The organism is Pseudomonas sihuiensis, assembly GCF_900106015.1.
GTDB classification, from domain to species: Bacteria; Pseudomonadota; Gammaproteobacteria; order Pseudomonadales; family Pseudomonadaceae; genus Aquipseudomonas; species Aquipseudomonas sihuiensis.
Genome location: NZ_LT629797.1, coordinates 4524787 through 4986159, shown reverse-complemented (window position 1 = coordinate 4986159; position 461373 = coordinate 4524787). Strand labels below are relative to the sequence as shown.

Annotated in this window: 402 protein-coding genes, 2 tRNA genes, 3 pseudogenes and 2 riboswitches (2 of these 409 cut by a window edge); of the genes and pseudogenes, 225 read left to right on the top strand and 182 right to left on the bottom strand. The window is 63.6% G+C overall.

Going from position 1 to position 461373, the window contains the following annotated elements:
* A protein-coding gene (glyA, locus tag BLT86_RS23305) for a serine hydroxymethyltransferase (RefSeq protein ID WP_004425032.1) crosses the window boundary here: on the top strand, positions 1-792 show its 3' portion. Its footprint begins 462 nt before the window's first position; only the last 792 of its 1254 coding nucleotides appear in the window; its start codon lies beyond the left edge, outside the window; its stop codon occupies positions 790-792.
* A gap of 62 nt (positions 793-854) precedes the next feature.
* Here glyA and BLT86_RS23300 read toward each other — a convergent pair whose 3' ends face one another.
* Complete coding sequence (locus BLT86_RS23300) at positions 855-1361, bottom strand: DUF3015 domain-containing protein (protein ID WP_092379913.1); 507 nt, start codon at positions 1359-1361, stop codon at positions 855-857.
* 165 nt (positions 1362-1526) lie between these two features.
* Between BLT86_RS23300 and BLT86_RS23295 the strand changes: the two genes are divergently transcribed.
* Complete coding sequence (locus tag BLT86_RS23295) at positions 1527-1898, top strand: PilZ domain-containing protein (protein ID WP_074856097.1); 372 nt, start codon at positions 1527-1529, stop codon at positions 1896-1898.
* 146 nt (positions 1899-2044) lie between these two features.
* Here the strand turns inward: BLT86_RS23295 and BLT86_RS25965 are convergent, their stop codons facing one another.
* Entirely contained in the window at positions 2045-2191 is a 147-nt protein-coding gene (locus BLT86_RS25965) for a hypothetical protein (protein ID WP_017678812.1), read from the bottom strand.
* Between the two features lie 247 nt (positions 2192-2438).
* Positions 2439-3797 carry a DNA repair protein RadA gene (gene radA, locus BLT86_RS23290; RefSeq protein WP_013714011.1) on the bottom strand — a complete coding sequence of 453 codons (1359 nt, stop codon included), beginning with the start codon at positions 3795-3797 and terminating at the stop codon, positions 2439-2441.
* 87 nt (positions 3798-3884) lie between these two features.
* Here radA and BLT86_RS23285 point away from each other — a divergent pair, with 87 nt between their 5' ends.
* A complete protein-coding gene (locus BLT86_RS23285; RefSeq protein WP_092379911.1) occupies positions 3885-4379 on the top strand; it encodes a GNAT family N-acetyltransferase in 495 nt (164 codons plus the stop codon).
* Positions 4380-4439: 60 nt separating this feature from the next.
* Here the strand turns inward: BLT86_RS23285 and BLT86_RS23280 are convergent, their stop codons facing one another.
* Positions 4440-4718, bottom strand: coding sequence for a YdcH family protein (locus BLT86_RS23280; protein ID WP_092379909.1), 279 nt, complete (start codon positions 4716-4718; stop codon positions 4440-4442).
* A 68-nt stretch (positions 4719-4786) separates the two neighbouring features.
* Positions 4787-5035, bottom strand: a complete 249-nt coding sequence (locus BLT86_RS23275) for a YdcH family protein (RefSeq protein WP_021487975.1) — start codon at positions 5033-5035, stop codon at positions 4787-4789.
* A 196-nt stretch (positions 5036-5231) separates the two neighbouring features.
* Between BLT86_RS23275 and BLT86_RS23270 the strand changes: the two genes are divergently transcribed.
* Positions 5232-6257, top strand: coding sequence for a CNNM domain-containing protein (locus BLT86_RS23270; protein WP_064493996.1), 1026 nt, complete (start codon positions 5232-5234; stop codon positions 6255-6257).
* Here BLT86_RS23270 and BLT86_RS23265 read toward each other — a convergent pair whose 3' ends face one another.
* Positions 6258-7034, bottom strand: a complete 777-nt coding sequence (locus tag BLT86_RS23265) for a ferredoxin--NADP reductase (RefSeq protein WP_092379907.1) — start codon at positions 7032-7034, stop codon at positions 6258-6260.
* Between the two features lie 242 nt (positions 7035-7276).
* Between BLT86_RS23265 and BLT86_RS23260 the strand changes: the two genes are divergently transcribed.
* The 3 genes from BLT86_RS23260 to BLT86_RS23250 all read left to right on the top strand — a co-directional run bounded on the left by BLT86_RS23260 (position 7277) and on the right by BLT86_RS23250 (position 9011).
* Complete coding sequence (locus tag BLT86_RS23260) at positions 7277-8401, top strand: methyltransferase (RefSeq protein ID WP_092379905.1); 1125 nt, start codon at positions 7277-7279, stop codon at positions 8399-8401.
* Positions 8402-8469: 68 nt separating this feature from the next.
* Positions 8470-8727 carry a type II toxin-antitoxin system Phd/YefM family antitoxin gene (locus BLT86_RS23255; protein ID WP_004425059.1) on the top strand — a complete coding sequence of 86 codons (258 nt, stop codon included), beginning with the start codon at positions 8470-8472 and terminating at the stop codon, positions 8725-8727.
* Positions 8715-9011 carry a type II toxin-antitoxin system RelE/ParE family toxin gene (locus tag BLT86_RS23250; protein ID WP_092379903.1) on the top strand — a complete coding sequence of 99 codons (297 nt, stop codon included), beginning with the start codon at positions 8715-8717 and terminating at the stop codon, positions 9009-9011. The genes BLT86_RS23255 and BLT86_RS23250 overlap by 13 nt, the downstream gene beginning before the upstream one ends.
* A gap of 3 nt (positions 9012-9014) precedes the next feature.
* Here BLT86_RS23250 and BLT86_RS23245 read toward each other — a convergent pair whose 3' ends face one another.
* From BLT86_RS23245 to BLT86_RS23205, 9 genes and pseudogenes are all read right to left on the bottom strand, one after another.
* Entirely contained in the window at positions 9015-10334 is a 1320-nt protein-coding gene (locus tag BLT86_RS23245; RefSeq protein ID WP_092379901.1) for a TldD/PmbA family protein, read from the bottom strand.
* The gene (locus BLT86_RS23240) at positions 10334-11776 is read right to left on the bottom strand and encodes a TldD/PmbA family protein (protein ID WP_092379898.1); all 1443 of its coding nucleotides are present in this window, start codon (positions 11774-11776) and stop codon (positions 10334-10336) included. The genes BLT86_RS23245 and BLT86_RS23240 overlap by 1 nt, the downstream gene beginning before the upstream one ends.
* Before the next feature lie 104 nt (positions 11777-11880).
* Positions 11881-14283, bottom strand: a pseudogene (locus tag BLT86_RS23235) (TonB-dependent siderophore receptor).
* Positions 14284-14595: 312 nt separating this feature from the next.
* Positions 14596-15516: a FecR family protein gene (locus tag BLT86_RS23230; protein WP_092379896.1), complete on the bottom strand. Its 921-nt coding sequence runs from the start codon at positions 15514-15516 to the stop codon at positions 14596-14598.
* Complete coding sequence (locus tag BLT86_RS23225; RefSeq protein WP_017678791.1) at positions 15506-16006, bottom strand: RNA polymerase sigma factor; 501 nt, start codon at positions 16004-16006, stop codon at positions 15506-15508. The genes BLT86_RS23230 and BLT86_RS23225 overlap by 11 nt, the downstream gene beginning before the upstream one ends.
* A gap of 111 nt (positions 16007-16117) precedes the next feature.
* On the bottom strand, positions 16118-16264 hold the full coding sequence (locus tag BLT86_RS23220; RefSeq protein ID WP_004425073.1) for a DUF2474 domain-containing protein: 147 nt from the start codon (positions 16262-16264) through the stop codon (positions 16118-16120).
* A gap of 196 nt (positions 16265-16460) precedes the next feature.
* Entirely contained in the window at positions 16461-17468 is a 1008-nt protein-coding gene (cydB, locus tag BLT86_RS23215) for a cytochrome d ubiquinol oxidase subunit II (protein ID WP_064493988.1), read from the bottom strand.
* 2 nt (positions 17469-17470) lie between these two features.
* A complete protein-coding gene (locus tag BLT86_RS23210) occupies positions 17471-18910 on the bottom strand; it encodes a cytochrome ubiquinol oxidase subunit I (protein WP_092379894.1) in 1440 nt (479 codons plus the stop codon).
* Between the two features lie 562 nt (positions 18911-19472).
* On the bottom strand, positions 19473-20750 hold the full coding sequence (locus BLT86_RS23205) for an acetyl-CoA C-acetyltransferase (protein WP_021487963.1): 1278 nt from the start codon (positions 20748-20750) through the stop codon (positions 19473-19475).
* 374 nt (positions 20751-21124) lie between these two features.
* Between BLT86_RS23205 and BLT86_RS23200 the strand changes: the two genes are divergently transcribed.
* Positions 21125-22480 carry a 3-oxoacyl-ACP reductase gene (locus BLT86_RS23200; protein WP_092379892.1) on the top strand — a complete coding sequence of 452 codons (1356 nt, stop codon included), beginning with the start codon at positions 21125-21127 and terminating at the stop codon, positions 22478-22480.
* Positions 22481-22603: 123 nt separating this feature from the next.
* Here the strand turns inward: BLT86_RS23200 and BLT86_RS23195 are convergent, their stop codons facing one another.
* Positions 22604-23596, bottom strand: coding sequence for an AraC family transcriptional regulator (locus BLT86_RS23195; RefSeq protein ID WP_092379890.1), 993 nt, complete (start codon positions 23594-23596; stop codon positions 22604-22606).
* Positions 23597-23785: 189 nt separating this feature from the next.
* Between BLT86_RS23195 and BLT86_RS23190 the strand changes: the two genes are divergently transcribed.
* The 8 genes from BLT86_RS23190 to BLT86_RS23155 all read left to right on the top strand — a co-directional run bounded on the left by BLT86_RS23190 (position 23786) and on the right by BLT86_RS23155 (position 29439).
* Positions 23786-24643: a MaoC family dehydratase gene (locus tag BLT86_RS23190; protein ID WP_092379888.1), complete on the top strand. Its 858-nt coding sequence runs from the start codon at positions 23786-23788 to the stop codon at positions 24641-24643.
* 235 nt (positions 24644-24878) lie between these two features.
* The gene (locus tag BLT86_RS23185) at positions 24879-25184 is read left to right on the top strand and encodes a nucleotide pyrophosphohydrolase (RefSeq protein ID WP_092379886.1); all 306 of its coding nucleotides are present in this window, start codon (positions 24879-24881) and stop codon (positions 25182-25184) included.
* Complete coding sequence (locus tag BLT86_RS23180) at positions 25181-25930, top strand: methyltransferase domain-containing protein (RefSeq protein WP_055984152.1); 750 nt, start codon at positions 25181-25183, stop codon at positions 25928-25930. Before BLT86_RS23185 ends, BLT86_RS23180 begins: the two co-directional genes overlap by 4 nt.
* Before the next feature lie 75 nt (positions 25931-26005).
* Positions 26006-26587, top strand: a complete 582-nt coding sequence (locus BLT86_RS23175) for a DUF4136 domain-containing protein (protein WP_092379884.1) — start codon at positions 26006-26008, stop codon at positions 26585-26587.
* A gap of 18 nt (positions 26588-26605) precedes the next feature.
* The gene (locus BLT86_RS23170) at positions 26606-27163 is read left to right on the top strand and encodes a DUF4136 domain-containing protein (RefSeq protein WP_031306392.1); all 558 of its coding nucleotides are present in this window, start codon (positions 26606-26608) and stop codon (positions 27161-27163) included.
* Positions 27164-27179: 16 nt separating this feature from the next.
* Positions 27180-27665, top strand: a complete 486-nt coding sequence (locus BLT86_RS23165) for a GNAT family N-acetyltransferase (RefSeq protein WP_092379882.1) — start codon at positions 27180-27182, stop codon at positions 27663-27665.
* A gap of 38 nt (positions 27666-27703) precedes the next feature.
* A complete protein-coding gene (locus BLT86_RS23160; RefSeq protein WP_017678779.1) occupies positions 27704-28153 on the top strand; it encodes a DMT family transporter in 450 nt (149 codons plus the stop codon).
* A 158-nt stretch (positions 28154-28311) separates the two neighbouring features.
* A complete protein-coding gene (locus BLT86_RS23155) occupies positions 28312-29439 on the top strand; it encodes a GGDEF domain-containing protein (RefSeq protein ID WP_059390409.1) in 1128 nt (375 codons plus the stop codon).
* 15 nt (positions 29440-29454) lie between these two features.
* Here BLT86_RS23155 and BLT86_RS26510 read toward each other — a convergent pair whose 3' ends face one another.
* From BLT86_RS26510 to BLT86_RS23135, 5 genes and pseudogenes are all read right to left on the bottom strand, one after another.
* A complete protein-coding gene (locus BLT86_RS26510) occupies positions 29455-30183 on the bottom strand; it encodes a methyl-accepting chemotaxis protein (protein ID WP_372240198.1) in 729 nt (242 codons plus the stop codon).
* Between the two features lie 135 nt (positions 30184-30318).
* Positions 30319-31341, bottom strand: a pseudogene (locus tag BLT86_RS26505) (cache domain-containing protein); the annotation flags it as partial.
* 244 nt (positions 31342-31585) lie between these two features.
* Complete coding sequence (gene pbpC / locus BLT86_RS23145; protein WP_092379878.1) at positions 31586-33910, bottom strand: peptidoglycan glycosyltransferase PbpC; 2325 nt, start codon at positions 33908-33910, stop codon at positions 31586-31588.
* A 72-nt stretch (positions 33911-33982) separates the two neighbouring features.
* Positions 33983-34513 carry an REP-associated tyrosine transposase gene (locus BLT86_RS23140; protein WP_092379875.1) on the bottom strand — a complete coding sequence of 177 codons (531 nt, stop codon included), beginning with the start codon at positions 34511-34513 and terminating at the stop codon, positions 33983-33985.
* Between the two features lie 50 nt (positions 34514-34563).
* Entirely contained in the window at positions 34564-39462 is a 4899-nt protein-coding gene (locus BLT86_RS23135; protein WP_092379872.1) for an alpha-2-macroglobulin family protein, read from the bottom strand.
* Between the two features lie 163 nt (positions 39463-39625).
* On the opposite strand from BLT86_RS23135, the gene BLT86_RS23130 reads away from it, so the two are divergent.
* The 3 genes from BLT86_RS23130 to BLT86_RS23120 are packed head-to-tail and all read left to right on the top strand — an operon-like array spanning position 39626 to position 42496.
* Entirely contained in the window at positions 39626-40999 is a 1374-nt protein-coding gene (locus BLT86_RS23130) for an MATE family efflux transporter (protein WP_021487950.1), read from the top strand.
* The gene (locus BLT86_RS23125) at positions 40986-42023 is read left to right on the top strand and encodes a sensor domain-containing diguanylate cyclase (RefSeq protein WP_021487949.1); all 1038 of its coding nucleotides are present in this window, start codon (positions 40986-40988) and stop codon (positions 42021-42023) included. The genes BLT86_RS23130 and BLT86_RS23125 overlap by 14 nt, the downstream gene beginning before the upstream one ends.
* A 17-nt stretch (positions 42024-42040) precedes the next feature.
* Entirely contained in the window at positions 42041-42496 is a 456-nt protein-coding gene (locus BLT86_RS23120) for a DUF2214 family protein (RefSeq protein ID WP_017678772.1), read from the top strand.
* 136 nt (positions 42497-42632) lie between these two features.
* On the opposite strand, the gene speA is transcribed toward BLT86_RS23120, so the two are convergent.
* From speA to BLT86_RS23100, 4 genes are all read right to left on the bottom strand, one after another.
* Positions 42633-44546, bottom strand: coding sequence for an arginine decarboxylase (gene speA / locus BLT86_RS23115; RefSeq protein ID WP_017678771.1), 1914 nt, complete (start codon positions 44544-44546; stop codon positions 42633-42635).
* A gap of 121 nt (positions 44547-44667) precedes the next feature.
* Positions 44668-45039 (bottom strand): translation initiation factor Sui1, encoded by a 372-nt coding sequence (locus BLT86_RS23110; RefSeq protein WP_021487948.1) that lies wholly within the window; start codon positions 45037-45039, stop codon positions 44668-44670.
* Positions 45040-45448: 409 nt separating this feature from the next.
* Positions 45449-45997 (bottom strand): NUDIX hydrolase, encoded by a 549-nt coding sequence (locus BLT86_RS23105; RefSeq protein ID WP_017678769.1) that lies wholly within the window; start codon positions 45995-45997, stop codon positions 45449-45451.
* Positions 45997-47058: a DUF2333 family protein gene (locus BLT86_RS23100; protein WP_092379869.1), complete on the bottom strand. Its 1062-nt coding sequence runs from the start codon at positions 47056-47058 to the stop codon at positions 45997-45999. Before BLT86_RS23100 ends, BLT86_RS23105 begins: the two co-directional genes overlap by 1 nt.
* Before the next feature lie 257 nt (positions 47059-47315).
* Between BLT86_RS23100 and BLT86_RS23095 the strand changes: the two genes are divergently transcribed.
* The 26 genes from BLT86_RS23095 to urtE all read left to right on the top strand — a co-directional run bounded on the left by BLT86_RS23095 (position 47316) and on the right by urtE (position 86045).
* A complete protein-coding gene (locus BLT86_RS23095) occupies positions 47316-48938 on the top strand; it encodes a response regulator (protein ID WP_017678767.1) in 1623 nt (540 codons plus the stop codon).
* A 284-nt stretch (positions 48939-49222) separates the two neighbouring features.
* Entirely contained in the window at positions 49223-51796 is a 2574-nt protein-coding gene (locus BLT86_RS23090) for a calcium-binding protein (protein WP_092379865.1), read from the top strand.
* Between the two features lie 124 nt (positions 51797-51920).
* Positions 51921-53651, top strand: a complete 1731-nt coding sequence (locus BLT86_RS23085) for a type I secretion system permease/ATPase (RefSeq protein WP_092379863.1) — start codon at positions 51921-51923, stop codon at positions 53649-53651.
* An 8-nt stretch (positions 53652-53659) separates the two neighbouring features.
* Entirely contained in the window at positions 53660-54967 is a 1308-nt protein-coding gene (locus tag BLT86_RS23080) for an HlyD family type I secretion periplasmic adaptor subunit (protein ID WP_167377337.1), read from the top strand.
* A gap of 69 nt (positions 54968-55036) precedes the next feature.
* Positions 55037-56305, top strand: a complete 1269-nt coding sequence (locus tag BLT86_RS23075; protein WP_092380503.1) for a TolC family outer membrane protein — start codon at positions 55037-55039, stop codon at positions 56303-56305.
* 108 nt (positions 56306-56413) lie between these two features.
* Entirely contained in the window at positions 56414-58378 is a 1965-nt protein-coding gene (locus tag BLT86_RS23070; protein ID WP_092379857.1) for a methyl-accepting chemotaxis protein, read from the top strand.
* A 168-nt stretch (positions 58379-58546) separates the two neighbouring features.
* Positions 58547-60334 (top strand): protein-disulfide reductase DsbD, encoded by a 1788-nt coding sequence (dsbD, locus tag BLT86_RS23065; protein WP_092379856.1) that lies wholly within the window; start codon positions 58547-58549, stop codon positions 60332-60334.
* 159 nt (positions 60335-60493) lie between these two features.
* A complete protein-coding gene (gene aroQ / locus BLT86_RS23060; RefSeq protein WP_017678760.1) occupies positions 60494-60940 on the top strand; it encodes a type II 3-dehydroquinate dehydratase in 447 nt (148 codons plus the stop codon).
* A 50-nt stretch (positions 60941-60990) separates the two neighbouring features.
* A complete protein-coding gene (gene accB, locus BLT86_RS23055) occupies positions 60991-61452 on the top strand; it encodes an acetyl-CoA carboxylase biotin carboxyl carrier protein (protein ID WP_017678759.1) in 462 nt (153 codons plus the stop codon).
* Positions 61453-61469: 17 nt separating this feature from the next.
* Positions 61470-62825, top strand: a complete 1356-nt coding sequence (gene accC, locus BLT86_RS23050; protein ID WP_092379854.1) for an acetyl-CoA carboxylase biotin carboxylase subunit — start codon at positions 61470-61472, stop codon at positions 62823-62825.
* Between the two features lie 148 nt (positions 62826-62973).
* A complete protein-coding gene (prmA, locus tag BLT86_RS23045) occupies positions 62974-63852 on the top strand; it encodes a 50S ribosomal protein L11 methyltransferase (RefSeq protein ID WP_092379852.1) in 879 nt (292 codons plus the stop codon).
* A gap of 139 nt (positions 63853-63991) precedes the next feature.
* The gene (locus BLT86_RS23040) at positions 63992-65263 is read left to right on the top strand and encodes a DUF3426 domain-containing protein (RefSeq protein ID WP_092379850.1); all 1272 of its coding nucleotides are present in this window, start codon (positions 63992-63994) and stop codon (positions 65261-65263) included.
* Between the two features lie 230 nt (positions 65264-65493).
* Entirely contained in the window at positions 65494-66492 is a 999-nt protein-coding gene (gene dusB / locus BLT86_RS23035) for a tRNA dihydrouridine synthase DusB (RefSeq protein ID WP_092379847.1), read from the top strand.
* Positions 66489-66809 carry a DNA-binding transcriptional regulator Fis gene (fis, locus tag BLT86_RS23030; protein WP_026088753.1) on the top strand — a complete coding sequence of 107 codons (321 nt, stop codon included), beginning with the start codon at positions 66489-66491 and terminating at the stop codon, positions 66807-66809. Before dusB ends, fis begins: the two co-directional genes overlap by 4 nt.
* A gap of 74 nt (positions 66810-66883) precedes the next feature.
* Positions 66884-68491 (top strand): bifunctional phosphoribosylaminoimidazolecarboxamide formyltransferase/IMP cyclohydrolase, encoded by a 1608-nt coding sequence (purH, locus tag BLT86_RS23025; protein WP_092379845.1) that lies wholly within the window; start codon positions 66884-66886, stop codon positions 68489-68491.
* Between the two features lie 178 nt (positions 68492-68669).
* A complete protein-coding gene (purD, locus tag BLT86_RS23020) occupies positions 68670-69959 on the top strand; it encodes a phosphoribosylamine--glycine ligase (RefSeq protein ID WP_092379843.1) in 1290 nt (429 codons plus the stop codon).
* A gap of 129 nt (positions 69960-70088) precedes the next feature.
* Complete coding sequence (locus BLT86_RS23015; RefSeq protein WP_197676080.1) at positions 70089-72869, top strand: hybrid sensor histidine kinase/response regulator; 2781 nt, start codon at positions 70089-70091, stop codon at positions 72867-72869.
* A 129-nt stretch (positions 72870-72998) separates the two neighbouring features.
* Positions 72999-73592, top strand: coding sequence for a MarC family protein (locus tag BLT86_RS23010; protein WP_021487938.1), 594 nt, complete (start codon positions 72999-73001; stop codon positions 73590-73592).
* 262 nt (positions 73593-73854) lie between these two features.
* Positions 73855-75654, top strand: a complete 1800-nt coding sequence (gene atzF / locus BLT86_RS23005) for an allophanate hydrolase (RefSeq protein WP_197676079.1) — start codon at positions 73855-73857, stop codon at positions 75652-75654.
* A gap of 116 nt (positions 75655-75770) precedes the next feature.
* On the top strand, positions 75771-79400 hold the full coding sequence (uca, locus tag BLT86_RS23000) for an urea carboxylase (protein ID WP_092379836.1): 3630 nt from the start codon (positions 75771-75773) through the stop codon (positions 79398-79400).
* A 1-nt stretch (position 79401) separates the two neighbouring features.
* A complete protein-coding gene (locus BLT86_RS22995) occupies positions 79402-80124 on the top strand; it encodes a GntR family transcriptional regulator (protein WP_021487935.1) in 723 nt (240 codons plus the stop codon).
* A 75-nt stretch (positions 80125-80199) separates the two neighbouring features.
* On the top strand, positions 80200-81465 hold the full coding sequence (gene urtA, locus BLT86_RS22990; protein WP_017678746.1) for an urea ABC transporter substrate-binding protein: 1266 nt from the start codon (positions 80200-80202) through the stop codon (positions 81463-81465).
* Positions 81466-81640: 175 nt separating this feature from the next.
* A complete protein-coding gene (urtB, locus tag BLT86_RS22985; RefSeq protein ID WP_021487933.1) occupies positions 81641-83209 on the top strand; it encodes an urea ABC transporter permease subunit UrtB in 1569 nt (522 codons plus the stop codon).
* Between the two features lie 125 nt (positions 83210-83334).
* Positions 83335-84423 (top strand): urea ABC transporter permease subunit UrtC, encoded by a 1089-nt coding sequence (gene urtC, locus BLT86_RS22980; RefSeq protein ID WP_092379834.1) that lies wholly within the window; start codon positions 83335-83337, stop codon positions 84421-84423.
* Positions 84420-85262: an urea ABC transporter ATP-binding protein UrtD gene (gene urtD, locus BLT86_RS22975; RefSeq protein ID WP_021487931.1), complete on the top strand. Its 843-nt coding sequence runs from the start codon at positions 84420-84422 to the stop codon at positions 85260-85262. The genes urtC and urtD overlap by 4 nt, the downstream gene beginning before the upstream one ends.
* Positions 85263-85346: 84 nt before the next feature.
* On the top strand, positions 85347-86045 hold the full coding sequence (gene urtE, locus BLT86_RS22970; RefSeq protein WP_092379832.1) for an urea ABC transporter ATP-binding subunit UrtE: 699 nt from the start codon (positions 85347-85349) through the stop codon (positions 86043-86045).
* Positions 86046-86171: 126 nt separating this feature from the next.
* Here the strand turns inward: urtE and BLT86_RS22965 are convergent, their stop codons facing one another.
* Positions 86172-86957, bottom strand: coding sequence for an aldolase (locus BLT86_RS22965; protein ID WP_092379830.1), 786 nt, complete (start codon positions 86955-86957; stop codon positions 86172-86174).
* Positions 86958-87139: 182 nt separating this feature from the next.
* On the opposite strand from BLT86_RS22965, the gene BLT86_RS22960 reads away from it, so the two are divergent.
* Positions 87140-88459 (top strand): aspartate aminotransferase family protein, encoded by a 1320-nt coding sequence (locus BLT86_RS22960; protein ID WP_092379827.1) that lies wholly within the window; start codon positions 87140-87142, stop codon positions 88457-88459.
* 74 nt (positions 88460-88533) lie between these two features.
* Here BLT86_RS22960 and pdxR read toward each other — a convergent pair whose 3' ends face one another.
* The gene (gene pdxR, locus BLT86_RS22955; protein WP_017678739.1) at positions 88534-90027 is read right to left on the bottom strand and encodes a MocR-like pyridoxine biosynthesis transcription factor PdxR; all 1494 of its coding nucleotides are present in this window, start codon (positions 90025-90027) and stop codon (positions 88534-88536) included.
* A gap of 176 nt (positions 90028-90203) precedes the next feature.
* Between pdxR and BLT86_RS22950 the strand changes: the two genes are divergently transcribed.
* The 5 genes from BLT86_RS22950 (at position 90204) to BLT86_RS22930 (ending at position 94235) form a co-directional block, all read left to right on the top strand.
* Positions 90204-91085 carry a transporter substrate-binding domain-containing protein gene (locus BLT86_RS22950; RefSeq protein ID WP_197676078.1) on the top strand — a complete coding sequence of 294 codons (882 nt, stop codon included), beginning with the start codon at positions 90204-90206 and terminating at the stop codon, positions 91083-91085.
* A 187-nt stretch (positions 91086-91272) separates the two neighbouring features.
* Entirely contained in the window at positions 91273-91914 is a 642-nt protein-coding gene (locus tag BLT86_RS22945; RefSeq protein WP_017678737.1) for an amino acid ABC transporter permease, read from the top strand.
* A gap of 10 nt (positions 91915-91924) precedes the next feature.
* Positions 91925-92587: an amino acid ABC transporter permease gene (locus BLT86_RS22940; RefSeq protein ID WP_092379825.1), complete on the top strand. Its 663-nt coding sequence runs from the start codon at positions 91925-91927 to the stop codon at positions 92585-92587.
* The gene (locus tag BLT86_RS22935) at positions 92580-93338 is read left to right on the top strand and encodes an amino acid ABC transporter ATP-binding protein (RefSeq protein WP_017678735.1); all 759 of its coding nucleotides are present in this window, start codon (positions 92580-92582) and stop codon (positions 93336-93338) included. Before BLT86_RS22940 ends, BLT86_RS22935 begins: the two co-directional genes overlap by 8 nt.
* Before the next feature lie 138 nt (positions 93339-93476).
* Positions 93477-94235 (top strand): SDR family NAD(P)-dependent oxidoreductase, encoded by a 759-nt coding sequence (locus BLT86_RS22930; RefSeq protein ID WP_059390382.1) that lies wholly within the window; start codon positions 93477-93479, stop codon positions 94233-94235.
* A gap of 109 nt (positions 94236-94344) precedes the next feature.
* Here BLT86_RS22930 and BLT86_RS22925 read toward each other — a convergent pair whose 3' ends face one another.
* A complete protein-coding gene (locus tag BLT86_RS22925; RefSeq protein ID WP_092379823.1) occupies positions 94345-95055 on the bottom strand; it encodes a sulfite exporter TauE/SafE family protein in 711 nt (236 codons plus the stop codon).
* A 180-nt stretch (positions 95056-95235) separates the two neighbouring features.
* Here BLT86_RS22925 and BLT86_RS22920 point away from each other — a divergent pair, with 180 nt between their 5' ends.
* The 6 genes from BLT86_RS22920 to ureC all read left to right on the top strand — a co-directional run bounded on the left by BLT86_RS22920 (position 95236) and on the right by ureC (position 99690).
* The gene (locus BLT86_RS22920) at positions 95236-96072 is read left to right on the top strand and encodes an urease accessory protein UreD (RefSeq protein WP_045733991.1); all 837 of its coding nucleotides are present in this window, start codon (positions 95236-95238) and stop codon (positions 96070-96072) included.
* 184 nt (positions 96073-96256) lie between these two features.
* Positions 96257-96559, top strand: coding sequence for an urease subunit gamma (ureA, locus tag BLT86_RS22915; protein ID WP_004425162.1), 303 nt, complete (start codon positions 96257-96259; stop codon positions 96557-96559).
* A gap of 3 nt (positions 96560-96562) precedes the next feature.
* Entirely contained in the window at positions 96563-97072 is a 510-nt protein-coding gene (locus BLT86_RS22910; RefSeq protein ID WP_092379820.1) for a GNAT family N-acetyltransferase, read from the top strand.
* A 4-nt stretch (positions 97073-97076) separates the two neighbouring features.
* Positions 97077-97610, top strand: a complete 534-nt coding sequence (locus BLT86_RS22905; protein ID WP_092379818.1) for a GNAT family N-acetyltransferase — start codon at positions 97077-97079, stop codon at positions 97608-97610.
* Positions 97607-97912 carry an urease subunit beta gene (locus tag BLT86_RS22900; RefSeq protein WP_092379816.1) on the top strand — a complete coding sequence of 102 codons (306 nt, stop codon included), beginning with the start codon at positions 97607-97609 and terminating at the stop codon, positions 97910-97912. The genes BLT86_RS22905 and BLT86_RS22900 overlap by 4 nt, the downstream gene beginning before the upstream one ends.
* A 77-nt stretch (positions 97913-97989) precedes the next feature.
* Positions 97990-99690, top strand: a complete 1701-nt coding sequence (ureC, locus tag BLT86_RS22895; RefSeq protein ID WP_092379814.1) for an urease subunit alpha — start codon at positions 97990-97992, stop codon at positions 99688-99690.
* Positions 99691-99729: 39 nt separating this feature from the next.
* Here the strand turns inward: ureC and BLT86_RS22890 are convergent, their stop codons facing one another.
* Positions 99730-100173: a hemerythrin domain-containing protein gene (locus BLT86_RS22890; RefSeq protein WP_092379812.1), complete on the bottom strand. Its 444-nt coding sequence runs from the start codon at positions 100171-100173 to the stop codon at positions 99730-99732.
* Between the two features lie 374 nt (positions 100174-100547).
* Here BLT86_RS22890 and BLT86_RS22885 point away from each other — a divergent pair, with 374 nt between their 5' ends.
* Complete coding sequence (locus tag BLT86_RS22885) at positions 100548-100961, top strand: DUF3592 domain-containing protein (protein ID WP_092380495.1); 414 nt, start codon at positions 100548-100550, stop codon at positions 100959-100961.
* Positions 100962-100984: 23 nt separating this feature from the next.
* Positions 100985-101575, top strand: a complete 591-nt coding sequence (locus BLT86_RS22880; protein WP_092379810.1) for a hypothetical protein — start codon at positions 100985-100987, stop codon at positions 101573-101575.
* A 4-nt stretch (positions 101576-101579) separates the two neighbouring features.
* Here BLT86_RS22880 and BLT86_RS22875 read toward each other — a convergent pair whose 3' ends face one another.
* The 6 genes from BLT86_RS22875 to BLT86_RS22850 form a co-directional block, all read right to left on the bottom strand.
* Positions 101580-101846 carry a DksA/TraR family C4-type zinc finger protein gene (locus BLT86_RS22875; RefSeq protein WP_021487914.1) on the bottom strand — a complete coding sequence of 89 codons (267 nt, stop codon included), beginning with the start codon at positions 101844-101846 and terminating at the stop codon, positions 101580-101582.
* Between the two features lie 76 nt (positions 101847-101922).
* Complete coding sequence (locus BLT86_RS22870; protein WP_092380492.1) at positions 101923-102786, bottom strand: isocitrate lyase/PEP mutase family protein; 864 nt, start codon at positions 102784-102786, stop codon at positions 101923-101925.
* A 137-nt stretch (positions 102787-102923) separates the two neighbouring features.
* On the bottom strand, positions 102924-103925 hold the full coding sequence (locus tag BLT86_RS22865; protein WP_092379808.1) for a type II secretion system F family protein: 1002 nt from the start codon (positions 103923-103925) through the stop codon (positions 102924-102926).
* A 53-nt stretch (positions 103926-103978) separates the two neighbouring features.
* Positions 103979-104734 carry a substrate-binding periplasmic protein gene (locus BLT86_RS22860; RefSeq protein WP_092379806.1) on the bottom strand — a complete coding sequence of 252 codons (756 nt, stop codon included), beginning with the start codon at positions 104732-104734 and terminating at the stop codon, positions 103979-103981.
* Between the two features lie 53 nt (positions 104735-104787).
* On the bottom strand, positions 104788-105558 hold the full coding sequence (locus BLT86_RS22855) for a substrate-binding periplasmic protein (protein ID WP_092379804.1): 771 nt from the start codon (positions 105556-105558) through the stop codon (positions 104788-104790).
* 79 nt (positions 105559-105637) lie between these two features.
* On the bottom strand, positions 105638-106561 hold the full coding sequence (locus BLT86_RS22850; RefSeq protein WP_092379802.1) for a substrate-binding domain-containing protein: 924 nt from the start codon (positions 106559-106561) through the stop codon (positions 105638-105640).
* A gap of 165 nt (positions 106562-106726) precedes the next feature.
* Between BLT86_RS22850 and BLT86_RS22845 the strand changes: the two genes are divergently transcribed.
* The 7 genes from BLT86_RS22845 to BLT86_RS22815 all read left to right on the top strand — a co-directional run bounded on the left by BLT86_RS22845 (position 106727) and on the right by BLT86_RS22815 (position 111963).
* Positions 106727-107455 carry a VC0807 family protein gene (locus tag BLT86_RS22845; protein WP_072423230.1) on the top strand — a complete coding sequence of 243 codons (729 nt, stop codon included), beginning with the start codon at positions 106727-106729 and terminating at the stop codon, positions 107453-107455.
* A gap of 34 nt (positions 107456-107489) precedes the next feature.
* Positions 107490-107927, top strand: a complete 438-nt coding sequence (locus tag BLT86_RS22840; RefSeq protein ID WP_079784680.1) for a YqaA family protein — start codon at positions 107490-107492, stop codon at positions 107925-107927.
* Between the two features lie 209 nt (positions 107928-108136).
* Positions 108137-109111 (top strand): lysylphosphatidylglycerol synthase transmembrane domain-containing protein, encoded by a 975-nt coding sequence (locus tag BLT86_RS22835; RefSeq protein WP_072423232.1) that lies wholly within the window; start codon positions 108137-108139, stop codon positions 109109-109111.
* Positions 109112-109173: 62 nt separating this feature from the next.
* Positions 109174-110439, top strand: a complete 1266-nt coding sequence (locus tag BLT86_RS22830; protein ID WP_092379800.1) for an Hsp70 family protein — start codon at positions 109174-109176, stop codon at positions 110437-110439.
* A gap of 94 nt (positions 110440-110533) precedes the next feature.
* Entirely contained in the window at positions 110534-110890 is a 357-nt protein-coding gene (locus tag BLT86_RS22825) for a DUF6152 family protein (RefSeq protein ID WP_072423754.1), read from the top strand.
* Positions 110891-111373 (top strand): hypothetical protein, encoded by a 483-nt coding sequence (locus tag BLT86_RS22820; RefSeq protein WP_072423234.1) that lies wholly within the window; start codon positions 110891-110893, stop codon positions 111371-111373.
* Between the two features lie 56 nt (positions 111374-111429).
* Entirely contained in the window at positions 111430-111963 is a 534-nt protein-coding gene (locus BLT86_RS22815; protein ID WP_092379798.1) for a hypothetical protein, read from the top strand.
* A gap of 113 nt (positions 111964-112076) precedes the next feature.
* Here the strand turns inward: BLT86_RS22815 and BLT86_RS22810 are convergent, their stop codons facing one another.
* The 8 genes from BLT86_RS22810 to BLT86_RS22775 form a co-directional block, all read right to left on the bottom strand.
* The gene (locus BLT86_RS22810) at positions 112077-113246 is read right to left on the bottom strand and encodes an iron-containing alcohol dehydrogenase (protein ID WP_017678713.1); all 1170 of its coding nucleotides are present in this window, start codon (positions 113244-113246) and stop codon (positions 112077-112079) included.
* Between the two features lie 10 nt (positions 113247-113256).
* The gene (locus BLT86_RS22805; RefSeq protein WP_017678712.1) at positions 113257-114645 is read right to left on the bottom strand and encodes an aldehyde dehydrogenase family protein; all 1389 of its coding nucleotides are present in this window, start codon (positions 114643-114645) and stop codon (positions 113257-113259) included.
* Between the two features lie 95 nt (positions 114646-114740).
* On the bottom strand, positions 114741-116114 hold the full coding sequence (locus BLT86_RS22800; RefSeq protein ID WP_017678711.1) for a glutamine synthetase family protein: 1374 nt from the start codon (positions 116112-116114) through the stop codon (positions 114741-114743).
* Between the two features lie 257 nt (positions 116115-116371).
* The gene (locus BLT86_RS22795; protein WP_017678710.1) at positions 116372-117421 is read right to left on the bottom strand and encodes a twin-arginine translocation signal domain-containing protein; all 1050 of its coding nucleotides are present in this window, start codon (positions 117419-117421) and stop codon (positions 116372-116374) included.
* Between the two features lie 135 nt (positions 117422-117556).
* A complete protein-coding gene (locus tag BLT86_RS22790) occupies positions 117557-118882 on the bottom strand; it encodes a TRAP transporter large permease (RefSeq protein WP_017678709.1) in 1326 nt (441 codons plus the stop codon).
* Positions 118882-119388, bottom strand: a complete 507-nt coding sequence (locus BLT86_RS22785; RefSeq protein ID WP_021487901.1) for a TRAP transporter small permease subunit — start codon at positions 119386-119388, stop codon at positions 118882-118884. The genes BLT86_RS22790 and BLT86_RS22785 overlap by 1 nt, the downstream gene beginning before the upstream one ends.
* A gap of 157 nt (positions 119389-119545) precedes the next feature.
* On the bottom strand, positions 119546-120493 hold the full coding sequence (locus BLT86_RS22780; protein WP_017678707.1) for an alpha/beta fold hydrolase: 948 nt from the start codon (positions 120491-120493) through the stop codon (positions 119546-119548).
* 92 nt (positions 120494-120585) lie between these two features.
* Complete coding sequence (locus tag BLT86_RS22775; RefSeq protein ID WP_017678706.1) at positions 120586-121485, bottom strand: AEC family transporter; 900 nt, start codon at positions 121483-121485, stop codon at positions 120586-120588.
* A gap of 273 nt (positions 121486-121758) precedes the next feature.
* Between BLT86_RS22775 and BLT86_RS22770 the strand changes: the two genes are divergently transcribed.
* Positions 121759-122238, top strand: a complete 480-nt coding sequence (locus BLT86_RS22770) for a hypothetical protein (RefSeq protein WP_017678705.1) — start codon at positions 121759-121761, stop codon at positions 122236-122238.
* 61 nt (positions 122239-122299) lie between these two features.
* Here the strand turns inward: BLT86_RS22770 and BLT86_RS22765 are convergent, their stop codons facing one another.
* Both BLT86_RS22765 and BLT86_RS22760 read right to left on the bottom strand, forming a co-directional pair.
* On the bottom strand, positions 122300-123421 hold the full coding sequence (locus tag BLT86_RS22765) for a fatty acid desaturase family protein (protein WP_196446607.1): 1122 nt from the start codon (positions 123419-123421) through the stop codon (positions 122300-122302).
* Positions 123379-124467: a ferredoxin reductase gene (locus tag BLT86_RS22760; RefSeq protein ID WP_092379796.1), complete on the bottom strand. Its 1089-nt coding sequence runs from the start codon at positions 124465-124467 to the stop codon at positions 123379-123381. The genes BLT86_RS22765 and BLT86_RS22760 overlap by 43 nt, the downstream gene beginning before the upstream one ends.
* Positions 124468-124614: 147 nt before the next feature.
* On the opposite strand from BLT86_RS22760, the gene fabR reads away from it, so the two are divergent.
* The 10 genes from fabR to azu all read left to right on the top strand — a co-directional run bounded on the left by fabR (position 124615) and on the right by azu (position 132722).
* Positions 124615-125250 (top strand): HTH-type transcriptional repressor FabR, encoded by a 636-nt coding sequence (gene fabR, locus BLT86_RS22755; protein ID WP_072423248.1) that lies wholly within the window; start codon positions 124615-124617, stop codon positions 125248-125250.
* Between the two features lie 163 nt (positions 125251-125413).
* The gene (gene ureE / locus BLT86_RS22750; RefSeq protein ID WP_072423249.1) at positions 125414-125914 is read left to right on the top strand and encodes an urease accessory protein UreE; all 501 of its coding nucleotides are present in this window, start codon (positions 125414-125416) and stop codon (positions 125912-125914) included.
* 37 nt (positions 125915-125951) lie between these two features.
* The gene (locus tag BLT86_RS22745; protein ID WP_092379794.1) at positions 125952-126626 is read left to right on the top strand and encodes an urease accessory protein UreF; all 675 of its coding nucleotides are present in this window, start codon (positions 125952-125954) and stop codon (positions 126624-126626) included.
* A gap of 16 nt (positions 126627-126642) precedes the next feature.
* Positions 126643-127257 carry an urease accessory protein UreG gene (gene ureG, locus BLT86_RS22740; RefSeq protein WP_003246865.1) on the top strand — a complete coding sequence of 205 codons (615 nt, stop codon included), beginning with the start codon at positions 126643-126645 and terminating at the stop codon, positions 127255-127257.
* A 21-nt stretch (positions 127258-127278) separates the two neighbouring features.
* Positions 127279-127851, top strand: coding sequence for a HupE/UreJ family protein (locus BLT86_RS22735; protein ID WP_072423251.1), 573 nt, complete (start codon positions 127279-127281; stop codon positions 127849-127851).
* A 148-nt stretch (positions 127852-127999) separates the two neighbouring features.
* A complete protein-coding gene (locus BLT86_RS22730; protein WP_074913826.1) occupies positions 128000-128914 on the top strand; it encodes a glycerophosphodiester phosphodiesterase in 915 nt (304 codons plus the stop codon).
* 528 nt (positions 128915-129442) lie between these two features.
* On the top strand, positions 129443-130057 hold the full coding sequence (locus tag BLT86_RS22725; protein WP_074913825.1) for a LysE family transporter: 615 nt from the start codon (positions 129443-129445) through the stop codon (positions 130055-130057).
* A 236-nt stretch (positions 130058-130293) separates the two neighbouring features.
* Positions 130294-130881 (top strand): LOG family protein, encoded by a 588-nt coding sequence (locus BLT86_RS22720; protein WP_092379792.1) that lies wholly within the window; start codon positions 130294-130296, stop codon positions 130879-130881.
* 64 nt (positions 130882-130945) lie between these two features.
* Positions 130946-131881 carry a DUF808 domain-containing protein gene (locus BLT86_RS22715; protein ID WP_021487890.1) on the top strand — a complete coding sequence of 312 codons (936 nt, stop codon included), beginning with the start codon at positions 130946-130948 and terminating at the stop codon, positions 131879-131881.
* 391 nt (positions 131882-132272) lie between these two features.
* Complete coding sequence (azu, locus tag BLT86_RS22710; protein ID WP_017678694.1) at positions 132273-132722, top strand: azurin; 450 nt, start codon at positions 132273-132275, stop codon at positions 132720-132722.
* A gap of 49 nt (positions 132723-132771) precedes the next feature.
* Here the strand turns inward: azu and BLT86_RS22705 are convergent, their stop codons facing one another.
* The 5 genes from BLT86_RS22705 to BLT86_RS22685 form a co-directional block, all read right to left on the bottom strand.
* The gene (locus BLT86_RS22705; protein WP_072423256.1) at positions 132772-133665 is read right to left on the bottom strand and encodes a transglutaminase family protein; all 894 of its coding nucleotides are present in this window, start codon (positions 133663-133665) and stop codon (positions 132772-132774) included.
* Positions 133662-136148, bottom strand: coding sequence for a circularly permuted type 2 ATP-grasp protein (locus tag BLT86_RS22700; RefSeq protein ID WP_072423257.1), 2487 nt, complete (start codon positions 136146-136148; stop codon positions 133662-133664). Before BLT86_RS22700 ends, BLT86_RS22705 begins: the two co-directional genes overlap by 4 nt.
* A gap of 182 nt (positions 136149-136330) precedes the next feature.
* Positions 136331-139624, bottom strand: a complete 3294-nt coding sequence (locus tag BLT86_RS22695; RefSeq protein ID WP_092379790.1) for a transglutaminase family protein — start codon at positions 139622-139624, stop codon at positions 136331-136333.
* 185 nt (positions 139625-139809) lie between these two features.
* Positions 139810-140916: an SO2930 family diheme c-type cytochrome gene (locus tag BLT86_RS22690; protein WP_092379787.1), complete on the bottom strand. Its 1107-nt coding sequence runs from the start codon at positions 140914-140916 to the stop codon at positions 139810-139812.
* A gap of 2 nt (positions 140917-140918) precedes the next feature.
* Positions 140919-142160 (bottom strand): parallel beta-helix domain-containing protein, encoded by a 1242-nt coding sequence (locus BLT86_RS22685; RefSeq protein WP_092379784.1) that lies wholly within the window; start codon positions 142158-142160, stop codon positions 140919-140921.
* Between the two features lie 161 nt (positions 142161-142321).
* Between BLT86_RS22685 and BLT86_RS22680 the strand changes: the two genes are divergently transcribed.
* Positions 142322-143050 (top strand): class I SAM-dependent methyltransferase, encoded by a 729-nt coding sequence (locus BLT86_RS22680; RefSeq protein ID WP_017678678.1) that lies wholly within the window; start codon positions 142322-142324, stop codon positions 143048-143050.
* A 121-nt stretch (positions 143051-143171) separates the two neighbouring features.
* Here BLT86_RS22680 and BLT86_RS22675 read toward each other — a convergent pair whose 3' ends face one another.
* Positions 143172-145469 (bottom strand): YgiQ family radical SAM protein, encoded by a 2298-nt coding sequence (locus tag BLT86_RS22675; RefSeq protein ID WP_092379781.1) that lies wholly within the window; start codon positions 145467-145469, stop codon positions 143172-143174.
* A gap of 275 nt (positions 145470-145744) precedes the next feature.
* Between BLT86_RS22675 and BLT86_RS22670 the strand changes: the two genes are divergently transcribed.
* A complete protein-coding gene (locus BLT86_RS22670) occupies positions 145745-147652 on the top strand; it encodes a diguanylate cyclase (protein ID WP_092379778.1) in 1908 nt (635 codons plus the stop codon).
* Here BLT86_RS22670 and alr read toward each other — a convergent pair whose 3' ends face one another.
* From alr to rnr, 8 genes are all read right to left on the bottom strand, one after another.
* Complete coding sequence (alr, locus tag BLT86_RS22665) at positions 147653-148729, bottom strand: alanine racemase (RefSeq protein ID WP_092379775.1); 1077 nt, start codon at positions 148727-148729, stop codon at positions 147653-147655.
* A 152-nt stretch (positions 148730-148881) separates the two neighbouring features.
* On the bottom strand, positions 148882-150276 hold the full coding sequence (gene dnaB, locus BLT86_RS22660; RefSeq protein ID WP_092379773.1) for a replicative DNA helicase: 1395 nt from the start codon (positions 150274-150276) through the stop codon (positions 148882-148884).
* Positions 150277-150393: 117 nt separating this feature from the next.
* Entirely contained in the window at positions 150394-150840 is a 447-nt protein-coding gene (gene rplI, locus BLT86_RS22655) for a 50S ribosomal protein L9 (protein WP_017678673.1), read from the bottom strand.
* A 21-nt stretch (positions 150841-150861) separates the two neighbouring features.
* Positions 150862-151755 carry a YybS family protein gene (locus tag BLT86_RS22650; protein WP_004423255.1) on the bottom strand — a complete coding sequence of 298 codons (894 nt, stop codon included), beginning with the start codon at positions 151753-151755 and terminating at the stop codon, positions 150862-150864.
* Positions 151756-151791: 36 nt separating this feature from the next.
* Positions 151792-152022 carry a 30S ribosomal protein S18 gene (gene rpsR / locus BLT86_RS22645; protein WP_003246847.1) on the bottom strand — a complete coding sequence of 77 codons (231 nt, stop codon included), beginning with the start codon at positions 152020-152022 and terminating at the stop codon, positions 151792-151794.
* Between the two features lie 28 nt (positions 152023-152050).
* Complete coding sequence (gene rpsF / locus BLT86_RS22640; RefSeq protein WP_003246846.1) at positions 152051-152473, bottom strand: 30S ribosomal protein S6; 423 nt, start codon at positions 152471-152473, stop codon at positions 152051-152053.
* 174 nt (positions 152474-152647) lie between these two features.
* The gene (gene rlmB, locus BLT86_RS22635; RefSeq protein WP_017678672.1) at positions 152648-153400 is read right to left on the bottom strand and encodes a 23S rRNA (guanosine(2251)-2'-O)-methyltransferase RlmB; all 753 of its coding nucleotides are present in this window, start codon (positions 153398-153400) and stop codon (positions 152648-152650) included.
* Positions 153397-155904 carry a ribonuclease R gene (rnr, locus tag BLT86_RS22630; protein WP_017678671.1) on the bottom strand — a complete coding sequence of 836 codons (2508 nt, stop codon included), beginning with the start codon at positions 155902-155904 and terminating at the stop codon, positions 153397-153399. The genes rlmB and rnr overlap by 4 nt, the downstream gene beginning before the upstream one ends.
* A gap of 207 nt (positions 155905-156111) precedes the next feature.
* Between rnr and BLT86_RS22625 the strand changes: the two genes are divergently transcribed.
* Together BLT86_RS22625 and BLT86_RS22620 are read left to right on the top strand one after the other, a co-directional pair.
* Positions 156112-156198: transfer RNA gene (locus BLT86_RS22625), tRNA-Leu, on the top strand.
* Between the two features lie 84 nt (positions 156199-156282).
* Positions 156283-156369, top strand: a tRNA-Leu gene (locus tag BLT86_RS22620).
* 124 nt (positions 156370-156493) lie between these two features.
* Here BLT86_RS22620 and BLT86_RS26500 read toward each other — a convergent pair.
* The 14 genes and pseudogenes from BLT86_RS26500 to BLT86_RS22555 form a co-directional block, all read right to left on the bottom strand.
* Entirely contained in the window at positions 156494-157378 is an 885-nt protein-coding gene (locus tag BLT86_RS26500) for a methyl-accepting chemotaxis protein (protein WP_408003034.1), read from the bottom strand.
* Positions 157352-157519 (bottom strand): annotated as a pseudogene (locus BLT86_RS26495) (HAMP domain-containing protein); the annotation flags it as partial. The pseudogene BLT86_RS26495 and the gene BLT86_RS26500, both read right to left, overlap by 27 nt.
* 1070 nt (positions 157520-158589) lie before the next feature.
* A complete protein-coding gene (locus BLT86_RS22610) occupies positions 158590-159885 on the bottom strand; it encodes an adenylosuccinate synthase (RefSeq protein WP_072423279.1) in 1296 nt (431 codons plus the stop codon).
* Between the two features lie 56 nt (positions 159886-159941).
* On the bottom strand, positions 159942-161129 hold the full coding sequence (locus BLT86_RS22605; RefSeq protein ID WP_092379769.1) for an ATP phosphoribosyltransferase regulatory subunit: 1188 nt from the start codon (positions 161127-161129) through the stop codon (positions 159942-159944).
* A gap of 37 nt (positions 161130-161166) precedes the next feature.
* Complete coding sequence (locus tag BLT86_RS22600; RefSeq protein WP_092379767.1) at positions 161167-161352, bottom strand: DUF2065 domain-containing protein; 186 nt, start codon at positions 161350-161352, stop codon at positions 161167-161169.
* Positions 161353-161457: 105 nt separating this feature from the next.
* Positions 161458-162327, bottom strand: a complete 870-nt coding sequence (hflC, locus tag BLT86_RS22595) for a protease modulator HflC (protein ID WP_017678667.1) — start codon at positions 162325-162327, stop codon at positions 161458-161460.
* A complete protein-coding gene (hflK, locus tag BLT86_RS22590; RefSeq protein WP_075745215.1) occupies positions 162327-163493 on the bottom strand; it encodes an FtsH protease activity modulator HflK in 1167 nt (388 codons plus the stop codon). Before hflK ends, hflC begins: the two co-directional genes overlap by 1 nt.
* Positions 163494-163590: 97 nt before the next feature.
* Complete coding sequence (gene hflX, locus BLT86_RS22585; protein WP_092379765.1) at positions 163591-164892, bottom strand: ribosome rescue GTPase HflX; 1302 nt, start codon at positions 164890-164892, stop codon at positions 163591-163593.
* 12 nt (positions 164893-164904) lie between these two features.
* Entirely contained in the window at positions 164905-165165 is a 261-nt protein-coding gene (hfq, locus tag BLT86_RS22580) for an RNA chaperone Hfq (protein ID WP_003459200.1), read from the bottom strand.
* Between the two features lie 100 nt (positions 165166-165265).
* Positions 165266-166237, bottom strand: a complete 972-nt coding sequence (miaA, locus tag BLT86_RS22575) for a tRNA (adenosine(37)-N6)-dimethylallyltransferase MiaA (RefSeq protein ID WP_092379763.1) — start codon at positions 166235-166237, stop codon at positions 165266-165268.
* 50 nt (positions 166238-166287) lie between these two features.
* Positions 166288-168168 carry a DNA mismatch repair endonuclease MutL gene (mutL, locus tag BLT86_RS22570; RefSeq protein WP_167377336.1) on the bottom strand — a complete coding sequence of 627 codons (1881 nt, stop codon included), beginning with the start codon at positions 168166-168168 and terminating at the stop codon, positions 166288-166290.
* Entirely contained in the window at positions 168168-169595 is a 1428-nt protein-coding gene (locus BLT86_RS22565; protein WP_197676077.1) for an N-acetylmuramoyl-L-alanine amidase, read from the bottom strand. The genes mutL and BLT86_RS22565 overlap by 1 nt, the downstream gene beginning before the upstream one ends.
* 10 nt (positions 169596-169605) lie before the next feature.
* Positions 169606-170073, bottom strand: a complete 468-nt coding sequence (tsaE, locus tag BLT86_RS22560; protein ID WP_026088774.1) for a tRNA (adenosine(37)-N6)-threonylcarbamoyltransferase complex ATPase subunit type 1 TsaE — start codon at positions 170071-170073, stop codon at positions 169606-169608.
* A complete protein-coding gene (locus BLT86_RS22555) occupies positions 170061-171560 on the bottom strand; it encodes an NAD(P)H-hydrate dehydratase (protein WP_092379757.1) in 1500 nt (499 codons plus the stop codon). Before BLT86_RS22555 ends, tsaE begins: the two co-directional genes overlap by 13 nt.
* 60 nt (positions 171561-171620) lie before the next feature.
* Between BLT86_RS22555 and queG the strand changes: the two genes are divergently transcribed.
* Positions 171621-172685, top strand: coding sequence for a tRNA epoxyqueuosine(34) reductase QueG (gene queG, locus BLT86_RS22550; protein ID WP_051037342.1), 1065 nt, complete (start codon positions 171621-171623; stop codon positions 172683-172685).
* An 84-nt stretch (positions 172686-172769) separates the two neighbouring features.
* On the opposite strand, the gene orn is transcribed toward queG, so the two are convergent.
* Entirely contained in the window at positions 172770-173312 is a 543-nt protein-coding gene (orn, locus tag BLT86_RS22545; RefSeq protein ID WP_017678658.1) for an oligoribonuclease, read from the bottom strand.
* 29 nt (positions 173313-173341) lie between these two features.
* A complete protein-coding gene (locus tag BLT86_RS22540) occupies positions 173342-174136 on the bottom strand; it encodes a class I SAM-dependent methyltransferase (RefSeq protein WP_017678657.1) in 795 nt (264 codons plus the stop codon).
* An 87-nt stretch (positions 174137-174223) separates the two neighbouring features.
* Between BLT86_RS22540 and rsgA the strand changes: the two genes are divergently transcribed.
* Complete coding sequence (gene rsgA, locus BLT86_RS22535) at positions 174224-175255, top strand: small ribosomal subunit biogenesis GTPase RsgA (RefSeq protein WP_017678656.1); 1032 nt, start codon at positions 174224-174226, stop codon at positions 175253-175255.
* On the opposite strand, the gene motB is transcribed toward rsgA, so the two are convergent.
* Together motB and motA are read right to left on the bottom strand one after the other, a co-directional pair.
* Positions 175249-176244, bottom strand: coding sequence for a flagellar motor protein MotB (gene motB / locus BLT86_RS22530; RefSeq protein WP_092379754.1), 996 nt, complete (start codon positions 176242-176244; stop codon positions 175249-175251). The genes rsgA and motB overlap by 7 nt on opposite strands.
* A 3-nt stretch (positions 176245-176247) precedes the next feature.
* Positions 176248-177099: a flagellar motor stator protein MotA gene (gene motA / locus BLT86_RS22525; protein WP_021487864.1), complete on the bottom strand. Its 852-nt coding sequence runs from the start codon at positions 177097-177099 to the stop codon at positions 176248-176250.
* Positions 177100-177218: 119 nt separating this feature from the next.
* Between motA and BLT86_RS22520 the strand changes: the two genes are divergently transcribed.
* The 5 genes from BLT86_RS22520 to BLT86_RS22500 all read left to right on the top strand — a co-directional run bounded on the left by BLT86_RS22520 (position 177219) and on the right by BLT86_RS22500 (position 184641).
* On the top strand, positions 177219-178742 hold the full coding sequence (locus BLT86_RS22520) for an HDOD domain-containing protein (protein ID WP_092379752.1): 1524 nt from the start codon (positions 177219-177221) through the stop codon (positions 178740-178742).
* Between the two features lie 50 nt (positions 178743-178792).
* Positions 178793-179608 (top strand): rhodanese-like domain-containing protein, encoded by an 816-nt coding sequence (locus BLT86_RS22515; RefSeq protein WP_092379749.1) that lies wholly within the window; start codon positions 178793-178795, stop codon positions 179606-179608.
* Between the two features lie 70 nt (positions 179609-179678).
* The gene (gene asd / locus BLT86_RS22510) at positions 179679-180539 is read left to right on the top strand and encodes an archaetidylserine decarboxylase (protein ID WP_092379746.1); all 861 of its coding nucleotides are present in this window, start codon (positions 179679-179681) and stop codon (positions 180537-180539) included.
* A gap of 167 nt (positions 180540-180706) precedes the next feature.
* The gene (locus BLT86_RS22505) at positions 180707-182509 is read left to right on the top strand and encodes a molecular chaperone (protein WP_092379742.1); all 1803 of its coding nucleotides are present in this window, start codon (positions 180707-180709) and stop codon (positions 182507-182509) included.
* 62 nt (positions 182510-182571) lie between these two features.
* Entirely contained in the window at positions 182572-184641 is a 2070-nt protein-coding gene (locus BLT86_RS22500; RefSeq protein ID WP_092379740.1) for an EAL domain-containing response regulator, read from the top strand.
* Between the two features lie 63 nt (positions 184642-184704).
* Here BLT86_RS22500 and serB read toward each other — a convergent pair whose 3' ends face one another.
* Positions 184705-185919: a phosphoserine phosphatase SerB gene (gene serB / locus BLT86_RS22495; RefSeq protein WP_039964291.1), complete on the bottom strand. Its 1215-nt coding sequence runs from the start codon at positions 185917-185919 to the stop codon at positions 184705-184707.
* Between the two features lie 174 nt (positions 185920-186093).
* Here serB and BLT86_RS22490 point away from each other — a divergent pair, with 174 nt between their 5' ends.
* Positions 186094-187626, top strand: a complete 1533-nt coding sequence (locus BLT86_RS22490; protein WP_092379737.1) for an AhpA/YtjB family protein — start codon at positions 186094-186096, stop codon at positions 187624-187626.
* 65 nt (positions 187627-187691) lie between these two features.
* Here the strand turns inward: BLT86_RS22490 and BLT86_RS22485 are convergent, their stop codons facing one another.
* From BLT86_RS22485 to BLT86_RS22470, 4 genes are all read right to left on the bottom strand, one after another.
* Entirely contained in the window at positions 187692-188600 is a 909-nt protein-coding gene (locus BLT86_RS22485; protein ID WP_017678646.1) for a hypothetical protein, read from the bottom strand.
* Between the two features lie 146 nt (positions 188601-188746).
* Positions 188747-189556: an aldo/keto reductase gene (locus tag BLT86_RS22480; protein ID WP_092379733.1), complete on the bottom strand. Its 810-nt coding sequence runs from the start codon at positions 189554-189556 to the stop codon at positions 188747-188749.
* On the bottom strand, positions 189553-190728 hold the full coding sequence (locus BLT86_RS22475) for an NAD(P)/FAD-dependent oxidoreductase (protein WP_092379731.1): 1176 nt from the start codon (positions 190726-190728) through the stop codon (positions 189553-189555). Before BLT86_RS22475 ends, BLT86_RS22480 begins: the two co-directional genes overlap by 4 nt.
* A 63-nt stretch (positions 190729-190791) precedes the next feature.
* Complete coding sequence (locus tag BLT86_RS22470) at positions 190792-191124, bottom strand: DMT family transporter (protein WP_021487855.1); 333 nt, start codon at positions 191122-191124, stop codon at positions 190792-190794.
* A gap of 89 nt (positions 191125-191213) precedes the next feature.
* Here BLT86_RS22470 and BLT86_RS22465 point away from each other — a divergent pair, with 89 nt between their 5' ends.
* Together BLT86_RS22465 and waaA are read left to right on the top strand one after the other, a co-directional pair.
* Complete coding sequence (locus BLT86_RS22465) at positions 191214-192101, top strand: LysR family transcriptional regulator (RefSeq protein ID WP_092379729.1); 888 nt, start codon at positions 191214-191216, stop codon at positions 192099-192101.
* Between the two features lie 187 nt (positions 192102-192288).
* Complete coding sequence (gene waaA / locus BLT86_RS22460; protein ID WP_092379727.1) at positions 192289-193554, top strand: lipid IV(A) 3-deoxy-D-manno-octulosonic acid transferase; 1266 nt, start codon at positions 192289-192291, stop codon at positions 193552-193554.
* 192 nt (positions 193555-193746) lie between these two features.
* Here the strand turns inward: waaA and BLT86_RS22455 are convergent, their stop codons facing one another.
* A complete protein-coding gene (locus BLT86_RS22455) occupies positions 193747-195189 on the bottom strand; it encodes a TolC family outer membrane protein (protein WP_092379725.1) in 1443 nt (480 codons plus the stop codon).
* 223 nt (positions 195190-195412) lie between these two features.
* Positions 195413-195519: riboswitch (TPP riboswitch) on the top strand.
* 97 nt (positions 195520-195616) lie between these two features.
* On the opposite strand from BLT86_RS22455, the gene thiC reads away from it, so the two are divergent.
* The 10 genes from thiC (at position 195617) to BLT86_RS22405 (ending at position 207040) form a co-directional block, all read left to right on the top strand.
* Positions 195617-197500 (top strand): phosphomethylpyrimidine synthase ThiC, encoded by a 1884-nt coding sequence (thiC, locus tag BLT86_RS22450; RefSeq protein ID WP_092379723.1) that lies wholly within the window; start codon positions 195617-195619, stop codon positions 197498-197500.
* Between the two features lie 239 nt (positions 197501-197739).
* Complete coding sequence (locus BLT86_RS22445; protein WP_021487850.1) at positions 197740-198339, top strand: NUDIX domain-containing protein; 600 nt, start codon at positions 197740-197742, stop codon at positions 198337-198339.
* The gene (locus BLT86_RS22440) at positions 198330-198782 is read left to right on the top strand and encodes a DUF1249 domain-containing protein (protein ID WP_021487849.1); all 453 of its coding nucleotides are present in this window, start codon (positions 198330-198332) and stop codon (positions 198780-198782) included. The genes BLT86_RS22445 and BLT86_RS22440 overlap by 10 nt, the downstream gene beginning before the upstream one ends.
* A 193-nt stretch (positions 198783-198975) precedes the next feature.
* Positions 198976-199797 (top strand): 3',5'-cyclic-AMP phosphodiesterase, encoded by an 822-nt coding sequence (gene cpdA / locus BLT86_RS22435; protein WP_017678637.1) that lies wholly within the window; start codon positions 198976-198978, stop codon positions 199795-199797.
* A 61-nt stretch (positions 199798-199858) separates the two neighbouring features.
* Positions 199859-200470, top strand: a complete 612-nt coding sequence (locus tag BLT86_RS22430; protein ID WP_017678636.1) for a YqiA/YcfP family alpha/beta fold hydrolase — start codon at positions 199859-199861, stop codon at positions 200468-200470.
* Positions 200471-200485: 15 nt separating this feature from the next.
* Complete coding sequence (parE, locus tag BLT86_RS22425; protein WP_021487847.1) at positions 200486-202384, top strand: DNA topoisomerase IV subunit B; 1899 nt, start codon at positions 200486-200488, stop codon at positions 202382-202384.
* On the top strand, positions 202384-203367 hold the full coding sequence (locus BLT86_RS22420) for an esterase-like activity of phytase family protein (RefSeq protein WP_021487846.1): 984 nt from the start codon (positions 202384-202386) through the stop codon (positions 203365-203367). Before parE ends, BLT86_RS22420 begins: the two co-directional genes overlap by 1 nt.
* Positions 203368-203402: 35 nt before the next feature.
* Positions 203403-203888, top strand: a complete 486-nt coding sequence (locus BLT86_RS22415) for a TIGR02281 family clan AA aspartic protease (RefSeq protein WP_370730837.1) — start codon at positions 203403-203405, stop codon at positions 203886-203888.
* 7 nt (positions 203889-203895) lie between these two features.
* Complete coding sequence (gene parC / locus BLT86_RS22410) at positions 203896-206145, top strand: DNA topoisomerase IV subunit A (RefSeq protein WP_021487844.1); 2250 nt, start codon at positions 203896-203898, stop codon at positions 206143-206145.
* Positions 206146-206317: 172 nt separating this feature from the next.
* Positions 206318-207040 carry a PqiC family protein gene (locus BLT86_RS22405; RefSeq protein WP_021487843.1) on the top strand — a complete coding sequence of 241 codons (723 nt, stop codon included), beginning with the start codon at positions 206318-206320 and terminating at the stop codon, positions 207038-207040.
* A 79-nt stretch (positions 207041-207119) separates the two neighbouring features.
* On the opposite strand, the gene BLT86_RS22400 is transcribed toward BLT86_RS22405, so the two are convergent.
* The 4 genes from BLT86_RS22400 to msbA all read right to left on the bottom strand — a co-directional run bounded on the left by BLT86_RS22400 (position 207120) and on the right by msbA (position 213043).
* Complete coding sequence (locus tag BLT86_RS22400) at positions 207120-208331, bottom strand: acyl-CoA dehydrogenase family protein (RefSeq protein ID WP_021487842.1); 1212 nt, start codon at positions 208329-208331, stop codon at positions 207120-207122.
* Positions 208332-208345: 14 nt separating this feature from the next.
* Positions 208346-209617 carry an acyl-CoA dehydrogenase family protein gene (locus BLT86_RS22395; RefSeq protein ID WP_017678629.1) on the bottom strand — a complete coding sequence of 424 codons (1272 nt, stop codon included), beginning with the start codon at positions 209615-209617 and terminating at the stop codon, positions 208346-208348.
* A gap of 154 nt (positions 209618-209771) precedes the next feature.
* Positions 209772-211193 (bottom strand): bifunctional D-glycero-beta-D-manno-heptose-7-phosphate kinase/D-glycero-beta-D-manno-heptose 1-phosphate adenylyltransferase HldE, encoded by a 1422-nt coding sequence (gene hldE, locus BLT86_RS22390; RefSeq protein WP_021487841.1) that lies wholly within the window; start codon positions 211191-211193, stop codon positions 209772-209774.
* Between the two features lie 41 nt (positions 211194-211234).
* Positions 211235-213043 (bottom strand): lipid A export permease/ATP-binding protein MsbA, encoded by a 1809-nt coding sequence (gene msbA, locus BLT86_RS22385; RefSeq protein ID WP_092379719.1) that lies wholly within the window; start codon positions 213041-213043, stop codon positions 211235-211237.
* 144 nt (positions 213044-213187) lie between these two features.
* On the opposite strand from msbA, the gene BLT86_RS22380 reads away from it, so the two are divergent.
* Complete coding sequence (locus BLT86_RS22380) at positions 213188-214345, top strand: O-antigen ligase family protein (RefSeq protein ID WP_021487839.1); 1158 nt, start codon at positions 213188-213190, stop codon at positions 214343-214345.
* On the top strand, positions 214342-215007 hold the full coding sequence (locus tag BLT86_RS22375) for a BUD32 family EKC/KEOPS complex subunit (protein WP_021487838.1): 666 nt from the start codon (positions 214342-214344) through the stop codon (positions 215005-215007). The genes BLT86_RS22380 and BLT86_RS22375 overlap by 4 nt, the downstream gene beginning before the upstream one ends.
* Positions 215008-215018: 11 nt before the next feature.
* Here BLT86_RS22375 and BLT86_RS22370 read toward each other — a convergent pair whose 3' ends face one another.
* The 14 genes from BLT86_RS22370 to glnE all read right to left on the bottom strand — a co-directional run bounded on the left by BLT86_RS22370 (position 215019) and on the right by glnE (position 231782).
* Positions 215019-215888 carry a glycosyltransferase family 2 protein gene (locus tag BLT86_RS22370; protein WP_021487837.1) on the bottom strand — a complete coding sequence of 290 codons (870 nt, stop codon included), beginning with the start codon at positions 215886-215888 and terminating at the stop codon, positions 215019-215021.
* Positions 215885-217027 (bottom strand): glycosyltransferase, encoded by a 1143-nt coding sequence (locus BLT86_RS22365; RefSeq protein WP_021487836.1) that lies wholly within the window; start codon positions 217025-217027, stop codon positions 215885-215887. The genes BLT86_RS22370 and BLT86_RS22365 overlap by 4 nt, the downstream gene beginning before the upstream one ends.
* Positions 217024-217959 carry a glycosyltransferase family 2 protein gene (locus tag BLT86_RS22360; RefSeq protein ID WP_021487835.1) on the bottom strand — a complete coding sequence of 312 codons (936 nt, stop codon included), beginning with the start codon at positions 217957-217959 and terminating at the stop codon, positions 217024-217026. Before BLT86_RS22360 ends, BLT86_RS22365 begins: the two co-directional genes overlap by 4 nt.
* Entirely contained in the window at positions 217959-219023 is a 1065-nt protein-coding gene (locus tag BLT86_RS22355) for a glycosyltransferase family 9 protein (RefSeq protein WP_092379716.1), read from the bottom strand. The genes BLT86_RS22360 and BLT86_RS22355 overlap by 1 nt, the downstream gene beginning before the upstream one ends.
* 6 nt (positions 219024-219029) lie before the next feature.
* A complete protein-coding gene (locus BLT86_RS22350) occupies positions 219030-220760 on the bottom strand; it encodes a carbamoyltransferase family protein (RefSeq protein ID WP_092379714.1) in 1731 nt (576 codons plus the stop codon).
* 99 nt (positions 220761-220859) lie between these two features.
* Positions 220860-222305: a lipopolysaccharide kinase InaA family protein gene (locus BLT86_RS22345; RefSeq protein ID WP_092379711.1), complete on the bottom strand. Its 1446-nt coding sequence runs from the start codon at positions 222303-222305 to the stop codon at positions 220860-220862.
* The gene (locus BLT86_RS22340) at positions 222302-223051 is read right to left on the bottom strand and encodes a lipopolysaccharide kinase InaA family protein (protein WP_092379709.1); all 750 of its coding nucleotides are present in this window, start codon (positions 223049-223051) and stop codon (positions 222302-222304) included. The genes BLT86_RS22345 and BLT86_RS22340 overlap by 4 nt, the downstream gene beginning before the upstream one ends.
* The gene (locus tag BLT86_RS22335) at positions 223048-223785 is read right to left on the bottom strand and encodes a lipopolysaccharide kinase InaA family protein (protein ID WP_092379708.1); all 738 of its coding nucleotides are present in this window, start codon (positions 223783-223785) and stop codon (positions 223048-223050) included. The genes BLT86_RS22340 and BLT86_RS22335 overlap by 4 nt, the downstream gene beginning before the upstream one ends.
* Positions 223778-224611 carry a lipopolysaccharide core heptose(I) kinase RfaP gene (gene rfaP / locus BLT86_RS22330; RefSeq protein ID WP_092379705.1) on the bottom strand — a complete coding sequence of 278 codons (834 nt, stop codon included), beginning with the start codon at positions 224609-224611 and terminating at the stop codon, positions 223778-223780. Before rfaP ends, BLT86_RS22335 begins: the two co-directional genes overlap by 8 nt.
* Complete coding sequence (locus BLT86_RS22325) at positions 224608-225732, bottom strand: glycosyltransferase family 4 protein (protein ID WP_092379703.1); 1125 nt, start codon at positions 225730-225732, stop codon at positions 224608-224610. The genes rfaP and BLT86_RS22325 overlap by 4 nt, the downstream gene beginning before the upstream one ends.
* A gap of 9 nt (positions 225733-225741) precedes the next feature.
* A complete protein-coding gene (gene rfaC, locus BLT86_RS22320) occupies positions 225742-226746 on the bottom strand; it encodes a lipopolysaccharide heptosyltransferase RfaC (RefSeq protein ID WP_092379701.1) in 1005 nt (334 codons plus the stop codon).
* Between the two features lies 1 nt (position 226747).
* Positions 226748-227791: a lipopolysaccharide heptosyltransferase II gene (gene waaF, locus BLT86_RS22315; RefSeq protein WP_092379698.1), complete on the bottom strand. Its 1044-nt coding sequence runs from the start codon at positions 227789-227791 to the stop codon at positions 226748-226750.
* Positions 227792-227851: 60 nt separating this feature from the next.
* Positions 227852-228775 carry a branched-chain amino acid transaminase gene (locus BLT86_RS22310; protein ID WP_075745132.1) on the bottom strand — a complete coding sequence of 308 codons (924 nt, stop codon included), beginning with the start codon at positions 228773-228775 and terminating at the stop codon, positions 227852-227854.
* A gap of 49 nt (positions 228776-228824) precedes the next feature.
* Positions 228825-231782, bottom strand: coding sequence for a bifunctional [glutamate--ammonia ligase]-adenylyl-L-tyrosine phosphorylase/[glutamate--ammonia-ligase] adenylyltransferase (glnE, locus tag BLT86_RS22305; protein WP_092379695.1), 2958 nt, complete (start codon positions 231780-231782; stop codon positions 228825-228827).
* A gap of 270 nt (positions 231783-232052) precedes the next feature.
* On the opposite strand from glnE, the gene aceE reads away from it, so the two are divergent.
* Together aceE and aceF are read left to right on the top strand one after the other, a co-directional pair.
* Positions 232053-234698 (top strand): pyruvate dehydrogenase (acetyl-transferring), homodimeric type, encoded by a 2646-nt coding sequence (aceE, locus tag BLT86_RS22300; protein ID WP_092379693.1) that lies wholly within the window; start codon positions 232053-232055, stop codon positions 234696-234698.
* Positions 234699-234709: 11 nt separating this feature from the next.
* Positions 234710-236683 carry a dihydrolipoyllysine-residue acetyltransferase gene (aceF, locus tag BLT86_RS22295; RefSeq protein WP_092379690.1) on the top strand — a complete coding sequence of 658 codons (1974 nt, stop codon included), beginning with the start codon at positions 234710-234712 and terminating at the stop codon, positions 236681-236683.
* 89 nt (positions 236684-236772) lie between these two features.
* Here aceF and BLT86_RS22290 read toward each other — a convergent pair whose 3' ends face one another.
* The gene (locus tag BLT86_RS22290) at positions 236773-237279 is read right to left on the bottom strand and encodes a hypothetical protein (protein ID WP_021487821.1); all 507 of its coding nucleotides are present in this window, start codon (positions 237277-237279) and stop codon (positions 236773-236775) included.
* Between the two features lie 166 nt (positions 237280-237445).
* Between BLT86_RS22290 and BLT86_RS22285 the strand changes: the two genes are divergently transcribed.
* From BLT86_RS22285 to BLT86_RS22270, 4 genes are all read left to right on the top strand, one after another.
* Positions 237446-240151 (top strand): putative bifunctional diguanylate cyclase/phosphodiesterase, encoded by a 2706-nt coding sequence (locus tag BLT86_RS22285; RefSeq protein ID WP_092380490.1) that lies wholly within the window; start codon positions 237446-237448, stop codon positions 240149-240151.
* Between the two features lie 50 nt (positions 240152-240201).
* Positions 240202-240855, top strand: a complete 654-nt coding sequence (gene msrA, locus BLT86_RS22280) for a peptide-methionine (S)-S-oxide reductase MsrA (protein WP_092379687.1) — start codon at positions 240202-240204, stop codon at positions 240853-240855.
* A 16-nt stretch (positions 240856-240871) separates the two neighbouring features.
* Positions 240872-241069, top strand: coding sequence for a putative motility protein (locus BLT86_RS22275; protein WP_092379684.1), 198 nt, complete (start codon positions 240872-240874; stop codon positions 241067-241069).
* A 70-nt stretch (positions 241070-241139) separates the two neighbouring features.
* Positions 241140-242393, top strand: coding sequence for an HD-GYP domain-containing protein (locus BLT86_RS22270; protein ID WP_045733905.1), 1254 nt, complete (start codon positions 241140-241142; stop codon positions 242391-242393).
* A gap of 70 nt (positions 242394-242463) precedes the next feature.
* Here the strand turns inward: BLT86_RS22270 and BLT86_RS22265 are convergent, their stop codons facing one another.
* Together BLT86_RS22265 and BLT86_RS22260 are read right to left on the bottom strand one after the other, a co-directional pair.
* On the bottom strand, positions 242464-243318 hold the full coding sequence (locus BLT86_RS22265; RefSeq protein WP_092379681.1) for a 23S rRNA (adenine(2030)-N(6))-methyltransferase RlmJ: 855 nt from the start codon (positions 243316-243318) through the stop codon (positions 242464-242466).
* A gap of 44 nt (positions 243319-243362) precedes the next feature.
* Positions 243363-244232 (bottom strand): LysR substrate-binding domain-containing protein, encoded by an 870-nt coding sequence (locus BLT86_RS22260; RefSeq protein ID WP_045733903.1) that lies wholly within the window; start codon positions 244230-244232, stop codon positions 243363-243365.
* A gap of 93 nt (positions 244233-244325) precedes the next feature.
* Between BLT86_RS22260 and BLT86_RS22255 the strand changes: the two genes are divergently transcribed.
* From BLT86_RS22255 to BLT86_RS22210, 10 genes are all read left to right on the top strand, one after another.
* Positions 244326-245534 carry a YbfB/YjiJ family MFS transporter gene (locus BLT86_RS22255; protein ID WP_017678600.1) on the top strand — a complete coding sequence of 403 codons (1209 nt, stop codon included), beginning with the start codon at positions 244326-244328 and terminating at the stop codon, positions 245532-245534.
* Positions 245506-246558 (top strand): NAD(P)H-dependent flavin oxidoreductase, encoded by a 1053-nt coding sequence (locus BLT86_RS22250; protein WP_092379678.1) that lies wholly within the window; start codon positions 245506-245508, stop codon positions 246556-246558. The genes BLT86_RS22255 and BLT86_RS22250 overlap by 29 nt, the downstream gene beginning before the upstream one ends.
* Before the next feature lie 120 nt (positions 246559-246678).
* Positions 246679-248484 (top strand): acyl-CoA dehydrogenase, encoded by a 1806-nt coding sequence (locus BLT86_RS22245; protein WP_092379676.1) that lies wholly within the window; start codon positions 246679-246681, stop codon positions 248482-248484.
* Positions 248485-248645: 161 nt separating this feature from the next.
* Positions 248646-250391, top strand: a complete 1746-nt coding sequence (locus tag BLT86_RS22240; protein ID WP_074676365.1) for a potassium/proton antiporter — start codon at positions 248646-248648, stop codon at positions 250389-250391.
* Between the two features lie 129 nt (positions 250392-250520).
* Positions 250521-253871, top strand: a complete 3351-nt coding sequence (gene mscK / locus BLT86_RS22235; RefSeq protein WP_092379673.1) for a mechanosensitive channel MscK — start codon at positions 250521-250523, stop codon at positions 253869-253871.
* Positions 253872-253887: 16 nt separating this feature from the next.
* Positions 253888-255351 carry a protein adenylyltransferase SelO gene (gene selO / locus BLT86_RS22230; RefSeq protein WP_092379670.1) on the top strand — a complete coding sequence of 488 codons (1464 nt, stop codon included), beginning with the start codon at positions 253888-253890 and terminating at the stop codon, positions 255349-255351.
* A 158-nt stretch (positions 255352-255509) separates the two neighbouring features.
* On the top strand, positions 255510-257423 hold the full coding sequence (locus tag BLT86_RS22225) for an SLC13 family permease (protein ID WP_330165512.1): 1914 nt from the start codon (positions 255510-255512) through the stop codon (positions 257421-257423).
* Between the two features lie 58 nt (positions 257424-257481).
* Positions 257482-257916, top strand: coding sequence for a thioredoxin TrxC (gene trxC, locus BLT86_RS22220; protein WP_079784762.1), 435 nt, complete (start codon positions 257482-257484; stop codon positions 257914-257916).
* 178 nt (positions 257917-258094) lie between these two features.
* Entirely contained in the window at positions 258095-258538 is a 444-nt protein-coding gene (locus BLT86_RS22215) for a YiiD C-terminal domain-containing protein (protein ID WP_092379665.1), read from the top strand.
* Positions 258539-258660: 122 nt separating this feature from the next.
* Positions 258661-259458, top strand: a complete 798-nt coding sequence (locus BLT86_RS22210) for a universal stress protein (protein ID WP_074913753.1) — start codon at positions 258661-258663, stop codon at positions 259456-259458.
* 45 nt (positions 259459-259503) lie between these two features.
* On the opposite strand, the gene BLT86_RS22205 is transcribed toward BLT86_RS22210, so the two are convergent.
* Positions 259504-260274, bottom strand: coding sequence for a ParA family protein (locus BLT86_RS22205; protein WP_074913752.1), 771 nt, complete (start codon positions 260272-260274; stop codon positions 259504-259506).
* A 249-nt stretch (positions 260275-260523) separates the two neighbouring features.
* Here BLT86_RS22205 and BLT86_RS22200 point away from each other — a divergent pair, with 249 nt between their 5' ends.
* The 23 genes from BLT86_RS22200 (at position 260524) to BLT86_RS22090 (ending at position 280367) form a co-directional block, all read left to right on the top strand.
* Positions 260524-261240 carry a beta-ketoacyl synthase chain length factor gene (locus BLT86_RS22200; protein ID WP_092379662.1) on the top strand — a complete coding sequence of 239 codons (717 nt, stop codon included), beginning with the start codon at positions 260524-260526 and terminating at the stop codon, positions 261238-261240.
* The gene (locus tag BLT86_RS22195; protein ID WP_197676076.1) at positions 261213-262022 is read left to right on the top strand and encodes a lysophospholipid acyltransferase family protein; all 810 of its coding nucleotides are present in this window, start codon (positions 261213-261215) and stop codon (positions 262020-262022) included. The genes BLT86_RS22200 and BLT86_RS22195 overlap by 28 nt, the downstream gene beginning before the upstream one ends.
* On the top strand, positions 262003-262263 hold the full coding sequence (locus BLT86_RS22190) for a phosphopantetheine-binding protein (RefSeq protein WP_017678587.1): 261 nt from the start codon (positions 262003-262005) through the stop codon (positions 262261-262263). The genes BLT86_RS22195 and BLT86_RS22190 overlap by 20 nt, the downstream gene beginning before the upstream one ends.
* An 11-nt stretch (positions 262264-262274) precedes the next feature.
* Positions 262275-262541, top strand: a complete 267-nt coding sequence (locus tag BLT86_RS22185) for an acyl carrier protein (protein ID WP_074913750.1) — start codon at positions 262275-262277, stop codon at positions 262539-262541.
* 4 nt (positions 262542-262545) lie between these two features.
* Positions 262546-263091 carry a COG4648 family protein gene (locus BLT86_RS22180; protein ID WP_079784766.1) on the top strand — a complete coding sequence of 182 codons (546 nt, stop codon included), beginning with the start codon at positions 262546-262548 and terminating at the stop codon, positions 263089-263091.
* The gene (locus tag BLT86_RS22175) at positions 263088-264752 is read left to right on the top strand and encodes an acyl-CoA synthetase family protein (RefSeq protein ID WP_092379659.1); all 1665 of its coding nucleotides are present in this window, start codon (positions 263088-263090) and stop codon (positions 264750-264752) included. Before BLT86_RS22180 ends, BLT86_RS22175 begins: the two co-directional genes overlap by 4 nt.
* Positions 264745-265491, top strand: a complete 747-nt coding sequence (locus BLT86_RS22170) for a glycosyltransferase family 2 protein (protein ID WP_092379656.1) — start codon at positions 264745-264747, stop codon at positions 265489-265491. Before BLT86_RS22175 ends, BLT86_RS22170 begins: the two co-directional genes overlap by 8 nt.
* Positions 265488-266435 (top strand): LpxL/LpxP family acyltransferase, encoded by a 948-nt coding sequence (locus BLT86_RS22165; protein ID WP_074913926.1) that lies wholly within the window; start codon positions 265488-265490, stop codon positions 266433-266435. The genes BLT86_RS22170 and BLT86_RS22165 overlap by 4 nt, the downstream gene beginning before the upstream one ends.
* Positions 266416-267957, top strand: coding sequence for an HAL/PAL/TAL family ammonia-lyase (locus BLT86_RS22160; RefSeq protein ID WP_092379653.1), 1542 nt, complete (start codon positions 266416-266418; stop codon positions 267955-267957). Before BLT86_RS22165 ends, BLT86_RS22160 begins: the two co-directional genes overlap by 20 nt.
* Before the next feature lie 83 nt (positions 267958-268040).
* Positions 268041-268466 (top strand): acyl-CoA thioesterase, encoded by a 426-nt coding sequence (locus BLT86_RS22155; protein ID WP_092379650.1) that lies wholly within the window; start codon positions 268041-268043, stop codon positions 268464-268466.
* Positions 268463-269065, top strand: coding sequence for a LolA family protein (locus tag BLT86_RS22150; protein WP_092379647.1), 603 nt, complete (start codon positions 268463-268465; stop codon positions 269063-269065). The genes BLT86_RS22155 and BLT86_RS22150 overlap by 4 nt, the downstream gene beginning before the upstream one ends.
* The gene (locus tag BLT86_RS22145; protein ID WP_092379644.1) at positions 269049-271376 is read left to right on the top strand and encodes an MMPL family transporter; all 2328 of its coding nucleotides are present in this window, start codon (positions 269049-269051) and stop codon (positions 271374-271376) included. Before BLT86_RS22150 ends, BLT86_RS22145 begins: the two co-directional genes overlap by 17 nt.
* A complete protein-coding gene (locus BLT86_RS22140) occupies positions 271373-272521 on the top strand; it encodes a cation:proton antiporter (protein WP_092379641.1) in 1149 nt (382 codons plus the stop codon). Before BLT86_RS22145 ends, BLT86_RS22140 begins: the two co-directional genes overlap by 4 nt.
* The gene (locus BLT86_RS22135; protein ID WP_092379638.1) at positions 272508-273755 is read left to right on the top strand and encodes an NAD(P)/FAD-dependent oxidoreductase; all 1248 of its coding nucleotides are present in this window, start codon (positions 272508-272510) and stop codon (positions 273753-273755) included. The genes BLT86_RS22140 and BLT86_RS22135 overlap by 14 nt, the downstream gene beginning before the upstream one ends.
* A gap of 156 nt (positions 273756-273911) precedes the next feature.
* A complete protein-coding gene (locus tag BLT86_RS22130) occupies positions 273912-274631 on the top strand; it encodes a class I SAM-dependent methyltransferase (RefSeq protein WP_092379635.1) in 720 nt (239 codons plus the stop codon).
* Complete coding sequence (locus BLT86_RS22125; RefSeq protein ID WP_017678574.1) at positions 274631-275125, top strand: hypothetical protein; 495 nt, start codon at positions 274631-274633, stop codon at positions 275123-275125. The genes BLT86_RS22130 and BLT86_RS22125 overlap by 1 nt, the downstream gene beginning before the upstream one ends.
* Complete coding sequence (locus BLT86_RS22120) at positions 275125-276327, top strand: beta-ketoacyl-[acyl-carrier-protein] synthase family protein (RefSeq protein WP_017678573.1); 1203 nt, start codon at positions 275125-275127, stop codon at positions 276325-276327. The genes BLT86_RS22125 and BLT86_RS22120 overlap by 1 nt, the downstream gene beginning before the upstream one ends.
* Positions 276324-276788, top strand: a complete 465-nt coding sequence (locus BLT86_RS22115; protein WP_017678572.1) for an ApeP family dehydratase — start codon at positions 276324-276326, stop codon at positions 276786-276788. Before BLT86_RS22120 ends, BLT86_RS22115 begins: the two co-directional genes overlap by 4 nt.
* Positions 276781-277524, top strand: coding sequence for a 3-oxoacyl-ACP reductase FabG (gene fabG / locus BLT86_RS22110; protein WP_017678571.1), 744 nt, complete (start codon positions 276781-276783; stop codon positions 277522-277524). The genes BLT86_RS22115 and fabG overlap by 8 nt, the downstream gene beginning before the upstream one ends.
* Positions 277524-278750 carry a beta-ketoacyl-ACP synthase gene (locus tag BLT86_RS22105; RefSeq protein ID WP_017678570.1) on the top strand — a complete coding sequence of 409 codons (1227 nt, stop codon included), beginning with the start codon at positions 277524-277526 and terminating at the stop codon, positions 278748-278750. The genes fabG and BLT86_RS22105 overlap by 1 nt, the downstream gene beginning before the upstream one ends.
* Before the next feature lie 26 nt (positions 278751-278776).
* Positions 278777-279166: a hypothetical protein gene (locus BLT86_RS22100; protein ID WP_169886821.1), complete on the top strand. Its 390-nt coding sequence runs from the start codon at positions 278777-278779 to the stop codon at positions 279164-279166.
* 101 nt (positions 279167-279267) lie between these two features.
* A complete protein-coding gene (locus tag BLT86_RS22095; protein ID WP_017678568.1) occupies positions 279268-279708 on the top strand; it encodes a hypothetical protein in 441 nt (146 codons plus the stop codon).
* A 65-nt stretch (positions 279709-279773) separates the two neighbouring features.
* Positions 279774-280367 carry an Sbal_3080 family lipoprotein gene (locus BLT86_RS22090; protein ID WP_033377663.1) on the top strand — a complete coding sequence of 198 codons (594 nt, stop codon included), beginning with the start codon at positions 279774-279776 and terminating at the stop codon, positions 280365-280367.
* A gap of 20 nt (positions 280368-280387) precedes the next feature.
* Here the strand turns inward: BLT86_RS22090 and BLT86_RS22085 are convergent, their stop codons facing one another.
* Positions 280388-280942 (bottom strand): methyltransferase family protein, encoded by a 555-nt coding sequence (locus BLT86_RS22085; protein WP_017678566.1) that lies wholly within the window; start codon positions 280940-280942, stop codon positions 280388-280390.
* A gap of 62 nt (positions 280943-281004) precedes the next feature.
* Here BLT86_RS22085 and BLT86_RS22080 point away from each other — a divergent pair, with 62 nt between their 5' ends.
* From BLT86_RS22080 to BLT86_RS22055, 6 genes are read left to right on the top strand one after another with little or no spacing between them, the layout of a single operon-like run.
* Positions 281005-281409, top strand: a complete 405-nt coding sequence (locus BLT86_RS22080) for a beta-hydroxyacyl-ACP dehydratase (protein WP_017678565.1) — start codon at positions 281005-281007, stop codon at positions 281407-281409.
* Complete coding sequence (locus BLT86_RS22075; protein ID WP_017678564.1) at positions 281402-282286, top strand: ABC transporter ATP-binding protein; 885 nt, start codon at positions 281402-281404, stop codon at positions 282284-282286. Before BLT86_RS22080 ends, BLT86_RS22075 begins: the two co-directional genes overlap by 8 nt.
* Positions 282283-283473, top strand: coding sequence for an ABC transporter permease (locus BLT86_RS22070; protein ID WP_017678563.1), 1191 nt, complete (start codon positions 282283-282285; stop codon positions 283471-283473). Before BLT86_RS22075 ends, BLT86_RS22070 begins: the two co-directional genes overlap by 4 nt.
* Positions 283455-283721 carry an acyl carrier protein gene (locus BLT86_RS22065; RefSeq protein ID WP_026088730.1) on the top strand — a complete coding sequence of 89 codons (267 nt, stop codon included), beginning with the start codon at positions 283455-283457 and terminating at the stop codon, positions 283719-283721. The genes BLT86_RS22070 and BLT86_RS22065 overlap by 19 nt, the downstream gene beginning before the upstream one ends.
* Positions 283718-284827, top strand: coding sequence for a beta-ketoacyl synthase N-terminal-like domain-containing protein (locus tag BLT86_RS22060; RefSeq protein ID WP_017678561.1), 1110 nt, complete (start codon positions 283718-283720; stop codon positions 284825-284827). The genes BLT86_RS22065 and BLT86_RS22060 overlap by 4 nt, the downstream gene beginning before the upstream one ends.
* The gene (locus BLT86_RS22055; RefSeq protein ID WP_017678560.1) at positions 284824-285375 is read left to right on the top strand and encodes a hypothetical protein; all 552 of its coding nucleotides are present in this window, start codon (positions 284824-284826) and stop codon (positions 285373-285375) included. Before BLT86_RS22060 ends, BLT86_RS22055 begins: the two co-directional genes overlap by 4 nt.
* A 101-nt stretch (positions 285376-285476) precedes the next feature.
* On the opposite strand, the gene BLT86_RS22050 is transcribed toward BLT86_RS22055, so the two are convergent.
* Genes BLT86_RS22050 through BLT86_RS22035 form a run of 4 tightly spaced genes read right to left on the bottom strand, consistent with a single transcriptional unit; the run spans position 285477 to position 288966 of the window.
* Positions 285477-286478, bottom strand: a complete 1002-nt coding sequence (locus tag BLT86_RS22050; protein WP_017678559.1) for a BtrH N-terminal domain-containing protein — start codon at positions 286476-286478, stop codon at positions 285477-285479.
* The gene (locus BLT86_RS22045; protein ID WP_017678558.1) at positions 286475-286882 is read right to left on the bottom strand and encodes a hypothetical protein; all 408 of its coding nucleotides are present in this window, start codon (positions 286880-286882) and stop codon (positions 286475-286477) included. The genes BLT86_RS22050 and BLT86_RS22045 overlap by 4 nt, the downstream gene beginning before the upstream one ends.
* Positions 286872-288029: a beta-ketoacyl-ACP synthase III gene (locus BLT86_RS22040; protein ID WP_017678557.1), complete on the bottom strand. Its 1158-nt coding sequence runs from the start codon at positions 288027-288029 to the stop codon at positions 286872-286874. Before BLT86_RS22040 ends, BLT86_RS22045 begins: the two co-directional genes overlap by 11 nt.
* Before the next feature lie 19 nt (positions 288030-288048).
* A complete protein-coding gene (locus tag BLT86_RS22035; RefSeq protein ID WP_026088729.1) occupies positions 288049-288966 on the bottom strand; it encodes a hypothetical protein in 918 nt (305 codons plus the stop codon).
* A gap of 137 nt (positions 288967-289103) precedes the next feature.
* Between BLT86_RS22035 and BLT86_RS22030 the strand changes: the two genes are divergently transcribed.
* Positions 289104-289481, top strand: a complete 378-nt coding sequence (locus BLT86_RS22030) for a DUF2141 domain-containing protein (protein ID WP_017678555.1) — start codon at positions 289104-289106, stop codon at positions 289479-289481.
* A gap of 41 nt (positions 289482-289522) precedes the next feature.
* Here BLT86_RS22030 and hemE read toward each other — a convergent pair whose 3' ends face one another.
* From hemE to BLT86_RS22005, 5 genes are all read right to left on the bottom strand, one after another.
* Positions 289523-290590 (bottom strand): uroporphyrinogen decarboxylase, encoded by a 1068-nt coding sequence (gene hemE / locus BLT86_RS22025; RefSeq protein WP_092379632.1) that lies wholly within the window; start codon positions 290588-290590, stop codon positions 289523-289525.
* Between the two features lie 103 nt (positions 290591-290693).
* On the bottom strand, positions 290694-291134 hold the full coding sequence (gene cynS, locus BLT86_RS22020) for a cyanase (protein ID WP_017678553.1): 441 nt from the start codon (positions 291132-291134) through the stop codon (positions 290694-290696).
* On the bottom strand, positions 291127-292035 hold the full coding sequence (locus tag BLT86_RS22015) for an ABC transporter ATP-binding protein (RefSeq protein ID WP_092379628.1): 909 nt from the start codon (positions 292033-292035) through the stop codon (positions 291127-291129). The genes cynS and BLT86_RS22015 overlap by 8 nt, the downstream gene beginning before the upstream one ends.
* A 4-nt stretch (positions 292036-292039) precedes the next feature.
* A complete protein-coding gene (gene ntrB, locus BLT86_RS22010) occupies positions 292040-292876 on the bottom strand; it encodes a nitrate ABC transporter permease (protein WP_092379626.1) in 837 nt (278 codons plus the stop codon).
* Positions 292876-294243 carry a CmpA/NrtA family ABC transporter substrate-binding protein gene (locus BLT86_RS22005; RefSeq protein WP_092379622.1) on the bottom strand — a complete coding sequence of 456 codons (1368 nt, stop codon included), beginning with the start codon at positions 294241-294243 and terminating at the stop codon, positions 292876-292878. Before BLT86_RS22005 ends, ntrB begins: the two co-directional genes overlap by 1 nt.
* 268 nt (positions 294244-294511) lie before the next feature.
* Here BLT86_RS22005 and BLT86_RS22000 point away from each other — a divergent pair, with 268 nt between their 5' ends.
* Positions 294512-296443, top strand: coding sequence for a sigma 54-interacting transcriptional regulator (locus BLT86_RS22000; RefSeq protein ID WP_092379616.1), 1932 nt, complete (start codon positions 294512-294514; stop codon positions 296441-296443).
* Here BLT86_RS22000 and BLT86_RS21995 read toward each other — a convergent pair.
* From BLT86_RS21995 to BLT86_RS21950, 10 genes are all read right to left on the bottom strand, one after another.
* A complete protein-coding gene (locus BLT86_RS21995; protein WP_003459041.1) occupies positions 296428-297846 on the bottom strand; it encodes an FAD-dependent oxidoreductase in 1419 nt (472 codons plus the stop codon). The genes BLT86_RS22000 and BLT86_RS21995 overlap by 16 nt on opposite strands.
* 34 nt (positions 297847-297880) lie before the next feature.
* Positions 297881-302329, bottom strand: coding sequence for a glutamate synthase large subunit (gene gltB, locus BLT86_RS21990; RefSeq protein ID WP_092379613.1), 4449 nt, complete (start codon positions 302327-302329; stop codon positions 297881-297883).
* 411 nt (positions 302330-302740) lie between these two features.
* Positions 302741-304327 carry an SPOR domain-containing protein gene (locus BLT86_RS21985; RefSeq protein ID WP_092379609.1) on the bottom strand — a complete coding sequence of 529 codons (1587 nt, stop codon included), beginning with the start codon at positions 304325-304327 and terminating at the stop codon, positions 302741-302743.
* Positions 304328-304337: 10 nt separating this feature from the next.
* On the bottom strand, positions 304338-305441 hold the full coding sequence (aroB, locus tag BLT86_RS21980) for a 3-dehydroquinate synthase (RefSeq protein ID WP_003459035.1): 1104 nt from the start codon (positions 305439-305441) through the stop codon (positions 304338-304340).
* 51 nt (positions 305442-305492) lie between these two features.
* The gene (gene aroK, locus BLT86_RS21975; RefSeq protein ID WP_003459032.1) at positions 305493-306011 is read right to left on the bottom strand and encodes a shikimate kinase AroK; all 519 of its coding nucleotides are present in this window, start codon (positions 306009-306011) and stop codon (positions 305493-305495) included.
* Between the two features lie 5 nt (positions 306012-306016).
* A complete protein-coding gene (pilQ, locus tag BLT86_RS21970) occupies positions 306017-308137 on the bottom strand; it encodes a type IV pilus secretin PilQ (RefSeq protein WP_092379606.1) in 2121 nt (706 codons plus the stop codon).
* Between the two features lie 55 nt (positions 308138-308192).
* The gene (gene pilP / locus BLT86_RS21965) at positions 308193-308717 is read right to left on the bottom strand and encodes a type 4a pilus biogenesis lipoprotein PilP (RefSeq protein WP_092379604.1); all 525 of its coding nucleotides are present in this window, start codon (positions 308715-308717) and stop codon (positions 308193-308195) included.
* Positions 308717-309337: a type 4a pilus biogenesis protein PilO gene (gene pilO, locus BLT86_RS21960; RefSeq protein WP_092379598.1), complete on the bottom strand. Its 621-nt coding sequence runs from the start codon at positions 309335-309337 to the stop codon at positions 308717-308719. The genes pilP and pilO overlap by 1 nt, the downstream gene beginning before the upstream one ends.
* Positions 309334-309906: a type 4a pilus biogenesis protein PilN gene (gene pilN, locus BLT86_RS21955; RefSeq protein ID WP_092379594.1), complete on the bottom strand. Its 573-nt coding sequence runs from the start codon at positions 309904-309906 to the stop codon at positions 309334-309336. Before pilN ends, pilO begins: the two co-directional genes overlap by 4 nt.
* Positions 309906-310970 carry a pilus assembly protein PilM gene (locus tag BLT86_RS21950; protein WP_075745086.1) on the bottom strand — a complete coding sequence of 355 codons (1065 nt, stop codon included), beginning with the start codon at positions 310968-310970 and terminating at the stop codon, positions 309906-309908. Before BLT86_RS21950 ends, pilN begins: the two co-directional genes overlap by 1 nt.
* Before the next feature lie 184 nt (positions 310971-311154).
* Here BLT86_RS21950 and BLT86_RS21945 point away from each other — a divergent pair, with 184 nt between their 5' ends.
* Positions 311155-313563 carry a penicillin-binding protein 1A gene (locus BLT86_RS21945; protein ID WP_408003033.1) on the top strand — a complete coding sequence of 803 codons (2409 nt, stop codon included), beginning with the start codon at positions 311155-311157 and terminating at the stop codon, positions 313561-313563.
* 89 nt (positions 313564-313652) lie between these two features.
* On the opposite strand, the gene BLT86_RS21940 is transcribed toward BLT86_RS21945, so the two are convergent.
* From BLT86_RS21940 to rpmE, 4 genes are all read right to left on the bottom strand, one after another.
* Complete coding sequence (locus tag BLT86_RS21940; RefSeq protein ID WP_075745082.1) at positions 313653-314921, bottom strand: malic enzyme-like NAD(P)-binding protein; 1269 nt, start codon at positions 314919-314921, stop codon at positions 313653-313655.
* Between the two features lie 103 nt (positions 314922-315024).
* Complete coding sequence (locus BLT86_RS21935) at positions 315025-316461, bottom strand: M48 family metalloprotease (RefSeq protein WP_075745080.1); 1437 nt, start codon at positions 316459-316461, stop codon at positions 315025-315027.
* Positions 316458-317258 (bottom strand): thermonuclease family protein, encoded by an 801-nt coding sequence (locus BLT86_RS21930; RefSeq protein WP_092379587.1) that lies wholly within the window; start codon positions 317256-317258, stop codon positions 316458-316460. The genes BLT86_RS21935 and BLT86_RS21930 overlap by 4 nt, the downstream gene beginning before the upstream one ends.
* Before the next feature lie 26 nt (positions 317259-317284).
* Positions 317285-317497 carry a 50S ribosomal protein L31 gene (gene rpmE / locus BLT86_RS21925; protein WP_003459015.1) on the bottom strand — a complete coding sequence of 71 codons (213 nt, stop codon included), beginning with the start codon at positions 317495-317497 and terminating at the stop codon, positions 317285-317287.
* A gap of 158 nt (positions 317498-317655) precedes the next feature.
* Here rpmE and BLT86_RS21920 point away from each other — a divergent pair, with 158 nt between their 5' ends.
* The 10 genes from BLT86_RS21920 (at position 317656) to BLT86_RS21875 (ending at position 331014) form a co-directional block, all read left to right on the top strand.
* A complete protein-coding gene (locus BLT86_RS21920; protein ID WP_092379584.1) occupies positions 317656-319875 on the top strand; it encodes a primosomal protein N' in 2220 nt (739 codons plus the stop codon).
* 242 nt (positions 319876-320117) lie between these two features.
* Positions 320118-321857 (top strand): arginine--tRNA ligase, encoded by a 1740-nt coding sequence (argS, locus tag BLT86_RS21915; protein ID WP_092379582.1) that lies wholly within the window; start codon positions 320118-320120, stop codon positions 321855-321857.
* The gene (locus BLT86_RS21910; RefSeq protein WP_074676430.1) at positions 321858-322532 is read left to right on the top strand and encodes an SPOR domain-containing protein; all 675 of its coding nucleotides are present in this window, start codon (positions 321858-321860) and stop codon (positions 322530-322532) included.
* A gap of 238 nt (positions 322533-322770) precedes the next feature.
* Positions 322771-323301: an ATP-dependent protease subunit HslV gene (hslV, locus tag BLT86_RS21905; RefSeq protein WP_017678531.1), complete on the top strand. Its 531-nt coding sequence runs from the start codon at positions 322771-322773 to the stop codon at positions 323299-323301.
* 181 nt (positions 323302-323482) lie between these two features.
* The gene (gene hslU / locus BLT86_RS21900) at positions 323483-324823 is read left to right on the top strand and encodes an HslU--HslV peptidase ATPase subunit (protein ID WP_017678530.1); all 1341 of its coding nucleotides are present in this window, start codon (positions 323483-323485) and stop codon (positions 324821-324823) included.
* A gap of 161 nt (positions 324824-324984) precedes the next feature.
* On the top strand, positions 324985-325356 hold the full coding sequence (locus tag BLT86_RS21895; RefSeq protein WP_092379579.1) for a gamma-butyrobetaine hydroxylase-like domain-containing protein: 372 nt from the start codon (positions 324985-324987) through the stop codon (positions 325354-325356).
* 288 nt (positions 325357-325644) lie between these two features.
* The gene (gene phaC, locus BLT86_RS21890; RefSeq protein WP_092379576.1) at positions 325645-327324 is read left to right on the top strand and encodes a class II poly(R)-hydroxyalkanoic acid synthase; all 1680 of its coding nucleotides are present in this window, start codon (positions 325645-325647) and stop codon (positions 327322-327324) included.
* Positions 327325-327465: 141 nt separating this feature from the next.
* Complete coding sequence (gene phaZ / locus BLT86_RS21885; RefSeq protein ID WP_017678527.1) at positions 327466-328323, top strand: poly(3-hydroxyalkanoate) depolymerase; 858 nt, start codon at positions 327466-327468, stop codon at positions 328321-328323.
* 204 nt (positions 328324-328527) lie between these two features.
* The gene (gene phaC, locus BLT86_RS21880; RefSeq protein WP_092379573.1) at positions 328528-330210 is read left to right on the top strand and encodes a class II poly(R)-hydroxyalkanoic acid synthase; all 1683 of its coding nucleotides are present in this window, start codon (positions 328528-328530) and stop codon (positions 330208-330210) included.
* Positions 330211-330399: 189 nt separating this feature from the next.
* Complete coding sequence (locus BLT86_RS21875; RefSeq protein ID WP_075745065.1) at positions 330400-331014, top strand: TetR/AcrR family transcriptional regulator; 615 nt, start codon at positions 330400-330402, stop codon at positions 331012-331014.
* 871 nt (positions 331015-331885) lie between these two features.
* On the opposite strand, the gene BLT86_RS21870 is transcribed toward BLT86_RS21875, so the two are convergent.
* The 3 genes from BLT86_RS21870 to BLT86_RS21860 form a co-directional block, all read right to left on the bottom strand.
* Positions 331886-332752, bottom strand: coding sequence for a phasin family protein (locus tag BLT86_RS21870; protein WP_092379570.1), 867 nt, complete (start codon positions 332750-332752; stop codon positions 331886-331888).
* Between the two features lie 10 nt (positions 332753-332762).
* Entirely contained in the window at positions 332763-333209 is a 447-nt protein-coding gene (locus tag BLT86_RS21865; protein WP_092379568.1) for a phasin family protein, read from the bottom strand.
* Between the two features lie 171 nt (positions 333210-333380).
* Positions 333381-333656, bottom strand: coding sequence for a polyhydroxyalkanoic acid system family protein (locus BLT86_RS21860; protein WP_079784804.1), 276 nt, complete (start codon positions 333654-333656; stop codon positions 333381-333383).
* 147 nt (positions 333657-333803) lie between these two features.
* On the opposite strand from BLT86_RS21860, the gene ubiE reads away from it, so the two are divergent.
* The 9 genes from ubiE to BLT86_RS21815 all read left to right on the top strand — a co-directional run bounded on the left by ubiE (position 333804) and on the right by BLT86_RS21815 (position 339674).
* The gene (ubiE, locus tag BLT86_RS21855; protein ID WP_017678521.1) at positions 333804-334574 is read left to right on the top strand and encodes a bifunctional demethylmenaquinone methyltransferase/2-methoxy-6-polyprenyl-1,4-benzoquinol methylase UbiE; all 771 of its coding nucleotides are present in this window, start codon (positions 333804-333806) and stop codon (positions 334572-334574) included.
* On the top strand, positions 334574-335191 hold the full coding sequence (locus BLT86_RS21850; RefSeq protein ID WP_092379566.1) for a ubiquinone biosynthesis accessory factor UbiJ: 618 nt from the start codon (positions 334574-334576) through the stop codon (positions 335189-335191). Before ubiE ends, BLT86_RS21850 begins: the two co-directional genes overlap by 1 nt.
* Positions 335188-336771, top strand: coding sequence for a ubiquinone biosynthesis regulatory protein kinase UbiB (gene ubiB, locus BLT86_RS21845; protein ID WP_092379563.1), 1584 nt, complete (start codon positions 335188-335190; stop codon positions 336769-336771). Before BLT86_RS21850 ends, ubiB begins: the two co-directional genes overlap by 4 nt.
* A 73-nt stretch (positions 336772-336844) precedes the next feature.
* Entirely contained in the window at positions 336845-337243 is a 399-nt protein-coding gene (gene hisI / locus BLT86_RS21840; RefSeq protein ID WP_003458972.1) for a phosphoribosyl-AMP cyclohydrolase, read from the top strand.
* Positions 337236-337571, top strand: coding sequence for a phosphoribosyl-ATP diphosphatase (locus BLT86_RS21835; protein ID WP_003458971.1), 336 nt, complete (start codon positions 337236-337238; stop codon positions 337569-337571). The genes hisI and BLT86_RS21835 overlap by 8 nt, the downstream gene beginning before the upstream one ends.
* Positions 337572-337594: 23 nt before the next feature.
* The gene (gene tatA / locus BLT86_RS21830; protein WP_003458970.1) at positions 337595-337828 is read left to right on the top strand and encodes a twin-arginine translocase TatA/TatE family subunit; all 234 of its coding nucleotides are present in this window, start codon (positions 337595-337597) and stop codon (positions 337826-337828) included.
* A 3-nt stretch (positions 337829-337831) separates the two neighbouring features.
* A complete protein-coding gene (gene tatB, locus BLT86_RS21825; RefSeq protein WP_003458969.1) occupies positions 337832-338176 on the top strand; it encodes a Sec-independent protein translocase protein TatB in 345 nt (114 codons plus the stop codon).
* On the top strand, positions 338173-338967 hold the full coding sequence (tatC, locus tag BLT86_RS21820; RefSeq protein WP_003458968.1) for a twin-arginine translocase subunit TatC: 795 nt from the start codon (positions 338173-338175) through the stop codon (positions 338965-338967). The genes tatB and tatC overlap by 4 nt, the downstream gene beginning before the upstream one ends.
* Positions 338964-339674, top strand: a complete 711-nt coding sequence (locus tag BLT86_RS21815; RefSeq protein ID WP_092379560.1) for a 16S rRNA (uracil(1498)-N(3))-methyltransferase — start codon at positions 338964-338966, stop codon at positions 339672-339674. The genes tatC and BLT86_RS21815 overlap by 4 nt, the downstream gene beginning before the upstream one ends.
* 183 nt (positions 339675-339857) lie before the next feature.
* On the opposite strand, the gene dtd is transcribed toward BLT86_RS21815, so the two are convergent.
* A complete protein-coding gene (dtd, locus tag BLT86_RS21810; protein WP_092379557.1) occupies positions 339858-340295 on the bottom strand; it encodes a D-aminoacyl-tRNA deacylase in 438 nt (145 codons plus the stop codon).
* Positions 340292-341263 carry a prolyl aminopeptidase gene (pip, locus tag BLT86_RS21805; RefSeq protein ID WP_092379554.1) on the bottom strand — a complete coding sequence of 324 codons (972 nt, stop codon included), beginning with the start codon at positions 341261-341263 and terminating at the stop codon, positions 340292-340294. The genes dtd and pip overlap by 4 nt, the downstream gene beginning before the upstream one ends.
* A 78-nt stretch (positions 341264-341341) precedes the next feature.
* Between pip and BLT86_RS21800 the strand changes: the two genes are divergently transcribed.
* Positions 341342-341779, top strand: a complete 438-nt coding sequence (locus BLT86_RS21800; RefSeq protein WP_092379551.1) for a hypothetical protein — start codon at positions 341342-341344, stop codon at positions 341777-341779.
* Between the two features lie 151 nt (positions 341780-341930).
* Here BLT86_RS21800 and BLT86_RS21795 read toward each other — a convergent pair whose 3' ends face one another.
* The 7 genes from BLT86_RS21795 to BLT86_RS21765 form a co-directional block, all read right to left on the bottom strand.
* Entirely contained in the window at positions 341931-342473 is a 543-nt protein-coding gene (locus BLT86_RS21795) for a lipocalin family protein (protein WP_017678512.1), read from the bottom strand.
* Positions 342474-342485: 12 nt separating this feature from the next.
* Positions 342486-342737 (bottom strand): outer membrane protein assembly factor BamE domain-containing protein, encoded by a 252-nt coding sequence (bamE, locus tag BLT86_RS21790; RefSeq protein ID WP_024306606.1) that lies wholly within the window; start codon positions 342735-342737, stop codon positions 342486-342488.
* 69 nt (positions 342738-342806) lie between these two features.
* Positions 342807-343406: a DUF924 family protein gene (locus BLT86_RS21785; protein WP_092379547.1), complete on the bottom strand. Its 600-nt coding sequence runs from the start codon at positions 343404-343406 to the stop codon at positions 342807-342809.
* Positions 343406-344413, bottom strand: coding sequence for a class 1 fructose-bisphosphatase (locus BLT86_RS21780; protein WP_017678510.1), 1008 nt, complete (start codon positions 344411-344413; stop codon positions 343406-343408). Before BLT86_RS21780 ends, BLT86_RS21785 begins: the two co-directional genes overlap by 1 nt.
* A 35-nt stretch (positions 344414-344448) precedes the next feature.
* A complete protein-coding gene (locus tag BLT86_RS21775) occupies positions 344449-346149 on the bottom strand; it encodes a histidine kinase N-terminal 7TM domain-containing diguanylate cyclase (RefSeq protein ID WP_092379543.1) in 1701 nt (566 codons plus the stop codon).
* A 187-nt stretch (positions 346150-346336) separates the two neighbouring features.
* On the bottom strand, positions 346337-347680 hold the full coding sequence (locus BLT86_RS21770; protein ID WP_017678508.1) for a DUF3999 domain-containing protein: 1344 nt from the start codon (positions 347678-347680) through the stop codon (positions 346337-346339).
* Positions 347677-351276 carry a DUF2339 domain-containing protein gene (locus BLT86_RS21765; RefSeq protein ID WP_092379540.1) on the bottom strand — a complete coding sequence of 1200 codons (3600 nt, stop codon included), beginning with the start codon at positions 351274-351276 and terminating at the stop codon, positions 347677-347679. Before BLT86_RS21765 ends, BLT86_RS21770 begins: the two co-directional genes overlap by 4 nt.
* 261 nt (positions 351277-351537) lie before the next feature.
* On the opposite strand from BLT86_RS21765, the gene BLT86_RS21760 reads away from it, so the two are divergent.
* Positions 351538-351933, top strand: a complete 396-nt coding sequence (locus BLT86_RS21760) for a YkgJ family cysteine cluster protein (protein WP_021487773.1) — start codon at positions 351538-351540, stop codon at positions 351931-351933.
* Positions 351934-352062: 129 nt separating this feature from the next.
* Here BLT86_RS21760 and BLT86_RS21755 read toward each other — a convergent pair whose 3' ends face one another.
* From BLT86_RS21755 to choX, 4 genes are all read right to left on the bottom strand, one after another.
* Positions 352063-352539: a thioesterase family protein gene (locus tag BLT86_RS21755; RefSeq protein ID WP_017678504.1), complete on the bottom strand. Its 477-nt coding sequence runs from the start codon at positions 352537-352539 to the stop codon at positions 352063-352065.
* Between the two features lie 199 nt (positions 352540-352738).
* Positions 352739-353704, bottom strand: coding sequence for an L-carnitine dehydrogenase (locus tag BLT86_RS21750; protein WP_017678503.1), 966 nt, complete (start codon positions 353702-353704; stop codon positions 352739-352741).
* Positions 353705-353843: 139 nt separating this feature from the next.
* Positions 353844-354731: a BKACE family enzyme gene (locus BLT86_RS21745; RefSeq protein ID WP_017678502.1), complete on the bottom strand. Its 888-nt coding sequence runs from the start codon at positions 354729-354731 to the stop codon at positions 353844-353846.
* 99 nt (positions 354732-354830) lie between these two features.
* Positions 354831-355763 (bottom strand): choline ABC transporter substrate-binding protein, encoded by a 933-nt coding sequence (gene choX / locus BLT86_RS21740; RefSeq protein ID WP_017678501.1) that lies wholly within the window; start codon positions 355761-355763, stop codon positions 354831-354833.
* Positions 355764-356063: 300 nt separating this feature from the next.
* Between choX and BLT86_RS21735 the strand changes: the two genes are divergently transcribed.
* The 8 genes from BLT86_RS21735 to BLT86_RS21700 all read left to right on the top strand — a co-directional run bounded on the left by BLT86_RS21735 (position 356064) and on the right by BLT86_RS21700 (position 365633).
* Positions 356064-357011 carry a GlxA family transcriptional regulator gene (locus tag BLT86_RS21735; protein ID WP_017678500.1) on the top strand — a complete coding sequence of 316 codons (948 nt, stop codon included), beginning with the start codon at positions 356064-356066 and terminating at the stop codon, positions 357009-357011.
* Between the two features lie 194 nt (positions 357012-357205).
* Positions 357206-358183, top strand: a complete 978-nt coding sequence (locus tag BLT86_RS21730) for a dipeptidase (protein ID WP_003458935.1) — start codon at positions 357206-357208, stop codon at positions 358181-358183.
* A 169-nt stretch (positions 358184-358352) separates the two neighbouring features.
* Positions 358353-358883 carry a DUF5943 domain-containing protein gene (locus BLT86_RS21725; RefSeq protein WP_084342426.1) on the top strand — a complete coding sequence of 177 codons (531 nt, stop codon included), beginning with the start codon at positions 358353-358355 and terminating at the stop codon, positions 358881-358883.
* Positions 358884-358957: 74 nt separating this feature from the next.
* The gene (dgcA, locus tag BLT86_RS21720) at positions 358958-361018 is read left to right on the top strand and encodes a dimethylglycine demethylation protein DgcA (protein ID WP_092379536.1); all 2061 of its coding nucleotides are present in this window, start codon (positions 358958-358960) and stop codon (positions 361016-361018) included.
* 165 nt (positions 361019-361183) lie between these two features.
* The gene (dgcB, locus tag BLT86_RS21715) at positions 361184-363145 is read left to right on the top strand and encodes a dimethylglycine demethylation protein DgcB (RefSeq protein ID WP_092379533.1); all 1962 of its coding nucleotides are present in this window, start codon (positions 361184-361186) and stop codon (positions 363143-363145) included.
* A gap of 106 nt (positions 363146-363251) precedes the next feature.
* Positions 363252-364484, top strand: a complete 1233-nt coding sequence (gene etfA / locus BLT86_RS21710; RefSeq protein WP_017678495.1) for an electron transfer flavoprotein subunit alpha — start codon at positions 363252-363254, stop codon at positions 364482-364484.
* A gap of 62 nt (positions 364485-364546) precedes the next feature.
* Positions 364547-365320, top strand: a complete 774-nt coding sequence (gene etfB / locus BLT86_RS21705; protein WP_092380484.1) for an electron transfer flavoprotein subunit beta — start codon at positions 364547-364549, stop codon at positions 365318-365320.
* A 55-nt stretch (positions 365321-365375) separates the two neighbouring features.
* Positions 365376-365633 carry a hypothetical protein gene (locus tag BLT86_RS21700; protein WP_017678493.1) on the top strand — a complete coding sequence of 86 codons (258 nt, stop codon included), beginning with the start codon at positions 365376-365378 and terminating at the stop codon, positions 365631-365633.
* Between the two features lie 199 nt (positions 365634-365832).
* Here BLT86_RS21700 and gbdR read toward each other — a convergent pair whose 3' ends face one another.
* Entirely contained in the window at positions 365833-366927 is a 1095-nt protein-coding gene (gbdR, locus tag BLT86_RS21695) for a choline metabolism transcriptional regulator GbdR (RefSeq protein WP_017678492.1), read from the bottom strand.
* A 695-nt stretch (positions 366928-367622) separates the two neighbouring features.
* On the opposite strand from gbdR, the gene BLT86_RS21690 reads away from it, so the two are divergent.
* The 8 genes from BLT86_RS21690 to betA all read left to right on the top strand — a co-directional run bounded on the left by BLT86_RS21690 (position 367623) and on the right by betA (position 378139).
* Positions 367623-368567, top strand: coding sequence for an ABC transporter substrate-binding protein (locus BLT86_RS21690; RefSeq protein ID WP_017678491.1), 945 nt, complete (start codon positions 367623-367625; stop codon positions 368565-368567).
* Positions 368568-369542: 975 nt separating this feature from the next.
* Positions 369543-370748, top strand: a complete 1206-nt coding sequence (locus BLT86_RS21685) for a quaternary amine ABC transporter ATP-binding protein (protein ID WP_017678490.1) — start codon at positions 369543-369545, stop codon at positions 370746-370748.
* Positions 370741-371619, top strand: a complete 879-nt coding sequence (locus tag BLT86_RS21680) for an ABC transporter permease (protein WP_003458908.1) — start codon at positions 370741-370743, stop codon at positions 371617-371619. Before BLT86_RS21685 ends, BLT86_RS21680 begins: the two co-directional genes overlap by 8 nt.
* Positions 371620-371648: 29 nt before the next feature.
* Positions 371649-372593 (top strand): choline ABC transporter substrate-binding protein, encoded by a 945-nt coding sequence (locus BLT86_RS21675; RefSeq protein ID WP_017678489.1) that lies wholly within the window; start codon positions 371649-371651, stop codon positions 372591-372593.
* Between the two features lie 208 nt (positions 372594-372801).
* Positions 372802-373653: a glycine betaine ABC transporter substrate-binding protein gene (locus tag BLT86_RS21670; RefSeq protein ID WP_017678488.1), complete on the top strand. Its 852-nt coding sequence runs from the start codon at positions 372802-372804 to the stop codon at positions 373651-373653.
* Positions 373654-373881: 228 nt separating this feature from the next.
* A complete protein-coding gene (betI, locus tag BLT86_RS21665) occupies positions 373882-374472 on the top strand; it encodes a transcriptional regulator BetI (protein WP_017678487.1) in 591 nt (196 codons plus the stop codon).
* Positions 374473-374796: 324 nt separating this feature from the next.
* Positions 374797-376269: a betaine-aldehyde dehydrogenase gene (gene betB / locus BLT86_RS21660; RefSeq protein WP_059390802.1), complete on the top strand. Its 1473-nt coding sequence runs from the start codon at positions 374797-374799 to the stop codon at positions 376267-376269.
* A 163-nt stretch (positions 376270-376432) separates the two neighbouring features.
* On the top strand, positions 376433-378139 hold the full coding sequence (gene betA, locus BLT86_RS21655) for a choline dehydrogenase (protein ID WP_017678485.1): 1707 nt from the start codon (positions 376433-376435) through the stop codon (positions 378137-378139).
* On the opposite strand, the gene torT is transcribed toward betA, so the two are convergent.
* On the bottom strand, positions 378128-379147 hold the full coding sequence (gene torT / locus BLT86_RS21650; protein WP_092379530.1) for a TMAO reductase system periplasmic protein TorT: 1020 nt from the start codon (positions 379145-379147) through the stop codon (positions 378128-378130). The two genes, betA and torT, sit on opposite strands and share 12 nt — an antisense overlap.
* 144 nt (positions 379148-379291) lie before the next feature.
* On the opposite strand from torT, the gene mdtD reads away from it, so the two are divergent.
* The 3 genes from mdtD to BLT86_RS21635 are packed head-to-tail and all read left to right on the top strand — an operon-like array spanning position 379292 to position 383416.
* A complete protein-coding gene (gene mdtD / locus BLT86_RS21645; RefSeq protein ID WP_017678483.1) occupies positions 379292-380713 on the top strand; it encodes a multidrug transporter subunit MdtD in 1422 nt (473 codons plus the stop codon).
* 49 nt (positions 380714-380762) lie between these two features.
* Positions 380763-382139, top strand: a complete 1377-nt coding sequence (dbpA, locus tag BLT86_RS21640) for an ATP-dependent RNA helicase DbpA (protein WP_017678482.1) — start codon at positions 380763-380765, stop codon at positions 382137-382139.
* Between the two features lie 41 nt (positions 382140-382180).
* Positions 382181-383416: a GGDEF domain-containing response regulator gene (locus BLT86_RS21635; protein WP_017678481.1), complete on the top strand. Its 1236-nt coding sequence runs from the start codon at positions 382181-382183 to the stop codon at positions 383414-383416.
* On the opposite strand, the gene BLT86_RS21630 is transcribed toward BLT86_RS21635, so the two are convergent.
* A complete protein-coding gene (locus BLT86_RS21630) occupies positions 383417-384148 on the bottom strand; it encodes a substrate-binding periplasmic protein (protein ID WP_092379527.1) in 732 nt (243 codons plus the stop codon).
* A gap of 204 nt (positions 384149-384352) precedes the next feature.
* On the opposite strand from BLT86_RS21630, the gene BLT86_RS21625 reads away from it, so the two are divergent.
* Together BLT86_RS21625 and BLT86_RS21620 are read left to right on the top strand one after the other, a co-directional pair.
* Positions 384353-385537: a BaiN/RdsA family NAD(P)/FAD-dependent oxidoreductase gene (locus BLT86_RS21625; protein WP_092379524.1), complete on the top strand. Its 1185-nt coding sequence runs from the start codon at positions 384353-384355 to the stop codon at positions 385535-385537.
* A 110-nt stretch (positions 385538-385647) separates the two neighbouring features.
* The gene (locus BLT86_RS21620) at positions 385648-387459 is read left to right on the top strand and encodes an SLC13 family permease (protein ID WP_092379521.1); all 1812 of its coding nucleotides are present in this window, start codon (positions 385648-385650) and stop codon (positions 387457-387459) included.
* Positions 387460-387467: 8 nt separating this feature from the next.
* On the opposite strand, the gene BLT86_RS21615 is transcribed toward BLT86_RS21620, so the two are convergent.
* The 7 genes from BLT86_RS21615 to BLT86_RS21585 all read right to left on the bottom strand — a co-directional run bounded on the left by BLT86_RS21615 (position 387468) and on the right by BLT86_RS21585 (position 393584).
* A complete protein-coding gene (locus BLT86_RS21615) occupies positions 387468-388103 on the bottom strand; it encodes a dioxygenase family protein (protein ID WP_017678477.1) in 636 nt (211 codons plus the stop codon).
* Positions 388104-388149: 46 nt separating this feature from the next.
* Positions 388150-389274 (bottom strand): alanine dehydrogenase, encoded by a 1125-nt coding sequence (gene ald, locus BLT86_RS21610; RefSeq protein WP_017678476.1) that lies wholly within the window; start codon positions 389272-389274, stop codon positions 388150-388152.
* Positions 389275-389366: 92 nt separating this feature from the next.
* Positions 389367-390050 carry a glutathione S-transferase N-terminal domain-containing protein gene (locus BLT86_RS21605; protein WP_092379518.1) on the bottom strand — a complete coding sequence of 228 codons (684 nt, stop codon included), beginning with the start codon at positions 390048-390050 and terminating at the stop codon, positions 389367-389369.
* A complete protein-coding gene (locus tag BLT86_RS21600; RefSeq protein WP_092379515.1) occupies positions 390047-390748 on the bottom strand; it encodes a glutathione S-transferase family protein in 702 nt (233 codons plus the stop codon). Before BLT86_RS21600 ends, BLT86_RS21605 begins: the two co-directional genes overlap by 4 nt.
* A 64-nt stretch (positions 390749-390812) precedes the next feature.
* Positions 390813-391352, bottom strand: a complete 540-nt coding sequence (locus tag BLT86_RS21595) for a TetR/AcrR family transcriptional regulator (RefSeq protein WP_092379512.1) — start codon at positions 391350-391352, stop codon at positions 390813-390815.
* 88 nt (positions 391353-391440) lie between these two features.
* Positions 391441-392202 carry a slipin family protein gene (locus BLT86_RS21590; protein ID WP_017678472.1) on the bottom strand — a complete coding sequence of 254 codons (762 nt, stop codon included), beginning with the start codon at positions 392200-392202 and terminating at the stop codon, positions 391441-391443.
* On the bottom strand, positions 392202-393584 hold the full coding sequence (locus tag BLT86_RS21585; RefSeq protein WP_167377352.1) for an NfeD family protein: 1383 nt from the start codon (positions 393582-393584) through the stop codon (positions 392202-392204). The genes BLT86_RS21590 and BLT86_RS21585 overlap by 1 nt, the downstream gene beginning before the upstream one ends.
* A 278-nt stretch (positions 393585-393862) precedes the next feature.
* Here BLT86_RS21585 and yccS point away from each other — a divergent pair, with 278 nt between their 5' ends.
* From yccS to BLT86_RS21565, 4 genes are all read left to right on the top strand, one after another.
* A complete protein-coding gene (gene yccS / locus BLT86_RS21580) occupies positions 393863-396034 on the top strand; it encodes a YccS family putative transporter (protein WP_092379509.1) in 2172 nt (723 codons plus the stop codon).
* Between the two features lie 57 nt (positions 396035-396091).
* Positions 396092-397897 carry a diguanylate cyclase gene (locus tag BLT86_RS21575; RefSeq protein WP_092379506.1) on the top strand — a complete coding sequence of 602 codons (1806 nt, stop codon included), beginning with the start codon at positions 396092-396094 and terminating at the stop codon, positions 397895-397897.
* Between the two features lie 200 nt (positions 397898-398097).
* Positions 398098-398580 (top strand): GreA/GreB family elongation factor, encoded by a 483-nt coding sequence (locus tag BLT86_RS21570; RefSeq protein ID WP_092379503.1) that lies wholly within the window; start codon positions 398098-398100, stop codon positions 398578-398580.
* Positions 398581-398645: 65 nt separating this feature from the next.
* Positions 398646-398879 carry a DUF2789 domain-containing protein gene (locus tag BLT86_RS21565; RefSeq protein ID WP_003458871.1) on the top strand — a complete coding sequence of 78 codons (234 nt, stop codon included), beginning with the start codon at positions 398646-398648 and terminating at the stop codon, positions 398877-398879.
* A gap of 96 nt (positions 398880-398975) precedes the next feature.
* Here the strand turns inward: BLT86_RS21565 and BLT86_RS21560 are convergent, their stop codons facing one another.
* Genes BLT86_RS21560 through BLT86_RS21550 form a run of 3 tightly spaced genes read right to left on the bottom strand, consistent with a single transcriptional unit; the run spans position 398976 to position 401100 of the window.
* Positions 398976-399470 (bottom strand): YgjP-like metallopeptidase domain-containing protein, encoded by a 495-nt coding sequence (locus BLT86_RS21560; RefSeq protein ID WP_167377351.1) that lies wholly within the window; start codon positions 399468-399470, stop codon positions 398976-398978.
* Positions 399471-399509: 39 nt separating this feature from the next.
* On the bottom strand, positions 399510-400610 hold the full coding sequence (locus BLT86_RS21555) for a PQQ-dependent sugar dehydrogenase (protein ID WP_017678466.1): 1101 nt from the start codon (positions 400608-400610) through the stop codon (positions 399510-399512).
* A gap of 13 nt (positions 400611-400623) precedes the next feature.
* On the bottom strand, positions 400624-401100 hold the full coding sequence (locus BLT86_RS21550) for a hypothetical protein (RefSeq protein ID WP_017678465.1): 477 nt from the start codon (positions 401098-401100) through the stop codon (positions 400624-400626).
* 358 nt (positions 401101-401458) lie between these two features.
* On the opposite strand from BLT86_RS21550, the gene BLT86_RS21545 reads away from it, so the two are divergent.
* A complete protein-coding gene (locus BLT86_RS21545) occupies positions 401459-402142 on the top strand; it encodes a polysaccharide lyase family 7 protein (protein ID WP_003458865.1) in 684 nt (227 codons plus the stop codon).
* Positions 402143-402228: 86 nt separating this feature from the next.
* Here the strand turns inward: BLT86_RS21545 and fba are convergent, their stop codons facing one another.
* From fba to BLT86_RS21510, 7 genes are all read right to left on the bottom strand, one after another.
* Entirely contained in the window at positions 402229-403293 is a 1065-nt protein-coding gene (gene fba, locus BLT86_RS21540; protein WP_092379497.1) for a class II fructose-bisphosphate aldolase, read from the bottom strand.
* Between the two features lie 123 nt (positions 403294-403416).
* The gene (locus tag BLT86_RS21535) at positions 403417-403743 is read right to left on the bottom strand and encodes an MliC family protein (RefSeq protein WP_017678464.1); all 327 of its coding nucleotides are present in this window, start codon (positions 403741-403743) and stop codon (positions 403417-403419) included.
* Between the two features lie 13 nt (positions 403744-403756).
* Positions 403757-403942: a hypothetical protein gene (locus tag BLT86_RS21530; protein ID WP_092379494.1), complete on the bottom strand. Its 186-nt coding sequence runs from the start codon at positions 403940-403942 to the stop codon at positions 403757-403759.
* A 103-nt stretch (positions 403943-404045) separates the two neighbouring features.
* Positions 404046-405206 carry a phosphoglycerate kinase gene (locus BLT86_RS21525; protein ID WP_021487744.1) on the bottom strand — a complete coding sequence of 387 codons (1161 nt, stop codon included), beginning with the start codon at positions 405204-405206 and terminating at the stop codon, positions 404046-404048.
* 86 nt (positions 405207-405292) lie between these two features.
* The gene (gene epd, locus BLT86_RS21520) at positions 405293-406408 is read right to left on the bottom strand and encodes an erythrose-4-phosphate dehydrogenase (protein ID WP_059390813.1); all 1116 of its coding nucleotides are present in this window, start codon (positions 406406-406408) and stop codon (positions 405293-405295) included.
* 120 nt (positions 406409-406528) lie between these two features.
* Positions 406529-408529 (bottom strand): transketolase, encoded by a 2001-nt coding sequence (gene tkt, locus BLT86_RS21515; RefSeq protein ID WP_092379491.1) that lies wholly within the window; start codon positions 408527-408529, stop codon positions 406529-406531.
* 109 nt (positions 408530-408638) lie between these two features.
* Positions 408639-409793 (bottom strand): TDT family transporter, encoded by a 1155-nt coding sequence (locus BLT86_RS21510; protein WP_059390815.1) that lies wholly within the window; start codon positions 409791-409793, stop codon positions 408639-408641.
* A 110-nt stretch (positions 409794-409903) separates the two neighbouring features.
* Here BLT86_RS21510 and BLT86_RS21505 point away from each other — a divergent pair, with 110 nt between their 5' ends.
* The 3 genes from BLT86_RS21505 (at position 409904) to metK (ending at position 413051) form a co-directional block, all read left to right on the top strand.
* Positions 409904-410785: a LysR family transcriptional regulator gene (locus BLT86_RS21505; RefSeq protein ID WP_092379488.1), complete on the top strand. Its 882-nt coding sequence runs from the start codon at positions 409904-409906 to the stop codon at positions 410783-410785.
* A gap of 73 nt (positions 410786-410858) precedes the next feature.
* The gene (locus BLT86_RS21500; RefSeq protein ID WP_092379485.1) at positions 410859-411860 is read left to right on the top strand and encodes an ArsR/SmtB family transcription factor; all 1002 of its coding nucleotides are present in this window, start codon (positions 410859-410861) and stop codon (positions 411858-411860) included.
* Positions 411861-413051 (top strand): methionine adenosyltransferase, encoded by a 1191-nt coding sequence (gene metK, locus BLT86_RS21495; RefSeq protein WP_064493842.1) that lies wholly within the window; start codon positions 411861-411863, stop codon positions 413049-413051.
* 78 nt (positions 413052-413129) lie between these two features.
* Here metK and BLT86_RS21490 read toward each other — a convergent pair whose 3' ends face one another.
* On the bottom strand, positions 413130-413870 hold the full coding sequence (locus BLT86_RS21490) for a hypothetical protein (RefSeq protein ID WP_092379482.1): 741 nt from the start codon (positions 413868-413870) through the stop codon (positions 413130-413132).
* Positions 413871-414092: 222 nt separating this feature from the next.
* Here BLT86_RS21490 and ligB point away from each other — a divergent pair, with 222 nt between their 5' ends.
* Entirely contained in the window at positions 414093-415784 is a 1692-nt protein-coding gene (ligB, locus tag BLT86_RS21485) for an NAD-dependent DNA ligase LigB (protein WP_092379479.1), read from the top strand.
* Positions 415785-415868: 84 nt separating this feature from the next.
* Complete coding sequence (locus tag BLT86_RS21480) at positions 415869-416264, top strand: DUF1090 domain-containing protein (protein ID WP_059390820.1); 396 nt, start codon at positions 415869-415871, stop codon at positions 416262-416264.
* On the opposite strand, the gene BLT86_RS21475 is transcribed toward BLT86_RS21480, so the two are convergent.
* The 3 genes from BLT86_RS21475 to BLT86_RS21465 all read right to left on the bottom strand — a co-directional run bounded on the left by BLT86_RS21475 (position 416258) and on the right by BLT86_RS21465 (position 418974).
* The gene (locus BLT86_RS21475) at positions 416258-416707 is read right to left on the bottom strand and encodes a c-type cytochrome (protein WP_059390821.1); all 450 of its coding nucleotides are present in this window, start codon (positions 416705-416707) and stop codon (positions 416258-416260) included. The two genes, BLT86_RS21480 and BLT86_RS21475, sit on opposite strands and share 7 nt — an antisense overlap.
* 111 nt (positions 416708-416818) lie before the next feature.
* Positions 416819-418408, bottom strand: a complete 1590-nt coding sequence (locus BLT86_RS21470; RefSeq protein ID WP_092379476.1) for a methyl-accepting chemotaxis protein — start codon at positions 418406-418408, stop codon at positions 416819-416821.
* A gap of 179 nt (positions 418409-418587) precedes the next feature.
* Complete coding sequence (locus tag BLT86_RS21465) at positions 418588-418974, bottom strand: MAPEG family protein (RefSeq protein ID WP_003458833.1); 387 nt, start codon at positions 418972-418974, stop codon at positions 418588-418590.
* 222 nt (positions 418975-419196) lie between these two features.
* Positions 419197-419288, top strand: a riboswitch (S-adenosyl-L-homocysteine riboswitch).
* A gap of 21 nt (positions 419289-419309) precedes the next feature.
* Here BLT86_RS21465 and ahcY point away from each other — a divergent pair.
* The 5 genes from ahcY to BLT86_RS21440 all read left to right on the top strand — a co-directional run bounded on the left by ahcY (position 419310) and on the right by BLT86_RS21440 (position 425984).
* Entirely contained in the window at positions 419310-420701 is a 1392-nt protein-coding gene (gene ahcY, locus BLT86_RS21460) for an adenosylhomocysteinase (RefSeq protein ID WP_092379473.1), read from the top strand.
* 99 nt (positions 420702-420800) lie between these two features.
* Positions 420801-421646: a methylenetetrahydrofolate reductase [NAD(P)H] gene (metF, locus tag BLT86_RS21455; RefSeq protein ID WP_017678448.1), complete on the top strand. Its 846-nt coding sequence runs from the start codon at positions 420801-420803 to the stop codon at positions 421644-421646.
* 82 nt (positions 421647-421728) lie between these two features.
* Positions 421729-423102, top strand: a complete 1374-nt coding sequence (gene ppnN / locus BLT86_RS21450) for a nucleotide 5'-monophosphate nucleosidase PpnN (protein ID WP_092379470.1) — start codon at positions 421729-421731, stop codon at positions 423100-423102.
* 52 nt (positions 423103-423154) lie between these two features.
* Positions 423155-423913 carry a substrate-binding periplasmic protein gene (locus BLT86_RS21445; RefSeq protein WP_017678446.1) on the top strand — a complete coding sequence of 253 codons (759 nt, stop codon included), beginning with the start codon at positions 423155-423157 and terminating at the stop codon, positions 423911-423913.
* 187 nt (positions 423914-424100) lie between these two features.
* Positions 424101-425984: a DEAD/DEAH box helicase gene (locus tag BLT86_RS21440; protein WP_092379466.1), complete on the top strand. Its 1884-nt coding sequence runs from the start codon at positions 424101-424103 to the stop codon at positions 425982-425984.
* Between the two features lie 104 nt (positions 425985-426088).
* Here BLT86_RS21440 and BLT86_RS21435 read toward each other — a convergent pair whose 3' ends face one another.
* Positions 426089-426664, bottom strand: a complete 576-nt coding sequence (locus tag BLT86_RS21435; protein WP_092379463.1) for a YceI family protein — start codon at positions 426662-426664, stop codon at positions 426089-426091.
* Between the two features lie 60 nt (positions 426665-426724).
* On the bottom strand, positions 426725-427270 hold the full coding sequence (locus BLT86_RS21430) for a cytochrome b (RefSeq protein ID WP_092379460.1): 546 nt from the start codon (positions 427268-427270) through the stop codon (positions 426725-426727).
* Positions 427271-427527: 257 nt separating this feature from the next.
* On the opposite strand from BLT86_RS21430, the gene BLT86_RS21425 reads away from it, so the two are divergent.
* The 3 genes from BLT86_RS21425 (at position 427528) to BLT86_RS21415 (ending at position 431475) form a co-directional block, all read left to right on the top strand.
* Entirely contained in the window at positions 427528-428931 is a 1404-nt protein-coding gene (locus BLT86_RS21425) for an adenosylmethionine--8-amino-7-oxononanoate transaminase (RefSeq protein WP_092379457.1), read from the top strand.
* A gap of 129 nt (positions 428932-429060) precedes the next feature.
* Entirely contained in the window at positions 429061-429786 is a 726-nt protein-coding gene (locus tag BLT86_RS21420) for a 16S rRNA (uracil(1498)-N(3))-methyltransferase (protein ID WP_092379454.1), read from the top strand.
* Positions 429787-429993: 207 nt separating this feature from the next.
* The gene (locus tag BLT86_RS21415) at positions 429994-431475 is read left to right on the top strand and encodes an alanine/glycine:cation symporter family protein (RefSeq protein WP_017678440.1); all 1482 of its coding nucleotides are present in this window, start codon (positions 429994-429996) and stop codon (positions 431473-431475) included.
* Positions 431476-431555: 80 nt separating this feature from the next.
* Here the strand turns inward: BLT86_RS21415 and BLT86_RS21410 are convergent, their stop codons facing one another.
* The 8 genes from BLT86_RS21410 to pilG all read right to left on the bottom strand — a co-directional run bounded on the left by BLT86_RS21410 (position 431556) and on the right by pilG (position 444772).
* Positions 431556-432026 carry a chemotaxis protein CheW gene (locus BLT86_RS21410; protein ID WP_092379450.1) on the bottom strand — a complete coding sequence of 157 codons (471 nt, stop codon included), beginning with the start codon at positions 432024-432026 and terminating at the stop codon, positions 431556-431558.
* A gap of 10 nt (positions 432027-432036) precedes the next feature.
* The gene (locus BLT86_RS21405; RefSeq protein ID WP_084340977.1) at positions 432037-433056 is read right to left on the bottom strand and encodes a chemotaxis protein CheB; all 1020 of its coding nucleotides are present in this window, start codon (positions 433054-433056) and stop codon (positions 432037-432039) included.
* On the bottom strand, positions 433053-440306 hold the full coding sequence (locus BLT86_RS21400; RefSeq protein ID WP_092379447.1) for an Hpt domain-containing protein: 7254 nt from the start codon (positions 440304-440306) through the stop codon (positions 433053-433055). Before BLT86_RS21400 ends, BLT86_RS21405 begins: the two co-directional genes overlap by 4 nt.
* Before the next feature lie 25 nt (positions 440307-440331).
* Positions 440332-441192, bottom strand: coding sequence for a protein-glutamate O-methyltransferase (locus tag BLT86_RS21395; protein WP_092380478.1), 861 nt, complete (start codon positions 441190-441192; stop codon positions 440332-440334).
* Between the two features lie 60 nt (positions 441193-441252).
* Positions 441253-443289: a methyl-accepting chemotaxis protein gene (locus BLT86_RS21390; protein ID WP_003458793.1), complete on the bottom strand. Its 2037-nt coding sequence runs from the start codon at positions 443287-443289 to the stop codon at positions 441253-441255.
* A gap of 84 nt (positions 443290-443373) precedes the next feature.
* Positions 443374-443907, bottom strand: a complete 534-nt coding sequence (locus BLT86_RS21385) for a chemotaxis protein CheW (RefSeq protein ID WP_092379444.1) — start codon at positions 443905-443907, stop codon at positions 443374-443376.
* Between the two features lie 45 nt (positions 443908-443952).
* Entirely contained in the window at positions 443953-444318 is a 366-nt protein-coding gene (gene pilH / locus BLT86_RS21380) for a twitching motility response regulator PilH (RefSeq protein ID WP_003458790.1), read from the bottom strand.
* A 46-nt stretch (positions 444319-444364) separates the two neighbouring features.
* Complete coding sequence (pilG, locus tag BLT86_RS21375; protein WP_003458788.1) at positions 444365-444772, bottom strand: twitching motility response regulator PilG; 408 nt, start codon at positions 444770-444772, stop codon at positions 444365-444367.
* A gap of 242 nt (positions 444773-445014) precedes the next feature.
* Here pilG and gshB point away from each other — a divergent pair, with 242 nt between their 5' ends.
* The 8 genes from gshB to BLT86_RS21335 all read left to right on the top strand — a co-directional run bounded on the left by gshB (position 445015) and on the right by BLT86_RS21335 (position 453156).
* Positions 445015-445971, top strand: a complete 957-nt coding sequence (gene gshB / locus BLT86_RS21370) for a glutathione synthase (protein WP_084340974.1) — start codon at positions 445015-445017, stop codon at positions 445969-445971.
* 88 nt (positions 445972-446059) lie between these two features.
* Complete coding sequence (locus BLT86_RS21365) at positions 446060-446956, top strand: energy transducer TonB (RefSeq protein WP_084340973.1); 897 nt, start codon at positions 446060-446062, stop codon at positions 446954-446956.
* A gap of 94 nt (positions 446957-447050) precedes the next feature.
* Positions 447051-447620: a YqgE/AlgH family protein gene (locus BLT86_RS21360; protein WP_092379439.1), complete on the top strand. Its 570-nt coding sequence runs from the start codon at positions 447051-447053 to the stop codon at positions 447618-447620.
* A complete protein-coding gene (ruvX, locus tag BLT86_RS21355; RefSeq protein WP_092380475.1) occupies positions 447617-448054 on the top strand; it encodes a Holliday junction resolvase RuvX in 438 nt (145 codons plus the stop codon). Before BLT86_RS21360 ends, ruvX begins: the two co-directional genes overlap by 4 nt.
* A 146-nt stretch (positions 448055-448200) precedes the next feature.
* Positions 448201-448704, top strand: a complete 504-nt coding sequence (gene pyrR, locus BLT86_RS21350; protein ID WP_092379436.1) for a bifunctional pyr operon transcriptional regulator/uracil phosphoribosyltransferase PyrR — start codon at positions 448201-448203, stop codon at positions 448702-448704.
* 10 nt (positions 448705-448714) lie between these two features.
* Positions 448715-449722: an aspartate carbamoyltransferase catalytic subunit gene (locus tag BLT86_RS21345; protein WP_003458776.1), complete on the top strand. Its 1008-nt coding sequence runs from the start codon at positions 448715-448717 to the stop codon at positions 449720-449722.
* On the top strand, positions 449722-450993 hold the full coding sequence (locus BLT86_RS21340; RefSeq protein WP_003458775.1) for a dihydroorotase: 1272 nt from the start codon (positions 449722-449724) through the stop codon (positions 450991-450993). Before BLT86_RS21345 ends, BLT86_RS21340 begins: the two co-directional genes overlap by 1 nt.
* 255 nt (positions 450994-451248) lie before the next feature.
* Positions 451249-453156 (top strand): beta-ketoacyl synthase, encoded by a 1908-nt coding sequence (locus BLT86_RS21335; protein ID WP_092379433.1) that lies wholly within the window; start codon positions 451249-451251, stop codon positions 453154-453156.
* Between the two features lie 67 nt (positions 453157-453223).
* On the opposite strand, the gene cysQ is transcribed toward BLT86_RS21335, so the two are convergent.
* Complete coding sequence (gene cysQ / locus BLT86_RS21330; RefSeq protein ID WP_092379430.1) at positions 453224-454042, bottom strand: 3'(2'),5'-bisphosphate nucleotidase CysQ; 819 nt, start codon at positions 454040-454042, stop codon at positions 453224-453226.
* Positions 454039-454605 (bottom strand): ADP compounds hydrolase NudE, encoded by a 567-nt coding sequence (gene nudE, locus BLT86_RS21325; RefSeq protein ID WP_084340969.1) that lies wholly within the window; start codon positions 454603-454605, stop codon positions 454039-454041. The genes cysQ and nudE overlap by 4 nt, the downstream gene beginning before the upstream one ends.
* Before the next feature lie 123 nt (positions 454606-454728).
* On the opposite strand from nudE, the gene yrfG reads away from it, so the two are divergent.
* The gene (gene yrfG, locus BLT86_RS21320; RefSeq protein ID WP_092380472.1) at positions 454729-455409 is read left to right on the top strand and encodes a GMP/IMP nucleotidase; all 681 of its coding nucleotides are present in this window, start codon (positions 454729-454731) and stop codon (positions 455407-455409) included.
* A 75-nt stretch (positions 455410-455484) separates the two neighbouring features.
* On the opposite strand, the gene lysM is transcribed toward yrfG, so the two are convergent.
* Positions 455485-455922, bottom strand: coding sequence for a peptidoglycan-binding protein LysM (gene lysM, locus BLT86_RS21315; RefSeq protein ID WP_092379427.1), 438 nt, complete (start codon positions 455920-455922; stop codon positions 455485-455487).
* 119 nt (positions 455923-456041) lie between these two features.
* Between lysM and BLT86_RS21310 the strand changes: the two genes are divergently transcribed.
* From BLT86_RS21310 to BLT86_RS21290, 5 genes are all read left to right on the top strand, one after another.
* Positions 456042-456929, top strand: a complete 888-nt coding sequence (locus tag BLT86_RS21310) for a LysR family transcriptional regulator (RefSeq protein ID WP_074855182.1) — start codon at positions 456042-456044, stop codon at positions 456927-456929.
* A 97-nt stretch (positions 456930-457026) separates the two neighbouring features.
* Positions 457027-457842 (top strand): formate dehydrogenase accessory sulfurtransferase FdhD, encoded by an 816-nt coding sequence (fdhD, locus tag BLT86_RS21305; RefSeq protein WP_003458763.1) that lies wholly within the window; start codon positions 457027-457029, stop codon positions 457840-457842.
* Positions 457839-460178, top strand: a complete 2340-nt coding sequence (locus BLT86_RS21300) for an FdhF/YdeP family oxidoreductase (protein WP_003458760.1) — start codon at positions 457839-457841, stop codon at positions 460176-460178. The genes fdhD and BLT86_RS21300 overlap by 4 nt, the downstream gene beginning before the upstream one ends.
* Before the next feature lie 115 nt (positions 460179-460293).
* Complete coding sequence (locus BLT86_RS21295) at positions 460294-460704, top strand: YMGG-like glycine zipper-containing protein (protein WP_055984511.1); 411 nt, start codon at positions 460294-460296, stop codon at positions 460702-460704.
* 179 nt (positions 460705-460883) lie between these two features.
* On the top strand, positions 460884-461373 hold the start of the coding sequence (locus BLT86_RS21290) for an MlaE family ABC transporter permease (protein WP_003458757.1). It continues 650 nt past the right edge of the window; only the first 490 of its 1140 coding nucleotides appear in the window; it begins with the start codon at positions 460884-460886; the stop codon falls past the right edge of the window.

Genomic DNA, 461373 nt, shown 5'->3' with positions numbered 1-461373 from the left:
TACGACGAAGTGGAGCGCCTGGCCGTCGAGCACAAACCGAAGATGATCATCGCCGGCTTCAGCGCCTACTCGCAGGTACTGGACTTCCCGCGTTTCCGCGCCATCGCCGACAAGGTCGGTGCCTACCTGTTCGTCGACATGGCCCACGTGGCCGGTCTGGTCGCTGCGGGTCTGTACCCGAACCCGGTGCCGTTCGCAGACGTGGTTACCACCACCACGCACAAGACCCTGCGCGGCCCGCGCGGCGGTCTGATCCTGGCGCGCAAGAACGAAGAGCTGGAGAAGAAGTTCAACTCCGCGGTATTCCCGGGCGGCCAGGGCGGCCCGCTGGAGCACGTCATCGCCGCCAAGGCGGTGTGCTTCAAGGAAGCGCTGCAACCTGAGTTCAAGGCTTACCAGGCACAGGTGATCAAGAACGCCCAGACCATGGCCCAGGTGTTCATCGACAACGGCTACGACGTGGTCTCCGGCGGCACCGAGAACCACCTGTTCCTGCTCTCGCTGATCAAGCAGGACATTACCGGCAAGGATGCTGACGCTGCCCTGGGCCGCGCCTTCATCACCGTCAACAAGAACAGCGTACCGAACGATCCGCGTTCGCCGTTCGTCACCTCCGGCCTGCGTATCGGCACCCCCGCCGTCACCACTCGCGGCTTCAAGGAAGACGAGTGCCGTCAACTGGCAGGCTGGATCTGCGACGTACTGGCCAACATCGGCAATGATGAAGTCGAAGGCCGCGTGCGTGAGCAGGTCAAGGCGCTGTGCGCGAAGTTCCCGGTATACGGCAACTGATACGCTGCCTGAAATGAACAAGCCCGCCGAATTGGCGGGCTTGTTTTTGCCGGGGATTAATCTCAGGCCGGCTGTTTCACGTAGCGCGCCAACTGCGCGTCACGGCTCATCACCTCGAGAGTGGCAGCCAGCACTTGCTCGCTGGTGGCGTCAGCTTTGCTGAAGATGCTGCCGAAGTTGTCGTGAGTGACCTTGGCGAAGTGCGCACGATCCTGAGCCTCCACGCCCAGCAAGGTAGCGTAGGCATCCAGCGCTTCACCCTGGCCCACGGCCATGTCTTCAGCGATGGAGTCGAGCATGCCATTCATTGCCAGCATGGAGCGACCGTTGTAACCCAGCGCGCCGCTGGTATCGCAGCCGTTGGTACCGGAAGTCATACCGAAGGTGGCATTACCCGAGGTGCCGTTGGTAGTGGTCGCTAGAAAGTGCGGCGCCATGCCGCGCTGCCCTTCGAACAGCATGTTGCCCCAGCCGCAGCCATTACCGCCCGCAGCATCGGCAAACGCACCAACACTGGCCATGCTCAACAGACCGAAGACCAAACCTTTACCCAGCAGTCGCTTGCTCATATGTGTCGCTCCGCAATATTGAGTAATAAAAACTACACAAGGAGCTTTGGCGAAACTTGGCCACCTGTCAAACTGGTGTGTCTCAGCTGTGCGCTGCGACACAGCGGCAAAGCACGGGGCCGTCAGCCTTGGCTATAGTGATGTAAATCCTTCAGGAGTATGGGCATGAGTGAATCAGCCAACGAGCGTCGGCGCTTTCAGCGCATCGCCTTCGACGCCCCCACCGTCATCGCTCAAGGTGAGCGACAATGGTCGGCAGCTCTGCACGATATCTCTCTCAAGGGCCTGCTGATCAAGACCCCGCGCGACTGGAACGGGGACCCGAACCAGCCCTTCGAAGCCCTTATCGAACTGGGGGACGAAGCCAAGGTGAAGATGGAAGTGGTACTGACGCGCACCCAGCCGCAGTCGCTCGGCTTCGTCTGTCGGCATATCGACCTGGAATCGATCAGCCACCTGCGCCGCCTGATCGAGCTCAATCTTGGTGATGAGCAACTGCTGGAACGTGAACTGGCGGCATTGGGCGAAGACGACTAGGTTCTATACGAAAAGTCGTCGAGCGAAGGTCAGGCGAGGCAAAAACCGGTGAGGAAGCGCAGTTTACGAGTGGTAAATGAGCATTCCGAACCGGTTTTTAACGAAGCATCACCGAGCGCAGGCACTTTTCGTACAGAGCCTAGCAGTCAGTGGCGCAAGCAGGCAGCCTCTGCCTGTTCACGACGCTGGCGACGCGCCTGAATACGCTGCGCCTGACGACGCGCATCGCGCGACTCAATGGCCTTGGCGTCGAAGTTGAAAGCCCGGGAAAAGAAATCGAAGAACAGGAACATGATGGCGTCTCCTTCAGTGGATACGCCTTCATGCTGCGCGTCGATAGCCTGCTACTTATTGACCTCGGTCAATTTTCGACCCGCCCCACTCGCGGCAGAACGCCGCAGCCGATACAAAGACGTAGCTCGGATGGACCTGTAGGAGCCGGCTTGCCGGCGATGCTTTTATCGATGATCGCCCGCAAGCGGGCTCCTACAGTTGGTACATGTGCAGGTACAGCAGGAAGGGTTTTAGCCGCGACTTTAGTTACTCGAAAAGCGCATCCAGCGCCTGTTCCAGGCGCGTGACGGCTACTATCTGCAAACCCGGCGGTGCTTCCTTGGGGGCATTGCCCTTGGGCACGATGGCGCGCTTGAAACCATGCTTGGCCGCCTCCTTCAGACGCTCCTGACCGCTCGGCACCGGACGAATCTCGCCGGACAGACCAATCTCGCCGAACACCAGCAGGTCATGTTGCAGCGGCCGGTTGCGCAGGCTGGAGATCACCGCCGCCATCAGTGCCAGGTCGGACGCCGTTTCCAGCACCTTGACCCCACCGACCACGTTGAGGAACACATCCTGGTCATAGGTCGGGATGCCGCCATGGCGGTGCAATACGGCCAGCAGCATGGCCAGGCGGTTCTGGTCCAGGCCCAGGGTAACGCGGCGCGGATTCGCCAAGTGGCTGGTGTCGACCAGCGCCTGCACTTCCACCAGCATCGGCCGCGAGCCTTCCCAGGTGGCCATCACCACGCTACCGGGCACCGCTTCCTGGGCGCGGGTGAGGAAGATCGCCGAAGGGTTGGAGACTTCCTTGAGGCCCTTGTCGGTCATGCCGAACACGCCCAGTTCGTTGACTGCGCCGAAACGGTTCTTCACCGCCCGCAACAGGCGCAAACGGCCATCGGACTCGCCCTCGAAATACAGCACGGTGTCGACCATGTGCTCCAGCACGCGCGGGCCGGCCAGCGCGCCTTCCTTGGTGACGTGGCCGACGAGGAAGATCGCCGTACCGCTCTGCTTGGCGAAGCGCACCAGCAGCGCCGCGCTCTCGCGCACCTGGGCCACGCCCCCGGGCGCCGACTGCAGTTGTTCGGTGAAGATGGTCTGGATCGAGTCGATGACCATGACCTTGGGCTTTTCCTGGCGTGCGGTGGCGATGATCGACTCGATGCAGGTTTCGGTCATCACCTTGAGCTTGTCCTGCGGCAGGTCCAGCCGCCGCGCGCGCATGGCCACCTGCTGCTGTGATTCCTCGCCGGTGACGTACAGTGCCGGGAAACGCTGGGCGATGTTGCACAGGGTCTGCAGCAGGATGGTCGACTTGCCGATGCCGGGGTCGCCGCCGATCAGCACCACCGAGCCATCGACCAGGCCACCACCGAGCACCCGGTCCAGCTCGCCGGAAGCGGTGGAGAATCGCGGAATTTCTTCGACACTGACCTCGGCCAGGGTCTTGATATTGGCCTTGTCGCCGGCCCAGCCAGTACGGCCACTGGGCGTCGCGCCCTCGACCACGGTTTCCACCAGAGTGTTCCAGGCGCCGCACTCACCACATTGCCCGGCCCATTTGGGAAAGGTGGCGCCGCACTCGGTGCAGCCGTACATGCGTTTAGCCTTGGCCATGGGAAAATCGTCCTGCCTGTTAGCGAAGGCTGGAACGATACCGAACTACTGGATAGATTTACAGACCACACCGCGCGGAGCACATCCATGCAGATCCAACTGCTGCCCACCAGCGCCGAACAATTGCCGCTACTGGCCAACCTCTACCAGTTCTATGCCTACGAAAGCTCCGACTGGGAGCAGGAGGACGTGGAGACGGACGGCCGCTTCTACATCCATCACCCCCATCTGCAGCGCTATTGGCAGGAGCCGGGCTGGAGCGCACAGCTGATCCTGGCCGATGGCTTTATCGCCGGCTTTCTGCTGGTCGAACGCAGCGAATTGCCGGGTATCGAGGCGCCGGAATTTGCCGACCTGTTCATCCTCAAGAAGTATCGCCGCCAGGGCATTGGCCGCGCGCTGGTGCAACAGGTCATGGGCGATGGCAGCCCGTGGTTGCTGCGCTACTACCGCCAGGATGAACTGGCCTGCGCATTCTGGCAGCAGCTACTGAGCGAGTGGCCCAGGCCAGCGCGCCCCGTGTGGACGGAAGAAGAGACGGACGGGCTGCTCACCTACCTGATCAACCCGCCCGTACATTGATAACGCCTGAGTGCAGGAGCCCGCTTGCGGGCGACCAGTCTGTACCAGGACCGCCGGCACTCAGCCCTTGCAGCCATTACCGCAACCGCAGCACTGCCCGGCAGCGCGCTTGAGCTGGCGCGCCAGCTCGTCCTTCATGGCGACACGATTGAGTTTCAGCGCGCCGAGCGTGACGTCATCGAGCAGCTCGATACCGTCCTCGATGCGGCAAATACGCTTGTCCAGCGCTTCGTATTCCTCGGCCTGGCGCGCGAAATGCTCATCACTCTGGCGCAGACGCTGCAGCTCGCTGCGCAGTTCGGGAAAGTCATGAACCAGCGGATGATGGTCGACGTGCATGATGAAGCCTCTGACAGGAAAGATGGCTCCAGCCTAGCGCCACAGAACAGCCGCTCACTTGATCAGGATCAAGCACTGCCCGCCTTGCGCAGCAGATCGGCGATCTCGTCCTTGAGGCCCACACGCTGCAGTTTGAGCCCCTGCAAGGTCAGGTCGTCGGCGGCCTCGCGACCGTCCTCTATTTCGTAGATGCGCTTGTCCAGCGCTTCATATTCGCCAGCCAGGCGAGGGAAGTGCGGGTGACTTTGCATCAGCTTGCGCATGACGTCGCCTTGCTGAGGGAATTCGCGGGTCAACGGGTGATGTTCAAGCGGCATGGAGGACCTCCCCAGATAGTGTCCCTTTAGCCTAGTCGAAGCTGGGCTACGTGCAGCCAGTGAAATATCGGCAGGCAAGACGTTGGGCAGTGAACGTCAACGGCGCCAGCATGACGAAATGAAATGTTGCAGCTTTTCTGCTTTTTCCAATGCGCTTACGCTAAATTGGCCGGCCCTTGGCCACCTACCCCTCTACATGACACTCCTGATAGCGTTCGCTGTCCTCTCCATCCTGGTTTCGTTCATCTGCTCCATCCTCGAAGCCGCCCTGCTCTCCCTCACGCCCAGTTACATCGCACAGCAGAAGGCCGAAAAACCTCAGTTGTACGAAAGGCTGAAAGAGCTCAAAGACAAGATCGACCAGCCGCTGGCGGCCATCCTGACCCTCAACACCGTGGCGCATACCGTTGGTGCGACCGGCGTTGGTGCGCAGGTGGCGATAGTCTTCGGTGACGGTTACCTGGGTATCGCCTCGGCGGTCATGACCCTGCTGATCCTGGTGCTTTCGGAGATTCTGCCGAAGACCATCGGTGCCCGTTACTGGCGCGCCCTGGCGCCCTTCCTGCCGGCCCTGCTGCGCTTCATGATCCTGCTGCTCAAGCCGTTCATCGTCATGTCGGACCTGATCATGCGCCTGTTCGGCGGCAAGGAGCCGGAGCACGACATTCGCCAGGAGATCAAGGCGCTGACCCTGCTTGGCCGCGAAGTGGGCAAGCTCGACGAAGACGAGCAGCGTGTGATCAGCAATATCCTCGACCTGCACGAGATTCGCCTGCGCGACATCATGACGCCACGCATCGTCTGCGAATCCGCCGCACCGGATGAATCGATCGCCGCGTTCAAGGCACGTGCCCGCGAGAGCCAGTTCTCCCGTTACCCGGTGATCGGCGAGGACGAGTCGCCGCTGGGCGTGGTGTTCCGTTATGACGCTCTGGCGGCCGAGAATGATGGCGAACCGATCACCCAGATCATGAAGCCGATCAAGGTCGTGCCGGACAGCATGAACGTGGAAAACCTGATGACCCTGCTCATGCAGGAGCGCCAGCACATGTGCCTGGTGTACGACGAGTTCGGTAGCTGGCACGGCCTGGTGACACTGGAAGACATCATGGAAACCATCATCGGCAAGCCGATTCTCGACGAGACCGACGATATCCCCAACATGCGCCGCTTCGCCAAGCGCCGCTGGGAACATCGACTCAAAGCGATCCGCGAAGACTGATCACCAGTAGTTTTCCACCGCCACCTGACCCGGCCGCCGGGTCAGGCTCAGATTCAGGCCGCGCACCTTCAGACGCTGACGAATGTCGTCGATCATCTGCGGGTTGCCGCAGATCATCACTCGCGAATATTCGGGCGTCAGCTCAAGCCCGGCGGCGCGCTCCAGCTCACCATTGTCGAGCAGCTCGGTGATGCGCGCATTCAGGCAGCCCGGCGCTTGCTCGCGAGTGACCACCGGCAGGTAGGTGAGCTTGTCAGCGAATTCGGCCAAGTGCTCCAGCTCGGCGAAACTCCAGATCAGCGGTTGATAGGCCAGTTCGGCAAAGCTGCGTGCGCTGTAAACCAGCACGATACGCTCGAAGCGCTGCCACACCTCGAAGTCCTGCAGGATCGACAAAAACGGCGCGATGCCAGTGCCACTACCCAGCAGCCAGAGGTCACGGCCGTCGACGAAGCGGTCCAGGGTCAGGTAGCCGGTCGCCATCTTCTCCACCAGCAAGCTGTCGCCAACGCGCAGTCGACTCAGCTCACTGGTGAATTCGCCACCCGGCACCACGATGGAGAAGAACTCGAGAAACTCGTCATGTGGCGCGGACACCAGCGAGTATGCGCGCCATACCACGCTGCCATCGGCTTTCTCGACGCCCAGGCGCACGAACTGCCCGGCGCGGAAACGAAAGCCCGGGTCACGGGTGGTGCGCAGGGTGAACAGGCTCGGCGTCAGGCTGTGTACCTCGAGCAGCGTCTGACGGGTGAACTTGTCTTCGCTGACAGTCATAATCGCCCCTTCAGGCACCTCCAAACACTATCTGCGTTGTCATCACTGCGTTAAAAACAAGCTCGTGCGCGAGTCCGATCAAAATGCTCATTTACAGCTCGTAAAGTCGAGCGCGACTCCGACCGTTTTTCGCTTGTTTTTGCCTTGTGCTGACTGCCTCGCCTACGTGTTTAGAGGCACCTCTTCATTGAATACCTGTCCAGTCTGGCGCAATCGGCCAGCGACAAACACCGAAGGTTTGCATGCCTACTCTCGAAACTCCCTTCGCCAGCCTCGAACTGCAGCGTCAGCCGCACCAGGCGAACGAGCCGCTCCAAGCCTTCGACGCCGCCGACGAATACCTGCTCCATCATCTTCATGAGCATGGCATCGCACCAAGCAGCCGGGTGCTGCTGCTCAACGACAGCTTCGGCGCCCTCGCCTGCTCGCTGGCCGGACACTGCCAAGTGACCAGCAGCGGTGACTCGCACCTGGGCTTTCTCGCCTTGCAGAAGAACCTCGCCAGCAACGGACTTAATGGCGATACGGTGACCTTTCTGCCGAGCTGCGAAACGCCGCAAGGGCCGTTCGACTGGATACTGATCCGTGTGCCGAAGACCCTGGCGCTGCTGGAGGAGCAACTGATTCGCCTGCACGGCCAGTTGGCGCCAAATCCCCGCGTGGTAGCCGGGGCGATGATCAAGCACCTGCCGCGCGCCGCCGGTGATCTGCTGGAGCAATACATCGGCCCGGTGCAGGCCTCGCTGGCAGTGAAGAAAGCCCGCCTGCTCAGTGCCATACCCGAGGCCAAGGCAGCGCCAAGCTCACCCTACCCGACCCGCTATCGCCTGGACAAACCAGCGCTGGAGCTGGTCAACCACGCCAATGTGTTCTGCCGCGACGGCCTGGATATCGGCACCCGCGCCTTTCTTCCGCATCTGCCACGCCACCTCGGCCGCGTGCGCGTCGCCGATCTCGGTTGTGGTAACGGCGTGCTCGGTATCGCCTACGCCCTGGGCAGCCCGCAAGCAGAGCTGACGCTGGTGGACGAGTCGTATATGGCGGTGCAATCGGCGCAGGAAAACTGGCGGGCGGCCCTCGGCGATCGACCTGTAACGATCCGTGCTGGCGACGGCCTGGCCGAGCAGTCGGCTGACTCGCTGGATATGGTGCTGTGCAACCCGCCCTTCCACCAGCAGCAGGTGGTCGGCGACTTCCTCGCCTGGCGCATGTTCCAGCAGGCCCGTGCGGCATTGGTGACCGGTGGCGAACTGTGGATCGTCGGCAACCGCCACCTGGGCTACCACGCCAAACTGGGGCGCCTGTTCCGTGGCGTCGAGCAGGTGGCGGCCAACCCGAAGTTCGTGGTGCTCAAGGCGAGAAAGTGACCCGTTGATTGTAACGGCCGAAAAGTATCACTAAAGTGGCACTTTCATCTGCGCAGCGGGCACCGTCCATGAAAGTCGAGTTGGTCACCAACCTGAAGCGACAGGCCACCAAGATTCTGGCCGACCTTCACGAGTCCAAAGAACCTGTACTGATCACCGAGCATGGAATGCCTTCGGCTTATCTGGTGGATGTCGATGATTACCAGTTCATGCAGAAGCGTCTTGCCCTTCTAGATGCCCTGGCTCGCGGTGAACGTGCCGTAATCGAGGGCAATACCGCGAACCATGAGCAGGCCAAGGAACGGCTGAGCAAATGGCTGAAATAGTCTGGACGAACACCGCCATCGAGCAGCTCGACGATCTAGCGCACTACATCGCCCTCGACAAACCGGACGCCGCGCGAGCGCTGGTCAGGAGGGCCGTTGAAACGGTTTCACGGTTAGCAGACTTTCCCCTGTCGGGCCGCGTTCCTGATGAGCTTCCACACTCCGTGTACCGCGAAATCATCGTCCCGCCCTGCCGAATTTTCTACCGCTATACAGACGCAACGGTTTTCATCATCCACATCATGCGAGAGGAGCGCGTGCTGCGCGCCCACATGCTCGAATGAGCATCATAACGTCAGGGTAAACCGCGACAGCAACGCGCCCGGCAAGGCCATCGAGCCCGTCTGCCTGGCGCCATAAGTGCCGCTGGGCAACAGCAGCTCGGGCTCGCGGGTCAAGGCCTCCAGTTGCGGGCCGAGGAAGTCGAACAGCGAATCATCGAAACGCATGGTGCTGACCGGCGCCTGGATCTGCCCATCCTCGACCCAGAAGGTGGCGAAGCGGGTCATGCCGGTCAGGCGTGCCGCGGGCAGGTCGGAGAAATTGCCGTACCACAGGTTGCCGATATACAGCCCGGTACCGAGCTGTTGCAGCACGTGCTGCTCATTCAGTTCACCGCCATGCATCTGCAAAGACATCGGGTATTCGCCACTGCCCGAGCCATTGGCGATCAGCCCATATTCCGCGGCACTGCGTGAGCTGACCAGACGTTCGCCAGGTCGCCCCTGGCCAATCAGGCGCAACGGCTGCCGTGGCCCTTCGGAGGTGAAAGCCGGCGCCAAGCCACCCTCGATGCGTTCGTCCATCGTCACCAACGGGCTGAGTTCGGCCTTGCCATTGAACAGACGCTGCAAGGGACTACCACCCGAAGCCAGTGCCTGGGCGCCGAAGCCCCAGCAGCACAGGCTGACCAGTTCCTCCAGCGCAGCTGGTGCCAGATAGGCGCGATAGGCCCCTGGCTGCAGCAGCTTGGCCGGTCGACCGAGAAATTCCAGCTGTTGCCGTGCACGCTCCAGCTTGCGAGCGAACGCCTGGGCGTCCCACTGCTCGCCGGCATAGCCGCTTTTCACGGCCTGGCCGTTGCCGTGAAAGAGGCTGAATTCGAAGTTGAAACTGCTCGCGGCGTACCAGCCGAACGCGCCCCAGGAACTGGCGAAGCCCTGATACTGCGGCCCCACGGCCAGAAAGCCGACCAGATCCAGGCTCGTGGCCGCCGCAACGATCTGCTGTGCCATGGCCGCGCTATCCAGCCGCGCCGCTTCGCCCGCCAGCTCGCTGCGCCAGGCCTCACGGTTCACGCGCAGATAAGGGTCGTCACTCAAGGTTGGCAGCACGCCACGCAGGCGCTGCACTATCTGCTGCAGGCGCGGCAAATCCTCGTCGAGCACGCCACTGAGCGCCAGTTTACTTTCGGCATGGCGCTGGCCCTGGTACAGCGACAGGGTGACGTAGACCTGCTGCACATCGCCGGCCTGGCGCACCTGGCCATGGTTGAAACGGATAAAGCTGGACACCTCGGCGCCGTAGGCCAGGGTGAAACCCTCCTCGCCCACGACTTGCGCCTGCAGGTGCTCCAGCAACGCACTGAAATGCTGACGGGCGTCCATCAGGCAGCCCCTCCAAAAACGTCGATATCGGCGAAGACGCAGGCCGGTGAAGCGTGCCCCACGCGAATCACCTGGTTGGGCTCGCCCTTGCCGCAATAGGGTGTACCCATCACCTCGAAAGTGCTGACATCGCCCACCGCGCGCAGGTTGCGCCAGAACCGCGAGCTGATGCCGCGGTAGTTGGGGTTCTTCACCACGCCCTTCAGTTCGCCGTTCTCGATCAACTGGCCCCATTCACAGCCGAACTGGAATTTGTTGCGCGCATCGTCGATCGACCAGGAGCGGTTGTTGCTCATCAGGATGCCGCGGTCGATGCCGCCGATCAGCTCGGCCTGGGTCTTGTCACCCGGCTCCAGATTGAGATTGGCCATGCGGTCGATGGGCGGCCGGTTCCAGCTGCAGGCGCGGCTATTGGCCACGCCCGGCAGGCCGCTGCGCCATTGCGACAGCGCGCCGCCGAGCGGACGCTGGAGGATGCCATCGCGGATCAGGTATTCGCGCTGCGCCGGGCTGCCGTCGTCGTCATGGCTATAGCTGGCCAGCTCGCCTGGCATGCCCGGATCGAAGGTCACGTTGAGCAGCGATGAGCCGTATGGGTAATGGCCGAAATCTTCCTGGCGAATGAAACTGGTGCCAGCGAAGTTGCGCTCGTCACCGAGGATGCGGTCCAGCTCCAGCGGATGACCGATAGACTCGTGGATCTGCAGGATCATCTGGTCCGGCATCAGCAAAAGGTCACGCGAACCGTTCGGGGTATTGGGTGCCAGCAGCAGCTGCAACGCCTCGTCGGCGATGCGCGCGGCGCTGCCGATCACGCCCAACTGCTGCAGTACTTCGGCACCGCCCTGGCGCGCCAGATGTGTGCCGCCGAAACTGCGGCTCTGGCTGTCATGCTCGTCGCTGGCGGTGACGCCTACCTGCGGAAACACACAGCGCTGGGCACGGCGTAGGCAGGCGCCAACGCTGTTGAGGTAGATCTGCTCATGGCAGGTGAAGGTCAGCCCGACATGACTGTCGACCAGACGCGCATCCTGGGGAATCAGCGCCGCCTCCGCCATCAGCAGCTCGAACCAGTGAGCGGCGCTCGCCAGCGGCTGCTCGTAACCCGGCATCACATCGTCGTTTTGCTCGGTGGGGTACGACAGGCTGGCGAGGTCCAGCAGGTTACGCCCGGCCAATGTACGGGCCATCTGCTCAGCGCGTTCCAGCGCAGCCTGCAAGCCGGCCTGACTGAGATCGCTGGTGGCCGCATAGGCTTCGACACCGGCGATACGCACGGTGAGCATGGCGCCGGCATCGTCGACGAAGGACGGCGCCTGCGCCACACGCCGGCGCACCCAGTAGGACTCCCGGCTTTCCTGCACATGGCGCAGCGACCAGAAATCAGCGTTGGATTTCAGCGCGGCGAAGCGGCGCTGCAGGGTATCGCTGAGGGCGAACATCGGGCCTCCTTGGCTGGCGACGAAAGGAGGCAGTATGGGAACAAGCACGCGCCGGGATCAACCGCCGACCGGCAAGCAAAAGCTAGACGCCGTCCCGCTCCCGATCAGAAATCGACCGTGGCCGAGACCTTGAGGGTACGCGGCGCACCCTGGGTCAGGTAGCCGCCATTGGCCGAGGCCCAGTAGTTCTCGTCGGCGACGTTCTCCACTACCGCGTTGAAGGTCACGGCGCGCTGGTCCAGGCGAGTCTTGTAGCGCGCCCCCAGGTCGACGCGGGTCCAGGCGGGAATGCTGTAGTCGTTGCCCGTATCGACGAACTGGCCACCTGTGCGCAACAGCAGGCCATTGAGGCTCAGCCCCGGCACGCCCGGCACATCCCAGTCGGCACCGAGGTTGAACTGGAACTCGGGTACTCCGACGGCCTGGTTGCCATCGTTGGCCCCACCGGCCGTGCCACGCAGCTCGGCTTCGGTCCAGGTCGCCCCGCCCAACAGGCGCAACCCGCTGAGTGGCTAGCCAAACAGGCTCAACTCGATACCGCGGTTACGCTGCTCGGCATCCACCCCGTAGTTGCCATTGCCATCGAGCACACCTTGCGGCTGCTCGATGCGGAAAACGCTCAGGTTGCCCCCGAAGCGACCCCAGTCGAGCTTAACCCCCACCTCGGTCTGCTTGGACCGGTAAGGCGCGAACATCGTCCCACGATTGTTCGCGGCATTTGGGGCAGTCGGTCCCTGCTGCAGCGACTCCACGCGGTTGGCATAGAGCGAGAGGTACTCGGTGGGTTTGATCACCAGACCATAGGCGGGCGTGGTGATGCTGTCCTGATAGTTGGAGGTACGGGCGCCACTGGCCGCGCTCCAGGCGTCGGCGCCAATGGTCTGCCGGCGCAAACCAAGCGTCAGCAGCACACTATCATCGACAAAACCCAGGGTATCGGAGACAGCCAGGCTCCTGTTCTGCACCTTGGCGGTGGTATCCGGGTCATGCAGATCGCCGGAAGGCTGGCTGGCGGTCGGCACGGGCACGGGCAGTCCCTCGTACAGGTTGCCATGCCCACGGTTGCCGGCGGTGGTGGACTCGAAGGCGTTGCGCTTTTCCTGCCAGATACCGTTGGCCGCCAGATTGACCTTGTGGCTGACCGGGCCGGTCTGCAGTTCGCCACGCAGGCCGGTGGCCAGGCTCAGGGTTTCCTGATCGAGCGGCGAATACAGGCGGCCGATGCGGGCCGCGCCATCGGCACCATAGACGTAGTTGGAGGCGTACACGCCGTTCTCCCGCGTGTACTTGCCGCCGCCAATCAGGTAGGCGGTCCAGGACGGCGACAGATCGTACTCGGCGCTGAACATGCCATAGCTGTCTTCCAGCTGCGACCAGCTCCAGGGCTGCGCGTAGTTATGCGTGGAGTCAGGTGCCCGAGGCACCTTGCCATTCAGGGTTGAGGTCACACCAGTAGTGGTCAGGTAGACAACTGAACGCCCCTCGTTGACGCGCTGCTTCTGGTAGCCAAGATCTGCAGCCAGGCGCAGGCGCTCGCCGCGATAATCCAGAGCAACGGTGGCCAGGCTGAAACGCGAATGCTCGTCGTCGACGGCCGTCTCGCCTTCACGCTGCGCCAGGTTGACCCGTACACCGAAGCGGTTGTCCTCACCGAACCGGCGCCCCAGATCGAGATGCCCGCCCACGCGGCTGTCATTGGCGTAGTCCAGGGTGAAGCTGCGAGTCGGGGTGTCTTCGGCGCGCTTGGAGACCACGTTGATCGCCCCGCCGACGCCACTGCCGCCAGGCGCCACACCGTTGATGAAGGCGTTGGCGCCCTTGAACACCTCGACGCGCTCCACCGACTCGGTGGAAATGATCTGCCGCGGCAATATCCCGTACAGACCGTTGAAGGCGATGTCATCGCTGTACAACTGGAAGCCGCGAACGACGAAGACCTGCGAAAAGTTACCGAAGCCGTAGGACTGGCGCACACCCGGATCGCTGGCCAGCACGTCGGCCAGGGTCTGCGCCTGGCGCGTTTCGATCAGCTCGGAAGTGTAGCTGGAAAAAGCGAAGGGCACGTCCTGCATGTCCTGGTTGCCCAGCAGGCCGATGTTCGCGCCATGCGCCACCTGGCCACCGGCATAGCTGGCCGGCAGGTCGCGGCGACCATCGAGCTGACCGCTGACGGTGGTAGCGCCCAGCTCCAGCACATCGCTGTTATCAGGACGCGGGATCAGCGTGACGGTGCCGTCGGCGCCGATACTGAAAGTCAGGCCGCTGCCCTGCAGCAACTGCTGCAGCCCTTCGCCGACCGAATAATCCCCCTTGAGTGCCTGGCGACCACTGACCCCGCGAGTCAGGCTGGCGTCGTAGAGCAGGCGGATGCCAGCCTGCTCGGCAAAATCGGTGAGCGCCGAATCCAGAGGCTGGGCCGGGATGTCGAGCTCGACGGCCTGCACCTGCGCGGCAGCGAGGCCGAGGGAAAGCGCGATCAATGTCGGAAGGAAGGGAATCGAACGCATGCGGATGTCCTGTGCTCTGCTGGCTATTCATGCGAAAAAGTCGCATTTGCAGAAACAGAAGACGAAGGTAATTCGCATTCCTGAACCGGAGCAGCAAATATTTCAAAAAAAGGTTCGCGGCATCACCCAGTCGTAGCCCGGATGCAATCCGGGGCTTTGTCCGCCTCTCCCGGATTGCATCCGGGCTACAGCGTTTGTACGACCAAGGCTTGTCCACTATCGGACTGGTAACGGAGTCGGCCAAAGACGGTGGACAAAAAGAGCGTTGTCCAGCCTACGTGGATGCAGTCCGGCAACTGTCAGATAGGACGATCAGCCGTCGGACGACACCAGCAGCACGCCCGGCAAGCGGGTCAGCTTGACCGGCAGCGCGGTCTCTATGGCGCGCAATACCGCCTGCGGATCATCCATCGCGAATACCCCCGTCACCTTCAAGGCACGTGCCCGCGCATCAAGAAACAGCACCTGCTGCGCCTGCTGGCGCTGCAGCTCCTCGAACACTTCAGGCAACGGGAGATTGCGGAATACCAGCCGCCCTCGCTGCCAGGCCAAGGCCCGCGCGGCATCCAATGGCTGCAGTGATTGCAGACGACCACCACGCCAGGCGATCTGCTCGCCAGCCTGCACGGCTCGCTCGGTACCCTCGCTGTCACTGACCTGCACATGCCCTTCGCTGACCGCCAGCAACACCTGATCCCCCAGCAGGTTGACGTCGAACCGAGTCCCGGTGACGCGAATGCGCGCCTCACCGGCCTCGATCACGAAGGGGTGGACAGCATCGGCCGCTACCTGGAAATCGACCTGGCCGCGATACAGACGCACTCGGCGCTGACCGTCTGCATCGGCGTTCCAGTCAAGAGCGGTGGCGCCATTGAGCTGCAGCCGCGAGCCATCCTCGAGCGTTATCTCGCGGATTTCTCCGGCCTGAGTACGTACATCGGCATGCCAGCCCGGCGGGGTCAACCACAGCGCCAGCAGCAGGCTGGCCGCACTAGCCAGTGGCAGCGGCCAGCGCCGCTTGCGTCTGTGCATGGCCTGCACGATGGCAGCGGGCCGCTCGACTTGGCCGAGCAGCGCCCACAGGTTTTCCGCTTCCGCCAGCGCCTTGGCATGCTCAGCACTGGTCCGGCGCCAGCGCTCCATCGCCGCGTGATCAGCGGCACTGGCCCGCCCGGAATTCAGCAGCACCAGCCACTCCCGGGCCTGGCTACCCAGATCAGCCTCAGTGGTCATCCATGCGTTCCTGGCAATATTCGAGGGCCTTGAGGATATAGCGTCCGGCCATGCTTTCCGAGACGCCCAGGCGCTCGCCGATCTCACGCTGGGTCAGGCCGTCCAGGCGATTCCACAACAGCGCCTGGCGCAGGTGTTCGGGCAATTCATGCATCAGGAGCTGCAGACGAGCCAGACGGCGACTGTCCTCGATGGCGCGTTCGGGGTCGGGGAGTTCGCTTTCCAGCGCTTCGTCGAGCGGTGCCGACTGCGGACGAGTCTGCTGTTGGCGATGGTGGTCGATGAGCAGGTTGCGAGCGATGCGGTAGAGAAAGGCGCGCACGTTACCGATCTCCTCGGTACGACGCCCCTGCAAGCGCAGCCAGGTTTCCTGGCGCAGATCGGCGGCGAGTTCACTGCAGCGTGTCTGCCGGGTGAAGAAGCGCAGCAGCTCCGGGGAATGGCGCCGGAACAGTTCTTCAGGAGGCAGTGGATCGACAGGCAGGGACACGAAGGGCTCTCGGTGCCGGGAAAACCCGAGAAAATATTACAAGCGCAAATGATTTTCAAATATATCCACTCGACCCTATTGGCCGAATGGACGTTGGCTGGATCGCCGGGCTCAGCCCGGCGTCCCCAACCCCGCCGCGCTCATGAACTGGCGCAACAGCCAGGCCACGATGCCCAGCGCGGTGACGCTGCAGGCCCAGATCAGCACCAGCCAACCCAGACGCTGCCACAGCGGTTTCTTCTCTTCGGTTTCGGTCATGGCCGTCTCCTAAGAACCTGATTCAAAGCCTCGCGAGCTAGAGCCATGCAAGGCGCAACGTGAGTAACAGCCTCCGGCTGGTCAAAGCAGGCTAGGACCGGTCGGAGTCGCGTTCGACTGTACAAGTGGTACATGAGCAGGCCGAGCCTGCTTTTAACGCCGCAGGGCCGACGCGCAGCAGGCTTTGGACAGGTTCTCAGTGGTAGCCATCATCCACCGTCACCTTGCCGCGAAACACGTAATAGCTCCAGGCGGTGTACATGAGGATGAAGGGGATGATGAACAACGCGCCCACCAGCATGAAGCCCTGGCTCTGCGGCGGTGCGGAGGCCTCCCAGATACTGATCGACGGCGGAATCACGTTCGGCCACAGGCTGATGCCCAGGCCGCTGTAGCCGAGGAAGATCAGCGCCAGGGTGAGCAAGAATGGCGAGTAGTTGGCGTTGCTGGCCACGGCCCGCAGCAGCGCCCAGGTGCACAGCAGCACCAGCACTGGCACCGGCATGAACCAGAACAGGTTGGGCAGGCTGAACCAGCGCTCGGCAATCGCCGGATGCTCGAACGGCGTCCACAGACTGACGATACCGGTCACCGCCAACACCACGAACACAAGTGGCCGCGCCATGTCATGCATCTGCTGTTGCAGGCGCCCCTCGGTTTTCATGATCAGCCAGGTGCAGCCGAGCAACGCATAGGCAGCGATCAGCGCCAGGCCGCAGAATACCGAGAATGGCGTCAGCCAGTCGAACGCACCGCCGGCGAAGCTGCGATTGACCACCTCGAAACCATCGATATAGGCACCCAGTGCCACGCCCTGGAAGAAGGTGGCAGTCAGCGAGCCGCCGATGAAGGCCTTGTCCCACAGATGGCGCTTGGCGGCCTTGGCCTTGAAGCGAAACTCGAAGGCCACACCACGGAAGATCAGCCCCAGCAACATCAGGATCAGCGGCAAATAAAGCGCGTCGAGTACCACCGCATAGGCCAGCGGGAAGGCGCCGAACAGCCCCGCCCCGCCAAGTACCAGCCAGGTCTCGTTGCCGTCCCAGACCGGCGCGACGGTGTTCATCATCACGTCGCGCTCGCCGTCGTCACGGACGAAGGGAAAGAGGATGCCGATGCCCAGATCGAAGCCATCCATCACCACATACATCATCACACCGAAGGCGATGATCACCGCCCAGATCAGCGGAAGGTCGATGCCCATGTTCAGCTCCTCTCCGGCAAGGTGTCGGTTTCGCCATCTTCCAGGCCTTCTTCGGCAGCCGACAGCGGACGCGCTGGCGTACGCGGTTGGCCAGGACCACCCTCTGAGGTTTCCTTACCCTCGTCGATCTTCGGCCCCTTGCGCACCAGGCGCAGCATGTAGCCGATACCCGCACCGAACAGCACGAAATAGACCACCACGAACAGCGCCAGAGTGAAGCCCAGCTGCGCCGCACTATGCCCTGACGAAGCATCGGCGGTACGCATCAGGCCATGAACGATCCAGGGCTGGCGGCCGATCTCGGTGGTGTACCAGCCCGCGAGGATGGCGATGATGCCGCTGGGGCCCATCCACACCGCCAGGTGCAGGAACGGCCGGCAGGTATACAACCGCTCGCCGCGACGTAGCCAGGTGCCCCACAGGCCGGTGAGGATCATCATCAGGCCCATGGCGACCATGACGCGGAAGGTCCAGAAGACGATGGTGGAATTGGCCCGGTCTTCCGGCGGGAAGTCCTTGAGCGCCGGCACCTGCTTGTCCAGGCTGTGGGTCAGGATCAGGCTGCCGAGCGCGGGGATCTCCACCTTGAAGCGGGTTTCCTCGCGCTCCATGTCCGGCCAGCCGAAGAGGATCAGCGGGGTCGGCTCGTCACCGACGTTTTCCCAGTGACCCTCGATGGCGGCGATCTTCGCTGGCTGATACTTGAGCGTGTTGAGGCCGTGCAGGTCACCGATGAAGGCCTGCACCGGCGCCACCAGCAGGGCCATCCATAGTGCCATCGAGAGCATCTTGCGGATCGCCGGGTTGTCACGCCCGCGCAGCAGGTGCCAGGCCGCCGAGGCGCCAACGAAGAAGGCAGTGGCGAGGAACGCCGCGGTGGCCATGTGCGCCAGGCGATAGGGGAACGAGGGGTTGAAGACCACGGCGAACCAGTCCACCGGGATCACCCGACCATCGATGATCTCGTAGCCCTGTGGCGTGTGCATCCAGCTGTTGGAGGCGAGAATCCAGAAGGTCGAGATCAGCGTGCCGATGGCCACCATCACCGTGGAGAAGAAGTGCAGACCCGGCCCGACGCGATTCCAGCCGAACAGCATGACGCCGAGGAAGCCCGCTTCGAGGAAGAACGCGGTGAGCACCTCGTAAGTCAGCAGTGGCCCGGTGACCGCCCCGGCAAAGTCGGAGAACGCACTCCAGTTGGTGCCGAACTGATAGGCCATGACCAGACCGGAGACCACGCCCATGCCGAAGTTGACCGCGAAGATCTTCGACCAGAAGTGGTAAAGATCGCGGTACAGCGTATTGCTGGTCTTCAACCACAGACCTTCGAGCACCGCCAAGTAGCTGGCCAGACCGATGGTGATGGCCGGAAAGACGATGTGGAAGGAAATGGTGAAGGCAAACTGGATTCGGGCGAGATCAAGCGCCTCTAGGCCGAACATGTCACATCCTCATTCAGGGTTATTTCGGCCCCAGCACGCAAAGCCGATCCATAGACTCCTGGTGTTGGAGTCAAACGAGCTGAAATTGTTCTTATGGAAGTGGTGTGCAGCCGAGAAGCTGCTGGGTAAAGCGCGAAAAGGCGCATTGATCTGGATCAATGCGCACTAAAAGACTAGCCGCTAAAGGCATAACTGGCGCTGTGGTGATTTGCCGCGCGACAGGCCACCGCAGCGCTTACCAAAAAAGCTTCGCCCCGGGGCGGGGCTCCTACGAAAAGCTGTGGCACCTACCTGTAGGAGCGGCGCCCCGCCGCGAACCTACGCGCAAAAAAAGAGCGGCCACGCGCTACGCGGGCCGCTCGAATCACGGAGTTGCTCAGAGCCTGATCAGGGCCTTGCGAGCTAGAGCCATACAAGGCAAAAACAGGCGAGGAAGCGCAGTTTACGAGCTGTAAATGAGCATTCCGAGCCTGTTTTTAACGCAGTAGGGCCGACGCACAGCAGGTCGTGAGCAGGTTCTTACATCGAGTGATCGCGATGACTTGCAACCACCCGTATTGGATTACCGCTCGAGGATTGCGGTCACACCCTGACCGCCTGCCGCGCAGATGGAGATCAGGCCGCGCCCCTCACCGGCCACCGACAGCAGCTTGGCCAGGTTGGCGACGATGCGCCCGCCGGTGGCGGCGAACGGGTGCCCGGCAGCCAGCGAGCTGCCCTTGACGTTCATCTTGCTGCGGTCGATGGCACCCAGCGGCGCGTCCAGGCCCAGGCGCTCCTTGCAGTAGTCGGCGTCTTCCCAGGCCTTGAGCGTGCACAGCACCTGCGCGGCGAAGGCCTCGTGGATCTCGTAGTAATCGAAGTCCTGCAGGGTCAGGCCATTGCGCGCCAGCAGACGCGGTACCGCGTACACCGGCGCCATCAGCAGGCCCTCCTTGCCCTGGACGAAATCCACCGCCGCCGCCTCGCCATCGCGCAGATAGGCCAGCACCGGCAGGCCGCGGGCCTTGGCCCATTCCTCACTGGCCAGCAGCACCAGCGAGGCGCCATCGGTCAGCGGCGTGGAGTTGGCCGGGGTCAGCGTGCCACGTGGTCCGCGCTCGAAACAGGGCTTGAGGGTCGCAAGCTTCTCCGCGCTGATGTCCGGGCGCAGATTCTGGTCGCGGGTCAGGCCGAGAAACGGCGTCATCAGGTCATCGTGCCAACCTTCGGCGTAGGACGCCGCCAGCTTCTGGTGACTGGCCAGTGCCAACTGATCCTGCTCGTCACGCGGGATGGCCCAGCGCTGCGCCATCAGCTCGCAATGCTCGCCCATCGACAAGCCGGTGCGCGGCTCGCCGTTGCGCGGAATGTGCGGCGCCAGGTGGCGCGGGCGAATCTTCAGCAGGCTCTTGATCTTGTCGCCGGTGCTCTTGCTGCGATTGGCCTCCAGCAGAATCTGGCGCAACCCCTCATTGACGCCGATGGGCGCGTCGGAGGTGGTGTCGACACCGCCGGCGATGCCGCAGTCGATCTGCCCGAGGGCGATCTTGTTGGCCACCAATATCGCTGCCTCCAGGCCAGTGCCGCAGGCCTGCTGCAGGTCGTAGGCCGGCGTCTCCGGCGCCAAGCGCGAGCCCAGCACGCACTCGCGGGTCAGGTTGAAGTCTCGCGAGTGCTTGAGCACCGCACCGGCCACCACCTCGCCGAGGCGCTCGCCATGCAGATTGAAACGCTCCACCAGCCCTTCGAGGGCGCTGGTCAGCATCTCCTGATTGCTCGCCCTGGCGTAGACGGTGTTGGAACGGGCGAACGGGATACGGTTGCCGCCTACGATGGCGACCCGGCGCAACTGGGTCATGAGGACTCCTTGCTGGTCGAGAAATCGAAGAAACCTGTGGCGAACTATTGCCCGTCAGCCGGTTCCCAGAAACATGAGACGTAGAATCTGTTCACGATCTCGCGAGCTAGAGCCATACAAGGCAAAAACAGGCGAGGACGCGCAGTTTACGAGCTGTAGATGAGCAGTCCGAGGCTGTTTTTAACGCAGTAGGGCCGACGCGCAGCAGATCGTGAACAGGTTCTGACACTGTAGCCTTGTGTCTGCACAGGCTAAACCTCAAACAGGTACGAACATTGGCCGCCTTGCCGGCATGTGAGGCGACAGAGTCAATTGCGCTTTGCCAACTGCCGCGTACAGTGACACGACTTTCGATTCGCCCGCAGGAGCCCTTCATGTCCGATCGTTACCTCGCTTTCGCCAACTCCTCCACCGGCCGCCGCCTGGTTGGCGCCCTCGGCCTGCCGGCGCCTGTGCGCCTGGAACGCTGGATGGCCGGCCGCGTGCGACCGGTGGACGGCGCCCTGCTGCTCGGTGGTGAAGGCGAACTGCTCCAGGCCGTGATGCCCTTCGCCAACAAGCTCACCGATCAATTGTTCTCAGCTCGCGACGGCCAGCTCGACCTGCCACGCTGGACCGCCGAGCACGGCCCCAAACTCAAGGCGCTGGTCTTCGACGCCAGCCACCTGACCCGTTTCGAACAGCTGATCGAGCTGCGCGATTTCTTCCAGCCCACCTTCAAGGGGTTGGCCAATAGCCCTCGCGTGGTGGTGCTGGGGCGCGCGCCCGAGTCGATCAAAGATCCTGTCGCCGCCAGCGTGCAGCGTTCACTGGAAGGTTTCACCCGCTCGCTGGGCAAGGAAATCCGTCGCGGTGGCAGCGTACAGTTGCTGTATGTCGGCAAGGGTGGCGAGCAGCAACTGGAAGGCGCGCTGCGCTTCTTCCTCTCGCCCAAGAGTGCCTATGTTTCTGGCCAGGTGCTGCGCCTGGGCGCCTGCGGCGAACAGGTCAAGGACTGGACGCGCCCATTGGCCGGCAAGAAGGCCCTGGTCACCGGCGCCTCGCGCGGCATCGGTGCCGCCATCGCCGAAGTGCTCGCCCGTGACGGCGCCGAGGTGGTGCTGCTCGATGTGCCACAGGCAGCCGATGCGCTGCAGGCGCTGGCGGCGCGCCTGGGTGGACGCGCCGTGACCCTGGATATCTGCGCCGACGATGCGCCGCAGCTCCTGGTCGAAGCCTTGCCCGACGGCCTCGACATCGTCGTGCACAACGCCGGCATCACCCGCGACAAGACCCTGGCGAAGATGAGCGACGCGTTCTGGAACTCGGTGATCGACGTCAACCTCAAGGCGCCGCAGGTTCTGACCCAGGCGCTGCTGGACGCCGACAAACTGCACGACAACGGCCGCGTGGTGCTGATCGCCTCGATCAGCGGCATCGCCGGCAACATGGGCCAGACCAACTACGCGGTGAGCAAGGCTGGCGTTATCGGCCTGGCTCAGGCCTGGGCACCGGCCCTGGCGAAGAAAGGCATCAGCATCAACGCGGTAGCCCCCGGCTTCATCGAAACCCAGATGACCGCCGCCATTCCGCTTGGCATCCGCGAAGCCGGGCGACGGATGAATTCGATGAGTCAGGGTGGCCTGCCGCAGGACGTCGCCGAAGCCGTGGCCTGGTTCGCCCAACCGGGCTCGGGCGCGGTGACCGCGCAGGTGCTGCGCGTGTGCGGGCAGAGCCTGCTGGGCGCCTGAGACATCTGCGCTGGTAGGCTGAAGCGGATCGCCGCCCGGCCCACCCTAGGGTCACGAGTGACTATGTGTGGGAGGCGCTTCAGCGGCGACGGTCGCGGCTAAAGCCCCTCCCACAGGTTGGCATCACCCCTTGCCGCGCTTGCGAAACTCCACCGGCGTTTCCCCGACCCAGCGCTTGAACGCGCGGTAGAAGGTGCTCGGCTCGGAGAAACCGGTGCGCTCGACTATCACTTCGATGCGCTCATCGGTCTTGAGCAGCAGCTCTTTGGCCAGGCGACAGCGGTAGTCGGTGATCAGGTCGTTGAAGCGCACCCCAGCCATGGCCAGGCGCTCACGCAGGCGCCGTGCCGGCATGTTCAAGCGCGCTGCTACCTGTTCCAGGGTGGCGCCGCCATTGACCAATAACTCGGCGATCAGCTCGCGCACCTGGCGCACCAGGTCCAGCCTCTCCACTTCCGCCAATTGCCGCCGCGCCAACGACTCGTGCATGCGCAGCAATTCAGGTGCGGCGTGGCGCGAAGCCTTGTCCAGAACCGCAGCGTCGAACAGTAGCGCGCAGTCCTCGGCGCCGAGGCGCACCGGGCAGCCGTAAACCGCCTGATAGCGTTCCGCGGATGCGCCCTCGGCATGTATGAAACGCACTTCACGGGGGCGAAAATCGTTTTCGGTCAAGGCCGCGAACAGGCGGATCACTGCCCCTGCCAACATCTCCGGAAAATGGCGCGGCGTGTCGGCCTCCACGCCCAACGTCAGCACGGCCATATCGCCGTCCACGTCCAGACGCGCACTGAGGGTGTCGGAGAGCAGGCGCACGTAGCGCAGCGCGTGGCGCAGGCCAACGCCAAAGGTTTCGCTGGAGAGAAACAGGTACTCCAGAAGCAGGCCATGGAAAGCGGGCAGGTGCTGGGCCAGGTACAGGCCGACGTGCTCCTCGCCGCACTCTTCGCTGGCGGCCTTCCAGAACGCGGCCTGGGCCGCATGGGGAAAGCGGCCAGCCGGCAGCCCGCCAGGAGGCAGGCCAACGCGCACCAGCACGCGGTCAGGATCAGTTCCGCTGGCACGCAGGGCATCGATTACCGGGCGCATCAGCGCCACATCGTCGGTCAGGTCACGCATGATTCCTGCTGTTCTTCTTATTAGTGAGCATTATTCGTGAACGGCGCCATCTTAGGAGCAGCGAGCCGCCGCGCGCAAACCACGTCGCAGACCGATTGGCTAGCCTGCGCACACGCAGGGCAGAACAGCCAATGCCAGCGTGGGTCTGAGGGTTAAGCTGCTGTCATTCATTCGCCAAGGAGTTCGCCAATGGCCATCGACTGGCTCGATCTCGATACACCACCGGCCCTGCCCGGCCTGTTCCTGCGCGCAGCCCTGCGCCGCAAGGTGACTGGCCGCCAGCTGCCCAATATCGGTCTGCGCTGCCGTGTGGAGGTGGAGCCGCAGCACCTGGCGCGCTATCGCCAGGTCTGCGCTATCGCAGACAGCCCCTACCTGCCACCGGTCTATCCGCATGTGCTGGCCTTCGGTCTGCAGATGAAGTTGCTCACCGACCGCCGCTTTCCGTTCCCACTGCTGGGCCTGGTGCATCTGGAGAATCGTGTCCGCGTATTGCGTCCGCTGGGCGGGCTGGGGCCGTTCCAGATCAGCGTGCAGGTCACTGACCTGCAACCGCACGACAAGGGCGCCACTTTCAGCCTGATCACCCGTTTGGAAGATCAGCTCGGCCTGCTCTGGGAAGGTGACAGCCGCATTCTCTGCCGCGCCCTGCGTCTCGAAGGGCAGGTGCCACTGCGCGCCGAACAGCCGCCGCTGGAGCTGACGCCACTGGCCGACTGGGGCGCGCCCGCCGATACCGGACGGCGCTACGCGCGCGTGGCTGGAGACTACAACCCGATCCACCTGTACGCCGCAACGGCACGTCTGTTCGGCTTCCCGCGTGCGATCGCCCATGGTCTGTGGAACAAGGCGCGCAGCCTGGCGGCCCTGCAGGCACACCTGCCGCAGGCCGGCTACGTGGTCGAGGTGCGGTTCCAGAAGCCGGTGCTGCTGCCCACCCACGTGGCCCTGCAAGCCAGCGAGCCGGGCGCCAACGGCCAGTTCCGCCTCGTCGGCGAAAGCGACACCCCGCATATGGCCGGTAGCTGGCAGCCGTTGACTGTCTGACGTGGCCCGATGTTATCCGGGAGCTGATATCGAGAACATCCGCCCCGGATTGCATCCGGGCTACGGCTATGCGTGTGCGTAGGAGCGAGCTCTGCTCGCGAATCTGGCCAGCAGAAAAGCTTCGCGAGCCCAGCTCGCTCCCACAAAAGTCGCTGCTCTGCCGACGCCTTCCCGCCAACGACTTGCGGTCGCCTCCGTTCGGGCCGAAGCTATGCGGCTCGAACGGAGCCGTATCATGAACCTCGCTGAACTTACCGCCCGCATGCACGCCATTCGCGATCACAACGACTGGCGCCGTTACCAAAGCCCGAAGAACCTGGTCATGGCCGCCAGCGTGGAAATGGCCGAGCTGGTGGAAATCTTCCAGTGGCTGAACGAGGAGCAGTCGCGCCAACTGCCCCCAGAGCAGCTCGCCCATGCCGGGCAGGAAGTGGCCGATGTGGTGCTCTACCTGCTGCAACTGTGCAGCGAGCTGGGCCTCGACATGAACCAGGCGGTGCTCGACAAGCTCGCCGACAACGAACGGCGCTTCCTCAAATGAGTGATCGCCACTTCGATGAGCTCGCCACCCGTTTCGCCGAGAAGATCTACGGCGGCGCCAAGGGTGCGATCCGCCTCGCCGTGCTGCAGGCCGACCTGGCCGAGGCGCTGCCGGATCGCCCGCTGCGCGTGCTGGATGTCGGCGCCGGCCTGGGCCACATGAGCCTGTGGCTGGCCCAGCGCGGTCACCAGGTCACCCTGGCCGAGCCGGCCGAACCCATGCTCGAAGGTGCGCGCCAGCGCTTCGCCGAAGCCGGCCAGAGCGCTACGCTCATCCAGGCGCCCTGGCAGGAACTGCTCGGCCAACTGCAGGAGCCCTTCGACCTGGTGCTGTGCCACGCCGTGCTGGAGTGGCTGGCCGAGCCGGCAGCCATCCTGCCAGTGCTGCACCAACTGACGGCCAAAGATGGCTGGCTGTCGCTGGCCTTCTACAACAAGGACGCGCTGATCTACCGCAACCTGCTCAAGGGCCATTTTCGCAAGCTGCGCAAGGAACACTTCGCCGGCGAGAAACAGAGCCTGACGCCACAGCAACCGGTCGACCCACGGGAGCTGGCCACGCAACTCGCGGCCTACTGGCAGGTCGAAAGCCGTAGCGGCGTACGCGTATTCCACGATTACATGCCGCAGCAATTCCAGGCCAAGGCCGAACTGATCGACCTGCTGGAAATGGAACTGGCGCACCGCCGCCACCCCAGCTTCGAGGGGCTCGGCCGCTACCTGCACTGGATCTGCCGACCACGCTGAGCGCGTTGGACGAAGCCGACAGTCCGGCGTAGCCTGAAGCCATCGGGGATGTCGCGCGCGACCACGGAGACGACCATGCGCACCGCCATAGCCATACTCATCCTGCCGCTGCTGGCCGCTTGCCAGAGCCAGAACCCTTACCAGGCCGAATCACTGCCGATGCCGCCGGCACCGCCTGGCGCGGCGACGACCTTCGACCGCAGCGCCTATCCAGCGGCACCGCGTAACTACGGCCGCTACCGCAGCTGGAGCTGGCTGGATGGCCGTGCGCCTGGCGGCGATCAGTTGGCCGACAGCGTCAGCGCCGGCCTCGACCAGTACGGTCTGCGCCCGGCACTCAATGGTCCCGGCGACGTGCTGGTCAACGCCCGTATCAGCCAGGAAACCCGCCTGCGCCAATATCAGGACAACGTCGGTGGCTACTACGGCACCGGCAGCCACTGGGACCGCCGCTACGGCGCCTACGGTAGTGTCCCTATCGTGCGCACCTACGAACAGAAAGTGGCGGTAGTGCGCATCGAACTGATCGACCCACGCGACCGCCAGGTGGTCTGGTCAGGCAGCGGCGAAGCCGTGGCCGGCAAGGACCAGGCGGCGCAGGCCGACGCCATGCGCGCGGCCATCCGCAGCGCGCTGGACGGCTATCCCCCCTATTGATCGACTGCCCCGGAGAGCATCATGCGTAACCTGTCCTACCTGATCCTGGCCCTGCTGTTGAGTGGCTGCGCCAGCGTCAGCCTGGAGCGCGACTTCGACCCCAGCCGCGACTTCGGCGCCTACCGCAGCTGGAGCTGGATGGACGACAAGCTCGCCTACCAACCCAATGATGCACGCCTGAAGAGCGATATCACCGAGGCGCGCATCAGCCAGGCCGTCGCCGAACAACTCGAGCAACGCGGCCTGCGCCAGACAGCCGATGGCCAGGGTGACCTGAAAGTCCAGAGCGTGCTGATCGTCGACGAGCGCCAGGATCAGATCACCACCCAGTACGGCGGTGGCTGGGGCGGCTATTGGGGGGGCTACTGGGGCGGCCCGGCTTTCACCGAAACGCGCCGCGTGGACTACAAGGTCGCGACCCTGCAGATCGACCTGTACGACGCCAAAGATGGCAAGCTGGTCTGGCGCGGCAGCGGTGAGCAGGTGATGCGCAGCCAGCCGCCGACACCGGCCGAACGCGAACGAGCGATCCGCGAAACCGTCACCCAGGTGCTCTCGCAATATCCTCCGCGCTGAACAAGGACCACCCGGCTTGAACGCACACCTGCAACACCGCCCGGCCACGGCCACCGACCTGGACGACGTGGTCGGCTTCCCGCAGAACATCGATGAACTGTTCTTCTGCTACCCCAAGGCCATCTGGCCGCTCAACGTCGGCCAGCTCGCCGCCGCCATCGCCGAGCGGCGCGAAAGCACCGTGGTGGAACTGGATGGGAAAGTCGCTGGCTTCGCCAACTTCTACCAATGGCAACACAGCGAGTTCTGTGCCCTTGGCAACCTGATGGTGGCGCCCTGGGCGCGCAGCCAGGGCGTGGCTCAACACCTGGTGGAAGTGATGGAACAGATCGCCCGCGAGCGCTATGAGGCGCCGCTGATGAAGGTGTCCTGTTTCAACGCCAACGCTGGCGGCCTGCTGCTCTACACCCGTCTCGGCTACCAGACCGTTGGCATCGTCGAACGCCGTGCCCCGGACGGCAGCCGCGTGGCACTGGTGCAACTGGAAAAAGCCCTGCCGTAACGCCTCGCCCCATCCTCCCTTCCTCGCTGGAGTTACCCATGAACCACATTAGTGGCTGGCTACTGGCCCTGCCCTTTCTCGCCGGCGCTGTGCTGCCACTGCAGGCCGGCATCAACGGCCAACTCGCCCGCCAGCTTTCCAGCGTCTTCGCCGCCGCGCTGATCTCCTTTGCCGTCGGCAGCCTGGCGTTGCTGCTGATGACCCTGAGCCAGCGCGAGATGCCCGGGCTTGGTGCACTCAAGCAACTGACCTGGTGGCACTGGAGCGGCGGCCTGCTCGGCGCATTCTTCATCGCCACCGCCGCCTTCGCCGGGCCACGCGTGGGCGCGCTGCTGTTCATGGTGCTGGTGATCGCCGGGCAGCTGGCCATGGCCATCACCCTCGATCATTTCGGCTGGGCAGGCTTTCGTGAATCGCCGATCACCTTCGGCAAGGTGGCAGGCCTGCTGTTGATCGTCGCCGGTATCTGGATGATTCGGCGCGGCTGACGGGTGGCGGCAAGTACTGGCAAATCGACATCCTCGCGTTCACGAAAAGGCGCTATGCTCTGGCAAGCAGTTTCTGTGATCACAAACCTCCTGGAGAAGGTTCTGACGTCGCCTGCGACGGCCCGGAGGTGGCCGCCAGCGGTGGCAGGCCGAAAGAAATGACCGACGCCGAAGTACCGCGCCAACCCAATACCTTCGCCCTGTGGCGTGAAGTGGATGACACCCGCATCCGCACGCGCCTGGGAGGTTTCTTCTACGCCCTCGCCTGGCTGCTGACCTGGGTATTCAGTGCGGCACCGGGCAGCCTGATGGTCAGCGGCGTGCTGGGCTGTACGGTATTCGTCGTACTCCTGGCTGCGCGCCTGCTGCACCGCCCCGATGGCCTCGACAGCCCTGAACAGTTGCAATGCTGGCTGGATCGTCACTGGGGTCTGATCCTCCTGACTTCGTTGTGCTGGGGCCAGGCCCATGCGCTGGCGGTATACAGCGACGCCTACAATGACTCGGAAATGATCGCCACCCTGGCCACGGTGGCCTTCGCCACGGCAATGACCTTCAACTTCGCCATGCGCCGTGGCCGCGCCCTGCTGGCACTGGCCCTGCTCTACCTGCCGGGCCTGGCGGTAATGGCGCTGAATTGGCAGCAGAAGCACGCGATGCTGATCACCCTGACCTTCTACCTCGGCTATCTGATTCTGGTGCTGGGGCGCAATCACCGTGAATACCGCGCCACTCTCGATCTGGAGCTGAAGCTGCTGGAGCAGCAGAGTCAGCTCGATCTGCTCAGCCGCACCGACAGCCTGACCCAACTGGGCAACCGCTATCAGTTCAACAACCTGTTCCCCAGCCTGGTGGCCAATGCGGTACGCCAGGGCGAGCCGCTGTCACTGGTGCTGATGGATATCGACTTCTTCAAGAAGGTCAACGACGAACACGGCCATGCCGGTGGCGACGCCTGCCTGAGCGCCTTCGCCGAACGCATGCGCAAGGTGTTCCGCCGCGATGGCGACGCACTGCTGCGCCTGGGTGGCGAAGAATTCGGCGTACTGCTGCCGGGCACCACCCTGGCCCAGGCGTGGGATCTGGCCGAGCACTTTCGCCAGGAACTTGAAACAGAAGGCCTGCTGCTGGCCGGCCAGCGCCTGGAGCTGACCACCAGCCTGGGCGTCGGCTGTTTCAGCAGCAGTCATGATGGCGACGCCGATGCCTTCTTCAAGCGCGTCGACGGTGCGCTCTACCGTGCCAAACGCGAGGGCCGCAACCGCCTGGTTGCGGCCGATCACTGAGAACGGACCTCAGGATTACAGCCTGAACTTGCCCATCTGCCCGGCCAGATCATCGGCCAGGCGGCTCAGGGTCTGGCAATCCTCACGGCAGACGCGCACCTCGCCGGCCGTGGCGTGAGCCAGGTCGGCGATGCCCTGCACGTTGCGGTTGATCTCCTCGGTCACCGAGCTCTGTTCTTCGGTCGCCGCTGCCACCTGAGTGTTCATGTCGCTGATGCGCTCGACCTGCTCGGTGATGGCACCCAGCGACTGCCCGGTACGCTGACTGGATTCGACGCCGGTACCGGTGGCCGATTGCCCCGCGTGCATGGAGCTGACCGCCGTCTCCGCGCCCTGCTTGAGGCGCTGAATCATCTGCTGAATCTCGTCGGTGGAGGCCTGGGTGCGGCTGGCCAGGGTGCGCACCTCGTCTGCCACGACGGCGAAGCCGCGCCCCATCTCCCCGGCGCGCGCGGCTTCGATGGCCGCGTTGAGCGCCAGCAGATTGGTCTGCTCGGAAATACCGCGGATCACTGCCAGCACCTGATCGATCGACGCGACCTGCTCGGCCAACTCGGTCACCGCTCCGGCAGCGCTACCAATATCGGCGGACATGCGCTCGATATGGGCGATGGACTGGCCCACCACCTGACGCGCACTCTGCGCCTCGTCGCGCGCGCTGTGCGAGGACTGCGCGGCGTTGCTGGCGTTGCGCGCGATCTCCTGCACGGTCAGGCCCATCTCGTGCACGGCGGTGGCCACCATGTCGGTCATTTCCTGCTGTTGCACAGCACGCCCTGCGGTGTTCTCCACCACCCGCGCCACCTGGCCGACTGCGGTACGCAGGCGCTCGCTGGTGGCCAGCACATCGCCGATCAGATCGCGCTGACTGGCGAGAAAGCGGTTGAAGCCCCGCGCCAGGTCACCCAGCTCGTCGGCCCGCGATTCATCCAGGCGTCGCGTCAGGTCGCCACCGCCGCCACCGATTTCCACCAGTGCCTGGGTCACCTGACGGATCGGCCGCACCAGGCCGCGAGCCAGCAGCACCACCAGCCCCAGGAACAACAGCGCCACGGCCACGCCGACCAGGCTGGTCATCAGTAGCGCCTGCCGGGCCTCTGCGTAGACTTCGGCCTCGGGCACTTCGCTGACCAGTAGCCAGTCGATACTGGCGAACTTCTGCGCCACGGCGAGAAAGGTCTCGCCATCGCGTTCGAAGCGTACCGCCCGGCTGTCGCCTGCCAGCACCTGGCGGCTGGCGTCGGCGCCGAAGAGCTCGGCGAGCTTGCCATTGCCGCTCAGCTCCGAACGCGGATGCACCTTGACGTTGCCCTGGCTGTCGATAAGAAACACCTGGCCGCGCTCGCCGAAACGAAACTCGCTGATCATCTTCGACATGTCCGCCAGGTTGTAGCCCAGGCCGGAGACACCAAGGGTCTTGCCGCCGCGCTTGATGCGCTGGTTGATGAACAACGTGGGCAGCCGCGTGGTCTTGTCGATATCGATTTCCAGCACCCGGTCCCGGTCGCTGTCGACCAGGCGATAGAACCACTGATTCTCCGCCTGACTGCGGTCGAGGGTGCGCATCAGCCCTTCGCCGGTGGTGTAGTTGCCACTGGCCAGGGCGACGATGGAGGTGGTCATGGCGTTCTGCTGGGCGCGCACGCCCTCCAGATAGCGCGCGAACTCGTCACGCCGGGAAGCATCCTCGCCAGCTGCCAACCAGTCCTGCACCAGGCTGTTCTCGGCAATCGAGGCGTTGGCGGTAATGGGCGCAGTCAGCACCCGCTCCAGGTCGTTGCGGATCGCCAGCACCCGCGCCGGCAGCGCTTCTTCGATCAGGTAGCGCTCGGTCAGGCGATTGACCACCGCCGAGTAGATGCCGACGACGATTAGAATACTGGCCAACAGGGCAGCGCCCATGCTGAGGATCAACTGCCACTGAATACTGCGTTGCCAGAGGCGCATGGAGGCTTCTCCCGGTTATTATTTTGAACTCGCCGAGCAATTGGATACAAAAATGTACACAAATTGCAAATCGGTTACCGTCAGATTTCATATCGGCGGCTCACGACCAAGCTTTATTCGCTACAGGCGGCATTATTTGCAGGGATGATCAGGGCTCAAGCCAGAGCGGTCGGCGCCCGCACACCGCCAGCGAGTCGCGTCACGGCCCGACGCTGAATTCCAGACGAGCGGTCTGACCACCCTCGTCGAGTACGCTCAGTTGATGCCTGCCGCTGTCGAAGGCATGGTTGAAGGGTGCATCCAGCGCGGTGTCACCCAGCGGTCGGCCATCGAGGAACCACCAACGCCGCCCACTTCCTCCCAGCGCCGAAAGGCTGAGCCGCAGTGGCTCATGATTGCCTTGCGGGCGACGCAAACGATCACCATCGCGCACGCCGACGATGGACAGCGGCGCCACCTGGCTGCTGCGCGGTGGCGGGCAACTCGGATCGACGCTCGGCAAACGTGCCGTGCGCTGCTCACGGCGTGGCAGCCAGGGTTCCAATGGCGCCGGCCACAAGGCCAGTTCACGCGCCTCGGCCCCGGCACAACCTGGACCAACGCGACGCCCTTCGGCATTGAGCCAATAGCGCTCGCGCAGGCCACTGCCCACCGGCTGATCGGCTGCCAGCAACGTGGGTGGCGTGGTGCCTTCCAGCGTCCAGGCAAAGCGCAGGCGACGGCAGTTGGGATCGTCCTTGCTCATCGGCTGCCCCAACGGCCAGCAGATGGCGGCCACGCCGACCTCGGCCGGCTGCCGGTCGGCCGGTGCAGCGATGCCGCGCTGGCTGTCGCGATTGACCAGCAGATCATGCACCTGCAGCAGCAGCGGCGCAGCAGAAGCCAGGCCGAACTGGCCCGGCACCGGGGTGCCGTCCGGGCGGCCGATCCAGATACCGATCAGATGACGCGGGCCAACGCCGATAGCCCAGGCATCGCGAAAGCCGTAGCTGGTGCCGGTCTTCCAGGCCAGGGTCGGGCGCTGCGCCAGGTAGGCGCGCGGGTCACGATCAGGCCGTGCCTGACCGCTGAGAATGCGCCGGATGATCCAGGCCGAACCTGGCGACAGCAAGCGCCGTTCGCGCAGCTCATCACCCGGCTGCAGGCGAGGCTTGGCCGCCATGCCACCGCGCGCGAAGGCGCTGTAGCCAGCCACCAGCGATTCCAGGCGCGAGCCGCCGCCCCCCAGGATCAGCGCCAGGTTCGGTTCGGCCAGCGCCGGCAGGCGAATCGGCACGCCGGCACTGCGCAGCTCGCCGGCGAAGCGCTTCGGCCCATAGGCTTCGAGCAGTTGCACGGCGGGCAGGTTGAGCGAGGTGGCCAGCGCCTCGCTGGCCGATACCGGGCCGATGAAGCCGGCGGCGAAGTTGCCGGGACGGTAGTCGCCATAGTGCCGCGGCACGTCCTGCAGCAGCGATTCGGAGTGAATCAGCCCGGCATCCAGGGCCATGCCGTAGAGAAAGGGCTTGAGCGTCGAACCGGGCGAACGCAGGGCGCGGACCATATCGACATGGCCGAAGCGCGCGGTATCAGCGATATCCACCGACCCAAGATAGGCACGCACCGCCATGCTCTCGTGCTCGACCACCAGAATCGCCGCCGAGGTGCGCTCGGGCAGGCGCGCGCGCCAGCCCAGCAGCAGGTCTTCCAGGCGCAGCTGCAAGCCGGCATCGAGAGTGGTGCGAATCAGCGGTGGGCTGCCGGTACGGTTCAGCCGCCGCGCCAGCAAGGGCGCCAGGCTTGGCTCACGGCGTGGCGCGAGAAACACCGGCTCTTCCAGCGCTTCATCCACCTGCGCCTGCGGCCATACCTGAAATTCGCCCAGGCGCCGCAGCACCTTGTCACGTGCGGCCTGGGCGCGCTCGGGATGACGGTCCGGGCGCAGCCGGCTGGGCGCCTGCGGCAGCACCGCGAGCAGCGCGGCGTCGGCACGGGTCAGTTGGCTCGGCGGCTTGCCCAGGTAACTCCAGCTCGCCGCCGCGACACCCTCCAGGGTGCCGCCGAAGGGCGCGCGATTCAGATACAGGGTGAGGATTTCATCCTTGGACAGGTGCCACTCCAGCTGCGCGGTCCGCCACAGCTGCTTGAGCTTGCCCGGCAGATTGCGCCCGTGCGGATCGAGCAGCCGCGCCACCTGCATCGACAGCGTACTGCCGCCGGACACCACGCGCCCGCCGGTGAGGTTCTGCCAGGCCGCACGGCCGAGCGCCAGCGGGTTGATGCCGGGGTGCTGGCGGAACCAGCGATCCTCGTAGGTCAGCAGGGCTTCCAGGTAATAAGGTGAGACCTCTTCGGGCGTCACCGGGTAACGCCATACACCGTCGTGGTCGGCGAAACGCCACAGCGGCGTACCGTCCTCGGCCAGCACCACGCGCGCCAGATCATCCTCGGGCAGGGGCAGCGGCAACAGGCGGTCGGCCAGCCAGAGCAGGGCTAAGGGTACGCAAGCGACGATAAGCCAGCGACGTAGGCGGTTGAGTCGCATGGTCAGCACAAGCTCCCGGATTGCATCCGGGCTACAGATATCGCGTAGCCCGGATGCAATCCGGGGAATACCTCATTCACCAGCATCTTCGATCTCGACACCTGCTCCGCCGGCCCAGTCGATGGGTAGCAAGCCTTGACGCACATAATGATGAAAGCTGGAAAATGGCCAATCCCGTACGCGAGCAACCAGACCATGCTTGAGCGGATTGATATGGATGTAGTCCACATGATGGCGGTAATCCTGCTCGTCACGAATCAGATGCTCCCAAAAACGTCGCTGCCAGATGTTGGCCTCACCTTTGGCGTTGGTGCGCACTTCGCTGCCAACCTGCTGGCGTAGTGCTCCCACGAAAGAGGCCTTGAGCATACGGATTCGCGCAGAGAAATCGGCGTCATCAGGTGGTAGCACCATCAGCATGTGAACGTGATCTGGCAGCACCGCCAACGCAGGTACGCGAAAAGGCAGTCGAGCCTGCGTATCCTGCAAACATCGACGTAAAAGCGCCGCGTTTTTGAACAGCAGATCACTACGTCTGTCTTGCAGAGCCAGCGTCAAGAAATAACAGCCGCCGGCTACCTTGGCTCTTCGGTATTTCACCATTCGGCACCTCCTTGTGCTCGAAAATCCCCGGATGCAATCCGGGACAGCTTTTAGCGCCCCCTGACGACCAGACTCTCCGGCGCAGTGCCCAGCGCCTGCCAGCTCGGCCGATACATCGACTCGACCTGCGGTGGCGGTACACGGTAGCTGCCCGGCGTCACCGCACGGGCCAGGTAGAGCAGGTGGGTGGTGCCGTACTCCTCCACATCCACCGCTGCCACATAGCGATCACCAAGGTATTCCTGGTGTTTGATCCGCGCGTTCTGCATGGAGCGGCGCCATTCCTTGACGTTGCTGCCGGCGTCATCGAGGCTCGCGGCGCTCTGCGCCAGGTTCTGGTTTTCCAGCTCCAGGCCAGCCGGCAACAGGTCGACGACCAGCGCATCCGGTACGCGCTGCTTGGCCCGCACAGCCAGGTGCACCAGCACCAGCTCGCCGCTGTCCAGGCGCTGCAGATCGAGCGGGCGGCCATCCATGCCGAGGTACTCGCGCTCGATGCTGAGGTTCTCGCCACCGGCGCGTGGCGCCTGGCTCGGATAACCGGACAGGGTCAGCTGCTGATACAGCTTGGTGCTGCCGGCATTGTTCACGCTCAGCGGTTCGGCCAGCTCGCCACGCTCCAGCTTGATACCGGGCTGCTGGTTGCTCAGCTCGAACTGGAAAGTGCCGCTGGTAAGCGCAGCGCTCCAGGTCTGCTCCGGCTTGCCGAGAATGCCGCGACCGGCGAGGAACAGCGCGTTGCGCTCCTGGGTCGACAGCCAGCGCTGGCCAGCCAGCTCATCGGCCAGGTTGAACAGGCGCTGCTCGCGCTGACCGGCCGCCAGGCCGTGCTCTTCCAGCAAGGCGAGAATCAGCGCCTGGTCGCGCAGTGGGCTGCCGTAGTCGGCCATCCAGCGCTCGCCATCGCGCTGCTGGATCAAGCCCTGATTCAACACCTGCTCGGCACGCGGCGCATCGCCCATCAGCTTCAGCGCCGCTGCCAGTTGCACCAGCGGCAGGCCGGAACGCGCCTCGCTGCGGCGGTCGAACAGGCTGCGCAGCGCGCCCAGCGGCGCCTGTTGGCTGCGCGCCAGCACGTAGCCGGCGTAGGCCTGCACGGCGAAGCGGGTATGGGCGAAGTCCTGGCTGTAGCTGGCCTCGATCAGGCTGCTCTGCTGCAGGTAGCGCAGCAGGCGATCACTGGCCTTCTTCAGTGCTTCCGGCGGTACGCCGAAGCCCTGCTCGCGAGCACGCAGAAGGAAATCGGTGACATAGGCGGTGAGCCAGTATTCCTCTTCGCTCTCGGCACTCCACAGGCCGAAGCCGCCGCTATGCCGCTGCATACCAAGCAGACGCTCGATACCCAGCTCGATGCTCTTGCGCCGCTGCTCGTCAGGTTCACCCTCAAGGCCAAGGCGCTTGAGACTCGCGGTGTCGGCGTAGAGCGACGGATAGAGGCCGCTGGTGGTCTGTTCCAGACAGCCGTAGGGGTAGGCCTTGAGCGCACGAATCTGCTCGCCGAGGTTAAGCGGCGGTCGGCTCGACAGGGCCAGCACGGCCTCCAGCCCGGCAGGTTCGAACTGATTGAGGGTGCCCGCCGGCATGCTCCACGGCTCGCCCTCCCCCAGTACCGCGCGGAAGTGCTGCAGCTGCGCCGGATACGCCGGGCGAATACCCAGCGTCCACTCGCGGCTGAAGTCGCCCAGCGTCTCGTTCGGCAGCGCCAGGCCCTGCACCTCGACATGGATGCGGCCCTGGCCCAGACCGCCCTCGGCGCGCACCGGAATGCGCAAGGTGGTGCGCTCGCCATCTTTCAGGCTGATCGGTGATTCACCCTTGCCGAGCAGACGCAGTTGGCCTTCAACGCCCAGTTGCACATCGAGCTGCTGCTCGGCGCCGGAGAGGTTGGTCAGGTCCAGCGCCAGGGTGGTTTCATCACCACCGGCAAGGAAGCGCGGCATCGACAGTTCGGCGATCAGTGGCGCGGCCACCACCGTCTTGGCCTCGGCCATGCCGAAACGCTCGTCGGTCCAGGCCTGCGCCATCAGTCGCAGCTCACCGTTGAAGTCGGGGATATCCAGGCTGACTTCGCCTTCGCCCTTGTCGTTCAGCTGCAGCGCATCGCTCTGCAGGGCTACGATCAGCACACTGGTATCCGGGCGCTTGCCACCAGCGGCGAGGCCAGCGTCACCACCGAAGGCCAGGCTGGCGACACGCCCCTGCGCTTCGATCAGCTGTCCATATATATCCAGCTGGTCAGCGCCATAGGCCTTGCGCCCGAAGAAATTGGCGAAAGGATCGGGGGTGGCGTAACTGGTGATATTGAGGATGCCCACGTCGACCGCAGCAACCAGCACATGCACTTTGTCAGGAATACTGCCGTCGGCGTTGCGCGCGCTGACCTTGACCTTCAGCGGTTGCTTGGGCCGCATCTTCTCGGGCGCTTCCAGGCTCACCGCCAGCTTGCGCGGGGCGCGTTCCAGTGGCAGGTGCAGTAGGCCGACGGCGCGCTTGGGCGTGACCTGCGCCTTGCGCTCGCCGGGGCGAACCACCAGAGCACTGAGATAGAGGTCATGACGCGCCCATTTCTTGTCGATGGGCAGCTCGAAGGTCTGACCCTCGGCCGGCACGCTGATTTCCTGCCACCACAGCGGCCCCTCGCTGGACTCGACCAGCAGGTAGCCGTTGCCGGCAGCCGGCGGGGTGACGGTGATCTTGGCCACGTCGCCCGCCGCATAGGCCGGTTTGTCCAAGGCCAGTTTGACCTGGTCCGGGCGCACCGCGCCGCCGTCGGCGTTGTCCTGCCAGCGGTAGCCGGCCCAAAAGCGCAGGCTGCTGACCAGACCGGTCTGGTTGTCCACCACCTCGACCCGGTACGGGCCCCACTCCACCGGGAAGCTGACCTTGGTGGTGCCGCCCGCGGCAACCTTCAGCGGCTCGTCGCTCAAGGTGAGGAATTTCTCGTTGTAGTTGTGACGCCAGCCTTCACCGTCAGAGAAGCTCCAGAAGTAGTCGCGACGCTCACGCACCAGGCGCACGTTGAGGCTGTCGGCCGCCAGCTTGTTGCCGGCGGCGTCGGCCACCAGTATCTCGAATTCGGCCAGGCTGTCGGCATCGACCTCCTCGCCGTCGAACAGCCCGCGCACACCCGGCAGACGCTCGGCGGGCCATACCGGCTGAATGATGCGGCGGGTAATCGGACGGCCGCCGGACTCCTGCAGGCTGGCCTGGAGGATCAAACGCAGCGGCGACTTGGCGTCGCCCCAGCGGTTTTCCGGGCGCAGCACGGCACGACCCTGGTCGTCGAGATTGATTTCGTCGAGCTCCTGGTCCTGACTCAGATCGGCCTCGGTGATGTCGCCGAACTGATAGCCCGGCAGGCTCGCCACCGCCTCACGCAACGGGCGCACGTAGAGCTGCCCGGTCAGACGATTGCCAGCGGCCGGCGCACCATAGAGGTAGCGTCCGGTCACCGCGAACTCGGCGCTGTCGCCCGGCGCGTAGGGCTGGTCCTGGCCCTTGAGCTCCAGGGCCATGCGCTCGGGCAGGAAATCCTCGACGAGAAATTCGTACAGCTGCGGGTTGCCGTCGCCCAGGTCGAGCAACAGCTGCCAGCGGCCGGTCGGGGCCTCTTCGGCGAGCGGCAGCTGGTATTGATAGAGGCCGTCATCGCCAGCATTCCAGACGAACTTGCGGCTGATCTGCTCATCCGGGCGGCGCACCTCGACGCTGACCGGCTGGGCCTTGACCGGGCTGCCGTCGGCATCACGCAACAGGCCGTTTAGCAGCACCGTCTCGCCGGGGCGATACAGATCGCGCGGGCCGAACACAAAGAACTGCAGGGCGTGCGCTTTCGGGCCGGTGATATCGAACTCGGCCAGGTCCAGCGCCGGCGTGTTCAGGCGCAGCAGGCTGGTCTGCTCGTCCTGTTTGGCCAGCAGCACCTGGGCCTTGGCAGGCAACGGCAGCTGTGCATGGCCAGCCGAATCGGTCTTGCCTTCAGCCAGCAGCGCGCCTTCACCATCGAGCAGCTCAAGCTGCACGCCGGACTGCGCCTTGCCACCTTCCAGCGCCTGGGTGAACACGTCGAGACGGTCGCGATAACGATGCGCGGACAGGCCGATATCACTTAGGGAGAACAGCGTCGCCGGCTGCGAGTAGCTGTAGCTGCCGGCCTCACGCATCACCGCCAGGTACACGCCCGGCTGCTTGAACGGTTCCAGGCCGGCGATGGGCAGCAGCAGGGTTTCACGGGTATTGCGCGCAGGGTTCAGGTCGAAGCGCCCGCCATAGACCAGATCGGCCATCGGCAGCAGTTCGCGCGCCTCCCAGGTATCCAGGTTGCTGGCCCGGCCCCAGCGGGACAGGAAACGCGGCAGCGCCTCGGGCTTGATACGGAAGAACTCGACGTTGACCTTGTCGACGTTCAGCGCGATGACCGGCAGGCCTTCGGCCAGGCGGGTCGGCAGCAGCGAACCGCGGCTGGCGAAACCGACGCTGGCCTGCAGGTCGCGGGTTTCGAAACGGCTGACATGCTCTTTGGCGAGCTTGCCGCCATTGATCGACGTCAGGCCAGCATCGATGGTCAGCACCAGTTTGCGCTGCGGCTCCAGGTGGCGCAGGCGCAACTCGCTGAGGTTGTCGGTCAGTTCCCAGGCGCCGTCGACCTTGCCGGCAGTACTGTCGACCAGGTGCAGGCGCTCGGCGAAGGGCTGGTCGGGGTCCAGCGGGATGGAGAAGGTCACCGACAGCGCACTGGCGCCGTCGAGCTGCACCTCGGAGACGTCGACCACCTCCAGCTCGCGCCCGGCGTAGCGCTTGGCCAGCGCGTCGCGGTCGACCGCTGGCTTGGGCGCCTGTGGCTGTTGCGCAGCAGGGGCAGCGGGGGTCACCGTGGCTGGGGGTTCAGAAGAATCACAGGCGCTGAGCAGGGTCAGCACCAAGGCCAGAAGCAGTCCTTTGTTCGGCATTGCGGGCTCCGGAATCAGGGGGCGCAGAGACCATCAACTATAGCCGAGGCGCCCTGCCAACGACGAGCCGTGCAGACGAATTCGCCAAGCCACTCACAGTCCTGAGGCGATGTGCGACCACCCCGGTGCTGTGCCTATAATCGGCGCTTTGCCGGAGCCGCCCATGTCCGCCCTGCTCGATGCCTGGCGCCACACCCCGACCCAGCGCAAGGTCTGGGCACTGGCGGCGCCGATGATTCTCTCCAACCTCTCGGTGCCGCTGGTGGCGCTGGTCGACACCGCCGTGGTCGGCCACTTGCCGCATGCCCACCAGTTGGCTGCCGTGGCGGTGGGCGGCAGCCTCTACACCCTGCTGACCTGGGCCATGGGCTTTCTGCGCATGGGCAGCACCGGTTTCGCCGCCCAGGCTGCAGGCCGCGGGGATGGCAGCGCCTTGCGTCAGGTACTCGTGCAGGGGCTCGGCCTGGGTGTACTCCTGGCCTTGCTCCTGGGCCTGCTGGCTTTGCCCTTCAGTAATGCCGCACTGAGTCTGATGCAACCCTCGGCCGAACTGGATCAACTGGCGCGCCAGTATTTCCAGATCCGTCTGCTCGGCCTGCCCGCCAGCCTGGCGACCTATGCCCTGATCGGCTGGCTGCTGGGCACGCAGAGCGCCCGTGGTCCGCTGGCCATCCTACTGACGGCCAACCTGATCAACGTGGCGCTCGACCTGCTGTTCGTGCTCGGTCTCGAATGGGGTGTAGCCGGCGCGGCCTGGGCCTCGGTGATCGCCGAATGGAGTGGCGCCCTGCTCGGCCTGTGGCTGGCCCGCGGTGCACTCGCACACTATCCTGGCCGCCTCGACAGTAGCGCGCTGAGACGCTGGAGCAACTGGCGTCCGTTGCTGGCGGTCAACCGCGATATCTTCATCCGCACCCTGGCGCTACAGTTGGTGTTCTTCCTGATCACCGTGAAAGGCACGCGCCTCGGCGATGCCACGGTGGCGGCCAACGCGCTGCTGCTCAATGGCCTGACGCTGACCGCCTACGCCCTCGACGGACTGGCACATGCCGTCGAGGCCCTTTGCGGCCACGCGCTGGGCGCGCGTGATCGCGCTGCGCTGCGCCGTTCGCTGCTGGTGGCCGGTGCCTGGTCGCTGCTGGCCAGCGCCGGCTTCGCCCTGTTCTTCCTTTTCGGCGGGCACTGGTTCGTCGGCATGCTCACCAATATCTCCGAAGTGCGCGAACTAGCGCTAAACTTCCTACCCTACCTCGCGCTGTTGCCGCTGCTAGCGGTGTGGAGCTACCTGCTCGACGGTCTGTTCATCGGTGCCACCCGAGCCCGAGAAATGCGCGACGCCATGCTGATTGCCCTGGCGCTGGCCCTGCCGCTGGGCTGGGCTCTGCAGGCGCTGGGCAACCACGGCTTGTGGCTGGCCTTTCTCGCCTTCATGGGGCTACGGAGCCTAGTGCTGGCTGGCTATGCTTGGCACTTGAGTCGTCGCGACCAATGGTTCCCCCCACTGCCAGCAGGAGAGACCGCCCATGCTCAGCGCTGAGCTGCCGCACAACGAAGTACAACGTCAACAGGCCCTGGAGCGCCAGGACCTGCTCGACACCCCGGCCGATCCCTACCTGGACACACTGACCCGTATCGCCCGTGAACTGTTCGCGGTGAAGACGGTGCTGATCAGCCTGATCGACAACGACCGGCAGTGGTTCATGAGCCGCCAGGGCCTGGAACTCGCCGAGACCCCAAGGTGCATCTCCTTCTGCGCCCACGCCATCCTGCAAGACGACGCCCTGGTGATCGAGGACACCCACCTGGACTTTCGCTTCGCCGACAACCCGGTGGTGCTGCAATCGCCTTTTATCCGCTTCTACGCCGGCCAGCCGCTGCATGACGAAGACGGCCAGACCCTCGGCACCCTGTGCCTGATCGACCCGCAGCCGCGCGGCTTAGATGTCTGCGAGCGGCGTCAGCTGCGCGACATGGCACAACTGGTGGAGGGCTATCTGCGCCTGCGCCACAGCTCGCGCCAGGCCGAACAGCTGCGCGCAGCACTGAGTCGCGCGCAGCGCAAGGCCATGCTCGACGCGCTGACCCAGCTGTGGAATCGCGCCGGCCTGCTGCACTTTCTGCCCCAGCAGCAGGCCGCGGCCGAACGCACCGGCCTGCGCCTGGGCCTGCTGTTCTGCGACCTCGACCACTTCAAGCAGGTCAATGACCGCCATGGCCACGCCGCTGGTGATCAGGTGCTGTGGCAGAGCGCACGACGCCTGAGCGCGGCGGTGCGCCCGCAGGATGTGGTCGCCCGCAACGGCGGCGAAGAATTCGTGATTCTCGCCCTGGTACACGACAGCACCGAACTGCTGCAGATCGCCGAACGCATGCGCCTGGCCATCGCCGAGCCGGCCATGGAGCTGGACGGCGCCCAGTTGAGCCAGACCGCCAGCGTCGGCTGCGCCCTGCTGGCGCCCGGCGAAACCGCCGCCGACGCCCTGGAACGGGCCGACCAGGCGCTGTACCGGGCCAAGCGCGGCGGTCGCAATCGCTGCGAATTCGCCGCAACCGATAAATAACCCGCAAGGAGCACTCGATGGCCGCCGCACTCGTCGCCTATCTGCATTTTCTGGCGATCTTCGCCCTGTTCGCCCTGCTCAGCATCGAACACGTGCTGTTCAAGGCGCCGCTGGATCTGTCCCGTGCGCGCAGCCTGATGATCACCGACCTGGTCTACGGCATCTGTGCCGGTCTAGTGCTGGCCACCGGTGTCGCCCGCGTGCTGTGGTTCGGCAAGGGCGCCACCTATTACATGGGCAACAGCCTGTTCCATGCGAAGTTAGGGCTGTTCATCCTGGTTGGCCTGCTGTCGATCCTGCCCACGGTGGTGTTCATCAAATGGCGCAAAACCGTGAAGGCAGGTCAGGTGCCCGCGCCCAGCGCTCGGCAGGTACGCCTGGTGACCTGGAGCATCCGCATCGAACTGCTGCTGTTGCTGGTGATACCGCTGCTGGCGACGCTGATGGCGCGCGGTTATGGCGTCATTGGCTGAACCGAGAGACGCAAAGCATCGCCGCTGAAGCGCCTCCCACAGAGCAGCACCGTAGCCCGGATGCAATCCGGGAACGATGTCCGACGTTGCACCATCCCCGGATTGCATCCGGGCTACCGGAGTTGCCGCAGGCGGTTTACGACGCCAGGTAGGACGAGCGGGTCAGTCCCAGACGCAAGGCATCGAGGAACTGCGTACGTTCACGGGCACTGATCTTGGCGCTGGCCACCTTGTCGCGGTAGTGGGTCATCAGCTCTTCCGGCGACAGGTGCACGTAGCGCAGCATGTCCTCGATGGTGTCGTGGGTCTCGATGCCGGCATGCACCACGCTGCCATCGGCGCCCTGGTAGATGTTCACCGAGTCGGTATCGCCGAACAGGTTGTGCATATCGCCAAGGATTTCCTGATAGGCGCCGACCAGGAAGATGCCCAGCACATAGTCCTCACCCTCGCGGATCTCGTGCACTGGCAGGCTGGTCTCGATCGACTGCTCGTCGACGTACTGACGGATCTTGCCGTCGGAGTCGCAGGTCAGGTCCTGCAGCACGGCGCGGCGCAGCGGCTCTTCGTCCAGGCGTGACAGCGGCAGGATCGGCAGAATCTGGCCGATAGCCCAGGTGTCCGGCAGGCTCTGGAATACCGAGAAGTTGCAGATGTACTTGTCGGCCAGCTTGTCGTTGAGCTCGTCGAGCACCGCACGGTGCGAGCGCTGACGCGCCTTGAGCTGGTTGTGCAGGCGACGGCAGATGGCGAAGTAACACTGCTCGGCCAGCGCCTTCTGCGCCAGGCTGAGCTTGCCAGCCGAATACTGCGCAGCCACTTCCTCGATGTAGTGGGTGGCGCGCCAGTAGGTCTCGGCGACCATTTCCGGGTCGCTGTCTTCCAGTAGTTCGATCAGCACCTGCAACACTTCCGGCTGCTCGACGCTGGCGTCGATCTCCGGCACCTTGTCGTTGTGCCGCTCGACGTCGGTGACCTGCACCAGCAGCACGGCATGGTGCGCGGTCATCGCCCGGCCGCTCTCGGAGAAGATGTGCGGATGGGGGATTTCCTGGCGGTCGCAGAACTCCTTGAGCATGTCGACCACAGCATCGGCGTAGTCCTGCATGTCGTAGTTGATCGAGCTGGCATTGCGCGAATGGGTACCGTCGTAGTCCACACCGAGACCGCCGCCGACGTCGATATGATCGACCGGCAGGCCCATGGCGCGAAGCTCGCCGTAGTAGCGGATGGCCTCGCGGAAGCCCTTGCGGTAGTCGGCGATGTTGGCGATCTGCGAACCCATGTGAAAGTGCAGCAGGCGGATGCCCTGATCCAGCCCGGCAGCGCGGAAGCGCTCCACCACCTGCAGGATCTGCGCGGCAGACAGACCGAACTTGGACTTCTCGCCACCAGTGTCGGCCCACTTGGAAGATGCCAGCGAGGACAGGCGCACGCGCAGGCCGATCTGCGGCGCGACCTTGAGGTCAGCGGCCTCCTCGATCACCAGGGCGACTTCCGACTCTTTCTCGATGACGATGAACACGTTGTGGCCGAGCTTTTGCCCCATCAGCGCCAGGCGGATGAACTCGCGGTCCTTGTAACCGTTGCAGACGATGGTGCCGCCCTTCGGCGCCAGCGCCAGCACGGCCAGCAGCTCGGGCTTGGAGCCGGCTTCGAGGCCGATGGAGACGTTCTGCGTGGCGATGATGTTCTCGATCACCGCTTCCTGCTGGTTGACCTTGATCGGGTACAGCGCGGTGTAACGGCTCTGGTACTCCAGGCGCTCGATACTGGCGTCGAAGGCACCGGTCAGGCGGCGCACGCGATCTTGCAGAATGTCCGGGAAACGCACCAGCAGCGGCAGCGACAGGCCGCTCTGACGCAGCTCGTCGACCTGCTGATAAAGATCGATGGGCTGGCTGTCCGGCCCATTGGGACGCACTTCGATACGTCCGGCATCGTTGATCGAAAAGTAACCGGCGCCCCAATGGCGAATGCCATAGACACTACGGCTATCGGCTACGGTCCATTGGCTGCCGTCGTCTTTGCGGGTGCGTCGTGCGGACATCGGGTTCTCCCATGAGAAAAGCCTGACCTTGCTGGCGGCCAGTTTAGAAATTATGAAAGCAAGATGACGTTTGCTCGGCGGTTGACCGTACTAACGTCATCGAAGTTTAGAAAAGGGCTTATCAGCCGCCGGACTTCTTCGCGGTAAACCCGCGTTTGCTCAGCTCGGCCAACAGCAGATCGACGTGATCACCCTGAATCTCGATCACCCCGTCCTTGAGTGCGCCGCCGGTGCCGCAGCGTTTCTTCAAGGCGCTGGCCAGCTCCTTGAGCGGCTCCTCGGCCAGCGGCACGCCGCTGACGGTGGTGACGGTCTTGCCGCCACGGCCCTTGGTCTCACGGCGCACACGGGCAATACCGTCGCCATCGGGAATGCGTGTCTGTTTGCAGATGCAGGCATCCACCGCCTGGTTGCAATCCGGGCAATGGCGACCGCCATCGGTGGAATAGACGAGACCGCTCAGGGCGGAGAATGAAGAGGCTTTCTTGACCACCGGCTTGTCCTCGTAGGGGTCAGGATAGCGACTGGCTGAACGGGTTCAGCCGCGAAGCCCCACTCAGGCAGGGGCAGCGCAAGCGGACAGACGTCCGCCGAAAAGGCCGCGCAGTGTAACGGCAAAGGCCGGGCTTGCTAAGACCAAATTTGCGTCATTGTGCGGCACTTTGGCGACGCCGTTCGCCATCGCGCACGGCACGCTCGAAATCCGCGACGCCGCTGGGTGCGCCGTGCGCACCAAGGCCCCCTGTTCGAGGTGAAGGCGCACCCTACGAGCCAAGCTCGACGAAATACAAGTGCCGACACAAACACCCTCTCCCGCCCTTCGGGCACCCTCGGCTTGGGCATCCTGCGTCGCCCTACCTCCTGCATCCATGCAGTCGTCTCCCATAAATGAGAGAGGGACATCAGCTAGCCGCAAGCGGCCTGTTTATGTAGCGCTCCAGCGCCGCCAGCGAATCGGGGCAATAGGACAGACGATGGGTTTCTTCCAGCGCCTGCTCGACGCTGATAAAGCGCGCTTCCAGTACTTCTTCCGGCTGCAACACCAGCGGCGCATCGGATACCGCCGAATAGGCCATGCACCACAGGCGACTTTCCGGAGCGTCATAGAGAAAGTGCGCATGCTCGACCAGGTCGGCATCGACGATGCCCAGTTCCTCGGCCAATTCACGCTCAGCGGAGAGGCGGTAGTCCTCGCCTTCGAGCACCATGCCGCCGGCCGCCACGTCCCAGTAACCGGGATATAGCGCCTTGCTCAGGGTGCGCCGATGCACACACAGCAGACCGGCCGTGTTGAACAGGAGAATGTAGGTGCCACGCCCGATCAGCCGGCGCTCGCGCATTTCGGCCCGGGAAACACCACCCAGTGGCCGATCGTGTTCGTCAACCCAGGCCACCCGCTCGCGGTCGGAGGCAGCACGATGCGCCGCCTCCGCTGCCGAAATGGCGACCATCAACCCTGGCTCAGCAACTGACGCAGATCGATCATGCCGGCATTGGCGCGGGAGATGTAGTTGGCCATCACCAACGAGTGGTTGGCCAGAACACCGTAACCGCTGCCGTTGAGGATCATCGGGCTCCACAGGGTGGCCTGCGCGGCCTCCAGCTCACGAATAATCTGGCGCACACTGACGGTGGCGTTCTTTTTCGCCAGCACGTCGGCGAAGTCCACCTCGATGGCGCGTAGCAGATGAGCCAGCGCCCAGGCCTGGCCGCGAGCCTCGTAGAACACGTTATCGATCTGCAGCCAGGGCGTCTCGTAAACGCCGCCTTCACCAATCAGCCCGGACTCTTCGGCATCGCTGCCCACCTGCAGTTTCTCGTTCAGGCGCACCTGACCCACGCTGGCGGACAGGCGCTGGGACAGCGAGCCAAGACGTGTGCCGGCATCACCCAGCCAGTTGTTGAGGTTGTCGGCACGCGCATAGAACTGCGCGTTTCTCTGCGCCGGGTCGGCCAGACGAGCGAGGTAGCGGTCCAGCGACTTGATGCCATCGCGATACTCGGACTCGGACGCCGGCAACGCCCAGCTCTTGTTGTCGAAGTGAAAACGCGGCTCGGCCTTGGCCAGGTCCGGGTCCTCGGTGGACTGCGACTGCGAACGGGCGAAGTCCTTGCGCAGCGCACGCGAGAAATCGCGTACCTGCACCAGCACGCCGTATTCCCAGCTCGGCATGTTGTCCAGCCACAGACCGGGTGGCGCAAGATCGTTGGACAGATAGCCGCCCGGCTTGTCGAGCAGCGTGCTGGCGACCTGCTTGAGGGTTTCCACCGAGGTGTAACCGGTGACCATCTGCCGTTGCGCCTGCTGCGCCGAATTCTGCGCATGCTGCTGGACCTGGAAGGCAGACGGTTCCTGACTCCAGTACCAACCGACCACCAAGGCGATCAGCAGATAGACACCGATCAGGCCGCCCAGAGCTCGGGCAATCAGGCTGCCGCCACTGCGACCGCCCCCTGAGGTCTTGGCGGCGCCGTCTTGCGAGTTCGTCGCGCGATTCTTCCAGTCCAGCATGGCAGTGTCCTTTTCAAGCGAATTCGAGTGTTCGACCACAACCCGACCAACGGGTTGCGACCTGCTACGCACTATAAGGCAAGCCCACAGCAAAACGCAGGGCAGAGGGGCAAACTTACCGCTGGTAAGGGAAAACTACATTTCTGTCGCTTATTCGACAGAAATACCGACGCCAATTGATCGACGGCAATGTCAGCGCCTCCAGCAAGTGATAGCATCAAGCCACCACTGACTTAACCACCTATAGAAGTCGGCCCATGACCGAGCACCCGGATCCCAGTCGAGATCGCCTCAAGCACCATTTCGCCCAGCGCGTGATTCACCAGGCACGCCAGGTGCTGGAAGTCTGGCAGCGCCTGCAACGCAGCGAATGGAACGATGCCGGCATGGCTGAGCTGACCGAGGCCAACCTGCGCCTGCTGCGTTACGCCGAGCGATTCGAGCAGATCGAGCACGCGCAGCTGGCGCAAAGCATTGGCGTCAGCCTCGATGAAGTGGTGGAAAATCGCGGTCGCCTCAACAGCACGTTGATCGCCCGACTCAATCAGGCCATGCAGCGCTTGTCGAGAACCGGTCTGCGTCATAGCGATGCCTTCGAACAGACCTTCCTGCCACCACTGCGCAAACCGGTGTACCTGGCCCTGCAGGATGCCCAGCGCGCCGAGCGTCTTGCCCAGCAACTGGATTTCTTCGGCCTGGCGGCGCAGGCCCTGAGTGATGAGCTCGCCTTCCGCGCCGCCATCAGCGAGCGCCACCCGGCTGCCATCGTCATGGACGTCGATTTCGCCGGCGCCGGTCTGGAACTTGCCAACTCGGTGCAAGAGGGTCTGGAGCAGAAGATTCCGCTGCTGTTCTTCAGCCACTGCGATACCGACACCCCAACGCGCCTGGCCGCAGTGCGCGCCGGCGGGCAGGAGTTCTTCACCGGTTCGCTGGACGCCTCCAGCCTGCTCGAACGTATCGAGGTACTGACCCACGTCTCGCAGTACGACCCGTACAAGGTGCTGATCGTCGACGACTCAAAGGCCCAGGCGACCCATACCGAGCGCGTGCTCAACAGCGCCGGCATTCTCACCCACACCCTGACCGAGCCGATTCAGGCGATGGACGCGCTGGCCGAATTCCAGCCAGACCTGATCATCCTCGACATGTACATGCCCGACTGCAACGGCACCGAACTGGCCAAGGTGATCCGCCACAACGACCGTTACGTCAGCGTTCCGATCATCTATCTGTCGGCCGAGGACGACCTGGACAAGCAGCTCGACGCCATGAGCGAGGGCGGCGACGACTTCCTCACCAAACCGATCAAGCCACGCCATCTGATCGCCACCGTGCGCAACCGCGCGGCCCGTGCACGCAACCTCAAGGCGCGCATGGTGCGTGACAGCCTGACCGGCCTGTACAACCACACCCATACCCTGCAGCTGCTCGAAGACGCCTGCTTTCGCGCCCGTCGCGACGAGCAGCCGCTGGCCTTCGCCATGCTCGACATCGACCACTTCAAGAAGGTCAACGACACCTATGGCCACCCCATGGGCGACCGCGTGATCAAGAGCCTGGCGCTGTTCCTCAAGCAGCGCCTGCGCAAGACCGACCACATCGGTCGTTACGGCGGCGAGGAATTTGCCGTGGTGCTGCCCGATACCGATGAGCAATCAGCGCTCAAGGTGCTGGAAGAGATTCGCCAGCGCTTCGCCGAAATCCACTACCCGGCCCAGCCGCAGGACCTGTCCTGCACTTTCAGCTGCGGCATCGCCATGCTGCAACCGGGCCTGGATGGCAACGCACTGTCCAAGCGCGCCGACGAGGCACTGTACAAGGCCAAGCACGGTGGTCGTAACCGGGTGGAGCTGTACGGGGATCGCACAATGCGCTAACCCACCTTTTCACACCATAAGCAGAATTATAAAATCCGGCGCATCACAACTAGCCGTACCCGGCTTCGGTCTTCTGCGCAGTCCTACATTCGGCGGCCATGCAGCCATAGCGAAGCGTTACGCCACTGGATTCGTGATGCATCGAAAACAGCGGACTGTTTGCCAGGTACTGAGGCTCGCCCTGCTTGTCTAGCGCCAACATCTGACGCAGGCATGCCCGAAGGTAGGGCCCACGTCGGAGCCCTTCATGCCGACATATTTAATTCAAGGAAGAATGTTCTCAGATGGCAATAATCAAGACCAACGACAATTTCGCACTGCTTACCAACATCATCGATGCCCTGAACTACAGCTTCAATGGCAACGCCAATAACGGCTATGTAGACGGCATCACGGGCGCCCTTGCCCTCCAAGCCTATCAGTTAGAGACCCGCAAGGTTTCCTGGGCCAGATTTGACGACTACAACCCATTCGTGGGAACGCCTGCAAACCTCTCGGCGAAAGTGCTCTATCGCTACGACACTACGAAACTGCTGGACGAGAATAAAAAACATATCGGCTGGGTCAACGGCTCCCGTGAGATCAAGCTGACCGACAGTAATCACTCATCCAGCTACAACAAGCTTTCCCTGAACGACAACTACGCGACGAAGAATATCGCCGGGCAGCCATTGTCCCAGACCACCATCAAGAACAACGCCAACGCAGACATTGCCCTTGCCCGGGGCTATGGCAGCGACAAGAGCCTGTCCATCACGAAAGCCAAAGCGAGCTATTCCAACAGCGAAACCTCGATAAACGGCAGTCAGACTTTTTCGGACACGATTAATTTCGTGGGGCAGGCCAACTACCAATCCACTGGTGCCCTGCAGACGCTCACCATCAACACCTACAACAAAACCCATAACGAGAAACTGACCGAAAAGAGCGGAGCGACCCAGACCACTTCTTCTTACTCCTACAGCCTCTCCTTGAGCAGCCAGCTAGGGCTGACCTACGACGCCCTGACTGGCACGTTCAAGCCCGGCAGCAAGCTGGACAGCCTCAAGTTCAATGGCCAGAGCCTCTATGCCGACGGCATGAGCAACTCCGGTTCCTATCAGGCTAGCGCCATGGCCCAAACCACCTTGGACGAGCTAGCTGATTACCTCTCATACCGGACTATTTCTCAGGTTGACCTGCTAATGGCCCTGCTGAGCGGCGACGACGTCATTACCGGCACCGACAAGCGTCATAACTGGCTCTTCGGTGGCGCTGGCAATGACAAGATCACCGGCAATGCGGGCTCAGACGAACTTTATGGTGGCGACGGCGATGACCAACTATTCGGCCTGGCTGGCGACGATCAACTATATGGTGGTGCCGGAAACGATCTGCTTGACGGCGGCAAGGGTCTCGACATCATGGTCGGTGGGGACGGCGACGACCTCTATGTCCTTGATGACATCCGCGAATTGGAGTGGATCAACCGGGATCACGAGAACACCTACTATGACGCTGGCAACGACACCCTGCGTATCACCTTCAAAGGTAGCAGCAACTCCGCTCCGGCAGTGATCGACCTGAGCGCGGTTAACCTGCTTGAAGTGGAAAACGTACAGATCGCCAGCAGCGGCCTGTTCGAGATAATCGGCAACGATGCCAATAACGTTCTCGATGCCGGCAAGACCGCCAGCATCCTTCGCGGCGGCAAGGGTAACGACACCTACCATGTGACTCACAGGGATGCTCAGGTGCACGAAAACGCCGGCGAAGGCTGGGACACGGTCATCTCCTCCGTTCACTTCACTCTCGGTGCAAATCTTGAAGAGCTTATCCTGACTGGCAGGGCTGCCCTAAACGGCACGGGCAACGCACTCAATAACATCCTGCGGGGCAACGACGGCAACAATATCCTCGACGGCGGCGCTGGTATCGATACCCTGATTGGAGGCAAGGGCAACGACACCTATATCGTCAGAAACATCGGTGACATCGTGGAGGAAAACGACAAGGAAGGCACCGATACGGCCAAGGCCCATGTCAGCTACGAACTCACCGACCACGTCGAGAACCTGATTCTCGAGGGCAGCGACCATCTCGACGGCACCGGAAACGGGCTGAAAAACGTCATCACCGGCAATTCCGGCAACAACGTCCTCGACGGCAAAGGCGGTGTCGACAGAATGATCGGCGGCAAGGGCGACGATACCTATATCGTCGACCTGATCGTCAAGGGCACAGGTACCAAGGCCACGGTCGCCCTCGAAGACAGCATCGTCGAGAAGAAAGGTGAAGGCGAGGACACCCTGCAACTACGGGTCAGCCAGGATGTCCTGGACAAAATGGCGGACGCCAGCAAAGCCACCACCCTGATCCTCGGCGCTAACCTGGAAAACCTTGACGCCAGTGACACTCAAGACCTCTGGCTCAACCTGACCGGCAACGCGCTGAACAACGTGATCCGGGGCAACGCTGGCGACAACATCCTCAGCGGCGGTGCCGGTGACGACACTCTCTATGCTGGTGAGGGCGGAAAAAACGTGCTGATCGGAGGCGCCGGAGCGGACATCATGCATGGCGGCGCAGGCGACGACACCTTCCGCTTCACCTCACTCAAGGATCTCGGCATCGGCGAAGGCAAGCAGGATGTGATTCATGGTTTCAATGAGGCAGGAGTGGACAAGCTCGACTTCAGCGCGCTCAAGGGCTGGAGCTTCAAGGAAGATGGCGTTATCACTGGCACCAAGCAGCTCTGGGCCGCGCATGACGGCAGTGACCTGATCCTCTACGGCAACAGCAGCGGCAACCTCGACGCTGACTTTTCCATCAAACTGGTCGGTGTAAGCGCACTAAGCGTGGATGACTTCATCGTCTAGAACCTAACCAACCGCCGGCTCCATCCCCGATGGAGCCGGCGCGACAAAGGTGGCAAACTGCCCGGCCGCCGACCAACCCGCCACCAAGTTCTTCGCCGCCCCCTCGACGCTCCGGACTCCCACCATGCTGCGGTTATCGCAAACCGACCTTGAACGCACCCTGCTCGCCTGTCGTACGAGCTTTTTCGCGGTGGCGCTGTTCAGCCTCTTCATCAACCTGTTGATGCTGGTGCCCTCCTTCTACATGCTGCAGGTCTACGACCGCGCAGTGGGTAGTGGTAGCGAAGCCACGCTGCTGATGCTGACCCTGATCATGCTGTTTCTGATGATCAGCCTGGGCGCCTTGGAGTGGGTGCGCTCACGTATCATGGTGCGCGTGAGTACCCGCCTGGAAAACGATCTGGGCGCCCGCCTCCACGACGCAGGCTTCAAGCTGGCACTGGACTCGGGCGGCGTGAAGGCCACCACCCAGCCGCTCAGCGACCTCAATGGCCTGCGCCAGTTTCTCACCGGCAATGGTCTTTTCGCCTTCTTCGACGCACCCTGGCTGCCAATCTATCTCGCCGTGATGTTTATCTTCCATCCCTGGTTCGGCTGGCTGGGGCTGGTCAGCTCACTGCTGCTGATTGCCCTGGCCATGCTCAACGAACGCCTGACCCAGGCTCCCCTGCAGCAGGCAAATCGCGAACAGTTGCTCGCCACCGACCTTACCGGCAAGAGCCTTAACAATGCAGAGGTCATCGCGGCCATGGGCATGCTGCCCAACCTCCGCCAGCGCTGGCTACAGCAGGTGCACAAGGTTCTGCTTCTACAGAGCAGCGCCAGCGATCGTGCCGGCGCGATCAGCTCTCTGTCGAAAACCTTCCGCCAATTGGTGCAATCGCTGATCCTAGGCCTTGGCGCATACCTGGCGATCAACCATGAGATCAGCGCGGGCCTGATGATCGCCGGCTCAATCCTTCTAGGTCGGGCCCTAGCCCCCATCGATCAGATGATTGGCGCCTGGAAGGGCTTTATCGGCGCCCGCTCGCAGTACGCGCGCCTGCATGAGCTGCTGGCCAAGGTAGCGCAGGAGCCCGAGCCCATGCCGCTTCCCAGTCCACTGGGCAGCATTGCCGTAGAAAACCTTCACGCTGGTGCCCCGGGCAGCTCCCGGCCGGTCATCAGGAATATCAACTTTCAGGTCACACCGGGCACCGCGGTCGGCATCATAGGTCCGAGCGGCTCGGGCAAGTCGACCCTGGCGCGCGCACTACTCGGTATCTGGCCAGCACTGGAAGGGCATGTTCGCCTGGATGGCGCAGACGTTAGCCAATGGCGCCGCGAGGAACTGGGCCGTCACCTTGGCTATCTACCGCAGGACATCGAGCTGTTCGAGGGCAGCATTGGTGACAACATCGCCCGGCTGGGCGAGCTGGATGCCGAGGCCGTCGTGGAGGCGGCACGACTGGCAGGAGTGCACGAGCTCATCCTGCAACTACCGCAAGGCTATGACACCCGCATCGGCGCAAATGGCGGCGGTCTTTCTGGCGGACAGCGCCAGCGTATCGGGCTGGCCCGGGCACTATATGGAAATCCCAGGGTGCTGATCCTCGACGAGCCGAACTCGAACCTCGACGAGGCAGGGGAAAAGATGCTTGCTCAGGCGCTGCAAAGCATGAAGCAGCGCGGTAGCACCCTCTTCGTCATCACCCACCACCCCAATGTGCTGGCGCAGCTCGACAGCCTGATCGTGATGAACGCCGGCGAAATGCCCCTATGCGGCCCCCGCGACAAAGTGCTCAAACAGCTGCAGAGTAAGCCAGAGCCCAGCATCAGCGGCCCTCGGCTCGCCGACCCTCAGCAGCCGACATGAATAGTCCCATGACCCCTAGCCACACCCTCCCCCCTTTGCCCATCGACGATAAGCCGATCCGGCGCCTGGGCTATGGCATTCTCTTCGTAACTTTTGGCCTGTTCGGCGGCTGGGCCACTCTGGCACCACTGGATGGCGCCGCGCTCGCCCCCGGGGTGGTTACGGTCAAGAGTTATCGCAAGACCGTGCAGCATTTGGAGGGAGGCATCGTCCATGCCTTGCATGTGCGTGATGGCGACCCGGTCCAGGTCGGCGACGTTCTTCTGGAGCTCGATGACAGCCAGCTCCGTGCAGAGTTCGAGATGGTGCGCAGCCAGTTGATCGCGCTATTAGCCCAGGAATCCCGACTGCAGGCCGAGCAGAAGACTCACGACGGCACCTTGCCAGTGCCCGATTTCGCCCCCGGCGATCCCCGCATCCGGGAAGCGATGGCCAACGAGGAGCAGATTTTCCAGACCAGACGCAGCAGTTTGTCCGGGGAAGTAAGCATTTTTGAAAAAAACATAGTGCAGCTTGAGGCGCAGATCGAAGGCCTCCAAGCCATGGTCTCCAGCAAGCAAGAACTGGCCAGTTCCTATGCCGAGGAGATTGCCGATCTGCGCGCACTGCTCGCAGAAGGCTTCATCGACATCCAGCGCCTGCGGGATCAAGAACGCAGCTTGACACGCCTTCGTAGCGAAATTGCCGAGCATCGATCGGCAATGGCCCAAGCACGTTTGCGCATAAGCGAGACGAGGCTGCAGATCCTGCAACTGAACAAAGCCTTTGCCAGCGAAGTGGCCAGCCAACTCGGCGACACCCATACCCGCGTACGGGATCTGCGCGAGCGCCTCGCAGCCATCCAGAGCCGGCTTGAAAGGACGCGGATCGTGGCGCCAGAGTCCGGCATGGTAATCGGCCTGAGCGTGCACACGGTTGGCGGGGTAATAGGCGCCGGCACGCCATTACTGGACATAGTTCCCACAGACGCGGAGCTGGTCGTCGAAGCACGCATAGCGCCTACGGACATCGACCGGGTAGCCATCGGTCGCCATGCCGATATCCGTTTCAGTGCTTTCAAGAGCAGCACCACCCCGGTGATCGAAGGAATGCTGACGCATATCTCTGCTGATCGTTTGATCGATACGGACACGGGTATGCCGTACTACCTCGGTCGTCTCGAGCTGACCGAAGAGGGCAGGGCCACTCTCGGGGGGCTGACCCTGCTGCCAGGTATGCCAGCGGAAGTACTGATCAACACGGGCGAACGCACACTACTCAACTATCTGATGCAGCCTGCCGGTGATGCACTGGCCCGCTCACTGATTGAGGACTGAAGCGTGCGCATCTCAATACTCAAGCTATCAGCCCTAGGGCTCTGTGCTCTGACGCATGCGAGTATCGCCATGGCCTCCGGCACGCCCGTCGACCTATGGGATCTGTATATCGAAACCCGCAACGCGGACCCCAGAATACTCAGAGCGGGGGCGCTGGAAAAAAGCAGTGAAGGGCGCCAACGCGAAGCTCTGGGCCGTCTGTTGCCGCAGCTCGGCGGCAACGCCAGCGTCAATAGTAGCCAGCGCGAGGACGACCTCGCCCGCAGCCGCTACAACGGCCAGGCCTATTCGCTCGGACTGAGCCAGCTGCTATACGCACCTCAGGCGTGGCGCAGCTATCAGAAGTTCTCGGCTCTCACCAGACAGAGTACATTCGAATACGAGGAGGCTCGCGTACAGGCGAGCATTGACCTCGCCGAGCGCTACTTTGCGGCACTGGCGGCCGAGGACGAGTTACGCCTGGTTCAAGCGGAACTGGACGCAACGACGCGCAACCATGTAAGGGTTGAGTCACTGTTTGCGAAGAAGATGGCCAGAGTCACGGATGTGCTCGAGCTTCAGGCCCGCGTAGATCTACTGAAAGCACAGGCCATCGAAGCGGCCAATCAGATTGAAATAGACCGGGAAGCCATTGCCGAACTGATCGGGCGCTCGCTGGAACAACCCCTGAAACGGCTCGCCACGCAACCGAACTTCCTCCCACCGCAACAGAGCCAGGAGTTCTGGGTAGAGACCGCCTTGCGCAGCAACCCGGCCCTGCTGGCCAGGGGCCAGGCACTGGATGCGGCACAAGCCGCTCTCGGGGAAGCGAAGGCCGAACACCTGCCAACCCTGGCATTAGACCTAAACGCTCAGCGCAGCGATATCGGCTACGAAGGAACTGCAACTCCCCGCTCGGATACCTACGTTGCCTCTTTGGGCGTGCAGATTCCCCTTTACAGTGGTGGCTCGACCCAAGCCAGGGTTGCTTCACTACATGCGGAGCTCGATGCGACTCAGTACGAACACGAAGCCCTGCGCCGGCAGGTAGTGCGGGAGACACGCACAGCCTACCTCAACCTCGAGGCCAGCCTGAATCGCGTGACAGCCTTGCAACTCGCCCTCGCCTCTGCCGAGCGCTCACGGACTGCGACCGAGCAGGCCTTCAGCTACGGAGTAATGAACGCCGTAGATGTTCTGAATAGCATCGAGATGGAGTTCCGCGCCAAACGAGATCTACTGCAATCGCAATACAACTACATCACCAGTTTGTTAGTTCTATATCGCTGGAGTGGGCGGCTCAGCGATACAGACATACGCCAGGTAAACAGTTGGCTGACAGCCTCTCTGTCAAACTGAGACTTACTGGCGGCTCCCGCAGAACGTGACGCAACTCACGCCGTCATCAGGATGTAACCAAACCGCAATAAGCTCGCGGGCATCGTTCAGTCGTCGATCGAGCCCGTCATGCGCCTCAAGCTGCTCACCAACCTAAACACCCTGCTGCTGGTCACCGTCTGCGTTGCGCTGGCGGCGACGCTCTGGTGGTCGCAGCGCGCGTTGCAGCAACCGGTGCAACTGATGGAGCGCTACCTGACGCTGTCCCAGCAGTTCCAGCGCGAGGTGGCCGACAATATTCAGGCCTACCTGGCCGGTGGCAACGCGGTGCAACACAGCAGCGCGACCCAGGCCATCGACGCCTTCGACGAAGCCCTCGAACAACTGCCGCAACAATTGACCACCGAGCTGCGCCCAAGCCTTGAGCAACTGCGCGACTTCAGCGCCAATCAGCTGCTGGCGGCCGGCAAACTGGCCGGTGATCCGCAAGGGCTGCTGTTGCAAGCCGAACGCGAGATGCTCGCCGCGCTGGAACAACTGACCCAGTACGTCGCAGATGCCAGCAGCCCCGCCGCCGGTGACTACCGCAAACCACTGCAGGAAGCCGGTTCGCGCCTGCTGAAGCTGGCCCACGCCCGCGAACGCTTCACCAGCCAGGGTCGTAGTGAGCTACTCGGCGACGTCGAACGCGAACTCAAGGCTCTTGCTCAACAGGCAGAGGCGCTGGATAAGTTACCGCTACTCGGCGTGCAGCAGGCCGACAGCTCTGCCAGCGTCGGTTTCGCCGCGCTGCTAGGCCTGGATGAAACACAGCAGGAGCAACAGGCGCAGGATCGTGGCATCGAGCTGAAACGCGAACTGAGCACCCTGGTACGCCGCTACCCCAGCGAACTGCAGCGTACCCGCGAGCTGGTCGAGCAACGCCAGCAATTGGCCGTGACCACCACCGAACGCGTGACCCAGGTGCAACAGGCACTGGCGGCGCTGGAGCCTCTGGTAAAAGGCGAATATGCGCGCATTCAGGGCGAGGTGCGGCTGATTCAAGGCCTGATGATCGGTCTGATCCTGCTGATCGCCCTGCTCATCGACCGCATCCAGCGGCGCCTGTCGCAAGTACTCGAGCGCCTGGTACCGGCGCTGTCGCAGTGGGCCAAAGGTGATTTCGCGACGCCGATCAGCATCAATTCCCGCACCCGCGAGCTGCGCGATATCGAAGATTCGCTCAATCACCTGCGCCGCTATCTGGTGGAGCTGGTCGCCAGCATTCGCGGCCACGCCGAGCATGTCGCCGGCTCCAGTCGTACCCTGGCCGACCTCAGCGGCGGCCTGCACGGCGGAGCCGAACGCCAGGCCGGCGATACCGCCCTGATCCGCGACGCATTGAGCGAGCTGGAAGCGACCATCGGCCAGGTCGCCCAGGATGCCAGCCAGACCGCCGACGCCAGCCGCGACGCCGACCGCGCTCTGGTCCAGGGCCAGCAGGTCATCGGCCAGAGCCTGGAAGGGCTGCACGCCCTGGTCACCGAGGTGCAGGGCAACGCCCAGGCCATCGAACGTCTGGCCGACGAGACCGCCACCATCGGCAGCGTGCTTACGGTGATTCGCGGCATTGCCGAACAGACCAACCTGCTCGCCCTCAACGCCGCCATCGAGGCCGCGCGCGCCGGCGAGGCCGGCCGCGGTTTCGCCGTGGTCGCCGACGAGGTGCGCTCACTGTCGCAGCGCACCGGCAGCGCCACCGCGGAAATCCAGGATGTCATCGGCCGCTTGCAACAAGCCGCGCATCAGTCGGTACAGGCCATGCGTGCCCAGGTCGAACACGCCGAAGCTACCGCGGGCAAGGCCGAAGCGGCCGATGGTGCGCTGGACGAGATCGTCAGCGCCATCCGCACCATCGCCAGCATGGCCGGGCGTATCGCCGAGGCCACCGCGCAGCAGAGCAATGCGGTCAGCGAGATTCGCGAACACGGCGAACGCATCCACCAACTGGGCGACGACAACCTCGGCCTGATCGCCAACGGACGCAGCGAGAGTGAACGCCTGCTGCACCTGGGTGGCCAGTTGCACAGCGCCGTACAGGCGTTTCGCGTCTAAGCGCCTGCGACACGGCAGCGCAGGCTTGATCTGCACGGGAACTCGACAAGGCCGGCCTTCTCCAAGGTTCCGCTCATCTCCGGCAATCGACGCCCCGGCGCGGCGACGACGATACGGGTGAGCGCTTTCCGGTATCATGCCGCCACCTTTCGCCGAGATATTCGCCCGATGTCACTGCGTCGACTGCTGCTTCCCCTGCTTCTGCTCTGCCTGAGCCTGCCCGCCAGCGCCAACCTGTTCGACCAGCGCCCTGCCGCCTCGCCGATTGGCGCACCGCTGAACAACAGCAGCGATTTCCTGCCGGTGCGTGAAGCCTTCAAGCTGAGCCTGGTGAGCAGCGATGCACAGGCAGTGACGCTGCGCTTCGTCGCGGCCGAGGGCTACTACCTCTATCGCCATCGATTCAATTTCAGCGTCGAACCGGCGGACCTGGTGCTCGGCGACGCCGAATTGCCAGCAGGCGAGGCCAAGCACGATGAATTCTTCGGCGATGTCGAGGTGTACTACGGCGTGCTGGATATCCGTGTGCCGCTGGACAACCCGGATAACCGCCCGCTGCGCCTGCAGGTCGGCTATCAGGGTTGCGCCGACAAGGGCCTGTGCTATCCGCCGGAAACCGAATATATCGAGATCGGTGATATGCCTGCCGCCACCAGCGGTGATGTGGCGCCGGTCGCGACAGGCTGGAACTGGAAAGAGCTGGCGCTGTTCTTCCTCGGCGGTCTGGCGCTGACCTTCACCCCCTGCGTGCTGCCGATGCTGCCGATCCTCTCCGGCGTGGTGCTGCGCGGCCAGTTGGGCGGCCTGCGCAGCCTGACTCTGTCGCTGGCTTATGTCCTGCCGATGGCCGCCTGCTTCGCCATTCTCGGCACGCTGATGGGGCTGTTCGGCGCGGGCCTCAATCTGCAGGCTCGCCTGCAATCGGCTTGGGTATTGGTGCCTTTCGCCGCCTTCTTCGCCTTCTTCGCGCTGGCCATGTTCGGCCTGTTCGAGCTGCGCCTGCCACGTTTCATCAGTGAACCGCTGGATCGCCTGGCCGGCAAGACCCATGGCGGCTCGCATCTGAATGCAGCCCTGCTCGGCGTGCTGTCCAGTCTGCTGGTCAGCCCCTGCGTCTCGGCGCCGCTGGCCGGTGCCCTGCTATATATCAGTGCCAGTGGTGATGCCCTGGGCGGCGGCCTGAAGCTGCTCGCCCTCGGCCTCGGCATGGGTACGCCGCTGGTGCTGTTCGCCGTGGGCGGTGGTGCGCTGCTGCCGAAAACCGGTACCTGGATGGTCACGGTGCGCAATGCCTTCGGCGTGCTGCTGCTGGCCGTTTCGGTCTGGCTGCTCGAGCGCGTACTGCCGGGCAGTCTCAGCCTGGCCCTGTGGGGCCTGCTGGCGGGTGGCGTGGCGGTATTCCTCGGTGCGCTGGAGTTCGGTCCCAAAACGCATCGACAGAAGCTCGGTCAGATCGCCGGTCTGGCGTTGCTGGTCTATGCCCTGGCCGCCTGGGTCGGTGCCCTGCAGGGTGCGAGCGATCCGCTCAAGCCGCTCGGCCAGTTGCAGGCCGGTGCCAGCCAGAGCAGCGCCAAGAGCGGTGCCTGGCAAACCCTGAGCAGCCCCGCCGAACTGGACGCCGCACTGGCCGAGGCCAAAGCCAGCGGCCAGCCGCTGCTGCTGGACTGGTATGCCGACTGGTGCATCAGCTGCAAGGTCATCGAGCGCGAGGTGTTCGGCAATGCCGAAGTAGGCAGCAAACTGGCCGGCTGGCGCCTGATCCGCTTCGATATCACCGAAAGCAACGCCGCCCAGCGCGCCCTGCTGGACCGTTACAAGTTGTTCGGCCCACCTGCCATCCAGTTGTTCGCCGGCAATGGTGACGAATTGCTCGATCTGCGTGTCGTAGGTGAGGTCAATGCCGCCACCTTCGTAGGGCGCCTGGATCAGGCCAGCAACCGCCAGGCAGGTCGTTGAACGCGATCATCGCCCGTTCTTAGCAAATGCCCTGGCAACGACCGAAACCAACGCTATAGTCATATTTCTGCCGCAAACGGCAGGCATCGTGTCGACTATTGCTGACATCGCGCAGCTGCGGCATAGTCCTGCGCAGCCTGAACAACAAGGAACGCGACCATGGCCACCCTACTGGTGCTGCACGGCCCCAATCTGAATCTGCTGGGCACCCGCGAGCCCGACAAATATGGCGCCACCACCCTCGCCGAGATCAATCAGGATCTGGAGCAGCGCGCCCGCGAGGCTGGCCATCATCTGCTGTACCTGCAGAGCAATGCCGAGTACGAACTGATCGACCGTATTCACGCCGCAAAGGGTGAAGGTGTCGACTTTATCCTGATCAATCCTGCCGCTTTTACCCATACAAGCGTCGCATTACGTGACGCATTGCTGGCGGTGAGCATCCCATTCATCGAAGTGCACCTGTCCAACGTGCACAAGCGTGAACCTTTCCGCCATCACTCCTATTTTTCCGACGTTGCAGTAGGGGTGATCTGCGGCCTTGGCGCCAGCGGTTATCGGCTGGCCCTGGAAGCGGCACTCGAACAACTGGCCGGGCGCGCCTGACGCGTAGCCTGGTAGACAAGTCCTACCTCACCTCTGGGAGTTGACCATTCATGGATATCCGTAAAGTCAAGAAACTGATCGAGCTGCTGGAAGAGTCCGGTATCGACGAGCTGGAGATCAAAGAGGGCGAAGAGTCCGTACGCATCAGCCGTCACAGCAAGCAACCGGCCTATGCCCCGCAGCCGATGTACGCGCCCGCACCGGCTCCGGTCGCTGCTCCTGTCGCTGCAGCTGCTCCGGGCGCTGAAGCCGCCCCGGCCGCCGCCGCGAAACTGAACGGCACCGTTGCTCGCTCGCCGATGGTCGGTACCTTCTACCGCGCTGCTTCGCCGACCTCGGGCAACTTCGTCGAAGTCGGTCAGACCGTGAAGAAGGGTGACATCCTGTGCATCGTCGAAGCGATGAAGATGATGAACCACATCGAAGCCGAAGCCAGCGGCGTGATCGAGTCCATCCTGGTGGAAAACGGCCAGCCGGTTGAGTACGACCAGCCCCTGTTCACCATCGTTTGATGCCCGGGGAGCCTGCAATGCAGAAGCTGGAAAAAGTCCTTATCGCCAACCGTGGCGAGATCGCCCTGCGTATCCTGCGTGCCTGCAAGGAGCTGGGTATCAAGACGGTGGCCGTGCACTCCACCGCCGACCGCGAACTGATGCACCTGGGCCTGGCCGACGAGTCCGTCTGCATTGGTCCGGCAGCCGGCGCGCAGTCCTACCTGAACATCCCGGCGATCATCAGCGCAGCTGAACTGACCGGCGCCACGGGCATCCACCCGGGCTACGGCTTTCTCGCCGAGAACGCCGACTTCGCCGAACAGGTGGAAAACTCCGGTTTTGCCTTCATTGGCCCGACCGCGAGCGTGATCCGCCTGATGGGCGACAAGGTGTCGGCCAAGGAAGCCATGATCAAAACCGGCGTACCGGTGGTTCCCGGCTCCGACGGCCCGCTGCCGGAAGACGAGGAAGAAGCCCTGCGCATCGCCCGTGAAGTGGGCTACCCGGTGATCATCAAGGCCGCAGGTGGCGGCGGTGGTCGCGGCATGCGCGTGGTGCACAAGGAAGAAGATCTGATCAAGTCGGCCAAGCTGACCCGCACCGAAGCCGGTGCTGCGTTCGGTAACCCGATGGTCTATCTGGAAAAATTCCTCGGCAACCCGCGTCACGTCGAAGTTCAGGTGCTGTCCGACGGCCAGGGCAACGCCATTCACCTGTATGACCGCGACTGCTCGCTGCAGCGTCGCCACCAGAAGGTGATCGAGGAGGCTCCGGCCCCGCTGATCGACGAGAAGGCCCGCGCCGAAGTGCTCAAGCGCTGCGTCGATGCCTGCATCGAGATCGGCTACCGTGGCGCCGGCACCTTCGAGTTTCTTTACGAAGATGGTCGCTTCTACTTCATCGAGATGAACACCCGTGTTCAGGTGGAGCACCCGGTCACCGAGATGGTCACCGGCATCGACATCGTCAAGGAAATGCTCAGCATCGCCGCAGGCAACAAGCTGTCCATCAAGCAGGAAGACGTGAAGATCCTCGGCCACTCCGTGGAGTGCCGGATCAACGCCGAAGACCCGGACAACTTCATGCCCAGCCCCGGCAAGGTCAAGCATTTCCATGCCCCGGGCGGCAATGGCGTGCGCGTCGACTCGCACCTGTACAGCGGTTACAGCGTACCGCCGCACTACGACTCGCTGATCGGCAAGCTGATCACCTTCGGCAAGGACCGCGACGAAGCCATGGCCCGTATGCGCAATGCCCTGGACGAGATCGTGGTCGACGGCATCAAGACCAACGTGCCACTGCACCGCGACCTGGTGCGCGACAAGGGTTTCGTCAAAGGTGGCGTGAACATCCACTACCTGGAAAAGAAACTGGGTATGGACAAGCACTAAGCTTCAGGCTTCAGGCTTCAGGCTTCAGGCTTCAGGCTTCAGGCTTGCCAGATTATGATGTACCACCTCGGAGCGGCCTCGGCCGCTCCTTTCTTTTTCCTGCGGCCTGCAGCCTGACGCCTGCAGCCGCTCCCGAAGGGAGCCCGCCATGCCCTGGTTACAAGTCCGTCTCGCCATCACTCCCGAACAGGCGGAAACCTACGAGGACGCCCTGCTGGAAGTAGGCGCCGTATCGGTGACCTTCATGGACGCCGAGGATCAGCCGATCTTCGAGCCGGACCTGGGCACCACCCCACTGTGGTCGCACACCCATCTGCTGGCCCTGTTCGAAGCCGACACCGACGAGACCGCACTGATCGCCCATCTGCAACTGCTGTGTGGCGGCTCGCTGCCGGAGCATCATGTCGAGCGCATCGAGGATCAGGACTGGGAGCGCAGCTGGATGGACAACTTCCAGCCGATGCGCTTCGGCCGGCGCCTGTGGATCGTGCCGAGCTGGCATGCCGCACCGGAGCCGGACGCCGTGAACCTGCTGCTCGATCCGGGCCTGGCCTTCGGCACCGGCACCCACCCGACCACCGCGCTGTGCCTGGAATGGCTCGACGACCAGGAGCTGCAGGGCTGCAACGTGCTCGACTTCGGCTGCGGCTCGGGCATCCTCGCCATCGCCGCCCTGCTGCTCGGCGCGCCGCAGGCGGTGGGCACCGATATCGACCCACAAGCCCTGGAAGCCTCGCGCGACAATGCTTCGCGCAATGGCATCGACCCGGCACGCTTCCCGGTCTACCTGCCAGCCGATCTGCCGCAGCAGCCGGCGGACGTGGTCGTCGCCAACATCCTCGCCGGCCCGCTGGTTTCCCTGGCACCTCAGATCACTGCGCTGGTCAAAGGCGGTGGACGCCTGGCGCTGTCGGGCATCCTCGCCGAACAGGCTGAGGAAGTCCGCGCTGCCTATGCCGGCGCCTTCGACCTCGACCCGACCGCCACCAAGGACGGCTGGGTGCGCATCAGCGGCATCAAGCGCTAGGCACGCGGTAAGACTGAAGGCCGCAACCTGCAAGCGAACCCGGATGAAGGCCGGGCTGCTTTGCCCTTACTTGCAGCTTGTGGCTTGCAGCCTGAAGCCGCTCCTTTAGACTAGCTGCTTGGATTTTCCGGACCCGCGCATGAGCGAAAGCCACATCACCCAGTGCCCCCATTGCCGTACCAGCTTCCGTGTCAGCCAGGCACAGCTGGCTGCTGCCCATGGCGCAGTACGCTGCGGTGCCTGCCTGCACGTGTTCAATGCTGCCGAGCAACTCTTCGGCACACGCGCGGCAGCAGCTGCGCCAGCCAAAGCGCCAAGCACCCAGGTCAGCAAGGCTCAAGCCGAGGTCGGCAGCAAGCCTCCGGCAAAGAGGCCGATTGACGATACGCTGTGGATCCACGACGACCTCGATCTGGACAGCCTCGACCTTGACGAGGAGCTGGCCAAGCTGGAAGAGCAGGAGCAGCAGCTGTCGCAGCAGTTCCTCGCCCTGGAACAGGCGCCCCACTACACCGGGAACTTCGCCAGCAGCGCCGCGGATGAACCCGAAGAAGCCCATGACGAAGCCTGGGCCGAAGCCCTGCAGCGTGATGAGCCGCTGAAGCGTGAGCGCGACAGCCTCAGACTGCAACCGGCTGAAGAACAGCCCGAACCGATTGCCGCACCCGAGCCTAGGGTCTCTGCCGAGCTCGCCCCATCCGTCACGACTCGCAAACAGCCAGTCGCCGATGATCTCGACGAAGCAGACGAGCCGCGCCTGGGTAATCTCGACGACGAGCCGGACGAAGAGCAGCAACAGGACGAGGACCCGCGCGACGAGCGTGAACAGCCAAGAGTGACGCGCAACGAGCCTGGCCTGCGCGAGGAACGACTGTTCGAACTGGACGACGAACCTCTGCAACTCGAATGGCGTCAGCCACAGGGCATCGCCTGGGGGCGCGTGTTCGGCTGGGGCCTGCTCAACCTGTTGGCTGCAGGCGGCCTGCTGGCGCAGTACGTCGCGTACAACTTCGATGAACTGGCGCGTCAGGAGCGTTATCGCCCCTGGTTCGAACAGCTGTGTCCGAACATCGGCTGCACATTGCCATCGAAAGTCGATATCGGCCAGATTCGCAGCAGCAACCTGGTGGTGCGCAGCCACCCGGAGTTCTCCGGCGCGCTGATCGTCGACGCCATCCTCTACAACCGCGCACCCTTCGCCCAGCCCTTCCCGCTGCTGGAAATGCGCTTCGCCGATCTGGGCGGCCAGCTGGTCGCCAGCCGCCGCTTCAAACCCAGCGAATACCTCGCTGGCGAGCTGGCCGGGCAGAGCGAAATGCCGCCGCAAACGCCCATCCATATCTCGCTGGACATCCTCGACCCGGGCACCCGCGCGGTGAACTACAGCCTGAGCTTCCACTCACCCGAGTAGTCTGAAGACGGCGCGACCCGTGGTCGCAGGCCTTCCTTACTAACTCCTGGCGATAAGCCCATAGCTGTTCAGAATTTGTTCAAAACGACCTTTATCCGGTCATCCAGAGCGGGTATCATGCCCACCCTTTCGCGAGCACCGACCCACCGCAGTTTCCCCTGAGGACACAGTGGAGGGCAGGTGTTGATCGCCCTTTGTCTCAACTGCGCACCAACAAGCAGGGACGCCCCATGTCGGCCCCACGTATTGGCCCTTACACATTGCCCAATCGGTTGATCCTGGCTCCCATGGCCGGCGTCACCGATCGCCCGTTCCGCCAGCTGTGCCGCCGTCTCGGTGCCGGCCTGGTGGTGTCGGAGATGGTCACCAGCGATGTGCGCTTGTGGAATAGCCGCAAGTCCAGCCTGCGTTTGCTGCACGCCGGTGATCCCGAGCCGCGCTCGGTGCAGATCGCCGGTGGCGACCCGCAGATGATGGCCGACGCAGCACGCAAGAACGTCGAGTTAGGCGCGCAGATCATCGACATCAACATGGGCTGCCCAGCCAAGAAGGTCTGCAACAAGGCCGCCGGCTCCGCCCTGCTGCGTGACGAGCCGCTGGTACGGGAAATCCTCGCTGCCGTGGTCGGTGCGGTGGACGTGCCGGTGACCCTGAAGATTCGTACCGGCTGGGACCGCCAGAACAAGAACGGCATTACCGTGGCGAAAATCGCCGAAGATGCCGGCATTGCCGCACTGTCCGTACACGGCCGCACCCGCGCCGACCTTTATACCGGCGAAGCCGAGTACGACACCATCGCTGCCATCAAGCAGGCGATATCGATTCCGGTGTTCGCCAATGGCGACATCGACTCTCCACAGAAGGCCAAGGCCGTGCTCGACGCCACTGGCGCCGACGCCCTGCTCATTGGTCGTGCCGCCCAAGGACGGCCGTGGATCTTCCGTGAAATCGAGCACTACCTGCGTACCGGCGAAACCCTGCCGGCACCGAGCCTGCTCGAAGTGGAACGCATTCTGCTAGAGCACCTGGCTGCAGTGCACGTCTTCTATGGCGAATTGATGGGCACGCGTATCGCCCGCAAGCATGTCGGCTGGTATCTGGCAACCCTGCCGGGCGCCAGGGAGTTTCGCGCCCAATTCAACCGTCTGGACAGTACGGACGCACAGTGCGCCCACGTTCGCGCGTTCTTCCGCGAACGGCACAACGATGGAAACGAGGTGGCCGCATGACGTTGATGACAGAGACCCTAGTGAGTGGAATTGCACCCGTGAGTGACAACACCAGCCTTAAACAGCACCTGAACACGCCGAGCGAAGAGGGCCAGACCCTGCGCGGCGCCGTGGAGAAGGCGCTGCACAATTACTTCGCCCATCTCGAGGGCGCGGACGTCACCGACGTGTACAACCTGGTGCTCACCGAAGTCGAAGCGCCGCTGCTGGAAACCGTCATGAATTACGTGAAAGGTAACCAGACCAAGGCCTCCGAACTGCTCGGTCTGAACCGCGGTACGCTGCGCAAGAAGCTCAAGCAGTACGACCTGCTGTAACCCTGAACTCCCGAAAAGGGCGGCCCGCATGAGCCGCCTTTTTTGCTGATATCCCCGCTCTGATGGATAGTGAAATGACCGACCAGACCACCCTTCTGCCCGTCCGCCGCGCGCTGATCAGCGTTTCCGACAAGACCGGTGTCCTCGAATTCGCTCGCGAACTGGCCGCCCTCGGTGTCGAGATTCTCTCCACCGGCGGTACCTACAAGCTGCTCAAGGACAACGGCGTAGCCGCGGTGGAAGTGGCTGACTACACCGGCTTCCCGGAAATGATGGACGGCCGCGTGAAGACCCTGCACCCGAAGATCCACGGCGGCATTCTCGGCCGTCGCGCCCTGGACGGCGCAGTGATGGACGAGCACGGCATCAAGCCGATCGACCTGGTCGCGGTCAACCTCTATCCCTTCGAAGCCACCGTGGCCAAGCCTGATTGCGACCTGGCCGACGCCATCGAGAACATCGACATCGGCGGCCCGACCATGGTCCGCAGCGCGGCGAAGAACCACAAGGACGTCGCCATCGTGGTCAACACCGGCGATTACGCCGGCATCGTCGCCTCGCTCAAGGCCGGCGGCCTGAGCTACGCCCAGCGCTTCGACCTGGCACTCAAGGCCTTCGAGCACACCGCGGCCTACGACGGCATGATCGCCAACTACCTGGGCACCATCGACCAGGCGGCGGACACCCTGTCCACCGAAGGTCGCGGCGCCTTCCCGCGCACCTTCAACAGCCAGTTCGTCAAGGCACAGGAAATGCGCTACGGCGAGAACCCGCACCAGAGTGCGGCGTTCTATGTCGAAGCGAAGAAGGGCGAAGCCAGCGTTTCCACCGCAATCCAATTGCAGGGCAAGGAACTGTCGTTCAACAACGTGGCCGACACCGACGCCGCGCTGGAATGCGTGAAGAGCTTCGTCAAACCGGCCTGCGTCATCGTCAAGCACGCCAACCCCTGCGGCGTGGCCGTGGTACCGGAAGACGAAGGCGGCATCCGCAAGGCCTACGACCTGGCCTACGCCACCGATACCGAATCGGCGTTCGGCGGCATCATCGCCTTCAACCGCGAGCTGGATGGCGAAACCGCCAAGGCCATCGTCGAGCGTCAGTTCGTCGAAGTGATCATCGCCCCGAAAATCAGCGCCGCCGCCCGTGAAGTGGTCGCTGCCAAGGCCAACGTGCGCCTGCTCGAATGCGGCGAATGGCCGGCCGAGCGCGCTGCGGGTTGGGACTTCAAACGCGTCAATGGTGGTCTGCTGGTGCAGAGCCGCGACATCGGCATGATCGCAGCGTCCGACCTGAAGATCGTTACCCAGCGCGCACCGAACGAGCAGGAAATCCACGACCTGATCTTCGCCTGGAAAGTGGCCAAGTTCGTCAAATCCAACGCCATCGTCTACGCCAAGAACCGCCAGACCGTCGGCGTCGGCGCCGGCCAGATGAGCCGCGTCAACTCCGCGCGCATCGCCGGCATCAAGGCCGAGCACGCTGGCCTGCCGGTGCCCGGCGCGGTCATGGCCTCCGACGCCTTCTTCCCCTTCCGCGACGGTATCGACAACGCCGCCAAGGCCGGCATCACCGCGGTGATCCAGCCCGGTGGCTCGATGCGCGACAACGAAGTGATCGCGGCTGCCGACGAAGCCGGCATTGCCATGGTGTTTACCGGCATGCGCCACTTTAGGCACTAAAATCGGCCGCACTGAAACCGGCATCTGCGTTGTTGCCCCAGGTTCCGCCAATGCTCATTGCCAGTCGGCAACTGCGCTTGTCGAAACCTGGGGCGCCTAGCATCTACCGGCTTCATCGCGACCTCGAATTTTGTAGAACGTAGCCCGGATGAAATCCGGGAACGCTCAGGAGAACCCCATGAACGTACTGATCATCGGCAGCGGCGGTCGTGAACACGCCCTGGCCTGGAAAGTGGCGCAGGACAAACGCGTCGAGAAGGTCTTCGTCGCCCCGGGCAACGCCGGCACTGCGGTGGAAGCCAAGTGTGAGAACGTCGCCATCGACGTGCTGGCCATCGAAGAGCTGGCCGATTTCGCCGAGAAGAACGTGCAACTGACCATCGTCGGCCCGGAAGCGCCGCTGGTCAAAGGCGTGGTCGATCTGTTCCGCAGCCGCAAACTGGACATCTTCGGCCCCACCGCTGCCGCAGCCCAGCTGGAAGGCTCCAAGGCCTTCACCAAGGATTTCCTGGCCCGTCACAAGATCCCGACTGCCGACTACCAGAACTTCACCGAGATCGAGCCGGCGCTGGCTTACCTGCGTGAGAAAGGTGCACCGATCGTGATCAAGGCCGACGGCCTGGCCGCAGGCAAGGGCGTGATCGTCGCCATGACCCTGGCCGAAGCCGAAGACGCGGTGCGCGACATGCTCGCCGGCAACGCCTTCGGTGAAGCCGGTTCGCGCGTGGTGATCGAGGAATTCCTCGACGGCGAAGAAGCCAGCTTCATCGTCATGGTCGACGGCGAGAACGTGCTGCCGATGGCCACCAGCCAGGACCACAAGCGCGTCGGCGACGGCGACAGCGGCCCGAATACCGGCGGCATGGGCGCCTACTCGCCAGCCCCGGTAGTCACCGCCGAAGTACACAAGCGCGTGATGGACGAGGTGATCTACCCCACCGTGCGCGGCATGGCCAGCGAAGGCAACGTCTACACCGGCTTCCTCTATGCCGGCCTGATGATCGACAAGGCGGGCAAGCCCAAGGTCATCGAATTCAACTGCCGCTTCGGCGACCCGGAAACCCAGCCGATCATGTGCCGTCTGGAAAGCTCCCTGGTGCTGCTGGTCGAGGCTGCCCTGGCCAAGGCGCTGGACAAGGTCGAAGCGACCTGGGACCCGCGTCCGACCGTGGGCGTGGTGCTGGCCGCCGGTGGCTACCCGGGCGACTATGCCAAGGGCGATGTAATCGACGGTCTGGATGAAGCCGCCAAGCTCGACGGCAAGGTGTTCCACGCCGGTACCGCACTGAAGGACGGCCAGATCGTCACCGCTGGCGGTCGCGTACTCTGCGCCACCGCCATCGGCGCCAGCGTTGCCGATGCCCAGCAGCAGGCCTACCGCCTGGCCGAGAAGATTCGCTGGAACGGCATGTTCCACCGTAACGACATCGGCTATCGGGCGATCGCCCGCGAGCGCGGCGAGGACTGATAAACAGGGTGCAGCCCGGTAAAAGGCGGTTTTTACCAGCAAAAAGCCTTAAAAATGCCTGGCTGCACCATGTTCCCGCGAGCAGATGCTTGGCTATAATCCGGCCACTCATTTAGAAGGATTTTGCCCGTGCGCCGGCTCAGGATTGCCATCGGACTACTCGCCAGCATGCTGTTTCTCAGCCTTGCGCTGACAGCCAGTGCGAACTCGGTCCCAACAAGCGCGCACAGCTGGTCCTATCTGGTCGACGCCAGTGCCCGCCTGGGCCTCGAAGAAGTCCGCGCCCAGCGCCAGCAGTTCAAGCCCCTCAGCAAGCAATCCTTTACCTTCCCGCCCAGTGACCACGCCGTCTGGCTTCGTGCCGAATTCGCACCGCAACAGCAGCCCGCCTGGCTGTGGATATTCTCGCCGCGGGTGCAGTACCTCGATTACTACCTGCTGAGAGATGGCCAGCTGGAGCAGAACCTGCACACCGGCGAGGCCATGCCGCTGGATTCGCGACCGCTGCCGTCGCGCTTCTATCTGATGCCGTTGCCCAATGACGGCCATGCCCGCGTCGCCTATGTCCGCCTGACCTCCAACCACCCGCTGATGACTTGGTTCAAGGTGATGGATCAGGCCGAACTGGTCAGCCTGGAAAAACCCGCCTACCTCTACGGCATGCTGTTCGGTGCTCTGCTGCTGCTGACCCTGTACAACCTCATCCGCTTCATCTACAGCCGCAGCGCCAGCGGCCTGTGGCTGGCCGGGGTGAACATCGGCCTGGCCGTGTGCTCCTCGGCCAACCTCGGCATTTTCGCCCAGTGGCTACCCAGCCTGGGCTACAACCAGTCATTGATCGCCGACCTCTCCGCGCTGTTCGCCGCCTTCAGCGCCTTGGCCTTTGGCCTGAGCTTCATGCACGGCACCCCCGTGCAGCGCAGCCCGCTCAATCGCCTGCTGCAGGGCAATGCCCTGCTGATACTGGTCTACGCCCTGTGTATCGCCGTCACCGGATTGTTCTGGTTCAGCTCGCTGGTCTACCTGCTGGTGGCCCTGAGTGCAATCAATCTGCTGCTGGTGAGCAGCCGGCACTGGCGCGCCGGTTATCAGCCGGCACGCCTGATCACCATCGGCATGCTGGTTTTCAACCTGGGCTTCGGCTTCTTCGTGCCGGTGCTGCTGGGTTTCGATCAGCTCAATCCGGGCTGGCTGGTACTGGGCGTGTTCAGCGTTGCCACCCTGGCCGGCCTGATTCTCAGCGTGTCGCTGACCGAACGGCAGCGGCAGATCCAGCGCGACACCCTGCAGGAAAGCACCGCCCTGGCCGCCAGCAGCGCCGAGCTGAAGGCCAAGGCCGAGTTCCTGGCCAAGATCAGCCACGAGATCCGCACACCGATGAACGGTGTACTGGGCATGACCGAGTTGCTGCTGGGCACGCCGCTGTCGGCCAAGCAGCGTGACTACGTGCAGACCATCCACAGTTCGGGCAACGAGCTGCTCACCCTGATCAACGAAATCCTCGACATTTCCAAGCTCGAATCCGGGCAGATCGAGTTGGACGACGTGCAGTTCGACCTCGGCGCACTGATCGAAGACTGCCTCGATATCTTCCGCGCCAAGGCCGAACAACAGCGCGTGGAGCTGATCAGCTTCATCCAGCCGCAGGTACCACGGGTGATCAGCGGCGACCCGACGCGCCTGCGCCAGGCCCTGCTCAGCCTGCTGGACAATGCCTTCAAGCAGACCGACGAGGGCGAGATCCTGCTGGTCGCCGCACTCGACAGCAGCGACGGCCAGCACCGCCTGCGCATCGCCGTGCAGGACAGCGGCCGACCGCTGCTGGCGGAAGAGCGCGACGCCCTGCTCAACGCCGAACTGCAGAGCCGCGACTTCCTTTCTGCCACCCGCCTGGGCGGGCGTCTCGGCCTGATCATCGCGCGCCAACTGGTACGCCTGATGGGCGGCGAGTTCGGCATCCAGGGCAGCGGCAACCAGGGCACGACCCTGTGGCTGACCCTGCCGCTGGACGCCGCCCGCCTGGAACAGCCGGAAACCGACCTGGACAGCCCGCTGCAGGGTGCACGCCTGCTGGTGGTGGACGACAACGACACCTGCCGCAAGGTGCTGATGCAGCAGTGCAATGCCTGGGGCATGCAGGTCAGCGCCGTGCCCTCCGGCAAGGAGGCCCTGGCCCTGCTGCGCACCAAGGCACACATGCGTGAATACTTCGACGCGGTGCTGCTCGACCAGGACATGCCCGGCATGACCGGCATGCAGCTGGCCGCCAAGATCAAGGAAGACCCGAGCCTCAATCACGACATTCTGATCATCATGCTCACCGGCATCAGCAACGCGCCGAGCAAGGTGATCGCACGTAACGCCGGGATCAAGCGCATCCTGGCCAAGCCGGTGGCCGGCTACACACTCAAGACCACCCTGGCCGACGAGCTGGCACAGCGCCCCAACGACACCCCCGCCCAAGCCGCACCGACGCCGGTGAGCACACCACTGAACGTGCCGGCCGACTTCCGCATCCTGGTGGCCGAAGACAACAGCATCTCCACCAAGGTGATCCGCGGCATGCTCGGCAAGCTCAACCTCAAGCCGGACACTGCCAGCAACGGCGAAGAAGCCCTCAGCGCGATGAAGGCACAGCCCTACGACCTGGTGCTGATGGACTGCGAGATGCCGGTGCTAGACGGTTTCTCTGCGACCGAACAGCTGCGCGCCTGGGAAAAGAGCGAGAAGCGCCCGCGCACGCCGGTGGTGGCGCTGACCGCGCATATCCTCAGTGAACACAAGGAACGCGCGCGTGCCGTCGGCATGGACGGGCACATGTCCAAGCCGGTGGAGCTGTCGCAACTGCGCGAGCTGATCGAGCACTGGATCGCCGAACGCGAACTGCGTCGCCAGCGCGAGGTATCGTAGGGCGTACTCGCGAAGCAGTACGCCGCTGGATTTGCGCTGTGACGAAGTGCGGCGGACTGTTCGCTTCGCTACGAGCGGTCGGCGTTCCGATCCGCCCTACCTCAGTCCACCCATCTCAAGCGAGTCCCCATGGCCGATATGTTCAGCCTGTACCTGAAGATGCTGGTGCTCTACAGCCCCTTCTTCGTCCTCTCCTGCTTTATCGGCCTCAGTCGCGGCTACACCCTCAAGGAACGCAAGCGCCTGGCCTGGAAGGTGGCGCTGGCCACGCTGATCGCCAGCGTGCTGCTGTACCTGTTCGGCAAGCACATCTTCACCCTGTTCGGCATCACCATCGACGCCTTCCGTATCGGCGCAGGGTCGGTGCTGTTCATCTCCGCCCTCGGCATGGCCCAGGGCAAATCGGCGGTGCAGAGCGATAACGTGCAGCAGGACGTGACCATCGTACCGCTGACCATCCCCATCACCGTCGGCCCCGGCACCATCGGCGCCCTGCTGCTGATGGGCGCCAGCCAGCCGCACTGGGACGACAAGCTGGTAGCGGTGGCAGCGATCTTTCTCGCCAGCCTCACCGTGGGCGTAGTGCTGTACCTGTCCAACCAGTTCGAGCGCCTGCTCGGCGACCAGGGGCTGCAGATCGTCAGCCGTTTGATGGGCTTGTTCGTCTGCGCCCTGGCCGCGCAGATCATCTTCACCGGGGTGAAGAATTACCTGGTGCCGTAACGCCGCGATAAGCGTATGACCTGCCCCGGATTTCATCCGGGCTACGCCGCTGGCCCCACGATCCCGTAGGGTGCGCTGCGCGCACCGCCAGCCCTTTAAAACCCTGCACCATTCGCTTGCAAGCCAGCCCCACCTCGGTGCAACGCCTCTCGCCCAAACCCCTGCAGTTGCCCTGAAATCCCCGAAAATAAAGGCCTGCGCAAAACTGGCATCCTCATTGCTCTAGCGATTCCAACTTGGATACAAGATGGAATCTCTAAGCATGTCCAACGCACCTATCGCTTTCACCCTCGCGCAGTGGCAACAGGCCTACCGTGACGGCCAATCCCCTGCCGAACTGCTGCATGCCCTGCGCCTCGAACTGCGCACTGATGACAACGCCTGGATCGCCCTGGCCAGCGAAGCTCAGCTAGAGGTTCAACTCGATGCCCTGACCAGCGTGCTGGAAAACGCCGCTGGCGATCTGAACAAGCTGCCGCTGTACGGCGTGCCCTTTGCCATCAAGGACAATATCGACGCCGCCGGCTGGCCGACCACCGCCGCCTGCCCCGAGTTTGCCTACAGCGCCGAAGCCGACGCCACCGCTGTCGCTCGTCTGCGCGCCGCCGGCGCCATCCTTATCGGCAAGACCAACCTCGACCAGTTCGCCACCGGCCTGGTCGGCACCCGCTCGCCTCACGGCGCGGTGCCTAACAGTTTCAACCCGGCTTACGTCAGCGGTGGTTCCAGCTCCGGCTCGGCCAGTGTGGTCGCCCGTGGTCTGGTGCCCTTCTCGCTGGGCACCGACACCGCCGGTTCGGGCCGCGTGCCGGCGGGTTTCAACAATATCGTCGGGCTCAAGCCGACCAAGGGCTGGCTGCCCAACACCGGCCTGGTGCCGGCCTGCCGCACGGTCGACTGCATCTCGGTGTTCGCCCTGACCGTCAGCGATGCCCTGGCCGTGGCCAACATCGCTGGCGGCTATGACGCCGCCGATGCCTACAGCCGCAAAAACCCGAATAGCGCCAAGGTCGGCATGCCGACCAATCCGCGCCTGGCCGTACCGGCCAACCCCGAGTTCTTCGGCGACAGCCAGAACCAGGCCGTCTACGAGGCCGCACTGGGCAGACTGCGCGAACTGGGCGCCGAGCTGGTGGAGATCGATTTCGCCCCCTTCCAGCAACTGGCCGAGCAGCTCTACTACGGCCCCTGGGTCGCCGAACGCACCGTCGCGGTGGAGGGCGTGAACCCCGAACACATCAACCCGGTGGTGCGCGGCATCGTCGACAACGGCCACAAGTACAGCGCCTGCGACGCCTACAAGGCCGAGTACATTCGCGCCGAACTGAGCCGCGTGATCAACGACGCCCTGGCCGGCTTCGACGCCCTGGTGGTGCCGACCTCACCAACCATCCGCACCCTGGCCGAGATGGACGTCGAACCGGTGCTGTTCAACAGCCAGTTCGGCACCTACACCAACTTCACCAACCTCGCCGACCTGGCCGCCCTCGCCGTGCCGGCAGGGCTGCGCGCCGACGGCCTACCGGCCGGCATCACCCTGCTCGCCCCAGCCTGGCATGACCAGGCACTGGCCGCCTTCGGCCAGCGCTGGCAGCAGGCCGTCAATCTGCCGCTGGGCGCTACCGGCAAGCCGCTGCCAGCACAAACCCTCAGCGACAAGCCAGCGCCCGGTTGCATCCGTGTTGCCGTGGTCGGCGCGCACCTGACCGGCATGCCGCTGAACTTCCAGCTCACCACACGCGATGCCGTGCTGGTGGAGCAGACCACCAGCGCCGCGCATTACCGCCTCTATGCCCTGCCCGGCACCGTGCCACCCAAACCGGGCCTGGCACGGGTCGCCGAGGACGGCGCCGAGATCATCGTCGAGCTGTGGGACGTGCCGCAGGCGCGCTTCGGCGAGTTCGTCGCCGAGATCCCGCCCCCCTTGGGCATCGGCAACCTGGAGCTGGCCGATGGCCGTTGGGTCAAGGGCTTTATCTGCGAGCCCTACGCGCTGAATGGCGCCCGTGACATCACCAGCTTTGGTGGCTGGCGCGCCTTTATCGCCGAAACCAGAAAGTGAATAGCAGGGGAGAAGGTGGCCTGCATGCCCCCTCTCCCTAGCCCTCTCCCCGAGGGGAGAGGGGACTAATCAGTGCCTGCCGCACATGCGCGCAGCAAGCCAGGAGGCCGCAACAGATGTTCCATACCGTACTGATCGCCAACCGTGGCGAGATCGCCGTCAGAGCCATTCGCACGCTCAAACGCCTGGGCGTCAAAAGCGTCGCCGTCTACTCCGACGCCGACCGCAATGCCCAGCACGTACGCGACGCCGATATTGCCATCGCCCTGGGCGGCGACAAGCCGGCTGACAGCTACCTGCGTATCGACAAGATACTCGCCGCCGCGCAAGAAACTGGCGCCCAGGCCATCTACCCTGGCTACGGATTTCTCTCGGAAAGCGCCGAGTTCGCCGATGCCTGCGAAGCAGCCGGCATCGCCTTCGTCGGCCCGACTGGCGAGCAGATTCGCGAGTTCGGCCTAAAGCACAGAGCACGCGAACTGGCCGCCCAGGCCCAGGTGCCAATGGCGCCGGGCACCGGCCTGCTGCAGAGCCTGGAAGAAGCACTGAGCGCCGCCGACAGCATCGGCTACCCGGTAATGCTCAAGACCACCGCAGGCGGTGGCGGCATCGGCCTGACCCGCTGCAGCGACGCCGCCGCGCTGGCCAGCGCCTATGAAAGCGTCAAGCGCATGGGCGAGCAGTTCTTCAGCGATGCTGGGGTGTTCCTAGAGCGTTTCGTCGATCAGGCGCGCCACGTAGAAGTACAGATTTTCGGCGACGGTGCCGGCCGCGTTGCCGCCCTCGGCGAGCGCGACTGCTCGCTGCAGCGGCGCAACCAGAAGGTGGTCGAGGAGACCCCGGCGCCGAACCTGCCGCAGGCCACCCGCGAGCGTTTGCATGCCGCTGCCGTACAGCTTGGCGAGTCGGTTAAATACCGCAGCGCCGGCACCGTGGAATTCATCTACGACGCCGCCCGCGACGATTTCTACTTCCTCGAAGTGAACACCCGCCTGCAGGTCGAGCACCCGGTCACCGAGATGGTCACCGGCCTGGATCTGATCGAATGCATGCTGCGCGTGGCCGCAGGCGATGCGCTGGACTGGGCCGCGCTGAACCGCGCCCCGCAAGGCGCTGCCATAGAAGTACGGATCTACGCCGAAGACCCGCTGAAGAACTTCCAGCCCAGCCCGGGCGTGCTCACCGATGTGCACTTCCCGGACGACGTGCGCGTCGACGGCTGGGTCAGCACCGGCAGCGAAGTCTCGGCCTTCTACGACCCGATGATCGCCAAGCTGATCGTTCATGCCGACACGCGCGCTGAGGCCATCGGCAAGCTGCAGAAAGCCTTGGGCGAAACCCGCCTGCACGGCATCGCCAGCAACCTCGACTACCTGCGCCAGGTGGTGGCCGAAGAACGCTTCGCCCAAGGTGAAGTGTGGACGCGTCTGCTCGACAGTTTTTCCTTCAAGGCCAGCGTCATCGAAGTGCTGGAGCCGGGCACCTACTCCAGCGTGCAGGACTATCCCGGTCGTCTCGGTTACTGGGATATCGGCGTACCGCCGTCCGGGCCGATGGATGATTTCGCCTTCCGCCTGGCCAACCGTATCGTCGGCAACGCTGCCGAGGCCGCCGGCCTGGAATTTACCCTGCAAGGCCCGACGCTGCGCTTTCACAGCGACGCACTGATCGCCCTGACCGGCGCCGACTGCCCGGCCACCCTGGACGATGCGACGGTGGCCTACTGGCAGCCAATCGAGGTCAAGGCCGGCCAGGTGCTCAAGCTGGGCCGCGCCGTCAGCGGCTGCCGCACCTATCTCGCCGTGCGCAATGGCCTGGACGTGCCGCTGTATCTGGGCAGCCGCTCCACCTTCGCCCTCGGCCAGTTCGGCGGGCATGCTGGGCGCACCCTGCGTACCGCCGACATGCTGGCCATCTCCCAGCCCGAGCTACCAGCCTGCACCACGCCCGCTCCGGTCGCGCCGCCGCAGGCGGCTCACCCGAGCCTGATCCCCAGCTACGGCACCACCTGGAACATCAGCGTGCTCTATGGCCCGCACGGTGCGCCGGACTTCTTCACCGCTGAAGCCATCGAGGAATTCTTCGCCGCCGAGTGGGAGGTACATTACAACTCCAACCGCCTCGGTGTGCGTCTGAGCGGCCCGAAACCGAGCTGGGCGCGAGCCGATGGCGGCGAGGCCGGCCTGCATCCGTCCAACGTGCATGACTGCGAATACGCCATCGGTTCGATCAACTTCACCGGTGACTTCCCGGTGATCCTGACCAAGGACGGCCCCAGCCTCGGCGGTTTCGTCTGCCCGGTGACCATCGCCAAGGCCGAGCTGTGGAAGGTCGGCCAGGTCAAGCCCGGCGACAAGCTGCGCTTTCACCCCATCGGTTTCCAGCAGGCGCAGAGCCTGGAGCAGGCGCAACTGGGCAGCATCGAGGCCCTGGCGGCGATCAGCGCGGTGACCCTGCCAGCGCCGTCGCTGCAACCGGACACCACCGTTTCCGCCACCGTGCTGGCCGAGCTGCCGGCCGAGGGCAGCCGCCCTCGTGCGGTGTATCGCCAGGCTGGTGATGCCTACATCCTGCTGGAATACGGCGACAACGTGCTGGATCTGGCCCTGCGCCTGCGCGTACATCTGCTGATGGAAGCGCTCAAGGCCGAGCCGCTGCGTGGCCTGGAAGAGCTAGCCCCCGGCGTACGTTCGCTGCAACTGCGCTACGACAGCCGCGTGCTGCACCAGCGCACCCTGCTCGACCACCTGCTGCGCCTGGAGCGCCAGCTTGGTGATGTCGCCGAGCTCAAGGTGCCGACCCGTATCGTCCACCTGCCCATGGCCTTCGAGGACAGCGCCACCCTCGCTGCCGTCGAACGCTACCGCGAAACCGTGCGCAGCGAGGCGCCCTGGCTGCCGAACAACGTCGACTTCATCCAGCGCGCCAATGGCCTGGCCAGCCGCGAGCAGGTACGCGACATCCTGTTCGACGCCAGCTACCTGATCCTCGGCCTCGGCGATGTCTATCTCGACGCGCCCTGCGCCGTGCCGCTGGACCCGCGTCATCGCCTGCTCAGCTCCAAGTACAACCCGGCGCGCACCTTCACCGCCGAAGGCACCGTGGGCATCGGCGGCATGTACATGTGCATCTACGGCATGGACTCGCCCGGCGGCTATCAACTGGTCGGTCGCACCCTGCCGATCTGGAACAAGTACGTGAAGAACGCGCAGTTCGAGAATGGCCAGCCCTGGCTGCTGCGCTTCTTCGACCAGGTGCGCTTCTACCCGGTCAGCGAGGCCGAGCTGGATCAATTCCGCGAAGCATTCCGCGAGGGCCGCGCGCAGATCCGCATCGAGGAAAGCGAATTCGACTTCGCCGCCTACAACCGCTTCATCGCCGACAACGCCGCCGATATCGAAGCCTTCCAGCGCCAGCAGAAAGCCGCGTTCAATGCCGAAGTCGAGCTGTGGAAGGACGACGATCCGAGCGCCGCACAAGCGTTGACCAGCACGAGCCATGACGACGCCGATCTGGACGGCCATCTGGTCGCCGCCGAGATGAGCGGCAGCGTGTGGAAGGTGCTGGTCGAGCCTGGCCAGCATGTGGAGGCCGGGACCCCGCTGCTGGTGGTCGAGGCGATGAAGATGGAACTGGCGGTGACCGCGCCAGTGGCCGGTACGGTCAAGTCGCTGCGTTGCGCCCCCGGCAAGACGGTGACGCCGGGCGATGCCCTGCTCCTGCTGACCCCGAACGAGGCGGCCTGAGATGCAACTGGTCAGCCCGGCCAAGCGTGGCAAGGAGCGCCCGGAAAATCTCGCCGAGCGCATCTACCTGCAGCTCAAGGACGACATCTTCGAGTTCCGCCTGCTGCCGGGTGATCGTTTTTCCGAAGGCGAGATCGCCGAGCGCATGGCCGCCAGCCGCACGCCGGTGCGCCAGGCGTTGTATCGCCTGGAGCGCGAGGGCTATCTGGAGGTGTATTTCCGCAGCGGTTGGCAGGTCAAGCCGTTCGATTTCGCTCACTTCGAGGAGCTGTACGAGGTGCGCATCGTCCTAGAACTCGAGGCGGTCAAGCGCCTGTGCGAACGCCCCAATGGCGAGCTGCCGGATGCACTGGAACAGCTGCGTTGCACCTGGATGGTGCAACCCGAGCAGCGCCTGCAGGACGGCCGCGAAGTCTCGCGTCTGGACGAACGTTTTCACTGCCAACTGCTGGAAGCCGCCGGCAATCGCGAGATGGCCCGCCTGCATGCCGAAGTCAGCGAAAAGATCCGAATTATCAGGCGCCTGGACTTCACCCAGGGGCCGCGCGTGGAAATCACATACGAGGAACACGCACGCATCCTCGGCGCGATCCTGTCGCGTCGCTGCGAAGAGGCACAGCTATTGCTCAAGACCCACATAGAGGTCAGCAAAGCGGAAGTGCGCAAGATCACCCTGCACATGCTGCACAGCGCCCGGCAACGGGCACTGCCGGCACAAGGGTGACGTAATGACCTTTGAATCACTGCCACCAATAAAAACGCTGTCCACTTAATCACACTTGTGAATGGAGATCGCACCATGCAACGTCGCAGCCTGATCAAGGCCTTTACCCTTTCCGCTTCCATCGCCGCCATGGGCCTGAGCTGGTCCATCCAGGCCGCCGAGACCATCAAGGTCGGCGTCCTGCACTCGCTGTCCGGCACCATGGCCATTTCCGAAACCTCGCTCAAAGACATGGCGCTGATGACCATCGACGAGATCAACGCCAAGGGCGGTGTACTCGGCAAGCAGCTCGAAGCGGTAGTGGTCGACCCGGCGTCGAACTGGCCGCTGTTTGCCGAGCGTGGCCGCCAGTTGCTGACCCAGGACAAGGTCGCGGTGACCTTCGGCTGCTGGACCTCGGTATCGCGCAAATCCGTGCTGCCGGTCTATGAAGAGCTCAACGGCCTGCTGTTCTACCCGGTGCAGTACGAAGGCGAAGAGATGTCGCCGAACGTCTTCTACACCGGTGCAGCGCCAAACCAGCAGGCCATCCCGGCGGTGGAATACCTGCTCAGCGAAGACGGCGGCGCCGCCAAGCGCTTCTTCCTGCTCGGCACCGACTACGTCTACCCGCGTACCACCAACAAGATCCTGCGCGCCTTCCTCAACAGCAAGGGCATCGCCGACAAGGACATCGAAGAGGTCTACACCCCCTTCGGTCATAGCGACTATCAAACCATCGTCGCCAACATCAAGAAGTTCTCCGCTGGCGGCAAGACGGCCGTGGTTTCCACCGTGAACGGCGACTCCAACGTGCCGTTCTACAAGGAACTGGCCAACCAGGGTCTGGAAGCCACCGAGGTGCCGGTTGTGGCCTTCTCCGTGGGTGAAGAAGAACTGCGCGGCATCGACACCAAGCCGCTGGTCGGCCACCTGGCGGCCTGGAACTACTTCCAGTCCGTGGAAAACCCGGTCAACGAGAAGTTCGTCGCCGACTGGAAAGCCTACGCCAAGGCCAAGAAGCTGCCGAACGCCGACACCGTGGTGACCAACGACCCGATGGAAGCCACCTACGTGGGCATCCACATGTGGGCGCAGGCCGTCGAGAAAGCCGGCACCACCGACGTCGACAAGGTGCGTGAAGCCATGGCTGGCCAGGAGTTCGCGGCACCGAGCGGCTTCACCCTGAAGATGGACGAGAAGAACCACCACCTGCACAAGCCGGTGATGATCGGCGAAATCCAGGAAGACGGTCAGTTCTCCGTGGTCTGGGAAACCGACGGCCCGGTTCGCGCCCAGCCGTGGAGCCCCTTCATCGAAGGCAACGACAAGAAAGCCGATACCCCGGTGAAGTCGAACTAAGGCAAAAGCCCCCTCTCCCGCAAGCGGCAACCACAGCTCGTCAATGGCTTGCAGTGCCGCTTGTCTCCCCTCTCCCGCTTGCGGGAGAGGGGCCGGGGGAGAGGGTCGCCGTAGCCCGGATGCAATCCGGGAAGCTCGCCCCGGACGTCATCCGGGCTACGCCAAGGACACCCTTATGCCCACTGCCCTTACCCGAATTCTCCTGAGCCTGTTGCTGTTGCTGCCACTGGCGGCACAGGCTGGCGAGGCCGACGATTTCGTCGCTGCCAACGCCAGCAAACAGGCCAAACTGCTGCAGGACTGGGCCGCCACGCCCAACACCGAACGCATGCCACTGCTGCAAGCCCTGCAGCAGGGCCGCGTCGGCAGCGATGCCGACAAACGTGCCTTCATCGAACAGGACGGCACCTGGCAAGCCGCTGATGGCAATGCCGAAGCCAACGGCACGCCACGCAAACTGCGCCTGAACAACCGCCTGCGCGGCCTGATCGCCTTCACCGTGGCCAGCCATCAGTTGCTCGATGACGCCGCCGCCGTGCGCCTCGCTGCTGCCAAGCAACTGCAACGCAATACACCGCCGGCATTGCTGCCCTTGCTGGAAAACCGCCTGAGCATGGAAGCCGACGAGAATGTACGCGACGCTATCACCCTGGCCCTGGCCAACCTGCAGCTGGAGGCCAGCGACCCAGCTGTGCGCCTGGCTGCCGTGGAGCGTCTGGGCAAGACCGGCGACCCGCTAGCCCGTACGCGCCTGCAAAGCCTGCTCGATGGTGAAGAAAGCGATGCCACCGTGCGCGCCGCTGCCGAGCAGAGCCTGGCCCAGGTGAAGAACAAACTGCTGATCGGCGAACTGCTCGGCCAGGCCTTCAGCGGCCTGTCGTTGGGTTCGATCCTGCTGCTGGCCGCACTCGGTCTGGCCATCACCTTCGGCCTGCTCGGGGTGATCAACATGGCCCACGGCGAGATGCTGATGCTCGGTGCCTACACCACCTACGTGGTGCAGCTGAGCTTCCAGCGCCTGGCCCCCGAATACCTCACGCTCTACCCGCTGGCCGCGTTGCCCATCGCCTTTCTGGTCACCGCCTGCATCGGCATGGCCCTGGAACGCACGGTGATCCGCCATCTCTACGGCCGCCCGCTGGAAACCCTGCTGGCCACCTGGGGCATCAGCCTGATTCTGATCCAGCTGGTGCGCGTCACCTTCGGCGCGCAGAACGTCGAAGTGGCCAACCCGGCCTGGCTGTCCGGCGGCGTGCAGGTACTGCCGAACCTGGTGCTGCCGTACAACCGCATCGTCATCATCGGCTTCGCCTTGTTCGTCGTGGTCCTGACCTGGCTGCTGCTGAACAAGACGCGCCTGGGCCTGAACGTGCGCGCGGTGACGCAGAACCGCAACATGGCCGCCTGCTGCGGCGTGCCCACCGGGCGCGTGGACATGCTGGCCTTCGGTCTCGGCTCGGGCATCGCCGGCCTCGGCGGCGTGGCCTTGAGCCAGATCGGCAACGTCGGCCCCGACCTCGGTCAGAGCTACATCATCGACTCGTTCCTGGTGGTGGTGCTTGGCGGCGTCGGGCAACTGGCCGGTAGCGTGCTGGCCGCCTTCGGCCTGGGCGTGGTGAACAAATTCCTCGAGCCGCAGATCGGTGCCGTGCTCGGCAAGATCCTCATCCTCGCGCTGATCATCCTGTTCATCCAGAAACGCCCGCAAGGCCTCTTCGCTCTCAAAGGACGGGTGATCGACTGATGACCAGCGACCGTTATTGCGCCAACGGGCGTAGGGCGGGTGAAACCCGCCAGACAGACCGAACGCCATCACTGCAGCGGCGGGTTGCACCCACCCTACGGGCTTAAAGGACGAGTGATCGACTGATGAATGCAATAAATCAAACGCTGCTGGCCCGCGCCAGCGCCAAGCTCGGCCCGCAGGTCTCCATCGCCATCGGCCTGCTGGTGCTGGCCGTGCTGCTCGCCATGCCGCTGCTGCACCTGCTGCCGGCCGACCATGCCCTGCACGTCTCGGCATACAGCCTGACCCTGGTGGGCAAGATCCTCTGCTACGCCATCGTCGCACTGGCGCTGGATCTGGTCTGGGGCTACGCCGGCATGCTGTCGCTGGGCCACGGCCTGTTCTTCGCCCTCGGCGGCTACGCCATGGGCATGTACCTGATGCGCCAAAGCGCCGGGGACGGCCTGCCGGCCTTCATGAGCTTTCTCGCCTGGAACGAGTTGCCCTGGTACTGGTACGGCACCTCCAGCTTCCTCTGGGCCATGTGTCTGGTGGTGCTGGCGCCCGGCCTGCTGGCGCTGGTGTTCGGCTTCTTCGCCTTCCGCTCGCGGATCAAGGGCGTGTACTTCTCGATCATGACCCAGGCGCTGACCTTCGCCGGCATGCTCCTGTTCTTCCGCAACGAGACCGGCTTCGGCGGCAACAATGGCTTCACCGGCTTCACCCGCATCCTCGGCTTCGACATCACCGCGCAGGGCACCCGCGCCGTGCTGTTCCTGGCCACCGTGGCGCTGCTGGTGGGCAGCCTGTACCTGGGCTTTCGCCTGGCACGCAGCAAGTTCGGCCGGGTGCTCACCGCCCTGCGTGACGCCGAGAATCGGGTGATGTTCTGCGGCTACGATCCGCGCGGTTACAAGCTGTTCATCTGGGTCTTGAGCGCGGTGCTGTGCGGTCTGGCCGGTGCGCTGTACGTGCCACTGGTGGGCATCATCAACCCCAGCGAAATGGCGCCGACGCAGTCCATCGAAGCCGCCGTGTGGGTCGCTCTGGGCGGCCGCGGCACACTGATCGGCCCGCTGCTTGGCGCTGGTCTGGTCAACGGCATGAAGAGCTGGTTCACCGTGGCCTTCCCGGAATACTGGCTGTTCGCGCTCGGTGCGCTGTTTATCGTCGTTACCCTGTTCCTGCCGCGCGGCGTCGTCGGCCTATTGCGCAAGGAGAAGGATCAATGAAAGCCACTCCGGTCCCTGAAACCATGCTCGAAGCCGCCTTCGACCCCACCGGCCTGGCGCTGGACACCGGCAAGAACGTCGGTAAGGGCGTAAACGTCCGCCATGGCACCATCCTCACCCTGGAAGACATCAACGTCAGCTTCGATGGCTTCAAGGCGCTGACCAACCTGACGCTGTATATCGGCGTCGGTGAGCTGCGTTGCATCATCGGCCCCAACGGCGCCGGCAAGACCACCATGATGGACGTGATCACCGGCAAGACCCGGCCGGACAACGGCGTGGCCTACTTCGGCGAACAGTACGACCTCACCAGCATGAGCGAGGTGGAGATCGCCCAGGCCGGCATCGGCCGCAAGTTCCAGAAGCCCACGGTGTTCGAAGCGCTGACGGTGTTCGAGAACCTGGAACTGGCGCAGAAGACCAACAAATCGGTATGGGCCAGCCTGCGCGCCAGGCTCAACGGCGAGCAGAAGGATCGTATCGAGGAAGTGCTGACCACCATCCGCCTGGAAGCCTCGCGCAACCGTCCGGCTGGCCTGCTCTCCCACGGCCAGAAACAGTTTCTCGAGATCGGCATGCTGCTGATGCAGGAGCCGCACCTGCTGCTGCTCGACGAGCCGGTGGCCGGCATGACCGATGCCGAGACCGAGTTCACCGCCGAGCTGTTCAAGTCGCTGGCACGCAAGCACTCGCTGATGGTGGTCGAGCACGACATGGGCTTCGTCGGCAGCATCGCCGACCACGTCACCGTGCTGCACCAGGGCAGCGTGCTGGCCGAAGGCTCGCTGGAGCAGGTACAGAACGACGAGCGGGTGATCGAGGTTTATCTCGGTCGCTGACAGTCGGTGCGCACGGCGCACCCTACCCGGCGCGGCTTATCCCGTAGGGTGCGCCGCGCGCACCGCATGCTTAAGGACATCGATATGCTGCAAGTCCAACAACTCCACCAGTATTACGGCGGCAGCCACATCCTTCGTGGCTTGTCGTTCGACGTGAAGGTCGGCGAGGTCACCTGCCTGCTCGGCCGCAACGGCGTGGGCAAGACCACCCTGCTCAAGTGCCTGATGGGCCTGATCCCGGCCAAGGACGGCAGCGTGCAATGGGAAGGCAAGCCAATCACCGGCTTCAAACCGCACCAGCGCGTACACGCCGGTATCGCCTACGTGCCCCAGGGCCGCGAGATCTTCGGCCGCCTGACAGTGGAAGAGAACCTGTTGATGGGCCTGTCGCGTTTTCCCGGCAGCCAGGCCAAGGCCGTGCCGGAATTCATCTACGAGCTGTTCCCGGTACTGCGCGAGATGAAGCATCGCCGTGGCGGCGACCTGTCCGGTGGTCAGCAGCAACAGCTGGCCATCGGTCGAGCCCTGGCCAGCCAGCCGCGCCTGCTGATCCTCGACGAGCCCACCGAAGGCATCCAGCCCTCGGTGATCAAGGAGATCGGCGCGGTGATCAAGAAGCTCGCCGCCCGAGGCGACATGGCCATCCTGCTGGTCGAACAGTTCTACGACTTCGCCGCCGAACTGGCCGACCAGTATCTGGTGATGAGCCGTGGCGAGATCGTCCAGCAGGGTCGTGGCGCGAACATGGAAGCCGAAGGCGTGCGCGGGCTGGTAGCGATCTGATGCGCAACGTAGGGCGGGTGCAACCCGCCAGAAATATCCGGGGGTGTCCATTGGTGGGCTGAAGCCCACCCTACGGCAAGCGAGCGATTTGTAGGGTGGGCGACGCCTCACCCGCCCACCAACCAGTTACTCGGCGAAATCCGCCCCCTCGCGCAGCAACTGGCGTTTCACGCTCTCAAGATGCAGGTGCGCGCTTTCGGCGTTGCCCTGCAGCATCTGCCGGCACGCCGCACTGGCAATCGCCGGTATCACCGCCTTCAACGGCCGACCGCTGGCCATGGCCTTGAGCTGCACCTCGGCAGCGCGCTCCAGGTAGTAGAGATCGTCCCAGGCTTCGGCAATGCTCGGCCCCAGTACCAACGGGCCGTGATTCTTCAGCATCAGCACATCGGCATCGCCTGCCGCGCGGGCGATACGCTCGCCTTCGGCGTAGTCGAGCGCCAGGCCCTGGTAATCCTCGTCCACGGCCAGTCGCTCGTAAAATTTCAGCGCGGTCTGCCCGGCCCAGACGAAGGGCTCGCCCTCCAGCATGCACAGCGCCGTGGCGTTGGGCATATGGGTGTGGAAGGCTGCCGTGGCGCGGGGGTTGAGGCGGTGCAACTGGGCATGGATAAAGAACGCCGTGGCCTCCGGACGGCCCTCACCCAGCACTACGCGCCCCTCGAAATCGCAGATCAACAGCGACGAGGCCGTGATCTCGGCGAAGGCCAGGCCATAAGGGTTGACCAGAAACAGCTCCGGCCGCCCCGGCACCACCACGGAAAAATGATTGCAGATGCCTTCGCCCATGCCGAGCCGTGCCGCCATGCGAAAGCAGGCGGCCAGGTCGATACGCGCCTGGGCGATCGCGGGGCTGTTCAGGCCTTCAGTGGACGCCACCGGGGCAGTGTTGATTTCGAATGCGTGGGCCATGGTTTCACTCCTGAAAACGTATGCCTCCAGCCTAGCCTGTGCACACAGGTCGCCTAGGGACAGTTGCCCGACGTCGGTGAGCCAGACGCGCTGACCCGGCCACTTCCGGTATCTGGCCCTACGGCCAACGACCGCTTTGTTCCTAAGGTGCAGCCATCCGCAACGGCCAGCCCGAGGTCATCATGAGCACACCGATCAGCAACCAGTACGTCCACGATCTGGATCGCCAGCACGTCTTCCATTCCTGGTCGACCCAGGGCGCCCTCAACCCGCTGGTGATCGCCGGTGGCGAGGGCTGCACGCTGTGGGACTACGACGGCAAACGCTACCTCGATTTCAGCAGCCAACTGGTCAACACCAATATCGGCCACCAGCACCCGAAGGTCATCGCCGCCATCCAGGAACAGGCCGGCAGCCTGGTGACCATCGCCCCAGCCACCGCCAACCTGATGCGTGGCGAAGCGGCCAAGCGCATTCTCGCCCGCGCGCCGGCCGGTTTCTCCAAGGTGTTCTTCACCAACGCCGGGGCCGATGCCAACGAGAACGCCATGCGCATGGCACGCCTGTACACCGGCCGCGACAAGATCCTCTCCGCCTACCGCTCCTACCATGGCAGCACCGGCGCGGCCATCGTCGCCACCGGTGATCCACGCCGCGTGCCCAACGAATACGCCCGTGGCCATGTGCACTTCTTCAACCCCTACCTGTACCGCACCGAGTTCAATGCGGCGAACGAAGAAGAAGAATGCGCGCGAGCCCTGCAGCACCTGCGCCGGGTCATCGAATGCGAGGGGCCGGGTGCCATCGCCGCCATCCTGCTGGAGAGCATTCCCGGCACCGCCGGCATTCTGGTGCCGCCGAAAGGCTATATGCAGGGCGTGCGCAAACTGGCCGACGAGTTCGGCATCCTATTGATCTGCGACGAAGTGATGGCCGGCTTCGGCCGCACCGGCGCCTGGCTGGCACTGGAACACTTCGGCGTGGTGCCAGACCTGATCGTCTTCGCCAAGGGCGTCAACTCCGGCTATGTGCCGGCCGGTGGAGTGATGATCTCCCAGCCGATCTGCGAGCACTTCGACAACCACTTCTTCCCCGGCGGCCTGACCTACTCCGGCCACCCGCTGGCCATGGCCGCCATCGTCGCCACGCTGGATGCGATGAGCGAGGAAGGCATGGTGGAGAATGCCCGTGATATAGGTGCCCAGGTGCTCGGCCCGGGCCTGAAGAAACTGGCCGAGCGCTACCCGATGATCGGCGAGGCGCGTGGTGCCGGCCTGTTCTGGGCACTGGAATTCGTCAGCGACGTACAGAAGAAGACGCCGATGCCGGCAGCGGTGATGCAGGAAATGAAGGCTGCGCTGACCGCGCGCGGGCTGCTCAGCTTCGTGGTGGAGAACCGCATCCATGTGGTGCCGCCGTGCATCGTCAGCGCCGCGCAGGTAAACGAGGCGCTGGCGATTTTCGATGAAGTGTTCGCCCTGTTCGCACCGCGCTTTGCCTGATAACCGTCGCGGCTAAAGCCCCTCCCACAGAGTCACGGAGCATTTGTGGGAGGGGCTTTAGCCGCGACCGCTCTTCACAACCCCGCCAACACCTCCCCCAGCTTCTGCACGCCAGGCCGAATGCGTTCGGCATCGATAGCATGGAAACCCAGACGCATGAAGTTGGTCGGCGCGGCACCCTCGCCAAGGAAGAACTGCGCCCCGGATTCGATCAACACGCTCTGCTGCGCCGCCGCCCAGGCCAGGCGCTGGGTATCGACACCGCGCGGCGCGGCCAGCCAGCAGGCGCTGGCACCCGGGCTACCCATCGGCTGGCAGTCGCTCAGGTCGCTGCGCAGCGCCTGGTAGAGCAGCTCGCGACGGCGGCAATGTTCCTCGCGAAAACGCCGCAGGTGCGCGTCGTAATGCCCCTGGGCGAGGAAGTCGGCGAGCATGCGCTGGTTGTTCAGCGGCGGATGGCGGTACATCAGCCGGCGCAGAGCGCGGAGCTCATCGATCAGCTCGGCGTCGGCGACCATGTAGCCGATCCGCAGCCCCGGCGAGAAGGCCTTGGACAGGCTGCTCAGGTAGATCACCCGGCCGCTGCTGTCGCTGGCCTTGAGCGCCGGCAGTGGGTGGTTGTCGAGGTTGAATTCGGCGTCGTAGTCGTCCTCGATCAGCACCTGGTCGTGCTCACGAATCTGCCGCAGCAACTGCTCGCGCCGTGCCGCACTCATCGCCACGCCGGTGGGCACCTGGTGCCCCGGCGTTACGTAGAGGTACTGGCAGTCATCCAGGCGCCGGTCCACCACCAGGCCCTGATCGTCGACATCCTGCAGGTGCACCTTGGCGCCGTGGATGTCGAATATGCTCGCCGCATCGCGAAAGCCAGGGTTCTCCACGCCAACGCGCACACCGCGCGCCATCAGCAGGCTGGCCAGCAGATAGAGCGCGTTCTGCGAACCGAGGGTCACCAGAATTTCGTCGGCACGCGCCCAGATACCGCGCTTGGGCAGCACGCGGGTGCGCAGTTGCTCGATCAGTTGCTCATCGTCACGGTCGAAACGGTCGCCCAGCCAGAGCTGGTCGCGCTCACCGCTGAGGTTCTTGCGTGATACCTCACGCCAGCGCTCCAGCGGGAACAGCTCGCTGATCGGCTGGCCGTAGATGAACGGGTAGGTGAAGCGGCTCCAGTTGCTCGGGCGCAACACGCCGTGCTTCAAACTGGGCTGCATACGAAAGCGCGCGGCCCAATCCGGGGCAGTGGCGGCGCTGCTGTCATCGGATGGTTCCGGCTTGCGCAGCGGCGTCATACGCAGCACGGCATCGGTCTGCCCGCAGTAATCGGGGTGCAGGTAATAGCCACTGCGCGGGCGGCTGACCAGGTAGCCGTTGTCGAGCAGGCTCTCGTATACCAACGCCACGGTATTGCGCGACACAGACAACTGCTGTGACAGCTTGCGGCACGATGGCAGCGGCTCGTCGGCCGGGAAACCGCCGCCAAGAATGGCCGACACCAGCGACTCGCGAAGCTGCTCCTGAAGGCCGCGCTGACGGTCGAAATCAAGATGGTAAAAGTGATCGATCATGGCGCCCTCCAACAGCCAAACAACCCTGTGATGTAGCAAGTAGCGCGCCACTGTCGCTGGCCAGAACAAAGGCCGGAACTGCCCCTATCGCCGGCTCGTCAGGCGTCTCTAAGGTGAAAACGAAACCGCCGCCGAGCGGCCTGGACAACCCTTGTCGACACCTCTGGAGCACGCCCATGAAGCCATCGAAAACCGATTCCAAACCCTTCGGCCTGCTGCGCAAGCTGGCCCTGGCCAGTTGCCTGGTCGGCGCCTCGCTGAGCGCCCACGCCGACCTCGACGACATCAAGTCCAAGGGCGTGATGACTGTGGCCACCGAGGATGACTACGCGCCGTTCAACTTCATCGTCGACGGCAAGCCGGAGGGTTTCCACAAGGAACTACTTGAAGACCTGAAGACCTATGCCAAGGCCCAGGGCTTCGATGTGAAGCAGGAAATCCTGCCCTGGACCGGCCTGCTCGCCTCGGTTTCGTCCGGCCAGTACGACATGGCCTTCACCGGCGCCCTGGTCACCGACGACCGCCTGCGCGTGTTCAACTTCGCCCCGCCCTTCGCCTCGGCGCAGCACTTCTACGTCAAGCGCGCAGGCGATGACAGCCTCAGCGATATCGCCAGCCTGTGCGGTAAGACCGTCGGCCTGCAGGCCGGCAGCGCTCTGCTCGCGCGCCTGCCGGAGCTGAAGAAGATGATGGCTGACAAGGGCTGCGAAATCGGCACCGTGACCGAATACCCGTCCTACCCCGAGGCCTACGCCGACCTGGCCAACGGCCGTCTGGACTACGTGATCAACGCGCTGATTTCGGTCAACGACCTGGTCAAGACCCGTGGTGACACCTTCGCCAAGGGCATTGCCGTGTCCGGTGATGGTTTCGCCGCCTGGCCGGTACCGAAGAACAGCCCCGAGCTGCTGGAGTTCCTCACCGGCTTCATGACCGAAGTTCGCGACAGCGGCCGCCTGGCCGAGCTGCAGACCAAGTGGTTCGGCGAAGCCTTCCCGGCCATGCCCAAGGAGCCGATCACCAAGGTCGAGCAGTTCCACGAACTGGCCGGCATGTGACAGCGGGCCGAGGCCACCTCTCTGACATGGCCGCGTAGGGTGCGCCGCGCACCAGCGTCAACGTTGCCAGCGCTTCGGTGCGCACGGCGCACCCTACATGCTCATCGTCAACCCACTGCCGTCTATCAGGGCCAGCCCTGGCCCTGACCTTGCTTGGCACACCCCACCATTTTTCTAGGAGCCCGACATGAACGGACAAGCCTGGTTATTGCTGCTCGAAGGCGCCTGGACGACTCTGTGGATCTCCTCGATCGCCATCGCCCTGGGCGTCGTCATCGGCCTGGGCATCGCCCTGCTGCGCATGGCGCGCATCCCCTTCGTGGAACAGGCGCTGGTGCTCTACGTCAGCCTGGCGCGTGCCACGCCGCTGGTCACCCTGGTGCTGTTCATCTTCCTCTCGGCGCCGACTTTCGGCCTGGCCATGGACCGCAACACGGCGGCAATCCTCGCCCTCACCCTGAATACCGCGGCCTTCAATGCCGAGGTCTGGCGCACGGCGTTCATCAGTTTCTCCCGCGAGCAGAAGGAAGCGGCGCTGGCCTGCGGCATGACCAACGGCGTGTTCTTCCGCCGCATCATGCTGCCGCAGATGATCACCAGCAGCCTGCCTGGCCTGGTCAACGAGATGTCCTTCCTGATCAAGAGCAGCCCGGCCATCGCGGTGATCGGCATCGTCGACCTGACCCGCGTGACCAATCGCATCAGCGCCGTGACCTACGAGCCGCTGCCACCGATTCTCGCCGCCGCCCTGCTGTACATGCTGATCATCGGCGTGCTGCTCAAGGTGCAAGCAATCGCCGAGAAGAAAGCCAACCGCCTGGCCATGTGAGGACGCGACCATGACCGAATGGAGCATCATCTGGGAGGCGCGCGGCGCCTTCCTCAATGGCGCACTCAACACCCTGATCCTGTTCGCCCTGTCGGTGCTGGCGGCCTTCGTCATCGGCTGCTTCAGCGTTTACCTGCTGGAGGGCCGCAACTGGTTGTCGACGCTGCTGCGCGGGGCGATCAACCTGATGCGCATGCTGCCCTTCCTGGTGCTGGCCTACCTGCTCTACTACGGCCTGCCGGCCCTGGGCATCAAGCCCAGCGCCTGGGGTGCGGGCCTGGTGGCGCTGGCCATCTATCACGCGGCGTACTTCGCCGAGATCCTGCGCGGCGCGCGCCTGGTATTGCCACTCGGTCAGGTCGAGGCGGCCAAGGCCCATGGCTTTCGTCCAGGCCGGCTGTACTGGCGGATCATCCTGCCGCAGTTGGTGATCCGCACACGCCCGCTGCTCGGCAACCAATTGATCTACGCGCTGAAGGACACCGCCTTTCTCACCATCATCACCGTGCAGGAACTGACCGCTGCGGCCAATTCGGTGCAGGCCACCTACTTCATTCCCAGCGAGGCGTTCATCGTGGTCATCGCCCTTTACTGGATCATCAGCATCTGCCTGGAACTGGCGCTCAAATGGGCGAGCCGGTTCGGCGCCAAACGAGGTTTCGAACATGCCTGAGGCACCTGCGGTACAGATCGACAATCTTTCCAAGAGCTTCGACGGTATCGAGGTGCTGCGCGACATCTCGTTGACCGTGAACAAGGGCGAAGTGGTCAGCGTGCTGGGCTCCTCCGGTTCGGGCAAATCCACCCTGCTGCGTTGTATCAACTGGCTCGAAGAGCCGGATCGCGGCAGTATTCACATTGCCGGCCAGCGCATCGGCGTCGACGCCCAGGGCAAGCGCATGAACAACCGCGAACTGGCGGCGATTCGCGCCAAGACCGGCATGGTGTTCCAGAGCTTCAACCTGTGGCCGCACTTGAACGTGCTGCAGAACGTCATGGAAGCACCGATGCAGGTGAAAAAGATGCGCAAGGACGAGGCCCGCGCCATCGCCCAGACGCTGCTGGAAAAGGTCGGCATGGAACAGAAGGCCGAGGCCTTTCCCTACACCCTCTCCGGTGGGCAGAAGCAGCGCGTGGCAATTGCCCGCGCCCTGGCCATGAGTCCGGAGGTGATCCTGTTCGACGAGCCAACCTCGGCACTCGACCCGGAACGGGTCGGTGAAGTGCTGACGGTGATGAAGAATCTTTCCAGCGAGGGCTACACCATGATCGTGGTCACCCACGAAATGGAATTCGCTCGCGCGGTGTCGGATCAGGTGGTGTTCCTGGAAAAGGGCCTGCTGATCGAGAAATCCGCGCCGGAGAAGTTCTTCACCAACCCGGAAACCGAACGCGTGCGCAAGTTCCTCGAACTGTCCGCATGAATCCGCGGCCAGCTGTGGAGCGCGGCCTTTAGCCGGACTCCTTACACTGGCGCCCCACCCTAGTAGGACTGCTCTAGCTGCGCCCGAAAGCGGATGCAGGAGCAGGCCATGAACCCTGATAGCAAAACGAGGTTATCCATGAGCAAGGTGGCATTCATCACAGGCGCGACATCCGGTTTCGGCCGCGCCACGGCACGACGTTTCGCTGAGGCCGGCTGGGCGCTGGTGCTCAGCGGACGACGCCTGGAGCGCCTGGAAGAGTTGAAGGCCGAATTGCAGGACCAGGTGCCGGTGCACATCGCTGCGCTCGACGTACGCGATGCCGCCGCGGTGAAGGCGCTGGTCGACGGCCTGCAAGCGCCCTTCGACCGTATCGATGTGCTGGTCAACAACGCCGGTCTGGCCCTGGCCCCGGAGGCGGCGCAGAAGGTCGCCCTGGAAGACTGGCACACCATGATCGACACCAACGTCACCGGCCTGGTCAACGTCACCCACGCGGTGCTGCCGAAGCTGCTGGAAATCGGCAAAGGCACCAGCATCATCAACATCGGCTCGGTGGCCGGCGAATGGCCCTACCCGGGCGGCCACGTGTACGGCGCCACCAAGGCATTCGTCAAACAGTTCAGCTTCAACTTGCGCTGTGACCTCATCGCCACCGGCGTGCGTGTCACCGACATCGCGCCGGGCATGGCCGAAACCGAATTCACCCTGGTGCGTACCAAGGGCAACCAGGCCGCCTCCGACGCGCTGTACGGCAGCACCACGCCGCTGACCGCCGAGGACATCGCCGAGCAGATTTTCTACGTCGCTACCCTGCCGGATCACATCAACATCAACCGCCTGGAAATCATGCCGAGCCGCCAGGCCTGGTCGCCCTTCGCCATCGACCGCGATTGAAGGACGCGCCTCGCAGGGCGGGATCGACACCGACCCCGCCCGTAGGGTGCGCCATGCGCACCGCCGTGATCCCGCAGCAACGGATACCTTTCGGTGCGCACGGCGCACCCTACAAGATCGCCTTCAGTAGGCTGCCCAGCGACAACAGCACCAGCAGCCCACCGACCAGCACCCGCAGCGATATCGGCTGCCAGCGCGGGTGCAGCCACTGGCCAAGCAGGTTACCGGCCAGCGCCGGCAATGCCAGTTCCAGCGCCAGCCGCCACAGCGCGCCGCTCAGCACACCCGCGACACCCAGTCCGATCAGCGCAGCGCCACTGCTGGCCAGGAAGAACAGCACTGCCGTACCGCGCGACTGGCGCGCATCGAGGCCACTGCGCAGCAGGTAGATCATCAAGGGCGGGCCGCCGGCCGAGGCCAGGGTGGTCGCCAGGCCGGATGCCAGCCCGGCCAACCAGGCCATACCCTGGCTCACCGGCGTGGCAACGGACGGACGCCACAACACCAGCATGCCCCCGCATAAACAGAGCACAGCCACCAGCGGCGCCATGATGTGCGCCGGCAGCCATAGCAGCAGCCAGGCGCCCAGCGGCACCGCCAACAGCATGCCGCCCAATAGACGCACCAGCACGCGCCCATGCACGGCGCGCAACGCCGCCGGCCACAGCGTCACGCTGCATGCCACATCGAGAATCAGCGCCACCGGCACGGCTTCGGCCGGCGGCAGTCGCAGCATCAGTCCGAGCGCCATCAGCATGGCGAAACCGAAGCCGCTGTAGCCGCGCACCAGGCCTGCGGCGAAGGCGATAAAGGTGAACATGGGCGCTCCACACGAATCGTACGCCCGACTCTAGAGCTGGCCAGGCGAGATAGGCAGAGCCAGATGCAGCACCGCGACTGGCCACAGGTGCAGGTAGGTGCGAAGTCGCACCGAATTGGTTCAGGGCACGCCTCTTGCTTGCCCACTCGGTCAACTATCCTGCGGAACCCCTGCCTTAACATGAATCTGCCTGCCGCCCTGTTCACGCCAAGCTGGCCTGCCGAGCTGGAGCTGGCCTATGCGCGCCACGGCGAACGCACCACGCCAGTGCAGAGGCGCCACCTCGGCCCTCTTAGAGTGCAGAAGCACCTGTATGCCGAAGGCCCGGAGGTGTGCCAGCACATCATCGTCCACCCGCCTGGAGGCATTGCCGGCGGCGACGTTCTGGATATCTCGGCCCACGCTGGCGAAAACACCTGGGTGCAGCTCACCAGCCCCGGAGCGGCCAAGTGGTACCGCGCCGCCGGTGTCGCCCGGCAGGATCTGCGCCTGTGCGTCGACGCTGGCGCCACCCTGGAATGGCTGCCGCAGGAAACCATCATCTATGCCGGCGCTCAGGCCGAACTGCACACGCAGATCGACCTGCACGGCGACGCTCGCCTGTTCTACTGGGATATCGTCGCCCTCGGCCGCCCCGCCGCCGCCGAGCGCTTTGCCAGCGGCCACTTTCAGGCCGCGCTGGATGTTCGCCGTGACGGCCAGCTGCTCTGGCACGAACGCCAGCGTGTTGCTGGTGGCGACGGTCTGCTCGACTCGCCTATCGGCCTCAACGGCCAGCCGGTGTTTGCCACCCTGCTGATCAGCGCCGATGTAGACAGTGATTTACTCGAACGCTGCCGGGAACTGAAGATCGATGGCGTGCGCGGTGACCTCAGCCAGCTCTCGGGCCTGCTGGTCGCACGCTGCCTGGCCAGCGAAGCACTCAAGGCTCGCGCCTGGCTGATCGAGCTCTGGCGCCTGCTGCGCCCGGCGATGCTGGGGCGCGAAGCTGTGCCACCCCGAATCTGGAGCACATGAGCACAACGGACATGTAGGAGCCGGCTTGCCGGCGATCAACAGAGGCCTAATCGCCGGCAAGCCGGCTCCTACAAATTGCAGTACAGCCACGCCAGAGTGGAACAGCGCACGCCGCGTTCCACCAAGCGACCGAAGCACTATTGCGGACAAGGCACAGCCTTGCCGCTCCAAGACTGGAGCCGTCATGGATTTGTCACCAAGAGAAAAAGACAAGCTGCTGATCTTCACCGCCGGCCTGGTGGCCGAGCGCCGACTGGCGCGTGGGGTGAAGCTGAATTACCCGGAAGCCATGGCCTACATCTCCGCCGCTCTGCTCGAAGGCGCGCGCGACGGCCAGACAGTCGCCGAGCTGATGCATTTCGGCACCACCCTGCTGGCCCGCGATCAGGTGATGGAGGGTGTGCCGGAGATGATCCCGGAGATCCAGATCGAAGCCACCTTCCCCGACGGCACCAAGCTGGTGACCGTCCACCAACCGATCGCCTGAACCATGAGTTTCGACATAGTGAATGCCAGCGAAGCCGACCTGCCCGGCATCCTGGCCATCTACAACGACGCGGTGCAGCACACCACAGCAATCTGGAACGAGACGCTGGTAGACCTGGCCAACCGCCGTGCCTGGCTGGTCGAACGCACGGCGGCCGGCTTCCCGGTGCTGGTCGCGCATGACGCTGCCGGCGAGGTAGTCGGTTATGCAAGCTACGGCACCTGGCGCACCATAGAAGGCTTCCGTCAGACCGTCGAACACTCGGTCTACGTACGCGCCGACCAGCGCGGCCAGGGCCTGGGCCCCGCGCTGATGCAGGTGCTGATCGAGCGCGCTCGCGCCGCCAACCTGCATGTCATGGTCGCCGCCATCGAGTCGGAGAACGCAGCCTCGATTCGTCTGCACCAGCGCCTCGGCTTCATCACCACCGGGCAGATGCCCCAGGTCGGCCGCAAGTTCGGGCGCTGGCTGGATCTGACCTTTATGCAACTGATCCTCGGAACCAAGGAGTGACCCTGTGAGCGTGACACTGCAGCGACTCGATAGCACCAACTTCGCCAACTACCGCGAAGGCTTGAGCGTCCTGCTGCTCGATGCGATCAACGATGGTGCATCTATAGGTTTTCTCGCCGATCCAGACGAACGAGAAGCCGCTGAATATTTCGCCCAGGTGCATGCGGCCATGACGGACGGCTCTCTGCTGCTCTGGGTGGCCCATGAGCAGAGCCGCGTTCTGGGCAGCGTGCAACTGAGCCTGTGCCAGAAACCCAACGGACTGAACCGCGCAGAGATCCAGAAACTGCTGGTGCTGAGCGACGCACGTCGTCGCGGCATCGCCCGTCTGTTGATGCAAACCGTCGAGCAGGAAGCCGTGACCCGCAAACGCGGCCTGTTGTACCTCGACACCGAGGCCGGCAGTGACGCAGAACGGCTTTATCGTCACCTCGGCTACCAGTGCATTGGTGGTCTACCCGATTACGCCTGCGGCCCGGACGGCACCTACCGGGCCAATGCCATCTACTACAAGACGCTTGCGAGGCCTTCACCATGATTCCCGGCGAATACCAGATTGCCGACGGCGAGATCGAGCTCAATGCCGGTCGCCGCACCCTGACCATTTCCGTAGCCAACAGCGGCGACCGACCGATCCAGGTCGGCTCGCACTACCACTTCTTCGAGACCAACGACGCCCTGCTGTTCGACCGTGCTGCCGCACGTGGCATGCGCCTGAACATCCCCGCCGGCACCGCAGTGCGCTTCGAGCCAGGGCAGAGCCGTGAAGTGGAGCTGGTCGACCTGGCCGGCCAGCGCCGGGTGTTCGGCTTCGCCGGCCGGATCATGGGCGATCTATAGCCCGTAGGGTGCGCCGTGCGCACCAGCAACGACACAGATAGCAACGGTGCGCACAGCGCACCCTACGAGGACTTCCAATGAAGATTTCCCGCCAAGCCTACGCCGACATGTTCGGTCCCACCGTCGGCGATAAGGTGCGCCTGGCCGATACCGACCTGTGGATCGAAGTGGAAAAGGACTTCACCACTTACGGCGAAGAAGTGAAATTCGGTGGCGGCAAGGTGATCCGCGACGGCATGGGCCAGGGTCAACTGTGTGCCGCCGATGTGGTCGACACGCTGATCACCAACGCGCTGATCATCGACCACTGGGGCATCGTCAAGGCCGACGTCGGTCTCAAGGACGGGCGCATCGCTGCTATCGGCAAGGCCGGCAACCCTGATATCCAACCCGATGTGACCATCGCCATCGGTGCCGGCACCGAGGTGATCGCTGGCGAAGGCATGATCCTCACCGCCGGCGGCATCGACACCCATATCCACTTCATCTGCCCACAGCAGATTGAAGAGGCGCTGATGAGCGGGGTGACCACCATGATCGGCGGCGGCACCGGGCCGGCCACCGGCACCAACGCTACCACCTGCACTTCCGGCCCCTGGCACATGGCGCGCATGCTGCAGGCCGCCGACGCCTTTCCGATGAACCTGGGCTTTACCGGCAAGGGCAACGCCTCGCTGCCCGAACCCTTGATCGAGCAGGTCAAGGCCGGCGCCATCGGCCTGAAGCTGCACGAAGACTGGGGCACCACCCCGGCGGCCATCGACAACTGCCTGTCGGTCGCCGATCAATACGACGTGCAGGTGGCCATCCATACCGACACGCTGAACGAGTCCGGCTTTGTCGAAACCACTCTCGGCGCCTTCAAGGGCCGCACCATCCACACCTACCACACCGAGGGTGCCGGTGGCGGCCACGCGCCGGACATCATCAAGGCCTGCGGCTTCCCCAACGTGCTGCCGTCCTCGACCAACCCGACCCGACCGTTCACCCGCAACACCATCGACGAGCATCTGGACATGCTGATGGTCTGCCACCACCTCGACCCGAGCATCGCCGAGGATGTGGCCTTCGCCGAGAGCCGTATTCGCCGGGAAACCATCGCCGCCGAAGACATCCTGCATGACCTCGGCGCGTTCTCCATGATCAGTTCCGACAGCCAGGCCATGGGCCGCGTCGGCGAGGTGATCACCCGCACCTGGCAAACTGCCGACAAGATGAAGCAGCAGCGCGGCCCGCTGCCCGAAGACGAGCCCGGTAACGACAACTTCCGCGCCAAGCGCTACATCGCCAAATACACCATCAACCCGGCGATCACCCACGGCATCAGCCATGAAGTGGGCTCGATCGAAGTGGGCAAGTGGGCCGATCTGGTGTTGTGGCGCCCGGCCTTCTTCGGCGTCAAGCCGACGCTGATCCTCAAGGGTGGCGCCATCGCCGCCAGCCTGATGGGCGACGCCAACGCCTCGATCCCGACGCCGCAGCCGGTGCACTACCGGCCCATGTTCGCCAGCTATGGTGGCAGCCGCCATGCCACCAGCATCACCTTCATCAGCCAGGCCGCGTTCGACGCCGGCGTGCCCGAGCAGCTAGGCCTGAAGAAGAAAATCGGCGTGGTCAAAGGCTGCCGCGAGGTGCAGAAGACCGACCTGATCCACAACGGCTACCTGCCCAATATCGAGGTCGATCCGCAGAACTACCAAGTCAAGGCCGACGGCCAGTTGCTCTGGTGCGAGCCGGCCGAGGTGCTGCCGATGGCGCAGCGTTATTTCCTGTTCTGATGCAAGAGCCGGGTGTTGCGCCCGGCTCTTATCGGTCTGTCAGGACGCCTGCTTCATCTCGTCGTAGGCGCTGAGATAGTCACCCGCCAGTTGCCGCTTCTCCTTGTCGCGAAGCAGCTTGCCGGCCATCTGGAAGAAGGTGTGTTCTTCTTCCTTGAGGTGGTGTTCGACCTTTTCCGCCAGGGCCTTGGCTTGCGCCAGCCAGCTCGGGCTGCTGGGGTCGGTTTCCTCCAGGTCCTCGATCATTTCGTCCATCTGGTGATGCTCGGCGATCGCGTGGCGTGACAGATCCACGCCAGCGTCCTGCTGCATCAGGGGAATATAGAAATGGCGTTCCTCGGCCACCGAGTGCACGGCCAGTTCCTGCTTGAGCTGAGAAAACAAAGCGTGGCGTTCGGCGCTGTCGCCCTGGGTGGCGATCAGTTTCTGCGCCAGTTCGCGCTGGATATCGTGGCTGATGCGTAAGGCTTCGAAAATCGTCATGCAGGCACCTCTTCCTGAGTCACGGTCGTAGTAGCACTAGACCAGCAGCAGGTGAATAGGTGCCACACTGGCTCATCAACCCGACCTCAATACGCTCGATGGGGCAGAAATACATCGACTCCGGAAGCCTGTGACGCGGCCTGGTGAACGGCAATTGTAAAAACTCGCCAAGCCGTGAACCTCGCCATGTCATACCTCGCCACGAAACCTTATGATCCGGCTTCGTCACATGCGTAAATAAGCAGGCTGGCATTAACGAAAACACCCTCTATTCAGGCTGTGCAATGACAGGGAATTTCGCAGAGTGCTGCTTGTCCTAACGTCCGGCCCAGAATTCTCTGGCAATGTTCATGGAAGATCAGGAATACCACAGGATGCCCACTACTCCATCTCGCCTGCTCAAGGGCGGCCTCTTCAACTTGGCAGGTCTTGTACTGCTCACAGCAACGGTCGTGCAGACCTCTTCTCGCGTGGATTTCCTGAAATCCGCCCTTCAGGCCGAAGGTAATGTCGCCTCCCTCAATGCAGGCGGCTCCCACCCGGAGATAGCCTTCACCGACGAAAGCGGTACCCGTATTTCCTACCCCCAAGGCGGTTGGATTTACGGCTATCAGGTTGGCATGCCGGTAAAGGTCTACTACCGGGCCGAGGCACCGGCCACCTCTGCCGTGATCGATGACTTCGGCGCACTTTGGGGAACCTCGGTCCTTCTTGGGCTGCTGGGCTCCGTCTTCATGGTCAGCGGGCTGCTGACCCTCTTCAGACGCGCGCCTCACGAAAGCGTCTGAGCAAACTTCACAAGGAAGCGAAAATGTCGATGATGACCATCCCCCTGCCCGTCAACCCCAGCCGCTGGGACTACGTCACGGCCAGTGGCGGCGGCCTGACCGTGGCCTTTGTTGCCGGTAGCGGCGGTTCGATAACCCTGCGTTCGCCAACCGGCGAGAACGTCAAACTACACTACAGCGGCATCGGTGCTGGCATTGGCATAGGGGCCAAACTGCCGCGCTTCGGCAAAGTGGATATCAAGATCAAGGGCAAGAGTGTCGGTGGAGTCGGGGCAGCAGAAGCCTTCCCCAGCGACGGCGCGGTGTTCGTCGCCGACGACCTCACGGCTGACGACCTCACCCGCGACGATATCGTCGGCCCCTGCATGTACGTGGAAGCAGGCGGGGGTGTTGCGCTAGGCGTATCCGCAACGGCCATGCTGTTCGGTCTGGACCCGAAGCTACTGGCGGCAGCGATGCTGGCGAATACAACTCCAGCAGCCAACCTCACCATCTCGCCGATACTGACCCGCAAGCTGATGCAGTCCGCGAGTGGAGCCCTGGTGATGGCAGGAGCCAATCTTGGCATCCAGGCGGGGATTGGCGGCGCAGTCTATATCGGCGCGCTGTTCTGAGGTTTCAACGCAACTGGCTGTCCTTGCTACCGCGACGGTTATAGCCGCTGTAGGCGGCGTTCTCCCGGTCGTGCTCGGCTTGGCAATTGACGCACAGGCGCACGCCGGGAATTGCCTGACGCCGGGCCTCGGGAATGACAGCATCGCATTCCTCGCAATGACGCAGGCTCTCACCCTTCGGCAGCTGGCTGCGAGCACGCGCAACGGCGTCTTCGATGCTGCTGTCGATCTGTTCCTGCACTGCGTCGTCGCTTGCCCAACCACCTGCCATGTTCGACCTCCTCGCACTCTCCGAACAGATATGCGCCCGGAGAATGCGAAGTGCAAGTGCAGCCGGTCGCGACAGGCTACTCGCGGACTTCCATGAACTCCTTGGCCCACAGAATGTAATCCTCGGGCATGGTGTACTTGTGGGTCAGCTCGGTGGCGTTGAGGTCGCACGGCTGCGCACCGCGCTGCTCACGCAGACAGTCGTAGGTGGCCTTGATCGCGGCGAAGTAGGCAGCATGTCCGTTGACCACGATGCGCACGCCCAAACGCGCCAGGCGTTGGTTGTCGCGCAGCTCGGGGTTGCCGTAGGTGACCAGCATCAGCGGCACCTTGAGGCCTGCGGCGATCTGCTCCAGATGGGCAAAATCCTTGATCCCGACCAGGCAGATGCCGTCGGCGCCTGCAGCCTCATAGGCGCGAGTGCGGCGGATCACTTCGTCCACCTCCAGTACGCCGGCATGGGTACGGGCGATGATCGAGAGCTCCGGATCGACACGCGCCTCCAGCGCAGCGAGGATCTTGCCGACGCCTTCCTCGATGGAGATCAGGTCGGTGGACTTGCGGCCGAACTGGGCCGGCAGCAGGGTGTCTTCGATGGTCAGCGCGGCGACGCCGGCGCGTTCCAGCTCGACCACGGTGCGCATCACATTGAGCGCATTACCGTAGCCGTGGTCGGCATCGGCGATCACCGGCAAACGCGCGACGCGGCCGATGCGCGCGGCCTGCTCGACGAATTCGCTGAGAGTGATCAGGGCGAAGTCCGGCGCACCGAGTACCTGCAGGGAGGCGACGGAGCCGCCGAGAATACCGACCTCGAAGTCGAGATCGGCGGCGATGCGGGCGGACATGGGATCGAAGACCGAAGCCGTGTGGTAACAGCGGTCGGAAGCCAGCAGGGCACGAAAGGCACTGCGTAGCTCATGGTGGGATGCACGTTGCAGGATGGGCATGGGGCGTATTCCAAAGTCGGTTGAATCGCTTTTTTCTCTTTTTAGTAATGGCGTAGACGTGACGAATGCTAGCGCAAGGCACTTGCTGCCAGCTTTCAAACGGACCGCCGTGGTCGATAACCAGCAAATTATCGGCCAGCCAGCTCCGCGGGCAGGGCCGGGAAGAAACCGCCACCGGTCAGCAGGCCGTATGCCATCCAGCCGGCGACCGCCAAATAGAACAGCCGTGGCGCCCAGCTCGCCAGCATCTGTTGGCTCGCAGCCAGCTGCTGCGCCTGCAGGCGGGCGAAACGCAGCAGCGCCTCGCCTGGCCGGCCGGTCGCTTCGCCGGTATTGAGCACGCCGATGAGCATGGCTTTGCCATGAAAACTCAGCCCGTCGAACGCCCGCACCAACGACTGCCCAGCCGCAACCCGTGGTGCCAGGTTGGCGAAATCCCGCCGCAGCCGTGCATTGGTCACGGCATTGCAGGCACGCGGCAAGGCATCGAGCACCGGCATGCCCGCCTCCAGCAACAGCCCGAGGCTGTCGCAGAAGTTACGAATATCCGCTCGCAACTGCAGGCTGCCCAATATCGGCAGGGCCAGCAGAAGATCGTCGAGCGGACCTGGCTGATCGCTTCGCCACTGCTGCCAGCGTCGCCACATAGCGCGCGCACCGAACAACAGCGCAGCCAGCCACAACACCGGCAGCAGAACGGCCGCCAGGTAACCTGCACCACTCAGGCTGCCAGCGACCAGAGAAGGCAAGGGCTTGACCGCCAGCGCCAGCAGCAAAACCCCGGCGGGCAGCAGAAGACGTGACTTCAACTCTGCGGCATGACGCGCCTGCTCATCGTAGCGCTGCGCCAGCTGCTCGTAGACATGCGCCAGTGCACCGGCTTCTTGCGCGGCGCGTATCAGGCCACTTTCCAGTGGCGTGAACACGCCACTCAACTGGCCGGAACTCGCCAGGTCGCGTCCAGCGCCGACCATCTGCCGCAAGCGCTTCACGGCGGCCTCGTGGCGCGTGCCGATATCCACACTGGCCAGTGCCCGATCAATGGGCACACCGGCCCGTTCCATCGCACCAAGGTGAGCGAACAAGTCGGCGCGACTGCGCAGATCGAGAGTGAGATGACGACGCGACATGATCGAACTCGGTAGATTTCAGCGCTCAGGTTAACCAGTCGTCACGCGGGGCGCTACGGAGCGATGGGCGGCATCGGCGCATGCGGCAGCCAACGCCCGAGGATCGCCGCGAGGCTGCCGTCCTCATGCATCTGCTGCAAGGCGCGCTGCCAGCGCACCACACGCACCACCGAAGTCTGCGGGGAGAAAGCGATGTAATAGGCCGAGCGCATGAACGGCACGTGCGCGGTGACGTCCTGCGGTTTGAGATCGACAGCAGCCAGCTCGCCAGCCAGGGTCAGGTCTTCGGTAGCAATCAGGTTGACTCGGCCATGCTTGAGCATGGTCACCATCTGTTTCGAACTGGGCACGCCGTAGAGGTTGGTAAAGCCCCTCGCGCTGAGGGTCTCGAAGGTGTACCACTGCTTGGGTAGCGCCAGTGGCCCGCTGGCCGCGGCCTGCTCCAAGGTGTCGATGACCAGGTCGCGCGACTTGAGCGAATAGAAGCTGGTGGTGCCGACCACGATGGGCCCGACCCACTGAAATCTGTTCTCGCGCTCGGCAGTACGCACGGTGGAAAACAGCGCGACATCTTCCTCCTGTTGAGCCAGATGCAATGCTCGCGTCCAGGGCATCAGTTCGATCTGACCGTTGTCGCCGGTGCGCGCCAGCAACGCTCTGACCACCTCGACGGAGAAACCGCTGGGCTCGCCCTCGCGCAAGAAGCTCATCGGCGGCGCATCCTCGGTGAGCAGACGCAGCTGTGCCGCCGCTGGAGCGCACAGCACCAGCAGCAGGATACACAGCCATCGATTAATACACTTGGCCATCACCGCCCCTCCCGCTTGCAGCCTAGCAAGACGTGGAGCGCCATGCAGCCGCTTCACTCGAGGCGCAGCAAATCGACCAACGTCCGCTCATCGGCCGTCGGAAACCAGTGTCGATAGATCCGCTCCAGGCTACCGTCATGACGCATCTGCTGCAGCGCCTGCTGCCATCGCGCGACACGAGCGGCATCCGTCTGCAGGGAAAAGGCGATATAGGAGTCATTGGGCATCAGGTCGAACTGCGCCTGCAGCTGCCCGGCATGCATGCCCTGTTCGGCAAGCATGCCGTCGAGGGTCAGGTTGTTGGCCAGCAGCAGCTTGACCCGGCCATGGCGAAACATGCGCAGCATGTCCTGAGGCGTCGGCACGCCATACAGGTTATCCAGCTCCTGCTCACGCAGCAGTTCGTAGCTGTACCACTGCTTGGGCACCGCAAGGGTGCCGAGCTGGCGCACGTCGTCCAGGCTGGTGACTCGCAGCCCGGCATCCTTGTGCGTGTAGAAGCGCGTATAGCCTCGCGCGATCGGCCCGACCCACTGAAACTCGGCTTCGCGCTGCGCCGTGCGCACGGTAGAAAACAACGCGGTGTCGGCCTGATGACGAACCTGGTGGTAGCCGCGTGTCCAGGGCACCAGTTCAATGCGCGCCTGCTCACCGGTACGGCGGATCAACTCTTCGACCACCGCCACAGCCATGCCACTCGGCTTGCCATTCTCGAGATAGCTGAACGGTCGATAGTCTTCGGTATACAGCCGCAACTCGGCAGCCGTCACGTGGACGCAAAAACTGCAGAACAACAGAGCTGCGAGCAGGTACTTCAGGTTCATTGCACGCCACCGTCTAGAGCGCGCCCTACAGCGAATTCAGGGCGGCCAGGACAAGGATCATAAACCCGCGCTCTGCCCATCACCAAGGCTGTTGCGGCGCGGTCATATCGGCCAATTCCCTGGCGGTCAGTACCCGTGGCTCGAGCAACAGTTGCAGGCGTGAAATGGCGCGTTCGCCACTCAGGGCCCGATGCACCAGGCGCACCGCATGATCACCCATGGCCTGCGGCTGCTGAAGCAACAGGGCGTGAATCTGTCCTTGTCTCACGGCATCGAACAGCAGTTCGCCTCCGTCGAAGCCGACGAAGCCCACCGTACCGGCCTTGCCCAACTGGCGCAGAGCCGCCAGTGTCGCCCGGCTGCTGGTGCCATTGGGGCTGAACAGGCCGTCGAGCCTGGGCAACTGCTCGCTCAGGGCCTCGGCGATGCGCTGGCGGTCATCACCCAGGTAGGTATCGAATACCACCTGCAACCCTGACGCCTGTGCCGCCAGCAGAAAGCCGCGCTCACGCTCCTCGGTCGATTGCAGCCCGGGACGCAAACGCAACACCCCGACCCTGCCACCCTGCCCGAGACGCTCGGCCAGTTGTTGCCCGGCCAACTGACCTGCGAGGAAGTTGTCGGTCGCCACCAGCGCATAAGCGCCATCTCCCGCAACGCCGCGGTCGACATAGACGGTGGGAATACCTTCGTCACGCAAGGCCGCTATCCGGGTATCGATGGCATCGCCAGCCGGGGCGATGATCAGCGCCTTGCAGCCCTGTGCAAGCACACGATCTATCAGCTGCAATTGCACCTCGACGCTGCCCTCCTGGGTCGGGCCGCGCGTATAGAGTTCCAATTGCAGATCGTCAGCGGTGCGTCTCGCGCCGGCTTCCAGCTCGCTCCAGAACGCCGATGTGCCGGCCGGCACCATACCGATGCAGTCCCGCGCCCAGGCCGGCACAGGCGTCAGGAAAACAGCAGCCAGCAACAGGCAAATGAAAGGGATGATTCTTGGCATGTTCGACTCCCAGGCCTTGCCATCACTTTAGCATCGCCAGCCAGCTCTTCTCTCCTGTCGGATGGCTGTCGACTCATACTTTTTCACATTCAAAACCGACGGTCGGGCTAGCCCTGGCGCGCCGGGCAGGCGATCATCGGCCTTCCTACGCAGACTCCAGCTACCATGACCGCCACTACTGACAGCCGTACCCCGACGCACAAGCCCCGCCCGCTGATCGACCTGGCCATCAGCATCCTGATTCCCTCGTTCATCCTGATGAAGCTCAGCGGCGAGCACCGCCTCGGCGCCGATGGCGCACTGATCCTGGCCCTGGCGTTCCCGCTGGGCTGGGGCGCGTTCGAGCTGATCAAATATCGCAAATTCAACTTCATCGCCCTGCTCGGCCTGATCAGCGTAGCGCTGACCGGCGGTATCGGCCTGCTCAAGCTCGACACTCAGTGGCTGGCAGTCAAGGAAGCACTGATTCCCGGCCTGATCGGCATTGCCGTGCTGGTCTCCACCCGCACCCGCTACCCGCTGATCCGCACCCTGCTGTTCAACAAGACGGTGCTCAATATCGACAAGATCCATGATCGCCTGGAGCAAGGCGGCCACGTCGAGCACTTCGAGACGCGCCTGATGCGCGCGACCTACTGGCTCAGCGGCACCTTCTTCTTCTCCTCGTTCATGAACTACGTGCTGGCCAAGTGGATCGTGGTCAGCCCGGCCGGCACCGAGGCCTTCAATGATGAACTGGGGCGCATGACCCTGCTCAGCTACCCGATGATCGCCATTCCCTCGATGATCATGCTGATGGCCATCTTCTACTACCTATGGAAGACCATTCACGGCCTGACCGGCCTGAGCCTGGAAGAGATCATGGCCAACAGCGGCCAGGAATCGCAGTCCTGACCCCCGCCGGCCCTGCGGCCGGCGCGCTCCTGTCATGCTGAGTCTGTCCGCCTATCCGGCACTGTTTCTTTCTGCCTTCGGCGCGGCGACGCTGCTGCCGCTGCAGTCCGAAGCCGTGCTGGTCGCCCTCCTGCTGGCCGGCCAGCATCCGCTCTGGGCCTTGCTGCTGGTAGCTACCCTGGGCAATGTGCTGGGCTCCTGGGTCAACTGGCTGCTGGGCCGCTCCATCGAGCACCATCGCGAGCGCCGCTGGTTCCCGGTCAACCCGGCCCGCTTGCAGCAGGCGCAGGCCTGGTACGCCCGTTACGGGCGCTGGTCATTGCTACTGAGCTGGATGCCGGTGATCGGCGACCCATTGACGCTGGTCGCTGGTGTGATGCGCGAACGCCTGTGGATATTCCTGCTCATCGTCACCCTGGCCAAAGCCGGCCGCTACGCGGTGCTGGCAGCGCTGACCCTGGCCTGGATATGAACATATCGGAACAATCGCTGACACAACTATTGAGGGGCGTCTGCATGCTTGCCAGTTGAGTACTGGCGGCGGCTCCCTGATACTGCGCAGCGCGCCGCGCGGGCACGATCCGCCAACGGCCGTTGCGAGCGGCCGGCAAGCCGGTGAACAGCCGCCTCGTCAGAGGCATACGGCCCCACTACCCCGGGCCTGGTGAGCGAGGAATAGCGGTGTCTGTCGTAGAAGCCAAACCCAAACTGAAGCGCAGCGACCTGATCTGGACGCTGATCGGGCTCAGTGCCGTGGTGCTGTCTGGCTTCCTGCTCTACCGCGAGTTGGGCAACATTTCCCTCGACCAGATCAAGGGCAGCCTCGAGGCGATCTCCCACATGAACTGGCTGCTCGCCGCCGCCGCCACCCTCGGTGCCTACTGGGCACTGGCCTGGTACGACCGCATCGCCGTCGCCCACCTCGGCAAGCAGATTCCCTGGCGTTTCATCACCCTGTGCTCCTTCACCACCTATGCCCTGGCCCACAATATCGGTGCCTCGGTGTTCTCCGGTGCCGTGGTGCGCTATCGCGCCTATCGCAGCAAGGGCCTGACGCCTCAGGAAATCGGCATCCTCATCGTCTTCTGCTCCTTCACCTTCGCCCTTGGCACCCTGCTGGCCAGCGGCTGCGTATTGATCGCCCAACCCGACCTGATCCACCGGGTCGCCAACATCACGCCGCTGGTCTCGGTGGTCATCGGCAGTGTGCTGCTGAGCCTGGTCGGCCTCTACGTGCTGGGCTCCTGGCGCCAGTTCAAGCCTTGGACCCTGGGCAAGCTGCACGTGGAATATCCGCGCCTGCCCATCGTCGGTCGGCAGTTGCTAGCTGGCCCGCTGGAATTGCTCTGTGCGGCGGCGATCATCTATTTCGCCCTGCCAGCCGACAATCACCCCGGCTATCTGATCGTGCTCGGCGTATTCCTCGCCTCCTTTTCGCTGGCGCTGCTGTCCCACGCACCAGGTGGCCTGGGTGTGCTGGAAGTGACCTTCCTGGCGGCCCTGCCAGAAATTCCCGCCGCCGACGTGCTGGCCGCGCTGATCGTGTTTCGCGTGTTCTACCTGCTGCTGCCCTTCGCCCTGTCGCTACTGGTAGTGCTGGGCTTCGAGTGGAGCCAGTGGAAGAGCAAGCAGCAGAGCGGCAACCTGCCGTCCTGACGACTCGCCGTCGCCGCGCTACTGACATAGAATGCGCGGCCATTTTTGCGGCTCTGCGTTCCATGTCCTTTTCCACTCCTGCCCGCGCCTGCGGCATCGACTTCGGCACCTCCAATTCCACCGTCGGCTGGCTGCGCCCCGGCCAGGACAGTTTGCTGACACTGGAGGACGGCAAGATCACCCTGCCATCGGTGATTTTCTTCAACACCGAGGAACGCCGCCCGGTCTACGGCCGCCTGGCCCTGCACGAGTATCTGGAGGGCTACGAGGGGCGCCTGATGCGCTCACTCAAGAGCCTGCTGGGCTCTAAGCTGCTCAAAAGCGAAACCACGGTGCTGGGCAGCGCCCTGCCATTCAAGGACCTGCTTGGCTTCTTCATCGGCGAGCTGAAGAAGCGCGCCGAGGCCCAGGCCGGGCGTGCCTTCGAGGAAGTGGTGCTGGGCCGCCCGGTGTTCTTCGTCGACGACGACCCGGTCGCCGACCTGGAGGCGCAGAACACCCTGGTGGCCGTGGCGCACAAGCTCGGGTTCAAGGAGGTGTCGTTCCAGTACGAGCCCATCGCCGCGGCCTTCGACTACGAGTCGAACCTGGAGCGCGAGGAGCTGGTGCTGATCGTCGATATCGGCGGCGGCACCTCAGACTTCTCTCTGGTGCGTCTGGCCCCTGAGCGCCACCATTTGGCCGAGCGCCAGGACGACATCCTCGCCACGGGCGGCGTGCATATCGGCGGGACCGACTTCGACAAGCAGCTGTCGCTGGCCGGCGTGATGCCGCTGTTCGGCTACGGCAGCCGGATGAAGAGCGACGCCTTCATGCCCACCAGCTATCACCTCAACCTGGCGACCTGGCACACCATCAACGCGCTGTATGCGCAGAAAACCCAGCTGGCCCTGCAGAACATGCGCTACGACATTGTCGACGCCACCGGCATCGACCGCCTGTTCGGCCTGATCGAACAGCGCGCCGGGCATTGGCTGGCGATGCAGGTGGAAGAGAGCAAGATCGCCCTGAGCGAACAGGACGCGCGGCCCATCGATCTGTCGCGCGTCGAGCCGGGCCTGGTCGCCGAGCTGACCCGGCCGCTGTTCGAGAACGCCATCGAGCCGCTGCTCGAGCGCATCCGCGCCAGCCTCACACAATTGCTCGCCGATGCCGGAGTCAGCGCCGATCAGGTCGACACACTGTTCTTCACCGGCGGCTCCAGTGGCGTGCCGGCGCTGCGTCAGAGCGTGGCCGCCATGCTGCCCAACGCGCGCAGTGTAGAAGGCAATACCTTTGGCAGCATCGGCAGTGGTCTGGCCATCGAAGCAAAGAAGCGCTACGGCTGAGCCGATTCTGTTTCCAAATGCTGCCCGTACGTCGCAGCATCGGTTACAGGGTCTAGGTTTACCCGGTGTTCCATCAGTCCACCGGGTGATCGCCATGCTGAAGAAACTGCTGCTCCTCACCACCACACTTGGCCTGCTGCTGACCGCTGCCCTCGCCCAGGCTCACCATGGCTGGAGCTCCTACGACGCCGATCAGCTCCTGACCCTGGAAGTGCCGCTACAGACCGTCAACTACCGCAACCCGCACGCTGACGTGAGCATCGAGCACGACGGGCGCACCTGGCAGGTGATCCTCGCCCCGATCAGCCGCCTGCAGGCGCGTGGCCTGCCGGAATCCGACCTGACGGCGGGCAAGACCGTGACCATAGTCGGCTACCCGCGCAAGGACGGCACCGCGGAGATCCGCGCCGAACGCATCATCGTCGACGGGCGCACCATCGAACTGCGCTAGATGGACAGTCTGATCGCCTGGGCCGCCTGGCTCGAAGCCACGGCACTGGGCGAGCAGATGCGCAGCTCGGCACTGCTCTACCCGGCGCTCAACCTGCTGCATCTGCTTGGCCTGGTGTTGCTGCTTGGGCCCATGCTGCTACTCGATGCGCGTTTGCTAGGCGCCGGCCGTACTTTCTCCCTGCCTGCCGTGTCGCGGGCGCTGACGCCACTGGCAGTGTTCGGTCTTGTGTTGCTGCTTGGCAGCGGTTTCTGCCTGTTCGCCGCCGACGCGGGACCTCTGAGCGCCGATGGACTGCTACAACTCAAGCTGCTGCTGATTGCCATGGGTATTGGCAACGCCCTGCTGTTTCGCCAGCTATGGAGTGCTCGGCTGGGCGACTGGGATACGCACGCACCACTGTTAGGTCGGCTGCAGGCGGCGCTGTCGCTTCTGATCTGGCTGCTGGTGATGAGCCTGGGCCGCCTGCTGGCCTACTTCTAGCGCAGCGCGCTTTGACTTATCCTGCGCGCCTTTGCCCCCCGAACAGGAATGCCTCGATGAAAGCCCAGCTGGAAGAACTGATCGCCAAGATAAGCTCCGGCTGCCTGCCCGAGGACGAGATCGCCCGTATCGCCGACGAGGCCACCCAGGCTTACGCCGACCCGACCGCCTTCCTCGCCGCCAACCCGGACGTCAACTACGACGACGAATTCCCCATTCCGCTGGGCGAATGGGTGGTGGTCGGCAGCCTGCCGGATACCGTGCTGTTCCAGGCCGACAGCTATGAAGAGCTGTTCCAGCGCATCACCGAGTCCTTCGGCCCGCAGGTGCAGTTCGTGCTCAAGGCCAAGCAACTGGCCAAGACCGAGCCGCTCAAGGCGCTCAACCGCATTCAGGTGCAGCTTTCGGCCCTGTCGCCAGAAACCGGCGGCTACGTACTGGTGGATTTCAGCGAACCATTGGACGACGAACTGCAGGCGGTGCTGGTGTACGCCAGCGACCTGCCGCGGGTGATGGAACTGGCGGTGGAAGTGGGCATCTATGCCGCGCCGGCGCTGAAAGCCTTGCAGGCAGAACAGGTTGGGGAATAAGCCCGCATAACCTGTAGGAGCCCGCTTGCGGGCGATTCGCAATGATCGCCGGCAAGCCGGCTCCTACAAGATCTACGGCAAAGCAGACCAACCACTCCCGGATTGCATCCGGGCTACAAGGCCCCGCGCAGCGCTTTCTCGAACAACGCGCTGTACTGCGCGGCGCTGAAGGCGATGGGGTTGGTGCCCGCCGAGGGATCGACTTCGGCCATGCGGCCGACCTGCTCGATGCGTGCATCGTCGATGCCGATTTCGCCCAGGCTGTGGGCGATGCCCACCTCGCTGCGTAGCGCCAGCACCCACTCCAGCACCGCATCGAAGCCGCCGCCCGGCAGCGCCAGGTAGCGCGCCATCTTCTCCATCTGCGGCTCAATGGCAGCGCGATTGGCCACCAACACGTAAGGCATCAGCACCGCGTTGAGCAGGCCGTGATGGGCGTCGTACAGCGCCCCCAGCGGATGGGCCAGCGCGTGCATCGCACCGAGGCCACGCTGGAAGGCGGTAGCGCCCATGCTAGAGGCCACCAGCATCTGCAGGCGTGCCTCGACATCCGTGCCCTGACTGACCGCACGCGGCAGGTACTGCTGCACCAGGCGCATGCCTTCCAGGGCGATACCCTCGGCCATGGGATGAAACAGCGGCGAGCAGAACGCCTCCAGGCTGTGCGACAGGGCGTCCATGCCGGTGGCGGCGGTGATCTTGGCCGGCAGTCCGACGGTCAGCTCGGGGTCGAGGATCACCAGAGCAGGCAGCATACGCGCATGGAAGATAATGCGTTTGATATGCGCCGTATCGTCGGTGATCACCGAGGCGCGGCCAACTTCCGAGCCGGTGCCGGCGGTGGTCGGCACCGCCACCACCGGCGCCATGCCGGCGACGTTGACGCGACTGGCGTTGTCGCCGATGTCCTCGAAATCCCACAGCGGCCGATCCTGGCCTACCATCAGGGCGATGGCCTTGCCGGCATCCAGCGCCGAGCCGCCGCCGAAGGCGATCACCCCATCGTGACCGCCGGCCTTGAACGCGGCCACACCGTCCATCACGTTGGCGCCGGTAGGGTTGCCCTTGATCGCCGAGAACAGCCCTGCCTTCAGCCCGGCGTCGCGGCACTGGCGCAGCGCCGCGTCGATCATCGGCAACGCCGCCAGGCCTGGGTCGGTACACAACAGTGGCGCGTGCATGCCGAGCAGGCGGCAGGCCTCGGCCAGCTCGGCAATGCGGCCAACGCCCACACGCATCGAGGTCGGGTAGTTCCAGTTCATGCGGTACTGATTCAGGTCCATGGCGTGCGCCTCACAGCTGAGTCTTGAAGTGGAAGGATTTTGGCCGGGTCAGTTGCTCGTAGCCGACCCGCGACAGGGTGCAGCCGCGCCCGGAGTGCTTAACCCCGGTCCAGGCCAGACCAGGGTCGAGGTAGTCGCAGCGGTTGAGAAACACCGTGCCGGCCTCGACCCGATCAGCCAAAGCCATGGCAGCGTCGGCGTCGCGACTGAAGATGGCTGCGGTCAGGCCGAACTCGCTGTCGTTCATCAGCGCCAGCGCTTCCTCGTCGCTGGCGACCTTCTGAATGCCCACCACCGGGCCGAAGGATTCCTCGGTCATCACGCGCATTTCATGGGTGACGTTGGTCAGCACCTGTGGTGCCAGGTAGGGGGTGCCTGGCGCATCCAATGGAAACTCGCCCGGATCGATATGCGCCTTGGCGCCCTGCTCGATCGCTTCGGCAATTTGCGCGCGGACGAAATCGGCAGCCTCGGCACGCACCAGCGGGCCCAGGGTGGTCTCAGGATCGTCCGAACGCCCCAGCTTGTACTGGCGCACCAGCGCCACGGCACGCTCTACGAATTCCTCGTACAGCGACTCATGCACGTAGATGCGCTCGATCCCGCAGCAGGACTGCCCGGAGTTGAAAAAGGCGCCGTCGATGGCAGTTTCCACCGCGTGCTGCAGATCGGCGTCGGCGCGGACGTAGGCCGGGTCCTTGCCACCCAGTTCCAACCCTACACTGATGAAGCGCCCGGCAGCAGCACGCTCGACCATGGCTCCGCCGGGCACCGAACCGGTGAAGGCAACGTGGTCGATACTGGGTGAGCGAATCAAGGCTTCGGTCTCGCCGTGGCTCAGGTGCAGGTACTGGAATACGCCTTCGGGCAGGCCAGCTTCGGCGAAGGCTTCGACCATGCGTTCGGCGCACAGCGGCGTCTGCGCCGAGTGCTTGAGCAACACCACATTGCCCGCCAACAGCGCAGGCATCACCGCGTTGACGGCGGTCAGGTAGGGGTAGTTCCAGGGCGCGATGATCAACGCCAGGCCCAATGGCTCACGGCGAATGAAACGGGTGAAGCCGGCCTTTTCCGGCAGGCGGATGTCGGCCAGCGAGCCCTCGGCGATATCCGCCATATGGCTGGCACGCTCGACGAAGCCACGTATCTCGCCAGCGGCGTAACGGATTGGCCGGCCCATCATCCAGCACAGCTCTTCGGCCAGTTGCGCCTCACGCGCAGCGAAGGCTTCGATGGCGCGCCGGCCGATAGCGATACGCTCGCGCAGCGGCGTCTGCTTCCAGGCCTGTTGCGCCAGCTCGGCCTTGGCCAGCGCTACCAGCACCTCGGGATTGGACGCCAGATGACGCTCGACGTAGACCGAGCCGTCGATGGGGGAAATGCATTGCAGCTTGCTCATAAGGTGCTCCAGAAACCTTGCCCATGTAGCCCGGATGCAATCCGGGACACTCGACGAAACCGCCCCGGATTACATCCGGGCTACGGACGGTGGAATCAGATGATTTCGAAGTAGCGATCCAGCTCCCAATCGCTGACATGGCGACGGTACTCACGCTCTTCCCATTCGCGGCTGGCGGCGAAGTGCTCGACGAAGGCATCGCCGAACAGCTCGCGGGCGGCCTGCGAGCCCTTCAGGCGCTGCGCAGCGTCCCACAGCGTGCGCGGCAACGCCAGCTCCTCGGGGTGCTTGACCGCATAGGCGTTGCCGCTGACCGGCGCGGTCGGCTCCCACTGCTGCATGATTCCGTACAGGCCCGAGCCGATGGCCACCGACAAGGCCAGAAAGGGATTGCCGTCGGCAGCGCCGAGGCGGTACTCCTGGCGCTGCGACTTGTCGCTGCCGGGGATCACCCGCAGCGCCGCGGTGCGGTTCTCCACACCCCAGGTGGCGTCGGTGGGTGCCCAGAAACCGGGGATCAGGCGCCGATAGCTGTTCAGGGTCGGCGCCACCATGCACAGGAATTCCGGCATCAGACGCTGCTGCCCCGCGAGAAAATGCCGCTGCAGCTTGCTCATGTTGTGCGCCTGATCGGGGTCGTAGAAGGCCGACTTGTCGCTTGCACGGTCGCGCAGCGAAACATGGATGTGCCCGCTCTGCCCCGGGTACTTGCCCGACCACTTGGCCATGAACGTAGCCATCAGCCCGTTGCGCTGGGCCAGTACCTTCATGAAGGTCTTGAACAGCGCGCCCTTGTCCGCCGCCGCCTCGGCGCGGTCATAGGCGATGGCCGCCTCGAGCACGCCCGGCCCGGTCTCGGTGTGCAGACCCTCGATGGGGAAGTCCATCGCCTCACCCATTTCGAGAATCTGGTGATAGAGCTCGGCATGCACCGAGTTGCGGATCATCGAGTAGCCGAACCAGTCCGGCGTGAATGGCTTTAGATCGCGAAAACCCTTGGCCCGTGCCGAGTCCGGGGTTTCATCGAACATGAAGAATTCGTACTCCAGCGCGGCATAGGGCTCGAACCCCATGTCCTGGCAGCGCTGGATCACCCGCCGCAACGTACCGCGCGGGCACACCGCCTCGGCCTGCTGATCGAACTCGGCGAGAAACAGCAGCATGCCGTTCTCGAAGGGAATCTCGCGGCAGGTATGCGGCAGGATGCGCACCGGTGCGTCCGGGTAGCCACTGTGCCAGCCGGTGTACTGGGCGTTGTCGTAGAGCTGATCCTTGACGTCCCAGCCGAGCACCACATCGCAGAAGGCGAAGCCGTGCTCAAGGGCGGAGAAGAACTTGCTGCGGCTCATGTACTTGCCGCGCATCACCCCATCGTTGTCGAACAGACCGACCTTGACGTGGCTCAGGCCACGCTCCTCGACGATGCGCCGGGCATCGCCCAGGGTCTTTACATCCCGTGGTTTGAACATGCTAACCCCTGTGTCTTGTTGTTATCGCGGGCGGGTTCAGCGAAGAGCTGGGCATCCATGACCGGCCAGGCAAGGCCGACGACGCACGAGCGCAGCACGACGCGTGTGACAGCGTCCGTTTCAGGCTCATAGAGTGTGGTACAGGATTGCCGGGATGGCAGGGAAGCGGCGGGAAAAATCTGGCTGGCGCGATGCTGTGCGGGATAGAACCGCGCCCGTACCGCTCGGTACGGGCGCTCTGGCTCACTCAAATGACATCAACGATAAGGCGCCCCGGCCTTGGCCATCAGTGCGTTGTACTTCTTGAAGATATCCACCACCTTGGCGCAGCGCGGGCTGGTCTTGGCGATTTCGTCCCAGAACTTCAGCGCCTCGGCTTCCACCGTGGCCCATTCCTCTGCAGGGATGGAAGTCAGCTCAAGCTTGCCGCCCTCGACCCGCAGCTGCGCCTCGCCGCCCCAGTACCAGTGCTGGCGGTAGTAGTTGGAGCTATCCATGCACAGCTTGAACAGGGTCTTGAGGTGCTCCGGCACTTCCGCCCACTTGTCCGAGTTGGCGAAGTAGGAACCGCACCAGGCACCGGAGATGTTGTTGGTGAGGAAGTACTTGGTGACGTTGGCCCAGCCGACGGTGTAGTCCTCGGTGATGCCGGACCAGGCGATGCCGTCCAGCTCTCCAGTCTGGATCGCCACCTCGACGTCTTCCCAGGGCAGGGTCACCGGAATCACGCCGAAGCGGGCGAGGAACTTGCCGGCTGTGGGGAAGGTGAAGATGCGCTTGCCCTTGAGGTGTTCGAGCTTGGTGATCGGCTGCACCGTAGCGAAGTGGCAGGGGTCCCAGGCGCCGGCGCCGAGCCAGGTGACGCCCTTGACCTCGCCGTAGGCCTCGGCCCAGATCTCGTTGAGGCCGTACTGCTCGAACAGCACCGGCACGTCGAGGCTGTAGCGGGTGGCGAAGGGGAAGTAGCCACCGAACACCGAGACGTCCACAGGCGCGGCGATGGAGTCGTCGTCGCTCTGCACTGCGTCGATGGTGCCGCGCTGCATGGCGCGGAACAGCTCGCCGGTGGGCACCAACTGGTCGGCGAAGTACAGCTGGATCTCCATCTGGCCGTTGGCGGCCTTGTTGAAGGCGTCGATCGACGGTTTGATCACGTGCTCGGCCAGCGCCGGGCCGGCGTAGGTCTGCAGGCGCCAGGTGATCTTCTTCGGCTCGGCGGCATAGATGTGCGACGAACCGAGGCTAGCGGTGCCAACGGCACCGGTGGTGACCGCGGCGGTCTTGAGGAAATCGCGTCTCGTACTCATGCTGGTCTCTCCAATAGTGTCGATGCAGATGCAATACAACCGCTTATTGCCGCCGCGTGCACCGCGGCGGCCTCACCAGTGACCGGCAGGCGCCGGCTCGACTGCTGGCGCGCGGGGCGCGCCGATTTCCGAAAATCAGCCACCGTAGTGCAGCTGCGGTAGCCACAGCGCCAGCTGCGGGAAGATCATCACCAGGATCAGGGTCAGGATCATCACCAGCACGAAGGGGGTGACCGAGACATAGATGTCGCGCAGGCTCACCTCGGGCGGGGCCATGGCGCGCATGAGGAACAGGTTGTAGCCGAACGGCGGGGTCATGTAGGCGATCTGGCAGGTGATGGTGTAGAGCACGCCGTACCACACCAGGTCGAAGCCCAGCGCGCCGACCAGCGGGATGTAGAGCGGCGCGACGATGACCAGCATGGCGGTGTCGTCGAGGAACATGCCCATGATGATGAACGACAGCTGCATCATGATGAGGATCTGCCAGGGCCCCAGGTGCAGGCTGTCGACGAAGAAGCCCTCGATCGCACGCACCGCGCCGAGTCCGTCGAACACCGCGCCGAAGCACAGCGCGGCGAGGATGATCCACATGAACATGCAACTGATGGCCAGGGTCTTGCGCAGCGTCTCCTCCATCACCTGGCGGTTCAACCGGCGCTTGACCAGCGCCATCAGCATGGCGGCGGCGGCGCCGACCGCGGAGCTTTCCACCAGGCTGGTGTAGCCCAGCAGGAACAACCCGGTCATGGCGAAGAAGATGAACAGGGGCGCCAGCCCGGCGCGCAGCAGCAACAGCTTTTCCCGGCGGCTGACCTGCAACCGCTCGGCCTCGGCCAGGGGCGGGCCGAGCTGCGGCTGCAGGCGGCAGCGCACGACGATGTAGAGGGCGAACAGGCTCGCCATCAGCAGCCCGGGAATGGCCCCGGCCAGCCACAGCTGGCCGACCGGCTGACGGGCGATCATGCCGTACAGCACCAGCACCACGCTGGGCGGGATGAGGATGCCCAGCGAGCTGCCGGCCTGAATCACCCCGGTGACCATGATCTTGTCGTAGCCGCGGCGTAGCAGCTCGGGCAGGGCGATGCTGGCGCCGATGGCCATGCCGGCCACGCTCAGCCCGTTCATCGCCGAGATCACCACCATCAGGCCGATGGTGCCGATGGCCAGCCCGCCCGGCAGCGGCCCCATCCACACGTGGAACATCTTGTACAGGTCTTCGGCCAGGCCGGACTCGGAGAGCATGTAGCCCATGAACACGAACATCGGCAGGGTCAGCAGCGGGTACCACTTCATCAGTTTCATCGCCGCGCTGAAGGCCATCTCCGAGCCGCCGTCGCCCCACAGCAGCAGCGCCGCGGCGGCGGCGACGAAGCCGATGGCGCCGAACACGCGCTTGCCGGTGAGCAGCAGCAGCATCATCGAGGAGAACATCAACAGTGCGATCAGCTCGTAGCTCATCAGAGCGTCTCCCCACGGGCTGCGTACAAATCCTTGAAGAAGGTGGCGATGGCCTGCAGCAACATCAGCAAGATGCCGAAGCACATCACCAGTTTGATCGGCGCCATATAGGGCGACCAGGCCGAGTAGCTGGTTTCCTGGTATTCCAGGGCGTATTCGGTGGAGGAGACGCCGCCGATCAGCAGCATCACCAGGTAGAAGATCAGCATCACCACGGTGATCGCGTCGACCACAGCGCGGGTGCGCGGCGACCAGTGGCTGTAGGCCAGGTCCATGCGCACGTGGGCATCGAGCTGCATCGAGTAGGCGCCGCCGAGCAGGAAGTAAGCGACCATGAGGAACTGCGCGCTTTCCAGGGTCCAGATCGATGGCGTGAAGAAGGTCTTGCTGATGGAGGAGTACAGGAGCACCGCCAGCATGGCGAAGATCAGGTACATGGCGAAACGCCCGACCCTCCGGTTGAATGCGTCCACGACCCGGACGAAAGCTCTAATGCCCTTGCGCATGCAGTTTCCTGCTTTTTTGTTCGTTATCTCGTCAGCCTAGACGAAGATTCGCCAAAGCCAACCGCCCCGCCTGGCCATAGCAGGAAACGCGCCAGCCATTAACCGCCAGCGCTTCCACGAACAAAATCAAAGGCTTGGAAAGTACCGCGCTAGAGCCTCAGCGCTGCAGAAAGGCAACGAGCACCGCAACGGTGCGCTGCGGCTCCTCTTCCTGGGGCACATGGCCGAGGTCGTCGAACAGCACCAACTGGCTGTCGGCGATGTCAGCGGCGAAACGTTCGGCATTGCCCGGCGGAATCAGGCGATCACGCCTGCCCCAGATGATCAGCGTCGGCAATTGCAGTTCGCCGATGCGCTCGTGCAGCTCGCCACCGGGGGCCTGGGCGAAGCGCTGACGCAAGGCCTGACGATTGCCGGCACGCAGAGTCAGCTGGTAGTAACGCTCGACCAGTTCGTCATCGACTTTGTCTGGATCGCCATAAACATTGCGCACGCTCGACTCGATCATGCTGCGTGGCAACAGCCGGCTCATCACTGGCGCCAAGGCCGGAATGCCGACCAGACGAAAGCCTATCGGCACCGACTCGGCGTTGCGCGGATAGCCGGCGGCGTCCACCAGCACCAGACGCGCGCTGCGTTCAGGATGGGCCAGGGCAAAGCGCCAGGCCAACTGGCCGCCGAAACTGTTGCCGACCAGCACTACACGGCTCACCTGCAGATGATCGAGCAGACTGCGGAGAAAGCCTGTGTAGTGCTCGACGCGGTAATCGCCATCGGGAAATGGCCCAGTCAGGCCGAAACCGGGTAAGTCCAGGCTGATCACGCGACGCTGCTTGGCCAGCTCCTTTACCCAACCTTCCCAGGTGTGCAGGCTGGCGGAGGTGCCGTGCAACAGCAGGATGGGCTCGGGATCATCGCGCCGTCCCTGGTCACGCAGGTGCACCGACATTCCATTGATGTCGACGAACTGCGAAGGCGGTGGCGCCCAGCGCGTCTTGAGTTCGTCCAGCGAGCGATCCGGAGCCCAGTTGAGCGCGATGAAGGCGGCAAGGGTCAACCCGAACACCAACAGCAGGCCGAGCAGCACATGGGCGAGGCGTTTCATCTGGGCAGTCCTGAATGGATCGGAAGCGCGATGCTAGCCGGCCACCGCGAACACGCCTATCGCCCGGAAGAGGGAATCGCCTGGCGCAGCACTCAGAACCCCACCAGCAGCATCCACGCCGGCAGGGAAACCGCCGCCAGCAGCGTGGACAGCGAGATCGCCGCGCTGACGCTGCGGCTGTCTTCGGCGCTACGAGCAAAGGCCATCACGTTGACCCCGCTGGGACAGGCTGCGAGCAGCACCAGCACGCTGCGCGCCGTGTCGTTCAGGCCCGGCAGCTGGCCGCTGAGCCACCAGACCAGCGCCGGGAACAGCAGCAGCTTGGCCAACGCCACGCCCCAGGCCTCGCCGGTCGGGCGCAGGCGGTAACGCGACAGGCTGGCGCCGAGGACGATCAGCGCGCAAGGTAGTGCGGCCTGGCCGAGCCAGGTAATCGCCCGCCACAGGCTTTCCGGCACCTGCAGCCCGGACAGATTGAGCAACGCGCCCAATCCCAGGCCGATGATCATCGGGTTGGCCAGGTTCTTCAGCAACGCGCGCGTATCGACCCGCTCCTGGCTGCCAAAGGCGGCGTAGAAGCTGTGCAGGGAAAACAGCGTGAGGCTGTGGAACACCAGGATGGCGAAGACATAGAGCAGGCCGTCGTTGCCCATCAGGCTGGCGATCAGCGGGATGCCCACCAGCACGTTGTTGGAGAACGCCGCCACCAATCCCAGCGGCGTTGCCGTACCACGACGCCAGTGCGCCAACGCGTTGACCGTGACGAACACCAGCAGTACCGGCAGGTAATAGGCCAACAGCAACATTGGCGACAGACCTTCGGCCAGCGATGCCTTGGCGATGCCGGCGAACAGCAGCGTCGGCATGAACAACTTGAAGGTGATGTTGGCCAGACCGGCCGCCGACTCGTTGGTGAGCCACTGGCGCCAGCCGAGCAGATAGCCGAGAACGATCAGAGCGAAGATCGGCAAAATTGCCTGAGCCGCGAGCATTGCTGAGCCTGCCTCCAGGGAACTGCAAAAGAGGACGGATCGAGCACGACCCGCAAGGGTCGCCAAGCATACGCGCGCGCGGCATTCAGCGCGATGCTTGGCTAAACATTCGTCGCGACGCGTGACGACCGCCCACAAGCCCCGAAATAGAGCCTTCCGATCGAGTATTGAGGAGGTCGATGTTCACTATCAGGCCAGTCAAGTTCTTATCTGCGCTCATGTCCTCAAGAATTCACTCCGACGCCACTTATTACTCCCCAAGGAGACATCGACATGAAAGCTCAACTGACCCTCGCCACTCTGGCCCTTAGTCTGATCACTACCCACGTATTCGCCGCATCGAGCAGCGCGCCCTTCCCTCTGGTGGGCGAAGCCAAGGACAGCCAGGTACAACAGCAACCCATCGCACCGCTCGCCGAAGACGGCTCCGACCGCACGCCGGGCGCTCAACGCATCCAACTGACCGAGGGTGGCTATGAGCGCACCCCTGGTGCCCAACGCATCCAACTGGTAGAGGGCGGCTATGAGCGTACTCCGGGTGCTCAGCGCGTTCAGCTGGCCGAAGGCGGTTATGATCGCACTCCCGGCGCGCAACGCCTGCAGCTGGCTGAAGACGGCTCCGACCGTACCCCGGGCGCCCAGCGCATCCAGTTGGCAGAAGGTGGCTACGAGCGCACCCCTGGTGCCCAGCGCATTCAACTGGCCGAGGGCGGTTCCGATCGCCTGATCAAGCAGCGTGGCCACACTGCCTGAGCCTTGGCGTCACCCCCCAAAGCCCGGCGCATGCCGGGCTTTTTTATGCCTTTCACGCGAGTCACGCCGTTCCTGTCGCGGGCAAGCGGTAGATCCAGATGCGCTGCAGCACGGTCGCGAACTGCCCCCACAAGGTGCCGCAGTTGTAATGCTGGCCATAGCGCTGGGCAATCAGGCGCACCTCACGCGCCAGCTCGGCATAGCGCCGCGCCGGCAGATCGGGGAACAGATGATGCTCGATCTGATGGCTGAGGTTGCCGGTCAGAATATGCAGCAGCGGCCCACCGGACAGGTTGCTCGAGCCGCGCAGTTGGCGCAGGTACCAGTGCCCACGCGTCTCCCCTTCCAATACTTCGGGTGCAAACACCGCCGCCTTCTCGGTGAAGTGACCGCAGAAGATCACCAGAAAGGTCCACAGATTGCGCAGCAGATTGGCCACCAGGTTGCCGGTCAGTACGGCCAGTACATTGGCGCCGAGCAGCAGGGCCAGCAGCGGAAACGCCAGATAGTCCTTGCCCCACTGCCGCGCCAGCTTGGCGCCGAACTGACGCGCTAGCGGCCTTACTTCCTCCTTGCTGATGCGGCCTTTCACCAGCTTGTCCAGGCGCAGGTGCTGGATAGCCACGGCGTACTGGAAAAGCAGCGCCTGGATCGTCACCCACAAGGGTTGCCAGCGGTAGAACGGCTTCCAGCGTTGCTCGGGGAACAGGCGCACCACGCCATAGCCGACGTCATCGTCCATGCCCAGCACGTTGGTGTAGGTGTGATGCACGTGGTTATGCGTATGCCGCCAGAAATCGGCGGGCCCGACGATGTCCCATTCGTATTGACGACCGGCGAATTCTGGATCGTTCATCCAGTCATACTGGCCGTGCATCACGTTGTGGCCCAGCTCCATGTTCTCGAGAATCTTGCCCAGCCCCAGCAAGAAGGTACCGAGCAGCCAGGTCGGCGGGAACCAGCCGAACATCAGCAGCCCACGGCCACTCCAGCAGCACAGGCGCACCACACCACGCACACGGCGGATATAGCACGCATCGGCCTCGCCCAGATCAGCCAGGGTGCGCTGGCGCAGAGCGTCCAGCTCCTGACCGAAGGCTTCGAGTTCGGCAGGGGTCAACTCACGATCAGGACGATTGCTCACAGGTCGATCTCCACATCCCCATGCGGGGCGCTGACGCACAGGCGAATGGGTTGGTTGGGCTCGGCGAACAGCTCACCACTGCGCAGATCGCGCACCGTGCCGGCCAGCAGCAGGCAAGTGCAGCTGGTGCAGATGCCCTGGCGACAGCCATGAGCCGGGCGCAGCCCGCTGGCCTCGGCCTGCTCCAGCAGGCTGGCGTTGCCGTTGCCCGAAACCTGCTGGCCGCTGCGCGCAAAGCGCAGACGAACCTCGCCGGTATCGGCCTCAGCCAGCACCGGCAGTGGGCTGAAGCTTTCCGCCTGCAGGCTGCACCCGCGCCCGGCGTCGCGCCACCAGCCGCACGCCTGATCGACGAAACCACGCGGGCCGCATATCAACAGGTGCGCGCCCGGCAGCGCCGCCAGCTGTTCGGCCGTCAGGCGGCCACCATCCTCACCACTGAAGGCCCAGCGCACCTGGAAGTTGGTGTAACGCGCAGCCAGCGCCTGCAGCTCTTCGGCAAAGGCCTGCTGCCCCCGGCGACGTACCTGATGCAGCAGCGTCACCGGCGCAGAAAAGCCACGCGCCAGTGCATCACGCAACAAACCGAGCAACGGCGTGATGCCACTGCCAGCCGCCAGCAGCAACACCGCATTCTGCTCCTGCGGCCAGGCGAAATCGCCAAATGCCTGACCCAACTCGACCACCTCACCCACCTCCAGATGATCGAGCAGCAAATTGGACAGGCGCCCGCCCGGCTGGCGTTTGATCGCAAGCTCGATGCGCCCGTCGGCAGCCACTGACGTGAGACTGTAACTGCGCCCGTGACGCACGCCGTCCTGCTCCAGATACAGCTGAACGTGTTGCCCGGTTCGCCAGTCCTGCGCATTGCCGTTGCAGCGCAGCTCAAGTACCAGCATGTCGTCGGCCACCCAACGGCGCGCCTCGACCTGGGCGAACACGCGATTGAGGCGCAGTGCCGGGTGTAGCAGGCGCAAGCACAGATCGACATCTGCCTCACGCAACCAACCGACCGCACAGAGCCGGCGCAGCGGTTGCAGACCGCGAGCGACATGCCGCGCCAGTGACAGGGAAAGCAGAGCCATGAATGGATTCCAGTGAACACTTGTGCACAAGGCTGACAGATAGCCTGCATTTCAGTCAACAGTCGTTCACCGAACTACATCCGCGCGGTTCGACGCTGGCGCCGTGCATTTGCTAGAGTGCGGCATCGCTCAATGACCCGATTTCGCATGACGCCACGCGCCGAACAGAAGCAGCAGACTCGCCAGTCCCTGATGGACGCCGCCCTTACCTTGATGGAGAGCGGGCGTGGCTTTGGCAGCCTGAGCCTGCGCGAGGTGACGCGCGTTGCCGGTATCGTGCCCACCGGTTTCTATCGTCACTTCGCCGATATGGACGAACTGGGCCTGGCGCTGGTGGCAGAGGTGGGCGAAACCTTCCGTGCGGCGATCCGCCAGGTGCGCCGCCATGAGTTCGAGATGCGCGGCATGATCGACGCCTCGGTGCGTATCTTCCTTGCCGAAGTGGCTGCCAATCGCGCTCAGTTCCTCTTTCTCGCCCGCGAGCAGTACGGCGGTTCGCAACCGGTGCGCCAGGCCGTTGCGGCCCTGCGCGAACGCATCACCAGCGACCTGGCCGCCGACCTCAAGCTGATGAATCGCATGCCGCACCTCGATGATGCAGCGCTCGACGTGGTGTCGGATCTGGTGGTGAAGACGGTATTCGCCACCCTGCCCGAACTGATCGACCCGCCCGCTGAAACTCTGCCGGCGCACCTCACGGCAGAAGCCAAGGTCATTCAGCAGCTGCGCTTCATCATGGTCGGTGGCAAGCACTGGCTGGGCCTGGGCAAGCCTTCCGAGTAGCGCGCACCACAATTGTGCGCTAACAGCGAAAACGCACCAAATAAATCCTGACCGCCTTGCCAAGTTATCCACAGCGCGCAGAAATGCGCTGCCTTGCGCCACTCTCCGGCCTTGGCAAGCCACTTGCACTATTTCCGGGCACATTGACCCGGAATAAACACAGATGCTGGTGATCCACGCCCGAATCGCGCCGCAAAATACCTGCGACGCTGAACTGGAACTGACCTTCGAAGCGCGCAGCAAAAGCCGCCTGCGCTGTTTCACCACCAGCGGTGAAGAAGTCGGCCTGTTTCTCGAGCGCGGCCAGCCGGCACTGGCCGACGGCGAATGCCTGCAAGCCAAGGACGGACGCATCGTGCGCGTGCGTGCCAAAGCCGAGCCGCTGCTGCATGTCACCTGCGCCAGCCCCTTCGAGCTGATGCGCGCCGCCTACCACCTGGGTAACCGCCATGTCGCCCTGCAACTGGGTGACGGCTGGCTGCGCCTGCCCGACGACTACGTACTCAAGGCGATGTTGGAGCAGCTCGGCGCCACGGTCGAAGCCGTCCAAGCGCCCTACCAGCCCGAGCAAGGCGCCTATGGCGGCGGTCACCATCACTCCCATCATGGCGACGAGGAGTTCAACTACGGCCCGCGCCTGCACCAGTTCGGTGTGCGCAAGTGAGCCAAGCGCCGTCGCCCGCGCGTATCGGGGCCAGTTCATGAAACCCGCCTGGGCTCTGCTGCGTCTGGCCAGCCCGCAGTTACCGATTGGCGGCTACAGCTACTCGCAAGGCCTGGAGTGGGCGATAGACAGCGGCCTGATCCAGGATGCCGACGCCGCCGAGCGCTGGCTGGCCGATCAGTTGACGCTCAACCTCGCCCGCTTCGAAGCGCCGCTACTGCTGGCTCACTGCCGCGCTGCACACGAGGGTGACTGGCCGCACCTGCAGGCGCTGGCCGAACAGCACCGCGCCAGTCGTGAAACCCGCGAGCTGGCTCTGGAAAGCCGGCAGATGGGTTATTCGCTGCGGCAACTGCTCGAAGGCCTGCCCGAGCTGGACAAGGCGGCGCGTAAACTGCTCGCAACCCAGGACGAACCGGGCCTGGCCCTGACCTGGGCTCTGGCCGCGCGCGCCTGGCAGATCACCCCGGAGGATGCCCTGGCCGCCTGGTTCTGGGGCTGGCTGGAAAACCAGCTGGCCGTCCTGATGAAGGTGCTGCCGCTGGGCCAGCAGGCCGCCCAGCGCCTGACCAGCCGCCTGCTGCCAACGCTCGAGGCCGCCCAGCAGCAGGCCGCCAGTCTTTCTCCCGAACACTGGGGCAGTGCCGCCTTCGGCCTGGCCTTGGCGAGCATGGCGCACGAACGCCAGTACTCGCGTCTCTTCCGCTCCTGACGAGGAACATCAGCACATGAACAGCCAACCTCTGCGTGTCGGTATCGGCGGCCCGGTCGGTTCCGGCAAGACCGCCCTGACCCTGGCCCTGTGCCGCGCCCTGCGCGAGCGCTACAACATCGCCGTGGTCACCAACGATATCTATACCCAGGAAGACGCCCAGTTCCTGGTGCGCAACGAGGCCCTGGAGCCCGAGCGCATCATCGGCGTGGAAACCGGCGGCTGTCCGCACACCGCTATCCGCGAGGACGCCTCGATCAACCTGGAAGCCGTGGAGCAGCTCAACCGCCGCTTCCCTGGCCTGGACCTGATCATCGTCGAGTCCGGCGGCGACAACCTGTCGGCCACCTTCAGCCCCGAGCTGTCCGACCTGACCCTCTACGTGATCGACGTATCCGCCGGCGACAAGCTGCCACGCAAGGGCGGCCCAGGCATCTGCAAGTCCGACCTGCTGGTGATCAACAAGGTCGACCTGGCCCCCATGGTCGGCGCCTCGCTGGAGGTGATGGAGCGCGACACCCTGAAGATGCGCGGCGACAAGCCCTTCGTCTTCAGCAATCAAAAAATCGGCCAGGGTCTCGACGAGATCATCGCCTTCATAGAACGCCAGGGCATGCTCACGGCGGCCTGATTCCACCTCAAGGAGATCCACATGAATCTGCGCAAAACCCTCTACGCCATCGCCCTGTTCTGCACCCCGGCGCTGGCCTTCGCCCACCCAGGGCATGGTGACTCCGGGATCATGGCCGGCCTGGCCCACCCGGTGTTTGGCCTGGATCACCTACTGGCGATGTTCGCCGTTGGCCTGTGGGCCGCGCAGCAGAGTGGCGCAGCACGCTGGGCGCTGCCGGCGACCTTCGTCGGCAGCATGCTGATCGGCGGCCTGCTGGGTTTCGCCGGGGTGGAAATTCCGCTGATGGAAACCGGCATCGCCGGTTCGGTGCTGGCCTTCGGTCTGCTGGTGGCCGTGGCGGCGCGCCTGCCAATGGCCGCATCCATGACCCTGACCGCAGTATTTGCCCTGACCCACGGCGTCGCCCACGGCCTGGAGCTGCCGGACCTGGCCAGCCCCTTCGGCTACGCCATCGGCTTTATCGTCGCCACCGCAGCACTGCACGCTGTCGGCTTCGCCCTGGTGCGATTTCTGCCGCGAGCGGCCGCACCGCTGGTGCGCATCGCTGGCGCTGCGTCAGCCGCCACTGGCGTCTGGCTGCTGGCCAGCTAAGCGCCGGCAATCGGTAGGGTGCCCGATGTCGACTCGTCCATCGCGAACACTGCGGTGCGCGACGTACCTTACCGACCGCCACCACAGCACTTGCCAACGCCCCCTGCGCTGGGGCACAAAGTCCCGAACCGCTTTCGAGACCCGGCCCATGCTGCGCTTCACCCGATTTCTGCTCGTCCCGCTGCTGCTGATCGGCATCATCGTGCTGGTACTGACGCTGACCAGCCGTCAGGCGAGCATGCCTGCGGTGCTCGAAGACCTCGGCGAACGCCCTCTGGTGATCGCCCATCGCGGTGGCAAGGGGCTATGGCCGGAGAACACCCTGTTCGCCTTCGAACGCGCCGCTGCTCTCGGCGTCGACATGCTGGAGATGGATCTGCACCTGAGTCAGGACGCCAAGCTGGTGGTGATCCATGATGAAACCCTGGAACGCACCACCAATGGCCAGGGCCCGGTCGCGCACTTCAGCCTCGCCGAACTGCAAGCGCTCGATGCCGGCTACAAATGGACGGCCGATGGCGGCCAGAGCTATCCCTACCGTGGCCAGGGTACGCGCATCGCCGCGCTGGAAGAGGTGTTCGAGCGCTTCCCATTGATCCCCAAGGCGCTCGAAATCAAGGTGCCCGATGTCGGCATGGAAGCTGTGCTCTGCGAAATGCTGGCGGCTTATGACCAACTCGATCGGGTCATCGTCGGCAGCTTTCATGAGCGCAGCCTCAAGCGCTTTCGTGAGCTCTGTCCGGAGGTCGCCACCTCGGCCGGACCGGTTTCGGTGCGCCTGTTGCTGGCGCTGAACTGGTTGGGTCTGAGCGACCTGCTATCACCCTCCTACCCGGTACTGCAGATTCCGCCCCAGCACAGCGGCCTGACCCTGGCCACCCCGCGCCTCATCGGCAATGCACAGACGCGTGGCTTGCACGTACAGCTGTGGACAATCAACGAACAGCCGGAAATGCGGCGATTACTGGAAATGGGCGCCAACGGTCTGATCACCGACTACCCGGATCGCGCCTTGCAGCTGCTCGGCCGCTCCACACAGCTCGGCGCGCTGCAGCCACAATGATGGCGAGCAACTCGCCACTTGGTCTTCGAGCCCGCCCGACAGGCGCTTGGTGGCCTTGCCACCAGCTTATCCACAGACCTGCCAACAGAATCCGGGGATAACCTGCTGTGCCCACAGAGCAGCCGGCGAAAACGCTGGACAAACCGACCCGCCTTCGCTCTCGCTCGAGTCTTCAAAGGCGCTGATCAAAAAACCAGCAAAGCGCTGAAAGACCCGCCAAATCGAGCCCTCAGCAATGCTTACAGCGCTTACCAACAAAACTATCCACAGACATCGTGGACAACCAACAACAGCCCGAAAAATTCCCTTCCAATTGTCAACCCACTGTGTACAAAGGAAAAATTCCGTTGCTCAAATATTCGTCAGCATGGCCGGAGCAACGCACGACGAGGCCAGCAGAGGAGCACTACCAGCTTAACCACAGAGATATCCACAGACCCCGTGGAAAACTTTATTATCGGCGTCTGGCACGCCACCTGCTATGAACCTCACGCTTCCCTGCCCTGCCTCTTCTCGTAAGGACACTTCATGTTCAGTTTCTTCCTCGCCGCCATGCTCCTCGGCTTCGTCTTCAACGCCGCGCCAGGTGCCGTTTTCAGCGAAACCCTGCGCCGTGGGCTGCGTGACGGCTACAAACCGGCATTGTTGGTACAGATCGGCTCGCTGGTGGGCGATGCTACCTGGGCCGCCCTGGGCCTGACCGGCCTGGCGCTGCTGCTCGACAGCGCACAGATTCGTTACCCGCTGACCCTGGCCAGCGCACTGTATCTGGCCTGGCTCGGCTACCAGTCGCTGCGCGACGCCCATCGCCCGCCGCAACCCAGCGACGATGGTCAGGTCGCGGCCGGAGGCGCATTCGCCGCTGGCGCTGCGCTGTCGCTGACCAACCCGCAGAACATCGTCTACTGGGCCGCCATGGGCGGGGCGATGGCGGCCATTGGCGTTGCCCAGCCAACGCCGACGCACCTGGCGGTGTTCTTCGCCGGCTTCATGGTGTCCTCGCTGCTCTGGTGCTTCATCTGCGCCGGCCTGGTGGACTGGTTTCGCCGCGCCGCGTCGCTGCTCTGGCACCGCCTGACTTACGCAGCCTGCGGCGTGGTGCTGCTGGGTCTGGCCGGGATGAGTGCGATGGAACTGGTCTGAGCGAGCCGCGACTATTGCCATCATCGAAACAATCTAACGGCGCGGCGCCAGCAACGGGACTAGCCTGAACCACATGTCCCCGCGTCAGGAAGCCGCGCCATGTACCTCAACGATCTGCTCAAGCAATTGCTCGCCAGTTACGCCTGCGCCACCTGCGGCATTGATACGCGGCACTGATACTTGGTGCGAACGCAGCGGCTGGTTACCCTTGGCTTATTTGCCCAAGGAGTCGTTGCATGTCCCTGCATAGTGTCTGTGTCTTCTGTGGTGCCAGCCCTGGCGCCAGTCCCGTTTACCGCGAGGCTGCCGAAGCGCTCGGCCAGCACCTGGCCGAGCGCGGCATTCGCCTGATCTATGGTGGCGGCGCCGTCGGCCTGATGGGTGTGGTCGCCGATGCGGCGTTGAACGCCGGTGGCGAAGTGATCGGTATCATCCCGCAAAGCCTGGAGCGCGCCGAGATCGGCCATCGCAACCTGACCTGCCTGGAAGTGGTGGACGGCATGCATGCACGCAAGGCGCGCATGGCCGAACTGTCAGACGCCTTCATCGCCCTGCCCGGCGGCCTCGGCACCCTGGAAGAGCTGTTCGAGGTATGGACATGGGGCCAGTTGGGTTACCACGCCAAACCGCTGGGCCTGCTGGAGGTGAACGGTTTTTACAGCAAACTCGGCGACTTCCTCGATCATCTGGTCGCCGAGCGCTTCGTTCGCCCACAGCACCGCGAGATGCTACAGATCGCAGGCGACCCGCAGAACCTGCTCGATGCCCTGAGCGAATGGCGCCCCAGCGCGGCGCCGAAGTGGGTGGATCGCGCGCCCGTCTGAACCTGTACGCAGACATGTAACACAATGCTACGCTCTGCGGCTTCTCTCTCATGGAAGCCGCAAAATGGCCGGAAGCAGCCTGCTCGCCCTGATCGACGACATCAGCACGGTACTCGACGACGTCGCCACCATGACCAAGATCGCCGCACGCAAGACCGCCGGCGTGCTGGGCGACGACCTCGCGCTCAATGCCCAGCAGGTCACCGGGGTCAAGGCGGATCGCGAACTGCCGGTGGTCTGGGCCGTGGCCAAGGGCTCGCTGGTGAACAAGGCGATCCTGGTGCCGGCGGCGCTGCTGATCAGCGCCGTGGCGCCCTGGCTGGTGGTGCCCTTGTTGATGCTCGGCGGTTTGTTCCTCTGCTACGAAGGCGCCGAGAAGCTGCTGCACAAACTGCTGCACAAGCATGAGGATGACGAACAACAGGCACACCTGGAAGCCATCGCCGACCCTGCCGTCGACCTGGTGGCATTCGAACGCGACAAGATTCGCGGCGCCGTGCGTACCGACTTCATTCTCTCCGCGGAGATCATCGCCATCACTCTGGGCACCGTCGCCACTGCCAGTTTCCTCAATCAGGTGCTGGTGCTCAGCGGCATCGCCCTGCTGATGACCGTCGGCGTCTATGGCCTGGTGGCTGGCATCGTCAAGCTCGACGACGCTGGGCTCTACCTCAGCCAGCGCACCAGCGCCTTCGCCCAGGCCTGCGGCCGCGGCATCCTGCGCCTGGCCCCCTGGCTGATGAAGGCGTTGTCGGTGATCGGCACAGCGGCCATGTTCATGGTCGGCGGCGGCATCCTCAGTCATGGCCTGCCGCCGGTGGAAAGCGCCGTACATCTCGCCGCCGAATGGGTCGCGCGTGATGCCGGCCACCTGCTCTCGGCGGTGGTGCCGACGCTGCTCAATGCCCTGCTGGGTGTCGTCGCCGGCTTGCTCAGCGTACCGCTGGTCAATCTGGCCACCCGTCTGTGGCAGGCCCTGCGCAAACCGCAGTCCGCTTAAGAAAACGCTCACTTTCTCATCAATCGTCTGCGCCCCTTGCCGGGCGCAGTCGAGGCCGGCTTTCCCCAAGCTTATCCACAGCTTGATCCACGGCTTTCGTGGATAACCGGCCAGTGGCTGTCCAGACATGCTCAGAAGCCTTGACTTCTCGCTCAAGCAATTCATTTCAAAGCATTTTTCAGTGGCGAGCAGGTGTCCTGGGCAAAAGCTGACCAGATACCCAGAAAGCCCGCGGAAACAGGCCTCGAGCTGGCATCACAGAGCTTCCCCACAGAATTATCCACAGCTTTTCTGGATAACCAGGCGTGGCGTTCGGTCGCATCCATAAGCGCAGGCAGCTGTGCGAGTCTCTTCAGACCTGACCGGGTTATCAGAAACTGGAGGAATCAAGATGTTGCGTAACGTTGCCCTGCTGGCGCTGCTCGGACTTGCCAGCACACCGCTTCTGGCTGCCGAATGCGCGGTAGATGTCGAGTCGACCGATCAGATGACCTTCAACACCCAGGCCATCTCCGTCAGCAAGAGCTGCAAGACCTTCACCGTCAACCTCAAGCACACCGGCTCGCTGCCCAAGACCGCGATGGGCCATAACTGGGTGCTGAGCAAGACCGCCGACATGCCCGGCGTGGCCACCGACGGCATCTCTGCCGGCCCTGATGCCAGCTACCTCAAGGCCGGCGACGAGCGTGTGATCGCCCATACCGATCTGATCGGCGGTGGCGAAAGCACTTCGGTAACCTTCGATGTCAGCAAGCTGGCGGCAGGCGAAGACTACAGCTTCTTCTGCTCCTTCCCTGGCCACTACTCGCTGATGAAAGGCAGTCTGGCCCTGGTCGACTGAGGCCACCACAAACCGTGGGAGATGCGCCTGTCGCGCCCTCCCACGAACCTCATCCCAGCGGCAGCACCGTCACCTGCACGTCCGGGTCGTGGCTGCCGCCCCCCAGAATCACCCCTCGCAACGGCGACACGTCGGAGAAATCCCGGCCCCAGGCCAGGGTGATGTGCTCCAGTGCCGGACGCACGTTGTTGGTCGGATCGAAATCCACCCAACCCTGCCGCGGGCAATACAGCGACACCCAGGCGTGCGAGGCATCCGCGCCGATCAGGCGTGGCTGGCCGGGTGGTGGCTGGGTCAGCAGGTAGCCGCTGACGTAGCGCGCCGCCAGGCCACGCGAGCGCAGGCAGGCGAGCATCAGGTGGGCGAAGTCCTGGCAGACCCCGCGCTTTTCCTCCAGCACCTGCAGCAGCGGCGTCGCCACCTGAGTGGCTTCGGCATCGAAACTGAACTCGTCGAAAATCTTCTGCATCAGCGCCTGACATGCCTGCAGCAGCGGGCGCCCCGGCGTGAAGCAATCGTCGGCGTAGTCGGCGAATACCTGCTTGAGACGCACGTAGGGCGACTCGAAACGGTAGCGTGCTGCCTCCAGCAATGCAGGCTCCATCCGTTTGCCGCTGTAGCTGAGCGCGGCGCACGCAGCCTCCCAGTTCGGCGAGTCGTCCAGCTCCAACGGCACACGCGTGAGCACCTCGACGCGCAACCGTGCGCTGACGCTGAGCTGCTCATGCGGGCGCTCGAACACCAGCCGAGTCAGTGGGTTGCCGAACACGTCCAGGCCGTCGCGGCGCTGGCAGGGCTGCGGGTCGATGCGCAGCTCCTGCTCGTGGCAGCGCTGCCAGGGGCAGTCACGCGGCCACAGGTGCGCCAGCTGCTGGGCCAGGGAAACCGGCGCCGAGTATCGGTAATGGGTGTCGTGAAGCACCTGATACAACGCGCTGCTCATGAGGATTGCGTCCGCTGGCTGACATCGACATGGGCGAAGAAACGCAGCCCGAGATGATCGGAGACCGCGCCGGCGGCCTCACTGATGGCCACCAGCAAATCGGCCAGGCCTTCAAGCACCGCCCGAGTGCTACCGGGGCCGAACAATGGGTTTTCCAGGCTGGCTAGGCTGAAGGCGGTGAGCTGCTGCTCCAGATAGACCAGGTAGCGCTCGGCTGGCAGCTCGAAACGTTCGTTGAGCCCTTCCAGCGAACGCAGCAGGGTGCGCATCTGGAAGATCACGGCGTGCGGGTTCTGCTCATCGAGCAGCAACAGGTCGAGTACCGGAATCAACTGCGCCGAAGCCAGGTAACGGGTGCGGTAGGTGATGCTGCTATTGCCCAGCTCCAGCAGCCATTCCAGCGCCGACTGGTCAGTGGCCGAACCGCTACGCAGGAAGCCGGCGAAGCTGTCGCAGAGAAACTGCAAACGCTCGATATAGCGGCCGAGCATGAGAAAGCGCCAGCCGTCGTCGCGGGTCATGTCGTCGAGGGCGAAGCCCGACAGCGCCGCCAGCGACATCAACAGTCGGTTGAGAAAATCCAGCAGCTCGCCAAAGTCGGCCGGTTGGCCCTCGAGCAGCTGCGCCTCGCGCTGCAATTCCACCAGCGCCTGCCAGTTGGCCTGGGACAGCTTGCCACGCACACTGCCAGCGGCCCACTGCAAGCGCTGCAGATTGGAGCGCAGGCTGGCCGGCCAGTCACTGCCCAGCAGCGCCTGTAGCAGACGCTCAGCCAGCTCGCCCTCCTCGGGATCTGCCAGCAGTCCCAAATCCTGCGCCAATGCCAACGCGCTCTGCAGCGCCTGCGGGTCGTCATCGTCATCGACGTAGCGCGCCAGCATGATACGCAGCAGGCGCGCATTGCCCTCGCAGCGCTCGGCGTAACGACCGAACCAGTACAGGTTCTCCACCACGCGTGAAGGCAGGAAGGGGTCGCTGCGCACCAGGTCGGCAGTGCCCAGGGTGCGTTGCGTCTGCCAGGGCTCGCCGCCGCTCTGCCGCGTGCCCAGCACCCAGGTGTCCTTGCTCGCCCCACCGCGCTGCATCGACACCACCTCCGCATCGGCCTCGGCGGCCGCGCGGGTCAGGCCACCGGGCATCACCCGATAGCCATCGGCACTGGCCACGGCGAACACGCGCATGCCGATGGCCCGCGGCTGCAAACCGCTACCATCCCACACCGGCGCCTGCGACAACTTGGCCCGCGCTTGCGCGACATAGGCGTAGGGGCGTGCCTGCAGTCGTTCGGCCAGCTTGGCGCGCTGCGCCTCGTCCAGGTCACGACCGAACACCGGCGTAAAGCTCTGCGAGGGGAACGCCGGGCGCACCAGCAACTGGTCGAGCTTCTCCAGCGCCTCGTCCAGCACCGGCGGCTCGCCGCACCACCAACTGGCGATGGACGGCAATAGCAGTTCCTCACCCAACAGATGCTCGCTGATCGCCGGCAGGAAACCGGGCAAGCCGGGCGACTCCAGCACGCCGCTGCCCAGGGCATTGGCCACCAGCACGCGACCACGGCGTACGGCTTCAAGGAGGCCGGGCACGCCGAGGGCGGAATCGGTGCGCAGCTCCAGCGGGTCGCAGTAGTCGTCGTCGAGGCGGCGCAGCACCGCGTGCACGCGGCGCAGGCCGGCCAGGGTCTTGAGGTAGAGAGTGGCATCGCGCACGGTCAGGTCGCTGCCTTCGACCAGCGGGTAGCCGAGCTGACGCGCCAGGTACAGGTGCTCGAAGTAGCTTTCGTTGAAACGCCCTGGCGTGAGGAGTACCACCAATGGCGTCTCACCGCCGCTCGGCGCCTGGCGTGCCAGGGTGTCCTGCAGGGTACGGAAGAAACCGGCCAGGTACTGCACGCGCAGATCGCGGTACAGCTCGGGGAAGGCGCGGGAGACGATTTGCCGGTTCTCCAGCGCATAACCGGCACCGGAGGGCGCCTGGGTGCGGTCGGCGGTGACCCACCAACGACCATCCGGCGCCCGGGCCAGATCCACCGCGTACAGGTGCAGCCAGGTGCCTCCAGGCGCCTGCATGCCCTGGCACGGCCAGAGGAAGTTGTTGTGGCCGAACACCAGCTCGGTCGGCAGCAGGCCTTCGGCGATCAGTTTCTGCGGACCGTAGAGATCGGCCAGCACGCGGTTGAGCAGGGTCGCGCGCTGCGCAACGCCGGCGGCGATCTGCTGCCACTCGTCAGCCGGTATCAGGTTGGGCAGCAGGTCCAGTTCCCAGGGTCGGTCGGCGCCGTCGGGGTCGGCATAGACGTTGTAGGTAACGCCGTTTTCCTGGATCTGCCGCGCCAGCATGGCCTCGCGCTGCGCCAGATGCTCCGGGCGGCTGCGTACCAGTTGTTCATAAAGGCGGCGCCAGTGCGGGCGCACGTTGCCCTTGGCGTCGAGCAGTTCGTGGTAGGCGCCGTTAGGCGGCGGGTAATCGGCTAGCAGGTCGTGCATGGCAGGCTCGGCAGTGGCAAGGCGGTGCGGCTTTAAACTCCCCTCTCCCATTTATGGGAGAGGGGCCGGGGAGAGGGCTGAAAAAAGCGCGAAGTCGCCCACTCTCCCCTCTCCCTGCCCCTCTCCCCAGAGGGGCGAGGGGACTGATCGCGGTAGCCGACACTCAGGTGAGCAACATGTCGTCAAAAGCGACGCAGATCCAGGGTCATCGGCAGTTCATTATTGTCTATCGGCTGCATGACAGGGCGCTTGCCCGGGCTGTGGCCCAGGCGGAAGAAGCGTGCCAGGCGCCGGCTCTCGGCCTCGTACGCGTTGACCGGCAGGCTGTCGTAGTTGCGCCCACCCGGATGTGCCACATGGTACTGGCAACCGCCCAGCGAGCGCTGCATCCAGGTGTCGACAAGGTCGAACACCAGCGGCGCGTGCACGCCGATGGTCGGTTGCAGGCAACTGGCCGGCTGCCAGGCGCGGAAACGCACACCACCGACGAACTCGCCAACCTTGCCGGTCGGGCGCAACGGCACCGGCACGCCGTTGCAGGTCAGCACGTAGCGATCCGGCGCCATGCCGTTCACCTTCACCTGCATACGTTCCAGCGACGAGTCGACGTAACGCACGGTGCCGCCGACTGCGCCCTCCTCGCCCAGCACATGCCAGGGCTCCAGCGCCTGGCGCAGCTCCAGATCGATGCCCTTGACCACGAAATCGCCGGCCTTGGGGAAACGGAACTCCATATGCGGGGCGAACCATTCACTGCGTAGGCGATAACCGAAGCTGCCCAACTCCTGCAGCACGTCGGCGAAATCCTGCTCGACGAAATGCGGCAGCAGGTAGCGGTCATGCAGTTCGGTGCCCCAGCGCACCAGCTTCGCCGGGTGGTAGGGCTCCTGCCAGAAACGCGCGATCAGCGCACGCAGCAGCAGTTGCTGGGCCAGGCTCATCTGCGCGTGCGGCGGCATTTCGAAGGCGCGTAGCTCGAGCAGGCCGAGGCGGCCGCTGGCCGAGTCCGGCGAGTACAGCTTGTCGATGCAGAACTCAGCGCGATGGGTGTTGCCGGTGACGTCCACCAGCAGGTTGCGCAGCAGGCGGTCGACCAGCCAGGGCGGGCAGTCGCGACCCGGCTCGGGCATCTGCGCGAAGGCGATCTCCAGCTCATACAGAGCATCGTTGCGCGCCTCGTCCACGCGCGGCGCCTGCGAAGTCGGGCCGATAAACAGACCGCTGAACAGGTAGGACAGCGACGGATGGTTGTGCCAGTAGCTGATCAGGCTGCGCAGCAGGTCGGGGCGGCGCAGGAAGGGCGAATCCCCCGGCGTGGCGCCGCCGAGGACGAAGTGGTTGCCGCCGCCGGTGCCGGTGTGGCGCCCGTCGATCATGAACTTCTCGCTGGACAGGCGCGACTGCCGCGCTGCCTCGTAGAGAAATTCGCAGCGCTCGACCAGCTCATCCCAGCTTGCGGCTGGGTGGATGTTGACCTCGATCACACCCGGATCGGGGGTGACGCGGAAGTACTGCAGGCGCGGGTCCAGCGGCGGCTCGTAGCCTTCCAGCAAGACCGGGCAATTGAGCTCGGCCGCCACGGCCTCGATGGCCGCGACCAGCTCCAGGTAGTCTTCGAGATGGCTCAGCGGCGGCATGAACAGGTACAGGCGCCCCTCGCGCGGCTCGGCACAGAGCGCGGTGCGCACGATGCCGGCGGCCGATTGCCCACTGGCCGGACGCGCGCTCTGCGGGCCAGCACTCGCGCCGCGCCAGACACCGCGCAGCTGACGCTGGATCTGCGCCGGGCTGGGCAACGGCGGCAGCGCCTGACTGGGGTCGACCGGATTGACGTAGGGGTAGTCGGCCTGACTGACCCAGGGCAGCGAATCCAGCGGCAGGCGATAGCCCAGCGCCGAGTCACCGGGCAGCAGGCGGCAATGTTCGTCACGCAGGAACCAGCGCCCGCTCTGCCAGCCCTCGCCCACCACCTGACGCGCCAGCGGCAGCACGTGACCAACCACGGCATCGAGGCCCTGATCGAACACCTTGCGCAGGCGCTCGCGCTCCAGTGGGTCGCTCAGGTGTGGATCATCCGGGGTAACGTTGTCCGGCAGCTTGCGCTCGCGCCACAGGTAGTAGAACCAGTCCTCATAGGCCGGGAAAACGTTGCTGCCATCTACGCCCAGATGCGCCGCCAGGGTGGCGAGAAAGCGCGAGGCCGTTTCTGCCGTAGCGCCATAACCGCGCTTCTCATCGGCCAACAGCTTGGGGTCGTGCCACAGCGGCTCACCATCACGACGCCAGAAGCAGTTCAGCGACCAGCGCGGCAACTGCTCGCCGGGGTACCACTTGCCCTGGCCGAAGTGCACCAGCGCCTTGGGCGCATAGTGACTGCGCAGACGGTAGAACAGATCGGCGGCCAAGCGGCGCTTGTTCGGCCCCAGTGCGGCGGTGTTCCACTCGTCGTCATCAGGGTAATCGAGGGCGACGAAGGTCGGCTCGCCACCCATGGTCAGGCGCACGTCGTGCTTGTGCAGGTCATCGTCGATCTGCCGGCCCAGCGCCTGGATCGCCTGCCACTGCGCCTCGCTGTAGGGCTTGGTGACGCGCGGCGCCTCCCACACACGCTCGACGCTCATCAGGTGCTCGAACTCCACCTCGCACTCGTCCAGTCCGCCGGTGATCGGCGCCGCCGAGGATGGCTCCGGGCTGCAGGCTAGCGGAATATGGCCTTCACCGGCGAACAGGCCGCTGGTCGGGTCGAGACCGACCCAGCCGGCACCAGGCAGGTACACCTCGCACCAGGCATGCAGGTCGGTGAAGTCCTTGTCGGTGCCGCTGGGGCCGTCGAGAGCTTTGACGTCGGCGGTGAGCTGGATCAGGTAGCCAGAGACGAAGCGCGCCGCCAGGCCCAGGTGACGCAACAGTTGCACCAGCAGCCAGGCCGAGTCGCGGCACGAACCAGCGGCCAGCTCGAGCGACTGTTCCGGCGTCTGCACGCCCGGCTCCATGCGGATCAGGTAGCGGATGTCAGCCGACAGGCGCTGGTTCAGCTCGACCAGAAAATCGATGCTGGGCACCGGTTCGCGGGAAATGCCGGCCAGGTACTTGGCGAACAGCGGCGTGGCCGGCAGCTTAACCAGGTACGGCGCCAGCTCGCGCTGCTCGCCCTCGGTGTAGGCGAAGGGAATGCGCTCGGCGTAGGGTTCGAGGAAGAAGTCGAAGGGGTTGAACACCGCCATCTCGGCGACCAGGTCCACCTCGACCTTGAACTCGCGGGTCTTCTCGGGAAACACCAGGCGCGCCAGGTAGTTGCCCTGCGGGTCCTGCTGCCAGTTGATGAAGTGCTGGCCCGGTTCGACCTTCAGCGCATAGGAAAGGATGCGTGTGCGACTGTGCGGCGCCGGCCGCAAACGTACGACTTGTGGCCCAAGGTTCACCGCACGGTCGTAGCGGTAGTGGGTGACGTGGTGCAGCGCGACATGAATCGACACGGCGGCCTCCTGCTAGCCTGGACGATACTCAGTGCAGCGCAAGACTTATGCCAGAGGCAACCCGCTTGTTTCCCAGCGTGCCGCACCCCACAAGCACCTTATCAGGGCATTGTCCGCACCAAGCTCGGATGGATGCACAACTATAGAGCAGGCGTCGGCAGCACTGATGATAATTAAGCGCGACTTCAGCACTCGCCGTCGAGACTGGCGATCCAGCGGTCGATCACCTCCAGCCCTTCGCGGTGGGAGGTGGAGCGGCCCAGCTCGGGCATCATGATGCTGGGATCGGTGCTGTGCAGGCGGAAGCTCAGCACCGATTTTTCCGGCGTACCGGGATGAATGTCCACCAGGCGATCACCGGAGCCCTTGCCCGCGGCCACGGGTTGCTTGCACAGACCATAGGCGATGCTCAGCGGTGTAGCCGGATCGAGATACAAACCTGAGGTACGCCCCGGCCCTTCAGGGTTATGGCAGTGCGAGCAGTTGGCATCCAGATAACTACGCGCCTGATGCTCCAGACTCTCCCCTTCACGCGGCGCGCCCCACAGGGCGTTGCGTGGAACGCCGGCCATGTCAGCCGGAACGCCTTGCAGAAAACCGATACCCTGCCAGTGCAACAACTGGTTGGCCGCTCCATCGGCATAGGCGAAATCCTTGTTCAGATGACGCGCCTTCGGCCCCAGAGGTTGTACGCCCTTGCCCGCCTGCTCCTCGTGACAGCCCGCACACTGGTTGGCATCGGGCACCTGATAGTCGACCGCCAGCACCTCGCCAGTTTCATCATGCAGTTGCAGATCGAAGCTGGCGCCTGCCCAGTCCAGCGTGGCCTCGCGTTGCGCCTCGTCCCAGATGTAAGGAAGGGCAACCCAGCCCTGTTCCTGACGTAGCAGGATGCGCGTCTCGATCAGCCGTACCCGCTTCAGTTCCACCGCCTCGACATCGTGCTGCTCGCTGCGCTGCAACCGGCCCTGGGTATCGATCGGGTAGTAGAAGGTTTTGCTCAGCACGGTGCCAACGGGGTAATCGAAACGCGCTTCGGCATAGCGAGCATGGCTCCCTTCGGGCAGCCAGATCGTACGCAGCTTGTGCGCATAATCGGTGAACAGCGGCGTATTCAGATCGTAGGGCTGTACACCTTCGACTGGCTGCAACTGGCCGTCACGCTGTTGCAGCACACCCCAGGCGCTGAGCTTGTGCGGGTAGTTTTCACTGCCGGGCAGATACAGGGGCGTACGCGCTTGCTCACAGGCGCCGAGCAGCGAGGCGGCGATCAACAGCCAGGCGCACTTCATACTTACTTACCTGCCTCGGCCAGGGCTGCGCGCAGCTCGACGGCAGGAAGACGAGGCAGCTCGCAGCGGTGCGGCTCGATGTCCGTGCTGATGTTCTTGTAGCCGCCGGGGCCGTCGACGTTGACGATGCCGGCATCGCCATTGTCGATGCAGATGGCCAACTCAGCCGGCAGCTTGCCATCGACCAGTTTTTCAGGGTTCACGTAACCATCCCAGAGGATGTCCGGCAGGCGGCCATTGAGACCGAACTTGGCCAGCCTCAGCGCTTTCAGCTCGAGGTTGTCGGGGCTGTCGCCGCCCGGTCCGAAGCGGTTGCCATGAATATGAATGGCCTCCGGGTAGGGATCGAAGTCCGCCTCGGTGGAGAGGTCGGTGTAGCCGGTGCTGAAGTAGCTGCTGACGATCACGTTGGCCGTGCGGTGGTCGCCAATATCGTTATCGAAAATCTCCACCTTGTCGTTGGAGTTGACCAGCACGCCAGAGCCCGCCGGCACACTGGCGACTGGCGTGCCCTTGTGGCCGAAGTTCTTGTGGTTGTTGCTCTCGACCTTGTTGCGGTAGACGCGTGTGGTGTGTCCTGGCTGCGGCAGGTTGGGCATGTTGAATACCAGAATGCCGCCGGTGTTGCCGGTGGCGACGTTGTCGTAAACGTCGGCACCGATGGTGTTCTCGATCTCGATACCGGCGACGTTGCGCTCGGCACGGCTGTTGCGCACCACCACGTTGCGCGACTGGCCGACGTAGATGCCGGCGTCCGAGGCAGCGATGGCCACCACGCCGTCGATCAGCACATTCTCGGTCTGTACCGGATAGATGCCATAGGCACCATTCTCGGTAGCCGGGCCATTGGTCCACTCGGTGCGCACGCGACGGATGATGATGTTCTGGCCGCCAACCACCTTGAGCGCATCGCCCTTGGTGTCCTCCAGCGCCAGGTCCTCGATGGTGAAGTCGGAAGCGTTCACCAACAGCCCTTCGGCGCCGGACTTCTGGCCCTTGAAGTTGAGGATGCTCTGATCCATGCCGGCACCGCGCAACGTCACGCCACTGACCTTGAGACTAAGACTGCGGTCGAGCTGCCAGGTGCCGGCGGGAATCTCGATTACCTCACCCGGTTTGGCCTTGATCAGCTGCGTCTGCAGTTGCTTCTGAAAGTCGAGACTGGCCACGGGCGGCGCTTCGCTCTCCCCGCATGCTGTCAGCAGCAAGGACAGAGCAATAAACGAGGGGGCGGCAAGGCGCATGATGGGAGCTCCACTGTTGTTTTTATATTCTGGAACTATAGTACCAGAAAATAGACAAGCCAACCCTCACAAGCTGCGCCATGAAACCAAGGGAGATGCTTGCAGCCCCTATCGGCAAGCAACAGACTACGAACACTTCCGCAGCCCAAGGACAGGCCGCCATGCACACCCTTGAACGCATCTATCCCTTGAAGATGGATGATCGCCTGGCCGCCGACCTGGCCACTCTCGAGTTGCACATGCAGCGCTACGAATTCGCCAGCGACGCGCTGACAGGCTCGCGCGTGCTCGATATGGCGTGCGGCTGTGGATATGGCAGTGCATTGCTGGCCGAACGGCATCCGGACAAGCAGATCACCGGTATCGACATCGATCCCGAAGCCATTGCCTACGCGCAGGCGAATTATCAGCGACCCAACCTGCGCTATCAGTGCGCCAATGCCGAAACCTTCGCCGACAGTTCAGGCTTCGACAGCATCGTCAGCCTGGAAACCATCGAGCATCTGCCAGACCCGCTGCGCCTGGCAGAAAACCTCGTACGACTGCTGGCCCAGGGCGGCCGTATCATTGCCTCGGTGCCGACCACACCGACACTCGACGGCAACCCGCACCACCTGCATGACTTCAGCCCGGCCAGCTTCGCGCGCCTGTTCAGCCGCCATGGGCTGCACCCGCATGAGCGTTTCGAGCAGATCCAGCGCTGGGAGTTTTCCGGGCTGTTCAAGAAGTCAGCGAAAAAGGAGGTACGCCAACACCGCTCGGAAGGTGTCGGCAATGCAGTGCTGGCGTATTACCGCAGCCACCCGTTTTACCTGTTCAGGCGCTTGTGGTCGATCCTGCGCTATGGCCCGAGCAATCGCTACCTGACCTGCCGTTTCAGCACGGATTGAGACAAGCCGCACGTCACGGCGACGGTGGTGGGCTGAAGCCCACCCTACGAGGCGCTGGCTAGGGCTTCTGCAACGAAAAAGCCAGCACTGTGCTGGCTTTTTCGTGAGTGCTGCTGATGATTCAGCGCGGTACTGCGGGCTTCTTCCCAGGCTTCTTGCCCTTGCCTTTGCCAGCGCCAGCACGTTCACGCGCGGCTTGCTGGTTACGCGCCTCAGCCGCCGCCTTGGCCTGCTCACGCTTGTCCCAGGGCTTGCTGCCATCACTGGCACGAGGCGGTAGCCCCGTGTGCTGAGTGAGCATCTTGCCTGCATTACCCGCCTTCTTGCTGCCGACCGGCGTGGAGTTCTTGCGTCGGGCGCTCTGGTACTCGTCGCTCTGCGGCTGGTAGGTGGGGATCAGTTGATGCTTGCCATTGCCGATCAGATCGCTACGGCCCATGCGCTCCAGCGCTTCACGCAGCAGCGGCCACCCTTTCGGATCGTGATAGCGCAGGAAGGCCTTGTGCAGGCGACGCTGCTGCTCGCTCTTGACGATCTCCACGCCATCGCTCTTGTAGGTGACCTTGCGTAGCGGGTTCTTGCCCGAGTGGTACATGGCCGTGGCCGTGGCCATCGGCGACGGGTAGAAGGCCTGTACCTGGTCGGCGCGGAAGCCGTTGCGCTTGAGCCACAGGGCGAGGTTCATCATGTCCTCGTCGGTGGTGCCCGGATGAGCGGCGATGAAGTACGGGATCAGGTACTGCTCCTTGCCCGCCTCTTTCGAGTACTTCTCGAACATCTGCTTGAAGCGGTCGTAGCTGCCGATACCCGGCTTCATCATCTTGTCCAGCGGGCCGCGCTCAGTGTGCTCCGGGGCGATCTTGAGGTAACCGCCGACGTGGTGGGTCACCAGCTCCTTGACGTACTCCGGTGACTCGACGGCCAGGTCGTAGCGCAGGCCAGAAGCAATCAGAATCTTCTTCACGCCCGGCAGCGCACGCGCCTTGCGGTACAGCTCGATCAGGGAGGAGTGATCGGTATTGAGGTTCTCGCAGATACCGGGGAACACGCACGACGGCTTGCGGCAGTGCTTCTCGATCTCCGGGTCCTTGCAGGCGATGCGGTACATGTTGGCGGTCGGCCCGCCGAGGTCGGAGACCACGCCGGTGAAGCCCGGCACCTTGTCGCGCATTTCCTCGATCTCACGGATGATCGACTCGTGCGAACGGTTCTGGATGATGCGGCCCTCGTGCTCGGTGATCGAGCAGAAGGTGCAGCCGCCGAAGCAGCCGCGCATGATGTTCACCGAGAAACGGATCATCTCGTAGGCCGGGATCTTCTCCTTGCCATACGCTGGGTGCGGCACACGCGCATAGGGCATGCCGAACACGTAGTCCATTTCCTCGGTGGTCATGGGGATGGGTGGCGGGTTGAACCAGACGTCCACCTCGCCATGCTTCTGCACTAGCGCGCGAGCGTTGCCCGGGTTGGTTTCCAGGTGCAGCACGCGGTTGGCATGGGCGTAGAGCACAGGGTCGTTGCGCACCTTCTCGAACGACGGCAGGCGGATCACCGTCTTGTCGCGGGTCATGCGCGGGCTTTCGAGAATCTGCACGACCTTGGCTTCATTCGGGTCTTCGACCGGCCCTTTGGCCTGCTCGATGGCGCAGGCCTCGGTGTCCTGCGTATTGACGTAGGGGTTGATGATCTTGTCGACGCGGCCGGGGCGATCGATACGGGTCGAGTCGACCTCAAACCAGCCCTCGGGCGTATCGCGGCGGATGAATGCAGTACCGCGCACATCGGTGATGGCCTCGACCTTCTCGCCTCGCGACAGGCGCTGGGCGATTTCCACCACGGCACGCTCGGCGTTGCCGTAGAGCAGGATGTCGGCGGTGGCGTCCATCAGGATCGAGCGGCGCACCTTGTCCTGCCAGTAGTCGTAATGGGCGATACGGCGCAAGGACGCCTCGATGCCACCGAGCACCACCGGCACATGGGTATAGGCCTCCTTGCAGCGCTGGCTGTAAACCAGGCTGGCGCGGTCGGGGCGCTTGCCGGCGAGACCGCCGGGTGTGTAGGCGTCGTCGGAGCGGATCTTCTTGTCTGCGGTGTAGCGGTTGATCATCGAGTCCATGTTGCCCGCCGCCACGCCGAAGAACAGGTTCGGCTCGCCGAGCTTCATGAAGTCGTCTTTGCTGCGCCAATCCGGCTGGGCAATGATGCCGACCCGAAAGCCCTGAGCCTCGAGCAGGCGACCGATGATGGCCATGCCGAACGAAGGATGATCGACATAGGCATCACCGGTAACGATGATGATGTCGCAGCTGTCCCAGCCAAGCTGATCCATCTCTTCCCGGCTCATCGGCAGGAAGGGCGCAGGCCCGAAACACTCGGCCCAGTACTTGGGATAGTCGAACAACGGCTTGGCGGCTTGCATAATTTTTGATCAGCGGGCTATCACGAGGGGCGCGGATGATAGCACAAAAATTGACCAAACCAGACTATCGCACTGGGTTTAATGATGCCGCGCAAGCCACGAAAAAATGGGCGCCGCTCCCTTCCATGCAGGGCTAGCCAAGATGCCATCCGGATAACAAGAAGGATGAAAGTAGCCGCCATGGCTGAGCAGTAGCCTAATGCCATATTTGTTTACGTCGGATAACAATCCTGAGCATATGCTCAGAAAATCGGCCAGCTGTTTTCGGGAAACCCATGCTGCAGCGCCATATCCTCCTGCTCGTTGTTTTGCTGGGCTTGTCCGCTTGCGGCCTGGCACACGCATCCATGGTGCTCACCGACGCCAGTAGCGGCATGCCGCTCAATGCCCATATCGAGCTACTGGAGGATACTCAGGGCACACTGAGCATCGACAACATTTCCGCCCCCGAACAGCAGGCACGCTTTCAGCCCGCCAATGGCCGCGCCAGCGTTGGCCAAAGTCTGAACCCCTGGTGGGTCAAACTCACCCTGCAGCGTGATGAGCAGGCACCCGAGCGCTGGGTGCTGGAAGTCGGCTCGGTGACCCAGCTCGACCTGCAGCTCTACCAGGCCGATGCACAGGGCGGCTGGCAACTACGACAGGCTGGCGAACGCGTGCCATTCACCGAGAGCCGCGACCATCCCTACCGCCGCATGGTGTTCGACCTGCCCGCGATTGGCGAGCAGCCCATGACCCTCTATCTGCGCGCCTTCGATCCGGCGGGTAACTCCTTCCCCCTGCGCATCTGGCAACTCGAAGACCTCACGCAACTGGCAGCCCGCGAGAACCTGGCGCTCGGCGCGATCTATGGCGTGGTCTTCGCGCTGCTGCTGTACAACCTGTTCATCCTTATCTCGCTGCGCGACAAGGCTTATTTCTGGTACGTACTGACTACCGCCTTCGCCTTGCTGTTCATCATGAGCATGACCGGCCACGGCGCGCAGTACCTGTGGCCGAATCATGCGGTACCGCCATGGCTCGACCGCATTACCCTGCCATCGCTGTGGGGGCTGTTCGCCAGCCGCTTCACCCAGGCCCTGCTGCAAACGCGTATCTACGTGCGCTGGGCGCATCACCTGCTGAATATGGCCTGCGTGATCTATCTCATCGCCATCGTCCTGAACCTGTTCGAGCAGCGTTACCTGGCCGCATGGGCCATCGCCCTGCTCTCACTGACCAGCATCCCCGCTGCGTTGGGCAGCGCCCTGATCCGCTGGCGCCAGGGCTTCTTCCCGGCGCTGCTGTATCTCTACGGCTACGGTCTGGTCCTGGGCAGCGTCAGCATCCTCCTGCTGCGCACCACCGGCGTGCTGCAACCAGCCGAGTGGAACGCTCACATCTTCCCGCTGGCCGTGGCCGCCGAATCCATCCTGTTCTCCTTTGCCCTGGCTTATCGCATCCAGATACTCAAGCAGGAACGCGCTGTCGCGCTGCAGCAGGCGGACCGCGAGAAGACCGCACGCCTGGCCCAACTGCAGGCCAGCGCCGACGAACTTCAGGCGGCAGTGACCATGCGTACCGCTGAACTGGCTGCAACCAACGAGCAGTTGCGCGACCGCGAGCGCGAACTGCAGTACGCCGCCTTCCACGACTCGCTCACCGAACTGCCCAACCGTCGCTACCTGGTCGAGCGCTGCGAATCAGCCCTGGCGCACGCCGAGCGGCACAAGGAAAGCATCGCGTTGCTGCTGATCGATCTGGATCACTTCAAGCCGATCAATGACCGTTTTGGCCACGCGGCTGGTGATCTGATGCTGCAGGTAATTGCCAGGCGCCTGCGTGAACATGTGCGCGCCGGTGATGCGGTGGCCCGCCTGGGCGGCGATGAGTTCGCCGCGCTGATCTGTGGCAGCGATGCCGAAAGCCAGGCCCGGGAAATTGCCGAGCGCCTGCTGGCTGAGCTGGCGACCCCCGTGCACTACGGCGCCGAACGTCTGCAGGTGACCATCAGCATCGGCGTGGCGCTCTATCCGCGCCATGCGAAGAACTTCACTGGCATTTACAAAGCAGCCGATACAGCTCTTTACCGGGTCAAGGAGCAAGGGCGTTCGGGCCTATGCGTGCATGGCGACGATGGCGAGCTCAGCGAGCAGGCCTGCCTGGAGCTGGACGTACTGAAAGTCCCGAGCGGGCTGGCCTGATCAGCCGATATAGCGCCGAGGCACCCGCGCGGTGACCTTGGTCAGCAACTCGTAGCCGATGGTGCCGCACGCTGTGGCCACCTCATCCACCGGCAATTGGCTGCCCCACAGCTCCACCGGCGAGTCGATATCGGCCTCGGGCAGGTCCGTGATATCTACCGCCAGCATGTCCATCGACACCCGGCCCGCCAGCACAGCACGCTGCCCCTCGACCAGCACCGGCGTGCCGCTGGGCGCATGGCGCGGATAACCATCGGCATAACCGCAGCTGACCGTGGCAATACGCGAAGGCCGCTCGGCCACCCAGGTCGCGCCATAACCAACGCTCTCACCGACCGCCACCTCACGCACGGCGATCACACGCGCAGCCAGGGTCATGGCCGGTTTCAGGCCGAGCTCACGCGCACTCAGTTCGGCGAACGGTGTGGCGCCATAGAGCATGATGCCGGGGCGCAGCCAGTCCATATGCGCGGCAGGAATGGTCAGCACGGCCGCCGAGTTGGCCAGTGAGCGATGGTTGAAATCCAGATCCAGCACCTCGAGAAAACGCTCGACCTGCAACTCGGTGAGCGGGTGATTGCGCTCGTCGGCGCATGCGAAGTGGCTAAGCAGGTTGAGCTCTGCCACTTGCCCCGCATCTTCCAGCCTGGCGTGCCACTGACGCAGACTGGCAGCCTCAAACCCCAGACGATGCATACCCGAGTCCAGCTTTAGCCAGACATTGAGCGGGCGCACCAGTTCACTGGTAAGCAGCGCCTCGGCCTGCGCTGCACTCCGCAGCACCACATCCAGGCCCAGCTGCGCAGCAATGGCGTATTCACTGGCCTCGAAGCAACCTTCGAGCAGCAGAATGCGCGCTTGACCATGCATCGCCCGTACCTCTGCGGCCTCCTCTAGGCAAGCCACGGCAAAACCATCGGCGACATCGTGCAGCGCCGTCACCACCTCGCGCACGCCATGCCCGTAGGCATTGGCCTTGACCACCGCGAAGGCCTGACGCCCGGGCGCGCAGCGCTTGGCGGCGGCGTAGTTATGAGCGATGGCGGAAAGGTCGACGATGGCGGCAAGCGGACGCATGACAGAAGGCCTGAACGAAAAACGGGCGCCCATCTTAACCGCTGGGCGCCCGTTTTCATTGATCTGGAGCGTATCCGGGAGCTTCTGCGCCGAGAGCCCCGGATTGCATCCGGGCTACAGAACTCGCCCCTACTACGCCCGGGCTGAGAATCTCATTCGTCTTCGAACTGGTAGCTACCCGGCGCCAGGTTCTCGAAACGAGAATACTTGCCGAGGAAGGCCAGACGCACGGTGCCGATGGGGCCGTTACGCTGCTTGCCGATGATGATCTCGGCCACGCCCTTGTACTCGGTCTCCGGGTGATAGACCTCGTCTCGGTAGACGAACATGATGATGTCGGCGTCCTGCTCGATCGCTCCGGATTCACGCAGGTCCGAGTTCACCGGGCGCTTGTTGGGGCGCTGCTCCAGCGAGCGGTTGAGCTGCGACAGGGCGATGACCGGGCAGTTGAATTCCTTGGCCAGGGCCTTGAGCGAGCGCGAGATCTCGGAAATCTCGTTGACCCGGCTGTCGCCGCTGGAGCCGGGAATCTGCATCAGCTGCAGGTAGTCGACCATGATCAGGCCGATCTCGCCATGCTCGCGCGCCAGGCGCCGCGTACGCGCGCGCATCTCGCTGGGGGAAATGCCCGCCGTATCGTCGATAAACAGCTTGCGGTCGTTGAGCAGGTTGACCGCGCTGGTCAGGCGCGGCCAGTCGTCGTCGTCGAGCTGACCGGCACGCACCTTGGTCTGGTCGATGCGCCCCAGGGACGCCAGCATACGAATCACGATGGATTCCGAGGGCATTTCCAGCGAGTAGACGAGGATCGCCTTGTCGCTGCGCATCAGGGCGTTTTCCACCAGGTTCATGGCGAAAGTGGTCTTACCCATCGACGGACGACCGGCGACGATCACCAGATCGGCCGGCTGCAGGCCGCTGGTCTTGCCATCCAGATCATCGAAGCCGGTGGACAGACCGGTGATCGCGTCACCGTTGTTGAACAGCGTGTCGATGCGGTCAATGGCCTTGACCAGAATGTCGTTGATACCCACCGGCCCACCGGTCTTGGGGCGGTCTTCGGCGATCTGGAAGATCAGGCGCTCCGCTTCGTCGAGAATTTCCTCGCCGGTGCGGCCTTCCGGGGCGTAGGCACTGTCGGCAATCTCGTTGCTGATGCTGATAAGTTTGCGCAGCGTGGCGCGCTCACGAATGATCTGCGCATAGGCCTTGATGTTGGCCACCGACGGCGTGTTCTTCGCCAGCTCGGCGAGATAAGCCAGGCCACCAACCTGCGATAGCTGCCCTTCCTTGTCCAACTGCTCGGACAGGGTCACCACGTCGAAGGGTTCGTTACGCTCGGCCAGCTTGAAGATGGCGCGGAAGATCAGGCGATGGTCATGGCGATAGAAATCGACATCCGACACCCCATCGAGCACGCGCTCCCAGGCATTGTTGTCGAGCATCAGGCCGCCGAGCACTGCCTGTTCCGCCTCGATGGAGTGCGGCGGCACTTTCAGGGCGGCAGTCTGCAGGTCGTATTGCTCGGGAATGCTGATGTCGTTCATAGGCTCGGGGAGAAAATGCTGCGATAGAAAAACAAAGGGCACGGATCGCAGAGCGATACCGTGCCCGATTGTCAGCAGACCTACGCTACAGCGCAAGCCCGCTTGGCGGCTACTTGATTAAGCAGCGACCACAACCACCTTGACGGTGGCTTCGACGTCGGTGTGCAGGTGCACAGCTACGTCGTATTCGCCAACCTGGCGAATGGTGCCGTTCGGCAGACGAACTTCAGCCTTGGCCACTTCAACGCCGGAGGCGGTCAGGGCGTCAGCGATGTCGTGGGTGCCGATGGAACCGAACAGCTTGCCTTCATCGCCAGCGGTGGCGGTGATGGTGACTTCCAGTTCAGCCAGCTGAGCAGCGCGAGATTCAGCGGAAGCTTTCTTCTCGGCAGCAGCTTTTTCCAGCTCGGCGCGACGTGCTTCGAAAGCAGCAACGTTGGCTTCGGTGGCAGCGGTGGCTTTGCCTTGCGGCAGCAGGAAGTTACGGCCGTAACCGGCTTTAACGTTCACTTTGTCGCCCAGGTTGCCCAGATTGGCGATTTTTTCCAGCAGGATGACTTCCATTTGGGTCTTACCTCTTAACTTTTAACCTTCACCGTTCGCAGAGCCCGGGCCGTTCTTGCGCGCCAGGCGACCGCGAAAATCAAACAGACTGTCGACGATGGCCAAGACCACCAGTAACGGATAGATCAGCTGCATGAACAGCAGGAGCGTGATGTACATGCCCACCAGCCAGAAGCGAGCGAGCCCACCCTTCTCCACCAGGCCGTGCACCAGGGCGATCCCGGCGAACAGCAGCGGCACACTGCACAGCGGCGTGAGCATGGCCAACTGCGGCCCCAGATTGGGACCTAGCATCATGCCCGCCAGCAGCAACAGCGCCTGCGGCAGCGACAGTCTCAGCGCGCGAAACTCGCGACCAAAACCGCCAGGGTTGTACAACACGGCCTGCCAGTAACGCCCAAGGATCAGGCTCAGCAAGCTCAGAATCTGCAGCAAGGCTGCCAGCAGTCCGGTCAGCACCGGTGCGATCAGTGCCTCGAGACGCTCGCGTTCACCCACCGACAATTGCTGGTGAGCCCCATCGAACATGGTTGGCAGCAGCTTCTGCAGCTCACCAGCCATGGCCGCGATGGGTTCGCGGAACACTGCCCCAAGGACAAATCCATACACCAGGCCCAGTGCCACACTGCTCAGCAGTATGCGGTTCCAGGTCCAGTTGGCGCGCAACAACAACGCCAACCCCAGCGCGCCGACCAGCACCAGCAAGGTGCGCGGTTCGCCGAAATACCACCAGGCAATCGCCGGTAGCATGGCCCAGGCCAGGATGCCGATGGCATCACTGGCTCCACGCCGCAACAGCACCAGGCTGCCAGCGGCGGCACTCAACCAGAACAACAGCGGCATCGCTGCCGATCCCACCACCACGAGGGTGGCCTGCATACGGCCGCGCATGATGTATTCAGCCAGGGCGCGCATGCGATCTATTCCTTAACTCTTGTCGACTGTCCGGTCTCAGCGGCCGTGGCTGTCGGTGTAGGGCAGCAGGGCCAGGAAGCGGGCGCGCTTGATAGCGGTGGCCAGCTGACGCTGATAACGAGCCTTGGTACCGGTGATACGGCTAGGAACGATCTTGCCGGTTTCCGAGATGTAGGCTTTCAGGGTGTTGAGATCTTTGAAATCGATCTCTTTCACGTCTTCAGCGGTGAAGCGGCAGAATTTACGACGACGGAAGAAACGTGCCATGTGATTGGCTCCTCAATAGATCCGTGGATTACTCGTCAGCGTTGTCGCTGTCGTTGCTGTCGCTGTCATCGCCGTCGTTGGATTCGGCGTTTTCAGGACGTTCACGACGCTCGCGGCGCTCACTGCGGTTTTCTTCGGCCTTCAGCATCTCGGACTGGCCAGTGACGGCCTCGTCGCGACGGATGACCAGGTTACGGATCACGGCGTCGTTGTAGCGGAAGTTGTCTTCCAGCTCGGCCAGGGCCTTACCGGTGCACTCTACGTTGAGCATCACGTAGTGGGCTTTGTGGACGTTGTTGATGGCGTAAGCCAGCTGACGACGGCCCCAGTCTTCCAGGCGGTGAATCTTGCCACCGTCTTCTTCGATCAGCTTGGTGTAACGCTCGACCATGCCGCCGACTTGCTCGCTCTGGTCCGGGTGAACCAGAAAGATGATTTCGTAATGACGCATAAATGCTCCTTACGGGTTGTAGCCTGCCAACTAAGGTGGTCAGGCAAGGAGTGGGTTTTCTCGTGATGAGCTTGCCAGGCGGTAGGCACGAAAAGGCCTGCCGTCACGGCAAGGGGCGCCATTCTAGAGAAGCCCCCTGCCGCACGCAAGACGAATTGGCGATTATTTGAGCAGTCAGCCCTTGCGCTGGGCCTGACGCTGACGCACCGCTTCGAACAGGCAGACCCCAGTAGCAACCGAGACATTGAGGCTGCTGACACTGCCGCCCATGGGCAGCTTGACCAGGTAATCGCAATGCTCGCGGGTCAACCGGCGCATGCCCTTGCCCTCGGCCCCCATGACCAGCACCGTTGGCCCGGTCATGTCCTGCTGATAGACCTCCAGCTCGGCCTCACCGGCCGTACCAACCACCCACAGGCCACGCTGCTGCAACTTCTCCAGACTGCGCGCCAGGTTGGTCACCGCCACCAGCGGAATCACCTCGGCAGCACCGCAGGCCACCTTGCGTACCGTGGCGTTGAGGGTGGCCGATTTGTCCTTGGGCACGATCACCGCCAACGCGCCGGCGGCATCTGCCGTGCGCAGACAAGCCCCCAGGTTGTGCGGGTCGGTCACGCCATCGAGCACCAGCAGCAAAGGCGGGCCTTCGCAGCGATCGAGCAACTCTTCGAGCATCGCCTCGCCCCAGACCTGACTGGGGCTGACATCGGCAACCACACCCTGATGCACACCCTCGACCCAGGCATCCATCTCACGGCGCTCGCACTGCCCCACTTTTACGCGAGACTGCGCAGCCAGCTCCAGCAAGGGCTGCACCCGAGGATCACTGCGACCATCGGCCAGCCAGACCTGCTTCACCCGTTTGGGGTGATGACGCAGCATGGCCTCTACGGCATGTACGCCGTAGATCTTTTCCAGATCACTCATGACTTGGCCTTACGCTTGCGCGGTTTACCGGCAGCTGGCGGGGCACTTTCACCACGCCCGGAACCTTTGCGCGCACCGCCGGCCGGCTTGCTCGCCGACTTGCCGGCAGCACCTTTGCCACTCGCACCCTTGCCAGCCTTGGCGCCAGCCAACAGCGCCTTCTTCACGTCCCGGCTTTTCTGCACGTCGGTATTGCCCATGCCGCTCGGTTTGCCGCCGCGACGCGCATCATCACCCTTGCCGGCCTTGTCCTGGCTCAGCTCGAAGTCGATCTTGCGCTCATCCAGATCGACGCGCATCACCTTGACCTCGACGCTGTCGCCAAGACGGAAGCTGCGGCCGCTGCGCTCGCCGGAGAGGCGATGGTGAACCGGGTCGAAGTGGTAGTAGTCGGCCGGCAGCGCGGTCACATGCACCAGACCCTCGACGTAGATATCGCGCAGCTCGACGAAAATGCCAAAACCGGTCACGGCAGTGATCACACCGGCAAAGGTCTCACCGACACGATCCTGCATGAACTCGCACTTGAGCCAGTTGACCACGTCGCGGGTCGCTTCGTCGGCACGGCGCTCGGTCATCGAGCACTGCTCGCCGAGCTTTTCCAGGGTCGCTTCGTCGTACGGATAGATACGCGCCTTGGGCATGACTGCCGCACCGGCACGCTCCACGTGCTTGGTGTCGCGCTTGGAACGGACCACGCTGCGAATGGCACGGTGCACCAGCAGGTCGGGATAGCGACGGATCGGCGAGGTGAAGTGGGTATACGCCTCGTAATTGAGGCCGAAGTGCCCTTCGTTCTGCGCGCTGTACACCGCCTGACTCAGCGAACGCAGCATCACGGTCTGGATCAGGTGATAGTCCGGGCGCTCGCGGATGCTTTCCAGCAGGCGCTGATAGTCCTTGGGTGACGGACCATCCTTGGATTTGCCACGCTGCAGCGACAACCCCAGCTCACCGAGGAAGGCCTTGAGCTTCTCCAGGCGCTCCGGCGGCGGGCCATCGTGCACGCGATACAGCGACGGGATCTCGTGATCCTGCATGAAGCGCGCGGTGGCCACGTTGGCGGCCAGCATGCACTCCTCGATCAACTTGTGCGCATCGTTGCGCTGGGTCGGGCGGATCTCCGCGATCTTGCGCCCTTCGCCGAAGATGATGCGGGTTTCCTGGGTCTCGAAGTCGATGGCGCCGCGCTCGTGACGAGCGGCGACCAGTACCTGATACAACGCGTAGAGCTGATTGAGGTGCGGCAGGACTTCCTTGTACTCGCTGCGCAGGGACTTACCCTCGCTGCTCTTGGGATCTTCCAGCATCAGGCTGACCTTGTTGTAGGTCAGGCGCGCATGGGAGTGGATCACTGCCTCGTAGAACTTGTAGTCGACCATCTGGCCGCTCTTGGACATGGTCATTTCGCAGACCATGGCCAGGCGATCGACATGCGGGTTGAGCGAGCACAGGCCGTTGGACAGCTCCTCCGGCAGCATCGGTACGACGCGCTCGGGGAAATACACCGAGTTGCCGCGCTCGACCGCCTCGGCATCCAGCGCCGAGCCGACCTTGACGTAGTGCGAGACGTCGGCGATGGCCACGTAGAGTTTCCAGCCACCGGAGAACAACTTCCAGCGGCTGCTGTTCTTCTCGCAGTACACGGCATCGTCGAAGTCGCGGGCGTCTTCACCATCGATGGTGACGAAAGGCAGATGGCGCAGGTCGATGCGCTTCTCCTTGTCCTTCTCCTCCACCTCAGGCTTGAGCTTGCGCGCTTCCTTGACTACCGCCTCGGGCCAAACGTGCGGGATGTCGTAGCTGCGCAGCGCCACGTCGATCTCCATGCCCGGCGCCATGTAGTTGCCGATCACCTCGACAATGTCGCCCTGCGGCTGGAAACGCTGCGTAGGCCAGTGAGTGATCTTGATCTCGACGAACTGGCCGATGCGCGCACCGGCAGTGCGCCCTGGGGTGACCAGCACTTCCTGCTGGATCTTGGGATTGTCGGCGACGACGAAGCCGATGCCGTTCTCTTCGTAGTACCGGCCGACGATGCTCTCGTGCGCGCGCTCGATCACCTCGACGATGCCGCCTTCACGACGGCCACGGCGATCGAAACCTGCCACCCGCACCAACGCCCGATCACGATCGAACACCAGGCGCATCTGCGCCGGGCTGAGGAACAGGTCGTCACTGCCGTCATCCGGCACGAGGAAGCCGAAGCCATCACGATGGCCACTGATGCGACCGCAGATCAGGTCGAGCTTGTCCACCGGGGCATAGGTGCCACGACGGGTATAGATGAGCTGACCGTCGCGCTCCATGGCGCGCAGTCGGCGTCGCAGTGCCTCGAGCTGATCGTCGGTATGCAAACCGAACTCTTCGACCAGTTGTTCACGACTGGCAGGCGCGCCGCGCTCGGCCAGATGCGAAAGGATCAGCTCACGGCTGGGGATGGGGTTGTCGTATTTTTCCGCCTCGCGGGCGGCCTCGGGATCGAGGGATTGCCAATCGGCCATGTAAGGAGGATTACCTGTGCTTATCTATAGAGGTGTATGCCATCTGCCTATTGAAGCGCGAAAACGTCATTCAAGGCAGCTTTTCCGGCGACAATAATTTTTTTGGGGTCAGGGGTTTACAAGGTAAATGCCCGCCCGTATAGTTCGCGCCCACAGCGTCGAGCAGACGTTGTAACACGAAGCAGATGATGATTCATCGGTTTCTGTGCCCAGGTGGCGGAATTGGTAGACGCGCTGGTTTCAGGTATCAGTGACTTAACGGTCGTGGAAGTTCGAGTCTTCTCCTGGGCACCAAATTTCGTGAAGTGGCTTGATAACCCACTTTACAAATAAACGGATGCAACGCTCCGTGTCGGCAACGACGAACATTGCTGCAGTGCCCAGGTGGCGGAATTGGTAGACGCGCTGGTTTCAGGTATCAGTGACTTAACGGTCGTGGAAGTTCGAGTCTTCTCCTGGGCACCAAATTTCAAAAAACCGAGCCAATGGCTCGGTTTTTTATTGCCCACGAAAAAGCGCGCCACCTCGCAAGGTGCGCCGCTGCGCGCACCCGCCAAGACCTTAGAGCAGCGAGGTGCGCACAGCCCCCCTACACTTTGAACTGCCCCAGACTGGCCTTGAGCTGCGCTGCCAACTCATCCAGCGCTCGCGCGTTACCCGCAATCGCCGCCACCGCCTCGGCCGCACGCTGCGCTTCGGCATGGATGGTCTCGACACGCCCGCGTACCGCTCCAGCTCCTTGCGCCTGGTGTGCCGCTGCCTGAGTCGCTGCATTGATGGCGCCATGCACTTCATCCACCGACTGCTGCACCGACTGCTGCAGACGCGCACTGTCACGCAGCACCTGCAGACCTTCACTACCTTGCGCGCCCGCCTGGGCGATGGCGGTGACCGCCTCCTGCGCGCCCCGCTGCAGGGCAGCGATATGGGTCTGGATATCGCCGGTTGACTGCTGAGTCTTGCTCGCCAGCGCCCGCACCTCGTCAGCCACCACAGCAAACCCACGACCACTCTCGCCAGCGCGTGCCGCCTCGATGGCGGCATTGAGCGCCAGCAGGTTGGTCTGCTCGGCGATGGACTGAATCACCGTCAGCACCACCTCGATCTGCTCGCTCTGCTTGGCCAGGCGCTCGATCACCGCCGAACCATCGGCCACCCGCGCCACCAAGCCCTCGATCAGCGTGGACAGACGCTGAGCGATAGCCGCGTTCTCGTGCGCCGCCTGGCGGATGGTGTCGACGCGCTGCAACGCGTCCTGCATGGCCTGGCTTTCCGCCTGCGCCTCGTCGGCCATTTGCTCCAACGCCTGCAGGCTGCCCGCCACCTCATCGCGCTGCCGCCCGGCAGCCGCCTCGGCCGCCACGCCGCGCTGAGTCAAGCTGCGAATCTGCTCACCGGTACGTAACGCCACCTCACCCGACTCACGCACGATGGGCTGCAGCTTGGCGATGAAGCGATTGACCGCATCGGCCATCTCGCCGACCTCGTCCTGACTGTCGATGCTCACGCGCCGCGTCAGATCGCCCTCGCCCGCCGCCAGGTCATTGAGCGCTGCACTAAGCAAGCGCAAGCGACTCAGCACTCGCCAACCCAATACAAGGGCGACCACTAGCATTGCCAGCGCCCCCACGATCAACAGGCCGAGGGCGATGTTCCAGCGCAGCGAATCCGCCGCCACGCGCACCGACTCACCACCGTTGCGCGCCATTTCCTGGGCGTAGCGCTCGGCCGACTGCAGACGCTCGCGCAGCGCACCGGTCGCCTCTTCGGAAGCGCCAGCCAGACTGCTGTCGACCAACTCACCCGCACCACTGACCAGCGCCGCGAAACGACCGTCCAGCGCCGTCAGCTCCTTTTCCACCAGATCCAGCGACAGGCCCATCTGCACCTTGCCGATCGACGCCCCCATCGGACTGATTTGCGCCTCGACCACGTATACACGCGGATCACGCGAGGCCGCCTCCACCAACTTATCCAGCGGCGAGTCACCCTGCCCGGCAGCGACCAGCTCGCGCACCTGCGCATTACTGCGATTGAAGTTGCGCGTCAGGCGCTTGCCTTCGGCGTCATAGATGATGGCGAACAGCACCGCTGGGTCCTGCTGGGCGATGCGCGTCAGTGCCGTGAGCGCTGGAATATCCAGATCCCAGATGGACTTCGGCGCCACCCCAGCCAGCAATTGCGCCAGCGCCTGGCCGGACTGCTTGAGATTGCCCTCGAGCACCGCACGCAGTTGCGCCTGCTCACTCTTCAACTGGCCAGAAAGCCCTTCGCCCAGGCGAGTGCGGGTACTGCTCGCCAACGCCGCAAGACCCTGGCTCATCTCGCGTTCAGCCATGTTCAGCTCTTCGCCAAGGCGGCGGCTCTCACCACCCAGGCGCTGCGCCAGATCCTCGACCATACCGTCGACCGAGGCGCGCATCAGCCAAACAGCCAAACCGACCTGCACCAACATGGCCAGGCCAAGCGCAACGAACACCGGGCGCAACAAACGGCTACGCAACATGGAAACGATGGCGAACACTGGGGACACTCCTCAACAACCGTAATAGCTATAACGGCGACTTCCGGGATTTATTGAATATAAGCAAAGCGCATGCCCAGCTCCCATGCAGGAGCGCCGGTACGGACGGGCACAAAAAAGCCGCCCGAAGGCGGCTCCTGTGCGACTCGAGAGCATCTCGATCAGGCAAACGGATGACGCAGTACGATGGTCTCGTTGCGATCCGGGCCGGTAGAGATGATGTCGATTGGCGCACCAACCAGCTCTTCCACACGCTTGATGTAGGCACGAGCAGCGGCCGGCAGGTCTTCCAGGGTCTTGGCGCCCAGCGTGGATTCGCTCCAGCCGGGCATTTCCTCGTAGACCGGCTGCAGGCCGATGTAGCTGTCGGCGTCGGTCGGCGCATCGACCAGCACCTGGCCGTTGGCATCTTTGTAGCCGGTGCAGATACGGATGCTTTCCAGACCATCGAGCACGTCCAGCTTGGTCAGGCACAGGCCGGAGATGCTGTTGATCTCGATGGCGCGACGCAGGATCACCGCATCGAACCAGCCGCAGCGACGGGCACGACCGGTGGTGGCGCCGAACTCGTGACCACGCTTGGCCAGGAAAGCACCGACATCATCGAACAGCTCGGTCGGGAACGGGCCGGAACCGACACGGGTGGTGTAGGCCTTGGTGATACCGAGGATGTAATCCAGGTACAGCGGACCGAAACCGGAGCCGGTGGCGATACCGCCAGCAGTGGTGTTGGAGCTGGTCACGTAGGGGTAGGTGCCATGGTCGATGTCCAGCAGCGAACCCTGGGCACCTTCGAACATGATGTCCTTGCCCTCACGACGCAGGTCATGCAGCACGGCAGTCACATCAGCCATCATCGGCTTGAGCAGCTCGGCGTATTCCATGCACTCATCCAGGGTTTTCTGGAAGTCGATGGCCGGCTCTTTGTAGAAATTGACCAGCTGGAAGTTGTGGTAATCCAGCAGCTCGCCCAGCTTGGCGGCGAAACGCTCGCGGTGGAACAGGTCACCGACGCGCAGGCCGCGACGCGCGACCTTGTCTTCGTAGGCCGGGCCGATACCGCGACCGGTGGTACCGATCTTGGCGTCACCGCGGGCCTTTTCGCGCGCCTGGTCCAGCGCCACGTGATAGGACAGGATCAGCGGGCAGGCCGGGCTGATACGCAGGCGCTCACGCACCGGTACACCCTTCTCTTCCAGCTTGGTGATTTCGCGCATCAGAGCATCGGGAGCGACGACCACACCGTTGCCGATCAGGCATTCGACGCCAGCACGCAGGATGCCGGACGGAATCAGGTGCAGGACGGTCTTCTCACCGTTGATCACCAGGGTGTGACCTGCGTTGTGACCGCCCTGATAACGCACGACTGCAGCGGCCTGCTCGGTGAGCAGGTCGACGATCTTGCCCTTGCCCTCATCACCCCATTGGGTGCCCAGGACGACGACATTCTTACCCATAAACTTGTCCTCTTCGCGCAAGCTTCGATGCCGGCTGCGAGCCGGCGAAAATGAATTCAGGACGCCAGGGGCGCCACCTGCCAACGTCCATCGCGCAGCGTCAACAGGCGATCACAGCCTGCTTCACGCGCATCCGCCTCGCTCTGCCCGGGCAACGCCTGTACCACGCGCTCGCCTTCACCACGCAGACGACGAACGGCCTGCCACAGATAGAGATCATGATTGTCCGGCGCCCAGACACCGCTGACCGCCTCATCCACATGCATGTCACCCAGGGTTACCAGGGTCTTCAGGTCCGTGGAGAAGCCAGTTGCCGGGCGCGCACGACCAAATACCGCGCCGGTATCGTCATAACGACCGCCTTGAGCGATGGCACCGCCCTCACCCGGCACGAAGGCCGCGAACACCACGCCGGTGTGATAGTTGTAGCCGCGCAACTCGCCCAGGTCGAAGTACAGCGGCAGCTCCGGATAGCGCAGCTCCAGCGCATCGGCGATGGCCACCAGCTCATCGAGCGCAGCGTGCACCGCATCCGGCGCCTCAACCAGAACGGCCCGGGCCAGATCCAGCACTTCCCGGCCGCCACACAGCTCGGCGAGCGAACGCAGCATGCTGCCCAGGCCCGCCGGCAACGCGGCGGTCAGGCTCTCGATCTCATCCATGGCTTTGCGCTGCAGCGCATCGAACAGTTGCTGCTCGGCCTCACCGGACAGACCGGCGGCACGCGCCAGACCACGGTAGATACCGACATGACCGAGATCCATGTGCACGTTCGGCACCGCAGCCAGCTCGAGGGTCTCGACCAGCAGGCTGATCACCTCGATATCGCTGGCCGGACTGGCGTCGCCATAGAGCTCGGCACCCAGCTGGATCGGGCTACGCGAGGTAGTCAGTGCACGCGGCTGCGCATGCAACACGCTGCCGGCATAGCACAGACGGCTCGGCCCCTCACGGCGCATGGTGTGCGCATCGATGCGCGCCACCTGCGGGGTGATGTCGGCACGAAAGCCCATCTGCCGACCGGACAGCGGATCGGTGACCTTGAAGGTACGCAGGTCGAGATCCTGGCCAGCGCCAGTCAGCAGGGATTCCAGGTACTCGATATGGGGGGTGACGACGAACTCGTAACCCCAACGTTGGAACAGATCCAGCACCTGACGGCGTGCCGCCTCGATGCGTGCCGCTTCCGGCGGCAGTACTTCTTCGATGCCATCTGGCAGCAGCCAGCGGTCTACCGTTGCCATTTCGCCATTCCCCTCTCGATCCGGGCGGCACAAGCCTTCAGTGAAGCAGATATAGAAGGGCCGAACCCAGCAGCATGCTGGCCAGCCCCATAAGGCGCAGTCGGCGGTCGGGCAGACGAGCTGCCTGCATGACCGCTCCGCGCCAATGGCGCGGATAGAGGAAGGGCAGGATGCCTTCCAGCACCAATACCAGACACAGTGCGATGCCGAGTTCCTGCCACATGATTCCCACAGACGCAAAAAAGCCGGGATTTTCCCGGCTGCCGCATGATACCACGTTTTACCTTGCGGTCACCCTGGCGACGCATCGCGCCGCCAGGGTTGCCGATCAAGGCCTGGATTTTTCCAGGTAGCGGAAGAAATCGCTGCCCGGGTCCAGCACCAGCACATCACGCTTGTCAGCGAAGCTTTCGCGGTAAGCCTGCAGACTACGGTAGAAGGAGTAGAACTCCTGATCCTGACCGAAGGCGTTGGCGTAGATGGACGCAGCCTGGGCATCACCGTCACCGCGCAGCTCTTCAGCTTCACGATAGGCTTCAGCCAGCAGTACGCGGCGCTGACGATCGGCATCGGCGCGAATACCTTCGGCCAGCTCACGACCCTTGGCGCGATGCTCGCGCGCTTCACGCTCACGCTCGGTGCTCATCCGCTCGAACACGCTGCGGTTCACTTCGCGCGGCAGGTCGATGGCCTTGACCCGAACATCGACCACTTCGATACCCAACTCACGCTCGGCGGCGCGGTTGAGGGTCGCGGTCACGTCAGCCATCAGCGCATCACGCTCGCCGGATACCGATTCGTGCAGGGTGCGCTTACCGAACTGGTCACGCAGCGATGCTTCCAGACGACGCGCCAGACGCTCATCAGCGACCTGCTTCATGCCCGAGGTGGACTGATAGAAGCGCTCGGCATCCTTCACCCGCCACTTGGCATAGGCATCGACCATCAGCGCTTTCTTCTCCAGGGTCAGGAAGCGCGAGGACGTCGAGTCCAGCGTCAGCAGACGACCGTCGAAGATACGCACCTGGTTGACGTAGGGGATCTTCACATGCAGGCCGGGCTGCACATCAGGCTGAACCACTCGCCCGAACTGCAACAGCACCGCACGCTCGGTCTGCGCCACGATATAGAAGCTGTTCCACGCCACCAGGGCCACAACCACGGCCACGATCAGGCCGATCAGGGACTTGTTGTTCATCAACGGCCCTCCCGGGTACGCAGGTTACGCTGCGACATATCGCTGCTCAGCGGCACGGCCGGATCACGCGCTGTCGAATTGCTGCTGTTGGCAGAACTGGAGGAAGAAGCACCACCACGGCTGTCGATCATCTTGTCCAGCGGCAGATAGAGCAGGTTGTTCTGCCCCTTGTCACCGGTGACCAGAACCTTGCTGGTGTTGCTCATCACTTCCTGCATGGTGTCGATGTACAGACGCTCGCGAGTGATCTCGGGCGCCTTGCGGTACTCGGCGACCAGCTTGGTGAAGCGATCAGCCTCACCCTGGGCACGAGCGATGACTTCATCACGGTAACCGTTGGCCTCTTCCAGCAGACGCTGGGCCTGACCACGCGCTTCCGGAATCACGCCGTTGGCGTAGGACTCGGCCTGGTTCTTCTCGCGTTGCTCGTCTTCACGGGCACGGATCACGTCATCGAAGGCTTCCTGAACCTCACGCGGCGCCGCAGCGCTCTGGATGTTCACCTGAGTGATGGTGATACCGGTGCGGTAGTTGTCGAGGAAACGCTGCAGGCGCTCACGCACCTCGCTGGCTATCAGCTCACGACCTTCGGTCAGCACCTGATCCATCTCGGTGGAACCCACCACATGGCGCACGGCACTGTCGGTAGCGTGCTGCAGACTGACTTCCGGCTGCTCGACGTTGAGCACGAAGTCCTGCAGGTTGCTCACCCGATACTGCACGGTCAGCGGCACTTCGATGATGTTCTCGTCTTCGGTCAGCATGGCGCCCTGCTTACTGTAGGCGCGCTCACGCGTGACGTTTTCCTGGAACTTGCGATCGATTGGCGGGAAATAGATATTCAGGCCCGGACCAACGGTCTCGTGGTACTTACCGAAGCGCAGCACCACGGCCTGCTCCTGTTCGTCCACCACGTAGATCGCGCTGTACAGCCATACCACCGCCAACAGGCCGAGACCGACGAACAGCAGGCCGAAGCCACCGCCGCCACTGCGACCAGAGTCGTCGTCACCACGTTTCTTGCCACCGCCAAACAGCCCGTTGAGGCTTTCTTGCAGCTTGCGGAACGCTTCGTCGAGATCCGGCGGCCCCTGCCGGCCACCGCCTTTGCGGCCGCCCCAAGGGTCTTGATTGTTCGAGTTGCCACCCGGCTCATTCCAAGCCATAGCGTTCTCCGTACTAATAAAGCGAAGGCGCGCCCACGGCGCGCCGGCCAATGCTACCCAAAGCCCTATGGTGACAGCAAAGCCACCGTCCCAGGCTTTATTGCAAAGTATGTTGCTCGATGAAGGTTTGAGGCTCCAAACCTTCGCGACTCACCAGGCGATTGAGCTCGACTCGCGGCAAACGTACCGCCAGCAAGCTGCGCCCCAACTCGTCATGTTCTTCGCTCTGCACCGCCCCCAACGCGAAGAACTGCGCACGCAGTCGCCCCAAACGTTGCGGCAGCTGCAGCGTGGCGACGAACAAATCTTCGCCCAACAGCTCCGCCACTGCTTGACGCAACAGCTCAAGACCACGCCCCTCGCGGGCCGACAACCAGACACGCAGCGGCTTGCCATCAGCATCGCGCTGGATCTGCGGCTCGACACCATCCAACAAATCCAGCTTGTTGTATACCTCGAGCATCGGCAACTCGTGTGCGCCGATCTCCTTGAGCACGTTCTGCACCTGCTCGATCTGCGCCATGCGCTCAGGCTCATGGGCGTCGATCACATGCAACAGCAGGTCGGAATTGCTCGATTCTTCAAGCGTAGCGCGGAAAGCCTCGACCAGCTTGTGCGGCAGATGGCGAATGAAACCCACGGTATCGGCCAGTACCACGGGACCCAGGTCGTCGAGCTGCAGACGGCGCAGGGTCGGATCGAGTGTGGCGAACAGTTGATCGGCCGCATACACCTCGGAGGTGGTCAGGGCATTGAACAAGGTGGACTTGCCGGCGTTGGTGTACCCCACCAGGGAGACCGATGGAATATCCGCGCGCCTGCGCCCACGGCGCGCCTGCTCGCGCTGACTGCGCACCTTCTCGAGCTTCTGCTTGATCTGGCGAATACGCACGCGCAACAAGCGGCGGTCGGTTTCCAGCTGGGTTTCACCCGGACCACGCAGGCCGATACCACCCTTCTGCCGCTCGAGGTGGGTCCAGCCACGCACCAGGCGCGTACTCATGTGATCAAGCTGAGCCAACTCGACCTGCAGCTTGCCTTCGTGAGTGCGCGCACGCTGGGCGAAGATATCGAGGATCAACCCGGTACGATCGAGCACACGACACTCGAAGGCGCGCTCGAGGTTGCGCTCCTGGCTCGGTGTCAGGGTGTGATTGAAGATGACCAGATCGGCCTCGACGGCCTTGACCTGGTCGCGCAGCTCCTCGACCTTGCCGCTGCCGATAAGGAACTTGGCAGTCAGACGACTGCTGGGCACGCTAAAGAAAGCGACCATGTCGGCGCCTGCCGACATGGCCAATTCCTGGAACTCCTGGGGGTCTTCGCTCGCCTCGGAGTCTTGGCCTTCCAGATGAACCAGGATGGCCCGCTCACCGCCCTCATGACGCTCGAAGAACAATGCAGCCCCCTATCAGGCGTTACCTGGCTCGCCATCGGCCTGCTCGGCATCGCCAGCACTCGGCAGGCGCACCGGACGGCTGGGTACGACGGTGGAAATGGCGTGTTTGTAGACCATCTGGCTGACAGTGTTCTTCAGCAGGATGACGAACTGGTCGAAGGATTCGATCTGGCCCTGCAGCTTGATGCCGTTGACCAGATAGATGGAAACAGGGACGCGTTCCTTACGCAGGGTATTCAGGTAAGGGTCTTGTAGCGAATGCCCTTTTGACATGTGCCGCACTCCTTTCGAGGATCAATTTCAATAATTTTAGTAGGTAAACAATGGCTTCAGGCCGTCCCACCCCCAAGGATAGACGACCAGCGGCAAGGTCTCATTTCAATATGGAGACGCTTTCCAGGTATTTCAAGGCGCGAGACAGATTGTCGCAGGCCAGGCTATCGAGCCAATGCAAGTTCTCCCAACCGCGTAGCCAGGTGAACTGACGCTTGGCCAATTGCCGAGTGGCGATGATGCCCCGCTCGACCATATCGTCCCGGGATAGCTCGCCATCGAGGTATTCCCATACCTGGCGATAACCCACCGCCCGTATAGACGGCAATCCCGCGTGCAAGTCACTTCGTCTACGCAGGGCTTCGACCTCTTCCACGAAACCCTGTTCCAACATCACCCGAAATCGTTGAGCGATGCGGTCATGCAAAACCTGACGCTGCGCCGGTGCGATAGCAAGCTGAGCAACAGTATAGGGCAATTGCCCGGCGCCCGATGTGCCCGTGTCGGGATTTCCTGCCGCCTGGCGCCGACGATGCTCGGTCATGCTCAGACCACTCAGCCGATAGACTTCCAGCGCCCGGGTCAGACGTTGCGGGTCGTTGGGGTGGATGCGCGCCGCCGACTCCGGGTCGACTGCGGCCAATTCGCGATGCAGCACCTCCCAGCCTTCGGCCAGCGCACGAGCCTCCAGCTCGGCGCGGATCACCGGATCGGCGCTGGGCATGTCGGCCAGGCCTTCCAGCAGCGCCTTGTAATAGAGCATGGTGCCGCCCACCAGCAGCGGAATACGGCCACGCGCCGTGCTCTCGGCCATGGCGGCCAGGGCATCGGCGCGAAACTCCGCCGCCGAATAGCTCTCGGCCGGATCACGGATATCGATCAGGGCGTGAGGAAACGCGTCGAGAATGGCACGCTCAGGCTTGGCCGTGCCGATGTCCATGCCACGATAGATTAGCGCCGAATCAACGCTGATCAGGTCACACGGCAAGACGCGCGCCAGCTCCAGGGCCAGGTCGGTCTTGCCGGCGGCAGTCGGGCCCATCAGAAAAATTGCAGGAGGAAGCGCAGGCATCGATATGACTCGGCAACAAAGACGGGAGCCCTCGGCGGGGCATTGCTCACTTACTGACCACGCATGAACAACTTATCGAGCTGATCCATGCTCAATTGCGTCCAGGTCGGTCGCCCGTGGTTGCACTGGCCGCTGCGCTCGGTCTGTTCCATGTCACGCAGCAGGGCGTTCATCTCGGGAAGGGTCAGGCGCCGGTTGGCGCGCACCGCACCATGGCAGGCCATGGTCGCCAGCAGCTCGTTGAGGTGCGCCTGGATACGGTCGCTGGTGCCATATTCGAGCAGATCGGCCAGTACGTCGCGCACCAACTGGGTCGCTTCGGCCTGCTTGAGCAGCGCCGGAATCTGGCGGATCGCCAGCGTCTCCTCTCCCAGCCGCTGCAATTCGAAGCCCAGACGCTGGAACCACTCGCCATGCTCCTCGGCGCAGTCGGCTTCGCGCTGACTGAGAGCGATGGATTCCGGTACCAGCAACGGCTGGCCGCGCAGCCCCTCACTGGCCATCGCATGCTTCAGGCGCTCGTAGGTGATGCGCTCATGCGCGGCGTGCATATCCACCACAACCATGCCCTGGGCATTCTCGGCGAGGATGTAGACCCCCTTGAGCTGCGCCACGGCGTAGCCGAGCGGCGGAATGTCGCCCTGCTCCTGCGGCAGCGCTGCGGACGACGCAGCGGGCAGCGGGGCGAAATACTCGCGATAGGTGGCTTGCGCTTCGGCAGCCGGTACGCCGGGGTTGCTAGCTTGTTGCTGATAACCAGCACCTGCACCACGCCAGGCCGGCTGCGCATTGGCCACCGGGGTTTCCAGCACACTGGCAGCCAGACCCATTTCGCCCTGCGGGCCAAATTCTCCGGCGGCCAGGCCGCTTGCACGCGACATGGGGGAGATGGCCGCCGGAGCGGCCACCTGATCTTCCGGGCGTACATCGGCCAGCGCACGGTGCAACGTACCGTAAAGGAAGTCATGTACCATGCGGCTGTCACGGAAGCGCACTTCGTGCTTGGTCGGGTGAACGTTGACGTCCACCGTGCTCGGGTCGATTTCCAGAAACAGCACAAAGGTCGGGTGACGGCCGTTGAACAGCACGTCGCGATAGGCCTGGCGCACCGCATGAGCGACCAGCTTGTCGCGCACCATGCGGCCGTTGACATAGAAATACTGCAGATCCGCCTGACTGCGCGAGAAGGTGGGCAAGCCGACCCAGCCCCACAGGCGCAGACCGCCGCGCTCGATCTCGATGGGCAGCGCCTGCTCGAGGAACGCCGGGCCGCAAACCGAGGCCACACGACGCGCCCGGCTGATCTCGTCACCCGCCTCGTGCAGGCTGAGCACCGTCTTGCCGTTATGGCGCAGGTGAAAGCCGACATCGAAACGGGCCAGCGCCAGGCGCTTGATCACTTCCTGCAGGTGATCGAATTCGGTTTTCTCGGCGCGCAGGAACTTGCGCCGTGCCGGGGTATTGAAGAACAGATCTCGTACTTCCACCGAGGTGCCCACCGGGTGCGCAGCTGGCTGCACCCGTGGCTCCATGTCACGCCCCTCGGTTTCCACCTGCCAGGCCTGGTCGGCGTCGGCGGTACGCGAAGTCAGGGTCAGGCGCGATACTGAGCTGATCGAAGCCAGCGCCTCGCCACGAAAGCCCATGCTGAGCACCGCCTCGAGATCTTCCAACTCACGAATCTTGCTGGTGGCATGGCGCGCCAATGCCAGCGGCAGGTCGTCCGGGGCGATACCACCACCGTCATCACGCACCTTGAGCAGTTTGACACCGCCCTGCTCGACGTCGACATCGATACGCCGCGCACCGGAGTCCAGGCTGTTTTCCAGCAGTTCCTTGGCGACCGAAGCCGGACGCTCGACCACCTCGCCCGCAGCGATCTGGTTGGCCAGGCGCGGGCTGAGCAAATGAATACGGGACATGACACTCACTACTGGGCTGCCAGCGCTGTGGCGGGTATCTGCAATGTCTGGCCGACCTTGATCACGTCACCATTGAGCTTGTTGGCACTACGCAGGGACGCCAGGCTGATCTGGTAGCGCTGGGCGATCAGCGCCAGGCTCTCGCCGCGTGCCACCACATGCTCACGCGGGCCCGCGGCGATCTTGCCTTCATCACGCAGCCAGGCAACGTAGGTGCCAGGCGGCGGGTTCTCATGGAAGAACTGCTTGACCCCGGTGGTGATCGAACGCGCCAGCGCCTGCTGATGGCTGGCGGTATGCAGTTTCTTGGCTTCGTTGGGGTTGGAGATGAAACCGGTCTCAACCAGAATCGAAGGAATATCCGGCGATTTCAGCACCATGAAGCCTGCCTGCTCGACGCGCCGTTTGTGCAGCGGGGTGATGCCGCCCATGTTCGACAGCACCTTCTGCCCGACATTGAGACTGGAGGACAGCGAAGCGGTCATCGACAGATCCAGCAACACGCCGGCGAGCATCTTGTCCTTGTCGTCGAGACTGACATTGCCGGCGCCACCGATCAGGTCGGACTGGTTCTCGGCATCGGCCAGCCAGCGCGCCGTCTCGGACGTAGCACCCCGTTCGGACAGGGCATAGACCGAAGCGCCGAACGCCGAAGCCCGCGGCGCCGCGTCGGCATGAATGGACACGAACAGGTCTGCGCCTTTCTTGCGCGCGATCTCGGTGCGTTTACGCAGCGGAATGAAATAGTCACCGGTGCGCACCAGTTCGGCACGGAAGCCCTTTTCGGCATTGATCTGCCGCTGCAACTCTCTGGAGATGGCCAGGGTCACGTTCTTTTCGTACTGCCCCTTGACCGGCGACAGCGCACCCGGGTCCTCGCCACCATGGCCGGCATCAATGGCGACGACGATATCGCGCTTGCCATTAGGCACAGGCGTCAACTTCGGTGGTGGCTGGGTCGGCGTGACCGGCAAAGGAGGTGCGCTGGCGGCAATGCTGGGCGTCTGCGTGGCGGGGGGCGCACTGCCCTGATCGAACAAATCGACCACCAGGCGATGGCCATATTGCTGATTAGGCGCGAGGGTAAAGCTCTTCGGCGACACCGGCGCCGACAAATCGATGACCACGCGCAGGTCATCAGCGCTGCGCTGGGCCGAGCGCACACCGGTGATCGGGGTGTTGGCCAGCGAAAGTTGCTCGAGACTGGTAGCCAACTTGGCGCCACTGACGTCGATAACGATGCGATCAGGTGCGGCAAGGGTGAACACGCTGTGCTGTACCGGGCCAGACAGATCGAAGACCAGACGGGTATTGTCCGGGGCACGCCACAGACGCACGCTCCGTATATCGGAGGCAGCCAGGGCCTCGGCAGCCAGGGCCGCCAACAACACCCCCACAGCTGTAACCAGCGCGCCTATGCGCATAACCAACCCCATCGCTTCTTATTCATTCCTTGCTGCTCAGGGCCTTGCACCAGGCCTCCCCTCGAGCCCCATGCCCCTGCAGCAACAGCGAACGGCCGCTCGCTTGAGGGCTAATGGTAATGTCCAGGTCGGGCTTTGGCAAAACGCCCGCGCCACGCTGCGGCCATTCGATCAGGCACAAGGCATCCCCCTCGAAGTAATCGCGGATGCCGAGAAACTCCAATTCCTCAGGATCGACCAGACGATAAAGATCGAAATGAAAGGCACGCATGTCGCCAATTTCGTAGGGTTCGACCAGGGTAAAGGTCGGACTCTTGACCGCACCAGCATGGCCCAGGCCGCGCAGAATGCCGCGTGAAAGGGTGGTTTTGCCGGCGCCCAGATCACCATGCAGATAGATGATGCCCTGCCCCCCACTGATCTCGGCGATCCGCGCCCCCAGAGCCAGCATTGCGGCTTCGTCGGCCGCTTCGAGTTTCACTTCACACAAGGACACAACTCCTCCAATAACTGACGAATGGTGCAGGGCAGATCACCGGCAGCCAGCCCGCGCCCCTGCGCAGCCAGCACCTCACCGGCACGTGCATGCAGCCATACCGCCAGGCAGGCCGCATCATACGCTGCCATGCCCTGCGCCAGCAGCGCACCGATCAATCCAGCCAGAACATCACCCAAGCCGGCTCCCGCCATCGCCGGATGACCGCGATCACACAGCGCCAGACGCCCATCCGGTGCTGCGACCAGGCTGCCTGCGCCCTTAAGCACCACCACCAGGCCAAAACGTTGCGCCAGGGCCCGCACGGCAGCCGGCCGATCAGCCTGCACGCTTGCGGTATCGATACCCAGCAAACGCGCCGCTTCGCCCGGATGCGGCGTGAGCACACCCTGATCAGGCGCGGCGGCCCGCCCGGCAGCCAGCAGATTGAGCGCATCGGCATCCCAGACCTGAGGCATATCGAGACCACAGACGCCAGACAGCAAACTGCGCGACCAGGCCCCCTGACCCAGGCCAGGCCCTACCACGCAGACATCGGCGCGCTCGGTGAGTGCCAACAGCTGATTGGCCGAAGCCACCGCCGCACACATGATTTCAGGCCGTCGCACCAAAGCGGCCGCGACATGCTCGCCTCGTGTCGCCAGTGACACCAGGCCAGCGCCAGCACGCAGTGCACTGTCGGCACAGAGCAGCGCAGCGCCGCCCATGCCCAGATCGCCACCGATCACCAGCAGGTGACCGAACTGGCCCTTGTGCGCCACCGGCGACCGCGCCGCAAGGCGCGGCAGATTGGCCGGATCGAGACGCTGCGCCACGCTGGGCGCCTGGGCCAATAGCCGGGCATCGCCTTGCAGATCGTCGAACTGCAGCTCGCCGCACAGCTCCGGGCCAACGCCCGTGAGCAGGCCGAGCTTGAGGGCGATGAAGGTCACGGTCAGATCGGCGCGCACGGCCACACCAAGACACGCGCCTCTATCGGCGTGCAAACCAGAAGGAATATCCACCGCCAGCACCGGCAAGCCACTCTGGTTGAGCATGCGCATCGCCTGGGCATAAGGCTCACGCACCGCACCAGCCAGACCCGTGCCGAGCAGCGCATCGACCACGATGCCAGCCAGTGGTGCGCATTCGCTCCAGGGCAGCACATCCACGCCCGCCCTTCGCGCCTCGGCGCAGGCCTGCTCAGCATCGCCACTCAGAGCAGCGGGATCACCCACCGCCAGCACGCGCACACGCCAACCGGCACGCTGAGCCAGAGCGGCAATCAGGTAGCCGTCACCGGCATTGTTACCACGCCCGGCCAGCACGGTGATTTCGCCAGCATCCGGCCAGCGTCTGCGCAAGGCGCGCCAGGCCGCGTGGGCAGCGCGTTGCATCAACTCGAAACCGGGCGTGCCAGCGGCGATCAACTGCGCATCCAGCGCACGCACCTGTTCGGCACTGTGCAGGCTCAACGGTAAAGAGGCTGGTAGTAGATGCATGGCTCGCTCACCACGGATGTCTGGCAGAATTATACCTACGTCCATCGCCTGCGCCCGCCCATGTCCGATCAAACCCTCGACCTCAATGCTCTGGCCCTGTCCATCAAGGACTGGGGGCGTGAGCTGGGCTTTCAGCAGGTCGGCATCACCGATGTTGAGCTGGGCGAACACGAGGCGCACCTGCAACGCTGGCTGGCAGCCGGCTATCAGGGCGAGATGGAGTACATGGCCGCCCACGGCAGCAAGCGCTCACACCCGGACGAACTGGTACCTGGCACCCTGCGCGTGGTATCGCTGCGCATGGACTATCTGCCCGGCGACACGCAGATGGCCCAGCGCCTCAAAGAGTCGGAGCAGGCCTACGTGTCGCGCTACGCCCTGGGCCGCGACTACCACAAACTGATCCGCAAGCGCCTGCAACAGCTGGCCGAACGCATCCAGCAGCAGATCGGTCCGTTCGGCTACCGTGCCTTCGTCGACAGCGCCCCGGTGCTGGAAAAGGCCATCGCCGAAAAAGCCGGCCTCGGCTGGATCGGCAAGAACACTCTGGTGCTCAACCGCAAGGCCGGCAGCTATTTCTTTCTCGGCGAACTGTTCGTCGACCTGCCACTGCCGGTGGATGCCCCACACGCCAGCGAGCATTGCGGACGCTGCACCGCGTGCATGGATATCTGCCCCACTGCGGCCTTCGTCGGGCCCTACGTGCTGGATGCCCGGCGCTGCATCTCCTACCTGACCATCGAGCTGAAAGGCTCGATCCCCGAAGAGCTGCGTGCGCCCATCGGCAACCGGGTGTTCGGCTGCGACGACTGTCAGATTGTCTGCCCCTGGAATCGCTTCGCTCGCCCCACCGAGCAGGGCGACTTCCAGCCGCGCCACGGCCTGGACAACAGCGGCCTGGCCGAGCTGTTCATGTGGACGGAAGAGGAGTTTCTCAGCCGCACCGAAGGCTCGCCGCTACGCCGCGCCGGCTACGAGCGCTGGCTGCGTAACCTGGCGGTCGGCCTGGGTAATGCGCCATCCACCATCCCGGTACTACAGGCTCTGCAGGCACGCCGCGAACATCCGTCGGAGCTAGTGCGCGAGCATGTGGCGTGGGCCCTGGAGCGGCACGGCGCCTTGTAGCCCGGATGAAATCCGGGAATGGCGCCGCCCGTTTCCCCGGATTGCATCCGGGCTACGCACGCGGGCCGCGCCGGAGTGGCTCATTTACACCTTGAGGAAATGCTCACGGTAGTGGCGCAGCTCGGCAATGGACTCACGAATGTCATCCAGCGCCTGATGAGTTGCAGTTTTCTGAAAGCTGTCCTTGACCGCTGGCGCCCACATGCCAGCGAGGATCTTCAGCGTCGACACGTCCAGGTAGCGGTAGTGGAAGTAGGCTTCCAGGGCCGGCATGTACTTGTAGAGAAAGCGGCGATCCTGGCCGATGCTGTTGCCGCAGATGGGTGACTTGCCCTTGGGCACCCACTGTTCGAGGAAGGCGATGGTCTGTGCTTCGGCCGCCGCCGTGTCGATTTTGCTTTCACGTACGCGCTGAGTCAGGCCGCTCTGGCCATGGGTGCGGGTGTTCCATTCGTCCATGCCGGCCAGAGCCTCGTCGCTCTGGTGGACGGCGATCACCGGGCCCTCGGCCAACACGTTCAGCTCACTGTCGGTGACGATGGTGGCCATCTCGATGATCACATCGCGCTCCGGCTCCAGCCCGGTCATTTCCAGGTCGATCCAGATCAGGTTGTTGGGGTTTTGCATGGTTAGGCTCCTTGGCTCAGGCGCCAAGTCTAGCGGATCTCGGCACCCTTCATGCGCCAGAGAAACAGGGACGTTTGCCGTCCTTCGTTGATCTCGAGCTCACGATCAGCCGGCACGCCCGGAATCTCGAAGGTGTTGCTGATCAGCCAGCTATTGGCGTGCATCTCGACTTGCGCCTTGGCCCACAGACGCGCCATCGGCACGGGCGAGAGAAAGCAGTAGACGACATCGAAGTCGCCGAGCTCGACCTGCCACAAACTCCGATAACGAATGCTGCAGTTCTCCTGCAGCAGGCAGCGTAGCCAGGCAAAAACAAAGAGCAGCGGCGCCGTCTCGACACCAACGAACTGCCCGCGCGGAAACCGTCTGGCCATCTGCAGCACCGTACCAGCAGTACCACAGCCCAGGTCGACGAAGCGCAGCGGCGGCTCACGCTCGCTCAAGCACTGCTGCAGACGTTGCTGCGCCTTGCGCCCACTCAGGTAGAGCGGCACCTGTTCACGCAGACTGTTCCAGTTGACCAGTAGCAGCAGAACGAAGCCCAGCAGGAACAACCAGGCCGGTAAATCGGCGCGCTGCATTACCAGCAGCGCGGGCAGAAACGCCAGATTGATCCACAACCACCAGCGTGACAGCCCCAGGCGCCAGCCGATCCCGGCGGCCACAACACCTTGCAGCAGCGCCACCGAAAACAACGACATGCGCCAGGGCAGCAACGCCAGCAGATAGACCAGCACCACCACCAGCGCCAAGGCCAGACCCTGCGCTAAAAGAGCGCGCAATAACGGTAGCCGCAGCACCGTTCGTTCCTCGCCTGCCGTCATTCCCGACCTCTGTTCCTGACAGCCGAATGGCCGCCAAGCGCTCATGCTAAACTCGCCGCGATCAACACTCCACTACCCGGATGCTCCATGGCCAAACGCCAACTCAACCGCCGCCAGAACTGGCGGATCGAAAAGATTCAAGGCGAGCGCGCCGCCCGCGCCGCCAAGCGTGAATCACGAGCAATGGAAGCACTGGAAGGCGGTGACCTCGGCCCGGAACAGACCGGACTGGTAATCGCCCATTTCGGCGTACAGGTGGAAATCGAAGGTTTGCAGGGCGAGATGGCCGGCCAGGTGTTTCGCTGCCACCTGCGCGCCAACCTGCCGGCACTGGTCACTGGTGACCAGGTAGTCTGGCGCCCCGGCAATCAGGGTGACGGCGTCATCGTCGCGCAACTGCCGAGAAACAGCGAACTGTGCCGCCCCGACATGCGCGGCCAACTCAAGCCGGTGGCGGCCAACGTCGACCAGATCGTCATCGTCTTCGCGCCGCTGCCCGAGCCGCACGCCAACCTGATCGACCGTTATCTGGTTGCCGCCGAGCACGCGGGCATTCGTCCGCTGCTGCTGCTTAACAAGGCCGATCTGATCGATGAGCAGAACCAGGTAGCGCTGGACGCGCTGCTCAAGGTCTATCGTGAGCTCGAGTACCCGCTGCTGGAAGTCTCGGCCCATCAGGGCGATGGCATGGAGCAGCTGAAACATCGCCTGAACGGAAACGTCAGCGTATTCGTCGGCCAATCTGGCGTAGGCAAGTCATCCTTGGTCAACAGCCTGCTGCCCGGTGTAGATACGCGTGTCGGCGCGCTGTCGGAGTTGACCGGCAAGGGGACGCACACCACCACCACCGCACGGCTTTTCCACTTTCCCGGTGGCGGTCAACTGATCGACTCCCCAGGCATTCGCGAATTCGGCCTCGTCCATGTCAGCCGCGATGACGTGGAAGCAGGCTTCATCGAATTCCACGACCTGCTCGGGCGCTGCCGCTTCCGTGACTGCAAGCATGATCGCGAACCCGGGTGTGCGCTTTTGCAGGCCCTGGAAGACGGCCGCGTGCAGCCGCAGCGCATGGCCAGCTACCGGCACATCATCGCCAGCCTGCCGGAAGACGATTACTGATTATTCAGTTGATCGAACTGCAAGGCGCCTTCTTCGAAGATATTCAGGCGCTGCTGTAGCTGCTCTGGCGCTAGCGGTTCACTCGCCGCGTCCGCCGGAGCCTCGCCCGACGCGGGCGTAGTGCCTTCCTCGACGCCTTGTTCGCCCTCGATGGCGCGCTGCGCCTTCTTGGTCAGCACAACGATATCGATGCGCCGATTGACCGGATTGAATGGGTCCTCGCGGTCGAACAGCGCCGACGAGGCATAGCCGACCACCCGCGCCACCTGCTCGTCCGGATAGCCGCCCGCCACCAGCGTGCGCCTCGCGGCGTTGGCACGGTTGGATGACAGCTCCCAGTTGCCAAAATCGCCGCGCCCTACGAACGGCTTGGCATCGGTGTGACCGCTGATGCTGATCTTGTTCGGCACCGCGCGAATGGTGTCGGCCATGGCCAGCAGGATGTCTTCGAAATAGGGCTGAAGGTTGGCACTGCCGAGGGCGAACATCGGTCGATTCTCGGCGTCCATGATCTGGATGCGCAGGCCATCCTGGGTGATTTCGAACAGTATCTGGTCCTTGAAACGCTGCAGCTCGGGATTCTCTTCGACCTTGTTCTGCAGCTCCTGCAACAGCAGTTCCAGACGCTCCTGCTCCATCTTTTCAGCCAGGGTTTCGATCTGATCGGTGCTGACGCCGGACTCATCCGGTTGACTCTCCGGCGTCTCGGAGATGTCAGGATTAAGGGTGCGCTCGGGCGCTGGCGTAGGCGTGCCGCCCAGGTCGATGGCGTATGGACTGGCACTCTCGGTGAAACCGATCGGGTCCTGGAAATAGCCGGAAATGGCTTTCTTCTGTTCCGGAGTGGCCGATGTCATCAGCCACATGACCAGGAAGAACGCCATCATGGCGGTTGCGAAGTCGGCAAAAGCGATCTTCCAGGCACCGCCATGGTGTCCGCCAGCGGTCTTCTTGACCCGCTTGACGATGATGGGTTGGTTATTTTCCATGGCTTAGCTGCCGCGCATGGCCTGTTCGAGCTCGCTGAAGCTCGGACGATGCGCCGGATACAGCACCTTGCGCCCGAACTCTACGGCCAGGGTCGGCGGCATGCCCGATGCTGAAGCGACCAGGGTCGCCTTGATCGCTTCGTAAAGGTTCAGCTCTTCCTTGGCGTCATGTTCCAGCGCGTTCGACAGTGGGCCGAAGAAACCGTAGGAAGCGAGAATGCCGAGGAAGGTACCGACCAGAGCAGTACCCACCTTCTCACCGATCTGCGCGTTGTCCGCTTCTGCCAGGATCGACATGGTGATCACGATGCCCAGCACGGCCGCGACGATACCCATGGCCGGCATGCCGTCGGCGACCTTGGCCACGGCGTGCGCCGGGTGCTCCACTTCCTCCTTGAGGCTGGCCAGTTCCATGTCGAACAGGCCTTCGAGTTCGTGCGGCGCCATGTTGCCGGAAGACATGATGCGCAGGTAATCGCAGATGAACGCAGTCATCCGCGCATCCTTGAGCACACCGGGATACTTGCTGAAGATCGGACTGGCGTTGGGATCTTCGACGTCTGCCTCGATGGCCATCATGCCCTCGCGGCGACTCTTGTTGAGGATCTCGTACAGCAGTTTGAGCACTTCGAGGTAATAAGCGTGGGTAAAGCGACTGCCAAACATGCTCAGCGATTTCTTGAAAACCTGCATGAACATGCTGCCGGGGTTGGCCTGGAGGAATGCTCCCAGCGCCGCGCCGCCAATAATCAGAACCTCGAAGGGGTGGACCAATGCCATGAACTTCCCGCCCGAGAGTATGAACCCGCCGAGCACACAGCCAAAGACGACAATGATGCCTAAGATTTTTACCATGGAGTAAACGCTTGTAGTGCCTAGTGGACGGGTTATTAAAAACAACCCTTCTAATTATCGGAGCTTATACGCCAGACTATAGCCAGTTATGGTCAAAAGCCAGTTCGACTCGAGCCAATATGCCGACGTCAAAGTCTCTGCCACGCACTCTGGACGCCTGGGTACAACATCTGGGCAAGTTGCCACTGCCTATCGAGCAGCAGCAGCATTTGCGCCTGCGTCGCATCCTGGGAGACAGTCGCCGGACCTGGCGCGAAATTGCCGAGGCGATAGAGTCCAGCCCCTCTTTCGCCCTGCAGGTACTGCGCGAGGCAAACCAATCGAGCAACAGCCTCAGCGATCCAGCCGAGAGCGTCGAAACTGCGCTGTCGCGCCTGGGCCTGAGCCGCTGCGAAGCCCTGCTCAGCCAGGCGCCTGCCCTGCCAGAAAGTGACATCCCTCTAGCATTCAAGCAGATTTTGCTGATCAGTCAGCATGCCAGCCAACAGGCTCGTGGCCTGTTCGGTGCTCGCCTGGCGCGCTTGTGGAATGAACTGCACGGCTGCAGCCTGCTGTTTCTCTCACCCATCTGGCCATTGCTGTGCGCCCATCCGCAGCTGTTCGAGGCCTGGGAGCAACGCGTGCTGCTCAAGGGCGAACGGCCCGCTGCTGTCGAGAAAGAGCTGCTCGGCGTCACCTTGATCCAGCTGTGCGTCAAACTGGCCGAGCGCTGGCGACTGCCAGAATGGATCGTGCGCGGCTACCGCCTGCTCGAGCGTGATCGTCGCCAACTGGTCCGGGCGCTGCACATCGCTCGCGACAACGAGCATCCCCTGCATCAACAGCAGATGCTCGACGCCGACATCCCCCTGCGCCACTGGCTCACCCATCCGAGCAACTGCGTGCTGCTGGCCAACGGTTTGGCAGTATCCGCCCACCACGCCTGGGATACCGCGCACAGCCTGCGCTGGCAACGTCTTACCGGACTTTACCTGCAGATCCCCCTGAGTGAGCTGCAACAGGAAGTGCACCAGCACGCCGTGAGCAGCGCACGTCTGATTCACGATCACACACTCTGGCACCCGGCCCAGGCACTGATCTGGCCGTGGGACGCCCATCGCCTGAAGCCAGCCGTCAGCGCCGCAGCGCCCCCCAAGCGCGATGACCTTGCCATCTGGCGCCAGCACTGTGCACGCCTGCTCGTCGAACCCAGCACCTTTGCCAACGTGCCGCAACTGACTGCCTGCGCCCGCGACGCCTTGCAGGCCTGCGGCCTGAAGCGCGTGCTGCTGCTTCTTGCTGATCGCCAGCACACCCGCCTGCTAACCCAGCAACAGGCGGGGCTCAATGCCAGCGCGGCCACCCTCAGCCTCGACCCGGCACAAAGTCAGGTATTGAAACGCCTGCTCAGCGCGCCAGGACAACTGCGCCTGACGCCCAGCAACGTGGCGCAGTTTTCGGCACTGCTGCCAGGCAACCTCAAGGCCCTGTTCCCCAGCGAGCATCTGCTGCTGCGCTCTGTGGCCAATAACGGTCGGGTGGTGATGCTGGTCGTGGCCGACCAGGGCGGCCAACCACTCAATGACGTCTGCCTGCAGGCGTTCGGCAAGACCGTGCAGTGCATCGAGCGCGCGCTGGGCAGCTTTTCCAGGCGCGAGCGCTGAAGCGCTCTGTTTCCGCTACAATCGACCTCTTTTCATTCAAGGAGGCCGTCATGTCCGCCTTCGACAACTTGCCACTGGTGATCGAGCCAGCCCAACTGGCCGAACGCCTGGATGCAGCCGACCTGATCCTGCTCGATCTGAGCAGCGCAGCGCGCTATGCCGCCGGCCACATCCCAGGCGCGCGCTGGGTAGATGCCAAGCGCACGCAACTGGGCCTGCCGCCCGCCCCCGGGCTGCTGCCCGAGCGAGCGCAGCTCGAAGCGCTGTTCGCCGATATCGGTCATCACGCGGATGCCGTTTATGTGGTCTACGACGATGAGGGCGGCCCCTGGGCCGGTCGCTTCATCTGGCTGCTCGACGTGATCGGCCATCAGCGCTACCACTTCCTCAATGGCGGCCTGCAGGCCTGGGTCAGCGATGGCCTCGAACTGAGCCAGGAAGCGCCAGCAGTGACCCGCACCGAGGTGACACTGACGCTGAGCGATGCCCCCACCGCTACCCGCGAGTACCTGCAATCGCGCCTGAATGCTGTCGACCTGGCCATCTGGGACGTGCGCGGCGCGGACGAATACCGCGGCGAAAAACTGAGTTCAGCGCGTGGCGGGCATATCCCCGGCGCCACCCATTTCGAGTGGACCGCCGGCATGGACCCGCAACGCGGTATGCGCATTCGCACGGATATCGCAGAAATCCTGCAAGGCCTGGGCATCACACCCGACAAGGAAATGATCACCCACTGCCAGACTCACCGCCGCTCCGGCTTCAGCTATGTGGTAGCCAAGGCACTCGGCTATCCACGCGTGAAGGCCTATGCCGGCTCCTGGTCCGAGTGGGGCAACCTGCCCGACACGCCCATCGAACGTTGAGTCCGTCGACCATTCAGTTGCACCCGGCCTGGCCACGCCAATGCCGGTTCAGAACCTTCAAGGAAACACGATGAAACAACGTCTTTTTATCCTCAGCCAGTACCTGCTGCCTCATCACCTGCTCTCGCGCCTGATCGGCTGCGTTGCCGAATGCCGTATCGGCTGGCTGAAGAATCCGCTGATCTCGTGGTTCGCCAAGCAGTACCAGGTCAACATGAGCGAAGCGCAAGTCGAGGACCTGCGTGCTTACGAACATTTCAACGCGTTCTTCACCCGCGCCCTGAAAGACGGCGCGCGCCCGCTGGATGAAACTCCCGGGGCCATTCTCAGCCCGGCCGACGGAGCAGTCAGCCAACTCGGCGCCATCGAGCACGGCCGCATCTTCCAGGCCAAGGGTCACAGTTTCAGCGCGGTCGAACTCCTTGGCGGCGACGCCGAACGTGCAGCACCGTTCATGGGCGGCCAGTTCGCCACCGTGTACCTCTCGCCGAAGGATTACCACCGCGTCCATATGCCGCTGGGCGGCACGCTGAAAGAGATGATCTACGTGCCGGGCCGCCTGTTCTCGGTCAACCAGACCACCGCGGAAAACGTGCCGGAACTATTCGCCCGCAACGAGCGCGTGGTTTGCCTGTTCGACACCGAGCGCGGGCCGATGGCCGTGGTACTGGTGGGCGCGATGATCGTTGCCAGCGTGGAAACCGTATGGGCCGGCCTGGTCACGCCACCCAAGCGCGAGCTGAAGAGCACCCGCTATGACGCGCAAGCACGCGGGCCGATCGAACTGGCCAAGGGCGCAGAAATGGGCCGCTTCAAACTGGGCTCTACTGCCATCGTCCTGTTCGGCCCGAATCAGGTGCAATGGGCCCAGGAGCTGGGCGCAGGCAGCGCAGTGCGCATGGGCCAGCTGATGGGCACGGTTCATAACTGAGCCGCTGAGAAAAGGAACCCGCATCTCGACCGTTCGGTCATAGATCCGTACTCTGGCGAGGCAGGCCGTCCGCGCGGATGGGCTGCCAGCACAGGCAGATACTGCTAGAGTTCGAAAGACTATTACTAGAGCCGCTTGGTATTGCGTGGCCGGAGTATCCGAGTTTGATGGATAGACAGAGTACCCACCTTCAACTGTTGCGCGTTCCCACGCCGAGCAAGCAGAGCCTCAGTTTCTGCGACGGCAGCCCCCGCGATCTGAAACGCTGGATCGCAGGCCTGCCCAAGGCGAACATCGGTGAAACCGCACGTCAGTTGTATCAGAGCCTGGTGGAACTCAATCAATTCCTCACCCCTTCGGAAAATCGCCTGCAGTTACTCGAACTGCTGCGCCCGGAAGTCAGCTTCGTCTGCCAACACCTGGAGCGTCACTTTCTCAACCAGGCCATCGTTCTCGACGAGCGCCCGCGCAAAGTGGCCAATCTGTGCCAGGCGCTGCAGAACCACCTGGCCGTCGGCTACAAGCTGATCATTTCCCGCGTGATCGCCCGCAGCGGCAAAGATCGCGACCAGTTGCTCGCCGTCTCCCTGCAGCGCGCCAGCCACAGCCTGTGCAGTCCGCTGATTCGTGCCAGTCAGCTTTACTGCCCGGTTCCGGAAGGGCTCTGGCTGGAGCTGCATCAGCTCTATCAGATTGCCTGCGAGCAGCGCCTGCAACGTCAGGTCATTCGCGACCCACTGGCACGCCATACTCAGGGCCTGAGCACCGAGCAGACCTACGTGACCGCACTGCTACTCGGCTGCGCGCGCACCAACCAGATGCGCCAGAACGGCATCGCCCGCCTGGCGCAAGCGCTGGAGCCCTGGAGCGCGCTGGTCAAGCTGCAGCCAGGCGACCATGCCGACAGCCTGTTCGTGCTGGCGCCGCAGGTCGACGGCCCGCCGCGCTACAAGTCGTTGTATCAGAGCAGCGAATTGCACAACCTGCTGGGCATCGATACGCAGCCGCTGGTCGATGCCATCAAGGAATACCTGGAACTTCCCGAAGAAGAGCGCAGCAAATCGCGCCTGATGATTCCGGAGGGCATTACCCTCGATCTGCTGCAGCACGTTGCCGCAGCCTGGGGCGACATCGCCGAGCGCACCTTCCAGCGCACGCCGGGGCAAGGCAGCCTGACCCTGTGCATCGGTATGACCGCGCTGCATTTCTTCCTCTCCGGACGCTGCTCGTTCGCTGAAGTGCTGAAACGCCCGGTAGAGTTGGGCGCTGCGGTATTCAAGCCTTCCACGGGCGAGCCTGATGTCTGGTCGAACGCCTTCGATGCCCAGCGCAATGCGGCTGACGAAATCCACTTCGAAGAGATTCAGTACACCAAGGTAACCCCCGGTGAGCAGGCGCAGCCTGAGAGCAATGGCGAAAGTTACCCGACCTTCCCCCTGCCCATCGTCAATCACAGCCCAGGTGGCTATTGCCTGTCCTGGCCCAAGGACGTCCCCAGCCAACTGCAGGCCGGTGAACTGCTAGGCGTACAAGACAACCCCAGCCAGGGCTGGAGCGTGGCCATCGTGCGCTGGATTCGCCAAGTGCGCGGCGGCGGCACGCAGATGGGTATCGAGCTGATCGCACCGCACGCCCGCCCCTGCGGCCTGCAACTGTTGCGCAAAGCCGAGCAGAACAGCCAGTTTCTGCGCGCCCTGCTGCTACCGGAAATCAGCGCCATTTCTCGCCCCGCCAGCCTGATCACCCCACGCCTGCCATTTCAGGAGGGCAGCAAGGTCCTGATCAACGACCACGGCGAAGAACACCGCGCGCTACTGACCCGCAGACAGGTCAGCACCGGCAGCTTCAGCCAGTTCGAGTATCGCCGCGTAGGCGAAGAAGAAGGTGCGCCCGGGACACCGGTCACAGCCTCGCAAAGCCAGAAGCCTGCGGGGGAGGAAGATTTTGACTCGCTCTGGAAGTCGCTGTAGGCTCCGGCGAACTCACCATTTGTCGCCTTTTCGCGTCCGTTCGGCGCGGTAATGACCCCTCTATGGCCATCGAAAAAAAAACCATCCGCCTGCTGATTCTCGAAGACTCGCAGAACGAAGCAGAGCGCCTAGTCAGTCTGTTCCGCAACGCCGGGCATGCCACTCGTGTGCATCGTCTGACCTCCAGCGATGACCTGGCAGAGACACTGCAACAGACCTGGGACCTGCTGATCTGCGCAGCGAGCAGCGAGCATCTCGATCCTGGCGAGGCGATCAGTGCCATCCGCCGCCAGGCCAAGGACATCCCCGTCATCCAGCTGGTCGAGGAAAATGATTCCGAGATCATCACCGAAGCCCTCTTGTTCGGCGCGCAAGACGCCCTGCCGCAAGGTGAGGACGAGCGTCTGGTGCTGGTGGCCAAGCGCGAGCTGGCCAACCTCGAGGAACGTCGCGCCCGCCGTGCCGCCGAAGTGGCCTTGCGTGAAGCGGAGAAGCGCTGCCAGCTGCTGCTGGAAAGCTCGGTAGACGCCATCACCTACGTCCACGACGGCATGCACATCTATGCCAACCGTGCCTATCTCGAGCTGTTCAGCTACGAAGATGGTGAAGAGCTGGAAGGCATGCCGATGATCGACCTGATCGCCAGTGCCGATCACGCTGCGTTCAAGGATTTCCTGAAGAACTACCAGAGCGCCGAAGGCAATGCCGAGCTCAATTGCCAGGGCGTACGCGCCGATGGCAGCAGCTTCGCCGCGCAGATGACCTTCTCCCCCGCCACCTATGACGGCGAACCGTGCATTCAGGTGGTGATCCGCGCGGAAACCTCCAATGCCGAACTGGAAGAGAAACTGCGCGAGATCAGCAGCCAGGATCTGGTCACCGGCCTGTTCAACCGCAATCACTTCCTCGAGCTGATGGACAGCGCCGCAGAGCGCGCCGTCAACACCGGTCAGCCCTCGACCCTGGCGTACATCCGTGTCGACCGCTATGCCAGCATGCAGGGCGAGATCGGCCTGGCCGGTATCGACCTGCTGCTGACCGACCTGGCCGGCCTGCTGCGCGCACATTTCCCGGCGGACACTCAATTGGCCCGCTTCGGTGACGACGTGTTCGCCGCCCTGCTCCCGGGCCAGACGCCCGAGCAGTGCCAAGCCAGCCTGGCGCCCCTGCTGACGAAGGTCGAAGCCCACCTGTTCGATGTCAGCGGCCGCACCGCGCAGACCACCCTGTCGATTGGCGTCGCCGGCCTTAGCGAGAAAACCGCCAAGGCGCAGGAAGTCCTCGATCGCGCGCACCGCTGCGCCGACGAGCTCAGTGACGGCAATGCCATCAAAGTGTTCAACCCGGCCGATGAACTCGCCGCAGCAGCCAACCGCGGCAGCCTGCTGGCGATGGTGCAGCAGGCACTGGAGAACAACAGCTTCCGACTGCTGTTCCAGCCGATCATCAGCCTGCGTGGCGATGCTCACGAACACTATGAAGTGCTGCTGCGCCTGCTCAATCCGCAGGGTGCAGAGGTGCCGCCAATGGAATTCCTCGCCGCCGCCAAGGATGCCGGCCTCGGCGAGAAGATCGACCGCTGGGTAATCCTCAACTCGATCAAGCTACTGGCCGATCACCGCTCCAGAGGCCATAACACCCGTCTATTCGTACACCTGTCCAGCGCCAGCCTGCAGGACCAGACGCTGCTGCCCTGGCTCAGCGTGGCACTCAAAGCCGCGCGCCTGCCGTCGGACTCGCTGGTGTTCCAGTTCAGCGAACCGGACGCCATCGCCTACCTGAAACAGGCCAAGACGCTGACCCAAGGCCTGGCGGAACTGCATTGCAAGGTGGCCTTGAGCCAGTTCGGCTGCGCGCTGAACCCGTTCAACACGCTCAAACACCTGCAAGTGGACTTCGTCAAAGTCGATGGCTCGTTCTCCCAGGACCTGAGCAATGCAGAGAACCAGGAAGCGCTGAAAACCCTGCTCAGCAGCTTGCATGCCCAGGCCAAGCTGACCATCGTGCCCTTCGTCGAAAGTGCCAGCGTACTCGCCACGCTGTGGCAGGCCGGGGTCAACTTCATTCAGGGCTACTACCTGCAGGGCCCGAGCCAGTCGATGGACTACGACTTCTCGGCCGGCGACGAATAAATCCCACTGACGAAAAAGCCGCCTGAACAGGCGGCTTTTTTATATCCGACAGAACGGCGGTGCTTATTCCTGCCCCTCACGGTCACGGAAGCCGAGCAGATAGAGAATGCCGTCCAGACCCAGGGTGGAGATCGCCTGCTTGGCCGATTGCTTGACCAGCGGCTTGGCGCGGAAGGCCACACCGAGACCGGCCAGCCCGAGCATCGGCAGGTCGTTGGCGCCATCGCCGACGGCGATGGTCTGCTCCAGCTGCAAACCTTCCTTCTGCGCCAGCTCACGCAACAGATCCGCTTTGCGCTGCGCGTCGACGATGGGCTCGACGGCCACGCCGGTGACCTTGCCGTTGTCGATCTGCAGTTCGTTGGCGAACACGTAGTCGATGCCCAGCTTGGCCTGCAGCTGCTTGGCAAAATAGGTGAAGCCGCCAGAGAGAATCGCGGTCTTGTAGCCCAGGCGCTTGAGTTCGGCGAACAGCACCTCGGCGCCTTCGGTCAAACGCAGGGACGCGCCGATCTCTTCCAGCACGTCTTCCGACAGGCCCTGCAGCAAGCCCAGCCGTTCCTTGAAGCTGGCGCGGAAATCCAGCTCGCCACGCATGGCGCGCTCGGTGATCTCGGCCACCTGCTCGCCAACACCAGCTGCCTTGGCCAGCTCGTCGATCACCTCGGCCTCGATCAGCGTCGAGTCCATGTCGAACACCGCCAGACGGCGATTACGGCGGAACACCGAGTCGCGCTGGAAGGCGATGTCGACGTTGAGTTCCTGCGCCACGCTAAGGAACTCGGCGCGCAGGGCCACGGGATCAGCCGGCTCGCCACGCACGGAAAATTCGATGCAGCCCTTGCCCTGCTCGGCCGGCATGTCCAGCGGCATGCGCCCGGAAAGGCGGTCGATATGGTCGATGTTCAGGCCGTACTTGGCGGTGATCGCGCTGACGCGCTGCAACTGCTCGGCGCTGACCTTGCGCGTCAACAGCGTCACGATATGGCGGGCCTTGCCCTGGCCACCGACCCACTGACGGTAGTCGTCTTCGGAAACCGGGGTGAAACGTACCTGCTGATCGAGCTCATAAGCGGTGAACAGCAGGTCCTTGAGCACCGACTGGGAGCGGCCGTTGTCAGGAATCTCGATGAGGATGCCGAACGACAGGGTGTCGTGGATTACCGCCTGGCCGATATCGAGGATGTTCACCCCGCCCTGAGCCAGCACGCCGGTGATGGCTGCGGTAAGTCCGGGGCGATCCTCGCCGGTGATATTGATCAGGACGATTTCGCGCAAGACGCACCCTCCAAGGCAAACGATTGAGGCAGGCAAGCGGCGAATTGGCCACTGACCGACGAAAAGGCGCACATTCTACCCAGTTTCCCGCCAATCCGGGCAGCCATGCGCTTTGCCCGCCCCAGGGCGCTCGCTATACTGCGCGGCAACTTCAGTCGACAAGAGCCGTGCTCTGTGAACCGGCCCGCGCCCGTCAAACCCGATAACTTCTTCATCCTGATCTTCCACGCGCTGCGTCAGCGGCGGGTGCCTCTGGTGCTGCGCATCGCCAGCCACAGCCTGCTACTGGTGGCCTTGGCGATGGTCATCTATGCCTGGGTCATGGGCATGCAGTTCAAGCAGGCCATGCAGCAGCAGGCCGATGCACTGGGTCAGGCGCTGATCACCCAGACGGCGGCCTCGGCCACCGAACTGCTGGTGTCCAACGACATCCTCAGCCTCAACGTACTGCTGAACAACCTGGCGAAGAACCCGCTGGTGGCCCATGCGGCCATCTACAGCGTGGACAGTCGCATCCTCGCCGAAGCCGGCGCGCGCCCGACACGCAGCGTGCTGGGTGAAACCGAAGGTTTGTACTCCACCTCCATCACCTTCCAGGAAGTGATGGCCGGGCAGTTGCGCATCAGCCTGGACATGAGCCAGTTCCAGCAACCGATGACCATCAGCCTGCAGAGCATGGGCATTCTCAGCCTGATTCTGCTGGCACTGACCCTGTCACTGAGCATGCGCCTCGGCCGGCATATTTCCACCCCACTGCTGCAGATGCGCCTGTGGCTGCGCGACCCGGACGACCCTGCACCGGGCGCCGGACGCAACGACGAGATCGGTGATCTGGCGCGCCAGCTACAGGCGCGCCTGGTACCGGAAAAGCCGGAGCCCGAGCCGGAACTGGATGACGAACAGCTGCTCGATGACAGCGAGGACTACCTGCACGAAGAAGACGACGAGCGCTTCGACGAGCAGGAGGAGATCGCGGCCGAGCATGCTGCCTTCGATGAAGCGGACATCAGCGATGAGTATGGCGATGACGAGCCGCTCAAGCCCTGGCCTGACACGATAGAGCCGGATGACCCCTTTGCCGACCTGCGTGACGAGTCCGAGGTGCCTGCGCCGATCGCCAAGGCTCCGCGCCCATCGCAGGCCAGCGCCGTACTGGCCATTCAACTCGGGGCCCAGGAGCAGCTGCGTCGCCTGCCGCGCACGCGCCTGCTGGACCTGCTGGATCGTTATCGGGGTTGCCTGGAACAGGCTGCTGCGCTCTATCAGGGCCAACTTCATACCCTCAAGGACGGCAGCAGCCTGATGCTGTTCCACGAGCGCGAATGCGGCGAGGATTACCTGACCCACGCGATCTGCTGTGGCGAGCTGATGCGCGCCTTGGGCCATGCCCTGCAAATCGAGGTCGCCGACAGCGGTATCACCCTGCAACTGCAACTGGGCCTGACCCTGGGCAGTGATCTGGAAGAGCTGGGCCAAGCCGACCTGCTGCTCAGCGACAGCGCCCTGGACGCCCTGGCCTTGTCGCAACACAGCCGCAATCTGCTGCTGGTCGAGCAACGCGTCGCACAGGATGCCCTGGCTCGCCAGCGCGCCCGCATCCGCCCGATTGCCAGCCCGGAAGGAGCCAGCTGCGTGGAGCGCCTGCTCGACCCTTATCCGGCACTACTGGAGCGGCAACTGACGCGCATGCACGACAGCCGAGTGTGAAAGCGGCGCAGCCCATGTAGGGCGGGTGCAACCCGCCAGACGGCCAACGACGGGTTACACCCGCCCTACGCGCTGGCCAATGCTCGCCGCTGCGGCGGTTTCACACCGTAGCGCTGCAGCCAGTCCTTCCAGCGAATCCGCTCGTCACGTACCAGCCAGCCATCCTGTTCGGCAAAACTCTCCGACAACCATACCCCTCGGGTGCTGGCAGGCAGCAGCTCGCCCTTGCGCAGGGTGAACAGCCCACCGCTGGGTACACCACGCTGCAATGCCAACAAGTAGATATCCGGCCGGCGACGCTCCAGCCGCGCCACCAGGCGGCCGTCTTCCAAACACTCATCGACGTGAAACAGACTCAGCTGACGGGCATCACGTGGCAGCTCCAGGCTCAGGTCATACACCAGCTGCAAGGATGCGGTAGGCAGATGCACGTAGGCGCGCGGGCGCTCGAGCAAGGTCAGGTTGCCGCACTGCACTGGCCGCGCGGCGCCGGACAGCGGGCTGAGGCGAAAGTGACTCGACTCGCGATAACGCAGCGCGCCCTGATAGGGCGTGGGCAACCAGGTATCGGCGAAACGCCCGCTCAGCCAGCCATCGGCGCTCTCCAGCAGGCACTCCTCGGCGACTTCCTGAATGGCGGTGAGCAGCGGCAGGTTGAGCTCATGCGCCGGCACATAGCCGGAAATCAGCTTGAGCACGGTGTCGCCGCGATCCGGCCGCCGCTGGCGCACCAGCAACCAGTAATCACGGCCATGCAGGCGCAGGGTCAGACGCACCGAGACGCCGAGGTTGGCCAGCTCGACGGAAAACCGCGAGCTGTCCGCCACTTCGATCGGGCGGCGACGTTCGAGCATCTGCTGGAAATTCAGTGGCTGTCCCAGGCTCTGGTAGCTCAGCCCATCCGGGCTGGCTTCGACGAATAGCGGCAGGGTCTTGAAGTTACTCGGGTCCTTGCGGATCAGCGTACGCGGCATCTCGACTCCTTGTTCCAACTGGGCGTGAGACGGCTCGGCAGCCAGCGCTCACGCGAGGATCAGGTTGAAGCGAAAACCGCTCAAGGCTGCCCCAAGCCGACCACCCAGCACAACCCAAGGCTGTAAGAGGACGTGACCGGGGGGCCTCAGCGGATGCCCTGTAAAACCGCCGCCACAGTCGCGACATTGGCCGCCAGGTGCGCGGGCGTGATGGTGCCGACGATGGCGCTGCTGACACCCGGATGCGCGAAGATCAGCTCGAAGCTGGCGCGCACCGGGTCGACACCTTCGGCCAGGCAGGCATGCCCGCTGGCCAGCGCCTTCTTGATCAGGATGCCCTTGGCGTGACTGGCAGCGTAGTCCAATACCGGCTTCTCGCCCTGCTCACTCAGGTTATAAGTGACCATGGCGCAGTCGCCTTGTTCCAGCGCCAGCAGCCCACCCTCGACGGTCTTGCCGGAAATGCCATAGCCGAGGATCTTGCCCTCACGCTTGAGCTCGGCCAGCGTCTCGTACACACCTGTCTCGCGCAGCACTGCAAGATCGTTGCCGTCGGAATGCACCAGCAGCAGATCGATACGGTCGGTCTCCAGGCGCTTGAGGCTGCGCTCGACCGAGAGGCGAGTATGTGCGGGGGAGAAATCGAAGTGCGATCGCCCCTGCTCGAACTCCTCACCGGTCTTGCTGACGATCACCCACTCATCACGCTGGCCACGCAGCAGCGGGCCGAGGCGCTGCTCGCTGACACCGTAGGCCGGCGCGGTATCGATCAGATTGATGCCCAGCTCTCGCGCCTGTCGCAACAAGGCCAGTGCCTGTGCATCGTCGGGAATGGTGAAGCCGTTGGGGTACTTGACGCCCTGATCACGACCGAGCTTGACCGTGCCCAGGCCCAGCGGCGAAACCTGAAAACCAGTGGAGCCCAGCGGACGATGCAGATTGTGCAGCGAGGTCATGGCAGCAACGTCTCCCATACCGGCTGGCCCAGCGGCGGGCGCGGCAGTGCGGGCAGCGGCGCATGACTTGCCGGTTGCAGATTATCGCGCTGCAGCGTGGCCAGTACGCGATCAGCGAAATCCGGCGCCAGCGCCAGCTTGGTCGGCCAGCCCACCAACAGGCGCTGCTGTTCTGCGAGAAAGGCGTTGTCCGGGCGCACCAGGCCCGACTGCGCGGGTTCGGCGCGATCCACTCGCAATGTCGCCCAACGCGTCTGACTCTGGTCGACCCAGGGCAGCAACGCTGCCATTTCCTTCTGTGCTGCCTGAATCTGCGCCGCCTCGTCGCGGGCGACGCCATCGGCTTCGGCTAGGTCGCCGCCGAGGTACCAGACCCATTGGCCATCGGCCGCCGGATGGGTGGTCACGGTGACCCGAGGCTTCGGCCCGCCACCAAGGCAATGGGCGTACAAGGGTTTCAGCGCCGGCCCCTTGGCCAGCACCATATGCAGCGGGCGCAACTGCTGCGCGGGCTGCTCGACGCCCAGTGCGGCGAGCAGGTCGGCAGTGCCGGCACCGGCACTGAGCACCACACGCTGCGCACGAATCTCGTGTCCGTCGACGATCAACCCGCACAGCTCCGCGTTTTCCTGCAGCGGCTCGATCCGCTCGGCGGCCAGCAGGCTGTCGCCCGCCAGCTCGGCCAGGCGCGCGATCAGGCTCGGCACATCGAGCACCAGCTCGGCGAGACGATAGACCTTGCCCTTGAACTTAGGATGCTGCAGCGCCGGCGGCAATTGCTCGCCCTTGACCTGATCGACCCGCCCCCGCACCGCCTTGCTGGCGAAGAAGCTGGTGAGGTTGCCGGCCAGGGTACCGGGCGACCACAGGTAATGTGCGTCGGAAAGAATGCGTACGCCGGACAGATCCAGCTCGCCATTACCGGCCAGCGCCTCGCGCCAGCGGCGCGGCATATCGGCGATGGCCTCGGAGGCACCGGTCAGCGCGCCATGCAGGGCGTATTTGGCGCCGCCATGGATGATGCCCTGCGACTTCAGGCTCTGCCCGCCGCCCAGGCTGCCGCGCTCCACCAGAACGGTGGAGAAACCCTGCTGACGCAGGCGCGCGTTGAGCCAGAGGCCGGCGATACCGCCGCCGACGATCAGGACATCGGTGCTGAGAGACTGGGACATGAACGGGCCTCGGCGAAAAACAGGCGCGCAGTATAACCCGTCAGCTACCCCACCCGCGGCCCATCAGTGCCCGGTCGATTGCGAGAACAGCTGAATCACCACCACGCCACTGACGATCAGCCCCATGCCGAGCACGGCCGGCAGATCGAGCTTTTGCTGGTAGATGAACATCGCCGCGATGCTGACGAGGACGATGCCCAACCCCGCCCAGATGGCGTAGGCGATGCCCACCGGGATGGTGCGCACCACCAGAATCAGCATCCAGAAGGCGATCGCGTAACCGCCGATCACCAGCAATAGCGGCAGGGGTTTGTTGAAGCCGTCGATAGCCTTCATCGAGGTGGTGGCAACCACTTCGGCCGCGATGGCAATGGCGAGATAGAGGTATCCGGGCATGATGGCGACTCCTGAAAGATGAGCGCAATTCTAAGTTCTTCCATGATGGGATAAAGTCATTACCTATCTGTATTTGAGATAGGTCAGCCATGAACTGGAATCTCGATCAACTGCAACTGTTCGTCCGTACCGCCGAGAGCCGCTCCTTTTCTGCTGCAGCTCGGCAAACCGGACGCGCACAATCGGCGGTCAGCACCGCCATCGCCCTGCTCGAAAGCGATCTTGGCGTCACCCTCTTCGAACGTAGCAGCGGTCGCCAGCCACAGCTGACCGAGGCAGGCGCGTCGCTGCTGGAGCAGGCGCGCAGCGTGTTGCAGCAGTGCGAGCGCCTCGATGGCCGCGCGCTGGGTCTGGCACGAGGCGAGGAGGCGCGCCTGCGTCTGGCGCAGGACGAGGCCATGCCCTACCAGCCGGTACTGGCCAGCCTGGAGGCACTAGCCGACGCCTTCCCCCTGCTCGAAGTGCAGCTTTCCAGCGGCGCCCAGGGCGACGTGGCGCGCAAGCTGCTGCAGCACCAGGCCGATCTTGGCCTGCTGTTTCATCACGAACAGATGCCACGCGCATTGGAAAGCCAGCGCCTGGGCACCATCGAGATGGTCACGGTATGCAGCCCGCAACACCCGCTGGCCGAACTCGGCAGCGTGGAACGTCGCGACCTGGCCGAACATCGTCAACTGCTGATGACGCCGCAGGACAGCCACTACCCCGGCGGCGAGCAGATCAGTCCACTGGTGTGGCGCGCCGACAGCTTCTACGTCATGGCCGAGCTGGTGATACGTGGCGTGGGCTGGGCCTGGCTGCCACGCCACGTAGCGCAGTACCCAACCTACCAGGGCCACCTGCAGGAACTGCGCAGCGACTGGGCACCGCTGCCGCTGGTGGTGGAACTGGTCTGCCGTCGCGACGGTGCACTCGGTCCTGCTGCCAACTGGCTGGCCGACTGCCTGGCGCGCGAACTGCTACGTCCGCAGGCATGATCGCGCTTCCAGAGGATGACCGGCGACGCTAGCAGGCCGTTGAAAAACGTAGGCGAGGCAGCCAATGCAAGGCAAAAACAGGCGAAAAAGCGGAGTTTACGAGCTGTAAATGAGCATTTTGAGCCTGTTTTTAACGCAGCAGTGGCAACGCAGATAGTTTTTCAACAGCCTGCTAAGCTGCGCCCCCATGAACAGACTTCTCTATACCCTGCTGCTGCACCTGGCCCTGCCCCTGATTGCCCTGCGTCTGGCCCTGCGCGCGCGCAAGGCGCCGGCTTACGCTCGGCGTATCAATGAACGTTTCTCCTTCGGCCTGCCAGCGATGAAACCGGGCGGCATCTGGGTGCACGCGGTATCGGTCGGGGAAAGCATTGCCGCCGCGCCGATGATCCGCGCGCTGCAGGCGCATTATCCGGACCTGCCGATCACCGTGACCTGCATGACGCCGACCGGCTCCGAGCGCATTCAGGCGCTGTTCGGTGCAAGCGTGCAGCACTGCTACCTGCCCTATGACCTTCCCTGGGCCGCCGCGCGTTTTATTGATTGCGTACAACCACGTCTAGCCGTGGTGATGGAAACCGAGCTATGGCCGAACCACATCCATCAGTGCGCCAAGCGCGGTATCCCGGTGGCCCTGGCCAATGCGCGCCTTTCCGAGCGCTCGGCACGCGGCTATGCGCGCTTTGGCCAACTCACCGCACCGATGCTCGGCGAACTGTCGCTGATCGCCGTGCAGACCCAGACCGAGGCGCAGCGTTTTCTCGATCTCGGCGCTCGCCCTGGCTGCGTGGAAGTCACCGGTTCGATCAAGTTCGACCTGAAGATCGACGCCGAACTACTGCAACGCGCAGATGCGTTGCGCCAGCAATGGCAGGCAACGACTCGACCTGTCTGGATCGCTGCCAGCACCCATGCCGGTGAAGACGAGATCGTCCTCGCCGCCCATCGCCAGTTGCTGCAGACGCGACCGGATGCACTGCTGATTCTGGTGCCACGTCACCCCGAACGCTTCAACTCGGTCCATGAGCTGTGCATCAGCGAAGGGCTAACTACTCGCCGCCGCTCCACGGCTGAAGCCGTGCAAGCCAGCGACCAGGTGCTGCTGGGCGACACCATGGGTGAGCTGCTGTTTCTCTACGCGCTGGCGGATATCGCCTTCGTCGGCGGCAGCCTGGTGGCCAATGGCGGCCATAACCTGCTGGAGCCAGCCGCACTGGGCAAGCCGGTGCTGAGCGGCCCGCACCTGTTCAACTTCCTGGAAATCGCCGCGCAATTGCGTGAGGCCGGCGCCCTGGGCGAGGTGGAAAACGCCGCGCAACTGGCGGACAGGGTTGCCGCACTGCTGGGCGAGCCGAGCGAGATGCAGCGCATGAGCCAGGCAGGCCTGAGCGTGCTCAAGGCCAACCAGGGCGCGCTGGAGCGCTTGCTGGAGGGCTTGCAGCGTCTTCTGTAGCCCGGATGCAATCCGGGACAAGCATCACGCCGGCAATTCCCCGGATTACATCCGGGCTACGACTGATTTAGCTCGGTTCAAACACGGGTAGCGCACCGCCAACCTGATCGGTGCCCGCAGCGCACCCTACGCGCCATATCGCCGAAACGAAAAGCCCGACGCGAGTCGGGCTTTTCGTTTGCTGCGAAGGAATCAGAAATCCGGATTACCTTGCAGGCGCGACTCGGCGGCCGAAGCCAGATCTGGCGGCAGGAAGTCCTTGTCCGGGTTGTAGTCCGGCTTGAGGAAGCTGCCCAGCGCTTCCAGGTCGGCCGGACTGAGAGTGCCGGCGGCCTGCTTCAAACGCAGGTTGTTGAGGATGTAGTCGTAGCGCGCGTCGTTGTAGTTGCGCACGGCGCTGTATAGCTGACGCTGGGCATCGAGCACGTCGACGATGTTGCGGGTACCGACCTGATAGCCGATCTCGGTGGCCTCCAGCGCACTCTGGTTGGAAATGATCGACTGACGCCGCGCCTGCACGGTTTCCACATCGGTGTTCACCGCACGGAACAGGTTGCGGGTGTTTTGCACCACCTGGCGACGCAGGCTTTCGCGCAGCTGCTCAGTCTGCCCGAGACGCTGGTAGGCCTCGCGCACCTGCGAGCTGGTCAGGCCGCCGCTGTAGATCGGGATGTTCAGTTGCAGGCCGATGGAACGCTGCGAAACGTCGCCGCTATAACGCGGAGACAGAGGAGAACCGGAGTTGGTGAAGCCCAGGCTGTCGTTATCGCCCTTCTGGTAGCTGGCCACGGCGTCGAGGGTCGGCGCATGGCCAGCCTTGCGCTGACGCAAGCTCTCTTCGGCGGCCGTCACGGCGTACAGGCTGGCCTGCAGATTGAGGTTCTGCGCCGCGGCGGTGTCGACCCAGGCCTTGGCATCATTCGGCGTCGGCGCCAGCACCGGCAGGGTGTGGACGATCCCCTCGACGGCCAGATAATCGCGGTTGGTCAGAGTCACCAGGGCTTCGAAGGCATCATCCACCGCGCGCTCGGCGAGCAGGCGGTTGGCGCGCGCAGTATCGAAACCGGCCTGCGCTTCGAGCACGTCGGTCTTGTCGGACAGACCGACGTCGAAACGTTCATTGGCCTGATCCAGCTGACGCTTGAAGGCAGCCTCTTCGGCCCGGGTCGAGGCCAGATTGTCCTGCGCACGCAGCACGGCGAAGTAGGTTTCGGCGCTCTGCAGGATCAGGTTCTGCTCAGTCGCCGACAACTCCAGTGCGGCCTGCTCACTGGTCGCTTCGGCCGCCTGCAGCTGGAACCAGCGGTCGGCGCGAAACAGTGGCTGGCTGAGGTTGGCCTGATACACCAGACCACTGCGCGAGACAGTGGCGCTGGGCGAATCTATTTCGGTGCGCGTATCGCCGTAGTTGGCGCCTGCGGACAGGTTGGGCAGCAACCCTGCACGCGCCTGCGGTACGACTTCGCGGCGCGCCTGATAATCGGCGCGCGCGGCGGCGATATCGGCATTGTTCTTCGCCGCTTCCTGATACACGGTGACCAGGTCGGTCTTGGAGGGCAGCGGGGCCTCTTCGGCCTGAACCAGAGCCACCGAAGCGGCGGCCACGGCAATTGCCAGGGATAGTCTGCGCAACATGATGGATGTCGATCCTTGAATAGGCGGTAATCGGCAAGGCTACGGGTCGCCACAGTCGGGGGTCAAGCGCGCCATGGACGGCATCAGTCTAGCTGGCGGCAAGCTATGTTGCTCGTCGGGAACAATCCGCCACCAGCAGCGCGAGCAGTCGCTTTCCGACGCACGGGTCGATATTTATTGACCGCCGAGTTGGTTTTCTCCCACCAGCTTGTTTAGACTGCCCGAGTTCTTGTCGGGGTGCCCCAAATGCGGGGCTGAGATTGGCAGCTGCCGGATCCCGTTGAACCTGATCAGGTTAAGGCCTGCGTAGGGAACAAGATGTCCTCGCCAGCGTACCGGCGAGTCCTCTCGGCACCGCCCACGGTGTATCTCGCGCCCTTCGTCCGCTCAGGTTCCAACTCCGACATCTATCCCGGAGAGAGCCTTGATGAGCACACAACAACAAAAGAACCTGAGCGAAAGCGCCCAGGTCGACCAGCAGTCGGTACAACCCTTCCCCCGTTCGCAGAAAGTCTACGTACAAGGCTCGCGCCCGGACATCCGCGTGCCGATGCGCGAGATCAGCCTGGACGTGACGCCGACCGACTTCGGTGGCGAGATCAACGCCCCGGTCACCGTCTACGACACCTCCGGCCCCTACACCGACCCGAACGTCACCATCGACGTGCGCAAGGGCCTGGCCGACGTGCGCAGCGCCTGGATCGAAGACCGCGGTGACACCGAGAAACTGCCGGGCCTGTCCTCCGAGTTCGGCCAGCGCCGCCTGAACGATGCCGAGCTGACCAAGATGCGCTTCGCCCACGTGCGCAACCCGCGCCGGGCCAAGGCTGGGCACAACGTCAGCCAGATGCATTACGCCAAGAAGGGCATCATCACGCCCGAGATGGAATACATCGCCATCCGCGAAAACATGAAGCTGGCCGAGGCGCGTGAAGCCGGTCTGCTCAACGAACAGCACGCCGGGCACAGCTTCGGCGCTGCCATCCCGAAAGAGATCACCCCCGAGTTCGTGCGCAGCGAAGTGGCTCGTGGCCGCGCCATCATCCCGGCCAACATCAACCACGTGGAGCTGGAGCCGATGATCATCGGCCGCAACTTCCTGGTGAAGATCAACGGCAATATCGGCAACTCGGCGCTCGGCTCGTCCATCGAAGAAGAAGTGGCCAAGCTGACCTGGGGCATCCGCTGGGGTTCGGACACCGTGATGGACCTGTCCACCGGCAAGCACATCCACGAAACCCGCGAGTGGATCATCCGCAACTCGCCGGTACCGATCGGCACCGTGCCGATCTATCAGGCGCTGGAAAAGGTCGGCGGCATTGCCGAAGACCTGACCTGGGAGCTGTTCCGCGACACCCTGATCGAGCAGGCCGAGCAGGGCGTGGACTACTTCACCATCCACGCCGGCGTACTGCTGCGCTATGTGCCAATGACTGCCAAGCGCGTTACCGGCATCGTTTCGCGCGGCGGCTCGATCATGGCCAAGTGGTGCCTGGCGCACCATAAAGAGAACTTCCTCTACACCCATTTCGAAGACATCTGCGAAATCATGAAGGCCTACGACGTCAGCTTCTCGCTGGGCGATGGCCTGCGTCCGGGCTCGATTGCCGACGCCAACGACGAAGCGCAGTTCGGTGAACTGGAAACCCTCGGCGAACTGACCAAGATCGCCTGGAAGCACGACGTGCAGTGCATGATCGAAGGCCCCGGCCACGTGCCGATGCAACTGATCAAGGAGAACATGGACAAGCAGCTCGAATGCTGCGACGAGGCGCCGTTCTATACCCTCGGCCCGCTGACCACCGACATCGCGCCGGGCTACGACCACATCACCAGCGGCATCGGCGCAGCGATGATCGGCTGGTTCGGCTGCGCCATGCTCTGCTACGTCACGCCCAAGGAGCACCTGGGCCTGCCGAACAAGGATGACGTGAAGACCGGCATCATCACTTACAAGATCGCCGCCCACGCGGCCGACCTGGCCAAAGGGCACCCGGGCGCGCAGATCCGCGACAACGCCCTGTCCAAGGCGCGCTTCGAGTTCCGCTGGGAAGACCAGTTCAACCTCGGCCTCGACCCGGACACCGCCCGCGCCTTCCACGACGAGACGCTGCCGAAGGATTCGGCCAAGGTGGCACACTTCTGCTCCATGTGCGGGCCGAAGTTCTGCTCGATGAAGATCACCCAGGAAGTGCGCGAGTACGCCAAGGAGCAGCGCATCGACGCCGTCGATCTGGATGCCGAGCAAGGCATGCAGGCCAAGGCCGAGGAATTCAAGGCGCAAGGCAGCCAACTCTACCAACGCGTGTAGCAGGCAGTCATGGAAGCTTGATCTGGCAGCGCTATGCTCGCTAGTGTGACAGGTAACGGGCCGCATCAGACCGTGTGAAAACGTAGCGAGCGAAGCTCAGGCAAGGCATAGAACGGCGAAAAGCGCAGCTTACGAGTTGTAAATGAGCATTTTGAGCCGTTTTTTAACGCAGCATGAGCGAGCGCAGTAGTTTTCACACAGTCTGAGCTTGGCCCGTTACGACTATCTGGGGAGTTGCCATGGGCAAAGACGACATCGACATCATCGAGCGCGAGAACTGCTTTCGCGGCTTCTACCGCCTCGACCGGATCAAGCTGCGCCATCGCCAGTTCGCCGGCAACATGGGCCCGCAGCTGACCCGCGAGCTGTTCGTGCGTCACGACGCCGTGTGCGTGCTGCCTTACGATCCGCAGCGCGACGAAGTGGTGCTGATCGAGCAGTTTCGCGTCGGTGCCATGGACAAGAGCGCCAACCCCTGGCTGCTGGAGCTGGTCGCAGGCCTGATCGACAAGGACGAGGAGCCCGAGGAGGTCGCGCGTCGCGAAGCCATCGAGGAAGCCGACCTGCCCCTGACGTCGCTGTGGCCGATCACCCAGTACTACCCTTCGCCTGGTGGCTCGGACGAGCGCGTGCATCTGTTCGTCGGTCGCTGCAGCAGTGAAGGTGCCGGCGGTGTGCATGGTCTGCCCGAAGAAGGCGAGGACATCCGGGTACAGGTGATGCCGCTGGAGGATGCCCTGGCCGCCGTGCGCGACGGGCGTATCGACAACGCCGCCAGCATCATCGCCCTGCAATGGCTGGCGCTGAACCGCGACGAAGTGCGGGGGATGTGGTCGTGAATCTGCTACGCGAGCGCTATCGGGTCGACCTGGTCGAGCTGCAAGCGGCTTGCGAGGCCAACTACGCGCGCCTGATGCGCCTGCTGCCGAACATGCGTGAGCACACGGAAAGCCGACGCGTGGCGCTGAGCCAGGGTGAGCATCTGCTCGGCGTGCTGGCGCTGGACGTGTTGGAAAGTTGCCCCTACACCACCACCCTGTGCGTGCGCCAGGAACACAGCCTGCCCTGGCTACCGGTGCCGCAGCTGGAAGTGCGGGTCTATCACGACGCGCGCATGGCCGAGGTCGTCAGCGCAGAGAACGCACGTCGCCTGCATATTCGCTACCCCTACCCCAACGCGGCGATGCATCAACCGGACGAAAAGAGTCAGCTCAACCTGTTCCTCGGCGAATGGCTGAGCCATTGCCTGGCCTGCGGGCATGAACCGCAGCCGGTGATGTAAGGCGGCGATCAAGCTTTTCGATGCCTGGCCGATAGCGCGGCGTCGTATTGTTTGGGCGGCCCGCCCTGCCTGACGACTGTCGCGAACGATGGCAAAAAGCGCTTCTGGCGTTTTTTCTGTGACCTGCGTCCGCTTCCCGGGTTTTCCCTTTGCTGCGGCAACCACCATAATTCACCCGATTGCGCCCTAGGAGATGGTCTTGCCGAGCCTGCCCACCCAATCCACTGATTCCTCGGTACTGCTGGTGCAGTTGTCCGACAGTCACCTGTTCGCCGAAGCGGACGGCAAGCTGCTGGGCATGGATACTTGCGACAGCCTGCAGCGGGTGATCGAACGGGTCCTGCAGGAACAGCCGCAGATCGACCTGATTCTGGCTACAGGTGATCTTTCGCAGGACGGCAGCGAAGCGTCGTATCAGCGCTTTCGCCAACTCACCTCAGCCATCGACGCACCAACCCGCTGGCTGGCCGGCAATCATGACGAAATCCCTCCCATGCAGGCCGCCTGCCAGGGCAGCGAGCTGCTGGAGCCGGTGATCGACCTTGGTGCCTGGCGCATCGTCATGCTCGATTCATCGATCCCCGGCGCGGTGCCCGGTTTTCTTGCCGACAGTCAACTCGAACTGCTCGAACGCGCCCTCAGCGAAGCGCCGCAGCGCCATCACCTGATCTGCCTGCACCACCATCCGGTCTCCATCGGCTGCAAGTGGATGGAACCCATCGGCCTGCGCAACCCCGACGCCCTGTTCGCCGTGCTCGACCGCTACCCGCAGGCACGCACCGTGCTCTGGGGGCATATCCATCAGGAGTTCGACCAGCAGCGCGGTAATCTGCGCCTGCTCGCCTCGCCTTCGACCTGCGTGCAGTTCGCGCCGGGCAGCGAGGAGTTTCAGGTGGACAGCGAAGCCCCCGGCTATCGCTGGCTGCGCCTGCATGCCGACGGCAGGCTGGACACCGGTGTATCGCGCGTCACCGGCATCCACTTCGAAGTGGACTACAGCGTCAAGGGTTACTGACATACCCCCAATCAGCTTGAAGCTTGCAGCTTGAGGCCCCGGACGAGTAGCCTCCCGCTCCATGACCGCATCCATCCTCTATATACACGGCCTGAACAGCTCGCCAGCCTCGCACAAGGCCAGCCAGTTGAGCCGCGCCATGGCCCACCTGGGCCTGGAAAACCAGTTGCGCGTACCGGCCCTGCATCATCATCCGCGCCAGGCCATCGCCCAGTTGCAGGCGCTGATCAGCGAACTCGGGGCGCCGGTGCTGGTGGGCAGCTCCCTGGGTGGCTACTACGCCACTTACCTGGCCGAACAGCATGGACTCAAGGCGCTGCTGATCAACCCGGCCGTGCAGCCGCACCTGCGTTTCGACGGCTACCTGGGCCCACAGAAGAATTACTACAGCGACGAGACCTGGGACCTCACCGAGGATCACGTCCACGCGCTGGCCGAACTCGACGTTGCAGCGCCGAACGACCCGGCGCGTTACCAGATCTGGCTACAGACCGGCGACGAAACCCTCGACTACCGTGACGCCGAGCGTTACTACCGCGCCTGCGCCCTGCGCATCCAGGCCGGGGGCGACCACGGCTTCCAGGGCTTCGCCGAACGCCTGCCGACACTCTTCGCTTTTGCCGGCATTAACGCCACACTTTGGCGCGATACCGACTTTTCCGCATTCAATTGACGACCAAGAGACCCTATGGCCCAGCAGAACGCCTATAACGCAGACGCCATCGAAGTCCTTTCCGGCCTCGACCCGGTGCGCAAGCGCCCGGGCATGTACACCGACACCACACGCCCCAACCACCTGGCCCAAGAAGTCATCGACAACAGCGTCGACGAAGCCCTGGCCGGGCACGCCAAGTCGATCCAGGTGATCCTCCACGAGGATAATTCGCTGGAAGTGCTCGACGATGGCCGTGGCATGCCGGTGGATATCCACCCGGAAGAAGGCGTACCGGGCGTCGAGCTGATCCTTACCAAGCTGCATGCCGGCGGCAAGTTCAGCAACAAGAACTACCAGTTCTCCGGTGGTCTGCATGGCGTCGGCATCAGCGTCGTCAATGCCCTGTCGACCCGCGTGGTGGTCACCGTCAAGCGTGACGGCAACGAATACCAGATGAGCTTTGCCGACGGCCTCAAGGCCAGCGAGCTGGAAGTCATCGGCAGCGTCGGCAAGCGCAACACCGGCACCAGCGTGCATTTCTGGCCGGACGCCAAGTACTTCGACTCCTTCAAGTTCTCCATCAGCCGCCTCAAGCATGTGCTCAAGGCCAAGGCCGTACTCTGCCCGGGCCTGAACGTCAGCTTCGAAGACAAAGCCTCGGGCGAGAAGGTCGAGTGGCATTACGAGGACGGCCTGCGCTCCTATCTGGTCGATGCCGTCAGCGAATTCGAGCGGCTGCCGGCCGAGCCCTTCGTCGGCAGCCTGGCTGGCAACAAGGAAGCCGTGGACTGGGCCCTGCTGTGGCTGCCTGAAGGCGGCGACGCGGTGCAGGAAAGCTACGTCAACCTGATCCCCACCGCGCAGGGCGGCACCCACGTCAACGGCCTGCGCCAGGGCCTGCTCGATGCCATGCGCGAGTTCTGCGAGTTCCGCAACCTGCTGCCGCGTGGCGTGAAACTGGCCCCGGAAGATGTCTGGGAACGCATTGCCTTCGTTCTCTCGATGAAGATGCAGGACGCGCAATTCTCCGGCCAGACCAAGGAGCGCCTGTCCTCGCGCGAAGCCGCCGCCTTCGTCTCCGGTGTGGTCAAGGATGCCTTCAGCCTGTGGCTCAATGCCCATCCGGAAACCGGCCTGGCGCTGGCCGAACTGGCCATCAGCAACGCCGGCCGCCGCCTCAAGGCCGGCAAGAAGGTCGAGCGCAAGAAGATCACTCAAGGCCCGGCGCTGCCCGGCAAGCTGGCCGACTGCGCGGGGCAGAACCCGCTGCGTTGCGAGCTGTTCCTGGTCGAGGGTGACTCCGCCGGCGGCAGCGCCAAGCAGGCACGCGACAAGGAGTTCCAGGCCATCATGCCGCTGCGCGGCAAGATCCTGAACACCTGGGAAGTGGACGGCAGCGAAGTCCTGGCCTCACAGGAAGTGCACGATATCGCCGTGGCCGTCGGTATCGATCCCGGCTCCAGCGACCTGAGCGGGCTGCGCTACGGCAAGATCTGCATCCTTGCCGACGCCGACTCCGACGGCCTGCACATCGCCACCCTGCTCTGCGCCCTGTTCGTGCGTCACTTCCGCCCGCTGGTGGATGCCGGTCACGTCTACGTGGCCATGCCGCCGCTGTACCGCATCGATCTGGGCAAGGAGATCTTCTACGCCCTCGACGACGCCGAGCGCGACGGCATCCTCGACCGCCTGGTGGCCGAGAAACGTCGCGGCAAGCCACAGGTCACCCGCTTCAAGGGCCTCGGCGAGATGAACCCGCCGCAGCTGCGCGAAACCACCATGGACCCCAACACCCGACGTCTGGTGCAACTGACCCTGGATGATTTCGAAGGCACCCGCGAAGTGATGGACATGCTGCTGGCGAAAAAACGCGCCGGTGATCGCAAGAGCTGGCTGGAAACCAAGGGCAACCTGGCCGAGGTACTGGCCTGATGCGTAATCACCTCCTTGCACTCGGTCTGTTGGCCGGCGTCGCGAACGCCGAGCCAGTGGTGCTGGAAGAGCTCAAGCTGGAGGCCGAATACCCGGTGACGGAAATGCCGGGCGGCAACCTGTCCGGCCTGGCCCTGTGCGGCGAAACGCTGTGGGCAGTTTCCGACCGTGACGACGACCGCCTCTATCAACTGCATAGAGAGGAAGGGCTGCTGCGCGCCGAAGCAGAAACCTTCGTTGCTCCCGAACCGCCCGAGAGCGCCCTGCCCTGGGGCCTGCGCATGCGCAACTGGGTGGCCGGCCTGGTACGCGGTGGCGCACTGGATTTCGAGGGAATGTCCTGCGACGCACAAGGCAACCGTTACCTGGTCAGCGAAACCCGCGCCGCCGTACTGCAGGTCAGCAGCAACGGCAACGCGCAGTGGCTCAACCTGCCCAGCGGACTGGTGCGCCAGGCCCGCGCCAGCGGCATGCTGCTGCACTTCAACCAGGGCTTCGAAGGCATCGCCATCGATCCGGCCGGTGATCGCCTGTGGCTGGCTGCCGAACAGCGCCGCCGCGGCCTCACAGTACTGCATCGTCGCGGCAGCGGCTGGCGTTGTACCGGCGGCTGCGTGCTGACCAGCGAAAGCGGTGACGAGGCGTCGCCCGAAGCGCTCGGCGGCCATATGGCACCACGCGACTTCTCCGGCCTGGCCTATTTCGGTGAAAAGCTCTTTACCCTTGAGCGTCAGGCCCACCGTATCTGCCGGCGCACACTGAGCGACGGTGTCGCGGAGATCTGCTGGTCGTTCGCCAGCGAAGCCCTGAGCGAACCACGCCGCTACGCACCGGACTACGGCATGGCCGAAGCGCTGTGGATCGACAAGGATGGCGCCTGGATCGGCGTCGACAACGGCAGCCAGACCCGCGCCGATGGCGAAGAGCGTCCCATCGTCTGGCGTTTTGCCGCGCCCAAGGGCGGCTGGAGCCGGCGCCCGTGAGCGAACAGACGCCGGGCCGTCGTGCCGGACGAGTGATGTTGGTGCTCGCCTGGGGCGCCGGCCTGCTGCTGGCCACGCACTTCTTCGGTAACTGGGAAGATCGCCAGCGCAACCCCAACCAGACACCGCAGTCGGTGCATGGCGATGGTTTCGTCGAGGTGAGCCTGGCCAGCAGTCGTCAGGGTCACTACCTGGTCAATGGCCAGATCGATGGGAATGACGTGACCTTCCTGCTCGACACCGGCGCCACCCAGGTGGCAATACCCAGCGCGGTGGCCGAGCGTCTTGGCCTGCAACGCGGCGCGCCGATCATCATCAGCACGGCCAACGGCCGTGCTACCGGGCATCGCACACGCCTGGCCAGCCTGCGCCTGGGCGATATCGAACTACGTGACGTCGCCGCACTGATCGCCCCAGGCATGGACGGCGACGAAGTGCTGCTGGGCATGAGCGCCCTGAAACAACTCGAATTCAGTCAGAAGGGCGGCACCCTGGTGCTGCGCCAATCAACCTTGCAATGAGGCCCGCATGAGCGAATCCCTCGATTTGAGCCTGGAAGGCGTTGAACGCCGGTCACTCGCCGATTTCACCGAGCAGGCTTATCTCAACTACTCCATGTACGTGATCATGGACCGCGCCCTGCCGCACATCGGCGACGGCCTGAAACCCGTACAACGACGCATCATCTACGCCATGAGCGAATTGGGCCTGGACGCCGACTCCAAGCACAAGAAATCCGCGCGTACCGTCGGTGACGTGCTCGGCAAGTTCCACCCGCACGGCGACAGTGCCTGCTATGAAGCCATGGTGCTGATGGCGCAGCCGTTCAGCTACCGCTACACCCTGGTCGACGGTCAGGGCAACTGGGGGGCACCGGACGATCCCAAGTCCTTCGCCGCCATGCGTTATACCGAGGCGCGCCTGTCGCGCTACTCCGAGGTGCTGCTGTCCGAGCTGGGCCAGGGCACCGTCGACTGGGTACCCAACTTCGACGGCACCATGAACGAGCCGGCGACCCTGCCGGCGCGCCTGCCCAACCTGCTGCTCAACGGCACCACCGGCATCGCCGTCGGCATGGCCACCGACGTGCCGCCGCACAACCTGCGCGAGGTGGCGGCCGCCTGCGTACGCCTGCTGGACGAGCCTGGCGCCACTGTCGAGCAGCTTTGTGAACACATTCAGGGGCCGGACTTCCCCACCGAAGCCGAAGTCATCACGCCCAAGGCCGATCTGCTGAAGATCTACGAGACTGGCCGCGGCTCGGTGCGCATGCGCGCCGTCTATCGCATCGAGGACGGCGATATCGTCGTCACCGCCCTGCCGCACCAGGTGTCCGGGGCCAAGGTGCTGGAGCAGATCGCCGCGCAGATGCAGGCCAAGAAGCTGCCGATGGTCGCCGACCTGCGTGACGAGTCGGATCATGAGAACCCGACCCGCATCGTCATCATCCCGCGCTCCAACCGCGTCGATGCCGACGAACTGATGACCCACCTGTTCGCCACCACCGATCTGGAGTCCAGCTACCGAGTCAACACCAACGTCATCGGTCTCGACGGCAAGCCGCAAGTCAAGGATCTGCGCAACCTGCTCAGCGAGTGGCTGGTGTACCGCGTCGGCACCGTGCGCCGTCGCCTGCAGTTCCGCCTGGACAAGGTGGAAAAGCGCCTGCACCTGTTGGAAGGCTTGCTGATCGCCTTCCTCAACCTCGACGAGGTGATCCGCATCATCCGCACCGAGGATTCGCCCAAGCCGGTGCTGATGGAAACCTTCGGCCTTACCGATGTGCAGGCCGACTACATCCTCGACACCCGCCTGCGTCAACTGGCGCGCCTGGAAGAGATGAAGATCCGCGGCGAGCAGGACGAGCTGGCCAAGGAGCGCGAGAAACTCCTGGCCCTGCTCGGCAGCGAAGCCAAGCTGAAGAAGCTGGTACGCAAGGAAATCATCGAGGACGCCGAGAAGTACGGCGATGACCGCCGCTCGCCGATCGTCGCCCGCGCCGAGGCCAAGGCCCTCTCGGAAACCGAGCTGATGCCGACCGAACCGGTCACCGTGGTGCTCTCGGAAAAAGGCTGGGTGCGCTGCGCCAAGGGCCATGACATCGACGCCACCGGCCTGTCCTACAAGGCTGGCGACGGCTTCAAGGCCGCAGCGCCGGGGCGCTCGAACCAGTACGCAGTCTTTATCGACTCGACAGGTCGCAGTTATTCGCTCGCCGCCCACAGCCTGCCGTCGGCACGCGGCCAGGGCGAACCGCTGACCGGTCGTCTGACGCCACCACCAGGGGCGACCTTCGAATGCGTGATGCTGCCGGAAGACAGCGCCCTGTACGTCATCGCCTCCGACGCTGGCTACGGTTTCGTGGTCAAGGGTGAGGATCTGCAGGCCAAGAACAAGGCGGGCAAGGCACTGCTGACGCTACCCAACGGCGCCAAGGTGGTCGCACCCAAGCCAGTCAGTAACCTGGAAGACGACTGGTTGGCCGCGGTGACTACCGAAGGTCGCCTGCTGCTGTTCAAGGTCACCGATCTGCCGCAACTGGGTAAAGGCAAGGGCAACAAGATCATCGGCATTCCCGGCGAGCGCGTAGCCTCGCGTGAGGAATATCTGACCGATCTGGCCGTACTGCCCAGCGGCGCCAGTTTGGTTTTGCAGGCCGGGAAGCGTACCCTGACACTCAAAGCCGACGACCTCGAGCATTACAAGGGCGAGCGCGGCCGCCGCGGTAACAAGCTGCCGCGAGGCTTCCAGCGCGTCGACCAGTTGCTGGTGGAATAGCGTCGGCAACACGCCCCGTTCGTCCGGGATATCCGCGCTACCAGCCAGCAGGCAAGGCTGGAGTCGTAGCGCGGTTTGACGGATGATACGCACCCCGGGTCATGCGCAAATGACCCCACAGCATGATATGGGATCGATATGCAGCTGCCCCAGAAGCGGCTGCCTGGAATTAATGATGACTGTAGTACGCCCTATGGCGCTGCTTCTGACCATGCTGCTCGCATTGAGTGGTTGCAGTCTGCTGCAGCAGAAGCCGGTTCCCCTTTACCAACTTGACAGCGGCCAGGCCGTGACGCCGACCAAGGACAATGGCGTGACCGTGCTGGTCGGCCCGATCAGCGTGGCCGACTACCTGCGCCAGCAGAATCTGCTGCAGCGTCAGGCCGACGGCAGCCTGGTCGCAGCTCAGGACGCTCGCTGGGCCAGCGGCCTGGCCAATGACATCGACCAGCAGATGCTGCGCCAGCTGGCCTGGCGCCTGGATAGCCAGCGCCTGGTTCTAGCCCCGGCGGCACCAGGCTTCAGTGCCGATGCACAGGTCATGCTGACCATCACCCGCCTGGACTCCGGGCCAACCCAGCCGGCCGTACTGGAGGCGCAATGGCGCCTGCTCGACCGCCGCGGGCAGCTACGCGACAGCCGTCTGATCCGCCTGGAAGAGCCGCACAACGGCCCTCTGGCCGAACAGGTCAAGGCGCAGAGCACCCTGCTGCAGCGCCTGGCCGCTGAACTGGCTGTGGCCATTCAACCCATCGCTGCAGCCGAGCCTACCCCCGAGCCGCCGCGCAAGAAGCCTCCAGTGGCCAAAGCCAAACCGCAGGACCCAGCCGCTGCCGGGCCGAAGATTCCGGTGGCGGAACCGATCAAGATCGATACGGAAGTCTTCCGTTTCTAAGAGAAAGCCCGCAGATGCGGGCTTTTTCTTGTAGGGTGCACCACGTGCACCAAGCTCGCGGCGGATTGGATTACCTTGATTACTTGAGCTCGCTGGAACTCTTGCCCAGCAGGCGCCGGGCGACGATCAGCAACTGAATCTGCTGGGTGCCTTCGAAGATATCGAGAATCTTCGAATCGCGTGCCCACTTCTCCAGCAACTCATCCTCACCGTAGCCCAGCGCACCGGCCAGCTCCACGCACTTGAGCGTCACCTCGCTGGCCACACGTCCGGCCTTGGCCTTGGCAATCGAGGCCTCTTTCGAGTTGGGCAACTTGTTGTCAGCCATCCAGGCAGCCTTCAAGGTCAACAGACGCGCCGCCTCCCATTCCGCCTCCAGGCGATACAACGTGGCCTCGGCATGGGTAACGCTCAGCAGTGGCTTGGCGTAATCAAAGCGGCAACCGGCCTTGCTCAGCAATTCACGGGTACGCTCCAGCGCCGCGCGCGCCACGCCGACCGCCATGCCAGCAACCAGCGGCCGAGTGTTGTCGAAGGTTTCCATGACCCCGGCAAAGCCCTTTTGCACGTCGATCTCGGCGTTGCCCAGCAGGTTGGCCGCCGGCACCCGACAATCGCTGAGGCTGATCGAAGCCGTATCGGATGCCTTTATCCCCAGCTTCTTCTCCAGACGTGTAATCGTCATCCCCGGCGTGCCCTTCTCCACTACAAAGGACTTGATCGCCGCACGCCCCAGACTTCTGTCCAGCGTGGCCCAAACCACCACGGCATCGGCGCGCCCGCCGGAGGTGACGAAGATCTTCTCGCCGTTGAGGATGTAGTGGTCGCCATCCTTTACCGCCGTGGTGCGAATCGCCGCCGAATCCGAACCACAGCCCGGCTCGGTAATGGCCATGGCCGCCCAGGTCTTGCCGAACCGCGCCAGTTGCTCGTCATTGGCCACCGCAGCAATGGCCGCGTTGCCCAGCCCCTGACGCGGCATGGCCAGCAGCAGGCCGACATCGCCCCAGCACAGCTCAATCACGCCGAGCAGCGCAGCCATGTTGCCACCATTCTTGATGCCTGCCTGCTGCTCACGTGCTGCCCCACGCTTGCTGGCCGAGCCGGCACCGACGGCGTCGGGTGAGCCCTCGTTCATGCCGTCGAGCAGCGCGGCGAGCAGGTCCAGCTCCTTGGGATAGGCGTGCTCGGCCTGGTCGTACTTGCGCGAGATCGGCCGGAAATAGTGCTTGGCCACCTGCTGCGCCTGCTGCTGCAGGCCGCGGAATTTCTTCGGGGTTTCCAGGTTCATGGTTGCCTGCCTGTTCAGAGATGAAGGCCGCCAGCGAGCACCGCCAAGCTGCGCAGGTCGCGATACCAGCGCTCGACCGGGTGCTCCTGGGTAAAACCATGGCCACCGAGCAGCTGCACCGCGTCGGAGCCGATCTTCATCGCCTTATCCACGCAGAGCAGACGTGCCAGGTACGCCTCACGGCGAAACGGCAGACCAGACTCTGCACGGGCGCAGGCACGCCAGAGCAGCAGGCGCATGGCGTCCAGCTCGATGGCGATGTCGGCCACCATGAAGGCCACCCCCTGGCGATGACTGATCGGCTCGCCGAACGCCTGGCGCTCGTTGCAGTAGGTCGTCACGTAGTCCAGTGCCGCCTGCGCCGTACCGACTGCAAGGGCACAGAATGCCAAGGCCGAATAATCGAGAAAGGCCGGAAAGTCGAAGCCATCAGCTGCCAGACGGCAATCGCTAGAAACCTTGACGCCTTTCAGCTCAATACGTGTCAACCCACAAGCCTTGAGCCCCATGCCCGGCTCGGCACGGCGACAGACACCTTTGCTCGCCGCATCGACGATAAACAGCGCCGGGCCATCAACTGCCTGAGCGCTTACGATCAATCGACTGGCAGCCAGACCGGCGATGACCAGCGCCTTCTCCCCATCGAGCAGATAGTGCTTGCCGCGCTTGCGCGCCCGCGTCGCGGGCTGACCAGCATCGGTCAATACGCCAGGCTCTGTTACCGCCAACGCGAAGCCTGGCACGCCCTGTTCACTGACAAATGCCGGCAACCAGGCAGCCTGCTGCGCAGAGCTTCCCCAGCGCCGAATGCAATTGGCGGCAGACAGCGGAACCAGCAAGGCCGCGGCCAGAGAAAAGTCGCCCTGCGCCAGGCTCTCGGCGATCAGCGCGTTGCTCAGCACGGTGCGCTCCCCAGCAAGACCACCTTGTGCCTCGGCAACACCATAGTGTGCCAGGCCCAGTTCATGCGCCTGATTGAGCAGTGCGGCAGGCACGTGAGCCTCGGCGTCGGCCCCGGGCGCAGCCGGGCGCAGAACCTCCAGCGCAAAGCCCTGGAGCATGTCTACCAGCATCTGCTGCTCTTCGGTCAGTGACAGATCAAACAGGTCATCGGCTGCCGCGCGCGACTTGTTGCTGGTGCCGCCGGCGGCCAAGCGAAAACTGGCGCGGCTACCGCTATAGACGAGCTTCTCGAAGGATTTGCGTACCTTGAGGCGGTCTGGCCAGTCGGCCTGGGCCAGTTTGCTCAGAACGCTCAGGGCCTGGCCCTGGGTATCGACGATCATGGCATCTCGCTCCACGTGAGAGATGCCATCGATGATGCGCTGCCGACTGGCACACGCCTATGACCCTCAAGACGCGGCGCGGCGGCAATCGGGTCAAGCCGTCGCCAGGGAAACGTACTGGCTGAGCAAGACCTGCGCCTTGCTCAGCCAGCCGTCATTTGCTGCGAATCTTCTCGACGATCGCGGTGGTCGAGCTGTTTTCCACCAAGCCGAGCACACGCACTTCGCCGCCATAGGCTTGGACGATATCGGCACCTACCACCTGATCGATACCGTAATCGCCGCCCTTGACCAGCACATCCGGCTGCACCTGCTTGAGCAGGCGCTCGGGCGTGTCTTCACCGAAGCTCACCACCCAATCCACCGCCCCCAGGCCGGCGAGCACTGCCATGCGCCGGTCGACGGCATTGATCGGACGCCCCGGACCTTTCAGGCGGCTGACCGAGGCGTCATCGTTGATCGCCACGATCAGACGGTCGCCCTGCGCGCGCGCTTGCTCCAGATAGGTCACGTGGCCGGCGTGAAGGATGTCGAAGCAGCCGTTGGTGAAAACGATCTTCTCGCCATGGGCGCGGGCGTCGTCAATGGCGATCAGCAACTGATCCAGGCTCAGCACGCCACGCTCGGAACCTTCTTCACGCTGTACCGCGCGACGCAGCTCGGGTGCACTGATGGCAGCAGTGCCCAGCTTACCGACAACGATGCCGGCAGCCAGGTTGGCCAGGGCCACCGCCAGCGGCAACTCTTCGCCGGCAGCAATGGAAGCTGCAAGGGTGGAAATAACCGTATCGCCTGCGCCGGTGACATCGAACACCTCGCGGGCGCGAGCCGGCAGGTGCAGCGGGGCGTGATCCGGACGCAGCAGGGTCATGCCGTGCTCGCCACGGGTCACCAGCAGGGCCCCCAGCTCCAGTTCGCGCATCAGCGTGGCACCCTTGCTGACCAGCTCGGCTTCATCGGCGCAACCGCCAACGATAAGCTCGAACTCGTGCAGATTGGGGGTGATCAGGCTGGCGCCACGGTAGATGGAAAAGTCCTTGCCCTTGGGATCGGCCAGCACCGCAATGCCCTTGTTGCGCGCGGCCTGGATCAGCACCTGATGATTCTGCAGCGCACCCTTGCCATAGTCCGATAGCACAAGCACCTTGATCCCATCGAGCAACGTATCGACCTCACGCGCCAGGGCGACGGTGTCGGTGTTGAACGGTTCCTCGAAGTCCATACGCAGCAGTTGCTGGTGACGGCTCATCACCCGCAACTTGACGATGGTCGGCTGGTCGTCGAGGCGCTGGAAATGAGTTTCCACGCCGGCGCCATTCAGGCTGTCGCTGAGGCTTTCGGCGGCCTCATCATTACCGGTCACGCCAACCAGCAAGGCCCGCGCACCGAGTGCGGCGATATTCAGGGCCACGTTGGCAGCACCACCGGGACGATCCTCGATCTGGTCGACACGCACCACCGGAACCGGCGCCTCCGGAGAAATCCGCGAGGTGCCGCCATGCCAATAGCGATCAAGCATCACGTCGCCCACCACCAGAACGGCGGCTTGATCGTAGCGAGGCATGGTTAACTTCATATGAACTCCGGAGGCCTTAGTCTTGGCGGGCTCGTAGTTTATCAGGCGATATCCAGCGGCGCGCCTTCATCGAGCCCCATAGAGTGCAAACGTGCGTAGAAACCGTTTTGGGCCAGCAACTGGTCATGAGTACCGCGCTCGACGATGTGCCCCTGATCCATCACCAGGATCATATCGGCCTTCTCGATGGTCGACAGACGATGTGCAATCACCAACGTGGTTCGGCCCTCCATGACCCGATCCAGCGCGGCCTGGATATGCCGCTCGGACTCAGTGTCAAGGGCCGAAGTCGCTTCGTCCAGAACAAGGATCGATGCGTCCTTGAGCAAAGCCCGTGCAATTGCCAAGCGCTGGCGCTGGCCACCTGACAGCAGCACGCCGTTCTCGCCAACCTCGGTATCCAGCCCCTGCGGCAGCTTGTCGATGAACTCCTTGGCATAGGCCGCTTCGACCGCCTGCTCAATCGCTTCACGCGGAGCACCGGCCAGGTCGCCATAGGCAATATTGCTGGCCACACTGTCATTGAACAGAGTGACCTGCTGCGTAACCAGAGCAATATGACGCCGCAGATTACGCAATTTGTATTGCTCGACGTCTACCCCATCCAGCAGGATCTGACCCGTTTCGTGATGGTAGAAACGGGGAATCAGATTGGCCAGGGTCGATTTCCCGCTACCGGAACGCCCAACCAATGCCACCATCTGCCCGGGCTCAGCGGTAAAGCTGATATCGCTGAGCACAGGTTTTTCCGCGCCCGGGTACTGGAAGCTGAGATTACGGACTTCCAGTCGGCCACTGATGCGCTCGCGCTCTATCGTGCCCTGATCGACCTCCGGCACCTCATCGAGCTGCTCGAAGATGCTCTCGGCGCCCGCCACACCTTTCTGGATGGTCGAACTGACCTCTGAAAGCTGGCGAATCGGCTTCGGCAGCAGGCCGGCTGCAGTGATGTAGGCAACCATGTCGCCCGCCGTGGCGTCGCCACGCAGCAGCAGCACCAGGAACATCAACACCGCCATCGCGCTGTAGATCACCAGCTGCAGCATCGGCGTGTACACCGCGCCGGTCTTAGTCATGCGCAGCTGCTTCTCGGTGTTGTCCTGGCTGGCAGCAGTAAAACGCTGGGACTCGTAGGTCTCCCCGCCAAAGCTGCGTACCACGCGATACCCCTGGATCGTCTCGGAAGCGACATGGGTGACATCGCCCATCGCCACCTGGATCTTCTTACTCTGCTTGCGGAATTTCTTGCTGGCACTGCTCACCATCACCGCGATCAGCGGCAGGATTGCCAGCATCACCAGAGTCAGTTGCCAGTTCATCCACAGCAAGTAGGCGAACAGGAAGATGATGGTCAGCCCTTCACGGATAACCACCTTGATGGCATCCGTCGCTGCTCCTGTGACCATCGTGACGTTGAAGGTTATGCGCGAGATCAGGTGACCGGAGTTGTGGCTGTCGAAATAGCGGTTCGGCAACACCATGAGGCTGTTGAACAGTGCGATACGCAAGTCGTGAACCAGGCCCAGCGAGACCCTGGCCAGGAAATAGTTACCCAGAAAGGAGCCAACCCCCTGCCAGGCGGCGATCAGGACGATGAGCAGGGGCACCGTCTGCAGTAGTTGCAGATCGCGCAGGTAGGGCACCGTGGGAAACAGCACGACCTCGGGGTTGGACAGGCCATCCACAAAGTACTTGAGGATGCCTGCCAGCATCGGCTGGGTCGACGCAAAAATGATGTAGCCCAGGATACTGATCAGGAACATGCCGATGTAGGGGCGAACGTAACCCAGCAGGCGGAGATAGATTTTTAGGCTGCTAGATGGGCTTGCAGTGGTGTGCTTGTCGGTCATGCGCTCACACTTCGACTTGGCCGAAAAAGCGCGAATTCTAGCACAGATGCAGCCTACCCCCCCGAGGATGCATTAAGATGCCGCCCATTCAAAAATCAGCCACCGGTTTCAAACGTGCAGACATCACTCCCTCCCACACGCTCCATGCGCCTGCGTATCAGCGACTTCATTTCCAGCTACTGGCTGGTGGCGGGCTACCTGGTGTTGTTGAGCGGCCTATTCTGGTCCGCGAACGGCAGCCAGTACACGAAGTTTTTCTACGCGCTGCTCGCCGCCCCCGCCCTGATCGCACTGCTGCTCTCTCCAAAAGTATTCATGCAGTTGCTCAAGGAGCCGATCACGCTGGCCTACTTGGCATTCGCGGCCTGGTTGCTGCTGAGCCTTTCATGGACCCAAGCAGACACCAGCCTGAGCGGCCTGGCCAAGCGGCCACTGTATGTATTCATGATGTTTGCGGCCTGCACCCTGATTGCCTGCAAGGATCAACGCCTGCTGCTCTCCGCACTCAGGGTCGGGGCGTTCCTTGCCGTGGGCGCGGCCGTGATCAATCTGTGCATCTACGCCAACGCCTATCCATCCGAACAACGGCTGATTGGAACCGGAGCGCTCAGCAATCCGCTGCTGACGTCCCATGTGCTGGGCTTTTTCTGCACCTACTGGCTGGCTGGCTGGCTCGCGCAGAGCGAGCGCCGTGACTGGCTACCGATTATCTGTGCCACTCCATTGCTGCTTGCACTTCTTGCCACCGGCTCCCGTACCCCGCTCCTGGCGCTGACCCTGACCAGCCTGTGGATGCTGGTGATGACACCTCGCCGTGGGGCCTACCTGATAGGTGCGCTGATCGCCCTGGCCATCACGACCTTTGCAGCGATGCCGGAGATATTCCTGGAACGCGGACTTTCCTTCCGGCCTCAACTCTGGGCCGACGCCGTTTCCCAGGCGGCCGCGAAGCCGTGGTTCGGATATGGCTACGACAGTAAGTTCATCTTCGACATCCCGGCAATAGGTCACCTTCTGAGTGACCCACATAACGTGGAGCTGGCCGTGCTACTGGAACTCGGCGCCGTCGGACTCATCCTATGGCTGGTGATGTACGGAGCCGCTCTATTCCGCTGCCTGCAACAGAGAAGACACGCCGGTTTTCAGATCGCATCGGCACTGCTCGTCTACGGTATCGCTGCCGGCCTTACCGAGGGCAGCTCCTACCTCTCCAGGCCCAACGAAAGCTGGTTCCTGATCTGGATTCCGCTGTCACTGGTAGCAGCACTTTCCATCCAGCAGCGCCAACTGGACAAACGATGAGAACAATCAGCACCTTGCAGCTCGATGCGCTCCTGCAGAACTCCACCCCGATAGAAAGCGATGGCTTCGGGTTGAAGGTCGCACGCTTGTCGGACGGCAATTTCCTGAAGTTCTACCGGCGCAAGCGGCTGCTGTCGTCGGCGCTCTGGATCCTGCCGAGCAAGCGCTTCGCCAGCAACGTGCAGCGCCTGAAAGAGCTGGGCGTCGCCTGCCCAGATGTCGTGGAGCTGCTGCTCATTCCTGACAGGCAATTGAATGCCGTGCTGTACCGGCCGCTGCCAGGGGACACGCTGCGCAACCACTGGCGCCGGATCGATGCTGAACAGCGCTCAATCGAAGTTCGTCAATTCGGAGCCTTTCTCGCCCATCTGCACCAGTCAGGTGTCTACTTCCGCTCCCTGCACCTGGGCAATGTCCTGCGCTTGCCAGACGGCACACTAGGGCTGATCGACCTGTCGGACATGAAGGTTGGAAGCCACCCGCTCAATGCCGGCAAGCGCAAGCGCAATATTCAGCACATTCTGCGCTACCCGGAAGACACCGCGTGGCTCACACAGCAGCATCGGCAGGACTGGGTAGCGGGCTATGCCCAAAATTGCAGCAGCAGGCACGCGATGAGCTTCGAACGCGCTTTGAACAAGGCCTACCCCCCCCTCCCCTGATCCGCCCGACCTCAGGGCATCATCAGGCGAAAAATCGCGCGAGCCGTCTTCAGATTGCGGTACTTCATCGGCAATTGCGCCAACAGCTCACGAGCCAGCGGCTTGTCATCGCGTGCACACTTGAGCAGCATCGAATTGATGAAGGCCGCGCACACCTTCGGATAATCCGGGTGATCGGCAAAATGCCCATAGGTGCTCAGCACCGCGTCCACCATCATGCGCCGGTTCTTGTAGGTATTGGTTTCATGCACCCTATACTGCGCCAGCACATCGGGGAGCACGTCGATGAAGTATCCGGCCCGGGTAATCTTCAACTCGACCAACAGATCCTCCAGACGGATCTCTGGATCGAAGCCACCGACGGCTTCCAGCACCTCACGTCGAAACAGCAGGGTCGGTGCGGGAGCGCCGGCCTTTTTGTCGTTGAACAGATCCTCAAAATTCAGGCGACGAAACCCAAGCTTGCGCTTACGCCGACACTGCGGCTTTCCCTCTGCATCGATGTACTGGATTTCCCCGGCACAGATACCGACCTCAGGCTTGTCCTGCATATAGGCGACCTGAATAGCGATACGCTCGGGGCACATAATGTCGTCGGAACCAAAAGGCGCGACCAGACTCCCCTGTGAACGAGCTATGCAACCATTCAGGGTACGAGCCAGCCCCTGATTTTCCTGGGCGACGAAATCGAATGCGTGGCGCGCCTGCAATGCCCGGATCCGCACGACACTGTCATCGCTGGAACCGTCATCGACGACCAGCAACTCGATATTCGGATAGGTTTGCGCCAATACGCTTTCGATACAGCGTTCGATGTAGGGCGCATGGTTGTAGGACGAAATGACAACACTGACAAGCGGCTGCCGGTTCGATTCACTCATGAAAAACGCCTTTCATTGCCAACCCCTTCTTCTACCAGCTTGAGGTAGTGTCGGCGAAAATCCTCGATGTCATGAGCCCGACGCAGATAAGCATACGACCGAGCCCCTTCCTCGTCCCGCTCTTGCTTCGTCATTGCCAGCAGATTCATCATGATCGCGGCCAGCAAATCAGGCCGTCCACTCGGAAACAGGCGCCCCCCACAATCCTCAAGGATGGGCTTCAGACTCGGAATATCCGAGCCGATGACAGGAAGATGCCCACTCATACCCTCCAGCAGGGCCAGCGGCAGCCCTTCGCTCAGAGACGGCATGACGAAAGCGTCGAATGCCCTGACATACTGCAGGGCATCCTCACGCGCGCCCAACAGGAACACCGCATCGGCCAGACCAAGGCGCGCGACCAGCGCCTCAAGCTCCTGACGCATGCGACCTTCGCCAATGATGGCCAACTGAGCTTGAGGGTAACGGGCACGCACCTGAGCAAACGCCTCGATCAAGTGGACATGCCCCTTGACCGGTACCAGCCGACCGATAGCCCCGAAGACAAAAGGCTCCTGCGAAAGGCCAAGCAACTCGCGGGCGTATGCTTTGGGATGCTGCAATGTTTCGGCACGATCAATATCGATCGCGTTGTTGATCTGCACCGTATTGGTCGCGTCGAAACCAGCGTCACAACCGATCAGGTAGTCGCGCACAGCCCGGGAGACGCCTACGATACGCCAGTTATCCTTCAGCAACTGACGTGACTCCCAGCGGCGGTATGGGCGATCAAAATCGCCAATCCCATGCTGCACGCCGATGCAAAGCGGAATACGCAACGCACGGTTGAGCAGCATCAGCATGTTCATCGGTTTGAAGCGATGGGCGATCACCACATCGAAACGCTCAGCCCGGATCAGACGATAAAGGCGCCACAAGGCTCGTAGCCGTACCCCTTTAAGGTCCGACTGACTGAAGCCCAGATATAGGGAGCGTGTAGCACGACTTTCCGGCTCGCCCTCACCAGGCCGCCCACGCAGAAACAGTGTGGTAACTTCGAAGTTGTCTGTGGGCAAACCCTGAATAATCTGCTCGGCCAGATCAGACGCATTGACGTTGTAACGGTTCTGCATCTGCAGAACCTTGATCTTGCGGCTCATACGCCCATCCCGAGCCACAGGCGAACAGCCTTGCGCATATACGATCCCTTGAGCACCACCCGCCAATCGCAGCGAAAGGCAGCACTGAAATAGTGTTTGGCAGCATCCACATCGCTCGCCAGGTAGGCGCTGCGAAACAGCGACAAGCTGCGCTGCACGTAAAACTCGGGCTTCAGCCCTTGAAAACGCTGATCCAGCCGACGGGGAGAAAACACCTCATCGACCAGCGCCAATCCACCGGCCTTAGCGTGGCTGAACTGGTGCCGCAGGCTGTCGTCGTGCTTGTGAACCAATGCCAATGGCTGCGCTATCAACGAGCAGGGGTAGTTGGCCACGGCCTGGGCGAACACGGGGATGTCCTCCGCACTGCGAAACTGCTCGGGGTAGTCGCCCCGCTTGAAGACCTCGCGGTGCATGACGCAAGCGCCATTGGACAGCGCCAGGCGCTTGTCCAGCAGATAGGCACGCAGACGCTGCACCGGGTCCTCCGGAAGCGATTCGGGCAGGTGCTCCCGACGCTTGCCGTCGGGCGAAACACCAATGTGCCCACCGATTACCAGGCGCGTATGCGGGTGGGCGGCCAGATGTTCGGTCAAAGCCTGCAGCGCACCGGGTGCCAACTCGTCGTCGGCATCCAGGAACAGCAGATAATGTCCTGCGGCTTCCCGAATTCCCAGATTTCGAGCGGAGGACGCGCCCCCGTTGTTTTTTCGCAGCGCACGGAAGCGCCCCGGATAACGCGTCTGCAGCTGCTCCAGCACTGCAGCGGTGTCATCGGTCGAGCCGTCATCGACGACAAGCAGCTCGACCGAATCAGCGGATTCGGTCTGGGCCAGCACGGACTCAACTGCGCGTGGCAACACGGCCGCATAGTTGTAGGCTGGAATTACCACTGAAAGCGTGATGCCCGAGCTGTTGCCAGGGATGCCCATCAAACACGTACCTCACTCTTGGCAACCAGCCGTTCGAACGCTCTTTCTACCCGTCCTACACTGAGGAAATACATCCAGGCATTTTTCACTGCCCCCAGAGAAATACGGGGGCGCACCACTGAGTTCTGTCCCCAGCCCGGCCGCCAGCAGAAACCGTCACGACGCTTGCGGTACACCGTCAACACCGGCACACCGAGGGCGGCCGCCAGGTGCCCGACGCCCGAATCATTACCAATTATATAGCCCGACTCATAGAGGTAAGCCGCCAGCTCACGCACATTGGCGAACTGAGGAATCAGAAAGGCCTCGCCCAGGTGTTGGCTCCATTCAGCCCGCTCCTTCGGAGAAAGGACGAACTGTGGGTCGTAACCCTGCTGTTTGAGGCGATGGGCAAGGCGCAGATACTTCTGGACCGGCCAATTCTTCTTCCGGTTATAGGAGGTCGGGTGCAGCATGACCCGCTGCGGATAACGACGCGCGACAAAGTCCACAGGAATGCTGAAACCCGGGTCGCAAGACGCCTGCTCGATGGCCAACTTGCTCCGACAGAACGCTACCGCCTGTTCAACCATGGTGACACAAGGGTCATCGACCACGCGCATCGGTCCTGCGCAGCGGGACAGCGCGCTCATCAGTGCGGCCTTTTCAGGCCCACAGCGTTGCTCGACGCGAGCGCTATGATCCTGAATGTAGGCGGAGTCGACGCGAAGCGTGCCCACGAAGACGTACTGCTTCGCCAATTGCAGCGGATCCTGGTCAATGCCGACCACAATACCGCCGCAGTCGGACAGGACGAGGTCGTAGTCCCCGGCGAGGCTCTGCGTTTCTTCGGGCTTGGGAAACGGCAGCACGGCGAAGTTCGGCAACCAGTCGGCCAAATGCGCCAGGTGGTTGCTGAGCATCGTCACGCGGTAGCCGGCCCGCGCCAGGTTATTGGCCACGACCAGGTAAATCAGGCTATCGCCCAACCCCAGAGAAGGCACTAATGCGATATGACAGTCGGAGCGACTGATCCGCGTTCCTTCGCGTTCCTGCAAAATCCCTTTATGCGTCTCGACAGTCATCGACTACTACTCTTTTACGACAAGAATGTCTTCCATGATCAGGTACTGCAGGTCAGAGCCGTAGAACATGTCCAACGCATCTTTCGGTGAACAGATCATCGGCTCGCCGCGGCGATTCAGCGAGGTATTCAGCGAGACGCCGTTACCTGTCAGTTTTTCCAGTTCCAGCATCATGTCGTAGTAGCGCGGGTTGTACTCGCGTTTGAGGACCTGGGCGCGCGAGGTGCCGTCTTCGTGCACCACTTCGCTCACGCGGGTCTTCCACTCCTCGTTCACTTCGAAGGTGAAGGTCATGAATGGCGACGGGTGATCGACCTTGAGCATCTGCGGGCCGACGGTATCGAGCATGGACGGGCAGAAAGGTCTCCAGCGCTCGCGGAACTTGATCTGTTCGTTGATGCGGTCGGCCACGCCAGGAATGCTCGGGCAGCCAATGATGGAACGACCACCGAGTGCGCGCGGGCCGAACTCCATACGCCCCTGAAACCAGGCCACCGGGTTGCCATCGACCATGATCTTGGCGATGCGCTGCGGCATGTCGTCGATCTTCTGCCACTTCGGTGCGTTCGGGTGGCGAGCGCAGGCGGCAATGATGTCTTCGTTGCTGTACGCCGGGCCGAGATAGACGTGCTCCATCTTCTCCACCGGCACGCCACGCTGGTGCGAGACATAGGCAGCAGCGCCGACCGAAGTACCAGCGTCGCCAGAAGCCGGTTGCACGAACAGTTCCTTCACCTCGGGACGGGCGATGATCTTCTGGTTGAGCTTGACGTTCAGCGCACAGCCACCAGCGAAGGCGATCTTGCCGGTCTCACGGATAATGTCGCCCAGGTAGTAATCCATCATTTCCAGCGCCAGCTTCTCAAACAGCGCCTGCATGCTGGCGGCGTAGTGGATGTAGGGGTCGTCGGCGATATCGCCTTCGCGCTTCGGGCCCAGCCACTCGATCAGCTTGGGCGAAAAGTAGAACCCCTTGCCCTTTTCCTTGTAGCGACGCAGTCCGATGACGTTGGCGTAGTCGGTGTTGATCACCAACTCACCATTCTCGAACTTGGCCAGGCGCGAAAAGTCGTATTTGCTGGCGTCACCATAGGGCGCCATGCCCATGACCTTGAACTCGCCGTCGAGCATCTCGAAACCGAGGAATTCGGTGATAGCACCGTACAGGCCACCCAGTGAATCTGGATCGAAGAACTCCTTGATCTTGTGGATGCGGCCATTCTCGCCGTAGCCGAAGAAGGTGGTGGCGTACTCACCTTTGCCGTCGATGCCGAGGATCGCGGTCTTCTCCTTGAAACCCGAGCAGTGATAAGCGCTGGCGGCGTGGGCCAGGTGGTGTTCGACCGGTTCGATCTTGACCTTCTTGGCATCGAAACCCAGTTGTTCCAGGCACCAGACGATCTTCTTGCGATAACGCTTGTAGCGGCGGTTACCCATGAGAATCGCGTCTAGCGCACGATCCGGCGCATACCAGTAGCGCTTGGCGTAATGCCAACGCGCCTTGCCGAACAGACTGATGGGCGCAAAAGGAATAGCGACCACATCGACGTCGGACGGCTTGATGCCGGCCTGCTCCAGGCAGAACTTGGCGGACTCGTAAGGCATGCGGTTCTTCGCATGCTTATCACGCACGAAGCGCTCTTCTTCGGCGGCAGCGATAAGCTTGCCGTCGATGTATAGCGCGGCGGATGGATCATGGCTCAGGGCGCCGGAAAGGCCGAGGATCGTCAATGCCAAGGATAAAGCCTCTTAAAAAAGCGGCTGCAGGCTTCAAGCGGCAAGCTTCAAGCAACAGCGTTCGTTATTCAGTCGCCCCGGTCGGGCATATTTACTGCCTTAACTGTTCGGTTTTGCCACCACCGATGGAAGGCGCTCGTCCAGAACCTGGTATAGCGTACTGTCCTGCGGCCAGTTACGCAGGAAACGCGCCCGATCCTTCGCATAGGCGGGCGCGAAACTACCGGCGCGACGGTGCTGCTGCATGGCGTCCAGGTCGATCAACATCCAGCGCCCATCCTGCCACAGGATATTGGTGCCTTTGAGATCTCCATGACTGATGCGCTCGCGCAGCAGCGCTGCAAACAGGTCATCCAGCGCCCGCAGTTCCGCTTCGGCTGGTAACTCGCCAGGCGCACAGGACGCGAAACGAGTAATTATATCCACACCCGATGCGTGTTCGGTAACAAGATAGGACCGGCGCCTTAGCCACAGGGTACGACACTCGAGCACAGCGAGCGGTTTGGGCGTAGCGATGCCGAGAAAACTCAGGCGGTTGCCCTCGCACCAGCTATGCCAGGCGCGGCTCGGTCGCCAGAAGCGTTTGAGCCAATGCAGCATGCCCTTGATGTTGTAGCGCTTGATGACCAGTTGCCTGGCACCCTGATCGACTCGCGCGACGGTGGACGAACCACCCAGCTTGAGGGACTGCCCAGCCGCGATAGCGGCGTCAGGGTCAGCCAGCAACAGCGCCAGCAAGGCCTCTTCCTCGCGCCGGACCACCTGCAAGCGTGACGCGCCGCGCCATACGCAAAACGCCGAACAATCGCGCCCGAGCTTGCCCATGAACTGATGCAGACGCGAACCACGGGCCTTGGCTACCGCCTTGAGTAGAGCCTCGAGCGGCAGCGCGTGCTCGCCATTGACCAGCAGGTAATGCACCAGCAGCTCCTCGATGAATGGATCGAGAGCACTCGGGAATTGAGCGAAGAACACCCCCAGATTGGCCAGCACCCTGTCTCGCGACAGGGGTTGACCCGGAGTCTCGGCACGCACGCCGCCACCGTCGATCAGATACAGACCGCCCTGGTGACGCAGCAGGTTGTCCAGGTGCAGATCCTCTTGCCACAGACCTTGCCGGTGTAGCCCGGCAACAGCTGCCAGCGCCTCACCCAATATCTGCTGCCGAGCGTCGTCCAGCCACGCCAGATGGGCCACCGACTGCCAGGCATCTCCCAGGCTGCAAGCATCGGCGAGGAACTCGAAGAGCAACCAACCGCCCTCTCCAGGCATCGAACCGTGGACAAGCAATTCGGGCGTCTTCAGCCCCTGCTCAGCCAGTAGCTGAACGCCGCGCAGCTCGCGGGCGAAATGCCGTTCGGCCTTATCGCCGACCAGCAGCTTGGCCAGCACCTCACGCCCCTGCCACTGCGCCCGACCAACATAGCGCTGACCTGGCAGCACCCGCAAAAGGCTGAGCAACTGGATAGATCCCGCCCCCTTCAGCTCGATCAGCAGCGGTAGCGCAGGGGTACGTCCGGCATCGACCAGGGAAGCAAGTCTCATGAGCGCCCCGCCTTGTCCTTGAACCGTGCCGTGAGACGTTGCAACCAGTACCCCAACTGGCGAGCGTCACCGAGATAGGCAGTCAGGAAACAGGCCACATCGTCATCGCCCCAGGTACTGGCGCGACGCAGCAGGGGTTCCAGATCCTTGACCCGATCACGCTCGCCGAACAACAGCGGCCGGGTCTTTTCCAGGTCGATCAGCTGCGCGACGAAAGCATCGCCGCTGGGTTGAAGGAAAATATGTTTGGGATAGAAACAACCATGCACCTGGCCCTGACCATGTACGCACCGGGCCAGCACCCCACAGGCGCTGGCGATGGCATGGCGTTGCACGGCGGCCAGTTTCGACCAGTTCAGCAGGTAGCTGTCCAGATCCCGCCAACCATCCAGGGCTCGGGTCAGCAGGACGGCGCGGCGCTCGCCGCAAATGCGTCGTTCGGCATAGAACGCCGAACGCATCGCCGGAATGCCCAGGCGCTGATAGCGGCAGGTATTGCGAAACTCCCGCGCCAGGGTCGGTTCACCCAGCGGACGATGCAAGCTACGGGTCAGGTAATTGCTCTGGCGCTTGAGGTAGTAGCCGGTGCCATCGAGGTCGAGCCGGTACACCGTACTCCAACCACCGCGAGAAGCGGTGTTGGGCTCGTCCACGGCAAACAGTTGCAGTGCCCACAGCGCCTCGAAGCTGTCCAGGCCGTGACGCTCGAGCAGCGTTCTATCCTCGCCTTCGATGAAGTCCTTCATTCTCTTCCCTCGAAGTAGCGCAATATCTGCACGATCCGTCGTTTGTCACTGTCATTGAGACGATCGCGACACCGATACTGCAGATAGAAACGCAGGCGCTGGGTGCGCGACAGGTGGTACTTGGCGACCTTGTCCAGGCAAGCGAGATCCTTGACGATCCGGTAGCGCAGGAACGGCCCCCACCAGAAGGTCCCGGCGGGGCAGTCGATGAGAAACAGCCGACGCTGCTCGTCCACCAGGAGGTTGCGCCACTTGAGGTCATTGTGGACGAAGTGATGGTCATGCAGCGTGCGCGTGGCCCTGGCCAACTGGCGGCTGACATCGTCGACCCAGGCCCGGTCATGCAGGCGTGCATCGTCCGTGGCCGCCAGGCGTGACATGTCCAACGTATCGACGACCTCTTGGGTGATCAGCGCGCCTCGGGCGAAAGCGCCGGCCTTGCGCTCCAGACCGTAGGCGGCGATGGGCGCAGTGGGAATACCCCAGGCGGCGAAGTGCTTGAGATTCTGCCATTCGGCCTTGACCCGTGGCCGGCCGATGAAACGGCGCACTCCCTTGCCAGCGCCGTGATAGCGCTTGACGTAATAGCGCAGCCCATCGAATTCGACGCGGATCACGTCCGACAGTGGATCATGGGTGATCGCCTCGCCCTGCAGGGAAAACACCGCGTCCAGACTGGCGAAGGCTTTTGCCGCCTGCGGCGTGGCCAGGGAGGTGACGCGCCATTCACTCATGGTTTGCTCCCGGCGCGTACTTGCGGGCGTAACGAACCAGCAGGCGATCGGCTTTGCGTTGCAGCCAGAGCAGCAGCGCCAACTCCTCCCGCAGGATCTGCCGCAACGGTCGCTCGTTCCCTGCCGCCGCGAAATAACTTTTGAGAAAGCGCAACTTGTCGCGGCGAGTCAGGCCGATATCCAGCACCGAGAAATACAGAGCGGCCAGGTCCTTGTCACGCCAGCGGCGGGGCACTGTGTCTCGCACCTGGGCGCGGTGCAGGTCGATGACCGACAAGTGCAGATCACTGGCCTGAATCGGCCGATCGGTGTGCAGCAGGAAATGGCAGATATAGCAGTCGCGGTGGTTGACCCCAGCGCGGTGCATGTTGCCGGTCATCTGCGCCACTTCGCGGATCAGCGCCCACTTGAGCGCGGCCTTTGGCGGTTGCTGCGCCCAGTTGAGGCTGAGCTGCTCCAGGTCGACGGTCGGCGCCAGCTCTTCGGTGATAATGAACGAGTGCTGGCGTGCGGGATTGGCGCCGTGCTCACCGTAGGCCACGGCGGTCATGGTCGGCACACCGACCTCGGTCAGACGCTGAATCGCCCTCCACTCTTGCGCAGCGCCGAGCACAGGGGCCTTGGCAGTGAGCAGGTTCTTGGCGATTTCTCCCCAGCCGATGCCACGGTGGATCTTGACGAAGTAACCGCGCCCGTCGACCTCGGTGCGCAGGGTGCGACGCCCTTCCAACTCGCGATAGACCTGGCCCTGCAGCGCCTCGACAGCCTCGAAGGCATCGCGGCCCGCCCACAGGCTCTTGAAGGGTTCGGCAAGCATCAGTTTCACGCGCGTCTCTCCGCGAGGATCACGTCGGCGGCCTTCTTCGGCATCGAATACAGGTCGGCGCTATCGGCATAGAGCAGGCCGTTGCGGCGCCAGAAAGCGCGGCGCTCAGGGTCGGCCAGCATATCGGCCAACGTGCGGTTGAGATGGTTCTGCTCGAAGGGGCTGGGCAGCACGCGGCCGCAATCGGCATCGGCGATGTAGTGGGCGTAGCCGCAGACATCGGTGACCAGCACCGGCAAGCCGGATACCAGAGCCTCCAACAGCACGGTGCCGGTGTTCTCGTTATAAGCCGGATGGATCAGCAGATCGGCACCGAGCAGGAAGCGCGGAATGTCGCTGCGGCCCTTGAGTATCTGCACCTGATCGGACAGACCCAGCGCCTTGATCTGCAGCAGGAAGGGCTTGGGATCGTCCTGGCCGATGGCGATCAGACGGGTGCGCTTGCGCAGCTCGCGCGGCAGCGAGGCCAGCGCCTTGAGACTGCGATCCAGCCCCTTGGTCTTGAAGCCGGAGCCAATCTGTACCAGCAGCAGGTCGTCGTCACTCAGCTTGAACTCATGGCGGAATTCGGCGCGAATCTCGGCGGCATTGGCAGGCGCGCGGCGGTCAAAGGCAATGCCGGGCGGCAGCAGGTGGAAACGCTGTAGCGGGGTCTTGTAGTGTTTGACGAACAGCGGCTGCTGCACCTCGGAGATCATCAGAATCTCGGTCTTCGACTCCGGCGCGAATACCGCGCGCTCGTAATCGGCGAAGTGCTTGTAGCGGCCCCAGCGGCGGTAGATCGGGTTGCGCAGGGTCTGCGCCTTGTCCTCGAAGCAGCCGTCGGCGGCGTAGTAGACGTCAAGGCCCGGCATCTTGTTGAAGCCGATCACCCGGTCGACCGGGTCGCGCTTCAAATCGGCCTGCAACCAGGCGCTGAATTTCTCGTTGCGACGATGATTGAACAGCGCCCGCACCGGCGCCACGCGCACATCGAAGCCACCGGGGTTCTCCCCCTCCCAAATCGGCGTGTAAACACGAATGGCATGGCCACGTGCCTGGCATTCGAGGGCGATGCGCATGAAGTCGCGCTGCAGCCCGCCGAAGGGGAAATATTTGTAGAGAACGAAGGCCAGTTGCATAGCCGCTCCTTAAAAGGTGCCGGGAGGCGCGAGCAGCAGCGCCTCCAGTTCCAGCCCGACGCGTTCGGCGCCGAGACCATCGAAGCAGGGCTTGTCACGGTCACCGCTGCCGGCGTTCGGGCCGCTGGCACACAGGTGTATCTGACTACGGCCATAGGCGCCCACCTTGCCAGGCAGCGTCGGGCCATACAGAGAAATATTGGGGACATCCAGCGCAGCAGCCAGGTGGCCGAGGCCGGTGTCGACGGAGACGCACGCACTGGCACCGGCGATCACCTTGGCCACGCCTGCAAGATTCAGCTTCGGCAGCACGGCGGCATGCGTCAGGCCGGCAGCGATGCGCTCGGCACGCGCCTTCTCGGCATCGTTACCCCAGGGCAGGCGCACGGCCCAACCCAGCTCATCCATGCGTTCGGCCAAGGCACGCCAATCGGCTTCGGGCCAGTGCTTGCTGGCCCAGGTGGTGCCATGCAGGAAGACCAGATAGGGCTGTGCCACGGCATCCATCATCGCCGCACGGTTGAGGCCGTAGTCGCCGCTGCCGGACGGCAGCGTATAACCGAGCGCCTTGGCGAACAGCTGGCGCACACGCTCCAGGGCGTGCTGATCCTTGGCCACCGCGTAGCGGCGGTCGTAGAAACGACTGGCCAGCGGCTCACGCGCCGAATCGCGATCCAGCCCCGCTACCGGTGCCGACACGTAACGCGTCAGCCAGGCACTCTTGAGCAGGCCCTGGGCGTCGATCACCAGGTCGTAACGGGTCTCGCGCAGGCGCTGCTTGAAGCGCGCCCACTCACCGCTGCGCCAGGTGCGCAGCGGGTGCTTGCGCCAGCGGCGGATGGCCACCGGGATCACCTGGGAAACAGCCGGATGCCAGGCGGGAATCTCGGCGAAGCCTTCTTCCACCACCCAATCGAAGCGGATACCAGGAATGGCGCGGGCGGCATCGGTCAACGCCGGCAGGGTATGCACCACGTCGCCCAGCGACGAGGTCTTGATGATCAGTACCCGCAAATCAGTCGCCCTCGACCAGGGTCAGGGGCTCACCGACCAGCCGATCCAGCGCCTCGATCACCGGGCGCGGCTTGAGTTCGCGCAGGCAGTTGTAGTGACCGTAACGGCAGGTTCGATCGAAGCAGGGGCTGCACTCCAACCCCATGCGAACGATCTCGACGCGATCGGCCAACGGCGGGGTGAAACCTGGCGAGGTGGAGCCGTAGACCGCCACCAGCGGACGGTTCAGCGCCGCTGCCACATGCATCAGCCCGGAGTCGTTGGACACCACCGCAGTGGCCGCCGACATCAGGTCGATGGCCTCGGCCAGGCTGGTCTGCCCGCACAGGTTGCTGACTTCCTCACGCAGCCCCGGAATCAGGCGCATGCGAATGTCTTCGCCGCCGGCATGGTCGTTCTTCGAGCCGAACAGCCAGACCTGCCAACCCTCGCGAATCTTGATCTCGGCCACCTTGGCATAGTGCTCGGCCGGCCAGCGCTTGGCCTCGCCGAACTCTGCGCCGGGACACAGCGCCAGCACCGGACGATCCAGCTGCAGTTCGAACTTGACCAGCGCGGCATCACGACTGGCTTCATCGATCACCAGACGTGGCTGTGGATAGGGCTGCGACAAGGCAGCGCCGGGCTCATAGGCCAGCGCCATGAAGCGCTCGATCATCAGCGGATAGCGGTCTTTGTCCAGCGTACGAATATCGTTGAGCAAGCCATAGCGCATCTCGCCCTTCCAGCCGGTGCGTTTGGGGATGCCTGCGAACCAGGGCACCAAGGCGGACTTGAGCGAGTTGGGCAGCAGGATCGCCTGATCGTACTGGCCGGCCAGCGACTTGCCGATGCGCCGGCGCGTGGCCAGGTCGAGCACGCCATGACCGAGCGGCAGGCTCAGCGCGGCGCGCACCTCGGGCATACGCTCGAGGATCGGCCGGCTCCAGTCCGGCGCCAGCACATCGATCTCGCACTCGGGGTGGCGCTGCTTCAGGCACTGGAACAGCGTCTGCGCCATCACCATGTCGCCTACCCAGCTTGGCCCAACGATAAGTATCTTCATATTCTTTCCAGAAACGACCGGGGAGGCTTTCGCCTCCCCGTCGAGCCTTCGAGCAATCGCTTATTTGACCAGCGTACGCCATTCGGCGTGGCCACTGGTCTTGCCGGTGACCAGGTCGAAGTAGGCTTTCTGCAGCTTCTCGGTGACCGGACCACGGCGGCCGGCGCCAATCTTGCGACCATCCACTTCACGAATCGGCGTGACTTCAGCGGCGGTGCCGGTGAAGAAGGCCTCGTCGGCGATGTACACCTCATCACGGGTGATGCGTTTCTCGACCACCTTGATGCCGTGTTCTTCAGCCAGGGTCAGGATGGTGCTGCGCGTGATGCCGTTGAGGCAGGAGGTCACCTCCGGGGTGTACACCACACCGTCCTTGACCAGGAAGATGTTCTCGCCCGAGCCCTCGGCCACGTAGCCTTCCGGATCCAGCAGCATGGCCTCGTCGGCACCGCCAGAGATGGCTTCCTGCAGGGCCAGCATCGAGTTGATGTAGTTGCCGTTGGCCTTGGCACGGGTCATGGCGATGTTGACGTGGTGGCGGGTGTAGGAGCTGGTACGCACCTTGATGCCGGCTTCCAGCGCCTCTTCGCCCATGTAGGCGCCCCAGTGCCAGGCAGCGACGATCACGTGCACCTTCAGGCCGGAAGCACGCAGGCCCATGCCTTCGCTGCCGAAGAACACCATCGGGCGCAGGTAAGCGCTTTCCAGGCCATTTTCACGCACGGCGGCGCGCTGCGCTTCGTTGATCTCTTCCTTGCTGAAAGGGATCTGCATATTGAAGATGTGCGCCGAATCGAACAGGCGGTCGGTGTGCGCCTGCAGGCGGAAGATCGCGGTGCCGTCCGGGGTGTTGTAGGCACGCACGCCCTCGAACACGCCCATGCCGTAGTGCAGGGTATGGGTCAGCACATGGGTGTTGGCTTCGCGCCACGGCACCAGTTTGCCGTCGTACCAGATCACGCCATCACGGTCGGACATCGACATCTTGCCTGCTCCTCAAATTCGCTTCACGGTTCGATCAGTAGGTGGGGCCTCAGGCCCCATTGTTCAACTCAAGCCCCAGCTCACGCCACAGGCGCATCACGGCGCGGCGCTCATCCTGGAACTGATCACCCGGCACCACCCCAGGCTGCTTCTGCAGCGCCTGGCGATGGGCAGCCGAGCGATAGATCTTGTAGACCTCGCGCAGCAAGGCGGCATCCTCGGCGCTCATCAGACCGACCCGCTCCAGACCTTCCAGAATGCGGATGTTATCGGTGAACTCGAGTAGCTGCGGGTGTTGCCACGACCAGGCCAGAGCCGCGTATTGCACCATAAATTCGATATCGACGATACCACCGGCGTCCTGCTTCAGATCGAAGGAGGACGTGGCCTCGAAGGCATTCGGCGCCGTTCCGGCTGCGGTATTTTTGTTGCCAAGGTTGTCGCGCATCTTCGCGCGCATCTCGCTGACCTCGACGCGCAGTGCCGCGATATCGCGCTGACGACCGAGCACTTCGGCGCGCACGCGAGCGAATTCGCCGGCCAGGCGCGAACATCCCACCAGCACCCGTGCTCGCACCAGCGCCTGGTGCTCCCAGGTCCAGGCCTCGTTTTCCTGATAGCGCTGGAAGGCGCCGAGCGAGCTGACCAGAAGCCCGGCTGCGCCCGATGGTCGCAGGCGCATGTCCACCTCGTAGAGCGCGCCGGAGGTGGTCTGGGTGGTCAGCAGGTGAATGATGCGCTGGCCCAGACGGGTGAAGAACTGCGCGCCATCGATGGGCTTGGCGCCGTCGGTCTCGGCCTGCGGATCGCCGTCATGGATGAACACCAGGTCCAGATCCGAGCCATGGCCGAATTCCAGGCCGCCGACCTTGCCGTAACCGACGATGATGAAGTCCGGGTCGCACGGTGTGCCGTCTGCACGGAACGGCCGACCATGACGCTGCACCGTGTGCTGCCAGGCCAGCGCCAGCACCTGGTCGAGGATCGCCTCGGCCAGCCAGGTGAGGTAATCCGACACTTTCATCAAGGGCAGCGTACCGGCGATCTCCGAGGCGGCCACGCGCAAGCTGTGCGCCAGCTTGAAATGACGCAGCGCCTCCATCTGCTGCTCCAGATCCTCCTCGGGAATGCGCACCAGCCGCTCGCGCAACTCGGCCGCCAACTCCGGCGCCAGCGGCGGCGAATACAACCGGCCTTCATTGAGCAACTCATCGAGCAGCAGCGGGTAGCGGGCTATCTGCTCGGCAATCCAGGGGCTGGCGGCGCAGAGCGTGATCAGTCGCTCCAGCGCCCCTGGGTTTTCAGTCAGAAGCACCAGGTAGGCCGAGCGCCGGGCGACCTTCTCGACCAACGGCAGCACCCGCTCCAGCACCAGATCAGGCTTGTCGTGCTCGACGGTCTGCGCCAGCAAGCGCGGAATAAAGGCATCCAGACGCTCACGCCCGAGCCGCTGCATGGCACGCACCTGCGGCCCATTGCGCAGATCGACGAGGCGCCGATTGGCCGTGGCAGCCTCGACAAAACCGGCCTCCTGCAGCTGCTGCTGGGCAGCTTCATCATCCAGTGCGCCTTGCCATAAAGGCAGCCACTCGGCGCCGACGGCGGTTTCGCCGGCCTGCGCCTCATCATCGTCGGGATCGGCGATCACTTGCTGGAAGTGCCATTCGATGCGGCCACGCCAGTGCATCAGGCGCTCATGAAAACTCGCCCAGTCGGCGAACCCCATGATCGCGGCGACTCGCGCCTGGTCCTGCGCATCGGCCGGCAGCATCTGCGTCTGCCGATCACCGATACCCTGCAACGCATGCTCGGCATAACGCAGGAACTCGTAGCCTTCCTTCATCTCCGCAACCACGGCAGGCGGCAGATAACCCTGCCCCTCCAGCGTGGTCAGCACCTTGAGCAGCGGCCGCTGCTGCAGGCTGAGGTCGCGCCCGCCGTGAATCAGTTGGAAGGCCTGGGCGATGAACTCGATCTCGCGAATGCCGCCGGCGCCGAGCTTGATGTTCTCGCTCATGCCCTTGCGCCGCACTTCCTGCTGAATCAGCAGCTTCATCGCGCGCAGCGCCTCGATGGCGGAGAAATCCAGGTAGCGGCGATAGACAAAGGGGCGCAGCATTTCCAGCAGTTCGGCACCCGCGGCCTGATCGCCCCCCACCACGCGCGCCTTGATCATGGCGTAGCGCTCCCAGTCACGCCCCTGATCCTGGTAGTACTGCTCCAGCGCATTGAAGCTGAACACCAGCGCACCGCTGGAACCATAGGGGCGCAGGCGCATGTCGGTGCGGAACACGAAGCCGTCGACGGTGATCGCATCCAGTGCCTTGATCAGCTTCTGCCCCAGACGGATGAAGAACTCCTGATTATCCAGCGGGCGCTTAACACCCTCGGTCTCGCCACCTTCGGGATAGCCGAAGATCAGGTCGATGTCCGAAGACAGGTTGAGCTCGTGCGCACCGAGCTTGCCCATGCCGAGGATCACCATGTGCTGCGGCTGGCCACTGCGCCGCCCCACTGGCGTACCGAACTGCGCGCAATGGCGTGGGTACAGCCAGTGATAGGCCAGATCGATGCAGGCATCGGCGAGATCGGACAGATCGCGACAGGTTTCGCCGAGCGCCGCCTGGCGGCTGAAGTCGCGCCAGATGATGCGCAGTTGCTGTCGATTACGAAAACGCCGCAGGCAACGCCCCAGCGCATCCTCATCGGCACACTCGGCCAACTGCAGCGTCAGTTGCTGACGCAGCTCACCGGGCGCCAGGCTGCGTTCCAGCTCGCCGGAATCGGCCAGCGCGACGAACATCTGCGGATCACGCCGGGCCTGCTCGGCGACGAAATCACTCAGCGCCGACACCTGCTGCCAGGCCATGCGCCGCGCTTGCGGCCAGGCCGCAACCCGCTCGACCAGCCCGTCATGCTCGGCCAGCGCCGCCTGCAATGACTGTTCGGCGCGCTCGGCAAGGGCACTCAGGGAAGGGGGCAACTCGACCAGCAACGGCAGGCTCATGGTCTATCCTTTTGGCGGGCTGCCAGACATACGGCGCAGTCACCCAAACCCCTGAGGTAGTGGGCGCGCGCGGCCGGCAACACCGCGAACTGTAGTTTTACTACGGAAGAAATGTATCCAGAGGGCTGAATCCGCCGTCGAAATGTAGTAAAACTACACGCGGCCGGTCCTACCCCCGGTAAATCCAAGAACTTCAACTCGCCCGCCCAAAAAGCTGACGAGACCCAACTGGCCTCCGATTCTGGAAGCCTTTCCGCCCTGGAGCAAGCCATGCAAGACCTCGATCCGATCGAAACCCAGGAATGGCTGGACGCCCTTGAATCCGTCCTCGACCGTGAGGGTGAAGACCGTGCCCATTACCTGATGACCCGTCTGGGCGAGCTGGCCACCCGTAGCGGTGCGCAACTGCCCTACGCGATCACCACGCCCTACCGCAACACCATCCCGGTTACCCACGAAGCGCGCATGCCCGGCGACCTGTTCATGGAGCGTCGCATCCGCTCGCTGGTGCGCTGGAACGCCCTGGCCATGGTGATGCGCACCAACCTGGACGACCCGGATCTGGGCGGCCACATCTCCAGCTTCGCCTCTTCCGCGACGCTGTATGACATCGGTTTCAACTACTTCTTCCAGGCCCCGACCGACGAACACGGCGGCGACCTGGTGTTCTATCAGGGCCATGCCAGCCCTGGCGTCTACGCCCGCGCCTTCATGGAAGGCCGCATCGACGAAGAACAGATGAAGAACTTCCGTCGCGAAGTCGACGGCAAAGGCCTGTCGTCCTACCCGCACCCCTGGCTGATGCCGGACTTCTGGCAGTTCCCCACCGTGTCCATGGGTCTGGGCCCGATCCAGGCGATCTACCAGGCCCGCTTCATGAAGTACCTGGAAGCGCGCGGCTTCATCCCGGCCGGCAAGCAGAAGGTCTGGTGCTTCATGGGCGACGGCGAGTGCGACGAGCCGGAATCCCTCGGCGCCATCTCCCTGGCTGGCCGCGAGAAGCTGGACAACCTGATCTTCGTCATCAACTGCAACCTGCAGCGCCTCGACGGCCCGGTACGCGGCAACGGCAAGATCATCCAGGAACTCGAAGGCGTGTTCCGTGGCGCCCAGTGGAACGTCAACAAGGTGGTCTGGGGTCGCTTCTGGGATCCGCTGTTCGCCAAGGACAAGGACGGTGCCCTGCAGCGTCGCATGGACGAAGTGGTCGACGGTGAATACCAGAACTACAAGGCCAAAGACGGCGCCTATGTGCGCGAAAACTTCTTCAACACCCCAGAGCTCAAGGAGATGGTCAAGGACCTCTCCGACGACGAGATCTGGAAGCTCAACCGTGGCGGCCACGACCCGTACAAGGTCTACGCCGCCTACCACCAGGCCGTGAACCACAGCGGCCAGCCGACCGTGATCCTGGCCAAGACCATCAAGGGCTACGGTACCGGCGCCGGTGAAGCGAAGAACACCGCGCACAACACCAAGAAGGTCGATGTCGACAGCCTGCGTCAGTTCCGCGACCGTTTCGACATCCCGGTCAAGGACGAAGAGCTGGAAAACCTGCCCTTCGTGCGCCCGGAGCCGGGCAGCGCCGAATACAAGTACCTGCACGAGCGTCGCAACGCGCTGGGTGGCTTCGTCCCGCAGCGCCGGCAGAAGAGCTTCAGCATCCCGACCCCGCCGCTGGATACCCTCAAGGCCATCCTCGACGGCTCCGGTGACCGCGAAATCTCCACCACCATGGCTTTCGTGCGTATCCTCGCGCAACTGGTCAAGGACAAGGAACTCGGCCAGCGCATCGTCCCGATCATCCCGGACGAAGCCCGTACCTTCGGTATGGAAGGCATGTTCCGTCAGCTCGGCATCTACTCTTCGGTCGGCCAGCTGTACGAGCCGGTCGATAAAGACCAGGTGATGTTCTACAAAGAGGACAAGAAAGGTCAGATCCTCGAGGAAGGCATCAACGAAGCCGGCGCCATGAGTTCCTTCATCGCCGCCGGCACCTCGTACTCCTGCCACAACCAGCCGATGCTGCCGTTCTACATCTTCTACTCGATGTTCGGCTTCCAGCGTATCGGCGACCTGGCCTGGGCCGCTGGCGACAGCCGCACCCGTGGTTTCCTGATCGGCGGCACCGCCGGCCGTACCACCCTCAACGGTGAAGGCCTGCAGCACGAAGACGGTCACAGCCACATGCTGGCAGCGACCATCCCCAACTGCCGCACCTACGATCCGACCTACGGCTACGAGCTCGCCGTGATCATCCGCGAAGGCATTCGCCAGATGACCGAAGAGCAGCAGGACATCTTCTACTACATCACCGTGATGAACGAGTCGTACCAGCAGCCGGCCATGCCGGAGGGTATCGAGGACGGCATCATCAAGGGCATGTACCTGCTCGAGGAAGACAAGAAGGAAGCCGCGCACCACGTGCAGCTTCTGGGTTCCGGCACCATCCTGCGCGAAGTCCGCGAGGCGGCGAAGATCCTGCGTGACGAGTACAACATCGGCGCCGATGTGTGGAGCGTCACCAGCTTCAACGAACTGCGTCGTGACGGTCTGGCCGTGGAGCGCCGCAACCGCCTGCACCCAGGTCAGAAGCCGCAGCAGACCTATATCGAGCAGTGCCTGAGCGGTCGCAAGGGTCCGGTCATCGCGTCGACCGACTACATGAAGCTGTTCGCCGAACAGGTTCGTCAGTGGGTACCGAGCAAGGAATACAAGGTCCTGGGCACCGACGGCTTCGGCCGCAGCGACAGCCGCAAGCAGCTGCGTCACTTCTTCGAAGTGGATCGTAACTGGGTCGTGCTCGCCGCCCTGGAAGCTCTGGTCGACCGTGGCGAGATCGAAGCCAAGGTGCTGGCTGACGCCATCGCCAAGTTCGGTATCGACGCCGACAAAGCCAACCCCCTGGACTGCTAAGGAGCGTAGCGATGAGTGAATTGATTCGCGTACCCGACCTCGGCGGTGAAGGCGAGGTGATTGAACTGCTGGTGAAGGTCGGCGACCGTATCGAAGCCGACCAGAGCGTACTGACCCTGGAGTCCGACAAGGCCTCCATGGAGGTGCCCTCGCCCAAGGCCGGCGTGATCAAGGAAATCAAGGTCAAGATCGGCGACCGCCTGAAGGAAGGCGATGAGCTGCTGGTGCTGGAAGTCGAAGGTGCCGCCGAAGCGGCGCCTGCGCCGAAAGCCGAAGCAGCGCCCGCTGCTGCACCGCAAGTGGCCGCCCCGGCTGCCGCGCCAGCTGCTGCAACCAGCAGCAGCGTGCAGGATGTGCACGTGCCGGATATCGGCACCGACGGCAAGGTCAAGGTCATCGAAGTCATGGTCAAGGCCGGCGACACAATCGAAGCCGACCAGTCGCTGATCACCCTGGAATCCGACAAGGCTTCCATGGAAATCCCCTCACCGGCTGCCGGCGTGGTGGAAGAAGTGCTGGTCAAGCTGGATGCCGAAGTCGGCACCGGTGACCTGATCCTCAAGCTGCGCACCGCTGGTGGCGCAACCGCCAGTGCTGCGCCGGCTCAAGCCGCTGCACCCGCTGCTGCGCCAGCCGCCGCACCTGCTCCCGCTGCCGCCGCTCCGGCCGCTGCTTCGGTGCAGGACGTGCACGTCCCGGACATTGGCACCGACGGCAAGGTCAAGGTCATCGAAGTCATGGTCAAGGCCGGTGACAGCATCGAGGCCGACCAGTCGCTGATCACCCTGGAGTCCGACAAGGCCTCCATGGAAATCCCCTCGCCGGCTGCCGGCGTGGTGGAAGAAGTGCTGGTCAAGCTGGACGCCGAAGTCGGCACCGGCGACCTGATCCTCAAGCTCAAGGTGGCGGGCGCTGCTCCGGCCACTGCGCCGGCGCAAGCCAGTCAGCAAGTGCACCGCGTACCGGAAGGCGCCGCCCCGGAAGTGGCCGCAGAAGTACGCGCCATCGCCTCGCTGTCGGCTGCTGCCGCCGAAGTCGCCAACGCGCCCAAGCGCGATGGTGCCAAGGTGCATGCCGGCCCCGCCGTGCGTCAGCTGGCTCGTGATTTCGGCGTGGAACTGGCGGATATCGCCGGTACCGGCCCGAAAGGTCGCATCCTCAAGGAAGACGTGCAGGTGTACGTCAAGGCGATGATGCACAAGGCCAAGGCCGCACCGCAGGCGACTGCCGCTGCTGCCACCGGTGGCGCCGGCATCCCGCCGATCCCGGCCGTGGACTTCAGCAAGTTCGGCGAAATCGAAGAAGTGGCGATGACCCGCCTGATGCAGGTCGGCGCCGCCAACCTGCACCGCAGCTGGCTCAACGTGCCGCACGTGACCCAGTTCGATTCGGCCGATATCACCGACCTGGAAGCCTTCCGCGTCGCGCAGAAGGCCGTGGCGGAGAAGGCTGGCGTCAAGCTGACCGTGCTACCGCTGCTGCTCAAGGCCTGCGCCCACCTGCTCAAGGAACTGCCGGACTTCAACAGTTCGCTGGCCCCGAGCGGCAAGGCGATCATCCGCAAGAAGTACGTGCATATCGGCTTCGCCGTCGATACGCCGGACGGCCTGCTGGTGCCGGTGATCAAGAACGTCGATCAGAAGAGCCTGCTGCAGCTCGCGGCTGAGGCCGCCGCCCTGGCGGAAAAAGCGCGCACCAAGAAGCTTTCGGCTGATGACATGCAGGGCGCCTGCTTCACCATCTCCAGCCTCGGCCACATTGGCGGCACCGGCTTCACGCCGATCGTCAACGCGCCGGAAGTGGCGATCCTGGGTGTCAGCAAGGCGACCATGCAGCCGGTGTGGGATGGCAAGGCCTTCCAGCCCAAGCTGATGCTGCCGCTGTCGCTGTCCTACGACCACCGAGTGATCAACGGCGCTGCCGCCGCACGCTTCACTCAGCGTCTGTCGCAGCTGCTGGCCGATATCCGCACCATCCTGCTGTAAATCGTTTCGAGCACGCCACGCTCGCATCCTCAACCCCGCCCATTCAGGCGGGGTTTTTTTTGCATTCCTTCAGCGCGGTGTGAGGCCTATCAGCCCTTCTGCACATTGCGAATCAGAAAGCTCAGCGCCTTGGCCAACTCGCCTGCACCCTGGTGATCACGCACGATGCTCAACAACGGGCTGCCATCAGCCGGATTGAACAGCACACAGCGGATACCGCCGGTCGGACACTCGTAGCGGATGAACGGATCGATACCGAACACCGCAACACGCTGATTGCGCACCGAGATGGCGGTGCCCTGCGCGCCACGACTCTCCTCACGCAGGATAAGCTCCCCGGCATTGCCGACATTGAAGCGATACAGCAAGTCCTGCCGCTGCGCCTGGCCAACCTGGTAACCCGCGCGCAGGGCGTAGGTTTCCAGCAATGCGTTGCTGTGCGCGAGCAACGCATTGCGCTCGTTGTCGGTCAGATAAAGACGCTTGAGCCCGTCCAGATAAGCAGCCTGCTCGGCGCCCTGCAGTGTCGCCGCATCATCGGCGCCGGCAACCGCGGGTATGGCCGTAAAAAGTGCTCCGCCAAGCACCATGGCCATGAGTTTTCTTGTCAGTCTCGCTTGCATGATGCACCCTTGCCGAACGCTATAGTGAAGTAGGCCTGAGCCCTAGCCTCCGTCCGTGCCGCTGCGCCCTCTGGCAGCAGCGGCCCTGTACTGAGAACGGATGCCTCGCCTGGTCAGCATACTGGAAGCCCGCCGCCCAATGAAAAGCCATCCCGATGCCAGCGCACGCTCGGCAGCCGAGGTTGTGACGCAGTTGCCAGTGCCCTCGCGGCTCGGCATGTTGCGTTTCGAGCGCTTGAACGAGCCAAGCTGGGCGCTGCTGTTTCTCGACCCGGCCTGCGAACGCCAGTTGGGTATCAGCGCCAGCGATCTCTGCGCGCTGGTGGATGCCCCCTACGCCAGCCTGATGGAACCCGAAGCGCGCTATCGCCTGCACGACGCCATCCAGCAGCAACTGCTGCAAGGCCCGCATTACCTGGTGCGCTACACCCTGCATACCCCGCAAGGTGCTCTGACCCTGCTGGAGATGGGCGAACCCTTCAAACAGCGCAACCGCCAGTTGCTGCGCGGCTATCTGCTGGTAGCGGACGAGAGCCTCGATCAGTTCTCCCCTGCCGAACAGGAGCTGTACACGCAGAATCAGCAACTGCGCAGCTCGCTGCAGCAATATCAGCGTACCCAGAATGACCACCTGCAACACCTCGCCCGTTCACGTACCCAGCAGCAGTTGATCGTGCGTCTGGCGCGCCAGCGCTACACCTCCAGCGACCCTCAGCAGGAAGCGGCCGAACTGATCACCCAGGCCGCCTGCGAGGTCTACGGTGTCGCTCGCGCCGGCATCTGGAAGCTGGGCAGTCATCACCTGGATTCCGTGTCGCTGTACCGCCGCGACCTGGACCGCCACGAACAACTACCGTCGATAAACGCACGTAATTTCCCGCAGTACCTGCAAGCACTGCACAGCGGCCGCGCCATCGACGCGCACGACGCCCAGCACGATCCGCGCACCTGTGAACTGGCCGCCAGCTACCTGCAGCCGCTGGATATCTGCTCGATGCTCGACGCCAGCATACGCATCGAAGGCGAAGTGGTCGGCGTGCTCTGCCTGGAGCACATCGGCGGCCTACGCACCTGGCACGCCGACGAGATCGCCTTCGCCGGCGAGTTGGCCGATCAGTTCGCCCAGGTGCTGATCAACCAGCAGAAACGCAGCGCCACCAGCGCCCTGCATCTGTTCCAACGCGCCGTCGAACAGAGCGCCAGCGCCTTTCTGCTGGTCGACCGCGACGGCCGGGTGGAGTACGTCAACCCCAGCTTCACGGCCATCACCCTGTACAGCAGCGACGAGGTCTGCGGCCACCGCCTGTCCGAGCTGCCGGCGCTGAACAACCTCAGCGACCTGCTGTTCGATGCCGGCTCGAGCCTGGCCGAGCACAGCAGTTGGCAGGGCGAGTTCCGCAGCCGACGCAAGAACCTGGACCCCTACTGGGGCCATCTGTCGATATCCAAGGTGTATGGCGACGATGGCGAGCTGACCCACTACATCGGCATCTACGAAGACGTCACCGAAGCCAAGCTGGCGCAGCAGCGCATCGAACGCCTGGCCTATACCGACAACCTGACCAACCTGGGCAACCGCCCCTCGTTCATCCGCAGCCTCGAACAGCGCTTCGCTCAGAATACGCAGCAGCCGCTGGTCCTGCTGCTGGTGGACATCGACAACTTCAAGCGGATCAACGACAGCCTCGGCCACCAGACCGGCGACAAGCTGCTCTCGGCCCTGGCCCGACGCCTGCGCAACAGCCTCGGAGCCCAGGGCACACTGGCACGCTTCGCCAGCAACGAATTCGCCATCCTGCTCGATGGCTGCGATCAGGACAGCGGCCTGCGCATCGCTCATCAGGTGCTGCAGACTCTGGACAAGCCACTGTTCGTCGATAACCAGTTGATCAGCATCACCGGCTCGCTCGGCCTGGCCCTGGCGCCGGAGCACGGCGACGACCCGCAGACGCTGATGAAGCACGCCGGCCTGGCCCTGCACAAGGCCAAGGCCAATGGCAAGCATCAGGTGCAGCTGTTCACCGAGGAACTCAATGCCGAGGCCAACTACAAGCTGTTCGTCGAGAACAACCTGCGCCGAGCCTTGACCCAGAGTGAACTGGAGGTGTTCTACCAGCCCAAGCTGTGCCTGAAAAACGGCCAGTTGCTGGGTCTGGAGGCGCTGCTGCGCTGGCACCATCCGGAGAAGGGCATGATCCGCCCTGACCAGTTCATCAGCGTCGCCGAGGAAACCGGCCTGATCATTCCCATCGGCAAGTGGGTAGTGCGTCAGGCCTGCCGCATGAGCAAGCAGATCGCCGCCATCGGCATGGGCGAACTGCAGGTGGCGATCAACCTGTCACCCAAGCAGTTCTCCGATCCCGACCTGGTCGGCTCCATCGCCGCCATCCTGCACGAAGAACAGCTCGACCCGCGCCTGCTGGAACTGGAACTGACCGAAAGCCTGCTGCTGGAAGCCACCGAGGACACCCGCCACCAGCTCGGCCGCCTCAAGAGCCTGGGCCTGACCCTGGCCATGGACGATTTCGGCACCGGTTATTCCTCGCTCAGCTACCTGAAGAAATTCCCCATCGACGTGATCAAGATCGATCGCAGCTTCATCAAGGACATTCCCGACAACCAGGACGACATGGAGATCACCTCAGCCGTGATTGCCATGGCCCACAACCTCAAGCTCAAGGTGGTCGCAGAAGGCATCGAGACTGGCGCCCAGCTCGGTTTCCTGCGCCGCCAGCAATGCGACGTAGGCCAAGGCTACCTGTTCGACAAACCGATTCCTGGCCGCGAACTGATCGACAGCCTGCGCCGCTATCCCTGCCGGCCACAGCCCGACCAACGGACGTAATACGCCGTACTGCGCGTAGTCCACTACCCACCCACTTCCAGGAGACCACCATGGTTTTGCGTTCCCAGATTCTCGTTAACAAGGATGTCCTGCCGACTGCCGAGCAGGCCCTGCCCGGCCGCACAGAGGCGATGCCGGTGGCGGATACTCACTATGTCAATGGCAACCCGATCAAAGCGCCGTTCCCCGCCGGCCTGCAACAGGCGGTGTTCGGCCTCGGCTGCTTCTGGGGCGCCGAACGGCGCTTCTGGCAACAGCCTGGCGTATTCAGCACGGCGGCCGGCTATGCCGGTGGCCTGACGCCCAACCCCACCTACGAGGAAGTCTGCTCGGGCCTGACCGGGCACACCGAAGTGGTACTGGTCGTGTTCGATCCGCAGCAGACCAGCTTCGAAGCGCTGCTCAAGGTGTTCTGGGAAGTGCACAACCCAACCCAGGGCATGCGCCAGGGCAACGACCAGGGCACCCAGTACCGCTCGGCCATCTACTGCCAGAACGACGCTCAACTGAGCGCCGCCAAAGCCAGCCAGGCACGCTTCCAGGCTGAGCTGGACAAGGCCGGGGTAGGCAGCATCACCACTGAAATCGCCGAGGCGCCGACCTTCTACTACGCCGAGACCTATCACCAGCAATACCTGGCGAAGAATCCGGGCGGCTATTGCGGCCTGGGCGGAACAGGCGTATGTCTACCCCCTGAATATTGAGCATGGATAACGGGTCATGGAGCTGAGCAGCATTTCCAGCCAGGTATCGAGTCAGGCATCTGCGCAGATCTCCGCGCAGATGTCGCTTGTGCTGCTGCGCAAGACGCTGGAGCTGCAGGCCGCCAACATCACCGGGCTGGTGCAGGCAGCTGCACCGGCCAGCGCCCCCAGCAATCCGCCCAACCTGGGCAACAGCATCGACGTGATGGCCTGAACAACTGATGCCTTCAGGCCATTAGCCAGACTAAACTGCGGGCAATTAGCCATCGATCGACGAGCCCGGCATGCCCGCCACTCTCCCTACCATCACCCCCGATCAGCTTTGCGTCGGTCTCTACGTCCATCTGGACCTGAGCTGGTGGGAGCATGATTTCGCCTTCAGCAATTTCAAGATCAAGGACGAAGCGCAGATTCGCGCCTTGCGCGCGCTCAACCTGAAGCAGCTGCGCTATGACCCGGCGCGCAGCGACTGCCTGCCCGCGCCTCTCGTCGACAGCGTCACCACCCCTCCTGTAGAAGAACCGCCGGTCGATCCGGAAAGTCAGGCACGCCAGGAACGCGTGGAGAAACTGCGCCACCTGCGCAGCCGCCTGGCCGAGGTGGATCGCCGCTTCATCGAGGCCAGCCAACGCATCAAGACGCTCAACCAGACCCTGCGCAGCCGCCCGGAAGACGCCATGCGCCAGGCCGGCGCCATCGTCAGCGAGATGGTCGAGACGCTGCTCGGGGCGCCTGGCGTGGTGCTGCATGGCATCACCGGCAAGGCGGCCGAGGACAGTTACTTCCATGCCCTCAACGTCACCGTGTTGTCCCTGCTGCTCGGGCGCCAGCTCGGCCTCGACAGCGAGGCCTGTCATAGCCTCGGCCTCGGCGCCCTGTTGCACGATATCGGCAAGCTGGAAGTACCGAGCAAGGTGCTACTCAAGCCCGAGCCGCTGACCCGCCCGGAGCAGCAATTGCTGCAAATGCACACCGATTTCGGCCTGCGCATGGGGCAGAAGCTGATGCTCGATGACGAGGTGCTGCGCATCATCCATGAACATCACGAGCACTGCGACGGAAGTGGTTATCCGCGTGGGCTGCGCGAGGCCGCTATCGGCCGCCTGAGTCGTCTGGTGGCCATCACCAACCATTTCGACGGGCTGTGCAACCCGCTCGACCCGCGCCAGGCGCTGAGCCCACACGAAGCCCTAGCGCTGATGTTCAAGCAGCAGCGCGAACAATTCGACGAGGTGGCGCTGAAGGCCTTCGTTCGCGTGATGGGCATCTACCCGCCGGGCAGCCTGGTGCAGCTGGAAGATGAGCGCTATGCGCTGGTGCTGGGCATGAACCCAACTCAGGCGTTGAAACCGACGCTGATTCTCTACGACGCCGACATTCCCAAGCAGGAAGCCCTGATCGTCGATCTCGCCCAGGAGCCAAAGCTCGCCATCGCCCGCAGCCTGCGCCCCTCACAGCTACCGCTGGAGGTGCTGGAGTACCTCAGCCCGCGGCGCAATCTCAGCTACCACATCGAGCCCAACCACAAGCCCGCTTGAGCCCCTTGTAGCCCGGATGCAATCCGGGGATCGGGGGCCACGGCTCCCGGATTTCATCCGGGCTACGCGCTTATGACTTGCCGCTTGGCGCTTCCTCTATCAGCCAATCCAGACGCCAGCCGCCCTGGCTCTGGCCAAGCACATCGGCCAGCCAGGGCAGCAGCTGCTTGAGTTCGTCCTCCAGGCCCCATGGCGGATTGCTGATCACCAGACCCGAGCCGCTCAGGCGCGTGGCGTCGTCCGGCGCGTGCACGTAAAGCTCTGCGCGTAGCAGCTTGGGCGCGGCGCTCTTTTGCAGATCGCGGTAGAAGCGCGCCAGCTGTCGCTCATCCTTGATCGGGTACCAGATCGCGACGATGGCCTGACGCATGCGCCCGTGCGCTTCGTTCAAGGCCTCGACACAGCGCTGCAGCTCGTCGGTCTTTTCAAATGGCGGGTCGATCAGCAGCAGCACGCGCTTCTCGCGGGTCGGCATCAGCGCCCGCGGCACCAGCCAGCCCTCGCCCAGATGCACGGCTACGCGACGGTCGCCACGCATGTTGTCCTTGAGCAGGCGGCCATCCTCGGGGTGCTTCTCATTGAGCTGCAGACGATCCTGCTCACGGCTGAGCAGCCGCGCCAGTTCGGGCGAGCCGGGGTAATAGCGCAGCTCGCCATCCGGATTCATCGCCCGCACCACCTCCAGATAGGCCTCCACGGCATCCGGCAGGTGCTCGGCCTGCCACAGGCGTGCGATGCCCTCCAGGTACTCGCCGGTACGGCTGGCCGCATCGCCATGCAGGTCGTACAAACCGAGTCCGGCATGACTGTCGAGGTAGGCGAAAGGTGCCTCCTTTTTCGACAACAGGCTGATCAGGCGAGTCAGCACCAAATGCTTGAGTACGTCGGCGTGGTTGCCGGCATGGAAGGCGTGGCGGTAGTTCATGGAGGTCTCCGAAGCGGTCGCCAAGTTTACCCGTTGGAAGGGCTTTACGCGCGCATCAGCTCCAGCAACAAGGCCAGCGGCGGGTGCTCACCGGCGTCGCGACGACGTACCAACAATGTAGTCGTTGCGCCAAGCTCAGGGGCGATGGCCTGGTATTGCACCAGATGCACACGCGGGTGACTGTCGAGCAGGCTGCGTGGCAACAGGCCGATCCCCATGCCGGCAGCAATGCCGGCAAAGATCGCATCGATAGAGCCATAGCTCTGCCGCGCCGCCACCTGCAAACCACGACTGACGGCCCAGCGCTCAAGGCGCTCGCGGTAATGGCACCCATCGGGGAAACCCAGCAGAGTCTGCGGTCGACTCTCCAGTTGGGTGCCATCCTGCTCGGGCGGCAGCACCAGCATCAGTTCCTCCTGCCAGATGGGCAGGCAGTCGAGCTGAGGATGCTCGAACGGCCCGCCGATCAATCCGCCGTCCAGTTCTCCTGACAACACCCCCTCGACCAGTCGCCGGCTCGGCCCGGTGCTGAGTTGCAGGTTCACTCGCGGAGCCCGCTGGTGGAAAGCCGCCAGCAGCTCAGGCAAACGCACCGCGGCGGTGGTTTCCATCGAGCCCAGACGCAGATCGCCGCTCCAGATATCTTCCTGCACGCTGCGCCAGGCCATCTGGCAAAGCTGCTCCAGATGCTCGGCATGGGGCAACAAGCGTTCGCCGGCCGCAGTCACTCGCAGACGCTGCCCCTGACGCTGAAAAAGCCGGATGTCCAGTTGCTGCTCCAATTGACGAAGGCGCGCCGAGACGTTCGACGGCACGCAGTGCAGGCGCACGCCGGCGGCGCTCAGCGAGCCCTCCCGAGCCACGGCGAGAAAATAACGCAGCAGCTGCGGATTGAGTCGTTGCCAGGCATCCATGACATTCACCAAAAGTGAAAATAGAACGCAATATTTTTCACTAACCATCAAGCAACGACAATGACTAAGGTGGGCAGCACGAACGGAGACCCTATGCCCAGACTCGACCGCGCCCACCTCACGGCCCTGCTCGCCGCCGCACTGGCGCTGGTGGTCGTCCACGCGCTGGGCCGTTTCGCCTTCACCCCCTTGCTGCCACTGCTGCTCGACGACGGCCTGTTCGATCTGGCCCAAGGCGCCCAGTTGGCGACCTGGAATTATCTCGGCTATCTGCTTGGCGCCCTGCTTGCGCTGTTCATGGCCAACCCGCGCGGCCTACGCCAGGGCTTGCCGGCTGCCTTGCTGGTCAATGCCGGCCTGACCCTGGCCCAGGTGTTCACCCACGACGTCGACCTGCTGGCCGCCCTGCGCCTGGCCAACGGCGTCAGCAACGGCGTGGTCTTCGTGCTGGCCCCGGCCCTGGTGCTGGAGTGGCTTGCCCTGCGCCAGGCCACGGCGCTGAGCGGTCTGGTCTATCTGGGCTTGGGTGGCGGCATGTTGCTGTGCGGCCTGCTGGTGGCCATCACCCCATGGCAGGGACCGATGCGCTGGCTGCCGATCGCGCTGTGCGCCCTGCCTCTGGCGCTGTTTTGCGCTCCGATGCTGAGGCGCCTGGCGCGTGATCTGCCCGACAAGCCACCCGCGACCGCCCGTAGCGCATTGTTCGGCAGCCACAACCTGGCGTTGCTGATGGCCTATCTGGGAGCAGGCCTGGGTTACATCCTGCCATTGACCTTTCTGCCGGCCCTGGCTCGCGAACAGCTGCCCGCCGGCCATCCGCTACTGGTCGGCAACTGGTGGTGGACGGCGCTCGCCTGCCTGCTCTCGGCGACGCTGTGGAATCATGCCGGCGCCTGGCTGGGCGATCGTCGTGCCCTGCTGGCCAACTACCTGCTGCAACTGCTCGGCGTGACGATGCCGATCCTGCTGCCCGGTCCCTTTGGCGTCATGACCTGCGCTCTGCTGGTCGGCGGGACCTTCCTCGGCACCGTATTGCTGACCCAGCGCCTGGCCCGCGCCCTCAACCCGGACCAGGGCTTGCGCCTGGCCGCCCTGCTGATCAGTCTGTACAGCGGCAGCCAGTTGCTCGGCCCCTGGCTGGTGCAACACTGGACTGCCGCCGGCCATAGCCTCACGAGCAGCTTCCTTATCGGTACCGCGGCATTGCTCTGGGCCGTCCTGTGGGCCTGGCAGGTGTCCGAACCACGATCCCATGCTGAAATGGAGCCATCCCATGTCTCTCACCGCCCTGCTCGACACTGACCTGCCCCTGATCCAGGCGCCAATGGCCGGTTCGCAGGATCACCGCCTGGCTGCCGCCGTATGCCAGGCCGGCGGCCTCGGCTCGATTCCCTGCGCCATGCTCACGCCTGCCTCCCTGCGCCAGGAGCTACAGGCGATGCGCAGCCTGACCGAGCGCCCGTTCAATCTGAACTTCTTCAGCCATGTGCCGCCCGAGCCAGACGCGGCCCGCGAGACTGGCTGGCGCCAAGCGCTGGCGCCCTACTACGACGAGCTGGGCGTGGACCCGGCGAGCATTGCCAGCGGGCCTGGGCGCCTGCCGTTCAACGACGAAACGGCCGCACTGGTGGAGGAGTTCCGCCCTGCGGTGGTCAGCTTCCACTTCGGCCTGCCGCAGCCTGACCTGCTGGAGCGAGTACGACGCAGCGGGGCAAAGATCCTCTCCAGCGCCACCACCCTGGACGAAGCGCTGTGGCTACAGGAACGTGGCGTCGATGCGGTGATCGCCCAAGGCCTGGAAGCCGGCGGCCATCGCGGGCACTTTCTCGATTTCGACCTGAGCCGCCAACTCGGCACTTTCGCTCTGCTGCCGCAGCTGGTGGATGCACTGTCGGTGCCGGTGATCGCCGCCGGCGGCATCAGCGATGCCCGTGGCGTGGCCGCTGCCATGGCCCTAGGCGCAGCAGGTGTGCAGGTTGGTAGCGCTTATTTACTGTGCCCGGAAGCCACGACCAGCGTCCTGCACCGCGCGGCGCTGCAGAGCCCGGCGGCGCGCCACACGGCGCTGACCAACCTGTTCAGTGGGCGCCCGGCGCGCGGCATCGTCAATCGCCTGATGCGCGAGCTGGGGCCGCTGAGCACGCAGGCGCCCGCCTTCCCCCTGGCCACTGCGGCCATCGCGCCATTGCGCGCGGCGGCAGAAGCACAAGTTAGCGGGGACTTTTCGCCGTTATGGGCGGGACAGAATGTCGCCAATTGTAGAGTGATGCCGGCTGCAGAGCTGACCCATGAGCTGGGACGGGGCTTCGAAGCACATCGCGGCTGAAGCCGCTCCTACGATCCCGGGCTGGCAGGGTGGTGTGGTGCTTTATCACCGCGACTGATGATGCTGGGCAGCTGGGCGACTGACTGCCTAGACTCGGTCGATCATCTGGAGGCCCGTTCCATGTCCGAGACCCTGCTCAGCTCCCGCAACCTGGCGTTCGAACTCTATGAGGTGCTCGACGCCGAAGCCCTGACTCAGCGTCCGCGCTTCGCCGATCACAACCGCGAAACCTTCGATGCGGCGATCAGCACCGCGCGCGGTATCGCCGAGGAGCTGTTCGCCCCGCACAACCGCAAGAGCGACGAGCACGAGCCGCAGTACGTCGATGGCGCCGCGGTGCTGATCCCGGAAGTCGAACCGGCCCTGCGTGCCTTCCACGAAGCCGGCTTTCTCAACGCCACCCGCGATTTCGAGCACGGCGGCATGCAACTGCCCAACCTGCTGTCGCAGGCCTGCTTCGCCCACTTCCAGTCGGCCAACATCGCCACCAGCTCCTATTCGATGCTGACCATGGGCGTGGCCAACCTGATCGAGGCCTTCGGCAACCAGGAGCAAAAAGACCGCTACCTGCAGCCGATCATTGACGGTCGCTTCTTCGGCACCATGGCGTTGACCGAGCCGCACGCCGGCTCTTCGCTCTCGGACATTCGCACCAAGGCCGAACCACACGCCGATGGCAGCTACCGCATCAAGGGCAACAAGATCTTCATCTCCGGCGGCGACCAGCCGATTTCCGAGAACATCGTGCACATGGTGCTGGCCAAGCTGCCGGACGCACCGCCCGGGGTGAAGGGCATCAGCCTGCTCCTGGTGCCCAAGTTCCACGTCAACGACGACGGCTCGCTAGGCGCGCGCAACGACGTGACCCTGGCCGGCCTGTTCCACAAGATGGGCTGGCGCGGCACCACCTCCACTGCGCTCAACTTCGGCGACAACGGCGAGTGCGTCGGCTACCTGGTGGGCAAGCCGCATGCCGGCCTGTCCTACATGTTCCAGATGATGAACGAGGCGCGCATCGGCGTCGGCATGGGCGCGATCATGCTCGGCTACGCCGGCTACCTCTACTCGCTGGACTATGCGCGCAACCGCCCGCAGGGCCGCCAGCCGGACGGCAAGGACCCGAGCAGCCCGCAGATTTCCATCGTCGAGCACGCCGACGTGCGGCGCATGCTGCTGACGCAGAAAGCCTATGTCGAGGGCGCCTTCGACCTCGGCCTGTATGCCGCACGCCTGTTCGACGATACCCACACCCTGGAAACCGCGGAGCAGCGCCAGCAGGCGCTGGAGCTACTCGACCTGCTCACGCCCATCGTCAAATCCTGGCCCTCGGAGTTCTGCCTCAAGGCCAACGAGCTGGCCATCCAGATCCTCGGCGGCCACGGCTATACCCGCGAATACCCGGTGGAGCAGTACTACCGCGACAACCGCCTCAACCCGATCCACGAAGGTACCCACGGTATCCAGTCGCTCGATCTGCTCGGGCGCAAGGTTTCGCAAAACGGCGGCGCCGCGCTCAAGCAGCTGCTCAAGCTGATCAACGACTGCTGCCAGCGCGCCAGCGAGCACGAATCGCTCACTGCCCTGCGCCAGCCGCTGGAGCAATTGCTGGCTCGCCTGCAAGCGGTGACCCTGGCGCTACTGGGCGATCTGATGAGCGGCAAGATCAACCAGGCGCTGGCCAACTCGGCGCTGTATCTGAAGGTGTTCGGTCACATGGTGATCGGCTGGCGCTGGCTGGAGCAGGCGATTCGCGCCGAGCAGGGCCTGGCCCGCACGGACAATGCTGAGGAGCAGGCCTTCTACCGCGGCAAGCTGCAAGCCGCGCGCTACTTTCTGACCTGGGAAGTGCCAAGCTGCCATCACGACCTGGCCATTCTCGAAGCCCGCGACGATACCTGCCTGGGCATGCAGGACACCTGGTTCTGAAGCTGAGCCAAAGGCCCCGGGCGACCCAGTACGGGGCGCTTCGGGGCCATTTAGAAAAATGTAATAACCTTTTTGACAGCGGTAGGAAGGCTACGGTTAGAATCCCTGGCACGCGCCATGCATAGCGGCGCCCCACGTTTCCCAGCCAGGAGTACGCGCAGTTGGATGCCAGCGCCATCAATAATCTGTTCTTGATCGGCGCATTGCTGGTAGCGGTCAGTATTCTGGTCAGCGCGTTCGGGACGCGTTTTGGCATCCCCATTCTGGTGATCTTCCTCGGTGTCGGCATGTTGGCTGGCACTGATGGCCCCGGCGGCATCGTCTTCGACAACTATCCCCTGGCCTACCTGGTCGGCAACCTGGCGCTGGCGGTGATCCTGCTCGACGGCGGTATGCGCACCCGGGTTTCCAGCTTCCGCGTGGCCTTGTGGCCCTCGCTCTCATTGGCGACGTTGGGGGTGGTGATAACCGCGGGCCTGACCGGTCTGGCCGCCGCTTGGCTGTTCAACCTGACCCTGCTGGAAGGCCTGCTGATCGGCGCCATCGTCGGCTCCACCGATGCTGCTGCGGTGTTCTCCCTGCTCGGCGGACGCGGCCTCAACGAGCGGGTCAGCTCCACGCTGGAAATCGAGTCGGGTAGCAACGACCCGATGGCGGTGTTCCTCACCGTTTCCCTGATCGCCATGCTCGCGAGCGGCCAGACCGGCTTCAGCTGGGATCTGCCGATTCAACTGGTGCAGCAATTCGGCCTGGGTGCCCTGCTGGGCCTGGGCGGGGGCTGGCTGCTGCTCAAGCTGGTCAATCGCATGGAACTGGCCGCGGGTCTCTACTCGCTACTGGTGGTCAGCGGCGGCCTGATCATCTTCGCCATCACCACCGCCGTGGGCGGCAGCGGCATCCTGGCTATCTACCTGTGCGGGCTGTTGCTGGGCAACCGGCCGATACGCTCGCGCCACGGCATTCTGCACATGCTCGATGGCCTCACCTGGCTGGCGCAAATCGGCATGTTCCTGGTCCTCGGCCTGCTGATCACGCCGCACGAGCTGCTGCCCATCGCCCTGCCGGCCCTGGCCCTAGCGCTGTGGATGATCCTCTTCGCGCGACCGCTGTCGATCTTCCTCGGCCTGCTGCCGTTCCGTGCCTTCCATGACCGCGAGCGAATTTTCATCGCCTGGGTTGGCTTGCGCGGCGCCGTGCCGATCATCCTCGCGGTGTTCCCGCTGATGGCCGGCCTGCCCAATGCGCAGCTGTTCTTCAACGTGGCGTTCTTCATCGTGATCATCTCCCTGCTGCTGCAGGGCACCAGCCTGCCGCTGGCCGCCAAGCTGATGCGCGTCACCGTACCGCCAGAGCCAGTCCCCGTGTCACGCGCCGGCCTGGAAGTACACCCGACCAGCCAGTGGGAGCTGTTCGTCTATCGACTCGGCGCGGAAAAATGGTGCATCGGCGCGGCCCTGCGTGAGCTGAAAATGCCCGAGGGCACCCGCATCGCCGCGCTGTTCCGTGGCCGTGACCTGCTTCACCCCTCCGGCAGTACCCGCCTGGAAGCAGGGGATCTGCTCTGCGTGATCGGCCACGAGCACGACCTGCCGGCCCTTGGCAAGCTGTTCAGCCAGGCACCCAAGCGGGGTCAGGACCTGCGCTTCTTCGGTGATTTCGTGCTGGAAGGCGACGCCGAACTGAGCGCGGTTGCCTCGCTCTACGGCCTCAAGCTGGATGAGGTGGAGGGCAATCAGCCGCTGGGCCGCTTCATCGCTCACGAAATCGGTGGCGAACCGGTAGTGGGTGACCAAGTGGAATGGCAGGGCCTGACCTGGACGGTCGCGGCCATGGAGGGGAACAAGGTGCGTAAAGTCGGCGTCAGATTCCCAGAAGGCACACGCCCTGGCCCCGGGCTGCACTTCTAGCAAGCAGTTGAAAACTACCTGCCAGGACTCTGCTAGCATCAGCATCACGCGCGGGCCACAAGGGCCCGCGTCTTCGTTGTGCCGCAGGTATTCTCCATCGTTGCCGTTCACTCAGTAGATCAATCGACCATGCATCTGTCGCGCCTTTCCCTAGCAGCCGTTCTGTTTGCCCTGTTCATCGGCATCCCACCCGTGTTCGCCGAAGAACCACCGACGGCAGAGAGCGTGCAGCAGAGCCTGGACAGCCTGGCTGATCGCAAGCTGCCGGAAGCCGAGCAACTGGCGCTCAAGCAGACCCTCGAACAAACGCTGCGCATGCTGCGGGACCGGCAAACCGCCGACCAGCGCCTCAACGACTTGCGCAAACAACTGGACGAGGCGCCACGCCTGATCAGCGAAGCACAGCGTGAACTGGACAAGCTCAAGGCCAGCCCAGAACAGCAGATCGCCGAGCGCCACGCACGAACCTCGCTCGCTCAGCTCGAGCAACTACTGAGCGAGCGCTCCACTCAGCTCAGCGAATGGAACAAGGCAATCATCGAGGCCAACAGCCTGGTGATCACCGCACAGACCCGGCCGGAGCGCGCCCAGGCGGAGATCAGCCAGAACCAGACACGCAGCCAGCTGATCAACGACGGCCTCAAGAGCGGTCGCTTCGATGGCAAGGCGTTGACTCAGGAACGCCGCAATCAACTCAATGCAGAGCTCTCGTTGCTTGCGGCGCAAACCCAGCTGCGCCGCCAGGAACTGGCCGGCAACAGCCTGCTGCAGGACCTCGGCAGCGCACAGCGGGCCCTGTTCGAGGAGCGCATCAATCGTGCGGAGCAGGAACGCCAGGCACTGCAAAGCCTGATCAACGAACGCCGCCGCGCAGAATCGGAACAGACCGTCGCCGAGCAATCGCGTGAGGCCGAGCGCGCCAGTTCGGACAAACTGCTGGCCCGGGAAAGTACGCTCAACCTCAAGCTCTCCGATTACCTGCTGCGCGCGACAGATCGCCTCAATGGACTGACCGAGCAGAACCTGCAAACCCGCCAGCAGCTGGACAACCTCAACCAGGCCAACCAGGCGCTCGATGAGCAGATCCGGGTGCTGCAAGGCAGCCTGCTGCTGTCGAGGGTGCTCTACCAGCAGAAGCAAGCGCTACCGAAGCTGAAACTCGAAGAGGGCTCACTCGCCAACGAGATCGCCGATATTCGCCTCTACCAGTTCGAGCTGAACAAGCAGCGTGAGGAGATCAGCGACCCCGCCCGCTATGTGGACAATCTGCTCAGCGGCCAACCGAGCGAGGAGGTCACCCCGGCACTGCGCAGCGCGCTGCGCGACCAGCTCAATACCCGGCGTGAATTGCTCGATCGCCTCAACCGCTCGCTGAATGCGCTGCTCAACGAGTCGATCACCCTGCAGCTCAATCAGAAGGAGCTGGAAAACACGGCCAGCAGCCTGCGCGCCACCATCGACGAGCAGATGTTCTGGATTCCCAGCAACAAGCCACTCGATCTGGACTGGCTGAAATCGGCACCGCGTCGTCTCGAGCAGCAACTGGCCAACATGCCCTGGGGCCTGGCCATCAGCGAGCTCGGCGCCGGCCTGTTCGAGCGCCCGCTGGTGTTCCTGCCGCTGATTCTGCTTTGCGCCCTGATCCTCTGGCGGCGCCAGTACCTGTTCAGCAAGCTCGGCGCGCTGCATGGCGACATTGGTCATTACAAGCACGACAGCCAGCTGCACACGCCCATGGCGCTGGGGCTCAACATCATCCTGGCGTTGCCGGTAACGCTGTTCCTGGCACTGTGCGGCTACGCCCTGCTGCATGATGCACGCGGGCAGAACCTCTACCTGGGCGCCGCGCTCTACGAGATGGCCGAGGCCTGGCTGGTGTTCTACACCCTGCACCGGATTCTCTCCCCGGATGGCGTGGCCATCCTGCACTTCCACTGGCCACCGGCCAACGTCGCCTTCTTCCGTCAGCACCTGCGTCGCCTGGGGCTGGTGGTGATGGCCCTGGTGGCCGTGGTGAGCATTGCCGAGCACCAGCCGGCGAGCCTGGCCGGCGACGTGATCGGCATCATCGTGGTGCTGAGCTGCTATGCCCTGATGGCCTGGCTGCTGTTCCACCTGCTGTTCAGCGCACCACTGCGCGAGAACACCTCGGGGCTGCGCACCGGCGTCGGCGTGCTGTTCAACCTGCTGCCGCTGGCGCTGATCGGCGCAGTCGCCTTCGGCTATTACTACACCGCACTCAAGCTCACCGACCGGCTGATCGACACCCTGTACCTGCTGATCATCCTGCTGATCGTCGAAGCCACGCTGGTACGCGGTCTGAGTGTGGCGGCACGGCGCCTGGCCTATCAGCGCGCCCTGGCCAAACGCCAGGCGCAGAGCAAGGAAAGCCTGGATGGCGAAGCACCGGTGGAAGAGCCCACTCTGGACATCGAGCAGGTCAACCAGCAGTCCCTGCGCCTGATCCGCCTGGCCCTGCTCGGCGGTTTCCTGGTCTGCCTGTACGCGGTCTGGGCCGATCTGATCGGCGTATTCACCTACCTCGACACGGTCACTCTCTACGAATACAGCAGCGGCTCCGGGGACAGCGCGACGTTGGTGCCCATCAGCCTGATGGACGTGATCGGTGCACTGATCATCGTCGCCATCACCGTGGCCCTGGCCCGCAACCTGCCCGGCCTGCTTGAGGTACTGGTGCTGTCACGCATGCGCCTGGCGCAGGGCAGCGCCTATGCCACCACCACCCTGCTGTCCTATGCGCTGGTGGCCATCGGCATCGTCACCACGCTGTCGACGCTGGGGGTGAGCTGGGACAAGTTGCAGTGGCTGGTGGCGGCGCTATCGGTCGGCCTGGGCTTCGGCCTGCAGGAAATCTTCGCCAACTTCATCTCCGGCCTGATCATCCTGTTCGAGCGCCCGGTGCGTATTGGTGACGTGGTGACCATCGGTAACCTCTCCGGCACGGTGAGCAAGATCCGCATCCGCGCCACCACCATCACCGATTTCGACCACAAGGAAATCATCGTTCCGAACAAGACCTTCATCACCGGCCAATTGATCAACTGGTCGCTGAGCGACACGGTTACCCGCGTCACCCTCAAGGTCGGCGTCGGTTATGGTTCGGACCTCGACCTGGTGCGCAAGCTGCTGCTGCAGGCCGCGCAGGAAAACCCGCGAGTGCTCAAGGAGCCGGCGCCCATCGTCTACTTCCTTAATTTTGGCGAGAGTACCCTCGACCACGAGCTGCGTATCCACGTGCGCGACCTCGGCGACCGCAACCCGGCCACCGACGAAATCAACCGCTTCATCGACCGCGAGTTCCCGAAGAACGGCATCAACATCGCCTTCCGCCAGGTCGAGGTGTACGTGAAGAATCTCGAGCATGGCGAGCAGAAGCTCGACCAGAAGAGTCTGGCCAAGGCCGCCGCCGCAGGAGCCGCCGGGGTGCAGCAAACACCCCAGCCGCCCACAACGCCCTAAGCAGTCAGGAGCCCAGGTGAAAAATCTCGACACGCTGACCTTCGACAACCGCTTCGCCCGCCTTGGTGATGCCTTCTCCACCGAGGTGCTGCCCGAACCCATCGAGCAGCCACGCCTGGTGGTGGCGAGCGAGGCGGCCATGGCCCTGCTCGATCTCAACCCTGCAGAGGCACAGCGCTCCGAGTTCGCCGAACTGTTCGCCGGGCACAAGCTGTGGGAAGAGGCCGAACCTCGCGCCATGGTCTATTCCGGCCACCAGTTCGGTGGCTACACCCCGCGCCTGGGCGATGGTCGCGGCCTGCTGCTCGGCGAAGTGGTCAACCAGAACGGCGAGCATTGGGATCTGCACCTCAAAGGCGCCGGTATGACGCCTTACTCGCGCATGGGCGATGGCCGCGCGGTGCTGCGCAGCTCGATCCGCGAGTTTCTCGCCAGCGAACACCTGCACGCCCTCGGTATCCCCAGCTCGCGCGCGCTATGCGTGACAGGATCGAGCACGCCGGTGTGGCGCGAGAAGCAGGAAAGCGCGGCCATGGTGCTGCGCCTGGCGCAGAGCCACGTGCGTTTCGGCCACTTCGAATACTTCTACTACACGCGCCAGCACGAGCACCTGAAAACGCTCGGCGAACACGTCATGGCCTGCCACTTCCCGCAGTGCCTGGAACAGGACGAACCCTGGCTGGCGCTGTTGCGCGAAGTGATCGAACGCACCGCCGCGATGATCGCCTACTGGCAGGCCTATGGCTTCTGCCATGGCGTGATGAACACCGACAACATGTCGATCCTCGGCATCACCTTCGACTACGGCCCTTACGCCTTCCTCGACGATTTCGACGCCAACCACATCTGCAACCATTCCGACGACACCGGCCGCTACAGCTTCAGCAATCAGGTGCCCATCGCTCACTGGAACCTCGCCGCACTGGCCCAGGCGCTGACGCCCTTCGCCGCGGTCGAACACTTGCGCGAGGCCTTGGAGTTGTTCCTGCCGCTGTACCAAGCGCACTACCTCGACCTAATGCGCAAGCGCCTGGGTTTCACCAGCGCCGAGGATGAGGACGAAGCGCTGATCCAGCGGCTGCTGCAATTGATGCAGCAGGGCAGGGCCACCGACTACACCCTGTTCTTCCGTCGCCTGGGCGAGCAGGCGCCTGCCGAGGCGCTGAACATCGTGCGCGAGGATTTCGTCGACCTCGCCGGCTTCGACGCCTGGAGCCGCGACTACCTGGCCCGTTGCGAACGCGAAGGCGGCGAACAGGCCGAACGCCAGGTGCGCATGCATTCGGTCAATCCCAAGTACATCCTGCGCAACTACCTGGCGCAGCAGGCCATCGAAGCCGCCGAACAGGGCGACTATGGCCCGGTACGTGAGCTGCACGCGGTGCTGTCACGACCGTTCGACGAACAACCGGACATGCAGCGCTATGCCGAACGCCCGCCGGAGTGGGGCAAGCACCTGGAGATCAGCTGTTCGTCGTAAGTGGTAGCGCTTTGGCCCTGTTCGTGGCGGCCCACAGACTCTGGCCAGACCTCTCGACAGCGCTTATCTGTTAAATCGAAAAGGCATATCAATCTGCCCAAACATTCTTAGACTATCTAAAAGAACCCCTCTATCTTGGCGCCCTGCCAGGCCGCCCAGTGCGTGCCCGATACCTCACACGAGATTCGACGCAAAGAATCTGTCCCCGATCCCGCTGGCCAAGACCTGCTGCCAAACAGCCAGGCCACCCAGCGGATCAGCGGCCGGTTCTAAGGATTTTCATGCTCTGGGACTCCCTGCCTCTGCTGTTTGTCGGCGCCCTGCTGATCTGGGTGCTCTATGCCTTCGTCCGCGAAAAGTGGAGCCCGGACATCGTCGCCGCCATCGCCGTGGCCGCCTTGCTGGTCAGCCAGCTGCTGACGCCAGGCGAAGTGCTAAGCGTGCTGTCCAACTCAGCCCCCGTGACCATCGCCTGCATGTTCGTGCTCTCCGCTGCGCTGGAGCGTACCGGCTGCATCGACGCCCTCGGCAATTGGCTGGGCAATCTGGTCGGCACCAGCCCGATTCGCGTGCTCACCGGCCTCACCGTCACCGCGCTGGTGGTATCGGCCTGCCTGAACAACACGCCAGTGGTGGCCATCCTCACCCCGGTGGCCATCGCCTTGGCGCGCCGCGCCGGCACTCTGCCGTCGAAACTGCTGATCCCACTGTCCTACGCCACCATTCTCGGCGGCACCCTGACCATGATCGGCACCTCGACCAACATCCTGGTCGACGGTGTCGCACGCAAGGCGGGCATGGCGCCCTTTGGCATCTTCGAGATCACCGGCGTCGGCCTGATCATGGCCGCCTTTGGCATGCTCTACCTGCTGACCGTAGGCCGCCACCTGCTGCCAGAACGCGAGACCCTGTCGCGCCAGCTGCGCCCGGATCTGTCGCGCACCTTCATGACCGAACTGCTGGTACCGCACGACTCACCGATGATCGGCAAGACCCTGCACGAAGCCAACCTCAATGGCGGCAGCGGCCTGCAGGTGCTCAAGCTGTTCCGTGAAGAGCAGGAACTGACCGAACCCGGCGCCGAAACCCTGCTCTCCAGTGGCGACCGCCTGGTGCTGCACGGCCAGGTCAAGGATGTGGTGGAGCTGCGTGAGAGCGGCCACCTGAGCTTCAACCGCGGTGACGCCTTCGAGACCATCAGCAGCCACGACGTAATCCTCGCCGAGGCCATCGTCGGGCGTAACTCGCGCTACAGCCACCGCCCGATGCGCGACCTGGACCTCACCGCGCGCTACGGTATCGCCGTGCTCGCCGTGCACCGCCAGGACGAGAACGTGCAGGGCAACCTCGATGATTTCGAGCTGCAATTCGGCGACGTGATGCTGGTCGAAGGCACACCGGCGCAGATCAAACGCTTCGCCGACAACGGCGAGCTGATCAGCCTCAACGCCGTGCAGGAGCGCGCCTTCCGCCGCGACAAGGCGCCCATCGCGATTCTCTCCACCCTGGCCGTGATGTTGCTGGCCGCCTTTGGCGTGATGCCCATCGAAGGCCTGGCGATCATCGGCGCAGTCACCGTGCTGGCGACCCGTTGCCTGGATGTGGAAGACGCCTACAAGGCGGTGGACTGGAAAATTCTCAGCCTGATCTTCGGCATGCTGGCGATCAGCATCGCCATGGACAAGGTTGGCCTGGTCAAGCTGCTGGTGGAAAACGTCATGGGCTGGCTGCCCTGGGCCGGGCCGTTGCTGATGCTGAGCTTTATCTACCTGTTCACGTCCATCCTTACCGAAATGCTGTCGAACAACGCCGTGGCCGTGCTGATCACCCCCATCGCCATCGGCATGGCCCAACATCTGGGCGTGGACCCACGCGCCTTCGTGGTCGCAGTGATGTTCGCCGCCAGTGCCAGCTTCGCCACGCCCATCGGCTACCAGACCAACACCTTCGTCTACAACGCCGGTGGCTACCGCTTTACCGACTTCATGAAGATCGGTATTCCCCTGAACCTGCTGCTGTGGGGCGTAGCCACCCTGGTCATCCCCTGGTTCTTCCCGCTGACCCCGCTCTGACTTGATATCCGCAGGCGCTGGCTCCATTTAAGGCACATGACTCACGGAGCCTCGCCTCATGTCCGATCCGCTGCTGATTCCCTGCCCGCACTGCAACGGGCTCAACCGCATTCCCGCCGAGCGTCTGCACGACGCCCCACGCTGCGGCCGCTGCAAGAGTGAAGTGCTGCCCGCTGCGCCCATCACGCTCACCCAAGCCAACTTCGCCAGTCAGTTGAAGGGCGACCTGCCATTGCTGGTGGATGTCTGGGCCAGTTGGTGCGGTCCCTGCCAGGCCTTCGCCCCGACCTTCCAGCAGGCAGCCGCACAGCTGCAGGGACGCTGCCGCCTGGGCAAGCTCGACAGCGAGGCCAACCAGAACCTGGCCGGGCAACTGGGCATCCGTTCCATTCCCAGCCTGATCCTGTTCAAGGGCGGCGTCGAAGTCGCCCGCCAGAGCGGCGCCATGCCGCTGCCGCAACTGCAGGCCTGGCTGCGCCAGCAGGGCATTTAGGATGCACTGTAGCCCGGATGCGATCCGGGGATAGCCGTTACGCGATTTCCCGGATTGCATCCGGGCTACGTGCCTGGGGCGCTTGAGTGCTTCGGTCAGTCGCCACGGGCGCTGCGGTCAATTGCAGCGCGCCAACCGCCCCTTAGTCTGGCAAAACGTCCGCTCAAGGAGTTTCGCCATGCCGCTGCCCGTGGAAATCGCTCGTCAGCTCACCGAAGAACAGATCGCCTTCGTCAAACGCAGCGGCCTCAAAGCCGAAGTGCTGGAGCCAGGATTCGTACGCCTGCGCATGCCCCTGCAAGGCAACCAGAACCATATCGGCAGCATGTACGCCGGCGCCTTGTTCACCCTGGCCGAAATTCCCGGCGGCGCGCTGTTTCTGACCAGCTTCGACGCCCAGCGCTTCTATCCCATCATCAAGGAAATGAACCTGAGCTTTCGCCGCCCGGCCACGGGCGACATTCAGGTCGAGGCGCGCCTCTCGGCCGAGGAAATCGCCCATCTGGAAGAACAGGCCAACCAGCAGGGCAAGGCCGACTATCTGCTGGAGCTGCAACTGACCGACGGCAGCGGCGAAGTGGTCGCAGAAAGTCGCGGGTACTACCAATTGCGTTTACGCTGAACGGTGCCGCTGCCTGCATTCGCAATCGGTAACAGTCCCCGACCTTGCCATAGGTCAAAAGAGCGGCTATCTGAACAGGCACAATAAAATTGCCGAGGGGTATCGGCAGGAGAGCCGTCACCATGTTCAAGCACATTCTTATCGCCCATGACCTGCGCGACACCGCTGACATGGCGTTATGCCGCGCCACGCAGTTGGCCCAGCAGCACAACGCCCGACTGAGCATCCTGCACGTGCTCGACCCTAGCCAGAGCAGCGAACAGCACGAAAAGGCGCGCCAAGCGCTGGATCGCAGCCTGACCCGATACGCCCCTCCCGGCACTGAACTGCGCATGCTCAGCGGCAAACCTTCGGAAGTGGTGCTGCAACAGGTTCAGGACAGCGGCTGCGACCTGCTGGTGCTGGGCGGGCACCACCAGCGTCATGACTTTTTCTCCGGCACCAGCCTCGATCGCATCGCCCGCCGCTGCACCGTGCCGCTGCTGCTGGTAGCGCGCAACGACGCCCAGCCTTATAAGAGGGCGCTGGCCGCCATCGACTTCTCCCTGTGCGCCTGCAGTGCCCTCGGCCAGGCCTATCGCCTGCTGCCCGGCGATGCCGAGCTGCACGCCCTGCACGTATTCGAACCGGACAAGGGCACGCCGCAGCAGGTGGAACTGCAACTGCAGACCCAGCGCGGCCTGATCGATCAGCTATTGCAGGACGAAGCGCAAAGCCTGCCGCCTGGCGGCCCGAAGCTCAGCCACGACGTGCTGCAGGGCGGCATCCTGCGCAGCCTGCAAGAGCAGATCAAGACGCGTCGAGCAGAACTGCTGGTGCTCGGCAGCCACGGCCGCAGCGCCTTTTCTCAAGCCTTGCTGGGCAGCCTGGCGCAGCATTTCCTGCACAAGGCGCCTTGCGACGTGTTCGTGGTGCGCTAACGAACAAGGCGCCCGCGGGCGCCTTGTTTTATCGTTGACAGTCCCTCAAGCCTGATTGAGCAGATCGTGCAATTCGACGAACTGCAGCGTCAGCTTGTGCCGTGCATCCAGATGGATCAGCGGAGTGCACACCTGGTGCGATTCGCGCATCTTTACCGAGCTCATCAGGTTCACCGGCAACACCGGCAAGCCCTCGGCGATCAGCTCATCCAGCAATTGCTGCGGCAAGGTCGCGCGCGGCTGGAACTGGTTGACCACGATGCCCTCCACCTCCAGAGCATCGTTATGGTCTTCCTTCAACTCGTCGATCTCGGCCAGCAGGCCATACAGGGCGTTGCGCGAGAAGCTGTCGCAGTCGAAGGGGATCAGCACGCGGTCAGCCGCAATCAGCGCGGAAACCGTATAGAAATTCAGTGCCGGCGGTGTGTCCAGGTAGATATGGTCGTAATCTTCGGCCAGTTCGTCGAGCAGTTTGCGCAGCTTGTTGATCTTGTGTTTCTGCTCCAGCTTCGGCTGCAGCTCGGCCAGCTCGGCCGTGGCGGTGACCACGTGCAGGTTGTCGAACGGCGTCTCGTAGATATCCACCTTGCCCTTCTTGGCGAAGGGCCCGGAAGACAGGGTCTGCTTGAAGAAGTCGGCAATGCCCATGGGAATTTCCTCGCCAGTGAGCCCGGTGAGGTAGTGAGTCGAGTTGGCCTGGGCATCCAGGTCAATCAGCAGCGTACGGTAGCCCTGCGCCGCACTGACCGCCGCGAGATTACAGGCGATGCTGGACTTGCCCACCCCCCCTTTCTGGTTGAACACCACACGTCGCATCGCCGCTCTCCCTGATCTGGAATGTTCCGAATTCTATGCAAAGCCCATGACAAGCACGAGACGTAGGCCACATCGCCATCATCCGCCCATCAGAAGAAGCTGCGCAACATTTGCACAGCGCCGCGTGCATCTAGATAATGCCCGCCCGAACAAGTACCGGCACTATGCCATGGCACTGACTGACGCGGTCTCTTTCAGGCGTATCGTCGTGCCGACCAGTATGCCCGGAGTGGCGAAAAGCCTCGTGCTATGAATTTCCAGATCGAAGGATTGCGCGCCTGGGCCCCCGGCCTGGAGTCAGAGGATGATTGGCGTGCCTGGTGCAACGCCCCCGTGGTCGTGCCCGACGACCAGCAACAGCCGGACGTGAGTTTCCTACCCGCCATGCAACGGCGCCGCCTCAGCCGGCTGGCGCGCATGCTGTTCCATGTCGCCTGGCCACTGGCCGAGGGGCGAGGCCCTTTACCCCTGGTGTTCGCCTCGCGCCATGGCGAAACCCCGCGCACGCTGGCGATCCTCAACGAGCTGGCGAAGGGCGAGCCGCTGTCGCCCACCCAATTCAGCCTGTCAGTGCACAACGCCATCATCGGTCTGTGGTCGATCCTGCGCGAAGACAATAGCGAAATGACCGCCATGGCCGCTGCCGGGGACGGCCTGGAACAGGCCATGCTCGAAGCCAGCGGGCTACTTGCCGAGGGCGCCCCCGCTGTTCTGCTGGTCATTGCCGAAGAGTTGCCGCCCGACCTCTATACAGCCTATATAGATGACGTACCCTTCTCGTACGCGCTGGCTCTGCTGCTGAAACCGGGCAAAACCTGGACCTTGAGCCTCGCACCTGCCGAATCCGGCTTACCCGCCGCCTGGCCACACCCCCTGAACCTGCTGCGCGCCTTGCATGGCGGGCAGCGAACGCTGACTCATTACTGGAAAGACCGCCAATGGACCTGGTCACGCAACGAGGCCTGAGCCCTTATAGCCCGCCTTATGCATGGAGGCTTGTCGCCACTGCACTGAGCTTCGCCCTGTTCGGCGTCGGCGGTGTACTGCTGCGCGTGCTGGTATTCCCGCTGCTCGGCCTGCTGCCAGGCGACGCCCTGCGTCGGCGTACCCGTGCACGCGCGGTGGTCAGCCGCACCTTTCGCCTATTCGTCGAATTCATGTTCCGCACCGGCGTACTCACCTATGAGGTCGAGGGTGCAGAGCGCCTGGGCCGCCCGGGACAGATGGTGATCGCCAATCACCCCTCGCTGATCGACGTGGTGGTGCTGATCGCCTTCATCCGCGATGCCAACTGCGTGGTCAAGCAGAGCCTGTGGGAAAACCCCTGCATGCGCGGGCCGATTCGCGCCGCCCAGTACATCAGCAACAGCGGCAGCATGGACATGCTTGACGAAGCTGCCGGCGCCCTGCAAAACGGCGAAACCCTGATCATTTTCCCCGAGGGCACTCGTACCGTACCTGGCAGCAGCCCGGAATTTCATCGTGGCGCCGCCGCGATTGCCGTACGCGGCGCCAGCGTGGTGACCCCGGTGGTCATCAGCGTGACGCCCACGACGCTGACCAAGGCCGAGCCCTGGTACAGCATTCCGTCGCGCCGTTTTCACTTTCGGCTGCGGGTCGGGGAGGATATCGATCCGCGCCAATTCACCGAGCAGGCGCCATTGCCGATAGCCTCGCGCAAGCTCAACGACCATCTGCACCAACACTTTATGAAGGAGCTCGCCTCAGATGAGCGATCTGCAACTTGAAATCAAGAACCTGATCATCGATGCCCTCGGCCTCGAGGACATGAGTGCCGATGACATTGGCGCGGAGCAGACTCTGTTTGGCGAAGGGCTCGGCCTGGACTCGGTGGACGCACTCGAGTTGGGGCTGGCAATCCAGAAGCGTTTCGGCATCAAGATCGACGCTGAGGCCAAGGACACGCGCAAGCACTTCGCCAACGTCGCGAGCCTGGCTGCATTCGTTTCCGCCCAGAAAGCTGCCTGAGGATTTCACCGATGCAAAGCCGTGAAGAAATCTTCGTCACCCTGCGTAGCGCCCTGGTGGAGCTGTTCGAGCTGGAGGCCGAGCGTGTGACCCTGGACGCCAGCCTGTATGAAGACCTGGAGATCGACAGCATCGATGCGGTCGACCTGATCGACCATATCAAGCGCCAGACCGGGCGCAAGCTCGCCGCCGAGGAGTTCAAGAGCGTGCGCAGCGTGGGCGATGTGGTCGAGGCCGTGTATCGCCTGATCAATGACACGCCTCAGACCCAAGACTGACCCCATGGCTCGCCTGTTTGGCCTGCTGTTGCTGATAGCCGGCGTGCTCTACCCGTTCGCCGTCTATTACGGCCTGGAGCATTGGTCGCCGCGTGTGTTCGCCGCGTTACTGGGCGGCCTCTGGCTGGCCCGCGCCCTGACGGCGCGTCGCCGGCCGGGCGGCCTGTGGCTGGCCGTGGCGGCGTTGGTGTTCTGCCTACTGCTCGGCGTCGCCAACGAACCGGTGCTGCTGCGCTGGTACCCGGTTCTGCTCAACCTGATGCTGCTGGCGCTGTTCGGCCTCAGCCTGAAGTTCGGCCCGCCGCTGGTGGAACGCATGGCGCGCCTACGCGAGCCGGAGCTGCCGGACGTCGCCGTGCGCTACACGCGCACCGTCACCAAGGTCTGGGCGCTGTTCTTCCTCGGCAATACCGTCCTGCTGATGGCACTGGCGATGTGGGCACCGCTGTCCTGGTGGACGCTCTACACCGGATTGATCTCTTACGGCCTGATCGGCCTGTTGTTCGCTGGCGAATGGTTAGTCCGCCAGCAGGTAAGGAAATACGAATGATCTGGCTGCCCCTCACTGATCTGTTGCTGGAGGCTCAGCCCGAGCGTCAGGTTGCCCTCCAACCCGCCCTGCATCATGCGGCGTTGCGTGAGCGCGCCCTGCGCCTGGCCGCCGCCCTGCAGGCGCGCGGTGTACAACGCGTGGCACTGTATCTGGAAGATGCTGCCGAGCTGGCCATCGCCCTGCTCGGTGCCTGGCGCGCTGGCGTCGAGGTGCTGCTGCCTGCCGACGCCCAGGTGCAGACACGTCAGCGCCTGACGTCCCAGGTCGACCTGTGGCTGGACGACATCGCCGAACTGGATGCCGAACCACTGCCAGGCGCACCGCTGCAGCCCGAATATTGCCGCCTGACCCTGTGCACCTCGGGCTCCAGTGGTGAACCCAAGCTGATCGACAAAAGCCTTGCGCAGCTGGCCAACGAGGTCGAGGCATTGGAGCGGTTGTGGGGCCAGAACCTCGGCCAGGCCACCGTCCTCGGCAGCGTCGCCTGCCAGCATATCTACGGCCTGCTTTTTCGTTTGCTCTGGCCGTTGTGCGCCGGTCGCCCCTTCTGTCGCCGCGCCCTGCCATTCCCTGAAGATCTGCAGCAGGCCAGCCTGAGCCAGACCGACTTTGTCTGGGTCGCCAGCCCGGCCCTGCTCAAGCGCATGGGCGACAATCTCGACTGGTCGGCACTGAGCTGCGTGAAACAGGTATTTTCCTCCGGTGGCGCGCTGCCCAGCGAAGCGGCCGAATCCCTGCACGAACGCCTGGGCCAGTGGCCGACGGAAATCTACGGCAGCTCGGAAACCGGCGGCATCGGCTGGCGCCAGGGCGACACAGCCTGGCAGCCGTTCCCAGCCGTCGAGCTGAGCCTCGATGAAACCGGCGCCCTGCGCATCGCTTCACCTTACTTGCCAGCCGGGCATATCGAACAGAGCGCGGATGCCGCCGAGATCGGCGCTGACGGCCGTTTCGTTCTGCGCGGGCGCCTCGACCGCATCATCAAGCTCGAGGAGAAACGCATCTCCCTGCCCATGCTCGAGCAGGCGTTGATCAGTCATGACTGGGTAACCGATGCCCGCCTTGGCGTGATTCAGGAAGGCCGAGCCTTCCTCGGCGCCGTGCTGGCCCTGAGCCCGAACGGCCTGCATGTCCTGCGTAATCAGGGCCGTCGCAGCGTGACCGAAACCCTGCGTCGACACCTGGCCGAACACTGCGAAACCATCGCCCTGCCACGCCGCTGGCGTCTGCTGCTGGAACTGCCCTACAGCAGCCAGGGCAAGCTGGCGCAGAGCCAGATCGACGCCCTGCTGGCCGCGCCGCGGCCAACGCGGGTGGAGCCTGTCAGCGCCGAACAGCGCGACGACGAATGGCTGCTGCAATTGCAGGTGCCACTGGATCTCGCCCATTTCACCGGCCACTTCCCGAAGACGCCGGTGCTGCCAGGCGTGGTGCAGGTGGACTGGGCCCAGCAGCTGGCACGCCAATTGATCATCGACCTGCCACCGCGCTTCGCCGGCATGGAAGTGCTGAAATTCCAGCAACTGGTGCGCCCCGGCGACACCCTGCAGTTGTCCCTGCGTTTCGATGCCGAACGCGGCAAGCTGTATTTCGCCTATCGCAATGGCGAGGCAGCCTGTTCTTCCGGGCGCATTCTGCTGGAGCAGGCCCATGGCTGAGCCAGGCTTCAATCCCTGCGCGGTGATCCCGGTGTACGACCACGAGCGGCCATTGCCCGGTGTGGTCGGGCAACTGCGCCGCGCCGGCTTGCCATGCCTGCTGGTGGATGACGGTTCCAACGCGACCTGCGCGGCGGTAATCGACGAACTGGCGCAGCAGACGAACATTCACCTGCTACGCCTGCCGAGCAACCAGGGCAAGGGCGGCGCAGTGATGGCCGGCCTGCGTGAGGCGGCGCGCCTCGGCTACAGCCATGCCCTGCAGGTAGACGCTGATGGCCAGCACGACCTGAGCACTCTTGACCAGTTCATCGCCGCCGCTCGCGCTCATCCGCAAACCCTGGTCTGTGGTTATCCGCAATACGATGCGAGCGTGCCCAAGTCGCGCCTCTACGCACGCTACCTGACCCACGTCTGGGTCTGGATCAACTGTCTGTCATTGCAGATTCGCGACTCCATGTGTGGCTTTCGCATCTACCCGCTGCCGGCCACCCTGGCCCTGCTCGATACGGTGAAACTCGGCCGGCGCATGGACTTCGACACCGAGATACTGGTGCGCATGGCCTGGCGCGAGCAGCCCATGCACTGGCTGCCGACCCGTGTGCATTACCCGGCCGATGGCCTCTCGCACTTTCGCCTGTGGCACGACAACCTGCTGATCTCCGGCATGCACGCCCGGCTGTTCTTCGGCATGCTGCTGCGCGCGCCGAGGATTCTATGGCGCAGGCTGGTCGCATGAGCGCTGCCGAGCACACCGATCACTGGGCTCGGCAGAAGGAGCGCGGCAGCTTTCTGCTGATGCGCTTCACCGTCGCCGCCGCGCGCCTGCTCGGCCGTCGCCCCCTGGTGCCGCTGCTGTATCTGATCGTCCTGTATTTCTACATCTTTGGCCGCAGCGCGCGGACCAGCATCCATCAATACCAGTACAACCTGGCGAACTGGGGCGCACGCCCCGATCTGCGCCCCAGCCGCCGTTCGGTACTGCGTCAGTTCCTGGCGTTCGCCGATAGCCTGCTGGACAAGCTCGACGTGTGGAACGGCCGCCTGCCGTTGCAGGAACTGCAACTGGTAGACCCCGGCAACCTGCGCCACACCTTGCATGACGGTAGCCGTGGAAGACTGCTGGTAGGCGCTCACCTGGGCAACCTGGAGGTCTGTCGGGCGCTGGCCGAGCTTGGCGAGCGGGTGCGCATGAACGTGCTGGTACACACCAAGCACGCCGAGCGCTTCAACCGTCTGCTGGGCGAATCCGGCGCCAGCCATCTGCGCCTGATTCAGGTCAGCGAGCTGGACCCGGCAATCATGCTGCAGCTGGCCGAGCGCCTGGAGCGTGGCGAGTGGCTGGCGATCGCCGGCGACCGCGTGCCGCTGCATGGCGGACGCAGTGTCACGGTCGATTTTCTTGGCCAGCCCGCCGCCTTCCCTCAAGGTCCCTGGTTGCTGGCCGGCCTGTTGCAATGCCCGGTCGGGCTGATGCACTGCCTGAAGATCGACGGGCGCTACCAGGTGCGCCTGGAACATTTCGCCGATGCGGTGAGCTGGAAGCGCAGCGAGCGCGACCAGGTGGTTCACGGCTGGGCACAACGTTACGCGCAGCGCCTGGGCGAACACTGCCTGGACGCCCCGCAGCAATGGTTCAACTTCTACCCTTTCTGGAAGCGAGATGACGACATACCAGCCTGAGCCGGTGATCTTCGGCGAGCGCGCCCTGACCATCGAGAACATCGTAGCCCTGTCGCAGCGCCAGGCCCGCGCCCAGTTGCAGGATGATGCCGCCTACCGGGAAAAGATCGCCAAGGGCGCGCGCTTCCTCGACACCCTGCTGGACAAGGAAGGCGTGATCTACGGCGTCACCACCGGCTACGGCGATTCCTGCGTGGTCGCGGTGCCGCTGCATCAGGTCGAGGCGCTGCCCAAGCACTTGTTCACCTTCCACGGCTGTGGCCTGGGCAAACTGCTCGACGCGCCGAGCAGCCGCGCCGTGCTAGCCGCCCGTTTACAGTCGCTGTGCCACGGCGTTTCTGGCGTGCGCGTAGAACTGCTGGAACGCCTCCAGGCGTTCATCGAGCACGACGTGCTGCCCCTGATTCCTGAAGAAGGCTCGGTCGGCGCCAGCGGCGATCTCACCCCGCTGTCCTACGTCGCCGCCACCCTCAGCGGTGAGCGCGACGTGCTGTACAAGGGCGAGCGGCGCAGCGCCGCCGAGGTGCATGAAGAACTCGGCTGGACGCCGCTGACCCTGCGCCCGAAAGAAGCCCTGGCGCTGATGAACGGCACCGCCGTGATGACCGCCCTGGCCTGTCTGGCCTATGCCCGCGCCGACTACCTGCTGAAGCTGGCGACACGCATCACCGCGCTCAATGTGATCGCCCTGGAGGGCAATCCGGAGCACTTCGACGAGCGCCTGTTCGCCGCCAAGCCGCATCCGGGCCAAACCCAGGTCGCCGCCTGGATTCGCCAGGATCTGGCCGTCGAGGCGCCGCTGCCGCCACTGCACCGCCTGCAGGATCGCTACTCGATCCGCTGCGCGCCGCACGTGCTTGGCGTGCTGGCCGACAGCCTGGGCCTGCTGCGCCAGTTCATCGAGATCGAACTCAACAGCGCCAACGACAACCCGCTGTTCGACGCCGAGACCGAGCGCACCCTGCACGGCGGGCATTTCTATGGCGGGCACATCGCCTTCGCCATGGACAGCCTGAAGAACCTGGTGGGCAACGTCGCCGACCTGCTCGACCGTCAGCTCGCCCTGCTGGTCGATACCCGCTACAACCATGGCCTGCCGAGCAACCTGTCCGGCGCGCCGGCTGCAACGGCGATGATCAACCACGGCTTCAAGGCCGTGCAGATCGGCGCCAGCGCCTGGACTGCCGAAGCGCTGAAAAACACCATGCCGGCCAGCGTGTTCTCGCGCTCCACCGAGTGCCACAACCAGGACAAGGTGAGCATGGGCACCATCGCTGCACGCGATGCCCTGCGCAGCCTGGAGCTGACCGAGCAGGTCGCCGCCGCCACGCTGCTGGCCGCCAACCAGGGCGTCTGGCTGCGTGAGCGCGCCGGCAAGCAGGACATCCCCGAGCCACTGGCCGCCATGCGCGAGCAACTGGCCAGCGATTTCCCGCCGGTGATCGAAGACCGCGCCCTGGAAGGCGAGCTGCGCCTGTGCCTGGAGCGCATCCGCAGCCAGCACTGGAGGCTGTATGCCTGAGCTCGCTCTGGTGCGCATGGCGCACCCTACGATCCTCTACCGCGTAGGGTGCGCCGTGCGCGCCTTTGGTAAAGGATCTCAACATGCGTAAGTCAGGCGTATTGCAGGCGGAAATCGAACTGCAAGTGCAGTTCTATGACGTCGACATGATGGAGATCGTCTGGCATGGCCATTACGTCAAATACTTCGAGCAGGCGCGCTGCGCCCTGCTCGACAAGCTCGATCACAATTACCGGCAGATGCGCGACTCCGGCTACGCCTGGCCGGTGATCGACCTGCAGGTTCGCTACGTGCGCGGCGCCCAGTTCGGCCAGCGCATCATCGTGCGCGCCGACCTGGTGGAATGGGAAAGCCGCTTGAAGATCAACTACCTGATCAGCGACGCCGAAACGGGTGAGCGCATGACTCGCGGCAGCACCGTGCAAGTGGCCGTGGAAATCGCCACGCGGGAAATGCAGTTCGCCTCGCCACAGGTCTTCATCAATGCCGTACAGAGGGCCATCGCGTGAAACGCCTTCTCGGTGCAGCTCTGGGCTTTATCCTGCTCGGCACAGCCCATCTGGCGCTGGCCTTCGACCTCGACCAGCTCAGCGAGCAACTCGGCGAGCCCGAGGTGGTGCGCGGCACTTTCATCCAGGAAAAACACCTGCGCGCCCTGCCGCAGCCGCTGACCAGCCGTGGCACCTTCGTCCTGGCCAAGGATCATGGCCTGCTCTGGCTGCTCGAACGCCCGCTGCAGCAGGACTACCGCATCGACACGCAGGGCATCGCCCGGCGCGGCGAGCAAGGCTGGCAATTCGTCGCCCAGCAAAGCGCCACCGCTCAGCAGAACCGCCTGTTCCTCGCCGTGCTCAAGGGCGACAGCAGCGGTCTGCGTCAGGATTTCGAGCTCAGCCTGAGCGGCACAGCCGAGTCCTGGCAGCTCGACCTGACGCCTCGCAGCGTGCTGCTCAAGCAGGTATTCAAGGCCATCGTCATCAATGGTGGTGAGCTGGTGCAGCGCATCGAACTGCAGGAAACCCAGGGCGATAGCACCGTGCTGCGCCTTGAGGACAATCAGGCCGACCAGTCCCTGAGCGATGCGGAGCGACATGACTTCCAGAGTTGAATACTGGGGCTCACGGCTGTTCCCGCTCGCCCTGCTGCTGCTCGTTGTCGTTGCTGCCTGGCAGTGGCGCGGCGGCGCGCCGATCTCGGCCAACCTGCTGGAACTGGTCCCCAGCGGCACGCCGGACGCGCCCGAACAGCAGGCCGTGCAACGCATGCAGGAGCCGCTCAACCGCGAGCTGCTGGTGCTGATCAGCCACCCGCAGCGCGAACAGGCACTGGCGCTGACAGCCGAACTGGGCACACGCTGGCAGCAGCAGGCGCTGTTCGAGAGGGTGCAGTGGGATCCGCAAGCCGACCTGTCCGGCATACGCCAGCAATTGCAGGATCAACGCCTTGCGCTGTTGCCGGCTGCCGACCGTCAATTGCTGATCGACAACCCGGCCGCCTTCGTCGAGCGGCGTGTGCAGGATCTGTTCGACCCCTTTCGCAGCCAGGGCGTAGTCGCCACCAACGATGACCTGCTCGGCCTCAGCACCTTGGTGGAGAAAGGGCTTCCCCACCACCACAATGTCCAGGTCGATCTCAGCGGCGCGCTGATCGCCGAAAGCGAGGGGACCACCTGGGCCCTGCTGCGCGCCCGCACCAATGCAGACGCCTTCGACGGCAACCTGGCGCTGGCCGTGGACGATCTGGTCACCCAGGCTCGCAACGAGGTGCAGGCAGGCGGCGGCCAATTGCTCGCCAGCAGCGGACTGCTGTATTCCGCCCACGGCCAGCGTGAGGCCACTCGCGAAATCAGCCTGATGGGCAGCATCGCCAGTGCCGGCGCCCTGCTGATGATGCTGCTGGTGTTTCGCCGGGTACGCGTACTGCTCGCCTTCATTCCCGCAGCCATTGGCGTGCTCGCTGGGCTCACGGCCTGCGTCGCGGTGTTCGGCCATGTTCATGTGATGACTCTGGTGCTGGGCGCCAGCCTGATCGGCGTGGCCATCGACTACCCTCTGCACCTGCTGTCGAAAAGCTGGACGCTGCAACCCTGGGATAGCTGGCGTGCCCTGCGCGCCACCTTTCTTGGCCTGACCCTCGGTCTGCTGACCAATGTCATCGGCTATCTGGCCCTGGCCTTCACCCCATTCCCGGCACTCAAGCAGGTGGCGATCTTTTCCGCCGCCGGCCTGCTCGGCGCCTATCTGAGTACTCTATTTCTGCTGCCAACGCTGCTCGGCAAGGCCGCGCTCCGTCCCTGGCAAGCGCCGCATGCTCTGGCACAGCGTCTGCTCGACCGGCGCGAAGCCCTGCTAAGCAAACTGCCCACACCCTGGCTGCTGTTGATCTTCGCCCTGTTCTGCGCCGGTGGCCTGTTGCAGCTCTCGCACAAGGACGACCTGCGTCAGTGGGCCAGCGTGCCGCCACAATTGCTGGAGCAATCGAAAGCCATCAGCCAGATCGTCGGTATGCAACCGACCAGTCAGTTCTTTCTGGTGCGCGCCGACGATGAGGAGCAATTGCTGCAACGCCAGCAGTCTTTGAGCCAGCGCCTGGACAGGCTGGTGGAACAAGGCCAGTTGAAGAGCTATCTGGCGTTGAGCCAGCTGATGGCGCCGGCCACGCAGCAGGAGGCACTGCGTCAGGCCGTGGCACAGCTGCCGAGCCACAGCGCCGCACTCAGCGAGCTGGGCATCCCCGCCGACGCCATCGCGCGGGAGGCTCAACAGCTGCAAGCCCTGCCGACGCTGAACATCGACCAGGTGCTCGCCGCGCCGCTCAGTGAGCCCTGGCGACCACTCTGGCTGGGCAACACCGATAACGGCCAGGTCGCCGGCTTGATCAGCCTGCAAGGCTTGACCGACAGCGACCTGCTCGCCGCCCGGGCCGAAGGCCTGGACGGGGTGAAGCTGGTCGACCGCCTCGGCGAACTCAATCGCCTGTTCGCCGCCACGCAAGTCAGCGCCGCCGAACTCAAGCTGGCCTCCTGCCTGCTGATCTTCGCCGTACTGTGCATCTTCTTCGGCGCACACGGCGCCGCTCGCGTACTGGCGGTCTCTCTATTGGCCGCACTGGCCAGCCTGGCCAGTCTCGGTTGGCTTGGCCAGCCGCTGACCCTGTTCAGCCTGTTCGGCCTGTTGCTGGTCACCGCCATCGGCGTGGACTACGCCATTCTGATTCGCGAACGGGTCGGCGGTGCGGCCACCAGCCTGCTCGGCACGCTGCTGTCGGCACTGACCACCTGGTTGTCGTTCGGCCTGCTGGCCGTTTCCAGTACGCCTGCAGTAAGCAACTTCGGCCTGGCCATCAGCATCGGCCTGGCCTTCAGCTTCCTCCTCGCCCCCTGGGCGGGTGACGCGCTGGCCAAGGATAAGCAGACATGACGGTCGCCCTGTTCTGGCTGCTGGCCCTGGCCATCTATGCGCTGGTCGCGGTCGTCGCTGGGCGCCGCCTGGTTCCCATCGTCGGCCAACTGCTGGTGGCAGCACTCGCCATTCCGGCGCTGCTGTTGCTGTGGGCCGAGCCGCACTGGCAACTGAGCGCGGCCGAGCTGCTGGCGCCCGATTGGCTGAACCTCGCCTACGGCCTGTGCTTCGCGCTGCTGCTCGGCTATATCCTCAGCGACGTGATCGACCTCGATCTCAGCCAGGCCTGCGTGAAGATCGCCCTGCCGAGCTTTCTCGTGCCGATGCTGGCTGGCCTGGCCTGCTCGCTCTGGCTACTGCCCGGCGAGCGCGGCTGGCTGAGCGCGGTGGGCATTGGCCTGCTGTTCTCCATCACCGCCATCCCGGTGCTCTATCTGTTCCTGCAGAGCATCGGTTACCCGGCCGCCGCCAGCAAACGCCTGCTGCATGCGGCAATCCTGATGGATTTCATGTGCTGGAGCCTGTTCGGCCTGGCCCAGGGCAGCAGTCAACCGGCGACATTGCTCTGGCCGCTGCTGACGGCGCTGCTGCCCGTGCTGCTGCGCCTGCTTAAGCTGCGTCATCCGTCGTGCTACAGCCTGCCGTTCTTCGCCCTGATGCTGCTGTTCCAACAACTGGGGCTGAACGCTCTGGTGTTCGGCATCGCCTACATGCTGTGTCTGGGCTACCTGAAGCAGCCGTTCGTGCTGCCATTGGCGCAGCGTCACTGGCAGCTGCTGATGAATGGCGTGGCTGTCCCGCTGATTCTCACTTACGGCGTGCTGCGCGTGGATTTCCATGGCCTGGGTCAACACATGTCCTGGCTGGTGATAGGTACCCTGCTGGCGCTGCCGGTCATCAGCAAGGTGCTTGGCAGCTGGCTGGGCCTGCATTGGGCGGACCCGGCCGCGTCGGCGCGGATCAAATGGCGTGAAAGCCTGCTGCTGAACATCCGTGGCCTGACCGAAATCGTGTTCCTCAACCTGCTCCTGCAGCTCCAGCTGATTGATTCAACGGTGTACTTCGGCCTGCTGCTGATGAGTCTGTTCTCTACTCTGTTGCCTGCCCTGCTGGGCCGGCACACCGTCAATCATGAAGCGAAAGCCCGCTATGAAATCTCCTGAATTCGAACAACGTCAGATCGTCGTCATCGGTGCCGGCCCGTCCGGCGCCATCGCCGCCGCCATCCTCAAGCGCCAGGGCCACGACGTACTGCTGCTGGAGCGCCAGCGCTTCCCGCGCTTTTCCATCGGCGAAAGCCTGCTGTCGCACTGCCTGGACTTCGTCGAAGAAGCCGGCATGCTCGAAGCCGTCCAGGCCGCCGGCTTTCAGACCAAGCATGGCGCCGCGTTCGCCTGGGGCGATCGTTACACCAGCTTCGATTTCCGCGACAAGTTCACCGAGGGCAAGGGCTCGACCTATCAGGTGATCCGCGCCGACTTCGACAAGCTGCTGGCCGACGAGGCCGAGCGTCAGGGCGTGGAGATTCGCTACGAGGAGGAAGTTTTCGCCGCTGATTTCTCCGGCGATTGCCCACGGCTGTCGGTACGCCGCCTGAGCGACGGCTTTGAATACCAGGTCGAGTGCGCCTTCGTCCTTGATGGCAGCGGCTATGGTCGCGTGCTGCCACGCCTGCTCGACCTCGACACGCCATCGGCCTTCCCGGTACGCCGCGCGGTGTTCACCCATATCGAGGACAACATCGACCCCGCCTCGGGCTTCAACCGCGAGATGATCCTCATCACCACCCATCCAACCCTGCGTGACGTGTGGTTCTGGACCATCCCGTTCAGCAACGGCCGCTGCTCGCTGGGCGTGGTCGCCGCGGCCGAGCACTACGAGAACTACCCGAAGGATCTCGATGCCTGCCTCAAGCAGTTCGTCGCCGAAACCCCTTCGCTGAGCAAGGTGCTGGGCAATGCCGTGTGGGATACTCCGGCGCGCGAGATCAACGGTTACTCGGCCAACGTCAAGAGCCTGCATGGGCCAGGCTTCGCCCTGCTGGGCAATGCCGCCGAGTTCCTCGACCCGGTGTTCAGCTCCGGTGTGACCATTGCCATGCGTTCGGCAAGCATGGCCGCCGGGCTGTTGCATCGTCAGCTGGGTGGCGAGACGGTGGACTGGGAGAACGAGTTCGCCATCCCGCTCAAACGCGGTGTCGACACCTTCCGCGTCTATGTCGAGGGCTGGTACGAGGGCTCCTTCCAGGACGTGATCTACTACGAAAAAGCCTCCCCGGAGATTCGCCGCATGATCAGCTCGATCCTTGCCGGCTACGCCTGGGACAGCAAGAATCCCTATGTTTCCGAACCACGCCGACGCCTGCGTGTGCTCGCAGAGCTTTGCTCCCAAAACTGAGAACCTACTTACGATCAGCTGCGCGTCGGCCCTACGGCGTTAGAAACAGGCTCGGAATGCTCATTTACAACTCGTAAACTCCGCTTCCTCGCCTGTTTCTGCCTTGTATGGCGCTAGCTCGCTAGCTCGTAAATAGGTCCTAAACAAGGATCGTCGATGACCACTCTCCGTCCCGTCTCGCCCACCTACGTCGAAGAAACCCGCTTCGGCTTCTGGTTCCTGCAGAGCCACGTGTGGCAACACCATGTGCTGCGGGTAGCGATCAACGACCTGGTGCGCCTTACCGGCAGCCCGTTGCCACAAGCGCCCGTGCTGCTCGATGCCGGCTGCGGTCAGGGCCGCTCCTTCGGTCTGCTCAACGCCGCCTTCGCACCGGCGCGGATGATCGGTCTCGACGCCGATCCGCACAGCCTCGAGTGCTCGCACCGCGAGGCCGAGCGCCTGGGCCTGAAGGTCGAACTGATCGCCAGTGACTGCGCCTCCATCGACCTGCCCGACGCCAGCGTCGACCTGCTGTTCTGCCATCAGACGCTGCATCATCTGGTGGAGCAGGAGAAAGCCCTGGCCGAGTTCTGGCGCGTGCTCAAACCCGGTGGCCGTCTGCTACTGGCCGAATCGACCAAGTTCTACATCGACACCTGGGTGATCCGCTGGCTGTTCCGCCATCCGATGCACGTACAACGCAGTGCCGAACAGTACCTGGACATGCTGCGCGACCAGGGCTTCCAGTTCGACGATGCCAGCGTTTCCTACCCCTATCTGTGGTGGAGCCGGGCCAAGGACTTCGGCCTGCTGGAGCGCTGGGGGCTGATGCGGCCAAAACCCGTCGGCCAACGCGACGAAACGCTGCTCAACGTAGTGGCGTGCAAACCGTGATGCCACGCATACTCCTGCTCGTCGCCAGCCTGCTGCTGGGCGCCTGCGCTGCACGCACCCCTGTGCCGTCAGTGGCCCCGGCATTGGTCGCAACGCTGCCGCTCACCCTGCAGATCCAGCGTGAACAGGCAGACGTGCGTCAGGACTGGCTACTGGTGATCCAGCAGGAGGGTCCTGCCCTGCGCTGGTCGCTGATGGACCCGCTCGGTATCCCGCAGGCGCGCCAGCTACTGGATGCCGGACAATGGCGCAACGACGGCCTGTTGCCACCCAACACCGAGGCCCGCGAGCTGTTCGCCGCACTGCTGTTCGCCCTGACCCGCGCCGACGCGCTGCCGGCTTACCCGGCTGGCAGTTGGCAACAGGAGAACGATGAGCGGCGCCGACTCGCGCCAGACTGGACCATCGATTACCACGGCCCTGTGGATTTCACCCTTGGCAAAACCGGCCTGAACTACCGGATACGCGCACTGAACCTGGAAGAAAGCGACTGATGCCCCGCTCCCCAACCCCCGGCTACCTCAATGCACTCGGCCTGCTCTGTGCACTCGGCGAAGGCAAGCAAGCCGTGGCCGATGCGCTGTTCGCCGGTGACACCTCGGGCATGCGCGCCGAAGAGGGCTGGGTCAACGATCGCAGCCTGACGGTAGGCGCCGTGCACGTCGATCTTCCCGCCATGCCTGCAGATTTCGAGGCCTCCCACAGCCGCAACAACCAGTTGCTGCTGGCCGCTGCGCAACAGATCGAGCCCGAGCTGCGCGCAGCCATCACCCGTTTCGGCGCGCAGCGCGTCGGCCTGGTGCTGGGCACCAGCACCTCAGGCATCCGCGAAGCGGGCGAGCATATCGCGCACCATCTCAACGAAGGCACGCTGCCCGCCGAATACAACTACGCCCAACAGGAAATGGCCGCACCGGCTAACTTCCTCGCCGACTGGCTGGGCCTGACTGGCCCGGTGTACTGCCAGTCCACAGCCTGCACCTCCAGCGCCCGTGCCATGCTCAGCGCTCATCGCCTGCTCAGTCAGGGTCTCTGCGATGCAGTGATCTGCGGTGGCGTCGACAGCCTGTGTCGCCTCACCCTGAATGGCTTCTCGTCGCTGGAGGCGGTTTCGGCCGAACCCTGCAATCCGTTCTCGGTGAACCGCCACGGCATCAATATCGGTGAGGCGGCGGCGTTGTTTCTGATGACCCGCGAGCACGGCCCCATCGCCTTCTTCGGCGGTGGCGCCACCTCCGACGCCCACCATATCTCCGCACCGCACCCGGAAGGCCTCGGTGCCCGTGCAGCCATGGAGAAGGCGCTGGCCAACGCCGGCATCGCCGCCAGTGAAATCGACTATCTCAACCTGCATGGCACCGCTACGCGGCATAACGACGTGATGGAGAGCAAGGCCGTGCACGCCCTGTTCCCCACGGGTCTGCCTTGCTCCTCGAGCAAACCTATGACCGGCCACACCCTGGGCGCCGCCGGCGCGCTGGAAGCTGCCTTCTGCTGGCTGACCCTGAGCCAATACAACCGCGACGGCCTGCTGCCACCGCACCTCTGGGATGGCCAGCACGACCCCGAACTGGCGCCCCTCCAACTCGTCCGGCCTGGCGACCGCCTGGCACGTGACCAGGGCCGCTACCTGATGAGCAACTCCTTCGCCTTCGGCGGCAACAACGTCGCACTGATCCTGGGAGATGCCCCATGAGCCTGTGGCCCGTCGCCGAACTGGTGCCCCACGCGGGCAACATGGTGCTGCTCGATGAAGTATTGAGCTGCGATAGCGAAGCGATCGAGGTACGCCTCGTCGTACGCCCGGACGGCCTGCTCAGCGATGCCGACGGCAACCTGCCAGCCTGGACCGGCATCGAGCTGATGGCGCAGGCCATCGCCGCTTTCGCCGGCGTCCAGGCCAAGCGCGCCGGTTTGCCGGTGGAACTGGGTTTTCTGCTAGGCACGCGCAAGTACGCCTGCAACGTCGAGTGTTTCCCCGCTGGCAGCGAGCTGCGCATCCGCGCCCTGTGCTCGCTGCAGGACGACAACGGCATGGGCGTGTTCGAATGCCATCTGCAAGGCCCTGACATCCATGCCGAAGCCCGTCTCAATGTGTTCCGCCCGCCGCAGCCGGCGGTCTATCTACAAGAGCAGCAAGAACAATCCCATGACTGAAAGCACTTCCGCCCCCACCGTTCTGGTCACCGGCTCCAGCCGCGGCATCGGCCGCGCCATCGCCCTGCGCCTGGCGCGCTCGGGCCATGACATCGTCCTGCACTGCCGTTCGCGCCGCGATGAGGCCGAAACCGTGCAGGCGCAGATCGCCGAGCTGGGTCGCCAGGCGCGCATCCTGCAGTTCGACGTATCCGATCGCGCCGCTTGCCGCGAGGCGCTGGAGGCCGATGTCGAGCAACACAGCGCCTACTACGGCGTGGTGTGCAACGCCGGCCTGACCCGCGACGGCGCCTTCCCGGCGCTGTCCGAGGAGGACTGGGATCAGGTGCTGCGCACCAACCTGGACGGTTTCTACAATGTGCTGCACCCGCTGACCATGCCGATGATTCGTCGCCGCGCACCAGGTCGTATCGTCTGCATCACCTCGGTGTCGGGTCTGGTCGGCAACCGCGGTCAGGTCAACTACAGTGCGTCCAAGGCCGGCGTGATCGGCGCTGCCAAAGCCCTGGCAATCGAACTGGCCAAGCGCAAGATCACCGTCAACTGCGTAGCACCTGGCCTGATCGATACCGAGATCCTCGACGAGCTGGTCCCGGTGGACGAGATTCTCAAGATGATCCCGGCCGCCCGCACGGGCACCCCCGAAGAGGTAGCCGGTGCGGTGAACTTTCTGATGTCCGACGAGGCGGCGTACATTACGCGCCAGGTTCTCGCGGTGAATGGTGGTTTGTGTTGATGAAACGTGTAGTCGTCACCGGCATGGCCGGTATCACCTCGCTGGGCAGCGACTGGCCAACCATCTCGGCCGCGTTCAAGGCCGGCAAGAGTGGTATCCGGCGCATGGACGAATGGGACCGCTTCACCGAGCTGAACACCCGTCTGGGTGGGCCGGTGGACGATTTCGTCCAGCCCAAGCACTGGAACCGCAAGCAGACCCGTAGCATGGGCCGGGTGTCCAAGCTGGCCGTGTATGCCGCCGAACGCGCCATGGAGCACGCCGGCCTGCTCGGCGATCCGTGCATCGCTGACGGGCGCATGGGTGTAGCCTGCGGCTCGTCCACCGGCAGCACCGAGGAGGTCAAGGCCTTCGGTAACATGCTGCTGAACTCGGTGGCGGACGGCCTCAATGCCAACTCCTATATCCGCATGATGCCGCACACCACGGCGGCCAATATCAGCATCTTCTTCGGCCTCAAGGGCCGCCTGATCCCGACCTCCAGCGCCTGCACCAGTGGCAGCCAGGGCATCGGCTACGCCTACGAGGCGATCAAGTTCGGTCGCCTGAAGATGATGCTCGCCGGTGGTGCCGAGGAGCTGTGCCCGACCGAAGCCATGGTCTTCGACGCGCTGTACGCCACCAGCCTGAAGAACGACGCGCCACACACCAGCCCGCGCCCCTACGACAGCGGCCGTGACGGCCTGGTAATCGGCGAAGGCGCCGGCATCCTGGTGCTCGAAGAGCTGGAGCACGCCCTCGCCCGCGGTGCCACCATCCATGCCGAGATCGTCGGTTTCGGCTGCAACTCCGACGGTCAGCACGCCACCAAGCCGGTGCAGGAAACCATGCGCGGCGCCATGCAGCTGGCACTCGATGACGCCGGCCTGGAACCCTCGGCAATCGGTTACGTCAACGGCCATGGCACCGCTACCGAACAGGGCGACGTCGCCGAGACCCTGGCCACCAGCAGCCTGTTCGGCGCACAGATGCCGATCAGCTCGCAGAAGAGCTACCTCGGCCATACCCTGGGCGCCTGCGGGGCGCTGGAGTCCTGGTTCAGCATCGAGATGATGAATTCGGACAGTTATGTCTACACCCTGAACCTGGACGAAATCGACCCGGCCTGCGGTGAGCTGGACTATCTGCGCGGCGAGTTCCGCCAGATGAGCCATGAATACGTGATGAACAACAACTTCGCCTTTGGTGGCGTGAACACCTCGCTGATCTTCAAGCGCTGGCAATGACCTTCAACTGACAAGGAACATGGATGATGTCTCGTTTCACTCGATTTGCTCTGATCGTTGCGTTGCTGCTGGGCGTCGCAGCCTGTACGTCAAAGCCGGTGATGAACATTGAGAACCGCACACCCACTTCGGCGGCCAGGAATGAGGATGATATGCGCAGGGCTATTCTCGCCGCGCTGCAAAGCCGCCAGTGGACGGTCGAGCGTGCCGACCGGGGCAACATCATGGCGTTGATTCAGCGACGCAGTCACCAGGCCGAGATCACCATTCCCTACAGCGCGTCGAGCTATTCGATCCGCTACCGCGACAGCCAGAACCTTGGCTACAAAGACGGCAAGATCCATCGCAACTACAACAAGTGGATCCATAATCTGGATCGCAGCATCCAGCAGGAACTGAACAGGGCGTCCTTCTAGCAGGTGCCTGGTTGGTAACGGCCTGTTCATCAGTGCTACAGGCCCAAGCGCAGCAGACGTTGAACGAGCTTTTACATACAGTGATATTCAAGGAGATAACCATGCAAGCAAAAATCTGGAGCACTGCCGCACTTCTCTCCGTCGCCCTGATGCCCGGCCTCAGCCAGGCGCGCGACACCGCTCACTTCCTCGACTTCCAGTCGGTGGTCAACGAAGCCACCCAGGCTGGTCGTCTCGACGGTTCAGTGAAGTTCTACCTGAACAAGACCCCGGCTGGTGCTCAGATCATCAACGCCAACGTCACCACCAGCCAGAAGACCAACGCCTTCAACAAGAGCGATGAGGAAGCCTGCAGCTGGGTTCTGCAATCGGCCCTGATCAAGTTGCAGAACGCTGCCAAGGCCGCCGGAGCCAACGCAGTGGTCGACCTGGCCAGCAACTACAAGAACAAGGAATACCGTGACGACAGCAAATACGAATGCCATGCCGGCGCCATCATGGCCGGTGTCGCGCTGAAGGCCAAATACGCCAAGGTGAAGTGACACCAGCGGCACTCACGCAAAGGCCACCGTCGAGGTGGCCTTCTCACGCAAGGAAGCCCTCTCCCATGTCGAAACTACGCATTGCACTGCTCTTGCTCGCAACGGTAACCCTACTAGGCGGTTGCACTGCTACCCGGGTCACGCCACTAAAGGCGGCGGCCGACCAGATGTGTATCGAAGAGAACCCAAAAGTTCAGGTCAACGACTTCGTGCCCGTACTGCAGGAAGGCTTCGCACGGCATGGAATCCAGACGCAGATCTACTCGCAGATTCCCAGAGCAGACTGCCCTTACGTGGTGACTTACACCGCCCGCCGCTCCTGGGACATGGCGCCGTACCTATCCACCGCCGAAATCACCATCCTCGGCCCGCGGCGCCAGACACTGGCCAAAGCCAACTATCACCTGCGCGGCAAGGGCGGCCTGTCGCTGATGAAATGGCAAGGCACCAAAAGCAAGATAGACCCGGTCATCGACGAGCTGCTGGCCAGCGCACAGTTGAGCAGCGCAGCCCCACCTCCCGCACAGACCCACTCGACAGCCGAGCCACGCAAGAGCCTGGATGAACGCGTGCGTGAGCTGCAGCAGCAAAAGCTCGGCTATGAGGATTATCAACGCGCCTATCGGCAGCTTCTGCTGGAGCACCAGAGCGGACAATAGAGCAGCTGAGCGCTGAGATCTCAGAGCACGAGTGGCAAGAACATCCAGCTACGCCCCATATACTCGCGGTAGGCCTCGCCGAAATAGGCCAGGCACTCGCGCTCCTCACAACGCGCGGCACACCACAGCAGCACGCTGGAGAGCACTGCCAGCAACACGATCAGCATATCGATACGCTTGAAAGCGATGCCCCAGGCCAGCAGCAGCAACGAGCAGTACATGGGGTGCCGGATGTAGCGGAAGATGCCGCCCGTCACCAGCTGCGACGTGCGTTCGAAAGCAAATAGCTCATCATCCTGGCGCTGCTCACCGGCCTGACCAAAACGGCGCATCTGGTACACGCCAGCGAACAGCACTGCCAGCGAAAGACTCAGCAGCACCCAGGATATGCGCTGATGCAGTTCACCCCGGTCGCCGAACCAGAACGGCGCATTGAGTACCAGCATCAGCGCCATCACCTCCCACGCAAGAAAACGATAGAACCCGTGACTGCGTGGATTGCCCAGGGTGCGCCATGAAATTCCCACCAGCAATGCGCTGAGCGCCACAAAAGCCACCAACTGCCAGATCGTCACTGCATCCTCCCTCTATCCCTGCTCTGATACACTGCGTCGCCCGTATGCACCGACCGACCGCCATGGATCGTACCCAACTGCACACACTGCTGCCGCACCAGGGCGACGCTCTCTGGCTGGATGCATTGGTCGATCATGACAGCCTCAATATCCGCGGACTCAGCGCCTGGCATCATCTCGACAAGCTTGGCGAAAATGCCTCGCCTTGCCTGCTGTTCGAGGCCGCAGCCCAACTTTGCGCCGCACATGGTGCCCTATACGGCGAAGCGGATGCCATTGAAATGGCCCTGGTCGGCAAACTTTCCCAGCTCAATCTGCACCCGGTCACACGCTGTGCAGAGCCGCTGCTGGTCAGCGCCCAACAGGAGGCGTTGAGCCCCGCCGGCGCACTCTACGCCTTTGCCATACAGGCTGGCAGCCAAATGCTGCTGGACGGCAAACTGCTGCTGGTACTCGTCCGTGCTTGAGTTACGTGACGTCAGTTTTCGCTACCCAGGTGCAGACGCTTCGGCTCTGCAAGGCATCGATCTGCAGCTAGAAGAAGGCCAGTGCCTGGGCCTGCTCGGCAGCAATGGCGCAGGCAAGACCACACTGCTCGCGCTGCTTAGCGATACCCTCACCCTGCAGCAGGGCGCTATTCGTTGGGATGGCCCGCGTAGTCTGGGCCTGGTGCCGCAGCAACTGGCGTTCTACGCCGAGCTCACGGTCGCCGAAAACCTCGCGCTGTTCGCCGATCTGTACCGCCTGCACGGCGCCCAGCGCCGCCAACGCCTGGAGCTGTGCATCGCCAGCTGCGCCCTCGAAGACAAGCTGTCGCGCCGCGCCGCACGCCTGTCCGGTGGCGAGCAACGTCGTCTGAATTTCGCCATCGGCCTTTTGCAGCCGGCGCGCCTGTATCTGTTCGATGAAGCCACAGTCGGCGTCGATGCCGGCAGCCGGCAACTGCTGCTCGATGCCGTAGAGCGACTCGCTGCGCAAGGCCATGGGGTGATCTACACCAGCCACTATCTGGACGAGGTCGAGCGCGTGGCTGGGCGCATCCTGCTGCTGCATGAAGGCAAGGTACGTCTCGATGTCGACAAGCAGCAGTTGCTCGATGGCGGCCACGGCCTGTTGCTGGAATGGCCGGAGCAGGTTCCCGCCGGTTTTCAGCAACTGCTCGACCAGCTGCAGCTGAGCGCCGAGACGCTGCCCGACGGCCTGCGCATCGGCAATCTGGACAGCCAGCAATTGCTGGCGATCACCCAGTTCCTTGCCACACAGCCGAGCCCACCGAGCCTGCTGCGCTTTGGCCGGCCCTCGTTGGAGCAGCTCTATCTGAGCCTCAACGGAGGCCGCCTGTGACCCCGTTGCTGGCGCTGGTGCGCAAGGAATGCCTGCTGCTGCTACGCGACCCGCATGCGCTGGCGGTGCTGTTCATCATGCCGATCCTGTTTCTCGTGCTGATGGCCGCCGCGCTGTCCAACTACCTGAGCGACCAGCCGCCGCCCCTCGACCTTGTGCTCGCGGCTCCGCAGCACAGCGAGGCCAGTGCGTTCTTCCAACAGGCCTTGCAGGAGCAACTGCCAGGCAGCCGGGTGCTCGTCAGCAGCGACGAAGCTCTACCGCACATCATCCTTGCCGATGACTTTAGCGAGACGCTGCTGGACACGCCGCACACAGGCCCCGCACTGACCTATCCCGCGCGCGTCGACAGTCAGACCCGTCAGCGCCTGCGCGCCGCGGTCAACATCGCCCTGGCCCAGACCCGCCTGCTCGCCTACCTGGAAGACAGCGACGCACTGCCGCAGGACATGGACGCAGAGCAGCGCCTGCAACTCATCCGCCAGCGTACCCAAAGCCAGCTCAGCGAGCTGCAGGTGCTGGCCAGCGGCGAGCTCAGCGGCAAGGCCAACGCCAGCCAGTTGAGCGTGCCAGCCTGGCTGATCTTCGGCATGTTCTTCGTCGCCCTGCCGATGGCCGGCGGCTTCCAGCGCGAACAGCAGAGCGGCGCGCTGCTGCGCTTCCGCGCGCTGGGCCTGAGCCCTGCCACCCTGGTGCTGAGCAAACTGCTGCCCTACCTGGTGATCAACCTGTTGCAGTTCGCCCTGCTGCTGGCCATCGGCGTATACGTGCTACCGCTGCTCGGGCTGAGCGGCCTGAGCCTTCCCGGTTCGCCACTGCCATACGTGCTACTGGCCCTGAGCCTGAGTCTGGCCGCCTGCAGCCTGGGCCTGTTGCTGGCCGCCCTGGCGCGTAGCAGCGAACAGGCGTTGCTGCTTGGTGGTGGCCTCAATATCATCCTCGCCGCAATCGGCGGCATCATGGTGCCCAAGAGCGTGATGCCCGAGGCCATGAGCCAACTGGCAGAAATCTCGCCGATGAGCTGGGCGCTGGACGCCTTCCTGACCCTGCTGGTGGGCCAGGGAACGCTCGCCGACATCGCCCCTGACTGTGCCCGTCTTCTGCTGTTCGCCATCCTGCTGGGCGGCGCCGGGCTTTACCTGTTCCGCAAACGAGTGCAGCAAACGCAATGGACCACACACTACTAGAACAAGAACTCAAGCAATTGCTGATCCGTGAGTGCGACAAGGAAGACGACATCGACTGGCAGAGCATCGCCGATGACGAGCCGCTGTTCGGTCAGCAGAGCCGCATCGCCATGGACAGCCTCGATGCTCTGCAGGTGTCCCTGGCCCTGCAGCAGCACTATGGCGTTCGCATCGAGGGCGCCAAGGATGGACGGCGTATTCTCAACAGCATCGCCAGCATTGCGGCCTTTATCAGGCAGCAGCCGTGACACCCATCTACCTCCAGCGCGGCGCCCTGCACAGTGCGCTGGGTGTCGAGCTGCGCAGTGCTGGCAATGCGCTGCGGCAAGGCTCACGTGCGCTTCCCAGCTCGTTCCTGTTGCACGAATTGCAGCAACCGCGCGCCTATCTGAGCGTCGCCGACAGCGGCGAAAGCCGCGACCAGCGTTTTGATCGCCTGATCGGCGAGACACTGGGTGAACAGCCGCAAGACCTGAGCGACTGCCTACTGATCGTCGCCAGCACCAGCCTCGACATCAATGACCTGGAAACGCTGGTGGCAAGCGAAGGCGGCTTTCGTTCGGAGCATTCGACGACACTCGACCTGCTGGCCCGCACGCTACAGCAACGCTGGGGCTTCGCTGACGCCTTCACCCTCAACACTGCCTGCACCAGCGCCGCCAACGGCCTGCTGTATGGCGCACGGATGCTCGCCGCCGGCCTCTACGAACGTGTACTGGTACTGGCCTTCGAGACACCCAGTGCCATCGCCCAGCAAGGATTCGGCGCACTCGACCTGACCAGCCCGAGCGGCGCCTACCGGCCCTTCCACCCTGAGCGCGACGGTCTGATTCTTGGCGAAGCCTATGCCGCCACGCTGCTGGCACGGGAGCCCGGCGAGGCGCCGCTGGCGAAGCTGCTCGGCGGCTTCAGCGCCTGCGACACCAGCAACCTGACCACCACCTGCGAGGACGGCAGCCATATCGACTGGGTGATGCGTGAGGCCCTGCGCAGTGCCGGTGTCGACTCCGGGCAGATCGGCCTGGTGAAGCTGCACGGCACGGCCACAGGTGCCAATGACCGTGCAGAGAGTAATGGCGTGCGCCTGCTGTTCGGCGACGCGCTGCCGCCGCTGTGCGTACTCAAACCCTGGCTCGGCCATACCCTGGGCGCCTGCGGCCTCAGCGAAACTTTGCTGCTCGTGGAAAACCTCGCCAGCCTGCCAGGTGTGGACTACGCCGCCGAAGCCCTGCTGCCACTGAATGGCGCACCACTGACCATCGAGCCAGACAGCCTGCTGCTGGCCAACTTTTTCGGCTTCGGCGGCAACAATGCCAGCCTGGTACTGCAGCGCTGCACGGGAGAACAGGTATGAAACCGGTCATCGCCGCTTGCAGCGTTCGCGGAGATGCAAGCTGCTCCGACAAGGATCTCAAGACCGCTCTGGGCCAGTGGCTGGCTGCCCCGCCACGGCGCATCGACCGCCTGATCCTGCAGGCCCTGCTCTGCACGGCGCCATTGAAAGCCCAGGTACATAGCCGCTGCGGCCTGTACCTGGCGTCGCAGCATCCGGCCCGCGCCACCATGGGCGCCTTGCTCGATGCTGTTTGTGTGCATCAGCGCCAACCCAAGCCCTTCGAGTTCGTCAACAGCGTGAGTAACGCTGCCGGCTTCCACGTCGCCTCACAACTCGGGTTGGAAGGTCCAAATCTTTTCATCGGCGCAGGTCCAAACGTCTGGAAGCAACTCCAGGCGCTGGCCGCCCTGGATCTCGGCGACGGCCTGGTCGATCAGGCGCTGCTGGTGGTGATCGAGGAGAACGGGGACTTTCAGGCACAGGCGGTGTTGGTCGAAGCGCCCACGAAAGCACAGGACTTTGCCGGGCTGACGGCAGGCATCGAAGTCCTGCATCTGCAGCTCTAGCCTGACTTATCGATGGCATTGGTGGGCTGAAGCCCACCCTACGGGGGCTGCAGATGCGGTTCGGTAACTGTAGGGTGGGCTTCAGCCCACCGCGGCCAGCCTCAACCCTTGCGCTTGGCCCAAGCGCCCAACTCTCTCATCAATGCCCGCTCCTGATCGGCAATCGTGCGCAGGCTGTCGGCAATCGGCCTGAAGTCCGGTGCCTCGCCCTTGCTGCGGCTGGCACGCACGCAGGCCGAGGCGAACTGGCGCCAGTCGTCGCCCACCGAGGTGAGCCGCACCGAAGCCTCCTGCAGGCTGGCGTCACCGATCTTCTCGCCGGCCTCCTGCAAAAAGCTGGCGTACATGAAGCGAAAGCCCGCACCGCCGGTGCCGATCTCTTCCTGCATGCGCACGATATGGGTCAGGTACAGGCGGTTGTACTTGGCCTGAGCAGGGTCGAGCGCCTCAACGCATTTGGCCAGGTGCTGGATGCCACGAATACCGATCCATGGCAGCGGCATACCGTCGAGGATGCGCGAGGTGGACAGCACGCTCTGGCGGATCAGGCGCTCCCAATCCTGCTCCGACGACACATCGTCGAGGTAGTACATCAGGCCCTTGGCCGCCAGCGCGCCCTTGGCGAAGCGTGCTTTCTGCAGGTCGGCGCTGGCGCAACGCACCGGCGCCTCGAACACCGGGTCGCTGAGCAGGTACTCGTCGCCGTCGCGCCCATACGCCAGCAGGTTGTGCGCATTGAAGTGAAAACGCATCTCCGGCGGGAAATACGGCAGCCAGAATACCGAACTTTGCAGACCGGCCAGACGACCGCTGTCGAGCGCCGCATCCAGCGCCACGCGGCCCTGCTCGGGATTGGAGAAGGTGCGACTGGTCAAACGCACGCCGAGGCGCTTGCTCAGGGTCTTGATCAAGTGCCGTGGCGGCATGCGGTAGGCAATCAGCGGCATGCCACCGATCTTGACGATCGGCAGGTAGGCGAAGGCCAGACCCGACGCCAGGCCGAAAGCCATCGGCTCGCTCATCGGCAAACCGGCGTGGGTCAACAGGCTGGCCATGACGCCACTTTCGCAGTGGGCGCTCTGACGGTGCTGGAACGCAGTCATGGCAACTCTCTCTGGTAGCGACGCAACTCGTCGATGGTCAGGCCAAAGGCCTCGGCGTAGCGCGCCAGCACGGAGGTACTCAGGCGGCGATAGATATCTGGACGGAAATGCCGACGCACGCGCCATTGCCACAGACCAGTGATCTGCGCCAGCGCCGGCTCATCCATACGGTAGCGGTACATCAGGCATTTCAGAGGTGATAGCTCGCCGCGCTGCCAGAGCGCCAGGGCCTCGGCCTCCTGCGCCTCCAGCTCGGCGACGGCCAGTTGCGTGGCATAGGATTCAGGCTCCCAGCCAACGCTCTGTGCGCCCTGGTAATGACCGCCCTCATCGACGGCATAAAGCAATTTGCTGTGCCCGCCATAGGCGGAGCCGGGATCCTGCGGAACTTCGTCAAGCTTCATCGCCGACCACCGTCAGGTGCATGAACGCACTGGAAAAGCGCCCGCTTTCGGGCACGTAGCAGAGCAACCTCTGGCCGCTGCGCAGGTGCCCGCCATTGAACAGCTCTTCAAGGATGATGAAAATCGACGCCGCACCGGTGTTGCCCTTGCTGGTCAGGTTGGTGAACCAGCGCTCCATCGGGATCGGCAGGTCGACATTGGCCAGACCCACGGCCAGCGGCTCGCGGAAGAACTCCGAGGAGTAGTGCGGGAGGAACCAGTCGATGTCAGCCACGCGCAGCTCGCGGCGCGGCATGATGCGCCGCAGCGCCTCTTCCACGGTGTACTTGACGATGTTCTCGTTGAGCAGCTTGACGTTCTGCTTGATCGCCATCACCGACTGCTTCGCACGCTGATCGGCGTCGTAGCGGCTCCAGCCGCGCAGGGTGTCGTCCTGCATGTCGGCACCGGCATACATGCAGGGTGGCATCTGGTCGGCGAACGAGAGGATGTCCAGCCAGTCGATGCGCAGGCTAAGACCGCTCTGATTAGGATGATCCTGCAACAGCACGGCGCCAGCGCCATCGGACAGCATCCAGCGCAGGAAGTCCTTCTCGAAGGCGATCTCCGGGTGGCTCTCCAGCTCGTCGACGCGGCTCTCGTACTCGGCGTTGAAGTTGCGCGCCTGCATCAGCGTCGAGGCGACCTCAGAACCACAGGCCACGGCAGTACGGCTCTCGCCACTGGCCACGCTCATCCAGGCGTATTTCAGCGCCGTCATCCCGCACAGGCAGATGCCGGCAGTGGTCGCCACTTCGCAGGAGGGGTTACCCAGTTCACCGTGCACCATCACCGCGTGGCCCGGCATCACCTGATCCGGCGAAGAGGTGCTGGCTACCAGGCAGTCGAGCTGGTTCAGCTCGAAACCCTCGCCCTGCAAGCCGCGTATCGCTTCGGCACTGAGCTGCGCATTGCTCATGCTTGGCTCGCCGGTCGCCGGGTCGATGACGTAGTGACGCTGCACAATGCCGTTGCGACGCAGCACCAGCTTGCGCGCGCGTGACGGCTTGCCGCCGACCATGCCCAGGCGCGCTTCCATCTGCTCGTTGTCCACGGGCTCGTGCGGCAGGCAGGCGCTGATGCGGTTGATGAATACAGGGGTTACCACGGTCTTACCTCAGGTCACATCACTCGCCGGACGGGCCGGCAAAGTAGGCCTTCTCTCGCTGGATACGCGCCTTGAACAGCGGCGCCAGCAATTTTTTCAACAGCGCGGTGATCGGCACCACGGTCAGAATCAGGCAAATCAGAAATACGATATACAACACCAGCCCAGCGCCGCGTCGGCGACTCTGCTGCGGGCCGAGCGCCGACAGCAGGCGGCTCCACAGGGTGAAACTACGGTTGCCGACTTTTTCGCTGGCGATCAATTTCTCATCTACTTTCACAGCCCCCAAGCCGGCGAGCATCGGTGCTTCGATAGGCAGCTCGTCAGCGAGCAGCCGACGCGCCATAGCGTCGCCGAAGCGGCTGGCCGCCGCCAATTCCCGTTCGTCGATACCGGCACGCGGCACCCAGCTATAGGGCTTCTGCCGGCCGGTGAACATCCACAGCGGCGTAGCCAGGAAGCTGGCAGCCGTACCGCAGGCATCGGTCAGCACCACGTTGTCTACCAGCTTCGCGCCAAGCGCCTGTAGGCGCGCCTTGACCTTCTCCTGCGCCATTAGCCACATGTTGCGGCAACCGATCAACGTGACCACCGGCGTATCCTTCAGCAGGCGAGCCGCCTCAGGCGAGGCGAGAAAGCTGGTGCACGGCAGCGAGGGCGAGAGGAACCAGACCTGATAGGCCAGGATCACCAGGTCATAGCGCTTGTCGGCATCCACGGCGAGCGGCAGCAACGGCTGCGGCTTCATCAGCACGGTTTCCGGGAAGATGCGAAAGAACCCGAGAAAGGGCCAGGGAAAGGGGAAAGGTTCGGCCGGCTGCAGCGTCAGGAAATCCACCTGGATGTCGTCGCACTCGCGCAGCGGCGCACAGACCGATTGTGCCAAGCGGTCTAATTGGCCAGTCTGAGAAAAATGGACGACTAAAACATGACGCATTCGCGGCGCATTCCCTGCAAAATGCGCAAATTATGCCACAGAGAATTCTTCAAACCGTAACCCGCCTGTGCCAACTTTGCCTATTGGTTCCGCTACTCGTTTGCCAATCGCTCCGGGCAGGCGATCTGCTGATCGAGGTGGACGGCAAGCAGGATCAGGCAAATCTCTATCTGGCGCTGGTGCCAGCCGACCAACAGGACTGGCAACCCAGCCTGCGCGAACTGCAGGGAACGGAAACGCCACTGCTTATTACCGACCTGCCGCCCGGTCGCTACGCCGTGCAGGTGTTTCAGGACAGCAACGGTAACGGCCAGCTGGATCTCAGCCCGCGTGGCATCCCGTTGGAGCCAGTGGGTTTCTCCGGCAATCCATCGCTATTCGGCGGCAAACCAAAACCCAGTGAAAGCCTGTTCGAGCACAGTGATACGGACAGCGTGATCAGTGTGCGACTGATTCCACCGCGCAAAAAGAAGGAGCGCGTGGCACCCGTGGCACCACGCGCTGGGGATCGCTAGCGGCCAGGCAAACTGGCCTGGCCGCCCGGCCGCGGCTTGGCTTATTGGTGATACTGCGCCGACAACTCATGTACAGCCTCGAAGAAGGCGCCAGCATGAGCCGGGTCGACTTCCGGGGTAATGCCGTGACCAAGGTTGAACACGTGGCCGCTACCGTCGCCATAGGCGGCCAGGATGCGCGCCACCTCGGCACGGATCGCCGCCGGCTTGGCGTAGAGCACTGCCGGGTCCATGTTGCCTTGCAGGGCGACCTTGGCACCGACACGGGCACGCGCACTGCCGATGTCGCAGGTCCAGTCCAGGCCCAGCGCCTCTGCGCCGGTGTCCGCCAGGGATTCGAGCCACAGGCCGCCGCCCTTGGTGAACAGGATCACCGGCACACGACGCCCGTCGTGCTCGCGGATCAGGCCATCGACGATCTTCTTCATGTAGGCCAGGGAGAATTCCTGATAGGCCGCTGCCGACAGCGCGCCGCCCCAGGAATCGAAGATCTGTACCGCCTGCGCACCGGCCAGGACCTGCCCGTTCAGATAAGCGGTGACCGACTGCGCCAGCTTGTCGAGCAGCGCGTGCAAGGCTTGCGGGTTGTCGTAGAGCATGGCCTTGGTCTTGCGGAAGTCCTTCGACGAACCGCCTTCGACCATGTAGGTGGCCAGCGTCCACGGGCTGCCGGAGAAGCCGATCAGCGGCACGCGGCCATTGAGCTCGCGGCGAATGGTGCGCACGGCGTCCATCACATAGCCCAGATCTTTCTCCGGGTCGGGCACCGACAGCGCCTCGATGTCGGCCAGGTTGCTGACCACTTTCTTGAAACGCGGGCCTTCGCCGGTCTCGAAGTACAGGCCCTGGCCCATGGCATCGGGAATGGTGAGGATGTCGGAGAACAGAATCGCCGCATCCAGTTGCGGGTAGCGATCCAGCGGCTGGATGGTGACCTCGCAAGCCAGCTCCGGGTTCTTCATCAGGCTCACGAAGTCGCCGGCCTTGGCCCGGGTCGCGCGGTACTCCGGCAGATAGCGGCCGGCCTGGCGCATCATCCAGATCGGCGTGACATCCACGGGTTGCTTGAGCAGGGCACGAAGGAAACGGTCGTTCTTCAGGGCGGTCATGGCAGAGTCCTAGAAAAAAGTGCGGGCATTTTCGCAGAGCGCAAAACAAAAGGCACGGCGGGTGCCGTGCCTTTTGTCCATCGCGACGATATGCCGCGACGATTCACCAGCTGCGATAGGGCAGGAACTTGCCGTTGAGCACGATCTGCACGCGGTCACCCTTGGGGTCGGCGACGCGGGAAATGTCCATGCTGAAGTCGATGGCGCTCATGATGCCGTCGCCGAATTCCTCGTGGATCAGTTCCTTGATGGTCTCGCCGTAGACGTTGATCATCTCGTAGAAGCGGTAGATCAACGGGTCGGTGGGCACGGCCTTGTCCCAGTGCTTGTGCGGGAACGCCTGCAGTGCGGTGGAGACCTCCACCGGCAATTCGAGCATCTCGCACAGGGCATCTGCCTGCGCCTTGGGCATGCTGTTCATGCCCAGGCAGGCGGAGGTCGTCCACACCGGCGACATGCCGATGCCCTGGCCAAGTGCGGCCCAGTCCAGGCCAAGGCGCTCTTTGGCGGCGGTGATGGTGATGCGCATCTGTTGCTTATCCATGGTGAAACTCCTTCACAGGGGTCAGAGGTACGACCCTGGCGGCCGCTGCCGGCTCGTCCAGGGCAGGGTTGATTTCGGGCGGGAAGCCTTGCTCGTCGGCCACGGTGCGGCCGCGCAGCTCGTGCGAGCGGTTCACCAGGAAATCCACGAGGTGATTGCGGATGCGGTAGTACGCCGGGTGGTGAATCACCTGGTCGCGCTGCCGTGGCCGTGGCAGGTCGATGCGCACCGATTCGGCGATGCGCGCCTGCGGGCCGTTGGTCATCAGCAGGATGCGGTCGGAGAGCAGGATCGCCTCGTCGACGTCATGAGTGATCATGAACACCGTCTGCTGGGTGGCGCTCCAGATCTTGATCAGCTCGTCCTGGATCACCCCTCGGGTCAGGGCGTCCAGCGCACCGAAGGGTTCATCGAGCAGCAGCAACTGCGGCTGGGTGGCGAAAGCGCGGGCGATGCTCACGCGCTGGCGCATGCCGCCGGACAGCTGCGCCGGCTTGCGCGCCTCGGAGCCGCCCAGGCCGACCATTTCCAGATACTTGCGGCTGTGCGCACGGCGCTGTTCCTTCGACCACTGCGGGAAACGCGCGCGTACACCGAACTCGACGTTCTCCAGCGCGCTGAGCCAGGGCAGCAGGCTGTAATTCTGGAACACCACGCCGCGCTCGAGGCTGGGCCCGGCGACCTCCTTGCCGGCCATCTCCAGCGTGCCCTCGCTGAAGCTGTCGAGCCCGGCCAGGGCGTTGAGGATGGTCGACTTGCCACAGCCGGAGTGACCGATGATGCAGACGAACTCGCCCTGGTCGAGACCGAAGCTGACGTCTTCGAAGACCGTCAGCGGCTCGTTGCCGGGTTGCGGGAAGCGCTTGGCCAGACGGCGGGCATCGAGAAAATAGCGGGACATGACATCACTCCTGATAGCTGACGAGACGGGCGACGCTGCCCAGCAGAAGGTCGAGCAGCATGCCGACCACGCCGATCATCAGAATCGAGAAGATCACGCTGGCCAGGTTGAGGTTGTTCCACTCGTTCCACACGTAGTAACCAATACCGGTGCCACCGACGAGCATCTCGGCGGCCACGATCACCAGCCAGGCGATGCCCACCGAGATGCGCATACCGGTGAGGATGGTCGGCATGGCCGCAGGCAGGATCACGCTGAACGCCGTGCGCAGCGGGCTCAGTTCATGGGTGCGGGCAACGTTGATCCAGTCGCGGCGCACGCCAGCGACGCCGAAGGCGGTGTTGAGCAGCATCGGCCATACCGAGCAGATGAAGATCACGAAGATCGCCGAGGTCTGCGAATCCTTGATCACGAACAGCGCCAACGGCATCCAGGCCAGCGGCGAGATCGGCCGCAGGATCTGGATAAAGGGGTTGAGCGCGCGGTACATCAGCGGCGACATGCCGATGACGAAACCAACGGGAATCGCCACCAACGCCGCCAGCAGGTAGCCGGTCAGTACCCGGTACAACGAATGCGCGAGCTGGATGCCGATGCCCTTGTCGTTCGGCCCGTTGTCATAGAACGGCTGGCTCAGCTCGGCATAGGCATGCGCCAGCACTACCGAAGGTGGCGGTACCCGTGCTTCCTGCTCGGCCTCGCCCATGAGCATGGCGTATTCGTCATCGGCACTGACTGCGGCGCTGGCGGGCACGCGGCAGAGCACCTCCCAGACCACCAGCAGCAGAACCAGCAGCACAACGGAAAGAATCGCCGCGCGCAGGGAAATGGACGCTTTCATCACGACCTCCGCATGGCGAAGCTGGCCAGGTAACCGTCCGGATCGGCCGGGTCGAAGGGTTTGCCCATCACGCTGAACGATTTGTAGGCGTCGGCTGGCACCGGCAGGCCGAGCTCTTTCATCACCTTGCCGGCGTCAGCCGCGAGGAAGACCCGCTCGGCGATGTTGCGGTAGTCGACATCCCCTTGCAGATAGCCCCAGCGCTTCATCTGGGTGAGGATCCACACGGCCATCGACTGCCAGGGGAACGGATCGAAGTCGATGCGCTGCGGCTCGTCATGAATGTTGCCCAGGCCATCGGCATAGCGCCCACTGAGCACCTGCTGCACCACCGGCACCGGCTGGTTGAGGTAGTTGCGGGTGGAGATAGCCTCGGCCACCGCCTTGCGGTTCTCGGCCTTGGAGGAATACTGCGTGGCATCGATCAGCGCATGCAGCAGCGCGCCATAGGTATTGGGGTTTTCACTGGCGAAGCGCTGGCTGCAGGCGAAGGCGCAGCACGGATGGCCCGGCCACAGTTCCTTGGTCAGCAGGTGGATGAAGCCGACCTTCTCCCACACCGCGCGCTGGTTGAACGGGTCCGGCGAGAGGAAACCATCGAGGTTGCCGGCGCGCAGGTTGGCGACCATCTCCGGTGGTGGCACCACACGGATCTGGATATCGCGATCCGGATCCAGGCCATGCTCGGCAACGTAGTAGCGCAGCAGGAAGTTGTGCATCGAGTATTCGAACGGCACACCGAAGCGCATGCCCTTCCACAGTTTCGGATCGCGTTTATCCTGATGCTGCATGCCAAGCACGATGGCCTGGCCGTTGACGTTTTCCAGCGCCGGCATGACGAAGGGCGTCTGCGTCGACCCCAGCCCCAGGCTGATGGCCAGCGGCATCGGCGAGAGCATGTGCGAGGCGTCGTATTCGCCGGCCAGCGACTTGTCGCGCGCCACCGCCCAGCCGGCGGTCTTCACCGTTTCCACGTCCAGCCCGTATTTGGCGTAGAAGCCCATCGGCTCGGCCATGATGATCGGCGTGGCGCAGGTGATGGGCACGAAGCCGATCTTCAGCTTGGTCTTCTCCAACGGGCCAAGGCTGTCCTTGACCGCCGCCTTGACCGCATCCAACGGGATCAGGCTGCCCAGAATCGCCGCCGCGACACCGCCCCCGATCATCCCCATGAAACTGCGCCGGGAGAAATCGTTATGGCCGAACACGCCGCGCACGATGGCGTTCTCCACGGCGCGATCAAGCATGGCTTCGCTGCTATCGGGCAGCGCAGCGGCACTCGGCGTGCAACGCTGGCAAGCACACCCGGCGGCATGGGAAAGCTCGCTGTCGGGGCTGAATGGATCGTCCAGGCTGTTGACGCTCATCGTGATCACTCCTGCGATGGCCTGCCCCAGATTGGTGAGGCGGGCGCTGACTGGGCTGGGCCATTACTGACCGGTTCATATCAGCTATTGCAGGAGCTGTACCAGCTCAAAAAACAAATTAAGTAATTGAAAAATAAAGACTTTAAAGCAATAAAATAAATACGAAATATCGTTATTCGCGAGAATTCGTCAGATTAAAAAACGATATCTCGTCAACTGGCACGCACTTTGGATAACGACCTGACAGGTCAATCCAGCGAGGCTCGAAATGCCCGATCCAACTGCCGCCAGCCAATTGCTGATGCAACACATGCAGAGCGCCAGCCTGGTCATCGATGCCACCCACGACCGCATCCTGCATGCCAATCCAGCCTGCTGCGCTCTACTCGGCTGGCCGCTGGATGAACTGCTCGCACTGCGCGCCAGCCGTCTCTGGGCGCATGACCTTGGGGCACTGGTCACCTTCACCGAAGAGGTGCAGGTGCGCGGCAATGCCTGGCGTGACGGCCTCGGATTGCTGCATCACGATGGCGAACGCCTGGAGGTGGAAATCGAGGGCAGCCGGCTGACGCGTGACGGCACTACCCTGCTCGGCCTGCTGATCCAACAGCGTCGCCGCCTCGACGCCCTGCGCGGGCTCGCTGAAGCCGAGCGCTATCAACGTCAGGGACTGCTCGAATGGCAGGGCGTGGAACGCATCTTCCGCCAGTTCGAGCGGCAGAATCAGCTGATCCTCGGCGCCGCTGGCGAGGGCATCTACGGGGTCAACCGTAATGGCGAGACCACCTTCGTCAACCCGGCGGCCGAGCGCATTCTCGGCTGGCGCGCCGACGACCTGATCGGCCACAACATTCACGACCTGATTCACCACCACCATCCCGACGGCAGCACCTACGACGGCCATACCTGCCCGATCTACGCCGCCTTCAACGACGGCGAGGTGCATCAGGTGGCCGACGAGGTGTTCTGGAACAAGGACGGCAAACCGATCCCGGTGGATTACACCAGCACGCCGCTGCGTGACGACGGCGAACTGGTCGGCGCCGTGGTGGTGTTTCGTGACATCAGCGAGCGCCTGGAGACCGAGCGCCGGCTGCGCCAGGCACTGAGCGAAGTGCAGCAGCTCAAGCAACGCCTGGAGCTGGAGAATGCCTACCTGCAGGAGGAAATTCGTGGCGAGTACGCCCAGCACGACCTGGTCGGACGCAGCGCTGCCATGCAGCAGGTGATCCGCCAGATCGAACTGGTCGCCCCCACCGGTGCCAACGTGCTGATCACCGGCGAGTCAGGCACCGGCAAGGAACTAATCGCCCGCGCCATTCACGACAACAGCGGACGCAGCCGCCGCCCACTGATCCGGGTGAATTGCGCAGCGGTACCCCGTGAACTGTTCGAGAGCGAGTTCTTCGGCCATATCCGCGGCGCCTTCACCGGCGCGCTGAATGACCGCGTCGGGCGCTTCGAATTGGCCGATGGCGGCACGCTGTTTCTCGACGAGGTAGGGGAAATCCCTCTGGAGCTACAGAGCAAGCTGCTGCGCGTGCTGCAGGAACAGCAACTGGAGCGGGTCGGCGACAACCGTACCCGCCAGGTCGACGTGCGCGTGATCGCCGCCACCAACCGCGACCTGCGCCAGGAAGTGCGTGCCGGCCGCTTCCGTGAAGACCTGTACTTTCGCCTCAACGTCTTCCCCATCGAGTCGGCGCCACTGCGCCAGCGCCCGGAAGACATTCCGCCGCTGGCCCAGCACTTTCTCAGCCGCGCCTGTCGCCAGCTCAACCGCCCTGAGCCCAGCCTGCGCCTGGCCGACATCCAACGCCTGCAGGCCTATTCCTGGCCGGGCAACATTCGTGAGCTGGAGAATCTGATCGAGCGCGCGGTGATCATTTCGCCCGGCACCCGGCTGCGTTTGGACTTGCCCAACGACAACGGCAACGACACGCCGTCACAGCCACAGGTGGAACAGGAAATGAGGATTTTCACTCAGGGCGAGCAACGCCGGCAGATGCGCGAAAACCTGATCGCAGCACTGAAGGCCTGTGCGGGCAGGATATCGGGGAAGGACGGCGCGGCGCGGTTGCTGGAGCTGAAGCCAACGACCCTGCGCTCACGCCTGGAGAGTTTCGCCATCGACCCGCGCGACTACAGACCACGTAGGTCGCAGCCGCCCAGGTACGAGACGAGTCAAACGCCGAGGTAGTCGAGGATGCCTTCGGCGGCGTTGCGGCCTTCGAAGATCGCCGTCACCACCAGGTCGGAACCACGCACCATGTCGCCACCGGCGAAGATCTTCGGGTTGCTGGTCTGGTGCTTGAACTGCGACTGCTCGGGCGCCACGACGCGGCCTTGGCTGTCGGTCTGGATTTCGAACTGCTCGAACCAGGGCGCCGGGCTCGGGCGGAAGCCGAAGGCGATCAGCACGGCTTCGGCCGGGATAATCTCCTCGGAACCCGGGATCGGCTCGGGGCTGCGACGGCCACGGGCATCGGGCTCACCGAGACGGGTCTCGACCACCTTGATGCCTTCCACCTTGTCTTCACCGACGATGGCTATGGGCTGGCGGTTGAAGAGGAACTTCACGCCCTCTTCCTTGGCGTTCTTCACTTCCTTGCGCGAGCCCGGCATGTTCTCTTCGTCACGGCGGTAAGCGCAGGTCACGGCCTTGGCGCCCTGACGGATCGAGGTGCGGTTGCAGTCCATCGCGGTGTCGCCACCGCCCAGTACCACGACGCGCTTGCCCTTCATGTCGATGAAGTCTTCCGGCGCCTTCTCGAAACCGAGGTTGCGATTGACGTTGGCGATGAGGAAGTCCAGCGCGTCATAGACGCCCGGCAGGTCTTCACCCGGGAAGCCGCCCTTCATGTAGGTGTAGGTGCCCATGCCCATAAATACGGCATCGAATTCGGCGAGCAATTCATCCATGCCGATGTCCTTGCCGATCTCGGTATTCAGGCGGAATTCGATGCCCATGCCGGTGAACACTTCACGGCGGCGGCTGAGCACGGTCTTTTCCAGCTTGAACTCGGGAATGCCGAAGGTCAGCAGACCGCCGATTTCCGGGTTCTTGTCGAACACCACCGGGGTCACGCCGTTGCGCACCAGCACATCGGCACAGCCCAGGCCGGCCGGGCCTGCGCCGATCACCGCGACACGCTTGCCGGTCGGTTTGACCTTGGACATGTCAGGGCGCCAGCCCATGGCGAAGGCGGTGTCGGTGATGTACTTCTCCACCGAGCCGATGGTCACCGCGCCGAAGCCGTCATTGAGGGTGCAGGCACCTTCGCAGAGACGATCCTGCGGGCACACGCGGCCGCAGACTTCCGGCAGGGTGTTGGTCTGGTGCGAGAGCTCGGCGGCGGCCAGGATGTTGCCTTCCGAGACCAGCTTGAGCCAGTTCGGAATGAAGTTGTGCACCGGGCACTTCCACTCGCAATACGGGTTGCCGCAGCCCAGGCAGCGATGCGCCTGGTCTGCAGCTTGCGCCGGCTTGAAGTTGTCGTAGATCTCGACGAACTCCTTCTTGCGCTGACGCAGCAGTTTCTTCTTCGGGTCTTTGCGCCCGACTTCGATGAACTGGAAGTCGTTATTCAGACGTTCAGTCATTGCATTACCTCATCAAACCACTTCAGGCGCATTCTTATTGCGGGTTGGCACGGGTGCTGGACAGCAGCGACTTCAGACTGGCCGCTTTCGGTTTCACCAGCCAGAACTTGCGCAGGTAATCGTCCAGGTTTTCCAGCAGGTTCTGCCCCCACTCGCTACCGGTCTCCTCGACGTACTCGGCGAGCACGCTTTCCAGGTGGCTGCGGTAGGCCTCCATCGCTTCGTTGTTGATGCGCTGGATTTCCACCAACTCATGGTTGACGCGGTCGTAGAAGCCGTTGTCCAGATCAAGCACGTAGGCGAAGCCGCCGGTCATGCCCGAGCCGAAGTTGTAGCCGGTCTTGCCCAGCACGCAGACGAAACCGCCGGTCATGTACTCGCAGCAGTGGTCGCCAGTGCCTTCCACCACGGCGTGGGCGCCGGAGTTGCGCACGGCGAAACGCTCACCTGCAGTGCCGGTGGCGAACAGCTTGCCGCCCGTGGCGCCGTACAGGCAGGTGTTGCCGATGATGGCGCTGTCCTCGGTGGCGAACGGGCTGCCAGCGGGCGGGGTGATGACGATCTTGCCCGCAGTCATGCCCTTGCCGACGTAGTCGTTGGCGTCGCCTTCAAGGCGCAGGTGCAGACCACCGGCGTTCCATACGCCAAAGCTCTGCCCGGCAGTGCCCTTGAAGCGGAAGGTGATCGGCGCGTCATTCATGCCCTGGTTGCCATGCACGCGGGCGATCTCACCGGAAATGCGCGCACCGATGGAACGGTCGCAGTTGCCGATGTTCAGCTCGTACTCACCACCGGTCTTGCCGGCGATGGCGTCCTTGGCCATTTCCACCATCTTCTCGGCCAGCAGGCCTTCGTCGAACGGCGGGTTCTTCGGCACCTGGCAGAACTGCGGTTTGTCCGCTGGGATGTGTGCGCTGGCCAGCAACGGCGACAGATCCAGGTTGCCCTGCTTGGCGGTTTCGCCCGGCAGCACTTCGAGCAGGTCGGTACGCCCGATCAGCTCTTCCAGGCTACGCACGCCCAGCTTGGCCAGCCACTCGCGGGTTTCCTCGGCGACGTAGGTGAAGAAGTTCATCACCATCTCGACGGTGCCGATGAAGTGATCCTTGCGCAGCTTGTCGTTCTGCGTGGCCACGCCGGTGGCGCAGTTGTTCAGGTGGCAGATGCGCAGGTATTTGCAGCCCAGGGCCACCATCGGTGCGGTGCCGAAGCCGAAGCTCTCGGCGCCGAGGATGGCGGCCTTGATCACGTCCAGGCCGGTTTTCAGACCGCCGTCGGTCTGCACCCGCACCTTGCCGCGCAGGTCGTTGCCGCGCAGGGTCTGGTGGGTTTCGGCCAGGCCAAGCTCCCACGGCGCGCCGGCGTAACGAATGGAGGTCAGCGGCGATGCGCCGGTACCGCCGTCGTAACCGGAAATGGTGATCAGGTCGGCATAGGCCTTGGCCACACCGGCAGCGATGGTACCTACACCGGCTTCTGCCACCAGCTTGACCGACACCAGCGCCTTCGGGTTGACCTGTTTGAGGTCATAGATCAGCTGCGCCAGGTCTTCGATCGAGTAGATGTCGTGGTGCGGCGGCGGCGAGATCAGGGTCACGCCCGGCACTGCATAGCGCAGCTTGGCGATCAGGCCGTTGACCTTGCCGCCCGGCAGCTGGCCGCCCTCGCCGGGCTTGGCGCCCTGGGCCACCTTGATCTGCAGCACTTCGGCGTTGACCAGGTATTCCGGGGTCACGCCAAAGCGGCCGGTGGCCACCTGCTTGATCTTCGAGCTCTTGATGGTGCCGTAGCGAGCCGGGTCTTCGCCGCCCTCGCCGGAGTTGGAACGGCCACCCAGGCGGTTCATCGCCTCGGCCAACGCCTCGTGCGCCTCCGGCGACAGCGCGCCGAGGGAGATACCGGCGGCGTCGAAACGCTTGAAGATCGACTGCAGCGGCTCGACTTCGGCCAGGGAAATCGGCGTGGCGGACTCCTTGACCTTGAGCAGGTCGCGGATCATCGACACCGGACGGGTGTCGACCAGCGTCGAGTATTCCTTGTACTTGGCGTAGTTGCCCTGCTGCACGGCTTCCTGCAGCGTGCGCACCACGTCCGGGTTGTAGGCGTGGTATTCGCCGCCGTAGACGAACTTGAGCAGGCCGCCCTGCTGGATTGACTTGCGGTTGTTCCAGGCCTCCTGGGACAGCAGCTTCTGCTCGCTTTCGATGTCGACGAAACGCGCACCCTGGATGCGGCTGGCCACGCCACGGAAGCACAGCTCGGTGACCTCGTCGGCCAGGCCGACCGCCTCGAACAGTTGCGCACCGCGATAGGACGCGACCGTGGAGATACCCATCTTCGACAGGATCTTCAGCAGGCCCTTGGAGATGCCCTTGCGGTAGTACTTGAATACTTCGTACAGATCGCCCAGCACTTCGCCGGTGCGGATCAGGTCGCCCAGCACCTCGTAGGCCAGGAACGGATACACGGCCGAGGCACCGAAGCCCAGCAGCACGGCATAGTGGTGCGGGTCACGCGCAGTGGCGGTTTCCACCAGGATGTTGCAGTCGCAGCGCAGACCTTTCTCGGTCAGGCGGTGATGCACGGCACCAGTGACCAGCGCAGCATGCGCCGGCAGCTTGCCAGGAGCGATGTGACGGTCGGTCAGTACCAGCAGCACCTTGCCGGCACGCACGGCTTCCTCGGCCTGGTCGGCCATGTTGCGCACGGCAGCTTCCAGACCCAGCGACTCGTCATAGTTCATGTCGATGACATGACGGTCGAAGCCCGGACGATCCAGGTTCATCAGCGCGCGCCATTTGGCCGGCGAGATCACTGGGCTGCTGAGGATCACGCGAGTAGCGTGCTCCGGCGACTCGCTGAAGATGTTGCGCTCGGCGCCCAGGCAGATCTCCAGGGACATGACGATCGCTTCGCGCAGCGGGTCGATCGGCGGGTTGGTGACCTGCGCGAACTGCTGACGGAAGTAATCGTAGGGCGAACGCACGCGCTGGCTGAGCACGGCCATCGGTGTGTCGTCACCCATGGAGCCGACGGCTTCCTGGCCCTGCTCACCGAGCGGACGCAGTACCTGGTCACGCTCTTCGAAGGTGACCTGGAACATCTTCATGTACTGCTTGAGCTGATCCGGGTCGTAGAAGGCCGAACCGTGGTCGCGGTCTTCCAGCGTCGCCTTGATGCGCTGAGCATGCTTGCGCAGCCAGAGCTTGTAGGGATGACGCGACTTCAGGCGGCTGTCGATGGACTCGGTATCCAGCACCTGGCCGGTCTCGGTGTCGACGGCGAGGATCTGCCCCGGGCCGACACGGCCCTTGGCGATGACGTCCTCGGGCTGGTAATCCCACACGCCGATTTCCGAAGCGAGGGTGATGTAGCCGTTCTTGGTGGTGACCCAGCGCGCCGGGCGCAGACCGTTACGGTCGAGCAGGCACACGGCATGGCGACCATCGGTCAGTACCACGCCGGCCGGGCCATCCCAGGGTTCCATGTGCATGGAGTTGTATTCGTAGAACGCACGCAGGTCGGCGTCCATGGTCTCGACGTTCTGCCAGGCCGGCGGAATGATCATGCGCAGGCCACGGAACAGGTCGATGCCACCGGTGACCATCAGCTCGAGCATGTTGTCCATGCTCGAGGAGTCGGAGCCGACGCGGTTGACCAGCGGGCCCAGCTCGTCGAGATCGGGGATCAGCTCGTTAGCGAACTTGGTGCGACGGGCCTGCGCCCAGTTGCGGTTGCCGGTGATGGTGTTGATCTCGCCGTTGTGCGCGAGATAGCGGAAAGGCTGCGCCAATGGCCACTTCGGCAGGGTGTTGGTGGAGAAACGCTGGTGGAAAACCGCGATGGCGGTCTGCAGGCGCTCGTCACCCAGATCCGGGTAGAACTGCTGCAGGTCCGCCGGCATCATCAGGCCTTTGTAGATGATGGTCTTGTGCGAGAAGCTGCAGATGTAATGATCGCTGTCGTCGGCATTGGCCACCGAGGAACGACGACGGGCGCTGAACAGCTTGATGGCGAACTCCTGGTCGGAGAGGCCATCACCACCGATGAACACCTGCTCGATCTGCGGCAGTCGCTCCAGCGCCAGCCTGCCCAGCACGCTGGTGTCGATCGGCACCTTGCGCCAGCCTACCAGTTGCAGGCCAGCCGCGAGGATTTCGCGGTTCATGTTCTCGCGCGCAGCTTCGGCCTTGGCCGAATCCTGATTGAAGAACACCATGCCCACGGCATATTGCCCGGGCAATTCGACGCCGAACTGCTCCTGGGCCACCGCACGCAGGAATTGGTCGGGCTTCTGGATCAGCAGGCCACAGCCATCACCGGTCTTGCCGTCGGCGTTGATACCGCCGCGGTGAGTCATGCAGGTGAGGGCCTCAATAGCGGTCTTGAGCAGGTGATGGCTAGCCTCACCTTGCATATGGGCGATCAAGCCGAAGCCGCAGTTATCCTTGAACTCATCAGGACGGTACAAACCTGCTTTCATAGGGGAAACTCTCACCAGGCTGCCTTTGTGTCAGGCAATTTACTTTCTAATTCAATCACTTGGCCCCTGAGCAGCGGACACGGGCCAGCCTTTCGCGGGCAAAAGGGGGAGGGCATTGTACATAGCCACCCTGAGCCTCACAATTTTTATGTCGCTTTCTTGAAAGCTAATGCCGCCAAAACGAAGGATAAGATTGCAACCAAGTGCTATTGGCGCACCATTTTTGAGCATTATGCATTTTAAGGCGCACCTGGCGCACCAAAACAGGGCGCGCCATCGCATCCCTATGCACAGGAATGTCGCCTGAATATAAGGAACCGAATCATTGCGAATGCCATGCCGAATCGCCCGACATGACACTCGACAAAGCGCTAAACCTCAAGGCAGTCGAGGGAAGCGCCAGGGAGGCGACTAGCGGCTCATTTCCTGCTGGATACTACCCAGCGTTCGCGGCCAAGGCTTGCCCGCCTGAAGCTTGGCAGGCAGGGACTTCACCGCAGCCTGCGCTGCATCGCGACTGGCGAAACTACCATAGGTCAGCACGTACAACGGCTGGCCCTGGTGGATCTTCTTGAAGTAGCGATATTCACTACCACCTTCACGAACCAGCGCCTGGATATTGGCCTCAGAGCGCGACCCTGCGACCTGCAGAGCGAACCGCGAGGCAGGCTGTTGCGCATACCAGTTGCCACTTGCCGCGCTCGATACCGCTGGCTTGGCAGGGGCTGGGGACGGAGCCGGCGCCGGCGCCGAGACCGGTGGTTTTACCGCAACTGACTCGGGCGTCTTCGGTGCAGGTGCAGGTGCAGGTGCAGGTGCAGGTGCAGGTGCAGGTGCAGGTGCAGGTGCAGGTGCAGGTGCAGCAGTGATTGGAGTCGAAGGCGGAGTAACTGTCGAGGGCTCAGGCGACGCTGGCGGCTCAAAGTTATCCAGTTCTTCACCCGCCGCCTCAGCCAACGGCTGGCGAATAACGGCTTGCGACTCTCCCACAAGCGGCAATGGCAGCGGCTGACTGGCGCCTGCAAATTCAATGGCTGGCGCGCGACTTTCCGCAGCAGGCGCTTGCGCTGGCTCTTCAGCTTCTACAGGCAGCGTGGAGGACTGCAAAGGTAGCGACGTGTTGCTAGCCACCGGCGCCAGCGGAGCAGACTCGCGCCCCTGCATGAACCAGGCAGCGGCAACACCCACCAACACTACGGCCAGCGCCAACAGATGCTTCTTCGGCAGAGCAAAACCACCGCCCACACCACGCCCGGCCGAGCGCTGCGCGAGCATCTGCTCAACCAGCAGTTCACGCGCCTCGTGATTGATTGCCCCAGGCCAACCCTGAGAACGGAGATGGATGTCCTCGATCTGCTCTTCGCTCAACAGATCGATACTCTGACCGGCCCCATCGAGCCGCTGCGCCAGATAGTCTCGCGTCTCTTCTTCGGCGTACGGCTGAAGCTCGATCGCGTGATAACACTCCGCGCCGCCTGCCAGCACCTCCAAGCGCGCCAACAGTTCCTGCTCGGCAAACAGAAAGATGTGCGGGCGTCCCTCGGCATTGCCAGCAGCAAGCTCCAGAACGCATTTCAAGGCAGCGTCATCCAACTGATCGGCATCATCGACGAGTAGATAAACCTCCTGCCCGGTCAGCGCCAGTTGTGCAACCTGCGCCAATACCGAGCGCACGTCGGCCTGAGCGATTGCCAACCCCTGAGCCACTTGACGCAGCAGCGCGTCAGCCGTGGTCGCCCCCTGTGCAACGACAATGCTCTGCACGGCCTGCTTGTTGGTACTGGCAACCAGCGCCTGACGCAGCAAGGTCTTGCCACTTCCCTCAGGGCCGACCACAGCCAGCAACAGCTGACTGTAACGCGCAAGATGATGCAATTGCCCAAGCACCGGCTTGCGCTGCGCCGGGAAGAACTTGAAACCAGGTACTCGTGGCGCAAAGGGGTCGTGACTGAACTGGTAATGCGCCAGGAAAGCTTCGTCAGCATGCAAACTGGTCATGGATCACTCTTCAAGAGTTGGACGACTGAGCCAGCGCTGCGTAATCGCTACGCAGCGTGGCGTCTAGAATTTCACGCGGGTAGTCGGCGGTCACTACAGCCTCACCCAATCGCCTGAGCAACACGAGACGCAGCTGACCATCGAGCACCTTCTTGTCCACTGCCATATGCTCGAGGAACTGCGCAGGCGTCATATCCTGCGGCGGCACCACCGGCAGCCCGGCAGCCTGCAACAGGCGTATGCCTCGGTCTCGATCCGCCGCCGACAGCCAGCCCAGGCGATAGGACATTTCCAGCGCCATCACCGTGCCTGCGGCGACCGCTTCGCCATGCAACCACACGCCGTAGCCCTGCTCGGTCTCGATAGCATGCCCAAAGGTGTGACCGAGATTGAGAGTGGCGCGCACTCCCGACTCACGCTCGTCCGCAGCGACGACACGCGCCTTGGCCGCACAGGATTGCTCGATAGCGTAGGTAAGCGCCTGCTGATCAAGCGCACGCAAGGCCGGTATATTCTGCTCCAGCCATACCAGGAAGGGCTCATCGCAGATCAGGCCATACTTGATGACCTCGGCCAACCCAGCGGAAAGCTCGCGCTCCGGCAGGGTGCGCAGGCTGGCCGTATCAATCAACACCGCCTTAGGCTGATAGAACGCGCCGACCATGTTCTTGCCCAGCGGATGATTGATCCCCGTCTTGCCTCCCACCGAGGAATCCACCTGAGACAACAACGTCGTCGGCACCTGGATGAAATCCACACCTCGCTGGTAACAGGCAGCAGCAAAGCCCGCCATGTCGCCGATGACGCCGCCACCCAGAGCGATAATTGTCGTGCGCCGATCATGCCTGGCCGTCAGCAGGCCATCGAAAATCAGCTGTAGCGTTTCCCAGTTCTTGAACACCTCGCCATCCGGCAGCACGATCGAGGCGACTTTGAAACCCTCAAGAGATCGCATCAGCGTTTCGAGATACAAAGGCGCTACGGTCTCATTGGTGACCACCGCCACCTGCCGTCCGCCGATATGGCACGTGAGCAACTCAGGATCTGCCAGGAGACCCGCGCCGATATAGATGGGATAACTGCGCTCGCCAAGTTCAACGTGAAGAGTCTGCATGAGGCCCCCAGAATAAAAAGGCCACTAGGATAGCGCAGTTCGCCCCGCGCTTTAACGGGGCGACAAGGCTTCCAGACGCGAGAGAATTTCCTGCACCACCATGCGCGGCGGACGCTCGTCGGTCTCGATGATGATATCGGCAACCTCGCGGTAGAGAGGATCACGCGCGGCCATCAGATCCCTGAGCACTTGCGCCGGATTGGCCGTGCGCAACAACGGCCGATTGCGATCACGCGAGGTGCGATCAATCTGCTGCTCCACGGAGGTGTGCAAATACACGACTCGCCCTCCCGCATGCAGAGCCTGACGATTCTCTGGACGCATCACCGCCCCACCGCCAGTAGCCAGCACCAGGCCATCTTGCTGCGACAGTTCGGCAATTACTGCCTGCTCCCGCTCACGAAAGCCCTGCTCACCCTCGACATCGAAGATCCAGGGAATATCAGCACCGGTACGCTGCTCGATCTCCTTGTCGGAGTCTTTGAAAGGCACGCGCAGTTCTTTAGCAAGCAAACGCCCGATGGTGCTTTTTCCAGCTCCCATCGGGCCAACGAGGATTACATTCCGCACTTAGGTCATCGATTCACAGCAATGGCTTGGTTGTTCATGATGCGCGGAGTGATGAAAACCAGCAACTCGGCCTTGTTGTCGCTGACGATGTCACGACGGAACACTCGGCCCAAGAATGGCAGGTCACCAAGGAATGGGACTTTCTCTACACCCTTGGTCTGGGTGTTGGAGAACACCCCACCGATCACAATGGTCTCGCCATCATTGACCAGTACCTTGGCATTGACTTCGTTCTTGTTGATCGGCGGCACCCCGTTCAGGGCCCGGGCGAAGTCTGGCGCATCCTTGGTTACTTTCACTTCCATGATGATGCGATTATCCGGAGTAATCTGAGGAGTAACCTCTAGGGAGAGAGCCGCCTCCTTGAAGGATGTACTGGTCGCGCCACTAGAGCTGGCTTCCTGATAGGGCACTTCCTGCCCCTTCAAGATTTTCGCTGTCTCCTTGTCCGAAGTAACAACCTTGGGCTGGGAGACAATCTCGCCATTACCGGTCTTCTCCATGGCCGACAGCTGTAGATCCAGTGTCACATTGTCGGTAAGGAAGCCGATGCCTATACCTGAAGTACTGCCCAAAACCCCCATGTCGACGAATGGCACAGGAGCCACACCATCCTGCAGCGAAACGTTGCCTACCGTATCGGTGCCCGGCAAATAGACCTGCCCGCTTTCATTATCGAAGGAAGTTGCACCGTCCTTGCCGTAAACGCTCCAGTTTCCGCGACGAGTTGCCCCTCCCCAACGCACACCCAAGGCCTTGTCGTAGTCCACGTTGGCCTCGACGATACGCGCCTCGATCATTACCTGACGCACAGGAATGTCGAGCTGGGCAATGATACGCCGCAACTCATCCAGGCGATCCTGCGTCTGGTAAGCAATAATGCTGTTAGTGCGATCATCAACCGTTACAGAACCACGGGCATCGGATGATGCACCATCAGCACTGGTGACCGACTGAAACAGCTTCGCCATATCAGCAGCCTTGGCGTAGTTCACCTGAATCAGCTCACGACGCAGCGGAGCCAGCTCAGCAATTTGCTTTTGCGACTCCAACTCCTGACGCTCACGAGCGGCGATCTCATCTGCCGGAGCAACGAGCAATACATTACCAACCTGGCGCTTATCCAGCCCCTTGGTCTTCAGCACCAGGTCCAACGCCTGATCCCATGGCACGTTCTGCAAACGCAGAGTGATATTGCCGGCGACAGTATCGCTTGCAACCAGGTTCAGATCGGTGAAGTCCGCAATCAGCTGCAGCACCGAACGCACGTCGATATCCTGAAAGTTGAGCGACAATTTCTCCCCGGTATAAGCAAAGCGCTCAGCCTTGCGGCGTTCTACGTCATCCTGAGTGAGAGGTTTGACACTCAACGTCAGCCTGTTCTCGGTCTGGTAAGCCAGGTAATCGTATAACCCGACCGGTTCAATCACGATACTGGTTCTGTCTGCGCTACCCGTGGCACTAACGAACTGCACGGGCGTCGCGAAATCTTTCACGTCCAGACGTACACGCAGGGATTCAGGCAGCTCAGTCTTGGCGAAGTCCAGACGAATCTTCCCACCCTGCTCTTGGATATCAGGACTGATCGATGCATCGGAAAGGGTAATGACGACATTACCCTCACCCTGCTCCCCACGCTGAAAGTCGATATTACTGATTGTTTTCGGTTGAGGACCGTAAGTTTTCTTGGGCGGAACCGCCGCTACCGAAGCAGGCACCGAGGCTGAGGGCCGCGATGCGACGGCAGAAGAATCTCCAACCAAGACATACAGATCATTACCCTCAACTCGAGTGCTGTATGGCGCCAGACTGGTGAGATTGACAATCAGACGGGTACGGTCCTTGGCCTCGACAATGGTAACGCTACGCGCATTACCGACACCCAGTTCACGATTCTTGGAACCGAGCTTGTTCGACACTCCCGGCAGGTCCAGAGCGATTCGCGCGGGTTGCTCGATGGTATAGCCGCGAGGAGCCGTTACCGGCTCATCGAAGGAGAGCTTCAGCTCAACTCGATCACCAGGCAAACTGGCGACATTCAAATCCTGAAGATTGGCCGCCAATACCGCGGGCGACAGCAGCGCCGCCAGCAGAGCGACGCTAAGACGCGAAAGAGAGCTGTTCATTTTCGTATCCCGTGTGGCAGACAGATTATTTATATTCATTTCTCACCCCGCCCCGTCAGGAGCGCTCCTTCAAGGAAAGGCTGCGTGGTCGCTCAAGCCAGCCACCTTCGCCATCTGGAACAATTTCCATAACATCGATCTTGGAGTCATCGATCACGAGAATCTTGCCGTGGTTACGCCCAAGAAAGTCGCCTACTTTTACACGATGAACACCACCCGCACCGCTAACCAGAGCGAACAACTGGCGATCATTTCTCAGCGTGCCAACCATCTCGAACGTTTCGATGTTGAACCCTTCGAGGAATTGCTTGACACGGCTTTCATCCGGCTTGATCTCTGGCGCCCCTTTTTGCCGAGTGACGACATCGATTTTGACCGGGGGCTGAAAAGGACTGCGCAAAGACGCAGCACGATAGGTGAAACTTTCATACGGCTGAAAAGTCGGCAGCGGCTCGATAGCGCCTTTAGGCTTTGCGCGCACTTCATCCATATAGATACGCAAATCGGAAAAATCACCACCGACGCCGCACCCGGTCAGAAGAGAAAACCCCGCCACCAGAACCAAACGAGAGAAACTCATTATTGAGCCCCCTTATCATTGTAGCGATAGGTCTTGGCCATAATTTGCATATTCAGGCGACTGGAGCTTTCAGCACTGGCTGGCGCCAACTGGAAATCATGCAGTGTGACGATACGCGGCAGACTGGCAACGCCGCTTACGAAAGTCGCAAGGTCGTGATAACCACCGGTGACTTTGATCTGAATCGGCAATTCGATATAGAACTGCTGAGCCACTTCCGGCAACAGCTTGATCTCTTCGAACTCCAAGCCACTACCCAAGCCGGTACGGGTAATATCCTCCAGCAACCCGGGAACCTCGGTATCGCTTGGCAACTGACGCAGAAGAGCGCCAAAGGACACCTCCATCTCCTGCATCTGTTCTTTGTAGGCCTCAAGGTTCGCCGCCTGAAAAGCTTTGCTGGAGAACTGCTCCTTTAGCGTCACCTCTTCTCGCTGACGCTGCTCGAGCATACTTTGCAGATCCTTGAGGTGAAAGTTGTAGCCCAACGCCAGAACGATAATAAGCAGCAGCAGGCCGGCAATGAATTTAACCGCACCAGGCCACGACCCAACATTGTTCAAATCAAGGTCATTGATATCAATGCTGCGCAGGCTGTCCAAGGAATCTTTAATACTCATTGCACCGCCTCCGCTTTTTCTTGATCAGGCTGTGTCTGCTGTACAGTCAGCTGAAACACATTCGCCTGATCCAAAGCCCCCGCTGTAACAGCTTTGACTTCGGTCAGATTGGGAGCGGTTAACCACTCAGAAGCATCCAAGTTACGCATCAGATTCGAGACGCGATTATTCGATTCAGCCGCACCAATAATGGCAATGCTCTTACCCGTCATTTTCACATTGGTGAAATACACACCGTCCGGCAGCGTTCTCACCAACTGGTCGAACACACGACCAATAATTGGCCGGTTACCCTGCAAGTCTTGAATAATCTTCATGCGTTCCAACAATTGCTGGCGACGCGTTCTCAACTCACTGATTTCCTTGATACGCGCATCGAGAACTGCGATCTCCTTCTTGATGAAGTCATTTCGCGCATTCTGGTTACTGATTGCCGCACTGAGAAATTGATCACCCAGAAACACCAAACCAGCAGCTACAACGAGGACACCGACAAGGCTTACCAGAAACCGCTGCTTGCGCTCCTCGCGCAGCTGTTCACGCCAGGGAAGTAGGTTAATCCGCGCCATCAGTCGAAACTCCTCATCGCCAGACCACAGGCAATCATCAGTGCCGGCGCATCGCTGGCCAGCGCACCGGCGTTGACCTTGCTGCTCAGCGCCATATCGGCAAAGGGATTGGCCACTAGCGTCTGCGTACCGATCTTCTGCTGGATCAACCGATCGAGATCAGGAATGGACGCGGTGCCGCCGGCCAGGAGGATGTAGTCGACATCATTGAATTGCCCGGCGGCGAAGAAGAACTGCAGCGAGCGCGAAACCTGCTGAACGACAGCTTCTTTGAACGGTTGCAAAACCTCACTGTCGTAGTCATCTGGAAGACCACCTTGCTTCTTGGCAAGCCCAGCTTCCTCGACCGACAGGCCGTAGCGGCGCTGGATTTCCTCGGTCAGTTGCTTGCCGCCGAAAAGCTGCTCGCGGGTGTAGATGGTGCGGCCATTGTGCAGAACACTGAGCGTGGTCATCGTCGCGCCAATATCCACCACCGCGACGGTCAACTCATCGTGACCACCACCCAGCTGCGCCTCCAGCAGGCCGTAAGCGCGTTCGAGGGCATACGCCTCGACATCGACCACTTTCGCGGTAAGCCCAGCGAGCGCAAGGGCTGCCTCGCGGACCTCGACGTTCTCCTTGCGGCATGCAGCCAGCAGCACCTCTACCCGTTCGGGGTTACGCGGCGCCGGCCCCTGCACTTCGAAATCGATGGCGACTTCTTCCAGCGGGTAAGGAATGTATTGATCGGCCTCGATCTTCAGCTGGTTTTCCAAGTCGTCCTCGGAAAGACCCGCTTCCATTTCGATGGTCTTGGTGATGACAGCCGAACCCGCCACAGCAACCGCGGCCGTCTTGACGCCGGTCTTGGCCTTGGCCAACACGCGAGAAAGCGCCTGACCGACCCCCTCCAGCTCGGCGATGTTCTTCTCTACCACTGCGTTAGGTGGAAGCGGCTCGACTGAATAAGCCTCTACCTTGTAGCGGCTTCCCGAGCGACTCAGTTCGAGGAGCTTGACCGAAGTCGAGCTGATATCGATCCCCAGCAGCGTATTCGCTTTCTTAGTGAAGAGCCCTAGCACGACCGTTTTCCTATTGGCATCCGCGACTTACGGACTATTTATGTTTTTCCACATTAAATATCAGTCTTGACAGAAGCGCAAATGGCTCCCCGGGAAAAAAAACGCTTATAATGTGATCAGCTTTTCCCTTTTAGCCTCGGCTCCTGCTTAACTCATTCTTTTACTTGGAATTCCGAACATTTTGATACGCCTGCTGAAGTTCATCTGGTGGTCTTGCGTTGCCGTTTTTTGTGGGCTGCTGCTCAGTTTCAGCGGCGCGTTTCTTTACCTTAGCCCGACCCTTCCTTCCGTCGAGTCGCTGCGCCAGGTACAGCTGCAGATTCCTCTGCGCGTCTACAGCAGCGATGCCAAGCTGATCGCCGAGTTCGGCGAGATGCGCCGTTCGCCCATTCGCTTCGATGAAATTCCCAAGGAATTCATCAGCGCTCTGCTGGCTGCCGAAGACGATAATTTCGCCAATCATTATGGCGTCGATGTGACCAGCCTGATGCGCGCTGCCACGCAATTATTGAAAAGCGGCCAGATTCAGAGCGGTGGCAGCACCATCACCATGCAGGTGGCGAAGAACTTCTTCCTCACCAACGAACGCAGTTTTTCGCGCAAGGCCACCGAAATTCTTCTGGCCTTGCAGATCGAGCGCGAGCTGAGCAAGGACGAGATCCTCGAGCTCTACGTCAACAAGATCTACCTCGGCCACCGCGCCTACGGCATCGAAGCTGCCGCACAGGTGTACTACGGCAAATCGATCCGTGACCTGAACCTGGCGCAGATGGCGATGATCGCCGGCCTGCCGAAAGCACCGTCGCGCTACAACCCGCTGGTCAATCCGACCCGCGCCAAGGAGCGCCGCGACTGGATTCTCGGCCGCCTGTATCGCCTGGGCCGTATCGATCAGGCCAGCTACGAGGAAGCGCTTGCCGAGGTAGTCGATGCGCGTTACCACGTTCCCACACCAGAATTGAGCGCTCCTTATATAGCCGAGATGGCACGCGCGGAAATGGTTGGCCGCTATGGCAGCGAGGCTTATACGGAAGGCTTCAATGTCACCACCACCGTGCCTAGTCATTTGCAGGAGGCAGCCAACACCGCCCTGCGTGACGGACTGATCGCCTATGACCAGCGTCACGGCTATCGCGGCCCTGAGAGTCGCCTGCCGGGCATGACCCGCGAAACCTGGCTGACCGAGCTGGCCAAGTTCCGCAGTATCGGCGGCCTGGAGCCAGCGGTGGTTACCCAGGTCGAGAAAAGCGGCATTCTGGTACTGACCCGTAACGGCGAAGAACAAGCGGTGTCGTGGGACAGCATGAAATGGGCTCGCCCCTACCTGAACACCAACAGCATGGGCCCGCGCCCGCAGCAACCTGGCGATGTCACCCAGGTCGGCGATATCGTTCGCGTGCAGCGCCAGGCCGATGGCAGCCTGCGTTTCACCCAAGTCCCCGCAGCACAGGGCGCGTTGGTTTCCCTCGACCCATACAGCGGCGCCATTCAGTCACTGGTCGGCGGGTTCTCATTCGATCAGAGCAACTACAACCGCGCCGTGCAGGCCAAGCGCCAGCCGGGCTCGAGCTTCAAGCCCTTCATCTATAGCGCGGCTCTCGATAGCGGCTACACCGCAGCGACGCTGGTCAACGATGCGCCGATCATCCTCTCCGACGACTACCTGTCGCAGAAGTGGCGCCCGAAGAACGACAACAACACCTTTCTCGGCCCGATTCGCATGCGTGAAGCGTTGTACAAGTCGCGCAACCTGGTTTCCATCCGCCTGCTGCAGGACATGGGCATCGACCGTAGCTTGCGCTATATCGAGCGCTTCGGCTTCGCCCCGCAGGATCTGCCGCGCAACCTGTCACTGGCACTCGGCACTGCCAGCCTGACCCCCATGGAAATCGCTGAGGGCTGGGCCGCCTTCGCCAATGGCGGTTACAAGATCGAGCCGTACCTGATCGAACGCATTGATGACCGTAACGGCAAGCCGCTGTTCCGCGCCAATCCGGCCCGCGTGCCAGGCAGCGCACCGGCCGAGGAGAACGCCAACCTCACCGTCAACGCAACTGATGAGTTGCCGTTGGAGGAGCCTAAGGTCGCCGAACAGATCATCGACGAGCGCACCGCCTACATCATGACCAGCATGCTGCAGGACGTGATCAAGCGCGGTACCGGCCGGCGTGCTCTCGCCCTTGGCCGCAATGACCTGGCAGGCAAGACCGGCACCACCAACGAGTCCAAGGACAGCTGGTTCTCCGGCTACAACGCCGATTACGTAACCACCGTCTGGGCCGGCTTCGACCAGCCGGAGAGCCTGGGCCGCCATGAGTACGGCGGCACTGTCGCGCTGCCGATCTGGATGAACTACATGGGCGCAGTACTCAAGGATCGACCCAACCATCTGCCCAAAGAACCCAAGGGGCTGCTGACGCTGCGCGTCGACCCGATCAGTGGCCGCGCTGCTGCACCCGGCACACTGGACGCCTATTTCGAACTGTTCAAGAGTGAAGACTCGCCCCCTCCGATGAGTGAGTTCGAACCTGGCATGGGTGTTCCTGGCAGCCCGCTACCGGCCGACGAGATGGCGCCGATCGACTTGTTCTAGGATAAGGCTCAGGCGGCTGCAATCGTTGCCTTAAGCCGTATCACAGACAATAAAAAACCCGCCGAAGCGGGTTTTTTATTGTCGGCTGATCAGCCGTTGAACACTTCATCCACCGATTTCAGCGGATAGTGCTTCGGATAGGGCAGAGTCGCCACGCCGGATTCGATGGCAGCCTTGGCCACTGCATCGCAAACCACGGTGATCAGACGCTGATCCATTGGCTTCGGAATGATGTACTCGCGACCGAACGACAGCTCGATACCGCCGTAGGCGTCGCAGACTTCCTGCGGTACCGGCAGCTTGGCCAGGTCACGCAGCGCCAGCGCTGCGGCGATCTTCATCTCTTCGTTGATGCGGGTGGCACGCACGTCCAGAGCACCGCGGAAGATGAAGGGGAAACCCAGCACATTGTTGACCTGGTTCGGGTAGTCGGAACGACCGGTGGCCATGATCACGTCGTTGCGCGTCTCGTGCGCCAGCTCCGGCTTGATTTCCGGATCCGGGTTGGAGCAGGCGAAGACGATCGGGTTGGCCGCCATGCGCTGGAGATCTTCCGGGCTCAGCAGGTTGGCGCCGGACAGGCCGACGAACACGTCAGCGCCTTCGAGCGCGTCGGACAGCGTGCGCTTGTCGGTCTCGGTGGCGAACACGGCCTTGTACTGGTTCAGATCATCGCGACCGGCATGAATCACGCCCTTGCGATCGACCATGAAGATGTTCTCGACCTTGGCACCCATGCTCACCAGCAACTTCATGCAGGAGATGGCAGCTGCACCGGCGCCCAGGCAGACGATCTTCGCCTCTTCCAGAGTCTTGCCGGCGATTTCCAGGGCATTGAGCATGCCGGCCGCGGTGACAATGGCGGTGCCATGCTGGTCATCGTGGAATACCGGGATGTCGCACTGTTCGATCAGCGCGCGCTCGATCTCGAAGCACTCAGGCGCCTTGATATCTTCCAGGTTGATGCCGCCGAAGGTGATGGAGATGCGCTTGACGGTGTCGATGAACGCCTGCGGGCTTTCAGCGTCGACTTCAATGTCGAACACGTCGATGCCAGCGAAGCGCTTGAACAGTACACCTTTACCTTCCATTACCGGCTTGGAAGCCAGCGGGCCGAGGTTACCCAGGCCGAGGATGGCGGTACCGTCGGAAATTACGGCGACCAGGTTGCCCTTACCGGTATAGCGGTAGGCCAGTTCGGCATCGCGAGCGATCTCGCGTACCGGTTCGGCTACGCCTGGGCTGTATGCGAGGGACAGGTCGCGGGCAGTGGCAGTGGCCTTGGTCAGCTCGACACTCAGCTTACCGGGACGGGGCTGAGCGTGATATTCGAGAGCGGCTGTTTTTAGATCGGACATAGTGGCATTTCCGCTTTTATGAGGCTTGTTGAACGGGCGCGGCCGAGGATACGCAAGTTGTATACACCTGCCAAGACCGTTCGGTCGCGATGAAAGCGCCGCGCTAGCGCAGCGTTTTCAACCACTGTCCCGGACGCGGCTCGCCACGCGGATACAGCCCGTTGAGCAGCCTCAACTGTGCCTCGCCATCGGCCGCCAGCGGCGCGCCACTGGCCAGACCAGTCATACTCTGCCCGGCCTTGACCCGCACCAGATGCAGACGCACCGGCTCGGCCAACTTGCGCTCGGCCGCCTTCAGTGGCCGGTAACTGCGGATAACCTCGAGAAAACGCTGATCCTCGGCTTCCAGCGAAGCGCGCCCTTTCACTGCCGCCACGAACAGGTAAGCGTTGTCGCCGCGATAGATCACCGCCACGCGACGCGCCGATTGGCCCTGCAACACCGCCGTATAGCCCTGCAGCACGCCAAGACGCAACTCCTCGCCCGCCACTAGACGCTGATTGCCGACGCGCTGACGCAGGAATTCGGCAGGCGACAGGCGTTTGTCCACTGCCTCCAGAGTCATGGCGATAAAGGCTTGCTCATCCGGGGTGTGACCGATCAGCACATCGGGGCGATTGACCAGCTGCCAGCCCTGCGGGTAGGTCAGCGTGAAGTCCAGCTCGCCGTGATAGAAATGGCGTCCGCGGCGTATACCGCTGGCCGCCGAATCGCCGAACACCAGACCATCGAGCATCTGCAGAAAACGGTCGCGCCCCACTTCCTGATTGCCGCCGGCCAGCGCACGCGCCGGGCCGATCACTTCCTGCAGGCGTCGATCATTGTCCGGGTGGGTATCGAACAAGCCGTGGTAGCCGCCCGCCGCGGGTGCTTCGCCGCGCTTGGCTGCCTGCTCGCGGGCGAAATCCTCCTGCGCCTTGAGCACCTTGACCACCTCGATCATCGCTTGCGGATCGTAGCCACCACGCGCCAGGTATTGCGCGCCCAGGCCATCGGCCTCCAACTCCATGTCGCGCCCATAGCCGCGCACGAACGCATTACCCATGGCGCTGGTCAGATCCCCCACTGCGCCGACACCAGTACCGATAGCCGCAGCCTGCCCGAGCAAGCCCCAGGCCGTGGACTGACTTTGCTGGCGCACACTATGGCGGGCCGTGACGTGACCGACCTCGTGCCCCAGTACGGCCGCCAGTTCCGCCTCGGAATTCAGATAAGCGAGCAGGCCACGGTGGATATAGATGTAGCCACCCGGCAGGGCGAAGGCGTTGATATCCGGGCTGTCCACCAGGGTAAAAACGTAGTTGAGCTGATTGCGATGGCTGCTGCGCGCTACCCGCTCGCCGACGCGCTGAATATAAGCCTGCAGTTTGGCGTCCTCATAGCGCGGGTATTGCTTGAGGATTTCCTGGTTGTAGCGCGCCCCGAGCTCCAGCTCCTGGCGCTCACTCATCATCACGAAGTCGTTGCGACCCGTGGCAGGATTGACCGCGCAACCTGCCAGCCAGCTGCAGATCAGGCACAACATCAATGCACGCATCATGGCAACACCTCCAGCATCGCCGAATGAGTAAGCGGCAGCATCCAGCGCGCCTGCCCGGACTTCCAGCCACCGCGACTCTGGCGATCGATGACCCAGCCCCGCGCCTCCACCCGTTGCCCTTCGAGCCGCTGCAACGCGCGCACGTCGAACTCGCCGAGCAGCTCAGGCGCCACGCGCAATACCCGACCACCATCGAGATCGATCCAGAGGCCACCGCGATTGCGTTGCACGCCTGCAACCCGCCCGCTGAGCAAGGCGAAGCCGCCACTCTTTAGTTGGCCAGCCGTCTTCACTTGCTCGGTGCGCCACACACCCAGACGCTGACGCCGAGCCTGGCGCTCGGCCTGTGCCTGACAACTCACGAGTACGCTATTGGGCGCCACGGCGACCATGAACCCAAGGCCTTCGCCCAGCAACTGCGCTTCCAGATTACGCCCCTGACGGTCGTACAGATGGGCCAGGGTACGGCCGTAACGATCCTTGCGCTGCTCGCCGTAGAGCAGGCCGACACGCCCATCGCTGGCATCGACCAGTGCCTGCAGGCGACGCTTGGCCTGCACGGCGAAGGGCTCATCGCTACGGCCCTTGCGCCCCAGCTCAGGTGCGTTGATGCCGATCAGGCGAATGCTGCGCCCATCGGTCAGGCGCACGGTGTCGCCATCGACCACCTGGCGCACGGCAACCTGAGCCAGATCTGCGCGGTGTGGACAAAAGGCCTGAGCCAGATCGACGCAAAGCAGAGAAACGAAAAAGGCGCCCACCAGGGACGCCTTTTTCAGATTCACGGAAAGGTGCATGACACGTTCCGTAATCGTTCGGTCGCTTACTTCGCGCCGAATACGCCGAAGCGCTGCTTGAAGCGATCGATACGGCCGCCGGTGTCCAGCACTTTCTGCTTACCGGTGTAGAACGGGTGGCACTCGGAGCAAACGTCGAGGCTCAGGTTCTTGCCCAGGGTGGAGCGGGTCTTGATCACGTTACCGCAGGAGCAGGTAGCGTCGATTTCGACGTAGTTCGGATGGATATCGGCTTTCATCGTGCTTTCCTCGGGGTAGTCGTGCCGCCACCCGACCAATGTCAGGCACCGCACAGAAATAGGCCGCGCATCTTACCAGAGACGTAGACCGATGCAAGCCACGCAAGGCGCCGGTCGTCGCGTGTTAAGATCGCTGGCCTGTCAATGGAGCTTCTGGCTTGCCCAACCTGATCCTGCGCCTCGCCCTGCCCTCGCCACTGCGCCGCCTGTTCGACTACCTCGCCCCTGCCGGCGTGTCGCGCAGCGTCTTGCAGCCAGGCGCACGCCTGCGCGTGCCCTTCGGCCGGCGCGAGATGATCGGCGTGCTGGTGGAAGTCGACAGCCAGAGCGACGTCCCGACGGACAAGCTCAAGCCCGCCCTGGAACTGCTCGACGCCCGCCCACCGCTGCCGGCGTCGCTGTTCAAGCTGTGCCTGTGGACGGCGCAGTACTACCAGCACAGCCTCGGCGACACTCTGAGCTGGGCCTTGCCCGTGTTGCTACGCCAGGGCGAGCCGGCCGAAACCCGCCAGGAGCGCTACTGGCTGGCCAACAAAGGCGCCAGCGTCGACGACCCACGCCTGGCCCGCGCGCCACGCCAGCGCGACGCGCTCAAGGCACTGGCGCAACATCCGCACGGTGTCGCCCACAGCCTGCTCAGCCAGTTGCAACTCAACCGCGACAGCCTGCAATTACTGCATGAGAAGGGACTGGTACGGGTCGAGGTGCGCCGCACCCAGCCGCATGCCAAGCCGGCGCACTGGCTGGCACAACCGGAACTGCCGCTGAACGCCGAGCAGCGCGCTGCGGTGAATGCCGTGGCGTCAGGCTGGGGCCAGTTCAATGCCTTTCTACTGGCTGGCGTCACCGGCAGCGGAAAAACCGAGGTGTACCTGCAACTGATCCACCAATGCCTCGAGGCCGGCAAGCAGGCGCTGGTGCTGATCCCCGAGATCAACCTCGGCCCACAGACCTTCGACCGTTTCGCCCGCCGCTTCAATGCACGTATCGCCCTGCTGCATTCGGCGGTGAACGACCGCGAGCGCCTCGACGCCTGGCTGGCGGCACGCGATGGCGAGGCCGACATCATCATCGGCACCCGCTCAGCTCTGTTCACGCCGATGAAGAACCCGGGGCTGATCATCGTCGACGAAGAACACGACGCCTCCTATAAACAGCAGGAAGGTCTGCGCTACCACGCCCGCGACCTGGCGCTGGTGCGCGCCCGCCAGGAAGACGTGCCCATCGTCCTCGGCTCGGCCACACCTTCGCTGGAAAGCCTGCACAACGCCTACACCGGCCGCTATGCCCTGCTCAAGCTGACACAGCGCGCCGGCGGCGCCAGCCAGCCGCGCTTCCTGCGTCTGGACGTGAAGAGCCGGCCACTGGACTCGGGCATCTCCGGGCCGATGCAGCAGGCCATCGCCCAGACCCTCGCCGCCGGCCAGCAGGTGCTGGTGTTTCTCAACCGCCGCGGCTTCGCCCCGACCCTGCTCTGCCACGACTGCGGCTGGCTGTCCGAATGCCCACGCTGCGACGCACGCATGACCGTGCACCAGCGCTATCAGGAACTGCGCTGCCATCACTGCGGCCACGTCGAGAAACAGCCGAGCAACTGTCCAAAATGCCAACACGTCGACCTGCGCCCGGTCGGCGCCGGCACCGAGCGCGCCGAAGAGCGCCTGGCGGTGCTGTTTCCCGACTACCCGGTGCTGCGCGTCGACCGCGACAGCACCTCGCGCAAGGGCGCCATGGATCGCCTGTTCGCCACCATCAACAAGGGCGAGCCGTGCATCCTGGTGGGCACCCAGATGCTCGCCAAGGGGCATCACTTTCCACGGGTGACCCTGGTGTCGATCCTCGACGCCGACGGCGGCCTGTTTTCCGCCGATTTTCGCGCCAGCGAGCGCATGGCGCAGTTGATCGTGCAGGTTGCCGGTCGCGCTGGCCGCGCCGAGGAACCGGGCAAGGTGATCATCCAGAGCCACCTGGCCGACCATCCGTTGCTGGTGCAACTGACCGAGCAAGGCTACTTCGCCTTCGCTGAACAGGCGCTGAGCGAACGCCGCAGTGCCGGTCTGCCACCGTTCTGCCACTTGGCGTTGCTGCGCGCCGAAGCGCACAAGCCTGGCCAGGCCGAGAGTTTTCTCGATGAGGCCTGCAGCGAGGCCGAACATTTGCTGGGCGAACTGGGTCTGACCGGCATCGAACTGCTCGGACCGGTGCCGGCACCGATGGAACGCCGCGCCGGGCGCTTCCGCGCGCAACTGCTGCTGCAGGGCAATGCCCGTGCGCCATTGCATCGCCTGCTCAACCACTGGCTGCATGCGCTGGAACAAATGCCCAGCGGCCGTGCGGTACGCTGGTCGCTGGATGTCGACCCGATCGACCTTTTCTGAACCGCATGCCGGCTTTTGTAGAAACGAGCGGCGCGAGCGAACTCCGGCAGTCCGTAGGGTGGGCCGGGCGGCGTCCCGCTTCAGCCCACCAACAGCGGTTAGCGTTGGTGGGCTGAAGCCCACCCTACCCACTACCCACGGAAACGCGGCACGCTTTTCCTTGCCGCTTGTGGCTTGCAGCTTGCCGCTGCTCTTATAATGCGCAGTTTTCGACCAAAGCCCCAAGGCAACCCGAGCCGAACATGAAAGACAGCATTCGCCACCTGATCCAGCAAGCCCTCGACCGTCTGACCGCCGAAGGCGTGCTGCCTGCGGGCCTGACGCCGGCCATCCAGGTGGAGAACACCAAGGACAAGAGCCACGGCGACTTCGCCAGCAACATCGCCATGATGCTAGCCAAACCGGCCGGCATGAAGCCGCGCGACCTGGCCGAGAAGCTGATCGCTGCCCTGCCGGCCGACGAACAAGTCACCAAGGTGGAAATCGCCGGCCCGGGCTTTCTCAACTTCTTCCAGAACAGCGATGCTCTGGCCCAGCGCCTGGAAGCAGCACTGGCCGATGCCAAGCTCGGCGTACGCAAGAACGGCGCAGCGCAGCGCGTGGTAGTCGACCTGTCGGCACCCAACCTGGCCAAGGAAATGCACGTTGGTCACCTGCGCTCGACCATCATCGGCGACGGCGTGGCGCGGGTGCTGGAATTCCTTGGCGACACCGTGATCCGCCAGAACCATGTCGGCGACTGGGGCACCCAGTTCGGCATGCTGCTGGCCTACATGCAGGAAAACCCGGCGGCCGCCGAAAGCGAGCTGGCCGACCTGGAAGGCTTCTACCGCGCCGCCAAAAAGCGCTTCGACGAATCCAGCGAGTTCGCCGACCGCGCCCGCGAGCTGGTGGTCCAGTTGCAGGCCGGCGACGCCGAGTGCCTGCGTTTGTGGCATCGTTTCAACGACATTTCCCTGTCGCACTGCCAGGCGCTGTACGACCGCCTCGGCGTCAAGCTGAGCATGGCCGACGTCAAAGGAGAGAGCGCCTACAACGACGACCTGCCGAAAGTGGTTGCCGAGTTGGCCGCCAAGGGTCTACTGACCGAAGACAACGGCGCGCAGTGCGTATTCATGGACGAGTTCAAGAATGCCGAAGGCAACCCGCTACCGCTGATCGTACAGAAGGCCGGCGGCGGCTACCTGTATGCCACCACCGACCTGGCCGCCACCCGCTACCGCGCCGGCACGCTCAAGGCCGACCGCGTGCTGTACTTCGTCGACCAGCGCCAGGCCCTGCACTTCCAGATGGTCTTCGCCTGCGCGCGCCTGGCCGGCTTCGTACCCGCCAGCATGGACCTGGAACACATGGGCTTCGGCACCATGAACGGCCCGGACGGTCGCCCGTTCAAGACCCGCGACGGCGGTACCGTGAAGCTGGTGCAACTGCTCGACGAGGCCGAGCAGCGCGCCTACAGCCTGGTCAAGGACAAGAACCCGGACCTGGCCGAAGACGAACTGCGTCAGATCGCACGCGTGGTTGGCATCGCCTCGGTGAAATACGCCGACCTGTCCAAGCATCGCACCAGCGACTACAGCTTCAACTTCGACCTGATGCTGAGCTTCGAGGGCAACACCGCGCCCTACCTGCTGTATGCCTACACCCGCGTGGCCGGCGTGTTCCGCAAGCTTGGCAAGGGCGTGGACGAGATCGGCGGGCAGATCACCCTGGTCGCCGAGCAGGAGCAAGCCCTGGCCGCCAAGCTGGCACAATTCAACGAGCTGCTCGGCAACGTCGCCAACAAGGGCACGCCGCACATCCTTTGTGCCTACCTGTATGACCTCGCCGGCCTGTTCTCCAGCTTCTATGAGAACTGCCCGATCCTCAGCGCCGAGGACGAGGCCACCCGTGACAGCCGTCTGCGCCTGGCGGCCCTTACCGGCCGCACCCTCAAGCAGGGCCTGGAGCTGCTCGGCCTGGAAACTCTGGAGCGGATGTAAATGGCAGCGCGCAAGAAGCCGGCGCCGAAACGCGGCGCCAGTCGCTATCAAGCCCCGGCGAAGAAGCCCGTACCGGGCTGGATCTGGCTGGCCTGCGGCCTGGTGGTCGGCGGTTTCTTCATGTTCCTGTTCAGCCTCGAACCGGGCCGTGACGAGATCAAGCGCGACAAGGGCGAACAGGTGCGCAGCACCAAGCCCGAGCCGAAGCCGACGCAACCCGAGCCGGCCAGGCCCAAGTACGACTTCTACACCCTGCTGCCGGAGTCGGAAGTGATCCTGCCGCAGGCCCTGGAAGAAACGCCACCACCCGTACCCGAGCAGAAACCGGTCACCCCGGAAGAAGCCGCCAAGATCGACACCGCTCGTGCCGAAGCCGCGCTCAACGGTCAGGTGCCGCCGCCCCCACCACCCGTCCTGGCCAGCGCGCCGGTCACCACACAGTTCTTCCTCCAGGCCGGCTCGTTCCGCAAACGCGATGACGCCGACGGCCTGCGCGCGCAGATCATCCTGCTCGGGCAGAACGTACGGGTGGAAACCGGCAAGGTGCGTGAGGAAACCTGGCACCGCGTACTGGTCGGCCCCTTCGCCAGCCGCGAGCAACTGGCCAGCGCGCAGAAGACCCTGGCAGCCGGCGGCTTCAGCAACCTGCTGTTACAGCAACGCCAGGTCCGCTGATCGCCTGACAGGCCGTTGAAAAACGTAGGCGAGGCAGGCTGGCCGAGGCAAAAATAGCCGAAAAAGCGCAGTTTACGCGTTGTAAATGAGCATTTTGAGGCTGTTTTTAACGACGGCCAGACAACGCAGGTAGTTTTTCAACAGCCTGTTAAGCCCGTCGCCGGTTGAAAAGCCGCGACGAGCACCCCATTTGAGTTTCCATCCGGGCAAGTTCGCCCCGCAGCGTGGAGATTCACCCTTGACCACCATCGTTTCAGTGCGCCGCCACGGCAAGGTCGTGATGGCAGGCGACGGCCAGGTTTCCCTCGGCAACACCGTCATGAAGGGCAACGCCAAGAAGGTGCGCCGCCTGTACCACGGCCAGGTGCTGGCCGGTTTCGCCGGTGCCACCGCCGACGCCTTCACCCTGTTCGAACGCTTCGAAGGGCAACTGGAAAAACACCAGGGTCATCTGGTGCGAGCCGCCGTCGAGCTGGCCAAGGACTGGCGCACCGACCGCAGCCTGAGCCGCCTGGAAGCCATGCTGGCAGTGGCCAACAAGGACGCATCGCTGATCATCACCGGCAACGGCGACGTCGTCGAACCCGAGGAAGGCCTGATCGCCATGGGCTCCGGCGGCAACTTCGCCCAGGCCGCAGCCCGCGCCCTGCTGATGAAGACTGACCTGTCCGCCCTCGAGATAGCGCAGACTGCACTCGGCATCGCCGGCGACATCTGCGTGTTCACCAATCATCACCAGACCATCGAGGAACTGGACGCCCCCGAGTGAGGCCTATCTAAAAACTACCTGCGTTGTCATCGCCGCGTTGAAAACAGGCTCAGAATGCTCATTTACAACAGTAAACTCCGCTTCCTCGCCTGTTTCCGCCTTGCGCTGGCTGCCTCGCCTACGTTTTTAGAGAGCCCCAAGCGTCCATTTTTTTCATAGATTCGATAGCGAGCCAAATTCCATGTCCATGACGCCCCGCGAGATCGTCCACGAACTCAACCGCCATATCATCGGCCAGGACGACGCCAAACGCGCCGTGGCCATCGCCCTGCGCAACCGCTGGCGGCGCATGCAACTGCCGGCCGAACTGCGCCAGGAAGTCACGCCGAAGAATATCCTGATGATCGGCCCCACCGGCGTCGGCAAGACCGAGATCGCCCGTCGTCTGGCCAAGCTGGCCAATGCGCCGTTCCTGAAAGTGGAAGCCACCAAGTTCACCGAGGTCGGTTATGTCGGCCGTGACGTCGAATCGATCATCCGCGACCTGGCCGATGCAGCGGTGAAGATGCTCCGTGAGCAGGAAATCACCAAGGTCCGCCACCGCGCCGAAGATGCCGCCGAGGAGCGCATCCTCGATGCCCTGCTGCCACCCGCGCGCCAGGGTTTCGGCGACGAGCCGGTGCGCAGCGAGGATTCCAATACCCGTCAGCTGTTCCGCAAGCGCCTGCGCGAAGGTCAATTGAACGACAAGGAAATCGACATCGAAGTGGCCGACTCGCCCATGGGCGTAGAGATCATGACCCCACCGGGCATGGAAGAAATGACCAACCAGCTGCAGAACCTGTTCTCCAGCATGGGCAAGGGCAAGAAGAAGAGCCGCAAGCTCAAGGTCGCCGACGCACTGAAACTGGTGCGCGACGAGGAGGCCGCGCGCCTGGTCAACGAGGAAGAACTCAAGGCCCGCGCCCTGGAAGCCGTCGAGCAGCACGGCATCGTTTTCATCGACGAGATCGACAAGGTCGCCAAGCGCGGCAACACCGGCGGCGCCGATGTGTCGCGTGAAGGTGTACAGCGCGATTTGCTGCCGCTGATCGAGGGTTGCACGGTCAACACCAAGCTGGGCATGGTCAAGACCGACCATATCCTGTTCATCGCCAGCGGCGCCTTCCACCTGAGCAAACCCAGCGATCTGGTGCCCGAACTGCAGGGTCGCCTGCCGATCCGCGTCGAGCTCAAGGCGCTGAGCCCGCAGGACTTCGAGCGCATTCTCAGCGAGCCGCATGCCTCGCTCACCGAGCAGTACAGTGCACTGCTGCAGACCGAGGGTTTGAACATCGAGTTCGCCGAAGATGGCATCAAGCGTCTGGCCGAGATCGCCTGGCAGGTCAACGAGAAGACCGAGAACATCGGCGCCCGTCGCCTGCACACCTTGCTCGAGCGCCTGCTGGAGGAGGTGTCCTTCAGTGCCGGCGACCTGGCAGGCCAGCAGAACGGCGAACCGATCCGTATCGACGCGGCTTACGTCAACGGTCACCTTGGCGAGCTGGCACAGGACGAAGACCTGTCGCGCTATATCCTGTAAGCCCAGGAGCACGATCCTGTCGCCGCTGGCCGGCGTCATTCTGTAGGAGCGGCTGGGCGGCATTCCGCTTCAGCCGCGAAATTCGCGGATAAATCCGCTCCTACAGGACGGTGCAATCACTCAACTGGGCGTTGTGCCTAAAAAGATCACGGAAATCAGCCATGTCCATCCCCAGCGCGATCAAACTGCACAAGGCCTCGAAAACCCTGGAACTGCGCTACGGCGAGCAGAGCTATTCGCTTAGCGCCGAGTTCCTCCGGGTGCACTCGCCCTCGGCCGAGGTGCAGGGGCATGGTAAGCCGATTCTGCAGACCGGCAAGCTCAACGTCGGCCTGGAGCGCATCGAACCGGCCGGCAACTATGCACTGAAACTGTGCTTCGACGACGGCCATGACAGCGGTCTGTACACTTGGGAATACCTCTACGAACTGGCCACCCGGCAGGATCAACTCTGGGCCGAATACCTGACGCAGCTCAGTGCTGCAGGCCAATCCCGCGACCCCAACGAAAGTGTCGTGCGCCTGATACTCTGAACCGCACGCACACCTCGTCGCAGAGCGCTCGCCTTCCTATCCCGACTCATTACCCGGTAGTTAGAACGATTTTTCTAAACTATCGCGGCATACTCTCGCCCCATCGATCAGCTTGCCTAACGGCAAAAACTCGGGTAACCAAGGAACTGGCAGGTTCCCTGCATTTGGCCCAGCCAGATGCAATGCATGACGCGGACCCGATCCGCACCCGGCAACCCGAGCAGTACCTGGCCCCTGTTTCGCCGCGAGCGCAGCCGGTACGTGACTCAGGACAATGGAGCGTCGCAGATGAGTGATAAGAATAACGAAGACTTGAAACGCCAGGCCTCGGAAAACACCCTGGGACTCAACCCGGTGATTGGCATCCGCGGCAAGGATCTCCTGACCTCTGCCCGCATGGTGCTCTCCCAGGCACTCAAGCAACCCTTCCACAGCGCCAAGCACGTCGCCCATTTCGGCCTCGAACTGAAGAACGTCATGCTCGGCCAATCCGCGCTCAAGCCTGAAGACGGCGACCGCCGCTTCGCCGACCCGGCCTGGAGCCAGAACCCGCTGTATCGCCGCTACCTGCAGACCTACCTGGCCTGGCGCAAGGAGCTGCACGACTGGATCGAGCACAGCTCGCTGTCCGAGCAGGACGCCAGTCGCGGCCACTTCGTGATCAACCTGATGACCGAGGCCATGGCGCCGTCCAACAGCATGGCCAACCCGGCCGCGGTCAAACGCTTCTTCGAGACCGGCGGCAAGAGCCTGCTCGACGGTCTGTCGCACCTGGCCAAGGACATGGTGCACAACGGAGGCATGCCCAGTCAGGTGAACATGGAGGCCTTCGAGGTCGGCAAGAACCTGGCGACCACCGAAGGCGCCGTGGTGTTTCGCAACGACGTGCTGGAGCTGATCCAGTACAAGCCGATCACCGAGAGCGTGCACGAGCGCCCACTGCTGGTGGTGCCACCGCAGATCAACAAGTTCTATGTATTCGACCTGTCACCGGAAAAAAGCCTGGCGCGCTTTCTGTTGCGCAGCCAGGTGCAGACCTTCGTGGTCAGCTGGCGCAACCCGACCAAGGCGCAGCGTGAGTGGGGCCTGTCCACCTACATCGAGGCGCTCAAGGAAGCCATCGACGTGATCTGCGCCATCACCGGCAGCAAGGACGTCAACATGCTCGGCGCCTGCTCCGGCGGCCTGACCACGGCCTCGCTGCTCGGTCACTATGCAGCGCTTGGCCAGCAGAAGGTCAACGCCCTGACCCTGCTGGTCAGCGTGCTCGACACTCAGCTAGACACCCAGGTTGCCCTGTTCGCCGACGAGAAGACCCTGGAAGCCGCCAAACGCCGCTCCTACCAGGCCGGCGTACTGGAGGGTAGTGACATGGCCAAGGTGTTCGCCTGGATGCGCCCCAACGACCTGATCTGGAACTACTGGGTCAACAACTACCTGCTCGGCAACGAGCCACCGGTGTTCGACATCCTCTACTGGAACAACGACACCACGCGCCTGCCGGCCGCGCTGCATGGCGAGTTCATCGAGATGTTCCGGACCAACCCACTGACCCGCCCGGGCGCGCTGGAAGTCTGCGGCACACCGATCGACCTGAAGCAGGTCACCTGTGATTTCTTCGTCGTCGCTGGCACCACCGACCACATCACCCCCTGGGATTCCTGCTACAAGTCGGCGCACCTGTTCGGCGGCAAATGCGAGTTCGTGCTGTCCAACAGCGGCCATATCCAAAGCATTCTCAACCCGCCGGGCAACCCCAAGGCGCGCTACATGACCAATAGCGCGATGCCGCTGGACCCGAAAGCCTGGCAGGAAAGCTCGACCAAGCACGCCGACTCCTGGTGGCTACATTGGCAGACGTGGCTGAGCGAACGCTCGGGCGAAACCAAGAATGCTCCACGGGCGCTGGGCAACAAGAAATTCCCGGCTGGCGAAGCCGCACCAGGCACCTATGTGCACGAACGCTGATTTTCAGTCTCAACCGCAGTGGCACCGGGAAGTGCCGCACGCCACGACGGTCTGACCGGCGTGGAACCAGGTAACCCCTGGTAACCCTGGAGGCGGCCCGGACGGCCCTCTCCAGCGCTCAACTCCACAGGGGCTGCGCCTATGCCGCAACCATTCGTATTCCGCACCATAGATCTCGATGGGCAGACCATCCGCACCGCGGTGCGGCCGGGCAACAGCCAGTTGGTGCCACTGCTGATCTTCAACGGCATCGGCGCCAACCTGGAACTGGTGATGCCCTTCGTCGCCGCCCTGGACCCGGAGCTGGAAATCATCGCCTTCGACGTCCCCGGTGTCGGCGGTTCCTCCACGCCGGCCACGCCCTACCGCTTCCCTGGTCTGGCCAAGCTGGCAGCGCGCATGCTCGATTACCTCGACTACGGTCAGGTCAATGCCATCGGCGTGTCCTGGGGCGGCGCCTTGGCGCAGCAGTTCGCCCATGACTACCCCGAGCGCTGCAAGAAGCTGATCCTCGCCGCCACCTCGGCCGGCGCGGTGATGGTGCCGGGCAAGCCCAAGGTGCTCTGGCGCATGGCCAGCCCGCGGCGTTATGTGCAACCGTCCTACGGTGTACGCATCGCCCCGGACATCTATGGCGGCGCCTTCCGTCGCGACCCCAAGCTGGCCATGGCGCATGCCAGCAAGGTGCGCTCGGGCGGCAAGATGGGCTACTACTGGCAACTGTTCGCCGGCCTCGGCTGGACCAGCATCCACTGGCTGCACAAGATCCGCCAACCGACCCTGGTGATGGCCGGCGACGACGACCCGCTGATTCCGCTGATCAACATGCGCCTGCTGGCCTGGCGCATTCCCAACGCCGAACTGCACGTGATCGACGACGGCCACCTGTTCCTGGTGACCCGCGCCGAAGCGGTGGCGCCGATCATCATGAAGTTTCTCGAAGAGGAGCGGCACCGTGCGGTGATGCACCCGCAGCCCACACCCGTACGCCAGCACTGATCGCACCAGCTTGGTGCGCATTGTTCTGCGTGCTCGACAAAGGGGCCGCTCAAGGCCTCTTGTTTTTCGACGCGGCGCTCTGGAATGCACTTCCCGCGCGCCTGGTACAGGGCTTGCTGCACACCCTGCACAAGTACAAGGTGCGCGCCGAGGCAGTCCGCGCCATGAAAGTCTCTAGACGGTTTGACGACGGAGTGCTGCCCCATGCGAGACAAGTCGAACCCGGCTTCACTGCCGGCACCCGCCAGTTTCATGAACGCCCAGAGCGCGGTGGTGGGCGTGCGCGGTCGCGATCTGCTGTCCACCATGCGCCTGCTGGCTGCCCAGGGCCTGAAGAATCCGGTGCGCAGTGGACGTCATCTGCTGGCCTTCGGCGGCCAGCTTGGCCGGGTGCTGCTCGGCGATACCCTGCACAAGGTCAATCCGCAGGATGCGCGCTTCGCTGATCCGACCTGGCACCTCAATCCCTTCTACCGACGCAGCCTGCAGGCCTATCTGGCGTGGCAGAAACAACTGGCTGCGTGGATCGACGACAGCGACCTGTCGGCCGATGACCGCGCCCGCGCGCGCTTTCTCGCATCGCTGATGAGCGACGCCCTGTCACCCTCCAACAGCCCGCTCAACCCGCAGGCGCTCAAGGAGCTGTTCAACACCGGAGGCAGCAGTGCCTTCAAGGGCTTGCGCCATCTGCTCGACGACCTGCTGCACAACGACGGCCTGCCCAGCCAGGTCAGCAAACACGCCTTCGAAGTCGGCCGCAATCTGGCCTGCACCCCCGGTGCCGTGGTGTTTCGCAACGAGCTGCTGGAACTGATCCAGTACAAACCGATGAGCGAAAAGCAGTACCTGCGCCCGCTGCTGATCGTGCCGCCACAGATCAACAAGTACTACATATTCGACCTGTCCAACGACAAGAGCTTCGTCCAGTACGCGCTGAAGAACGGCCTGCAGACCTTCATGATCAGCTGGCGCAACCCCGACCCACGGCATCGCGAATGGGGCCTGTCGAGCTATGTGCAGGCCGTCGAGGAAGCCGTCGATGCCTGCCGTGCCATCACCGGCAGCAAGGACGTCAACCTGCTCGGCGCCTGCGCCGGCGGCCTGACCATCGCCGCCCTGCAAGGCCACCTGCAGGCACGCCGCCAACTGCGCAAGGTTGCCAGTGCCACTTACATGGTCAGCCTGCTCGATAGTCAGATCGACAGCCCGGCGATGCTCTTTGCCGACGAGGAATCCCTCGAGTCGGCCAAGCGCCGCTCCTACCAGCAAGGCGTGCTGGACGGGCGCGACATGGCCAGGGTATTCGCCTGGATGCGCCCCAACGACCTGATCTGGAACTACTGGGTTAACAACTACCTGCTCGGCAAGCAGCCGCCAGCCTTCGACATCCTCTACTGGAACAACGACAACACGCGCCTGCCCGCTGCACTGCATGGCGATCTGATCGATTTCTTCAAGCACAACCCGCTCAGCCGCGCGGGTGCGTTGGAGGTCTGCGGTACGCCGGTGGATCTGGCCAAGGTCAACGTCGACAGTTTCAGCGTGGCCGGCATCAACGACCACATCACGCCCTGGGATGCGGTCTATCGCTCGACCCTGCTGCTGGGTGGCAACCGCCGCTTCATCCTGTCCAACAGCGGGCATATCCAGAGCATTCTCAACCCGCCGGGCAACCCCAAGGCCAACTACTACGAGAACACCAAGCTCACCTCCGACCCACGCGCCTGGTATCACGACGCCACGCACCAGCAAGGCAGTTGGTGGCCACAGTGGCTGGAATGGATGCAGGCGCGTTCCGGCGCGCAACGCGAAACCCTGATGGCGCTGGGCAACCAGAACCATCCACCGATGGAGGCAGCGCCCGGCACCTACGTGCATATCCGCTGAAGCGGTATGCCTCGCCAACAAGGCCTGCGCGGCATGCCCGCATCCCTCATCCGGCGCTTCGCGCCACCTTCTCCCGAAGGGAGAAGGACATGAGAGATGTCGCTACGCGACTTTTACTAAAGGGATGGCCGGCTGCACGCCGGCCGGTTATCGTCAGCCCTTCGCGCCCAATCGAACAAGAAGCCAAGGATGAAAACCCGCGAGCGCATTCTGCAAACCGCCCTGCTGCTGTTCAACGAGCAGGGTGAGCCCAACGTTTCCACACTGGAAATCGCCAACGAGCTGGACATCAGCCCGGGCAATCTCTACTACCACTTCCATGGCAAGGAGCCGCTGGTACTGGAACTGTTCGAACGCTTCCAGAGCGAGATGGCGCCTTTGCTCGACCCGCCAGCCGAAGCCCAGCTGGACGTCGAGGACTACTGGCTGTTCCTGCACCTGATCGTCGAGCGCCTGTCGCAGTACCGCTTTCTCTTCCAGGATCTGTCCAACCTGGCCGGGCGCCTGCCAAAACTGGCGCGCGGCATTCGTCACTGGCTGAACGCGCTGAAACGCACGCTGGCCTCCCTGCTCGCCCGCCTGATGGCCGACGGCCAACTGAACAGCGGCACCCAGGCGCTCGGCCAACTGGTCGAGCAGATCACCCTGACCCTGCTGTTCTCCCTCGACTATCAGCGCATCCTCAACCAGGAAGGTGAAGTGCGCCTGGTGGTGTACCAGATCATGATGCTGGTCGCGCCGCACCTGAACCAGCCCTCACGCAGCACCGTCGAGCACTTGGCGCAGCGCTATCTGGAAGCCTGATGCGCAGCCGTGCGCACGCCAATGACACGCTGGGAATGTAGGGCGGGTGCAACCCGCCAGAGCGCAAATGGCGGGTTACACCCGCCCTACAAAGCCGAGACGCATCCACGGTTGCTGCGCATGGCGCACCCTGCGACCTGAATCGGGTAGGAGGCGGGGTCACCCCCGCCGTCCTCCCACACCACCGTACGTACGGTTCCGTATACGGCGGTTCCTGCCTACTGACAAACAGCATCAGCGAGCTTGGTTCCGTTGATGTGTCGCCTGCGGTAGCTAAGCGCCCAGACCGGCCCTCGGAGTTTCCGACTCCTACCTCCTGATGGTCTCGACCACCGCTGTTCACGGCGTTTCTGCTTTACGCTCCAACAGAGAGCACACCTGACTATCCACTCATGGCAGGTTCAGCCCTTCATCGCTCCGGTTTCGAGCAACTACTACGGCCTCTGCTGACTTCTGTTCGCCCATCCCGTCACCTCTCGGGGCCGGTAGCACATGGCAGGCCAAACAGATCTCCCAGGGTAATTCGCGCGACCTTTCTGCTTATGCCTGTCGGATTTACGTCGTAGCGTTCCGTGCAAGTATCGGGCTTTGGCAATCGTTGCTACCTCACCCCGCTACGCCGCCTCTATCCGCTTCCTGTTCGTCAGGCCAGCATTTTGCCTCGGGCTTCCTTCAGATTCGCAGTCGCCCGCGACACCCTTGCCTCTGGCTAACACTTCCCCTTGCCGGGTGTGTAGAGGACTTTCACCTCCAAGTCGTCCAGTCCACCACCACAGTGAACCGAACAGCGCCAGTCACGGCGCTACGCGCCATGCCTGGCGCACAACGAAAACGCCCGGCACTAGGCCGGGCGTTTTCAGTCCTGAGAAACTCAGGACGGGGTGGCTGGAGTTGCCGGGGTGGCAGCCGGAGCCGGTGCTGCGGCCGGCGTTGCAGCGGCGGCCGGTGCCGGTGCCGGTGCAGCCGGTTTCGGCGCAGCTGCCTTGGGTGCTGCCGGTTTCTTCGCAGCCGGCTTCTTCGCTGCAGCAGGCTTGGCTGCTGGCTTAGCTGCAGGCTTGGCGGCGACCGCTGGCTTGGCAGCGGGTTTCGCTGCGGCCTTGGCTGCCGGTTTCGCCGCAGGTTTAGCTGCCGGCTTGGCGGCTGCAGGTTTCACGGCAGCCGGTTTGGCAGCGGGCTTGGCTGCAGCTTTGGCAGCAGGCTTGGCGGCCGGCTTCGCAGCAGGTTTGGCAGCTGCTTTCGCAGCCGGCTTGGCGGCAGCCTTCGCGGCAGGTTTGGGCGCAGCTTTGGCAGCAGGCTTGGCGACCGACTTGGCCGATACGCCAGTGATTTTCTCCAGCTGCTTGGTCAGGCTGTCGACCTTGTCATTCAATGCCTTGACCTCGTTGCGGCTGGGCACGCCCAGACGCGAAATGGCATTGTTCAGACGCTTGTCGAAGGCCTCTTCCAGCTCACCCCATTTGCCGATTGCCCTGTCCTTGACCTCATCGACCTTGGACTTGGCGGAACCGACCTTGGAACCGACGCCGGCTTTCACCGCGCCAACCTGTTTGTCGACTTCGCTCTTGGCCTGCTTTTCGGCCTTCTCGCCGTCCTTGACCAGCGTGTCGAACAGCTTGGTGCCGTCCTTGCTGACCTTGGAATAAGCGCCCAAGCCTGCCAACCAGATCTGACGCGAGTATTTCTCGACCTCGCCGATCCAGGAGCTGGTCTGTTTCTCGGTTTTCTTCTTAACAGCCATCCTGATCTCCTTATTTGGTACGCGCGACATGCTCGAGCAACGCGCTCAGCTCATCCAGCTTAGCAGAGAGTGCTTCAACATCCTGCTTGGACGGAATGCCGATACGGTTCAGAGCGGAAGCCACACGAGTATCGAAAGCCTTCTCGATCTTGTCGAGCTGAACTTCGACCTTGCCTTTAACACTGGTGACATTGCTATTGACCGACTGCTTGACCGATTCGATCTGGCTGTTGGCGGCTTCTACCTGCTCGTCGACCAGCTTCTTGCCTTTGCTTTCGACGCCTTCACCGGCCTTGACCAGCTCCTTGAAGTATTCGGTCCCCTCAACACCCGCCTTGGCGTAAGCGCCCAGGCCAGCGAGGTAGATCTTGCGGGCATAGCCCTTCACGTCGTCGAACAGACCGGCTTTGTCTTCGACCACGGCTTCTACTTTTTTCTTCACGGCAACTTTCGACATGGTGCACCTCACGCGCTTTGACAGTTAGCGGAAACGCCCACGGAATGCAGGCTTGGGTACACCCTAAGGAGAAAAATTAGAAATCGCATACTAGGAACAGGCGACAGCATGCATGTTCAATGCGACCCAATGGCGGCGGGCACAGCGCACCCTACTGGCTTGCCGCTGCTCTCAGGCCAGCGATTTGTCCAGCACCTGCTCGATCTCGCGCTGGATCATGCCGCCCATGGGCGACAGCAACAGCCCGAGCTTGAGCTCCACCCGCACAGTGTCGTCACCCACCGCGATGCTGCCGTCGGCACCGCTGCGCTTGAACTCCAGGGTGTCGCCGTTCCAGCGATAGCGCACGTCGTACTCGCTGGCCAGGCGCTCGGCCAGGCGTTCGGCCTTCTCGCGGGCGGCCTCGCGACCGAGGGAATGGGATCGTTCGACACGAATACGGGACATGGCAACTCCTTGAACTGGCGGCGTGCCGCACGGCTGCGGCATGAGGTCACATCACTCTACCAGCCCATCGGGCGAGCGGGCACCCAGGCAAGACAAAGGCGCCAGGCGCCTTTAGAATGGTGCGGTTTTCTACCCGGTGAGAGCGACATGAGCGATCCACGCAAGGCCCAGGAGCAGGAACCCACCACCCACTTCGGTTTCCAGGATGTGCCGGAAAGCCAGAAGGCGGAGAAAGTGGCCGAAGTCTTTCACTCGGTGGCGGCCAAGTACGACCTGATGAACGACGTGCTGTCCGGTGGCCTGCATCGCCTGTGGAAGCGCTTCACCATCGAACTGTCCGGCGTGCGCACCGGCAACCGCGTGCTGGACATCGCTGGCGGCACCGGTGACCTGACCCGCAAGTTTTCCAGCATCGTCGGTCCGACCGGGCAAGTGGTGCTGGCCGACATCAACGACTCGATGCTCAAGGTCGGTCGTGACCGCCTGCTGGACAAGGGCGTGGCCGGCAACGTGCAGTTCGTCCAGGCCGATGCCGAGAAGCTGCCGTTCCCCGACAACCACTTCGACGTGGTCACCATCGCCTTCGGCCTGCGCAACGTCACCCACAAGGAAGACGCCCTGCGCTCGATGCTGCGCGTGCTCAAACCCGGCGGTCGCTTGCTGGTGCTGGAGTTCTCCAAGCCTGGCAACCCGCTGCTGGCCAAGGTCTACGACACCTACTCGTTCAGCTTCATGCCGCTGGCCGGCAAGTTGATCACCAATGACTCGGAAAGCTACCGCTACCTGGCCGAGTCGATCCGCATGCATCCGGATCAGGAAACCCTCAAGGCGATGATGGTCGACGCCGGCTTCGAGCGCGTCACCTACCACAACATGACTGGCGGCATCGTCGCCCTGCATCGCGGCATCAAGCCTTAATGCTCATCACGGGCTTGCTGGCGGGCGTCGAGGCGGGTCTCAACCGCGCCCTGCGCCTCGATGGCACGGCCTTGCCGCGTCTGCAGGCACTGAGTGGCAAGGTCATCGCCGTGCAGTGCCAGAGCCCGGCACTGGAGCTGTTCATCCTGCCCAGTGGTGATGGTCTGCAACTCGCCGCACAGTGGCATGCACCCGCCGACTGCACGCTCACCGCACCTGCCGCCAGCCTGCTGCGCCTGGCCCTGAGCCGTGAGAAAACCGCCGTGCTGCATCGCCCGGAAGTGTCGCTCGATGGCGACAGCGCGGTGCTGCTGCAACTGGCCGGCATCCTGCAGGATCTGGAGCTGGACTGGGAATACGAAATCTCGCGCTGGCTCGGCCCGGTGGCCACTACCCTGCTCGCCGGTCACCTGCGCAGCCGGGTCAATCTCGCCAGCCACGGCGCCGCCAGCCTCAAGCAGAATCTGGCCGACTACCTGGCCGAAGAATCACGCACCCTGGTGGGCCAGCGCGAAGCCGATGCGCGTTTCGCCGAGCTGGATCAACTCAAACTCGCCCTCGACCGCCTGGAAGCACGCATCGAGCGCCTCACTTCTGCCAATAAGTCCGACGCATGAAACTGCTTGCCGTTCGCCGCCTGTTGCGCATCCAGCGCGTAGTCATCCGCTATCAACTGGACGAGATGCTCTTCGAGCTACCGCTGCCATTCTGGCTGCGCGCGCTGTCCTGCCTGCTGCCCTGGCGCTGGCTGCCGCGCAAGCCGCTGGAGCTGTCGCGCGGCGCACGCCTGCGTCTGGCGCTGGAAGACCTGGGGCCGATCTTCATCAAGTTCGGCCAACTGCTGTCCACCCGCCGCGACCTGCTGCCGCCGGATATTGCCGATGAACTGGCGCGCCTGCAGGATCAGGTACCGCCCTTCCCGGAAGATCAGGCCATCGCCCTGATCGAAGCCCAGCTCGGCGCCCCGGTGAGCGAGCTGTTCGCCCGCTTCGACAGCCAGCCACTGGCCTCGGCCTCGGTGGCTCAGGTGCATGCCGCGCAGCTGAAGAGCGGCGAGCAGGTGGTGGTCAAGGTAGTGCGCCCTGGCCTCAAGCCGGTGATTCGCCAGGATCTGGCCTGGCTGTTCCTGATCGCCCGTATCGCCGAGAAAGCCTCGGCCGATGCCCGCCGCCTGCGCCCGGTGGAAGTAGTCAGCGACTACGAAAAAACCATCTTTGACGAACTCGATCTGCTGCGCGAAGCAGCCAACGCCAGCCAGCTGCGGCGGAACTTCGACGGCTCGCCTCTGCTCTACGTACCGCAGGTGTACTGGGACCTGTGCCGCCACCAGGTGCTGGTAATGGAGCGCATCTACGGCATCCCGGTGACCGACCTGGCGACCCTGGCCGACCAGCGCACCGACATGAAACTTTTGGCCGAGCGCGGCGTGGAGATTTTCTTTACCCAGGTGTTCCGCGACAGCTTCTTCCACGCCGACATGCACCCCGGCAACATCTTCGTCAGCACCCGCACGCCGTGGAGCCCGCAGTACATCGCCATCGACTGCGGCATCATCGGCAGCCTCACCGACGAGGACCAGGACTACCTGGCACGCAACCTGATCGCCTTCTTCAAGCGCGACTACCGCAAGGTCGCGCAGTTGCACATCGACTCGGGCTGGGTACCGGCCGATACCAAGGTCAACGAGTTCGAAGCGGCGATTCGCACCGTGTGCGAGCCGATCTTCGAGAAGCCGCTGAAGGACATCTCCTTCGGCCAGTTGCTGCTGCGCCTGTTCCAGACCGCCCGGCGCTTCAATATGGAAGTGCAGCCGCAGCTGGTGCTGCTGCAGAAGACCCTGCTCAACATCGAAGGCCTCGGCCGTCAGCTCTATCCGGATCTGGATCTGTGGAGCACCGCGCAGCCCTTCCTCGAACGCTGGATGCGCGAACGCATCAGCCCGCTGCATCTGCTGCGCAACCTGCAGCAACAAGCCGAGCAGGTGCCGCACCTGTCACAGATCGCCCGCGACACCCTGGAGCGTCTGCAGCAGCCGGTACAGGTCCAGAGCAGTGCACCACGCGACCACTGGACACTGCGCCTGCTTGGTGCGGCACTGATCGGCGCCGGCACCATGCAAGGCCTGGCACCACTGCTGGCCACCTGGCCAGCCTGGCTGATGGTCGGCGGCGGGCTCTATCTGGTGCTGCGCCGATAGCCAGTTGGCTGCGGCGCTGGCACACTTGGGGAATTCACGGGCCGAGGCCCGGCGCAACAGATACGGAATACCGATGAACGATTGGCTCGACGAAATCCACTGGAACGAAGACGGCCTGGTGCCGGCCATCGCCCAGGACTACCAGAGTGGCCGCATCCTGATGATGGCCTGGATGAACCGCGAATCCCTTGCCCTCACTGCCAGCGAACAACGCGCCATCTACTGGTCGCGCTCACGTGGCAAGTTGTGGCGCAAGGGCGAGGAATCCGGCCATGTGCAGAAACTGCACGAGCTGCGCCTGGACTGCGACGCCGATGTCATCGTGCTGATGGTCGAACAACTGGGCGGCATCGCTTGCCACACCGGTCGCGAAAGCTGCTTCTATCGGGTATACGAGAATGGCGGCTGGAAAACCGTCGACGCGGTGCTGAAAGATCCGCACGCCATCTATGCAGGACACAGCCATGAGTGACACCCTGAGCCGCCTGGCCGAGGTGCTGGAGTCGCGCAAGGGCGCAGCGGCCGACAGCTCCTACGTCGCCAGCCTGTATCACAAGGGTCTGAACAAGATTCTGGAAAAGGTCGGCGAGGAATCGGTGGAAACCATCCTCGCCGCCAAGGACGCCGCCGCCAGCGGTGACTGCAAGGACCTGATCTACGAAACCGCCGATCTGTGGTTCCATAGCCTGGTCATGCTCGCCGCCCTCGGCCAGCATCCCCAGGCTGTGCTGGATGAACTGGATCGCCGTTTCGGCCTCTCCGGCCACGCGGAAAAAGCCGCGCGACCGCAATCCGAATAAACCTTCATTACGGAGTACATATCATGGGCTTTGGCGGTATAAGCATCTGGCAACTCCTGATCATCCTGCTCATCGTGGTCATGCTGTTCGGCACCAAGCGCCTGAAAGGCCTTGGCTCGGATCTGGGCGACGCGATCAAGGGTTTCCGCAAATCGATGGATAGCGGCGAAGCTGAAAAGCCAGCCGTGGAAGAGCCCAAGGGCCAGACCATCGACGCCCAGGCACGCAAGGTCGAAGAGCCAGCGAAGAAAGACTAAGCCATGTTCGACATCGGTTTTACCGAGCTGCTGCTGGTCGGTCTGGTGGCCCTGGTGGTGCTCGGCCCTGAGCGCCTGCCAGGCGCCGTGCGTACGGCCAGCCTGTGGATCGGCCGGATCAAGCGCAGCTTCAACTCGATCAAGGCCGAGGTGGAGCGCGAGATCGGCGCCGACGAGATTCGCCGTCAGTTGCATAACGAGCGGATTCTCGAGCTCGAGCGGGAAATGCAGGCGATGAAGCAGGACATTCTCGGCACCGGCAAAAGCGACAATCCGCCAGCGGAGAACAGCGCCAAACCGACTGCCGACACGGCCCCGAGCGTTCAGGACAAGAATCCCCAGCCATGAGCAATAATCCACAAGCCGACCAGGAAATGCCTCTGGTCTCGCACCTGGCCGAGCTGCGTACTCGCCTGTTGCGCTGTGTAGTGATCATCCTGCTGATCTTCGCCGGCCTGTTCTACTTCGCTCAGGATATCTACGCCCTGGTCGCTGCGCCGTTACGCGCCTATCTGCCAGAAGGCGCGACGATGATCGCCACAGGGGTCGCCTCACCGTTCCTGACGCCATTCAAGCTGACCCTGATGTGTGCGTTGTTTCTCGGCATGCCGGTGATCCTGCACCAGATCTGGGGCTTCATCGCGCCGGGTCTGTACACCCATGAGCGACGCATCGCGGTGCCGCTGCTGATTTCCAGTATCTTCCTGTTCTACGCCGGCATGGCCTTCGCCTACTTCGTGGTGTTCCCGATCATGTTCGGCTTCTTCGCCAGCGTGACCCCGGAAGGCGTGGCGATGATGACCGACATCGGCCAGTACCTTGATTTCGTCCTGACGCTGTTCTTCGCCTTTGGCGTGGCCTTCGAAATCCCTATCGCTACCTTCCTGGTTATCTGGGTCGGCATTGTCGATGTCGCCACCCTGCGCAAGAGCCGACCCTATGTGATAGTCGGTTGCTTCGTGGTCGGTATGGTGCTGACGCCGCCGGACGTGTTCTCGCAGACCCTGTTGGCCGTGCCGATGTGGCTACTGTTCGAGGCCGGTGTACTGGCTGGCGCGCTGGTCAAGCGCAAGCGCGACCAGGAACAGGCCGAAGAAGAAGCCAAGCCCGAAGACCAGCCACCCGCACCGCTGCCGTGAACCTGCTGCTGCTGGAGGACGCCGACTTCGTCGACGGCGATCAGGTACGCCTCAGTGGCAGGCGCCTGAAACATCTACATGAAGTGCATCGCGCCGAGACCGGTGATCGCCTGCGCGTCGGTCATCTTGGCGGCCTGATGGGCGAAGGCCGACTGATCGCCCTGGATGCCGAGCATGCCGAACTGCATGTCAGTCTCGACCAGCAGCCACCGGCCAAGCTACCGCTGACCCTGATCCTCGCCCTGCCCCGCCCGAAGATGCTCAAGCGCGTGCTGCAGACGGTCAGCGCCATGGGCGTGGCGCGCCTGGTATTGGTCAACAGCTACCGGGTGGAGAAGAGTTTCTGGCAGACACCGTTTCTCGAGGCCGAGGCCATTCGCGAACAGCTGATCCTCGGTCTGGAACAGGCGCGCGACACGGTGCTGCCCGAAGTGAGCATCGAGAAACGCTTCAAGCCCTTCGTCGAGGATCGCCTACCAGCCCTGGCAGCCGGCACACTTGGCCTGACCGGCCACCCCGGTGATTACCCGACCTGCCCGCGTGCAGTGCAGGAGGCCGTGACCCTGGCCATCGGCCCGGAAGGCGGCTGGATTCCCTACGAAGTCGAGCTGCTGCGCGAAGCAGCAGGCTTGCAACCGGTGCAGCTTGGCGAGCGCATTCTGCGGGTGGAGACGGCAGTGCCGGCATTGCTGGCCAGATTGTTCTGAACGCCCCAGCAGACGTAGTGCGGACCGGAGCGCCGGCCGCTGTAGGGCGGTCCGGAGCGCCGGCCGCTGTAGGGCGGTCCGGAGCGCCGGCCGCTCGTAGCGTCAGCGAACAGTCCGCCATAGGGTACGACTCGGCGTACTGCCTGCGGCGAGTACGCCCTACTCATACCCGCAGGCCACGCCTCAAACCTCAAGCAGAAAGGTCACCGGCCCATCGTTGATCAGGTGCACCTGCATATTGGCGCCGAAGCGTCCGGTGGCGACCTGCGGGTGCTGGGCTCTGGCCATTTCCACCAGAGCATCGAACAGCGCAGCGCCCTGCGCGGGTGGCGCTGCGCTAGAGAAGCTGGGGCGCATGCCGCTCTTGGTGTCGGCTGCCAGGGTGAACTGCGAGACCAACAATAGCCCGCCTTGCACGTCCGTCAGCGAGCGATTCATCTTGCCCGCTTCATCGCTGAACACGCGGTAGTTCAGCAGTTTGTGCAACGCGCGGGACAGGCTGGCCTGATCGTCTTGCGGCTCGATGCCGACCAGCGCCAGCAGGCCCTGATCGATGCCGCCCACCAGCTCACCTTCCACCTCCACCCGTGCACCGCTGACGCGCTGGATCAGCAGCTTCATGCATCCTCCGGCGGCAGGTTGAGCAGGCGCCGGGCCATCTGTTCGGCTGCGCGGATCAGCGCGTCGGTAATACCGGGTTCCGCCGCCGAGTGGCCGGCGTCACGGATGATCTGCAGCTCGCTGTTGGGCCAGGCCTGATGCAGCGCCCAGGCGTTATCCAGCGGGCAGATGGCATCGTAGCGCCCATGTACGATGATACCCGGCAAGTGAGCGATCTTCGGTATGTCACGGAGCAGCTGGTTGGGTTCGAGGAAAGCGTCATTGACGAAGTAGTGGCACTCGATACGGGCAATGGACAGTGCCCGATGTGCCTCGCTGAAACGATCGACTACCTGAGTATTCGGACGCAGGGTGGCGGTGCGGCCTTCCCAGGTCGACCAGGCCTTGGCTGCATGCATCTGGGCAATCTGGTCGGCACCCGTCAGGCGTTTGTAGAAGGCCCGCATCAGATCGCCACGCTCCTCGACCGGGATGGGCGCCACGTAATCCTCCCAGTAATCGGGGAACAGACGACTGGCACCCTCCTGATAGAACCAGCTGAACTCCTGCGGCCGACACAGGAAGATGCCGCGCAGAATCAGCCCATGCACGCGCTGCGGATGCGCCTGTGCATAAGCCAACGCCAGGGTCGAGCCCCAGGAGCCACCGAACAGCACGAACTTGTCGATACCCAGGTGCTCACGAATACGCTCGATATCGGCGATCAACGCCTGGGTGGTGTTGTTTTCCAGGCTCGCGTGCGGAGTCGAACGGCCACAGCCACGCTGGTCGAAGGTGACGATGCGATACAGGGCAGGATCGAAGTAACGGCGGCTGGCTGAATCGCAGCCTGCACCAGGGCCGCCATGGATGAACAGTACCGGCAACCCGTCCGCAGAGCCGCTCTCGTCGATGTACAGCACGTGCGGTTGCTCGACCGCCAGTTCATGGCGAGCGTAGGGTTTGATCTCCGGGTACAAAGTCTGCATGGTTGGCTCCTGTTGGCTGGGCTACAACTGCCGTGTTCCACTCTGCCCGGCATCATAACCATGAAAAGGAAGTTCAGCATGTCGATGCGTCATCTGGCTTGGTCGCTGTTTATGTCTCTCACCCTCCTGCTCACCGGCTGCGGCGGCCGTGACGACCCGCAGGCCGCTCTGGAGGCGGCCGTTCAGCAGTTGCAGGACAACATCGAGGCCAAGAGCAGCGGTGCAGTGCTGGAGCAGTTGCATGGCGACTTCTTGGCCCGCCAGGAGCTGGACCGTGAATGGGCCAAGCGCACCATGACCCTGCTGTTCCTGCGCCACAAGAACATCAAGGTCATCGCACTGGGCAAGAACAGCTGGATCGACTCGGCGATCAGCAGCAAGGGCTATACCGAAGCTCAGGTAGGTCTGAGTGGCGCCGAGGGGTTGATCCCCGATAGCGCGCGGCACTATTCGGTGAAACTGGAGTGGTGGCTCGACGGCAGCGAATGGAAGCTGGCGCGCCTGGACTGGGAGTGAAAGCGTAGCCCGGCCCCCGCCTGCGTAGGAGCCGGCTTGCCGGCGATCCCTCGATGTTCGCCAGCCGATCTGATCGCGAGCAAGCTCGCTCCTACAGGGGCAGGCCTAACGCACCCAGTTACGTAGCCGATGCAATCCGGCTATAGGTGTATCAATCGGCCTGACGCCAGATCAGGTCCGAGGTGACGTAGCCCTGCTCGCGCGCGACGCTGAGCAGCTTGTCGCGGGTTTCCTGATCCACCTCAGGGGTGCGCGAGAGCAGCCAGAGGTACTTGTGCTCCGGGTGACCGACCAGTGCCACGCGATAGTCCTCGTCGTGGTAGATCACCCAGTAGTCGCCCTTGATCGGCAGCAGCTTGCTGGCCCAGTTATCGAAGCGTACCCACAGCTTGTCGGTTTGCCCTTCGACCTGAGGCTCGGCGACGCCCTTGGCCTCGATCCACTCACCGTCCTTGTCGCGGCAGCGGTTGGTCACGTCGATGCGGCCATCGTCACGCAGACCGTAATGCGCTTCGGACTGCACGCAGTTGCGCTGGAAGAACATCGGCAGGCGCGCCAGCTCGTACCAGGTGCCCTGGTAGCGCTGCAGGTCGACCTGCATGGTCTGCGGTGGCGGTTTGGGGATGCTGCCGGTACCGGAATTGGCGCAGCCGGCCAGGGCGAGAATGGCGCTGGCGATTAGGATCGAACGCATGGAAGCTCCTGTTTACTTGAGTCCCTTGCCGGAGAACAGCATGACCTTGTCCCCGGCGTACTGGACACTGATATAGGCCTTGTCGTCGCCCCAGGTGCAACTGGTCATCCCCAGTGCGCCGGCACACTCACCGGGCGCGCCGAGCAGGCTTTCCACTTCCTGCTTGCTCATACCGGCCTTGAGCTTGGAGTAGTTTTCCTGATTGACCTTGCTGCAGGCAGCGAGCAGGCAGCAGGCGAGCAACGCGACGATACGCATCGACATGGATGAAGCTCCTGATGGGAAGGTGCCAGCAAGCTTGGCATAGCCGGCGACGACTTGCCCGCTTGGAGTTCAGAAACGCGAGCCGGGTTCCCGCAGGAAGGCCTGCTCTTCGTCAGTGCAGGCGCGACCGAGAATCGCATTGCGATGAGGGAAGCGACCGAAACGGGCAATCACCCGCTGATGGCGCTCGGCGAAATCGAGGAAATTAGCGAACAATGGCCGCTCATCGACAGCGGCTTCGTTCAGCAGATCAGCAAACAGCTCGACCGCACGGTCCTGCAAGGGCAGATCTTCGGCGTGCTCGAAGACCAGATAGGCAAACACCCGCTGGATCGGCGTCAGCCTACGATCCCAGCCACGCTCAAGGCCGTCCTGCAGCAATGGGCGAGCCCGGCTGTCGCCGGCAAAGGCCCGCGGCGTATCGCGAAAGATCATGCGCGGCAGCTGATCGAGCAGGATCAGCTGTGCCAGCCAACCCTGCGGGTCATCCAGCCAATCCTTGAGATCGCCAGCCAACGCCCGCTCGACCAGGGCGCCGAACCGCGCCTCTGCCTCACGATCCTGGCTGTCGCGCTTGCCGAACCACAACCCCTGGCGCGCTGCGGCGACTTCGGTAGCGCTGCCTTCGGCACCGAACCACCAGTCGAGCAGCGGCTGCCAGGCGCTCATCAGTTGCGGTGGTAGGCGGTGATACGCAGCACTTCTTCCTTGGAGCCGAGGAATACCGGCACGCGCTGGTGCAGGGAAGTGGGCTGGATATCGAGAATGCGCTGGTTACCGTCGGTCGCAGCGCCACCGGCCTGTTCGATGATCATCGACATCGGGTTGGCCTCGTACATCAGGCGCAGCTTGCCCGGCTTGTCCGGCTCGCGGGCATCACGCGGGTACATGAACACACCACCGCGGGTGAGGATACGGTGCACGTCGGCCACCATCGAGGCGATCCAGCGCATGTTGTAGTTGCGCCCCAGCGGCCCGGTTTCACCGGCCAGCAGCTCGGAGACGTAACGCTGCACCGGGGCTTCCCAGTGGCGCTGGTTGGACATGTTGATGGCGAATTCCTTGGTCGACTCCGGCACCTTGATGTTGTCGTGGGTGAGCACGAAGCTGCCGAGTTCACGATCCAGGGTGAAGCCTTTTACGCCATCGCCCAGGGTCAGCATCAGCATGGTCTGCGGGCCGTAGATGGCGTAACCGGCGGCAACCTGCTGGGTGCCCGGCTGGAGGAAGGCTTCCTCGCCCAGGTCGCCGGTTTCACCGTTGCGCTCGGGGCTGCGCAGCACCGAGAAGATAGTGCCGACCGAGACGTTGACGTCGATGTTGCTGGAGCCATCCAGCGGGTCGAAAACCAGCAGGTAGGCACCCTTGGGGTACTTGCCGGGAATCTGGTAGGCGTTGTCCATTTCCTCGGAGGCCATGCCGGCCAGGTGGCCGCCCCACTCGTTGGCTTCGAGGAGGATTTCGTTGGAGATCACGTCGAGCTTCTTCTGTACTTCGCCCTGCACGTTTTCGCTGTCCAGGCTGCCCAGCACGCCGCCGAGGGCGCCCTTGGAAACCTGGTGGCTGATCGCCTTGCAGGCCCGCGCCACGACTTCGATAAGAAAACGCAGATCGGCCGGGGTGTTGTGGCTGCGAGTCTGCTCGATCAGGTAGCGGCTCAGGGTGACGCGGGACATGGACGGCTCCGGAAAGGGGAAAAATCGCGCGCAGTTTAACCCGAGTCGCCGCGCAATGCTGCCTGCCGGGATGGATGGCTGAGATCGGCGCCTGGCAACTGCCCGCAAACGCGATTGCGCCCGTCGCGTTTGGCCTGATAAAGCGCAGCGTCGGCAGCCTGCAGCAGCTCGTCGAGTGCCTGCCCCTGCTCAGGCCAATGGGCCAGCCCGGCAGACAGGGTCACACGCTGGTCGCCGCCACGGGTGGCGACATCGCGAGTCGCCAGTTGCGCGCAGATGCTTTGCAGACGTTCGCTGGCCTCGCGCGGATCGGCGCCCGGCAGGATCAGCAGAAACTCTTCGCCACCGATACGAAACACCGCATCGGTACTGCGCAGGTTATCCAACAGGTGCTGCGCGACGGCCTTGAGTACGTCGTCGCCGACCAGGTGGCCGCATTCGTCGTTGAGGCGCTTGAAGTGATCGAGATCGATCAGGGCCAGCGCCAATGGCAGGTTCTCGCGCTGCGCCCTGGCCAGTTCGCGCTCGAAGAACTCATCCAGATAACGGCGGTTGTACAACCCGGTCAGCGGATCACACAGGGCCTGCTCGCGCAGTTGCTCGTGCAGGCTGGAGATGGTGCGCAGACGCTCCTCACTCAGCGCCAGCGCCTCGGCCAGCTTGAGTTCACTGAGGTGGCGCTGGGTCACGTCACGGATATAGAGCATATGGCCGAGCAGGGTCGGGCCATGGCGGGTGGCACGCTGGATGGCGCGCACACGCACCTCGTAGTAGCGCGCGGCGCTGGTCAGCGTCAGCGGCAGGTCCTGCTCGGGGCCGTTGTGCTCTTGCAGCAACTGCTGCAGATCGGCACCGAAAACCGGCCACTGCCCCAACTCGGTGCCTTGCCATCCCGATTGCAGGCCTGCCAGTTTCAGCGCCGCCGGGTTGGCCTCGATCACGCGCCCACGCGGGTCGATCACCAGCACCGGATCGAGCAAGGCTTCGAGCAGCAGATGACGGGCCACCGGCAACAGGTCGAACAGGCGCACCCCGACGATCAGCCAGGAAAAAGCAATCAGGGTGAACGCGAAACTGAAAGGCGTCGGGTCGAAGCCGAACAGCGTCCAGCCGAACCCCACATAACCGATATTGGCCACCCAGGGCACTGCGGTGACCAGCACGAAGGCCAGATAGTGGCGGCGATGCAGCCCCTGACTCAGCGCCGCGGCACGCGTCACCACGCCCATGCAGAAGGCCATGAACAGGTAGACATAGACGGCGGTGGCGTAGAACAGCGGGCCATGCTCGTAGCGCACCGGCGCACCCAGGCTGGCGTCGACCGGCGCACTGCCAGCCCCGTAGAACAGACCATGCCAGGGGTTGCTCAGCGCCAGCCCCCAGACCAGCAGCGGCACCAGGCTCAGCCCGAGGATGCTGCTGCGTGCCAGAGGCGCGCGCATGCTGTTGACGTATTGCCAGAGGAAGACCGCCCAGAACGTCGGCGTGGCAACGATGCCGGGCCAGGCCATGCTGGCCCAGAACATCTTGCAGTCGGCGGCGAAGAAGCTCATCTCAAGAGCCGCGGCGCCCATCCACCACAAGCTGGCCAAGTGCAGAAGGATAAAGCTGTCACGCCCCGGGAAGTCGCGCTGCCGGGTCACCCAGTGCGCCAGCAGGATCACGCCGAGGCACACCAGCAGCGTCACCAGCACAGGCGCCGAGAAACTCCAGCCGGAAGCCATGCAGGCCTGCATCAGCGACTCCTCCGCATTCCCGGCGAAGCAGTGCGTGAGTCGCATACGCAAGCGACACGAGGCGACTGGGCGATGACGCGAATCGAAATACGCAAGGGCCTTCCTGACCTTCAATGCTGGATTGGCGCGGGGTGCCTAAGATACTGCAAAAGCCCTGCCGCATCTGGGCTTTATTGGCCCATGCCTCTCAGGCGTCTGGTGGGCGACGCAGCACACTGGCGGCCATCGCCGCCAGCAACCCAATTCCCACCAGCAGTACAGCCCAGAGTCCCCAACGCTGCCAGTCCTGACCGGCGCCAGCTTGTGATTCGACCGCAGCGGCAAGCGGCTCGACCAACTCGGCACGACCAAGGCTGACAAGTCGTTCAGGCTGATAACCGGGGATCAGGGTGTGCAGCGGCAATGCTGCCGACTGCGCACTCGGGCTACCCAGCGCCAGCCGATAGGGCGGCTCGCCACGGGTGAGAAATACCAGTTGCGTGGCGCGTAGCGCTACCTGCATGCGAGGCGTATCCGCGCCCAAGCCGCTCCCTCGCGCATCCACCTGCACGCGCAGCTGGCGCACCGGCCAACCAGGCAAGGCCAACTCATCGTTCACCACTTCACGCCCAGCCTCAGGCAGACGATAAAGCACCCCGCTTGTCAGCTGGCGCCAGGCACCCTGGTCGCTGCTGCGCGCCTCGAAGCGCAGTGGCGCCAGCGTGTTGCTCTGTTGCAGTTCGACCCGCAGTCGCTCCAGAGGCAATGACAAGGGCAACTGCCACTGGTACTGCCCCTCAGCGCTGGTCTGCGCCGGCATGGGCTCGGACCACACCAGCGGCGCAGCCTGATGAGCCTGCCGCTGACTGCGCAAGGTAACGGCCTGCAGTTGCGGGGCCCGGGCTGGGTTGCTCCACAGCAGACGCAGATAACGGGCACGCTGCCCAGGCAGTTCGACCTGACGCTGATCGATACGCTCATCGGCGAAGCTCAGACGCGCCACCTGCCCGTCTCCCCAACTACGCCAGTGCTGCAGGTCGTCACTGGCCTCGATGCTGAAGCGCTGAAATCCTTCCTCTGCCCCACTCCAGTCCAGATTCAGACGCACCAGCGGCGCATCGATGACGCTGGCATCGAGCAACCAACCGCGCAGTTGCTGCTCGCTTTCGGTCGGTGCATCGCCGCGAAGTTCGATCAGCGTGCCAGTGGTGCTGCGCTCGACGCGCAGCGCAGGCATTTCCTGGGCATCGGCGCGGCCCCGCAACGGAAACCAGCGCACACCATGCTCCTGTTCCTGCTGCACGGTCTCGCTATGCCCCGGAATCAACGCGTAGGCCTGCATCTGATCATTGCTGTCGAATACGCGTAGATCGCGCAAATCACCATGTCCGGCGGCGAGGTGAGCAGCGAAGGGCAGCTCAAGGCGATACCAGGGGCCCTCACCAGCGAGTTGCAGGGCAGCGCTGTGCCGATAGTCCTGAGGTGTCTCACTGGCCTGACTAAGTGCACTCAGCGACAACCCCAGGAGCAGGCCCCAACGGATGAGTTTCATACGGCAGACTCCTGTTCCTCAGCAGCCGACTTTTCGGCCTTGCGCGGCGGCAGCGGGGCGAAATAGCCCACCACCAGCAACAGCACACCGACCCCGATGAACGAGACGATGCGCTCCAGGCCACCACGGTTGCCCAGCTCGACGAAGAACAATTTGGCTACCACCAGGGCGATCAGCGCAGCACCTAACAGCCACAGCTCGCGGCGTACGCGTAGATGCCCAAAGAGCATCAGCGCCAGGGCGATCAGGGTCCAGACGATGGACAGCCCGGCCTGCACCAGCATCGAATCGAACAACGCTGACGTCTGCCAGGGCACACCACCCCAGTGGTGCGCGGTACGCATCACCATCACCGTCAGCAGGGCAAACAGCGAAACACCTGCGACGCCCTGCACCACTTGCTGTGCACGCGCAGGTTGCAGGCCCAAGCGCGGCAGCGCATCACGTGCCCAGACAAACAGCGCGCCCAGGCACAGCAGCAAACCCAACTCCAGTGGATTGAACAGCGGCAAATAAGGCAGCGGATCGCTATCACCGGCGCTATTGGCATTGGCCAGCCAGAACCAGGCGAGCATCAATGCCGCCAGAGGCGCCGCTGCCCACAGCCGGTATTCACGCTCGAACCCAGCCACCGGCCAGGGTAGGCGACGTGCCTGCGCCATTACCCAAAGGAAAGCGGTCGGCAGCAACGCCCAACCCAGCCAGCGCCAGGCGTTGTAGTGGTCGGCCAGGCTCAGCAGCAGATAGCGCAGCTCCAGCGCCAGCACGCCGATCAGCAACCAGCAGCCGAGCACATGGGCGACGCTGGCCGCCCTGCTCGGCAGTAGATCGCCCAGGGACCACAGGATAAGCAGATGCACCGCGATCACGGCAGCCCAGCCCAGCCAGCCGAAATTCGCGGCTGGATGGTAAAAGGGATGCCAGGCGTGGATCAGGACCAAGCCCGCAACCGGTGCCAGCAGGCTGCATAGCACCGCCAACTCGCGCCAGCGGGTGCGTAATGCCAGCAGCATCCAGAGCAGCGCCGACGAGGCCGCCAGCACTAGCAACGCACTGGCTTGCAGATTCGGCGCCACGAAGCGCAGCACCTCACTGGCCAAAGCCAGTGCCCACCAGGCCGCCCCCCAGGCCAGCAACAGCTGGCCCAGGCGCTGCAGACTGACGCCATCGATGCCCGTATCACGGCCGCTACGCGCCAGCCCCTGCAGGCGCCAGGCGCCGATCTGCGCAGCCAGGCCGAGCACAGCGGGGGTCCAGAAGCCGGTGTGCGCCAGCGGCGACAAGCCCTCGCCACTGATACCCGACAGCAGCAACGGCCCAGCAGCAAGGAAGGCCAGGCCAGCGAAGACCTGCAGCGCCAAGCTGAACAGGAACGCCGCGCGCTGCTGCAGATACAGCGCCAGCCACAGAATCAGCAGGCCCGTGCCGCCCCACACAGCGGCAGCCGCCACCCAGGGCAGGACGAACAACACCGCCAGGTTGATAAATACCAGGCCTACCAGCATCACCATCGACAAAGCACCGAGCAGCCGGCGGTTCTCGCGGATCTGCGGATCGCGCGCCGCCAGTAGCATGCCGGCGATCAGCCCCAGTCCCACCATCGACGCCGCCAGCAGGCCGAACCAGCCAGCACTGAAGCCGCCACGGCCAAACAGCGAATCCAGCGCCATCTGCCCGAGGAACAGCAGACCACCGAGCAACTGGATGGCGAAGGCGCTGTAGACGAAACTTGGCGCGGCGATACGCAGGCCGACGAACAAGGTCGCAAGGCCTGCCAACGCCCAGGCGATGGCGGTGCCGGGGGCCTCGAACAGCAGCGGTGCGATCAGATAGACAAACGCCAGCCCGGCCAACCCCAACCAGGGCAGCAGGCGGTGTTCCCAGGCGTTGGCCGCCTGCGGCGCCTGGCGTAGCTGCCAATAGCTGAACAGCAACGCCGCACCGAGCATCAGCGCGCCCAGCGGCGAGCCGTCCAGCAGGCTGCCATAGCCATGCTCCAGACCACTGACGAAAGCCAGTGCCGCGCCCACCTGCAGCAGCAGGGCGAACGCACGCGCCAGCGGCCGTCCCTGACGCAGACCCAACCAGAAGATACCGGCGCCTTCCACGGCCCAGGCCGCCGCCGTCCAACGGGCATCGAGACCGAGCGGAATGGCCAGACTGGCGAATACCACACCGAGCGCCAGACAGGTTTCCACCAGCAGCAGTGCCTGCTCGCCAGCACGCGCCTTGAGCACCCGCGCCAGCAACAGATAGAACAGGCCCAGGCCGAGGGCGCTGAACGCCGCGGCGAACTCGATATGCCGCACCAATGCGACCTGCAGGCCGAAGCCGATCAACGGCGGACCGAACAGCGTGGTGGCATCGACATAGTCGCCACGCCGTAGCGACCAGCGCAGCAACTCGTCACGCGCCTCGGGCGCATTCGCCGCGTCATGCAGGGTGCGGCGGGCGAATAGCAGGCCGATGGCCACGTACATCAGGAAGAACAGGATCAGGAATGGCTGAGTGCTGCCCAGCAGTTCCGGCGTGTAGGAACGCAGCCCCCACGCGAAACCGATGCCAAAGGTGCCGACGAAGCCGATCAGGTTGAGCAGGCGCCAGGCCTTGAACCAGGCGATGGCAAAGATGCCGGCATTGAGCAGGGCGAAATAGGAGAACAGCGCGACATGGTTGCCGCTGCCGGTGGAGGTGAGGATTGGCGCGGCGAAACCACCGAGCGCCGCCGCAGCGGCCAGGCCAAGGGCGTTCTGCTGCACGGCGAGAATCGCCGAGAACAGCGTCACTGCCACCAGCAGGCCGAGGGCCATGCCCGGATCGAGCAGCGGGTGCAGGCGCATGGCGGCGAACACCGTCAGGTACAGCACGGCGATGCCGGTGCCCTGCAGCACCAGGGCGTAACCGGGATTGCGCCGGCGCAACCACCAGCCCAGGCCGAGCAAGGCCAGGGCACTGGCCGCCACGCCCATGTAGCGCAGCTCGACCGGGACCTCGACGCCTTCGGTGGCGTAGCGCAGGAGGAAGGCCAGACCGAGGAACAGCAGTACCACGCCAACCCGCAGCACGGTGTTACCGCCGAACAGCCAGGCCTTGGCAGCAGCAATACCACGCTCGACCAGATTCGGCTCGCGCGGCGTTTGCTCGCGCCAGGGGCTTTGTTGCGCTGCCGATTGCGGCTGGTAAGCAACCTGAGCAGCCAGTGACGCAGGTTCTGCGACAGGCTGCGATGTTTCGATCTCAGGCAGCGGATCAAGTGTCCAGTCCAGCTCGGGCTCTTCAGCAACGACCGGCTCGGGCTGGGCCTCGGGCGCGGAACTGGCGACAGGGTCAGCAGACGCGGGAACCGACTCAGGTTCGCTTCGCTCGCCCTGCTCGACCTTGACCAGGCGCTCGTGGATGGCACGCGTGCCGTGATCGAAGCGCTCGGCGAAGTCCTTGAGCTGCGCAGTCAGCTGCGCATTGCGCGTCTCCAGCCCTTGCAGACGCAGCGCCTGGCCCAGGCTGAGGCCGATCAGCCCGCCAAGAAGCGCACCTGTGACCGATTCGCTAGCGCCCACGCCGAGCACCAAACCGACCAGCATGAAAATCCATTGCATGCGTTATGTCCCAATCCTGAGAAAGAAGTCGCCTCACGTTCCTGCTGGCCGCCCGAGACGAGCCACAGTATAGGAGCCGCGCCGACCCACACCCAGAGAGACGACTGCCAAGCCGTTCACAGGCACAACGCAAAGCGATCAGCCGCTAGCCGGTGCTTCACAAACGCCACGCGCCCGCTATCATCGCCGCCCCGTGACCGTAGGGCGGACTCGGGAGCGAAGCGAACAGTCCGCCGCACAAGACAGGCCTACCCGAGCATCATGATAAAACCCCGCCTGATAGCCGCTGCAGAGATCGACCGCCTGGAAACCTGGGCCAAATACACGGCAGACATGTGCCATAGCTGCATGTCCACCTGCTGCACCATGCCGGTTGAGGTGCGCCTGAACGATCTGATCCGCCTGGAGCTGGTGGACGAGTTCGAGCGCAGCGAGCCACCGAAGAACATCGCCAAGCGCCTGCAGAAGGACGGCATCGTCGAGCGCTTCAACCAGAAGTCGGGCATCTTCACCCTGATCCGCATGTCCAACAACGACTGCCTGTTCCTCGATCGCAAGACGCGCCTGTGCACCGTCTACGACAAGCGTCCGGACACCTGTCGCCATCACCCCAAGGTCGGTCCGCGACCGGGGTATTGCGCGTACAAGCCAAAGTAGTCGAAAAGGTGCCGGGCGAATCTGGCGTCCAGCTCGCCTGATATACCGAGTTCGCCGCGGGGCGCGGCTCCTACGCAAGCACGAGCAGCCCCGCCGACCTGTAGGAGCCCCGCCCCGGGGCGAAGCTTGCTAGCGGCGCAGGCCTATAACCCGGCCAACGCAGACCGGCTGTGGCAATCCCTGATGCTCGCTGGTCAGCTGCGCGACCTTGTCGGCCACCTGAGCGTCAAACTGCGCCGCGCGGCCGGCGGCGCTGTCGATATTCATCAGCATCTGCTCGCTTTCCGCCAGGCTGGCGTCCTCGCCAGGTCGATACAGCGCATGGTGGATATGCAGGCGTTTGGCGTCATGCGCCAAAAGCTGCGTACGCACTTCCACCGGCTCACCCTCCTTCACCTCCGCCAGGAAGTTGAGGTGACATTCCAGGGTGTACAGGGTGTGCCCGGTACGGACGCGGCCGGCTTCGTCCAGGCCCAGCACGTCCATCAGCGCATCGGTGGCGTGGCTGAAAATCAGCAGGTAGAAGGCATCGCGCAGATGGCCGTTGTAGTCGACCCAGTCGGGGGCAACACCGGTGCGGTAGGTGGTAAGTGGTTTGTTGCACATTTCAGTGTGACTCCTGAAGCGGCCCTCTTCCCCAGCCCCCACTCTGTGCCCCAGCTCTTCGCAGAGCTCAGGTCGCAACAGCGGGCGAAGCAGTGCTTCGCTGTTCCCGCTTTTGCCCCATAAATGGGAGGGGGGAGCTAGCTCGGAGCGGCTGGATATTCTGGCGTAGGGTGCGCCATGCGCACCGGGAGTGACTCGGTTACTCGGCGAACTCGAAGCCATGCTTGGCCTTGGTCTGGCGGATCGCCTCCAACACCGCCAGCAGGCAATCGTCGCGATAGCGCTCCAGGGCATCCAGGCTGCGTTCGCCCTGCTGCTCGGCAGTGCCCTCGACCACCGCGTCGATCAGCCCCTCGGTCAGCTCCGGCGCCTCGAGGTACGTCCAGGGCAGCTTCAGCGCCGGGCCGAACTGGGCCATGAAGTGACGCATGCCGGCCGGGCCGCCGGCCAGGGTGTAGGTCAGGAAACTGCCCATAAAGGACCAGCGCAGGCCGGCGCCGAAGCGGATCGCGTCGTCGATCTCGCCGGTGGTCGCCACGCCGTCGTTGACCAGGTGCAGCGCCTCGCGCCACAGCGCCTCGAGCAAGCGGTCGGCGATAAAGCCCGGCACCTCCTTGCGCACATGCAGCGGGCGCATGCCCAGCGATTGGTAGACCTCGATGGCGGCCTGCACCGCCTCCGGGGCGGTCTTCGCACCGCCCACCACCTCCACCAGCGGCAGCAGATACACCGGGTTGAACGGATGGCCGACCACGCAGCGCTCGGGGTGTGCGGCATCGGCGTAGAACTCGCTGGGCAGCAGGCCCGAGGTGCTGGAGCCGATCAACACATCGGGACGGGCGGCGGCGCTGATCTTCGCGTGCAGCTCGCACTTGAGCTCGAGGCGCTCGGGCGCGCTCTCCTGGATGAAATCGGCATCGCGTACGCAGTCTTCGATGGTGCTGACGAAGCGCAGGCGATCCAGCGAGGCGCCGGGGGCCAGGCCCTGTTTTTCCAGCGCCGGCCAGGCATTGGCCAGACGCGTGCGCAATGCAGCCTCGGCGCCAGGCGCCGGGTCCCAGGCGATCACGTCGAGGCCATGAGCCAGGGCACGGGCGATCCAGCCGGCGCCGATGACGCCGGTGCCAAGAGCGGCGAAGGTCTTGATATCGGTAACGAAGGACATGGTGGGTTCCTTGCGGGTGTAGCCCGGATGCAATCCGGGGATGGCAGGTGAAATTTCCCCGGATTGCATCCGGGCTGTCGCGGCTAAAGCCCCTCCCACAAGCGCGGCGCGAATCGGGGGGGCCGGGCGGCGCTGCGCTCTAGCCGCGGCGTTTGAGCTTCATCTTTTCCCGCCCCTCGGCCGGGGTCAGGGCGCGGCCGCCGAGGCGTTCGATGATCTCGATGGCGCGCTCGACCAACTGGCCGTTGCTGGCGTGCACGCCGCGATCCAGCCAGATGTTGTCCTCCAGACCGACCCGCACGTGGCCGCCGAGCAGCATGGCCTGGGCGACCATGGGCATCTGCATGCGGCCGATGCCAAAGCCGGCCCAGGTGATGCCAGGCGGCAGGTTGTCGGCCATGGCCTTCATGGTCGTGGTGTCGGCCGGCGCGCCCCAGGGGATGCCCAGGCACAGCTGGATCAGCGGGTCGTCCAGCAGCCCTTCCTTGATCATCTGCTTGGCGAACCACAGGTGGCCGGTGTCGAAGATTTCCAGTTCGGCCTTCACGCCCAGCTCGGTGATGCGCTTGGCGCCGGCGCGCAGCTGCGCCGGGGTGGAGACGTAGATGAAATCGCCGTCGCCGAAATTCAGGGTGCCGCAGTCCAGGGTGCAGATTTCCGGCAGCAGTTCTTCGACATGCGCCAGGCGGGTGATTGGCCCTACCAGATCGGTGCCGGCGCCGAACTCCAATGGCTGCTCGCCCCGGCCAATCTCCAGATCACCGCCCATGCCGGCGGTGAGGTTGATGATCACGTCGGTATCGCTTTCGCGAATGCGCTCAACCAACTCGCGGTACAGCGCCACGTCACGGCTGGGCTTGCCGGTCTGCGGGTCGCGCACATGACAGTGGGCGACGGTAGCGCCGGCCTTGGCCGCCTCGATGGCGGCGGCGGCGATCTCCTTGGGCGTGACCGGGATCGCCGGGTGCTTGCCGACGGTGTCGCCAGCGCCGGTCACCGCGCAGGTGACGATAACCTCGTAATTCATTTTCGACTGTCCTTTCCAGAGGCGAACGAGTGCCGACGGCTGAGCCGCAGGCGTTGTGCAAAGAGGGAAATTGGCGCCGAATAAACCGGCGCCGTGGTATCAGTTGCCGGCGACCAGCGCGGCGTTGGCGGGCTTGCCGTCCAGCGTGGTGACGCCATCGAGCCAGGTCTCGACCACCTGCGGGTTGGCCTTGATCCAGTCGCGCGCCACCTGTGCTGGCGCCTTACGATCCATGATCGGCTGCATCAGCTCGGCCTCCTGCGCGCTGGTAAAGCGCAGACTGGTGAGCAGGCGGTTGGCGTTGGGGCAACGCTCGGCGTAGTCCGGCGCGGTGACGGTGGACACCGTGGCGGCTCCATCGTTGGGGCCGAACACGTCGTCAGTGCCGGTGAGGTAGGTGACCTGCATCGACAGGTTCATCGGGTGCGGTTTCCAGCCAAAGAACACCACCGGTTTCTCGTTGCGTACGGCGCGGCCAACGGCGGCGAGCATGCCTGCTTCACTCGACTCCACCAGTTTGAAGCCACCCAGACCGAACTGATTGGAGTCGATCATTTTCTGGATCGCCGTATTGGCGCCCGAACCGGCTTCGATGCCATAGATCTTGCCGTCTAGCTCGTCCTTGAATTTGGCGATGTCGGCCAGGGTCTTGAGGCCCTTGTCAGCGGTGTAGCTGGGTACGGCGAGCACGGCCACGGCGTCATCCAGCGACGGCTCGGCCGCGACCTTGACCGCGCCAGCGTCGAGGAAGGGTTTGATGTTGTCGTCCATGATCGGCTTCCAGTAACCGAGGAAGGCATCGATCTGCCCTTTCTGAATACCGGCGAAGATGATCTGTTGCGACGCCTGGGTCTGCTTGGTTTCGTAACCGAGGCCCTGCAACAGTTCACTGGCGACGGCGGTGGTGGCGACCACGTCGGTCCAGCCGACGGCGCCGATGCGAACGTTCTTGCAACTGGCGTCGTCGGCCAGCAGGGAGGTACTGAACAGGCTCAGGGTGCAGCACGCGGCCAGCGCGGTAAGACCTTTCATCTGGGTGCTCCTCATCGTGTCACAGCGGTTCTATTTCGTTCTTCTAGAGGCCTGCCAACGGACAGAACCCCCACCGTGTTCGGGGACTTTCGTCTCCCGATGAAAACACCTTACGCTTCGATTTCACGCCTCATTCGCACTTGAGCGACTATCTATTGACCTATACCGACTTTCTGCTTGCATGAAAGCCATGCTGGCCCATTAATCTTTCCGATATGCCCGTAGCCCGGATGCAATCCGGGAATCCGCCCCGGATTGCATCCGGGCTACCTGCCACCCTGCACCGGCGTCTTGACCTGTATGCCTCAGACCTTCTGCTTCCTGCTGCTACCCGGCTTTTCCATGATGGGTCTGATGTCGGCCATCGAACCGCTGCGCGTGGCCAATCGCTTTCGCGGCGAGCTGTATCGCTGGCGCCTGCTCAGCCAGGACGGCAATGCCGTGCAGGCAAGCAACGGTATGTCGCTCAACGTCGATGGCAGCCTGGAACTGCCCGCTGACACCCAGGCGCTGTTCGTGGTCGCCGGCTTCGAACCGCTGGCCCACTACGACCATCACCTGGCGCACTGGTTGCAACGGCGCGAACCGGAACTGGCAGTGCTCGGCGGCATCGACACCGGCAGCTTCGTGCTGGCCGAGGCCGGGCTGTTCCAGCACCAGCGTCTGACCCTGCACTGGGAAGCCATCGACGCCTTTCGCGAGCGCTACCCGGCGTTGCTGGTCACCCAGGAGCTGTTCGAGATCGACGGTAAACGCATCACCAGCGCAGGGGGCACCAGCAGCCTCGACCTGATGCTCGGCCTGATCGGCCAGGAACACGGCGAGCCGCTGGCGGTGCAGGTGTCCGAACAGTTCGTGGTCAGCCGCATCCGCACCCGTCTGGATCACCAGCGCATGCAGGTGGCCAGTCGCTACGACCTGCACAACAAGAAGTTGGTGCGGGTGGTCGGCGAAATGGAGCGCCAGTGCGAGCAACCGCTGTCCACCGAGGCGCTGGCCGAGTTGGCCGGCATCACCGTGCGCCAGCTGGAGCGGCTGTTTCGTCATCATCTGGATACCACGCCTTCGGCCTTCTACCTTGACCTGCGGCTGGACAAGGCGCGCCAATTGCTGCGCCAGAGCGATCTGAACGTGCTGGAGGTGGGCCTGGCCTGCGGCTTCGATTCGGCCTCGTACTTCTCCCGCTGTTATCGCAAGCGCTTCGCCGCCAGCCCCAGTCAGGATCGTCACGAACGACCAGGCAGCTAGGCCAACCGTAGCCCCGATGCAATCCGGGCTACGCGGTAACGGGCGAAACGCTGGCATATCCGTTCGCGACCTCGGCTTGACGCTTTCGGCAAACCCCCAGTCGTTTTTGCACCGGGTCGCCCTGCCCCCCAGGGATAAGCTCTCCCCAAAGCGCCGACAACCGACTCGGCGCATCTGTTTAGGGGACAAGCCTGATGAGCCCAGCCGAATTGCACGCCGACAGCATCGTCATCGACGGTCTGATCATCGCCAAGTGGAACCGCGAACTGTTCGAAGACATGCGCAAGGGCGGCCTGACCGCGGCCAACTGCACCGTGTCGGTGTGGGAAGGGTTCCAGGCCACGGTGAACAACATCGTCGCCAGCAATAACCTGATCCGCGAGAACAGCGACCTGGTCATCCCGGTGCGCACCACCACCGACATCCGCAAGGCCAAGGAACAAGGCAAGACCGGCATTCTCTACGGCTTCCAGAATGCCCACGCGTTCGAGGATCAGATCGGCTACGTCGAAGTGTTCAAGCAGCTCGGCGTGGGCATCGTGCAGATGTGCTACAACACCCAGAACCTGGTCGGCACCGGCTGCTACGAGCGCGACGGCGGGCTTTCCGGCTTCGGCCGCGAGATCGTCGCCGAGATGAACCGCGTTGGCATCATGTGCGACCTGTCCCACGTCGGCTCCAAGACCAGCGAGGAAGTCATCCTCGAATCGAAGAAGCCGGTGTGCTATTCCCACTGCCTGCCGTCCGGCCTGAAAGAACACCCGCGCAACAAGTCCGATGAAGAGCTGAAGTTCATCGCCGACCACGGCGGCTTCGTTGGCGTGACCATGTTCGCGCCGTTCCTGGCCAAGGGCATCGACTCGACCATCGATGACTACGCCGAGGCCATCGAATACGTGATGAACCTGGTCGGCGAAGACGCCATCGGCATCGGCACCGACTTCACCCAGGGCCACGGCCAGGACTTCTTCGAGTACCTGACCCACGACAAGGGCTACGCCCGGCGCCTGACCAACTTCGGCAAGATCGTCAACCCGCTGGGCATCCGCACCGTCGGCGAGTTCCCCAACCTCACCGAGACCCTGCTCAAGCGCGGCATGCCCGAGCGCGTGGTACGCAAGGTCATGGGCGAGAACTGGGTAAGGGTACTGAAAGACGTCTGGGGCGAGTAAGCCTTTCCAACCACGCCCTCTCCCCCGACCCCTCTCCCATAAATGGGAGAGGGGAGCAAAGCGGCCGGCATGCACTTGAAGCTGTGCATGCACGGACAGCCCCCTCTCCCGCTTGCGGGAGAGGGTTGGGGAGAGGGCAAAAACCAACGAATTCTGGAGCTGAACACACATGGCCACCCACGCCCCCGAAATGCCCATCGAAGTCGACGACGAAACCGGCGTCTGGACCACCGACGCCCTGCCGATGCTCTATGTGCCGCGCCACTTCTTCGTCAACAACCACATGGGCATCGAGGAAGTGCTCGGCGCCGAGAAGTACGCCGAGATCCTCTACAAGGCCGGCTACAAATCCGCCTGGCACTGGTGCGAGAAGGAAGCCGAGTGCCACGGCATTTCCGGCGCGGCGGTATTCGAGCACTACATGAAGCGCCTGTCGCAGCGCGGCTGGGGACTGTTCGAAACGCAGAAGCTCGACCTGGAAACCGGCCATGCCGAGGTCAAGCTCAAGCACTCGGCCTTCGTCTACGTGTACGGCAAGGTGAATCGCAAGGTGGATTACATGTTCACCGGCTGGTTCTCCGGTGCCATCGACCAGATCCTGGCCGCCAAGGGCAGCCCGATCCGCACCGTCACCGTGCAGGAATACAGCGGCGCCGAAGACGGCCATGACGACGGCCTGTTCGTCACCCGGCCACTCTGAGTCACCCATAAGAAATGCGTGGGAGCGGCCAGCGCCACCCACAACGCTAGAGCGCTTACCGTGAGGATGCCGTAATGGCCTTCGAAGCAATGTTCCAGCCGATCCAGATCGGCAAGCTGACCATCCGCAACCGTGTGCTCAGCACCGCGCACGCCGAGGTTTACGCCACCGACGGCGGCATGACCACCGAGCGCTACGTGAAGTACTACGAGGAGAAGGCCAAGGGCGGCATCGGCCTGGCGATCTGTGGCGGCTCATCGGTGGTGGCCATCGACAGCCCGCAGCAGTGGTGGAGCTCGGTCAACCTGTCCACCGACCGCATCATCCCGCACTTCCAGAATCTCGCTGACGCCATGCACAAGCACGGCGCCAAGATCATGATTCAGATTACCCACATGGGCCGCCGCTCGCGCTGGGATGGCTACCACTGGCCGACCCTGATGTCGCCGTCCGGCATCCGTGAACCGGTGCACCGCGCCACCTGCAAGACCATCGAGGTCGAGGAAATCTGGCGGGTGATCGGCAACTACGCGCAGGCTGCACGCCGCGCCAAGGAAGGCGGCCTGGATGGTGTCGAGCTGTCCGCCGTGCATCAGCACATGATCGACCAGTTCTGGTCGCCGCGCGTGAACAAGCGCACCGACGAATGGGGCGGCACCTTCGAGGGCCGCATGAAGTTCGGCCTGGAAGTGCTCAAGGCCGTGCGCAAGGAAGTCGGTGACGACTTCTGCGTCGGCATGCGCATCACCGGCGACGAATTCCATCCGGACGGCCTGTCCCACGAGGACATGAAACAGATCGCCGCCTATTACGACGCCACCGGCATGCTCGACTTCATCGGCGTCGTCGGCTCGGGCTGCGACACCCACAACACCCTGGCCAACGTCATCCCCAACATGAGCTTCCCGCCGGAGCCCTTCCTGCACCTGGCGGCCGGCATCAAGGAAGTGGTCAAGGTGCCGGTGCTGCACGCACAGAACATCAAGGACCCGAACCAGGCCACGCGCATCCTCGAAGGCGGCTACGTCGACATGGTCGGCATGACCCGCGCGCACATGGCCGACCCGCACCTGATCGCCAAGATCAAGATGGGCCAGATCGACCAGATCAAGCAGTGCGTCGGCGCCAACTACTGCATCGACCGCCAGTATCAGGGCCTGGACGTGCTGTGCATCCAGAACGCCGCCACCAGCCGTGAATACATGGGCGTACCACACATCATCGAGAAAACCACCGGTGTGAAACGCAAGGTGGTGGTCGTCGGCGGTGGCCCGGCCGGCATGGAGGCGGCACGTGTCGCGGCCGAGCGTGGCCACGACGTGACCCTGTTCGAGAAGCAGGACAGCCTCGGCGGGCAGATCAGCATCGCCGCCCGCGCTCCGCAACGCGACCAGATCGCCGGTATCACCCGCTGGTACCAGCTGGAACTGGCACGCCTGGGCATCGACCTGCGCCTGGGCACCGCGGCCGACGAGGCCACCCTCCTCGACCTGCGCCCAGACGTCGTCGTACTGGCCAACGGCGGCCATCCGTTCCTCGAACAAAACGAGCACTGGGGCGCCGACGAAGGCCTGGTGGTGAGCAGCTGGGACGTGCTCTCGGGCAAGGTCGAACCCGGCAAGAACGTACTGGTGTACGACACCATCTGCGAGTTCACCGGCATGTCCGTGGCCGACTACCTGGCCGACAAGGGCGCTCAGGTGGAGATCGTCACTGACGACATCAAGCCGGGCGTGGCCATTGGCGGGACCAGCTTCCCGACCTACTACCGCAGCCTGTATCCGAAAGAAGTGATCATGACCGGCGACCTGATGCTGGAGAAGGTCTACCGCGAAGGCGACAAGCTGGTCGCCGTGCTGGAGAACGAATACACCGGTGCCAAGGAAGAGCGCGTGGTCGACCAGGTGGTGGTGGAGAACGGCGTGCGTCCGGACGAATCGCTGTACTACGCACTCAAGCAGGGCTCGCGCAACAAGGGCCAGATCGACGTCGACGCGCTATTCGCGATCAAGCCGCAGCCGTGCCTGAGCGAGCCGGGCGATGGTTACCTGCTGTTCCGCATCGGCGACTGCGTGGCCCAGCGCAACACCCACGCGGCGATCTATGACGCCTTGCGCCTGTGCAAGGACTTTTAGCCACGACACGAACGGCCCCCTCTCCCGCTTGCGGGAGAGGGCGGGGGGAGAGGGCCCGTTGGGCGGTGACTTTCGGTCCCTGCTCCCCCTCTCCCTAACCCTCTCCCCGCAGGGGCGAGGGGACTGAACCGTGTTGTTTTCCGGTCCCGCGAAGGAGACCACGAAATGTTGAACACCATCCTCCCCCTCCTGCTCTTCGCCGCCCTGGCCCTCGCGGTCATCGGGGCGGCCAAGCGCTTCTTCATGTGGCGTCGTGGCCGACCAGCCAAGGTCGACTGGATCGGCGGCCTGCTGAAGATGCCGCGTCGCTACCTGGTGGATCTGCACCACGTGGTCGAGCGCGACAAGTACATGTCCAAGACCCACGTGGCCACTGCCGGCGGCTTCGTGCTGGCGGCAGTGCTGGCCATCGTCGTGCACGGTTTCGCCCTGCACAACCGTATCCTTGGCTTCGCCCTGCTGGCGGCCACGGTGCTGATGTTCGTCGGCGCCCTGTTCGTCGCCAAGCGCCGCCTGAATCCGCCCTCGCGCCTGTCGAAAGGCCCGTGGATGCGCCTGCCGAAAAGCCTGCTGATGTTCGCAGCGAGCTTCTTCATCGCCACGCTGCCGGTGGCCGGCATCCTGCCCGCCGACTTCGGCGGCTGGGTGCTGGCGGCGATCCTCGCCGTTGGCGTGGCCTGGGGTGTGTCCGAGCTGTTCTTCGGCATGACCTGGGGCGGGCCGATGAAGCACGCCTTCGCCGGTGCCCTGCACCTGGCCTGGCACCGCCGTGCCGAGCGTTTCGGCGGCGGTCGCTCCACCGGCCTCAAGGCACTGGATCTGGACGACCCGAAAGCCCCGCTGGGCGTGGAAAAACCCACCGACTTCACCTGGAACCAGTTGCTCGGCTTCGACGCCTGCGTGCAGTGCGGCAAGTGCGAGGCCATGTGCCCAGCCTTCGCTGCTGGCCAGCCGCTGAACCCGAAGAAGCTGATCCAGGACATGGTCATCGGCCTGGCCGGTGGCAATGACGCCAAGTTCGCTGGTTCTCCCTACCCTGGCAAACCGCTGGGCGAACACAGCGGCGGCCCACACCTGCCAATCGTTGCTCTCGAAGGCAAGGCGCTGGTCGATGCCGACACCTTGTGGTCGTGCACCACCTGCCGCGCCTGCGTCGAGGAATGCCCGATGATGATCGAGCACGTCGACGCCATCGTCGACATGCGCCGTCACCTCACGCTTGAGAAGGGTGCAACCCCCAACAAGGGCGCCGAGGTGCTGGACAACCTGATCGCCACCGACAACCCCGGCGGTTTCAACCCTGGCGGTCGCCTGAACTGGGCGGCCGACCTGAACCTGCCGCTGCTCGCCGACAAGCAAGAAACCGACGTACTGTTCTGGGTCGGCGACGGCGCCTTCGATATGCGCAATCAGAGAACGCTGAGGGCTTTTGTGAAGATCCTCAAGGCTGCCGACGTCGACTTCGCCGTGCTCGGCCTGGAAGAGCGGGACAGCGGCGACGTGGCGCGCCGCCTGGGTGACGAAGCGACTTTCCAACACCTGGCCAAGCGCAACATCGCCACCCTGGCCAAGTACCGCTTCAAGCGCATCGTCAGCTGCGACCCGCACAGCTTCCACGTGCTGAAGAACGAGTACGGCGCACTCGGCGGCAACTATCAGGTGCTGCACCACAGCACCTTCATCGAAGAGCTGGTGCGCAAGGGCTCGCTGAATCTCGGCCAGAGCAAGGCCGCCCGCGTCACCTATCACGACCCCTGCTACCTCGGTCGCTACAACGGCGAGTACGAAGCGCCCCGCGCCGTGCTCAAGGCCATCGGCATCGAGGTCAAGGAGATGGAACGTTCGGGCTTCCGCTCGCGCTGCTGCGGCGGCGGTGGCGGCGCCCCGATCACCGACATCCCCGGCAAGCAACGTATCCCCGACATGCGCATGGTTGACATCCAGTCAACCGGCGCCGAGCTGGTGGCCGTCGGCTGCCCACAATGCACGGCGATGCTCGAAGGCGTGGTCGCGCCGCGTCCGGAAATCAAGGACATCGCCGAGCTGGTGGCAGAAGTGCTGATCGAAGCCACCGAGGTGGCGGCAAAAAAGCCACTCGCCAAGCGTGAACTGGCGGAGGTGCAGTGATGAAGCAACTGCATACAGCGACGGACGTAGGGCGGGTGCAACCCGCCAGCACCTGTCCGGCGGGTTGCACCCGCCCTACGCAAGCGCCTGACCAGGAGATCGCAGCATGAGCGACATCATCCGCCGCGACCCGCGCGCCGAGTGGATCACCCGCAACCGCCTGCACCCGCTGCATGCGGCCATGCAGAGCCAGGATCAGACCAGCTGGATGGGCCCCGATGGCATCATCCGCAAGAACCCGCACGCCATCGCCGCCGGCTTCATCGGCCCGGCCGGGCTCAAGCGTATCGACCGCAGCGGCGCCCAGCAGGGCACCGCCGGCAAACGCAGCAGCGCCAGCGTCGAGGTGCAGCTGCCGCTGCATGTGGTCGAGCAACCGGCCTTCCACGTCTGCGTGGTGCCGGACATGGTCGGCGGCCGCCTGTCCAGCCATGACAAGGACCTGCTCGGCCTGGCCCGCAAGCTGGCCGGCGAGAGTGGCGCCGTGGTCGCCGTGGTGTTCGGCGAGGACAAGGAAAACGCCTTCGACACGGCTGGCGTCGACCGCCTGCTGCGCATCGCAGGCGATGCCTTCGACGGCTACGCCCCGGAAGCCCGCGTACTGGCTCTGAGCGCCGTGGAAAGCCAACTGGCACCGCGCTACTGGCTGCTGCCCGACAGCCGCACCGGTGGCGGCGAGCTGGGTCGGCGCCTGGCCGCCAAGCTTGGTGAGCGCCCGGCTACGCGCGTCTGGCAGGTCGCTGGCGAGCAGGCCATCGGCCGCGCCGGCAGTGGCCAGCAGGATATCCAGCGCGCCCTGCCCCGCCTGATCCTGGCCGCCGCCGAATGCGCCGAGCCGGTCAGCGAAACCCGCCATGAAGCTCGCCTGCTGGAGCTGGGCGAGAAGGTCGCCCACAGCCTGTCACGTATCGAAGATCTCGGCCCGGTGGCCGTGGACCCCGCGCAGATTCCCATGGCCGAAGCCGAGTTCATTCTCTCCGGCGGCAACGGCGTGAAGGATTGGGAGCTGTTCCACCAGGCTGCCATCGCCCTCGGCGCCACCGAAGGCGCCTCGCGCGTGGCGGTGGACGACGGTTTCATGCCGCGCAACCGTCAGGTTGGCGCCACCGGTACCTGGGTCACCGCCCGCGTCTACCTGGCCGTCGGTATTTCCGGCGCCATCCAGCACCTGCAGGGCATCGGTGCCTGTGACAAGGTGGTGGCGGTGAACATGGACCCCGGCTGCGACATGATCAAACGTGCCGATCTTTCGGTGATCGGCGACTCGGCAGCGATCCTTGCGGCGCTGATGGAGCGCGTCGCCGCCTGGCGCCAGGAAGGAAAACGTGATGCGGCGTAGCCCGGATGAAATCCGGGTTCACCACCAGCTTTCCCGGATTGCATCCGGGCTACGGGGACACCATGACTGATCTGAATATCGTCGCCCTGGTCTCGGTCGGCGCCCACCCGACCTCGGGTCGCCCGCGCCGCGCCGAACAGGACGCCCGCGCGGTCGAGCTGGGCCTGCGTCTGGCCGGACAGAACCTGCAACTGCTGCATGCCGGCGACCCACAGGCCGAAGCCCTGCGCGGCTACCTGGGCATGGGTCTGGAACAGCTCGATGTGCTGGAACAGCCCGAAGGTGCCGATGCCCTGCCGCTGCTGGTCGACTATCTGCAGGGCAGCCGCACGCAGCTAGTGCTCACCGGCAGCCAGGCAGAAACCGGCGAAGGCTCCGGCATGCTGCCGTTTCTGCTGGCCGAGCGGCTGGGCTGGCCGATGGTGGTCGGCCTGGCGGAGGTCGAGAAAGTGGAGAATGGCGTGGCCCAGGTGCTGCAGGCGCTGCCGCGTGGACAGCGGCGCCGGCTCAAGGTACGCCTGCCCTGCGTGGCCAGCGTCGACAACGCCGCTCCGGTCGCCCGCCAAAGTGCCTTTGGCCCGGCACGGCGCGGGCAGATCGAAGTCCACGAGGTGACGGTGGTGGACGACTCGCTGCTGGCCGAAGCCAGTCTGCAGCCGGCCAAGTCACGGCCCAAACGGCTCAAGGTGATCAAGGCTAAAACGGGCGCGGAACGGATGAAGGCGGCCACGGCCAAAGCCAGTGGTGGTGGCGGCCAGGTGCTCAAGGATGCCTCGCCACAGGAGGGCGCAGAGGCTATCTTCAAGCTATTGATCGAAGAAGGGGTTCTGCGCTAACCGAGGTTTGAAGACCAACTGCGCAGCGCCTGCCTCGCCACAAGGAGCCACGACCATGATGCATGCCGATCTGATCGACCAGGAAGACTTCCGTGAGCGCCTGATCGCGCTGGGCCTGAGCATTCCACCAGGCGTCACGCCCGAGCAGGCCTGCGAGCTGGCTGTCAGCGGCCTCAGTGCCGAGCGCGCCGTGGCCCTGCGCCACCTGGTGGAAGAACTGCTTGGAGGCAGCGCCACCCTGCTGCCCAACGTACGCGAAGCCATCAGCCGCCATCTGCTGCCGGCGCTGGTGCCGAAGCCTGCTTCGGCTTGATCGATCCCACGGCGCACCCTACGCGCGGAGATCAGCCGTAGGGTGGGCTTTAGCCCACCACTCTGTTTGCGTCCGACCTCGTGGATTTTGCGTGGTTTTGGTGGGCTAAAGCCCACCCTACATCCGGCGCAAACGGCTTTAGCCGCGACGCCAAATAAAACGGGGCGCCACTGGCGCCCCGTTTTCATTGCCGCTCGATTCAGATGCGTACGCTGGCGAAGGTCGACTCGCCCTGGGCACGGTTGAGCGCCAGCACCGCGCTGGAATTGACCTGATGCTCGGGGATCGGCAGCAACATCACCAGGTTGTTGCCCTGCTGACCGGCGCGCTCGTCGCGTGGCGGAATGCCAAAGTACTCGCGGTAGCACTTGGAGAAATGCGGGGTGGAGACGAAACCGCAAACCGACGCCACCTCGATGATCGACATGCTGGTCTGCTTGAGCAGCTGACGGGCGCGGATCAGGCGCAGCTTGAGGTAGTAGCGCGACGGCGAGCAGTGCAGGTACTTCTGGAACAGGCGCTCGAGCTGGCGACGGGAGATGTCGACGAAGCAGGCCAGCTCGTCGAGATCGATCGGCTCCTCGAGGTTGGCCTCCATCAGCGCGACGATTTCCTGCAGCTTCGGCTGGTTGCTGCCGAGCATGTGCTTGAGCGGCACACGCTGGTGATCCTGCTCGTTGCGAATGCGCTCGTAGATGAACATCTCGGAGATGCCGGCGGCCAGTTCGCGGCCATGCTGCTGGCCGATCAGGTGCAGCATCATGTCCATCGGCGCGGTACCGCCAGAGGAGGTGTGGCGATTGCGGTCGATGGAGAACAGGCGAGTGGTGATGGCCGCACGCGGGAAGGCCTCCTGCATCGAGGCCAGGCACTCCCAGTGCACGCTGCAGTCGTAGCCATCGAGCAGACCGGCCTTGGCCAGCGCCCAGCTGCCGGTGCACACCGCACCGAGCAGGCGCCCCTGGCGCGCCTGCAACTGCAGCCAACTGACATGCTCACGCTTGACGCTGTGCTGAATATCCACGCCACCACAGACGATCACCGCATCCAACGCCGGAGCACTTTGCATGGCAGCGTCTGGAGTGATCTGCAAGCCATCACTGGCGCAGACCGGCAGGCCATCATGAGTCAGGGTATGCCAGCGAAACAGCTCCTTGCCGGAAAGCTGGTTGGCCATGCGCAGGGGCTCTACCGCCGAAGCCAGGGAAATCAGGGTGAAGTTGTCCAGGAGCAGGAAGCCGATGGACTGGGCGACACGGTTCTGGGGTTGCGCCCCTTGGCTGAACTGCGACATTGATGGAACCCTCTCACGCTAAGCACGGTGTGAGCCCAATTAGAAGTGGGCCTCTGTTTTATCCTGGCCAGGTTTGAAAACCGGGCGGCTATGCATCTCTACGCAAAGGTCATGCCTAAATTGATCAAGCGTTCAATAAAAACTGAACCTTCAATACATGGCGCGCCAGACGGACTCCTTGCCCCTGCTTTCAGGGTTTGCGAAACGCTCTCAAGGCCTCTTTGCGCAAGGCTTTGAGCATTTCGGTAGCACAGACTGAGCGGCCTGCTACGGCGTCTCTGGCTGTCAGTAACGGACGAGCGGTAACAACAGCGACCGCTCGGTCACACCTGAGGAAATCGATACCCGCAAGCGTCGCACCAAAAGCTCGCGAAGCGGCGGCTTTGCCAGAATCGCTGCACCAGCAAAGGTCACCGCTCGCTGGCGTGCCAGCCGCCAGGAGCACATGGAGAAGAACATCCTGACGAATCCGCAACAGGTTCGCGATGATCCAACTTTCGCCAGCGCGCCCAGCTCTCCAACCGACTCATGCATATCCAATCGCGCCGCGGCGAACCGTCCGTGTCGAGGTCTTTTCTCGGCATGCCGGTGTCGTTTCTCGCTCAGGGGGCGGCCCACCTCTTGCTGTGAAATAGCCGACCGCCCGCTTCAGGAATCTTCCAGCGGCTCCAGCCGCCCGAACAGAGGCACACCCCATGAACAGATTTGCTCGCTGGCTGCTGGTGATCGCCCTCACCTCCTCCACCGCCCTGCACGCCACAGAAGCCGAGCGCTGCGAGCTGGTGCGCCTGAGCGATGTCGGCTGGACCGACATCACCATGACCACCGCCGTTGCCCGTCTGATACTGGGCGAGATCGGCTATCGCACGCAGATACGCCGCCTGTCGTTGCCCGACACTTACCGCGGATTGTCCGAAGGACAGTTGGACGTGTTCCTGGGCAACTGGATGCCGGCCCAGAGTGAACTGGTACAGCCTCACCTGGACAGCGGCAGGATCGAGAAGCTGCACACCAACCTGCCGACAGTGCGTTACACCCTGGCGGTACTGACGCCAGGCTACGAGGGCGGACTGAAGGATTTCGCCGACATCCATCGCTTCAAGGACGAACTCGGTGGGCAGATCTTCGGCATCGAACCGGGCAACGAAGGCAACGAGATGGTCAAGGGCATGATTCGCGACAACACCTTCGGTCTGGCAGGTTTCAGCCTGGTCGAGTCGAGTGAAAGTGGCATGCTCAACCACGTCGAGCGTGCTCAACGCCTGGGCAAATGGGCGGTATTTCTCGGTTGGGAACCGCACCCGATGAACGAACGTCTGAAGATGAACTATCTGGCCGGTGGTGATGATTATTTCGGCCCCAATTACGGAGCGGCGCAGGTCAACACAGTGGCACGCGGCGGATTGAGCGCGCAGTGTCCCAACCTGGCTCGGCTTTTCCGCAATATGACCTTCACCATCAGCGCAGAAAACCAGTTGATGAGCGCCGTACTGGAAGGCAATACCAACCGCCGCCGCGTGGCCAAGCAGTGGATCGAAGACAACCCACAGATGATTACGGCCTGGCTGGAAGGCGTGACCCGCTATCAAGGTGGCCCTGTCAGTAAAGTGTTCGACGTATCACTAGCAGGAAATGACTGATAAATTCGACGAAATAGCCGAGAAAAACCAATAAAAATGGCAGACAACAAAGATCACCTGGTAGCTCGAAAGGGTTTTCCATCGCCTTGTCGAGAATCACACCCAGGCTCGCGACATGAACCAGGCGTGACCAACTGGTCACATTGCGCCGCCTTTCGATTTTTCAGCGACTTTCGGCACTACAGCACCTTTCGCTGTAAATTTTTTTCAACATCGCCGCAGCCCCCGCACTACGCTGCCTGCGCCTCGCTTGAAGAGCTGAAAACCAGCACCGGCGCGGCTTTCAGCCTTGGCCAAGGGACGAAAAAGTCTGTTAAGGTTTTTAAAGCACGCTATCGAAAGCGCTTCTCGATGCTCACATCGAGCGCTATTCGAAACGGCATCACACAGTGCTTTCAGGAGCCCGGAAAACGGCGAGAACATGGAAAAACACGGGGTGTGACGGACCATGTCGTCGCCCAACACGTCAGGGTCGCAAACCGATAATTGCGCAGACCCCAAGACTATATCGTTGAGTCAGCCGATAACGTCGCTGCCGCTTCCCGAGGGGAACGGCAGACTGGGGCTCACCGCCCCGGACCGAAGAACATACAAGCGCTGGCCCACCATCGATAGGGCGCCAGCCCAACAAGAAATTTCGGATGTACGCATGCGCCAGGACGACGCATGAATCCCCAAGGGAATGGGCTTCGAAACACTGCCAGAGGGTTTGGAAAGCGGTTTGCAGCACGGCAAGACAGTGGTCACTCATCAACAGGTTGCAACGACGCAGCGGGCAATTTTTGCCACCAGCCGCGTGCGCTGCAGCGTGCCCGAGCGCCACACTCGACGCCTGCCGCGAAACGTTCGCCAACCTCGAAACTCAGCAAACACCCACACAGGTATCAGAGGCCTGACACAGCTGATCTACGCTTCTACGATGCGTGCCCGGCCGTGCCAGCGCGAACTGGATGCCGATTGAAGGGGAAACGTCCCATGCAGTCTGGAAAGATCGTGGTCGAACACCTGTACAAGGTTTTCGGCCCCAACCCACAAGAAGCCATCGACCTGCTCAAGGAAGGCTGGAGCAAGGAGAGGATTCTGGCCGAGAAAGGCGCCGTGATCGGCGTCAGCGATGTGTCGTTCAGTGTCGAAGAGGGCGAGATCTTCGTCCTCATGGGCCTGTCCGGCTCTGGCAAATCCACCCTGATCCGTCTGATCAACCGCCTGGTCGAACCCAGCGCCGGTGACGTCTACATCGATGGCCAGAACGTGGCCAAGCTGCCGCAATCGCAACTGATCGACCTGCGCCGGCGCGACATGAGTATGGTCTTCCAGTCCTTCGCCCTGATGCCTTCGCGCAGCGTGCTGGATAACGCGGCCTTCGGCCTGGAAGTGGCCGGCACCGGCCGCAAGGAGCGCGAGAAGCGTGCCATGGAAGTGCTCAAGCAGGTTGGCCTGGACACCTTCGCTCACAAGTACCCACACGAACTCTCCGGCGGCATGCAGCAACGTGTAGGCCTGGCCCGCGCGCTGACGGTCAACCCGTCGATGATCATCATGGACGAGGCGTTCTCCGCCCTCGACCCGCTCAAGCGCCGCGAGATGCAGGACGTGCTGCTGGAGCTGCAGAAGACCCATCGCCGCACCATCATCTTCGTCTCCCACGACATCGAAGAAGCCATGCGCATCGGTACCCGCATCGGCATCATGGAAGGCGGCAAGCTGATCCAGGTCGGCACCCCGCAGGAACTGATCGAGAAGCCGGCCAACGAGTACGTGCGCAACTTCTTCGACACCGTCGACACCAGCCGCTACCTCACCGCCGGCCAGCTCAAGGCCGACAGCGTGCCGACCTACGTGCACAACGGCAGGGCGCCGGACGCGGCGAAGATCTGCAAGGAACTGCAGGCGCTGGACAAGCACTACGCGTTCATCGTCGACGAGGACAACCATTTCCAGGGCTCCATCAGCCTGGAGAAGATCGCCCTGATGGTCGACGGCGACGAGCCCAGACCACTCGAAGCGGATGCGCTCAAGCAGGTGGTGCCGGTACCCGAGGACATGCCGCTGGAACACGTCATCACCCGCCTGGTGGACAACGAAGGTCCGATCCCGGTGGTGGACGCCGAAGGCCATTACTGCGGCGCTATCAGCAAGGGCCGTCTGCTGACCCGACTGCAGGGGGAATCCCATGAGTGACAAGAAACTCGACCTGGGTAGCTGGGTCAACGACGTCGTCCAGCACCTGCTGGACAACTACAGCGGCGCCTTCGACAGCATCGGCAAACTGGTCAGCGGTTTCTCCGAAGGCATCGAAGCCTTGCTCATGCTGCCGCCGGCCTGGCTGCTGATCGCCATCTTCGTCGCCCTCGGTCTGTGGCGCATCGGCGCACGCTTCGCGGTATTCACCGCCGTGGCGTTCATCCTGATCGTCATGACCGGGTTCTGGGAACAGACCGTGGTCACCCTCGGCCTGACCTTCTCCTCGACGTTGATCAGCCTGCTGCTGGGCATCCCGCTGGGCATCTGGGCCGCCAAGAGCGAGCGCGTGGCGACCATCATCCGGCCGATCCTCGACTTCATGCAGACCATGCCGGCGTTCGTCTACCTGATTCCGGCGGCCATGCTCTTCGGCCTTGGCCGCGTGCCCGGCATCATCGCCACGGTGATCTTCGCCATGCCGCCGGCGGTGCGCCTGACCAGCCTGGGCATTCGCCAGGTGAACAAGGAAATCGTCGAGGCCGGCCAGTCCTTCGGCTGCACCAGCCGCCAGCTGCTGTTCAAGGTACAACTGCCCAACGCCATGCCGTCGATCATGGCCGGGGTCAACCAGACCATCATGATGGCCCTGTCGATGGTGATCATCGCCTCGATGGTCGGCGCCGGTGGCCTGGGTAACGATGTACTGGCGAGTATCCAGCGCCTGGACATCGGGCTAGGCTTCGAAAGCGGCATGGCCGTGGTGCTGCTGGCGATCATTCTCGACCGCATCACTGAAAGCTTCGGCACCAAGCAGACCGCCCGCGGCGGCATCTTTGCCTGGTTCAGCGGCAAGCTGCAGCGCCAGTAAACATTTTTTCACTTCACAGGGAACCGCAGATGAAAATGATCAAGACCACTGCCGCCATCGGCCTGCTGTCCTGCGCACTGATGCAGGGCGCCATGGCCGCGGAGCCGGCGAGCTGCAAGCAGGTGCGTTTCGCCGAGATTGGCTGGGCCGACATCGCCGCCACCACGGGTGTGGCCATGACCCTGGTTGAAGGTCTGGGCTACCAGCCGCGCAAGATCATGGCCTCGGTACCCATCGCCTTCACCGGCGTGAAGAGCGGCCAGGTCGATGTGTTCCTCGGCTATTGGGCGCCGTCGATGGACGCGGTGATCGAGCCATTCCTCAAGGACGATGGCGTCAAGGTACTGCCCAAGGCCAACCTCGAGGGTGCCAAGTACACCCTGGCCGTGCCGACCTACGCGGCCGAAGCCGGCCTGAAGAGCTTCCAGGACATCGCCAAGTTCAAGGATCAGCTGGGCGGCAAGATCTACGGCATCGAGCCGGGTAACGATGGCAACCTGCTGATCGACGGCATGATCAAGAACAACCAGTTCGACCTCGGCGGCTTCCGCATGGTCGAGTCCAGCGAAGCCGGCATGCTGGTGCAGGTATCGCGGGCAATCAAGAAGAAAGAGCCGGTGGTTTTCCTCGGCTGGGCGCCGCACCCGATGAATACTCAGCACGACATCACCTACCTGTCCGGTGGTGACGACGTGTTCGGCCCTGACTACGGTGCGGCCAAGGTCTACACCGTGGTACCGCCGGATTACGAGGCGCGCTGCGCCAACGTCGGCAAGCTGCTGAACAACCTGCAGTTCACCGTCGATATCGAAAGCCAGCTGATGGAAAAGGTGCTGGAGAAGGAAAACCCGCAGAACGTCGCCAAGGAGTGGATCAAGGCCAACCCGGCGATCCTCGACCAGTGGCTGAGCGGCGTGACCACCTTTGACGGTCAGGACGGCGTTGCCGCCGTGAAGAAACACGTCGGGCTGTAACAGGCCGCGACCCGATTCGGGCTCGAACCTCAGGGTTCGAGCCCGGAAACCTCCTCGTAAACCACTAGCGGCTGCTTTCTGGCCGTGACGGGGAGGCTTTGCCCGCGAACCGGCAATCTGCTGCGCAACACGGATTCGCAAGGCCCGCAATGAGAACGAGCCAGTCAACGATCTTGCAACTGCCACTCACTGATGGAGCACAACAAATATGCGCGTTTTCAAACACCTCTGCCTCGGCGCTGCCGCCCTGGCCATCGGCATGGGCAGCGCCCTGGCCGCCGACAAACCTACCCTGAAGATCGGCTACGTCAACGGCTGGGACGACAGCGTCGCCGTCACCCATGTCGCCGGTGAAATCCTGCAAAGCAAACTCGGCTACACGGTCGAACTGAAGCCGGTCGAACCCGCCATCATGTGGCAAGGCGTGGCCCGTGGCGACCTCGATGCCACCCTCTCCGCCTGGCTGCCGGCCACTCATGGCGAGTACTTCGAGAAGCTCAAGGACAAGGTGGAAATCCTCGGTACCAACTACTCCGGCGCCAAGATCGGCCTGATCGTGCCGGACTACGTCGAAGCCAAGACCATCGAGGATCTGGAGAAATACGCCAAGGACTTCGACGGCAAGATCACCGGCATCGACGCCGGTGCCGGCGTAATGCGCCGCACCGAAGACGCCATCAAGGAATACAACCTGGCCAGCATCAAGCTGATGCCGAGCTCGGGCCCGGCCATGGCCACCGCCCTGACCCGCGCCGAGAAAGCGCAGAAGCCGATCGTGGTCACCGGCTGGATTCCGCACTGGATGTTCGCCAAGTGGAAACTGCGCTTCCTCGAAGATCCGAAGAAAGTCTTCGGCGACGACGAGCGTGTAGACACCGTGGCCAATCCTGAGCTGAAGGGCAAGGCCGCCGACGCTGCCGCCTTCCTCAGCAAGATTTCCTGGAGCGGTGAAGAAGTCGGCGCGGTGATGCTGGCCATCCGCGAAGGCGCCAAGCCGGACCAGGCCGCCAAGGACTGGATCGCTGCCAACCCGGAGCGCGTGGAAAGCTGGCTGAAGTAAGCCGCACTCGCTGCACGCCATCGAAGCGGGCCTCTGGCCCGCTTCGTCGTTTTGCGAGGCCACGTGCGCGCCACGGTTACCGAGGATAAGGCGGTGCGCATGGCCAAGGTGGCCCCGCGACGCCCTGCGGAATCGACGCCACGCCCCCCACTCTCCCACCTCGGTTGATTGATCGAACGATCAAAATCCGCCTAGACTCCGGCCCAACTTCCCCCGCTGGAGACACCCATGCCCAAGGTCGGCATGCAGCCCATTCGTCGTTCGCAGTTGATTGCCGCCACCCTGGAAGCCGTCGACCAGGTTGGTATGGCCGATGCCAGCATCGCCTATATCGCCCGCCTGGCCGGGGTCTCCAATGGCATCATCAGCCACTACTTCAACGACAAGAACGGCCTGCTCGAAGCCACCATGCGTCACCTGATGCAGGCGCTCAGCGATGCGGTGGGCGCACGCCGTCGCGCACTGCGCGAGGACAGCCCGCGTGCCCATCTGAAGGCGATGATCGACGGCAACTTCGACGACAGCCAGGTCAGCGGTCCAGCGATGAAGACCTGGCTGGCGTTCTGGGCCAGCAGCATGCACCAGCCTGCCCTGCGCCGCCTGCAGCGGGTCAACGACCACCGTCTCTATTCCAACCTGTGCGGCCAGTTCCATCGCGTGCTACCGCAAGATCAGGCACGCTTCGCCGCCCGCGGCCTGGCCTCGCTGATCGACGGCCTGTGGCTGCGCGGCGCACTGTCCGGCGAAGCCTTCGACACCGAACAGGCACGCCGCATCGCCTACGACTACCTCGACCTGCAGTTGAACAAAGCCCGCTAGCCTGTCGCGAAGGCGCATCGGGGGCGGCGGTTCATTTTTGAGTTTGGTGGGCTGAAGCCCACCCTACAGCCCACCCGGGCCAATCTACGGGCTGCGGGCAACGTCTCGTAGGGTGTCGCGGGGCCACCTTGGCCGTGCGCACCGGCCTCCCCCGCATCCCCAAACGTCCCGAACGGAAATTGCACACAGCCGAAGCGACGCCAAGGACAAGTGGCGCCCGCCATGTCGCTTTTGGTCACGCCGGGTCGTTTTTATTGATTGATCGTTCAATTTAAATAAAATAGGCTGTTCTCCAAGCAGATTGCCAAGTGCAGAGGACAGCCCATGCCCCGTTTCGCCGAACAGCAGCTCTACATCGGTGGCCAGTACGTCGCCGCCAGCAGTGGAGAAACCTTCGACAGCATCAATCCGGCCACCGGAGAGGTGCTGGCCAAGGTGCAACGCGCCAGCCAGGCCGACGTTGACCGGGCCGTGGCCAGCGCAGCCGAAGGGCAGAAGGTGTGGGCGGCGATGAGCGCCATGCAGCGCTCGCGCATCCTGCGCAAGGCGGTGGACATCCTCCGTGCGCGCAACGATGAACTGGCTGAACTGGAGACCCTCGACACCGGCAAGCCACTGTCCGAAACCCGCTACGTCGACATCGTCACCGGCGCCGACGTGCTGGAGTACTACGCCGGCCTGATCCCGGCCATCGAGGGCGAGCAGATCCCGCTGCGCGAAACCTCTTTCGTCTACACCCGCCGCGAGCCGCTGGGCGTGGTCGCCGGCATCGGCGCCTGGAATTACCCGATCCAGATCGCCCTGTGGAAATCCGCCCCGGCCCTGGCCGCCGGCAACGCGATGATCTTCAAGCCCAGCGAAGTCACCTCGCTGACCGCGCTGAAACTGGCCGAGATCTACACCGAGGCCGGCCTGCCAGCAGGCGTGTTCAACGTGCTCACTGGCAGCGGTCGCGAAGTCGGCCAGTGGCTGACCGAACACCCAGGCATCGAGAAGATTTCCTTCACCGGCGGCACCGTCACCGGCAAGAAGGTCATGGCCAGCGCCTCCAGCTCCAGCCTCAAGGAAGTGACCATGGAGCTGGGCGGCAAGTCGCCGCTGATCGTCTTCGAGGACGCCGACCTCGACCGCGCCGCCGACATCGCGGTGATGGCCAACTTCTACAGCTCCGGCCAGGTGTGCACCAACGGCACCCGCGTGTTCGTGCCGCGCATGTTGCAGGCGCGCTTCGAGGCCAAGGTGCTGGAGCGAGTCAAACGCATCCGCCTCGGCGATCCGCTGGATGACGCCACCAATTTCGGCCCGCTGGTGAGCTACGCGCACATGGACAGCGTGCTCGGCTACATCGAGAAGGGCCGCAGCGAGGGTGCACGCCTGCTGATCGGCGGCGCGCGCGTCAGCGACGGTGAGTACGCCAAGGGCGCCTACGTCGCGCCGACCGTATTCACCGACTGCCGGGACGACATGACCATCGTGCGCGAGGAAATCTTCGGCCCGGTGATGAGCATCCTCATCTATGACAGCGAAGAGGAAGTGATCCGCCGCGCCAACGACACCGACTACGGCCTGGCCGCAGGCGTGGTGACGCGCGACCTCAACCGCGCACACCGGGTGATCCACAAGCTGGAAGCCGGCATCTGCTGGATCAACACCTGGGGCGAGTCGCCAGCCGAAATGCCGGTTGGCGGCTACAAGCAGTCCGGTGTCGGCCGCGAGAACGGCCTGGTCACCCTCGGCCACTACACCCGCATCAAGTCGGTGCAGGTCGAACTCGGCGGCTACAGCTCGGTGTTCTAAGCACCGGTGTCTGTGGGAGGGGCTTCAGCCGCGACCCATTTCGCGGCTAAAGCGGTTCGCCGCCCGGCCCGCCCACGAATTGAATCACCGCCCCGTAACCCGGATGCAATCCGGGAACAGTCACCGCGTTTTCCCGGATCACAGCCGGGCAACAGGAGGAGCCATGACCCAGGAATTCGACTACATCATCATCGGCGCCGGTTCGGCCGGTAACGTCCTGGCCACCCGGCTGACCGAAGACGCAGACGTCAGCGTACTGCTGCTGGAAGCCGGCGGCCCCGACTACCGCCTCGACTTTCGTACCCAAATGCCTGCCGCCCTGGCCTTCCCGCTGCAGGGCCGGCGCTACAACTGGGCCTACGAGACCGACCCCGAGCCGTACATGAACAACCGCCGCATGGAATGCGGACGCGGCAAGGGCCTGGGCGGCTCATCCCTGATCAACGGCATGTGCTACATCCGCGGCAACGCCCTGGACTTCGACAACTGGGCCAAGGCCAAGGGCCTGGAGGACTGGACCTACCACGACTGCCTGCCCTATTTCCGCAAGGCGGAAAGCCGCGACATCGGCCCCAACGATTACCACGGCGGTGACGGCCCGGTCAGTGTGACCACGCCCAAGGCCGGTAACAACCCGTTGTTCCACGCCATGGTCGAGGCCGGCGTGCAGGCCGGCTATCCGCGCACCGATGATCTCAACGGCTATCAGCAGGAAGGCTTCGGCCCGATGGACCGCACCGTGACCCCGGAAGGCCGCCGCGCCAGCACCGCGCGTGGCTATCTGGACCAGGCACGGGCACGGCCGAACCTGACCATCATCACCCACGCCACCACCGACCGCATCCTCTTCGATGGCAAGCGCGCCAGTGGCGTCAGCTACCTGATCGGCAACGCCAACGATGCCACCGAAGCCCGTGCTCGCCGCGAAGTGCTGCTATGCGCCGGCGCCATCGCCTCGCCGCAGATCCTGCAGCGCTCCGGCGTCGGCCCCGCCGCGCTGCTGCGCGAGCTGGACATCGCGCTGGTACACGAACTGCCTGGCGTCGGCCAGAACCTGCAGGACCACCTGGAGATGTACCTGCAGTACGCCTGCACCCAGCCAGTGTCGCTGTACCCGGCACTCAAGCTGCTCAACCAGCCCGGCATCGGCGCGCAATGGCTGTTCGCCGGCAACGGTATCGGCGCCAGCAACCAGTTCGAGGCCGGCGGTTTCATCCGCACGCGCCCGGAGTTCGCCTGGCCCAATATCCAGTTCCACTTCCTGCCGGTGGCGATCAACTACAACGGCAGCAACGCGGTCAACGAGCATGGCTTCCAGGCTCACGTCGGCTCGATGCGCTCGCCCAGCCGCGGGCGTATCCAGCTCAAGTCGAAAGACCCGCGCCAGCACCCGAGCATCCTCTTCAACTACATGAGCGCCGATCAGGACTGGCAGGAATTCCGCGACGGCATACGCCTGACCCGCGAGATCATGGCGCAGCCGGCACTCGATCCTTACCGTGGGCGTGAAATCAGTCCTGGCGAGCATGTGCAGAGCGACGCCGAGCTGGATGCCTTCATTCGCGAGCATGCGGAAACGGCTTTCCACCCGTCCTGCTCGTGCAAGATGGGCGAGGACGACATGGCGGTGGTCGATGGTCAGGGCCGCGTGCACGGCCTGCAGGGCTTGCGCGTAGTGGATGCGTCGATCATGCCGGAGATCATCACCGGCAACCTCAACGCCACCACCATCATGATCGCCGAGAAGATCGCGGATCGGATTCGCGGGCGCCAGCCATTGCCGCGCAGCAATGCGCCCTATTTCGTCGCGGGCGAACGCCCGGTGCGTGGTACGCCGCTGCGCAGCCAGCAAGACAGGTTAGTCGGGTAATTCCTGGCGGATCATCCAGTGGCCCTCGGGCGGCATCAGCCGGCCGAGGTCGAAACGATCCAGTGAGTCGGCGTCGAGCATTTCGATCTGCGGGCTCACCAGTTGCGGCAGCTTTTCGCCCTGCAGGCCACGAACGGCCAGGTCCAGGGCGATGCGCGCCTGAATCACCGGTGAGTCGGTGGGTGCAGCCAGTACCTGCCCCTCGCGAATCTGCTCCAGCACCCGCTCGGTGGCATAGAACGACAACACCTGCGTCTCAGAACCGATATTGCGCACCAACTGCGCGGCGAAGGCCGCGGCTTCGGCATTGGCGATCAGATAATCGAGACGTGGATGCTGCTTGAGCAGCTCCCGCGTCAACTGCGCCTGACTACTGCGATCCACTGGGGCATAACCACCATGGGCCAGGGTCACCCTGGTGCCAGGCAAGGCATCACGCAGGCCGCGCTCGGCATCCTGCACCCAGCCAGCATCGGCCGGGCCGGGTAGCCAGCCGACCTGAATCGGCCGCCCTTCACTGACACGTACCAGATACTTGAGCGTGGCACTCGTCATGTCGGCGAAGTCGACCCGCGAATGCGCGCTGAGCCCCGGGCATTCCAGGCGATTGACCAGATCGATGACCGGCCGACCGGCCTTGATCTGCACTTCTGCTGCGCTGCACAGGTCATAGGTGTTGATACTGGCCACGACGAAGGCATCGGCGCCCTCGGCTACACAATGCCCGAACTGCTCCACTTGCACATCGGCATGCTCGTAGCCACCGGCTTCGTAGATCCCCAGGCGCACGCCAAGACGTCTGGCTTCCTGATCCAGCCCCCAGGCCACGCCCCACCAGTAGCGATCCTTGCCATGGGGCAGCAGCGCACAGATACGCCAGGGCTGGCTGGCCGCTGGCAAAGGCCGGTAATCCAGCATGCGGCCATCGGCACGTACCGGATAAGGAAACCACTCGGCCGCCAGCAGCGACTGGCAAGCCAGCGAAAGCCACAGAGTCAACCAGCGCATGACGCCGTCCTTAGCCCTTGCGGGGCGATGTGCCAGTCACCCCAGCGTAGCACCACCTCGGACACCTGCTTACACGTTGGCAACCCGCAGTTGCCCGGGCTCGATCGGCGGCCTAGAGTGGAGCGCACAGACTATGAGAACAGCATGACCAACCCCACCCTGCTCGACCCCAGAACCGCCCGCCTGCTGCCCTGGATAGTCGCCATCGCCTTCTTCATGCAGACGCTGGATGGCACCATCCTCAACACCGCATTACCGGCCATGGCCGCCGACCTCGGCGAAAATCCATTGCGCATGCAGTCGGTGGTGATCGCCTACATGCTTACCGTGGCCCTGCTGATCCCGGCATCGGGCTGGATCGCCGACCGCTTCGGCACGCGGCGCATCTTCTTCGGCGCCATCGCCCTGTTCAGCCTCGGCTCGCTGCTCTGCGCACTGTCGGAGTCGCTGAGCATGCTGATCGGCGCACGGGTCATCCAGGGCCTGGGCGGCGCGCTGATGATGCCGGTCGGGCGACTGGTGGTGCTGCGCGCCTATCCGCGCTCGGAGCTGGTACGGATCATGAGCTTCATCACCCTGCCCGGCCTGCTCGGCCCGCTGATCGGCCCGAGCCTCGGTGGCTGGTTGGTGGAAGTGGCCAGCTGGCACTGGATCTTCCTGATCAACCTGCCAGTGGGACTACTCGGCTGCTGGGCAGCATTGCGCCATATGCCCGACCTGCGCGGCCCTGAGCGCAGCCGCTTCGATACCGTCGGCTTTCTGCTGTTCGGCGCCGCCATGCTGCTGATCACCGTAGCCCTGGAAGGGCTCGGCGAACTGCACCTGCCGACCATGCGCGTGGTGCTGCTGTTGCTCGGCGGCATGGCCTGCCTGGCCGCCTACTGGCTACGCGCCGGGCGCATCGAGCAGCCATTGTTCGCACCCAAGCTGTTCCACACCCGCAGTTTCGCCGTGGGCATCATCGGTAACCTGTTCGCCCGCCTCGGCAGCGGCGCGCTACCTTTCCTCACGCCGCTGCTGCTGCAACTGGCGATGGGCTATTCGCCGGCCCAGGCCGGCATGAGCCTGATTCCGCTGGCACTGGCGGCCATGGCAGCCAAACCCCTGGCCAGGCCGCTGATCGAGCGCCTCGGCTACCGCAACATCCTCACCAGCAACACCCTGCTGCTCGGCGCCCTGATCGCCAGCCTGGCCCTGGTCGACGCACAAACCTCGACCTTGCAGCTGATCATCCAGCTGAGCCTGATCGGCGCCTGCAACTCGCTGCAGTTCACCGCGATGAACACGGTAACGCTGATCGACCTGGACAACCGCGACGCCAGCAGCGGCAACAGCCTACTGTCGGTGGTGGTACAGCTGGCGATGGGCCTTGGCGTTGCATCGGCGGCGGCGCTGCTCAGCGGTTTCAGCCGCGAGCTGGGCGACAACGGCCATGTGCTGGAGGCGTTCCAGGCGACCTACCTGTGCGTTGGCCTGCTGTCGATGCTGGCAGCGGCGATCTTCCTGCAACTGGACACGAAAGATGGCCGTAGCGGGCGTAATATCGAGGTTTCAGCGGACGAATGAGCGGGCCTGTTACACTGCCGGCCTGTTTCTTCACCCCCGAGCTCTTGCCGTGACCGCTACTGCCTTCGCCAGCCTGCCCATTTCTGCCGCCATGCAGGCCAATCTCGCCGCCATCGGCTATGCCGAGATGACGCCCATCCAGGCCGCCAGCCTGCCGCTGATTCTCAAGGGCCGCGACCTGATCGCCCAGGCCAAGACCGGCAGCGGCAAGACCGCCGCCTTCGGCATCGGCCTGCTGCATCCGCTCAACCCGCGCTATTTCGGCTGCCAGGCCATGGTGCTGTGCCCGACACGCGAACTGGCCGATCAGGTGGCCAAGGAAATCCGCCGCCTGGCCCGTGCTGCCGACAACATCAAGGTGCTTACCCTCTGCGGCGGTGTGCCTTTCGGCCCGCAGATCGGCTCGCTCGAGCATGGTGCGCACGTGATTGTCGGCACGCCGGGACGAGTGCAGGAGCATCTGCGCAAAGGCACGCTGAAAGTCGATGGGCTCAATACCCTGGTACTCGACGAAGCCGACCGCATGCTCGACATGGGCTTCATCGACAGCATCAGCGAAATCATCGAGCAGACCCCGGCACGCCGTCAGACTCTGCTGTTCTCCGCCACCTATCCGCCCGCCATCGAACAGCTTGCCGCACGTTTCTTGCGTAGCCCGGAGCGGGTCGAAGTGGAGGCGCAGCATGACGACGGGCAGATCGAGCAGCGCTTCTACGAAATAGCGCCGAGCCAACGTATGGAAGCGGTCAGCACCCTGCTGCGGCATTTCCGCAAGCAACCGACGGTGGCCTTCTGCGCCACCCGCCAACAATGCGACGAACTGGCCGCACAGCTGGAGGCCGAGAAGATTTCCGCCGCCGCGCTGCATGGCGATCTGGAACAGCGTGATCGCGATCAGATTCTCGCGCTGTTCGCCAATCGCAGCCTCAGCGTGCTGGTGGCCACCGACGTCGCAGCGCGCGGCCTGGATATCGCCGGGCTGGAAATGGTGATCAACGTCGAGCTGTCGCGTGATGCCGAGGTGCATATCCACCGCATCGGCCGTAGTGGTCGCGCTGGCGAGAAAGGCCTGGCACTGAGCCTGGTGGCCCCGGCCGAAGCTGGTCGCGCCCAGGCCATCGAAACCCTGCAAGGCAAGGAACTGGCCTGGTACCCGCTGCCTGCAGCAAAGGCGACGGGTGAGCCGCTGCTGCCGCCGATGCACACCCTGTGCATCGGCGCCGGACGCAAGGACAAACTACGCCCCGGCGATATCCTTGGTGCCCTGACCGGCGACGCCGGGCTGCCCGGTAGCCAGGTCGGCAAGATCGCCCTGTTCGACTACCAGGCCTATGTCGCCGTCGAACGCGACGTCGCCCGCCAGGCGCTCAAGCGCCTCACTGAAGGCAAGATCAAGGGTAGAACGCTGCGTGTGCGTCTATTGTAAGGCTGATATAAAGAATCAAACGGCCTGGGCCGGAGTCACCCATGCGCAATATTCTGGTCATTGAAGACAGCCCACTGGTACTGAAGATCCTCGAGCATCTGTTCCGTCAGGAAACCGATCTGGAACCGATCTTCTGTGCCTCACTGGCAGAAGCGGAAGTCATGCTGGAGACCTCTGCGGCGCTGTTCTTCGCCGCCATCGTCGACCTGCACCTGCCGGACGCACCGGACGGCGAAAGCGTCGATCTGGTGATGCGCTACCACCTGCCGTGCATCGTGCTCAGTGGCAGCTACAACGAACAGCGCCGTGACGATCTGCTGATGAAAGGCGTGGTCGACTACGTACTCAAGGAAAGCCAGCATTCCTACGAGTACGCCTTCCGCCTGCTGCACCGGCTCGATCACAACAGCCATATCAAGATTCTCATCGCCGACGATTCTGCGGCGCAGCGTCACTACATTCGCCACATCCTCGAGCCGCACCACTACCAGATCATCGAGGCCAGCGACGGCAAGGAGACCCTGCGCCAGCTCAATGAGCATCCAGATATCGACCTGCTGGTGCTCGACCATGCCATGCCCGGCGTCAGCGGTTTCGAGCTGGTCAAGCTGCTGCGCCAGAAACTGCGCCTCAATGACCTGATCATCATCGGCGTGTCCGCCGACCCCAAGGGCTCGCTCAGTGCGCAGTTCATCAAGCACGGTGCTGACGATTTCCTGCGCAAGCCCTTCTGCCCTGAAGAACTGAACTGCCGGGTAATGTCGACCCTGGAGCGACGCGACCTGTTGCGCGCACTGAAGAAGGCCGCGCAGTTCGATGCCCTGACCGGCCTGAACAACCGCCGCGCCTTCTACGAACAAGGCATGCAGATACTGCAGAAGGCGCAACGGGAAAGTCGCGAGGTCAGCGTGGCGATGCTCGATCTCGACCACTTCAAACAGATCAACGATGGCTTCGGCCATGCCAGCGGCGACAGCGCCCTGGTGGTGTTCGCCCGGGCGATGAGCAATGCCTTCCCCGACATGCTGCTGGGCCGCCTGGGCGGAGAGGAATTTGCCCTGCTTACCCTGCATGGCGCGGATCATGTGGCTCAGGCACTGGATAAACTGCGCCGACAGTGCGCCGGCCTGCATTACGCCGTCGGCGCGCCCGCGCTATCGTTCAGCGCGGGCCTCTATCAGGGTGAACCCGAGGACCTGGAAAGCCTGCTGCATGAAGCCGACATTCGCCTGTACCGGGCCAAGCAACAGGGTCGTGCCCGCACCGTACTGGCCTGATCAGGGGCTGTGGCGCTGCAGCGTCGCGGCATAGCTGCCGTCGTCGCTCATGGCCTGAATCGCCGCATCGAAACGCCTGGCAATGTCGCGATGCTGGGCCAGACTTCGCCGCACCAGGATATGCAGGCCGTTCTCGCTCAAGGGCAGCGGCAGGAACTCCAGTTCATCGCGGATGGCACTCAGCTTGTTAGCGAGCAGGTGGCGCGCGACCAGCTCATCTTCCAGCGCCAGCTGCACGCGCCCGGCATGCAGCATCCGCGCGGCGATTTCGAAACTGCCGACACCAACCTTGAGCAACTGCGGATCGCTATCGAATTCCCTGGAATAGGCATAGCCCCTAACCACCGCGATGTTGTGCGGGTAGAGATCGGCCAGGGTCTCGAACTGAATGTCGCTCCCTTTGCGCCGCATGAAGCGGATACGGTTGACCAGATAGGGCTGGGAGAAATAGCCATACTCGCTGCGATCGGCGCTGTACCAGGCGTTGATCAGTACATCGTAATCGCCACGCTTGAGCCCCAGCACCGCGCGCTCCCAGGGCGCCTCCACGTAGCTGGTGGTGTAGCCGGCACGGGCGAGCGCCTGCTCCACCAGATCACTGGCCAGACCTTTGCCGAGCAACCGTTGATCGTTGAACGGCGGCCAGGGGTCGGCCGCCAGGCGCAACAGCTCGGCCGAGGCCAGTGCCGGCGACAGCAGCAAGAGCAATAGCCAGGCACGCACTGCGGGCATTGGTGGCGGTCCATCCGAAATGATCAATTCTAGTGATAGCAGGCACAACGCCGCTCGTCACTGTCTCATATCTGAGACAGTCAGGCGGGCGTTATACGCTTGCCTGCCGCACGGCGACAGAAGCGTCGGCCCAGAGCGTTCGGGTAAACTTCAGCGGTTTTCGCGCAGCGCTCGCTGCGTCAGCGATTCACCTGAGGACATTTCGTGTTGCAAACCGACGTACTGATCATCGGCGCAGGCGCCGCCGGCCTGATGTGCGCAGCCACCGCCGCAGCCCGTGGCCGCCGCGTGCTGGTGCTCGACCATGCCAACAAGGCCGGCAAGAAGATCCTCATGTCCGGTGGTGGGCGCTGCAACTTCACCAACCTGTACTGCGAGCCGAGCAACTTCCTTTCCGGCAACCCGCACTTCTGCAAGTCCGCCCTGGCGCGCTTCACCCAGTGGGACTTCATCGGCCTGGTGGCCAAGCACGGCGTGCCCTACCACGAGAAGAAGCTTGGCCAGCTGTTCTGCGATAACAAGTCCAGCGACATCCTCGAATTGCTGCTGGCCGAATGTGCCGAGGCCGGGGCACAGATCCGCCTGGACACGGCAGTACACAGCATCGAAAAAACCGCAGGCGGCTTCCTGCTGCAAAGCGACCTCGGCGAAGTGGCCTGCCAGTCGCTGGTGATCGCCACTGGCGGGCTGTCGATCCCGACCCTCGGCGCCACCGGCTTCGGCTATCAGGTAGCCAGGCAATTCGGTCACGAATTGCTGCCGACCCGCGCCGGGCTGGTGCCTTTCACCATCACCGAGCCGCAGCTCAAGACGCTGTGCACGGAGCTTTCCGGAACCTCGGTGGAGGACTGCCGGGTGAGCTGCAATGGCCAGAGTTTCGTCGAGAACATCCTCTTCACCCACCGCGGCCTGTCCGGCCCGGCGATCCTGCAGATCTCGTCCTACTGGCAGCCGGGCGATACCGTACATATCGACCTGCTGCCACATATCGACCTGCCCGAATGGCTGGCCACCCAGCAGCGCGAACGTGGCAACAGTGAGCTGAAAACCCTGCTGGCCGAGCTGTTCACCAAGAAGATGGCGACCCTGCTGGTCGACAGCTGGTTCAGCAACAAGCCGCTCAAGCAGTACACGCCCGGCGAGCTCAAGACGATTGCCGAGCACCTGTCCGACTGGCAATTGGTGCCGGCCGGCACCGAAGGCTACCGCACGGCGGAAGTGACCCTGGGCGGGGTGAATACCGACGAGGTGTCATCCAAGACCCTGGAGTCGCTCAAGGTACCGGGGTTGTATTTCATCGGCGAAGTGCTCGACGTCACTGGCCACCTGGGCGGCTTCAACTTCCAGTGGGCCTGGGCGTCGGGCTACGCCGCCGCGCAATACGTCTGAGGCTAAAATATTGCGCCCCATTTGACGGTGCAGCGGGAACTGCCGACGCGGCGCAGACTCTGCTATGAACAGCAGATGCAACGCTGCAATCACAGGGACGACGCCGCTTCATGACTCTCGAACAAGGCCTGATTTTCGTCATTCTCGTTGCCAGCATGGGCTTGTTCATCTGGGGCCGCTGGCGCCATGACGTGGTAGCGCTGGGCGCGCTGTTGGCGTGCGTGATCGTTGGTCTGGTGCCCGAGCGCGAGGCCTTTGCAGGTTTCGGTCACCCGGCAGTGATCACCGTCGCCTGCGTACTGGTGCTCAGCCATGGTTTGCAGCGCACGGGGGCGGTCAGTCGACTGGCCCAACGACTGCTGCCCAGCGGCGCTGGCGTGCTGCTTTCCATCGCCGCATTGACCGGCCTGGGCGCGCTGCTCTCGGCATTCATGAACAACGTCGGCGCCCTCGCCCTGCTGATGCCCATCGCCCTGCAGATTTCTGCACGCCTGGAGCTGCCGCCGGGGCGCGTGCTGATGCCACTGGCCTTCGGCACCATCCTCGGCGGCATGACCACGCTGATCGGTACACCGCCGAACCTGATCGTCTCCAGTTTTCGCGCCCAGCATGGCAGCGGTCCCTTCGCCATGTTCGACTTCAGCCCGGTCGGTGTCGCCGTGGCACTGGCCGGTGTGCTGTTCATCACCCTGCTCGGCTGGCGTCTGGTTCCCAAGCGCGAAGTGGGTAACGCCGCCAGCTTCGACACCGGCCATTACCTGACCGAGGCGCGGGTCAAGGAAGGCGGCAAGGCCCAGGGCAAGACCCTGCGCGAAATCGAGCAGTTGCTCGACGAGGCCGACGCTCAGGTAGTGGCCATGGTGCGCAACAAGCTGCGCCTGACTGCACCCAACCCGCGGCGCGTCCTGCAGGCCGATGATGTGCTGGTGATCGAGGCCGACCCGCAGGAGTTGGGTGAAGTACTCGGCCAGCTGGACCTGTTGCTGGAGGCCGAGCGCGAAGCCAAGGAGGCCGAACAGAAAGAGGACAAGGAGGGTGAAACCGAGAAGAAAGCCAGCAATGACGAAGACCGCGCCATGCAGGAACTGCTGGTCAAGCCCGACTCGTCACTGATCGGTCGCTCTGCCAGCAGCACCCGTTTGCGCAGCCGCTATTCCATCAACCTGCTGGCTATCTCCAGGCAGAGCCATCGCTCGATCAAACGCCTGCGCTCGACCCTGATCCAGAGCGGTGATGTGCTGCTGATGCAGGGCAGCGCCGAGGATATCGGCGAGTTCGCCAGCGACTATGACTGCGTGCCGCTGGCCGCACGCGCCATCAACATTCCCGATCCGCGGCAGGCCAATCTCGCGCTTGGCATCATGCTGCTGGCCATCGCTGCCGCCGCCTTCGGCCTGCTCTCGGCCGCGATTGCCTTCGCCAGCGGCGTACTGGCCTACATGCTGCTGCGTCTGGTGCCGCTGCGCGCCGTCTACGAGTCCATCGACTGGCCAGTGATCGTGTTGCTCGGGGCTCTGATTCCGGTGGCCGGTGCGATGTCCGCCACGGGTGCAGCCGATCTGCTGGCACGTCTGCTGATGGAGAACCTGGCACAGGGCAACGCCATCATCACCCTGACCCTGTTGCTGGTGGTGACCATGACCCTGTCGGATTTCATGAACAACGCGGCGACAGCTGCGGTGATGTGCCCCATCGCGCTGAGCGCCGCCAGCCAGCTCGGCGTCAGCCCGGACTCGCTGCTGATGGCCGTGGCCATCGGCGCCTCCTGCTCGTTCCTCACGCCCATTGGCCACCAGAACAACACCCTGATCCTCAGCCCTGGCGGTTTCCGCTTTGGCGACTATTGGCGCCTGGGCCTGCCACTGGAAATCCTCGTGGCGCTAATCAGTGTGCCCATGCTGCTGTGGATCTGGCCATTGTAATCCGCCATTCAGGAGCTCGGGGTGATGCCGAGCACCACATCGAAGCGAGCGACCTGCTCGTCGCTCTGCCCGCTCACCGGCACGAAGGGCACGACCAGCAGTTCGCGCAAGCGTGGGTCGCGGATGGCGTTGAGCAGGCCATCGCGCTGATTGAGCGGCTCGCCGTGCACATAACACTGCGTGGCGAAACGCGGCATGCCGGGCAGGGTCACCGCCAGATGGATATGCGGTGTACGGCCGGGATAGGGCACCGGGCGGATGGTGCGAAAACGGTAGCGCCCATCGGCAGCCGTAGTGAAACGGCCATACCCCTGGAACCCGGGGTCGAGCCTCTGGCGGTCACCGCCGCGACTGTGCAGATAGATACCGTTGGCATCCACTTGCCAGATTTCCACCAGCGCCCCCGCCAGTGGCCGGCCGCCCGCATCGAGGATCGAACCGTGCAGTTGCACGCGAATTCCGCGCGCCTCTGCGGCCTGACCGTCGACTCGCACCAGGTCGTTGTCGCGGTCCAGCGGTAGTTGGTCGGGGTAGAAGGGGCCCAGCGTCTGGCGCGGCGTCAGCAACCGCTCGGCCAGCGCCAGTGCCGGGCTGACCAGCAACGCGCCGCCAGCGGCGAAGAGGAGATGACGACGGCTGGACATGGTCTTTTTCCTCCGTAGCGCGCGGCCCAGGCGGCCCCGCGACACGCTATGACAGATGTTCCAGCACCCCGGCGGCAGATTGAAAGGGCAGGCCGTGGGCCTCTGCCACGCTGCCGCAGGTGATCACCCCCCTGGCCACGTTGAGCCCGTTCAGCAGGTGCAGGTCATCCTGCAAGGCGCGGCGTGTGCCCTTCTGGGCGAGCGCCACGACGAACGGCAAGGTCGCGTTGTTCAGCGCCAGGGTCGAGGTGCGTGCCACCGCGCCGGGCATGTTGGCCACGCAATAGTGCACCACATCATCGACCACATAGGTGGGCTCGGCATGGGTAGTGGCGCGGGAAGTCTCGGCGCATCCGCCCTGGTCGATGGCGACATCCACCAACACAGCGCCGGCCTTCATCTGCCGCACCATGTCCGCAGTGATCAGCTTGGGCGCGGCAGCTCCGGGAATCAGCACCCCACCAATCACCAGATCGGCCGCCAACACCTGCTCGCGCACCGCCGCGCGAGTGGAGTAGAGCGTGGTGATGCGATTGCCGTACTGGGCATCGAGCCGGCGTAGCGCGTCGACGCTCTTGTCCAACACCGTGACATCGGCACCGAGGCCGACTGCCATGGCCAGGGCATGACTGCCGACCACGCCGCCGCCGAGAATCACCACCTTGCCCGGCGCCACACCTGGTACGCCACCCAGCAATACGCCACGCCCGCCACGGGCCTTTTCCAGGCAGCCGGCGCCGGCCTGGATCGACATGCGCCCGGCCACTTCCGACATCGGCGCCAACAAAGGCAGGCGGCCCTGCGCATCGGTCACCGTCTCGTAGGCGATGCAGGTGGCACCGCCGGCCATCAGCTCTTCGGTCTGCGCCCGATCCGGCGCCAGGTGCAGGTAGGTGAACAGCGTGTGGTGGGCTCGCAACCTGGCGCGCTCCACCGCCAGAGGCTCCTTGACCTTGACGATCAACTGCCCCTGCTGGAACACCTCGGACGAACTGCTGGCGATCTGTGCGCCCGCCTCGAGGTAATCCTCGTCGGCGAAACCGACAGCGGCACCGGCATGGGTCTCGATCCAGACCTCATGGCCGAGCGCCGTCAGCTCGGCCACCGACTGTGGCGTGAGGCCGACTCGGTACTCGTGGTTCTTGATTTCCTTGGGTACGCCGATTCGCATAACCATCTCCAACCATTGCGGGCCAACAGTCTGAAGTCTAGGAAAGCGTGAGCCAGCTCACAGGAAATTCCACGAGAAATTTCGTCCGTCCGTCACTGCCCGAATAGCAGCCGCCGCGCCTCGGCGGTGAGCAGAGCCTGCGGATCGGCGTTCACCTGTTCTACCAGCGCATAGGCACGCTGCACGGCAGGGCGTGCATCGATGCGTTCGAGCCAGGCGGCCATGTTGGGGAAATCCTCCAGTTTCTGTTGCTGCATCTTCCACAGCTTGGCCCAGGGGTAGATGGCCATGTCGGCGATGGAATAATCGCCCGCCACGTAGTCGCGCCCGACCAGCTGGCGGTCCAGCACGCCGTAGAGGCGCGCGGTTTCCTTCACGTAGCGATCGATGGCATACGGAATCGGCTCCGGCGCGTAGCGCACGAAGTGATGGTTCTGCCCTGCCATCGGGCCAACGCCGCCCATCTGCCAGTACAGCCACTGCAGCACGGTGAAACGCGCGCGTGTCTCGCGCGGCAGGAACTGCCCGCTCTTGTCGGCCAGGTACTCGAGAATCGCCCCGGACTCGAACAGGGCGATGGGCTCACCGCCATCGGCCGGCGCATGATCGACGATGGCCGGAATGCGGTTGTTCGGTGCGATCTTGAGAAACTCCGGCGCGAACTGCTCGCCCTTGCCGATATGCACCGGAACGATGCGGTAGTCCAGCCCGGCTTCCTCGAGAAAGATGCTGACCTTGTGGCCGTTGGGCGTGGTCCAGTAATACAGGTCGATCATTGGTTTTCCTCCACGTAGATCGCGGCCCGCTTGACCGGGCCGTGAGTCGCTTCATACGTCTGCAGGATGCGCGCGAACCAGGCGCCCAGCGCCGAATCCTCGGCCCAGGGTTGCGCGCCCAGGCACCAGGCCCAGAACAACATGCCAGCCAGCAGGTAGTCACAGCCGCCAGGGGCCTGGCCTTCGAGGAAGGGCTGATCACGCAGCCACATTTCCAGCGGCGCCACGCCTTCACGGAACAACCGCTCACCGCCCTGCGGATCGGCGAACGCCTCCAGAGGCATGCCCAGCGCCTTCTCCCGGCTGCTGCGGAAATACTCGCGATCAGCCGGGTCGATCACCTGCCAGACCCGCGGGATCAGCATCTTCAACAGCGGCACACGCACCATATGAAAGCTCAGGCGCTCGACCAGGCGGGCGCGCTCGGTAGCCAGCGCGCCACCGAGCAAGGGACGTTGTGGATAACGCTGATCGAGGTGGGCGAAGATCGCCAGACTGTCATGCACCGTTTCACCTTCGTCGATCAGCACCGGCACCAGCTTCTGTCCGGAAAAAGCGATCAAATCCTTGTCAGTGAAACGTGTCGGCCGGCTCTGCCAGTCCAGTCCCTTGTGCGCCAGCGCCAGACGTACGCGCCAGCAGTAAGGCGAGAACACCAGCTCAGGATCGGCACCGCATAACTCGAACAATTCCCGCATATCACCCCCCCATTAAAAACCGATCAGTCCAGAATCAAGCGAACAAAGACCAGCGCCGGATTGCTCAGATACAGTCCAGGCTGGTCATCACCACTGTAACGGTGGCGCGGATCGAATCCGCAGGCACTGCGGATTTCACCTGGGTGCGCAGCCCGCTCATCACACATTGCAGATAACTGGCGCGAGCCGCGAGGTCCCTGCCGTTGCTCAACTCCCCGCAGGCCACGGCGCGTTCGAGCGCCTGTTCGAAGACCTGGCAGATACCCGCGGTGGCCTGTCGCAGAACCGGCACCAGCGCCGGCTCCGACAAGGAGAACTCATTGGCCACGTTGACCAGCATGCAGCCACGCGGCACGCCGTCAGGGCCATCATCTTCGAGCACACTGAGCAGGCGCTCGCGGATGAAAGCGAGCGGCGAGGCGCTGGCGTCAAGCTGCTCCAGCAACAAGGCTCGGCGCTGCGCTACGTAGCGGCTGAAGGCAGCGACGAACCAGGCCTGCTTGCTCGGGTAGGTTTGATACAGGCTGCTCTTGGACAGCCCGGTGGCCGCCTGCAGGTCCTGCAGCGACGCGGCTTCATAACCGCGTTGCCAGAACAGCTGCATGGCGTTTTCCAGGGCCCGGTCCGGGCAGAAGCTCTTGGGGCGTCCACGTGTCGTCATGCGCTAAATTTAGAACCGATCAGTTCTAAATTCAAGCCTTGGGCTCCTTCAGATCGACGATGCCGCGCAACAACTCCACCGGCAGCGGAAAGACGATGGTCGAGCTCTTGTCACTGGCGATATTGCTCAGCGTCTGCATATAGCGCAGCTGCATGGCGCCGGACTGGCGGCCGAGCATCTCGGCGGCCTGCATGAGCTTTTCCGAGGCCTGCAGCTCGCCCTCGGCGTGGATCACCTTGGCCCGCCGCTCGCGCTCGGCCTCGGCCTGCTTGGCGATGGCGCGGATCATCGACTCGTCGAGGTCGACGTGCTTGATCTCGACGTTGGCCACCTTGATGCCCCAGGCGTCGGTCTGCGCGTCGAGCACCTGCTGGATGTCGAGGTTGAGCCGCTCGCGCTCGGCGAGCATCTCGTCCAGCTCGTGCTTGCCGAGCACCGCGCGCAGGGTGGTCTGCGCCAGCTGGCTGGTGGCGACGTGGTAATCCTCGACCTGGATAATCGCCTTCTGCGCGTCGAGCACGCGGAAGTAGACCACCGCGTTGACCTTGACCGAGACGTTGTCGCGGGAGATCACGTCCTGGGTCGGCACGTCCAGCACTATGGTGCGCAGGTCCACCCGCACCATCTGCTGCAAGCCGGGCACCACCAGGATCAGCCCCGGGCCCTTGACCCGCCAGAAGCGGCCGAGCTGGAACACCACGCCGCGCTCGTACTCGCGCAGGATGCGAAAGGCCGAGGCGAGCAGGGCCAGGACGATGATCGTCAGCGAGAGAAAACTCAGTTCGAAACCCATCAGTGACCTCCTTGGGGCGGCGGTTCATCCACCGCGCTGACCTGCAGTTGCACGCCCTGGCGCGCCGTCACCCGCACCCGCTGCCCGGGCCGCAGCGGCTCGCGGCCCTGCACCTGCCAGCGTTCGCCCTGCAGCGCCACCCAGCCGCTGCAAGGATCCTCGGCCTGCACCGCGGCGACCGCCACCAGGCTGCCGACCAGGCCGCTGTCGCCGGCCACCTGCTGGCGCCGCCTGGCCTTAACCGCCATGCCGAGGATGGCCAGGATCAGCCCGGTGCTGGTCAGCGCCAGGGTGACGATCAGCGCCAGTGGGATGCCGAAGCCCGGCACGTCGGTATCGATCAGGATCAGCGCGCCGAAGACGAAGGCCACCACGCCGCCGATGCCGAGCACGCCGAAGCTGGGCAGGAAGGCCTCGGCGGCGATAAAGGCGATGCCGAGCAGGATCAGCGCCACCCCGGCGTAGTTCACCGGCAGCAGCTGCAGGGCGTAGAGGGCGAGGATCAGGCTGATGCCACCGAGCACGCCGCCGACGCCGCTGCCGGGGTTGGAGAACTCGAAGAACAAGCCGTAGACGCCGATCATCATCAAAATCAGCGCCACGCTGGGGTTGGTGATCACCGCCAGCAGGCGAGTGCGCCAGTCCGGCGCATGGCTGATCAAGGGCGCGCCGGCGATGGCCAGGGTCTGGTCGACGCCTGCGGCCTGCAGGGTCTTGCCGTCGAGCTGACGCAGCAGGTCGGCCAGGTCCGTCGCCAGATAGTCGATCACCTTCTGCTCCAGCGCCTCTTCGGCGGACAGGCTGACTGCCTCGCGCACTGCCTGTTCAGCCCACTCGGCATTGCGCCCGCGCATCGTCGCCAGGCCACGGATATAGGCGGCGGCGTCGTTGACCTGCTTGGCGGTCATGGCGTCGGTGGGGCTCTGCTCGGCCGCGCCGTCCTTGCCCGCCTCGCCCTTGCCCTCGCCCGGCGGCTTACTCGGCGTACCGGGCATGCCGATGGCCACCGGTGTGGCGGCGCCGAGGTTGGTCCCCGGCGCCATGGCAGCGACATGGCTGGCGTAGAGGATGTAGGTGCCGGCGCTGGCCGCCCGCGCGCCACCTGGGGCGACGTAACTGGCCACCGGAATCGGGCTGGCGAGGATCGCCTTGATGATCGCGCGCATGGAGGTGTCCAGGCCTCCTGGCGTGTCGATCTCGATCAGCACCAGTTGCGCGCCCTCGTCCACCGCCTTGGCCATACCGCGCACCAGGTAGTCGGCACTGGCCGGTCCGATTACCCCATCCACCTGCAAGCGCACCACCGCGCCCGGCGCCGCACTCGCCCCCACCGAACCGCAGAGGATCAGAGCACACAGACACAGACGCAACCAGCCAGGCAACACGTTCGACTCCCAGGCCCCCAGTGATACCGGACAGGTGGCGGAGGGCCTTTATTGAGCATAGTCCATGCTCCAGCGGGTCCCGCGACAGGGCTGGCGGATGTGCTACAGGGGATGTACGGGTGCGCCAGCAGTTGCTCGCTGCAGGAGCGGACTTTTCCGCGAGACGGACGACGAAATCGCAAAAGGCGCCAGGCCAAACAGATTGCCGGCAGACAGATACCCAGTGACTGGCCAGTTCCGGTAGGCTGCTCAGATCTTTTTCGACCAGACTCCCTATGCCCCGACCTCGCCTTCGCCAATCACTGCGCCGCCTCTGGGCACTGGACAAGTTCAGCGCCAGCCTGCGGGTATTCATAGCCCTGGCCGGAGCCCTGGCGCTGTGCTGGTGGCAGGGCTGGATGCATGGGCTGATCCCCCTGTTTCTCGGCATCATCGCCAGCGCCCTGACCGAGACCGACGACAGCTGGCAAGGCCGCCTCGGCGCGGTGCTGGTCACCCTGACCTGCTTCAGCGCGGCGGCCTATGCAGTGGAATTCCTCTTCCCCTATCCCTGGTTGTTCGTCATCGCCCTGGCCTTTTCCGCCTTTTGTCTGACCATGCTCGGCGCGCTCGGCGAGCGCTTTGCGACCCTTGGCTCGGGTACGCTGATTCTCGCCGTGTACAGCATGATCGGCGTCGAGCAGCGCGGGGGCGTCGCCGGCCTGTGGCTGGAGCCGCTGCTGCTGGTTGCTGGTGCCGCCTGGTACGGCCTGCTATCGGTGATCTGGCACGCCCTTTTCGCCCATCAGCCGGTACAGCTCGCCCTGGCCCGGCTGTTTCGCGAACTGGGCAAGTACCTCAAGCTCAAGGCAGCGCTGTTCGAACCCGTGCGCCAGCTGGATGTGGAGCAACGCCGCCTGGAGTTGGCCAAGCAGAATGGCCGCGTCGTCTCCGCGCTCAACGCGGCCAAGGAGATCATCCTGCATCGGGTCGGGGGTGGTCGGCCGGCACCGAAGGTCAATCGCTACCTGAAGCTGTACTTCCTCGCCCAGGACATTCACGAACGCGCCAGCTCGTCGCACTACCCTTACAACGAACTGGCCGAAGCCTTCTTCCACAGCGATGTGCTGTTTCGCTGCCAGCGCCTGCTGCGCCTGCACGGCGAAGCCTGCCAGCGCCTGGGCAGCGCCATCGAGTTGCGCCAGCCGTTCGAATACCGCGAGCTGTGCAGCCAGGCCCTGGAAGACCTGCATGCCTCGCTCGACCACCTGCACCTGCAGAGCAACCCAGCCTGGCGCCGCCTGCTGCGCTCGCTCGGCGCCCTGGCCGGCAACCTCGCCAGCCTAGACCTGCTGCTCGGCAGCGCCAGCAACCCTGACGCCCTGGCCGATGAGCAGGACAGCAGCCTGCTGGATCGCGAACCGCATTCGTTGCGCGAGGTCATCGAGCGCATCGGCCAGCAACTGACTCCCACCTCGCTGCTGTTTCGCCACGCGCTGCGCCTGTCGATTGCTCTGGCCGCCGGTTACGGCCTGCTGCACCTGATTCATCCGACCCAGGGCTACTGGATTCTGCTGACCACCCTGTTCGTCTGTCAGCCGAACTACGGCGCCACGCGTCTCAAGCTGGTGCAGCGCATCGTCGGTACCCTGATCGGCTTGGGGTTGGGCTGGGCATTGATCGACCTGTTCCCCGACCCACGCATCCAGGCCCTGTTCGCCGTGGTCGCTGGTGTAGCCTTCTTCGCCACACGTAGCACGCGCTACACCCTGGCCACGGCGGCGATCACCCTGCTGGTGCTGTTCTGCTTCAACCAGATCGGCGATGGCTACGGCCTGTTCCTGCCGCGCCTGGTCGACACCCTGCTCGGCGGCATGCTGGCCGGGCTGGCGGTGTTCCTGATCCTGCCGGACTGGCAGGGTCGGCGCCTGGGGCGCATGTTGGCGAACACGCTGAGCTGCAATAGCGCCTACCTGCGGCAGATCATCGCCCAGTACGCACACGGCAAGCGTGATGACCTCGGCTACCGCCTGGCCCGACGCAACGCGCACAACGCCGACGCGGCACTGTCCACCACCCTCGGCAACATGCTGATGGAGCCTGGCCACTTCCGTAAGGACGCCGACCTCGGCTTTCGCTTTCTGGTGCTGTCGCACACCCTGCTCAGCTATCTCTCAGGGCTCGGCGCCCATCGAGGCGAGCAGTTGCCGCAGGCGGCCCAGGCACAATTGCTGGAACAGGCCGAAGCGCTGGCGAGCAGCCTCGATGAAATCGCCACCGGCCTGCGCGACGAGCAGCCGCTGGCCATCCACAGCGATGAAGAACAGGCACTGGCGCAAAGCCTGGAGCAGATTGCCGACGACGTCGACGAACGCCAACGTCTGGTGCAGACGCAACTGGCGCTGATCTGCCGCCAGCTGGCGCCACTGCGCACCTTGGCCGCGCATCTGCAGAAGGATCGCCACTAGCAGGCTCATGGGGCTTTCTGCCACTATCTGACGACGCCTAGCCCCCAGGCCTTGCCCATGCCAGCCAACCGACACACCACCCTCGCCTACCTGGCCTCGTTGCCGGGTCTGCTGCTGGTGTGTAGTCTGCTTTTGGCCAGCCAGGTCACCCTCGCCAGCACACGCCTGGGTGACAGCAGCGCAGCACAGGATCTCTACGGCCTGGTCGACTTTCTCGCCGATCCCCAGAGCGCCCTGAGCCTGGACGACGTTCGCGCTGCCGATGCCCCTTTCCAGCCCTCGTTGAACCGCCGTGACCTCAGCTTCGGCTATGTGCCGGGGGTGATCTGGCTGCGCCTGGCGCTGCAATCCGATGCCCAGCAAACACGCGTCTGGCGCCTGGAACTGAATTACGCCTCGCTGGACGAGGTGCGTCTGTACGACATCGGCGCCGATGGCGTGCGCGAGTCGCGCAGCGGCGACACCGTGCCCTACGCGCAGCGCAGCGTCGGCCATCGCAACCCGGTATTCGAGATCGTTCTGCAGCCCGGCGAGCAGCGCACGCTGTACCTGCGCGTCGACTCGCGCGGCAGCATGACCCTCAGCGGCGCGCTGATGTCTTCGCGCGATTTCGAGCAGCACAGCCAGAACGGCTACCTGGCGCATGCCATCTACTTCGGCGTGCTGATCGCCCTGGGGCTGTACAACCTGCTGCTGTTTCTCGCCCTGCGCGAGCGGCCTTTCCTCAATTACGTGCTGTTCATGTTCGCCTTCGCCCTCAGCGTGCTGTCGCTCAATGGTCTTGGCGCGCAGTATCTGTGGTCCGAAGCCGCGCCCTGGAGCAACCGCATGCTGCCGGTCAGCCTGACGACGGCGGCGCTGCTGTCGGTGGTGTTTGCGCGCAGCTTTCTCGACACCCGCCAGTGGCTGCCACGCTGGGACAAGGGCCTGCTGATGCTGTCCATCGCCATCGGTGCGGCCGTCTTGGCCAGTGTGCTGCTGCCATTGCAGCGCGCGCTGCAGCTGATGTCGCTGACCGGCCTGATCGCCACCCTGACGCTGCTGGTCACCAGCTTCGTCTGCATTGGCTACCGAGTGCCCGGTGCTCGCCTGTTCGCCCTGGCCTGGCTGATGCTGCTGACCGGCGCGGTGCTGCTGGCGCTACGCAACTTCGCCCTGATTCCGTCGAACTTCCTTACCCTGTACGCCATGCAGATCGGCTCGGGGCTGGAGATGATCCTGCTGTCCTTCGCCCTAGCAGCACGCTTCAACGAACTCAAGCGCCAACGCGAAGCCGCGCTGCAGCTCAACGAGCAGATCCTCGCCAAGCGCGTCACCGAACGCACCCAGGCCCTGGAACAGGCCAATCAGCGCCTCAGTGAGCTGGCCCTGCAGGACCCACTGACTGGCCTGGCCAACCGCACCGCCCTGCAGCAACACCTGGAGCAGGCACTGGCGCGCAGCCAACGCCGCAACGAACTGCTTGCCGTGATGCTGATCGACCTGGACGGTTTCAAGCCGATCAACGACCAGCACGGCCATGGCTACGGCGACCTGGTACTGGCCGAAGTGGCGCAGCGCCTGCGGCAATACGTGCGCGATACCGATCTGCCTGCGCGCCTCGGCGGTGACGAGTTCGTGGTGATCTGCGAGAGCGTGCAATCAGCCGAAGATGCGCACGATCTGGCCAAACGTCTGCTGGAAGGTCTGGACACGCCGATGTACCTGGAAGATCGTGCCGTTCGCGTCGGCGCCAGCATCGGCATCGCCCTTAGCCGCGGCGCCGACAATGCCACCATGCTGATTCGCCTGGCTGATGCCGCCATGTACCGGGCCAAGGCCGAAGGTCGCAACCGCGTGCAACTGGCCACCCAATACCTTTGAACAGGGGCCGCAGCCTAGTGCCAGCCAGTTAACTATCAACGCAGCGAATGCGTAGGAGCGGCGCCCCGCCGCGAATCAGGGCAACACGCACTTGCGAGCTTCGCCCCGGGGCGGGGCTCCTACACAAGGCCACCTTGCAAGCCCTGCCTGATCGGCGTCAGGCCGTCATCTCTTCATCAACTCGAACCCGATAGCACACCATGGACAAGAATCTGCTGCTGCAAGACGTACTCAGCCATCTGCAGAGCGACCTCGAACAGGCCAGCCTCGCCGCCCTCAGTGCCCACGAAGCGGCCACCCACGAAGAGAACGTCGCCGAGAACAAGTACGACACCCTGGGCCTGGAGGCCGCCTACCTGGCCAGCGGTCAGGCACGCCGCGTCGAAGAACTGCGCCAGACCCTGATCACCTGGCGCCAATTGCGCCCGCGCCCCTTCGATATCGAGCAGGGTATCGAGCTCGGCGCGCTGATTCAGCTTGCGGCCGAGGATGGCCACGAACAATGGCTGTTCCTTGGTCCTCCAGGCGCCAGCATGAAACTGCAACTGGCCGACCAGACCATCCAGGTGCTCGGCAATACCGCACCGCTCGGGAAATTGCTGCTCGGCAAGAAGCCCGGCGACGAGATAAGCCTGCCAGTAGGGAGTCGCCAGCAAATTTTCGAGGTGCTGGCAGCCACGTAAGCGGAACTATCTGAGCTAGGGTTGGTAATTAGCGATGAACACCATGCCTAGCGAGAGCCAATACCATGGAAAATCCAGTCCACAGCCTGCCAGCCCTGTTCAAGCAGCTCGGCCTGCCTGACGATGCCGCCAGCATCAACGCCTTCATCAGCACCCATTCACCACTGCCAGATGCCTGCAAACTGTCCGAGGCTCCGTTCTGGACGCCGGCGCAGGCCGCGCTGCTGCGCGAAGAAATTCTTGAAGACGCCGACTGGGCAGAAGTAGTCGATCAGCTCAACCTGCGCCTGCACGGCTGATACCGCGCCTGGCATCAAATACCGGGTCGGACGCGTAGGGTGCGCCGTGCGCACCGTTTTTCCCTATCGCCGAGGCATCGGTGCGCGCGGCGCACCCTACGAACTCATCTCGCGCCAGGTCAGATACATGCGCAGGTCGAATTCGATCTGCGCATAGCCCGGCAACATGTGGTCGCACAGCTTGTAGAAGGCCTTGTTGTGCTCGCTCTCTTTCAGGTGCGCCAGTTCGTGCACCACGATCATCTGCAAGAAGGCCGGCGCGGCGTCGCGAAACAGCGAGGCAACGCGAATTTCCTTCTTCGCCTTGAGCTTGCCGCCCTGCACCCGCGAGACCGCCGTATGCAGGCCCAGCGCGCGGTGGGTGAGGTCGAGTCGATTGTCGTAGAGCACCTTGTCGATGGCCGGCGCATTCTTCAGGTGTTCCTGCTTGAGCGCCATCACGTAGCCATACAGCGCCTTGTCGCTCTGCACTTCATGCCGGCCCGGATAGCGCTGCGCCAGGTAGTCACCAAGCCGATCATCGGCGATCAGCTGACGAACCTGCTGCTGCAAGGCGACCGGATAACCCTGTAGATACCTCAACGCTACGATCCCACATTCATCAGGACCGCCAGTGTAACGGATGCGGCATTACTCGCTGGGCACCACACGCAGCAGACGCCCCTCTGGGTTATCGGTGAGCAGATAGAGCGCACCATCCGGCCCACTGCGCACATCGCGAATCCGCTCGTCCAGCTCCTCGAAGAGGATTTCCTCCCCGGCCAGCATGCCGTCACGGATACGGACACGGCGTACGCTGCGCTCGGCCAGGGTGGCCGCGAACAGGTCACCCTGCCACTCGGGGAACAGCTCGCCGCGATACAGGGTCAGGCTCGACGGTGCCACCGAGGGCGTCCAGTGCAGCAGTGGCGCGGTCAACCCCGGCAGTTCGGTGTAGGGGCTGACGCGCGCACCGGTGTAATCGATACCGAAGGTCGCCAGCGGCCAGCCATAGTTGTTGCCGGCCTCGATCAGGTTGAGCTCGTCACCCCCGCGTGGGCCGTGCTCATGGCTGTACAGGCGATTGTGCTCGGCATCGAAGAAGATGCCCTGCACGTTGCGGTGGCCGAGGCTGTAGATCTCCGGCGCCGCGCCCTCCTGACCGAGCAACGGATTGTCCTGCGGCACGCTGCCGTCACGGTTCAGGCGCACGATCTTGCCCAGGTGGTTGGCTGGGTTCTGCGCCTGCTCACGCCAGTCGAAGCCGTCGCCCAGGGTCAGCACCAGGGTCTTGTCGGCGAGAAAGGCGATACGCCCACCGTAGTGCGCGGCGCCGGCCTTGAGCGGCTGGGCGGTGAACAACACCTCGAAGTCGTGCAGCTCGTCATCCACCAGGCGGGCACGCGCCAGACGCGTGTTGTTGGCCTCCAGCGAGCCGTGCGCGTAGGTCAGATACAGCCAGCGGTTGTCGCTGTAGTCCGGGTCCAGCGCCACTTCCATCAGCCCGGCCTGGGCAGCGATGAAGACCTCGGGCAGGCCCGCCAACGGCTCGGGATCGACACTGCCGTCGGCTTCGATGATGCGCAGTCGCCCGACACGCTCGGTGACCAGCATGCGTCCGTCTGGCAGGAAGGCCATGGCCCAGGGATTCTCCAGCCCTTCGCTGAAGGTTTCGATGCGGTAATCCAGGGCCAGCAGCGGCGTACTGACGAACAGGGCGCAGAGCATCAGCGCGCGAGTGCTTCTCAACATGGGCAACGCCTTGTCACAGAGAATCGGAAGAAGTTGGCTGCGCCCGGTAGCGCACCCGCCGACCGAGCAGACCGAACAGCAGCGCACCGACGCTGCCGCAGGCCATCAGCCCGAGCGTGCCGAACGGGCTGCGGTCGGCGGCGATCAGCGTCGGCATCGGTGCCAGCGCATTGGCCAGCGCCAGCGCCGTCCAGATCGCTGCCGCGCCCGCCAGCACGAAGATCAGCCACCGTAGCGACGGCATGCGCCGCGCCAACCAGGCAGCCAGCGGCAGGGCGAACAGAAAGCCCAGAGCACTGAGCAGGGCGAAGGTCGGCGCGAAACCGAGCAGATCGAGACAGGTGGTGCCAACGCGCACATCCAGCGGCATCGGTGCACCGAGCGCCTGCAAGGCGGCGAGGTTGGTCTGAGTCTGGAAGATCGAGGCAAGCAGCGAGGCCAGCAACACGGCGAGGAGGAAAGCGAGCAACAGACGTGGCTTGCTGGACATGGGGGGCAGTTTCCCGGAACGACAGTGCGCGAATTATGGCGCACCCCACCCACCGTTATGCCCCAGGTGTTTTACAGGGTTTTACCTGCGGCAAACCTGGGTCGATCGAAAACGGCGGGGATCGAAAGCCCAATGATAACGACTTTATATTGGCGCCAATAAAGCGACAGACGGTCATCACGCTTTCGCCCCGGTTGCCGTTATAAAGCGCGCCACGAGCGCACTCGCTGCTCGTGACAGGCAGCCCTGCCACCCTTCTAGCTCGCGTGTCACACGCCGGAACGCCAAGTAAGCCGTTACTGACTCCTGGATGAGATGTGCCCCCGACTGAAGTTTCCGTTTCTCAGGAGCTTTGAACATGATCGAACTCGCCATGTGGAATCTCAGCATTCCAGTCGGCGTCCCCGCGACCACCATCGAGACCCGCGTTCTGGCCGGTGGTTATCAGGATCACTATTTCCAGTCCAAAGATGGCGCCATCTTCTTCTGGTCACCGGTCAACGGCACCACCACCGAAAGTGCCAGCTATCCACGCAGCGAACTGCGCGAGACCTACGCCGATGGCAGCCTGCGCAACTGGACCTACCCCGGCGCCGACCATTTCCTGCGCGCCGCGCTGAGCGTCAGCCAGGTGCCGTCGACCGGCAAGATCGTCATCGGCCAGATCCATGCCTACAAGAGCTCGATGCCGCTGCTCAAGCTGGAGTACCAGTACAAGACCAAGACCGCCAGCGGCAACATCGTCGCCAAGGTACGCATGACGCCGAATGCCGAGATTCAGACGGTAACCGTGGCCAGTGGCATCGCGCTCAATCAGGCGTTCAGCTATGCGATCAACCTGAAGCCCGACGGCACCCTGGCGATCCAGCTCGACAGGACCAGCTGGAGCACCCGCCTGGACTCATCCTGGGCGGCCAAACCGCTGTATTTCAAGGCCGGCGTCTACACCCAGGACAACACCGGCTACGAGACCGAAGCCGGCGCTGCGCGCTTCGACCAGTTGAGCATCGAGCATCGCGCGTTGCTCAGCACAGCGCCCTGAGCCCCAAACGCCAGGCATTAAAAAGCCGCGACGCTTGCGCAATCGCGGCTTTCGGCTGGTCCGGGCGGGCGTTGGCCCGCGCCGGATCAGTTGACCTTGGCGTTCAGCTCGCCGCTGGCATAGCGCTGGTACATGCCTTCCAGGGAGATCGGTTTGATCTTGGAGGCGTTGCCAGCGGTGCCGAAGGCTTCGTAGCGGGCGATGCAGATGTCACGCATGGCGACGATGGTCTTGGCGAAGAACTTGCGCGGATCGAACTCGCTCGGATGCTCGGCCATCATGCGGCGAATGGCACCGGTAGAGGCCAGACGCAGGTCGGTATCGATATTGACCTTGCGCACGCCGTGCTTGATGCCTTCGACGATTTCCTCGACCGGCACACCGTAGGTTTCCTTGATGTCGCCGCCGAATTCGTTGATCACCTTCAGCCATTCCTGCGGCACGGAGGAAGAACCGTGCATCACCAGGTGGGTGTTGGGGATGCGCTTGTGGATTTCCTTGATGCGCTCGATGGAGAGCACGTCGCCGGTTGGCGGCTTGGTGAACTTGTAAGCGCCGTGGCTGGTGCCGATGGCGATGGCCAGGGCATCGACCTGGGTCTTCTTGACGAAGTCAGCGGCTTCCTCCGGGTCGGTCAGCAGTTGGCTGTGATCGAGCACGCCTTCGGCGCCGACACCGTCTTCTTCACCGGCCATGCCGGTTTCCAGGCTGCCCAGGCAACCCAGTTCGCCTTCCACGGACACGCCGCAAGCATGGGCGAACGCCACGGTCTGCTGGGTTACGCGGACGTTGTATTCATAATCGGCCGGGGTCTTGCCGTCTTCCTTCAGCGAGCCGTCCATCATCACCGAGGAAAAACCCAGCTGGATGGAGCGTTGGCACACGTCAGGGCTGGTGCCGTGATCCTGGTGCATGCACACCGGGATATGTGGAAATTCTTCGATGGCAGCCAGGATCAGGTGGCGCAGGAATGGCGCACCTGCGTACTTGCGGGCACCAGCGGAGGCCTGGACGATGACCGGCGAATCGGTCTTGTCGGCGGCTTCCATGATGGCGCGCATCTGCTCGAGGTTGTTGACGTTGAAGGCCGGCACGCCGTAGCCGAATTCGGCGGCGTGGTCGAGCATCTGGCGCATGCTGATAAGTGCCATGGTGTTTCTGTCTCCCGGTTTGGAGGTCGTTAATCGTGCAAGCCTGCCGCAGGGGCAGGCGTTGTTCAAGTTTCCTGAAGCTCGGGCATGCCCGCAGTTCTCGTCTCGGCGTCGCCGAGGATGTTACGGGGCCTTGCAGCCGCGGCCTATCAGGTCATCGGTCGCCGTCCAGTAGACCAGGCCTTCCTCACCCTTGGTGTGGAAGGACAGACGCCCGTCACTGTACAGCGCGCCAGATCCTGCCGGCTCCTGAGTCAGACGATAGACGATGTCGTCACCGCCCAGGCGCACATCCACCTGGTCGACGCTGCCGTTGGCGAAGCGCCACAGCACTTCAGTCTGGCTGTCGCATACCCAGCGATTCCACTGATCCGGCGCGGCCGGCTGGCTACTGCAGGCTGCCAGCACCAGGGCAATGGCAGCGAGCCCCGTCAATTTGATCCCGCTCAATTACCTCACCTCGTCAGCAACGCTGTTCCGGCGCCGGGCCAGTAGGCTGGCCAGTACTTTCCTCGACACGCTGATCATCCTGAGTGGTCGGGGTTTCGATCTGCGCCGGACTGAATACCTCGCAGGCCGCCTCCCTTCCTGCGCCGGCACAACCGGCCAGCAACATACCAATCACGCTCAATGCGGCTAACTTGTCCATGACATGACTCCTTGTTCGATGATCCGGTTTTCTACAGACCATCCGTTCACGTCAGGGTTTAATCCGCGGCGGGTGAAGGACTCTCCCTCACCCTAGTCGGTGTTTATTGCGCGCGTTGCTCCAGCACTTGCACGGCCGGCAGCACCTTGCCTTCGACGAACTCGAGGAAAGCGCCGCCACCGGTGGAAATGTAGGAAATCTTCTCGGCCACACCGTATTTGTCGATGGCGGCCAGGGTGTCGCCACCGCCAGCAATGGAGAACGCCGGGCTTTCAGCGATGGCCAAGGCCAGGGCCTTGGTGCCGTTGCCGAACTGGTCGAACTCGAACACACCGACCGGGCCGTTCCACAGGATGGTCTGCGAAGCCTTGAGCATCTCGGCGAACATCGCCGCAGTCTGCGGGCCGATGTCGAGGATCATGTCGTCTTCAGCCACGTCCTTGACCGCCTTGACGGTGGCGGAGGCCGATTCGGCGAATTCCTTGGCCACCACCACGTCCACCGGCAGCGGTACGCTGACCTTGGCCGCGATGGCCTTGGCGGTGTCGACCAGGTCGGCCTCGTACAGCGACTTGCCCACCGGCAGGCCGGCTGCGGCGAGGAAGGTGTTGGCGATGCCGCCGCCGACGATCAGCGAGTCGCAGATGTCGGCCAGGGAGTTGAGCACGTCGAGCTTGGTCGACACCTTGGAGCCGGCGACGATGGCCAGCATCGGCCGCGCCGGCTTGTCCAGGGCCTTGCCCAGGGCTTCCAGCTCGGCAGCCAGCAGCGGGCCGGCACAGGCGACCTTGGCGAACTTGGCCACACCGTGGGTCGAACCCTGGGCGCGGTGAGCGGTACCGAAGGCGTCCATCACGAACACGTCGCACAGGGCGGCGTACTGCTGGGCCAGCTCGTCGGTGTTCTTCTTCTCGCCCTTGTTGAAGCGCACGTTCTCCAGCAGCACCAGCTCACCGGCCTTGACCTCGACACCGCCGAGGTAGTCCTTGACCAGCGGCACGTCGCGGTCGAGCGCCTTGCTCAGGTAGGCGGCGACCGGCGCCAGGCTGTCTTCCTCGCTGTAGATGCCCTCTTCCGGACGGCCCAGGTGCGAGCAGACCAGCACGGCAGCGCCCTTCTCCAGCGCCAGCTTGATGGTCGGCAAGGAGGCGAGGATACGTGCGTCGCTCTTTACCACACCGTCCTTCACCGGGACGTTGAGGTCTTCGCGGATCAACACGCGCTTACCGGCGAGGTCGAGGTCGGTCATCTTCAGAACGGTCATAAATCAGTCCTTCACGGGGGCTGGTTACGCCAAACCACAAGCGGCTGCGCGTCGGCGATACTGCGTTAAAAACAGGCTCAGAATGCTCATTTACACCTCGTAAACTGCGCTTCTTCGCCTGTTTTTGCCTTGTCTCGCTCTAGCTCGCTCACTTGTGGATTGGCTTGATTGGCTTGTAGGAGAAAATGTTCAGCAACATCGAGCATACGGTTGGCGAACCCCCACTCGTTGTCGAACCAGGCCAGCAGGTTGACCAGGCGCGGGCCGGACACGCGGGTCTGGCTGCCGTCGACGATGGCCGAGTGCGGGTCGTGGTTGAAGTCGCAGCTGGCGTGCGGCAGCTCGGTGTAGGCCAGCAGCCCCTTGAGCGGGCCACTTTCCGCCGCCTGACGCAGCACGCGGTTGATCTCTTCTGCAGACGTATCGCGCGCCGTCTGCAGGGTGATGTCCAGGCACGAGACGTTGACCGTCGGCACCCGGATGGCCTTGGCCTGGATACGCCCGGTCAGTTCCGGCAGCAGACGCTCGATACCCCGCGCCAACCCGGTGGATACCGGGATCACCGACTGGAAGGCCGAGCGCGTACGGCGCAAGTCTTCGTGGTGGTAGGCATCGATCACTGGTTGGTCGTTCATCGCCGAATGGATGGTGGTAATGGAGACGTACTCCAGACCCACCACCTCATCGAGAAGTTTCAACAGCGGCACGCCGCAGTTGGTGGTACAGGATGCATTCGATACCAGACGCTCGGCACCTGACAGACAGGCCTGGTTGACGCCGTAGACCACGGTGGCATCGATATCCGCCTCGCTGGCCATCGGCTGCGACAGCAACACCCGCGGCGCGCCGGCAGCGAGAAAGCGCTCGGCATCGGCACGCGTGGTGTATTGCCCGGAGCACTCGAGCAGCAGATCGATGTCCAGCGCTGCCCAGTCAATGGCCTCAGGCTCGCTCTGGCGCAGCACCTTCACGCAGTCGCCGTTGATGTGCAGACAGTCGCCATCGACCTTCACCTCGCCGGGAAAGCGCCCGTGAGTGGAGTCGAAGCGGGTCAGGTATTCGATGCTGGCCTGATCGGCCAGGTCGTTCAGCGCGACGATTTCCAGGCTCGCTGAATTGCCACGCTCGTGCAGCGCGCGCAGCACGCAACGGCCGATGCGGCCATAGCCGTTGAGGGCGACACGATAGGGGCGATTGGACATAAGAGGTCTCGGATGAACATAGAGTGGGTCGCGCTTCATCGATCCACCGGGCGCTGTAATGGTGGATGAACAGGGCGCCAGTTAAGCGCCCCGATCCACCGCTACAGCGTCGTTCTCAACTCAGGCGTCCAGCAGTTCTTCGGCAGTGGCGACGATGTTGTCGACGGTGAAGCCGAAGTGCTCGAACAGGGCCGGAGCCGGGGCCGACTCGCCGAAGCTGGTCATGCCGATGATGCGACCTTCCAGGCCCACGTACTTGTACCAGTAGTCGGCGTGCGAGGCCTCGATGGCGATACGCGCACCGACCTGCAGCGGCAGCACGTCCTGCTTGTAGCCGGCGTCCTGAGCGTCGAACACACTGGTGGACGGCATCGACACCACGCGCACCTTGCGCCCGGCGGCGGTCAGTTTGTCGTAGGCGGCCACGGCCAGACCGACTTCCGAACCGGTGGCGATCAGGATCAGCTCCGGCTCGCCAGCGCTGTCCTTGAGCACGTAACCGCCACGTTCAATATCACTAAGCTGCTGGGGATCGCGGCTCTGGTGCGGCAGGTTCTGGCGGCTGAACACCAGGGCGCTCGGGCCGTCGGCGCGCTCGATGGCGTACTTCCAGGCCACGGCGGACTCCACGGCATCGGCCGGGCGCCAGGTGTCGAGGTTCGGCGTGCCACGCAGGCTGGCCAGTTGCTCGATCGGCTGGTGGGTCGGGCCGTCTTCGCCGAGACCGATGGAGTCGTGGGTGAACACGTACAGCACACGTTTCTTCATCAGCGCGGACATGCGTACGGCGTTGCGCGCGTACTCCATGAAGATCAGGAAGGTCGCGCCGTACGGCACGAAACCGCCGTGCAGGGCGATACCGTTCATGATCGCGCTCATGCCGAACTCGCGCACGCCGTAGAACATGTAGTTGCCGGACGCGTCTTCAGCAGAGACGCCCTTGCAGCCCTTCCACAGGGTCAGGTTGGAGCCGGCCAGGTCGGCCGAACCGCCAAGGAATTCCGGCAGCAGCGGACCGAAGGCATTCAGCGCGTTCTGGCTGGCCTTGCGGCTGGCGATGGTCTCGCCCTTCTCGGCCACGTCCTTGATATAGGCAGCAGCCTTCTCGGCGAAATCGGCCGGCAGCTCACCGGCAATACGGCGCTTGAACTCGGCAGCCAGCTCGGGATGGGCAGCGGCGTAGGCGGAGAACTTGTCGTTCCAGGCGGCTTCGGCGGCAGCGCCGGCGGCCTTGGCGTCCCACTCGGCGTAGATCTCGGCCGGGATTTCGAACGGGCCATGATTCCAGCCCAGCGCGGCGCGGGTCAGGGCGATTTCGTCGTTGCCCAGCGGCGCACCGTGGCACTCTTCCTTGCCCTGCTTGTTCGGCGAACCGAAGCCGATGGTGGTCTTGCAGCAGATCAGGGTCGGTTGGTCCACGCTCTTGCGCGCGGTCTCGATGGCCATCTTGATCTCTTCGGCGTCGTGGCCGTCGACATTGCGAATCACCTGCCAGCCGTAGGCTTCGAAGCGCTTCGGCGTGTCGTCGGTGAACCAGCCCTCGACTTCACCGTCGATGGAGATGCCGTTGTCGTCGTAGAAGGCGATCAGTTTGCCCAGGCCCAGGGTGCCGGCCAGCGAGCAGACTTCATGGGAAATGCCTTCCATCATGCAGCCGTCGCCGAGAAACACGTAGGTGTTGTGGTCGACGATGTTGTGGCCTTCACGGTTGAACTGCGCGCCCAGCACCTTCTCGGCGATGGCGAAGCCGACGGCGTTGGCGATGCCCTGGCCGAGCGGGCCGGTGGTGGTCTCGACACCCGGGGTGTAACCGTATTCCGGGTGGCCCGGGGTACGGCTGTGCAGCTGGCGGAACTGCTTGAGGTCTTCGATGCCGAGGTCGTAACCAGTCAGGTGCAGCAGCGAATAGATCAGCATCGAGCCATGACCGTTGGACAGCACGAAGCGGTCACGATCGGCGAAGTTCGGGTTGCTCGGGTTGTGCTTGAGGTAGTCGCGCCACAGCACTTCGGCGATGTCCGCCATACCCATGGGGGCACCGGGGTGGCCGCTGTTGGCTTTCTGCACGGCATCCATGCTCAGGGCACGAATGGCATTGGCTCGCTCACGACGGCTGGGCATCGCTGAATCTCCTACGGGGGCTGCTTCTGAATGAAGGGGGCGAAAAAAGACGCCTATTTTCGCCCAGCCGGCCCCCATGGGGCAATGACAGATGGTCGTAGAGACCAAATCAGCCCGCCTGCTCGCTCAGAACGCTCACCGCCGGGCTGCCCGGTCCGCCCAGACAAGGTGCCTGAAACAACTCGCCATGCCAGACGCCGGCGAGCGTGCGACTGAACACCAGCGTCCAGACCGCCGCCAGTTGCACCGCCAGCAGCAGACCGATGAAGGCGAACAGGCTCAAACCGGTCACGGCCTGCAGTTCAAAGGTGGCCAGGGCGAATACCCCCAGCGGAAAGGTAAAACCCCACCAGCCGAGGTTGAACGGCATGTTGTCGCGGATGTAGTGACGGGTGAACAGCGTGGCGATCACCAGCCACCACAGCCCAGCGCCCCATAAGGCCAGGCCGCCGATCAGACCGAGATCCCGCGCCAGCTCGGCGGCGCTGACCAGCGGCGTACCGGCAAAAGCCAGCGGTGCCGCCTGGCCCATGCTGAGCAAGCCCAGACAGCCGGTAGCCAGCGGCCCCAGCGGCAGCCAGCTGGTGGCAGCAAAATCGGTATCCGGCAATTTGTGCAGGGCCAGGCGCAGCAACACCAGAGTGATCAGCGAGAACGCCAGCGACAGCGACAATCCCCAGAGCACGAAACCGGCGACCAGCAACTGTTGCGCCGCCTCGGCCGCCAGATGCGGCGCCAGCGCCCCTGCCGTGCTGGCGGCGACCTCCGGTGCGACGATAGGTAGCAGCCAGACCGCGGTGAGTTTCTCCAGCGCATGATGCTGGCGGGTGAACATCAGATAAGGCACAAACAAGGCGCCGAGTAGCGCCAGCGCCGCATCCAGCCACCACAGCGCATGGGCCAGCGCGTAAATCCCTTCGCCCCAGCGCGGCACACCGAATAACAGCAAGCCCTTGATCAGAACCGCCAGGCCCATGGGAATGGCACCAAGGAACATCGACTGCACCGGATGCAGCAACATCGGCCAGATGGTTTCGCGAAACAGCGCCAGGCGCAGCAGAAACAGCAGGCTGAACAGCGCGAACAGACCGACTGCGACAAACCACAGCCCCTCGGCAAGCATCGGCAATCCCGGCAAAGGCCAGGGTAGATGAGCGATCACCAACGCCAGCACACCGGTGCCCATGGTCACGGCGAACCAGCTGGGAGTGAAATGGCGAATGAAAGCCAGGGGCTCGGGTAAACGGCTGAAGGGGCGCGGCATGAGTCGGGTGGTCCCGTGACATGAGTGATGGCGCAAGGGTAAGAATTGGCTTGCCATATGAAAAATACATATTCAGCATTCGATACATACCTTTCATTTATGTATTAGCCATGAATCTGCACCATCTCAAGGTCTTTCTGGCCGTGGCAGAAGCCGGCAGCATCAGCGCCGGAGCCGAGCGCCTGCACATCAGCCAACCCGCCGTAACGCGGGAAATTCGCGACCTCGAAGCCAGCCTCGACCTGCGCCTGTTCGATCGCCAGCCACGCGGCGTGCAACTGACCGAAGGAGGCCTGCGTCTGCACGACTATGCGCGGCGCATCTTCGCCCTGGAGCGCGCCGCCGAACGCGACCTGCGTGACTTCGCCCAACTGGAGCAGGGCGAGCTGCATCTGGGCGCCAGCGCCACGCTCGGCGCCTACCTGCTGCCGCCCCTGCTCACCCGTTTTCGCGCCCTGCATCCGCAGATATTCGTCAGCCTGGAAGTCAGCAACACCGACGTCGTGACCCGGCAACTGGACGAAGGCCGCATCAGCCTGGGCTTCGTCGAAGGCCCGTTCGCCCAGGCCGACTACGCGCATCGCCTGCTGGCGCGCGATGCCCTGCTTCCGGTGGCATCGCCGCTGCACCCGCTGGCCAGGGCCGAGCGCCTTGAGGCCCGCGACCTGCAGGCGTACCCGCTGTACATGCGCGAACCTGGCTCTGGCGCTCGCGCCAGTATCGAGCAGGCCTATCGCGACCACGGACTGGAGCCACAGGCCGGCATGGCCATCGGTAGCACCGAAGCGCTCAAGCGCCTGCTCGCCGACGGCCAAGGCATCGCCTGGCTGTCGCAGCGGGTGGTCGAACGTGAACTGGCCAGCGGCGAACTGCAGCGCTTGGCGGTGCAGGACCTGCAGATCGAGCGTGAACTGCATGTGCTGTGGCGGCTTGGTACCAGCCTGAGCCCGGCTCCCGCCGCTTTTCTGCAACTGAGCCAGGCGCCAGGCTAGCCCCAATACCAATATCAAAACTTTTTGATATTGGTATTGCTGTATGAAAAATGACCGACTAGACTGCGCCCCCATGACCCTGCGCGCACCCCAGTTGGATTTCGACCCCTGCGACGAGCTCGCCGCCCTGTGCAAGGCCGGCGGCGATCCGCTGCGCCTGAATGTGCTTCGCGCGCTGAGCAACGATTCGTTCGGCGTGCTGGAACTGGCGCAGATCTTCGCTATTGGCCAGTCGGGCATGAGCCACCACCTCAAGGTGCTGGCCCAGGCCGGCCTGGTGGCCACGCGCCGCGAGGGCAACGCGATCTTCTACCGCCGCGCGTTGCCCAATGGCCGCCTGCACGCCGCCCTGCTGGACGATATCGACGAACTGCCATTGCCTGGCGATGTGCAAACGCGCATTGCCGCCGTTCATCTGCAACGCGCCACCGTCAGCCGCGATTTCTTCGCGCGCATGGCCACCAGCTTCCAGGCCCAGCAGGATCTGATCGCCGGTTTACCGCAGTACCGCGACAGCCTGCTGGCCCTGCTCGATGCCCTGCATTTCGCGCCGGGCGCCACGGCATTGGAGATCGGTCCTGGTGATGGCGCCTTCCTGCCCGAACTGGCGCGGCGCTTCGCCCGGGTCACGGCACTGGACAACAGCCCGGCTATGCTCGAACTGGCCAGCCAACGCTGCGCCGCCGAGGGCCTGGATAACGTCGAGCTGAAACTGGCCGATGCGCTAGAGGACGCGCCAGTCACGGCCGATTGCGTGGTGCTGAACATGGTGCTGCACCACTTCGCCACGCCGGCCGAAGCCTTTCGCAAGCTGGCCGCCTTGGTCGCCCCCGGCGGCAGCCTGCTGCTCAGCGAGCTGTGCAGCCACGACCAGAGCTGGGCGCGCGAAGCCTGCGGCGACCTGTGGCTCGGTTTTGAGCAAGAAGACCTAGCGCGCTGGGCGACGGCCGCCGGCCTGACGCCCGGCGAAAGCCTCTACATAGGCCTGAAAAACGGCTTTCAGATTCAATTACGGCACTTTGCCAAACCCGATGCGCACAGCGCCTTCAGCCTCCGGCAAGAAAGGAACCGATAGATGAGCGAATATTCCCTGTTTACCTCCGAGTCCGTGTCCGAAGGGCATCCGGACAAGATCGCCGACCAGATCTCCGATGCGGTGCTCGACGCCATCATTGCCCAGGACAAGCACGCCCGCGTGGCTGTGGAAACCCTGGTCAAGACCGGTGTGGCCATCGTTGCCGGCGAAGTCACCACCAGCGCCTGGGTCGACCTGGAGCAGATCGTCCGCGACGTGATCTGCGATATCGGCTACACCAGTTCCGACGTCGGTTTCGACGGCGCCACCTGCGGCGTGCTCAACATCATTGGCAAGCAGTCCCCGGACATCAACCAGGGCGTCGACCGCGCCAAGCCGGAAGATCAGGGCGCTGGCGACCAGGGCCTGATGTTCGGCTACGCCAGCAACGAAACCGACGTGCTGATGCCGGCGCCGATCTGCTTCTCGCACCGCTTGGTCGAGCGTCAGGCCGAAGCGCGCAAGTCCGGCCTGCTGCCGTGGCTGCGCCCGGATGCCAAATCCCAGGTCACCTGCCGCTACGAGAACGGCAAGGTCGCGGCCATCGACGCGGTCGTGCTGTCCACCCAGCACAACCCGGAAGTGAAATACGACGACCTGCGCGAAGGCGTGATGGAGCTGATCGTCAAGCACGTGCTGCCGGCCGAACTGCTGCACAAGGATACCCAGTTCCACATCAACCCGACCGGCCAGTTCATCATCGGTGGCCCAGTGGGCGACTGCGGCCTGACCGGACGCAAGATCATCGTCGACAGCTACGGCGGCATGGCCCGTCACGGCGGCGGCGCCTTCTCCGGCAAGGACCCGTCCAAGGTCGACCGCAGCGCCGCCTACGCCGGCCGCTACGTGGCCAAGAACATCGTCGCCGCCGGCCTGGCCGATCGCTGCGAGATCCAGGTGTCCTACGCCATCGGCGTGGCCCAGCCGACCTCTATCTCGATCAACACCTTCGGCACCCACAAGATCGCCGAAGACAAGATCATCAAACTGGTGCGTGACGTGTTCGACCTGCGCCCCTACGCCATCACCAAGATGCTCGACCTGCTGCACCCGATGTACCAGGACACCGCTGCCTACGGCCACTTCGGCCGCACGCCGCAGTCCAAGACCGTCGGCGACGACAGTTTCACCACCTTCACCTGGGAACGCACCGACAAGGCCGACGACCTGCGCGCCGCTGCCGGCCTGTAAGCCCGTCGCCCTACGCGAAAACAAAAAACCGATGCCGGCAACGGCATCGGTTTTTTCATGCCCGCAGATCGCTATGGCTTACCAGCTCACCTCGATACTGCTGGCCTGCGTGGTGCCCTGGGCGTTGCTCATGCGCAAGGGCAGACCAGCGAACTTGCCCGAAGCGATGATCCATTGTTGCCAGGTGGTTTTCGGCACCATGGCGCCCTCGGTCGAGAATTCGATCTTGCAGGTATCGAAGGCACCGAACTCCGTCTCGATGCGCTCACGCCCTCGGTACGTCACCGTGTTGGTCAGCTTCATGACGAAAGGCTCCGCCCCCGGCTGCACGGTGATCGAGTCGAAACTGACCGAGTGGGTCTGATCCTGAGGTAAATCCACAGGCACGGAAAAGCTCGGCTGATTGTAGCTTTCGTTGACTGCCGGCTGGGTCATCACACTTCCATACCAATGGACGAGGCCATCCACGACGTTGCCGTAGGCGTCCGCCACCGTTCCCACGCTATTCTCGGTATGAGTGCGATAAGCACTCTGTCCACGATAGTCGGCCAGCTCTGCAACCGTATTGACGTCGCGCTGGCCGTCGGTGGTGATCGTCCAGGTATTGCCGATCGTACGTAGAGTGGGCGCATCGAGACAGGCCGCACTGCCACCACTGGCTGCTGCCTCAACCTGGGTTACCTCGGCAGGCGCGGCAACCGCTTCCTCACTGACAGCGCCGGTCTTGGCGACTTGCTTGTCAGCGTTTTCACCACAACCGACCAGCATGGCAATGGTCAGCAGCGGAGTGATTCGCTTGGTAAAACGCATGTCCTGCATATGAAAATCCCTCTGAATGAACGAGTTCCTTACCAACCCTGACCGGGCCGCCGCCGAACAGGTTAGTAGACATGGCCCGCACCTTACCGTGCCCTGATCATGTTTCCGCATCTACACCAGCCTGGTGAGCAGCCCACACTGGTCTAGACTACCCAGTACCGCGACTTGGTATTGCAATCACAGGCCCAGGCCACTCGTCCAATCGGAGCAAGGATGCTCAATATGAAGCGCTGGATCGCTCTGCTGCTCTTTCCACTCACCGCCCAGGCCAGCCCCTGCCCCGACTGGCCCACTGATCGCGCCAAGTCCGAGCTCGCCGCGCTCAATCAGCAGATCGCCGAGTGGGACGACGCCTATCACAATCAGGGCCGCTCGCTGGTGGCTGATGAAATCTATGACCAGGCCCGCGAGCGCCTGCAATCCTGGCATCGGTGCTTTCCGACCGCCCGCACGGCATTGGCAGACCCTCTGGCTGGCAGCAGCGGAACGATCGCGCACCCGGTGCCGCAGACCGGGCTGCGCAAACTGAACGATGCAGCAGTCGCCGAATGGATCAACACCCGCGACGACCTGTGGATTCAGCCCAAGGTCGACGGTGTCGCGGTCACCCTGGTCTACCGAGACGGCGTGCTGCGACAAGCCATCAGCCGTGGCGATGGACGTCTGGGCCAGGACTGGACAGCCCGCGCACGGCAGCTGCCAGCCATTCCCGCACAGCTGCAGGAACCACTCGATGCCGTGTTGCAGGGCGAGCTCTACTGGCGCCTGGACGGTCACGTGCAAGGCCGCGACGGTGGGGTTGGCGCCCGTGGCAAGGTGGCAGGCCTGATGGCGCGACAAACGCTCGACCAGCAACAGGTCGATGCCATCGGCTTGTTCGTCTGGGATTGGCCGGATGGCCCGGCGAACATGCCAGAGCGCCTGCAAGCCCTGCAGAGACTGGGCTTCGGCGACAGCCTGCACTATACCCAGCACCTGCGGGACGCAAAGGAAGCCCGCAGTTGGCGCCAACGCTGGTTCGATCAGCCGCAACCGTTTGCCAGCGATGGTGTGGTCCTGCGTCAGGGCACGCGGCCATCCGGAGCGCGCTGGCAGGCAGAAGCACCGCACTGGGCGATTGCCTGGAAATACCCGGCCAGCCAGGCGCTGGCCGTGGTGCAGGCGGTGGATTTCAGCATCGGCCGTACTGGACGCATCACGCCGATCCTGCGTTTGCAGCCGGTCGACCTCGACGAGCGGCGCATCAGTCGGGTCGCTCTCGGCTCGCTGCAAACCTGGGAGAAGCTGGACATACGCCCCGGCGATCAGGTGGCGATACGCCTGGCCGGCCTGACCATTCCACGCCTCGACCAGGTGATCTGGCGCAGCCCGGAGCGCGCAATAGTGCACGCTCCCGATCCCAATCGATACCACGCCATGAGTTGCTGGCGGCTCAGTGGCGAGTGCCAGCAACAGTTCCAGGCACGCCTGAACTGGCTCGCCGGCAAACAGGGGCTGAACCTGCCCGGCGTGGGACCAGGCACCTGGAGCACGCTATTGGCGGGGCAGAAACTGGAGGGTCTGCTCGATTGGCTGGCACTCGATAGCGAGCACCTGCAACAGCTGCCGGGTATCGGCCCAAGGCGCGCCTCGCAGCTGCAGCAGGCCTTCGCCCAGGCCCAGCAGCGCTCACTGCAGCAATGGCTGCAGGCTCTCGGTGCACCAGCTGGTTTCCAGCTCGGCGCGAAGGATGACTGGGCCACGCTAGTGGCTCGCGGCCACGCCGAATGGATGCAGCAACCCGGCGTGAGCCAGAACAGCGCCGAGCGCCTGTTGGCGTTCTTCAGCCACCCGGAGGTTCAGCGCCTGGGCGTGCAACTGCAGGAGGCCGGCACCGTCGGTTTCCTGCCGCAGGAAAATTCACCGCGCGGTTGACCCAGGTCAGCAGATGGCTCAATCGGGTCGAACCTCGCGCAGCAACCAGGGTCACTTCGAAGTAGACCTTCACGAGGAGAGACCATGATCCGTCAAACCGCTTTGCTCGGCCTGCTGCTGGCCGCCAACCTGAACGCCACACCGATTCTGGCCGCCGAGGGCGATAGCGGCTGCGCCGTCAAACGCCAGGTGCTCCAGGAGAAGATCGACGCAGCGCACAAGAGCGGCAACTCGCGAGAACTGGATGGACTGCAAAGAGCACTGGGCAATGTCGATGCCCATTGCGATGACGCGTCACTGCACAAGGAGCGCCTGGCCAGCGTCAAGGAAGCCCGCGAGGAAGTGCAGGAGCGCGAGATGGATCTGCGTGAAGCCATGGGCAAGGGCGATCAGGAGAAGATCGCCAAGCGTCAGGCCAAACTGGCCGAGGCACGCGCCGAACTGGAGCAGGCCGAGGCCGAAGCTCGCGCTGATCAGTAAGCGCGAAACGCCTTGTGGCACGCCTCGCAACTGTCCTCGACGGCCTGCACCGCCGGCTCCAGTTCGGAGCGACGTAGCGGCGGCGCGGTCGTGGCCTGTACCAGTGCGGCGGTGGCCTGCTCCAGATCACGCGCCATCGCCTGGAACTGCTCCTGGCGCTGCCAGACCTCGGCATTGGCCTTGCTGCGCTCGTCGTCCGCCACCTCGGGAAAATGCTGCCAGGGCTCGTGCGACAGGCGGTCGAGCTTGGCGGCGCCGCTGATGAATGCGGCTTCGTCGTAGGGAATACGATTGCGCAGCATCCCACCGAGGTCTTCGCTAACCTTGAGCATCTCCTTGAACGCTGCCTGACGCTTGCCCAACGGCGAATTGGGGTCGACCCCACCACAGGCGGCCAGGGTCAGGCAGGCGCAGGTGAGCAGCAGGAGTTTCTTCAGGGTCATCGACACGACTTCCGGGCGACAAGGGGCCGCCAGTATCGCGGCTCACCCCGGTCGGGCCAAGCGACCTCTTGTCACAACAGCTGTCGTTTGTATGCGTTGGTCAGCCAGGGTTCAGGTACGGAAGCGCCCCAGTTGGCTGTTGAGTTGCTGCACCTCGCCCTGTATCTGTGCACTGACCTGCACCACGCTCTCGGTCTCGCCCTGGCTGCGCTCGGCCAGACTGGAGATGTGCGTTACCCGCTGATCGATCTCCTGCGCCACCTGGCTCTGCTGTTCTGCGGCCGTGGCGATCTGCGCGTTCAGGGCATTGATGCCATCCACCGCCCCGACGATGGTCTCCAGCGCCTCACTGGCCTGACGAATGTGCTGGAGGTTGCCGTCGGCCAGGGCCGCGCTGCGCTGCATCGCCAGCACCGCATCACGCGCCCCGCCCTGTAAACGCTGGATGATCGCCTGGATTTCGCCAGTCGATTGCTGGGTGCGACTGGCCAGAGTACGCACCTCGTCGGCGACCACGGCGAAGCCACGCCCTGCCTCGCCGGCGCGTGCGGCCTCGATGGCCGCGTTGAGCGCCAGCAGATTGGTCTGTTCGGCGATACCGGTGATCACTTCGAGCACCTTGCCGACACCACCGGTTTCGGCCTCCAGACGCTGTACCTGCTCGCCACTGCGCTGCAGCTGTTCCACCAGTTCGGCGATCTGCGCCGCACTACGCTGCACCACCTGCTTGCCGCTCTGCGCACAATCATCGGCACTGCGTGCCGACTCGGCTGCATGGGCAGCGTGACGCGCCACCTCGGCGACGGTGGCGCTCATTTCATTCATCGCGGTGGCGACCTGATCGAGATCCTCGTACTGACGACGCACACCATCGCCCGCCGACTGCGCAGCACCGACCACGCTGCCGACGTGCTCGCCAGTACGCTCACCACTGCGCTTGACCTCCGCCAGCAAGCCACGCACCTGCTCCTGCATGCGGTTGTAACCCGCGAAGATGCGGCCGATCTCGTTGTCACCCTGACGACCGTCCAGGCTACGCGTGAAGTCGCCAGAGCCAACCCGGGTCAGCGCCCCCTCCACCGCATTGAGGTTGTGCATCAGCGGGCGCAGGCCGAACTGACGGCCCAGCACCACCAGCGCCAGAATGCCCAGCACGCAACCGAACGCCAGCCACATCTGGCGGCGCTGGCTGCCTTCAGCGTGCGCGGCCATCAAGCCGACGGCCTGGTTCATCTCGCGCAGCAACTCGACCGACTGCTTCTCCAGGGCCTTGAGGTCGACTGCCGCATCGCCCGCAACAACGCGCTGCAGCTGCGTACGAAAGCCCTGCCAGAGACCACCGACCTTGTTCATCTGCGCCTGGACGCTGGGCTCGGCGATGGCACTGATATTGCGCGCCGCGTTGCCACTCAGCAGGTCGCGATGGGCAGCGTCGAACTGCGCCATGGTGGCTTCCAGCGTCGCAGCGGGCAGGACGCCTTCACGCAGCAACAGCGCCTCCTTGGTCATCTTCTGGCTGAGCATGCGCTGCGCGCCGGCGACATTGATGGTCTCCGGCGATACCGACATGCTCAGATACAGCGCCACCGAGGCGACCACCGCGAGCAGAAACATCAGCGCATAGGAAAACAGAAATTGCTGATTCAGCGTGCGCAGGCCGATGGCACAGAGCAAGCGGTCGAAAAAGGCAGTGGCGGACATGAACGGCTCCCTGGCAGACGGCGGGAACCCCCGCCAAATAACCGAGAGCAAGCAAGAACGTGGCCAGCGGCCAGCCGCCCTACAGGCTGATTGACCTCATAAAACGCACCAGAAAGGCGCAATGACTGATCAGTCACACGCTTTTCTAGCTCATCGTCAGAGTCAGCTGCAGATATCGACTAGGCGGACACCACGAACAGCGCCGCGATCAGCCCCATCCCGGCGAACCACACCAGCGAGCGCACAGGCCCCCAGCCAGCCAGATAGCAGATGAAATACAGCACGCGGCTGACGATGAATGCCACGGCCAGTTGGTCGAGCAACCCCTGCTCGGCACCGCCGGCCTGGTGGGCGATGATCACCGCGGCAGCGAACGCCGGGGTTACCTCGAAGCCGTTGAGCTGGGCGTTGTTGGCGCGCTTGCGCCAGCCCTCCAGGGTACTCAGGAACGCGCGCGGATCCTGATTGGCGCGCGGTCCGTAGCCGGGGCCAAGGAACTTGGCTGTGGCAGTACCCAGGTAGGGCAGAAAGATGGCGATCAGCACGCACCAGTAGGCGAGGGTCATGGAAGCTCCGCAGCTTGGTAATGGAATGCGCAGCCTGAGCCAGGTCCCGACCAGCGTCCATGACCCAAGCAGGAGTATGTGAGTGGCGATCCGGCCAATCCCTCGGTGGCAAATGCCAGCAGCGCAGCGCATGGAGCGACGGAAAGCCTTGGGCTGCAAGCCGCACGCAGCTATAATCCGCCAGCTTCAAACGACCGGCACAGCTCCGGTCGCTCCCGCCACCTGTCCGAGGGGCGCTGCAGCAGGCCGGTCGACACCGGTTTGTCAGGCTCGGATGGGGCGTTAACCATACGCATCAACGGCGCCCATTCGCAGACAACGAATGGAGAGCTTTCATGAGCGCTTTCAACGACTACAAGGTCGCCGACATTTCCCTGGCCGATTGGGGCCGCAAAGAGCTGATCATCGCCGAATCCGAGATGCCGGCACTGATGGGCCTGCGCCGCAAGTACGCCGCCAGCCAACCGCTGAAAGGCGCGAAGATCCTCGGCTGCATTCACATGACCATCCAGACTGGCGTGCTGATCGAGACGCTTACCGCCCTGGGCGCCGAAGTCCGCTGGTCCTCCTGCAACATCTTCTCCACCCAGGACCAGGCCGCTGCCGCCATCGCCGCTGCCGGTATCCCGGTGTTCGCCTGGAAAGGTGAAACCGAAGAAGAGTACGAGTGGTGCATCGAGCAGACCATCCTCAAGGACGGCCAGCCGTGGGACGCCAACATGGTGCTGGACGACGGCGGTGACCTGACCGAGATCCTGCACAAGAAATACCCGCAGATGCTCGAGCGCATCCACGGCGTCACCGAAGAGACCACCACCGGCGTGCACCGTCTGCTCGACATGCTCAAGGCCGGCACCCTGAAAGTCCCGGCGATCAACGTCAACGACGCCGTAACCAAGAGCAAGAACGACAACAAGTACGGCTGCCGCCACAGCCTCAACGATGCCATCAAGCGCGGCACCGACCACCTGCTGTCGGGCAAGCAGGCGCTGGTCATCGGCTACGGTGACGTCGGCAAGGGCTCGGCGCAGTCGCTGCGTCAGGAAGGCATGATCGTCAAGGTTTCCGAGATCGACCCGATCTGCGCCATGCAGGCCTGCATGGATGGCTTCGAGCTGGTTTCGCCGTACAAGAACGGCATCAACGACGGCACCGAGGCCAGCGTCGACGCTGCGCTGCTGGGCAAGATCGACCTGATCGTCACCACCACCGGCAACGTCAATGTGTGCGACGCCGGCATGCTCAAGGCCCTGAAGAAGCGTGCCGTGGTGTGCAACATCGGCCACTTCGACAACGAGATCGACACCGCCTTCATGCGCAAGAACTGGGCGTGGGAAGAGGTCAAGCCGCAGGTGCACAAGATCCACCGCACCGGTGCCGGTACCTTCGATCCGACCAACGACGACTACCTGATCCTGCTGGCCGAAGGCCGTCTGGTGAACCTGGGCAACGCCACTGGCCACCCGAGCCGAATCATGGACGGCTCGTTCGCCAACCAGGTACTGGCGCAGATATTCCTGTTCGAGCAGAAGTTCGCCGACCTCTCCGCCGAGAAGAAGGCCGAGCGCCTGACCGTCGAAGTACTGCCGAAGAAGCTCGACGAAGAAGTGGCGCTGGAAATGGTCAAGGGCTTCGGCGGTGTGGTCACCCAGCTGACCAAGCAGCAGGCCGAGTACATCGGCGTGACCGTGGAAGGCCCGTTCAAGCCGGACGCTTACCGCTACTAATGCGTAGGGTGGGTAAGCCCATGGCTTATCCACCGCCGACTTCCCGCAAGGTGGATGGAAAAACGCCATCCACCCTACGTCTCCAAGGCTAGAAACCCTATGAGCCAAGAACGCCGCTACAGCTTCGAGTTCTTCCCCACCAAGACCGAAGCCGGGCACGAAAAACTGATGGACGTGGCGCGCCAGCTGGCGACCTACAACCCCGATTTCTTCTCCTGCACTTACGGCGCCGGCGGTTCGACCCGCGACCGCACCCTCAACACCGTGCTGCAGCTCGATGGCGAGATCAAGGTGCCCACCGCCCCGCACCTGTCCTGCGTGGGTGACAGCAAGGCCGAACTGCGCGAGCTGCTGAACCTGTACAAGAATGCCGGCATCAAACGCATCGTTGCCCTGCGTGGTGACCTGCCATCCGGCATGGGCATGGCCAGCGGCGAGCTGCGCTACGCCAATGAACTGGTCGAGTTCATTCGCACTGAAACCGGTGATCACTTCCATATCGAAATCGCCGCCTACCCTGAGATGCACCCGCAAGCGCGCAACTTCGAGGACGACATCGCCAACTTCGTGCGCAAGGCCAAGGCCGGCGCAGACAGCGCCATCACCCAGTACTTCTTCAACGCCGACAGCTACTTCTACTTCGTCGAGCGCGTGCAGAAACTGGGCGTGGACATTCCGGTGGTGCCGGGCATCATGCCGATCACCAACTACAGCAAGCTGGCACGCTTCTCCGACGCCTGCGGCGCTGAAATTCCACGCTGGGTACGCAAGCAGCTGGAAGCCTACGGCGACGACGCCGACAGCATTCGCGTCTTCGGCGAACAGGTCATCACCGAGATGTGCGAACGCCTGTTGCAAGGCGGCGCGCCCGGTCTGCACTTCTACAGCATGAACCTGGCCGGCCCCAGCCTGGCCATCTGGAACAATCTCAAGCTGCCGCGTTAACAGGCCGCTTACTCACAGGCTGCCCGCCTTGGGCAGCCTGCTCGCTTCGCCCTCCCGCCTTGCCGCCGAAGGATCGCCCCTCATGCTCAAACGCACCAAGATCAACGCCTCAGTCAGCCCCAAGGGCAGCCTGGAAACCCTCTCGCAGCGCGAAGTTCAGCAACTGCGCGAAACCGGCTCCGGTAGCGTTTATCGCCTGTTTCGCCAGTGCGCACTGGCGATCCTCAACACCGGCTCGCACAGCGACAACGCCAAGACCATCCTCGAGGCCTACCCGGACTTCGAAGTGAAGATTCACCAGCAGGATCGCGGCATCCGTCTGGAGCTGATCAACGCGCCGGCCGACGCCTTCGTCGATGGCGAGATGATCGCCAGCACCCGCGAGATGCTGTTCAGCGCCCTGCGTGACATCGTCTACACGCAGAGCGAGCTGGAGAACAAACGCATCGATCTGGACAGCTCCGAAGGCATCACCGATTACGTTTTCCACCTGCTGCGCAACGCCCAGACCCTGCGCAGCGGCGTGGAGCCGAAGATGGTGGTGTGCTGGGGTGGCCACTCGATCAGCACCGAGGAATACAAGTACACCAAGAAGGTCGGTCACGAGCTTGGTCTGCGCGGCCTGGACATCTGCACCGGTTGCGGCCCGGGCGTGATGAAGGGGCCGATGAAGGGTGCCACCATCAGCCATGCCAAGCAACGCAACCTCAAGGGCCGTTACCTGGGCCTGACCGAACCCGGCATCATCGCTGCCGAAGCGCCGAACCCGATCGTCAACGAACTGGTGATCCTGCCGGACATCGAGAAGCGCCTGGAAGCCTTCGTCCGCGTCGGCCACGGCATCATCATCTTCCCCGGCGGTGCCGGCACTGCCGAAGAGTTCCTCTACCTGCTGGGTATCCTCACCCACCCGGACAACCAGGACCTGCCCTTCCCGGTCATCCTTACCGGCCCGAAGAGCGCCGGGCCGTATCTGCAGCAGTTGCATGATTTCATCGGCGCCACCCTCGGCGAGGCCGCACAGCAGCGCTATCGCATGATCGTCAACGACCCGGCCGAAGTCGCCCGCGAGATGGCCGTCGGCATCAAGACCGTGCGCCAGTTCCGCCGCGAGCGCAACGACGCCTTCCACTTCAACTGGCTGCTGAAGATCGACGAAAGCTTCCAGCACCCGTTCGAGCCGACCCACGAAGCCATGGCCAGCCTCAACCTCACCCGCGAGCAGCCGCTGCATCACCTGGCCGCCAACCTGCGTCGTGCGTTCTCCGGCATCGTCGCCGGTAACGTCAAGGAGAACGGCATCCGCTTGATCGAGGAGCACGGTCCCTACGAGATTCGTGGTGAGACCACCATCATGCACCCGCTGGATCGCCTACTGCAGTCCTTCGTTGAGCAGCACCGCATGAAGCTGCCTGGCGGCAGTGCCTATGAGCCCTGCTATCGGGTAGTCGACTGAGGCTGCGCAAGACGCACTTTCACGGCACCCGCAAAATCGCTAATCTGGCGCGATGCCATTATTCCAGCGCCAGATTATCGCCACTCTTTTACTATGCTGTTGCGCCTTCGCCGCCCGCGGCGAAACGCTGCGCCTGGTCACGGATGCCTGGGCGCCCTACGTCTACGAAGAAGACGGCCAGGCCGCTGGCCTCGACTACGAGATCACCCGCGAGGTGCTGCAGCGCCTGGGGGTAAAGCTGGACCTGCAATTCCTGCCCTGGAAGCGCTGCCTGCTGGAGCTGGAGCAGGGTCATGCAGACGGCATTCTGGATATTTTCCATCTGCCCGAGCGCGAAACGAGCATGCTCTTCGTCGAAGAGCCGCTGAGTGACGTCGAACTGGTGCTGTTCTACGCACGTAACCGCCCCTATCCCTATGAGAGCCTGGAAGACCTGCGCGACCTGGTGATCGGCATCTCGCCAGGCTACTGGTACAACGACGAAACCTTCCGCAACTCGCCCCTGTTCAGTCGCGAAGAGGCTCCGACTCACGAGGCCAATTTGGGCAAGCTGATCCGCCACCGCGTCGATCTGGTCATCAATGACCGTCGCGCCGGCCTCTATCTGACCACCCAGATGGGCTTGCAACAGCAGGTCGACTACAACCGCAAGGCGGTCGGCCACGACCGTCTATACCTCGCGCTGCGTCACGACCCTGCCCTGGCTAGCCTGGCCAAGGACTTCGCTGACGAACTGCGCCGCTTCAAGCGCGAACCTGCCTATGCCCAACTGCAGCAGCGCTACGCCAACCCTGATCGGCTCAAGCCGTGAACCAACCGACAGGCTGGTAGCTGCGCAAGGCTTCAGCTCTGTTATACTCGGGGCTTCCCGCCAGGCTTGCGCCCGGATGCTAGCTCCCAGAAGCCAGCAGTACCGGACGGGATCACGCCCCCCACGTGTGATTCAAGCCAGGCTCTACACCCCCAGGGCCACGCCCTCACTTAGTACAGGATTGCTCATGTCCTTTGCCTCCCTCGGTCTCTCCGAGGCTCTAGTCCGTGCGGTCGAGTCCGCCGGCTACACCCAACCCACTCCGGTGCAACAGCGGGCCATTCCCGCCGTGTTGCAAGGTCGCGATCTCATGGTGGCGGCCCAGACGGGTACAGGTAAGACGGGCGGTTTCGCCCTGCCGATCCTCGAACGCCTGTTTCCGGGCGGTCATCCGGATCGCGAACAACGTCACGGCCCGAAACAACCGCGCGTGCTGGTACTGACACCCACCCGCGAACTGGCCGCTCAGGTGCATGACAGCTTCAAGGTCTATGCCCGAGATTTGAAATTCGTCAGCGCCTGCATCTTCGGCGGCGTCGGCATGAACCCGCAGGTCCAGGCCCTGGCCAAGGGCGTCGACGTGCTCGTGGCCTGCCCCGGGCGCCTGCTCGACCTGGCCAATCAGAAAGCCATCGACCTGTCTCATGTCGAAATCCTCGTGCTTGATGAAGCCGACCGCATGCTCGACATGGGCTTCATCCACGACGTCAAGAAGGTCCTGGCCAAGCTGCCAGCCAAACGCCAGAACCTGCTGTTCTCGGCCACCTTCTCCAAGGACATCACCGACCTCGCCGGCAAGTTGCTGCACAACCCCGAACGCATCGAGGTGACGCCGCCGAACACCACGGTCGAGCGCATCGAACAGCGCGTGTTCCACCTGGCCTCCAGCCACAAGCGCGCCCTGCTCGCCCACCTGATCACCCAGGGCGCCTGGGAACAGGTGCTGGTCTTCACCCGCACCAAGCACGGTGCCAACCGCCTCGCCGAATACCTCGACAAGCACGGCCTGCCGGCTGCCGCGATTCACGGTAACAAAAGCCAGAACGCGCGCACCAAGGCCCTGGCCGATTTCAAGGCGAACCAGGTGCGCATCCTCGTCGCCACCGATATCGCCGCCCGCGGCCTGGACATCGACCAGTTGCCACACGTGGTCAACTTCGAGCTACCCAACGTCGAGGAAGACTACGTTCACCGTATCGGCCGCACCGGTCGTGCCGGCCGTAGCGGCGAAGCCATCTCGCTGGTGGCGCCGGACGAAGAGAAGCTGCTCAAGAGCATCGAGCGCATGACCAAGCAGAAGATCCCCGATGGCGATCTGCTGGGCTTCGACGCCAGCACCGTCGAGGCCGAGCGCCCGGAAACCCGCGAACCGCGCCAGCCACGCGGGCAGAAACAAGCCAAGGCGCCGAATGCCCAGGGCGGTGACAAGCCCAAGGGCGAACGCAACAACGGTGGTCGCAGAGACAAGGGCAAGGACAACGGCAAGGAGCAGAAAGCCAAGCCGCAACAACAGGGTCAGGGCCAGAACCGCCGTGGTCAGCAGCCGCGCAACCAGAGTCGTGGCGCTGCGCCGGCTGTTCCACCCTTGCCTCCGGACCGCGACCCGGAAGAGTTCCTCGACGACGAAATCGATAATTTTGGCAACCGTGCCGATTACGTACCGGTGCAGAACAAGCCGCAAGGTCGCGGCCGTCGCTCAGGCGGTGGGTCGGCTGGCAATGGCGCTGCTCAGGGCCAAGGCCAGAGAGCCAACAGCAACAACAGGCAGCCCCGCAGCAACGCTGGCGGCAACCCAGGCACCCCCGCTAAGAATCGTGGCCAGGGTGGTCAGGGCCGTAACGGCGGTGGCCGCGGCCGACCGGCGGACGGTCGCATTACCTCGCTGGACCGCGACGAGCTGCCCCGCACCGAAGCAGCCGTGCGCAACCCGCGCGAAAAGCAGCCGATCATCATGCACAAGGGCTCGCGCCTGGATCGCTTCCCCAGCGCCGAGCAACTTGACGAGCTGAGCAACAGCACCCGCCCACGCGGCGAGAAGCCGGCACTGCTGACGCGTAACCGCGAAGAGTAAGCTGCCGCACCAACAAAAACGCCACCCCATGGGGTGGCGTTTTTGTTATTGCCGCAGGCTGAACATGCGGCCACATCCGGTGGCCGCTTGAGCGGCCGTTTTCCTTACTTGCGGATGCCTTCGATCGAGATGATCAGCTCGACGGTTTCCGAAGCCGGGCCGAGATCCATGGAAATGTCGAAGTCCTTAAGCGTCAGGGTAGTGGTGCCTTCGAAGCCGGCGCGGTAGCCGCCCCACGGATCCTTGCCTTCGCCAATGAACTTGGCAGCGATCACCACCGGCTTGGTCACGCCGTTCAGGGTCAGGTTGCCGGTCACGTCGGCAGTGCCTTCGCCAGTGGACTTGACCGAAGTGGATTCGAAGGTGGCAGTAGCGTGCTTGCTCGCATTGAGGAAGTCGGCACTGCGGATGTGCTTGTCACGTTCAGCATGGTTGGTGTCGACGCTGGCGGTCTTCAGGGTCACGTTGACTTTGCTGGCCTCGGGGTTGGCAGCATCGAAGCTGAACGTGCCGTCGAAGTCCTTGAAGGTGCCGTACAGCCAGCTGTAGCCCAGGTGGCTGATCTTGAAATTGACGAAGGCGTGCTGGCCTTGCTTGTCGATGGCGTAATCGGCCGCCATGGCCTGGCCGCCGATCAGAGCGGAGCCCAGAACCAGTGCAGCGAGGGCGTTCTTCAACATGGGGTGTTCTCCTTGCGAGGTTGTCGATCTAGATGGGCATGAGCCCGGTTATGAATTGCTTCAGCGCCCGAACATCCGCAGCAGGGTACTGTCGCGGTCGATGAAATGGTGTTTGAGAGCGGCCAGGCAATGCAGGACGGCGAAAATCACCAGACCCCAGGCCAGGTATTCGTGAATCGCCCCGGCAATGTCTTCCTGTTGCGGAATACCGGTCAGGGTCGCCGGCACACTGAACAGGCCAAACACCTCGATACCACGGCCATCGGCGGTGGAAATCAGGTAACCGGAAATCATCACACCGAAAAGGCCGAGATAGAGGACGCCATGACCCAGCTTGGAAGCCAGGCGCGTGAGCCGGCCATGGCTGGCCAGGGCTGCCGGCGCTGGGCTGCACAGGCGCCACAACAGACGCAGCAACATCACGGCGAACAGCAGGATGCCGATGCTCTTGTGCAGATCAGGTGCACTCTGGCGCCACGGGTCGTAGTAGCTGAGCCCCACCATCCAGAAGCCGAGGGCGAACAGACCGAACACGACCAACGCCACCAGCCAATGCAGCACGACGCTGACCAGACCATAACGAACAGAGGTATTGCGCCATTGCATGGGAGGCTTCCCTAATTCAGTTCCGAGCAAGACTAACGACAAATATATCGATTTAAAGCGGAAAATTTCGCTATGAAACATCGAGAAATGCGATGTTTCATTTCAACTTCCTTTCGCCGACCAGTTTAGTTCAACGCGCTCGTTGCAGAGTTCATCGGCAGCAGAACGGACGGTGCATTGCACCAGACCAGCGGCAGCGACCACGTCTCACTGGCGGCTTCTGGTAGGCTGTGCCGCCGAACCCTGGGAGATTTCGCATGAGCCTGAACGACCACTGGATGCAACGCGACCTCGACGTGTTGTGGCACCCCTGCACCCAGATGAAGGATCACGAGCGCCTGCCACTGGTGGCGATTCGCAAGGCCTCAGGCGTATGGCTGGAGGACTTCGACGGCAAGCGCTACCTGGACGCGGTCAGCTCCTGGTGGGTCAATGTGTTCGGCCACGCCAACCCGCGCATCAACGCGCGCATTCGCGATCAGTTGGATAGTCTCGAGCACGTGATGCTCGCCGGCTTTACCCACCAACCGGTCATCGAGCTGTCCGAGCGCCTGGTGCAGATCACCCCGGTTGGCCTGAACAAGGTGTTCTACGCCGACAACGGTTCCTCAGGCATCGAAGTGGCGTTGAAGATGAGCTTCCACTACTGGCTCAACAGCGGCCAGGCGAGCAAGAAGCGCTTCGTCACCCTGAGCAACAGCTATCACGGCGAAACGGTCGCAGCGATGTCGGTGGGCGACGTGTCGCTGTTCACCGACACCTACAAGCCCCTGCTGCTCGACACTATCAAGGTGCCCAGCCCGGACTGCTACCTGCGCCCCGAAGGTGTGAGCTGGGAGGAACACTCGCGCCTCATGTTCGCCCATATGGAACAGACCCTGGCCGAGCATCATCATGAGGTCGCAGCAGTGATCGTCGAGCCGCTGATCCAGGGCGCCGGCGGCATGCGCATGTACCACCCGATCTACCTCAAGCTTTTGCGCGAGGCCTGCGACCGCTATGGCGTGCACCTGATCCATGACGAGATTGCCGTCGGCTTCGGCCGCACCGGCACGATGTTCGCCTGCGAGCAGGCCGGCATCACCCCGGATTTCCTGGTGTTGTCCAAGGCACTGACCGGTGGCTACCTGCCAATGGCTGCAGTGCTGACCACCGATGAGGTCTACAGCGCGTTCTACGACGACTACGCCACCCTGCGCGCCTTCCTTCACTCGCATACCTACACCGGTAACCCGCTGGCCTGCGCCGCTGCGCTGGCGACCCTGGACATCTTCCGTGATGACGATGTGATCGAGCGCAACAAGGCCCTGGCGGCGCGCATGGCCAGTGCCACCGCGCACCTGGCCGAGCACCCGCATGTGGCCGAAGTGCGCCAGACCGGCATGGCCCTGGCCATCGAGATGGTGCAGGACAAGGCCAGCAAGACCGCCTACCCCTGGCAGGAGCGACGTGGCCTGCGCGTCTACCAGCACGCATTGGAACGTGGCGCGTTGCTGCGCCCACTGGGCAGCGTGGTGTATTTCCTGCCGCCCTACGTCATCACGCCCGAGGAGATCGATTTCCTCGCCGAGGTGGCCAGCGAGGGCATCGATATCGCCACACGCGAATCAGTCAGCGTGGCCGTGGATAACCGCTTTCCCGATCATCGCGATCCGGGTTGAGCGAGCCATAAGCGAAGCCCGGTGGGCACGGCGCACCCTGCGAAAACGCGGCGCCCTTGCCGTAGGGTGCGCCGTGCCCACCAGCGCTTTAAACTTGCCGCTTCGAACTTACCGCCTGCAGCTACCCTTATGCGCCTATCCCGCTTCTTCATCGATGCCCCGCTCTCCCTCGGCCAACACGACCTGCCCGAGGCGCAGGCCCATTACATCGGTCGCGTGCTGCGCCACGCAGTGGGTGACGCCGTGCAGTTGTTCGACGGCAGCGGCCAGGAATACCTCGGCGAGCTGATCGAAGTGGGCAAGAAGAGCGTGCGCGTCGAACTGCGCGAAGCCATCGCCGGGATGAGTGAATCCCCGCTGCGCATCCACCTCGGCCAGGGCCTGTCGCGCGGCGAGCGCATGGACTGGGCCATCCAGAAAGCCACCGAGCTTGGCGCCAGCGAAATCACCCCGATCGTCTCGGCGCGCTGCGAAGTACGCCTGAAAGACGAACGCGCCGACAAGCGCATGGCCCACTGGCGCCAGGTGGCGATCAGCGCCTGCGAGCAATGTGGCCGCTCAGTGCTGCCGCTGATCAACCCACCGCTGGAACTGGCCGCCTGGCTGCAGCAGATCGAAGCCGACCTTAAGCTGGTGCTGCACCCGATCGCAGCTCCCCTGCAAAGCCACGACAAACCGAATAGCCTGGCCTTTCTGGTCGGCCCGGAAGGCGGTTTGAGCGAAGCAGAAGTGGACCAGGCCAAAGCCGTCGGCTTCCATGCCGCCCGCCTGGGGCCACGCGTTCTGCGCACGGAAACGGCCCCTGTGGTGGCCCTGAGCGTCGCCCAACAGCTCTGGGGCGACCTCCAGGCGTAAAATGTCGCCTTGGCGTAACAAAATGTGACCTCAAGAGATTGCAAGACCGGCAGTCTTTGTCATGCTCTGCGCGCCGCTCGCGCGACCCGCTCACCAGCAACCTGCGCGCGGCCGAGGCCGGCGCCCCGCAGCGTCGTTCCTCTTCCAATAACAAATCAACGGGCTTCGGCCCCGCCCAAAAGGCGGCCGCATGCCCAGGAGCATTGCATGAACGAACTGGTCTCGACCCTGAACGGTCTGGTCTGGAGCCCGGCGCTGATCTATCTATGTCTTGGCGTTGGTCTCTACTTCTCCCTGCGCGGCCGCTTTCTACAGGTTCGCCACTTCAAAGAAATGATTCGCCTGATGTTCACCGGCAAGACCGATGAACATGGCATCACCTCCTTCCAGGCACTGACCATGACCCTCGCTGGTCGTGTCGGTACCGGCAACATCGCCGGTGTAGCCACTGCGATCACCTTCGGTGGTCCAGGTGCCGTGTTCTGGATGTGGATGGTGGCGTTCCTCGGCGCCAGCTCGGCATTCGTCGAGTCCACCCTCGGTCAGGTCTACAAGGAAAAGCTCAACGGTGAATACCGTGGCGGCCCGGCCTTCTACATCGAGCGTGGCCTGGGTCTGAAGTGGTACGCCTGGCTGTTCGCCGTAGTTACCGTGTTCGCCTGCGGCCTGCTGCTGCCGGGTGTACAGGCCAACTCCATCGCTTCCAGCGCGCAAACAGCCTTCGGTATCGACCCGAACGTCACAGCGGCGGCACTGGCCGTACTGATCGGCCTGATCATCTTCGGCGGCGTCAAGCGTATCGCCCACTTCACCCAGGTGGTCGTACCGTTCATGGCGCTGGGCTACATCCTGGTAGCGATGGTCATCATTCTGCTGAACATCAGCCAACTGCCGGACGTCATCGCACTCATCTTCAAGAGCGCCTTCGGCCTCGAAGCCGGTTTCGGCGCCATCGTCGGCATGGCCATCCAGTGGGGCGTCAAGCGCGGTGTCTACTCCAACGAAGCAGGCCAGGGTACCGGTCCGCACGCTTCGTCGGCCGCCGCGGTCAGCCATCCGGCCAAGCAGGGCCTGGTTCAGGGCTTCTCGGTCTACATCGACACCCTGTTCGTCTGCTCCGCCACCGCCTTCATGCTGCTGATCACTGGTCAGTACAACGTGCAGGCTCCGGATGGCAGCGCGATATTCACCGGTATCGCTGGCGTAGCCGCAGGCCCGGGCTACGTGCAGACCGCGATGGAGAACATGATGCCCGGCTTCGGTAACGCCTTCGTCGCCATCGCCCTGTTCTTCTTCGCCTTCACCACCATCCTGGCGTACTACTACATCGCCGAAACCAACATTGCCTACATCAACCGCAAGGTGAAGCGTCCCATCCTCACCCTGCTGCTGAAGTTCGGCATCATCGCGGCTACCGTGTACGGCACCGTACACACTGCCACCTTCGCCTGGGACCTGGGTGATCTCGGCGTCGGCCTGATGGCCTGGCTGAACATCATCGCCATCCTGCTCATGCACAAGGTCGCCTACAAGTGCCTGAAGGACTACGAGCAGCAGTTGGACGAGGGCAAGGACCCGGTCTTCCACCCGGAGAAGCTCGGTATCAAGAATGCCGACTACTGGGGCACCAGCACCTCGGAAGAGAACCTGACTATCGAGAAGGGCGAAGTGCAGCAACCGCAGCGCTGATAGCTGCACCGCAGTAACGAAAAAGCCCCGGCCAATGCCGGGGCTTTTTCATGGGCGAGGTGATCGCGCCGGGTCTCGGTTCAGATCAGGCCAGCATCGGCGAGCAGTTGCTCCAGTGCAACCAGATCAGGAATACGCACCACCTCCTCACCAACGCGCGCTGCGCCCAGCTCCAGAGGCGCCAGCTCGGCATCGGCGCCTTGCAGCTCACTGCCGACCTTCAGCGAGCGCGGAATACCCTGCACCAGCAGCGCGATGAACTTGACCTTGGGGCGACCGCCCAGGGCATTGATCACCGCAACGCGGGCACCACTGGCGACATGCGCCTGGCCGCCGCTGGCGGCCTCGAAGGAGAGCAGCGGCAAGCGCAGATCACGCCAGGCGATCTGGCCGAGAAACCAGTCGGGAGTGCCTTCAGTGACCTGCGGCGCGCGATAGGGGATCAGCTCCGCCACCGCCACGTTGGGCAGCAGCAGAGTGCGGTCGGCCAGAGGCACCAGCAAACCGGTGAGACTGGCGGCGCTGTTCTGGGTGGCGACTGCTTGGCTCATTGAAACGTCCTCAACTGCAATGTTCGGCGAGGTGATTGACCAGCGCCACGGCCAGCTCACGCGGGTCGGCACTGAAGCTGCTGTAACCGCCTTCGCGCAGGCTGTCGGGCATGCTCGGGCTGGCGCAGCTGTCGGCGCGCTGGGTCCAGATCAGGCCACCCTGGCGTTTGACGTAGGCGGCGGCGGCGCTGCCATCGCTGCCCATGCCGCTGAACGCGATCACCCCACACTGGGCACCGAACTGCTGCGCCAGGTTGAGCATCATCTGATCGATGGAGGGGCTGTACGGCTCAGGCCAGCCGCGCTCGGCAAGCTGCATCGCGCCGTCTTCGGCGAAACCCAGCTCGCGGGTGATCGGCACCACCACCACCTCACCACAACGCACCGGGTCGCCATGACGTGCCGAGTTGACGTGCCACTGACTGTGCCGACCGACCGCCTGCGGCAATGTCGCCTCGAAACTGGCGTCGATGTGTTGGGCATAGATGAAGCCGATGGGCAGGCCGCCAGGCAGGGCATCGAGAAATGCCTTGACCGCCGCCGGGCCACCCAGCGAGGCAGCCAGCAGCCATATCTGACGGGCCGGCTCGCCAGCTTTCAGCGGCGTATTGGCCAGTGCTTGCGGCAGCTCCAGACGTGCCGGACGCTGCGCTTCGTCGAGCAGTGCCTGCAGGCTCGGCCCGACCGCCTGGGTCGGATCGCCGACCAGGCGCTTGAGCTTGCCGAACAGGCTGCGCTCCCAGCGCGGGTAGTTCTCCGAATGGCGCTCGGGGGCATGGCCCTCGCCGAACAGCACCGGGGCGCTGACACGCTCGAGCAGGCTGTCGACCAGCGGCGAATCTTCCGACTGGGCCAGGTCCACCAACCACAGGTCGGTCTCGCAGGCTGCCAGTTGCTCCTCATCGAGCCGCGCCGGGTCGCTGTTGAGCACTACCTGATAACCGCCACCGGCCAATGCCTGCTGCAACACATGGCGCTGCAACGAGGTGTCGGCGATTACTGCAATGCGCGCGGAGGTTTTGTCTGTCATGTCCGTTTGACCCGATGGCTATCCACCAACTGAGCGATGGTGTCGAGCAGCAAGGACTCCTGATAGGGCTTGCCGAGGTATTGGTTGACGCCGATGGCCATGGCCCGCTCGCGGTGCTTCTCGCCGGTACGCGAAGTGATCATGATGATCGGCAGGTCCTTCAGGCGCTCGTCGTGGCGCACCAGCGTGGCCACCTCGAAGCCATCCATGCGCGGCATTTCGATGTCCAGCAGCATGATGTCAGGCTTGTGTTCCTGGAGCTGGGCAATAGCGTCGACCCCGTCCTTGGCGGTGACCACGTTCATGCCATTACGCTCGAGTAAACGGCTGGTGACCTTGCGCACGGTGACCGAGTCGTCCACCACCATGACCAGCGGCGGCCGGTCGGCCTCGACCTCTTCATTGGCCGCCTGACGCGAAGCCAGGCGCGGCGTCAACTGGTTCTGCAGATGTGCATGCCGCACACGAATGGTTGCCAGCAGGTCGAGAATCACCACCACGCGACCGTCACCGAGGATGGTCGCACCGGAGATCCCGTGCACCCCGGCAAACTGCGGGCCCAGGCTCTTCACCACGATCTCGCGCGAACCGGCCAGGCTGTCCACCTGCACCGCCACGGCATGCTCGCTGGAGCGCACCAGGATCACCGGCAGCGGCAGGCTCTGGCCTACCAGCTTGGGCTGCTGACCGTTGTTCAGCAGGTCGCCCAGGTACTTCAGCTCGTAAGTCTGGCCGGCGTACTCGAAGCGCGGTGCATCGGGCGCGTAATAAGCCTCCAGCTCGAACGGCGAAACCCGCACGATACCTTCGATGGTGTTCAACGGAATGGCATACAGGTCTTCGCCGGAGTACACCATCAGCGCACGGTTGACCGACACGGTGAACGGCAGGCGGATGGTGAAGCGCGTGCCCTGGCCGAGGCTCGACTCGATGCTCATCGAGCCGCCCAGTTGCTTGACCTCCGAGTGCACCACGTCCATGCCGACGCCACGCCCGGAAATCTGCGTGACCTTCTCGGCCGTGGAGAAACCGGCTTCGAGGATGAACTGCAGCACCTCATGATCACTGAGGTCACTGTCGGCATCCATCAGGCCACGTTCGATGGCTTTACGGCGTACGGCATCCAGGCGAATACCTGCACCGTCATCGTCCAGAGTCAGGACGATATCGGCCCCCTCACGCCCCAGGTTGAGGCGAATGGTGCCGGTATCCGGCTTGCCGGCTGCGCGGCGTACCTCGGCCTGCTCGATGCCATGGTCGACGGCGTTGCGCAGCATGTGTTCCAGCGGCGCGACGATGCGCTCGAGCACGGTGCGGTCCATTTCCCCTTCGGCGTTGCCGACGACGAACTCGACCTGCTTGCCCAGCTCGCCGGCGACCTGACGCACGATGCGACGCAGGCGCGGCACCAGACGGTCGAACGGCACCATGCGCGTACGCATCAGGCCTTCCTGCAACTCGGTATTGACCCGCGCCTGCTGCAGCAGCAGGGTCTCGGCGTCACGGTTCTTCGCCGCCAGGGTTTCCTTGAGGTCGAGCAAGTCGGAGGCGGACTCGAACAGCGCACGGGACAGCTGCTGCAGTTGCGAGTGGCGGTCCATCTCCAGCGGATCGAAGTCCTCGTAGCCGGCACGCTCGGCCTCGGCCTGGTAGCGGCTGAGAATCTGCGCCTGGGTCTCGGTATCGAGCCGGCGCAGCTGGTCGCGTACGCGGTCGATGGTCGCTTCCATCTCGCTCAGGGTGAAGCCGACATCGCTCACCTGTTGCTCGACACGGCCACGGAAAATCGAGGTCTCACCGGCCAGGTTGACCAGACCCTCTAGCAACTCGGCAGGTACCTTGACCAACTCCTGTGGCGCGCGGCGGGATGCCGCCTCCAACGCTGCCTCCTTCGCACGCTGCACGAACGGCAGCACCTTCGGCGCCTGCAACTGACCCGGCACGTCACTGGCAGCAATGATCGGGTTGAGCAGATTGTTCGCCGGCGCCGCGGCTGGTTCGGTAACCACTGGCTCATCGCCGAGGCTGGCGCTGAGGCGCTGGCGCAGCACATCGAGCTCATTCTGCAGTCCTTCGAAACCGGACTGCACATTGAGCAGCAGACTTTCCGGCCAGGGTGCCCCCTGCTGCAGCGCCTCGCTGAGATGCTGCTCCAGGTCGTGGCTGAGATCGCCAAGGCGCTTCTGTCCGGCCAGGCGTGCGCAGCCCTTGAGGGTGTGCAGCGTGCGCAGCATCTCGTCGATGGCGCTGACATCATCACGTTGTTCTTCCCAACGCCCGATCGCCGCCTCCATCGTTTCGAGCAGGTCATCGCCTTCTTCCAGGAAGATATCAAGGATATCGCTGTCAGCCTCTTCGGCTTCATCGCTCTCGACCACCGCCCTGAGGTGGACTGCCGACGGCATGCTCAACTGCTCGTCAGGGTTGGCACGAAAGCGCTTGATCGTCTCGATCAGGGCATGGCCCTGCGGCACCGCGCGCTGACCACGCACGGCTTCGAGCATCTCGGCCAAACGGTCGTGGCAGGCCTGCAGCAGGGTAAACAACTCCTGACTGGCTCGCAGGCGACCGCCACCGAGCCCCTCGTAAAGGAATTCCAGCTCATGCGCCAGGTCGCCGATTTCACGAATCTCGGCCATGCGCGCACCACCCTTGAGGGTGTGCAGGTCACGCTGCAGGGCTTCCAGCTCCAGACTGTTGTCGACGTCGCCCATCCAGCGCTGCAGAGCGGCACCGGCACTGTCGATGATGTCGAAACCTTCCTCGAGGAAGATTTCCACCAACTCGGGATCGCGCTCTTCATGCCAGTTGGCCAGCGTCGTGCCTTGTGGCTTTGACTCTGGCTCGACGATAGCCTCGGCCAGCGGCGGCAGTTCGTCTTCGGGCAACACCAGCTCGACTTCGTCGATCAGCGGCAACCCTGCCTCAGGCTCTGCCTGTGGCGCTTCGTCGAGCACGATTTCGTCTTCGACCAGTGCCAGAGGCGGCAGCTCGAAGCTATCGGGCTCCACCGTTTCGATCGACTCGACGAACTCGTCGTCCAGCGCCGGTTCAACCTGAGCCACTGCGGCCGACAGACTCTGCGGCGTGCCACCCTGGCGGAACTGACGAATTGCCTGAATCAGGTCGTCACCAGAGACCAGCGGCTGGCGGGCCTGCAACTGATCGAGCATCTGCGCCAGGCGATCATGGCTTTGCTGCAACAGGCTGCCCAGCGCTGGCGAATAGTTGTAACGGCGGTCGACCAAGCCCTCGTAGAGCGACTCCAGTTCGTGGCCAAGATCGCCAATCGGGCGAATCGCGGCCATCCGCGCACCACCCTTGAGGGTGTGCAGGTCGCGCTGCAGCGAGGACAACGGCATGGTGTTGTCCGGCTCACTGAGCCAGCGCTCCAGCGCCTGACCGGCGCTGTCGAGAATATCCACAGCCTCCTCGAGGAAGATCTCGACCATTTCCTCATCGAGGTCGGCGTCGACAGGGCTGAAACCCAGTTCGGCCTCGGCCTGCAACTCCAGGCCAGCGTCCTCGAAGATTGCCGGTTCGGCGAGCGTCTCTTGCCACTGCGCTGGCTCAGCCTCAGCTTGCTCCAGCTCGGCAGTGGCCTGGTCTAGCTCGATGATTTCCAGCCCCTCGACGCCAGGCGCCAGCAAGGCCAGGGTATGCGGATCGATGGCTTCGCTGAGCAGCTCACGCAGCGCCTGTACGCGCTCGGGTTGCGGGCTGACCTGCAAGGCCGCAGCGACCTGATCCATCATGCCGATCAGCGCTTCGTGAGCCTTTTCCGCTTCGTCGAAAAAGCGTTCGCTGACGGCCAGGCTGCCTTCCTCGACGGCACCATAGAGATCCAGCAGGGCCTCGCAGAGCTCGTCGATCTGCGGCAGCTCGGCCATTTCGGCGCCACGACCGAGCGTGGTCAGCTCTTCCAGCAGCGCAGACAGCTCCTGGCGCTCGGACGGATGCTCGCGCCATTTACGCAGCAGGTCCTCGGCATCCAGCAAGATGTCCATGCCTTCGGCGAGGAAGATGCTGATCATCTGCGGATCGCGGCTTTCACCGCTCTGTGCCATGCGCTCGTCTTCGGCGTTGGCGAGACGTTCCTGATGCAGCGCCTGGACGCGGGCAAGGAATGCATCGGCGCCGGGAATAGGTGCCAGAGGCTGAGTCTCGAGATTGTCGAGACCGATACGGAACACGCCCTCGGCGCTGCTCAACAACTCGGCGGCCGCCAGATCCACCTGAATCAGGTTGGTCTTGAACTCCTTGACCAGCTTCTCCAGCGGCGCAGCGATTTCTGCCACCGGCAGGATGCCGGCCATATAGGCACTGCCCTTGAGGGTGTGCAGTGCACGCTGCAGGTCGTCGGTGACTGGCTGCGGCAGCTCCTGGGCGCAATCAGCGAGAAAGCCCACCAGGGTATCCAGATGGGTTTCCGCCTCGTTGCGGAAGATTTCCAGCAACTGTGGGTCAAGGGGCTCACCATTGAGGGACTCGCTATCGAGCGGTTGGTCGGTGACCGACTCGACCTGCTCGACGACCTCGGTAGCGTCGTCAACGCCCACGGGCTCGGCTACCTGCTGGGCGGCCGGGGCGTTAGATTTTGGGGGCGTCAGGCCTTTGGCCAGGGCATGAGCCGTGGCGGCCAGCAGGTCGACATCATCACGCTGGCGCTGCGCCTTGGCGGCAAACTCTTCGACCAGCGCCGGCATCAGTGCGACCACATCCAGCACCACCTGTTGCACCGGGGCGCTCGGTTCGATGCTGCGATCCATCACACGGTTGAGCAGGTTCTCGATGGACCAGGCCAATTCGCCGAGCACCAGCGCCCGCACCATACGTCCACTGCCTTTTAGGGTATGGAAGGCGCGGCGCACTTCGACCAGCGCCTCCTTGTTGGCGGTATCGGCCTGCCACTGCGGCAGATACTCGGCGATGGTTTCCAGCACTTCGCCGGCTTCTTCGATGAAGACCTCCAGCAGCTCTTCGTCCACCGGCTCCTCATCCGCAGGCGGCGGCAGCAGGCTCGGCGGCACGTCGGCAGCAGGTGGGTTGATCGCCTGTACCGGAGCGGCCATGACATCGGCCATCGACAGCGGCTTCTCCGCCGCCGGTTCATCCGGCAGTTCCTGCACCTGCGGTGCGCTGGGTAGCTCGACTTCCGGTAGTTCCAGATCGGCCAGTTCCAGCTCATCCCACTGCGCCGGCTCGGCCAGTTGATCCAGGCTCAGCTCTTCGAGCTCAAGCTCCGGCTCGGCGTCAAGCAGCGGTGCGGCAACGGTTTCTTCGTCCTGCAGGGCGGGTAGCTCTTCAAGCTCGTCCAGCTCGAAGGTAAAGCTGTCGGCAGTCTCACGGGCGTCCGACTGCTCAGGCTCAGCGTCCAGCAGTTGCAGATCCGCAACCTCATCGCTGGACGGCTCGACTACATCGAAGATCAGCGCCTCGGTCTCGGCCAGGGGCTCTTCGAGCTGTTCGTCCTCGGCGCCCAGCAGTTCGATTTCCTGCAGCGGGTCAGCCAGCGGCGCCAGGCTTTCCTCCTGCGGTTCGACGTGGTCGAGAATCGACGGTTTTTCCTTGAGCGGATAACCCAGTGCTTCCAGGCTCTCCTCGGCGACATCGAGAATCAGGTCACCCTGGGTGCCGTGATCCTCGGCCAGACGCTCGAGGTAGTACTCGACGCTGGTGATGGCGTCGGCCAGGGTATCCAGGCTCTGCCAGTTGGGCACGGCCTTGCGCGCCAGCAACTGTTCCTGGATGTAGCGGTTACAGGCATTGAGCAGGTCGGCGGCACGCTGCAGCGGGATCATCGCCAAACCGCCACGAACCTGAGTCAGCAGGCCGGGCACACGCGCCAGGTGTTCGTGATTCCACTGCGAGGCGATGAACTCGATGATCGCGTCCTTGGCCTGCTCCAGGCCATTGCGCGCTTCCTTGATCACCAGCTGATGGATCTGCGCCACGTCGGTGGTGGGCAGGTGGCTCTGTTCGTTCTGGCTGTTGTCACTCGGGCCGACCATACCGGCCAGCGTCGCCTCGACATACAGCAGGGCGCCGGCGACGTCCATCAACACCGCATCGTTGGGTTCACGCTGCCCCAGGGACAGGCTGTGAATCACGTCGATCTGGTCGAGAATCACCTTGCGCGGCTGGCCGAAACCGAGCACCGCCAGGGTATCGGCGATCTGCTTGAGCGGTGCCAGCAGGGCATCCAGTTCGCTGACCTGGCTGCGATCACTGCGCACGAACAGATCGAGGCTGTCCTTGACCCGTACCAGCTCTTCACAGAGCGCGGCGACCACCGAACGCATGGCGTCGCGGTCAGGGCCCGCCAGACGGGCACGCTCTTCGTCCACCACTTCGTTGTCAGGCAGCGCCTCGTCGAGGCGGTACTGCTCTTTCAGCGCACGGATGCGCGGCGACTGCGCCGGTGCCTTGGCCACGTAGAACAGCAGATTCTTGGTCAGTTCATCCGGGGCGGGCTGGTTGATGCCATCGGCGCCCTGTTCGACCAGGCGCTTGAGTTCCTTGTCGACCTGGCGCAGCAGGGTGCGCACCGAGGTACCGTTGACCACGCTGCCATTGGCCAGGCCTTCGGCCATACCGGATGCGATCTGCCACAGACCGCCCAGCGGAGCGTCCTGGCACAGGGTTTCCAGGCGCGCGAAGACCCGCGCCATGTAGCCGAGGTTGGTGGGCAGGTCCTGATTGCGGATCACGCCGACCAGGGCCATCTGCAGCATCTGCCGCAGCTTGCGCAGCAGTACCGGCAATTCGGCAGTACGCAGGCGCGCCATGCTGCCTTCCGGCAGCGCGGGCAGGCGCGCGGACATGTCTGGCGAGAACAGGCTGGTTTCCGACAGTAGCTTTTCGCCACGGGCGGCGCGCAGGTCGTTGAGCAGCGGCAGCACGACCATGGGCAGGTCGCGGCGAGCGGTCTGGATGCGGTCGAGGTACACCGGCAATTGCAGAATGGCCTGCATCAGCACTTCCAGGGCTTCGCCCTGATTGGCCACGCGACCTTCCATCAGCGCCTTGGCCAGCTGCTCCATTTCCTCAGCGAGCAACGCCGCGCCGTAGAACTCGACCATCTGCAAGGTGCCGTGAACCTGGTGCACATAGGTCAGGCAGAAGCGCATGCGCGTAGGGTCCTGCGGGTTCTCGACGAACGCCTCCAGGGCTTGCCGCGCCTGCTTCAGGGTTTCCCCGATCTCGCCTTTGACCCACTCCAGGGCGACATAATCATGCCGATCACCCATAGCCACTCCACTCATAAACTTGGCCTTATCCCTTGCGGGTAAACGCCAGAACTCGCTCGTCGGCCACCGGCACCAGTTGCGGGTGCTGCCAACCGGCTACTTCGCCCACGCCCACGACCAGCAGGCCACCCGGCGCCAGGCTTTCGGCCAGGCGATTGAGGATGTCGCGGCGACGCCAGCGGCGGAAATAGATCAGCAAGTTCTGACAGAAAATCACATCCATGCCGGACATTGGCGCATTGGCCAGTTCCAGCACATTGAGCCGGGCACAGCACACACGCGCGGCCAGACTCGGTACTACCTTGAAACGCCCATCGGCCTGCGCGAGAAAGTAGCGCTCGCGCAGCTCGTCACTCACTTGCTCCAGGCGCCGCGCCGAGTAACAGGCCTCACGCGCCTTGCTCAGCACGCCCTGGCTGATATCGGTGCCGGTTACCGCAAAATGCTCGGGCAACTCGCTGCCCTGTAGCGCCTCAGCCGCCATAATCGCCAGCGAATAGGGCTCTTCACCACTGGAGCAACCGACGCTCCAGAACTCCCAGGGCTTGCCCAGGCCTGCCGCCAGGCGCTCCTGCAGGTACTGCGCGAGCACCTCGAAGGAAGGCCCATGCCGGAAGAAACGAGTTTCCTGTACGGTCAAACGATCCAGCAGGGTCGACCATTCCACTGCGCCGCGTGGGCCATCGGTGACCTGTTGGTAGTAGCTGGCGTAATCCGTGACGCCCAGTTCGCGCATGCGCGCACTCAGGTTGGTCTGCAGAAAGGCGCGCCGCTGCTCGCTGATCACCACACCGATACGCGCCTCGAGCAGCGTCTGCCAGTCGTGAAAATCGGCTTGCGACATATCGGCCACCGGGCGCAATGCCCACACGCCCGCTGACTGCATACCTTCGCCCTGGGTCATGGCTGTGTAGCGGAGGCTGCAGCCAGCCTCCGCACTCCTTTATCAGGCGTCTGGCAGGGTGAAACCGGATACCGACTTGCGCATCTCACTGGCCATCTTGGCCAGGTTACCAATGCTCTTGGCGGTGGCGGTGGTACCCGAGGACGTCTGCGAGGTGATCTCCTGGATCACGTTCATGGTGTTGGAAATGTGGCCCGCAGACGAAGCCTGCTGGCGGGCGGCGTTGGAAATGTTCTGGATGAGGGCCGCGAGGGTTTTCGATACCTTCTCGATCTCTTCCAGGGCCACCCCGGCGTCCTGCGCCAGGCGGGCACCGCGCACCACTTCGGAAGTCGTCTGCTCCATGGAGATAACGGCTTCGTTGGTGTCGGTCTGAATGGTTTTTACCAGCGCCTCGATCTGCTTGGTCGCCGCCGAGGAACGTTCTGCGAGGCGTTGTACCTCGTCCGCTACCACGGCGAAGCCGCGACCGGCATCACCGGCCATCGACGCCTGGATCGCGGCGTTCAGTGCAAGGATGTTGGTCTGGTCGGCAATGTCGTTAATCAGGCTAACGATGTCACCGATCTCCTGGGACGATTCACCGAGGCGTTTGATTCGCTTCGAGGTGTCCTGGATCTGCTCACGGATGTTATCCATGCCGGTGATGGTGTTGTGTACGACTTCGTTGCCCTTGTTGGCGATGGCTACGGAACGTTCCGCTACCGCGGAGGATTCCGAGGCGTTCGCCGATACCTGGTCAATCGACACGGCCATTTCGTTGATCGCCGCGGAGGCACCGGCAATTTCCTGCGCCTGGTGCTCGGACGCTTCCGCCAGGTGCATCGCCGTGGCCTGGGTTTCCTGGGCCGCACCGGCTACCTGAACGGCGGTCAGGTTGATGGTGGCTACCAGGTCGCGCAGCTGGTCGATGGAGTAGTTGATGGAGTCGGCGATGGCACCGGTGAAGTCTTCGGTTACCGTCGCGGCCACGGTCAGGTCACCGTCGGCGAGGTCGGCGATTTCATCGAGCAGACGCAGAATCGCCGCCTGGTTACGTTCGTTCTTCTCGGCGGTCTCGGCCAGACGACGGTTGGTCTCACGCACCATCACCAGACCGATGAGGATGATCGAACCCAGCGCCAGACCACCCAGCACGTAGCCGAACAGGGTGTTGATGGCACGGCCGTCAGCCAGGTCTTCGAAGCCGGCAGCCAGCTCGGAGGCTTTATCCAGCAAGGTCTGCGACACGGTGAAGATGGAGTTGGCCGACTCACGAACCTGGAACAGTTCCGGCGAGGTCTCGAGAATCTCGTCCACCGAACCGGATACGAATTCGAACAGCTCGGAAATCTCGGCCAGACGCTCGAGGGCCTCCTCGTCGGTCACCTGGCTGATTTCCATCGCCGCGTTGCCTTCGAGCATGGCGGCCAGTACGCGACCGAACAGGCTGGCATCACGACCGAACATGTCGGCGGCCTGTACCGAATCTTCGTCACCGGCCAGCACCTTGTTCACCGAGCCGAGAATACGCTCGGCCAGCAGCGACTGACGCTGGGCCACAGAGACCTGGGCAGCCGGCGCACCGCTTTCCAGCAGGATGTCGACCACTTCCTCGTACTCGACCTGCAATTGCGGAATGGTTTCCGCCAGGGTGGCGGCTACCTGGTGCAGCGACAGTACGGTCTGCTCACTGGCAATAATGGCGTCGGTGTTCTGCCGCAGGCTGTCCCAGTCCTGCTGCACCGCAGCCATCTGCGCTTGCACCGAAGAAGGTGCCGGAGGCAGGCCGGTATTGGCATCACCGTCGGTCAGGTAACTCCAGCGCCGCTGGAAGTCGTTACGCGCAGCACGCAGCAGGCCGAATGCCTCTGCCTTGCCCGCCGCAGCCTCAGTGGCGTTGTTGGCGATCCGCTGGGACAGTACGCGCAGCTCACCGGAGTGGCTGATGTACTCGGTATCGTAGTTGGACTGGGTGTTGATGTAGGCGAAGTTCGCGAACAACAGCACGATGGAAACGATAAGCACGACGAACAGCGCTGCGATCAGCGTACTGCTGCGTGCCCCCGCCAACAAATTGCCTGTATTTAGTTTTTTCATTATCTGGCCCCCGCCTGGACCGACCGCACTACGGTTCCCATGTAACGCCAAAAGGCCGGCAGAACCGACCCAACCGATAAATTTTTAATAAGCCACATCGAGAAAACCCGGATCGGCAGCCAGCGCGTAGGGGCTGAATACCAACCAGGGCTGTTCTCGCTGGAAGACACCGTGGATGAACGGCGCAATGCTCGCCTCGAGAGGCGGCAGTTGTTCTGAGTAGGCATCCACGGGGAAATGCTGCATACCGAAGACTTCGTCGACGGTAAGGCCAGCGAAGATTTCCTGGTGGTCCACCACCAGCACTCGCCGCTGCTTGCGCAGCGGCGACAGTTCATTACCGAAGAACCCGCACAGATCCATGATCGGCAGCAGGCGGCCACGCACATTGGCCACCCCTTTGACCCAGCCCTTCACACCCGGCAGCAGGGTGTAGCGCGGCTCGTGCAGCACTTCTCCCACTTCCCCCATCGGCGCGACGAAGAATCGCTCGCCCATGCGAAAGCCGATGCCGCTCCAGCTCTGCACCGCCGCCTGCTGCGACGGCAGGCCAGCCGCCAAGACCCGGCAGCGCTGGTCAATCTCAAGGAGAATCTGGAAAGGAGTCTGCGCGGACATGCCAGCCTTGGCCTTCTTTTTATTTAGTACACGGACAGCACGGCATCAGCCGGCCAGTACCGCATTGAGGGTCTTCAGCAAGGTATCTTCGTCGATCGGCTTGGTCAGGTAGTCCTTGGCGCCTTGGCGCTTGCCCCAGACCTTGTCGGTTTCCTGATCCTTAGTGGTGACGATGATCACCGGGATGTGGCTGGTCTCGGCGTCCTTGGTCAGCTGACGGGTCGCCTGAAAGCCGTTGAGGCCGGGCATGACGATGTCCATCAGCACCGCGTCGGGCTTTTCCTGGCGAGCCAGAGCCACGCCGTCAGCGCCGTTTTCCGCCTTGAGTACCTGGTGCCCATGTTTTTCCAGCATGGCGGTCAGCTTGTACATCTCGGTCGGGGAGTCATCAACAATTAGAATTCGAGCCATGGTGTTTCCCAATACAGAAGTGGCGTACGGCGGTCAGGCCGGAACGTCAGGAGGCTTGTTCCACCGGGGTGAAGTCCGGCACATGAGCCTTGATCGCACCGAGCAGCTCTTCCTTGCTGAAGGGCTTGGTCAGGTATTGATCGGAGCCGACGATGCGCCCCTTGGCCTTGTCGAACAGGCCGTCCTTGGAGGACAGCATGATCACCGGGGTGGATTTGAAGGCACTGTTGTTCTTGATCAGGGCACAGGTCTGATACCCATCGAGACGCGGCATCATGATGTCGACAAAGATGATGCTGGGGTGAGTGTCGGCAATCTTGGCCAGGGCATCGAAGCCATCGACCGCAGTGATGACATCACAGCCCACTTTTTTCAGCAGAGTTTCAGCGGTGCGACGAATCGTTTTCGAATCGTCGATCACCATCACTTTCAAACCCTCGGAATGCTGTTCCATGTTCGCCCTACCATCGCCTCGGTGAGTCGTTATATTCACGTTATCAGTATGCCTGAGGCCCTGTTGCCGATGGGCCTTGACCCAGTCGTCGGGCCTTTGTAGCACACTCTCCAGATGCAATCTATAAGCCTGCCGGGGCTGCGCCAGCCCTTGACCAAGGCCATCGCCAACGCCACCCTGACAGCCTCACAAGGCATAGCCAACCAGACCTCAACCCTCTTAATCTCGCGGAGATTTCCCCCATGAGCCTTCGTCTCGGGATCGTCATGGATCCGATTGCCAGCATTTCCTTCAAGAAGGACAGCTCGCTGGCCATGTTGCTGGCCGCTCAAGCACGCGGCTGGTCGCTGTTCTACATGGAGCAGCAGGATCTCTATCAGGTTCGCGGCCAGGCCCGTGCCCGCCTGCGTTCTCTGGAAGTGTTCAATGATCCGCAGCGCTGGTTCACCCTTGGTACGGAACAGGACACACCGCTGGCCGAACTGGACGTGATCCTGATGCGCAAGGATCCACCTTTCGATAACGAATTCGTCTACTCCACCTACCTGCTTGAGCAGGCCGAGAACGACGGCGTACTGGTGGTCAATCGGCCGCAGAGTCTGCGCGACTGCAATGAAAAGTTCTTCGCTACCCAGTTCCCTCGGTACACCCCCCCCGCTCTGGTCACTCGGCGCCCCGACATTGTGCGCCAGTTTGCCGATGAGCACCGTGACATCATTCTCAAACCCCTTGATGGCATGGGTGGTTCGCAAATCTTTCGTCACCGCGAAGGCGACCCGAATCTCTCGGTGATTCTGGAAACCCTGACCCTGCATGGTCGCCAGCAGATCATGGTTCAGGCCTACCTGCCGGCAATCAAGGACGGTGACAAGCGCATCCTGATGATAGATGGGGAACCGGTACCCTATTGCCTGGCACGCATTCCGGCTGCCGGGGAGACCCGCGGCAACCTGGCCGCCGGCGGCCGCGGCGAGGCGCGCCCGCTGACCGAGCGCGATCGCGAAATTGCCGTAGCAGTCGGGCCTACCCTGCGCGAAAAGGGCCTGATCTTCGTCGGACTCGATGTGATTGGTGATCATCTGACAGAAATCAATGTCACCAGCCCGACCTGCATCCGCGAGATCGACGCCGCCTTCGATACCCGTATCGGCGAACGCCTGATGGACTGCATTGCCAACAAGCGCGGGCTAAAAGCTTGACGCAAGTGGCAGCCTGGCGCCTGCAACTTGCAGGCGCCCACTGCTACCCGGCAGACTGCGCCTCATTCGAAAGCCGACCCGATACGCGATGAACGCAGCAGCCACCCCAACCACTGTGCCCTCCGCCACCGTCCGTCCGGCGGATCGCCTGGGGTTCACCCTGTTTCTCGCCGCAGCGCTGCATGTGGCGCTGATTCTTGGCGTCGGCTTCACCCTGGAGTCGCCGCCAGAGATAAGCAAGACGCTGGAAATCACCCTGTCCACCTTCAAGAGCGAAGAGAAGCCCAAGGAGGCGGACTTCCTGGCACAGGACAACCAGCAAGGCAGCGGTACGCTGGAACATGCCGCAGCCCCCAAAACCACCGAGCAGGCGCCCTTCCAGGACAGCGAGGTGCGCAAGGTCACCCCGCCCGCCACCCCGCAGCAGCCTGCCACCAGACAGGAAGTCCCCAAGGCTGCAGTCGCCACACGCGCACCGCAGCAGCAGAAAACCCCGGTCAAACGCGAAGAAACCAAGCAGGTGCCTCAAACCCAGCCTGCGCCAGTGTTCGACTCTGCTCAGTTGTCCGCCGAGATCGCCAGCCTGGAAGCGGAACTGGCGCAGGAGGTGCAGGCCTATGCCAAACGCCCGAAGATCCACCGCCTCAATGCTGCCTCGACCATGCGCGACAAGGGCGCCTGGTACAAGGACGAATGGCGCAAGAAGGTCGAGCGCATCGGCAACCTGAATTATCCCGACGATGCTCGTCGTCAGCGCATCTATGGCAGCCTGCGCCTGCTGGTGTCGATCAACCGTGACGGCTCGCTGTACGAGGTCCAGGTGCTGGAATCGTCCGGCCAGGCCATGCTCGACCAGGCCGCGCAGCGCATCGTGCGCCTGGCCGCGCCCTATGCGCCCTTCACCGGCGACCTGGCTGATATCGACCGCCTGGAGATCATCCGCACCTGGCGCTTCGAGCGCGGTGATCGCCTGTCGAGCAACTAGAGCGTCGATCGAAACGGCCAGCATACGAAGCCGCGGGCGCCCTGCGTTGCCCTATGGCTTGAAGCCCGGCGGCTTAAAGCCGAAACTAGCCGCCATGAAGAACTCAGCCCCTACCTCGCTCAAGCACCACTTCCTGATCGCCATGCCGCACATGGACGATCCGAATTTCGCGCAAACCGTCACCTACCTGGTCGAACACAACGAGCAGGGCGCGATGGGCCTGGTGATCAACAAGCCCAATGGCCTCAACCTGGCCGATGTGCTGGAGCAACTACGCCCTGATGAGGAGCCCGCGGCACTGTGCCACAGCCTGCCGATCTTCGCCGGTGGCCCGGTACAGACCGACCGCGGCTTCGTCCTGCATCCCGCTGGTCCGCAGTTCCAGGCGACCCTGGAGCTGGGCGAGCTGGGCCTGTCCACCTCGCAGGATGTGCTGTTCGCCATCGCCGACGGCAGCGGCCCGGACCGCTACCTGATCAGCCTCGGCTATGCCGGCTGGGATGCCGGACAACTGGAGGCCGAACTGGCCGACAACGCCTGGCTGACCTGCCCCGCCGACAGCAGCATTCTCTTCGACCTGCCGTTCGACCAGCGCCTCGATGCCGCAGCCGCGCGCCTGGGCGTCAACCTCAGCCTGCTGACCTCGCAGGTCGGGCACGCCTGATGAGCGACAAGCCACTGCGCCTGCTGCTGGGTTTCGACTATGGCACCAAGCAGATCGGCGTCGCCGTCGGCCAGGTGATCACCGGCCAGGCCCGGGAGCTGTGCGTGCTCAAGGCGCAGAACGGCGTGCCGGACTGGAACCGCGTCGAAGCGCTGATCAAGGAGTGGCAACCGGACGCCGTGGTGGTCGGCCTGCCGCTGAACATGGACGGCACGCCCAGCGAAATGAGCGCCCGCGCCGAGAAATTCGCCCGCCGCCTCAACGGCCGCTTCAACCTGCCGGCCTACACCCACGACGAACGTCTGACCACCTTCGAGGCCAAGGGCCAGCGCCTGCGCGAAGGCCAGAGTGGCGGCTATCGCGAGCGCCCGGTCGACTCCATTGCCGCCGCCCTGCTGCTGCAGGGATGGCTAGAGGAAAACTGCACGGTCTGAGAGCTACCTGCGTTGCCGATGCTGCGTTAAAAACAGGCTCGGAATGCTCATTTACAACTCGTAAACTGCGCTTCCTCGCCTGTTTTTGCCTTGCCTCGGCGGCCTCGCTTACGCTCTCAGAAGCTGTTCATATTTGGAGTTTCGCCATGCTACCCAATCCCAACGACCTGCTGCCGGCCATGGCCAGCGCCCTGACCCAGCACCTGAACCAACGCCAGATCAGCGAGCCGCGCTTCATCGGCATCCGTACCGGCGGCGTCTGGGTCGCCCAGGCCCTGCTTGCCGCCCTGGGGCGCGATGACGCACTGGGCGTGCTCGACGTGTCCTTCTACCGCGATGATTTCACCCAGAACGGCCTGCACCCGCAGGTGCAACCGTCCGAACTGCCCTTCGAGATCGAAGGCCAGCACCTGGTGCTGATCGACGACGTGCTGATGAGCGGGCGCACCATCCGCGCCGCACTGAACGAACTGTTCGATTACGGCCGCCCCGCCAGCGTGACCCTGGTCAGCCTGCTCGACCTGAATGCCCGCGAGCTGCCGATCCGTCCCGATGTGGTCGGTGCCACCCTGTCGCTAGCAACCAACGAGCGGGTAAAATTGTCCGGACCCACGCCGCTGACCCTCGAACTCCAGACGCTCGCCAACTGAGAACCCTGCGATGACGCCACTCGCCGCCAAGCGCCCGCTGCAGCTCAATGACCAAGGCCAACTGCGCCATTTCCTCTCACTCGACGGCCTGCCGCGCGAGCTGCTGACGGAGATTCTCGACACCGCCGACTCCTTCCTCGAAGTCGGCGCGCGTGCCGTGAAGAAGGTGCCGCTGCTGCGCGGCAAGACTGTGTGCAACGTGTTCTTCGAGAACTCCACACGCACCCGCACCACCTTCGAGCTGGCCGCCCAGCGCCTGTCCGCCGACGTCATCAGCCTCAACGTGTCGACCAGTTCCACCAGCAAGGGCGAGACGCTGTTCGACACCCTGCGCAACCTCGAAGCCATGGCCGCCGACATCTTCGTCGTGCGCCATGCCGACTCCGGCGCCGCGCACTTCATCGCCGAACACGTGTGTCCGAACCTGGCGATCATCAACGGCGGTGACGGCCGTCACGCGCACCCGACCCAGGGCATGCTCGACATGCTCACCATCCGCCGTCACAAGGGCGACTTCGAGAACCTGTCGGTGGCCATCGTCGGCGACATCCTGCACTCGCGGGTGGCACGCTCGAACATGTTGGCGCTGAAGACCCTGGGCTGCCCGGATATCCGCGTCATTGCGCCGAAGACCCTGCTGCCCGTCGGCCTGGAGGAAAGCTACGGTGTGCGCGTATTCAGTGATGCCAATGAAGGCCTCAAGGACGTCGACGTGGTGATCATGCTGCGCCTGCAGCGCGAGCGCATGCAGGGCGGCCTGCTGCCCAGCGAGGGCGAGTTCTATCGCCTGTTCGGCCTCACCGAGCAGCGCCTGAAACTGGCCAAGCCGGATGCCCTGGTGATGCACCCAGGCCCGATCAACCGCGGCGTGGAGATCGAGTCGGCAGTGGCTGACGGCCCGCAGTCGGTGATCCTCAACCAGGTCACCTACGGCATCGCCATCCGCATGGCCGTGCTGTCGATGGCCATGAGCGGGCAGAACGCCCAACGTCAACTCAACGCCGAGGAGGCCAACTGATGCGTACCGCAATCCTCGGCGCTCGCGTGATCGACCCGGCCAGCGGCCTGGATCAGGTCACTGACCTCTATATCGACGGCACCAAGCTGGCCGCCATCGGCCAGGCGCCTGCTGGCTTCGTCGCCGACAAGACGCTCGACGCCCAAGGACTGATCGCTGCCCCCGGCCTTGTCGACCTGTCCGTGGCCCTGCGCGAGCCAGGCTATAGCCGCAAGGGCAGCATCGCCACGGAAACCCTGGCGGCTGCGGCCGGCGGCGTCACCAGCCTGTGCTGCCCTCCGATCACCAAGCCGGTGCTGGATACCTCGGCGGTGGCCGAGCTGATTCTCGACCGCGCCCGCGAAGCCGGACACACCAAGGTCTTCCCCATTGGCGCGCTGAGCAAGGGGCTGGCTGGCGAACAACTGGCCGAGCTGGTTGCCCTGCGCGATGCCGGTTGCGTCGCCTTCGGTAACGGCCTGGACAACTTCCGCAGCAGCCGCACCCTGCGCCGCGCGCTGGAATATGCGGCCACCTTCGACTTGCAGGTGATCTTCCATTCGCAGGATGCCGACCTGGCCGAAGGCGGGCTGGCGCATGAGGGCCCGACCGCCAGCTTCCTCGGCCTGGCCGGCATCCCGGAAACCGCCGAGACCGTGGCCCTGGCCCGCGACCTGCTGCTGGTGGAACAGAGCGGCGTGCGCGCGCACTTCAGCCAGATCACCAGCGCCCGCGGCGCCGAGCTGATCGCCTCCGCCCAGGCACGTGGTCTGCCGGTGACCGCCGACGTGGCGCTGTACCAACTGATCCTCACCGATGAGGCGCTGATCGATTTTTCCAGTCTCTATCACGTACAGCCACCACTGCGCTCGCGGGCCGACCGCGACGGTCTGCGCGAAGCGGTAAAGGCCGGAGTGATCTCGGCCATCGCCAGCCACCACCAACCGCACGAACGCGACGCCAAGCTGGCGCCCTTCGCCGCCACCGAGCCGGGCATCAGCAGCGTGCAACTGCAGCTGCCGCTGGCCATGAGCCTGGTGCAGGACGGCCTGCTGGATCTGCCGACGCTGCTGGCACGTTTGACCAGTGGCCCAGCCGCCGCATTGCGCCTGCCGGCCGGCACGCTGAGCGTTGGTGGCGCTGCCGATATCGTGCTGTTCGATGCGCAGGCCTCCACCGTCGCTGGCGAGCAGTGGTACTCCAAGGGCAGCAACTGCCCGTTCATCGGCCATTGCCTGCCCGGCGCGGTGCGCTACACGCTGGTGGATGGACATATCAGCTACCAGAGCTGAGCCCTTCGAGCCCACCGCCTGGCGGGCTCGCTGTTCGAGGGTGCGCCAGGCGCACCCTCGGCCCTTGCAAAGTCCCATCCCATCCGCGACACGCGCCGCACTTGCCACGACATTGGACGAATGAGTGACTCGACGGTCATGATCCACGTCAGGTTAGGCAGCCGAAATTTTCCAAATGCCACCGCCCTATGACCCCGCCCGCGCCCAAGGCGCCGGCCTGGCGTCGCGCTGGCCTTGTTCAGGAGCTTTTGAGTTATGTCGCGCTTACCTGTGATCGTGGGTTTTGGGGGTTACAACGCAGCCGGGCGCAGCTCCTTCCACCATGGTTTTCGCCGTACCGTGCAGGAGTCGCTGGAACCCCAGGCGCGCCAGGAAACCCTGGCCGGGCTGGCGCAGATGATGAAGCTGGTGCGCGTGGTCGACGGCCAGTACCGCGATCAGGACGGTCAAGCACTCAGTCTGGCGGAGATCGAAAGCCGCTACGCCAAGGAGATTCTGGCCGGCACCCTCGTGCGCCGCCTAGAAAAGCAGCACCTGGACCCGGACGCGGCCCATTGGCAGAAGAGCATCAGCGTCGCCCCCGCCAATGGCGCCAGCCTGAGTTTCATCACCCAGCGCAAGCAATTGCCCGAGCCACTGCCGGCCAACTGGTCGGTCGAAGAGCTCGAAGGCAACGAAGTACGCGTCACCCTGCATGACAGTTGCGAATTCAAGGTCGACAGCTATCGCCCGCTGGCAGTGAAATCCGCCGGCCAGTTGCCCACCGGCTTCGAGCCGAGCGAGCTGTACAATTCGCGCTTCCACCCGCGCGGCCTGGCCATGACCGTGGTCGGCGTCACAGACGCCCTGCGTTCGGTCGGCATCGATTGGCAGCGCATCGTTCAACATGTCGCACCAGACGAAATCGCCGTGTTCGCCAGCTGCATCATGAGCCAGCTCGACGAGAACGGCTTCGGCGGCATGATGCAGTCGCGCCTCAAGGGTGGCCGCGTCACGGCCAAACAGCTGGCCCTGGGCCTCAATACCATGCCGGCGGACTTCATCAACGCCTACGTGCTCGGCAGCGTCGGCACCACCGGCAGCATCACCGGCGCCTGCGCCACCTTCCTCTACAACCTGCAGAAGGGCATCGAGCAGATCGCCAGCGGCAAGGCACGCGTGGTGATCGTCGGCAGCAGCGAGGCACCGATCAACCAGGAATGCATCGAGGGTTACGGCGCTATGGGTGCGTTGGCCACCGAAGAAGGCCTGCGTCAGATCGAGGGCAAGAGCGACGTGGACTTCCGCCGCGCCAGCCGCCCGTTCGGCGACAACTGCGGCTTCACCCTGGCCGAAGCCTGCCAGTTCGTGGTGCTGATGGACGACGAACTGGCCCTGGAGCTGGGCGCCGACATCCACGGCGCGGTGCCGGACGTGTTCATCAACGCCGATGGCTTCAAGAAATCCATTTCCGCCCCCGGCCCGGGCAACTACCTGACCGTGGCCAAGGCCGTGGCCAGCGCCGTGCAACTGCTCGGTCTGGACGCCGTGCGCAACCGCAGCTTCGTCCACGCCCATGGCTCCAGCACACCGGCCAACCGCGTCACCGAGTCGGAAATCCTCGACCGCGTCGCGGCGGCCTTCGGCATCGAGCAATGGCCGGTCACCGCAGTGAAGGCCTTCGTCGGCCACTCCCTGGCCACCGCCAGCGGCGACCAGGTTATCGGCGCCCTCGGCGCCTTCAAGTACGGCATCGTGCCGGGCTTGAAGACCATCGACGCAGTCGCTGGCGACGTGCACCAGGATCATCTAAGCCTGTCCACCGAAGACCGCAAGGTGGGTGAGCAGGCGCTGGACGTGGCCTTCATCAACTCCAAGGGCTTCGGCGGCAACAACGCCAGCGCCCTGGTGCTGGCCCCACACGTGACCGAGCGCATGCTGCGTAAGCGTCATGGCCAGGCTGCATTCGATGCCTACCTGGCACGCCGCGAGGGCACCCGTGCCGCCGCAGCCGCGTACGACCAACTTGCTCTGCAGGGCAAACTGGACATCATCTACAACTTCGGCAACGACATGATCGACGACCAGGCGATCTCCATCACCACCGAAGAAGTGAAGGTGCCTGGCTTCGACCAGCCGCTGGTATTCAGGAAGGACGCGCGCTACAGCGATATGCTCGATTGAGCTTGGCTCGTTCCCGTAGGGCGGGTGCAACCCGCCACTGTCACGGCGGGTTGCACCCGCCCTACGATTAAAGCGCCCGCGCTAGCTCGATCAGCTCGCCACGCCACTCGGCGGCGGCCGGCAAGGCCAGAAACGAGGGGTTGAGAAAGGATTCGCGCGCCTCGTAGGTCAGCACTTCGCCGGCCAGATTCAGCACTTCGCCACCCGCCCCTTCCAGCACGCCCTGTGCCGCGGCGGTGTCCCACTGCGAGGTAGGCGCCAGACGCGGGTAGCAGTCGGCATTGCCTTCGGCCAGCAGACAGAACTTCAGCGAACTGCCGATATTGGCCAGCGCCGGCTCGCCGAAACGCGCGGAAAGCCCCACCAGCAGAGTTTCCTGCGCGGCGCTGGAGTGACGTTTGCTGGCTACCAGGGTGAAACCCTGCGCAGGCGCCAGGCGCACGCTGATCGAATACTCCTTGCCCGGCACGTCGCTACACCAGGCGCCCAGACCAGCGCCGCCGTAATAGCAGCGGCCATTGGCGGGAATACCCACCACACCGAAGACCACTCGTCCCTGTTCGATCAACGCGACATTGACCGTGAACTCTTCGGAGCCGGCGATGAATTCCTTGGTGCCATCGAGCGGATCGACCAGCCACCAACGCGTCCAGGCGGCGCGCTCAGCCAGCGGAATGTCGGCGGCCTCCTCCGACAGCACCGGCACCTCCGGCGCCAGCGCCTGCAGGCCATCGAGCAGGATATGGTGCGCGGCCAGGTCGGCGGCGGTCACCGGCGAGGCATCGGCCTTCTCCGTCACCGCCACATCGCTGCGCCAGTACGGCAGGGTCGCCGCGCCGGCGGCACGAACCAGGTCGATTACCTTGGGGATGTAGGGATGGCTCATGGACGGTACTCCCCGCGCTGAGTCAGCAGGTCGCGCACCAGGTACAGCGCCGCCAGTGCGCGGCCTTCACTGAACTGTTCGTGCTTGGCCAGGCTGGACAGCTCGCGCAGGCTGATGCGGTCGACCCGCATCGGCTCGGGCTCGTCACCCGGCAGGCGCTCTTCATACAGATTGCGCGCCAGCACCACCTGAATCTTCTGGCTCATGTAACCAGGCGACAGGCTCAGTTCGGTGATGTACTCCAGTTCGTGCGCGCCGAAACCGGCCTCTTCCTTGAGCTCGCGGTTGGCTGCCACCAACACGTCTTCACCCGGCTCGATCAGGCCTTTGGGCAGCGACAGCTGGTAATCATCGGTGCCGCCGCAATACTCCTCGATCAGCACCGCGTGCTCGGCGTCGAGCATCGCCACCACCATCACCGCGCCGTAGCCCGAGCCCTTGCCGACCAGTCGCTCATAGGTGCGCTCCGTGCCGTTGGAGAAGCGCAACTGCACTTCCTCGACACGAAACAGACGGCTGCTGGCGACAATTTCGCGAGCGAGAACCGTGGGCTTTTGGCGCATGAGGCGACTCCTTGGCGGGACCGAGCGGGTTATCATACAGCGGCTTTCGCCATTATCCGTGGCCGAGATTGCATCAAGGCGAAACAGGCCACGGAACAATTGTTCCCGATCAGAGAGATGCGCATGCCCGTACTACCCTGGCAGCAGATCGACACCGTCCTGCTGGACATGGACGGCACGTTGCTCGACCTGCACTTCGACAACCACTTCTGGCTCACCCACCTGCCGCAGCGCTACGCCGAGCACCATGGCGTCAGCCTGGCGCTGGCCGAGGCCGAGCTGCTACCGCTGTTTCGCGAGCATGCCGGTACGCTGAACTGGTACTGCACCGACTTCTGGAGCCGCGAGCTGCGGCTGTCGATCCGCGAGCTCAAGCGCGAGGTCGCGCACCTGATCGCCCTGCGCACCGATGCAGAACTGTTTCTGCGCGCCCTGCGCGAAGCGGGCAAGCGCGTGGTGCTGATCACCAACGCGCACCGCGACTCACTGTCACTGAAACTGGAACGCGTCGAGCTGGCGCCCTGGTTCGAACGCCTGATCAGCTCCCACGACTACGGTTTCCCCAAGGAGGATCAGCAGTTCTGGTTCGCCCTGCGCCAGGATGTCGACTTCGACCCTGCGAGGGCCCTGTTCATCGACGACAGCCTGCCGATCCTGCGTAGCGCCGGACGCTTTGGCGTCGCCAATCTGCTCGCCGTGCGCCAACCAGACAGCCAGGCCGGGCCTAAAGATACCGAGGAGTTCGCCGCAGTGGAGGACTACCGGGAGTTGGTGCTGGGGCTGCCTGCGACGCCCTCACTGTAGGAGCCGGCTTGCCGGCGATCGTGAATGATGCCGATCGCCGCCAAGGCCAAGCCCCCGCCGCACCTGAGCGCGGGTTTATTCGGGAATGCGCAAAACCTGCCCCGGATAGATCTTGTCCGGGTGACTGAGCATCGGCTTGTTGGCCTCGAATATCTTCATGTAGGCATTGGCATTGCCGTACTCGGCCTTGGCAATCGCACTCAGCGTGTCGCCCTTCTTGACCGTGACGAAGCGCGCTTCGGGCGCGGGCATGGTCACGCTGATCTGATCATCGACCTCACCGACACCGGCCACGTTGCCCAGCGCCAGGAGAATCTTTTCCTTCTCTTCCTGGCTGGCCACTTCGCCGCGAGCGATGACCTTGTCGCCCTCGACGCTGACCTCGATGTTGGGGTTGCCCAGGCCAACCTTGGCAACATGTTCCTTGAGCGATTCGGCGGCCTGCGCCTCCTGACCCACCAGTGACTCCCAGAGTTTGACCCCGGCGTCTTTGACAAAGGCAAACAGACTCATGGCAATTCCTCTCGTTCCTTGCGAATGACCGGGCAAAGCGCCCGGAGACCAAAGTCTAGTTCAGGAAACACCCCTGATTAGCGTTCGCGCATTAGAATCCGGGCAAACCAGGAGCCCCCATGGATATAAAGCAGCTCAAATTCCTCGTCGCCCTCGACGAGACCCGCCACTTCGGTCAGGCCGCTGCGCGCTGCCACGTGACCCAGCCGACGCTGTCCATGCGCTTGCGCCAACTGGAAGACGAGCTGGGTCTGGAGCTGGTCCGTCGCGGCCAGCGTTTCGAGGGCTTCAGCGCCGAAGGTGAGCGTATCCTGGCCTGGGCACGCAGTGTGCTGGCCGCACAGGATGGCCTGCTCGCCGAAGCTGCAGCCTGTCGTGGGCACCTGGTGGGCACCCTGCGCCTGGGCGTGGTGCCGCTGGCCAGTTTCGACCCGATGCGCCTGATCAGTCTGTTCGCCGAGCGTCACCCGGGGCTGCGTTTCCAGTTGCACGCGCTGAGCAGCGATCAGATTCTCGAGGGACTGGTACGTAATCAGCTCGACCTTGGCCTGTCCTATCTTGACCGCCTCGACCGCGAGCACTTCGCCAGCCTGGAGCTGGCCGAAGCACGCATGGGCCTGCTCTACGATCAGCGGCATTTCCACTTCGTCAGCAGCAGCCTGCGCTGGGAGCAGTTGGCCAACCTGCCCCTGGGCCTGCTCTCCACCGGCATGCACTTTCGCCTGTCCATCGATCACAGCTTCCGTGCTCGCGGCCTGAGCCCGCAGGTACGCCTGGAGGCCGATGCCGTGCACCACCTGACTCAAGCGGTCAGCGCCGGGCTGTGCTGCAGCGTCATGCCATTACCGGCCGACGGTGCACCGACCGACGGTCATCTGCGCCTGCTACCCATCGAGGACGCTCATACCCTGGCACCTCAGGGCCTGATCATGCGCCGCGGCGCCCCTGCCTCACCGCTCGCGCAAGCCTGTTTCGAAGAGGCACGAGAGTGGCTGGCGAACGCTTGATAGATTTGCTCGATCAACACATCAAAGCCAACGATTAGACGCTTCCCGCCCATGGGCCTAGGCTTAGCTGTGTCAATCTGTCACAGAGCGCGCCTCGATGGCCAAGCCAGCCGCCCAGCCGCACATTGCCAGTGCCTATACCTACGCCGAACTCGGTGACGGTCGCGCGCAGCACGCTGCACTGGCCGAAGAATGTGCCCTGGCGATCAGCTACAACGACCTGAACCAGGCGGTGATGATGGTTTCGCCCCATCACCTGGAAGATTTTGCCGTCGGCTTCAGTTTTGGCAACGACCTGATCAAGTCAATCGACGACATCTATGACATCCAGTTGCGCGGCCTCGGTGACAGCCGCGAAGCCCGCTTGCAGGTCAGCAGCCGTGCCTTCTGGGCGCTCAAGCAGCAACGCCGGCAAATGGCTGGCACCAGTGGTTGTGGCCTGTGCGGTGTGGATGCACTGGAACAGGCGCTACCGGCCCTGACCGCCCTACCCGGCGCAGCATTACCGCCACTTGAACATCTCACCGGACTGCGCGAGCGCATCGGTGAGCAACAACAACTGGCACGCCACAGCGGCGCGCTGCATGCCGCCCTGTTCATCGATGCCAGCGGTGAGATTCGTCTGTGCCGCGAAGACATCGGTCGCCATAACGCCCTGGACAAGCTGATCGGCGCCATCGCCCGCGAACGTATCGACACTCACGGTGGCTTCGCCCTGGTCACCAGTCGCTGCAGCCTGGAACTGCTGCACAAGGCAGTACGTGCCGGCATCGGCACCCTGGTGAGCCTGTCCGCCCCTACCGCCCTGACCGTGGAGTGGGCGCGGCGCCACCGCCTCAACCTGATCCACCTGCCCCATCACAGCACGCCGCGGGTCTACAGCCCCGCGCCTGACGAAGAAGAACGACCATGAGCCTGCAACCCGTCAATCCTCGCTATAAGCCCTACAAAGGCCCAGCCGCTGGCTGGGGTGCACTGAACGCCGTGACCCGCTTCTGGCTGGACAGCAAGCAGCCGTTCAAGAACCTGCGCGCGCTGCTCAAGACCAACCAGAACGGCGGCTTCGACTGCCCCGGCTGCGCCTGGGGCGATTCGCCCGAGGACGGTCACATCAAGTTCTGCGAGAACGGCGCCAAGGCGGTCAACTGGGAAGCCACCAAACGCCGCGTGGACCCGGCCTTTTTTGCCCGCTACACGGTCAGCCAACTGCGCGAGCAGAGCGACTACTGGCTCGAATACCAGGGCCGCCTGACCCACCCAATGCGCTATGACGCCAGCACCGATCGCTACACGAAGACCACCTGGGCCGAAGCCTTCGCCCTGATTGCCAGGCATCTGAAGGCGCTGCCGAGTCCGGATCACGCCGAGTTCTACACCTCCGGCCGGGCCAGCAACGAGGCGGCATACCTCTACCAGTTGTTCGTGCGCGCCTATGGCACCAACAACTTCCCCGACTGCTCGAATATGTGCCACGAGGCCAGCGGCGTCGCCCTCGGCCAAAGCGTGGGCATCGGCAAGGGCAGCGTGACTTTCAACGATTTCGAGCATGCCGACGCCATTTTCGTCCTCGGCCAGAACCCCGGCACCAACCACCCGCGCATGCTCGAACCGCTGCGCGAGGCGGTCAAACGCGGCGCCCAGGTGGTCTGCTTCAACCCACTGAAGGAGCGTGGCCTGGAGCGCTTCCAGCATCCGCAACACGCGCTGGAGATGCTCACCAACGGCTCCGAGCCGCTGAACACCGCGTTCTTCCGTCCGGCCCTGGGCGGCGACATGGCCGCCATGCGCGGCATCGCCAAGTTCCTCCTGCAGTGGGAGCGCGAGGCGCAGGCCAAGGGTGAAGCAGCGGTGTTCGACCATGCCTTCATCGCCGAGCACACCGATGGTGTCGAGGCCTACCTGAAGCTGCTCGACGACTGCAGCTGGGAGGCGCTGCAGGCTCAGTCCGGCCTCAGCCTGCAGGAGATCGAACAGGCGGCGCGCATGTACCGCCGCGCCGAGCGGGTCATCATCTGCTGGGCCATGGGCATCACCCAGCACCACCATTCGGTGGCCACCATCCAGGAAATCGTCAACCTGCAACTGCTGCGCGGCAACCTCGGCCGCCCCGGCGCCGGCCTGTGCCCGGTACGTGGACACAGCAACGTGCAGGGCGACCGCACCATGGGCATCAACGACCGCCCGCCGGTCACGCTGCTAGACGCCCTGGAAAAGCGCTTTCAGTTCAAGGTACCGCGCGAGAATGGCCACAACACCGTCGAGGCGATCAACGCCATGATCGACGGCCAGGCCAAGGTATTCATCGGCCTCGGCGGCAACTTCGCCCAGGCCACGCCGGACAGCCCGCGTACGCACAAGGCGCTGCAGAGCTGCGAGCTCACCGTGCAGATCAGCACCAAGCTCAATCGCAGTCACCTCACCGTCGGCCGCGACGCGCTGATCCTGCCGTGCCTCGGCCGTACCGATATCGACCTGCAGGCCAGCGGCCCGCAGGCGGTGACGGTGGAAGATTCGTTTAGCATGATCCACGCCTCCTACGGTCAGCTCGAACCGCTCTCCGGCAGCGAGATGCGTTCGGAGCCGGCCATCGTCGCCGGGATCGCCAAGGCCACTCTGGGCAACCACCCGGTGGACTGGGGCGCGCTGATCGCCGATTACGACCGCATCCGCGAGCTGATCGCCGACACCATCCCCGGCTTCCAGGATTTCAACCAGCGTGTCGCTCACCCCGGCGGCTTCTACCTCGGCAACTCGGCCGGCGCGCGCCAGTGGAAAACGGCATCCGGCAAGGCCAATTTCAAGGCCAATGCGCTGCTCGACGACCTGCTGCCCCCGCAGGTGCGCGAAAGCGGTGAGACGCCGGATCTGATCCTGCAGACCCTGCGCTCGCACGATCAGTACAACACCACGGTGTACGGCCTCGACGACCGTTATCGCGGCGTGCGCGGGCAGCGCGATGTGCTCTTCGCCAACGAGGCGGACATCCTGCGCCTGGGCTTCAAGCCCGGTCAGAAGGTGGACATCCGCTCGTTGTGGAACGATGGCATCGAACGCCGGGTGAGCAGTTTCACCCTGCTCGCTTTCGATATCCCGGCCGGCCAGGCCGCTGCTTACTTCCCCGAAGCCAATCCGCTGGTGCCGCTGGAAAGCGCCGGCGTCGGCAGCAGCACACCGACCAGCAAGTTCGTCGCCATCCGCCTGCAGGCTGCCAGCGGCGGCAATCTGCTGGGCAGCAGCGCAACCAGCTGACCGGCGGCCAGGAACCTCGTACAGAAATCGCTGGTCAATGGCATAACGCTCGCCATCTGGCGGTTTCTGTTATCGAGGTGTCCATGAAGTCTCTGCAACTCTTCTTTCCCTTGGCCTGACTAGCGGCGGTTTTGCCTTTGCCGGCAATACCGAGGCCGGCCTGGGCGGCGCACTAGGTGGCGCAGTGGGTGCGATGGTTGGTCAGCAGGTCGGTGGCAACACTGGCGCTGCGGTCGGTGCCGGTCTCGGTGGCGCTGCCGGCAGCATGGTCGGCGCGGATCGCCGCAGCCGTACTGAAGCCGCCATTGGCGGCGCGCTGGGCGCAGCCGGTGGCAACGTCGTCGGGCAGCAGGTTGGTGGCAACACCGGCGGCGTGGTCGGTGCGGCAGTCGGTGGCGGCGCCGGTGGCGCACTGGGCAACTACATGGGCAATGCCAGCTATGACGATGACCGTCGCGGCAAGCATCACCGCCACTACCATGGCAAGAAACACAAGAAGCACCACAAGCACTGGCGCCGTCACTGACGGATGCCTGGGGTCTGTTGGCATTTCGACGCAAGCCGTGCGCGAAACGGCAACAGACCCTAGCCCATGCGCTCGTCATCCGAACGTTGGGGTGACCTAGCAGCTTATGCGCCGTGCCGCCGACACAGTCTGAACAGCGCGACTGGCCTGGCAGCCCCTGGCTGCGCTAAGCTGTCGCCATGACCACGCCATACCTGATCCCGCTCCAGACCAGCAGCACGGACGCCGCCAGCGGCCTGCGCATCGGTGGCGACTGGACGCTGGCCCATTACAGCCGACTCGAACCTCAGGTCCTGGCCCTGCGCGAACGCCTGCACGGCCGGGAAAACATCGACCTCGACGAACTGGCCGCACTGGATACCGCCGGCGCTGCGCTGCTGGTGGAACTGCTGGGTTGTGAGCGCCTGCGCCAACTGGCGCAACAGGACAGCCTGAGCGCCGAGCGCCGCGCCTTGCTGCTGGCAGTGGCAGACACCATGGCGGGCACTCAGCAGGTACAGGAACACGCCACACCTTCGGCACTGCGCGAAGTGCTCGGACATATCGGCGAGGCGGTGGAAGGCACCTGGTGCCAAGGCCGGGAACTGCTCGGCTTCATGGGCCTGACCCTGAGCGGCATGCTGACGATCCTGCTGCGCCCGGCGCGCTGGCGCCTGACCTCGCTGACCG

Excerpts from the sequence above, each read along its gene's own strand:
- BLT86_RS23300 (WP_092379913.1), bottom strand. The coding sequence starts at position 1,361 with ATGAGCAAGCGACTGCTGGGTAAAGGTTTGGTCTTCGGTCTGTTGAGC.
- BLT86_RS23295 (WP_074856097.1), top strand. The coding sequence starts at position 1,527 with ATGAGTGAATCAGCCAACGAGCGTCGGCGCTTTCAGCGCATCGCCTTC.
- BLT86_RS25965 (WP_017678812.1), bottom strand. The coding sequence starts at position 2,191 with ATGTTCCTGTTCTTCGATTTCTTTTCCCGGGCTTTCAACTTCGACGCC.
- radA (WP_013714011.1), bottom strand. The coding sequence starts at position 3,797 with ATGGCCAAGGCTAAACGCATGTACGGCTGCACCGAGTGCGGCGCCACC.
- BLT86_RS23285 (WP_092379911.1), top strand. The coding sequence starts at position 3,885 with ATGCAGATCCAACTGCTGCCCACCAGCGCCGAACAATTGCCGCTACTG.
- BLT86_RS23280 (WP_092379909.1), bottom strand. The coding sequence starts at position 4,718 with ATGCACGTCGACCATCATCCGCTGGTTCATGACTTTCCCGAACTGCGC.
- BLT86_RS23275 (WP_021487975.1), bottom strand. The coding sequence starts at position 5,035 with ATGCCGCTTGAACATCACCCGTTGACCCGCGAATTCCCTCAGCAAGGC.
- BLT86_RS23270 (WP_064493996.1), top strand. The coding sequence starts at position 5,232 with ATGACACTCCTGATAGCGTTCGCTGTCCTCTCCATCCTGGTTTCGTTC.
- BLT86_RS23265 (WP_092379907.1), bottom strand. The coding sequence starts at position 7,034 with ATGACTGTCAGCGAAGACAAGTTCACCCGTCAGACGCTGCTCGAGGTA.
- BLT86_RS23260 (WP_092379905.1), top strand. The coding sequence starts at position 7,277 with ATGCCTACTCTCGAAACTCCCTTCGCCAGCCTCGAACTGCAGCGTCAG.
- BLT86_RS23255 (WP_004425059.1), top strand. The coding sequence starts at position 8,470 with ATGAAAGTCGAGTTGGTCACCAACCTGAAGCGACAGGCCACCAAGATT.
- BLT86_RS23250 (WP_092379903.1), top strand. The coding sequence starts at position 8,715 with ATGGCTGAAATAGTCTGGACGAACACCGCCATCGAGCAGCTCGACGAT.
- BLT86_RS23245 (WP_092379901.1), bottom strand. The coding sequence starts at position 10,334 with ATGGACGCCCGTCAGCATTTCAGTGCGTTGCTGGAGCACCTGCAGGCG.
- BLT86_RS23240 (WP_092379898.1), bottom strand. The coding sequence starts at position 11,776 with ATGTTCGCCCTCAGCGATACCCTGCAGCGCCGCTTCGCCGCGCTGAAA.
- BLT86_RS23230 (WP_092379896.1), bottom strand. The coding sequence starts at position 15,516 with ATGACCACTGAGGCTGATCTGGGTAGCCAGGCCCGGGAGTGGCTGGTG.
- BLT86_RS23220 (WP_004425073.1), bottom strand. The coding sequence starts at position 16,264 with ATGACCGAAACCGAAGAGAAGAAACCGCTGTGGCAGCGTCTGGGTTGG.
- cydB (WP_064493988.1), bottom strand. The coding sequence starts at position 17,468 with ATGGGCATCGACCTTCCGCTGATCTGGGCGGTGATCATCGCCTTCGGT.
- BLT86_RS23210 (WP_092379894.1), bottom strand. The coding sequence starts at position 18,910 with ATGTTCGGCCTAGAGGCGCTTGATCTCGCCCGAATCCAGTTTGCCTTC.
- BLT86_RS23205 (WP_021487963.1), bottom strand. The coding sequence starts at position 20,750 with ATGACCCAGTTGCGCCGGGTCGCCATCGTAGGCGGCAACCGTATCCCG.
- BLT86_RS23200 (WP_092379892.1), top strand. The coding sequence starts at position 21,125 with ATGTCCGATCGTTACCTCGCTTTCGCCAACTCCTCCACCGGCCGCCGC.
- BLT86_RS23195 (WP_092379890.1), bottom strand. The coding sequence starts at position 23,596 with ATGCGTGACCTGACCGACGATGTGGCGCTGATGCGCCCGGTAATCGAT.
- BLT86_RS23190 (WP_092379888.1), top strand. The coding sequence starts at position 23,786 with ATGGCCATCGACTGGCTCGATCTCGATACACCACCGGCCCTGCCCGGC.
- BLT86_RS23185 (WP_092379886.1), top strand. The coding sequence starts at position 24,879 with ATGAACCTCGCTGAACTTACCGCCCGCATGCACGCCATTCGCGATCAC.
- BLT86_RS23180 (WP_055984152.1), top strand. The coding sequence starts at position 25,181 with ATGAGTGATCGCCACTTCGATGAGCTCGCCACCCGTTTCGCCGAGAAG.
- BLT86_RS23175 (WP_092379884.1), top strand. The coding sequence starts at position 26,006 with ATGCGCACCGCCATAGCCATACTCATCCTGCCGCTGCTGGCCGCTTGC.
- BLT86_RS23160 (WP_017678779.1), top strand. The coding sequence starts at position 27,704 with ATGAACCACATTAGTGGCTGGCTACTGGCCCTGCCCTTTCTCGCCGGC.
- BLT86_RS23155 (WP_059390409.1), top strand. The coding sequence starts at position 28,312 with ATGACCGACGCCGAAGTACCGCGCCAACCCAATACCTTCGCCCTGTGG.
- BLT86_RS26510 (WP_372240198.1), bottom strand. The coding sequence starts at position 30,183 with ATGGTGGCCACCGCCGTGCACGAGATGGGCCTGACCGTGCAGGAGATC.
- pbpC (WP_092379878.1), bottom strand. The coding sequence starts at position 33,910 with ATGCGACTCAACCGCCTACGTCGCTGGCTTATCGTCGCTTGCGTACCC.
- BLT86_RS23140 (WP_092379875.1), bottom strand. The coding sequence starts at position 34,513 with ATGGTGAAATACCGAAGAGCCAAGGTAGCCGGCGGCTGTTATTTCTTG.
- BLT86_RS23135 (WP_092379872.1), bottom strand. The coding sequence starts at position 39,462 with ATGCCGAACAAAGGACTGCTTCTGGCCTTGGTGCTGACCCTGCTCAGC.
- BLT86_RS23130 (WP_021487950.1), top strand. The coding sequence starts at position 39,626 with ATGTCCGCCCTGCTCGATGCCTGGCGCCACACCCCGACCCAGCGCAAG.
- BLT86_RS23125 (WP_021487949.1), top strand. The coding sequence starts at position 40,986 with ATGCTCAGCGCTGAGCTGCCGCACAACGAAGTACAACGTCAACAGGCC.
- BLT86_RS23120 (WP_017678772.1), top strand. The coding sequence starts at position 42,041 with ATGGCCGCCGCACTCGTCGCCTATCTGCATTTTCTGGCGATCTTCGCC.
- speA (WP_017678771.1), bottom strand. The coding sequence starts at position 44,546 with ATGTCCGCACGACGCACCCGCAAAGACGACGGCAGCCAATGGACCGTA.
- BLT86_RS23105 (WP_017678769.1), bottom strand. The coding sequence starts at position 45,997 with ATGGTCGCCATTTCGGCAGCGGAGGCGGCGCATCGTGCTGCCTCCGAC.
- BLT86_RS23100 (WP_092379869.1), bottom strand. The coding sequence starts at position 47,058 with ATGCTGGACTGGAAGAATCGCGCGACGAACTCGCAAGACGGCGCCGCC.
- BLT86_RS23095 (WP_017678767.1), top strand. The coding sequence starts at position 47,316 with ATGACCGAGCACCCGGATCCCAGTCGAGATCGCCTCAAGCACCATTTC.
- BLT86_RS23090 (WP_092379865.1), top strand. The coding sequence starts at position 49,223 with ATGGCAATAATCAAGACCAACGACAATTTCGCACTGCTTACCAACATC.
- BLT86_RS23085 (WP_092379863.1), top strand. The coding sequence starts at position 51,921 with ATGCTGCGGTTATCGCAAACCGACCTTGAACGCACCCTGCTCGCCTGT.
- BLT86_RS23080 (WP_167377337.1), top strand. The coding sequence starts at position 53,660 with ATGACCCCTAGCCACACCCTCCCCCCTTTGCCCATCGACGATAAGCCG.
- BLT86_RS23075 (WP_092380503.1), top strand. The coding sequence starts at position 55,037 with ATGGCCTCCGGCACGCCCGTCGACCTATGGGATCTGTATATCGAAACC.
- BLT86_RS23070 (WP_092379857.1), top strand. The coding sequence starts at position 56,414 with ATGCGCCTCAAGCTGCTCACCAACCTAAACACCCTGCTGCTGGTCACC.
- dsbD (WP_092379856.1), top strand. The coding sequence starts at position 58,547 with ATGTCACTGCGTCGACTGCTGCTTCCCCTGCTTCTGCTCTGCCTGAGC.
- aroQ (WP_017678760.1), top strand. The coding sequence starts at position 60,494 with ATGGCCACCCTACTGGTGCTGCACGGCCCCAATCTGAATCTGCTGGGC.
- accB (WP_017678759.1), top strand. The coding sequence starts at position 60,991 with ATGGATATCCGTAAAGTCAAGAAACTGATCGAGCTGCTGGAAGAGTCC.
- accC (WP_092379854.1), top strand. The coding sequence starts at position 61,470 with ATGCAGAAGCTGGAAAAAGTCCTTATCGCCAACCGTGGCGAGATCGCC.
- prmA (WP_092379852.1), top strand. The coding sequence starts at position 62,974 with ATGCCCTGGTTACAAGTCCGTCTCGCCATCACTCCCGAACAGGCGGAA.
- BLT86_RS23040 (WP_092379850.1), top strand. The coding sequence starts at position 63,992 with ATGAGCGAAAGCCACATCACCCAGTGCCCCCATTGCCGTACCAGCTTC.
- dusB (WP_092379847.1), top strand. The coding sequence starts at position 65,494 with ATGTCGGCCCCACGTATTGGCCCTTACACATTGCCCAATCGGTTGATC.
- fis (WP_026088753.1), top strand. The coding sequence starts at position 66,489 with ATGACGTTGATGACAGAGACCCTAGTGAGTGGAATTGCACCCGTGAGT.
- purH (WP_092379845.1), top strand. The coding sequence starts at position 66,884 with ATGACCGACCAGACCACCCTTCTGCCCGTCCGCCGCGCGCTGATCAGC.
- purD (WP_092379843.1), top strand. The coding sequence starts at position 68,670 with ATGAACGTACTGATCATCGGCAGCGGCGGTCGTGAACACGCCCTGGCC.
- BLT86_RS23010 (WP_021487938.1), top strand. The coding sequence starts at position 72,999 with ATGGCCGATATGTTCAGCCTGTACCTGAAGATGCTGGTGCTCTACAGC.
- atzF (WP_197676079.1), top strand. The coding sequence starts at position 73,855 with ATGTCCAACGCACCTATCGCTTTCACCCTCGCGCAGTGGCAACAGGCC.
- uca (WP_092379836.1), top strand. The coding sequence starts at position 75,771 with ATGTTCCATACCGTACTGATCGCCAACCGTGGCGAGATCGCCGTCAGA.
- BLT86_RS22995 (WP_021487935.1), top strand. The coding sequence starts at position 79,402 with ATGCAACTGGTCAGCCCGGCCAAGCGTGGCAAGGAGCGCCCGGAAAAT.
- urtA (WP_017678746.1), top strand. The coding sequence starts at position 80,200 with ATGCAACGTCGCAGCCTGATCAAGGCCTTTACCCTTTCCGCTTCCATC.
- urtB (WP_021487933.1), top strand. The coding sequence starts at position 81,641 with ATGCCCACTGCCCTTACCCGAATTCTCCTGAGCCTGTTGCTGTTGCTG.
- urtC (WP_092379834.1), top strand. The coding sequence starts at position 83,335 with ATGAATGCAATAAATCAAACGCTGCTGGCCCGCGCCAGCGCCAAGCTC.
- urtD (WP_021487931.1), top strand. The coding sequence starts at position 84,420 with ATGAAAGCCACTCCGGTCCCTGAAACCATGCTCGAAGCCGCCTTCGAC.
- urtE (WP_092379832.1), top strand. The coding sequence starts at position 85,347 with ATGCTGCAAGTCCAACAACTCCACCAGTATTACGGCGGCAGCCACATC.
- BLT86_RS22965 (WP_092379830.1), bottom strand. The coding sequence starts at position 86,957 with ATGGCCCACGCATTCGAAATCAACACTGCCCCGGTGGCGTCCACTGAA.
- BLT86_RS22960 (WP_092379827.1), top strand. The coding sequence starts at position 87,140 with ATGAGCACACCGATCAGCAACCAGTACGTCCACGATCTGGATCGCCAG.
- pdxR (WP_017678739.1), bottom strand. The coding sequence starts at position 90,027 with ATGATCGATCACTTTTACCATCTTGATTTCGACCGTCAGCGCGGCCTT.
- BLT86_RS22950 (WP_197676078.1), top strand. The coding sequence starts at position 90,204 with ATGAAGCCATCGAAAACCGATTCCAAACCCTTCGGCCTGCTGCGCAAG.
- BLT86_RS22945 (WP_017678737.1), top strand. The coding sequence starts at position 91,273 with ATGAACGGACAAGCCTGGTTATTGCTGCTCGAAGGCGCCTGGACGACT.
- BLT86_RS22940 (WP_092379825.1), top strand. The coding sequence starts at position 91,925 with ATGACCGAATGGAGCATCATCTGGGAGGCGCGCGGCGCCTTCCTCAAT.
- BLT86_RS22935 (WP_017678735.1), top strand. The coding sequence starts at position 92,580 with ATGCCTGAGGCACCTGCGGTACAGATCGACAATCTTTCCAAGAGCTTC.
- BLT86_RS22930 (WP_059390382.1), top strand. The coding sequence starts at position 93,477 with ATGAGCAAGGTGGCATTCATCACAGGCGCGACATCCGGTTTCGGCCGC.
- BLT86_RS22925 (WP_092379823.1), bottom strand. The coding sequence starts at position 95,055 with ATGTTCACCTTTATCGCCTTCGCCGCAGGCCTGGTGCGCGGCTACAGC.
- BLT86_RS22920 (WP_045733991.1), top strand. The coding sequence starts at position 95,236 with ATGAATCTGCCTGCCGCCCTGTTCACGCCAAGCTGGCCTGCCGAGCTG.
- ureA (WP_004425162.1), top strand. The coding sequence starts at position 96,257 with ATGGATTTGTCACCAAGAGAAAAAGACAAGCTGCTGATCTTCACCGCC.
- BLT86_RS22910 (WP_092379820.1), top strand. The coding sequence starts at position 96,563 with ATGAGTTTCGACATAGTGAATGCCAGCGAAGCCGACCTGCCCGGCATC.
- BLT86_RS22900 (WP_092379816.1), top strand. The coding sequence starts at position 97,607 with ATGATTCCCGGCGAATACCAGATTGCCGACGGCGAGATCGAGCTCAAT.
- ureC (WP_092379814.1), top strand. The coding sequence starts at position 97,990 with ATGAAGATTTCCCGCCAAGCCTACGCCGACATGTTCGGTCCCACCGTC.
- BLT86_RS22890 (WP_092379812.1), bottom strand. The coding sequence starts at position 100,173 with ATGACGATTTTCGAAGCCTTACGCATCAGCCACGATATCCAGCGCGAA.
- BLT86_RS22885 (WP_092380495.1), top strand. The coding sequence starts at position 100,548 with ATGCCCACTACTCCATCTCGCCTGCTCAAGGGCGGCCTCTTCAACTTG.
- BLT86_RS22880 (WP_092379810.1), top strand. The coding sequence starts at position 100,985 with ATGTCGATGATGACCATCCCCCTGCCCGTCAACCCCAGCCGCTGGGAC.
- BLT86_RS22875 (WP_021487914.1), bottom strand. The coding sequence starts at position 101,846 with ATGGCAGGTGGTTGGGCAAGCGACGACGCAGTGCAGGAACAGATCGAC.
- BLT86_RS22865 (WP_092379808.1), bottom strand. The coding sequence starts at position 103,925 with ATGTCGCGTCGTCATCTCACTCTCGATCTGCGCAGTCGCGCCGACTTG.
- BLT86_RS22860 (WP_092379806.1), bottom strand. The coding sequence starts at position 104,734 with ATGGCCAAGTGTATTAATCGATGGCTGTGTATCCTGCTGCTGGTGCTG.
- BLT86_RS22855 (WP_092379804.1), bottom strand. The coding sequence starts at position 105,558 with ATGAACCTGAAGTACCTGCTCGCAGCTCTGTTGTTCTGCAGTTTTTGC.
- BLT86_RS22850 (WP_092379802.1), bottom strand. The coding sequence starts at position 106,561 with ATGCCAAGAATCATCCCTTTCATTTGCCTGTTGCTGGCTGCTGTTTTC.
- BLT86_RS22845 (WP_072423230.1), top strand. The coding sequence starts at position 106,727 with ATGACCGCCACTACTGACAGCCGTACCCCGACGCACAAGCCCCGCCCG.
- BLT86_RS22840 (WP_079784680.1), top strand. The coding sequence starts at position 107,490 with ATGCTGAGTCTGTCCGCCTATCCGGCACTGTTTCTTTCTGCCTTCGGC.
- BLT86_RS22830 (WP_092379800.1), top strand. The coding sequence starts at position 109,174 with ATGTCCTTTTCCACTCCTGCCCGCGCCTGCGGCATCGACTTCGGCACC.
- BLT86_RS22825 (WP_072423754.1), top strand. The coding sequence starts at position 110,534 with ATGCTGAAGAAACTGCTGCTCCTCACCACCACACTTGGCCTGCTGCTG.
- BLT86_RS22820 (WP_072423234.1), top strand. The coding sequence starts at position 110,891 with ATGGACAGTCTGATCGCCTGGGCCGCCTGGCTCGAAGCCACGGCACTG.
- BLT86_RS22815 (WP_092379798.1), top strand. The coding sequence starts at position 111,430 with ATGAAAGCCCAGCTGGAAGAACTGATCGCCAAGATAAGCTCCGGCTGC.
- BLT86_RS22810 (WP_017678713.1), bottom strand. The coding sequence starts at position 113,246 with ATGGACCTGAATCAGTACCGCATGAACTGGAACTACCCGACCTCGATG.
- BLT86_RS22805 (WP_017678712.1), bottom strand. The coding sequence starts at position 114,645 with ATGAGCAAGCTGCAATGCATTTCCCCCATCGACGGCTCGGTCTACGTC.
- BLT86_RS22800 (WP_017678711.1), bottom strand. The coding sequence starts at position 116,114 with ATGTTCAAACCACGGGATGTAAAGACCCTGGGCGATGCCCGGCGCATC.
- BLT86_RS22795 (WP_017678710.1), bottom strand. The coding sequence starts at position 117,421 with ATGAGTACGAGACGCGATTTCCTCAAGACCGCCGCGGTCACCACCGGT.
- BLT86_RS22790 (WP_017678709.1), bottom strand. The coding sequence starts at position 118,882 with ATGAGCTACGAGCTGATCGCACTGTTGATGTTCTCCTCGATGATGCTG.
- BLT86_RS22785 (WP_021487901.1), bottom strand. The coding sequence starts at position 119,388 with ATGCGCAAGGGCATTAGAGCTTTCGTCCGGGTCGTGGACGCATTCAAC.
- BLT86_RS22780 (WP_017678707.1), bottom strand. The coding sequence starts at position 120,493 with ATGAAACGCCTCGCCCATGTGCTGCTCGGCCTGCTGTTGGTGTTCGGG.
- BLT86_RS22775 (WP_017678706.1), bottom strand. The coding sequence starts at position 121,485 with ATGCTCGCGGCTCAGGCAATTTTGCCGATCTTCGCTCTGATCGTTCTC.
- BLT86_RS22770 (WP_017678705.1), top strand. The coding sequence starts at position 121,759 with ATGAAAGCTCAACTGACCCTCGCCACTCTGGCCCTTAGTCTGATCACT.
- BLT86_RS22760 (WP_092379796.1), bottom strand. The coding sequence starts at position 124,467 with ATGGCTCTGCTTTCCCTGTCACTGGCGCGGCATGTCGCTCGCGGTCTG.
- fabR (WP_072423248.1), top strand. The coding sequence starts at position 124,615 with ATGACGCCACGCGCCGAACAGAAGCAGCAGACTCGCCAGTCCCTGATG.
- ureE (WP_072423249.1), top strand. The coding sequence starts at position 125,414 with ATGCTGGTGATCCACGCCCGAATCGCGCCGCAAAATACCTGCGACGCT.
- BLT86_RS22745 (WP_092379794.1), top strand. The coding sequence starts at position 125,952 with ATGAAACCCGCCTGGGCTCTGCTGCGTCTGGCCAGCCCGCAGTTACCG.
- ureG (WP_003246865.1), top strand. The coding sequence starts at position 126,643 with ATGAACAGCCAACCTCTGCGTGTCGGTATCGGCGGCCCGGTCGGTTCC.
- BLT86_RS22735 (WP_072423251.1), top strand. The coding sequence starts at position 127,279 with ATGAATCTGCGCAAAACCCTCTACGCCATCGCCCTGTTCTGCACCCCG.
- BLT86_RS22730 (WP_074913826.1), top strand. The coding sequence starts at position 128,000 with ATGCTGCGCTTCACCCGATTTCTGCTCGTCCCGCTGCTGCTGATCGGC.
- BLT86_RS22725 (WP_074913825.1), top strand. The coding sequence starts at position 129,443 with ATGTTCAGTTTCTTCCTCGCCGCCATGCTCCTCGGCTTCGTCTTCAAC.
- BLT86_RS22720 (WP_092379792.1), top strand. The coding sequence starts at position 130,294 with ATGTCCCTGCATAGTGTCTGTGTCTTCTGTGGTGCCAGCCCTGGCGCC.
- BLT86_RS22715 (WP_021487890.1), top strand. The coding sequence starts at position 130,946 with ATGGCCGGAAGCAGCCTGCTCGCCCTGATCGACGACATCAGCACGGTA.
- azu (WP_017678694.1), top strand. The coding sequence starts at position 132,273 with ATGTTGCGTAACGTTGCCCTGCTGGCGCTGCTCGGACTTGCCAGCACA.
- BLT86_RS22705 (WP_072423256.1), bottom strand. The coding sequence starts at position 133,665 with ATGAGCAGCGCGTTGTATCAGGTGCTTCACGACACCCATTACCGATAC.
- BLT86_RS22700 (WP_072423257.1), bottom strand. The coding sequence starts at position 136,148 with ATGCACGACCTGCTAGCCGATTACCCGCCGCCTAACGGCGCCTACCAC.
- BLT86_RS22690 (WP_092379787.1), bottom strand. The coding sequence starts at position 140,916 with ATGAAGTGCGCCTGGCTGTTGATCGCCGCCTCGCTGCTCGGCGCCTGT.
- BLT86_RS22685 (WP_092379784.1), bottom strand. The coding sequence starts at position 142,160 with ATGCGCCTTGCCGCCCCCTCGTTTATTGCTCTGTCCTTGCTGCTGACA.
- BLT86_RS22680 (WP_017678678.1), top strand. The coding sequence starts at position 142,322 with ATGCACACCCTTGAACGCATCTATCCCTTGAAGATGGATGATCGCCTG.
- BLT86_RS22675 (WP_092379781.1), bottom strand. The coding sequence starts at position 145,469 with ATGCAAGCCGCCAAGCCGTTGTTCGACTATCCCAAGTACTGGGCCGAG.
- BLT86_RS22670 (WP_092379778.1), top strand. The coding sequence starts at position 145,745 with ATGCTGCAGCGCCATATCCTCCTGCTCGTTGTTTTGCTGGGCTTGTCC.
- alr (WP_092379775.1), bottom strand. The coding sequence starts at position 148,729 with ATGCGTCCGCTTGCCGCCATCGTCGACCTTTCCGCCATCGCTCATAAC.
- dnaB (WP_092379773.1), bottom strand. The coding sequence starts at position 150,276 with ATGAACGACATCAGCATTCCCGAGCAATACGACCTGCAGACTGCCGCC.
- rplI (WP_017678673.1), bottom strand. The coding sequence starts at position 150,840 with ATGGAAGTCATCCTGCTGGAAAAAATCGCCAATCTGGGCAACCTGGGC.
- BLT86_RS22650 (WP_004423255.1), bottom strand. The coding sequence starts at position 151,755 with ATGCGCGCCCTGGCTGAATACATCATGCGCGGCCGTATGCAGGCCACC.
- rpsR (WP_003246847.1), bottom strand. The coding sequence starts at position 152,022 with ATGGCACGTTTCTTCCGTCGTCGTAAATTCTGCCGCTTCACCGCTGAA.
- rpsF (WP_003246846.1), bottom strand. The coding sequence starts at position 152,473 with ATGCGTCATTACGAAATCATCTTTCTGGTTCACCCGGACCAGAGCGAG.
- rlmB (WP_017678672.1), bottom strand. The coding sequence starts at position 153,400 with ATGAGTGATCTGGAAAAGATCTACGGCGTACATGCCGTAGAGGCCATG.
- rnr (WP_017678671.1), bottom strand. The coding sequence starts at position 155,904 with ATGGCCGATTGGCAATCCCTCGATCCCGAGGCCGCCCGCGAGGCGGAA.
- BLT86_RS26500 (WP_408003034.1), bottom strand. The coding sequence starts at position 157,378 with ATGGCCGATGCGGTCAATCGCTTCATCGCCAAGCTGCAGCCCATCGTG.
- BLT86_RS22610 (WP_072423279.1), bottom strand. The coding sequence starts at position 159,885 with ATGGGTAAGAATGTCGTCGTCCTGGGCACCCAATGGGGTGATGAGGGC.
- BLT86_RS22605 (WP_092379769.1), bottom strand. The coding sequence starts at position 161,129 with ATGGCAACGGTAGACCGCTGGCTGCTGCCAGATGGCATCGAAGAAGTA.
- BLT86_RS22600 (WP_092379767.1), bottom strand. The coding sequence starts at position 161,352 with ATGTGGCAGGAACTCGGCATCGCACTGTGTCTGGTATTGGTGCTGGAA.
- hflC (WP_017678667.1), bottom strand. The coding sequence starts at position 162,327 with ATGAACAACAAGTCCCTGATCGGCCTGATCGTGGCCGTGGTTGTGGCC.
- hflK (WP_075745215.1), bottom strand. The coding sequence starts at position 163,493 with ATGGCTTGGAATGAGCCGGGTGGCAACTCGAACAATCAAGACCCTTGG.
- hfq (WP_003459200.1), bottom strand. The coding sequence starts at position 165,165 with ATGTCAAAAGGGCATTCGCTACAAGACCCTTACCTGAATACCCTGCGT.
- miaA (WP_092379763.1), bottom strand. The coding sequence starts at position 166,237 with ATGCCTGCGCTTCCTCCTGCAATTTTTCTGATGGGCCCGACTGCCGCC.
- BLT86_RS22565 (WP_197676077.1), bottom strand. The coding sequence starts at position 169,595 with ATGGGGTTGGTTATGCGCATAGGCGCGCTGGTTACAGCTGTGGGGGTG.
- BLT86_RS22555 (WP_092379757.1), bottom strand. The coding sequence starts at position 171,560 with ATGCATCTACTACCAGCCTCTTTACCGTTGAGCCTGCACAGTGCCGAA.
- queG (WP_051037342.1), top strand. The coding sequence starts at position 171,621 with ATGTCCGATCAAACCCTCGACCTCAATGCTCTGGCCCTGTCCATCAAG.
- orn (WP_017678658.1), bottom strand. The coding sequence starts at position 173,312 with ATGCAAAACCCCAACAACCTGATCTGGATCGACCTGGAAATGACCGGG.
- BLT86_RS22540 (WP_017678657.1), bottom strand. The coding sequence starts at position 174,136 with ATGACGGCAGGCGAGGAACGAACGGTGCTGCGGCTACCGTTATTGCGC.
- rsgA (WP_017678656.1), top strand. The coding sequence starts at position 174,224 with ATGGCCAAACGCCAACTCAACCGCCGCCAGAACTGGCGGATCGAAAAG.
- motB (WP_092379754.1), bottom strand. The coding sequence starts at position 176,244 with ATGGAAAATAACCAACCCATCATCGTCAAGCGGGTCAAGAAGACCGCT.
- motA (WP_021487864.1), bottom strand. The coding sequence starts at position 177,099 with ATGGTAAAAATCTTAGGCATCATTGTCGTCTTTGGCTGTGTGCTCGGC.
- BLT86_RS22520 (WP_092379752.1), top strand. The coding sequence starts at position 177,219 with ATGCCGACGTCAAAGTCTCTGCCACGCACTCTGGACGCCTGGGTACAA.
- BLT86_RS22515 (WP_092379749.1), top strand. The coding sequence starts at position 178,793 with ATGTCCGCCTTCGACAACTTGCCACTGGTGATCGAGCCAGCCCAACTG.
- asd (WP_092379746.1), top strand. The coding sequence starts at position 179,679 with ATGAAACAACGTCTTTTTATCCTCAGCCAGTACCTGCTGCCTCATCAC.
- BLT86_RS22505 (WP_092379742.1), top strand. The coding sequence starts at position 180,707 with ATGGATAGACAGAGTACCCACCTTCAACTGTTGCGCGTTCCCACGCCG.
- BLT86_RS22500 (WP_092379740.1), top strand. The coding sequence starts at position 182,572 with ATGGCCATCGAAAAAAAAACCATCCGCCTGCTGATTCTCGAAGACTCG.
- BLT86_RS22485 (WP_017678646.1), bottom strand. The coding sequence starts at position 188,600 with ATGCCGCGTACGCTGATCCGCAAGGACCCGAGTAACTTCAAGACCCTG.
- BLT86_RS22480 (WP_092379733.1), bottom strand. The coding sequence starts at position 189,556 with ATGACCTCGCTGCACAATCTGCATCGTCCGCTGGGCTCCACTGGTTTT.
- BLT86_RS22475 (WP_092379731.1), bottom strand. The coding sequence starts at position 190,728 with ATGTCCCAGTCTCTCAGCACCGATGTCCTGATCGTCGGCGGCGGTATC.
- BLT86_RS22470 (WP_021487855.1), bottom strand. The coding sequence starts at position 191,124 with ATGCCCGGATACCTCTATCTCGCCATTGCCATCGCGGCCGAAGTGGTT.
- BLT86_RS22465 (WP_092379729.1), top strand. The coding sequence starts at position 191,214 with ATGAACTGGAATCTCGATCAACTGCAACTGTTCGTCCGTACCGCCGAG.
- waaA (WP_092379727.1), top strand. The coding sequence starts at position 192,289 with ATGAACAGACTTCTCTATACCCTGCTGCTGCACCTGGCCCTGCCCCTG.
- BLT86_RS22455 (WP_092379725.1), bottom strand. The coding sequence starts at position 195,189 with ATGTTGCGCAGACTATCCCTGGCAATTGCCGTGGCCGCCGCTTCGGTG.
- thiC (WP_092379723.1), top strand. The coding sequence starts at position 195,617 with ATGAGCACACAACAACAAAAGAACCTGAGCGAAAGCGCCCAGGTCGAC.
- BLT86_RS22445 (WP_021487850.1), top strand. The coding sequence starts at position 197,740 with ATGGGCAAAGACGACATCGACATCATCGAGCGCGAGAACTGCTTTCGC.
- cpdA (WP_017678637.1), top strand. The coding sequence starts at position 198,976 with ATGGTCTTGCCGAGCCTGCCCACCCAATCCACTGATTCCTCGGTACTG.
- BLT86_RS22430 (WP_017678636.1), top strand. The coding sequence starts at position 199,859 with ATGACCGCATCCATCCTCTATATACACGGCCTGAACAGCTCGCCAGCC.
- parE (WP_021487847.1), top strand. The coding sequence starts at position 200,486 with ATGGCCCAGCAGAACGCCTATAACGCAGACGCCATCGAAGTCCTTTCC.
- BLT86_RS22420 (WP_021487846.1), top strand. The coding sequence starts at position 202,384 with ATGCGTAATCACCTCCTTGCACTCGGTCTGTTGGCCGGCGTCGCGAAC.
- BLT86_RS22415 (WP_370730837.1), top strand. The coding sequence starts at position 203,403 with ATGTTGGTGCTCGCCTGGGGCGCCGGCCTGCTGCTGGCCACGCACTTC.
- parC (WP_021487844.1), top strand. The coding sequence starts at position 203,896 with ATGAGCGAATCCCTCGATTTGAGCCTGGAAGGCGTTGAACGCCGGTCA.
- BLT86_RS22405 (WP_021487843.1), top strand. The coding sequence starts at position 206,318 with ATGATGACTGTAGTACGCCCTATGGCGCTGCTTCTGACCATGCTGCTC.
- BLT86_RS22400 (WP_021487842.1), bottom strand. The coding sequence starts at position 208,331 with ATGAACCTGGAAACCCCGAAGAAATTCCGCGGCCTGCAGCAGCAGGCG.
- BLT86_RS22395 (WP_017678629.1), bottom strand. The coding sequence starts at position 209,617 with ATGATCGTCGATACCCAGGGCCAGGCCCTGAGCGTTCTGAGCAAACTG.
- hldE (WP_021487841.1), bottom strand. The coding sequence starts at position 211,193 with ATGAAGTTAACCATGCCTCGCTACGATCAAGCCGCCGTTCTGGTGGTG.
- msbA (WP_092379719.1), bottom strand. The coding sequence starts at position 213,043 with ATGACCGACAAGCACACCACTGCAAGCCCATCTAGCAGCCTAAAAATC.
- BLT86_RS22380 (WP_021487839.1), top strand. The coding sequence starts at position 213,188 with ATGCGCCTGCGTATCAGCGACTTCATTTCCAGCTACTGGCTGGTGGCG.
- BLT86_RS22375 (WP_021487838.1), top strand. The coding sequence starts at position 214,342 with ATGAGAACAATCAGCACCTTGCAGCTCGATGCGCTCCTGCAGAACTCC.
- BLT86_RS22370 (WP_021487837.1), bottom strand. The coding sequence starts at position 215,888 with ATGAGTGAATCGAACCGGCAGCCGCTTGTCAGTGTTGTCATTTCGTCC.
- BLT86_RS22365 (WP_021487836.1), bottom strand. The coding sequence starts at position 217,027 with ATGAGCCGCAAGATCAAGGTTCTGCAGATGCAGAACCGTTACAACGTC.
- BLT86_RS22360 (WP_021487835.1), bottom strand. The coding sequence starts at position 217,959 with ATGGGCATCCCTGGCAACAGCTCGGGCATCACGCTTTCAGTGGTAATT.
- BLT86_RS22355 (WP_092379716.1), bottom strand. The coding sequence starts at position 219,023 with ATGACTGTCGAGACGCATAAAGGGATTTTGCAGGAACGCGAAGGAACG.
- BLT86_RS22345 (WP_092379711.1), bottom strand. The coding sequence starts at position 222,305 with ATGAGACTTGCTTCCCTGGTCGATGCCGGACGTACCCCTGCGCTACCG.
- BLT86_RS22340 (WP_092379709.1), bottom strand. The coding sequence starts at position 223,051 with ATGAAGGACTTCATCGAAGGCGAGGATAGAACGCTGCTCGAGCGTCAC.
- BLT86_RS22335 (WP_092379708.1), bottom strand. The coding sequence starts at position 223,785 with ATGAGTGAATGGCGCGTCACCTCCCTGGCCACGCCGCAGGCGGCAAAA.
- BLT86_RS22325 (WP_092379703.1), bottom strand. The coding sequence starts at position 225,732 with ATGCAACTGGCCTTCGTTCTCTACAAATATTTCCCCTTCGGCGGGCTG.
- waaF (WP_092379698.1), bottom strand. The coding sequence starts at position 227,791 with ATGAAGATACTTATCGTTGGGCCAAGCTGGGTAGGCGACATGGTGATG.
- BLT86_RS22310 (WP_075745132.1), bottom strand. The coding sequence starts at position 228,775 with ATGTCGATGTCCGACCGTGATGGCGTGATCTGGTACGACGGCAAACTG.
- glnE (WP_092379695.1), bottom strand. The coding sequence starts at position 231,782 with ATGAGCCTGCCGTTGCTGGTCGAGTTGCCCCCTTCCCTGAGTGCCCTT.
- aceE (WP_092379693.1), top strand. The coding sequence starts at position 232,053 with ATGCAAGACCTCGATCCGATCGAAACCCAGGAATGGCTGGACGCCCTT.
- aceF (WP_092379690.1), top strand. The coding sequence starts at position 234,710 with ATGAGTGAATTGATTCGCGTACCCGACCTCGGCGGTGAAGGCGAGGTG.
- BLT86_RS22290 (WP_021487821.1), bottom strand. The coding sequence starts at position 237,279 with ATGGCCATGGTGCTTGGCGGAGCACTTTTTACGGCCATACCCGCGGTT.
- BLT86_RS22285 (WP_092380490.1), top strand. The coding sequence starts at position 237,446 with ATGAAAAGCCATCCCGATGCCAGCGCACGCTCGGCAGCCGAGGTTGTG.
- msrA (WP_092379687.1), top strand. The coding sequence starts at position 240,202 with ATGGTTTTGCGTTCCCAGATTCTCGTTAACAAGGATGTCCTGCCGACT.
- BLT86_RS22275 (WP_092379684.1), top strand. The coding sequence starts at position 240,872 with ATGGAGCTGAGCAGCATTTCCAGCCAGGTATCGAGTCAGGCATCTGCG.
- BLT86_RS22270 (WP_045733905.1), top strand. The coding sequence starts at position 241,140 with ATGCCCGCCACTCTCCCTACCATCACCCCCGATCAGCTTTGCGTCGGT.
- BLT86_RS22265 (WP_092379681.1), bottom strand. The coding sequence starts at position 243,318 with ATGAACTACCGCCACGCCTTCCATGCCGGCAACCACGCCGACGTACTC.
- BLT86_RS22260 (WP_045733903.1), bottom strand. The coding sequence starts at position 244,232 with ATGGATGCCTGGCAACGACTCAATCCGCAGCTGCTGCGTTATTTTCTC.
- BLT86_RS22255 (WP_017678600.1), top strand. The coding sequence starts at position 244,326 with ATGCCCAGACTCGACCGCGCCCACCTCACGGCCCTGCTCGCCGCCGCA.
- BLT86_RS22250 (WP_092379678.1), top strand. The coding sequence starts at position 245,506 with ATGTCTCTCACCGCCCTGCTCGACACTGACCTGCCCCTGATCCAGGCG.
- BLT86_RS22245 (WP_092379676.1), top strand. The coding sequence starts at position 246,679 with ATGTCCGAGACCCTGCTCAGCTCCCGCAACCTGGCGTTCGAACTCTAT.
- mscK (WP_092379673.1), top strand. The coding sequence starts at position 250,521 with ATGCATCTGTCGCGCCTTTCCCTAGCAGCCGTTCTGTTTGCCCTGTTC.
- trxC (WP_079784762.1), top strand. The coding sequence starts at position 257,482 with ATGTCCGATCCGCTGCTGATTCCCTGCCCGCACTGCAACGGGCTCAAC.
- BLT86_RS22215 (WP_092379665.1), top strand. The coding sequence starts at position 258,095 with ATGCCGCTGCCCGTGGAAATCGCTCGTCAGCTCACCGAAGAACAGATC.
- BLT86_RS22210 (WP_074913753.1), top strand. The coding sequence starts at position 258,661 with ATGTTCAAGCACATTCTTATCGCCCATGACCTGCGCGACACCGCTGAC.
- BLT86_RS22205 (WP_074913752.1), bottom strand. The coding sequence starts at position 260,274 with ATGCGACGTGTGGTGTTCAACCAGAAAGGGGGGGTGGGCAAGTCCAGC.
- BLT86_RS22200 (WP_092379662.1), top strand. The coding sequence starts at position 260,524 with ATGAATTTCCAGATCGAAGGATTGCGCGCCTGGGCCCCCGGCCTGGAG.
- BLT86_RS22195 (WP_197676076.1), top strand. The coding sequence starts at position 261,213 with ATGGACCTGGTCACGCAACGAGGCCTGAGCCCTTATAGCCCGCCTTAT.
- BLT86_RS22190 (WP_017678587.1), top strand. The coding sequence starts at position 262,003 with ATGAGCGATCTGCAACTTGAAATCAAGAACCTGATCATCGATGCCCTC.
- BLT86_RS22185 (WP_074913750.1), top strand. The coding sequence starts at position 262,275 with ATGCAAAGCCGTGAAGAAATCTTCGTCACCCTGCGTAGCGCCCTGGTG.
- BLT86_RS22180 (WP_079784766.1), top strand. The coding sequence starts at position 262,546 with ATGGCTCGCCTGTTTGGCCTGCTGTTGCTGATAGCCGGCGTGCTCTAC.
- BLT86_RS22175 (WP_092379659.1), top strand. The coding sequence starts at position 263,088 with ATGATCTGGCTGCCCCTCACTGATCTGTTGCTGGAGGCTCAGCCCGAG.
- BLT86_RS22170 (WP_092379656.1), top strand. The coding sequence starts at position 264,745 with ATGGCTGAGCCAGGCTTCAATCCCTGCGCGGTGATCCCGGTGTACGAC.
- BLT86_RS22165 (WP_074913926.1), top strand. The coding sequence starts at position 265,488 with ATGAGCGCTGCCGAGCACACCGATCACTGGGCTCGGCAGAAGGAGCGC.
- BLT86_RS22160 (WP_092379653.1), top strand. The coding sequence starts at position 266,416 with ATGACGACATACCAGCCTGAGCCGGTGATCTTCGGCGAGCGCGCCCTG.
- BLT86_RS22155 (WP_092379650.1), top strand. The coding sequence starts at position 268,041 with ATGCGTAAGTCAGGCGTATTGCAGGCGGAAATCGAACTGCAAGTGCAG.
- BLT86_RS22145 (WP_092379644.1), top strand. The coding sequence starts at position 269,049 with ATGACTTCCAGAGTTGAATACTGGGGCTCACGGCTGTTCCCGCTCGCC.
- BLT86_RS22140 (WP_092379641.1), top strand. The coding sequence starts at position 271,373 with ATGACGGTCGCCCTGTTCTGGCTGCTGGCCCTGGCCATCTATGCGCTG.
- BLT86_RS22135 (WP_092379638.1), top strand. The coding sequence starts at position 272,508 with ATGAAATCTCCTGAATTCGAACAACGTCAGATCGTCGTCATCGGTGCC.
- BLT86_RS22130 (WP_092379635.1), top strand. The coding sequence starts at position 273,912 with ATGACCACTCTCCGTCCCGTCTCGCCCACCTACGTCGAAGAAACCCGC.
- BLT86_RS22125 (WP_017678574.1), top strand. The coding sequence starts at position 274,631 with ATGCCACGCATACTCCTGCTCGTCGCCAGCCTGCTGCTGGGCGCCTGC.
- BLT86_RS22120 (WP_017678573.1), top strand. The coding sequence starts at position 275,125 with ATGCCCCGCTCCCCAACCCCCGGCTACCTCAATGCACTCGGCCTGCTC.
- BLT86_RS22115 (WP_017678572.1), top strand. The coding sequence starts at position 276,324 with ATGAGCCTGTGGCCCGTCGCCGAACTGGTGCCCCACGCGGGCAACATG.
- fabG (WP_017678571.1), top strand. The coding sequence starts at position 276,781 with ATGACTGAAAGCACTTCCGCCCCCACCGTTCTGGTCACCGGCTCCAGC.
- BLT86_RS22105 (WP_017678570.1), top strand. The coding sequence starts at position 277,524 with ATGAAACGTGTAGTCGTCACCGGCATGGCCGGTATCACCTCGCTGGGC.
- BLT86_RS22100 (WP_169886821.1), top strand. The coding sequence starts at position 278,777 with ATGTCTCGTTTCACTCGATTTGCTCTGATCGTTGCGTTGCTGCTGGGC.
- BLT86_RS22095 (WP_017678568.1), top strand. The coding sequence starts at position 279,268 with ATGCAAGCAAAAATCTGGAGCACTGCCGCACTTCTCTCCGTCGCCCTG.
- BLT86_RS22090 (WP_033377663.1), top strand. The coding sequence starts at position 279,774 with ATGTCGAAACTACGCATTGCACTGCTCTTGCTCGCAACGGTAACCCTA.
- BLT86_RS22080 (WP_017678565.1), top strand. The coding sequence starts at position 281,005 with ATGGATCGTACCCAACTGCACACACTGCTGCCGCACCAGGGCGACGCT.
- BLT86_RS22065 (WP_026088730.1), top strand. The coding sequence starts at position 283,455 with ATGGACCACACACTACTAGAACAAGAACTCAAGCAATTGCTGATCCGT.
- BLT86_RS22055 (WP_017678560.1), top strand. The coding sequence starts at position 284,824 with ATGAAACCGGTCATCGCCGCTTGCAGCGTTCGCGGAGATGCAAGCTGC.
- BLT86_RS22050 (WP_017678559.1), bottom strand. The coding sequence starts at position 286,478 with ATGACTGCGTTCCAGCACCGTCAGAGCGCCCACTGCGAAAGTGGCGTC.
- BLT86_RS22045 (WP_017678558.1), bottom strand. The coding sequence starts at position 286,882 with ATGAAGCTTGACGAAGTTCCGCAGGATCCCGGCTCCGCCTATGGCGGG.
- BLT86_RS22035 (WP_026088729.1), bottom strand. The coding sequence starts at position 288,966 with ATGCGTCATGTTTTAGTCGTCCATTTTTCTCAGACTGGCCAATTAGAC.
- hemE (WP_092379632.1), bottom strand. The coding sequence starts at position 290,590 with ATGACCGCCCTGAAGAACGACCGTTTCCTTCGTGCCCTGCTCAAGCAA.
- cynS (WP_017678553.1), bottom strand. The coding sequence starts at position 291,134 with ATGGATAAGCAACAGATGCGCATCACCATCACCGCCGCCAAAGAGCGC.
- BLT86_RS22015 (WP_092379628.1), bottom strand. The coding sequence starts at position 292,035 with ATGTCCCGCTATTTTCTCGATGCCCGCCGTCTGGCCAAGCGCTTCCCG.
- ntrB (WP_092379626.1), bottom strand. The coding sequence starts at position 292,876 with ATGAAAGCGTCCATTTCCCTGCGCGCGGCGATTCTTTCCGTTGTGCTG.
- BLT86_RS22005 (WP_092379622.1), bottom strand. The coding sequence starts at position 294,243 with ATGAGCGTCAACAGCCTGGACGATCCATTCAGCCCCGACAGCGAGCTT.
- BLT86_RS22000 (WP_092379616.1), top strand. The coding sequence starts at position 294,512 with ATGCCCGATCCAACTGCCGCCAGCCAATTGCTGATGCAACACATGCAG.
- BLT86_RS21995 (WP_003459041.1), bottom strand. The coding sequence starts at position 297,846 with ATGACTGAACGTCTGAATAACGACTTCCAGTTCATCGAAGTCGGGCGC.
- gltB (WP_092379613.1), bottom strand. The coding sequence starts at position 302,329 with ATGAAAGCAGGTTTGTACCGTCCTGATGAGTTCAAGGATAACTGCGGC.
- BLT86_RS21985 (WP_092379609.1), bottom strand. The coding sequence starts at position 304,327 with ATGACCAGTTTGCATGCTGACGAAGCTTTCCTGGCGCATTACCAGTTC.
- aroB (WP_003459035.1), bottom strand. The coding sequence starts at position 305,441 with ATGCAGACTCTTCACGTTGAACTTGGCGAGCGCAGTTATCCCATCTAT.
- pilQ (WP_092379606.1), bottom strand. The coding sequence starts at position 308,137 with ATGAACAGCTCTCTTTCGCGTCTTAGCGTCGCTCTGCTGGCGGCGCTG.
- pilP (WP_092379604.1), bottom strand. The coding sequence starts at position 308,717 with ATGAGTTTCTCTCGTTTGGTTCTGGTGGCGGGGTTTTCTCTTCTGACC.
- pilO (WP_092379598.1), bottom strand. The coding sequence starts at position 309,337 with ATGAGTATTAAAGATTCCTTGGACAGCCTGCGCAGCATTGATATCAAT.
- pilN (WP_092379594.1), bottom strand. The coding sequence starts at position 309,906 with ATGGCGCGGATTAACCTACTTCCCTGGCGTGAACAGCTGCGCGAGGAG.
- BLT86_RS21940 (WP_075745082.1), bottom strand. The coding sequence starts at position 314,921 with ATGTCCGATCTAAAAACAGCCGCTCTCGAATATCACGCTCAGCCCCGT.
- BLT86_RS21935 (WP_075745080.1), bottom strand. The coding sequence starts at position 316,461 with ATGATGCGTGCATTGATGTTGTGCCTGATCTGCAGCTGGCTGGCAGGT.
- BLT86_RS21930 (WP_092379587.1), bottom strand. The coding sequence starts at position 317,258 with ATGCACCTTTCCGTGAATCTGAAAAAGGCGTCCCTGGTGGGCGCCTTT.
- rpmE (WP_003459015.1), bottom strand. The coding sequence starts at position 317,497 with ATGAAAGCCGATATCCATCCGAACTACGTCGAAATCGACGCTACCTGC.
- argS (WP_092379582.1), top strand. The coding sequence starts at position 320,118 with ATGAAAGACAGCATTCGCCACCTGATCCAGCAAGCCCTCGACCGTCTG.
- BLT86_RS21910 (WP_074676430.1), top strand. The coding sequence starts at position 321,858 with ATGGCAGCGCGCAAGAAGCCGGCGCCGAAACGCGGCGCCAGTCGCTAT.
- hslU (WP_017678530.1), top strand. The coding sequence starts at position 323,483 with ATGTCCATGACGCCCCGCGAGATCGTCCACGAACTCAACCGCCATATC.
- BLT86_RS21895 (WP_092379579.1), top strand. The coding sequence starts at position 324,985 with ATGTCCATCCCCAGCGCGATCAAACTGCACAAGGCCTCGAAAACCCTG.
- phaC (WP_092379576.1), top strand. The coding sequence starts at position 325,645 with ATGAGTGATAAGAATAACGAAGACTTGAAACGCCAGGCCTCGGAAAAC.
- phaZ (WP_017678527.1), top strand. The coding sequence starts at position 327,466 with ATGCCGCAACCATTCGTATTCCGCACCATAGATCTCGATGGGCAGACC.
- phaC (WP_092379573.1), top strand. The coding sequence starts at position 328,528 with ATGCGAGACAAGTCGAACCCGGCTTCACTGCCGGCACCCGCCAGTTTC.
- BLT86_RS21875 (WP_075745065.1), top strand. The coding sequence starts at position 330,400 with ATGAAAACCCGCGAGCGCATTCTGCAAACCGCCCTGCTGCTGTTCAAC.
- BLT86_RS21870 (WP_092379570.1), bottom strand. The coding sequence starts at position 332,752 with ATGGCTGTTAAGAAGAAAACCGAGAAACAGACCAGCTCCTGGATCGGC.
- BLT86_RS21865 (WP_092379568.1), bottom strand. The coding sequence starts at position 333,209 with ATGTCGAAAGTTGCCGTGAAGAAAAAAGTAGAAGCCGTGGTCGAAGAC.
- BLT86_RS21860 (WP_079784804.1), bottom strand. The coding sequence starts at position 333,656 with ATGTCCCGTATTCGTGTCGAACGATCCCATTCCCTCGGTCGCGAGGCC.
- ubiE (WP_017678521.1), top strand. The coding sequence starts at position 333,804 with ATGAGCGATCCACGCAAGGCCCAGGAGCAGGAACCCACCACCCACTTC.
- BLT86_RS21850 (WP_092379566.1), top strand. The coding sequence starts at position 334,574 with ATGCTCATCACGGGCTTGCTGGCGGGCGTCGAGGCGGGTCTCAACCGC.
- ubiB (WP_092379563.1), top strand. The coding sequence starts at position 335,188 with ATGAAACTGCTTGCCGTTCGCCGCCTGTTGCGCATCCAGCGCGTAGTC.
- hisI (WP_003458972.1), top strand. The coding sequence starts at position 336,845 with ATGAACGATTGGCTCGACGAAATCCACTGGAACGAAGACGGCCTGGTG.
- BLT86_RS21835 (WP_003458971.1), top strand. The coding sequence starts at position 337,236 with ATGAGTGACACCCTGAGCCGCCTGGCCGAGGTGCTGGAGTCGCGCAAG.
- tatA (WP_003458970.1), top strand. The coding sequence starts at position 337,595 with ATGGGCTTTGGCGGTATAAGCATCTGGCAACTCCTGATCATCCTGCTC.
- tatB (WP_003458969.1), top strand. The coding sequence starts at position 337,832 with ATGTTCGACATCGGTTTTACCGAGCTGCTGCTGGTCGGTCTGGTGGCC.
- tatC (WP_003458968.1), top strand. The coding sequence starts at position 338,173 with ATGAGCAATAATCCACAAGCCGACCAGGAAATGCCTCTGGTCTCGCAC.
- dtd (WP_092379557.1), bottom strand. The coding sequence starts at position 340,295 with ATGAAGCTGCTGATCCAGCGCGTCAGCGGTGCACGGGTGGAGGTGGAA.
- pip (WP_092379554.1), bottom strand. The coding sequence starts at position 341,263 with ATGCAGACTTTGTACCCGGAGATCAAACCCTACGCTCGCCATGAACTG.
- BLT86_RS21800 (WP_092379551.1), top strand. The coding sequence starts at position 341,342 with ATGTCGATGCGTCATCTGGCTTGGTCGCTGTTTATGTCTCTCACCCTC.
- BLT86_RS21795 (WP_017678512.1), bottom strand. The coding sequence starts at position 342,473 with ATGCGTTCGATCCTAATCGCCAGCGCCATTCTCGCCCTGGCCGGCTGC.
- bamE (WP_024306606.1), bottom strand. The coding sequence starts at position 342,737 with ATGTCGATGCGTATCGTCGCGTTGCTCGCCTGCTGCCTGCTCGCTGCC.
- BLT86_RS21785 (WP_092379547.1), bottom strand. The coding sequence starts at position 343,406 with ATGAGCGCCTGGCAGCCGCTGCTCGACTGGTGGTTCGGTGCCGAAGGC.
- BLT86_RS21780 (WP_017678510.1), bottom strand. The coding sequence starts at position 344,413 with ATGTCCCGCGTCACCCTGAGCCGCTACCTGATCGAGCAGACTCGCAGC.
- BLT86_RS21775 (WP_092379543.1), bottom strand. The coding sequence starts at position 346,149 with ATGCAGGCCTGCATGGCTTCCGGCTGGAGTTTCTCGGCGCCTGTGCTG.
- BLT86_RS21770 (WP_017678508.1), bottom strand. The coding sequence starts at position 347,680 with ATGAAACTCATCCGTTGGGGCCTGCTCCTGGGGTTGTCGCTGAGTGCA.
- BLT86_RS21765 (WP_092379540.1), bottom strand. The coding sequence starts at position 351,276 with ATGCAATGGATTTTCATGCTGGTCGGTTTGGTGCTCGGCGTGGGCGCT.
- BLT86_RS21760 (WP_021487773.1), top strand. The coding sequence starts at position 351,538 with ATGATAAAACCCCGCCTGATAGCCGCTGCAGAGATCGACCGCCTGGAA.
- BLT86_RS21755 (WP_017678504.1), bottom strand. The coding sequence starts at position 352,539 with ATGTGCAACAAACCACTTACCACCTACCGCACCGGTGTTGCCCCCGAC.
- BLT86_RS21750 (WP_017678503.1), bottom strand. The coding sequence starts at position 353,704 with ATGTCCTTCGTTACCGATATCAAGACCTTCGCCGCTCTTGGCACCGGC.
- BLT86_RS21745 (WP_017678502.1), bottom strand. The coding sequence starts at position 354,731 with ATGAATTACGAGGTTATCGTCACCTGCGCGGTGACCGGCGCTGGCGAC.
- choX (WP_017678501.1), bottom strand. The coding sequence starts at position 355,763 with ATGAAAGGTCTTACCGCGCTGGCCGCGTGCTGCACCCTGAGCCTGTTC.
- BLT86_RS21735 (WP_017678500.1), top strand. The coding sequence starts at position 356,064 with ATGCCTCAGACCTTCTGCTTCCTGCTGCTACCCGGCTTTTCCATGATG.
- BLT86_RS21730 (WP_003458935.1), top strand. The coding sequence starts at position 357,206 with ATGAGCCCAGCCGAATTGCACGCCGACAGCATCGTCATCGACGGTCTG.
- BLT86_RS21725 (WP_084342426.1), top strand. The coding sequence starts at position 358,353 with ATGGCCACCCACGCCCCCGAAATGCCCATCGAAGTCGACGACGAAACC.
- dgcA (WP_092379536.1), top strand. The coding sequence starts at position 358,958 with ATGGCCTTCGAAGCAATGTTCCAGCCGATCCAGATCGGCAAGCTGACC.
- dgcB (WP_092379533.1), top strand. The coding sequence starts at position 361,184 with ATGTTGAACACCATCCTCCCCCTCCTGCTCTTCGCCGCCCTGGCCCTC.
- etfA (WP_017678495.1), top strand. The coding sequence starts at position 363,252 with ATGAGCGACATCATCCGCCGCGACCCGCGCGCCGAGTGGATCACCCGC.
- etfB (WP_092380484.1), top strand. The coding sequence starts at position 364,547 with ATGACTGATCTGAATATCGTCGCCCTGGTCTCGGTCGGCGCCCACCCG.
- BLT86_RS21700 (WP_017678493.1), top strand. The coding sequence starts at position 365,376 with ATGATGCATGCCGATCTGATCGACCAGGAAGACTTCCGTGAGCGCCTG.
- gbdR (WP_017678492.1), bottom strand. The coding sequence starts at position 366,927 with ATGTCGCAGTTCAGCCAAGGGGCGCAACCCCAGAACCGTGTCGCCCAG.
- BLT86_RS21690 (WP_017678491.1), top strand. The coding sequence starts at position 367,623 with ATGAACAGATTTGCTCGCTGGCTGCTGGTGATCGCCCTCACCTCCTCC.
- BLT86_RS21685 (WP_017678490.1), top strand. The coding sequence starts at position 369,543 with ATGCAGTCTGGAAAGATCGTGGTCGAACACCTGTACAAGGTTTTCGGC.
- BLT86_RS21680 (WP_003458908.1), top strand. The coding sequence starts at position 370,741 with ATGAGTGACAAGAAACTCGACCTGGGTAGCTGGGTCAACGACGTCGTC.
- BLT86_RS21675 (WP_017678489.1), top strand. The coding sequence starts at position 371,649 with ATGAAAATGATCAAGACCACTGCCGCCATCGGCCTGCTGTCCTGCGCA.
- BLT86_RS21670 (WP_017678488.1), top strand. The coding sequence starts at position 372,802 with ATGCGCGTTTTCAAACACCTCTGCCTCGGCGCTGCCGCCCTGGCCATC.
- betI (WP_017678487.1), top strand. The coding sequence starts at position 373,882 with ATGCCCAAGGTCGGCATGCAGCCCATTCGTCGTTCGCAGTTGATTGCC.
- betB (WP_059390802.1), top strand. The coding sequence starts at position 374,797 with ATGCCCCGTTTCGCCGAACAGCAGCTCTACATCGGTGGCCAGTACGTC.
- betA (WP_017678485.1), top strand. The coding sequence starts at position 376,433 with ATGACCCAGGAATTCGACTACATCATCATCGGCGCCGGTTCGGCCGGT.
- torT (WP_092379530.1), bottom strand. The coding sequence starts at position 379,147 with ATGCGCTGGTTGACTCTGTGGCTTTCGCTGGCTTGCCAGTCGCTGCTG.
- mdtD (WP_017678483.1), top strand. The coding sequence starts at position 379,292 with ATGACCAACCCCACCCTGCTCGACCCCAGAACCGCCCGCCTGCTGCCC.
- BLT86_RS21635 (WP_017678481.1), top strand. The coding sequence starts at position 382,181 with ATGCGCAATATTCTGGTCATTGAAGACAGCCCACTGGTACTGAAGATC.
- BLT86_RS21630 (WP_092379527.1), bottom strand. The coding sequence starts at position 384,148 with ATGCCCGCAGTGCGTGCCTGGCTATTGCTCTTGCTGCTGTCGCCGGCA.
- BLT86_RS21620 (WP_092379521.1), top strand. The coding sequence starts at position 385,648 with ATGACTCTCGAACAAGGCCTGATTTTCGTCATTCTCGTTGCCAGCATG.
- BLT86_RS21615 (WP_017678477.1), bottom strand. The coding sequence starts at position 388,103 with ATGTCCAGCCGTCGTCATCTCCTCTTCGCCGCTGGCGGCGCGTTGCTG.
- ald (WP_017678476.1), bottom strand. The coding sequence starts at position 389,274 with ATGCGAATCGGCGTACCCAAGGAAATCAAGAACCACGAGTACCGAGTC.
- BLT86_RS21605 (WP_092379518.1), bottom strand. The coding sequence starts at position 390,050 with ATGATCGACCTGTATTACTGGACCACGCCCAACGGCCACAAGGTCAGC.
- BLT86_RS21600 (WP_092379515.1), bottom strand. The coding sequence starts at position 390,748 with ATGCGGGAATTGTTCGAGTTATGCGGTGCCGATCCTGAGCTGGTGTTC.
- BLT86_RS21595 (WP_092379512.1), bottom strand. The coding sequence starts at position 391,352 with ATGCAGCTGTTCTGGCAACGCGGTTATGAAGCCGCGTCGCTGCAGGAC.
- BLT86_RS21590 (WP_017678472.1), bottom strand. The coding sequence starts at position 392,202 with ATGGGTTTCGAACTGAGTTTTCTCTCGCTGACGATCATCGTCCTGGCC.
- yccS (WP_092379509.1), top strand. The coding sequence starts at position 393,863 with ATGCCCCGACCTCGCCTTCGCCAATCACTGCGCCGCCTCTGGGCACTG.
- BLT86_RS21575 (WP_092379506.1), top strand. The coding sequence starts at position 396,092 with ATGCCAGCCAACCGACACACCACCCTCGCCTACCTGGCCTCGTTGCCG.
- BLT86_RS21570 (WP_092379503.1), top strand. The coding sequence starts at position 398,098 with ATGGACAAGAATCTGCTGCTGCAAGACGTACTCAGCCATCTGCAGAGC.
- BLT86_RS21565 (WP_003458871.1), top strand. The coding sequence starts at position 398,646 with ATGGAAAATCCAGTCCACAGCCTGCCAGCCCTGTTCAAGCAGCTCGGC.
- BLT86_RS21555 (WP_017678466.1), bottom strand. The coding sequence starts at position 400,610 with ATGTTGAGAAGCACTCGCGCGCTGATGCTCTGCGCCCTGTTCGTCAGT.
- BLT86_RS21550 (WP_017678465.1), bottom strand. The coding sequence starts at position 401,100 with ATGTCCAGCAAGCCACGTCTGTTGCTCGCTTTCCTCCTCGCCGTGTTG.
- BLT86_RS21545 (WP_003458865.1), top strand. The coding sequence starts at position 401,459 with ATGATCGAACTCGCCATGTGGAATCTCAGCATTCCAGTCGGCGTCCCC.
- fba (WP_092379497.1), bottom strand. The coding sequence starts at position 403,293 with ATGGCACTTATCAGCATGCGCCAGATGCTCGACCACGCCGCCGAATTC.
- BLT86_RS21530 (WP_092379494.1), bottom strand. The coding sequence starts at position 403,942 with ATGGACAAGTTAGCCGCATTGAGCGTGATTGGTATGTTGCTGGCCGGT.
- BLT86_RS21525 (WP_021487744.1), bottom strand. The coding sequence starts at position 405,206 with ATGACCGTTCTGAAGATGACCGACCTCGACCTCGCCGGTAAGCGCGTG.
- epd (WP_059390813.1), bottom strand. The coding sequence starts at position 406,408 with ATGTCCAATCGCCCCTATCGTGTCGCCCTCAACGGCTATGGCCGCATC.
- tkt (WP_092379491.1), bottom strand. The coding sequence starts at position 408,529 with ATGCCCAGCCGTCGTGAGCGAGCCAATGCCATTCGTGCCCTGAGCATG.
- BLT86_RS21510 (WP_059390815.1), bottom strand. The coding sequence starts at position 409,793 with ATGCCGCGCCCCTTCAGCCGTTTACCCGAGCCCCTGGCTTTCATTCGC.
- BLT86_RS21505 (WP_092379488.1), top strand. The coding sequence starts at position 409,904 with ATGAATCTGCACCATCTCAAGGTCTTTCTGGCCGTGGCAGAAGCCGGC.
- BLT86_RS21500 (WP_092379485.1), top strand. The coding sequence starts at position 410,859 with ATGACCCTGCGCGCACCCCAGTTGGATTTCGACCCCTGCGACGAGCTC.
- metK (WP_064493842.1), top strand. The coding sequence starts at position 411,861 with ATGAGCGAATATTCCCTGTTTACCTCCGAGTCCGTGTCCGAAGGGCAT.
- BLT86_RS21490 (WP_092379482.1), bottom strand. The coding sequence starts at position 413,870 with ATGCAGGACATGCGTTTTACCAAGCGAATCACTCCGCTGCTGACCATT.
- ligB (WP_092379479.1), top strand. The coding sequence starts at position 414,093 with ATGAAGCGCTGGATCGCTCTGCTGCTCTTTCCACTCACCGCCCAGGCC.
- BLT86_RS21480 (WP_059390820.1), top strand. The coding sequence starts at position 415,869 with ATGATCCGTCAAACCGCTTTGCTCGGCCTGCTGCTGGCCGCCAACCTG.
- BLT86_RS21475 (WP_059390821.1), bottom strand. The coding sequence starts at position 416,707 with ATGACCCTGAAGAAACTCCTGCTGCTCACCTGCGCCTGCCTGACCCTG.
- BLT86_RS21470 (WP_092379476.1), bottom strand. The coding sequence starts at position 418,408 with ATGTCCGCCACTGCCTTTTTCGACCGCTTGCTCTGTGCCATCGGCCTG.
- BLT86_RS21465 (WP_003458833.1), bottom strand. The coding sequence starts at position 418,974 with ATGACCCTCGCCTACTGGTGCGTGCTGATCGCCATCTTTCTGCCCTAC.
- ahcY (WP_092379473.1), top strand. The coding sequence starts at position 419,310 with ATGAGCGCTTTCAACGACTACAAGGTCGCCGACATTTCCCTGGCCGAT.
- metF (WP_017678448.1), top strand. The coding sequence starts at position 420,801 with ATGAGCCAAGAACGCCGCTACAGCTTCGAGTTCTTCCCCACCAAGACC.
- ppnN (WP_092379470.1), top strand. The coding sequence starts at position 421,729 with ATGCTCAAACGCACCAAGATCAACGCCTCAGTCAGCCCCAAGGGCAGC.
- BLT86_RS21445 (WP_017678446.1), top strand. The coding sequence starts at position 423,155 with ATGCCATTATTCCAGCGCCAGATTATCGCCACTCTTTTACTATGCTGT.
- BLT86_RS21440 (WP_092379466.1), top strand. The coding sequence starts at position 424,101 with ATGTCCTTTGCCTCCCTCGGTCTCTCCGAGGCTCTAGTCCGTGCGGTC.
- BLT86_RS21435 (WP_092379463.1), bottom strand. The coding sequence starts at position 426,664 with ATGTTGAAGAACGCCCTCGCTGCACTGGTTCTGGGCTCCGCTCTGATC.
- BLT86_RS21430 (WP_092379460.1), bottom strand. The coding sequence starts at position 427,270 with ATGCAATGGCGCAATACCTCTGTTCGTTATGGTCTGGTCAGCGTCGTG.
- BLT86_RS21425 (WP_092379457.1), top strand. The coding sequence starts at position 427,528 with ATGAGCCTGAACGACCACTGGATGCAACGCGACCTCGACGTGTTGTGG.
- BLT86_RS21420 (WP_092379454.1), top strand. The coding sequence starts at position 429,061 with ATGCGCCTATCCCGCTTCTTCATCGATGCCCCGCTCTCCCTCGGCCAA.
- BLT86_RS21415 (WP_017678440.1), top strand. The coding sequence starts at position 429,994 with ATGAACGAACTGGTCTCGACCCTGAACGGTCTGGTCTGGAGCCCGGCG.
- BLT86_RS21410 (WP_092379450.1), bottom strand. The coding sequence starts at position 432,026 with ATGAGCCAAGCAGTCGCCACCCAGAACAGCGCCGCCAGTCTCACCGGT.
- BLT86_RS21405 (WP_084340977.1), bottom strand. The coding sequence starts at position 433,056 with ATGACAGACAAAACCTCCGCGCGCATTGCAGTAATCGCCGACACCTCG.
- BLT86_RS21400 (WP_092379447.1), bottom strand. The coding sequence starts at position 440,306 with ATGGGTGATCGGCATGATTATGTCGCCCTGGAGTGGGTCAAAGGCGAG.
- BLT86_RS21395 (WP_092380478.1), bottom strand. The coding sequence starts at position 441,192 with ATGCAGTCAGCGGGCGTGTGGGCATTGCGCCCGGTGGCCGATATGTCG.
- BLT86_RS21390 (WP_003458793.1), bottom strand. The coding sequence starts at position 443,289 with ATGAAAAAACTAAATACAGGCAATTTGTTGGCGGGGGCACGCAGCAGT.
- BLT86_RS21385 (WP_092379444.1), bottom strand. The coding sequence starts at position 443,907 with ATGTCCGCGCAGACTCCTTTCCAGATTCTCCTTGAGATTGACCAGCGC.
- pilH (WP_003458790.1), bottom strand. The coding sequence starts at position 444,318 with ATGGCTCGAATTCTAATTGTTGATGACTCCCCGACCGAGATGTACAAG.
- pilG (WP_003458788.1), bottom strand. The coding sequence starts at position 444,772 with ATGGAACAGCATTCCGAGGGTTTGAAAGTGATGGTGATCGACGATTCG.
- gshB (WP_084340974.1), top strand. The coding sequence starts at position 445,015 with ATGAGCCTTCGTCTCGGGATCGTCATGGATCCGATTGCCAGCATTTCC.
- BLT86_RS21365 (WP_084340973.1), top strand. The coding sequence starts at position 446,060 with ATGAACGCAGCAGCCACCCCAACCACTGTGCCCTCCGCCACCGTCCGT.
- BLT86_RS21360 (WP_092379439.1), top strand. The coding sequence starts at position 447,051 with ATGAAGAACTCAGCCCCTACCTCGCTCAAGCACCACTTCCTGATCGCC.
- pyrR (WP_092379436.1), top strand. The coding sequence starts at position 448,201 with ATGCTACCCAATCCCAACGACCTGCTGCCGGCCATGGCCAGCGCCCTG.
- BLT86_RS21345 (WP_003458776.1), top strand. The coding sequence starts at position 448,715 with ATGACGCCACTCGCCGCCAAGCGCCCGCTGCAGCTCAATGACCAAGGC.
- BLT86_RS21340 (WP_003458775.1), top strand. The coding sequence starts at position 449,722 with ATGCGTACCGCAATCCTCGGCGCTCGCGTGATCGACCCGGCCAGCGGC.
- BLT86_RS21335 (WP_092379433.1), top strand. The coding sequence starts at position 451,249 with ATGTCGCGCTTACCTGTGATCGTGGGTTTTGGGGGTTACAACGCAGCC.
- cysQ (WP_092379430.1), bottom strand. The coding sequence starts at position 454,042 with ATGAGCCATCCCTACATCCCCAAGGTAATCGACCTGGTTCGTGCCGCC.
- nudE (WP_084340969.1), bottom strand. The coding sequence starts at position 454,605 with ATGCGCCAAAAGCCCACGGTTCTCGCTCGCGAAATTGTCGCCAGCAGC.
- yrfG (WP_092380472.1), top strand. The coding sequence starts at position 454,729 with ATGCCCGTACTACCCTGGCAGCAGATCGACACCGTCCTGCTGGACATG.
- lysM (WP_092379427.1), bottom strand. The coding sequence starts at position 455,922 with ATGAGTCTGTTTGCCTTTGTCAAAGACGCCGGGGTCAAACTCTGGGAG.
- BLT86_RS21310 (WP_074855182.1), top strand. The coding sequence starts at position 456,042 with ATGGATATAAAGCAGCTCAAATTCCTCGTCGCCCTCGACGAGACCCGC.
- fdhD (WP_003458763.1), top strand. The coding sequence starts at position 457,027 with ATGGCCAAGCCAGCCGCCCAGCCGCACATTGCCAGTGCCTATACCTAC.
- BLT86_RS21300 (WP_003458760.1), top strand. The coding sequence starts at position 457,839 with ATGAGCCTGCAACCCGTCAATCCTCGCTATAAGCCCTACAAAGGCCCA.